The sequence below is a fragment of the Tsukamurella pseudospumae genome, assembly GCF_001575195.1.
Lineage (GTDB): Bacteria > Actinomycetota > Actinomycetes > Mycobacteriales > Mycobacteriaceae > Tsukamurella > Tsukamurella pseudospumae.
On the sequence record NZ_LSRF01000001.1, the window covers coordinates 112,656 to 572,234 of the forward strand.

A 459,579-nucleotide genomic window follows, 5' to 3' on the forward strand; every position below is an offset into this window, starting at 1 on the left:
CCGAGGAGCGCACGAAGTACTTGATGTTGTCGAAGTCGATGCCGTCGAGGTCGCTGCCCCAGGTGGGCATCGGCTTCTTCTCGAAGATGCTCAGCGCCTTGAGTCGCTGGTTCAGCATCCACTCGGACTCGTTCTTCTTGCCCGAGATGTCGGCGACGACGGCATCAGACAGGCCGCGCTGCGCCGAGGCGCCGGCGGCATCGGAATCGTGCCACCCGTAGCCGTAGGTGCCCAGGGACGCGATCGTCTCCTCCTGGGACAGCGGGCCGTTCTCGACCGTTGTCATCGAAGCTCCTTAGCGGTTGCTCGCGGTACCACGCGCTCGAGGGGCACGTGGGTGGTGCATGCGCGGTCACCATTGGCGATGGTGGCCAGACGCTGTACATGTGTTCCCAACGCCTGCTCGAACGCCGAAATTTCGGCCTCGCACAATTCGGGGAACTCGGCTGCGACCTCCGACACCGGGCAGTGGTGCTGGCAGATCTGGACGCCGTTGCCCACTTCCCGGGCATCGGCGTTGAATCCGGCGGCCGACAGGGCCGCCGCGATCCTACGGGCGCCGTCCACCGGGTCCTGCGGCCCGGGGGCTGCGCCGACGGAGCTCATGGCCTGCTCGGCGCGGCGCCGCGCGAACGCACGCACGGCCTCCTCGCCGCCGACCTCGCGGAGCGCGCGCAGCGCGTCGACCGCGAGGACGTCGTACCCCTGCCCGAGTTGCCGGCGCCCCGCGGGCGTCAGCAGGAACTCCTTGGCGGGGCGCCCCCGGCCGCGGTTGGCCAGGCCCGACGGTGCCGCCACCGTCACGTCGCCCGCCTCGAGCAGATTGTCGAGATGGCGGCGGACGGCGGTGGTCGTGATCCCCAGGGCCTCGCCGATATCGGCCGCGGTGGCCTGGCCCCGGTTCATGAGCAGCGCGACCACGGCGTCACGGGTGTCCCCGTCACGCTGTGCCGTCGAGGCGTGAACCTCGTGCTGCTCGCTTTTCACAACACGATTGTTTCCTAATTCGTCCAGCACTTCCAGCAAGGTCAGGCTAAGCTCAGCCCCGGTGAGCGACCGGACTGAGCGGGCGGACGGCCCCGGGACGTGCGGCCCACCGTCTACTCTTGCGGACGTGCGCGCTACCCCTTGCCTCCCCGCCCCCGTGCGCACCTTCGCGGACTACCTCGGCCTGACCAAGCCCGACGGGGCACCGTCGGACCAGGGATCGCAGGGCGCGGGCGGCGCGGTGAACCGGCTGCACACCGACGAGCAGCAGTACCCGGACCTCAACGCGCAGGAGAAGCGGACGGTCCGCAGGATCGCCACCTTCGGCGGCGTCGGGGCGGTGCTCATCGCGTTCGGCGCGCTGGGCGTGGGCTCGTTCCCGGTGGTGCAGAACCCGATCGCCGGGCGCAGGCTCATCGGCCTGATGTTCCGCATGCAGTCCACGGCGCTGACGGTGACGATGGTCGGCACGGCGATGCTGATGATCGCGTGGGTGCTGCTGCGCCGGTACACGATCGGGTACCTGAACCCGAACGCGCACACCGTGCCCGCGCAGCCGCGCCGGCTCACCCGCCGCGGCTTCGACCGGATCCTCGCGCTGTGGGTGCTGCCCTTCCTCTTCGCCCCGCCGATGTTCAGCAAGGACGTCTACTCCTACCTCGCGCAATCGGAGATCACGGCGCGCGGCCTCGACCCCTATGCCATCGGCCCCGCCAAGGCGCTCGGGATCGACCACGTCTTCACCCGCTCGGTGCCCAACATCTGGCGCGACACGCCCGCCCCGTACGGCCCCCTGTTCCTCTACCTGGGGCGCGGCATCACGGCCCTGACCGGGGAGAACGTGGTCGCCGGCGTGATCGCGCACCGACTGCTGGCGCTCGCCGGCGTCGCGATGATCGTGTGGGCGCTCCCCCGGCTCGCCCGCCGCTGCGGCGTCAACGAGGTGGCCGCCCTGTGGCTCGGGGCCGCGAATCCGCTGGTCATCTTCCATCTCATCGCGGGCATCCACAACGAGAGCCTCATGCTCGGGATGATGCTCGTGGGCATGGAGTGGTCGCTGCGGGCGATCTCCTCCGGCCGACGATTCCTGGACGGATGGATGCCCACCCGGACCGGGTGGCTGCTCACCGCCGGCGCTGCGACGATCGCCGCGTCGAGCCTGATCAAGATCACCTCCGTGCTCGCGCTCGGCTTCATCGGCATGGCGCTCGCCCGGCGCCTGGGCGGCACCTTCCCGGACATCGGCGGGCGGTTGCGCGACTGGCGCACCGCGATCCGGGAGTTCCGGCCGGATCTGGGCCGCACGCCGATCGCCGTCGCGCTGTCCGCCGGCTTCCTCGCGATCGTGCTGGTGATCGTGGTGGTCGTCGTCTGCCAGGTGACCGGGCTGGGTTACGGCTGGTTGGACGCGGGGACCCTGGGCGGGGCCAATCGGGTCCGCTCGTGGATGTCGATCCCCACGGTCCTCGGCATGGCGACCGGGTTGGTCGGCGTCCTGCTGGGACTCGGCGACCACACCACCGCGATCCTCGCCATCACGCGTCCGATCGCCGCCGCGCTGGCCGCGGTGATCGTGCTGCGCATGCTCCTCGCGACCCTGTCCGGCCGGATCCACGCGGTCGGCGCCCTCGGCATCTCGATGGCCGCGCTCGTCCTACTGTTCCCGGTGGTCCAGCCCTGGTACCTGCTGTGGGCCATCGTCCCGCTGGCCGCGTGGGCCACGGCGCCCGGCTTCCGCCTGGCCGCGGTGATCGTCTCGAGCGTGGTGTCGGTGATGCTCATGCCCAACGGCGGCGAGATCGAGCCCTATGTCATCGCCAAGGCCGGGATGAGCACCGTCGTGATCGTGGCGCTGGCCGTGTACCTGGCCTTCGAGCTGCCCCGCAGGCGCGAGCGGCGGCTCGCGCGCGGCCGAGTACGCTGATCTCCCGTGCCCGCACTGTCCGCGACCTCCGTCACCAAACGATTCGGCGACGTCGTCGCCGTCGACGGACTCGACCTCACCGTGGAGCGCGGCAGCGTCCTGGCCCTGCTCGGCCCCAACGGCGCCGGTAAGACCACCACCGTCGAACTGTGCGAGGGCTTCGGCTCCCCCGACTCCGGTACCGTCGAGGTCCTCGGGCTCGACCCGGTCGCCGACGCGGCCCGCCTCAAGCCCCGGATCGGCGTCATGCTGCAGGGCGGCGGCGCCTATCCCGGTGCGAAGACCGGCGAGATGCTCCGGCTCGTGGCCGCGTACGCCGCGAACCCCCACGACCCCGACTGGCTGCTCTCGACGCTGGGACTGCAGGACGTGGTGAACGTCAGCTACCGCCGGCTCTCCGGTGGACAGCAGCAGCGCCTCGCCCTGGCCTGCGCCCTCGTCGGGCGCCCCGAACTGGTCTTCCTCGACGAGCCGACCGCCGGGCTCGACGCGCAGGCCCGCCTCCTCGTCTGGGACCTCATCGCCGCGCTGCGCCGCGACGGGGTCACCGTCCTGCTCACCACCCACCTCCTCGACGAGGCCGAGGCCCTCGCGGACCGGGTCGTCATCATCGACCGCGGCCGCGCGGTGGCCGACGGTACGCCGGAGGAACTCACGCGGGCCGGTGCGGAGCACGAACTGCGCGTGAGCGCACCGTCGGGCCTGGACACCGCGGCCCTCGCTGCCCGGCTGGGCACCGGCTTCACGGCGGCGGTGGACTCGACCGACGCGCACGGCTCGACCTACGTGGTACGCGGCGCCGAGGTGACGCCGACCGTCGTCGCGGACACCGCCGCGTACCTCGCCGCGCAGGGCGCGCTGATCACCGATCTGCGGGTGGGGACCCGGACCCTGCAGGACGTGTTCCTGGACCTGACCGGCCGCGATCTGAGGGGATGACGTGACCCGAACCGAGCCCCGCTTCGCCCGCGGCACCTTCCTGCCCAACCCCGAGGCCGCCCGCCCCGCGGCGATGCTCGCGGCGCAGACCCGGATGGAGCTCACGCTCCTGCTCCGCAACGGCGAGCAGCTGCTGCTGACCATGTTCATCCCGATCGCGCTGCTCATCGGATTCACGGTGCTGCCGATCGGCGACGAGGCGACCCGGATCGGCTCCCTGGTCCCGGCGATCATGGCCGTCGCGGTGATGTCGACCGCGTTCACCGGGCAGGCGATCGCCGTCGGCTTCGACCGGCGGTACGGCGCGCTCAAGCGGCTCGGCGCGACGCCGCTGCCCCGCTGGGGCGTCATCGCGGGCAAGACCCTGGCGGTGGTCCTCGTGGTGATCCTGCAGGCGGTGATCATCGGCGGGATCGGCCTCGCGCTCGACTGGCGCCCGGACCCCCTCGGCCTGCTGCTGTGGGCACCGATCCTCGCACTGGGCGTGTTCGCGTTCGCCTCGCTCGGGCTGCTGCTCGGTGGCACGCTCAAGGCGGAGATCGTGCTCGCGCTGGCGAACCTGCTGTGGTTCGTGCTGGGCGCGATCGGCTCGCTCGTCGTGATGCACGCGCACGTCCCCGACGCTGTCGTGCTGATCGCGAGGCTGGCACCGTCGGGCGCGCTGACCGAGGCCCTGACCCGCGCCGCGGACGCCGGCACCGTCGACTGGTTCGGGATGGCGGTGCTCCTGGCGTGGGGCGCGGTGGGCTCCGCGGCGGCCGTGCGCCTGTTCCGCTTCACCGGCTAACCCACTACAGGATGTAGTAGCTCGTGACGGCCCACGTACGATGATCGGCGTGTACCAGCTCTTCCTGCGCCTCGTCGATCGCCTGCCGCTCCCCAGCACGAAGGCGCAGCAGCGGTTCGCGCTCGCCGCGCTGCTCTCCCAGGCGCTCATCGCCGTCACCGGCTCGGTGGTGCGGGTGACCGGTTCGGGCCTGGGGTGCCCCACCTGGCCCAAGTGCTTCGACGACTCGCTCGTGCCGATCCCGCAGGACGAGGTCCCGTGGTGGCATCAGGCGATCGAGTTCGGGAACCGGCAGATCGCGGTGTGGATCGTGGTGACCACGTCGATCGCGATCGTGCTCGCCGTCACCCGCGCCCGGCGGCGCCGGGAGATCCTGATCTACGCGTGGATCATGCCCCTGTCCACGTTCGCGCAGGGCATCCTCGGCGGTATCACCGTGCTCACCGGCCTGCGCTGGTGGGTCGTCGGCGCCCACATGCTCGTCTCCTGCGCGATGGTCTGGCTCGCCGCCACGCTGTACGCCAAGGTCGCCGAACCCGATGACGGCGCCGAGATCGAGACCGCGCCCGCCGGGGCCCGGCGCCTCGTCGCCGGTTCCGCCGTCGTGATGGCGCTCGTGCTCACCGCCGGCATGATCGTCACCGCCGCGGGCCCGCACGCCGGCGACCGCACCAACCCGAAGGCCATCGACCGCCTCGACGTCTCGATCCCGCTGCTCTCGCTCACGCACGGCCTGCTGGTGGCGCTCTACGTCGGCCTGCTGATCTGGGCGGCGGTGCTCATCGCCCGCGGCCCCTCGAGTGAGGCCGTGCGGCGCCGGGTGAAAATCGTGTTCGTCGTGGTCGCCGCGCAGTCGCTGATCGGCGTGGTCCAGTACTTCACGGGCGTCCCCGCACTGCTGGTCGTGCTGCATGTCGCGGGCGCGATGTCGGTGATCGCCGAAGCAGCGATCCTGTACCGGCTGATGTCGGCGCGGGTGGTGCGCGGATCGGACCGCACGACCGATAAGCTGGCCGCATGAGTGATCAGGCACCCGGCAACGTCGTCTCCCGCCTGAAGGGCTTCGCCGCCAAGCACTGCGGTGCCACCGCCGTGCTGCAGAACATGGGCGAGGAGGGCGTGCGCATCACCCTCGTCGGCGGCGACGGGGTCATGGGCGACCAGATCGTCGCGAACCCGGCGCAGGCGAAGGACGCGGCCGAGAAGGCCGGCCTCGACACCTCCGAGTGGGACCGCGAGCTGGTCAGCAAGGCCACCACGGAGCCCGGCCACCACGAGCGGATGGCCGGCTACCGGGCGCACAGCCGCTAGGCCCGGCGGCCACCCGGCCCGCCGATCAGGCGCGCTCGTACTGCGCCAGGATCACGCCGATGTCGAAGGCGCGGTGCGAGACCAGCTTCCACTGCTGCGGCGCGAAGCCGCCCGCGAACAGCGGCACCCCGTCCCCTGCGGTCACCGGGTAGATCTTCAGCGCCAGCCTGTCGACCTCCGGCGCGAGTGCCGCCGCGAGCGTTCCCCCGCCGCACAGCCAGATGTCGCCGCCCTCCTCCTGCTTGAGCGCGCGCATGTGCTCGACCGGGTCCTCCGCCACCACCTCGACGGCCGGGAAATCCGCGGGGTCCAGCGACCGCGAGTAGACGATCGTGCGCAGGTGCGCGTACGGGTCCGTCACGCCCACATCGGACCCGATCCGGTACGTGGTCGTGCCCATGACGACGGTGTCCCACTTCGTGCGCGGCGGGGTGATACCCAGGGCCTCGTGCAGGCCGGTGGGCAGCCCGTCGCCCCACTCCTCGTTCATCTGCCGCGAGTACTCCTCGTCGACGGGGTAGAAGTCGTACTGGCCCTCGGGGCCGGCGATCCGGCCGTCCAGCGAGACGGCGACGTAGTACACCAGAGAACGCAAGCGAGGTACTCCTCGGTAGGCGGGATGGGCGCGGCCTGATTCTGCAGCCGACGTCGACCCTGCCACACCGCGTGCGGTAGAGATGAGTCATGCGCGCGATCACTGTGACCGAACACGGCGGCCCGGATGTCCTGACCTACGGCGATGCCCCCGATCCGGCGCCCGGGCCCGGTCAGGTCCTGGTGCGGACCTCCGCGATCGGGGTGAACTTCATCGACACCTACTTCCGCGAGGGCATGTATCCCACTGCCCTGCCGTACATCCCGGGCAGCGAGGGGTCGGGCACCGTCGTCGCGCTGGGCGAGGGCGTCACGGAGCGCGCCGTCGGCGACGTGGTCGCCTGGTGCGACGGCCCGGGCTCGTACGCGGAGCTCGTGAACGTCCCGGCCGACCGCACCGTCCCGGTGCCCGACGGTGTCCCGCCCGCCGTCGCGGCGTCCGTCCTGCTGCAGGGCATGACCGCGCACTACCTCACCCACGACTCGCACCCCGTGCAGGCGGGCGACACCGTGCTCGTGCACGCCGGCGCGGGCGGCACGGGCCTGCTGGTCACCCAGATGGCGACGGCGCTCGGCGCCCGCGTCATCACGACGGTCTCGACGGACGCCAAGGAGGCCCTCTCCCGCGAGGCCGGCGCGTGGCAGGTGCTGCGCTACGACGAGGACGTCCCGGCCCGCGTCCGGGAGCTCACCGACGGCGCGGGCGTCGCCGCGGTCTACGACGGGGTCGGCAAGGACACCTTCGAGGCCTCGCTGCTGTCCACGCGACACAAGGGCATCGTCGTGCTTTTCGGCGCGGCGTCCGGCCCGGTCCCCCCGTTCGACCTGCAGCGGCTCAACCCGCTCGGCTCGCTATTCGTGCAGCGGCCCACGCTGGCCCACCACGTCGCCACGCCGGAGGACTTCGCCCGGCGCAGCGGCGCGGTGCTCGACGGCCTGCGCGACGGGTCGCTGCGGTTCACCGTCGGCGCGACCTATCCGCTGGCCGACGCCGCGCAGGCCCACATCGACCTGCAGGAGCGCCGCACGACGGGCTCGGTGGCGCTACTTCCCTGAGGCCTGCGCGCGTCCCTCGGCGGGCGCGAGCGCGGCACCGTCGGACGGGCGGTCCGCGAGCCACCGGCGGTACCGGCGCAGGGCACCGCGCACGACGATCAGGTCGCGCACGAGCGCCGCGGCGGGCCGGATGCCGGGCCGCGGGTCCTTCCCGGCGGCCGTACGACGCAGTTGGTAGCGGACCTGCGCCATCGACGCCATGGACGCGAGGGGCTTGTTCTTCCAGGTCACGGGCCGCAGGGCCGCGACGGCGCCCTGGTCCACCCGCCAGCGGGCGGGCAGGTCCGGCGTGACGGACAGCGCGGTGCCGATCCCGACGACGGCGACGTGCTCGGCCAGCGCGGCCTCGGCCGTCTCCCGGCGGGTGATCCCGCCGGTGACCATGAGCGGGATCGCACTGGTCGCCGCCAGGTCCGCGGCGAGCTCCAGGAAGTAGGCCTCGCGCGCGGCGGTGCGGGCGTCGCCGGGGCGGCCGTCCGCGGCCGGGATGCCCGACGGTGCGCCGGCCGCCCGGCCCGTCATCGCGGGGCTCTCGTAGCTGCCGCCCGAGACCTCCACCAGGTCGACGCCGAGCGGCGCGAGCATCGCGATGACGGCCCGGGCGTCGTCGGGATCGAAGCCGCCGCGCTGGAAGTCCGCGGAGTTGAGCTTGACCGCGACGGCGAACACCGGGGACACCTCGGCGCGGATCGCGCGCACCGTCTCGACCAGCATCCGGGCGCGGTTCTCGAGCGATCCGCCGCCCCACTCGTCGGTGCGGGTGTTGACCAGCGGCGAGAGGAACTGCGAGAGCAGGTAGCCGTGCGCGGCGTGCACCTCGACACCGTCGAACCCGGCCTCCTCCGCGCGGCGCGCCGTGGTGGCGAAGCGCGTGATCGTCGCACGGATCTGCGCGTCGGTCATGGCGGTAGGCGTGCCGAACCGCTTCGAGAGCGCGCTGCCGAGGTCGACGGCCTTCTCCGACGGGCCCCAGGTCACGCCGGGCATGTCGACCTGGATCTGGCGGCCCGGATGGCTGATCTGCATCCAGATGCTCGCGCCGTTCTCCTTGGCCGCGGACGCCCACTCGCGGAACGGGCGCAGCGGCGAGCGGGCGTCGAGGACGATCGCGCCGGGTCCGGTGAGCGCCTCGGCGTGGACCATCACATTGCCCGTCAGCAGCAGGCCGGTACCGCCCGCACCCCACCGCCGGTACAGCTCGACGGTGCGCCCGTCGGGCGCCTGCTCGACGCCCGCGATGCCCTCCTCCATCGCCGCCTTGGCGATGCGGTTGGGCAGGACGGCGCCGGAGCGGAGGGTGAGCGGGGCGAACAGGTCGGTCATGACGGGCCTTCCGGAGTGCATGTGAACGGCGCTCACATGAAGCGGGCGGAGCCGACGCTAGAAGGATATGTAAGCGGTGTCAACACAGTGTTGTAGAGTGGAACCCATGACCACGACCTATCACCACGGCGACCTGCCCGGCACCCTGGTCAACGCCGCCGTCGAGATCCTCGACGAGGAGGGCGGCGCCAACGACCTGTCGCTGCGCGCCGTCGCCCGCCGCGCCGGTGTGTCCACCGCGGCGCCCTACCGCCACTTCCCCGATCGCGGCGCGCTGATCTCGGCCGTCGCCGCGGTCGGTTACCGGGAGCTCGCGGTCGCGCTCAACGCCGCGTGCCCGGATCCGTCCGGCCCCGAGGACCTGGCGGCGATCGCGATCGCCTACGTCGACTTCGCGCTCGGCCGGACCGGCCTGTTCCGCGCGATGTTCGCCGAGCCCTGCGGCACGGATCCGGACCGGGTCGAGGCCGTCGACATGATCAAGGCCTACCTGACCGGCCTGATCCGGAAGACCCTGCCGGACGCCGACGGCGAGGACACTGCGACCGCCGTGTGGGCCCTGGTCCACGGCCTGGCGTTCCTGCACCTGGACGGCAAGTTCGACGCGACATCGCCGGACGAGGTGCACCGTCGTGTCCGCGCGACGGTCGACGCCGCGCTGCACATCAACTGACGAGGCTCAACCCCGGCGCGCGGCGAACTCCGCCAGCCCCGGACCGTCGAGCTCGGGAAGGTAGTCGTCCCGCCCGGTCAGGGCCATGACGAGCGCGAGCGTCGTTCCCGCGACCGCGGGCCCGGAACCGACCGTGAAGTCACCGTCGGTCGCGCGTAACCGCAGGCCGCGCGCCCGGGTCGCGGAGGGCAGCATCAGGTCCGACCCGGCGTAGAAGTGCGCGAGCCGGTGCAGCACCTCGATCGGGTACTCCCGGCGCAACCCCAGCGGCCGACGGATGTCCTCGGCGTGGACCACGGCCTCCCCCAGCATCGCGACCACGGGAATCGGGGCCTTGGTCCGGCTGGTGCGCACGCCCCGGAACCGTCGCAGCGTGTCCGCCGGATCGGTCCCCAGTCGCTTCGCGAGCCGCTGCGCGACGTTGGCGTCGAAATCGAAGCGGTTCCGCAGCACCCCCGCGAACCAGACGACCGGGTTGTCGGACGCGCCGGCGGTCATGTGGGCCAGGACCTCGCGCACCGTCAGGCCCGAGCACAGCGACGGGGTCGCCCACTGCTCGTCGGTGAGGTCCGCGACATCGTCGGCCAGCGCGGCGCGCTCGGCGAAGATCAGCGTCCAGAGATCACGATCGGCGGCCACGGGTCAGAGTCCGAGCAGCTGCCAGACGGTGCTGTAGTTGAGGATCGAGTCGACCGACAGGGCGCAGAACAACACGGCTAGGTAGTTGTTCGACTGCAGGAACACCTTGAGCGGCTTGATCTCCTGGCCGGCCTTGGTCTGGGAGTACAGCTTGTGCACCGCGTAGAGGAACCAGCCGCCGCAGAGGACGGCCGCGATCGCGTAGACCAGGCCCGCCGCGGGGATCAGCACGAGCGTGGTGATCACGGTGGCCCAGGTGTACCAGACCATCTGGCGCGCGACGACGGTCTCCGGCGCCACGACGGGGAGCATCGGCACACCCGCGGCCTTGTAGTCCTCGCGGTAACGCATGGCCAGTGCCCAGGTGTGCGGCGGCGTCCAGAAGAAGATCACGAGGAACAGCACGATGGCGGGCCAGGCGATGGTGCCGGTGGCCGCGGACCAGCCCACGAGCGTCGGCATGCAGCCCGCGGCGCCGCCCCACACGACGTTCTGCGAGGTGCGACGCTTGAGCAGCATCGTGTACACGAACAGGTAGAACGCGATCGTGACCAGCACCAGCACGGCGGAGAGCAGGTTGGCCATCAGGGACAACCAGACGAACGACGCCGCGGCCAGCACCAGGCCGAAGATCAACGCGTGCCGGACCGGGACCGCGTGGCGCGCGAGCGGACGACGCTCGGTGCGCTTCATCTTCTGGTCGATATCGGCGTCCGCGACCATGTTCAGCGTGTTCGCCGAGGCCGCGCCCAGCCATCCGCCGAACAGGGTCGACAGGATGAGCGGCAGGTTCACGTGACCGCGATCCGCCAGCAGCATGACGGGGATCGTCGCGACCAGCAGCAGCTCGATGACCTTGGGCTTCGTCAGCGCGATGTAGGCCAGGACGGTCTGCCCCGCGCGGCCCGCGAAGGACGACGGTGCCGGTGCGGCCGCCGAGCGAGCGCTGGGGGTGTTCGTCCCGTGCCCGCCCTTGAAAACCATCTTCTGCCGCACTCTCTTCCGACGGGTCCGGGCCGAGCCGGACTCTGACGATCTCGCACTCGGGGCTGACCGACTGCGCGCGGGAGGACGTATGTCCCCCGCGGGCCCGCGACCGGCGCAGACCCATCTACTACGAGCCATGGTAGTCCTCCGTCACCGCTGGGCCGAATCGGGTTCGCCCCCTCCGATTCGGCGGCCCGCTACCCGGCAGTTCACGTAGACCGTGCACGAGCGCCGAGTAGGGTTCACACTTGAGCCCGCATCCCCGTACGACCAGGAGAGTCCTTCCGCCGTGACCAGCACCGCCGAGATCCAAGCACTGACCACGCCGCATCACCCCGACGACTGGACCGAACTGGACACACGCGCGGTGGACACCGCCCGGGTGCTCGCGGCCGACGCGGTGCAGAAGGTCGGCAACGGCCACCCCGGCACCGCGATGAGCCTCGCGCCCCTGGCCTACACCCTGTTCCAGAAGGTGATGGTCCACGATCCGTCGGACACCCATTGGATCGGCCGGGACCGGTTCGTGCTGTCCTGCGGGCACTCGAGCCTGACCCTCTACCTGCAGCTGTACCTGGGCGGCTTCGGGCTCGAGCTCAGCGACATCGAGGCGCTGCGCACCGAAGGCTCGCTGACCCCGGGACACCCCGAGTACCGCCACACCAAGGGCGTCGAGATCACCACCGGGCCCCTGGGCCAGGGCCTGGCCTCCGCCGTGGGCATGTCGATGGCCTCGCGCTACGAGCGCGGCCTGTTCGACCCGGACGCCGCCGCGGGCACCAGCCCGTTCGACCACTTCGTCTACGTCATCGCCTCCGACGGCGACATCGAGGAGGGCGTCACCTCCGAGGCCTCGTCGCTGGCCGGGACGCAGCAGCTCGGCAACCTGATCCTGTTCTACGACGACAACAAGATCTCCATCGAGCACAACACCGACATCGCGCTGTCCGAGGACGTCGCGAAGCGCTACGAGGCGTACGGCTGGCACGTGCAGTACGTCGAGGGCGGCGAGAACGTCACCGCGATCGAGGAGGCCGTCGCGGCCGCCAAGGCGGTCACCGACAGGCCGTCGATCATCATCCTGCGCACGATCATCGGCTTCCCCGCCCCGAACAAGATGAACACGGGCGGCGTGCACGGATCGGCGCTCGGCGCCGACGAGGTGGCCGCGGTCAAGGAGATCCTGGGCTTCGACCCGGCGAAGAGCTTCGACGTGGCCCCCGAGGTCATCGCGCACTCGCGGGAGCTGGTCAAGCGGGGCCAGGCCGAGCATGAGGCCTGGCGCGCGCGGTTCGACGCGTGGGCCGCCGCGAACCCCGAGCGCAAGGCGCTGCTCGACCGGCTCGAGGCCGGCGCCCTGCCCGAGGGCTGGGACGCCGAGCTGCCGACCTGGTCGGTCGAGGACAAGGGCATCGCGACGCGCGCCGCGTCCGGCGCCTTCCTCGCCGCGGCCGGGCAGACCCTGCCGGAGCTGTGGGGCGGCTCGGCCGACCTCGCCGGCTCCAACAACACCACCATCAAGGGCGCCGACTCCTTCGGCCCGCGCTCGATCTCCACGGAGGACTGGAACGCACAGCCCTACGGCCGCACGCTGCACTTCGGCATCCGTGAGCACGCGATGGGCTCGATCCTCAACGGCATCGTGCTGCACGGCAAGACCCGCCCCTACGGCGGCACCTTCCTGCAGTTCGCGGACTACATGCGCCCGGCGGTCCGGCTCGCGGCCCTCATGGACATCGATCCGATCTACGTGTGGACGCACGACTCGATCGGCCTCGGCGAGGACGGCCCCACGCACCAGCCGGTCGAGCACCTCGCCGCGCTGCGCGCCATCCCGGGCGTCAACGTCGTCCGCCCCGCGGACGCCAACGAGACCGTCGCCGCATGGAAGGCCACGCTGGAGCGGCGCAACGGGGAGGGCCCCACGGGCCTGATCCTCACCCGGCAGGGCGTGCCGATCCTGGCGGGCACCTCCGCGGAGGGCGTCGCGCGCGGCGGGTACGTCCTGCAGGAGGCCGACGGTGCCTCCCCCGACGTCATCCTGATCGGCACGGGCTCCGAGGTGCAGCTGGCGGTGGAGGCCGCCGCACTGCTGGCGGCCAAGGGGATCGACGCCCGCGTGGTGTCGATGCCGTCGATCGAGTGGTTCCACGCCCAGGACCGCGAATACCAGGACAGCGTGCTGCCGCCCGCGGTCAAGGCGCGCGTCTCGGTGGAGGCCGGCATCGCGATGCCGTGGTGGCCCATCGTCGGCGGCTTCGGCGAGATCGTCTCGCTCGAGCACTTCGGCGAGTCCGCCTCCGACAAGGTCCTGTTCGCGAAGTACGGATTCACCGGCGAGACCGTGGCCCAGAAGGCCGAGCAGTCCATCGCCAACACGAAGGGATAACCACACCATGGCTCAGAACCCGAACCTGGCCGCGCTGTACGAGGCGGGCGTCTCCGTCTGGCTCGACGACCTCTCGCGCAGCCTCATCCAGTCCGGCGACCTCAAGGCGCTCACCGAGACCGACTCGGTCACCGGTGTCACCACGAACCCCGCGATCTTCCAGGCCGCACTGTCGAAGGGCAGCGCCGAGTACGCGGCCCAGGTCGCCGAGCTCGCGGCCCGCAAGGCCGATGTCGACGAGACCATCCGCACCGTCACCACCGACGACGTGCGCGCGGCGTGCGACGTGCTCGCCCCCGTCTTCGAGACGACGGGCGGGGTCGACGGCCGCGTCTCGATCGAGGTCGACCCGCGCCTGGCCCACGACACCGAAGGCACCGTCGCCCAGGCGATCGATCTGCACCGCATCGTCGACCGTCCGAACGTGCTGATCAAGATCCCCGCCACCCTGGCCGGGCTCCCCGCGATCGCCCGGGTGATCGCCGAGGGGATCTCGGTGAACGTGACGCTGATCTTCTCGGTGGAGCGGCACCGTCAGGTCATGGACGCGTACCTCGACGGCCTCGAGGCCGCCGCGAAGGCCGGCAAGGACGTGGGGTCGATCTACTCCGTGGCGTCCTTCTTCGTCTCCCGGGTCGACACCGAGATCGACAAGCGGCTGGACGCCATCGGCACCGATGCGGCGCTCGCGCTGCGCGGCAAGGCCGGCCTCGCGAACGCGCGCCTCGCGTACGCCGCGTACGAGGAGGTCTTCGGCGGCGCTCGCTTCGCCGCGATCGACGGCGCGAACGTGCAGCGACCGCTGTGGGCGTCCACGGGCGTCAAGAACCCGGCCTACCCGGACACGCTGTACGTGGCGGGGCTGATCGCCCCGAACACCGTCAACACGATGCCCGGCGCCACGATGAAGGCGTTCGCCGATCACGGCGAGGTCGTCGACGGCACCATCCTGGGGCGCGCGGAGGACTCCGCGCAGGTGTTCGCCGACCTGCAGGGTGCAGGCCTGGACCTGGCCGACGTGTTCGACCTCCTCGAGCGCGAGGGCGTCGAGAAGTTCGAGCAGGCCTGGCAGCAGCTGTTGGACGCGACGGCGGAGTCCCTCCGAGCGAACGCCTAGGAGGCGCCGCGTGAGCTGGACGAACCGTCGTCACGCGGCGACGCCGCCCGTCACTTCCGGAGGAGCCGCGTGACCCGGACGAACCCCCTCCGCGATCCTAAGGACCGCCGGCTCCCGCGGATCGCGGGGCCTTCGGCACTGGTGATCTTCGGCGTCACCGGCGACCTGTCGCGGCGCAAGCTCATGCCCGCGGTGTACGACCTGGCCAACCGCGGCCTCCTGCCGCCCGGCTTCTCGCTCGTGGGCTTCGGACGGCGCCCGTGGTCCGACGAGGACTTCGCGGCCACCTTCCGGGAGGCCGCGAAGAAGCACTCGCGCACGGAGTTCCGCGACGATGTGTGGGACAGGCTGGCCGAGGGGATCCGGTTCGTCCAGGGCGAGTTCCACGACGACGACGCCTTCGACCGGCTGTCGCAGACCTTGACCACGCTCGATCGGACCCGCGGTACGGGCGGCAACACGGCGTTCTACCTGTCGGTGCCGCCGGACGCCTTCCCGACGGTGTGCGAGCAGCTCGAGCGGTCGGGCCTCGCCGACCAGCGGGACGGCTGGCGGCGCGTGGTGATCGAGAAGCCCTTCGGGCACGATCTCGAGTCGGCGAAGAAGCTCAACGCCGTGTTGAGCGGCGTCTTCCCGGAGCAGTCGGTGTTCCGCATCGACCACTACCTGGGCAAGGAGACGGTCCAGAACATCCTGGCGCTGCGCTTCGCCAATCAGTTGTTCGAGCCGACGTGGAACAGCCACTACGTGGACAGCGTGCAGATCACGATGGCCGAGGACATCGGGCTGGGTGGGCGCGCGGGCTACTACGACGGCATCGGCGCCGCCCGCGACGTGATCCAGAACCACCTGCTGCAGCTTATGGCCCTCATCGCCATGGAGGAGCCCACCAGTTTCCACCCGGCGGAGCTGCAAGCGGAGAAGATCAAGGTGCTCTCCGCGGCCTCGCCCGTCGAGCCACTCGACGAGACCTCCGCGCGGGGTCAGTACGGACCCGGGTGGCAGGGCAGCGAGAAGGTCGTCGGCCTGCTCCAGGAGGAGGGCTTCAGCCACACCTCCACGACGGAGACCTTCGCCGCGATCACCGTCGAGATCGCGTCCCGACGGTGGGCGGGCGTGCCCTTCTACCTGCGCACCGGCAAACGACTGGGGCGCCGCGTCACGGAGATCGCGCTGATGTTCAAGCGCGCGCCGCACCTGCCCTTCGACGACACGATGACCGGGGAGCTGGGTCAGAACGCCCTCGTCATCCGGGTGCAGCCCGACGAGGGCGTCACGCTCCGGTTCGGGTCGAAGGTCCCGGGCAGCTCCATGGAGGTCCGCGATGTCAACATGGACTTCAGCTACGGCGAGGCCTTCACGGTCAGCTCGCCCGAGGCGTACGAACGCCTGATCCTCGACGTCCTGCTCGGCGAGCCGTCACTGTTCCCCGTGAACGCCGAGGTCGAGCTGTCCTGGAAGATCCTCGACCCCGTGCTGCAGAGGTGGGAGGCCGGCGGGAAGCCGGAGGAGTACGAGTCCGGAACCTGGGGCCCGGACTCCGCCGACGCCATGCTGGCTCGCACCGGAAGGACCTGGCGCCGCCCATGATTCTCGATCTCCCGGACACCTCCACGCAGGAGGTCTCGAAGCAGCTGGTCCGCCTCCGCGAGACCGGCGGCGCCGTCACCCTGGGCCGCGTGCTCACGCTCATCATCTCCGCCGACGAGGGGGAGCCCACCGAGAGCTCGATCGAGGCCACGAACGCCGCCTCGCGCGAGCACCCCTGCCGCGTCATCGTGCTGGCCCGCGGCTCCCGCTCGGAGGCGACGCGGCTGGACGCCCAGATCCGGGTGGGCGGCGACGCCGGCGCGTCGGAGGTCGTGGTGCTGCGACTCTACGGCGAACTGGCCGATCACGGTGCCTCCGTGGTGGTTCCGTTCCTACTGCCGGACACCCCCGTGGTCGCCTGGTGGCCGGGTATCGCTCCCCCGGTGCCGTCCGCAGACAAGGTCGGGCGCCTCGCCACGCGGCGGATCACCGATTCCATCGCCTCGCACGATCCGGTCGCGACGCTCGCGCTGCGGCGTACGGGTTTCACCCCCGGCGACTCGGATCTGGCGTGGTCGCGCATCACCCCGTGGCGGGCCCTGCTGGCGTCCGCGCTGGACCAGCCGCCGTTCGAGGCGATCACGTCCGCGGTGGTCACCGGGCCCGAGGACAGTGCGGTCATCGACCTCCTCGCGGGGTGGCTGCGCGCCCAGCTCGACGTGCCGGTCGTGCGGCGTTCCGGGAGTTTCGAGGTGCGGCTCGACCGCGCCGGCGGCGCATTGACGCTGGAGTTCGACCAGAACTCCACGGCGGTGCTGGTGCGTCCCGGACAGCCGGACGGCCGCGTCGCGATCCGTCGACGGGGTGTCGCGGACTGCCTGGCGGAGGAACTCCGCCGCCTCGACGACGACGAGGTCTACTTCTCAGCGTTGGGCGGCGTGTCCGACGTGGATCGATCGGAGATGCCCGCATGACCGAGCCCACCGTCCGAACCTTCGACGATGCCGCCGCCCTCGTCGCGGCCGCCGCGGACGATCTCGTCGCGGTGATCGAACAGGCGCAGGCCGAGCGCGGCTTCGTGTCGATCGTGTTGACCGGCGGCACGAACGGCAATGCCCTCTCAGCAGCGCTGCGCGGGAAGGTCATCGACTGGTCCCGAGTGGACGTCTTCTTCGGCGACGAGCGGTTCGTCGCCGGCGACGACCCCGACCGCAACGCGCTGCAGGCCCAGGACGCGCTGCTCGACCACGTCCCCGTTCCGAGCGAGCGCGTCTACACCTTCCCCGCGGCCGACGAGTTCAGCGGCGACGGCGAGCTGGCGGCGCGCGTGTACGCGAAGCGGTTGGCGGACAACGCCGCCGAGCGCGGGAACGGCGTCGCCGTCGGGGGCGGGCTGGTCCCGCGCTTCGACGTGCACCTGCTCGGCATGGGCGGCGAGGGGCACATCAACTCGCTGTTCCCGCACACGGACGCGGTCCGGGAGCAGGACGCGACGGTGGTGTCCGTGCGCGACTCCCCCAAGCCGCCCCCGCGGCGGCTGACCCTGACGCTGCCCGCGGTGGGCGCCGCCCGGCGCGTGTGGTTCCTCGTCTCCGGTACGGACAAGGCGGAGGCCGTCGCCGAGGGCGTCGGCGGCGCCTCGCCCGAGGACTGGCCCTGCGCCGGCGCGCACGGCGCGGAGCAGACGGTCTGGTACCTCGACGGTGCCGCCGCCTCCCGGCTCGGCTGAGCGTCCCGAGCGCTAGGTCTGCTCGAGGACGATCGTCGGGATCCCCAGCACGGGGTCCTTCACGGTCGCGACGCGGGTGCCGGGCTTGGCGCCCCGTCGCACCTCGCTCACGGTGATGCCCAGGCCCGTCAGGCGGGCGCGCGTCGCGTCGGCGTCGACGGTGCGCCACGCGACGCCCCAGATCCCGTCGGGGGCCGTCGGATCCACGCCGTCGCCCTCCTGCAGGAGCACCTCGACGAGCAGATCGCCGCGACGCAGGAACAGCTGGTGCACGCCCCAGGACTGCACCCGGTCCAGGCGCAGGTCGAAGTCGAGCCGTCCGCACAGCGTCGCGATGATCCGGTCGCGGTTCGGCGAGGTCACGACCACGTGATCGACGCCGGTGATGTCCGCGCCGGGCGGCGGGGAGGGCACCGTCGGGCCCGCGATGCCGAGGACGAGTCCATCGACCGCACCGGCGAATCCGTCGGCGACCTCGGGGACGGCGAGGCCGCGCCGGTCGACGAGCCGAGCCAAATCGGCCGGATCGTCCGCGGCGACCAGGAGTCCGGTGCCGCCCGCCCAGGCGGGTGTCCCCACGGCGATGTCGATGCCGCCCGCGGTGTACCGCTCCCCCGTATCCGCGGCGAGGAGGCGGGCGTGGGCGGCCCGCGACTCCTCCGGCACGTCGAGGATCAGCAGGTCCCGCGCTTGTGCTGTGCTCACGCCGCCATCCTGCCCTATCGACTCACGCGGGCGCGGTGCCGGACCACGTCTTCCAGGCATCGCCCACCGCCTTCGCAACGACGGTGCCGCCGTCCTTCGCGACGTCGCCTGCAGTGGGCAGGGACGGCGCCGCGTTCGACCAGCGCGAGACGAGTTCGCCGGAGATCCGCCCGCTGACGACCTCGGGGGTGGTCCGGCCGATGACGCGCGCCGCCGAATCATCGACCTTCACCGCCGCCCTGCGCAGTGCGTCCGCGGCCTTGCCCAGGGCGCCGAGCCGGTCGGTGAAGCGCTCCAGCTTGTCGGCGAGCCTGCGCAACACGCCCGCGAACTTCTGGCCGAGTGCGGCACCGCGGAGGGTCGCGGTGTTGATGAACGTCGCCACCGAACCGCCCCCGGTGGGCGTGGCTGATGCCGCGGCGATCGCGTAACCCGCGGTCAGCCAGCCGAGGAAGGTCGAGAGCTCGTCGCGGATGTAGGTGCGGACCTCGACCACGAGTGTGCCCGCGGCCGACAATCCCGTCGCCGCCGCGCGGGCCGCAGTGCCCAAAGCCTCACTGTGCCCGGCGAGCTCGGTGGTGGCGGAACGGTAGGCGTCTCCCGCGTCTCCGGACCAACCGGCCGACGTCGATTCCCCAGCGTTCGCAACGGACTGCGCGACCGTCGCGAGCGGTGTCGCGACCTCGTCCTTCCACGCGTCGGTGACGGACTCGATCGCGTCCGGGGCGCCCGAGACCGCATCGAGAGCAGTGCGGAGGATCGGATTGTGCTCGATCGCCCAACCGAAGCCGGCGGCGAAGATCGACCCGAGCGGGTCGTCCACGACGTCCTTCGCCGCGGACCACACGCCGTAGGCGGCGAATCCGGCGCCGACGCTGAGGTATCCGTCCTCTTCCACCGCTTCCGCCGCGTCCCGCACCGCCTCGGCGAGCGGCACACCGTCCACCAGGCCCGTCATTGCGGGATCCCCTCTGCGCCGGAGTCATCGGCGTCGACCAGCACTGTGGCCGTGCGCTGGAAGTCGGCGCGGTGCGTGCTCAGCTCGCCGCTGTGCCGGGTGACCGCCTGCCCGACCTTCTCGAGCGCGACGTTCATCAGCCCGACGAGCGGGTAGAACATCGCGCCGTAATCCATCGTGCCCACCCGTCGCGCGCCTGCGGCGCCGGCCTTGTCGACCGTCGCACCGATCTCGCCGAGCGCCCGAACATGGGCGTCGACGGTCTCCGCCGTCAGCTCGAAGTCGGCCATGATGCCCCCGTGTACTGGTTCCAGAGCTCGTGATCCGGGTAGTAGTGCGTCGTGATCGAGTGGACCTCCCTGGCCGCGGCCTGCTCGGCCAGGGAGGCCGCCGTCATGATCTCCGCACTCAGAGCCTCCCCCGAGAACTCCATCGCGCGTCCTGCGATCACCACCCCCGTGAGCCGTCCCCCCATTCCGACGGTGACCCGCACATCCCCCCGTGCGGCCGTCCCGCTGCCCGATATTCGGGCCAATCGCTCACGGACCTCGTGTGCCTGCTCGTACGCCTCGTCCGCCCGTGCGGCGTCCGACCAGACCTGCGGTGTCGTGTCCAACTCGTTCCCCCGATCTCGTTGGTTTTTCCTCCGCATCAATTAGACGCACGGGCTCGGCGTTCGGTTCCGACTTTCCGTTTCCGCAGGTAGACGACTCAGGCACGCGGTCGCCAGTTCCGAATCCGTACGACCACCGCTCCGACCCCGATGCACACACCCCACAGCAGTAGCCCCGCGAGGACCGCGGTGACGGCCTGATGTACGTGATCCAGCGGCTGCGCACCGGTCGTCCTGCGATGCACCGCGCCCATGCCGGGGAGCCGCCGCCGGCGCCCCTCCGCCGGCACGAGCACCCAGAGCAGTGCGTAGGGCACGAGCGCGGCGAGGACGCGCCACGCCGTCACCCGCAGGTCCCGGCGGTCACGCCACCACACGAGCGGGCTCGCCGGACTCACGGGGAACAGCGCGGCCAGGATCGAGCAGATCCCCAGCCACACGAAGACCTGCATCAGCACGGACGAGACCGCGACGGGCATCGCGGCGCCGTGCCCCGTCAGCGCGACCAGGGTCACCGTCGCCGCGACGAGCGGCACGCCGAGTGCCAGAAGGAGGGACACGTTCCGCGCCAGGACGATCCCGAGGCTCGCAGCGATCCCCGTCGACCGCCCGGACCGCACCGCGGCCTGGTCTCCGAGCATGTTGGTGGTGACCGAATCGGCGAGCACGAAGGTCACGAAGTACACGATGATGACAGGGATCTCGGTGCGCTCGGTGTACTCCAACGGGTCGACGAGCAGCCACGCGAACGCCAGCACGAGGTTGAAGACCAGGCCGACGCCGATGCGCCGAAGCGCCCGCAGTTCGCGGCGGGACGCCCGGCGGAACACGCCGCCCACCCACGCGAGGTTCTGCACGTCACGATGATAGGAGCGCACCGTCGAGCCACGCCGGTGTCCCGCGCTGACCAGCACATTATCGGCTAATCATTCAGGCGTGCTTGTTTTCGTCGGCGCGGTTCTGATTAAGTGGTGCTCAACAAGCCCGCAGACTCCCCTGCAGAAAGGTGGTCATCCCATGGCCGCACGCCGTCGCCCGAGCTGGATGAACGACGAGCTCGACGCTCTCCGTGACCTCGCGGACAAGTTCCTCGCCAAGGAGCTCACGCCGAACATCGAGCGCTTCGCCGAGCAGCACCACGTCGACCGCGACCTGTGGAACAAGGCCGGCGAGCTCGGCCTTCTCTGCCTCTCGATCCCGGAGGAGTACGGCGGCGGTGGCGGCGACTTCCGCCACGAGTCGGTGCTGATCGCCGCCCAGGCGCAGGCCTTCGACACCAGCTGGGGCGTCTCGCTGCACAACGGCATCGTCGCGCACTACATCCTCGCGTACGGCACCGAGGAGCAGAAGCAGCACTGGCTGCCGAAGATGGCCTCCGGCGAGGCCGTCGGCGCCATCGCGATGACGGAGCCCGGCACCGGCTCGGACCTGCAGAACGTCAAGACCCGCGCCATCAAGACCGGCGACGAGTACGTGATCAACGGATCCAAGACCTTCATCACCAACGGCCAGCAGGCCGATGTCATCGTCCTCGTGTGCAAGACCGATCCCGACCAGGGCGCGTCCGGCATCTCGCTGGTGCTCGTCGAGGCGGACCGCGAGGGCTTCCGCCGCGGCAAGATCCTCAACAAGATCGGCCAGAAGGGCCAGGACACCTCGGAGCTGTTCTTCGACGACGTCCACGTGCCCGCCGCCAACCTCCTGGGCACCCAGGAGGGCCAGGGCTTCTACCAGCTCATGCAGCAGCTGCCGCAGGAGCGCCTCATCATCGGCCAGGCCTGCGTGGCCGGCATGGAGGTCATCTTCGAGGAGACCCTGCGTTACACCAAGGAGCGAGAGGCCTTCGGCCGCCCCATCTTCGGCTTCCAGAACACCAAGTTCAAGCTCGCCGAGGCGATCACCGAGACCACGATCGCGCGCGTCTTCGTCGACGACTGCATCGAGAAGCACGTCAAGGGCGAGCTCGACATCCCCACCGTCGCCATGGCGAAGTGGTGGACCTCGGACCGTGCGCAGAACGTCGCCTCCGAGTGCCTGCAGCTCTTCGGCGGCTACGGCTACATGGCCGAGTACCCGGTCGCGCGATTCTGGGCCGACAACCGCGTGCAGATGATCTACGCCGGCACCAACGAGATCATGAAGGAGATCATCGCCCGCACGCTCTGACCCGCGGCGCGAACCCTCCGGGCGGCGCCCGGGCTGTCATCCGATCGGATGATTGCCCGGGCGCCGTTTTCTTGATCGGGTGGAGACATGACTTCGCCCGGAGGACAACCGTTCCCGTACGGCCCGCAGCAGGACCCGCAGTACGGGTACGGCCAGGTGCCTCCCCCTCCGCCCGCACGTGCCCGACGGTCCGCCCTCACCTGGATCCTCGCCGGGGTGTCGGTCGTGTGCGTGCTGCTCCTCGTGGCCGGCGGGATCTGGTGGTTCACCTCCCGCAAGGCCGACGATGCCTCCGGCCCGGTCCCGGGACAGCTCACGTCGGAGTTCCCGACGGCCCCGTCGCCGGCATGGACCGTCCACCCGTCCGATGTCGGTGCCTCGAAATTCTTCACCACCAACTTCACCAGTGCCCAGTACGGATCGCCGGGCGGCTCTACCGACGGAAAGTTCGTCCTAACCGGCGCGGAGGTGGGAGGCCGAACCACCGTCCTGAGCGTCGACGCGTCGGGTTCCACCTGGGTTCCCGATCACTCCTTGGCCTGCGCCGACCAAGTGGTCGCGGGCCGCACGGCGTGCCGAACGAGCCAGTCCGACGACTCACGAATCTTCCTCGTCGACCTCGCGAGCCGGTCCGTGAATGCGGGCGTCTCGGCGACCGACCGGCAGTTCGGCATGGTCGCGTACAACGGCGAGGCGGCCTTCCGCATCTCGTCGGCGTCGGTCATGCGGATCGGCCCGAGCGAGGTCGAGTGGTCACAGCCCGTGTCCGGTCCGGACGGCCCGGGCGGAGACTTCAGCGGGGCGCTCGCGACGCCGTCGCTGGTCGCCTTCAACCACGGCGGCGGCGTGTACGTCGCGTCGGCACAGAACGGCAAGCTGCTGTACAGCTACACCGGTTCATTGCCACAGATCCTGCCCGACGGCGGCATGGTCGTCGCGAACTCCGAACCGGGGGTCCTCGCGCCCGATACCGTCATCCGGCCCGACGGTTCCGTGACACGCGCGGGGACCGGCACCATCGGCGCGCCCACCGTGGTGTCTCGCGGGCTCGAACAGGCGATCGTCATCGACGGCGTACTTCGTGACGGCGCGGGCGAGGCGCGATGGAAGGCGTCCGTATCGGCCTCGACGAACAATCGGACAGTCGCCGCTCCCCTCGTGAGCTCACGAATCACGGTGCTGGAGACCGGGTCCGGCTACATCGGGGTCAACACGTCGACCGGAGAGAGGATGTGGACGAACAACTCGACCGTGGGCCGAGTGGGATCGAACGGTGGCACCACCGCCCTTACCGACGGCCGATACCTGATCTACCCGAGCGGCACGAACCTCGTCGCGATCGATACCGACACCGGCGCGCAGGCGTGGTCCATCCCCTCGCCCGTCGGCGCGGATGGCACCGTCGGCGCACTCCTCGCACTGGGCGACACTTTCGTCGTCGTCGGCAAGGACCGCATCGTCGGCTACAAGGCCACCGGCGGCGCGGCCGGCGCACCCGGCGCGAAGTCCGGCACCGCCGGCAAGAACTCGAGTGACGACTCGTACTACACCCGCTGCGGCAGCAAGCCGGTGTTCACACCGCAGAAGTTCCGCACCGAGTCCGGCGGCCTGGTGGTCACCATGAAGATCACCGCCACCTGCCCTGGCGGCGACGCGCTGACCTCGTCGGGCACGTCCGTGACGATCTCGGACTCCACCGGCCTCATCGCGACCGGCACGTTCGACTTCGCCGCGAACCCCGTCGGCGTCCCCAAGCCCGGCAACGGTTCCGAGGAGAAGAAGTCCGGCACCACCGTCGACCTGCTGTTCAAGCAGGGCCAGTTCTTCCGCACCCCGGACACGCTCCCCGCACCGTCGAGCGGTGGATCGGGTGCGAGCGGCAGCGGCGGCCACAGCTACCTCGTCGACTGCGTGCAGCCCGACGGGTCGGGCAAGGCGAAGGTCCCGGCACCGTCGGACGGCCCGATCGCTGCGTCGGGCCCCGGGCCGCAGACGGGCCTGAACCCGATGTCGGGGCTGAGTGCGCTGCGCATCCAGGCCGACAGCGACAAGGCGTTCATCCTGGGGAGCCTCAACAACCGCTGGGTCGCGCAGCTCTCGAGCAAGCGGGTCGGGTTGGTGGCCGACGGCCGCACGTGGGACGAGAAGGCCATCCTCGACGAGTTCCTGGCCCTGCGCCTGCGGTTCGCGGACGTGCGCCTGCTCTACTCCGACGAGTGGCCGGTCTTCAGCTACAAGGGCTGGTGGGTGAGCGTCGCGGCCGCGACCTTCCCCGGGCCCGACGAGGCGAACCAGTGGTGCCGCAGCAACGGATTCGACCGCGATCATTGCTTCGCGAAACTGGTCTCGAGCACCGCGAGCCCGGAAGGATCGACGCGGTACTGGTGACGTCTCACCCGTGTCAGTGCCTGCCGCTACGATCAGCGAATCGGCCGACCGGAGGGGCATCATGAGCGGCGAGGGAACACGCACCGGCACCACGCTGGGCCCGTATGCGATCGGCAGGCTGCTGGGCCGCGGAGGCATGGGTGAGGTCTACCTCGCGCATGACGAGCGGCGCGATCGCGAGGTGGCACTCAAGCTCCTGCACACGTCCGCGGCGGAGGATCCGCAGTTCCGGGAGCGGTTCACCCGCGAATCGCAGACGGTGGCGCGCCTCGCGGACCCGCACGTCATCCCCATCCACGACTTCGGCGAGATCGACGGGGTGCTGTTCATCGACATGCGCCTGGTCGAGGGCCGCAATCTCGCGGAGGTCCTGCGCGACGGTCCGCTGCCTCCCGAGCGCGCGGTCACCGTCGTCGAGCAGGTGGCGGGCGCGCTGGACGCCGCGCACGCCAAGGGGCTCGTGCACCGGGATGTGAAGCCCGCCAACATCGAGCTCACCGAAGCCGGGTTCCCGTACCTCCTCGACTTCGGCCTCGCGGTGACGGATACGCAGTCCCGGATGACCTCGGCGGGGCTGTTCGTCGGATCGCAGGCCTACGCGGCGCCGGAGCGGTTCGACGGTGACTCCGCCACCGTCGCGAGCGACGTGTACTCACTGGCGTGTGTGCTGTTCGAGACCCTCACGGGCCACGCGCCGTACCGTGGCGAGTCGCTGGGCGCGATGCTCAAGCAGCACCTCACCTCACCGATCCCCCGCCCCAGCGCCGAGGTGCCGGTGCCCGCCGCGATGGACACCGTCATCGCGCGGGGCATGGCGAAGGAGCCGGTCGAGCGCTTCGCAACGTGCGGAGAGCTCGCCGCCGCCGCGCGGCAGGCGCTCGCCGGCCGCAGCGTCGATGTACCGCTGCCCGGCCAGGATGACGACAGGACACTGATCCGCCCCGTCCCGGCGACGTCGGATCCCACGGTGATCTCACAGCCGGTGCCGCCGCCGTCGTATCCGGTCGCGCCGTCGTATCCCTCGGCGCAGCCACAGCTCTCGTACCCGCAGGCACAGTCCTATCCGCAGGCGTCGTACCCCCAGGCTTCGTACCCGCAGGCGCCGTCGTACCCGGCCGCTCCCGCGTACCAGCAGCAGCCGCCCGCGCGGAATCGCATGGTGCCGATCCTCGCGGTGGTCGCGGCGATCCTCGTGGGCGCCACCGCGGTGCTGGGCTATGTCGCCCTGACCGACCGCAAGACCACACCCGCCGCCTCCACTGTTCGGGTCACTGCTACCGCCACGGTCCCGTCGGACATTCCGACCGGCGCGCAGACGACCCCGCCCACGACGACCCCTGCGGACCCGCTGGTCGCACTGCAGACCCGCGCCGCGACCGACAAGCCCCTCGTGCTCGCATCGGAGAACAACCAGTGGGTCGCGCAGCTGTCCACGAAGTGGGTCGGCCTGTACGCGGAGGGTGTCACCTGGACCGCGGCGTCCATCCTCACGCACGTCACCGATCTCGAGCGCCAGCACGGTACCGTCCGGCTCCTGTTCGCTCCGGACTGGCCCGTCTTCGACCGCCCCGAAGGCCGGCCGGACATGTGGGTCGTCACGAAGGCGGGGCCCTTCTCCGGACCGGACGCGGCGCTCGCCTGGTGCCGTTCCCAGAATCTCGACAACGATCACTGCTTCGCGAAGCTGATCTCCGACACACTGTCTCCGACCGGAACCACCCGGCGTTGATCGGCTGACCGTCCGCAGATGACGTTCGGATTAGTAGCACTATCGAACACGTAGGCGTATCATGGACTCATGGCCCTACCGGACGCATTGCGTGAACTCCCTGAGGATTTGGTTCCTCAGGGGCTCGCTGATGCGCGAGGCGAGGATCGTGCGGTAGCGGAGGTGTTGTTCGAACAGCGGCGGGTCGAGGGTGTTGCGTACTGCCGCACGATGACCGCGGTCTACGCGTTGCATCGCGCCCTGTACGCCGATGATGAGGCGCAGTACCTCGCCCGGCCGGCGAACTACCGGGAGGCGGTCGAGGCGCGGCAGCGGTTGGCCGCCGCGGAGGTCGCCCTGAGTGCGCAGATCTCCACCCTGCTCCGCCTGGGTTCGACTGCGGCGGTGCACGTGGTGGAGGTCGCGGTCGGGTTGATCGAACGGCTTCCGAAGGTCTTCGGGTTGATCGGGGAGAACGTCATCACGCCGAAGGCTGCGGAGATCGCGTTGGGGCGCTCGCGGGTACTCAGCGCCTCGCAGGTCCGTGATCTCGATGCGGCGCTGCATGATCGGCTCACCGTCGACTACGAGGTGCTTGCGATCCCGGCGTTGCGTGAGCAGGTCGATCTCCTGGTCGGTGCGATCGACCCGGAGGCGGCGGAGCGGCGTCGGGTGCTCGCCGAACAGGACCGCAAGGTCACCTTCCGCCCGGCGGACGATGGGATGGCGATGGCCTTCGCGCTCCTACCCTCGCCGGACATGCAGGACATCGCCGCCCGGGTGGAGTACATCGCGACGACGGTCTGCGACGATGACCCGCGGACCGTGGCGCAGCGTCAGGGCGATGGGTTGGCGCAGCTGATCCGCGGGTACAGCACCCTCGGGTGCGCCTGCGCGAACCCGGACTGCAAGTACCGTACGGCGCGGTTCCACGGCGAGCCCGACGCGGACGGCGTGATCACCCGGTTCGTCACCCTCATCAACGTGGTCATCAACGAGACCGACCTCGCCGATCCGGATGAGCCCGCCCGCAGCACCACCGACACCGCCGCCGACGCGGGCGCCGCAGGTCCGGATCTCACGGACGACGATGCCGCAGGCGCAAGTGCTGACGCGGAGGGTGCGCACGCTCCGGCGTCGACGAACCCTGTACCCGGTCATCGTCGCGGGCTCGCGTACCTCGAGGGGCACGGCCCGATCAGTCTGGCGCTCGCGCGGGCGCTTGCGGCGCGCGAGGACGCGGTCATCCGGCCGTTCGGCCGCCGGATCACCGACCACGACGATGCCGCGGGATCCTCGAACGCGCACGACGCCTCCGCCATTGACCCCACCGCGCCCGGGCCGCGCGGCACGATCGACTTCCACTGGGCCTGGCGCGACATCGTCGCCCGACTCGAAGGACACGACGACCCGGGCAACACCGGCTTCGACTTCGGACCCGACGACCACGGGCCGGACGACGGCGCACCGGACGGCAACACCAGCCCAGACGACGAAGACTCCGATGACGGAGATCCAGACGATGCAGGTCTGGACGACGGACATGCAGGGGGCACCTGTGCCGACGACGACGAATCGGACGCTAGTGGCGTGAACGACGGCGATCAGCTGCCCGTCGAAGCGGACCCGCCCGGAGCCCCGCCTGCACTCGTCCGGGCACGCGGAAGCTCCGGATACCGGCCATCGGCGGACCTACGCCGCTACCTGCGACTGATCCACCCCCGGTGCGTGTTCCCCCACTGCAACCGACCCGCGGCGAGGGCCCAGATCGACCACCGCCGCGAATACGACCACACCTCACCCGAACTCGGCGGGCAGACCACCGCCGAGCAGATCCAACCGCTCTGCATCAGCCACCACCAGCTCAAGACCGCAGGAGAGTGGATCGACGCACGCCTGCCCGACGGCCGAACCCTCTGGACCTCACCCCACGGACGGCACTACATCGTCGACCCCACCGGCATCATGCTCACCCTCTTCCCCGACCTCGCCCGCGTCGAATGGATCACCCCCGCAACCACGCGATTGGGAGCAGATGGTGCAGCGGGGAATGAAACGCGGCCCGGGGGACGCACCCGCCTGCAACGCGAACACGCCCGCCGCGAAGGACTCCGCCGCGACAACATCACCGCGTACGAAGCGGAGCGGAATCGGAAAGCCCTGCCGGTCAGCGAGATCGAGGCCGGGATGATGAGCATCGTCGGGATGCCCCACCAACGTCCCGCGCCGTCGTTCGACGGCCCGCCACCCTTCTGAGAGCCCGCTCCGAAAGCGGCGCATCACCGCTGCAACGGCGTCATCTTCCGCTGCGCGGCGGGGATCGCGAGGGCTAGCACCCCGCGCAGCACGCCCTTGGCGATGTCGAGATTGTCGAAGTAGTCGCGCCACACCGCGATGCGGCCGTCGCGCACGTCGAACCGGCCGCACACCCAGAACCGGACGGCCAAGGGGCCCACCCGCAGCTCGTCGATGCGCTCGGTGAGGACGACGGCACCGTCGGACGCGATGGAGGTGACCTCCACGCCGAACCCGAGCCCGGGCCTGGCGAGCAGTCGGATCACCCGACCCGCACGGTCGCGCCCCCGGAGGGTGGCCAGGCCGACGTTCGTGTACACCACGTCATCCGCGAATGCGGCCACGGCGTCCTCCGCCCGACCGTCCGCCATGTCCGCAAGGAACGCCAGCACCGTCGCCTGCTCGTCGAGCACAATCGCCTCAGTCATGGCCCGACAGTACCGCCGCCGAAGCACCCCGTCGTCCGCCCGAGGGCGGAGATCCGACACCGGTCCCCCGGGAACGACGACGGCGCCCCGAACCCCTGGGGGTTCGAGGCGCCGTCCGCGTTCGGTCGACCGCGTCAGGAACTGAGCTTGATGCTCAGCGTGACGCCGATGATGCACACGGTCCAGATGAGCCCGACGAAGATCGTGACCCGGTCGAGGTTCTTCTCCACCACCGACGAGCCCGAGAGCGACGACTGCACACCGCCGCCGAACAGCGACGACAGGCCGCCGCCCTTACCGCGGTGGAGCAGGACGAGCACCACCAGCAGCAGGCTCAGCACGAGGATGGCGATCTTCAGCACCAGCTGCAATGTTTCCACGAGGATCCAGTGTACCTTCCGGTCGTCGGTCGACGGTCAGGGCGCTCGGCGCGCCCGCGTCAGAGCGGTCCGCCGGCGGCGATCGCGCTCAGCGCGGCGAACTCGTCCGGCTTGAGCGACGCGCCACCCACGAGGCCGCCGTCGACATCGGTCTGCGCGATGAGCTCGCCCACGTTCTTGCTCGACACCGAGCCGCCGTACAGCACGCGGATCCCCGCCGCGACCTCGGCGCCGCCGAGCTCCGCGATGGTGGCGCGCACCGCCGCGCACACCTCCTGGGCGTCCTGCGGGGTCGCGACCTTGCCCGTGCCGATCGCCCAGACCGGCTCGTACGCGATGACGGTCTTCGACAGCTCGTCGGCGGTGAGACCGGCGACGGAACCCTTGAGCTGCTCCACGTTGTACGCGACGTGGGTGCCCTGCTCGCGGATGTCCAGGCCCTCGCCGATGCAGACGATGGGCGTGAGCCCGTGCCGCAGCGCCGCCTTGGTCTTGGCGAGGACGATCTCGTTCGTCTCTCCGTGGATCGTGCGGCGCTCGCTGTGCCCGACCACCACGTAGGTGCAGCCGAGCTTGGCGAGGAAGGCGCCGGAGATGTCGCCGGTGTAGGCACCCGAGTCGTGCGGAGAGAGGTCCTGGGCGCCGTAGGTGATCTTCAGGTCGTCACCGTCGACGGCCGTCTGCACCGAGCGCAGGTCGGTGAACGGCGGGATGACCGTCACGTCGACGTGCGCGAAGTACTTGTCCGGCAGCGCGAACGCCAGCTTCTGGACCACCGCGATCGCCTCGAGGTGGTTGAGGTTCATCTTCCAGTTGCCGGCGATGAGCGGCTTACGACTCATGACTAGCCCCTTTCCAGGACCTGCAGCCCCGGGAGCTCCTTGCCCTCGAGGTACTCCAGCGACGCGCCGCCGCCGGTCGAGATGTGGCTGAAGCCGTCCTCGTCGAGGCCGAGGGTCCGCACGGCTGCCGCGGAGTCGCCACCGCCGACCACCGTGAACGCGCCGCCCATCGTGGCCTTGATGACCGACTCGGCGACGGCCTTCGTGCCCGCGGCGAAGGCCGGGAACTCGAAGACGCCCATCGGGCCGTTCCAGAACACCGTCTTCGCCTCGGTCAGCACGGAGCCGAAGCGCTGCGCGGACTCCGGACCGATGTCCAGGCCCATCCAGCCGTCCTCGATCGCGTCCGCAGCGACGGTCTTCGACGCGGCGTCGGCGGCGAAGGCATCGGCGACCACGACGTCGACCGGCAGGTGCAGCACGTCGCCGAACTCCTCGAGCAGTTGCTTGCAGGTGTCGATCTGGTCCTCCTGCAGCAGCGAGGTTCCCACGGAGTAGCCCTGTGCCGCGAGGAAGGTGAAGGCCATGCCGCCGCCGATCACCAGGGTGTCGACCTTGGGGGCCAGGGCGCGGATCACACCGAGCTTGTCTGAGACCTTCGAGCCGCCGAGCACCACGGCGTACGGGCGCGACGGGTTCTCCGTGAGCTGCGCGAGCACCCGCACCTCGGCCTCGACGAGGCCGCCTGCGTACGCGGGGAGCAGCTTCGCGACGTCGAACACGGAGGCCTGCTTGCGGTGGACCACGCCGAAGCCGTCGGAGACGAAGGCACCCTCACCGGCGTGCGAGGAGACGTCGACGAGCTCGGCGAGGTCGCGGGCGAGCGCCTCGCGCTCCGCGTCGTCCTTGCTGGTCTCGCGCGGGTCGAAGCGCACGTTCTCGAGCAGGAGCACGTCACCGTCGGTGAGGCCCTCCGCACGCGCGAGCGCGTCCTGGCCCACCACGTCGCCGGCGAGCTGGACATTGCGGCCGAGCCGCTCCCCCAGCTCCTTCGCGACCGGCGCGAGGGAGAACTTCGGGTCGGGTTCGCCCTTGGGGCGGCCGAGGTGGGCGGTGACGATCACCTTGGCGCCCGCCTCGGCGAGCGCCCGGAGCGTGGGCACCGAGGCGATGATGCGGCCCGCGTCGGTGATCACGCCGTTGTCGTCGAGCGGCACGTTCAGGTCGCTGCGGACCAGCACGGTGCGGCCCTCGACGCCCTCGGACAGCAGGTCGGAAAGTGTGGGAACGGTCATCAGAGCGATTTACCTACCAGATCAGTGAGGTCCACGAGGCGGTTGCTGTAGCCCCATTCGTTGTCGTACCAGGACACGACCTTAGCCTGATCGCCGATCACCTTGGTCAAACCCGCGTCGAAGATCGAACTCGCGGGATCCGTGACGATGTCGGAGGAGACGATCGGGGCGTCGTAGTACTTGAGGATGCCCTTGAGACTCCCCTCGGCGGCGGCCTTCATGGCGGCGTTGATCTCGTCGGCTCCGGCCTTCCTCTTGAGCTCGACGGTGAGGTCGGTGACCGATCCGGTCGGGATCGGCACGCGCAGGGCGTAGCCGTCCAGCTTGCCCGCCAGCTCGGGCAGCACGAGGCCGATGGCCTTGGCCGCGCCGGTGGAGGTGGGGACGACGTTGATGGCGGCGGCGCGGGCGCGGCGCAGGTCCTTGTGCGGGCCGTCCTGCAGGTTCTGGTCCTGCGTGTAGGCGTGGACCGTGGTCATCAGGCCGCTGACGATGCCGAACTCGTCGTTGACGACCTTGGCCAGCGGCCCGAGGCAGTTGGTGGTGCAGGAGGCGTTGGAGATCACGTCCTGGCTGCCGTCGTACTTGTCGTCGTTGACGCCCATGACGATCGTGATGTCGGCGTCGGCCGCGGGCGCGGAGATGATCACCTTCTTGGCGCCGGAATCCAGGTGACCCTTCGCCTTGTCGCGGGCGGTGAAGATGCCGGTCGACTCGATGACGACGTCCACGCCGAGGTCGCCCCAGGGCAACGCCGCCGGCCCCTCACGCACCTCCAGCGCGGTGATGCTCTGATCACCGACGCGGATGGTGTCTCCATCGGCCATGATGTCGGCGTCGTACCGGCCGAGGATCGAGTCGAACTTCAGGAGATGAGCGAGGGTGGCGTTGTCGGTGAGGTCGTTGACCGCCACGATCTCGATGTCGGTGGTACCGAGCGCCTTCTGGGCCGCCACCGCCCGGAAGAAGTTCCGGCCGATCCGGCCGAACCCGTTGACGCCTACACGAACAGTCACAGTGGTGCTCCTTCGGGTGAGGAATGCCTGCCCGTCAACGGTAGCTCCGGAGCACCCTCCCCGCTCGGTTGTCGACGGTGTCCGATCGGCCCCGTTCGTGCCCGGTCACTCGGCTTCTGCGTGCCGCCCCACGGTGGGCGAGGCGAACACGCTCGGCGCCCGCTCGTCCCCCAGATAGACGAACACCACGAGAACGAAGACGACGATCCCCGACGGCAGGGACGTGAGGGCCGCTCCCATGTTCACCCACACCGCGATCGTCGCGGCGAACCCGAAGACGACGAGTCCGCGCCCGAGCCATGGCGGCGTCCGCGCGGCCCACAACCGACGGACCGATGCCTTCGCGGGCGCGTTGGTCCCGATCCGCAGCGCCATCCACCGGCGCACCGGGCCGAGGCCTGCGGCTGCCGCGATCGGCCGCCACCGTCGAACGGCCCGCCGACGGTGCGCGCACCAGTAGAGCCTGCGCACCGAAGCCATGAGGGCGTAGCCGTAGAGACCCGCCAGGAACAGGAGTTGCGCCACGGCCAGCGCCCCCGTTGACAACCACAGCGCGGTGGTGAACCACCCCGGCCATGTACGCCCGAACCACGTGGCACCGGGTTCGCGGATCCGCCGGGCGAGGTCGTGCAACTCCGGCGCGTAGATGAGCACGTACGCCGCGAGGAGCAGCACGACGAGGAACAGAACGAGCTTCACGCCGAGCGCGATGAGACGCAGCGGGCCACGACGGGCCGCGTCGGGCTCCACGACCTGTTCGTCCATGCATCAATGATATCCACATGGACAAATTCTCACTACATTCTGTCGATCAGCCCTCGTCGAGCATGTCCGCGGTGACGGCGGACTCGGTGTCCGGCACACCGTCGGCGGCGGCCCGCTTGTCTGCCATCGAGAGCAGCCGCCGGATCCGGCCCGCCACCGCGTCCTTGGTCATCGGGGGATCGGCGAGCTGGCCGAGCTCCTCCAGCGAGGCCTGACGGTGCTGCACGCGCAGCGATCCCGCCTGCGCGAGGTGATCGGGGACGTCCGCGCCCAGGATCTCGAGCGCGCGCTCGACGCGCGCGGCGGCCGCCACGGCGGCCCGGGCGGACCGTCGGAGATTGGCATCGTCGAAGTTCGCCAGACGGTTCGCCGTGGCGCGGACCTCGCGCCGCATGCGCCGCTCCTCCCACACGAGGCGGGTGTCGTTGGCGCCCATGCGGGTCAGCAGCGCACCGATCGCCTCGCCGTCGCGGACGACGACGCGGTCCGCTCCGCGGACCTCGCGGGCCTTCGCCGTGACGCCGAGCCGGCGCGCGCAGCCGACGAGGGCGAGCGCGACCTCGGGCCCCGGGCAGGAGACCTCCAGCGCGCTGGAGCGCCCCGGCTCGGTGAGCGAGCCGTGGGCGAGAAAGGCGCCGCGCCAGGCGGCCTCCGAGTCGTGCACCGAGCCGCCGACGATCTGCGAGGGCAGGCCGACGACGGGGCGGCCGCGCATGTCGAGCAGGCCGGTCTGGCGCGCGAGGGCCTCGCCGTCCTTGACCACGCGGACGATGTACCGGGCGGCCTTGCGCAGGCCGCCCGCGCTGAGGACGTGCACGTCGGAGTTGTAGCCGTACAGGTCGAGGATCTCCTTGCGGAGGCGGCGGGCGGTGATCCCCATGTCCACCTCGGCCTCGACGATCACCCGGCCGCCCTGGATGTGCAGGCCGCCCGCGAACCGCAGGAGCGAGGCGACCTCCGCGCGGCGCGCGCTCACCTGGTTGATGGAGAGCCGACTGAGCTCGTCCTTGACCTGGGATGTGAGCGCCACTACGCCGTCCTTCCGGGCTTCGAGTACGGATTGTGTGAAGAGACATTCACTGTAGGCCATTACGCGGAGCGCGGGCGACGACGGCGAACTCCGTCGCCCGACGCCCCGCGCGACGTGGCGGTTCTCCGAACAATTCCTCCGGTCAGACGACGATCGGCGCCATCCCCACGACCCCGACGGGCCGTCGCGCCAGGGCGCCGAGAACGAGAGCCGTGATGAGCGCCGCTCCCGCGAAGAGCACGAAACTGGACGCCGGTCCGCCGCCTGCGCCGAGCAGCCAGCCCGCCAGCTGCGGCGCCGCGACCGCCCCGATCCGGCCGACGCCGAGGGCCCAACCGAGCGCGGTGCCCCGCAGTGCCGCGGGGTACGCCGTCGCGATCGCCGCGATGACGAGGCACTGGGTCCCGTGGGTGCCCACCCCCGCCACCACGAGCAGCGCGACGGTCACCGCGGGTGGCGGCGAGGCGAGCAGTGCCAACAGGCCCGCACCGGCGAGCAAGGCCGCCACCGCACCCGACCGCACGGCCCCGAACCGCATTCCGGCCCACGCCGTTCCGAGGGATCCGAGCACCGCACCCAGATTGAGGGCGAGCGCGAACCGCAGCGATCCGCCGAGGTCGGTGCCCGCTTCCTGCATGAGTTTCGGGAGCCAGGTGCCGAGCCCGTACCAGGCCAGCAGCGTCGCGACCGTCGCCGCGGCGAACAGCAGGCTCGGCGTACGCCACTCGCCGCGGAGGATCGCGCCGAATCCGGCTCGCGCGGTGTTCTTCCCCCGCCCATCGGCGTCGGACGGCAGGACCAGCACCGCTACGGGTACCAGCACGAGTGCGGGCAGTACCGCGATCGCGAACATCGGTCGCCACCCCCATTCGGGAATGATCCATAGGCCCGCCACTGCGGCGACGCAGCCGCCGAGTGGCACGCCCGACATGTTGAGGGTCGCGGCGGCCGGGCGCCACCGCGCGGGCACGATCTCGGCGACCATCGCATTGGAGGTCGGGACGAGTCCGCCGAGGCCGAGGCCCGCACAGAATCGCAGGGCCGCGAACACGATCGGGCCGTCCGCCAGCGCGCACAGGCCGGTGAACACCGACAGCACGACGACGGTTCCGAGCACCGCCCAGCGCCGTCCGACCGCGTCGGACAACCGGCCCGCGACGAGGGCACCGACGAGCATGCCCGCGAGCCCGACGCTGCCGATGGTCCCCGCCTCGCCGGGGCCGATACCCCACTCGCGCTGCAGGGATGCGATGACATTGCCGTAGACGATCAGGTCGTAGCCGTCGAAGACGACGAACAACCAGCACACGATGACGACCGCGGCGATGCGCCCACGGTGCGGGCCCGGAGCGGGCAGGAGGTTCTCAGTCACCCGTCGACTGTGGCTCCCGTCACTCTCGCGTCGGATAGAGTTTCTGCTGTGAGGAACAGCAGTCCGGACGGTGCCCCCGTCGACCGACCCGCGTACGCGATCGAGTCGGTCGACAACGCCCTGCGGTTGCTCTCCGCGCTCCGCGACGTCGGGGCGCTGCGGGTGACCGACGCCGCGGCGGAGCTCGGGGTGGCACGCTCCACGGCGCACCGCCTGCTCGGCATGCTCGTGTACCGCGGTTTCGCGGTCCAGGGGCCGGACCGGCGGTACCGCCCCGGACCGGCGCTGGGTGTCGCGCCGGCCTCGGACCGGTGGGCCCGCGAGGTCGACGCGGTGGCGCGCCCGCACCTCGACGCCCTCGCCGCCGCGTGCGGCGAAACGGTGAACCTACTGATCCGCGTGGGCACCCAGGTGCGCTTCGTGTACAGCGCCGAGGGCCACCAGTTGCTCCGCATCGGGGATCGGCGCGGGCACGTCATGGCCGCCGAACTCACCGCCGGCGGAAAGGTTCTGCTCGCGGACTGCTCCGACGCTCAGCTGCGGGAGCTCTACCGGGGCGGGGCGGAGGACGACGCGGCGGACACGATCGATCCGGCTGACGCAGCGCTCACCGAGCAGCAGTTCGACGAACTGTTGCGCGACCTGGACGCCGTGCGACGGGTCGGCTTCGCGGTGAACCTCGAACGGACGGAGCAGGGCGTCGCGGCGTTCGGCGTCGCGGTGCGCGCACCGGATGGGCGGCCCCTCGCGGCGGTCACCGTCACGATGCCGGCCATCCGCTACCGCCGGCACCTCGAGGACGACCTCCTCGGCCGGCTGCGCGCCGCCGCGCACGCCGTGTCCGCGGAGATCGCGAGCAGCCCCTGGGCTCCGCACGCTTCCTAGCTGTTCTTCTCTCCAGAATAGTCGGGAGCGCGAGTGGGCACCGCTCCTAGCGTGATCGGGACCACCCCTGCGACCCCGAGGCCCACGCCATGCACACAGCCGCCCCCGCCCCCGATGCCGCTCTCGACGAGCTGTACCGGGACTTCGCGTCGGCCCACCTGACGCCGCTGTGGACCCAGCGCGCCGATCTGATGCCGATGACCCCTGCCCCCGCTGCGGCCCCCTTCGTGTGGCGCTGGAGCGACCTGTACTCGATCGCCACCCGCGCAGGCGATCTCGTACCCGTCGGCCGCGGCGGCGAGCGCCGCGCGATCGCCCTCGCCAACCCGGGACTGGGCGGCGCGCCGCACGCCACCGCCACCCTCTGGGCCGCGATCCAGTACCTGGGCCCCAAGGAGGTGGCCCCGGAGCATCGTCACGCGCAGAACGCCTTCCGCTTCGTCATCGACGGCGAGGGCGTGTGGACCGTGGTCGACGGTGATCCCGTCGCCATGCGCCGCGGCGACTTCCTGCTCACCCCCGGCTGGCGGTTCCACGGCCACCACAACGAGTCCGACCGGCCGATGGCCTGGCTGGACGGCCTGGACATCCCGTTCACGCAGTACATCGGAGCCGGCTTCTTCGAGTTCGGCTCCGACGAGGTCACCGACGACACCACCCCACCGGTGTCCCGCTCCGAACGACTCTGGGCCCGACCGGGTCTGCGGCCGGTCACCTCCCCCGGCGCCACTGCCGCCTCCCCCATCGCCTGCTACCGCTGGGAGCACACCGACGCCGCCCTCAACGATCAGCTCGCCCTCGAGGACGAGGGCCATCCCGGCACCGCCGGACCCGGCCACGCCGCACTCCGCTTCACCAACCCCACCACCGGCGGCGACGTGATGCCCACGATCCGCGCGGAGTTCCACCGCCTGCGGCCCGGTGCCGCCACGCGCACCCGACAGGACGTCGGCTCGCAGGTCTTCCAGGTGTTCGACGGTGCCGGCGCGGTCCGGCTGGGCGACACCGTCCGGGAACTGCACCGCGGCGACCTGGTCGCCGTTCCGTCCTGGGTGCCGTGGAGCTTCCAGTCGGAAGCGTCCGGCCTCGACCTCTTCGCCTTCTCCGACGCACCGATCATGGAACGCCTCGGATTCGCCCGCACCAGCCACCCCGAAGGAGCGTAGATCCATGCGTCTCGCCACCGTCCGCACCGACCACGGCACCGTCGCCGCCCGCATCGAGACCGGCGGGACGGCCGTGACCGTCCCCGGATTCGCCGATGTCGGTGCACTTCTCGCCGCCCCGGAGTGGCGCACCGTCGCCGCACAGGCCCGCGGTCCCGAGGTCGACGCCACCGACACCGGGCTCGCCCCGGTGATCCCGCGGCCCGGCAAGATCGTGTGCGTGGGCCTGAACTACGCCACCCACATCCGGGAGATGGGCCGCGAACTACCCGAGTTCCCGACCCTGTTCGCGAAGTGGGCCGACGCCCTCGCGGGACCGTACGACACCGTCGAGGTCCCGGACTACGCTGCGGCGCAGCTCGATTGGGAGGGAGAGCTGGCCCTCGTCATCGGCACGCCGGCGTACCGGGTGCCCGAGTCCTCGGCCGGCGCGCACATCGCGGGCTACGCGGTGATCGACGACTACACGATGCGCGACTACCAGTACCGCACCACGCAGTGGGACCAGGGCAAGAACCTCCAGTCCAGCAGCGGATTCGGGCCGTGGCTCGACACCGACTTCACACCGGGCGGGCGGATCGAGACGCGTCTGGACGGCGAGCTCATGCAGTCCGCGAGCACCTCGGACCTGGTGTTCGCGCCCGAGCACCTGGTCGCCTACATCTCGAGCATCGTCCGCCTGAACCCCGGCGACGTGGTCATCACCGGCACCACCGGCGGCGTCGGCCACGCGCGCGAGCCCGCGCGCTACATCGCCGACGGGCAGACCGTCGAGGTCTCGATCGAGGGCCTGGGCTCGGTGCGCAATCCCACCCGCGTCGTCCCCTCCGGCGCATGAGCACGGACTTCCGCTCCCTCGCCCGGGACGAACGGCTGCGCGGCGTGCGGCACGGCACCGCGCACTTCCTCCGGCACGTCGCCGAGCTCACCGATGAGCAGTTCGACGGCGCCTCCCTCCTGGACGGGTGGACGCGACGGCACGTGATCGCGCACGTCGGGTACAACGCGGCGGCCCTCACGCGGCTGCTCGACTGGGCCGCCACCGGCACGGAGCACCCCATGTACGCCTCTGCCGCCCAGCGCGACGCGGAGATCGCGCAGGGCGCCACACTGTCGCCGGGTGCGCTGCGGAGCCTGGTGCAGCACACCGCCACCCGGCTCGACCACGCCTGGCGACGGATGCCCGAGTCCGCGTGGTCGGCGCAGGTCCGCACCGCGCAGGGACGCACCGTCGAAGCGGTCGAGACCATGTGGATGCGCTCGCGCGAGGTCTGGATCCACGCCGTCGACCTGGACACCGGCGCCCGGTTCGCCGACCTCCCCGAGCCGGTCCTGCACACCCTCCTCGCGGACGTCGTGGGGGCCTGGCGCTCCCGCGGCGACGGCGCCGGGCTCGTCCTGCGGCCCGACGGGAGCGAACCGATCGCAGTGGGCCAGAGCGCACCGTCGGGTGAGGTGACCGGGCCCCTCCCCGCGGTCGTGCGCTGGGCCGTCGGGCGCGGGGCGGTGGGCCTCGCTGGCGAGCCGGACGGGCCGCCACCGCGCTGGCTCTAGCGCGTCAGGTGTCGAGCACCGCCCGCAGCCCGCGCGCCAGGGCGAGCGGATCGTGCTGGTGCGATCCGGGAACCCCCACGTCGACGAAGTGCGGACGGGCACCGAACAGCGCGGTGGCGCGGATCAGGTGCTCGCGTTCGGTACCCGGCGGCACCGTCGCGGCGTCGACGATGATGTCGTCGAACTTCAGGCCCTCCGCGTGCGCCGCGAGTACGTGCAGGTGCCGCTCCGGCGAGTACCCACCGGTCTCCTCCGGCTCGGGCGCCAGGTTGAGGATGAGCACGCGACGCGCGGACGTGCGCCGCAGCGCGTCGAGCTGCTCGGGGACCAGGACGTGCGGGATGACGGAGCTGAACCACGAACCGGGGCCGAGTGTCACGACGTCGGCGGCCATGATCGCCTCGACCGCGTCCACGCACGCCTCGGGGTGCGCAGGCAGCAGCCGCACCCGGCGCACCTGGCCGGGTGTCACCGCGACCGCGACCTGGCCGCGGATCACGCGCGAGAGGCGCGGATCGTCCTCCAGCCCGGTCACATCGGCCTCGATCCGCAGCGGGCCGGGCACCATCGGCAGCACCCTGCCCTGTACACCGAACCGGTCCCCGATGGCGTCCAGGGCCTCGACGGGGTCGCCCAGCACCTCGCACAGCCCGGCTAGCAACAGGTTCCCCACCGGATGTCCGGCCATCGCCCCGCCGCCGCCGAAGCGGTGCTGCAGGATGCCGGCCCAGAACTCGCCACGATCGTCGTCGGGCATGAGCGCCGCGAGCGCCATCCGCAGGTCGCCGGGCGGGATGATGCCGAGCTCGCCGCGCAGTCGACCGGACGATCCGCCGTCGTCGGCGACGGTGACGATCGCCGTGATCTCGGCGTCCAGTGCGCGGGCAGCACGCAGGGTGGCGAACAGTCCGTGACCGCCGCCGAGCGAGGCCACCTTCAACGCAGCAGTCATTCCAGCCCCAGATCCCGGTGCGCCGCACGCACTTCGATGCCCGGCTTATCGGAGAGCCGACGTACCAGCTCCTCCGTCATGGCCACGCTGCGGTGCTTCCCGCCGGTGCAGCCGATGCCGACGGTGAGGTAGGTCTTGCCCTCCCGGCGGTAGCCGTCGAGCAGCGGGTCGAGCAGCTTCGCGTAGGTGTCGAGGAACTCCGACGCCCCGTTCTGCCCCAGCACGTACCCGGACACCTCTGGCGTGAGGCCGTTGAGCGGCCGCAGCTCCGGCACCCAGAACGGGTTCGGCAGGAACCGCACGTCCAGCACCATATCGGCGTCGAGCAGGATCCCGTTCTTGAAGCCGAAGGACTCGACGGTGACGGTGATCGTCCCGGAGCGCAGCGTGCGGAAGGAGTTCTCGATCGTCTCGCGCAGTCGGGCCACCGACAGGTTCGAGGTGTCGAGCACGAGGTCGGCCGTCGACCGGATGGGTTGCAGGATGCGGCGTTCCGCGGCGATGCCCTCGGCGAGCGTGCCGCTGCCCTGGAGCGGATGCTTGCGGCGCACCTGCTCGAACCGGCGGATCAGCGTCTCGTCCGAGGCGTCGAGGAACAGCACCCGCGGCTCGATGTCCTTGCCCTGCAACTCGCGCCGGATGTTCGCGAAGTCGCCCGTGAACGTGCGGGATCGGACGTCCGTGACGATGCACAGGCGGTGGATCCGCGACTCGTCCGCCAGGGAGATGTCGACCATGTTGCTGATCAGCGCGGGCGGCAGGTTGTCGGCGACGTACCAGCCGAGATCCTCCAGGACCTTCGCGGCCGTCCCGCGGCCCGCGCCGGACAGCCCGGTCACCAGCAGCACGTCCATCGGGCCGTCGCTGCGGTGCTCGCCGACGGTCCGCTCCTCCGCTGTCGTCTCCCCGTCCCCGGTCGGGCGCACGGCCCCTCCTCGTCGCTCGGTGGTCCTACCGACCAGCCTAGAGTCTTCAGACGTGTCCCGCCCTCACACCGTCGTACTCCTCGCCACCGCCCTCGCGGCGGCGGCGTCCGTGCTGGTCGCGCCCGTTGCGTCGGCCGACACCGTGCCGGGCACCGTCGGGCTCGATCCGCTCCTCGCGCAGGCCTACTCGGCCGCGTACCGGGCTGCGGCCGCGGAGGGCGTGGTGCTCAGTGTCACGTCCGGCAAGCGCTCCTGGGACCAGCAGGAGGCGCTGTGGACCCAGGGCGTCGCGGAGTACGGCTCGCCCGCCGCCGCACGCCGGTGGGTGCTGCCGCCCGCGGAGTCCACGCACGTCAGCGGCGACGCCGTGGACGTGGGCCCGCAACAGGGCGCCGCGTGGTTGCAGGCGAACGGGAACCGGTGGGGCCTGTGCCGCACCTTCGGCAACGAGTGGTGGCACTTCGAGCTCGCCACCTCGGCCGGCGGCCAATGCCCGCCGACGGTGCCCGATGCCTCGGTCCGCTGACGTGCGCTGAAGCTCCGAGAGGTCTCGCAGAAGCATCCCCGCCAGTCGCGGGCCGGTGTTACGTTGCGAGGATCTTCACTCCTTGGAGGACTCCATGTTCCAGCTCAGGTCTGCGGCGGCAGCCGCGCTCGTGATCCCCCTCGCCGTGGCGGGGTGCGGGACGTCCGGGTCGGACGCCGGCTCGTCCGGCGGACCGTCGTCGGTGACGATCGCGGCGGGTGGCTGCGACGCGACCGGCGCGGCGGGCACCACGTACCAGCCCTCGGCCACCTCGTCGCCGAACGGTCCGCGGGACATCAGCACCAACCCCGAGGGCTCGTCCGGCTACCGGTCCGGCCTCCCGGTCACGCACACCAAGGACTACGCGGTGGCCACCGCGAACCCGATCTCGACGAGGGCCGCCTGCGAGGTGCTCGCCAAGGGCGGCACCGCCGCCGACGCACTCGTCGCGGCGCAGACGGTGCTCGGGCTCGTGGAGCCCCAGTCCTCCGGGATCGCGGGCGGCGCCTTCCTGCTCTACTACGACGCGAAGACCAAGAAGGTCCAGGCCTACGACGGCCGGGAGACGGCGCCCGCCAGCGCCGACGAGAACTACCTGCGCTGGATCTCGCCCACCGAGCAGACGACACCGAAGCCCGACGCCCGGTCGTCGGGGCGGGCGATCGGCGTCCCCGGCGCGCTCCGCCTGCTCGAGGCGGTCCAGGGCGAGCACGGCAACAAGACCTGGCGCGAGCTGTTCGATCCGGCCGTGAAGCTGGCCGACGACGGGTTCGAGATCAGCCCGCGCCTGGCCGGCGCGATCTCCGACGAGTCGAAGAACTTCGTGAACGACGCGGACCTCAAGGCCTACTTCCTCGAGCCCGACGGTGCGCCGAAGAAGGCGGGCGTCAAACTCACCAACCCCGCCTACGCGAAGACTCTGGGCGCCATCGCCTCCGAGGGCGCGAAGGCGTTCTACACCGGCGCGATCGCCGACGCGATCGTGGCGTCCGTGCATGACACCACGGGCGGCCGCACCGCCGGCACGATGACGACGGAGGACCTGGCGAAGTACGCCGTGAAGATCCGTGAGGCGGTCTGCACCCCCTACCGCGACCGCGAGCTGTGCGGCATGCCCGCACCCTCGTCGGGCGGGATCACGGTCGCGCAGGCTCTCGGCATCCTGGGCTCGTTCGACCTGTCGAAACTCGGACCGGCCGCGGTGCACGGCGCGGATCCCGGCCCCGACGGCGGCATCCCGACCGCGGAGGCGATCCACCTGATCTCCGAGGCCGAGCGGCTCGCGTACGCGGACCGCGACAAGTACATCGCCGACCCCGACTTCATCCCGCTGCCCGGCGGCTCCCCCGCCGCGCTCGTGGACCCCGCGTACCTGGCGGGCCGGGCCAAGTTCATCGACCGGAACAAGACGATGGGTACCGCCAAGCCCGGCGAGTTCGCCACCGCCACACCGGGTGTCACCACCACACCCGAGCACGGCACCAGCCACATCACTGTGCTCGACAAGTACGGCAACGTGGCGTCGATGACCACCACCGTCGAGTCGGCGTTCGGCTCGTACCACATGGTCGACGGCTTCCTGCTCAACAATCAGCTCACCGACTTCTCCGCGGAGCCCACCGATTCCACCGGGCAGCCGGTCGCGAACCGGGTGCAGCCGAACAAGCGGCCCCGCAGCTCGATGTCGCCGACGATCCTGTTCGCCCGCGGCTCCGACGGTGGCCGCGGAGACGTGCTCGGCGCGCTCGGATCCCCCGGCGGCGCCGTCATCATCCAGTTCGTGATCAAGACGATCATCGGGCTCACGGACTGGCAGCTCAACCCGCAGCAGGCGGTGGGCATGGTGAACTTCGGCGCCGCCAACTCACCGAAGACGAACGTGGACAGCGCCCATCCCGTGCTGGCGACCGAGGAGGGGAAGAAGGTCGTCGAGCAACTGCGGGCGCTCGGCCATCAGCTCAACCTCGCGCCGCAGGTCTCCGGATTGTCGGCGATCGTGAAACAGGGCGATGTCTACGCCGGCGGTGTCGACCCGCGCCGCGAGGGGGTCGTGCTCGGCGGATCCTGACCCATCAGTCCGCCAAGAGCACCGCGGAGCCGACCACGCGCAGCCGCACCGCGTCGCCCGCCGCGGGCAGCTCGGTGCTCGGGTGCCGGAGAACGACGACGGTCCCGTCGCCCAGTGCGACGGTGACCGTCGCGTCCGGACCGAAGAACTCCACCCGGGTGACGGTGGCGGGCACGCCCTCCCCCGCGATCCGGATCTGCTCGGGCCGCAGCAGTACGGTCCGCTTCGCGCCTGCGCCATCGGAGGTCCCCTCCGCCAGCGGGATCCACCCCAGCGCGGTGTCGGCGACGGCGCCCTCGACGGCACCGTCGAGCAGGACGATGTCACCGAGGAACCGGGCCACGACCTCGGACTCGGGACGGGCGTAGACCCCCGCCGGCGGGCCGACCTGCGCCAGGGCACCGTCGCGCAGCACCGCGACCTGGTCGGCGAAGGAGAGCGCCTCGGCCTGATCGTGCGTGACGAGCACCGTGGTGATCCCGGCCGCCCCCAGGACCTCCGCGACAGCGGCGCGCGTCGACACGCGCAGGCCCGCATCGAGGGCGGAGAAGGACTCGTCGAGCAGCATGATCCGCGGGCGGCCGGCGAGGGCGCGCGCCAGGGCGACCCGCTGCTGTTGGCCGCCCGAGAGCTCGTGCGGATAGCGCCGCGCGAGTGCGGGATCCAGCGAGACCGTCTCCAACAACTCGCCGACTCGCCCGGCCGCGGCCCGCCGCCGCACCGGCAGTGACGGCCCCATCGCGAAGGCGATGTTGCGGGCGACCGACAGGTGCGGGAACAACGCACCGTCCTGCGCCACATAGCCGACGCCCCGCCGATGCGCCGCGACCCAGGCCGTGCCGGAGGCCAGCTCGCGATCGCCCAGACGCACGCTGCCGGCGTCGGGTCGCGCGAACCCCGCCACCAGGCGCAGCAGCGTCGTCTTACCGGATCCCGAGGGGCCCACGACCGCGGTGATCGAGCCGGCGGGCACCGTCAGGTCCACCTCCCGCAGCACCGTCTCCGCGCCGAAGCGTTTGGTGAGTCCGCGCAGTTGCAGCTCGGCGCCCGTGTTTGTGCGATCGTCGCTCATCCGTCTCCCCCGGCTCGGGTGCTGCGTCCGGCGGACCGTCGGGACTGCTGGAACAGTAGGTAGGTGGTGGGTAGGGACAGCAGCACCATCGCGAGCGCGTAGGGCGCGGCCCCGGCGTAGTCGATCTCGCTGCTCTTCGCCCAGAACTCGGTCGCGAGGGTGCGAGTGCCGTTGGGCGCGAGGAGGAGCGTCGCCGTGAGCTCGTTCGTGACCGCCAGGAAGACGAGGGCCGCGCCCGCGGCCGAGGCGGGCGCGGTGAGCCGCGCAGTGATGCGCGCGAACGCCACCGGCGGCGCGGCGCCCAGCGCGCGGGCGGCCTCCTCCAACGACTGCGGAGCCTGCGCCAGTCCGGCGCGCAGCCCGACGGCGGCGCGCGGCAGGAACAGCATGACATAGGCCACCACGAGCACCGTCGCGCTCTGGTACAGGTCCGGGAACGCCCGGATGGAGACCGTGACCAGCGCGAGCCCGATGACGATGCCCGGCATCGCGCTGCTCACGTACGTGGACGCCTCCAGCGTGCGGGTGATCCGGTTCGGCGCCCGGACGGCGAGGTAGGCCAGCGGGAACGCGGCGGCGACGGTGAGCACCGCCGTCGCCGCGCCGTAGCCCAGCGAGGTGCCGAGGGCCTCGATCAGGTCGGCCGGCACCGTCGCCGCAGCACCGCGTACGGTCCACCGCACGACGAACCACAGCGGCAGCCCGAGCGCCGCGGCGACGAGCGCCAGCAGCGCCAGCTGCGCGCCGATGTGAAGCCTGCCCAACGGGATTCGAGCGGGCACCGCGACGGCACCGGAGCCGATGCGCGCGTACCGGGCCTTGCCGCGCGCCGCCACCTCACCGACCAGCAGGAGCAGGCACAGCACCGCGAGCACACCGGCGAGCATCGATCCCGCGGCGCCGTTGAAGGTCGACTGGTACTGCACCATGATCGCCGTGGTGAAGGTGTCGAACCGGATCATGGCGAAGGCGCCGTACTCGGCGAGCAGGTGCAACGCCACCAGCACCGCACCGCCGAGGGCGGCCAGGCGCAGCTGTGGGAGCACGACGCGCACGAACACCGCCCAGCGGCCCAGGCCCAGCGCGGCGGCCGATTCCTCGAGGGCCGGGTCGAGCCGGCTCAGCGCGGCGGCCACCGGAATGTAGACGAGCGGGTAGTAGAAGAGCACCGCGATGAGCACCCCGGACCACAGGCCGCCGAGCGACGGAATCGCGGACACCCAGCCGTAACTCCCCACGAACGCGGGGATCGCGAGCGGCGCGGCGAGCAGCAGCGACCACGCCCGGCGGCCCCACAGCACGGTCCGCTCGACCAGCCACGCGCCCGCCACGCCGACGACCACGCTCAGCGGCACGGCGATCAGGGTGAGCAGCACGGTGTTGGCGAGCAGCTCACCGACGCGGGGGCGGAACACCAGCCGGACGGATTCCGCCCAGCCGGTGTCGATCGCGGAGTAGACGACGAAACCCAGAGGCACTGCCGCGACCGCCGCAATGGCGGCGGCCGCGATGGTGAGCAGCCTCAGAGCAGCCCCGCCTCGGTCATCAGTGTCACGACCTGCGGGCCGTTGAGCTTCCCCGGGTCGACGGTCGGTGCCTGCAGGTCGGCCATGGGGACCAGCTTCGGGTTGGCCGGGACGTCGGACGCCACGGGGTACTCGAACGAGGTGCCCTTCTCCAGGACCTCCTGGCCGGTCTTGGAGGTGATGAACTTCAGCAGCTGCTGCGCCTGGGCCTGCTTCTTCGAGGACTTGAGCACGCCGCCGCCCGAGACCGACACGAAGGCGCCCGGGTCCTGGTTCTTGAAGTAGTGGGTGCCCACGTTGCCGGAGTTCTCGCCGGTCTTGGCCTGGTCTCCGTAGTAGTAGTAGTGGTAGATCAGCGCGGTGTCCACCTCGCCTGCGTTGACCGCCTTCATCGCGGCGCCGTTGCCCTTGTAGGCCGTGGCGCCCGCCTTCATCGCGGCGAGCCAGTCCTTGGTCGCCTGCTCCCCCTTGAGCTGGAGGTACGCGGAGACGATCGCCTGGAAGTCGGCGCCCGACGGCGAGGCGCTCCAGCGCCCCTTCCACTCCGGGCTCGCGAGGTCGGTCATCGACTTCGGCAGCTGCTCGGGGGTGAGCTTGCGCTTGTCGTAGACCAGCACGGTGGAACGGGCGGCGATGCCGGTCCACTTCCCCGTCGACGGCTTGAGACCCGCACCCACCTGGGCGAGGGTCGCCGCGTCGACATCCGCGAACAGGCCCTTGTTCTCGACCTGCGTCATGGCCGGCGAGTTCTCCGTGAGGAAGACGTCCGCGGGCGAGCGGTCGCCCTCGGCGATGATCTGCTGGGCCAGCTCCGAGTCCTTGCCCTGCCGGATCGTGACCTTGATGCCGGTCTGCTCGGTGAACTTCGCGACCCACTCCTTGGTGAGGCTGTCGTGCTGGGCGTTGTAGAGGGTCAGGTCACCGCCCTCGGCGCCGGCGCTCGACGGTGCGGCACCGTCGCTGCTCGAGCCACAGGAGGTGATCGTGAGGGAGGCCACCGCCACCAATGCGGCGGCCAGGGTGGTACGCGTGCGCAACGACATCGTCGAATCCTTTTCTTGTGCAACGAAATCACTCACGGCGGGCGGGAGTAAGGCGACGCTACACTAACCAGCCGGAGCGAAGGGAACGAACCCCCGCATATCCGACACCTCAGAGCACGAGGACCGCGGCGAGGGTCGCCGTCACCGCCAGGATCAGACCGTGGCCGGCGAACCGTCGCGCATCGATCCGCACCCCCGCGCGGGCGCACCGCTCTCGCCACAGCAGCGTGGCCAAGGACGCCCACAGCGTGACCACCGGTGCCACGCCGACGCCGATCAGGAGCGCCATGAGCCGGACGGGTTCGCCCGTCGCGGTGGGTTCGAGTGCGAAGTAGGCCGGCAGGTTGTTGACGCCGTTGGCGGCGAGGGCCCCGACCCCCGCCAACCGCAGCAGGTCCGACGGTGCCGTGCCCGCGCCCGCGACCGAACGCAGCACGTCCTCCAGGCCGAGCCGCAGCGCCACCTGGAGCAGGGTGAACACGACCGCGAGGATGAGCACCATCCGCCACGGCACCTCGACCTCGCGGAGCAGCCGCGGCTGCCGGGCCGCGAGCGCGCCGACCAGGACCACCGCGGCCACCGTCGCCGCCGCCCAGGGCGGGACGCCGAGCGCGAACGCGGGCCCGAGCACGGCGCAGGCCACCGCGGCGACGCCGAACAGGACCCGGTCCGGCGGCGGCGCGTGCTCCGGTACGACGTAGGTGCCGCGCAGCGCTCGGCGGTGCAGCGACCACAGCACCACCACGGTGACCGCGATCGCGGCCAGCGCGGGCCGCCACGACAGCGCCAGGTACGCGCGCACGCCGCCGTCGAAGTGGTACACGGCAAGGAGATTCGTGAGATTGGAGACCGGCAGCAGCAGCGACGCGGTGTTCGCCAGCCACACCGTGGTCATCGCGAAGGGCAGCGGCGCGATTCCCAGGCGCAGGGCCGCCGCGAGGACCACCGGGGTCAGCAGAACCGCGGTCGTGTCCAGGCTCAGGACGATGGTGGCCACGCACGCGACCAGGACCACCCACAGCCACATGAGCAGCACCCGGCCGCGGCCGAGCCGGGCGGCCAGCACCCCCAGTGCCTCGAAGACGCCGGCGAGCTGCGCGACCTCGGCGACGACCGTGATCGCGAGGAGGAAGACGAGGACGGGGGCGACCTGCGCCACGACGCTCGAGACGCTCATGCGATGTCGGTCCGCAGACCGTCGAGCACGGTGCGCGCCGTGGTCAGCCCGATCCCGGGCACCTCGACGATGTCCTCCAGGCTCGCCTCTCGCAGCTTGGCCACGGACCCGAAGTGCTTGATGAGCGCGGCCTTCCGCGTATCCCCGAGGCCGGGGATCGCGTCCAGCGCGCTGACCGTCATCCGCTTCGACCGCTTGTTGCGATGGAAGGAGATCGCGAACCGGTGCGCCTCGTCGCGCACCCGCTGCAGCAGGAACAGCGCATCGGAGCTGCGCGGGAGGATGACCGGATCGTCCTCGCCGGGCACCCACACCTCCTCGAGCCGCTTGGCGAGGCCGATGACCGCGACATCGGTGACCCCGAGCTCGTCGAGCACCTCCTGCGCGGCGGCGGCCTGGGGCGCGCCACCGTCGACCACGTAGAGGTTCGGCGGGTACGCGAACCGGCGGGGCCGCCCCGTCTGCGGATCGATCGCGGCCTCCGGGGCCAGGTCGCCACCGTCGCCCGAGTCCGCGACCGGGTCGGTCGCCGCGTCGGCCGTCCCGGCGCCGGCACCGCCGTCGGCCTTGTGGCGGAGGAAACGGCGGCGGGTGACCTCGGCGATCGACGCCACGTCGTCGCTGTGGCCGTCGCCTGCGGCCTCCTTGATGCCGTAGTGGCGGTAGTCCGATTTCTTGGCCAGCCCGTCCTCGAAGACGACCAGCGAGGCCACCACGTCGGAGCCCTGGATGTGACTGATGTCCACGCACTCGATGCGCAGCGGCGCCTCGTCCAGATCCAGCGCGTCCTGCAGCCCCTGCAGGGCCGCCGACCGGGCCGTGAGATCGCCGGAGCGCTTGAGCTTGTGCTGATGCAGGGCCTCGACGGCATTGCGTTCGACCGTCTCCATCAGGGTGCGCTTGTCGCCGCGCTGCGGGATCCGCAGCGAGACGCGGGCGCCCCGCAAGCCCGAGAGCCAGTCCTGCAACTCCTCCGCGTCGTCCGGCAGGCCGGGGACGAGAACCTCGCGCGGTACCGGGTTGGGCGCGTCCGCACCCGACTGCTTCGCCCGCTCCGCCTCCTCGCCGTAGAACTGGGTGACGAACTGCTCCAGCAGCTCCGCGTGCTCGTTCTGCTCCGCATCCCCGGGCTTCTCCACCACCCACCCGCGCTGGCCGCGGACCCGGCCGCCACGGACGTGGAAGATCTGCACCGCGGCCTCGAGCTCGTCCGCGGAGAAGGCGATGACATCCGCGTCGGTGCCGTCGCCGAGCACCACGGCCTGCTTCTCGACGGCCTTGCGGAGGGCCGAGACATCGTCACGCAGGCGCGCGGCGCGCTCGAAGTCCAGCTCCTCGCTGGCCGTGAGCATGTCGTTCTCCAGCTGCTTGATCAGGTTGTCGGTCCGGCCGGCGAGGAAGTCGCAGAAGTCCAGGACGATGTCCCGGTGCTGCTCGGCCGTGACGCGACCGACGCACGGCGCCGAGCACTTGTCGATGTACCCGAGCAGGCAGGGGCGCCCCATCTGGCTGTGCCGCTTGAACACTCCCGCCGAGCAGGTGCGTGCGGGGAAGACGCGCAGCAGCAGGTCCAGCGTCTCGCGGATGGCCCAGGCGTGGCTGTACGGGCCGAAGTAGCGCACGCCCTTGCGCCGCGGCCCGCGGTAGACGTACAGCCGCGGGTACTCCTCGTTGAGCGTGACCGCCAGCATCGGGTAGGTCTTGTCGTCCCGGTAGCGGACGTTGAACTGCGGGTCGAACTCCTTGATCCAGTTGTACTCGAGCTGCAGCGCCTCGACCTCGGTGCCCACCACGGTCCACTCGACGGACGCCGCGGTGGTGACCATCTGCTGGGTGCGCGGGTGCAGGCCGTAGACATCGGCGAAGTAGGAGTTCAGCCGGCTGCGCAGCGACTTCGCCTTGCCGACGTAGACGACCCGGCCGTGCTTGTCCCGGAACTTGTACACACCGGGCTGCGTGGGAATGGTGCCCGGTGCGGGGCGGTAACTCTGCGGATCGGCCACCCCACCAGATTAGGACGGATGGCCGACATGTTCGGTGGGTGGTCGGTGCATGCTGCGCGAGACCAACGGATCGCCTTCCGCGAGGTCGAACCGCTCGCGATAGCCCGCCGCCTCGATGTCGTGCAGCCCCAGGTGCGGGGTGATCATGGCCATCCACAGACCGCACAGGTGGCACTGCACGCGGTCGCCGTCGTCGAAGAGCACCCCCGGCCGCGAGAGCAGGAGTTCCCCCACGGCCTCCTCGTAGCCGCATTCGCCCGAGATCCGGCGCAGGATCTCCGCCGCCCGCTGCTGCGAGGCGTCGATGCGGCTGCGGAACTGCGGCGGGCTGAGGTGCTCGAGCACCGACCTCCGCAGTTCCAGGTAGTGGTCGAGGTGACCGGCCCGCTCCATCGCGCGCTCGAAGGCGGTGCGCGGCGCGGCGTGCCCGTCGTGGTCCGCCCGGAGGTTCCACAGCGCCGGCACGCGCACCGAGCCCCGCCGCGCTCCGCTGATCCGTCCGTGCGCTGCGATGTGGTTGTCGACACTCGCGAACCACAGACCGCACGCCGGGCACTGCTTGAGCGCGCCACCCGGCACGTTGACCGCCCCGGGCACCGTGAACGAGGCCGGGTCGTGGCTCCAGGCGTCGATGATCGCCACGGTCACCGACGCGGCGTCGATGCCCACGCGGTCCGCGAGGCGGCTCGGACCGAGCCCGTTGGCCGCCGCCCAGTTGGCCGCCTCCGCCCAGGTACGCCAGGGCGTGTCGTCGGGCGGCTCGGTCATCGGGGAGGCGTGCTGGATGAGCCGAGGATCCGGCCCCTCGTCCGGGACCGGGTCCCGCAACCGACGGGGACGCGCTCCGTTCCCGACGGTGTGCCGCGCACCGTCCGCCACGGAATCGGTCCGCTCGCGGATGCCCAGGCCGCGGTGCACCAGGCTGTGCGCGTCGACATCGGAGAACCAGATCCCGCAGTCCGGACACTGCTCGACCCCTACCGGAACCGCGGCCGCGGGCGACCGCGTGAACAGGTCCGGCGTCCGACGCCACTCCTCGATGATCGCCAACAGGGCGTCGATCCGGGTGACCCCCTCGCGCTGGGCGATCGCGCCCACGCCGAAGCCGCCGGCCGCCGCCCAATTGGCAGCGGCGACCCAGCGCGGATCGTCAGACTGCTCGGACACGCCTTTCAGAATGCATCATCGTGTCAACCCTTGATGTTTTGACACGCCCGTCCGACTCGCTATTCGCTACGCACGTCCAGTCCGCCGTCCGCGTGCTGGGCCCGCAGAACCTTCTTGTCGAACTTGCCGACGGAGGTCTTCGGAACCTCGGCGATGAACGCCCAGTTGTCGGGGATCTGCCACTTCGCGAACTTCCCGACGAGGTGTTCGCGCAGCTCAGCGATGGTGACCTCCGCACCGGGGTGGAGCACGACCGCGACCAACGGCCGCTCGTCCCACTTCGGGTCGGGAACGCCGATGGCCACCGCTTCGAGCACCGCGGGGTGGGCCATGACCTCGTTCTCGAGTTCGACGGAGCTGATCCACTCACCGCCGGACTTGATGACGTCCTTCGACCGGTCCACGAGGGTCACGTAGCCGTCCGGCGTCAACCTGCCGATGTCGCCGGTGCGCAGCCAGCCGTCCTCGAACTTGTCGGCGCCCACGGGCTCGGAGCCCGCGGGGCTGTAGTAGCTGCCCGTGACCCACGGGCCGCGCACCTGCACCTCGCCCTGGGTGACGCCATCGGCGGGAACGACCTCCCCCAGGTCGTCGACGAGGCGCCCCTGCACGCCGGGGAGGAACCGGCCCTGTGTGTTGCGGTAGGCCCACGCGTCGTCGCCGGTGACGCCGCGCGGCGGCCAGGCGATGCTCGCCACCGGCGAGGTCTCCGTCATCCCCCACGCCTGCACGATCGTCACGCCGTGCCGGTCCAGCGCCTGCGCGAGGCTGAGCGGGACCGCCGAGCCGCCGCACGCGATGTGCCGCAGATGCGTGATGTCCTGCGGGTGCTTGTCGAGGTGGTTGACGATGCCGATCCACACGGCCGGGACCGCGGCCGAGATCGTCGGCCGCTCCTCCGCGAGGAGGCGGACCATGGGCTCGGGCTGCAGGTAGCGGTCCGGCAGGATCAGCGAGGCGCCGGACATGAGCGCGCCGAACGGCGTGCCCCAGCTCATCGCGTGGAACATCGGCACGATCGGCAGCACCGTGTCGTTCGGGCCCATCCCCAGTCCGTAGCTGGCGCAGACCGCGGTGGAGTGCAGCCAGATGCTCCGGTGGCTGTACATGACGCCCTTGGGGTCACCGGTGGTGCCGGAGGTGTAGCAGGCGGCTGCGGCGGCGCGCTCATCGATGTCCGGCCAGTCGTACTCGTCGCGCTGGGCGTCGAGCAGATCGCGGTAGTCGTGCAGTCGCACCCCGTTCGGCGCCTCGATCAGGTCCTTGTCCCCGTCCACCACGATGACGTGCTCGATCGTGGTCATGCCGCCGATGGCGGCGTTGAGCTGCGGGATCAGGCTGCCGTCGGCGATGATCACGCGGTCCGCCGCGTGGTTGGCGATGTAGGTGATCTGATCGGGGAACAGGCGGATGTTGATCGTGTGCAGCACGGCGCCCATCGCGGGGATGGCGACATAGGCCGTCATGTGCTCGTTGTTGTTCCACTGGAACGTGCCCACCCGGTCCCCCGGCACCACACCGAGTGCGGTGAGCGCGTGGGCGAGCCGGGCAGCGTCGCGCCCCATCTCGCCGAAGCTCATCCGGGTGGTCTTCTCTGGCGTCCAGGTGGCCACCTCAGCTGCGTCCGCGTACCAGGTGGTGGCGTGCTTGAGGAGCGTCGCGAGCGAGAGCTGATCGTCTTGCATCGTGGAGACCAGGGGCAGGATCGGTTCGGGCATGGACCATCACTACCCCATGCCCGACGGTGCGCGGTCCGGTTTCGCCGAGCCCGTCATGCGACGGACCGGACGAGTTGCAGATCGAACCCGGCACCGATCCTCGACGGCGGACGGCGCCGATCGCCCGGGCGCCAGTCGTCGAGCAGGACGCGCACCGTCCAGCCGGTGAACTGCCCGGAGTCACGGTCGAAACCGGCGGGCTGGGAGACCTCCAAGCGGATCGCGCCGCCGTCGTCGCGGTAGAGCAGGACCCAGGTCCCGGCGAGCGCACCGTCGGACCACCGGACCGGTGTGAGGGCCTCGAGCGGGAACAGCACCTCGTCGGGGTGGAACGAATCGGCGGTGGCGCGTCCCTTGCGCCGGACGGCGTGGGGCCCGGACGCCTAGTGCGGGCTTCCCGTTGCCCAGTCGCCGCTCATGACGGCGAGCGTGCGCCGGCTCTCGAGGTGGCGGCTGATCGGCTGCCCCCGGCGATCGTCCGGCAGCCACCGGCCCGTGGCGGCGAGCCGGCGACGCAGCTCGGCGACCACCCCGACCCAGCGCATCAGGCCCGGCGCCGTGGGCGGGGCGAAGTGGTCGAGCTCCTCCGCGCACCGCACCCCCTCGGCGATCGAGGCGTAGAGATCCTCGACCTCGATGTCCATGGCGCGCAGGTAATCCGCCGCCCGTTCGGGCGGGACGATCTGCGCCGTGAGTAGTGATTGCAGGTCCGACATCGTGCCCCCTTCGACGATGCCCGGAGGCTACCGCCGGGGTGTGACAGGTGCGAGACTCCCAGCAATTCGCATCCGCGATCGTCGGTTGCGGGCGGCCGCGGCTACAGAGACCTCACTCTGTGCGGAGAAGTGCCCTTCCCTCAGCACACCTCCCTTGCGCGTCTTCCAGAGCTGAGCGAAGCCCCGCTGCCAGCTGCGCCTGCCCGCCGCCCGCTATCTCGATCAGATCCCTCGTCTCGGCGATGCGCACCTCCCATTGCTCCAGCGCCACCTCGCGAATCTGTTCAATGAAGTCATCGACCCGGCCGCGCCAGGCGGCGGTCTCGGCCCGCGCCTGAGCGTGGTTGGTCAGTGCTTCCGCGATCAATGGGGCCACCCGATCGATGACGAAGTCCGCCCCGGCATTCACCCTTCCGACGCGACCGGCTTGCGCCGCAACGATCTTCTCAAGGTCGCCGATTCCGTCAAGCCCCCTTGAACGTAGGTGGACGATCATCGGAACGCCGATGACGACTGCCTGCACAACGTACGGCCCGAAAGTCTTCAACTTTTCGCTCACCTCGGGGGTCTCCACCTCATCCACCTCGTAATCGAGTGCCGCCGAGATGAGTTCGTCCAGCTTCTGCCAGTTCGGGTTCTGACGTTCAGTGCGTGCGCTGCGATCGACATCGTTCGCGAGACGGTCGAGGTCGGCCGATTCCTGGAGGAGCCACGAGTTCAGGGACCGCGAGAGATCCTCGCCTACCCTGCTCCAGGACTCCTTGTCAGCGCCGTAGCCGTCGCGGGCGGCTGCCGCCAGGATGCCACGCAGGCCGGCCTTCGCTGCCGCACCGAGATGCCCGAGCTCGTCTCTCCACGCCTGGGTGGCCTGCTCGACGAGGTTCGCTTGCACCGCCGCCGACTCCATGTCCGGGAGCTGCTCCTCAATGCCGTCGCAGACGTCTCGAACGATCGTGCGCCAGTACCTGTCCTCGGCGAATCCGCGCAGGACCGGTCGATCTGCCGCGACATCCTTGAGCGCGGCCGCCAACTCGTTCATTCCGTCCCATGCGCGATTGGACTCCCAGACAGCCGGATCGGGGGCGTGCTCGCTCGCGGCGTACTGAAACCCGTCAGCGGCCACGACGAAGACCGGCACGTCCTCCGAGAGTGAGAACGCGGCTCGCAGTTCATCCCGCTTCCGATCTGCAAGATCGCTGTACCCGGCGGGATCCGTCTCCGGATCCACGCCGGCTTCGTCGAAGCGCGAGATCACGAACCAGAGAGTTCCCGGATCCCATCCTCGGGCCAGAATCGCCCGCAGAACGTCGATTTCGCCAGTGGCCAACTGCGGCGTCAGAACGACCACCAGCACATCAGTGGCTATGGATGAGGTCAGTGCGTGCGCGGAGTTGGACAGGCCCCGTGCGTCATCTGCTCCCACCGCGAGCCCAGGTGTGTCCCGCAGCCGAATGCCGTGCACTCCCGCCTCGTTGACGTCGAAGGTCTCGTGACGGGCGCTGATAGTGAGCCAGTCGGGCACCTCCGCGCCGGCGTCGACCAGAAGGCGGCGGATGAGGCTGCTCTTACCCACGTCGTACGAACCGAGGACCGTGACGACCGGCCGTGGATCGCCCGCGAACGCCGTCCACTCCTCAACGGCAGAGCCGTCCTCGACCGCTTCCGCGTACCACTGTTTGGCTTGTTCGACATTCATCGTGTCAGTCCTCCACATTTTGGATGAGGGTCAGCTCCGCCGCGTCCGACAAGAGCTCGGAGATGTGAAGGCGCTCCGCGCGCAACGCCCCCCACAGTGCGGCGGAGTCGGAGTGCGCTGCGCGAATCTCCTCGCGGAGCGCACGCACGGTCGCTGCGAAGTCCGAGAGAACTGCGCCAGGACCGGGGCGTTCCTCGTCGCCACGCATTACCGATTCCACCAACTCCGCTGAGCTCGCGTGTAGCCGTTCCTCGGCGTCTGCCTTCGCCTGGCGCATCTTGTTGGCTGCGACGGAGTCAGCATGGAGCTTGTAGGTTTCCAGTCCCGCTGCCACGAAGCTCAGAATCGGCGCGACCTTGCCGACTGCCCTGCCCGCGTTCACCGCGCCCCACGGCCGGAACTTCACGCCGATCGCCTTGCCGATGGCATAGACGGCGTCCCTGTTGCCCAGCGTCTTGGCAAGTCCGGCAGACAGCCTGAATGCGCTGGATCCCGCGGCGGCGGCCCCGCCGCCCTGACCGCCCGGCGCACCGACAGCTCCATCGACCGCTCCTGCCGGCCGCATACCTGCGAATTCAATGCGTGTGAACTCCAGTTCTCGCCGGATCGCCGATGAGTGCTCCTCGACCAGACGTTGGCTCTCCGTACCGATGACGTCGAACAGTCGCTCCAGATCCCGCCAGAACGGTTCGTCCAGCCACCCGTCGACGGCATCCTTGAGGCCACTGCCGTCGCCTGGCGCGATCTTGCGGATCTCGTCGATCGTGCTATCGGTTCGACGGCGTACGGCCTTGGCGATCCGCTCTCGCACCGATTCCTCCAGGGTTCGCGCCTCTTTCTCGGCAGCAGTGAGCGCACGCATCAGGTCCTCTGTCACGTCGGACTCTTGCTCGAGCTCCCGGGATCGATCGTCTACCACCTGCCCGCGGCGTGCCAGGATCGCGCACGCCTCGTCGATCGCTCCCCGGATAGCCCCCGAACGCGCTGCACCACGACTGAATCCGAGGAGTGCATTCTTGAGGGGATCGACACCGTCCCACGTCCGGTTCTCGTCGAAATCCGCCCGTACCACGGTGGCCTGATCCGCATATTGACCGAACGGATCGCCTGCCACGAGGTGAACCTGCAGGTCGTCGATTTCGACGGACAAGGACGCAAGTGCTCCCCGCAATTCAGCGGCCTTGAGATCCTTCAGGCGTGCGAAGTCCTCGGGCGCGATAGTCGGGTCCGCGCCCAACTCGTCGGCCCGGTTCACCAGGAACAGCACCCTCCGTCCCTTACCCACCGTGAGTTCGGTCCCGGCCACGATCGATTCGAGCAGTCCAGTATCACCGATCATCAAGTTGACGTGCAGAACGACGACGACGAGCGCAGCGCTGACCGTCGCCGCGAGCGCGATGGAGTCGTGATGCGCCCGACCACTCTGGAACCCGGGACTATCGACGATGCGGAAATGCCCTGCGTCACAGACTTGAACGGTGTCCGTAGCGACAGCGCCAGATATTCGGAGAGCCCGTGGCTCAGTGGCACCCACCTCTGCCAGAAGACGTTTGACCAGACTGCTCTTGCCCGCACTGTAGTCACCTACCACCACGACCGATGGGACACCGTCGAACACTGCGAAAATGTTCTCAACACGATCTTTGGTCTCGTCGTCCACCATGGCGTCGATCCGTGAAAGCCACTTGTCCAGGCCTACTTGATCCACGGGAGTCCAGGCTCTGGCGATGAAGCGGTCCAACCGCTTCCGATCATTGGCACGCGTCGTGGCGAGGTGATCAAGCACTTCCGCGCGGGTCTCGACCACCGCCACGTCTGTGGCCTCGATCCAGTCCTCACCCAGCCAGACGTCAGCCGCGGTTAGCGAACGAGTGGATTTTCGTCTCCGGCTCGCCACAACTTCGGCAACCGCACCGTCGATGACCTCCCCCGGCTCGGGAGAGCGACGGATCCGGTCACGACTCCGGGCTATCGCGACGTTGGCCGCTGGCACGGACTGCGCGTACCGATTCAGGTTCACCACCTGTTCCAACGCCTCGATGAGGTGTGGCGCCGCGGCACGCCACTTCTGATCGTGGAAGCCACGGCGAAGATCCGCCTCGACCGTATCGAAGGACTCGTTCACCGCATCCCGCACCTCCTGGAGTGCGCGAGATCGATGCCGGGCACCGTCCTTCTGTCCATCTGCGCTGAGCTTGCCCCCAAGGGCTCCCGCAGCTGCGCCGACGGCGTTCAACCCGATGACCGCGGTACCGCTGACCCATCCGGCGGGATTCCAGAAATTGGTGACCGCGGGCAGCACGAGCACGCCGCCTGCCGCAGAGGCGCCGATACCGACGATGCTCAGAACACGTCCGAAGACACCCTTCAGACCACCGTCTCGTCGGGCACCCGCCGCACTGCCCAGCGCAACGTCCTCATCGCCCTGCGCGAGGACAACGCTCACCCTGCGGTTGAGGAAAGCGCCGGCTGCGGCCCACATCTCGGCAACCGCCGTCGTGAGATCCTCGCGGTGGCGTTCATATACGTCTCGGATGTCCTCGGCTGTGGTGTCGTCCCCGTTCCGGAGGTTTTCACTCACCAGGATCTCAACCTCGTTCAGCACCATTTGTCGTGGCGCTGCCAGGTGCTTCTCCACGAGCCGCTCGAAGAATCGATCGATGGACCCACTCGCGGTTCCGAGGTACGGACCACCACGTGCCTCCTCAGCGTCTCGGAGGATCGGCGCGCTGACACCGAGCAGGTCTGTCCGGTTCTCCTCCTCCGGATAGCCCAGAACGTCGATCAGCTTCATCGCTGTGACATCGGCCAGCGCGATGCGATCCTCCGCATCCGTGACCATGACCGCGAGTTCGGCCGAGGCTCGATCAGCGGCGCCCCGCAGTCCGTCGCGCATCGATGTCCTCCGCAGGTCCGCTGCGCCGTGAGCGATCGCACTCACGATGAGTTGTTCGAGTGCGGGGAAGTTCGAACTCGCGAGCAGGTAGTCACTACCGAACTGCTCGCGTTCCACGGCGAGACTGTCAGCCGCCGGTCCCGAGTAAGGTTCGGACGCTCTCGCGAAAAGAGCCCGCTGGGCGTGGTAGGCGACGATCGGCGTGCCGGTGAGCCCTATCCGATCGAGCTCGGTACGAATGTTGCCGGCGTGCTCGGCCACAGCGCGCGACAACGTCTTCCGCGCCGCCACCCCGACGAGCCTCCGCGAGTGGCGCCAACGTGGATTCCGCACGTTCAAGACAGCTATCACGGGCTTGCCGAACTCCTGGACCCACGCCGCGATCTTGCCGAACTCCGACGCCTGCTGGCTCTGACTGTCGAAACAGAGCAGCACCAGGTCTGCCTTCTCGACTGCGCGCCGCGCTCTGCCCTCGAGAGTCGAGCGGCGTTCCCGGGCGGAGTCTTTGGACGAGACCTCGCTCTGCTCATCCACCTCCGGCCGCCCCCAGCCGTTGATCCCCGGGGTGTCCCAGAGCTGGCACTTGTTCCAGGCGACGGGGGTGACCTCGGTAGTGAAGTCACTGTGGCCGTCAGATACTCGCGCGCCATCCAGGCACCCCAGGATGGATAGCAATGTGCTCTTCCCTGCGCCGGTGCGGCCGAAGAACGCGATGTTGAACGTTTCGCTCTGTGCCGGATCGCCGATGAGTCCGTCGGACACCTGGGAGAATTCCGACAGAATGCGGCGAAGCTCGCTTCCCTCGCTCTTCCCGGGCGTCTGCACCGATTCGATCGCGGAACGGATCCCGGCGACAACGTCACGCAGCTCGTCGCGCTCGGTTTCGGCCTGCAGAACCGCAGCGTCGACCGCACTTTCCAAACGTGAATTCACCATTCAAAGAATCCCCTCTGCTTCGAATGACCCACATACCGGTCGGGCCGTTCTCGAACACGGCCTGCCCCCAATTCTTCAGCCATGCGCGACATCGTAGAGCCCGCCTCTGACACATTTCCGGCCGTTTCGCTCCGTACTGCCCGTTGACGCACAGCAGTCCGCCCCGGATTGCTATTGTCGCCCGGGAGATCCCGCGCGGACGCGGGTGGGACGTGGGAGGTGTAGACGGTGGCTGGCGAGGATCGCTGGATCGAGGTCACGCCGTCGAACTACGCCCACGAGGCAGCCGGCCTGCGGCTTCTCCGTGAGATCTTTCCGAACACCTCCCCGTACCGCGCCTGGACCAACTTCGAGTTCATGGACGGCCAGGGTCAGTGGCACGAGATCGATGCTGCGATCCTGGGCCGCGGTCGGCTGCATCTGATCGAGATGAAGTCCTACGCCGGCCACCTCACGGGCACGGAGCAGACGTGGACCCGCCAGTTCAGTAGCGGCCGCACCAAGACGGAACGCTCACCGTTGATCCTCACGCGCCGCAAGGCGCAGCGGCTCTCGTCCCGCATCAAGGACGAGGCCCGCAAGGTCGCGGCGGAGCACGGACTGAACCCGAGCAAGGTCGACCGCGCCCTGCCGTGGATCCAAGAGTGCGTCTTCCTCCACGGGGACGACTTCACCACGGATTTAAGCGATCTCGCCAAGTCGAGCCTCTTCGGCATCGACGGCCTCGAATCCGTGACCGGGCTTCCCGGGATCTCCAGTCGCGTCCTCGAGCCTCCGCGCGATCGCCAGCCGATCCACGAGGACATCAGTGTGATCGTCGGCTTGGCGATGCGCGCGCTCACCGGCCACCGTCGGGCGGAGAGACACGCGGGCTCGTGGACCATCACCGGTCAGCCGCTCGCCGCCGGCGACGATTGGCAGGAGTGGGAGGCGCAACACCAGACCACGAACTCCAAGGCGCGCGCGCGGATCATCAGCATGCCGCCCGGCACTCCGACGCAGGCGCGGCTCGCCCGCTTCCGCGCGATGAACCGCGAGTTCACGCTCCTCGAGGGACTGCGTCACGATTCGATCGTCTCGCCCATCGATCTCCCACAGGACACGCACGGCAACACCGTGATCGTGTACCCGGAGATCGAGGGATTCACGCCGCTCGACCTGTATCTCGCCGAGCACGATCTCACCGCCGACCAGCAACTCGAGGTCCTCCAGCAGGCCGCCGACGCGCTGGCCTACGCCCACCGCAACCACGTCGCACACCGCGGGCTCACCCCCGGCAGCGTGCTGGTCAAGGTCGACGACGGTGCGGTGTCCGTGAAGCTGGTCGACTGGACCTGGGCGGGCAAGATCCACCAGGGCACCGCCACCCCGGGCACGGCCCTCGGGTCCGCCGAGCAGCCCACACAGAACGATGTCTTCCAGGCGCCCGAGGATCGGTGGGCGCAGGACGCCGACCGCGTGGCGATCGACATGTTCTCACTCGGGGCGCTCGCGTATTTCCTCCTCTCGGGCGGCGACGCGCCAGCGCGCGACCGGGCCGAGCTCCTGAACCGCCTTCGCCAGGAGGGCGGGCTCGATCTCGCGGCCTCGGGGCGGTTCGTCGACGGTGACCTCCGCGATCTGGTCCTCACGGTCACGTCGCCGCAGGCGACGAAGCGCACGAAGCCGATCACCACCAAGGATGAGACCTTCGGCGCCCAGGAGTTCGCCGGCGCGCTGGCCAACCACCGCAAGAACACCGCCGATGACGCTCCCGAGGTCGATCCGCTCAATCCTGCCCAGGACGATGTGATCGACGACCGTTTCGACGTGGTCAAGGTGCTCGGCGCGGGTTCCACCGCGCGCGGCATCCTGGTCCGGGACCGCGAGGCCGACGACGCGGAGCGCGTCCTCAAGGTCGGCATCGACGACGGTGCCGCCTCCCGGCTCGCCGACGAGGCCGAGACCCTGCGTTCAGTGGCGGACCTGGCGCCGGCGCTCACCGGCGTGGTCCGGCTCATCGAGGGCCCGATGCAGTTGCCGCGCGACCGAACCGCTCTGCTGCTCTCCTACTGCGGCCAGCAGACCCTGGCCGACTTGGTGCGCTACGACTCCGTTTCGGAGAACCGACTCAAACTGTGGGGCACGGAACTGCTCAGCACGCTGATCGGCCTCGACGAGGCCGGCATCACCCACCGCGATATCAAGCCGTCCAACCTGGGCCTGTACCGCGAGCCCGGACGCAACACGCAGCCCCGACTGGTGCTCTTCGACTTCTCCCTCGCCCGGGCGTCGGCGGATTCGATCGACGCGGGCACTCCCCCCTACCGGGACCCGGACCTGGGCATCGGCACCCGTCGCGCGTACGACTCCGCCGCAGAACGCTATTCCGTGGCCGTGGTCCTGTACGAGATGGCCACGGCGTCCACTCCGCTGTACGGCGACGGCCGGAGCGATCCCCGCGCCCTCACCGACGAGCCGACCATCGAGGTGGAGGACTTCGTCGCGCACGACTTCGCTCCCACGCGCGCACAGGCCCTCACGGAGTTCTTCCGCCGCGCACTCGCCCGGGACGCGCGCAAGCGTTTCGACACGGCTCCGGCGATGCGCGAAGCGTGGGTCGCTGTGTTCGCGGCGAAGTCGTCGGAACCGAAGCCACCGCCCGCTCCTCCAACGACGGCAAAGCCTGCCCGACCGGTCACCACTTCACCTCCGCTGACCAGCCTGACCGGCATCACGGACGCGATGCTCGCCGTCGCGGGCACCAAGGCATCGGGAGTCCGTCGACAGGTGGTGGCCCTCCTTCTCGGCACCCACGAACAGTCCCCCACCGATCCCTTCGAGTCGTACGGCCGGCTAGCGGAGACCCTGGAGGTGACGCCGGGCCGGATAGCGCAGATCTTCATGGAGTTCTCCACGCTCTGGGAGAAGAATCCGCAGTTGAACACCACGATTGAGAAGATCTATGGCTCGGTGATCGCGCTGCTGGAGTCCTCGGGCGGAGTCTCGACACCGGATCTGCTTGCCCGTGAACTGGTTGCCGGCTTCGACGACTCGGCGGATCGGACTCTGGAACGCCGCGCACTCGGCGTCCTGCGCATCGCCCTCGCTTCCGGGCTGGACGCCGACGGTGCGCGGATCAGCCCGGTCCGGCGGCAGGCCACCGGCAGTGTGGCAATGCTCACGCTCTCCAAGCAGGCCCAAGCACTGCCCCGGGAGCTGGCGAAGGCCGCGGAGAAGCTGGTCGACGGTGCCGAATCTGACGGCCGGTCCCTGGTCGGTCCGGCAGAGGCCACCGCTGAGTTGCGCCGAGCCGCAGCGAAGGTGCTGGGCGATGCCGCCGATCAGGTGGAGGTGCCCACGCACGTCCTGCTGCGGATTGCGGCGACCTCCTCCGCGGAGATCGCCCTGTCCGCCCGCGACGAGCTGCATAGGATCCCTCTGGATCCAAGGGCTGCGCTGCGAGAGGTCCTTGCAGGTGCGTCCCGCACCGAGACTTTCACGGTGAAGACCTTGCGCTCGCGCATCGCAGCGCGGTTCCCCCACGCGGCACCGCTGCCGTCCGGCGAGGCGCTGCAGGCACTCGTCGAGGACGTGCTTCCCGGCACGGAGTGGAACGCGGACGAGCAACGCTTCCAACGGAAGCCCGATCCGGATCAATTCACGAAGGTCCCCACGTACACCACGCGGACGGCCCCACCGACGCAGCTGCAGTCCGGTAACGAGCTGGAGGTACTGCTGGCGAGCAGCTCACGCGACCGGACCTTCCGTGCGATCGGCGTGCCTCTCGGCGACACCGATCGCGTCGCCGAGGCGATCGCCGCGCGCTTCGGCGCCGTCCATATCGACGTGACCGAGGTGCTGCTGAGCGAGATGCGCGCCCGTGCGGCTGCGGCCGGGGCCCCGTGGGACGCAATCGTTGCGGCAGACTCCGGCGCGTCGAGCGAACGTGAAAACCTCAAAGCCTTCGTCACGCAGTGCATCCCGGCAATCGTCGAGCGTGCATCTTCTGCCGACGCGCCTGTGGTCCTCACCGACCTTTCGACGCTCGCCGCCTACGGTCAACTCGGTGTGCTGCAACGCTGGGTGGACGTCACGAACCCGCCGCCGCACGCGGTCTGGGCCCTAGTGCCGCAGCCGGAGGAGTCCGGCGGCCGGCCGGGTGCCCGGGTGGACGACATCGCGCTCCCCCAGTCCGCGCCCGAGCAGTTCGTCCAGGCATCGGACGACGATGTCCGTGCCCTGATCTCCGCGTCCACATCCAGTTCTTCCGAGGAGTCTCGTCGATGACCGTCGCCACCACGTCCGGTGCCGAGCTGAACGCTGCACTGAAGCCGCAGCTGAAGGCACTCGTGGAGGACATGCGAGCGCGCCTGAACGACGACGAGGCCGGTGCCCTCGCCCAGTGGCGTGAGACCTACGACGACGCGCGCAAACAGGAGCGCACCGCAGTCTCGTGGACGGACTGGTCGGAGGACCAGCTCACGCAGGCAGCGGTGGGCTGGCTACTCACCTCAGTGTTCGTGCGGTTCTGCGAAGACAACCTCCTGCTCGGCAATACCGGGGTGTGGATCACCAGCCCTGATCCCACGCTGCGCCAGCGCGCCCTCGATGCGGAGAACAGCTTCTACCGCAGCAACCCGGACGCCTCGTACCGTGAGTGGCTGCAAGTGGCGTTCAACGAGCTCGGTGCACACCGCGCCACCAAGGGGCTGGTCGATAGCCACGCCGCAATCCACATCTTCGCGCCGAGTTCGGATGCCGTGCAGCGGCTTCTGGAATTCTGGCGCGCAACCGATGACGACGGCGCCCTTGTCTGGACCTTCGCCGATCCCCAGCTGGAGACCCGCTTCCTCGGCGACCTGTATCAAGATCTCTCGGACTTCGCGAAGAAGAAGTACGCCCTGCTCCAGACTCCGGTGTTCGTCGAGGAATTCCTCCTCGACCAGACCCTCGAGCCTGCACTGGCCGATCGCCCGCTCGACGGTTTCAAGTTGATCGACCCCACGTGCGGCTCGGGCCATTTCCTTCTGGGCGCATTCCAGCGGCTTCTCGGTCGATGGCGTGCCCAAGCCCCCGCGATGGAGCCGCGGGCCCTGGCCGACAAGGCTCTCGAGTCCATCTACGGCGTCGACCTCAACCCCTTCGCCGTCTCGATCGCCCAGTTCCGGCTGCTCGTCGCCGCCATGCAGGCCTCCGGTGATTCCTCGCTCATAGGCCTCCCCGCGTTCACGATCAACGTGATCAACGGCGACTCCCTCCTCCACGGCCCCGAGGCCGGCGGCCGCGACGCCCTCGACTACGGCGACGTAGCGTTCGACAAGGACGCCGTCATTGCCGGCTTCGCCTACAGCACCGAGGACCGCACGAAGCTCGCCAAGTTCCTCGCCCCGGGCCAGTACGACTGCGTCGTCGGCAACCCGCCGTACATCACGGTCAAAGACAAGGCCCTCAACGCTCGCTACCGCGAGATCTACAACTACTGCAAGGGCACCTATGCGTTGACGGTGCCCTTCATGGAGCGCTTCTTCGCCCTCGCCCGGTCTGGAGACACCGCCGGCTGGGTCGGCCAAATCACGTCGAACTCCTTCATGAAGCGCGAGTTCGGCGTTCCGCTGATCGAGAAGTTCCTCGCCAACATCGACCTCCGACTCGTTATCGACACCTCCGGCGCCTACATACCGGGCCACGGCACTCCGACGGTGATCCTCGTCGGCCGCAACCAAAGTATCGTCTCCGACACCGTGCGAGCGGTCCTTGGTATCCAAGGCGAGCCCGGCGCACCGCCGGATCCCGCAGCAGGTAAGGTGTGGACATCCATCACACGCCGCGTCGAACAGCCAGGGTACGAAGGCCAATGGATTTCCGTCACCGATCTGCCACGGGCGAACCTCAACGTTCATCCCTGGAGCCTGTCGGGCGGCGGAGCCGTCGAGCTCCTCGCAACCTTGAATGCTGCAGGACTCGCAATCGTAGGGGACGTCATCGCGGGTCGAATCGGATTCGCTAGTTTCCCTGGCGCAGATGATGCATTCTTTGCTCCCCGGCACTCGCTGCTGCGAGCGGGCATCTCAGCCGAGCATGTTCGGTCCGTAATTCTTGGCGAAGCTGTTCGCGACTGGACCACCTCTGATGTCGAATGGAGCTTCAACCCATACGACGCCAACTTCGATGAAATCCCGCTCGATGAAAGCTCTGCTTGGTACCGGCGGATGTGGCCCCTGCGCCGAACCCTCACATCGGTTACGGGATTTGGAGGAGAAACGCAGGCAGATTCCGGTGCCAAGTGGTGGACCTGGTACCGCTGGGTCCGAGCCCGCTACCTGACCCCCCTCTCGATCACGTTCGCCTTCGTCTCCACCCACAACCACTTCGTCCTCGACCGCGGCGGCAAGGTCTTCAAGCAGTCCGCACCGGTGATCAAGCTCCCTGAGGGCTCCACCGAAGACGACCACCTCCGCCTCCTCGGCATCCTCAACAGCTCCACCGCCTGCTTCTGGCTCAAGCAGAACAGTCAGAGCAAGGGGGGAAGCGGAATCGGACGCGGTCTCCAGGATGAGGCGTGGGAGAACCGATACGAGTTCACAGGAACGACTCTGCAGGATTTCCCGCTACCAGCCGATAGTCCCCTGCTCCGCAGTCGCCATCTTGATTCACTCGCAACGACCCTGGCTGACCACCAGCCGGCGACGGTCATAGCGCAGTCCACCCCGTCTCTGCACCGACTTGAGAAGGCTCAGCGGGAGTCAGAGCGCCTCACGTCCGAGCTGATGTCCGAGCAGGAGGAGCTCGACTGGGAGACATACCGACACTACGGGCTGACCCACGTCGATCTCACCCTTCCACCCGGTACGGCTCCCGGACTTACGCTGGGTGAACGCGCCTTCGAGATCGCCCTCGCTCGCTGCGCCGCCGTCGGCGAAGTGGACACCGCGTGGTTCGCACGCCACGGATCGACCCCGATCACCGACATACCCGAGAAATGGCCCGCCGAGTACCGAGATCTCGTCCAGCGCCGGCTCGACGAGATCGACTCGAACCCGTTCATCCGCCTGCTGGAGAAACCCGAGTACAAACGCCGTTGGGCCGGCGAGTCCTGGGACTCGAAGCTCGAGCGCGCCCTGCGGAACTGGCTCCTCGATCACCTCGAGGACGAGTCCCTCTGGTTCACCCCACAGGGCACACCGCAGCCACTATCCGTCGCTGAGCTGGCCGCCCGAGTCGAGACTAATCCGGAGTTCATCACCGCCCTCGACATGTGGGCTGGTCAGAAGGATGCCCCGGTCACCAAGACTCTGGACAAGCTCCTCAAGGACGAGGCCGTCCCCTTCCTCGCCGAACTCCGCTACAAGCCCTCCGGTCTGCGCAAACGCGCAGAGTGGGAGAAGGTCTGGGAGCTCCAGCGTCAGGAGGACGCTGGTCTGGTCAAGGCCGAAGACATCCCCGTCCCCCCGAAGTACACCAGCGCCGACTTCAAGAAGCCCTCGTATTGGCAGCACCGCGGCAAACTCGATGTCCCCAAGGAACGCTTCATCTCTTACCCCGGCCTCGGTCGCGCCACCGACCCCACCCCCCTCCTCGGCTGGGCCGGCTGGAACCACGCCTACCAAGGCCTCGCTCTCGCGCTATTGCTCTCGGCACTCGAACCTGACACTGCGTTGGCAGCAAGAACATCAACTGCACGGACAGGGATTTCACAGCTGATGCCGTGGATTGAGCAGTACCACGATCACCTCGATTCCTCGCTAGGAGTAAACATCGCCAACTACCTCCGCACTCTTGTTTCTAATCCGAACCCGCAGTAGAGTAATGAAGCCAGGAATAACAAAAATTGCATGTCGAACGTATTATTCAGGGGTTTGCTAAGCATCGAACGTCTTGCTTTTCAGTCGCAGTCATCCTGTTGTACTCCGCGGCTCCAGCGATATTCTTCTTCGCCGCCCACAACCCAAACTGGGGAGAATTCTGGAAAGCCGCTGCAACTCCGTACGGAACAGTCACCGCCGGTTTCGCCGCCATTACCGCCGCTTCCCTTGCGCTCAAAAACGGGAGAGAAGACCGTCTGCACAAGACCGAAAGCGAATTGCCGAGAGACCTTGACACTCGCTACATGGCAGCCGTCAGCCAACTAAGCAACAAGGCCTCGATCGTGCGACTATCTGGCGTGCATAACCTTTATGCATTATCGAACGAATGGCGGAAGCTTCGAACACAAGGGGGCGAATCCGCGCGCCCGCCACTCGACGCCTTGCCGCCATCAACCACCGCAACAAATACGCTAAACAGTCAGCAGGCGTATAAAGCGAAGCTTGATCAAGTCGTCAATTCGGTGGAAGCGATCGGCGAGGTACGGGCAATCCGATCAGTTCTCAAGAGCTATCTAATGCAGAGGCGCCGTGACAGCCCGATCGACGAACGAAGATTCCCCGCATTTGACGAAGAGGCAGAGTCAGGCGAGCACGCGGTAAGACTAGCGGTACTAGACACTATTCGGAAAATCTCAACGGAATCAGGTGACCACCTCATCGATCTACGATCAGTCGATCTCCATGGACTAAGATTGGAGCGTATGGACTTTCAACAGTGCTTCCTCAGTGGCGCCGATATGTCGTACACCGTCCTCACCGGGTCAAACTTTTCCGGAACTGTGTTAAGCGGAGCGAATCTAACAGGTTCTCGCGCTTCGGGTGCGATCATGCAACACGCGCATCTCAACCGCGCCACCTTGACTCACACGAATTTGCGTGGCGCTCGACTCGAAGATGCCGACATCCGTCAGGCCACGTTGATTGGCACTCAATTGTCGGGATGTAAGCTCGAAGGCGCCCAGTTGACAGGAACGACGGTCAGAGAGATCCAGTACGATAGAAAGACAGTTTGGCCCCGCAATTATTCGCCCCCCAAGAAGCGGCGTCGACAGAAAGGCTAGTTTTCGACGCCCCCATACGCTCGGAAACGATACCCCAACAGCGCGCGATTTCTTGAGCCGACACCGATAGGCCAATTGATCGAATCTGCGTTCTATACGGCAAAATGCCCCGCGCCTCACCCTTAATTAACCCGAACGGATAGGCTCGAACCGACAGTCGACCAGATGGAGTAGCGCGCCACCATGTTCCCAGGCATCGGATCCCCCGCCCGCACGCTGCGGGAGACGTTCTCGATCCCCGAGTCGCACGGCACGAACGACTACGTGCTGCGCCTGTCGGACTCCGTCGAGCGCCGGCACATGCAGGGGACTGTCGATGCGTACGTGGTCACGCCGGCGATCGCCGAGGCCTTCGACCAGGCGCTCGGCACCGTCGAGGAGTCGCTCCGCACTGGGGAGAACAAGGCCGCGTACCTGAACGGCTCGTTCGGGTCCGGTAAGTCGCACTTCATGGCCGTGCTCTACGGCGTGCTCGGGCACGCGCCCGAGGCCCTGGCCATCACGGACCTGCAGCCGATCATCGCGAAGCACCCCAGGATCGCGGACGCGAATCTGCTGCGGCTCACCTTCCACTTCCTCGACTCCACCAGCACCGAATCGGCCCTGTTCGATCAGTACCTGCGTCAGATCACCCAACTGCACCCCGATGCCAGGCCCCCCGTTCTTCACTCCGCCGGCGGCCTCTTCGAGGACGCCGCGCGCCTCCGAACCGAGATGGGTGACGAGAAGTTCTTCGTCGGCCTGAACCAGGGCGAGGCGGCACCGTCGGGCACCGTGAACTGGGCTGCACTCGGCGCGGCGACCACCACCTGGAACGCCGACACCTACACCGAGGCATCGGCGCCCGGGGCCCCGGCGGCCGACCGGGCGCGGCTGCAGCAGGCGCTGATCGCGACGTACTTCACCAGTTTCTCCCGCAACACTGACTGGCTGCCGCTCGAGGACGGACTGGCCGTCATCGCAGACCACGCCAAATCACTCAGCTACGACGGCGTGGTCCTCCTCCTGGACGAGCTGGTGCTGTGGCTCACCTTCCTCATCACCGAGCGCGAGAAGTTCAGCGCCGAGGTCCAGAAGATCACCAAGCTGGTCGAAACCAGCCGTGGGCGCCTTGCGGTGCCGATCGCCTCGTTCATCGCCCGCCAGCACGACCTCTCCAAGTGGGTGGCAGGCGGCAGCGATTCCGGCGCCACCCAGCAGGCCGTCGAGCAGGCGTTCGCGCACCAGGCCGGCCGGTTCGGTGAGGTCACCCTCGGAGACGACAACCTGCCGTATATCGCCAAGAAGCGCCTTCTGCAACCGCTCAACGCGGATGCAGAAAACGCGCTGGAGGATTCGTTCGCCCGTATCGAGCGCAGCCCCAAAGTGTGGGACGTGTTGCTCGACGGCGTGAACACCGACGATCAGCACCGGGGTGCCGACGCCGACGCCTTCAAACTGACCTACCCGTTCTCTCCCGCTCTCATCGGCACCCTGCGCGCGCTCTCCGGCCAGATGCAGCGCGAGCGCACCGCTCTCAAGGTGATGCAGCAGATGCTGCAAGACGAGGCCGATCGGCTGACCATCTCCAACGTGATTCCCGTGGGCGATGCCTTCGACTACGTGATCGACAGTGCCGGCGGCACCGCGATCAACGCCGCCGCGGCGTCCACATTCAAGACAGCCCGCACCCTGTGGCTGGAGAAGCTGCGCCCGTTGCTCTTCCGCGAGGCGGGCGTCGACACCGACGTCGTCGACGGCGACACCCCGCCCGGACTGCGCGCCGACATCCGCATCGCCAAGACGCTGCTGATGGCCGCTATCGCGCCGAACGTGCCCGCGCTCAAGCAGATCGACGCCAACCGGCTCGCCTCGCTGAACCACGGCAGCGTGATCTCGCTGATCCCCGGCGATCAGGCCACACAGATCCTCGGCAAGGTCAAGCGGTGGGCCGCAGAGATCCCCGAGATCAGCGTGACCTCGGACGCCAACCCGATCATCTCCGCCTCCCTCGAATCGGTCGACTACGAACGGATCGTCAAGCGCGCCTCCGGCGAGGACACCGACGGCCGGCGCCGCGAACTCATTCGCCGGCTCCTCGCCGAGCAGTTCGGCGTCGCCGACGCGACCGCCACCATCGACGCTGCCCGCCTCCGCCAGATCGTCTGGCGCGGGACCGAGCGCACAGTCGAGATCGTCTTCGGCAACGTGCGCGACCGCGGCTACCTCTCCGACGACGCCTTCGTCCCGCAGACACACGGCGCGCTGCGCCTCGTGGTCGACCTCCCCTTCGACGACCCCGGCCACACCGTCCAGGAGGACCACGACCGCATCGACGAGCTGCGGCGCACCGGCGACGAGGCCTTCACCATCGCGTGGCTGCCCACGTTCTTCGACGACGACACCAACCGCCGCCTCGGCCGTCTCGTGGTGCTCGAGTACCTGCTCAACGGCGAACGGTGGAGCACCTACGCCAACGAGCTCCCTGAAGCGGACCGGTCCACTGCGAAGGCGATCCTCGAGGGCCAGCGCAGCCAGACCACCGCGCAGCTGGGGTTGGCGCTGCAAGTGGCGTACGGCGTAGTCGGCGGGGCGAAGGCGCCGGAGCCCTACCTCCGGCCCCTGCACTCCGGGGTCAACGTGAGCACGCCGATCGGCGGCACCCTCGGCGCCGCCGCGGAGCGCCTGTTCGCCGACTCGTTCGCCTCCCGGTTCCCCGAGCATCCCGAGTTCTCGCCCGAGGACAAGCTCATCCTGCGGCGTGATCTGAACCTCGTGCTCCGCCGCCTGCGGCAGGCGCAGTCGGTGCCGGATGGCCGGGTGGCTCTCGACCAGTCCGAACGCTCGACGGTGCGCCGCATCGTCGGACCGCTCGAGCTGGCCCGTACCAACGAGACCCACCTCATGTTCGGCCCGGATCAGTTCACCGCCTGGCAGAACCGCATCACCCAGGAGCTGGGGCGCGCCGGGATCGACGAGGGCGGCGCCGTCGAGGTGGCTGCACTGCGGCAGGCGATCGGGAAGATCTCGGAGCGCCGCGGCCTCACGGACGACATGGTCGACCTGATCGCTGCGGTGTGGGCCACACGGTCCAAGCGGTCCTGGTTCCTGTTCAAATCGACCGTCGAAGAGCCGGCGATCGGTGAGATCAAGCCGGCCATGGAGCTTCGACTCGAGCCCCTCCCCGATCAGGCCGTGTGGGAGCGCGCCGTGCAGCGGTGGAAGAGGTGGACCGGCCAGAACCTCAGCGAATACCTCACGGCGACGAACCTCGGCGTGTTCGGTGATGCGGTCCGGGAGTACGCACGCTCCGAGTTCGCCGGCCGCCGCAGCTTCGTCCGCGAACTGCAGGCGTACTACGACTACTTCGGGCTCCCCTTCACTGAGGGCCGCGGTCCGCTTGCGGCCGATCTGATGGAACTCTTTGAGGACCGGGTACCGGGCGCCAAGAACTTGGATCTGGTGCCTCTGATCGCGGACGCGTTGCTCCGCGGTTCCGACATCGAGGTCTCGCAATCGCTGGGCACCTCGTCCGAGGTCGGCGAGGCATTGGCGAAGTTTCCTGTGTCACGCTGGGACGTGCTCGTCCAAGCCCCCGACGACACGCCCCACGGCATGCAGGGCAAGCGAATCCTGATTGACATTCAATCGGCACTCAGCGCGCACGAATTCGCTGCTGGGCTGGCTTCAGCACTGCAGCGCGCCAACGGCCTGCGGGAGTCGTGGCTCGAGGCCCTCGCACAGCCGACCCGACCGATCGCGCCCCCGCCTCCCACACCTCCCGCTCCGGTCGCTGACGACGTGCCCCTCCCGTCGGATCCTGATCCGTCGATGTTTAGACCTGTCACGTTCGAGTTCGACGCCGGCACCGAGTCTGCTTTCGAACAGCGGCTGCAGGACTTGCTGCTGCAGCACCCCGGAGCACGATTCCAGGTCACTATCACCCGGGTGGACGAGTGACCGGTTCACTGCCGATCGCCGACCGCGCCGGAATCCGCGCGCTGGTAAGGCAACTCAAGGCGAAGGAGTACGCGCGCGGTGCGATCGCCGTCGCGGCGCGACCGGAGTGGTCCGGCGACCCGACGCTCACCGTCGACGGCCAGAGCGTCCGCGTGCGCACGGCCCCGAGCGTGCTCGCGATCCGCGACGCTCTCCTGGACCGGCACGAGGTGGACTGGGTCGTGATCCTCACGGACCGCCCGGCGACGGAGATCCCCGTCGGTGTGCAGGACCACCTCACCGGCCGGCACACGCTCTCCCACTTGGACCCGTGGCCCGCGCTGCGCGAAGCGTTCAACGCAACCGGCCAGGAATACAGCCTCCTGGGCAACAAGAACGACGCCGCGCGGTCGGCGCTGCGTTCGCTCCCGGATAACGTCCCTCCCGCCCCCGGCGGCGTGCTCACCGGCGACCACCTGTTCGGTGCACTGACCCGTGGCTTCGGGCTGGAGGCCGACAGTGTCTCACCACATCGCGTGGCGTTGTGGTCGATCTCCTCCACACATTTCAGGTTCGAGTCCTGGCGGGAGACGGCCGACCCGATCCTGATCGAGCAGTTCTACGACTGGTTGTCCGGCCGCCTCGGCGACGCGGGCCGTGCGATGATCTCCGTCTGGCGCACCCGGGGGCCGGCCGACCTGGTGCCGCTCGGCCTCGTTGCGGCACTCACCGATGACACTCATGCGGGAGCAACGTTCGACGCCGGCGCGCGGGACACGACCATCGCCGTGCGGACCCTGCTCACTCGCGCGCTCGGGGTCGAATTGACCGACCGAGAGATCCGCTCGTGGGGCACTGCCTCCACCCTGGCTGCGCAGGAGAACGGCACGGCATTGGTACTCCGGCGGGCGACCGACCTCGTTTCCGAGTTCTTGGCGACCCCGCTCGTCGCCCGCTCGGATGTGCTCCCTGATGCCCTCCCGCAGCGGCTCTCGCGGTTCGCAGCCGCCCTCGACACGGCGGTGGACGGCGGATCCCTCAGCGATGCCGAAGACCACTGGGAAGCGGTTCGCGCGCATTCGGCGGCCCTCGCAGACGGCCCAGACGCTCCGCAGGATGTGCGCGTCGCCCGGTCCGCGCTGCGGCTGCACCGTTGGACGCGCGGCGAGTTCGAGTCCCCCGCCGGGCTGGCCGCCTGGCTGCAGGCCTACCGAACAGAGCTGTCCTGGGTGGACGCGGCGGTCGATGAGGCCTTCGTCGGCGCAGAGGATCCCGCACTGCAGTCCGCCAACCGCCGAATCCTGGAGACGGTCCGCGCGAGACGTGGCGCATACGACCGTGAGTTCGCCGGGGAGCTCGCGGCCTCAGCAACACACGCCCCGTCCGGCGATGCGTTCCTGCCGATCGAGAATCTGCTCGACCGCGTCGTCGTACCGCTGACGCAACCTGCGCCGTCGACCTTCGATCACGATCGGCAGAACCGCTCCCCCGTACTACTGCTCGTCGCTGACGGTATGGGCTCCGCAGCGGCCAACGAGATCGTCACCGATCTCACGCGGCGCAGTCCGCAGTGGCAACAGTTCACGCGGGACGACCTACCCACTTCGGCGGTCGCGGTGCTTCCCACGGTCACGCGGTTCTCCCGGTGCTCGCTGCTCACCGGCGCTCTCACTGCCGGCGACCAGACCAAGGAGAAGCCCGGCTTCAGCTCGTGGCTCGAGCGAAACGGGCTGCCGGCCAAGCAGACCCCGCTGTTTCACAAGGCTCAGCTCGATGCCCTCGCCGGCGGCTCGCTCGCCCCAGATGTGCGCGAGTCCATCAATGACACCGTCGGCACCCCGGTGGTCGCGTGCGTGCTCAACACGATCGACGACGCCCTGGACAAGTCCGATCCGATCGGTACGGTCTGGACCGTCTCGCAGGTGCGGCACCTGGAGGCGCTGCTCTCGGCGGCCGCAACTGTCGGGCGCACCGTCGTCCTTGTCTCCGACCACGGACACGTCGTGGAGCGCAGTGAGGCACCGTCGGTGCAACGAGGTACCCGGACCTCCGCACGGCACCGCCCCGTCGACGAGCCCGCGGAGGCGTACGAGGTTCTCGTGCGCGGCCCCCGGGTCCTCGCGGACGGAAACGAGGAGATCCTCGCCGTCGACGAGCAGGTCCGGTACACGGGCAAGAAGGCCGGGTACCACGGCGGAGGGTCGCTGGCGGAAGTCACAATCCCCGTCACGATCCTCGTGAAGGGTGCCCCGCCCGACCACCTGGACCTCACACCCGGCGGCATCGAAGCGCCGCAATTCTGGAACCCGACGACCATCGTGAGCGTTCCACCGTTGAGCATCACAGTGCGTATGCTCCCCCCGAAGGTCACGGTGTCGCCGCCTCCCAAGCCCACGCGCAAGCAAGAGCCTCAGGGAGACGGCTTGTTCGATCTCCCGGGTATCTCCCCAGCATCTGCCCCGGCGCCAATCCACGACGACGCCGTGGTCGCCCTTGAGGCGAGCGACCTGTTCCGATCACAGATGCGTCGGTTCGCACCTCGCATGAAGCCCGAGTCCGTGGGCACCGTGATCCGGGAGGCGATCTCGCTTGGCGGCGTCCTTCCGCTGGCCCGCGTTGACGAACTCCTCGGGTCCACGTCCGGACGCGTCGGGCGAACGGCACCCACCCTGCTTCAGGTCTTCAACGTGGACGGCGTTGAGGCGGTGTCGGTGAACGGCACCGAGCTCGTGGTCGCCGCCGATGTCCTCTTCGAGCAGTTCGGAGTTCGGCGATGAGCCCCGTCTCCCCCGTTCGGCGCCGCGAGATTCTGCAGTCGCTGCGCCAGGGCACGGTTCCGGACGGTGGGCTCGATGCACTGGCCGTCGGTATCGACAGGTTCGCGGGAGCGATCGACGAAGACCTTGCGGCGGTAGCGGCCGGCGGATCCGCGTTCAAGGCCGTCCGCGGCGAGTACGGCGCGGGTAAGACCTTCTTCGCGCGGTGGGTGGAGCAACGGGCAATGGCACGAGGTTTCGCCGTCGCCGAGGTGCAGATCAGCGAGCTCGAAACTCCCCTACACCGGTTGGAGACGGTGTATCGGCGCACGATCGAGGAGCTTCGCACGTCCGCATTCACCAAGAGCGCGTTCCGTGCCGTGATCGATGCGTGGCTGTACGGCGTGGAAGAGGACGCCGCCGACGCCCTCGGGGCCGACGAGGCACCTGCGGCGGAGGTCGAGAAGTTGCTGGAGCAGCGACTGTCGACCGTCGCTTCATCCACACCGCAGTACCCGATGGTGTTGCGCAAGTACCGCGAAGCTCTGGAATCCGGCGATGCCGCCACCGCTGACGGGTTGATCGCCTGGCTCGGCGGCCAGCCCCACGTGGGCGCGCAGGCCAAGCGCTTCGCCGGGGTGAAGCAGGACGTCGACCACTTTCTCGCGATGGGCTTTCTCACCGGCCTGCTCTCGGTCCTCAAGGGTTCCAGGCACGCCGGGCTCGTTCTCGTCATCGACGAGGTGGAAACCCTGCAGCGCATGCGTCGCGATTCACGGGAGAAGGCGCTCAACGCACTCCGGCAGTGGCTCGACGAGCTGGACTCCGGCCGCTACCCCGGCCTGTACCTGATCGTCACCGGCACCCCGGCGTTCTACGACGGCCGGATGGGGGTCCAGACCTTGCCACCCCTCGCGCAACGCCTGCACACCGACTTCGGTGACCCGCGGTTCGACAACCCGCGCGCACCGCAGATCCGGCTCACTGGTTTCGACATGGACAAGCTTGTCGAAGTGGGCACTCGGGTACGGGATCTCTACGCCGACGGCGCCTCATCGCCCTCGCGGATTCGGTCCGTGTGCGACGACGCCTACCTGCGCGACCTCGCTGCGGCCGTTGCCGGCGAGCTGGGCGGGAAGGTCGGCGTGTCGCCCCGGCTGTTTCTCAAGAAACTCGTCGCCGACGTCCTGGACCGGATCGACCAGTTCGAGGACTTCGATCCCCGACGCGACTACCACCTAACCGTCGCGGCCACGGAACGTGATGAGGTTCTGCGCGCCGTTTCCGCGGATGACGTCGAGCTCTGACCCCGGACCACGCTCCGCTACTGCTCGAGAACGTTGGTGACTTCGGCACTCAATTCATACCCCGAGGATTCAGTGGAAATACTCGATTCCTCGGTGTACCGCATCTGAGTGCCTTTCAACGTGAATCGGTCGATCACCGGCGCCTCGCCACCGCTCACGGTGTAGATCACCGTGAGCTCGCGGCCAGCTAGGGCTCCGATCGGCCCGACGTACGTCGGATCGATGGTGTACCTGACGTTGCACCCCGCGGAGCCGAAGCACTTGCTCGACGTGACGATCACCTTGATCGTGAAGTCCTCAGGTCCGAAGACATGCTTGGGCTTTGCCGCGGTAGTCGTGGTGGCCGAGGTGCCCGCGGCGACTGCGGTGTCGGCTTGGCCGGACCCAGCGACAGGCTTGACGCCCAGCCCGCATCCGGTCGCAGCGGACAGTCCACCCAGCAGCACGACAACAGCGAAATTCTTACCAACATTCATGATCTTCCCCATTCCTTGAGACGCGGTTCGGATACCGAAGAAGGGTTTCCGAGTTTCGCTCGCATTCGCGAGCAAGAGGAAAGCTACGTCCGACCTCTGACAAGTTTTCGCGGCCCAAACGCCTCCATTCTCACAGCGACGTCATTTCCATTCGTGTCAGCGACTGCCGTTCTTGAATTCGAATAAGTGTGCGACCCGGGGCTCCCGTGACAGGATGTAGGAGTGAGCACCACGGCCGGATTCGACACACTGGACCCCAGCCTGCAGCACCACATCGTGAACACGCTGCGGTGGCCGGGCCTGCGTCCGCTCCAGAGCGACGCCGTCGCGCCCGTTCTCGCAGGCGAAGATGCGATCCTCCTCGCCCCCACCGCGGGCGGTAAGACCGAAGCGGCCGTCTTCCCGATTCTGACCGCGATGCAACGCGAACGATGGTCCGGCACTTCGGTGCTGTATCTGTGCCCGCTGAAGGCACTGTTGAACAACCTGCAGCCGCGCGTGGCCGAATACGCCGCGTGGGTCGGCCGTGATGCGGCGACCTGGCACGGAGACGTCACGGCTGGTCAGCGGAAGCGGATCAAGAACGACCGCCCCGATATCCTCCTCACCACCCCGGAGTCGCTGGAGTCCATGCTGGTCTCCGAATCCGTCGATCCGGCCGTCGTGCTGGGCGACCTCCGTACGGTGGTGATCGACGAGGTGCACGCCTTCGCCGGCGACGATCGCGGTTGGCATCTCCTCGCCGTACTAGCTCGGCTCGAGAGCCTTGTCGGCCGGCGGCTACAGCGGATCGGAATGTCCGCCACCGTTGGCAATCCCGAGGACCTCTTGACCTGGCTCCAAGGCGGCACAAGTGCTGCCGGTCGAGTGATCAATCCTCCCGCTCGCCAGGCCGATCCGCCGGAGATCACCGTTGATTCCGTCGGCACGGTCGAGAACGCCGCAACGGTGATCGCCGCTCTGCATCGCGGCGAGAAGCGCCTGGTGTTCGTCGATTCGCGACGGTTGGCTGAAGAGCTCGGATCAGAGCTTCGGGAGCGCGGAATCACTACCTTCGTCTCACATTCCTCGTTGTCGGCGGATGAACGTAGGCAGTCTGAGCAGGCCTTCGCCGAAGCGAGGGACTGCGTGATCGTCGCGACGTCCACCCTCGAACTCGGCATCGACGTCGGGGACCTCGATCGCGTCATTCAGATCAACGCACCGAAGAGCGTCTCATCGTTCCTGCAGCGGCTCGGCCGAACCGGCCGGCGCCCCGGCACCGTCCGCAATTGCCTGTTTCTCGGAACGAGCGACGAGGAGGTGCTCAACACCCTCGGCATGCTGCATTGCTGGTCGGAGGGCTACGTTGAACCCGTAGTCGCCCCTCCGGAACCGCGCCATATCGCCGCACAGCAACTGCTCGCCCTGGCACTACAGACTCGCCGCGTGCCGCTCGAAGATTGGCGCGGCACCTGGGGTTCGCTCCCACTGTTCGACGACGACGGCGACGAGATCTTCCAGTACCTCCTGGATGAAGGCTTTCTCGAGCATGACTCGGGGACCGCATTCATCGGTGCAGCAGCGGAGAAGCGCTTCGGGCGTCGTCATTTCATGGAGCTGCTCGCCGTCTTCACGGCGACCCCCGAGTTCCGGGTCTTCGCCGGCAGGCAAGAGGTCGGGTCCGTCGACGTATCAGTGCTCACGGACCCCGTTGACGGGCCTCGCGTCCTGCTTCTCGGCGGCCGATCGTGGCAAGTAACCCACATGGATTGGAAGCGCCGCCAGGTGTATGTCGAATCCAGCACGCTGGCAGGCAAGGCCAATTGGGGCAGCGCCGTCGATGATGAGTCCTTCGCCCTCACCCGCGGTGCGCGAGCTGTCCTGCTCGGGTCATTGCCCGGTGGTGTAACGCTCACTCGACGGGCCACCGCCACTTTGAGCGAACTCCGCGAGACCTCAGGATGGAGCGTCTCCGAACGCGGCCTCGTCGTCGCGCGCGAGAAGAACGAGTGGCGGTGGTGGACCTGGGCCGGTGCCAAGGCGAACCGCACACTCGCCGCGTGGGCGCCGGACCTCGTCGCGCCGCGGCAAGCGTTCAACGGTCGATACCTGCGACTCCACGCCGACCTGACCGCCGGCTCGATCTCCGATCAGATTCAGCTGCTTCAGCTCGACGACGAGGCTCAGCAGCGCCTCCCCCTCATCGATGACCGCTCTCTGGACGGACTGAAGTTCTCTGCCGCTCTCCCCGACCACCTCGCGCGACGCACCGTCGCCGTCCGCGATACTGACGTCCGCGGCGCCATCGATTGCGCAATGTCACCAGTGGCGATCAGGATCGCGGAGTAGCTTCTACCGCCGTACTGGCCTGGTTGACCGGTCGGAGGCGAAAGCCCCAGGCCGCACGAACTCGCAGTCACGCCAATGGTCAGCGAGGGCTGCTTCCGCAGGCCACGAATCGGGGTCACTCGGCAACCGCATCCTCGTTCCGTCGAGTGCTCGGTAGTGATCGTCATGGACACCGGGCCCCACGTGGATCCGATACGACGCATCGACTGCAAGCTGGAAGCCGTCGAACAGTGTATGAACGTCGGCGCGGAGCAGGATGCCATTCGTCACGTGATTCGACTGCGATCCCCGGTAGGGAAAGATGTGCGCAGCTTCCAGAACGCCCTCCGAAACCGTACCGGTGAACGCACACCTGCGCCCGTAGGCCCGCATGAGATCCGCACGAAACAGCCCCTGGCCCTGACGTATCGCCACCGACCTGAGCGCGGTCCGCCGACGATCATCCTGATCAGCGATATCGGGAGCCATCCGAGAACGATCGAGCGTGACATCGATTCCGCTCCCGCGGGGCGGGAATCGTTGCGTCAATAGGTTGACGGCGTCGCGGGAGTCAAGCCTGGTTATCGGCCACAACCGGGCTGCACGGTCCATGACGCTCTGCACCTCACGCCATTGAGTCCGCTGCGTCGGGGGCTCCTGCGCATTGTTGAACGTGAACCGGTGCGTATAGCCCGCTTCGTCGCGGTCCCGCCAACGCGCGCGACGAAAGCCCGGTTCGATCCGCTCGAGCTCTGAGGTCGCCACAACCTGTGCCTTCAGCTCGCTGCGCACACCAGAACCTGCAGCCTGCCAGAAGAACACCTCGTCCCCGGGATTGATCGACTTCCATTGCTTCGTATCCCAGAATCCATCCTCAAGAGCCAGGTCGAGGTGGTCCGGATAGTCCGCACCGATCGAAATGATCCATGCCGTCATTGCCCATGCGCCCTTCAAGGTTCGCACCGGGTGGAGGCATGTCCTTACGCGGAAGCCTGTCGGGCCGAGCTCGTTTCGTTACTGCTGCACGAGGCGCCGCAGCGCCTCGCGGGTCTCTTCATCGGTGGAGTACAGGACGGTGCCGACCATGCCGCGGGTGAGCAGCACCTTGTAGGTGTTGCGGATCAGCAGATCGAAGCGCACATCCGTGAGGTTCTTCTTGGACGTCAGGCCGGGGTCGCGATTCTCGTCGCGTCGCACCGTGAATCGACCATCCCGCCACACGAGATCGGGCCCGAGGATCACGCCGCTCCAGTCGTATTCGAACCCCTGCGCCGTGTACACGCAGCCCACCTGCCCGAAGCCGCCGGGCTCCGTCGCCCACAGCTGCGACGGCGGGATGTCCCCCATGCGCCTGTCGGACTTGGAGTTCCATGGCCGCGCCCAGTCGTCGATCACCACGTCGGGAACCAGCGTGCGCTCGGGCGTGGCGTCGCTCCACGGCCAGCAGTAGCCGGCGGTCATCCGCGCCGAGTACCCCTTGTCGCGTTGTTCTTCGAGCATGCGCTCCAGCTCCCAGGGCGTCTCCGCGAGGCGGACCTCGAAACCCTCATCGCCCGTCCATTTCCACGGCGCGCGCTCCCCCAGCCCCACGAGATCGAGAACCCACTCGACGAAGCGGTCGCTTCCGCCGCACCGGAACTGATCGTCGAGCCGCACGTGCACGGTCTCGAGCCCCAGAGATGCCGCGTACGCACGGATCTGGTTCAGCGACCCGAGCTCGCCGGGCCGCACAACCTGATGCTCATCGAGCAGGAACAGCGGCACTCGGGCGGCGGCGATGAGTTCGTCGACCTGCGGGCGCCCCGTCCTGTCCGCGGCGCGGGTGTACCGATTGGCCGAGGTCTCCCGCATGCGGTGCGCCTCATCGAGGATCAACACGTCGAGGCCGTTGCGGTCCGCAGTGATGAACTGGTTGAAATACCGGAACATCTCCTTGACGCGGGGCGCCCGCGCGCCGGCCACCTGCCGCAGAGTCGTGGTGAACGAACGGGATCCCGTGGCGTGCAGCACCGTCCGACCCCGTCGCGCGAGATCGCCGAGCAACGCCAGCGCGATCGCACTCTTCCCGCTCCCCGGCCCGCCCGTCACGACGAGCACGCGTTTGGTGTCGGCCGCGCGAGCCCGCTCGACGTCATGCAACACCAGGTCGACGGCGAGCCGCTGGTTTCCCAGCAGGTGGAAGACCTGCCGTTCACGCACCTCCTCAGCCGCCACCGCCAGGAGCTGTTGCGACGGGGCCGCAGGCGAGTTCAGTAGGAGGTCCGCCGCGTAGCCCGATGGCGCTCCGGGCTTCAGCCGCGTCCGTAGGTAGTCGAGCATCGCGTCGGTGTCCGCACCGGTGAACATCCGCCCGGCCTCGGAGATCGGGTAGTCGGCCAGATCGGCGACCGCACCGGGGTCGTGCACGTTGTGCAGGTACGCGATGCCGGCCAGCGGGTCCGGCTGATCACGCAGCGCTCGGGCGAAGTCCGCGATGTACTCGCAGTAGCCGGCGACCTGCGCGACGGGGTGCGAGATCGGCCCACCGAGGTGGGGCACCGTCACCATCGCCGGATCGCCCTCGAAGGCCGAGGCCGAGGACCACTGCTTGAGCTCGACCACCACGTACGACGGGGCTCCGGTCGAGGGGTGAACGCCTGCGAGCACGACGTCCGCTCGGCGTGAGGACAGCGGCAGCTTGTACTCGATGAGGAGCTCGACATCGCCGAGGCCGCCGTGCCGCAGGTCGGCGGCGAACGACGGCAGGCTGTTGCCCCACGACCTGCGCTCGGCCTCGCCCACAGTGATTCCGCGTTCGAACAACATGCGTTCCAGCAGCTTCTCCACGAGCGACTCCGAGGTGTATTCCTCGAGCAGTCGGTTCGCAGTGACCCGCAACAGCGTCACGTCGGATCCCCCAGGGCAGCACGAATGATCGTGCGGAGGGGATCTGCCCTGGGCGGGAGTTCCGTCGAACCGCTGTCCTGAGGGTACCGCGATCGCAGAACGTGTCAGTGGCTCGGTGCATTCTGTACGGCTGGTCACACTCGGGGCCGGCCGCAGCAACTGCGCCACCCGATCCGCCAGGAGTACACCGATGTCGATGCCGACTGCAGTCGCCCACCGATTCACCGAGTGTCGCTACGCAATCACGCTCGACTTCTTCTATTCCTTTGAGCAGCTATTGATTTCGCCCGACGCGGATACGAAAACTTGTCAGTGGTCGATGCGATGCTTCTTCCATCAGGTCCTGGGGAGGATGAATTGACCGCACGCACAAGCATTCTGATCGACGATCACGGTTACCGCCCCTGACGGTCCGCCTTCGACGCACCGTCGTCACCTGATCACTCGAGCCGGCAACGGCTCCGCTTCACGTCGTTCGGCACTTCCCGCCGATCGGCGATTCCCCCATCTCCGGAAATGAGGATTCATCATGTCTGAGCAGCCCTTCCCGCTGCAGCCCGGCCAGCCCGGCTCGGGTCAGTACACGCCCGGTCAGCCCCAGCCGTACCCCGCCCCGCCTGCGCCGCCGGCCAAGAAGAAGCGCAAGTGGCCGTGGATCGTGCTGGCCGTGATCGCCTTCATCATCGTCGTCTCCGTCGCCACCGGCGGCGGGAACAAGGACGACGCGGCCTCGACCGCCGGCGGGACCGCAGCGCAGACCGCCGCGAAGACCGATCCCAAGGCCGCCGGCCTGAACGCCGCCGTGCGCGACGGCAAGTTCGAGTTCGTGGTCACGGGCGTCGAGCCGGGTCTCAGCGAGGTCGGCGACAACCCGTACCTGGCGAAGAAGGCCCAGGGCCAGTTCGTCATCGTCTCCATGACGGTGAAGAACATCGGCACCAAGCCGCAGAGCTTCTCCCCCAGCTCGCAGAAGCTCAAGGACACGCAGGGCCGCACCTTCGAGTCCGACTCGATGGCGCAGATCGCGCTCGGCGACTCGGACGTGCCGGTGTGGGACAACATCAACCCCGGCAACACCGTCCAGGTCAAGGTCGTCTTCGACATGCCCAAGGACGCCACCCCCGCCACCATCGAGCTGCACGACTCGATGTTCTCGGGTGGCGCGAAGGTCACCCTGAAGTAGCAGGCCGGTTGCCCCGGCCACGGTCCACCGTGGCCGGGGCGACCGGATCGGCGTAGCATAGTGCTACACGACGCTCTTTCGCCCCAGGAGGCCACAATGCCGCACCCCACTCGCATTGCCGACGACGTGTTCGAAAGCGCCCGGATCGAGGGTGAACGAGATGGTCGATCGACGGCCGAACAAGTCAATCACTGGGCGCGGATCGGCCGCGAGGTATCGATTCACGAGAGTGCAGCCCGGAGCCGAGTAGAGGCGACCCTAGCCGGCAAGCTGTCCGCCGACGACCTCGATGACGCCGAGGCTCGCGTGTACAACGCCGAACTGCGTGTGGCCATCCGTGAACGGCTGAGCACCATCGACTTCACAGCGACCCTCGCACAACGCGGCATCGTCACCGTCTCGCTCGACGACGAGGGACGGATGGTCGAGCATCACCCCGACGGCACTCAGCGGATCGTCGCCGAAGCTCGCACCAAATGAGCCAGCTCGAGCTGGTCATCGGCCCCAACGGGGCCGGAAAGTCCACCTTTGTCGACCTCGTCCTTCACCCGTACACGCGCACAATGCCCTTCGTCAACGCCGACATCATCGCGAGGGAACGGTGGCCCGAATCGGCGGAGGAGCGCTCTTACGACGCGGCACGGATCGCGAGTGCCACTCGGGATCGCCTTCTTGAGCTCGGAACCTCTTTCATCGCCGAAACCGTCTTCTCGCACCCCTCCAAGGTCGGTCTCGTTCGCGCTGCTCTGACATCCGGCTTCGAGGTCAACCTCCACGTGGTGATGGTGCCAGAGGATCTGTCGGTACTGCGCGTAGCGCACCGTGTCCGCGCCGGTGGGCACGCCGTTCCCGAGGAGAAGATCCGTGACAGGCACCGGCGGCTCTGGCCACTCGTGGTCGAGGCCACCATGCTGGCGACAACGACCACGTTCTACGACAATGCACGCGACCGAGGCCCAGTCGTCGTTGCCGAGTTCGTACGCGGGATCCCGATCGGCAGCGCAAGCTTTCCTACGTGGACGCCAACGGAGATCACAACCTTCTGGCGAATTCGGGGCGGCGCGGAAGTCTGAAACGCCGGTACATTCGGAGGCGACAGGAGGAGGTTCGAGATGGCGGATACGGTCCCCCAGGAGCTCGCTGCGCGGGTCATCGCCGCGGCCGACGCGGTGCCGGTCGGGCGGGAACAGGCACAGGTCGCGGCGCGGGACGCGTCCCACTTCCTGCAGCGACTTCGGCCGGTCACCATCGACGACGCCTTCCGCCGGTACACCGCGAGCAACAATCCGGCGTACCTCGCGTCCGCCCGCAACGCGGTGCCCGAGCCGAGCCTCAAGACCGGGCTGTGGATCACCCTCATCGTCATCGCGTTCATCGTCGGCACGGCGGTCACCGAGTCGATGGCCGGTGGGCTCATCGCCCTGCTCCTGACGGGCGGTGGCGTCGTCGGCTATCAGGCCTGGCGGCGTCACGCCCACGAGCGCCGCCTCGAGGAGCGCGAGCAGGCACGGCTGGCAGCGAACCCCTGGCCCTTCCAGGCCGACCGGATGCCGGCGTGGAACCCGGATGCGGAACCGGGCGATACCCGCGTCGAGACCCGGCTCCTCGGCCTCGCGGTGCTGCTCACCGAGGAGATCCGCCGCTCGCCGGCGTGGAACAACCCGATCCTGGACCACCACCGCGTCCGCATCAACCTCGACGCCACGCTGCAGGACATCAGCCACCGCGCCTATCGCGTCTGGCGGATGCGCACGGATACGCCGCGGCCGTCCGGCGAGTCCTCCGTCTCCTACGCCCTGGCCCAGCACGTCGACGAGTACACCCAGGCCGCACGCATGGCGGAGAATGCCCTGCGCGATCACGTCGCGGCGCTCGCCGAGTACTTGGGCGAGCTGCGGCCCGTCGAACGACTGCTCAACGATCTGCACCTGCTGGACCGCACCAACACCGGCGCGCACCGCGAGCTGCTCGATCAGCTCTACCGGGACGCGGTCGGCAACGAGGCCGACGCCCGCCGATTCCAGCACCACGCCGACGAACTGCGCGACCTGCAGGCCAGCCTCGACACGCAGTTCCACTTCCTCCGGGAACAGGTGGCGCGGACCAACCTGCTGAGGTGACCACGCATGTCGACTCGAGCGGACGGCGCCATGGGCGCCCCGGCACGCAGCGGCTCCCCCAGCGCCTCGAACGACGAACTCACCGTGAACCCGTGCGCGGTGGACGAGGCCTCGCTCGCACCCGCTGACCTGTTCAGCTCTCTCGCGTGTCTGCGCTACGGCGCCTCGGACGAGCCGCCCCGGTGGCGCGAGGCCGCTGCGCTCCTGGCCCAGGACCCCGGCATCGTCGAGCGGAGTGTCTGGGCCGCCGCCGCGGCGGGCGACGCGCGGGCGATCGCGGCGCACCTCAGCGTCGATCCGGCCCTCGCCACCACCGCCGGCGGCCCGTTCGGCTGGCACCCCCTCACCTATCTCTGCTACTCCAGGGTCGTCCCCGATGACTCACCGGATCGCCCGCTCGCGGCCGCCGAGCTGCTCCTCGACTCCGGCGCCGACCCGAACACGGGCTTCCTGCACTCCGGTCTGCCGACCCCGTTCACCGCCATCACCGGTGTCTTCGGCGAGGGCGAGGAGGGCGCCGGTCGCCAGCCGCGACATCCCCGGTCGATGGAACTGGCCATCCTGCTCCTGGCCCGCGGCGCACACCCCGCGGACCAGCAGGCGCTCTACAACCGCATGTTCCGGCCCGACGATTCGCATCTCGAGCTGCTCTTCGCGCACGGACTCGCCGAGGCCGGACCGGGTCCGTGGGACACACGCGCGGGCGCCGACACGGAGAGCCGCGCGCAGGTGTGGCGCCGCCAGGTCGATTGGGCGGCGCAGCACGGCTTCACGGAACGGCTGGCCCTCCTGGCCGAGAACGGCATCGACACCGCCGGTGTCACGGTGATCCTCCCCGTGATCCCCGACGATCCGAACGCCCGAGGCGCGGACGGCGCAACCCCGCTGCACCACGCCGCGTGGACGGGCGACCTGGATCTCATTCGCGCGCTCCTCGACGCCGGAGCCGACCGCACCGTCGTCGATCTGCAGTACGGCACCACGCCGCGGGAGTGGGCCGAGCACGCGTACCAGCTGGAGGCCGTCCGACTGTTGAGTTGAGCAGGACGATCCACACGCGCACCGTTCGTGATTTCATCAACGAATGACCACTACTCCCACTGGCAAACCCGACGTGCGCTTCTTCGGACATCCCTGGCCCTTGGTCAACCTGTTCGGCGTCGAGATGTGGGAGCGCTTCTCCTTCTACGGGATGCAGGCGATCCTGGCCTACTACCTGTACTACACCGCCGAGCAGGGCGGACTCGGCTTCGACAAGACCACCTCGCTCGGGATCGTCGGCGCCTACGGCGGTTTCGTCTACCTCTCGACGATCGCCGGGGCCTGGATCTCGGACCGCCTGCTCGGCGCGGAGCGCACCCTGTTCTACTCGGCGTGGCTGGTCATGGCGGGCCACATCGCGCTCGCGGCCATCCCCGGCGCGGCGGGCGTGGCCGTCGGCCTCGTCCTCGTGGCCATCGGCTCCGGCGGGGTGAAGGGCAACGCGACGAAGGTGGTCGGCGATCTGTACGCCCACGACGACACCCGACGCGACGCCGGGTTCTCCCTGTTCTACATGGGCGTGAACCTGGGCGCCTTCATCGGCCCGCTGCTCACCGGCTACCTGCAGGACAACGCGGGCTTCCACTGGGGGTTCGGCCTCGCCGCCGTCGGCATGGCGCTCGGACTGACCCAGTACGCGCTCACCCGGAAGATGCTGCCGCGGATCAGCCAGGAGGTACCGAACCCCGCCTCCCGCAGCGACATCCAGCGCGTCGCCGCGGGACTCGTGGTCGCGATCGCGGTGTTCGTCGGCCTCATCGCGCTGGGAGTCATCACCGCGAGGAACCTCGTCGACGCCGTGATCATCACGGTCGCCGCGATCTCCCTGGCCTACTTCGTGTTCCTGCTCCGCAGCAATCGGGTCGACGGTGCCGAGCGCAACGGCGTGAAGGCGTTCATCCCCCTGTTCCTGTCCCAGGTCGCCTTCTGGGCGCTGTTCCAGCAGATGTTCACCTTCGTGGCCGTCTACGCCGACGAACGCCTCGACCGGGACCTGGGCGGCTGGGAGTTCCCGGCCTCCTGGATCCAGTCCGTCGATCCCGTCTACATCCTCATCTTCGCGCCGGTGTTCGCCGCGCTGTGGACCAAGCTCGGGTCGCGCCAGCCCAGCACCCCGATCAAGTTCGCGATCGGCACCATCGGGATCGGCGTCGCGTTCCTGGCCTTCCTTCTCATGCCGGCCGGCACGAACACCGCGCCGCTCCTCGGCCTCCTCGGCATCATGCTCATCTTCGCCCTCGCGGAGCTGTGCATCTCGCCGGTCGGCCTGAGCGTCTCCACCAAGCTCGCGCCGCGCGCGTTCTCGACGCAGATGGTGGCACTGAACTTCCTGTCGATCAGCCTCGGTACCGCCCTCGCCGGGCGCCTGGCCACCTTCTACGACCAGAACGACGAGGCGCCGTACTTCCTGATCCTCGGTGGCACGGCCATCGCCATCGGCCTCGTGGTCGTCGCACTGACGCCCCTGATCAAGCGGCTCGCACCCGCCGTCGGCTGACGCGACCGGGCGGGGCCGGCAGGGGGAACCCGGGCACGGCGGACCGTCGTCACTGAGAACCCGTCGGATCCGCCCCCGACCGCCCGTACCGCCGAGTAGCTTCGACCCCAAGCATTGGATCGACGCGAGGAGCGGCATTGCCGGCGGACGAGTACGACTACATCGTGGTGGGGGCCGGGAGCGCAGGCGCCGTGATGGCGGCCCGGTTGTCGGAGGATCCGGGCGTCTCCGTCCTGCTCCTCGAGGCCGGGGGCGAGGCGGACGCGGACGAGATCCACATCCCCCTCGCGTTCTCCGCGATGTTCAAGACGAAGTGGGACTGGAACTACACCACCACGCCGCAGAAGCACCTGAACGACCGCCCGGCGTACTGGCCGCGGATGAAGGCGCTCGGTGGCTGCTCGTCGCTGAACGCGATGATCTACATCCGCGGCAATCACGCGGACTACGACGCCTGGGAGCAGGATCACGGGGCGCAGGGCTGGTCGCACGACGACGTCCTGCCGTACTTCGTCAAGGCGGAGGGCAACACCCGCCTCGGCGGCCCCCTGCACGGCACCGACGGTCCGCTGCACGTCGAGGACCGCCGGTTCACCCACCCCCTCTCGACGGCCTTCGTCGAGTCCGCGGTCTCGTGGGGCCTCAAGCCCACCGAGGACTTCAACGGCGCATCCCAGGACGGCGCCGGCCTCTACCAGGTGACCTGCAAGAACGGCCGGCGCTGGTCGACCGACAAGGCCTACATCGAGCCGGCGCGCTCGCGCCCCAACCTCACGGTCGCGCTGGGTGCCATCGCGCGGCGCATCGAGTTCGACGGTGACCGCGCCTCGGGGGTGCTCTTCCGGCAGCACGCCGCCGATCACACCGCGCGGGCCCGCCGCGAGGTGATCCTCTCCGGCGGCGCGATCAACTCGCCGCAGCTGCTCATGCTGTCGGGGATCGGTCCCGCCGAGCACCTCGCCGAGCACGGCATCGACGTGCGCGCCGCCCTCCCGGGCGTCGGATCCAACCTCCACGACCACCCGATGGTCCCCGTCGACTACGACACGCACGGCACCTTCGACCTGCTCGAGACGCAGAACGTGGGAAACCTGCTGCGCTGGAAGCTCACCGGCACCGGCCCACTGTCGTCGAACGGCGCCGAGGCGGGCGGCTTCTTCCGCTCCCGCGAGGATCTCGAGCACCCGGACCTGCAGTTCCACGTGATGCCGGCCGGCGTCTACGACAACCTGCTGCACGAGACGCACCGTCGGGGCATCATGCTCGGCCCGACGCTGGTGGACGTGCAGAGCCGGGGAACGCTCCGGCTGCGCTCGGCGAACCCCGACTTCAAGCCGCGCCTGGAGCCGAACTACTTCGATGCGCCGGAGGACCTCGACGCGCTGGTGGCCGGCGTGAAGGCGACGATGGAGCTCGCCGCGCAGGGCCCCATCGCGCGCTACCTCGGTAAGCCCTGGCACATCAGCGAGTCCCCCTCGGAGGACGAGATCCGCACGCTCGTCGCGGATTACACGCAGACGCTGTTCCACCCCGTCGGCACCTGCGCGATGGGCACTGGGGAGGACGCCGTCGTCGATCCGCAGCTGCGGGTCCGCGGGATCGACGGTCTGCGCGTCGTCGACGCCTCGGTGATGCCCAAGGTGCCCCGCGGGAACACGAACGCCCCCACCATCATGATCGCCGAGAAGGCGGCCGACGAGATCAGGAAGTCAGCATGACCGCACCGAACACCAAGACCTTCGACTCCCTCAACCCGCTCACCGGTGATGTCGTCGAGTCGTATCCGATCCACTCCACCGACCACGTGCACGCCGTCGTGGCGCGCGCCCGCGAGCAGGCCGACTGGTGGCAGGAGATCGGCTTCGAGGGCCGCAAGAAGGCCCTGAACACCTGGAAGGGCGTCATCACCCGGCGCATCAACCAGCTGGCGCAGGTCGTCCACGACGAGACCGGTAAGCCGCACGGCGACGCCCTGCTCGAGGCCGCGCTCGGCATCGACCACCTCGGCTACGCCGCGTCACACGCCAAGAAGGTCCTCGGCCCCCGTCGGGTCGGTTCGGGTCTGGTCATGGCGAACCAGTCGGCGACGGTGCGCTACCACCCGCTCGGCGTCGTCGGCGTGATCGGCCCGTGGAACTACCCCGTCTTCACCCCGATGGGCTCGATCGCCTACTCGCTGGCCGCCGGCAATGCGGTGGTGTTCAAGCCCTCGGAGTACACCCCCGGCGTGGGCGTGTGGCTGGCCCGCACGTTCGAGGAGGCCGTGGGTCGCCCGGTGCTGCAGACGGTCACGGGCCTCGGCGAGACCGGCAACGCGCTGTGCACCTCCGGCGTGAACAAGGTGGCCTTCACGGGCTCGACCAACACCGGCAAGAAGGTCATGGCCGCCTGCGCCGAGACGCTGACGCCGGTGGTGATCGAGGCCGGCGGCAAGGACGCCTTCCTCGTGGACCGCGACGCCGACCTCGACGCCGCCGCCGACGCCGCCGCCTGGGGCGCCTTCGCCAACGCGGGCCAGACCTGCGTCGGCGTCGAACGCGTCTACGTGCACAAGGACGTCTACGACCCGTTCCTGGAGAAGCTGGTCGCGAAGGCGCGCGAGGTCACGGCGAACGACTCGGACGATTCCAAGATCGGCCCGATCACCATGCCCAGCCAGTTGCCGATCATCAAGTCGCACATCGAGGACGCCCTCGCCCGCGGCGGCCGTGCCCTCGTCGGGGGCATCGACGCCGTCGGCGAACGGTTCGTCCAGCCGACGGTGCTCGTCGACGTCCCGGAGGACTCGATCGCGGTCACGCAGGAGACCTTCGGACCGACGGTGACGGTCGCCAAGGTCGACACGATGGACGAGGCCGTCGAGTACGCGAACGCGACGAAGTACGGCCTCGCCGCGACGGTCTTCTCCAAGGCCCGCGGCATGGAGCTGGCGGACAGGATCCGGTCCGGCATGGCCTCGGTGAACGGCATCATCACCTTCGCGGGCGTGCCGAACATCCCGTTCGGCGGCGTCGGCGAATCGGGCTTCGGCCGGATCCACGGCGCCGACGGCCTCCGCGAGTTCACCTACTCGAAGGGCATCGCCCGCAAGCGGTTCAACCCGCTGCTGAACCTCACGAGCTTCGCGCGCACCGCCGCGCAGGAGGGTCAGCTCACGCAGCTGATGACGCTGCTGCACGGTCGCAGCGGCACGATCAAGTAGGGCTCAGGCCCGGTACGCGGCGGCGATCTCGCGGGCGCGGTGCAGCGCCTGCACCGCGAGTTCGCCGTCGCGGGCCTGGATGGCCCAGATCGCGACGAACTCGTCGTGCGGCAGGTCGAGGTGCGCGAACTGGGATCCCTTCGGGAAGGTGAATCCCTGCACCACGTCCCACGGGTAGGTGTTCTCGTTCAGCAGGTTGCGGACGGTGACCCCGTCCGGGCCGAGGTGCAGCCGCGCCCGCGTGAACAGCAGCGCCCCGCACGCCAGGACCACGCCGATCAGGACCATGCCCGCCTGGTCCGAGGTCCGGAACGTGAGCCCCGTGTTCCCGCCGGCCTTGAGCAGGAGGGCGACCGCGGTGTGCCCGACGACCAGGACCCCCGCGAGGACCCAGGCGTACACCTTGATCTTGCGCGGGGTCACGTCGAGCACGGGCTGTGTGGTGGGTTCAGCGGTCACGGGTCCGGATTCTACCGATGTCGCGCCCCTGACCTCCGCGCACAGTCGGTGGCCTGCGGATGGTTACGCCGGCAGGCTCGCGTGCAGCGCCAGTGTCGCGTCGACCGCGCGAGCCGCCTCGGCGCCCTTGCCGACGAAGTGCCGCTCGAAGTACGCGGTGTGCTCGTCGTGCTCGTGGAAGTGGTGCGGGGTGAGTACCACGGAGAACACCGGGACATCGGTGTCGAGCTGGACGCGCATGAGTCCGTCGATGACCGCGGTGGCGACGAACTCGTGCCGGTAGATGCCGCCGTCGACGACCAGGCCCGCGGCGACGATCCCCGCGTACTTCCCGGTCGTGGCGAGGCGCTTCGCGGTGAGCGGGATCTCGTAGGCCCCTGGCACCTCGAAGATGTCCACGTCGGCACCGTCGTGCCCGAGCCGTGCCCATTCCTCGACGAACCCGTCCCGTGCCCGGTCGACGATGTTCCGGTGCCAGGTGGCCTGGACGAGGGCGATCCGGCTCATCGGCCGGCCCGCAGCTTGCGCAGGGTCAGCGCGGTGTCGAGCGCCGCCGACGCCGCCTGCTCGCCCTTGTCCTCGGCCGAGCCCGGCAGTCCGGCGCGGTCGAGGGCCTCCGCCTCGGTGTTCGTGGTGAGCACGCCGTTCCCGACGGGGACGCCGGCGTCGAGCGAGACGCGCAGCAGGCCCGCGGTCAGCGCATCGCAGACGTACTCGAAATGCGGAGTACCACCGCGGATCACGACGCCCAGCGCGACGACGGCGTCGTGCGTCTTCGTCAGCTCCTGCGCGACGACGGGCAGCTCGACGGCGCCCGCCACCCGCTCGACGGTGACGTGCCGCACGCCCGCAGCCTCGGCCGTGCGGACGGCGCCCGCGAGCAGGGCCTCGCAGACGGTGTCGTGCCAGCGCGAGGCGACGATCGCCAGCCGCAGGTCGGCGGCACCGTCGAGCGTGATGTCGGGGATCCCAGCGCCGCTCACGCGGTACCTCCCTGGTCGAAGTGGTCGAGGTCGCGCAGGTCGTGGCCCATGCGGTCGCGCTTGGTGCGCAGGTAGTGGATGTTCTCGGCGTTGGCGCGCAGCGGCATCGCGACCCGCTCGGTGATCTGCAGGCCGTAGCCGTCCAGCCCGACGCGTTTGGCCGGGTTGTTGGTGAGCAGCCGCATCGAGGTGATGCCGAGGTCGACGAGGATCTGCGCGCCGAGACCGTAGTCGCGGGCGTCGGCGGGCAGGCCCAGCTGCAGGTTGGCGTCGACGGTGTCCGCTCCCCCGTCCTGGAGCTGATAGGCCTGGAGCTTGTGCATGAGGCCGATGCCGCGGCCCTCGTGGCCGCGCATGTACAGCACCACGCCGCGGCCCTCCTGCGCCACCATCTCCATGGCGGCGTCGAGCTGAGGGCCGCAGTCGCAGCGGAGCGAGCCGAAGACATCACCGGTCAGGCACTCGCTGTGCACCCTGACCAGGACGTCCGCGCCGCCGTCGGCGGTGATGTCGCCCTTGACCAGCGCGACGTGCTCGACGTCGTCGTGGATCGAGGTGTAGCCCACGGCCTGGAAGTCGCCGTATCGGGTGGGGATCCGTGCGGACGCGACCTGCACGACGTGCTTCTCGTGCTTGCGGCGCCACGCGATCATGTCGGCGATGGAGATCATCGCGAGGCCGTGCTCGTCGGCGAAGACGCGCAGCTCCTCCGACTTGGCCATGCCGCCCGGGTCCTTCTCCGAGACGATCTCGCAGATCACGCCGGCGGGCGCGAGGCCGGCCATGGTCGCGAGGTCGACCGCGGCCTCGGTGTGCCCGGGCCGGCGCAGCACGCCGCCCTCCTTCGCGCGCAGCGGGACGACGTGGCCGGGGCGGGTGAAGTCCTCGACGGTCGAGGCGGGATCCGCCAGCTTCAGCATCGTCGTGGCCCGGTCCGCGGCCGAGATCCCCGTACCGACACCGGCTTTGGCGTCGACGGTGACCGTGTACGCGGTGCCGTGCTTGTCCTGGTTGGTCGCGTACATCGGGGGCAGGCCCAACTTGTCGCAGGTGGCGCCGTCGAGCGGCACGCACAGGTAGCCGGAGGTGTAGCGGACCATGAAGGCCACCAGCTCGGGCGTCGCCTTCTCGGCGGCGAAGATGAGATCGCCCTCGTTCTCCCGGTCCTCGTCGTCGACCACCACGACGGCCTTGCCCGCGGCGATGTCCTCGATGGCGCGCTCGATGGAATCGAACCTGGTCATGGCTACTTCTCCTCCTTGAGCGTCACGAGGCGCTCCACGTACTTCGCGACGATGTCCACTTCGAGGTTGACGACGGTGCCGGGCTCGGCCCCGCCCAGGTTGGTCAGGTCGAGGGTGGTCGGGATCAGCGAGACCTCGAACCAGTGCTGCTCGTCGTCACCGGTCACACCCTGCCCGAGGGCCGAGACAGTCAGGGAGACCCCGTCGATGGTGATGGAGCCCTTCTCGACGACGTACCGGGCCAGATGCCGCGGGAGCGCGAGCCGCACGACGGTCCAGTGCTCGGACGGGCTGAGGCTGATGACGTGGCCGGTGCCGTCGACGTGGCCCTGCACGATGTGCCCGCCGAGGCGGGAGTTCACGGCGGCGGCACGCTCGAGGTTGACCCGGTCACCCGGGCCGAGCTTGCTCAGCGAGCTGCGGCGCAGCGATTCCTCCATGACATCGGCGGTGAACGCCCCGCCCGCGACCGTGACCACGGTGAGGCACACGCCGTTGACGGCGATCGAATCGCCGTGCTTCGCATCGGAGGTCACGAGGTCGCCCTGAACGGTGAACCGGGCCGCATCCGGAAGGTCCTCGCGGGCGGTGATCACGCCCAGCTCTTCGACGATGCCGGTGAACATTCGCCGCTCCTGCCACTTCGGCCTCAGGGCGGCACGACGACACGGGATCCACCCGTGCAGTTCTCTTTCATCCGGACTATGACCGTCGGCTCCGGGATCGCACCGGAATCTGCTGGCCCCCGCCTCGCGGCGGGGCGCTCGCGGGCTCGGACACCGGGATCGCCCGGAGTCCATCACCGCCGGTGGGGAATCGCACCCCGCCCTGAGAACTTCCGCTTCCGAAGGTAGCACTCACCGGCTCCGGCCCCAAGTATTGGGCTCACGGCGAACGCAAGCTCAGCGCAGCAGGGTGAGCAGCACGTCCTCGCCGAGCCGCTCCACGGAGTCCAGGTGGAACCGGGCGGCGTCGGCGAGGGTCCCGATGCCGGGGATCGTGATCGCCGGCAGCCCGGCGCCCAGCAACACCGGAGCGATGTACGCCTGCACCCGGTCGACCAGGCCCGCCGCGAAGAACGCGCCGATCACCGACGAACCACCCTCGACCTGAACGTTCACGGCGTCACCGGCCGCCTCGAGCGCGGCGTGCGGGTCGCGACTGCGGACGTGCTGCGCGGCCCCGGGCCCGGTCAGCACCCTCGCGTCGGCGGGAAGGTCACGCTCCCCGAGGACGATCCGGGTCGGCTGGTGCGGGTACGGCGCACCGTCGGGACGCCGGGCCGTGAGCGCCGGGTCGTCGGCGAGGACGGTGCCCGTACCGACGATGATCGCGTCGAGCTGCGCACGCTCGGCGTGGGCCCGCTCCCGCGCGGCGGGGCCGGTGATCCACTGACTCGTGCCGTCCGGGGCGGCGATCCGGCCGTCGACGGTGGCCGCGAGCTTGACGGTGACCATCGGCCTGCCGTTCCGCTGCCGGAAGAGCCACTCGGTGAGCGGCCGCGGCTCCACGTCGAGGTGCTGCACCTCGACACCCGCGGCGCGAAGCGTGTGCGCACCCCCGGCGGCGAGGGGGTTGGGGTCGGCCGCGGCGTACGCGACGCGAGCGATACCGGCCCTGATCAGCGCCTGCGTGCACGGGCCGGTGCGGCCGGTGTGGTCGCAGGGCTCGAGGGTGACGACGGCGGTGCCGCCGCGTGCCGCGTCGCCGGCCTGCGCCAGCGCCACGACCTCTGCGTGGGGCCCGCCCGCCGGGGCCGTGCGGCCCCGTCCGACGACGGTGCCGTCGGCCGCCAGGATCACGGCGCCCACCGGCGGGTTCGGCGTGCTGATCCCGCGGGCGGCCGTCGATTCCTCGACGGCCAGCGCGAGTGCGGCCTGCAGGTCCACCGTCAGACGCGCGGCACGGCCGCGGCCTGGGCGCGGAGCTTGCGGAGCGCCTCGGCCGGGTCGGCGGCGTTGTAGACGGCGGAGCCGGCCACGAAGCAGTCGACGCCCGCGGCGGCGGCCTGCTCGATGGTGTCGGCGTTGATGCCGCCGTCGATCTCGACGACCAGGCGCAGCTCGCCCGAGTCCACGAGCCTGCGGGCCGCGCGGGCCTTGTCGAGGACCTCCGCGATGAAGGACTGGCCGCCGAAGCCGGGCTCGACGCTCATCACCAGCAGCGTGTCGAAGTCCTTCAGGATCTCGATGTACGGGTCGAAGGCGGTGCCGGGCTTGATCGCCAGGCCCGCCTTGCCGCCCGCCGCGCGGATGTCCTTGGCGACGGCGACCGGGTCGTCGCTGGCCTCGGCGTGGAAGGTGACGTTGTACGCGCCCGCCTCCGCGTAGGGCGGCGCCCAGCGGGCGGGATCGTCGATCATCAGGTGGCAGTCGAGCGGGATCGACGTGGCCTTCAACAGACTCTCGACCACGGGCAGGCCCAGCGTGAGATTCGGCACGAAGTGGTTGTCCATCACGTCCACGTGCACCCAGTCGGCGCCCTCGGAGCCGCCCACGGCCTCGATCTCGGCACCGAGCCGGGAGAAGTCGGCGGACAGGATGGACGGCGCGATCATCGGCGAGGACATGCGCAGCATTGTATGTGGTCCGGTTCCGTCGACCGGTCGGTGCGCGCGGCGCGATGCGACGCGCGGTCGCTGAGCCTCATTGAATTCGATTGATCACTTTAGTAACATCGGCATCATTAGTCACACGGGTAACACTCGTGCCGCCGATTGTTGAGAGGTCGTCATGCGGATCGCACGCACCACCTTGACCACGTTCGTGGCCGTCGCCGCCGCCACGTTCCTCGCCGCGGGGCCCGCCCTCGCCGAACCCGCCGTCCCGGCCGTCCCCGTGACCCCCGCCGCGCCGGCTGCTCCCGCAGCGCCTGCAGCAGCGACTCCGGCTGCGGCTGCAGTTCCCGCCGCGGCTCCGGCTGCTGCGGCCCCCGCGGCAGCGCCAGCGGCTGCAGCTCCCGCGGCTGCCAACACCCCGCTCGTCTCGACCGCCAATGCGGTTCCCGCGTCGGCACAGCCCGCGCTCACCGAGCTCGCCAAGATCCCCGGCGTCCAGCAGATCCTCGCCACCGGGCAGCTGCCCACCACCGACGTCGCGACGCTGGTCAAGATGTTCGGCAGCGATCCGAATGCGCAGAAGCTGCTCGGTCAGCTCCTCGCCGGCCAGGCCGCGACGTCCACAACCACCGCGACCGACGCCAAGCCCGACGAGCCGCTGAAGTTCGCCGTCACCGGCGCGATCAACGACACCTTCACCAAGGACGGCGGCCAGAAGAAGTACGGCCAGCCGCTCGGCGTCGAGAAGGACGCGGCCGGAGGCAAGGTGCAGGAGTTCACCAACGGCACCATCTACTGGAACCCGAAGGTCAACGGCGGCAAGGCCGCCGGCGTCACCGGCGCGATCCGCGACCTCTACCTCAAGGAGGGCGGCCCCACCGGCAAGCTCGGCGCACCGCTCATGAGCGAGCTCTCCGTCGGCGGCCCCACTGCGGGCTCGGTCGCGGGTGCGTACAACGACTTCCAGAACGGCTCGATCGTGTGGTCGCCCGAGAACGGCGCCCATGTCGTCTCCGGCAAGATCAAGGACCAGTGGGTCAAGGGCGGCGGCGCCTTCGGCATGGGCTACCCGAAGGGCGACGCCAAGCCCGGCCCCGGCGGCGCGCTGACGCAGGAGTTCACCAAGGGCGGCGTCCTCAAGGCCTAGCCCTCCCCCCCCCAATTGAACACCGTTATGGAGAGCAAAACCGCAGGTCGGACTCTCCATAACGGTGTTCAATTCGTGGGGTAGGGATCCGATCGCAGAGCTGGTGCGTCCAATTGATGTGATGGGACGCAAGAGTGAGCTACTCCTCGGACGGACCGAGCACGCGGTGCGGGAAGAGTCCACGTCCGTCATCCGCGGCATTCGCCACGACGGCGGTTCGGCGCCGTCCGTCGACGACATTCGCGATGCGCTCGAGCTGGCCTACCCGGGGCTGGTCTTCGTCGGCTGGAGCGCGGCGACCCTGCACGGCATCGAGTACGCCGAGGGCCATCGGCCGGAGATCTGGCTGCCCTCGCAGGTGCGGCGGCAGGGAGTGGTCGTCCGGTGCGGTCGATTGCCGCCCGAGGACGTCGTCGCCGTCGAGGGGCGCGTCACGACCTCCGTGGTCCGCTCCGCCGTCGATCTGGCGCGATTCGCCGAGGGCGACGAGAAGATCGTGGGCGTCGACCAATTCATCCGAATCGACCGGCAGGGGCGTTCGCTCACGACCAAGCCGGCCATCCTCGGATACCTCGACACGCACCCGCGTCTGTACGGCGCGAACCGCGTCCGGGAGGTACTCGACGAGTCCAGCACCGGAGCGCACTCCCCCTGGGAGACCTACTCGCGGCTCGTCGTCCACCGGTCGGGCCTCGACTTCTTCCGCCCCCAGCAACCCGTGCCCGGCACCCCGTTCCACGTCGACCTGGGCTCGGCGCGGTACCGCGTCGCCATCGAATACGACGGCGGCTACCACCGCTCGAAGGAGCAACAGCGCATCGACATCGCCCGATGGAACGCCATCACCGATCAACGATGGACGATCATCCGCGTGACCTCCCCGATGCTGCTGAGCGGACGAGCGGCGTTCCTCGATCGCGTCGCCCGCGAGCTACGGGCGCGAGGCTGGCGCGGACCGTCGCCGACGGTCCCGCCCCTGAAGCTCCCCACGATCCACCGATTGAACACCGTTATGGAGGACGAAACCGCAGGTCAGATTCTCCATAACGGTGTTCAATTCGGTTAGAGCTTGCGGAGGGCCTGGAAGAACATGCCGTCGGTGCCGTGCAGGTGCGGCCACAATTGCACATGCGGGCCGTCGCCGAGGGGCAGGTCGGTGGCCGGGACCAGCGGGCGGGTGTCGATCCGCTCCAGTCCGGCGGTCGCGAGCAGTTCCTCGTCGCCGACGACGCCGAGGGTCTCGGCCACGTGCGGGGAACAGGTCGCGTAGAGCACCACGCCGCCCGGGCGGGTCAGCGCGGCGGCCCCCGTCAGCAGCTCGCGCTGCAGAACGGTGAGTTGCTCCACGTCGGCGGGCTGCTTGCGCCAGCGCGCCTCCGGGCGGCGGCGCAGCGCGCCGATGCCTGAACACGGCGCGTCCACGAGCACCCGGTCGTAGCCGGGTTCGAGGCCGGACGCGCGACCGTCGGCCACGTGCACGTCCACGGGGAGCCCCTTGACCGCCTTGCGGACCAGCTCGGCGCGGTGCTCGGCGGGTTCCACCGCGTCGACGCGCGCACCGTCGATCGCGGCGAGCGAGCCGAGCAGCGCGGCCTTGCCGCCCGGCCCGGCACACAGGTCGAGCCAGCGGCCACCGTCGGGACCCTCGAGCGGCGCCACCGCCGCGGCGCGGGCCACCAGCTGCGAGCCCTCGTCCTGCACGCCCGCGAGACCGTCCCGGACCGGTTCCAGCGCACCGGGATCGCCGCCGGGCAGGTACACCGCGTAGGGCGAGAGAACGCCGACCTCGCCCTCCACGATCAGAGCGAGTTCGTCGGCGGAGATCTCCCCGGGCCGCGCGACGAGGTGCACGGGCGGCCGGGCGTCGTCGGAGGCCAGTAGCGCCTGCAGCTGCCCCATCGACGTGATCCCGTTCGCGCGCAGCGACTCCCGGAACGCCTCCGCGATCCACCGCGGATGCGCGTACTGCATCGCCAGGTGCCCCAGCAGATCCTCCGCGGCAGGCGGCGCGACGCGCGTGACCCACGTGTCCTCATCGTCGCGGGACACCTTGCGCAGCACCGCGTTCGCGAACCCCGACGCGCCGCGCCCCGAGCTCTCCTTCACCGAGTCCACGGTCTCGGACACGGCCGCGTGCGCACCGACACGAGTACGCAACAGCTGGTAGACACCGAGCCGCAGGGCGTCCAGCACGGGGCCGTCGATATCGGAAACGGAACGCCCCGAGGCGTTCTCGATCACGGCGTCGAGCAGGCCCTGCGCCCGGCAGGCGCCGTACGTCAGCTCGGTCGCGAAGGCGGCGTCGCGTCCCTTGAGTCGGGCATCGCGCAGCAGCCCCGGCAGCACCAGGTTCGCGTAGGCGCCACGCTCCCGGACGGCGGCGAGGGTCTGCAGCGCGGCGCGGCGGGCGGGATCGGTCACTGGTCCACTCCGATGATCGTGCCGTCCTCGATGCGCGCTCCCCGCGCCCAGTCGGCGGCGGGCATGGGCTTCTTCCCCGGGGGCTGCACGCTACCCAGCCGCAGCGCGGCGGTCGCGGTGCCCACGAACACGGCCCGCTTGGTCACGCGCAGCTCACCGGGCGCCAGGCCCGCGGTCTCCCCGTCGACGGTGGCCGGGCCCAGCTTGAGCCGCGCATCGCCGAAGGGGACCCACGCGCCGGGCGCGTCGGTCATGGCCCGGATGTGCCGGTCCACGGCGCCGGCGGGACGGTCGAACCGCACCCGGGCACCGTCGACGGTGACCTTCGCGGCGTGCGAGACCCCGTCGGGGGACTGTGGCTGCGCCTGCAGCGCGTCCGCGCCCACCCCGTCGACGGTCCGCGTGAGCAACTCCGCGCCGTACTCCGCGAGGCGCGCGAGGAGCACCGTCGAGGTGTCGTCCGGGCGGATGCGCTCAGTGAGCACCCCGAAAACGGGGCCGGTGTCGAGGCCCTCCTCGATGCGGAAGGTGGACGCGCCGGTCAGCTCGTCCCCCGCTTCGAGCGCCGCCTGCACCGGCGCCGCGCCGCGCCATGCCGGGAGCAGCGAGAAGTGCAGATTGATCCAGCCGTGGGCGGGCACGTCGAGCAGGTCCGGCGGGATCATCCCGCCGTAGGCGACGACGGGGCAGCAGTCGGGGGCGAGCGCGACGATCGCGGCGCGCGCCTCGGGATCGCGCAGCGTCGCGGGGGTCAGGACGGGGATCCCCGCCTCGTCGGCGACCTGCCCGACCGGCGAGCGCCGGACGCCGCGGCCACGCCCGGAGCGGGCGTCGGGGCGGGTCAGCACGCCGACCACCTCGTGGTCCGAGTCGAGCAGGGCCCGCAGCGCCGGGACGGCGGGCTCCGGCGTGCCCGCGAACAGCAGCCGCATCAGGCGCGGCCTCCCGCCGCCCCGGCCGCGAGCGTCGCGGCGGGGTCGGTGAACCACGGCGAACTGCGGATGACCCGCATGACGGCCTTCCGCTCCTCGGGCTCGAGCCGGCTCAGGTAGAGCACGCCGTCGAGATGGTCCGTCTCGTGCTGGATGCAGCGCGCGAGGATCTCAGTGCCCTCGAGGACCACCGGGGCGCCGGTGACGTCGACCCCCTCGGCGATCACGTTCATGTGGCGCGTGCACTCCCCGCGGACCTCGGGGATCGACAGGCAGCCCTCGGCCGCCGTCTGCATCTCCTCACCGACGGCGCGCCAGACGGGGTTGACGATGTGCCCCTCACGGCCGCCGCAGCCGTAGACGAACACGCGCTTGCTCACCCCCACCTGGGGCGCTGCCAGCCCCGCACCGCTGTGGTGGTGCATCGTGTCGATCATGTCGTCCACCAACCGGGCGAGATCGGCGTCGAAGACCGTCACCTCGTCCGCAGGAGTACGCAGGACCGGGTCCGGATAGATGCGGATGGGGAGCACGCTCATTCCCCCATTATCCAGCCCGGATCGCGCCGCGGGTGCGCGGCCCGGAGGTCACACGGACGCGCCCGCGCTAGGACTTGAGGCAGGGTTGCCTTAGGATTCGCCTCGGAAACGCCACAGAAACCGCCCCGCCGGGCGAGAGAGGGTCGACGTGCTGTTCGCGCGCGCCCGGCGGCCGCTGATCGGCGCCGCCGTATGCCTTTCCGTGCTGGTCGGCACGGGTTGCACCCCTACCCACGAGGCCGGGCCGGGTGCCCCGTCGTCCACCGCGCCGGCGGCACCGTCGACCACGTACCCGCCGGTGAACCCCGCGTCGCTCGTCGGCAAGTTCCCCGTCACGCAACCGCAGCGCATCGTCTACACGGTGCCCGACGGCGTGTCGGACCCCGAGCAGAACTACGGCGAGCTGTACCTGCCCACCAACCCCGCGATCCAGCAGAACCCCTCCGGCGGCCCGCTCAGCGCCCGCACCACGATCGAGTTGCCCCCGCAGATCCCCGTCGTGGTGCTGCTGCACGGCGGCGGCTGGCGCACCCCGTCCGCGGCGGGGTCGATGTCGGAGATGGCGCGCTCGCTCGTCTCGCACGGCGTGGCGGTCTGGAACGTCGAGTACCGCCGGATCGGCGCGGGCGGCGGCTACCCGACGACCCTCACCGACACGGCCGCGGCCATCGACTTCCTGCAGACCGTCAAGGCACTGCACGCCCCGAACCTCGACCTGAACGACGTCGTCGTCGCCGGACACTCCGCCGGCGGCCAGCTCGCGGTGTGGGCGGCGGCGCGGTCCATCCTGACGCCGGGCGCCATGGGCAGCGTGCCCGCGGTCACACCCGCGGCGGTGGTGTCCATGGGCGGCGTCCTCGACATGCGCCGTGCGGTGGCCGACGGCAACGTCAACACCCGACTGTTCCTGGGCCTTCCCGACGAGTTCCCGCAGCAGTTCGCGGTGGCCGACCCGATCCAGAACATCAACCCGAAGGTTCCGGTGACCTGCTATAACGGCACCGCGGACCGCATCGTCCGGCCGGCCGGGTGTGAGGGATTCATCACCGCCCTCACCGCCAAGGGCGGCCGTGGCACCGCCGTGCTGCTCCCCGGCGCGGGCCACAACATCTACCTGCCCTCGCAATCGCAGAACCGCTACTGGCCCGTGGTCCAGAAGTCGATCCTGGGCTACACCGATGAATTCCGCCCACGCGGGGGCAAATAGACTGTCCGGGCGATTGTCCGACACTTCGGACAACGAGGGAGAAGGGACGTGTGATGGCGCACGCTGAAACGACCTTGGACGAGCTGTACAGTGAAGTGCTGCGTCGGAATCCAGGCGAGACCGAGTTCCACCAGGCTGCGAAAGAGGTCCTCGAGAGCCTCGCGCCGGTGGTCACGAAGCACCCCGAGTACGTCGACGCGGCCGTCATCCGCCGACTCTGCGAGCCGGAACGCCAGATCATCTTCCGGGTGCCGTGGCAGGACGACAACGGCAACGTCCAGCTCAACCGCGGCTTCCGTGTCGAGTTCAACTCGGCACTGGGCCCGTACAAGGGCGGCCTGCGGTTCCACCCGTCGGTGTACCTCGGCATCGTCAAGTTCCTGGGCTTCGAGCAGATCTTCAAGAACTCGCTGACCGGCCTGCCCATCGGCGGCGGCAAGGGCGGCTCGGACTTCGATCCGAAGGGCCGCAGCGACGGCGAGATCATGCGCTTCTGCCAGTCGTTCATGACCGAGCTGTACCGGCACATCGGCGAGTACACCGACGTGCCCGCCGGCGACATCGGCGTGGGCGGCCGGGAGATCGGCTACCTGTTCGGCCAGTACAAGCGGATCACCAACCGCTACGAGTCGGGCGTGCTCACCGGCAAGGGCCTGACCTGGGGCGGCTCGCAGGTGCGCACCGAGGCGACCGGCTACGGCGCGGTCTTCTTCCTCGACGAGATGCTCAAGACCCGTGGCCAGTCCTTCGAGGGCAAACGCGTCGTGGTGTCGGGCTCCGGCAACGTGGCCGTGTACGCCACCGAGAAGGTCGAGCAGCTCGGCGGCACCGTCGTGGCCTGCTCCGACTCCTCGGGCTACGTGGTGGACGAGAAGGGCATCGACCTCTCGCTGCTCAAGGACGTCAAGGAGCGCCGCCGTGAGCGGATCGACGTCTACGCGGCCGAGCGCGGCGCGATCTTCGTGCCGGGCGGTTCGGTCTGGGACGTGCCCTGCGACATCGCGCTCCCCTGCGCCACGCAGAACGAACTCGACGGCGACGCCGCCGACCGGCTGATCAAGAACGGCACGTCGTACGTGGCCGAGGGCGCCAACATGCCGTGCACCCCGGACGCCGTGCGACTGTTCTCCGATGCCGGCGTGGCCTTCGCGCCGGGCAAGGCCGCCAATGCCGGCGGCGTGGCGACCAGCGCGTTGGAGATGCAGCAGAACGCCTCGCGCGACTCGTGGTCCTTCGACTACACCGAGGACCGCCTCGCGCACATCATGCGCGGCATCCACGACCGCTGCCTCGAGACCGCCGACGAGTACGGCTCCCCCGGCGACTACGTCACCGGCGCCAACATCGCCGGCTTCATCCGTGTCGCGGACGCCATGCTCGCGATGGGCGTCGTCTAGACCCGCACCGGACGGTGCCATCGGCGGTGCCATCGGCGGCACGTCCCGACGGTCGTGGGCCCTACCCGACGGTGCCGTCGCCGGGCCCCGGCGCGCCGGCACCGTCGGCCTCGTCGAAGACGAGCCAGGTGCGGGTGGCGCGCACCCCGCCGAGTGCCTGCAACCCGACGAGCACGACGTCGCGGAGGGCGGCGTTGTCCGGGGTCCGGACCAGGACGAGCACATCGAAGTCGCCGCCCACCAGCGCGAAGTGCTCCACATAGGGCAGTTCGCGCAGGTGCGCGGCGACCTGCTTCCACCCGTCCTGCCGGATCGAGAGACCGATGTACGCGGACGTCCCGAGACCGGCCCGGCCGTGGTCGATGCGGGCGCCGTAGCCGCGGATCACCCCCTCGCGTTCGAGGCGTTCGACCCGCACGTAGGCGTTGGCGCGGGAGACGTGCACGCGCTCCGCGAGGGCGCGCATGGAGATCCGCCCGTCCTCGGCGAGGACGTGCAGGATGCGCCGGTCGTACTCGTCCAACCGGGGCTCCGGGGAACCGTCCGCCATCCGTCCAACTCCGTCCCGCTCGCCGACACTCCCACGGACATATGGTCCGATCTCGTGATCAATCTACGACGATCGTCTCGCGATGGCTGACGTCGGTGAGAACTCCGTCCATCGGTGAGACCCTCGTCACAGGCCGAGAACGGAGGACGATGTGACCACCACCGATGTCGCGGGCGAGCCGAGGTACCGGAAGTTCCTTCCGGCGGACACGCCCGTCCAGTACCTCGACGAGGCGGGCGCACTCACCGACTCGCACGCGCGCTATCCCCACCCCGACGACGAGCGCATGGTCGAGATGTACCGGCGGATGGTCCTCGGGCGGCGGTTCGATGCGCAGGCCACGGCGCTGACCAAGCAGGGCCGCCTCGCGGTGTACCCGTCCTCGCACGGGCAGGACGCCTGCCAGATCGCGGCGGCCATGTGCCTGCGGCCCACCGACTGGCTGTTCCCGACCTACCGCGATTCCGTGGCGCTGACCGCCCGCGGCGTGGACCCCGTCGAGGTCCTGACGCTTCTCGCGGGTGATTGGCACTGCGGCTACGACCCCGCGGCGCTGCGCACGGCGCCGCAGTGCACCCCGCTCGCGACGCAACTGCTGCACGCGGCGGGCGTGGCGCACGGCGAGCACCTGCGCGGCACCGACACGATCGCCCTCGCGCTCTGCGGCGACGGTGGCACCAGCGAGGGCGACTTCCACGAGGCCCTCAACTTCGCGGCCGTGTTCCACGCACCGGTGGTGTTCCTGGTGCAGAACAACGGCTTCGCGATCAGCGTTCCGCTCTCGCGGCAGACCGCCGCACCGAGCCTGGCGCACAAGGGCGTCGGGTACGGCATCGGCTCCGAGCAGGTCGACGGGAACGACCCGATCGCGATGCTCGGCGTGATGCAGGAGGCCGCGCACTTCGTCCGCTCGGGCAACGGGCCCGTCATCGTGGAGGCCCACACGTACCGGATCGACGCGCACACCAACGCCGACGACGCGACCCGCTACCGCACGACCGCGGAGGTCGAGGAGTGGGTCCGCCGCGACCCGATCACCCGGCTGGAGACCCATCTGCGGGCGCGGGGCCGCATCGACGACGCCCTCGTCGCCGCGGTCGCCGACGAGGCCGAGGCCGCCGCCGCGGACCTGCGGGAGCGGATGAACGCGGACCGCCCCGTCGATCCCGCGGACCTGTTCCGGCACGTGTACGCCGAGCCCACACCCCAACTGCGGGAGCAGCAGGCACTCGTCGAGGCGGAGCTCGCCGCCGCAGCAGCTTCCCGGGAGGACTGAACCATGCCGCGTCACACCATGGCCCAGGCGCTCAACACCGCCCTGCGGGACGCGCTCGCCGCCGATCCGAACGTGGTCGTGTTCGGCGAGGACGTGGGCACGCTGGGCGGCGTCTTCCGCGTCACCGACGGTCTGACCCGCGAGTTCGGCGCCGACCGCTGCTTCGACACCCCGCTCGCCGAGTCGGGGATCATCGGCTTCGCCGTCGGCATGACCATGGCGGGGTTCAAACCGGTGGTCGAGATGCAGTTCGACGCCTTCGCCTATCCCGCCTTCGAACAGATCGTCTCCCACGTCGCCAAGCTGCGCAATCGGACTCGCGGCGCGCTGGCCGTGCCGATGGTGATCCGCGTGCCCTACGCGGGCGGCATCGGCGGCGTCGAGCACCACTGCGATTCCAGCGAGGCCTACTACGTCCACACGCCCGGGCTGAAGGTGGCCGCGCCCGCGACGGTCGGCGACGCCTACACGCTGCTGCGGCGGGCGATCGACGATCCGGATCCCGTCGTCTTCCTCGAGCCCAAGCGGCTCTACTTCGCCTCGGAGGACACCGATCTCACGATCGGCGAGCCGCTGGGCAGGGCGGAGGTGCGGCGGGCCGGGACCGACGCGACGCTCATCTCCTACGGCCCGTCGGTCGGGGTCGCTCTCGACGCCGCGAAGGCGGCCGCCGAGGACGGGCGCTCACTCGAGGTGATCGATCTGCGCACCCTCGTGCCCTTCGACGACGCGACCGTGGCCGCCTCGGTCCGGCGGACGGGCCGGTGCGTTGTGGTGCAGGAGGCGCAGGGATTCGCCGGCGTCGGCGCCGAGATCGCGGCCCGCGTGCAGGAGCGGTGCTTCCATCACCTGCACGCCCCCGTGCTCCGCGTGAGCGGACTCGACATCCCCTATCCCCCGCCGAAGCTCGAGCGCCTGCATCTGCCCGGTGTGGACCGGATCCTGGATACCGTGGACCGGCTGCAGTGGGACGATCAGGTGGATCCCCGCTGGACGGTGTCCGCATGAGCGAGAAGGTGTTCCTGCTCCCCGACCTCGGCGAGGGACTGACCGAGGCCGAGATCCTGTCCTGGCGGGTCGCCGTGGGCGACACCGTGACCGTCGACCAGGTGGTCGTCGAGGTGGAGACCGCCAAGGCGGCGGTCGAGGTGCCGGTCCCCTACGCGGGCACCGTCGTAGCGCTGCACGGCGGACCCGGCGACGTCCTGCGCGTCGGCGAGCCGCTCATCGCCGTCGGCGACGGCACGGAGAGCTCCGGAACCCCCGCGCGCACACCCGACGTCCCGAGCACCGACGGTGCCTCCGGCAACGTCCTCATCGGGTACGGCACGAGCGCGGACGAGCCCGTCCGGCGGCGACGCGTCGCGCCCACCGGCCGTACCGTCTCGGCATCGCCGCGCCCGGCGGCTACGCCCGCCCCGGCACCGTCGACGCCCTCGGCCGTGCGGGTCATCTCCCCCGTCGTGCGCGCCCTGGCTCGCGAGCACGGAATCGACCTGGCGACGGTGCGCGCGACGGGCGTGGGCGGCGTGATCCGGCGCGCGGACGTCGACGCGGCCCTCGCCGAGCGGGAGGCACCGGCGTCCACGGCAGCGTCGACGCCCGGTACCCGCAGCGACGTCCACATCCCGCTCAACGGCATCCGGAAGGCCGTGGCGGACAAGTTGAGCACGAGCCGCCGCGAGATCCCCGACGCCACCACGTGGGTCGACGTCGACGCCACCGAGCTGCTGGCCGCGCGGGCGGCGATGAATGCGGCGCTGCCCGAGGCGGACCGGGTGAGCCTGCTGGCGCTGCTCGCCCGCCTCACAGTGGCGGCGCTGCGCCGCTACCCGCAGCTCAACGCATCCGTCGATCTCGGGCGCCGGCGGATCGTCCAGTACGGTCGTGTGCACCTCGGGATCGCCGCGCAGACCCCGCGCGGACTGGTGGTGCCGGTGCTCGCCGACGCGGACACCCTGACCACGGTCGAACTCGCACAGCGGCTCTCGGAGACCACGGCGCTCGCCCGCGACGGGAAGCTGCCGCCGGGCCGACTCACCGGCGGCACCTTCACTCTCAACAACTACGGCGTGTTCGGCGTCGACGGCTCCACGCCGATCATCAACCACCCCGAGGCGGCGATCCTCGGGATCGGCCGGATCATCGACCGGCCGTGGGTGATCGGCGGCGAGGTCGCCGTGCGCAAGGTGGCACAGGTGTCGCTGTCCTTCGATCACCGCGTGTGCGACGGCGGCGAGGCCGGCGGTTTCCTGCGACTGTTCGCGGACTACGTGGAGGACCCGGTCAGAGCACTGGCCCACCTCTGAGCCGGGCAGCGGCGCTCAGTCCACCCGCACGAGTGCCCACGTGTACCGGCCGGGAACGGCCTCGGCGTAGCCCACCCGGTACAGCCCGGCGCGCCCGCCGAGGTCGACGGCCACCCTCGCGGTGAACGCCGATCCCCGGCGTTCCCAGGAGATCTCGGTGGACGGCGAGTCGTCGTCGGCGATCGGGACCCAGCGGTCACCGTCGCGCCGTTCGACGCGCGCGTAGCTGTCCGGGATCACGCGGTTCGGGTGCGGGCAGTCGAAGTCGACGGTGAGCCGCCCGCCCGGCTCCGGCGTGCGCACGGCCGCCACCCGGACCGGGCGGGGTCGACTGAGCACCGTCGAGCCCGACGGTGACCCGAACCGCCCGGCGCGCTGCCGCGCCGGGGGCGTGCCGGGCTCGCTGGTCCGGCCGGCTGCGAGGTCCGCGGCGAGCCGGGACGCCGTCTCGCTCACGGCGGCCAGCTGATTGCGACCGAACACGGTGGCCCCGGCCTCGTAACGCTGAGCGTCGTACTCCTCCGGCGTCGTCAGGTAGTGGCCGTACCCGTTCGCGTAGCCCTGGACCAGCACGTCGCCCGCGTCGATCCCGGCCGCCGCGGCGACCGCGTCCCGCAGCCGCGCGCCCGCCGTGACCGTGACCTCCATGGGCAGGCACAGCAGGTGCAGCTCACCCAGCCGGATCAGCTGCACCGGCAGGCGTTCCTGCACCCAGCCCACCGTGCCGACCGGCAGCAGCATCTCCTTCGGCGCCTGCTGGGCCGCGAGGACGGGGTCTCGCCGGTACAGCGCCCGGCTGATCGCGCCGACCCGGTTGCCCAGGCCCTGCTGGAAGACGGTCGCGCCCAGCCCGTCGGAGGTGCCTGCGGCGAAGGCGGCGCCGAGGACGGCACGCCCCGTCGGACCCGAGACGGTGTGCGCGGCACCGAAGTCGACGTAGGTGAGCCGGTGGTCGACGATCGGCGCCAGCGACCGGCCCGGCCCCGCGGCCAGGACGCGGGCCGCCTCGAGCTGGCGGCGGGCGATCTCCGCGGTGTTGTCTCGCTCGTCGTCGGTGGGCCCGTGTCCGGCACTGCCACCGAGGTTCGGCGACATGTCGCCGGCATTGGTCTGGGCGAACGCGCTCATGAAGTCCGGCACGCGATCGCGCTCCTGCGCCTCCCACGCCGACGCCGCCCGGCCCTTGTTGTCGGAGCTGATCAGGCGGTTGCCGTTGCCCATGGAGGTGCAGTGCACCGCGAACCAGTCGATCGCTGCACGGAGTTCACCGTCGCGCTCGATGCGCAGCAGGGTCACCGTGGGGTCGATGCGCCCGGGAAGCCGGTCGCGGTCGGGGTTGCGGTCGAAGGAGCTCGCGCTGCGGTTGACGGAGGCGTCGTGCAGCTCGCCGCGGGCGAGCGAGAGGTCCGCGGGCGCGAGCGCGGCCTCGGCGTCGAGGACGGCCCGGACCACGCCGTCGACGAGCCGGTGGAAGGTCCGGCGATGGTGCCCGAGGGTCGTGATGTTGTAGAGCCGGTGCCGGCCGTGACCGCCGGGGCCGCAGTGCGTGTGCGTCGCCGTGAGCACGACGTTCTCGGCGGACAGCCGGCCTCCGGTCGCGGTGGCGAGCCGGTCGGTGATCTCGTCGACCGCCGCCTGGAAGAACATGCCGATGTCCGCGACGACGAAGGCCACCCGATGCGAGGAGGTCGCGACGACGAAGGCGCGGGCCCACTGCCGGGTGAGCAGGCCCCGTCCGCGCTGCCCCGGCATCCCGTACCCCATCAGGCCCACGCCCCACGGCTCGCCCGTGATGTCCGTCTTCGCCCAGCCCGCACGCAGCCCCGCTCCGCTCATGCCCACGAGGTTAGTGCCCGGCCTGCGGCGGATCGCCGTCCGGCGTAGCGTGGCCGAAGCGATGAAGGAACGGTCGCCTCAGCCGCGAACGACATCAGGACATCGATATGCGCATTCTCGCAGCCATCCTCGCCACTGTGGCCATCTCCGTCGCCGGCACCGGACTCGCCGCCGCGGAGGACGACGGGGCCTCGGCACCCACCGCGACCATCGAGACCGGGGACTCCCCGCGCGAGGTCGGCACCGCTCCCGAGGGTGCCGCCGATCCGGCGGAGCCCACGGCCCCGCCCGAATCCGCCTCCGAGCCGATCGTACCCGCTGCCGCACCCGAGGGCGCGGGCGAGCCGCGGTCGGACCCCGAGACGGTGACCGCCGAGGAGGCCATCGCCGCGTTCACCGAGGACGGGGCGGAGTAGCGTCCTGGCCCGGGTCAGTCCTCGAGCTCGGGCGGGGCGGTCCGGGTGAGCCGTGCGTCCGGCTCCCGCCCGGACATCCGCAGTGCCCCGAACAGCACCTTCCCGAGCGTGATCAGGCCCGACAGGCTGCGCAGGTTCAGCCCGCCGATCAGTTGCCGGAGGATCGTCAGCTGGTCGAAGTAGATCCGCTCGGCGACGAGGTTCTCCTCCTCGTCGAAGACGAAGTACGCGGTCATCCGCGTGCGGTGCCGCGCGCCAGTGGGCGGGATCGCGCCGAGCGGCCCGCGCTGGGTGCCGAGCAGCCAGAACTCGACGATGACCGCGTCCACGCTGTGCCGCAGTGCGATCAGCTCGTGATCCTGATCGGGGAACGCGATGCGGGTGTCGGCGTAGTAGTCCCGCACCTCCGCGTCGCCGTCGTGCACCGTCATCTGCGCGACGAGCTCGTAGTGCGGGTGCGGAAAGGTCGCCAGCGTGGCGTCCCAGTCCTGGCGCACCTCGTCGTGGAAGTGGTCGAGCACGAGCTTCTCGCGCGCTCGGAGCACGGACGCGGGCGGCATCACGAAGCGGGAGCTGTGGGCGATCATGCCCATCATCTTACCCACACCGTGGATTAAATAGACATCGCAAACATGAGGGATGATGTCCTCATGAGCACACCGCCGCCGCCCCGTCGCGGGCGTCCCGCCCTGGGCGCGCCGCGGCTGACCCGCGACGTGATCGTGCGCATCGCGCTCGGGCAGATCGACGAGCACGGCATCGCGGCCACCGGCATGCGCTCCGTCGCCAAGCAACTGGGCGTCGACCCGAAGAGCCTCTACAACCACGTCCGCGACAAGGAGGACCTGATGGACGCGGTCGCGGACGCGATCCTCACCTCGATCGACGCGCACGTCCCGACCGGTGACCTCGACGTCGACCTCGCGGGCATCGCGTACGCGTTCCGCGCGGCGGCACTGGCGCATCCCCGGGCGGCACCGCTCGTCCTCACGAGACCGCCCCACACCCTCGCCGCCTTCGCGCCCGCGGAGTCGATCCTCCACGTCCTCCTGACCGCGGGCTTCGGGCCCGGCGAGGCGGTGCACATGATGCGCAGCCTGCTGGCGCTCCTCATCGGAACCCTGCACCGCGAGCTCGAGACGGGCACCGACTACGACGAGGCCACGATCGCCTCGCGCGAGGCGGCGTTCGGCGGGAGCGGTTGGCCCGCCGTCCAGGCCGTCGCGGGCGACCTCGCCCGGTTCGACCCCGAGGCCGAGTTCGAGTACATGATCGCGCTCTCGATCGACGCGGTGCGCGGCCGCATGCCCGGGGCGTGCTGAGCGCCGTCGTCCGCCGACCGCGCGTGCCGGGACCGTCCCTATCCGATCCGCAGCGGATCGATCTGGATCCGCACGGGATCACCCTCACGGCGCAGGCTCCGGCCCACCTGGGCCAGGAACAACGCCCGCGCGAGCGCACGCCCGTCCCGCCTCGCGACCCGGACCAGGAGGCGCCGCGGCGGCGGGCCGTCGTCGGGGGCGCCCGGGACCCGCACGCCGGGCGGTAGATCGACGGGGCCGAGCACCTCGGCACCGTCGGGCAGAGCGGCCGCCTCCGCGAGGGCGAGGACGTCGGCCTCGGCACCGTCGAGCGCTGCGAGGTGCGTCGCGGGCGGGAACCCCACATCGGCCCGCTCGGCGAGCTCCGATGCGGCGAAACCCGCGGCGTCCCAGCGGATCAGCGCCTGCACTGCGGGGATGCCCGCGTCCGCGCCGCACACCACCGTGCCGTCCTCGGCGACCAGCGCCGTGGCGTTCATCCACCGGCGCAGCGTCTCCTCCCCGGCCCGCAGGTCGGCCCGGCCCAGCAGCAGCCAGCCGTCGAGCAGGAGCGCCGCCCCGTAGCCGCCCTCCACCACGGGCTCGGCGCCCGGCGTGGCCACCACGATCCGACGGTCCGCCGTCGTCTCCGTCAGCACGGACTCCCCGCCCGAGGTCGCCACGACCACCCCCGGGAAGGCACGCCCCAGCTCCTCGGCGGTCCGCATCGCACCCACGATCACCGCCCGCATCGTGGTCCCGCCGCACGCCGGGCACCGGTACGCGGCATCGGCCTGCGCGCACCACCGGCAGCGGAGCGTCCCGCCGGACGCCTGCTCGAGCGGACCGTGGCACCGTCGACACCGGGCGGGCGTCCGACACCGATCACACGACAGCGCGGGCGCGTAGCCCCGACGGGGCACCTGCACCAGTACCGGACGGTCGGCGTCCAGCGCCGTGCGCGCTGCGGCGAACGCGGCCGCGGGCAGCCGCGCGGAGCGGGCCAGCGGGTCGCGCGCCAGGGCGACGTCGGAGTCCGCCACGCCCACGATGCGCGGTGAGCGTTGCCGAACCAGCTCGCGCGGCGCCGTGATCTCCGCGGCCCACCCCGCGTCCACCAGCGCCTGCGACTCCGGGGTCCGGGCGAAACCGCCGATCACCAACGCCGCACTCTCCTGGTGCGCGCGCAGCGCGAGCACCTCGCGGGTGTGCGGATAGGGCGCGCGGGGCTCGATCAGCGACTCGTCGCCGTCGTCCCACAGCGCGATCAGGCCCAGGTCCGGCAGGGGCGCGAAGGCGGCGCTGCGCGTGCCGATCACCACCCGGGTGCGGCCGAGCCGCGCGAGGAGCCAGCGCCGGTACCGCGCCGACGGCCCCAGCCCCGCCGCCAGCACCGCGGGGGCCAGGTGGACGCACGCCGCCGCCAGGCGGTCAAGGTCGGTCTGGTCGGGAACGATCAGCAGGGCCGTGCGGCCCGCGGCCACGACGGTCGCCGTGAGCTCGGCGAGCCGCGCCGCCCAATCCTCGCCGGGCAGCGCCTGCCAGATCGCACGCGGCGATCTGCCGCCGACCGCCGCCGCGGCGAACTGCGCGCCGTGGGTGTACTCGGCGAGCGCACCGTCCGGCGCCACGGGTCGTACGGATTCGACGACGTCCTGCTCCAGGAGCGTCTTCTCGACCCGGGCGTGCCGGGGCGGGATCGCGAGCCGCAGCACGTCGGCGCGGGTGCCGGCGTAGCGCGCGGCGACCTCCGTGACCAGCCGCAGCACCGCCGGCGTCAGCACCGGCAGCGGCGAGACGACCCGGTCCAGCGTGGCGAGCCTGCCCTCGTGCTCGGTGCGCGGAAGCCGCTCGAGCAGGTAGCCGTCGACGAGTCGGCCGGAGAAGCGCACGCGGACGCGGACCCCCGGCTGCGCCGTCTCGGCGAGCTCGGGCGGGACCAGATAGTCGAACTCCCGATCGAGGTGACTGACCTGCAGGAGGGGCAGCACCCGGGCGATCGGGAGTTCGACGGCGGCCTGAGCCGCCTCGGCGGGGCCGAGTCCGCTCACGCCGGCGGGCTCTGTCAGAGGCCCGCCGCGGTGCGCAGCGCGTCCACCCGGTCGGTGTGCTCCCACGGCAGGTCGATGTCGGTACGGCCGAAGTGCCCGTACGCCGCCGTCGGCGCGTAGATCGGGCGCATCAGGTCCAGCTCGTTGATGATCGCGCGCGGGCGCAGGTCGAACACCTCGGTGATCGCCTGCTGGATCTTGGCCGGGTCGATCTTCTCGGTGCCGAAGGTCTCGACGAACAGGCCGACCGGGGCGGCCTTGCCGATCGCGTACGCCACCTGGACCTCGATCCGCTCCGCGAGCTCAGCGGCGACGGCGTTCTTCGCCACCCACCGCATCGCGTACGCGGCCGACCGGTCCACCTTCGACGGATCCTTGCCGGAGAACGCGCCACCGCCGTGACGGGCCATGCCGCCGTAGGTGTCGACGATGATCTTGCGGCCGGTCAGGCCCGCATCGCCCATGGGGCCGCCGAGCACGAACTTGCCGGTGGGGTTCACCAGCAGCCGCACGTCCGAGGTGTCCAGGCTCGGCAGGTTCAGCTCGGCGATCACCGAATCGAGCACGTGGCCGCGCAGGTCCGGGGTCAGCATCGCGTCGATGTCGATGTCGGCCGCGTGCTGGCTCGAGATGACGACGGTGTCGAGTCGCACCGGCTGCTCGCCGGCGTACTCGATGGTGACCTGGGTCTTGCCGTCGGGCCGCAGGTAGGGAAGCGTGCCGTTCTTGCGGACCTCGGTCAGCCGGCGCGAGAGGCGATGCGCCAGCGAGATCGGGAGCGGCATCAGCTCGGGCGTGTCCGAGCACGCGTAGCCGAACATCAGGCCCTGATCGCCCGCGCCCTGCGCGTCGATCTCGTCCACGGCGCCGTCGACGCGGTGCTCGTAGGCGCGGTCCACGCCCTGCGCGATCTCGGGGCTCTGCGCGCCGATCGCGATGTTCACGCCGCAGGAGTTGCCGTCGAAGCCCTTGGCCGAGCTGTCGTACCCGATCTCCAGCACCTTGTCGCGCACGATGTGCGGGATGTCCGCGTACGCCGAGGTGGTGACCTCGCCCGCGACGTGCACCTGACCGGTGGTCACCAGGGTCTCGACGGCGACGCGCGACGCCGGGTCCTCCGCGAGCAGCGCGTCGAGGATCGAGTCCGAGATCGCGTCACAGATCTTGTCCGGGTGCCCCTCGGTGACCGACTCGCTGGTGAACAGGCGATGGGCGGAACTGGCGAATCCGGAAGCCACTGTCGAAGGTCCTCTCGATGGAGTTTGCGATGTCAGAAGAAATCTAGCGGGCGGGGCCCAACCGGGCGGACGCCGCATCCAGTATGCGCGCGGCCATGGCGGACTTCGATCCGAGCGGCAGCGCGCTCTCGCCGCCGTCCGCGCCCAGGAGCCAACCGGAGTTCTCGTCGACCTCGAACGCCCGACCGTCGCCCACCGCGTTGAGGACCAGGAGGTCGCATCCCTTGCGCTGCAGCTTGGCCCGGCCGTAGTCCAGAACCGTGCCGCCGGCGTCGCCCGTCTCGGCCGCGAATCCGACGATGACCGCGTCGGCCCGCAGCCCGCCGTCACGCCGCGCGGCGACCAGCCCGGCGAGCACGTCCGGGTTTTCGACCATGGTGATCGATTCGAGCGCCTCGCTCTTGCCGTCCGCGCCCTTCTTGAGCTTCGTGGTGGCGACCTCGGCGGGGCGGTAGTCCGCGACCGCGGCGGCCATGATCACGAGGTCGGCTGCGGCGGCGTGCTCGGCCATCGCGGACTGCAGGTCGAGTGCCGAGGCGATGCGCACCACCTCGACCGCGGGCGGATCGGCCAGGCCGATGGTGTTGCCCGCGACGAGGACGACCCGGGCGCCGCGCTGTGCCGCGAGCCGGGCCAGCGCATAGCCCTGCTTGCCCGAGCTGCGGTTGGTGAGGTAGCGGACCGGGTCGAGGGCCTCCTTGGTGCCGCCGGCGGAGACGACGACCGTGCGCCCCTCGAGATCCCGGTTCAGCGCGCCCGGGTGCTCCAGCAGGACGTCCGCGAGGGCGCCGATCTCGTCGGGCTCGGGCAGCCTTCCCGCCCCCGTGTCCTTGCCGGTCAGCCGGCCGGACGCGGGCTCGATGACGACGGCGCCCCGCTCCCGCAGGGTGGCGACATTGGCCCGGGTGGCGGGGTGCTCCCACATCTCGGTGTGCATCGCCGGGGCGAAGACCACCGGGCACCGCGCCGTGAGCAGGGTGCCGGTGAGCAGATCGTCGGCCCGGCCGTGAGCCGCGCGCGCCATCAGGTCGGCGGTGGCCGGCGCGATCACGACGAGGTCGGCCTCCTGGCCGAGGCGCACGTGCGGCACCTCGGGGACCGACTCGAAGACCGACGTCTGCACCGGGTTGCCGGACAGCGCCTCGAACGTGGCCGCGCCCACGAACTTGAGCGCGGATTCGGTGGGGATCACCCGCACCTCGTGCCCGCGTTCCGTGAAGTGCCGGACCAGTGCGCACGCCTTGTAGGCGGCGATGCCGCCGCCGACGCCGACGATGATCATGGGCGCGTCAGCTCACTCGCCCTCGGTGTGCTCCAGGAGATCCTCGTGGATCTCGCGCATGGCGATCGACAGGGGCTTCTCGTGCAGGCCGGGCTCGACGAGCGGGCCGACGTACTCGAGGATGCCGTCCGAGAGGCTGTTGTAGTAGTCGTTGATCTGACGGGCGCGCTTGGCCGCGTAGATCACGAGGGCGTACTTCGAGGAGGTGCGCTCGAGCAGCTCGTCGATCGGCGGGTTGGTGATGCCGAGCGGCTGGTCGTACACGGTCTCAGTGGTGGTGCTCACGCGTCTCCTACGTTACGGATCTTCACGAAATTCGCTTCTCTGGCCAGTCTACGCGCGGGGCGATTCGGGGCCGACCAGTAAGGATACCAAGTCACCCACCGCTCGGTCCAAGTCGTCGTTGACGACGACGGCGTCGTAGTCGTCGCGGGTGGCCATCTCGGCCCTCGCGGTCTCGAGCCGGCGTGCGATCTTCTCGGCACTCTCGGTGCCCCGTCCGCGCAGCCGGCGCTCCAGCTCGTCCCAGCTGGGCGGGCTCAGGAACACGGTCCGCGCCTCGGGCAACGCCGCCTTCACGCTGGCCGCGCCCGCGAGGTCGACCTCGACGAGAACGGGACGTCCGGCGTCGAGGGCCTCGTACACGGGGCCCGCCGGGGTACCGGACCGCTGCAGGCCGCCGTGGATCTCCGCCCACTCGAGCAGGTCGCCGTCGGCGATCAGACGGTCGAAACCGTGGTCGCCGACGAAGTGGTAGTCCCGGCCGTCCACCTCACCGGGGCGCGGATCGCGCGTGGTGGCGGACACCGAGAAGAACAGGTCGGGCACCTCACTGCGGAGCCTGCCGACCACCGATGACTTACCGACGGCGGAGGGGCCGACCAGTACAACCAGTCGACCCCTCCGGCCTGCGGGAACTACTCCGGACACTGATGTGTCAGGCGGAGAACTTCTCGAGCAGCGCCTTGCGCTGCCGGTCGCCCAGACCGCGCACACGGCGCGTGGGGGCGATCTCCAGCTCGGTCATCAGCTCCTGCGCCTTGACCTTGCCCACCTTGGGCAGGGCCTCGAGCAGGGCCGAGACCTTCATCTTGCCGATGACCTCGTCGGCCTCCGCGTCCTTCAGCACCTGCTGCAGGGTGGTGGTGCCACTCTTGAGCCGGTTCTTCAGCTCTGCGCGGGCACGGCGAGCGGCAGCTGCCTTCTCCAGAGCAGCGGCACGCTGCTCGTCGGTCAACTGGGGAAGGGCCACGATTCCTCCGTCTTCGATGTACGTACGTCTTTGCCGCGTACTTGCGACTCCTGCGACGGTACCCACGTTTCGCTCACCATGGGAACCCCACCCCCCTCTCACCTGCGGTTTGGCAGTGATGTAGGCGGCACGCGACGGCGGCGGCGAGAACACCACCCGATCACCAGTGTTGCAATCGAGAACCGTTGCCCCGCAATGCTTTCAGATCGGTAGGACCGTACCGACCGCAATATTTCGATGTGACGGGTGAAACTCATGTGACCTGCGAAAATACCTGCACTTCCCGGCGTGCCCGGGCGTGTCGGACGGTTCCCGGTCACCCCGTCGACGATGCCGCGCCCGGGCGGACCCGGCGGACCGTCCGCTCGCCGAGGCGCACGACGGGCTCGACCACGCGAGCGATGATCGGCCCCAGCACCGCCATGATCAGTACGTACGTGGTGGCGAGCGCCGCCAGCCGTCCGTCGACGGCACCGGCGGAGACGGCCAAGCCGGCGATGACGATCGAGAACTCGCCGCGGGCGACGAGTGCGGCACCCGCGCGGGCCCGGCCCATGCGCCGGACCCCGATGCGGCCGGCGGCCCACCATCCCGTGGCGATCTTCGTCACGGTGGTGACCACCGCGAGCAGTACGGCCCACCCCAGCACGGGTGGGATCGACCGCGGATCGGTGTTCAGGCCGAAGACCACGAAGAAGAGCGCCGCGAACAGGTCCCGCAGCGGCTCCAGCAGCCGCGTCGCCTCGTGCGCGATCGAGCCCGAGATCGCGATGCCGAGGAGGAACGCCCCCACGGCCGCGGACACCTGCAGCGCGGACGCGACACCGGCCACCAGGAGCGCCGCGCCGATCAGCCCCAGAAGGAAGACCTCGCGGTCCTCGCTGTAGACCAGCGCGGACACCCGGTGCCCGTAGCGCACCGCCGAGATCAGCACGACCCCCACGACCACCACCGCGATCGTCACCGCCTCCACCTCGCCCACGAGACCGAGGCCGGCCAGGATGGCCGTCAGGATGGGCAGGTACACCGCCATCGCCAGATCCTCGAAGACGAGTACCGACAGCACCACCGGCGTCTCGCGGTTGCCCAACCGCCCGAGGTCGCAGAGCACCTTGGCCGCGATGCCCGACGACGAGATGTAGGTGACACCGGCCAGGACCAGCGCCCCCGTCGGCCCCCAGCCGAGGACGAGCGCCACGATCGCGCCCGGGGTCGCGTTGAGCAGGATGTCGAGCACACCGGCCAGCCAGGACTGTCGCATCCCGGTGATCAGCTCGGTGGCGGTGTACTCCAGCCCGAGCATCAGGAGCAGGAGGACCACGCCGATCTCGCCGGCGACGTGGCTGAAGTCGGAAGCCTCCCCCAGCGGGATCACGCCGCCGACGCCGAAGGCGAGGCCTCCGATCAGGTAGAGCGGGATGGGCGAGATCCCGAACCGGCTCGCGGCGCGGCCCAGGAACCCGAGGGCGAAGAAGATCGCGCCGAGCTCGATCAGGGCGACCGTGTTCTCGTCGAGGTGGAGGGTCACCCGTTCGTCAGGATCTGCGCGGCGGCCTCGATGCCCTGCGTGGTGCCGACCACGACCAGTAGGTCCCCCGCGGTGAACACGAACTCCGGCCCGGGCGAGGGCTGCACCTCACCGGCGCGCATCACCGCGACGAGCGAGACCTTCGTCCGCGTCCGCATCTGGGTCTCCCCCAGGGTCCGCCCGTCGTAGGGCGAGCCGGCGAGGATCGGCAGCTGTCGGGTGTTGATGCCCTCGAGCTCGCGCTGCTCCGCGCGCAGCTGATTGACCAGCTGCGGCGCACCCAGCAGGTTGGCGAGGACACTCGCCTCCTCGCCGGTCAGGGGGACCTGGGCCGCACAGGCGTCCGGATCGTCGCGTTCCGACAGGAACAGTTCGACGGTGCCGTCGCGGTGCGCCACGACCCCCACCCGCCTGCCGGTGGTCAGCTCGAAGTCCTTACGCACTCCGATGCCCGGCAGCGGTGTCACATCGACGTTCACGGATCCGACCATAGACCCGATCGGTCATGCCAGGGCGCGCTCCACCTCATCCCGCACCGACAGCGCGGCCGAGCGCAGCGCACCGGCATCGGGCCCCGCGGCGAGCACCTGCCGCGAGGAGTTGGGCAGCACCGTCGTTCCAGCGCCGAAGATCGCCGCCAGGTCCGCCGGGGTCGCGCCCTGTGCGCCCAGGCCGGGCGCCAGGACCGGACCGCCCAGGCCGTCCAGGTGCAGGCCGTGCTCACGGGTGGCACCCACGACCAGCCCGACGGTGCCGGTCCCGTCCGCGTTGTCGGCCCGGGCATCGTCGACGATGCGCTGAGCGACCCCGTCGGCCTGGACCTGCGCCCCCTCGGGGTTCGAGGTCCGGGCGAGGACGAAGACACCGCGCCCGGCGGCGCGGGCCGCGTCGATCGCCGGCGCGAGCGAGCCGTAGCCGAGGTACGGCGACAGGGTGACCGCGTCGGCCGCCAGCGGCGAGTCCTGCAGCCACGCACGGGCGTAGCCGGCCATGGTGGAGCCGATGTCGCCGCGCTTCGCATCCGCGATGACGACGGTGCCCGCCGCCCGGCAGGCCGCGATGACCTCCTCCAGCGCGAGCATGCCGGCGGCGCCGAACTGCTCGAAGAAGGCGACCTGCGGCTTGACGAAGCCGACCTCGCCGGCGAAGGCCTCCGCACAGCGCAGGCCGAACGCCCGCACGCCCGCAGCGTCATCGGACAGGCCCCACGCCGCCAGCAGCGGGGGGTGCGGGTCGATGCCCACAACGAGCCGTCCCCGGTCGGCGGCCGCCGCGGCGACCCGCTGCGCGAAGGTCACAGGTTCACCAGGGCCGCGTGCATGTCCTGCAGGCTCTTGACGCCGATGCCGCCGCGCAGGGCGGCCTCGATGCCCTGGACCGCCGCGGAGGCGCCCTGCACCGTGGTCACGCACGGCACCGACGCCTGGACGGCGGCGGTGCGGATCTCGTAGCCGTCCACGCGCGGTCCGGCGTTGCCGTAGGGCGTGTTGATGATCAGGCCGATCTCGCCCGCCTTGATCTTCTCGACGATCGACTGCTCGCCCTCGGGTATCACGTCGGAGTGCTTGAGCACCGTCTCCGCCTGGACGCCGTTGCGGCGCAGTACGTCCGCGGTGCCCTCGGTGGCGACGATCGTGAAGCCCAGGTCGGCCAGCCGCTTGACCGGGAAGATCAGCGAGCGCTTGTCCTTGTTCGCGACCGAGACGAAGACCTTGCCGGTGGCGGGCAGCGAGCCGCTGATCGCGGTCTGCGACTTGGCGAAGGCCGTACCGAAGTCCCGGTCCACGCCCATCACCTCGCCGGTGGACTTCATCTCGGGCGAGAGCAGCGAGTCGACGCCGGTACCGTCCGCGCGGCGGAACCGGTTGAACGGCAGCACGGCCTCCTTGACCGAGACCGGCGCGTCGATCGGCATCTGCGAGCCGTCGCCCTGCGCGGGCAGGATCTGCTGCTCGCGCAGTTCGGCGATGGTCTGCCCCAGCATGACCCGCGCGCAGGCCTTGGCCAGCTGCACCGCCGTGGCCTTCGAGACGAAGGGCACGGTGCGGGAGGCCCGCGGGTTCGCCTCGAGGACGTAGAGCACGTCGTCCTTGAGCGCGTACTGGACGTTCATCAGGCCGTGCACGCCGATGCCGCGAGCGAGCGCCTCGGTGGCGGTGCGCACCGCGTCGATGTCGGCGCGGCCCAGCGTGGTGGGCGGCAGCGAGCACGCCGAGTCGCCGGAGTGGATGCCGGCCTCCTCGATGTGCTCCATGATCCCGCCGATGAAGACCTCGCCGGTCGCGTCGCACAGGGCGTCGACGTCGATCTCCACCGCGTCCTCGAGGAAGCGGTCGACGAGGACGGGGCGGTCGGGCGCGAGTTCGGTTGCGCGCGAGATGTAATCGAGCAGCGCCTGCTCGTCGTAGACGATCTCCATGCCGCGGCCGCCGAGCACGTACGAGGGACGCACGAGCACCGGGTAGCCGATGCCGGACGCGACCTCGCGGGCACCGTCGGCGGTGGTGGCGGTACCGAACTTGGGCGCCGGGAGGCCCGCCTCGGTGAGCACGCGCCCGAACTCGCCGCGGTCCTCGGCGAGGTCGATGGCCTCGGGTGAGGTGCCGACGATGGGCAGGCCCGCGGCCTTGAGGCGCGCGGCCAGGCCCAGCGGGGTCTGGCCGCCGAGCTGCACGATGACACCGACGACACCCGGGCCGCCCTCGCCGGAGCTCTGCTCCGAGTGGTAGACCTCGAGGACGTCCTCGAAGGTCAGCGGCTCGAAGTAGAGACGATCGGCGGTGTCGTAGTCGGTGGAGACCGTCTCCGGGTTGCAGTTGATCATCACGGTCTCGTAGCCGGCCTCGCTCAGGGTGAGCGCGGCGTGGACGCACGAGTAGTCGAACTCGATGCCCTGGCCGATGCGGTTGGGGCCCGAGCCGAGGATGAGCACCTTGGGCCGCTCGGTCTGCGGCGCGACCTCGCTGGTCGCCGACGGGTCGAGCTCGTAGCTGCTGTAGTGGTACGGCGTCTTCGCCTCGAACTCCGCGGCGCAGGTGTCCACGGTCTTGTACACCGGGCGGATACCGTGCTCGTGCCGGTAGGCGCGGATCTCGTCCTCGGTGACGGCCCGCAGGTCGGCGATCTGCAGGTCCGAGAGACCGTGCGTCTTGGCGACGCGGACCAACTCCGGCGTGAGGTCCGCCGTGCGGACCTCGGCGCCGAGCTCCACGACGGCCTTGATCTCCTCGAGGAACCACGGGTCGATCGCCGTCGACTCGAAGACCTGCTCCACGGTGGCGCCCAGCTCGAAGGCGCGCCCGATCAGGTAGTAGCGGCCGTCCTTGGGGACCTTGATCTCCTCGAGGAGTTCCTCGAGAGTGCCCTCGACCGGCGCGCCCGTCCAGAATCCCTGTCGCTTGGTCTCCAGCGAGCGCATCACCTTGCCGAAGGCCTCGGCGAAGCTGCGGCCCAGGCTCATCGCCTCGCCGACCGACTTCATGGTGGTGGTCAGCGTGTCGTCGGCGCCGGGGAACTTCTCGAAGGCGAAGCGCGGCGCCTTGACCACGACGTAGTCGAGCGTCGGCTCGAAGCACGCCGGGGTCTCGCCGGTGATGTCGTTGAGGATCTCGTCCAGCGTGTAGCCCACGGCGAGCTTCGCGGCGATCTTGGCGATCGGGAAGCCGGTGGCCTTGGACGCCAGCGCCGACGAGCGCGAGACGCGGGGGTTCATCTCGATGGTGACCAGCCGGCCGTCGCGCGGATCCTGCGCGAACTGGATGTTGCAGCCGCCGGTGTCGACGCCGACCTCGCGGAGGATCGCGATCGACTGATCGCGCATGATCTGGTACTCGCGGTCGGTGAGCGTCATCGCCGGCGCGACGGTGACCGAATCGCCGGTGTGCACGCCGACCGGGTCGACGTTCTCGATGGAGCAGACGACCACCACGTTGTCGCGGCCGTCGCGCATGAGCTCGAGCTCGTACTCCTTCCAGCCGAGGATCGACTCCTCGATGAGCACGTTCGCCGTCGGCGACGCCGCGAGGCCCGCGCCGGCGATGCGGAGCAGGTCGGTCTCGTCGTAGGCCATGCCGGAGCCGAGGCCGCCCATCGTGAACGAGGGCCGCACGACGACGGGGTAGCCGAGGTCGGCGACCGTCTCCTTGCACTCGTCGAGCGTGAAACAGACCTTGGAGCGAGCGGATTCGCCGCCGATCTTGGCGACGATGTCCTTGAACTTCTGCCGGTCCTCGCCGCGCTGGATGGCGTCGAAGTCGGCGCCGATCAGGCTGATGCCGTACCTGTCGAGGATGCCCTGCTCGTGCAGGCCCACGGCCGCGTTGAGCGCGGTCTGGCCGCCGAGGGTGGCGAGCACCGCGTCGATCGGGAAGCCCTTGTCGCGCTCGGCGACGATGACCTTCTCGATGTACTCGGGCGTGATGGGCTCGATGTAGGTGGCGTCGGCGAACTCGGGGTCGGTCATGATCGTGGCCGGGTTCGAGTTCACCAGCGAGACGCGGAGTCCCTCGGCGCGGAGGACGCGGCAGGCCTGGGTGCCGGAGTAGTCGAACTCACAGGCCTGGCCGATCACGATCGGGCCCGAGCCGATCACCAGGACGTGCTGGATGTCTGTGCGGCGCGGCATTACTTGTCTCCTGAGGTGGTGCCCATGACGGTGGCGAACTTGTCGAAGAGGTAGGCGGCGTCGTGCGGACCCGCCGCGGCCTCCGGGTGGTACTGCACGGAGAAGGCGCGGCCGTCGAGCAGTTCGACGCCCTCCACGACCCCGTCGTTGGCGCAGACGTGGCTGACCCGCCCGCGGCCGAACGGGGTGTCGAACTCGGCGCCACGCTCGCCCTCGAGGGCGAAGCCGTGGTTCTGCGCGGTGATCGAGATCCGGCCCGTCGAGTCCTCGACCACCGGGATGTTGATGCCGCGGTGGCCGAACTTCATCTTGTAGGTCTCCAGGCCGAAGGCGCGGCCCAGCAGCTGGTTGCCCAGGCAGATGCCGAACAGCGGAAGACCGGCGTCCAGCACGCCGCGGGTGAGCTCGACCTCGTGGTCCGCGGTCGCCGGGTCGCCGGGGCCGTTGGAGAGGAAGAAGCCGTCCGGGTTGAAGGAGCGCACCTCGTCGAGCGTGATGGTCGAGGGCACGACATGCACCCGCATGCCGCGCTCGGCGAACATCCGCGGGGTGTTGGTCTTGATGCCGAGATCCACGGCCACGACGGTGAACCGGGGCTCACCGTCCGGCTCGATGGTGTACGCCTCGCCGGTGGAGACCTCGCCGATCAGGTTGAGGCCCTTCATCTCCGGTTGGCTGCGGACCCGGTCGAGCAGCTCGGCCTCGGGCGCCAGCGCGTCGCCGGCGAAGATGCCGGCCCGCATGGAGCCGTTGTCGCGCAGCCGGCGCACCAGCGCGCGGGTGTCGATGCCGCCGATGCCGACGACGCCCTGGTCCACCAGCTCGCCCTCGAGGGTGCCGCTGGAGCGCCAGTTGCTCACCCGGCGGGTGGGGTTGCGGACCGCGTAGCCGGCGACCCAGATCTTGTCGCCCCTGCTCTCGTCGTCCTCGTCGTTCCAGCCCGTGTTGCCGATCTGCGGGGCCGTCGCCACCACGATCTGGCGCGCGTACGACGGGTCGGTCAGCGTCTCCTGGTACCCGGTCATGGCGGTGCAGAAGACGGCCTCGCCGAGGGTCTGGCCGACCGCGCCGAACTCCACACCGCGGTGGACGGTGCCGTCCTCCAGAACCAGTAGCGCGGTCGAAAGTTGAGCAGTCATTCCGTTTCCCTCTTGTCCATCAGTTTTCGGTAGGTCGTCTTGTCGTCGGCGCGGAACCCCGTGTCGATCACGGTGCCGGTGGGCAGCTCCCAACGGAGCACCAGCAGGCCGTCGCCGGGCATCACCTTGCCCGCGAGCTTCGAGGCGCGGCGGACCTCGACGATGCGCTCGTCCGCGATCCACATCGGATTGCCGCGGCCGCGCTCCATCAGGTAACCGTCGGCGTACCGGCTCAGGTTCACGGTGGCGCGGAAGCCCCAGTCGCCCACCGCGACCCGGTCCTGCCAGTGCGGCGCGACCGTGCTGCCCACGTACACCCCCGACACCGGCCCGAAGACCAGGTCGCGCAGTTGCTCGGGGGTGGTCGGGATCTCACCGACCGCCGCGGCCTGACGCTGCCCGCGGCGGCGCCAGCCCAGCATCATCAGCGAGAACAGGAGCGCGAGCACCACGAGCACGATCAGGAGCGTCACGATGTCGCTGAGGATCACGCCCGCACCTCGGTCCCGGGCCGCGCCGTCACCCCGTCGCGTGCGGTGATCCGGCCGCGCAGCACGGTGAGGACCGGCTTCGCGCGGAAGCTCAGGTCCGCGAAGGGCGTGTTGCGCGAACGGCTCGCGAGCTCGTCCGCCCGCACGGTCCACCCCAGGTCGGGGTCGACCAGCGTCAGGTTCGCGGGCTCGCCCACGCCGATCGGCCGGCCTTGATCGTCCAGGCGCGCGATCTCCGCGGGCTTCTCGCTCATCACCCGCGCGACATCACGCCAGGTGAGGTCGCCGGTCTCCACCGAGACCTGCGCGACGATCGCCAGCGCCGTCTCCAGGCCCAGCATGCCGGGCCGAGCCGCGGCGAACTCGCAGCACTTGTCCTGGTCCGCGTGCGGAGCGTGATCAGTGGCGACGCAGTCGATCACGCCGTCGCGCAGCGCCTTCCGCAGCGCGGCCACGTCGGAGGCCTCCCGCAGCGGCGGGTTCACCCGGTTCACGGCGTCGTAGGTGGCCAGTCGCGAATCGTCGAGCAGCAGGTGGTGCGGGGTGACCTCGGCCGTGATCGCCACACCCTGCCCCTTGGCCCACTTCAGCAGTTCGACGGTGCCCGCCGTCGAGGCGTGGCAGATGTGCACGCGGGCGCCGGCGTCGCGCGCCAGCAGCGCGTCGCGGGCGACGATCGCCTCCTCGGCGGCGCGGGGCCACCCGGTGAGGCCGAGGCGCGCTGCCTCGGGGCCCTCGTGCGCCACCGCGCCCTTCGTCAGGCGCGGCTCCTCCGCGTGCTGCGCGATCACCACGCCGAGCGAGGCGGAGTACTCCAGCGCCCGTCGCATGAGCAGCGGATCCGACACGCACACACCGTCGTCCGAGAACACCCGGACGCGACCCGGTCCGGCGGCCATCATGCCCATCTCGGCCAGCTTCTCGCCCTGCAGACCGACGGTGACGGCGCCGACCGGGTGCACGTCGACGAGGCCGACCTCCTGGCCGCGCCGGTACACGTGATCGGTGACGACGGCGGAGTCGGCGACCGGGCTGGTGTTGGCCATCGCGAACACGGCGGTGTAGCCGCCGAGAGCGGCGGCGGCGGAGCCGGATTCGATCGTCTCGGTGTCCTCCCGACCGGGCTCACGCAGATGCGTGTGCAGGTCCACGAAACCCGGCAGCAGGACCCTGCCGCCACCGTCGACGACCTCGGCGCCGTCGGCCGGTGCGAGACCGGCGGCGATGGCGGTGATCTCACCGCCGGCGATCGCGACGTCGACCGGATCGCCCTCGCCGTAAGGACGGACGTTCTTCAGCAGCAAGCTCATTCGGAGGATCCTTCGGTCCGCGAGGAATGGGTGGCACCGGAGCGAGCCGACATCATTCCGCACCCCCCTCTTTGGCAAGAAGATGGAACAGCACCGCCATGCGGACGTGCACACCGTTGTTCACCTGCTGCAGGATCGCGGCCTGCGCGGAGTCCGCCACCGAGTAGCCGATCTCCATGCCGCGGAGCATCGGACCGGGGTGCAGCACGACCGCGTGCTCGGGCAGCAGTGCCGCGCGCTGCGCGTTCAGCCCGAAGCGGACCGAGTACTCGCGCTCGCTGGGGAAGAAGCCGCCGTTCATCCGCTCGGCCTGGACCCGCAGCATCATCACCGCATCGGCCCCGGGCAGTTCCGCCTCCAGCGAGTCCGCGACGGTGACCGGCCAGGTCTCCACTCCCACCGGAAGCAGGGTGCGGGGCGCCACCAGGACGACCTCGGCGCCGAGCGTGGACAGCAGCAGCGCGTTCGACCGCGCGACGCGACTGTGCAGGACGTCACCCACGATGACGACGCGACGACCCTCCAGGTGGCCGAGCCGCTGCCGCAGCGTCAGCGCGTCGAGCAGGGCCTGAGTGGGGTGCTCGTGCATGCCGTCGCCGGCGTTGATGACGACCGGTCCGGGCAGGCCGCCGAGGGCGGCGGCCGAGTTCGTCCACGAGGCGATCTGTTGCGCCGCACCCGATGCCGGATGCCGGACGATCAGCGCGTCTGCTCCCGCCGCATGCAGGGTCAGCGCCGTGTCCCGGAGCGACTCGCCCTTGGCGACCGAGCTGCCGGAGGCGGAGACGTTGATCACGTCCGCGCTCATCCACTTGCCCGCGACCTCGAAGGACACGCGGGTGCGGGTGGAGTTCTCGTAGAACACGGTCATCACGGTGCGGCCCCGCAGCGTGGGCAGCTTCTTGACCTCCCGGCCCAGCAGCGCCTGCTGCAACCGGTCGGCCTCGTCGAGGATCTCCTCGGCCTCCGCGCGGCACAGATCCGCGGCGGACAGCAGGTGCTTGGTCACGACTGAACCTCCGTCGAACCCGTCTCGGGCAGCTCCGAGATCACCACGGAGTCCTCGCCGTCCTTCTCCAACAGCCGGACCTGGACGTCCTCCTGGCGGGAGGTGGGGATGTTCTTGCCCACGTAGTCGGCCCGGATGGGCAGCTGCCGGTGACCGCGGTCCACCAGGACCGCGAGCTGCACCGCGGCGGGCCGCCCGATATCGCGCAGCGAGTCCAGCGCGGCGCGCACCGTCCGGCCCGAGAACAGCACGTCGTCGACGAGGACGACGAGGGCACCGTCGACGCCCTGCGGCGGCACCGTGGTGCGCTCGAGGGGACGGTGCGGCTTGTGCCGCAGATCGTCGCGGTAGAGGGTGATGTCGAGGTGGCCGACGGGCACCGCCACGCCGGAGAACTCTTCGATGTGCGCGGCCAGCCGCGCGGCGAGAACCGCACCGCGCGTGGGTATGCCGAAGATCACGACGCGGGGATTCGGGGTGCCGTCACCCGAATCGGTGTCTAAGGCCGTCTTCTCGATGATCTGGTGCGCGATCCGTGCCACCGTCCTGGTGACATCGGCCGCGGACATGAGTTCCCGAGCCACGTGACCTCCTTCTCCGCCTCTCCGGACGGCTCGCTCCGCCTCTCGGGACGGACTTCAAAGGATGCCTTGATGCACCACGAAGCATACCAGTACGTTCAGGTCATGGAATTGTCGACCAGGCAGCGCGCGACGCTCTCCGCGATCGTCGACACGTTCGCCCCGGGAGACGGTGTGGCCATCCCCTCGGCGAGCGATCTGCGCGCCGGTGACGTGGCCGTCTCCTACGCCGATCGAAGCCCCCGCGACAGCGACGGCAACACCCTCTCGCAGTCGCTGTCCCTCTTCGACAACCGGGTGTTCTGCGCCACGGTGCTCGGCACGCGCGGGCAGCGTTTCGTGGACCTGACGGCGGCGGAGCGCGAGCGGGTCCTGGTCGACCTCTCCCGATCGCGGTTCGTCCAGAAGCGGATGCTGTTCAAGCGGCTGCGCAATGTCGCGCTGCTCGCGTACTACGCGGCCGGCGGCGCCGACGGCCAGCACGGGCCGGGCGCCGAACTGATGGCCGCGATCGGCTACCCGCGGCAGGCGCCGATGAAGAAGCCGCGGGCCCGGGCCATGCGGGCACTGCGTCCGCTCTCCCCCACCCGGTACGAGATCGACGCATCGACGGCGTGCGACGTGGTCGTGATCGGGTCCGGCGCCGGCGGCGCGGTCGCCGCCGCCGTACTCGCCGAGGCCGGGCTCGACGTGCTCGTCCTCGAACGCGGCGAGTACGTCTCCCCCACGGAGGCGGGCGATTCCGATCTCGACAACCTCTCCCAGCTCTACGCGCGCGGGCCGTTCTGGACCGAGAACGCGCAGTCCTACCTGCTCTCGGCGCGCTGCCTCGGCGGCGGCACCGTCATCGCGCACGGCGGGTACTACCGCATCCCGGACGAGGTGCGCGCCGACTGGGCCGCCCGGGGCGTCGACACCGGGCCCGCGTTCGACGCCGCCCTCGACGAGGTCTGGCAGCGCTCGGGGATCACCGACGGGCTCGGCGCGCCGTCGGTACGGGACGTGCTCCTCGAGAAGGGGTGCGCAGCGCTCGACCTGCCCGTGCGCACCGTCGGCCTGGCGGACGACGACGAGGCCGACGGCCGGTGGGGACCGGCCAGCCGGATCGCGTCGAAGCAGGACGCGGGCCGCACGTGGCTGCGCGACGCGGAGAAACGCGGGGCACGCATCGTGACGGGCGCGCAGGCCAGGTCCATCGAGACGCAGGCCGGTCGGGCCCGCACGGTGATCGCACGCACGTCGGGCGGCTCGTGGCTCACCGTCAAGTGCAGCGCCGTCGTCGTGGCCGCCGGCGGATTCGAGACACCGGCACTGCTGAGGCGGTCCGGGATCGGCGGCTCGCACGTGGGCAAACACCTGCACCTGCACCCCACCGCGACGGCGGTGGGCCTGTTCGGCGACCTGATCGACCCGTGGTCGGGCCTGCCATCCACGAGGTTCAGCGACGCGCACGCGGACCTCGACGGCAAGGGTTTCGGCGTCCGGTACGAGACCATCCCGTTGACGCCGGCGTTGGCGTCCAGCTTCGTGCCGTGGCGCAACCCTGTCGAGCACCTCAACGTGATGCGCCAGTTCCCGCACCTGTCGATGGTGCGCGTGATGCTCCGTGACCGCGGCGCCGGCGAGGTCGTCATGGACGCCGCCGGCGAGCCCTCCGTGCGGTACGAGTTGGCGGAGGCGGACCGCGCGCACCTGCGGACGGGCGTCGACACGGCGGTGAAGATCCTCGAGGCGGCGGGCGCGCGGAGGATCTTCACCGGGCAGCAACGCGGCGGCGACTACGTTCCCGGCGACCGGCCGCTGGAGGAGTTCCTCCAGCGCTCGCACGCCGCGGGCTACGGGGTGGGCGAGATCGCGCTCGGCGCGTCCGACCCCATGAGCACCGCCCGGATGGCCTCCTCGGAGCGCCGCGGCGCGGCGAACCCCGAGGGCGCGCTGTGGGACGTGCCGAACGTCGTCATCGCCGACGCCTCGATGCTACCCACCGCGAGCGGTGTCCACCCGATCGGGGTCGTGCAGGCCCTCGCGCTCCGCAATGCGCGGGCCCTGGCCGCGCGACTCAAGGCGTAGCGGACTACTCCGAGCGGTCGGCGGGCTGGGCCGCGGCGGCGGATCGCACCTGCGGCGCGAGCGTGGCGACCTTGCCGAGCACGCCGTTGAGGTAGGTGGGCGACTCGTCGGTCGACAGCTCCTTCGCGAGCTCGACCGCCTCGTCGACGACGACGGCCGGGGGCACGTCGACGGCGTTGAACAGCTCCCACACGGCGATGCGCATGATGGCGCGGTCCACCGCCGGGAGGCGCGTCAGGGTCCAGCCGGTCAGGTGCGAGGTGATCACCGAATCGATCTGGTCGCCGTCCACCCCCACGCCGGTCACCAGCGTCGCGGTGTAGTCGGACACCGGGGCGACCGCGGCGTCGTCCGCGGCGAGCTGCCGGCGCTCGGCGAGCAGACCGTCGAGATCTGTGACGCCGCGCGCCTCCGCCTCGAACAGCAGGTCGACGGCGCGTTTGCGCGCGCGGTGGCGGGCACCGGACTTCTTCGGGCCCTTGGTGGAGCGGGTGTTGTCAGACTGCTCGGGCACTTAGGAGTTCACGCGCCCCAGGTAGCCGCCGTCACGGGTGTCGACCTTGAGCTTGTCGCCGGTGTTGATGAACAGCGGGACATTGATCTCGGCGCCGGTCTCCAGCGTGGCGGGCTTGGTGCCGCCGGTGGAGCGGTCGCCCTGCAGGCCCGGGTCGGTGTGCTGAACGACGAACTCGGCCGACAGCGGCAGCTCGACGAACAGCGCCTCACCCTCGTGCATCGAGATCTGGACCTGCATGTTCTCCAGCAGGAACTTCGCGCTATCGCCGACCTTGCCCTCGTCCAGGTTGATCTGGTCGTAGGTCTCGGCGTCCATGAACACGTAGTCGGTGCCGTCGTGGTACAGGTAGCTGAAGTCACGGCGATCGACGGTGGCGACCTCGACCTTGACGCCGGCGTTGAAGGTCTTGTCGACCGTCTTGCCGGAGACCACGTTCTTGAGCTTCGTACGTACGAAGGCGGGCCCCTTGCCCGGCTTGACGTGCTGGAACTCGATGATCTGCCAGAGCTGGCCCTCCTGGTTGAGGACCAGTCCGTTCTTGAAATCAGCAGTCGATGCCACGGGTGTCAATTCTCCTAGAGTGCGATCAAGTCCTTGGTGGTGCGGGTCAGCAATTCCGGCCCGTCCGCACGGACCACAAGGGTGTCCTCGATGCGGACTCCACCGCGGCCCGGGAGGTACACACCCGGCTCCACGGTGACCACAGCACCGTCGGACAGTGTACCGCTGCCGAGTTTGCCCAGCGTCGGGGCTTCGTGGATCTCCACTCCGACGCCGTGGCCGAGGCCGTGCAGGAACTGCTCGCCGTACCCCGCGGCCTCGATGACCGACCGTGCCGCGGCATCGATGTCGCGCACGTCCGCACCCGGTACCAGCGCGGCCCGACCCGCCGCCTGAGCCCGCGCCACCACGTCGTAGATCTCGCGTTGCCAATCCGCGGGCTCGCCGAGCACGAAGGTCCGCGTCTCGTCGGCGTGGTAACCGGCGTACCGGGCGCCGAAGTCGATCTTGACGAGGTCGCCCGACGCCAGCACGGCGTCGGTCGGGCGGTGGTGCGGGATCGCGGAGTTGGCGCCCGCCGCCACGATGGTCTCGAACGCGACGGCCTCGGCGCCGAACTCGAACATGAGGTTCTCGAGCCGACGAGCGACCTCCCGCTCGGTGGCGCCGGGGCGGATCGCTCCATCCTCGACGAGGGCCGCGAGCGCCTGGTCGCTGATCGCGCAGGCACGGCGCAGGAGCTCGATCTCGCCGTCGTCCTTGACCTCGCGGAGCTTCTCGACGAGCCGGGTCGTGGGCACCAGGGCCGGGGCGTCCTCGCCGGAGAGACGCGCGTGGTCGGCGTAGCTCAGCGCCGTGGCCTCGAACCCGACGGTGCGGTACCCCTGCCGGCCGGCGTCGTCGAGCAGCACCTTCGCGACATCGCGTTCGATGAGGGCGCGCAGGTCGCCGGACTGCTCCTTGACCTGGGTCAGGTACCTGCCGTCGGTGGCGATGGCGTCACCCTCGCCGTCGGCGGTGACCAGCAGGGCTCCGTTGGAGCCGGTAAAGCCGGCGAGGTAGTGCACGTTGTCGAGGTTGGTGACCAGAACCGCGTCGAGGGCGGGTTCGTGGCTCGCCAGCGCGGCGCGGAGGGTGTGGCGCCGGCGGGCGTGGTCGGTGGGTGTCTGCGGCATGCCTCCCACGGTATCGCGGAGGGCGCGCGGTCACACCGTCGCGCGCGCGATCACCGTGACCTCGTCGGCCACCTGCAGGGTGCCCATCATCAGGGAGAAGGGCTTGATCCCGAAGTCGGTCTGGCGCACGGGGACCGCGACGGCGAGCGTCGGTGCGGGCGAACCGTCCTCGTACTCGAGCGCGAACTCGCAGGGCCGCGCGACGCCGCAGATCGTGAGCGTTCCCGCCACGCGGAAGCCGTTCTCGGACTCTTCGATCGAGTCCGACGCGACGTCGATCGTCGGGTACTTCTTCACCTGCAGCGAGCGGTGCGCGTTCGCCGTGGCGACGGCGCGCTCCGGGGCGCTGAGCGGCGTGAGACCGCCCTCGCCGGAGGCCACCTCGAGCGACCCGGCACGGACGGTCACGGCGAGCGCGACCGGACGCTCACCGTCGAGCTGCACCACCGCCTGCCAGGCGCGGGCCGCGAGCACCAGACGATGCCCGAGCCGCGCGGAGCGACCGGCGACACCGGTGTGCACCTCGAGCTCGCCGGTGTCCTGATCGATGGTCCTCGTCGCCTTCACCCGTCCGACGGTACCGCCGCGCCGCCCGGTCGGCAGGTCGCGTCAGGCGCGCCGGATCGCGAAGACCGGGTAGCGGTCCGCGGCCGCGGCGAGCTCGTCGTCGGTGCTGTCGGCGCTCAGGCCGGGGAAGAACGCGCCGACCTCCCAGGCCCACGTGCGCAGGTAGGCGCGCAGCACCGGGACCTTGGCGGCCGGGTCGAGCACCTCGGTCGCGGTGACGGGTTCGACGGTGCGCCCGAGCCGCAGTTCGCCCGCGCCGGCGACGCGCATGTTGCGCACCCACTGCGTGAGTCCACGCGCCGCGACGAGGTACTCGGCGCCGTCGACGGCGAGGACGTTGACGGGCACCGTCCGCCACTCGCCCGACTTCCGCCCACGGACGGCGAGTTCCCTACTGCCGTAGATCGACACGCCGCGGCGGGCGAGCCAGGCGACGGTGTTGTTGAACGCGGTGGCGGTCCGGCCGGGACGGACGGTGGCGGCGGGTGTGGTCATGAGATCCTCCAGTTGTGAGCACTGCTCTTGTATGCGATCGATGCTCCGCCACCGACTCCACATTGTCAAGAGCAGTGCTCTCGTTTCTGATCAGTGCAATGATCGAGGAGTGAACGCCTCCCTGACCGCACGCGAGCGCGCCCGCGCCGAACTGACCGCCGAGATCACCCGCAGCGCGCGGGAGCAGCTGCGCCAGGTGGGCGCCGCGGCGCTCTCGCTGCGCGCCGTGGCGCGCGACCTGGGACTCGCCTCGTCGGCCGTGTACCGGTACTTCCCGAGCCGCGACGCGTTGCTCACCACGCTCATCACCGAGGCCTACGAGGCCCTCGGCGACGCGGTGGTGGCCGCCGACTCGGTCGCTGCGGAGCCGCGCGACCGCTGGATCGCCGCGGCCCGCGCCGTCCGCCGGTGGGCGCTGGACCATCCGCACGAGTACACCCTGCTCTACGGCTCCCCCGTGCCCGGCTACCACGCTCCGCCGGAGACGACCGCCGCGGCGATACGGATTTCCGGCACCTTCGCCCGGATCGCGGCGACCGGGCACGGCGTGGCACCGGCACCGTCGGGCGTGCTCGACGGACAGCTGCGCGCCGTCGCCGAAGCGGTCGCCCCCGGCGGCGACCCCGCCCAGCTCGCCCTCGGCGTCATCGCCTGGACGCAGCTGTTCGGCGCCGTGAGCTTCGAGCTGTTCGGGCAGTTCGCGAACACCCTCGAGCCCGCGGACGCGCTGTTCGACTACACGGTCGGGCGGACCGTCGAGACGCTGGGGCTCTGACGTCTCAGAGCAGGATCGAGCCGCTCGGCTGGGTGCCCTCCTTGGCGACGGCCGAGTAGGCGGCGACGAGGAGCGACGGGTCCGGCGCTTCGAGCCGGCCCGGGCGGGCCAGCCCGTCGAGCACGACGAACCGGAGCATGCCCGCGCGGTTCTTCTTGTCCTTGCCCATGTACTCCAGGAGTTGTCCGAAGGCGTCGGCGTCGTAGGACGTGGGCAGGCCCACGGACTCCAGGACCCGACGGTGCCGGTCCGCGGTCTCGTCGTCGAGGCGCCCGGCGAGGCGGCCGAGCTCGGCGGCGTAGATGAGGCCGACCGACACGGCGGCGCCGTGGCGCCAGCGGTAGCGCTCGCGACGCTCGACCGCGTGCGCCAGGGTATGGCCGTAGTTGAGGATCTCCCGCAGCGACGACTCCTTGAGATCGGCGGAGACGACCTTGGCCTTGACCTCGATGGAGCGGCGCACCAGCTCGGGAAGGACCTCGCCGGTGGGGTCGAGCGCGGCCTCCGGGTCCTTCTCGATGAGCTCGAGGATCACCGGGTCGGCGATGAAGCCGGTCTTGATCACCTCGGCCATGCCGGCCACGATCTCGTTGCGCGGCACCGTCTCCAGCGTGACGAGGTCGACGATGACGGAGCGCGGCTCGTGGAAGGAACCCACGAGGTTCTTGCCGGCGTCGGTGTTGATGCCGGTCTTGCCGCCGACCGCCGCGTCGACCATCGCGAGCAGAGTGGTCGGGATGTGCACGACCGGGACGCCCCGCATCCACGTGGCGGCCACGAAACCCGTGACATCGGTCGCGGCGCCGCCGCCCAGGCTGTAGATCACGTCCTGGCGGCTCAGGCCGATGCGGCCGAGCACCTCCCAGCAGAACCCGGCGACCTGCAGCTCCTTGCCGGCCTCGGCGTCGGGGATCTCGACGCGGTGCGCGTCGATCCCCTTGTCCGCCAGCGCCTGCCGCAGGGCCTCGGCGGTCTCGGCGAGCGTGGGCTGGTAGAAGATCGCGGCCTTGGTCGCCTCACCGGCGGCCGCGACGGTCTCGTCGAGCAGCCCGCGACCGATCACCACGTCGTAGGGGCTGCCCGCGTCGACGCGGACCTTCACCGGGTTCTCGCTCATCTACTACTCCGATCGATTCTTGGCGGACGTGCGCAGGACGGCGGGCAGCTTCGGCCAGGGGCCGCGGCGTTCCCGCCCGGGGGCGGTGTCCTTCAGGCGCCGCTGCACCTGCCGGACGACGGACGACGGTGCGCGCCCCACCGTGGAGACGCGGATCGTCGCGAGTTCGCGGTAGATCGGGGCGCGCCGGGCCATCAGGGCGCGGTACGCCGCCTCGGGGTCGGCACCCTTGAGCAGGGGACGGTTCGACGCCGCGGGGCTGACGGTGCGCCGGATCCCCTCCTCCTCGGTCAGCTCGAGGTACACGACCTGATAGCTGCGCAGCAGCGTCCGCGTGGTCTCGGAGAGCACCGCGCCGCCGCCCAGGGAGACGACACCCGCGTGATGGGTCACGACATCGGCCACGACCTCCTCCTCGATCGCGCGGAACGCCGGCTCGCCGTCGCCCGCGAAGATCTCGGGGATCGACCGACTCTGGCGGCGCTCGATCTCCTCGTCGACGTCGAGGAAGTCGACGCGCAGCGCGCGCGCGAGGCGCCGGCCGATCGTGGTCTTGCCGGCTCCCGGAGGGCCGATCAGGATGGCTGCGGGGCCCGGCTCGCGACCGGGCGCGCCGGCCATCAGATCGCCTCGGGCGTCACCCGCTGCAACCGCGCCGCCACCTGCTCGGAGTACCGCTCGATGTTGCTGCGGGTCTCGCCCAGCGAGTCGCCGCCGAACTTCTCGAGAGCCGCTTGCGCGACCACGAGCGCGACCATGGCCTCAGCCACCACGCCCGCCGCGGGCACCGCGCAGACATCACTGCGCTGGTGGATCGCGACGGCCTCGGTGCCGGTCTGCATGTCGATCGTGCGCAGGGCGCGGGGCACCGTGGAGATCGGCTTCATCGCCACGCGCACGCGCAGCTCCTCGCCGTTGGTCATACCGCCCTCGACGCCGCCCGCGCGGTTCGTCGAGCGCAGCACGCCGCCGCGGTCCGGCAGCATCTCGTCGTGGGCCTCGCTGCCGCGGCGGCGGGCCGTCTCGAAGCCGTCGCCGACCTCGACGCCCTTGATCGCCTGGATCCCCATGAGCGCGAACGCGAGCCGCGCGTCCAGGCGGCTCTCCCCCGACGCGACCGAGCCGATGCCGACCGGAAGCCCGGTGACGACGACCTCGACGACACCGCCAAGGGTGTCACCGTCCTTCTTGGCCGCCTCGATCTCGGTGATCATCGACTGCTCAGCGGCCTCGTCGAAGGCGCGCACGGGCGAGGCGTCGATCCGCTCCAGGTCGGCCGCCGACGGGGTGGGCCCGACGTAGGGCTCCGACGCACCGATCGAGATGACGTGGCTGATCACCTCGGCCCCGAGGGCCTGGCGCAGGAAGTTGCGGGCGACGGTGCCAGCGGCGACCCGGGCCGCCGTCTCGCGGGCGCTCGCGCGCTCGAGCACCGGGCGCGCGTCCTCGAAGCCGAACTTGAGCATGCCCGAGTAGTCGGCGTGGCCGGGGCGCGGACGCGTGAGCGGCGCGTTGCGCGCCATGCCGTCCAGCAGCTCCTGGTCGACAGGGTCGGCCGACATGACCTGCTCCCACTTGGGCCATTCGGTGTTGCCGATCTCGATGGCGACGGGGCCCGCCTGCGTCAGGCCGTGCCGGACGCCGCCGAGGATGGTCACCTTGTCGGCCTCGAACTTCATGCGTGCACCACGGCCGTAGCCCAGTCGACGCCGCGCCAACTGGGCGGCGATGTCCGACGATGTGACCTCGACGCCCGCGACCATGCCCTCCACGAGGGCCACGAGGGCGGGGCCGTGCGATTCTCCAGCGGTTATCCAGCGCAACACGCGGTCCATCATCCCAGATCGACCCGCCGGACCGTGAGTTCGGGTAGCCGAAATCTCAGTCACAGGCTATGATGAAGAGCATGACCACCGTCGCCGTATCCTCGACTTCCGCCAGCCGCGCCAGCGCGCAGCGGGGCACCGTCGACGTGTTCGGCATCGCATGGCCCCGCCACAAGGCCGAGGCCCTGGTCGCGGCGCTGGTCGTTCTCGCCTTCGGGCTCATGCTCACGCTGGTCACCGGCGCGGCGTCGTTCACCCCGGCCGTCCTCGCGTCGGCCGCCGTCGGCGTGGTCGTCTGGTGGGTCGCGCGCGCGGTCCATTCCCAGCGATAGACGCACCCGGCGCCTTGCGCGCCGATCTCCCGGACCATTAGGATCGCCTAACCAAACCGGTCCGCATCCTGGGAGTCGTCGTGCCCGCACCTCCGCACACCCGTCGCTCCTTCCTGCGCCTCGCGGGCGCGGGCGCCCTCGTCGCGGTCGGGGCAGCTGCCTGTGGGAGCCGGGACGCGTCGGCGCCGGCCGCGGAGACGGTCGACGTCGGCTACCTTGGTCTGGATTTCACCGTTCCCCGCGAGCCCAAGCGCGTCGTGGTCATGGAGGGCCGCGGTGACCTGGAGTTCGCTCTCCTCGCGGGCTACCCGGTGATGGCCACCGCGAACGCCTACGCCCAGGGGAAGCGACCGTCGGGCCAGTTCGCCGGCAAGCTGGGGGACGACGTGGCGGTCCTTTCTCCGGCGGCCGGCGCTCGTCCGAAGGCCGAGGAGGTCCTGGTCCACGCGCCCGACCTGGTGGTGATGCGCGCCAACGCCTACCGCGGCGACTGGTACAACAACGCCCAACTGTCCGGCGCCACCGCGATCCTGGCCGTCGAGGTGAACCGCCCGCAGTGGCGTGAGGACATGAACGCCCAGCTCGCCGCCGTCGGCCGCACGGCGAACGCGCATCGGTACGTGGCCGACTACGACGCGAAGGTCGCGACGACGAAGCGGGACCTGGCCGCGGTGCTCGCGGGGAAGCGGATCGCGATGGTCACGACGACCGGTAGCAAGGCCCGCGGCACGGTCCTCGTGTGGGCGCAGACATTCGGCACGGCGATCGGCCGCGAGATCGGGATGGACGTGATGTTCGGCGACCGGCAGGTCGACCCGGCGAAGGGTTCCTTCGAGGCCAGCCTCGAGAACCTCGACGTACTCGCGGGCGCAGACCTCATCCTCCACCAGGACACCGACGGATCCATCGCCGACGTCCAGACCTGGCGCACGCTGCCCGCGGTCCAGGCCGGACGCGTGGCGAAGCTGAACCCGCAGTACAACAACGGCCTCGTGCTGACCGCGTCCGCGCTGGTCGACGACCTGGCAGCGGCTGCGCAGTCGCTGCGCTGAAAGGAGACGCGTCCCGATGGCCCGATTCGAGGGGTACTACCAGGCGGAGGTCGTTGCGGCCGGACGCGTGACGCCCAACATGATGCGCGTGCGCTTCGGCGGCTCCGAGCTCGACCGATGGATCAGTAGCGGCGACCCCGACGAACGCCTCACCATCGCCTTTCCCTGCCCGGGACAGCGGACTCCCCCTCGCCCGCGGATCGCCGGTGGCGCCTGGCACTTCGACGGCTGCGCCGAACCCGAACAGCGCAGCTACACGGTCCGCCGGGTCGGCAACGGGACGCTCGATGTGGACTTCGTCGTGCACGAGGGCGGCTTCGCGTCCGACTGGGCGACGCGGGCCCAGCCGGGCGACATCGTCGGACTGTCCGAAGCCGGGGGCTGGTACCGGCGCCCGCCCGACGCCGCCTCCGTTTTCCTGATCGGTGACGCGACCGCGCTTCCCGCGATCGGGCGCATCGTCGAGGAGCTCCCCGTGCACGTCCGGGCACACGCGGTCATCGAGGTCGCATCGGAGGACGACGTCCAGGAACTCCCGTCGGCGGCGGACCTCACGACCACGTGGCTGACGGGCAGCGGGATGGGTCGGGCACCGTCGGGCCTGCCCGACGCGGTGCGAGATCTCACGATGCCGGGCGGCGGCGCGTACGTCTGGGCGGCCGCGGAGACGTCGGCGACCCGTGCGATCCGCAAACACCTGCGGCACGACCGCGGCCTGCCCAACTCCGCGATGAGCGTGATCGGGTACTGGCGCGCGGAGAAGGAGGCGTGGTTGCAGCGGTACGAACCCGCCAAGCCCGCGATGCGTCGGCGGCGCGCCGCCCTCGAGGCGACCGGCCTCACCGGTCAGGACCTCGTCGAGGCGTGGGACCAGGAGATGGAGCGCGCGGGCCTCTGACGGCGGGACGCGATCGTCCGACGCAGGCCTTGCCGGGTCCGGCACTGCGGACGTACCGTCGAAGAACCGGCGGACCACAGGGGCGCCGCCGACACCACCCGCCGGTCCGGCCGTGACGACACGGGCGAGAGCGGAGGTGCGTCGTGAGTACTCCTTCCCTCTTGGGCGCGTCCGCCGCCGCACCCGACCGCGCCCCCGATCACTTCGCCGACCTGGGGCTGGACCGCATCGTCCGGGAGGTCGCGGCGCAGGACCCCGCCATCGCGCCCCTGTTCCGCGCCCCGGCGCCGACGTCCGCGGCCGCGCGATACAGGCAGGACCTGTGCAGAGCTCTGCGCCGGGACGCCGATCTCGGTGCCGGCGTGCGCCGGTTCTGCGCGGGGATGGCCACGATGCGCGCGGCTCGGTCGAACGCCGAGCGGCTGCGGCTCCGCCCCGAGCGCGATGCCTGGTTCCTCGACGGAGCGCGCCTCTACCTGACCGCCGTCGCCGGACTCCGGAGCACGCTCGCCGCCGTCGTGGACGCGCCCGCTGCAGTGCGCGACCTGCGCGGCCACCTCGACGCGCTCGCCAAATCGCCCGGTCACCGGGCGCTATCGGACGACGCGGAAGATGCCGCAGCGCAGATGGACGGGGTCGAGTACACCGTCCGGATCAAGAAGTCCGACGTCCGAGTGGGGCGCTACCACGGGGAACCGGACTACGGCACCGAGGTCGCGGCCGTGTTCGCCCGGTTCCGGGTCGACGGCTCCACCCGCCGCGCCGAGGACGTCCCCGTGCGCCCCGGCCTCGACGGTGCCGAGGCCGCCGTCCTCGGCGCCGTGACCGCTCTGTACCCGGATGCCTTCGAAGCGCTCGCGCGCTTCCGAGCGCGCCACGACGAATACGGCGACCCGACCGTGATCCGGGCCGACCTCGAGATCCGTTGGTACCTGGGTTATCTGGACTTCGTCGGACAGCTGGAAGCCGCGGGACTGCCGTTCACGCTCCCCACGATCGTCGACGATCCAGTGCTCGACGTGCGAGACACCTTCGACCTCGCGATGGCGATCGACCTGCAGCGCCGCGGGGCACCCGTCGTCGGCAACGACCTCCTGCTGCGCGCGGACGAGCACGTGGCGGTGGTCACGGGCCCCAACCACGGCGGCAAGACGGCGCTGGCCCGGGCGTTCGGTCAAATCCACCACCTGACGGCACTCGGCCTGCCCATACCCGGCACGGCCGCCGAGATCGGCCTCTTCGACGCGATGTTCACCCAGTTCGAGCGACCCGAATCCGCCGACGACCGGCGCGGCCGGCTCGAGGCGGACATCAGTGGGATGCGCGAGATCCTCGCCGCGGCGACCCGCCGCAGCGTCGTCGTGATGAACGAGACCTTCTCCTCGACCTCCCTCGCAGACGGGATCCGTCTCGGATCCGCCGTCGTCCGCGGTCTGGTCGAGACCGGCGCGCGGAGCGTCTACGTCACCTTCGTCGACGAGATCGCCGAGCTCGGTGCCGGCGTCGTGAGCATGACGGCGGACATCCCCGCCGATCCGTCGACACGCACCTTCCGGGTGCGCCGCGGCCGGCCGCAGGGGCTCGCGCACGCGGAGGCCATGGCTCGTCGGCACGGTCTCGACGAGGACACTCTGCGCCGAAGGATCACATCATGAGGACCCGCCTGCTCTACCGCGACCGCGACCTCCACGCGCATCCGCCCCTGCCCGCTCGGTCCGAGGAGCTGCGCCGGAACCTCGGCCTCGACCGCCTGTTGCCCGTCCTGGCCGACGGCGACGACGGGCTGTACCGCGTCGCGGAGGCGATGCTGCTCGCCGATGTCGCGTCCGACGAGGACATTCGGCACCGGCACGCTGTGTTGCGGGACTGCCTGGCGGCCCCCGACGCGGTCGACGACCTGCGCCGGATCGCAACGAACGCGGTGGAGCGGGAGCAGCACAACTACTTCGGGCTGTTCACGCGCGCGACCCCGGACAAGGTGCTGTACCGGTCACTGGACGTGCTGGAGATGTTCCTCGACGCCTTCACCGAGCTGCGGGCGGCGGCCGACCACCATCGCGGCAGGTTCTCCTCGGCGGGCTTCGACGAGTTCTTCACCTGCATCGCGACCGAACTCGGCGACGAGTACCTGGCGTCGGTGCGGGCGCACCTGAGGGAGCTGCGGTTCGCGAAGGGCGAGTTGATCAGCGTGCGGTTGGGACCCGGCGCGCACGGCACGCACCACGTCCTGCGCCGTCCGGACCGCGCCGGCCGCCGCCTGCTGCGGGCAAGGGACGGGTGGATCGATCTAGATCTCGACGACCCCGGCGCTGCCGAGTCCCTGACCGTGCTCACGGGCCGTGGCATCCGAACCGCGGCGGACGCCGTGGCACAGGCGGCGGAGCACGTCGCCGCCTACTTCCGGACCATCGCCGACGAACTCGGCTTCTACCGGGCGGTGATGAATCTCCTCGCCGCGTTCGACGACCGCGGGGTGCCGTGGTGTATTCCCGAACCGGAGCCGCGCGGTCCGGTGTGCCGCGGTCTCTACCACCCGGTGCTGGCCCTGCAGCAGCAAGACCCGGTCGTGGGCAACGACATCGACACCGAGGGCGCGTCCGTCACCGTGATCACCGGCGCCAATCACGGCGGGAAGACCACGCTCCTGCGCGGCATCGGCACGGCGCAGCTCATGCTCCGCTGCGGCATGCCGGTCTGCGCGCGCGAGTACCGTGGCCCCGTCCACCCGCAGGTTCTGACCCATTTCGGCGGCGAGGAGCACGGCGGTGGCGACACCGCCGGTCGGCTGGAGGAGGAACTGTCCCGGATGAGTGCCATCGCCGATGTCATCCGCCCCGGGGCGCTCCTGCTGTGCAACGAGTCGCTCGCCTCGACGAACGAGCGTGAGGGAGCCGCCCTCGCGCGGCAGATCGTCGAGGCACTGCGCGACTGCGGGGTCACCGTCGTCTACGTGACGCACATGTACGAGCTGTCGCGGGGGCTCGCGGACGCCGACGACCCGCGGCACGCGTTCCTGCGCGCCGAGCGGCTCGCCTCCGGCGACCGCACCTTCCGGGTGCTGCCGGGCCCGCCCATGGCGACCAGCCACGGGGAGGACCTGTTCCACCGGATCTTCGGCGCCGGAGCCGAGGTGTGACGCGCGTCAGGTGAGGCAGTGGGGGCCCAGCAGCGCCTTCAGGTCACCCATGAGCGACGACGACGGGTTCACGCGCAGCGTGTCGGCCAGCCTGAGCGTGGTGCTCTGCCCCTCGCCGTCACCACTGACGAGCTTGACGTGCACGTCCGAGACGCCGGGGTGACGCTGCAGGACCTGCTTGAGCGCGGAGACCTTGTCCTGCGTGCACACCCTGGTCTGCATCGTCAGCGAGAGCGGCTTGGCGACACCGATCTGGGACAGGTCGATCGGCGCGATGTCGTTCGCGATGAGCGTGACCTTGTCGTCGCGGAAGTTCACGCGGGCCTTGATCAGCACCACCGCGTCCTCGACGACCTCCGCGCCGTAGGCCGCGTACGCCTGCGGGAAGAAGAACACCTCGATACCGCCGGAGAGATCCTCGATCTGGGCGGACGCGAACGGGGCGCCGTTCTTGTTCACGCGCCGGTTCACGGACTGCAGGATCCCGCCGACGGTGACCTGGGTCCCGTCCTTGACGTCACCCTCGACGATCGCGGGGATCGCGGTGTCGGTCTGCGCGCCGATCACGTGCTCGACACCGTCGAGCGGGTGCGCGGACACGTACAGGCCCAGCATCTCGCGTTCGAGGGCGAGCTTGTGCTTGCCCTCCCACTCCTCGTCGGGAACCTTGATGGTGAAGACGTCGTCGATGGGGCCGGCGGCACCGTCGTCCTCCCCCATCGACCCGAACAGGTCGAACTGGCCAACGGCCTCGGCCTTCTTCGTGGAGAGCACCGACTCGATCGCGTCGGCGTGCACCAGGAGCAGGCCCTTGCGGGGATGGTCCAGCGAGTCGAAACCGCCCGCCTTGATGAGGGATTCGGTGACCTTCTTGGAGCACGCCGCGACCTCGATCTTGGCGAGGTAGTCGGAGAAGGAGGTGTAGGCGCCCTTCTCCTCCCGCGTCCGGACGATCGAGGCGACCACGCCCTCACCCACGTTGCGGACAGAGCCCATGCCGAAGCGGATGTCCTCACCGACCGAGGTGAACGCGTGGAAGGACTCGTTGACGTCCGGCGGGAGCACGGTGATCCCCAGGCGGCGGCAGTCGCCGAGGTAGATGGCGGCCTTGTCCTTGTCGTCACCGACGGAGGTGAGCAGGGCGGCCATGTACTCGGCCTGGTAGTTCGCTTTGAGGTAGGCGGTCCAGTACGAGACCAGGCCGTACGCGGCGGCGTGCGACTTGTTGAACGCGTAGCCGGCGAAGGGCAGGACCGTCTCCCAGAGGGCGGTGATCGCGGCCTGCGAGAAGCCGTTGTCGAGCATGCCCTGCTGGAACCCGCCGTAGGCCTCGTCGAGGACCTCTTTCTTCTTCTTACCCATCGCGCGGCGCAGGATGTCGGCCTGGCCGAGGCTGTACCCGGCGACCTTCTGCGCGATGTGCATGATCTGCTCCTGGTACACGATCAGGCCGAACGTGTCCGCCAGGATCTCCTTGAGCGGCTCCTCGAGCTCCGGGTGGATCGGCTTGACCTGCTGCCGGCCGTTCTTGCGATCCGCGTAGTCGTTGTGCGCGTTCATGCCCATCGGGCCGGGGCGGTACAGGGCGCCCACGGCGACGATGTCCTCGAACTTGGTGGGCTGCATGCGGCGCAGCAGATCCCGCATGGGCCCGCCGTCGAGCTGGAAGACGCCGAGCGTGTTGCCCTTCTGCAGCAGCTCATAGGTGGTCTCGTCGTCGAGTGGCAGCTCGTCCATGTCGAGGTCGATGCCGCGGTTGTGCTTGATGTTGCCCAGCGCGTCACCGATCACGGTGAGGTTGCGCAGGCCCAGGAAGTCCATCTTCAGCAGGCCGATGGCCTCGCAGGACGGGTAGTCCCAGCCGGTGATGATCGCGCCGTCCTGCGCGCGCTTCCACACGGGGATCGCGTCGGTGAGCGGATCGCAGGACATGATCACCGCGCAGGCGTGCACGCCAGCGTTGCGGATCAGGCCCTCGAGGCCGAGCGCCATGTCGTAGATCTTCTTGACGTCCGGATCCGTCTCGATCAATTGGCGGACCTCGACGGCCTCCTTGTACCGCTCGTGACCGGGATCGGTGATGCCCTTGACCGAGATGTCCTTGGCCATGATGGGCGGCGGCAGCGCCTTGGTGATGCGGTCGGCGATCGAGTAGCCGGGCTGGCCGTAGATGACGCGGGCCGAGTCCTTGATGGCGGCCTTGGTCTTGATGGTGCCGAACGTGATGACCTGCGCCACCTTGTCCGAGCCCCACTTCTCCGAGGCGTAGGTGATCATCTCGCCGCGGCGACGATCATCGAAGTCGATGTCGATATCGGGCATCGACACGCGCTCGGGGTTGAGGAACCGTTCGAACAGCAGGCCGTGCGGGATCGGGTCGATGTTCGTGATGCCCAGCGCCCACGCCACCAGCGAGCCGGCGGCCGAACCACGTCCCGGGCCGACGCGGATGCCGACCTCGTGCGCATGCGCGATCAGGTCGCCGACGACGAGGAAGTACGCCGGAAAGCCCATCTCGTTGATGACCGACAGCTCGTACTTCGCGCGCTCGACGTAGTCCGCCGGCGGACCGTCGGGAAATCGACGGTTCAGCCCGTCCATGACCTCCGACTCGAGGAAGGACTCCTGCGTGTGGTTCTCGGGCACCGGGAACCGCGGCATGCGGTCCTTGTGCTCCCACACCTCCTCGTAGGACTGGACCCGCTCCCCGATCTCCACCGTCGAGTCGCAGGCGCCCGGGACCTGCGAGTCCCACAACTCGCGCATCTCCTCGGCGGACTTGAGGTAGTAGCCGTCACCGTCGAACTGGAACCGGGTGGGGTCGGACAGGGTCTTGCCGGTCTGGATGCACAGCAACGCGCCGTGCGAGTCGGCCTTGTCCTTCGTGACGTAATGGCAGTCGTTGGTGGCCAGGGGCTTGATGCCCAGCTGCCGGCCGATGTTCAGCAGCCCCTCGCGGACCCGGCGCTCGATGTCGATGCCGTGGTCCATGAGCTCGAGGTAGAAGTTCTCCTTGCCGAAGATCTCCTGCCACTTCGCGGCGGCCTCCAACGCCTCCCGCTCGTGCCCGAGCCGCAGGCGGGTCTGCACCTCGCCCGACGGGCAGCCCGTCGTGGCGATGATGCCCGACGCGTGCTCGGCGATGATCTCCGCGTCCATCCGGGACCACTTGCCCAGCTGGCCCTCGATCGACGCGAGCGAGCTCAGCTTGAACAGGTTGCGCAGGCCGGTGGCGTTCTCCGCGACCATCGTCATGTGGGTGTACGCGCCCGAGCCCGAGACGTCGTCGCCCTTCTGCGACGGATCGCCCCACTTGACGCGCTTGGTGTTGAACCGCGACTCCGGCGCGATGTACGCCTCGATGCCGATGATCGGCTTGATGTCGTACTTGCGCGCCGTGTTGTAGAAGTCCGACGCACCGAACATGTTCCCGTGGTCGGACATGCCGACCGCCGTCATGCCCAGCCGCTGGGCCTCCGCGAACAGCGGGTCGACCTTGGCCGCGCCGTCGAGCATCGAGTACTCGGTGTGGTTGTGCAGATGGACGAACGAGCCGGCGGCGGACGTCATGGGCTACTCACCTCCGGTGGAGAATCTCATCGCTGTCATTACGCAGTGTAGGCCGTCCCTCCGACAGGTCCGGACGGATCACGAGGCGAGGACGATGACCAGGATCAACACCAGCAACGCCACTACCGCCACTCCCACGAGCACCAGCACGCCGGGCGACATCACACCCTGCGCCGGGGCCTTCGCGGGCTGTTCGCGTCCGACGGGCGGGCGGGGCGCCGACGGGCGGGGCACGGCCCCGGAGGGCGCGCCCGCGCCGTACAACGGCTGCGGCGGCGCGGACTGCTGCGGCCGCGCCATCGGGTAGCTCGGCCGGTTCGCCTGCCCCCGGATCCCGGGGGCGACGGTGCGCTGCACCGGCAGGGACTGGCGCCCCGCGGTCGCGGGCTGCTGCGGGCCCGACGGGTGACCGGGGCCCGGGACGTATCCGGGCGCGGGCCGGGGGACCTGCCGCGGCGCGGGACGCGCGATCGGGGCCGCCATCGCGGACTTCAGCGCGTTCGCGAACTCCTTGCACGTCGCGAACCGCTCGGCGGGAGTCTTCGCGAGGCCGCGGGCGACCACGGCGTCGACCGCGGGCGGCACCCCGTCGCGGATCTGCGAGATCCGCGGGGGTGGGGCGTTGAAGTGCGCGTCGATCACCGCGTCGGTGCTGGCACCGGTGTACGGGACCTTGCCCGTGACCAGGTGGAAGAAGGTGGCGGCCAGCGAGTACTGATCCGACCGCGGATCCAGCTCCTCGCCGCACAGCTGCTCGGGCGAGGCGTAGGCCAGCGTCGCGAGGACCGTGCCGACCGCGGTCAGCTGCGAGGTGTCCTCGCCGCCCTTGGCCACGCCGAAGTCGGTGAGCAGTGCGCGGCGTTCGTCCCCGTCGTCGCCGTCGTCGTCCGCGGCGGTGACCAGGATGTTGGCCGGCTTGATGTCGCGGTGCAGGAGCCCGGCGCGGTGCGCCCGGTCCAGCCCGCGCCCGATCTGGCCGACGATCTCCACCGCGACCGCGGGCGGCAGGCCCGTCGGGGTGCGCTTGAGCAGCACGGAGCAGTCGTCGCCCTCGACGTACTGCATCGCGATCCACAGGCGCGAGCCCTCGGTGCCGCGGTTGTAGATGGTGACCACGTTGGGGTGATCGAGCCGCGCCGCGAGCTCGGCCTCCCGGAGGAAGCGCTTGCGGAAGGCATCGTCGCCCGAGTAGCCCGCGCCCAGGACCTTGAGCGCGTCGTAGCGCGGCAGCTCGGGATGCTTGGCCAGGTAGACGGACCCCATGCCACCGGAGCCGAGGCGCCGCTCGATCCGGTAGCCGCCGATCACCGTCCCGGGTGCGAGTTCATCGCTCATGTCCGCCGCTTCTGTCCCTCATCGTCCGTTCTTCTCGGTCACCAGCCTAACGCGCGCACTTGCAACAACCTTGGCAACGACCTGTTCGCGGACCGGCGCGTCAGATCTCGACGCCCTCGAACTGCGCCCGGTACAGATCGGCGTAGTGCCCGCCGGCGGCGAGGAGCTCCTCGTGCGAGCCCTGCTCGACGATGCGCCCGTGATCCATCACGACGATGACGTCCGCGTCGCGAATGGTCGAGAGCCGGTGCGCGATGACGAAGCTGGTCCGGTCCGCCCGGAGGGCGTGCATGGCCTGCTGCAGCAGCACCTCGGTGCGGGTGTCGACGGAGCTGGTCGCCTCGTCGAGGATCAGGATCGCCGGCTCCGCGAGGAAGGCACGGGCGATGGTGATCAGCTGCCGCTCGCCCGCGGAGACGCTGCCGGACTCGTCGTCGAGCACCGTCCGATACCCGTCCGGCAGGGAGTGGGCGAACCGGTCGACGAAGGTGGCCCGCGCGGCCTCGTACACCTCCTCGTCGGTCGCATCGAGACGCCCGTACCGGATGTTGTCCATGATGGTGCCCTCGAACAGCCAGGTGTCCTGCAGCACCATGCCCATCCTGCGGCGCAGGTCGGCCCGCTCCACCTCGGCGATGTCGACGCCGTCGATCGTGATCCGCCCGCCGCTGAGCTCGTAGAACCGCATGATCAGGTTGACCAGGGTCGTCTTGCCGGCGCCCGTGTGCCCGACGATCGCGACGGTCCGCCCGGGCTCGGCGACGAGGTTCATCCCCTCGATGAGCGGCTCGCCGGGTTTGTAGCCGAAGGAGACGTCCTCGAAGGCGACGCGGCCGCGCGTGGGCTCCGGCAGCGTGCCCGGACGGTCGGCGACCTGCTCCTCCGCGTCGAGGATCGAGAAGACCCGCTCGGCGGAGGCGACGCCGGACTGGAGCATGTTGACCATCGACGCCATCTGCGTGACCGGCTGGGTGAACTGCCGGGAGTACTGGATGAACGCGATGACATCGCCGAGGCTCATCCCGCCGCCCGCGACCCGCAGGCCGCCGACCACGCACACGGCCACGTACTGCAGGTTGCCGACGAACATGCTGATCGGCATCACGAGGCCGGAGAGGAACTGCGCCCGGTAGCTCGCGTGCATCAGGGCGTCGTTCTCGGCGGCGAAGCGCTCCTCCAACGCGCCGCCGCGGCCGTAGACGGTGACCAGGTCGTGTCCGGTGAAGGCCTCCTCCACCTGGGCGTTGAGCGAGCCCGTGGACTTCCACTGCGCCACGAAGTGCTTCTGGCTGCGCTTCATGATCTGGCCCGCGAAGACCACGATCAGCGGGATCACGACGACCGCGACGGCCGTCAGCAGCGGCGAGACGACGAGCATCATGACGAGCACGCCGATCACCGTGAACGCGGAGACGATCAGTTGGCTGAGGGCCTGGGTCAACGACTGACCGAGGTTGTCGATGTCGTTGGTCACCCGCGAGAGCAGCTCACCGCGGGGTTGCTTGTCGAAGTAGCTGAGCGGCAGCCGGTTCAGCTTCTCCTCCACCTCGCGGCGCAGCGAGTACATGACCCGTTGCACGGCCCCGTTGAGGAGGTAGCCCTGCACGTACTGCAGTGCCGCGCTCGCCACGAACAGCACGATCACCCAGGTCAGGATCGTTCCCACGCGGTGGAAGTCGATGCCCGGACCGTGCCGCAGCTGCGAGCGGAAGCCGTCGTAGATGGCATCGACGGCCGTGCCGACCACCTTGGGCGCGAGCACGGCGGCGGTGACCGAGCCGACCGAGAGCACGATCGCCGCCGTCATCGCGGCCCGCTGTTCGCGCATCCTTCCCAGCAGCCGCTTGAGCGACGGCCAGAAGGTCATGGCCTTCTGATTGGGCGCCCCCGCCATCGCGGCGGCCGCCGTCCGCCCTCCCGGTCGTGTCATGCCGCACTCCCCGCCGTCGCCTGGCTGCCCGCTATCTCCTGATAGGTCGGGCAGGTCTCGAGGAGCTCGGCGTGGGTGCCGTGACCGACGACCGCGCCGTCCTCGAGAACGATGATCTGATCCGCGCCCGCGATGGTCGAGATGCGTTGCGCCACGATGAAGACGGTCGCGTCGCGGGTGTAGGGCCGCAGGGCCGCGCGCAGCTTCGCGTCGGTCGTGAGGTCGAGCGCCGAGAAGCTGTCGTCGAACAGGTAGATCGCCGGCTTCGCGACGAGCGCGCGGGCGATCGCGAGCCGCTGGCGCTGCCCGCCCGAGACATTGGTGCCGCCCTGCGCGATCGGTGCGTCGAGACCGCCGAGCTCCGCGACGAAGTCGGCGGCCTGCGCGATCCGCAACGCCTCCGCGAGCTCGTCGTCGGTCGCGTCGGGGTTGCCGAACCGCAGGTTCGAGGCGACGGTGCCGCTGAACAGGTACGAACGCTGCGGCACGAGGCCGACGTGGCCCCACAGCGCGTCCGACCGCAGTTCGCGGACGTCCACGCCGTCGTAGCGGACCGCGCCGCCGGTGGCGTCGAACAGCCGCGCCAGCAGGTTGATCAGGGTGGTCTTCCCGGAGCCCGTCGAGCCGATGATCGCCACCGTCTCCCCCGGCCGCGCCGTCAGATCCACGTCGCGGAGCACGGGGACCGCCGCGCCCGGGTAGCACATCGTGACCTTGTCGAGTTCGACGGTGCCCGTGATCGCTCGCAGGGGATCCGGATGCTCGGGCGGCGCGACGGTGGGCGGCGTGGACAGCACGTCGGTGATGCGATCCGCGGCGACCGAGGCGCGCGGCACCATCATCACCATGAACGTGGCCATCATCACCGACATGAGGATCTGCATCATGTACTGCATGTAGGCGGTGACGGAGCCGATCTGCGCGGAACCGTCGGCGATGAGATGCGCGCCGAACCACCAGACCGCGACCGTGGAGAGGTTGAGCACCAGCATGACCCACGGGAACATGATCGCCATCAGCCGCATCACCCGCACCGAGGCGTCCGTGAGGGAGGTGTTGGCACCGTCGAACCGGTCGCGCTCGACGGGCTCACGGACGAAGGCCCGGATCACCCGGACACCCGTGAGCTGTTCCCGGAGAACACGGTTCACGGCATCGAGCCGGGTCTGGACGAGCCTGAAGCCGGGGATCATCTTGGCGATCACCACGCCCAGAACGGCGCCGAGCACCGGCACGGCCACGACCATCAGCCAGGCCAGGCCGGCCTCCTCGCGGATGGCCATGAAGACGCCGCCGACCGCCATGAAGGGCGCCTGGATCATCATCGACAGCGACATCAGCACCAACAGCTGCACCTGCTGGACGTCGTTGGTGGTGCGCGTGATCAGTGACGCCGCACCGAATTTCGACACCTCTCGGCCCGAGAACCGGCTGACCGCACCGAAGAGCGAGCGGCGGGTGTCCCGGCCGAAGGCCATGGAGCTGCGGGCCGCGAAGTACGTGGCGCCGCCCGCCGCGATCATCTGGATCAGCGTGATGCCCAGCATGATCGCGCCCATGCGCCAGATGTAGCCGGTGTCGCCGGGCGTGACTCCGAGGTCGATGATCTTGGCGTTGATGCTGGGCAGCACCAGGTTCGCGATGACGCTGACGAGTTGGAACACGGCCACCGCCAGGAGCCAGGGCCGGTAGGGCCGCAGGTGCGCGGCGATGAGGCGGATCAGGGTCACGGAGTGGTCCTTCCGGCGGCGGGGGCTGGGGTGGCTGAGATTCCGTCGAGCAGGACGTCGACGATGCTGCGGGGCGAGAGCACGTGCCCGTGGCTGATGTGCGGGTGACTGCCGGAGAAGGTGAGCAGTCGCAGCAGATGGATCGCCTCGTGCGGCGCGACGCTGAGCTGGTCGGCGTCGTCACCGATCACCCCTGCCAGACGCTCGACCAGCGCGGGCCCCTCCTCCTGCGCCCGACGCCGCGAGCCCTCGTCCTGCACGTGGGGCGGCGAGACCATGCCGAGCGCGGCCATCAGTCCGAAGATCTGCTGGAATCGGCCCTGCAGGAGCTCGACGAACAGATACAGCCGCTCACGCAACGGAAGTCCCGGATCGATCGCGTCGATCCGGTCGAACAGGTCCCCCGTCACGAAGGACTCGCGCACGACCGCGTCCAGGAGGGCCTCCTTGGACTCGAAGACGCGGAAGATCGTTCCCTCCGCGACACCGGCCTGCTGCGCGATCTGCCTGGTGGTGGGAACGGCGCCGTGCTGGAGCAGCGCGTCCCGCGTCGCAGCGATCAGCGCAGCACGCCGCTCGTCCTGTGGCAGATGCGGCGCGCGCGTCCGAGAACCGTTAGCCGCGTGCACGACTTTGAGGCTACATAAATGAGCGGGCACTCACAACTGGTTTTCGCGGAGCGCGAACGGATGTACGGTATGCCCCCGTTCAGCCCAACAGATCGGCGAGCGCACCGTCGAGATCCGGGTACCGGAAGGCGAATCCCGCGGCGGGGAGCACCGTCGAGGTGGCGTGCCGGCCGGTCAGGCCGAGGGCAGGGTCGCTGCGCATGCCGATCGCGCCGAGCGCGAGCATCGGGGCGGGCGTGGGCGGCGCGGACGGGCGGCGCAGGTGCCTGCGGAGCGCGGCCATGAGGTCGGCGTTGCGGACCGGATGCGGCGCTGCGGCGACCACCACCCCGTCGGGCAGGACCACGCCCGGCTCGATGCCGAGGCCCGCGCGAGCGATCGCGAGCCAGTCGTCTCGGTGGATCCAGCTGAACCACTGCCGTCCGTCGCCGAGGCTGCCGCCGAGGAAGGCCTTCGTGACGCCGACCATCTTCGCCATCGCCGGCGAGTCCGTGTCCAGCACGATCGAGGTCCGCAGGACGGTCAGGTGTGCGGTGTCGGCATCGGTGGCCGCCTCCTCCCACGGACGGGCGACGCCGGTCATCTGCGGCAGCCCGGGATCGGGCAACGGCGACTCCTCGGTGCACCAGCGCTCCCCCGCGTCGCTCCAGATGGCGGTGGTGCTCGCCTGCACCCACCGCCGCACGCCGCGGCCGCGGGCCGCCTCGACGAGGGCCCGCGTGGCGTCGACGCGGCTGGCCGTGAGCGCGGCGATGTTCGCAGCCGTCGGCCGGCAGTCCACGAGCTTTCCCGCGAGGTTGATCACCGCGGTGTTCGGCGCATCGAGCACTGCGGCCCACGCGCCGACGGTGCGTCCGTCCCAGGTGACCTGCGGGTACGGGACATCGGCGCGGATCGACCGGGTGAGGATCGTCACGGTGTGGCCGCGGCGCACGAGGTCGGCCGCGATCCGCCGGCCGAGCGCGCCGGTGCCGCCGGCGATGACCACGTTGAGCGGGTCGTCGGCCCGCGGGGGTCCCGCGAGCATCGCGAGACGCGCGAGGCTCGTGTCCGCGTCGGCGGCGAACCTCCGCGCCACTATGCGGTCGAAGAACGGCCCGGAGGCGCCGTCCGCCGTGACGGTCTGCTCGACGACGGTGCCGCCGTCCTGGGGGGTGAGCGTCCAGCGGAGGGTCGTGGTTCCGGCCGGCTCGTGCTGGCTGATCGCGAGAGAACGCCCCGGCACGAGCTCCGTCACCGTCGCGGACGGTGCGAACCGGCGGTGGATCCAGGAGGCACGCAGGTCCGGCATCCAGTCGAGGCGGGCGCCGAGCGCGACCGGGTCGCGCAGCACGGCCGAGACCACGAAGGGCTGCCAGCGCGGGAGGCGCTCCAGGTCGACGAGCACGTCCCACAGCGCCTGCGCCGGCAGGGCGATGAATCCTTCAGTGCGATGCACGGTTGCCATGCCTCCGACGCTAGTTCGCCACAGCGCGGATTCCCTGCACGATCACGGAGAGAACTCTCACATCGTGAGATGGATCGCAGGTTCAGGTGCCCGCGTTCACACTCCCGCGGGGAGTCTTCACCCAGTAGTGGGTTGCAACCCGGGTGTCTGCGAAAACTCCCCGCGGGAGGTGAGTCACGCCCCGGGTACCGGGCGGTCGTCTGGGCCGGGAGTAGCGGCGACGGTGTAGGACGGCAGCAGTGCGGAGAGGCCGAACCGGGCACCGTCGCGTGGGAGGACCTGCACGGACCGGACCCCCGGGCGCCCCGCCACGGCGCGCAGCGCGTCGCCCTCGCCGAGGACCACCACGCCGACGACGGCGGGGGCGCCGGCCCGCAGACGCGCGGCGGTCACGCGGGCCACGGCGACGCCACGCGGCCCCGGTGCGGCGAGTCCCGGCATGGCGAGGGCCGCGAGCTCCGGCACCGCGGCGACGCCCTCGGCGCTCTGGCCGGGCGGCACCGTGGCGGTGGGGGTCGCGACACCCGGGATCGACACACGCACGAGGACCCGGCCGATCCGGTCGAGCGAACCGAGCCGGGTCCACACGTCGTCGGCGGACCACGGAACGGTCGGCGAGATCAGCGCCCAGCGCCGCTCCCCCGCGGGCGCGGCGGCCAGCGAGGCGCGGGCCCCGTCGAGGTACTCGGCGACGGACTGACCCGACTGCGGCCCCAGCCGATCCCCGCCGGGGCGCACCTGTCGGACCGGGGTGGCCGATCCGAGCCAGAAGGCCAGGCCGAGTGCCACGGCGAGGAGGACGGCCCAACTCGCGAGGGATCGCCTCACGCGTCGCGCAGGACGTCCAGAGCGTGCTGCAGGTCGTCCGGGTAGGGCGAGGTGAACTCCACGTACTCCCCCTTGGTGGGGTGCGTGAAGCCCAGGGTGCGGGCGTGCAGCCACTGCCGGTCGAGCCCCAGCTTCTTCGCGAGCACGGGATCGGAGCCGTAGGTCTGGTCGCCGCAGCACGGGTGGTGCAGCGCCGCGAAGTGCACCCGGATCTGGTGCGTGCGCCCCGTCTCGAGGTGCACGTCGAGCAGCGTCGCGGCCTGGAAGGCCTCGATCGTGTCGTAGTGCGTGATCGACGGCTTGCCGTCCTTGGTGACCGCGAACTTCCAATCCGAGCTGCGGTGCCGGCCGATCGGCGCGTCGATGGTGCCGGACATCGGGTCGGGGTGGCCCTGCACCAGCGCGTGGTACCGCTTGTCGACGGTGCGCTGCTTGAACGCCCGCTTGAGCACCGTGTACGCGCGCTCGGACACGGCCACGACCATCACGCCGGACGTACCCACGTCGAGGCGGTGCACGATCCCCTGCCGCTCGGGCGCGCCCGAGGTGGAGATCCGGAAGCCGGCGGCGGCAAGGCCACCGATCACCGTCGGGCCCGTCCACCCGACGGACGCGTGCGCGGCGACGCCCACGGGCTTGTCGACGACGACGATGTCCTCGTCCGAGTAGATGACGTTCATGCCGGGGACCGGCTCGGCCACGATCTCCAGCGGCCGCGCGGGCTCCGGCAGGGTCACGTCGAGCAGCGCGCCGGCGCGGAGCTTGTCGGACTTGCCGACGACGGCACCGTCGAGCGTGACGGAGCCCTCGACCACCAGATCGGTGACGACGGTGCGCGACAGGCCCAGCAGGCGGGCGACGCCCGCGTCCACGCGGAGGCCGTCGAGGCCGTCGGGAACGGGCATGGTGCGGGACTCACGCATCGCGGGCCTCCTCGCCGTGCGCGACCGGTTCGGCGGCGACGTCGTCCTTGGGCTGCTTCTGGCCGAAGCCCTCGTACGGGTCCTTGCCGAACAGGGTCAGCGCGATCAGCAGCACCGCGGCGCAGCTGATCGCCGAATCGGCGGTGTTGAACACCGGGAACCAGTCGCCGACGGAGAAGAAGTCGATGACGTGGCCGCGGAAGACTCCGGGCGCGCGGAAGATCCGGTCGCTGAGGTTGCCGAGGGCACCGCCCAGGACCAGGCCGAGGCCGATGGCCCACGGGATCGAGGTGAGCTTGCTGCCCATCCGCACGATCCACACCACGACGCACACCGCGATGATCGTGAGGATCCACGTGTAGCCGGTGGCCATCGAGAATGCGGCGCCCGGGTTCTTGACGAAGATCAGACTGAAGGGCCCCAGGACCTCGATCTTCTCGCCGTAGCTCATGTTCCGCACGACCCAGGTCTTGGCACCGAGATCGATGAGCAGCACTGCGACCGCGACCACCGCCAACAGGATGCGCGGGTTCCGATACCAACTCGGCCGTGCGGTTGCGGGAGAATCCATGCCCTCCATCATCCACTACGGTGGCGGTGTGCATGGCAGACGGTTGCGGCTGGTCCCGGTGGTGTTGACCTCGACGGTGGCGCTGAGCGCCGCGTTGGCGGGGTGCGGCGGGAGCGATTCCGGGGGCGGCGCGGCGTCGTCGTCCGCCGATGCAGCCCGGGGATCCGTTGCCGCGCCGGCCACGACGGCCGGGTGCACGAACACCCCGCCGGCGCTGCCCGGAAACGCCGTCACCGTCGACGTCCCGCAGGCGAAGGTCGTGCTCGACGGGGCCGGCACGGGCTCGCCGAGCGCGCTGACGGTGCGCCCGACGGCCGTCGCTCGGTACTCGCTGTTCACCAACTCGCTGCAGGTCTCCCAGGTGTCCGGCGAGCAGCCCTCGGGCGGCAACCGCGACGTGACGCTGCCGATGGTCGTCCAGCCCACCTGCGCCGACCCGCTCGACGTCTACGCCTTCTTCGGAGCCCCGACGTCCACGGACCCCGCGACGACCAAGGCCCTCGAGGTCGAGGCGGGCACCGTCGGGCGGGTGCGGCTCGCGCCGAACGGTGAGGTGCGTTCGTTCGTCATCGCGGCGCCGCCCGGGGTGTCCACCGACGCGCAGTCCGCGTTCGAACAGGCGCTGCTGCAGACCTTCCTGCGCCTCGTCCCGCTGCCCACGGAACCGGTGGGGATCGGCGCCACGTGGACGGCGACGCGGACCATCCGCGCCGACAGCAATCTGACCCAGACCATGACCGTGACGCTGGGCGGCACCGTCGAACGGCCCGAGCTCAAGGCGAAGGTGGACGAGTCCCCCGACGACTCGGTGTTCCGGGTGCCCGGCAGCGGCACCACACTGACCGTCGAGAGCTACACGTCCGAGGGCAACGGCACGATCCTGCTCGATCCGGCCCGGGCGTTCGGTCAGGGCGGTGTGCAGCTCGAGGGCGGCCGGACGCTGGCGGGCGACGATCCCGCGAAGAAGCTCGTCCAGAAGACGGGCAGCGTGTACCGCTTCGACCCGAAGTAGTCGCCGAGCCCGACGTCGGGCGGGCCGGCGTCGGGCAGGTCAGTGGCAGGAGGGCGAGTCGCGCCCGACCTGCGTGATCATCTGGCACGCGTAGGACTTCTGCAGCTTCCACCGGCCGTCGTCGAAGACGAGCGTGGCGTAGGCGAGCTGGTTGGTTCCGCCCATGAGCACGGAGAACTGGGCCTTCGCGACGCCCGGCTGCTCCAGCACCGGCTTGCCGATGTGCCAGCTGACGGTGGGGTTGTCTGTGCGCAGCTTGACGAGCTCGTCGAACAGCGGGCCGTCCGCGGCGGTGGCGCCCTGGACCAGCAGGATCTTCTGCTCCAGCGGCACCTTCGGGTCGATCGCGCGGGAGAGCATCTCGTCCAGCTGCTGGGTCGACGGTGCGCGGTCCGGCGTGGTCGACGGTGCCTCGGTCACCTCGGCCGACGCGACCGACGGTGTGCTCGACCGCGATTCGGTGTTCTGCCCTCCGCACGCACCGCAGGCCAGGCCCACGAGTACCGCGACGGGGGCCATGAGGACCGGTCCGCGCATCGAGAAGTTCACCTCCGTTCGGCCGCTGCTTCGCCGCCTCCACTATGCCAAACGATGCGCGGTCCGGCGGCGCGCCCTGCACGGAGCGTGCGATGCTGCACGCATGCCTGACGTGATCGTGCTCGCCACGGGCGGCACCATCGCCAGCCGCCACGACGATTCCGGCGCCGCGGTCGCCGCCGACTCCGGTGCGGACCTGCTCGGGTCGGCCGGGGAGGTCGCCGGTGTCACGGTGACGGTGCGCGACGTGGTCCGGGCCGACTCGTCGGCGCTGACGCTGGAGCAGCTCGACGCCATCCGTGCGGCCGTCGGGGAGGCGCTGTCCTCGCCCGACGTGGCCGGGGTCGTCGTGACCCACGGCACCGACACCATGGAGGAGACCTCGCTGCTGGTCGACCTCGCGCACGCCGACCCGCGTCCGGTCGTGTTCACGGGGGCCCAGCATCCTGCGGACTCGCCGAACGCCGACGGCCCGGCGAACCTCGCGGGCGCGATCGCCGTGGCCGCCGACCCCGCCTACCGCGGGCTCGGGGTGCTGCTGTCCTTCGCCGGGGAGGTGCAGACGGTGCGCGGGCTCGCGAAGGTCTCGACGACGGCGCCCCAGCCCTTCTCCGGAGGCCTGCCCGTCGCGGAGCTGGCCGGGTCGGCGCCGCACCGACTGCTCGCCAGGAACGCACCGATCGCGGACGTCCGGGTCGACGTCGTCGCCTCCTATCCGGGCGCCGACGGTGTCCTGGTCGACGCGGCTGTCGCCGCCGACGCCCGGGGGATCGTCCTGGTCGGCACCGGCAGCGGCAACACGACGGTGGCCCTGGCCGACGCCGTGCGCCGCGCGATCGACGCCGGCGTGGTCGTGGTGGTGTCGACGCGGATCGTCGCCGGCCCGGTCGACGCGGCGTACGGCGGCGGAGGCGGCGCGGCGGACCTGGTGGCCGCCGGCGCGATCCTCTCCCGGCGGCTGCGTCCGGGCCAGGCCCGGATCGTGCTGCTCGCCCTGCTCGCGGGCGGCGTGGCGCCGCGGTGGATCGAGGCGTACCTGGGCCGGTAGCCGGCCGTCGGACCTGCGTGCCGACGGGTCCGGCGCACCGTCGAGCGTACCGGACGGCGCGGTCAGCGGAAGGCGGGAACCCCGGTCATCGTCTGGCCGACGACGAGGGTGTGCATCTCCACGGTGCCCTCGTAGGTGAGCACGGACTCCAGGTTGTTCATGTGCCGGATCACCGGGAACTCCAGGGAGATGCCGTTGGCGCCCAGGATCGTTCGCGCCGTGCGGCAGATCTCCAGGGCCTCGCGGACGTTGTTCAGCTTGCCGAGGCTGACCTGCGACGGGTGCAGCGTGCCGGCGTCCTTGCGGCGGCCGAGGTGCAGCGCCAGGAGGAGTCCCTTCGTGTACTCGAGATTCATATCCGCCAGCTTCTGCTGGGTCAGCTGGAATCCCGCGAGCGGGCGGCCGAACTGCTCCCGCTCGATCGAGTAGCTCAGCGCGGCCTCGAGGGAGGAGCGCGCCGCGCCGAGCGAGCCCCAGATGATGCCGTAGCGCGCCTCGTTGAGACAGCTGAGCGGCCCGCGCAGGCCGCGGACCTCGGGGAAGGCGAAGGCGTCCGGCACGCGGACATCGTCGAGGACGAGCTCGCTGGTGACCGAGGCGCGCAACGAGAGCTTGTGCTTGATCTCGGGTGCGGAGAAGCCGGGCGTGTCCGTCGGGACGACGAAGCCGCGGATCCCCTCGTCGGTCTGCGCCCACACGACGGCGACGTCGGCGATGGATCCGTTGGTGATCCACATCTTCCGGCCCGTGATCACCCAGTCGTCGCCGTCGCGCCGCGCACGGGTGCGCATGTTCGCGGGGTCCGATCCGTGGTCGGGTTCGGTGAGGCCGAAGCAGCCGATCGCCTCGCCGGCCGCCATGCGCGGCAGCCACTGCTGCTTGATCTCCTCGCTCGCCCAGCGCCAGATGGCGAACATGGCGAGCGATCCCTGCACCGACACCATCGAGCGCAGCCCGGAATCCACCGCTTCCAGCTCGAGGCAGGCGAGGCCGTAGTGGGTGGCGGACATGCCCGCACAGCCGTAGCCCTCGAGGTGCATGCCCAGCACGCCCAGCGAGCCGAGATCCCGCATGAGGCCCCGCGGGTCGTCGATCGCGCCGGCCTCGAACCAGTCGGCGACATGGGGCAGGACGCGCTCGGTGCACGCCTGCCGGACGGACGCGCGCACGGCCTTCTCGTCGTCGGACAGCAGGTCGTCGATGCCGGCCAGGTCGAGGGGTGCGGGCCGCTTCGCCGCTTCGTCGGTGCTCATCAGTGGTTCCTGCTCTCGTCGGGGGTGTTCAGTTCTGCGCGGACGGCGTCGTTGTGCTCGCCGAGCATCGGAGGTCGCCGGTAGTCGGTGACGGGCGTGCGGGAGAAGCCGATGGGGCTCCGCACCTGGTCGATCGCGCCGTCGCCCACCGGGATCCGCGGGGCGAGTCCCAGCCGTTCGGCGAGCGCGAATCCGGACGCGATGTCGCCGACGGTGCCGGCGGGCACCCCGGCGGCGGTCAGCCGGCAGACCCACTCCTCGGCGTCCTCGGCTGCGAGGCACTCCTCCAGAGCGCGGACCAGGTCCGCGCGGTGGCGCACGCGCTCCGGGTTCGTCGCGAACCGGGGGTCCTGCTCCAGTCCGACGGCTCCGACGGCGTCCGCGAGCCGGGCGAACTGGCCGTCGTTGCCGCACGCCACGGCGAGCAGTCCGTCGCGGCAGCGCAGTGTCTCGTAGGGCGTGATCGACGGGTGCGTGTTGCCCATCCGCGTCGGCGACTCCCCCGTCGCGAGGAAGTTCGCGCCCTGATTCGCGAGCGAACCGAGCAGGGACGACAGGAGATCGACCTCGACGTGTTGCCCGAGTCCCGACCGCTCACGCTCGTAGAGGGCGGCGAGGATTCCCGCCACCGCGTCCTTCGCGGTGAGCACGTCGACCAGCGCGACGCCGACCTTCATCGGGTCACCGTAAGGATCGCCCGTGATGCTCATGAGGCCGCCCACGGCCTGCACCAGGAAGTCGTAGCCGGGCAGCGCCGCGCCACCGTCGGACCCGAAGCCGGTCACCGAGCAGTAGACGAGGCGCGGGTTCAGCGCCGCGAGCTCGTCGTAGCCGAATCCTTTGTCGCCGAGGGCCCCGGTGCGGAAGTTCTCGACGAGGACGTCGGCGCGGCGGACCAGTTCCCGAGCGGCGGCGCGGTCGACCGGATCGTCCAGATCGAGCTCGACGCTGCGCTTCGAGCGGTTCGCCGACTCGAAGTACGCGCTCGTCGACGCGGTCCACGGCGGGCCCCACCGGCGGGTGTCGTCCCCCACTCCCGGTCGCTCGACCTTGATCACGTCCGCGCCCAGATCCGCCAGCATCATCGTGGCGAGCGGCCCCGCGAGCACGCGGCTGAAATCCGCGACCACGATGCCGTCGAGTATCGGTGCCGCTGTCATCGATTCCCCATGCCTGCACGATAACGCCATCGGCATCCCATGACGGGCGGGACTACGGTGGGACGATGACCGAGGAGTCCCGCCACATCAGCGTCGTGATCGGGCGGCCCGCCGCGGACGTGTACGCCTTCGCGCGCGAGCCGGAGAACCTGGCCGCCTGGGCCGCCGGTCTCGCGACGGGCGTGCGCCGCGACGGCGACGATCTCCTCACCGACTCCCCCATGGGTGAGGTCCGGGTGCGGTTCACGCCGGACAATCCCTTCGGCGTGCTCGACCACGACGTGACGCTGCCCGACGGCACCGTCGTGAACAACCCCCTGCGCGTGCTCACGCATCCCGACGGGGCCGAGGTCCTGTTCACCGTCCGGCGGCTCGGTGCGAGCGACGCCGACTTCGATCGTGATTGCGCGATGGTGCAGGCGGATCTGAATCACCTGCGTGACCTACTGAGCTGAATCCGCCGCTTCGCGTTCGCGCCGCCGGATCAGCGCCGCCCGCGCCTCGTCGTACTTGGCGTCAATCGGATCGGTCAACGCATCAAGCTCCGCGTAATGCGCGGCAGTCCAAGCGGAGTCGAAGTCGAGGTCATGCCGCTCCATGAACGGAATCAGAACCGCCCAGACCTCGTCGCTCCTCGTCAGCTCGATCTCATCGGGTGGGTCCTTCACCGGGACAGGCAGCATCGCACGGGCGGCCAGGTACCGCTCGTGGATCGGGCCCGCCAATCTGCGATACTCGGCGGTCTGCGCCTCGGTCCAGTCTCCGTCGAGCTCCAGTCCATGCCGTTCGAGGAACGGCTGCAGAACCGCATCGATCTCGTCTCTCGCCATTTGATCGAGGCGGCGACCGGTCACTGAAGCCTCATCTGCCCGTACCACGACGTCCTCCTCATGATCTCCTCCCCGATCGTACTGCCATCCGCTGTCGTGATTCTGGAGTTATTCCTATCAATATCACACACATTATCGAATTATTGAAGTCTCTCGAATATTGAGGTAGGATCTAGAGATTAGGAGGCGCGCGATGAGTACTTGCACTGCAGTCGAGTATCTCGACGCGCTGACCATGTTCGAACAAGCTGCGGAACGGCTTGCGCAGGCGGATCCGGTGATGCTCGAATCGCAGGACGTTCTGGCCTCGCTGGAGCGGCTGGAGACGGCATCGCGGAGGGTTCCGTTCAGCCAGCATCTCCTCACCCAGGTCGCGGTCGAGCAGGGACTGCCGGCGCAGCTCGGCTACACCGGCATGAAGGAGCTACTCGTCCAACGACTGCGGCTCGCAGGCGGCGAGGCGCGGGACCGGATCCACGGTGCTCGGGACCGCGTTCCGCAGCACGGGCACGGCGTGTGCCCCGAACCGCGGTACGCGCTCGTCGCCGCGGCGCAGCAAGAGGGCAGGATCTCGGACCGGCACGCGTTGGCGATCGAACGCGTCTTCGCGAAGTGCCGGAAGACGATCCGCCCCGATCAAGCCGAGATCCTTGAGGACGTCCTGGTCACCGCCGCTGTCGATGTCGTACCCGAGGACCTCGAGGTCATCGGAGCCCGCGCGCTCGCCCACCTCGATCCCGATGGCGCCGAGCCGGATTCCGACGTGGTCTCCCGCGCTCGCGGTCTTAGCGTGGGCAGGCAGGACGACGATCTGATGACCCCGTTCGACGGCGACCTCTCCCCCGAGGGGCGCGCGCTGATGGACACGATCCTGGAGAAGCTCGCGCGGCCCGGCGTGAACAACCCCGCGGATGTGGACGATCCCGTGGACCTCACCGATCAGGACGCGGTGCGGGCTGCGGCGAAACGCGATCAACGCACCACCGTTCAACGCAATCACGACGCGCTGGTCACCGCTCTGGCCGTGGCGGTCAACTCCGGCGCCCTCGGACAACACCGCGGTGTCGCCTGCGTCCCGATCATCACGCTCACGATCGACCAGTTGGAGTCCGAGACCGGGATCGCGACCACCGCCACCGGAGGGCGGATGCCCGTCGAGGACGCGCTACGCATGATGGGTGCGAACCCGAGGTACGTGCTGGTCCTGGACCTGCAGTCGCGGCCGTTGTTCCTCGGTCGGGAGAAGCGTCTCGCTTCCGCCGATCAGCGGATCGCGCTGTACGGCTCGGAGAAGGGGTGCACGGCACCCGGATGCGACGCACCCGCGACCCGCTGCCAGGTGCACCACATCACCGCATGGGCCGATGGCTGCCCCACCGACATCACGTGCCTCACCCTCGCCTGCGACAAGCACCACGGCAAGGTCGTTCCGGACACCGGCGGATTCCCCCGCGGTTGGGAGACCATCACCGTCCGCCACGGTGAGTACGCCGGCCGGACAGGCTGGCGGCGCACCGCAGATCCGTCCCACGAGCACCGGGTGAATCATAAACACCACGCGGATGAGTTGTACCGGCGCGCACATCAGCGCTGGCTGCGCCGCCGAGAGGGTCTCATCAATCTCTGGCGCAGCGAAGAACTCCGCGTGCAGTACGAGCGGTTCGTCGGCACCATCGACCGCGACATCGCCGCCATCCTCGACGGTCCCCACGGCCCACCTATCCTGGAAGCCCTACTCTCCGAACACGACGCCGACGAGCCGTGGAACCACCAGATGCCCGCCGACCTGCGCGCCGCGGCCTGACGACGTGCGCGCCCCGCATCGGGCATGATCGTGCGATGGACACGTGGGAGGCACTCCAGCACACACCGATCCCCGAACTTCGCCGTCGCGCAGCATTGGTCGAAATGATCGACGAGTTCCTCGAGCCCTCGCCGCCCGAGAACGGTCTCTTCGTCTGGGCCGACGGCGGCGGTCAAACCACTGCGTGGCAATTCGCAGACGACGGGAAGGCTCTTCTGCTGACGCTCGAACACGAGGGGTTTCTCAACGTGATCAATGAGGAAGTCCACGTCCAACGAGGTTTCTTCGATGGCGTTCCGTCCGACTTGATTGCGCTGATACAGCGCGATCCGGAAGCGACCGGCTTCTTCGACTTCAGCGACGACGAAGGTCCGGTGCTCAGCGCAAGTGGCGTCTTCTGGTGTGACGGTTCAAGGTGGCACGTCGCCGACGGTCTCGTGCGTTACTGCGCCGAGAACGACCTTTCGGTCGAAGATTCCGGGTTCGAGTACTGCACCCACCCGTACCTCTTCGGGCAGGACTTCACCGCGGACACGTACTACCAGCACATGATCGACCTGAGGGACTGGATGAACGAGTCGGAGAGGGCAGCGCTCCGGCGAAGAATCGACGCCGGGTTCGCCGCGTACGGCGAGTAGGGCTCAGTCGTCCTCGTCGTCGACGACGAGGTGCTCCTCGGGCCAGTCGAGCGAGTCGAGGGGGTCGGCCTCGCGGAGGGCGGCGTCGTCGACCTTGAAACTGCGCATGCGCCCCGGCCCGGAGGTGCGGGTCTCGAACCGCACGCTGAGCACGCCGTGCCCGGCACCCTGCACCCAGCCGTGCCCGAACTCGGGGTGCCGGACGTCCATGCCCGGGCGCCAGCCGATGACGGCACCTGCCTCCTCGACATCGGGCTCGGGCGAAGTGGTGGCACCATCGGTGCCGGAAAGGTCTGCGGCCTCGTCGTTCTCGTCCCCGAACAAGGTGAACTGCTCCACGCTGCTGAGCCCCGAGAACCCGACGCCGACGAGGCGCAGGCCACCGATCTCCATGGGGTCGAGGGCGAGACGCTGCGCAGTCGCTGTGAGCACCGCGCCGTCGGTGGTGGCGGACGGCAGCGTGGCACTCCTGGTGAGCAGGGACATGTCCGACCGCTTCAGCTTGAGCACGACGGTGCGCGCCCCGCGCCCGTCGCGCCGCAGCCGCCGCAGCGCGTGCTCGGCGCTGCGGTCGATCTCGCGACGCAGAGCGTTCATGGTGGTCACATCGGTCTCGAGGGTGTGCTCGGCGCTGATGGATTTCGCCTCGCCGTTGACCGCCACGGGCCGGTCGTCCTCGCCTCGCGCGAGCCGGTGCAGCGCGGGCCCCAGCGTGGCGCCGAGCACCGAGACCACCTCGATCTCGCTCATCGCGGCGAACTGGCCGATCGTGTCGATCCCCAAGCGGGACAGCCGCTCCCCCGCGACCGGGCCGATCCCCCAGAGCTTGCGGACGGGCAGCGGGTACAGCATCGACTCCTGCGCGGCGGGCGGGATGACGGACACCCCGTCGGGTTTCGCGAGCCCGGAGGCGATCTTCGCGGCCTGCTTCCCCGCCCCCGCGCCGACGGACGCGACGAGGCCCGTCGCCTCCCTGATCCGGGACCGCAGCAGCTCGGCGAAGGCCACGACCTCGTCCGACGACGCGCCGGCGAGCTCGGCCGGCTCGCCGAAGGCCTCGTCGAAGGACAGCGTCTCGACGACGGGGATGAGCTCGCGCACCGCCCCGAAGACGCGCCGGCTGATCGTTCCGTACAGCGCCCCGCGCGGCGGCAGCACCACCGCGGACGCACCGACGAGCCGGCGCGCCTGGTGCATCGGCATCGCCGACCGGGCGCCGAAGACGCGCGCCTCGTACGAGCACCCGGCGACCACGCCGCGGCCGCCGAGCCCGCCCACCAGCACGGGACGCCCACGCAGAGTGGGTCGGGTCAGCTGCTCGCAGGACGCGAAGAAGGCGTCCATGTCGAAATGCAGCACCCAGCGGGCGCTGCTCTCCGGGGGCGCGTCAGGCCTTGGTGAGCCGGCCTCGGACACCATCGCCCAGCTCCACCCCATCCGGCACCGCCCCGAAGTCGAGCGAGGTCGCGAGCACCTCGCCCGCGATCAGGTCCCGGTGCTGCTCGGCGGCCGCACGGTGTTCCTCGGGCACGTCGAGGACCAGGGCGATCCGGTCACTCACGTCGAGCCCCGCGGACCGTCGGGCCTCTTGCAGCTCGCGGATGCGATCCTTGGCCCACCCCTCGGCCTCGAGCTCGGCGTCGACCGACAGGTCGAGTACGACGAGCCCGGCACCGTCGGGCAGCTCGGCGGTGGAGTCCGGCGCGGCGGCGACCAGCTTGCGCGTGTACTCGCCGTCCTGCAGCGCGATCCCCGCGGCCGTCACCACACCGTCGGAAACGGTGTAGTCCCCGGACTTCACGGCCTTGATCACCGTCTGCACGTCCTTGCCCAGGCGCGGGCCCGCCGCACGGGCGTTGACCGCGATCTCGACCCGGCCGTACTGGTCGGCGTCGGAGGAGACCGTGACCTCCCGGACGTTGACCTCGTCGGCGATGATCGAGGCGAAGGGCGCGAGCTTCTCGGCACCGGGACCGGCGACGGTCAGCGAGTGCAGCGGCAGCCGCACGCGCAGCTTGTTCGCCTTGCGCACCGACGAGGCGACGGAGCACACGTCCCGCACCTCGTCCATCGCGGCCACCAGCTCGGGATCAGCGGGCAGGTCCGACGCCGACGGCCAATCGGTCAGGTGCACCGACTCGCCGCCGGTGAGGCCGCGCCACATCGCCTCAGTGGCCATCGGGAGCAGCGGGGCCGCGAGCCGGCACGTGGTCTCCAGCACGGTGTAGAGCGTGTCGAAGGCGCCCGCGTCCGAACCGTCCCAGAAACGTGCCCGCGAGCGGCGCACGTACCAGTTGGTCAGGGCGTCGACGAACAGCCGCAGCTCCTCGCACGCGTCCGCGATGTTGCAGGTGTCCAGCGCCTCGGTCATGGCGTCGCGGGTCTGTGCGAGCTTCGCCAGGATGTACCGGTCCAGCACGTCCTGCGAGTCCGTGCGCCACGTCGCCGGCTTCTCCGCGTACAGCTGCAGGAACGAGTAGGCGTTCCACAGCGGCAGCAGTGTCTGTCGCACGCCGTCGCGGATGCCCTGCTCGGTGACCACCAGGTTGCCGCCGCGCAGAATGGGCGAGGCCATGAGGAACCAGCGCATCGCGTCGGACCCGTCGCGGTTGAACACCTCGTTGACATCCGGGTAGTTCCGCTTCGACTTCGACATCTTGAGGCCGTCGTGGCCGAGCACGATGCCGTGCGCCGCGACCGTGCGGAAGGCGTTGCTGTCGAACAGCGCCGTGGCCAGGACGTGCAGGTTGTAGAACCAGCCCTTGGTCTGGCCGTTGTACTCGACGATGAAGTCGCCCGGGAAGTGCGTGTCGAACCAGTCGCGGTTCTCGAACGGGTAGTGGACCTGCGCGAAGGGCATCGAGCCCGATTCGAACCAGCAGTCCAGGACCTCGGGGACGCGACGCATGGTCGACTGCCCGTCCTCGGGCGACCGCGGGTCATCGGGGTTCGGCCGGGTCAGCTCGTCGATGTACGGACGGTGCAGGTTGTCCGGACGCACGCCGAAGTCGCGCTCCAGCTCGTCGAGCGAACCGTAGACGTCCACCCGCGGGTACGCGGGATCGTCCGAGACCCACACCGGGATCGGAGCGCCCCAGTAACGGTTGCGACTGATGTTCCAGTCGCGCGCGCCCTCGACCCACTTGCCGAACTGGCCGTCGCGGATGTGCGCGGGGTTCCAGGTGATGTCCTGGTTCAGCTCGAGCATGCGCGGGATGATCTTGGTGACCTCGACGAACCACGAGGGCACGGCCATGTAGATCAGCGGCTGGCCGGAGCGCCACGAGTGCGGGTAGCTGTGCTCGATGGTCTCGTGCCGCAGCAGCCGACCCTTGGCCTTGAGGTCCTTGGCGATGACGGGGTTGGCGTCGAACACCTGCAGACCCTCGTACGGCGGGACCGCCGCGGTGAACTTCCCACCCGGGTCCAGCGGCTGCACGACCTCGATGCCGTACTTGCCCGTGGCCAGGTCCATGTCCTCCTCACCGAAGGCGGGCGCGAGGTGCACCACACCGGTACCGGAGTCGGTGGTCACGTAGTCGGCGAGCAGCGTCACGTGAGCCTTGGGGTGGCCGGCGAAGAAGTCGAAGGGCGGCTCGTAGGCGGCGAACTCCAGATCGCGGCCCCGGTACCGGCCCTTGATCTCGGGCGAGTCCCCCAGCTCTCGGGCGTACTGGCCCAGGCGCGCCTCGGCGAGCAGGTAGTCCTTCCCGTCGAGCCCGGTCACGTGCACGTAGTCGAGATCCGGATGCACCGCGATCGCGAGGTTCGAGGGCAGCGTCCAGGGCGTGGTGGTCCAGATCAGCGCCTCGACACCGTCAAGCGCCTCGAGCGGGGTGCCCTTGGTGCGCAACGGCATCCCGACGGTGACCGCCGGGTCCTGCCGCATTTTGTAGGCGTCATCGAGCTTGGACTCCTGGTTCGAGAGCGGCGTCTGCTCGTACCAGGAGTACGGCAGCACGCGGTAGCCCTGGTAGATCAGGCCCTTCTCGTGGAGGGTCTTGAACGCCCACATGACCGACTCCATGAAGTCCAGGTCGAGCGTCTTGTAGTCGTTGTCGAAGTCCACCCAGCGGGCCTGGCGGGTGACGTACTGGCGCCATTCCTCGGTGTACTGCAACACGGAGGTGCGGCAGTAGTCGTTGAACTTCGCCACGCCCATGGTCTCGATCTCGGACTTGTCCTTGATCCCCAGCTGGCGCTCGGCCTCGAGCTCGGCGGGCAGGCCGTGGGTGTCCCAGCCGAAACGGCGGTCGACCTTCTTGCCGCGCATGGTCTGGTAGCGCGGGACCAGGTCCTTGACGTAGCCGGTCAGCAAGTGGCCGTAGTGCGGCAGGCCGTTGGCGAAGGGCGGACCGTCGTAGAAGACGAACTCGTCCGCGCCGTCCCGATTGGCGATCGTCTTCCGGAAGGTGTCGTTCTCGGACCAGTACGCGAGGACGCGTTCCTCGAGGTCGGGGAACGACGGGGTGCCCGCCTTCGCGGGGGCGTCGTCGTCGCGGGTCATGTCGACCAGCGGATAGGGGCGCTTCTCACTCATCGTGACTCCTCGTGCCGTCTACTACCAGCACGGGGACGACTCCCGGCCTGTGACCGAGCTCCGCGGTACCACCCCGCTTGCGCCTGCCCGGAAATCCCGAGACGACGCCACTTTCTTACGAGGGCTGTGACGGGCCCACCCGTCCGGTTCTACTGGGGCGGGGCCGCCCGTTCTTCCGGATGCTCCCCGGTGATGGCCGGATCGACGCAGTGCTACCCCCAAGGATAGCGGTCAGTGCAACGTCACTTCTTGTCGGGATCGTCCGACTCGGGCTCCTGGGGCGGCGTCCACTCGGTGCCCCAGGCCTGATCGATCCGGATCTGCGGGATCTGGTCGGTCATGTCCGGGTCGTACTTCCCGGGCGCGAACAGCCCGCGAGTGCTCTCGTCGTCGGTGTCGGCCGGCGACTCGTGCTCCCACCCGGTGGGCCCGCTGAGCGGCCCCACCGCGAACTGGGCGGTCGGACGCGCATCGTCGTCCGGGCCGTCGTGCCGCCCGAACTCCTCGTGCCCGACGGTGCCGGCCTCTCGCGCCGCGTCGTCCACCGGCTCGGCGGCCTCGGACTCGTCCGAGGCTCCGGCGGCCGGCGCGGTGGCCTTCTCCGCCACTGGCCCCCCGGCGCCGTCCGTGTCATCCGCGGCCCGGTCCCCCGGGCTCCAGGCCCCGCCGGATCGCTGACCGCGACCCCTGCCGGACGACTCGCCGGAGGCCTTGTCAGCCTTGTCCCGTTCGCCGCGGCGGTAGGTGAGGACGTCGCCGAGCAGGAGGACGACGCCGATCACCGAGACCACCACGCACGCGATGGCGAGCCAGAGGTTGGCCGTGATCAGGGCGACGATCAGCAGGATGAACCCGATGACCGTCGCCCCCAGAGCGGCTAGCAGCATGAGAACTCCGCCTTAGTACCGGCCGGTTCCAGCCCTACTTGTACTGCTGGTTGCCGCCGGCCGCGTTGCCGGGATCATTGAAGTCGCCACCGCGACCCTGGCCGTGATCGACCGGGGCGGCGCTACGCAGCGACTGCAGCTCCTCGAGCTGACCCTCGAGGTAGGTCTTGAGGCGAGTGCGGTACTCGCGCTCGTAGGTCTTGAGCTGCTCGATCCGACCCTCCAGCACGGTGCGCTGCTGGTTGATGGTGGTCATGATCTCGGTGTGCTTCTGCTCCGCCTCGGCCTGCAGCGAGTCGGAACGCTCCTGCGCCTGGCGCAGCTGGTTCTCCGACCGCGTCTGCGCGTCGGCGAGCAGGGCGTCCGAGCGCTGGCGCGCGTCGGCCACCATGGCGTCGGCCTTCTGGCGGGCGTCGGCGACCATGGACTCCGACTGGGCACGCGCATCCGAGACGAGCTTCTCGGCCTCGGAACGCGAGTTGTTCGTGAGGCGGTCGGCGGTCTCCTGCGCGAGGCCGAGCACCTTGGCGGCGCGCACGTGCGCCTCCTCGGTGGTGGCCGGCGCAGCAGCTGCGGCGGCGACGGGAGCCACGGGCTCCTGCACGGCCGGGGTGTTCGCAGCGGGCGCGGCGAAGGCGACCGTGTTACCGGCCGACGGCTGCTCGCCGCCACCGGCGCGGGCCTCGCCGAGCTCGCGCTCCAGCTCGGAGTTGCGCTGCTGCAGATCGTTGTTCTCGTCGATCAGCCGAGCGAGCTCGGTCTCGACCAGATCGAGGAACTGATCCACCTCGTCCTCGTTGTAGCCGCGCTTTCCGATCGGCGGCTTGCTGAACGCCACGTTCCGCACATCGGCGGGTGTCAGCTTCATAGGTCGTTTCCCCTCAATTCGGCTGCTCGACAGATCTCAAGTCACTTGGACCAACACTGTAACTAGTGCACATCCTGTCACACCAGACCCGTTTGTTCCTCATCACCCAACAATCACGCGATGAAATGTCCGATTCATCATGCACTGATCACTCTGATCACGTCTACGCGGCCAGGCTGCTGACCACGCTCTGCGCGATCGCCACCAGCAGAAACAGGACGATGAAGGCCAGATCGAGCCGGACCGGGCCGAGGGGCACCGTCGGAATGATCTTCCGGAGCGCCTTCAGCGGCGGATCCGTGACGGTGAACACTCCTTCGAGCACGATCGCCACGATCCCCTTCGGGAACCACTCCCGGGCGAAGGACTTCACCACCTCGATCACCAGGCGAACGATCAGGAGGGCCCAGAAGATCGAGAGGAGGATGAGGACGACGAGCCAGAATGCTTGCACCGGTACAGTCTGCCCGAATCCGTCAGCGGTTGTAGAAGCCGGTCTCCGCGATCCGCGCCCGATCCTCCGCCGTCACGTCCACATCGGCGGTGGCCAGCATGAACACCTTGGTGGTGATGCGGTCGAAGGAGCCGTGCAGCGCGAAGGTCAGGCCGGCTGCGAAGTCGACCAGGCGCTTGGCGTCGGCGTTGTCCATGGCCGTCAGATCCATGATCACCGGGATGCCCTCGCGGAACCGCTCACCGATCGTGCGCGCCTCCTCGTACGAGGTGGGACGCAGGGTGGTGATGCGGGACATCGGGTTCTCCTGGCTCAGCACGTCGGCACGGGTGTCCATGGCCAGCGCGCCCCGGGTGGACGTCGAGACGGAGCGCGCGCCGTCCCGCAGGGGCTCCAGGCGCGGCAGCCGGGCGTCGGCACGAGCGGGCTCACGGTAACCGCGGTCGTAGTCGTCGTACGCGGCGCCGCGGCCGGCGTAGCCCTCGTCGTACGTCGGCTGGTAGCCGTCGTAGTCGTCTGCGCGACGGCCGTCGTACGCGTAGCCGCGCTCGCCGCGGTAGTCCGAGCGGTAGTCGCCGAACTCGTCGTCGAGGCCGCGACGGCCGCGCGGCTGCGGCGTGCCCTCGTCGACGTATCCGTCGTCGTACGCATCCAGCGGAACCATGCCGAAGTACGCCTTGACCTTGTGCAGAGTGCTCATCTTTGCCCTTCCTCGGCGCCTGCATGGGCTGGTGTGACGGTTGTGACTGTCGTTATGGAAGTGAGATTAGTGGGCTGCACGCGCGAATCGCGGTTCCGACACGCACACACGCCGATCCGAATTCCATCGATGTGATTCGTCCGCCGCTTCCTCCGCTCAGGACCGGGCGTTCTCGTCGATCCAGATCACCGAGGCCAGACGCCCCGTGGGGGCGCCGCGCCGGTGCGAGAACAACGTGGGGTCCGAGATCGTGTCGCGCGGATCCTGCGCGACGGCGGTCACCCCGAGCCCCTGCAGCTGACGCCGGATTCCTGCGCGCAGGTCCAGCCCGGCGGTCCCCTTGTCCGTGCGGCACCGGCTGCCGGGCAGGTGCGCCTCGACGTCGGCGGCCATCGCAGCGGGCACCTCGTAGCTCGCGCCGCTCGCGGCCGGCCCGAGGAAGGCACCGATCCGCTCCGGCCGCGCGCCCAGCTCCACCATCGTCTCGACGACCTTCGGCACGATGCCGATCCGCGCGCCCACACGGCCCGCGTGCACGGCCGCCAACACGCCCGCCTCGTCGTCGGACAGCAGGACCGGCACACAGTCCGCGGTGAGCACCGCCAGGGCCAGCCCCGGCACCGTCGTCACGATCGCGTCGGTCGCCTCGACCGGCTCGGCCCGCGGACCGTCGACGACGGTGACGGTGCGGCTGTGGATCTGCTCCATCCACACCACGTGCCCCGGGGCGACACCGATCTCGCGCTCGAGGCGGAGTCGGTTCAGCGCGACGGCCGCAGGATCGTCGCCGACGTGGTCCCCGAGGTTGAAGGAGTCGTACGGGGCCTTCGAGGAGCCCCCCGCACGGGTGGTGGTCACCCGGCGGACCCGATTCGTGGCGACAGGAGTGTTCGCGGGATCAGTCATGTCCCAAGACTACTGACGGCGCCCCCGGACGAACCGGGAGCGCCGTCAGTGGCAGTGGTCACGTGGCCGGTCAGCGCCGGTTCTGCAGGAACGACGGGACGTCGAGATCGAAGTCGTCGTCCGAGCGGGACTCGCGGCCCCCGGGGGCCGCCGAGAACGGGTCGTTGGCGCGGGCCGGACGGGCTCCGAACGGGTTGCCCCGGCGCGCGTCCTCCGGCTCGGCGACAGCCGGCTGCTCGGGGGCCGTGTGCTGCCCACCGATGCGGGTCACGGGGCGGCGCGCCGGCGCGGCACCATCGAATCCCGCTGCGATCACGGTGATCCGCACCTCGTCGCCCAGGTTGTCGTCGATCACGGTGCCGAAGATGATGTTCGCGTCCTCGTGCGAGGCGCCCTGTACCAGCGAGGCGGCCTCGTTGATCTCGAACAGACCCAGGTCGCTGCCGCCCGCGATGGACATGAGCACGCCGTGCGCACCCTCCATCGAGGTCTCCAACAGCGGCGAGTTCACAGCGGCCTCGGCGGCCTTGATCGCACGCCCCTCGCCCCGCGCGGAGCCGATGCCCATGAGGGCGCTGCCCGCACCGGACATGACGCTCTTGACGTCCGCGAAGTCGACGTTGATCAGGCCCGGCGTGGTGATCAGGTCGGTGATGCCCTGGACTCCGTTGAGGAGCACCTCGTCGGCGCTCTTGAACGCATCCAGCGCCGAGACGTTGACGTCGCCCAGCTGCAGCAGCCGGTCGTTCGGGATCACGATCAGGGTGTCGCACGACTCGCGCAGCGAGCCGATACCGGTCTCCGCCTGCTTGCCTCGGCGGGCCCCCTCGAAGGTGAAGGGCCGGGTCACGACGCCGACGGTGAGCGCGCCGAGCTTGCGGGCGATGCTCGCGACCACGGGTGCGCCGCCGGTACCCGTGCCGCCGCCCTCGCCCGCGGTGACGAAGACCATGTCGGCGCCCTTGAGGAGCTCCTCGATCTCGTCCTTCGCGTCCTCGGCGGCCTTACGACCCACCTCGGGATCGGCGCCGGCGCCGAGGCCGCGGGTGGAGTCGCGACCCACGTCGAGCTTGACATCGGCGTCGCTCATGATGAGCGCCTGGGCGTCGGTGTTGATCGCGATGAACTCGACGCCCTTGAGCCCCTGCTCGATCATGCGGTTGACGGCGTTGACGCCGCCGCCGCCGATGCCGACGACCTTGATGACGGCGAGGTAGTTGTGCGCGGCGGTCATGTTTCGCCTTCCCCTGGGTGTGAAGTCTGTGCTTCGAGACGAACCCTAAACCTCAACAGAAGGCTTAAAGTTATGTCAAGTAGTTGGTCTGAAACCAAGGTAGAGGGCGGTACGTCACTTGACTCGTAACCGCGCGGGCGTGTCGGGAAAAACGTTCTCGGTGAGCGGAAGAGCACACTCAGCGGGTGGTCGGCATGTCCGGATCGATCACGGTGAACTCGCGCCCGGGACGGGTGAGCACCATGCGCAGCGCCGCCGTCTTGGCATCGGCGCGCTCGTCGTCGCCCCAGTACACGATCCGCTTGTCGCGGAGCACGAACCGCACGTTCGCGGGCGAGTTCGCACCGATCTCGACGACCTGCCCGTGCAGGTCCGGCGGCAGTTCCTTGAGGACCGCGATCGCCGCCTTGGTGGACGGATCGTCGGAGCGCGGATCGTCGACGGTGAGCTTGGGCGTGAGGATGGGCGGCTCCCCCACCTTGATGAAGGGCACCCCCTTGGCGTCGACGAGCACCGTGCCGGCGGGCCGCTGGGCGTAGGCCACGACCTCGCGCTCGGTGACCTCGACGACCAGCGTCGACGGATACGACACCGTCACCGTGGCGCGGTCGATCCACGGGCTGACGCCGATCACCTTCGCGGCGTAGTCGTCGCGCTGGGCGGAGGTGATCTGCAGCAGCGGACGCCCCTTGAGCGGCTCCACCACCTTCGCGACCTCGTCGGCCGGCGCGTTCGTCGCGCCGGTGACCGACACATCGCGAGCCGAGAGGATCGGCGAGAAGTACGCGGCGGCCACGAGGCCGCCCGCGACCACCAGCGCGAGCAGGATCAGCAGCAGCCGCCGCAGCCCCGGCACGCGCCTGCGCGTCGCGACATCACTCACGCGCCCGCCTCGGCGCCGCGCTGCGCCAGCGCGGTCAGGATCGACGGTGCCTGCATCGTCACGTCGCCGGCGCCCATGGTGATCACCACGTCGCCCGGCCGCGTGAGGCCGACGACCACGTCCGCGACATCGGCCTGCCGCGGCACGTACCGCACGGACGCCGTGACCTTCTCGGCGATCCGCGCGCCCGTGACGCCGGGCAGCGGGTCCTCGCGGGCGCCGTAGACGTCGAGCACCACGACCTCGTCCGCGAGACTCAGAGCCTCCGCGAACTCGGCGGCGAACTGCTCGGTGCGCGAGTACAGGTGCGGCTGGAAAGCGACGACGACGCGGCCCGGCTCGACCTGCTTGGTCACCATCTCCGCCGCGGCGGTGAGGACGGCCCGCACCTCGGTCGGGTGGTGCGCGTAGTCGTCGAACACGCGGACGCCACCAGTCGTGCCGCGCAGCTGGAAACGCCGGTGCACGCCGCCGAAGGCCTCGATGCCCTCGATCACCGTGGCGGCGGGGTACCCCATGCTCACGACCGCGATCGTGGCGGCGATCGCGTTGAGCGCCATGTGCCGCCCGGGGACCGACAGCAGGAGCGCCCGCTCCACGATCCGGCGGTTCTCATCGGAGAAGCGCACCTTGAGCATGCCGCCCTCGGCGCGCGGCTTGTAGTCCAGCAGCTCCGCGATGAGCGTCACGTCCGGCGCCAGGTCGCGGTGAGTGCCCGCGCCGTATCCGAGCACGCGCACGCCCCGGGCGCGCAGGGCGGCGTGCGTGCGCTGCGCGAGCGCCGCCGAGCCCGGGTCGTCCAGGCACACGACCAGCGTGCCGCCGGGACGGATCCGCTCGGTGAACGCGTCGAAGACCGCGACGTATTTCTCCTCGGAACCGAAGAAGTCCAGGTGGTCCGCCTCGACATTGGTGATCACCACGACATCGGGCGAGTACTGCAGCAGCGAGCCGTCAGACTCGTCCGCCTCGGCGACGAACGCGTCGCCGGTGCCGTGGAAGGCGTTCGTTCCGGACTCGTTGAGCTCACCGCCGACGGCGAACGACGGATTGGCGCCGCAATGCTGCAGCCCCACGACCGCCATCGAGGTGGTGGAGGTCTTGCCGTGCGTGCCGCTCACCAGCAGCGTGCGGTAACCGTCCATGAGGTCGGCGAGGACCTCGGGCCGCAGGATCACGGGGATGCCGCGCCGCGCCGCCTCGACGAGCTCGGGGTTGTCCTTGGGGATCGCGGCATGGGTGGTCACCACCACCGTCGGGCCGCCGGGCAGCAGATCGAGCGCCTCGGGGCTGTGGCCCACCTGGACCTGAGCGCCGCGGGCGCGCAGCGCGATCACCCCGCGCGACTCCTTGGCATCGGAGCCCGACACCTGGCCGCCGCGGGAGAGCAGGATCCGCGCGATGCCGGACATCCCGGCCCCGCCGATGCCCACCATGTGGACGCGCTCCAGACGCTCGGGCAGTGCCCCGGTGGTCTCGCTCACGACTTCCGCCTCTCCTGTGCCAGTGCGATCGCCGCGGCGGCGACGGTGCCCGCGGCGTCCCGGTGCCCGAGGCCGGCCGCGGCCGCGCCCATCGCGGCGAGCCGCTCACCGTCGACCGCGAGCGGGATCACCATCTCGCGCACCAGCTCCGGGGTGAACGCGGCATCGTCGACGAGCACTCCCCCGCCGGCCTCGACGACCGGCTTCGCGTTGAGCGCCTGCTCGCCGTTGCCGTGCGCGAGCGGGACGTACACCGCGGGCAGCCCGACGGCGGCGACCTCGGCCACCGTCATCGCCCCGGACCGGCACACGGCGAGGTCCGCGGCGGCGTACGCGAGGTCCATGCGGGACAGGTAGGGCACGGCGACGTAGCCGGGCACTCCGTCCGGCCCGAGGTCCAGGGAGTTCTTGGGGCCGTAGGCGTGCAGCACGCCGACGCCGGCGCCCGCGAGGTCGCGGGCCGCGCCCGCGACACCGTCGTTGAGCCGGACGGCGCCCTGGCTGCCGCCGAAGACGAGGACGACGGGGCCGTCGGCCGGCAGCCCGAAGTGGGCACGTGCCTCGGCCCGCAGGGCCGCGCGATCGAGGCCGGTGATGGAGGCACGGACAGGCATGCCCACGACCTCGGCCGCGACGCCCGAACCGGGAACCGCGGCGAAGACCCGCGTGGCGAGCTTCGCGCCCACCTTGTTCGCGACCCCGGCACTCGCGTTGGCCTCGTGGATGACGATCGGCAGCCGCAGGCTTCGCGCGGCGAAGTAGGCGGGCAGCGCGACATAGCCGCCGAAGCCGACGACGACCTCGGCGCCGGTCGCGCGCAGCACCTTCCGCGTGCGCCGGACCGCGCCGGCGAGCCGGAAGGGCAGCTTGGCGAGATCCGCGCCGGGCTTGCGGGGCAACGGGACCGGCGGGATCATCTCGAGCGGGTAGCCGCGCTCGGGGACGAGGCGGCCCTCGAGCCCCTTGGGGGTCCCGAGGGCGGTCACGACGGCGTCGGGCTGCTGGGCGCGCACCGCATCGGCGACCGCCAGGGCGGGTTCGATGTGTCCTGCGGTGCCACCTCCGGCCACCACCACCGAGACCGCTCGAGTATTCACCACGCCCGTCTGCCCTTTTCCTGTCCTCGGCGCCGCTGCTGCTGCGCGTTCCGATCACGCCCGGCGCGATCGCCGCGCCAGGGCTCCGTCGTCCGGCCCTGCGACCGGATCGGCGGGAGCTCCCGCCGCGGCCCCTGCCGCCGGCTCAGGTTCTCATCACCGTACGGGTGTCGATCGTACGGCGACGGTGCCGCCGGTTGCGAAGGCCCACGTCGGGCGGGTGCGGGACGGCCCTGCCGGGGCGCGGGGCCGCGCCCGGCCGGTCGGGCCGGGGCCGGGCGCTCCGCGCGCGGCGGGATGTACGGCAGCGGCCGGGGCAGCCGGAGCAGGCGGCCCGTGCGGCTCTCGCGGCCGCCCGCGAGCGCGGCGATGGCCTCGGGCTCGTGCCGCGCGGCGTTGGCGAGCAGGCCCATCATGAACAGCACGAGGATCACCGAGTTGCCGCCCGCGGAGAGCAGGGGCAGCTGGATGCCGGTGACCGGGAGCAGGCCGACGACGTAGCCCATGTTGATGATCGCCTGCAGGGCGATCAGCGTGGTGATCGTGGCGGCCATCAGGCGCAGGAAGGGATCCGACACCCGGCTCGCGATCCGCATGCCGACCCAGGTGAGCACGCCGAACATGAGGATGACCACACCCGCGCCGAGGTAGCCCAGTTCCTCGCCGATGATGGCGAAGATGAAGTCGTTGTGCGCGTTCGGGAGGTAGCTCCACTTGGCGGTGGAGTTGCCCAGCCCCACCCCGAACAGCCCACCGTCCGCGAGGGAGTAGCGGGCCTGGTTGGACTGGTAGCTGGCGCCGAGCGCATCGTCGGTGCGGCCGAGCCACGCCGCGACGCGGGCGGAGCGGTAGCCCTCGGCGAGCGCGAAGAACACGCCGAGCAGCGTGAACACGACGATGAGCGACGCGATCAGCTTCGACGAGAGGCCCGCGTAGAACAGCAGCATCGCGCCCACGGCGACGATGATCATGGCGGTCGACTGGTTGGGCTCGGCGACCACCAGCGCGGCCATGAGCACCACGACCGGCCCGAGCGGCAGCAGCAGCTCCTTGATGTTGCCCTTGCGCCCGCGATCGGCGAGCAGGTGGGCGCCCCACAGGATCAGCGCGACCTTCGCGATCTCCGAGGGCTGCAGCGTGAAACCGCCCACGTCGATCCAGCGGCGCGCGCCGCCGACCTTCGAGCCGACACCGGGCACGAGGACCGCGACGAGGAGCGCGATCGAGATGAGGACGCTGCCGAGCGCCACGCGGCGCAACAGCGCCGGGCGCAAGTAGAGCGCGACCATGAAGGCGACGACGCCGAGGCCGACGTAGATGAGCTGGCTGAAGAACTTGCTGTACGGCGAGCCCGTCGCGCTGATGTCCTCGACCGAGGACGCCGAGAGCACCATGATCAGGCCCATCACCGTGAGCACGGCCGTCAGGCCGAGCACGAGGTGGAAGGACGCGAGCGGGCGGCGCAGCGCCGTCGCGAACCCGATCGCCGTGTTGCGCAGCAGGGACGCGCCGCCGCGTGCGACATCGGCGCCGGTCCGCGCCGCGGCGGCCCCGCGGGCACCGGCCGTTCCGAGAGCGCTCGTCGCCGCGGCCGTCTCCTGGGGCTGCGCGTCGAACTCGGTGCTCTCGGGGGCGTTCAGCGTGCCGGACTCGAGGTCGGCGTGAGTAGCGGAGCTGGTGGCGGCCTTACCGGCCCTGCTCACGATGCCGTCCCGAGGGCCCGGGCGGAGGCCGCGAAGGCGTCGCCGCGGTGGCCGTAGGAGGCGAACATGTCGAGCGACGCCGCCGCCGGCGCGAGCAGCACCACGGGCGCCGGGAGCGCAGCGAGCGGGCCCGATGCAGCGGAGGGGGCGGCGGCACCGTCGTTCAGTGCGGCCTCGGCGATCCGCGCGGCCTCGACGACGACTGCGGCCATCACCGCATCCGCATCGCCGGACACTCGTACATCGACTGCACCAGACGTCCCTACAGAACGGCTTGCATCATTAGTCACAGGAGACACACGAACATCGTCGCCCGAAGACACCCGAACCACGGGGACATCGGGCGCGTGTCGCGCGAGTGAACCCGCGATTTCGTCCCGGTCCACGCCGAGCAGCACCGCTCCCACGAGCCGCGGTGCCACGCGCTCCACGAGCGGCGCGATGTCCGCGCCCTTGAGCTGGCCGCCCGCGACCCATACGACGCGCTCGTGCGCCTCGATCGAGTTGAGCGCGGCGTGCGGGTTGGTCGCCTTCGAGTCGTCGATGTAGGTCACGCCCCGCACCTGCGCCACGGGCTCCGCGCGATGCGCGCCCACCCGGAACGCTGCGAGGGCCTCCCCCGCCTGCCCGGCGGTCACGCCGACGGCCTGCGCCAGCGCGGTCGCCGCGAGAGCGTCCGCGATACCCGCGGGCCCGGGCGGCGAGACCGCCGTGGCGGGCAGGATCGCGAGCCCGGCACCGTCGACCAGGTTCCCGGCGCGCACGCCGTACTGCCCCGGCCCCGGCTCGCCGGTGGTGAACCCGACGGTGACCGCCCCGCCCAGGCCCGAGGCGACCGGGTCGTCGAGACCGATCACGGCGAGCTCGCCGGACAGGGCACGCGCCTTGTCGGCCGTGTACGCGGCCATCGAGCCGTGCCAATCGAGGTGGTCGTCCGCGACGTTGAGCACGACGCCCGCGCGGGGGCGCACCGACGGTGCCCAGTGCAGCTGGAAGGACGACAGTTCGACGGCGAGCACCCGCGGGTCCGCGGGGTCGGCGAGCGCGTCGATCACGGGGCGGCCGATGTTGCCGCAGGCGACGGCCCGCAGTCCCGCGCGCAGCAGGATCGACTCGAGCATCTGCGTGGTGGTGGTCTTGCCGTTCGTGCCGGTCACGACGAGCCAGTCGCGCGGGGCGCCGAACGCGCCCGCGCGGTCGATCCACCAGGCCAGCTCGACATCGCCGATCACGGGAATCCCCGCGGCCTCGGCGGCCACGACCACGGGCGCGGTGGGCCGGAAGCCGGGCGCGACGACGACGAGGGCGTAGCCGGACGGGTCGTGGCCGTCGAGATCGGCGACGACGATGCCCGGCACCTCGGCCGCGATCTTCGCCCGGGCCTCCGGCTTGCCGTCGGCGACGGTGACGGTCGCCCCGAGCCGGAGCAGGGCGCGGGCGACCGCGGGGCCGGTGACCCCGCCCCCGGCGACCAGGACCGCGGTACCCGGCCCGGGAAGAGCGCCGGTCATCCGCTAGCCGACCGCGCCGGAGCCGAGGAACTCGGCGTAGAACAGCACCAGGCCGAGGCCGCAGGCGATGGCGGTGAGCAACCAGAACCGGATGATCACGGTGGTCTCGGCCCAGCCGGAGAGCTCGAAGTGGTGGTGGAAGGGCGCCATCCGGAACACGCGGCGGCCCGTCGACCGGAAGACCGCGATCTGGACGACCACCGACACCATCTCGGCGACGAACAGGGCGCCGAGGACGACGGCGAGCAGCTCGGTACGGGTGGTGATCGACAGCCCGGCGAGCAGGCCGCCCAGCATGAGCGAGCCGGTGTCGCCCATGAAGATCTTGGCGGGCGCGGCGTTCCACCAGAGGAAGCCGAGGCACGCGCCGCCCGCGGCGACCGCGATGAGCGCGAGGTCGAGCGGGTCGCGCACGTCGTAGCAGCCGGCGACCTGCTTGGTCTCGCACGCGTAGCGGTACTGCCAGAAGCTGATGAGCACGTAGCTGCCGAGCACCATCGCCATCGAGCCGGCGGCGAGGCCGTCGAGGCCGTCGGTGAAGTTCACCGCGTTCGACCACGCCGCCACGACGAACCAGCAGAAGACGACGAACACGATCGCGTACATCGAGATCGTGTTGATGTCGCGGGTGTAGCTGAGGAACTCGCTGGCCGGGCGCACGCCGTTGGCGTTGGGGAACTGCAGCACCAGCACGCCGAAGATCACCGCGGCGATGGTCTGGCCGACGGTCTTCGCGGTCTTGTTCAGGCCCAGGTTGCGCTGCTTGCGGACCTTGATGAAGTCGTCGAGGAAGCCGACGATCGCGAGCGAGGTCGCCAGGCCGAGCACCAGCAGGCCCGACGCGCTCGGGCCCGGGCCGGACTTCCAGCCCAGCAGGTGCGCCCCCAGGTAGCCGGCCCACAGCGCGACGACGATCGCGACGCCGCCCATGGACGGCGTGCCGCGCTTCTTCTGATGGCTCTGCGGCCCCTCGACGCGGATCTCCTGGCCGAAGCCCTGCCGGGAGAAGACCCGGATCAGCACGGGTGTGAGCAGGATCGCCACGGCCAGCGAGATGCCGCCCGCGAACAGGATCTGGATCACTTCGGTGACTCCCCGTTCTCGTGTTCATCGACTCGGTGTTCATCGGTGCGCGGGCCGGCCGTGCCCAGGTGCTCGGCGACCTCCCACATCTTCTCGGACTTCGATGCCTTCACCAAAACCAGGTCCCCCGGCTGCAGCTCGGCGCGCAGCCGTTCCACGGCGTCCTCGCGGGTGTCGACGCGGATCGCCTCGCTCCCCCACGAGCCCTCCATGACCGCGCCCTGCCACAGCGCGTGCACGGCGCGCGAGGTACCGACGCAGATCGTCGAGGTGATGTCGAGCCGCACCAGGAACCGGCCGAGCCGGTCGTGCTCGACGATCGAATCGTCGCCGAGCTCACCCATCTCTCCGAGCACCGCGAAGGTGCGGCGCCGCTCGCGACCGGGCAGGCGCTCGCCGGCCTCGTCGTGCTCGGACATGAGCACGAGGCTGCGCAGCGCGGCGCGCATCGCGTCGGGGTTGGCGTTGTAGGTGTCGTTGACGACGGTGACCCCGTCCTCCGTCGTGAAGACGTCCATCCGGCGCGGGGAAGCGGCGCCGGCGCCCGAGAGCGCCTCGGCGACCTGCTCGACGCTCGCGCCGCATTCGAGGCCGACGGCCGCGGCGGCCAGCGCGTTGTGCACCTGGTGCTCGCCGTGCACCTTGAGCGCCACGGGCGCGGCCCCGCCACCGGGGGCGCGCAGGGTGAAGCAGGCACGGGCGGTGCCGTCGACGGTGACGTCCTCCGCGGCGACGTCCGCGTCCGCGGTCCCGTACCGCACGATGCGTGCGATCGTCCGGGAGGCCATCGCGGCGACGACCGCATCGTCGGCGTTGAGAACCGCCAGACCCTCCGCGGGCAGCGCCTCGACCAGCTCGCCCTTCGCCTGCGCGATGGCCTCGCGGCTGCCGAACTCGCCGAGGTGCGCGGTGCCGACGTTGAGCTCGACGCCGATCCGCGGCGGCGCGACCCGTGCCAGCGCGGCCACGTGGCCGATGCCGCGGGCCGACATCTCCAACACGAGGAACCGCGTCGACGCGGTCGCCCGCAGAGCGGTCCACGGATGGCCGATCTCGTTGTTGAAGGACCCGGGCGGCGCGACCGTCTCGCCGAGCGGTCGCAGCACCGCCGCGATGAGGTCCTTGGTCGAGGTCTTGCCGGCGGAGCCGGTGACCCCCACGACGGTGAGCCCGTCGGCAGCGAGGGTCTTCGTGCAGTACGCGGCGAGGTCGCCGAGTGCCTTCAGGACCGCGGCACCGGCGCCGTCGACGTCGTTCTCCAGCGCCATCACGCGGTTGTCGGTCTCGCCCGAGACGGGGACGACGATCGCGGGGACGCCGACGGGGCGGGCGCCGAGCACGACCACCGCACCCTTCTCGACAGCCGTCGCGGCGAACTCGTGACCGTCCACGCGGGCGCCGGGCAGCGCGAGGAACAGGCCGCCGGGGCCGATCTCGCGGGAGTCGAATTCGACGGTGCCCGTGACCAGCGCCTCCGGGTCGGGCACGTCGTGCAGGGTGCCGCCGACGATGTCGGCGACCTGCCGCAATGTCAATTCGATCATGCGTGCTCCCCCGATGCCCGGGTCTCGAGCGCGGCGGCGACCTCGTCGCGGTCGTCGAAGGGGTGCTTGACGCCGTTGATCTCCTGGCCCGCCTCGTGGCCCTTGCCGGCGATGAGTACGACATCGCCGGTGCGGGCCCAGTTCACGGCCTCCACGATGGCGGCGCGGCGGTCGCCCACCTCGCGCACCTCACCGCCGCCGGGCACGGCGCGCGCGCCCGCCAGCACGGCCGCGCGGATGGCGGCCGGGTCCTCGGTCCGCGGGTTGTCGTCGGTGACGATCACCAGCTCGGCGGCGCGCGCGGCCGCCTCGCCCATGAGCGGGCGCTTACCACGGTCGCGGTCGCCACCGGCGCCGACGACCACCACGATGCGGCCAGCGGTCTGGCCGCGCAGCGTCGCGATCACCGCGTCGAGCGCGGCGGGCTTGTGGGCGTAGTCCACGACGGCGAGGAAGTCCTGGCCGCGGTCGATGCGCTGTACGCGGCCGGGCACGGCGACGGCGCCGATCCCGCGGATCGCATCGGCGAGCGGCACGCCGGCCTCGTGGGCGATGACCAGCGCCAGCGCGGCGTTGGCCACGTTGTACGCGCCGGGCAGCCCGACGACCGCGGAGTAGCTCTGCCCGTCCGGGCCGCTGAGAGTGAACCGCTGCGTGCCGTCCGCGTGCGCGGCGACCTCGCCGGCGGTCCAGTCCGCCGGTCCGGTGGTGGCGACGGTGACCAGCGGCAGCCCGGCCGCGCGGCGCAGGTCCGCCATCCGCACGCCCCACTCGTCGTCGACGCAGATCACCGCTCGGTCGCACACGGTCTGCGGCGCCGCGTCACCGGGAATGAAGAGCAGCGACTTGGCAGCGAAGTAGTCCTCCATCGTCGGGTGGTAGTCCAAATGGTCCTGGCTGAGATTGGTGAACGCGCCCACCGCGAACCGGCTACCGCCCGCGCGGTTCTGCGCGAGCGCGTGCGAGCTGACCTCCATCACGGCCGCGGTCACGCCGCGCTCGACCATGGAGGCGAACAGGCCCTGCAGCGCGGTGCCCTCGGGCGTGGTCAGCGAGCTCGGCACGTCGACGCCGTCGATCCGCGTGCCGACGGTGCCGATCAGCCCCGTCGGATGCCCGCCCGCGGCGAGCGCCGCCTCGACCAGGAAACTCGTGGTCGTCTTCCCGGAGGTACCGGTGATCCCGACGAGCGTCATCCGGCTCGACGGTGCGCCGTACACCACCGCCGCGACCGGCCCGAGGACCGTCCGGGGGTCGTCGTGCAGCAGGACGGGCACGTCGATGCCGTCCTGTGCGAGGAGCGCGGCACCGTCGGGATCGGTGAGGACCGCGACGGCCCCGGCCTCGATCGCCCCGGCGGCGAACCGCGCGCCGTGCGTGGCGGTGCCGGGCACCGCGCAGAACAGATCTCCCGGCCGGGCGTCCTGGGCGCGGACCGTCGCCCCGGTCAGGCGCACGCCGTCGGCATCACGCCCGCCGGCGCTGACGCCCGCGACCTGCGCGGCGACCTCGGCGGGCGTGGCTCCGCGCGGATGGGCGGGACGAGTGAGAGTCGATTCGGGCACCGATAGATCCTACCCGCCGGTTAACTACTTACCGGCCACCAGCGTCAACGGCTTGGCCGCCGGCGAGAGCGGGATGCCGTACTTCTGCAGCATGAAGGTCGCTATGTCGTGGAACAGCGGCGCCGCCGACTGCCCGCCCGTGCCGTCCGAACTGCGGGTGGGAGCGTCCATCATGATCCCCACGACGAACCGCGGGTCGTTGGTCGGGGCCACGCCCGCGAAGGTGATGTTGTACAGCGAGTTCGAGTAGGCGTGCGTCACCGGGTCGACCTGCTGCGCGGTACCGGTCTTGCCGCTGATCTGGTAACCCTCGACCGCGCCCGGCGCACCGGTGCCCTGCTGGTAGCCCATGGGGTCGCGCTGCAGCGCGGCGCGGAACATGTCGAGCACCGTCCTGGCCGTCTCGGGGCTCATGACCCGGACCGGCTCGGCGGCGGTCGCCGGGTCGGCGGCACCGTCGACCTCCTTGATGATGCGCGGCGGGATGCGGACCCCGTCGTTGGCGAGCGCCTGGTACATGCCCGCCATCTGCAGCACCGTCATGGACAGGCCCTGGCCGATGGGCAGGTTGGCGAACGTGCCGCCCGACCACTGATTGCGAGCGGGGACCTCGCCGCCGGACTCGCCGGGCAGGCCCACGCCGGTGGCACTGCCGAGGCCGAACCGGTTGACGTAGTCGGCGAAGGCGTCCTCGCCGACGCGCTGCGCCAGCATCAGGGTGCCGACATTGGAGGACTTACCGAACACGCCCGTCGTGGTGTACGGCTCGACGCCGTGCGCCCAGGCGTCCTTGACCGTGACGCCTGCCATCCGGATCTGGCCGGGGACCTGCAGCACCTCGCCCGGCGTGGTCTTGGCCCCGTCGATCGCGGCGACGGCGGTGATCAACTTGTTCACCGACCCGGGCTCGAAGGGCGTGGTCACGGCGAGGTTGCCGGTGCGCGCCGACTTCGGGTTGTTGTTCACGCCCAGCGACGGATTGAAGGTGTTGTCCACACCCATGGCGAGCACCTGGCCGGTCTTCGCGTCGAGTACCACGGCCTGCACGCTCTTCGCGCCGGACTTGGCCTTGGCCTGCGCCACCGCCTGCTGCACGAAGAACTGCACGTCGTTGTCGAGCGTCAGCACGACACGGGCGCCGTTCGCGGCCGGATGGACGTCGCGCGTGCTGCCGGGGATGACGGCACCGTCGGACCCGCGGTCGTAGGTGCGCGAGCCGTCCGTGCCCGCGAGGATCGAGTCCAGGGAGGACTCGAGGCCGATGAGCCCCTGCCCCTCGAAACCGGTGGTGCCCACGATGTTCGCCGCGAGTGAGCCGCCGGGGTAGTTGCGGATCGACTGCCGCTCGGCGCCGACCTCGGCGTACTCGTCCGTGATCGCCGATGCCTTGGCGGGATCGACGCCGCGGGCGAGGTAGACGAAGGTGTCGTTGCCGCGCATCTGCTCGAGCAGCTTCTGCTCGTTCACCGAATCACCCAGCACGGACACGATCTTCTTGGCGATCTCCTGCAACCGGTCGTCGACGGTGACGGGCTCGTCGGTCTTCGCCGCGTCGCCGCCCTCCTTCTTCGCCTCGACGGCCTTGTCGTACTTCTCCTGGATCTGCTTGCGCACGATCACCGGCTGGAAGGTGAGCGACTTCGCCTCCATGGTGAAGGCGATCGGCTGACCCGAGCGGTCGGTGATGGAGCCGCGGACCGCCGGCAGCACCTCCTTGACCTGGCGCTGGCTCGCGGCCTTGGCCGACAGTGTCGGCGCCTGCACGAACTGGACGACGCCCAGCCATACCGCGATCACGGCGAACACGGCGACGATCACCCAGCCGCCGATCCGGTTGCGGCTGAGGAAGGTCGTGGACACCTCGGGGGCGCGGCCGCCCTTGACGCGGGCGCGCGCCGACTGGTGTCCGGCCTTCGGGGCCGCCGCCGCGCGCGGCGTGCCGGTGCGGGCCGCGGGCCGCGTCTTCGTCGGCGGGCGCTGGGCGCGGGTCACCGGGGCGTTCCCTGGGCCGGCGCCTGCTGGGCCGGGGTCGGCGCGGCCTGCGTGGGCGCGGCCTGCGCGGGAGTCGGTGCGGGCGCGGGAGTCGGTGCGGGCGCGGGGTTCTGGCCCTGCGCGGGGGTCTGCGGAGCCGTCGACGGTGCGCTCGTCGGCGCGTTCGCGACGGTCGGGCTGCCGGGGTTCATGGTGACCAATTGTTCCCCGCCGGCCGGTGCGGGCCCGGGATTCCCGGCGACCGGCGTGCCGGATCCGTCGGACGTGGCGCCACTGGGATCGCCCGAGGTCGGTGCGGGCGGGTTGAGCGCCGGCTTGGCCACGCCGGTGGCGGGCGCGGGCTTGCCGACCACGACGACCTTGCCGTTCGGCTGCCCGACCAGCACCGGCACGTTGCCCGCGGGGACCATGCCGAGGGCCGTGGCCCGCTCGGCCAGGCCGGGCGCACTCTCCCCCGACTTCACGTCGCGCTCGAGCGCGGCCTTCTTCTCCGCGAGCGTGTTGTTGACGGCCTCGCGCTTGCTGAGGTCGTAGGAGTTCTCGGCGCTGCCGGTCGAGAGCCACAGCGTCAGACCGAGTCCCGCGCAGACGAGGGCGATCAGCGCCAGCACGAAGGGCACACGGCGCACGAGGACGCGCGGCGTGGGCAGCTTCGACATCAGCCCGGCGGAGTCCGCGCCGTCGCGGTGTCGCCGCAGCGCCCGCTCGGCCGGGGTCTCGCGGAGGGTGCCGCCCGCGTCGAGGACCGCGCGCTGCTGATCGAGCCGCTTCTGCCGCCGGTCGAGCGCCCGCTGCGCCGAGCTCGACCGCGGCCGAGAGGTGTCGCGGCCGTCCCGTCGCGCCGGGGCGCGGCGGGTCCGGGTGTCCGGGGTCGACGGTGCCTGGGTCGCGTTCGGTGCGGTCATCGCGCGCTCCTCGTGCTGCGGGTCCGGTGGTCGGGGGTGTCGAGGCGGCGGGCGGCGCGCAGGCGCACCGGCGCCGCCCGTTGGTTCTCGGCGATCTCGTCGTCGGTGGCGCGCTCGGCGCCGCGGGTGAGGAGCTCGAAGGTCGCGCCGGTGCCAGGCAGGTCCATCGGCAGCCCCGCCGGGGTCGTCGAGCGGATGCGTTCGGCCAGTGCCGATTTGACGATGCGATCCTCGAGCGACTGGTAGCTCAGGAAGACGACGCGACCGTCCGGGGCGAGCGCGTCGAGCGCCTGCGGGACCGCGGCCTCGAGCGACGCGAGCTCGGCGTTCACCTCGATCCGCAGCGCCTGGAAGGTGCGCTTGGCGGGATGACCGCCGGTACGGCGCGCGGGCGCGGGGATCGTCGCGTAGAGCAGCTCGACGAGGCGCCCACTGGTGCTGAAGGGTTCCTTCTCGCGCTCCTTGAGGACGGCGGAGGCGATCTTGCCCGCGAACCGCTCGTCGCCGTAGCGCTGCAGGATCCGCGCGAGATCGCCGTGCGAGTAGGTGTTGAGCACGTCCGCCGCGGTGAGTGGATCCTCGGCGTTCATCCGCATGTCGAGCGGCGCGTCGACCGAATAGGCGAAGCCGCGCTCGACGCGGTCGAGCTGCATGGAGGACACACCCAGGTCGAACAGGATCGCCTGGACGCCGGGGCGGCCCGGGCCGCTCATGCCGAGTTCGCCGAGCGCGTCGGCCATGCCGTCGTACCGGGTGTGGACCGGGATGAACCGGTCGCCGAACCGCGCGAGGCGATCGCCCGCGATGGCGTGCGCGTCGGCGTCCCGGTCGAGGCCGACGACGCGGATGTTCGGGAAGGATTCGAGCATGAGCTCGGAGTGGCCGCCGGCACCGAGTGTGGCGTCGACGTAGACGGCACCGTCGTGCTGTAGAGCCGGAGCGAGGAGCTCGCGTACCCGGGTCGCCAGGACCGGCACGTGACCGAAATCGGGCATGGCTCCTCCAGAGCACGACGGGGATTGGCGATGGGCGGTGCTGTGGCGATGAGTTCCGGCGGATGAAGCGGGGTCCCCGCCCGACCCGTACCTGGCGTTGGGGAAGTACGTCAGGGCCGATTCGGGCGCAGGCCTCGGTCCACCTCGTCGCGGACGTGCGCTGCTGTGCTGCTACGGGTTGTGGTGCGCGACCTAGAAGATCGCCTTGAGCGATTCCGACTGCGGCTGCGCGTAGTCGTCTTCGTGCTGCGCCTGGTAGGCGTCCCACGCCTCCGCGTCCCAGATCTCCAGGAACCTCCGCGATCCGACGACGACGCATTCCTTGGTGAGGCCTGCGTAGCGGCGGTGATCGGTCGAGAGCGAGATCCGACCCTGGGAGTCGGGACGCTGATCGTCCGAGCTGGCGAAGAAGTTGCGGTAGAAGGCGCGTCCCGCGGGGTCGGTCCATTCGATGGCATCGGCCTTCTCGGCGATGCGCTCGAACTCCGCCTTCGGGTACACCGTGAGGCTTCGATCCTGTCCTTTCGTGATCGTGAGCCCACCCGCCAGTTCCTCGCGGTACTTCGCGGGGAGGGTGAGCCGTCCCTTGTCGTCGAGCTTCGGCGTGTAGGTACCCGTGAACATCACGGCCACCTCCCGCCTCCCCCGTCGGGGTTGTCACTGGATCGAGACTTCAGACTAGCGCGTCTTTCTCCAGTGCGCCCCACATTACCCCACCATGCGCCACTTTCAACCACATCAGGGCGCGTTTCGCGGCGCTTTCTCAGAATCGTGGCAGGTCAGACCTGTGGCGAGAAGTGGGGGACGCAGCTCCACCCGGCGCGTCGGACTTCGTCACACCTGTCCGCAGGTCGCAACCACAGCGATCTATGTGACTGTTGAGGCGTGACTGAGCGCGGTGAGACCGCCCGTGGGGAGAAGTGGGGAAACAGGGTGGGGAGAAGTGGGGAGACGCGGTCCGACCGGCCTCCCGCGGGGATTTCTCACTCGGTATCGGGTTGCAAACCGATGTGGAGGAGGAGAACCCCGCGGGAAGGTCAGACCGTCAGACCGGCGGCACGGGGACGGTAGGGCGACACGGGGCCGGCGGCAGGAGGCCGGCGGGGGGCGGGCGCGGATGCCTTCCTCGGACGCCGGCCGTCCCCCGCGCGACACCGAATCCCCCACCCCGCGGCTCGTCCCCCACCGGACGCCGGGCGTTTCATAAGGGAGGCGTCGTCCCCCACGCGGCGCCGTCATCCCCCACGCCACGCCGCCACCCCACGGGAAGCCGGATTCCCCTCAGAAGCGGCGACCGGCTCCGTCGACGAAAGCCGGACGTCGTGCCGCTGGAGCAGCCCACGCCGTGAGTCCACGGCTCAGCTGCACGGGAAGCCGGATTCGGCCTCGTGTGCGTTTGAGCCGTGGATTCACAGCGGGAGCCCGCCCGGGCAGGCGACGCGCGTTTCGCTCAGGGCGCAACGAAAAAGCCGCCGACCATCGGTCGGCGGCTTCGTTTCGTACGATTCAGCTCACGGGAAACGGCGGCGGAAGCGCTCTTCCATGCGGGCGACGAAGGACTGACCCGACGCACGGGCCCCCTTCACACCGCGCCCGCGACCGGACGGCGCACGGACGGAACCGTCCTCACCGACGGTGCCGCGCGGCCCCTTGGTGGACGGCCCCGACCACAGGGCGTAGATCACGGAGCCGAACATCAGCAGGAAGCCGATGAGGCCGACGATCACGGTGTACTCGACCTTGGGCAGCAACATTCCTGCGATGAGCAGCATCAGTCCGACCGCGAAACCGATCGCGGCGAACACGCGACGCTTGCCCGAAGCGCCGCCGAACCGGCCGCCGCGTACGTTCGACGCGAACTTCGGGTCCTCGGCATAGAGCGCGCTCTCGATCTGGTCGAGCATGCGCTGTTCGTGCTCGGAGAGTGGCACGTTCCCCTCCTTCAGCACTCATGGGGTCCAACTCCTGGCTCCATGATACGAGGCTTGCGAGCACACGACCACCATCCACCGAACAATTAGCGCCCACTGTGAGATTTATGCGGCGCGACTCAGGTCCGACTCGACGGAATTCAGGAAGCTCTGCACGCGGCCGTGCAGCACGGCCACCTCCTCGGCACTGACGGTGCGCGCCGTGGTCTCCAGCGCGGCGACCACACCGGACACCGAGGTGAAGTAGGCGACCCATTCCGCGTACCCCGGAGCGGCCTTCGCGAGCCGCAGCCACGCGTTGCGCGTGGGGCGGCGCACGCCCGTCTCCCGCTCCGCCAGGAGAGCGGCCGCGCCGCGCAACGCGGCGTGGTAGATCTCGCGGTACTGATCGGCGGGCGCCGGCGAGCCGCCGGCGCGGGCGAGGAACTGGTCCGCACGGTCCAGGATCCGGGCCGCGCCCGACTCCCCGACGCGCCGGCGGGACCCGACGTGATCGATCCGCGCTTTCGATTCGACCATGACCTTCCTCCTGCTCCGTGAACCTTTTCGCTGCTACCTCTGTGTTGTACCGGACGGGACTGACACGTAACGCTTCCCTCGTTCCGCGCCAGCCCCGCCGGATGGACCGGGACCGACGTACCCGCCCCGGCGCCAGAACATGCGCGCCAATCCGATGGTCCGTGATCGAACAATCATTCGATCACTTCTAATATAGCGTGAGTGTCCGACACGTCAAGGGAAAGGTCGATCCGTGAGCGCAGTGATCCCGCAGGCCCCACGGATCCACGCTCTCTCCCCCCACGACGCCACGTTGTGGCTGCCCGCGGCCCTGCAGATCTACGTGGCGGCCATGGACTACCCGGCGGGAACGGAGGCGCACCGTCTGCCGATGTGGCGCGAACACCTGAACCGCCCCGGGTACGCCGCGTTCGGCGCCGTCCAGGCGCTCCCCACGGCCGACGGGCGCCCCGTCGACCATCTCGTCGGCATCGCCTACGGCTACAGCGGCGCGGGTGACCAGTGGTGGAACCGCCAGCTCCGCGTGGGCCTGCGCCAGCGCGGCCTGCCCCCCGCCGGGATCGAGGCCGTGGCCGGCGACTACTTCGAGCTGACCGAGCTGCACGTGCATCCGGCGGCTCAGGGCCACGGGATCGGCAACGCGCTGCTCACCGCGCTCCTCACGGGCCGCCCTGAGCCGCGGGTCCTGCTCTCCACGCCGGAGGTCGCCGCCGAGCAGAACCGGGCCTGGAAGCTCTACCGCCGCACCGGCTTCTACGACGTGCTGCGGGACTTCCGATTCTCCGGCGACCCGCGCCCGTTCGCGGTCCTCGGCCACGATCTGCCCTTCGTCGCTCCCCCGCCCTTCACCGCACCCGCACGATGACCGCCCAGGTCGACGTCGCGGTCGTCGGCTCCGGCCACAACGCGCTGGTCGGCGCCGCGTACCTGGCGGCGCAGGGCCGCTCCGTCACGGTCTTCGAGGCCGACACGGTGCCGGGCGGCGCGGTCAGCACCGTCGAGCGGTTCCCGGGCCACCGCGTGGATCGCGGCTCGTCGGCGCACCTGATGTTCCGGCACACCGGGATCGCCGAGGAGCTCGATCTCGCGGCACACGGCCTGCGCTACCTCGACTGCGACCCGTGGGCGTTCGCGCCCACGCCACCCGGTTCCACCGCGCCGGCGATCGTCTTCCGCCGGGATCTCGACGCGACCGCGGAGTCCATCGCCGCGGCGTGCGGGGCGCGGGAGGCGGCGGCGTACCGTCGGTTCGTCGTGGACTGGACGCCGCGCGCGAGGGCGACCATGGCCGCGTTCGGGGCGTCCCCCACCGCGCCGCGGCTCGGCCGCGCCTTCTGGCCCACCAAGGGCCGCACGAGCATCACCCAGATGTCCCGCACCTACCTCGCCTCCGGCGACCAGCTGCTGGACGAGTACTTCGACGACGAGCGGCTCAAGGCGGCGCTCGCCTGGTTCGGCGCGCAGTCCGGACCGGCGATGAGCGAGCCGGGCACGGCCCCGATGGTCGGCTTCGCCGCCCTCATGCACACGCTTCCGCCCGGCCGCGCCGTCGGCGGCAGCGGCGCACTCACCGCGGCCCTGATCTCCCGCCTGACGTCCGACGGGGGCACCGTCGCCCTCGGGACGCCCGTCCGGGCCCTTCGCCGGTCCGGTAGGGAGTGGGAGGTCACCGTCGCCGGGCCCGACGGTGCGCGGACCGTCCGGGCCCGCACCGTGCTCGCCGGCTGCCACGTCCTGACCACCCTGGATCTGCTGGCCCGCGGCGGCTACGACGCCGGGCGGATCGCGGCGTGGCGCCGCAGTATTCAGGTGGGCCCCGGCGTGGGGATGGTGCTGCGGCTCGGCACGACGGCACCGCCCGCGTTCGACGGGGTGCCGCTCGCCGATCAGGCCGGGCTCGGCCTGCTCACCGCCGACCGCGGCCACCTGGCCCGCGCCCGCGGCGACATGCTGGCCGGGGATGCGCCCCGTCGGCCCGCGGTGCTGGCGATGACCTTCTCGGGCCTGGACCCGTCGATCGCACCCCCGGGCCGGCACAACACCACCCTGTGGGCCCAGTGGTATCCCTATGCACTCGGGGAGGGCGCCTGGGCCGACGTGGCGGAGCGCGAGGCGGACCGGATCGTCGCGGAGACGGAGCGCTGGGCGCCCGGGTTCGCGGACACCGTCGAGCACCGGTACGTGCAGACCCCGGCGAGCCTGGAGAGCGAGCTCGGCCTGCTCGGCGGGAACGTCATGCACGTCGAGATGGCGCTGCACAACATGCTGCTCTTCCGGCCGGTCCCGGAGCTCGCCGGCGGCCGGGTCCCCGGGGCGCCGGGCCTGGCGCTGGCGGGCGCGTCGATGCATCCCGGTGGCGGCGTGAACGGATCCAGCGGGCGGATCGCGGCGCGGCTGCTCGCCCGCGACCTGGGGCACCTGGCACGATGGCGACCGTGACTCTCCGAAGGATGCTCGCGGCGCTGGCGGTACTACTGCTCGTCGCCGCCCCCGCCGCGTGCTCGAGCCCGGGCCCCGGCGACCGGATGTCCGGCAAGATCGTCGCCGCGCAGACTCCGGCGTCGAACGCCGAGGGGCCGCAGCTGGCCGCGCCCGGCGAGCTGCGCGGCCTCGCGGAGGTCAAGGCGTACGACTCGAACGGCAAAGTCGGCACCCAGATGATCTTCACGACCATCACCTTCGGCCAGTTCAACCAGCTGGGCGAGGTGGTCTCACAGGCCTTCGACACGTCGGCGGCCTCGATCAAGATGCGGGTGCAGCGCACGGGCAGCGCCGTCGTCCTCTCCGGCACGGCGGACCTGTCGTCCCTGGCCCCGAACTCCGCGGTGATCGTCGTACAGCTGCAGTTCCCCGGCCCCGTCACCGCCACGAACGGCCAGCAGGAGGCCGACGACCTGGTGACCTGGACCCTCAACGCCGGTACCTCCGCGTCCTTGACCGCCGAGGCCGAGTACGCGGATCCCTCGATCGCGTCGTTCACGGAGTGGGCGTGGATCACCGCACTGGTCGCCTTCCTCGCGGCCGCGGTCGTGGCAGCGGTGGCCTACGTCCGCCGCGACCGCAGTCCCAAGCCGGGGCAGGAATCGGCCGAGCCCGAGTCGCTCATCGAACTCCCGCAGTGGCTGCGCGAGAAGCTCAAGCGCTGACCGCGGCCCACTCACAGAAAACAGCAGACCTTGCACGTGCCGTGCAAGATGGTGAACCATCGTGGTCATGAACTACGCCGACCAGTCCGCCTGGCGGACCATCCAGGGCTTCCTCCCGCCGGCGTACCGGCTCACGCCCGCGACCGAGCCGGTCGAGGAGTGGTGGGAGCACGACGGCCACCGGATCCACCTCGACACCTACCGCGACCCCGACGCGGCGGTGAAGGTGATCCTGCTGCACGGCGTGGGCACCAACGGCCGTCAGATGTCGACGATCCTCGGCCGGCCGCTCGCCGAGCGCGGCTTCGAGACCATCGCGATAGACATGCCCACCTACGGCGTCACCGAGGTCGCGCCGGGCGCGCTCGTCACCTACGACGACTGGGTGCGCATCGGCTCGGACCTCGTCGACGCCGAGCTCGCGAAGGACGACCGGCCGATCGTGCTGTACGGCCTGTCGGCGGGCGGCATGGAGACCTACCACGTCGCGTCGGTCAACGGGCGGGTCAGCGGCATCGTCGGGATGACCTTCCTCGACCAGCAGTCGGCGAAGGTCCGGCGCGACACCGCCTTCGACCCCGTCACCGGCAGCCTCGGCGCACCGGTCATGAAGGCCCTCGCGCGGACCCCGCTGCGCGGCGCACGGGTGCCGATGAAGCTGGTCAGCAAGATGCGCGCGCTGGTCAACGACCGCGCCGCGAAGCGCGCCTGCTACGCGGACCGCACCTCGGCGGGCAATCTGGTGACGGTGGCGTTCCTCGACTCGTACCTGAACTTCCGGCCCGCGGTCGCGCCCGAGGACTTCGACGTCTGCCCGGTGCTGCTGACGCAGCCCGCCGCGGACCGGTGGACCCCGCTGGCGCTCTCCGCGCCCTTCCTGGATCGCATCACCCGTGTCTCCGTGGCGACGGTGCTCCTGGAGAACGCCGGGCACTACCCGCTCGAGCAGCCCGGCCTCGACCGGATGGTGGAGGCGGTCGCCGCGTTCGCGGCGGACGCGCCCCGGGCCGGGACCTAGACGCCGACCGGCAGCATCGAGAGGTTCTCCAGGACCTCCGAGGTGGCCTTGGCGAAGTTCAGGGTGCAGAAGTGCAGCGCCGGCGCGCCCTCGGCGATGAGCCGCTCCCCCATCCGGGTGGCGATCTCGATGCCGGCGGCGCGCACGGCGGCGCGGTTCTCCTCCGGGCCGTCGCCGGCGGCGGCGCGCAGCTCGGCGCGCATCGCATCCGGAATCTTCGCGTTCGACAGCTCCGCCATGCGCGAGACCGACTTCAGCGAGGTGATCGGCATGATGCCGGGGATCAGCGGCTTGGCGCCCTGCTCCGGATCGAAGGCCGTCACGGCATCCCGCAGCCGCAGGTAGTCGTCGACGTCGAAGAACATCTGGGTGATCGAATAATCAGCGCCGGCCCGCAGCTTGTTCGCGAAGTACCGGATGTCGGACTCCTGGTCCGGCGAGCGGTGGTGCCCCTCGGGGAAGGACGCCACGCCCACGTGGAAGTCACCCAGCTCGCGCACCAGCTCGACCACCTCGCTGGCGTACTTGAGCCCCTGCGGGTGCCGCACCCAGCGCCCCAGCGGGTCGCCGGGCGGGTCGCCGCGCAGCACGAGCACGTTGCGCACGTCCCGGTCCGCGTACGCTCCCATGAGGGCACGCAGTTCCGTGATGCTGTGGTTCACGGCGGTCAGGTGCGCCACGGGCAGCAGCGTCGTCGTCTCGGCGATCTCGCCGGTCACCCGCACCGTGCGGTCCCGCGTCGAGCCGCCCGCGCCGTAGGTCATCGACACGAACGCCGGGTCCATCCGCTCGAAGGTCCGGACGGCGCGCCACAGCCGGGCCTCGCCCTCCTCGTCCCGCGGCGGCATGAACTCGACCGAGAACGGCATTCGCCCGCTCGCGCGCACGGCGTCGAGGCGGTCGAGTACGGTCCGGCTTTGTTCGGTCACGCTTTAAGAATAGGTTTGCCGGTATGACGCTGCCCGTCGCCCCGCCCCGGACCGCCCTCGCCGATATCGCGGCGGCCGTTCAGCCGCAGCTCGAAACCTTCCTCGAAGAGCGCCGTGACCTGGTCGAACCCGTCGGTCCGGTGTTCGCGGAGGCCACCGCCGGCCTGGCGCGTTTCGTTTTGCGCGGCGGTAAGCGAATTCGCCCCGCCTTCGCCTGGACGGGGTGGCTGGCGGGCGGCGGGCGGCCCGACGGTGCCGTGGCCGAGGCGGCACTGCGGGCCTGTTCCTCTCTGGAGTTCGTGCAGGCGTGCGCACTCATCCACGACGACATCATCGACGCCTCGCTCACCCGCCGCGGCTACCCCACGACCCACCGCGAGTTCGCGCAGGTGCACGCCGAGCGGGGCTGGTCCGGATCGTCGGAGAAGTTCGGGGAGGCGACGGCGATCCTGCTCGGCGACCTGGCGCTGGCGTGGGCCGACGACATGTTCCTCGGGGCCGGCCTCGAGCCCGAGCGGTACCTGCGCGCGGCGCGCGCCTGGGCCGCGATGCGCACCGAGGTGCTCGGCGGCCAGCTGCTCGACATCGTGAGCGAGGCCGCCCGCGACGAGTCGGCCGACGCGGCCGAACGCGTGGTGCGGTTCAAGACGGCGGGTTACACCGTCGAGCGGCCGCTGCACGTGGGCGCCGCCCTGGCCGGCGCCTCCGACGAGACGATCGCCGCACTGCGCGCCATCGGCGTCGACATCGGCGTGGCCTTCCAGCTGCGCGACGATCTGCTGGGCGCTTTCGGCGACCCCGCGGTCACCGGCAAGCCCTCGGGCGACGACCTGCGCTCCGGTAAGCACACGCCGATGCTCGCGCACGCCCTGGCGACCGGCGGCGGCGCCGCGGACGAGCTCCGCGGCCTGGTCGGCACCGACCTCGACGATGCGGGCGTCGAGCGCGCCCGCGCGGCGCTCCGGGCGACGGGGGCACCGTCGGCCATGCAGGCGCGGGTCGAGGAGCTGACGGCCCGGGCCACCTCCGCCATCGCGCAGGCCCCCATCGCCGACGGTGCGCGACCGGTCCTGGCCCGGCTCGCCGCCGTGCTCGTCGACCGCGCCGCCTGACTCCTCCCGCTACCTTCGCGACCCCGGGTTAGGCAAACCTAGCCACCCCTGGGTATGGTTCCGTTTACCTAAGAGCCTTTACCAACGGCTTACGGTCACCGTCGTGAAGCACCAGCGAGAAGGAGTCACCCCCGCATGTTCACCCGCTCCCGCAAGGCCGCGCCCGTCGCGGCTGCGCTGATGGCCGCGAGCCTCGTGTTCGCCGGCTGCTCCACCACCAGCGCCGACGACGACAAGCCCGCCGCATCGGGCGAGAAGATCACCGTCAGCACCAACAAGGGTGACGTGCAGGTCCCGAAGAACCCGAAGCGCGTGGTCGTCCTCGACAACACGAGCGCGGAGACCGTCAAGGCCCTCGGCATCACCCCCGTCGCGATCCCCAAGGGCCTGTTCGCCAAGAGCGTTCTGGGCGACTGGATCTCGAACCAGGACGTCAAGGACACCGGCACCCACGCCGAGCCGAAGTTCGATGTGATCGAGGACGTCAAGCCCGACCTGATCATCGGCGGCTACCGCTTCGCCAAGTCCGAGGGCGACATCAAGAAGATCGCTGAGAAGACCGGTGCGGCGTTCATCGACATCGCCGCCGAGGACGGCGCGCCCAAGGGCCGCGTCGAGACCATGCGCAGCTCGACCATCACGCTGGGCAAGATCTTCGGCAAGGACGAGCAGGCGCAGCAGATCGTCGCCGACTTCGACAAGAACCTCGAGGCGGCGAAGGCGCAGGCCACCGGTCAGAGCGTGTTCCTCTCGATCGTCAACGGCGGCAAGATCGACAACGGCGCCAAGCGCATGCAGCCCTTCATCGCCCCGCTGAACCTCAAGGACGTGTTCGCGGGCCAGGCCGGCGACCACCACCAGAACTCGGGCCTGACGCCCGAGGCGATCGCCCAGGCCAACCCGCAGTGGGTCATCGTCATGGACCGCGACGCCGCCGTCCCGCCGACCGACGGCAGCAAGCCGCAGACGGCCGCCGAGACCTTCAAGGCGCAACAGGCCTTCGCAGGCGTCGAGTTCCAGCAGAAGGACCGGATCTTCTACCTGGACAACGACTTCTACCTCCGCGAGGGCATCCAGAACTACGGCGAGAACTACGCAGCACTGGCGAAGGCCATCGCCGCCAAGAAGTGACGGCGACCCATACCGCAGCACCGCCCCAGGCGGGTCCCCGGAAGGGGGCCCGCCTGGGGCGCGTCGCGCTGCCCCTCCTGGCCGTCGCCTGTGTGGTGCTGCTGGCCCTGTCGTTGATGACCGGCGAGTACCACATCACGCTCGCGGGCCTGCTGGCCGGCGACGACGACATGTGGCGGATGTTCTTCATCTCCCGCGTACCGCGCACCGCGGCACTCGTGTTCGCCGGTCTCGCGATGAGCTTCTCCGGCGTCATCATGCAGCGCCTGACCCAGAACCGGTTCGTGGAACCGACCACAGCCGGCACCGCCGAATGGGCGGGCCTGGGCGTGCTGCTGTGCATGCTCTACCTCCCCGGCGCAACGCCGATGGTGCGGATGGTCGTGGCCACCGCCACCGCGTTCGCCGGGACCCTGATCTTTCTCGGCTTCATCTCCCGGATCCGCGCTCGCCGCTCGGCGATCGTGCCGCTGGTCGGCCTCATGCTCGGCGCCGTGGTGAGCGCGATCACGACCTACCTCGCGATAGGCGCCAACCTGTTGCAGGCGGTCGTGAGTTGGCGCTCCGGCGGTTTCGCACACATCGTCCGCGGCTTCTACGAGCCGCTCTGGGCCGTCGCGATCATCGCCGTCGCGACCTTCCTGCTGGCGAACTACTTCACCATCGCCGGGCTCGGCAAGGACGTCGCCACCAGCCTCGGCCTGCGCTACGGGCTCACGATGGGCATCGGCGTCACCATGGTCGCGCTGGCCTCCGGCGTCACCAGCGTGGTCGTCGGGTTCATCCCCTTCCTCGGCCTCGTGGTCCCCAACCTCATCAGCGCCCTGCGCGGCGACGACGTGCGCAGCGGCCTGCCCTGGGTCGCGGTGCTCGCCACCGTCCTCATCGTGGGCTGCGACCTGATCGGCCGGGTCGTGGTGCGGCCCATGGAGATCCCCGTGTCCGTGATCATGGGCGTGATCGGCGCGATCACGTTCCTCGCGATCGTGCTGTCGAGGAGGAACCGTGTCGCTCTCTGAGGCAACCGCGGCACCGTCGGTCGACGGTGCCGCGGGCCGGGTCGGCTGGCGGGCCCGGCTGGCGATCGCCGCCGTTCTCGCCGTCGTGTCCCTGGCCCTGTACCTGCTGATGCGCACCGGCGCGGACGACGTGCTGCGCTGGGACTTCCAGTTCGGGCTCTCGTTCGAGCGCCGACTGCGCACCGCCACCGCCGTTCTCGTCGCGGCCTTCTGCGGCGCCCTGTCGACGGTGCTCTTCCACACCGTGACACACAACCGGATCCTCACCCCGTCGATCATCGGCCTGGACTCGCTGTACGTGCTGATCCAGACCGTGGGCGTCTTCCTGGTCGGCGGCCGGTTCGTGGACAACTCGGACTCGGTGCCGCAGTTCGTCGCCCAGACCGCGGCCATGGTGGCCTTCGCCGCCGTGCTCTACGGCTGGCTGTTCTCGGGGCGGTTCGCGAGCCTGTTCCTGCTGCTGCTCGCGGGCGTCGTCCTGGGGCTGGCATTCCGGGCGCTGGCCGAGTTCCTCCAGCGCCTGCTCTCCCCCACGGAGTTCGACGCGCTGTCGATCAAGTTGTACGGCAGGCTGACCGCGGTCAACGCCGACCTGCTGCCGATCGCAGTGGCCGCGTGCCTGGTGGTCGGCGTCATCGTGTGGCGCCGCCGGCGTGTCCTGGACGTGCTGCTGCTGGGTCGCGATCCCGCGATGGGCCTGGGCGTGAACCACCAGCGCGAGCTCACGCTGGCGCTGGTCCTCATCGCCGTGCTCGTGTCGATCAGCACCGCGCTGGTCGGGCCGATGATGTTCTTCGGCTTCATCATCGCCATCCTCGCCTACCAGTTCGCGGGAGACTGGCGGCACCGCGCGACGCTGCCGATGGCCTTCCTGCTCGGCGTGATCATGCTCGCCGCCGGGCAGTTCGTCCTGCACAACATCTTCTACGCGAACGGGATGCTCACCGTGATCATCGAGTTCGTCGGCGGGATCCTGTTCCTCGCCATGCTGTTCCGCCGAAGGGGGACCATGTGAACCGCAGCGTGCACGACGCCACTTCCCACGCCGACACGGCACCCGCGATCGCGTTCGCGGATCTCACCAAGAAGTACGCCGAGACCGTGGTGCTCGGCCCGGTGTCCGGGGAGTTCGTCCGCGGCGGCGTCACCGCGCTCGTCGGGCCGAACGGCGCCGGCAAGTCGACCCTGCTGACCATCCTGGGGCGGCTCCTGACCCAGGACTCGGGGACGGCTCTGCTCGAGGGCGTCGACATCCGCTCGATGAAACCCACCGAGGTCGCGCGCAGGCTCGCGATCCTCCGGCAGGAGAACGGCGTCAACGCCCGCCTGACGGTGCGCGATCTGGTCGCGTTCGGCCGGTTCCCGCACAGCCGCGGGCGGATGACCGCCGAGGACGTCCGCCACGTCGACGACGCGCTGGGCTTCCTGGGCCTGACCGACCTGTCGGACCGGTTCCTCGACGAGCTGTCGGGCGGCCAGCGTCAGCGCGCCTACGTGGCCATGACGCTGGCGCAGGACACCGACGTGATCCTGCTCGACGAGCCGCTCAACAACCTCGACATGCGGCACCAGGTGAGCATGATGCGCCGGCTGCGCCGCGCCGCGGACGAGCTGGGCAAGACGATCATCCTGGTGGTGCACGACCTGAACTTCGCCGCGGCCTACTCGGACCGCATCGTCGCCCTCAAGAACGGCACCATCGCGGCCTCGGGCGCACCGTCGGAGATCATGACCGCCGAGCTGCTCACCGGGATCTTCGAGACCCCGGTCGCCGTGCACGTCCTGGAGGGCGGCCCGGTGGCCGTGTACGCGGGGCTGGACGGGCAGTAGGCGGCGGCGCGGCGGCCCGACGGTGCCGAGTCCTGCGCTGGGGCGATCCGCCGCGGCCTAGACTGGCGGGGATGTCCGGATCACTCATGCCCGCCGTGCGCGGCTACAGCGACTACCTGCGGTCCGCAGACGGCCGCCCCGCCCTGCTCGGGCTGGCCGGCGCCGTCGTGACCACGCTCGGCAGCTTCGGCGCGGGCGCGATCCGCGTGCACGACACGACGCTCGAGTCGACCCACCTGTCGTGGCTGCGGTTCGGCCACGGCCTGGTGCTCAGTTCGGTGCTGTTCTGGACGGGTATCGCGCTGCTCGTGATCGCCTGGATCCGGCTGGGGCGCGCCGCGCTCGCCGGGCGGCTCGAGGCCCGGGACGTAGCGGGCACCGTCGCCCTGTGGATCGTGCCACTGCTGGTGGCCGTGCCCCTGTACTCGCGGGACGCGTACTCCTATCTCGCGCAGGGCGCACTGCTGCGCGACGGTTACGACCCGTACGTGGACGGCCCCGTCGTCAATCCGAACGGCCTGCTCGACGACGTGAGCGGCATCTGGACCACTACGACGGCGCCGTACGGGCCGTTGTTCATCCTCATCGCGCGCGGGATCACGACGGTGCTCGGCGACAACGTGCTCGGCGGCGTGATCGCGCTGCGGGTGGTGATGCTGCCCGGGATCGCGCTGTCGGTGTGGGGCGTGGCCAAGCTGGCGCGGCACTTCGGGGCGAAGCCCGCGGTGTCGCTGTGGCTGGGGGTGCTCAACCCGCTGGTGATCGTGCACCTGGTGGGCGGCGTGCACAACGAGGCGCTCATGGTGGGGCTGATGGTCGCCGGCGTCGCGCTGGTGCTCGACGGGCGGCACTGGTTCGGCGTCGCGGTGATCGTGACGGCAGTCGCGGTCAAGGGCACCGCGGCGATCGCGCTGCCCTTCGTGGTGTGGATCTGGTTCCACCATCGGCGCGCGGCGAACCCCGAGGAGTCGGCTGTGAAGGCCTTCGGCACGGCGCTGGCCGCATCGCTGGGGATCTTCGTCGCGCTGTTCGCGGCGTTCTCGCTCATCGCGGGCGTGGGCCTCGGCTGGACCACCGCGCTGGCCGGGTCCATCAAGATCATCAACTACATCACACTGCCGACGGCGATCGCGCAGATCACCGCTTTCGTGGCCGCGCCCTTCACCGATCTCCACCTCGCGCCGATCCTCATCGTCACACGGGCCCTGGGCATCGCGGCGCTCGCGATCTCCCTGGTGGTGCTGTGGTGGCGGTTCCGGCAGGACGAGCGGCGCAACGTGATGGGCATCCTGTTGGGCCTGCTCGCGGTGTGCGTGCTCTCCCCCGCGTCACTGCCCTGGTACTACACGTGGCCGCTCGCGATGGCCGGCGCGTTCGTCTGGTCGCCGCGCACGCTGGCGATCATCGCCGGCCTGTCGGTCTGGCTGATGGTCGTGTTCATGCCCACCGGCTCGATCGGCCTGTACTCGCTGTGGAACGTGGCGCTCGCGGCGGCATTGGGCGCACTGGCCGGCTGGTCGCTGCTGCGGCCCGACCCGTTGGGAATGCGGCCGCGGTTGGGCCTGGCGCCCGCGGTCTGAGCCGCGCCGCGTCAGCCGCGGCCGGCCGGCGCTGTGGCGCCGGATCGGCGGGATCGGCGGAGCCGGGTCGGCTACGCCGGATCGGTGGCACCGGGTCGGCAAGGCCGGATGGACGGCGCTGGGTCCGCAGGGCCGGGTGGGCAGTGCCAGATGGAGGCCCAGAATGGCGATCGTTTCTCGCTACTACCTATGCGATTCCCGCATACCCCAAACAAGCAGGTCAAGGGGGTTGTTTCGGAGCGGCTATACGCATTGCATATATGCCTCGCCACGAGCACGGCCACACCCCGACGCGCCACCCACGAGCTCATTTCGACCCAGAGACTTCAGAAACACGGCCGTACGTCCCGTCCGCGCCACCCACGAGCCCGCATCACCCCACGTACTTCAGAAGCACAGCCGTACGCCCCGACCGCGCCACCCACGAGCCCGCTTCACCCCAGATACTTCAGAAACGCCGCCACTCGCCCCGACGGCGCCGGCCGGTTGAGCAGCTCGACACGCCCCGCCCGTCCGAGCGCCCGGACGACCTGTGTCTCCACGCCCTCGAGCATCGGGCCCGTCAGGTGCACGACCGCCAGATCGCATTCCCCGGACCGCAACGCGGCCACGGGATCGTCGACGATGCACTGCTCGACCTGCACCTCGTGCGCGCGGTTCCACCGCGTGATCCGGCCCTCGATGTAATCGGGCAGGTAGACGTTCAGCGTGCGGCAGACGCTGATCGTGGAGCGGGAGGAACAACCCAGCTCGCGCAACTCGTCGAGGCCCGCCACGACACGCTCGATGACCGCGAGGGCCGGCAGCGCACCGGGCGCAGGCGTGGTGCCGGCCGAGCCGCGCTCGAACAGCGCGAATCCGAGCAACTTCTCCATCCCCGCGACCGCGCGCGTCACGGAGGGCTGCGAGGTTCCGTGGACCTGCGCGGCCACGTTCATGCTCGCCGTGCGCGCGACCGTGGCCACCAACCGCAAGCGTTCGATGTCGGACATGGCGGAACCGTAGCGCGCGGCACTGACAGGAAACGTCGACGCGAGCGGAGCCGACCGTCCGCGATCCGAGGGTATTCGGAATCCGTATAGCCGCTGTCCCAGAAAAAGCCTCTGACCTGGATGTTCTCGGGTATGCCAGAAATGTATAGCGAAAGACCGACGCACCGCTGTCCGCAGCCGCGCTGCGGCAGGTCGCATCAGCCCCCTCCGCAGCCGCGCTGCGGCAGGTCCCGCATTTGCGCCGCCGCAGGCCGGCATCAGCCCCGCAGCAGCTCCGCTGGCGCGCTCTAGAACGCCATCGACTGCGCGCGACGGATCATCTCGCGCGCGGAGTCGGTGTGCAGCAGCTCCGCAGGCGCGGCGTCGAGGTCCTCTTGCAGCTCGAACAGCCACCGCATGATCTCGTCGTCGCGGAAGCCACCGTCGTGCAGGACGCTCAGCAGACCGGTGAAGTGCTTGGCGATGGAGAACCGCCCGTCGACCTCGCCGAAGAACAGGCGCGGGATGTGGATGTCACCGCCGCGCCGCACCGCTATCAACTGGCGGTCGCGCAGCAGCTGCAGCACCTTGGACTGCGACACGCCGAGGCCCTTCGCGACCGTGGCGGTGTTGTAGGTGGAAGTGCCCTCGGGCAGCAGATCGTCGCTGACGAACGGGATGGAGCTCACCGTCACACTGTACCCAGCGACGGGATTCGGACCTTCCCACCCCGGGGTCGCTAGGCTGAACTGTCGACACCGCCGGATATCGAGAGGACACGAAGAAGGTGAACACTCCGCGCGACCGCCTGATCGGCGCCCGCATCGAGGGGCGCTACCGCATCGATGCGGTGATCGCGCGTGGCGGCATGTCCACCGTCTACATGGGCCTCGACCTGCGACTCGACCGTCCGATCGCCATCAAGGTGATGGACCCCAAGTACGCCGCGGACGCCCAGTTCGTCTCCCGCTTCGAGTTCGAGGCCCGCGCCGTCGCCAAGCTCAAGGACCCCGGCCTGGTGGCCGTGTACGACCAGGGCGTCGACGGTGAGCTGGCCTTCCTCGTGATGGAGCTGGTCACCGGCGGCACGCTGCGCGAACTGCTCGGCGAACGCGGCCCCATGCCGCCGCACGCCGTGGCCGCGGTGATGGGACCGGTGCTCACGGCGCTCGGTACCGCGCACCGCGCCGGCCTGGTGCACCGCGACGTGAAGCCGGAGAACGTGCTCATCTCGGACGGCGGAGAGGTCAAGGTCGCCGATTTCGGGCTGGTCCGGGCCATCGCCGCCGCGTCGGTGACCAGTTCGTCGGTGATCCTCGGCACGGCCGCGTACCTGTCCCCCGAGCAGGTGGAATCCGGCAACGCCGACGCCCGCTCCGATGTGTACTCGAGCGGCATCCTGGCCTACGAGCTGCTCACCGGACAGGTCCCCTTCACCGGCGACACGGCGATCTCGCTGGCCTACCAGCGCCTGCACAACGACGTCCCGCCGCCCAGCGCCGCCATCGCCGGCGTGCCGCCGGAGTTCGACGAGTTCGTGGCCCGTGCCACCGACCGCGATCCGTCGCGTCGTTACGCGGACGGCTTCGCGATGGCCGACGCGCTGAGCGCGATCGCCGAGGATCTCGACCTGCCGCCGTTCACCGTCCCTGCGCCGCAGTCCAGCGCCGAACAGCGGGCGGCCGCCGCGATGTACGACGCGCAGCGCGGCCAGCCGCTGATCCCCGCCGCCGCGGAACCCACCGGCGCGCTCATGCCCGGTGCCCCGCTGCCCGGGACCGTGCCGCCCGTCGCGCCGCCGCGCACCGTCGCCCAGCCCCTGCCCCAGGGTCCCCACCCGACGCGCGCGGAGACGATGCACGAGCCGCTCCCGTCCGAGTCCGCGCCGCCCGAGCGGGTCGGCGCGCCGAAGAAGGGCCGCGCGAAGTCCTGGGCGATCGTCGCGATCATCGCCGTGGTCTCGCTGCTGCTCGCGGTCGGCGGCTGGTGGCTGGCCTCGGGCCAGTACACCTCGGTCCCGAACGTGACCGGGATGGACCGGCCGGCTGCGGAGAAGGCGATCAAGGACGCCGGGCTCGACGTGAAGCTCGACGGCTCCTTCAGCAACGACGTCACCGAGGACACCGTCACCGGCCTCGATCCCACCGCGGGCAGCCGGATCAGCCGGTTCGGCACCGTCACCGTCAAGTACTCGCGCGGGCGTCCCGTGGTGCCGCAGTTCCGCGCCGGAGACAGCCCGGAGAACGTCGAGAAGCTGTTGCGCGACAACGGACTCGTGGCCAAGAGCGGCCCTGCGCAGTTCAGCCGCGACGTCCCGCAGGGCGGCGTCATCGGCCTCTCACCCACGCCGGGCACGCGCGTGTCCGTCGGTTCGACGGTGACCGTGGTCGCCTCCGCCGGCAACCAGCCCGTCACCATCCCGGACGTGCGCGGCAAGTCGCCCGACGAGGCGACGTCGATCCTGCGCTCGGCGGGTCTGACGGTCAAGGAGACCAAGCAGCAGTTCGACTCCTCGACCGAGGCGGGCAAGGTGTTCGGCACCGATCCGTCCGGCCAGGTGAACAAGGGCGGCAGTGTAACCCTGCTGGTCTCGAACGCGTTGACGGTGCCCGACGTGACGGGCAGGACCGGGGCCGAGGCGACGCAGCTGTTGCAGCGCGCGGGCCTGGTCGCGGACCTGACCGGCGAGACCGGCTCCGGCTCCGTCGTCGTCTCCACCAGCCCGTCCGCGGGCGGACGGGTCGACCCGTCGAACAACCGCGTGACGGTGACGATGGCCTCGCGCATCACCGTGCCTTCGGTGACCGGGATGAGCGTGAGCCAGGCGCGCTCCGCGCTGCGCGACGCCGGGTTGCAGGTGAAGGTCAACGGGCTCTTCGCCTCCGACAAGTCCCAGGTCATCTGGCAGGATCCGGGCGGCGGCTCGCGCGTGTCCGCCGGGTCGACGGTGACCATCACCGCCATCCCGTAACGCCCGAGGACCGTCGATGAGCACGCCCGCACCCTTCGAACCCGGCTTCGTCCCCGACGCCGCGACGCTGGCGCAGGCCCGCCGTATGCGGGACGCGCTGACCCGCTTCCTCATGGAGTACGAGTTCGCCGTGAAGGAGGTGCTCACGAAGGTCACCATCCTCCGCGAGGAGTTCCTGCAGCTGCACCGGTACAACCCGATCGAGCACGTGACCTCGCGGATCAAGAAGCCCGAGAGCATCGTCAAGAAGGTGGCCCGCCGGGGCATCGCGCCGGAGTTGCCGCTCATCCGCGAGGCGATCACCGACATCGCCGGCATCCGCATCACGTGCAGCTTCATCGCCGACACCTACCGGATCCTGGAGACCGTCACCGCGCAGGACGACGTCCGCGTGCTGATGATCAAGGACTACATCGCGCACCCGAAGCCCAACGGCTACAAGAGCCTTCACGCGATCATCGAGATCCCCGTGTTCCTCTCCACCGGCCCCGTGCACGTGCCGGTGGAGCTGCAGATCCGCACCATCGCGATGGATTTCTGGGCCAGCCTGGAGCACAAGATCTTCTACAAGTACGACGGTGCCGTCCCGACCCATCTGCGGGGCGAGCTGGCCGAGGCCGCGTCCGTCGCCGAGCAGCTGGACCGGAGGATGGAGCAGCTGCACACGCAGGTGCACGGGACCCCCGGGGCGACCGACGACGCCCGGGTCGAGGCGCGCGAAGCCGCCGACACCGAGCTCGCGGGCGACGAGCTGCTCAGCCGCTTGCTGAAACTGACGCAGCGGCTCCCCGCCGAGGACTGAACCCGCACGCCATGGGGTTCCGCGGGATACCGTGTGCCCCATGGACCGAACCTCCGCCCTGACCCGTGCGGTCGCCCTCGCCGCCGTCGGCTCGATCGTGCTCGCCGGCTGCACGGCGACCCCCTCCTCGGAGAGTGCCCGGTCGTCGTCGGCCGCGACGTCCTCCTCGTCCGACGCCCGTGGCGTCGCCGGCCGGGTCGCGGCGCTGCTCGCTGAGGCCAAGGCGGCGTTCGACTCCCCCACGCGCACGTCGACGGCGGGCAACACCGACAAGACCGTCGACAACATGGCCGTCGTCGAGCAGAAGCTGCTGGAGGCTTCCGCGCTCGCGCCGTACCGGGCCGACCTGTTGTTCAGCGCGGCGTCGGCGCGGATCGCGCAGAAGAACGTGCCGGGCGCACTCGAGCTGTACCGCAAGGTGCTCTCCTTCGCCCCGGACGACGACGATGCCCACACCTACCTCGCCGTCTGGAACCGCTTCGTCGGGGACGCCGCGGGTTCCGCGGCCGAGGTCGATCAGTTGCGACGGATCGCGCCGGACCGGGTCCCGGAGGTCGAGGCCCTGTTCGCGGCGGTCGACGGTGCCGTGCGCACCCCGCTCACCGACCTCGCCTCCGCGACCGCGCCGCCCAACACGGGCATCGTCGTCCTCGGGTACGCCCTGAAGAAGGACGGGACGATGGACGCGCCGCTCGTGCAGCGGCTCGAGAAGACCCTGGAGGTGGCCCGCGCGCTGCCCGCGGCCCCGATCGTGGTGACCGGCGGCGTCGAGCAGGCGGGGAACACGGAGGGCGCGCTGATGAAGGCCTGGCTCGTCGAGCACGGGGTCGACGGTGCCCGGATCACCGACGAGAACTTCGCCCGCACCACCGTCGAGAACGCGCTCTACAGTTCGTACGCCCTCGCGACGAAGCGGGTCGACCACGCGGTCCTGGTGAGCTCGGCGAGCCACGTTCGGCGCGGCACCGTCGACCTGATCCTGGCGGCGCGGGAGAACCTGCCCGCGACCTTCACCGTGAGTTCCGTGGCGGCCGTGGACAAGCCGCTCGCCGACCTCGCGACCCCCTCGGCCGACGAACTGCGCAGCATCTACCGCGACGCGCTGAGCACCATCGGGCTGTGGAGCTACCGCAGTGCGCCGATGCTGCAGCGCTGAGCGCCACCAGGAAGGGGTGTCCTCGGGTGGTCTCCACGGATCAGAACGTGGTGGGCGCCGCTCGTGGGCCGGGATTTCTTGGACCACATGTCGCTTCTACCGCGACGACGTCGCCCACCGCGACCATGGAATAGCCGGGCGACGGCGCTGGTTGCCCCGGTCATGGACGCTGAAGTTCTCCGCTACGTCGCCTTCGCCGACGCACCCCACGGCGGCAACCCCGCCGGGCTGGTGCTCGATGCCGCCGGACTCTCCGAGGCGGACATGCTCCGGATCGCCGGCGAGGTCGGCTACTCCGAGACGGCGTTCGTCATCGATCGGGCGGACATCGCGGCGGGCGAGCCCCGTCGCCTGCGTGTCCGGTACTACTCCCCCGCGGCCGAGGTGCCCTTCTGCGGGCACGCCACCGTCGCCCTCGCCTCCGCGCTCGCCGAACGAGAGGGCCCGGGCCCGTTCGTGTTCGCCACGCAGTCGGGCGAGGTGCGCCTGGAGACGAGCCGTACGGACGACGATGCCGTCGCCGTCGCGTTCACGAGCGTCGAGCCGGCGACGGCGCCGATCCCGGACGGGCGCCTGGACGCCCTCCTGGACCTGCTGAGCCTGACCCGAGACGACCTCGCCGACGGCTACCCGCCCCTGCAGTCCTTCGCGGGCGCCTGGCATCCGATGCTCGTGCTCGCAGATCGTGAACTGTTCCACCAGTTCTCGTTCGCACCGAAGCCGCTCGCGGACCTCATGGGCGAGGAGTGGGCCGGCACCGTCACCGTACTCAGCCCGCTCGACGATGACCTCTACGAGGCGCGGAACCTGTTCCCCGTCGGGCGGATCACGCAGGACCCGGCCACCGGCTCGGCCGCCGCGTCGACGGGCGCGTACCTCCGCGAGATCGACCACGTGCCCGCCGGGCGCCGCGTCACGATCCTGCAGGGCGCCCACGTCGGGCGGCCCAGCAGGCTGGTCGTGGACATCCCGCCGACGGGAGGCATCACCGTCTCCGGCCGGGCCGTCGAGATCCCCGGGGTCTAGCCCCGCAGCATCTCCGCGACCAGGAACGCCAGCTCGAGGCTCTGCTGGGTGTTCAGCCGCGGGTCGCAGGCGGTCTCGTAACGGCCGGCGAGATCGGCGTCGGAGATGTCCTGTGCGCCGCCGAGGCACTCGGTGACGTTCTCGCCCGTGAGCTCCACGTGCACGCCGCCCGGGTGCGAGCCGATCGCGCGGTGCACCTCGAAGAAGCCCTGGACCTCGTCGACGATGCGGTCGAAGTGGCGGGTCTTGTAGCCCGTCGAGGACTCGTGGGTGTTCCCGTGCATCGGGTCGCACTGCCAGATCACCTTGTGGCCGGTCGCCTCGACGGCCTCGACGATCGGGGGCAGCGCCGTCCGCACGTTGCCGTTGCCCATGCGGGAGATCAGGGTGAGGCGGCCGGGCTTGTTGTGCGGGTCCAGCTTCTTGACGTACTCCACGGCCAGCTCGGGCGTGGTCGTCGGGCCGATCTTCACGCCGATCGGGTTGTGGATCAGCTCCATCAGCGCGACGTGGGCACCGTCGAGCTGGCGGGTGCGCTCGCCGATCCAGAGGAAGTGCGCCGACAGGTCGTAGAGCACCTGCTGGGCCTCGGGATCCTCCGGGTCGTCGGCCAGACGCAGGAGGCCGCGCTCGTAGTCGAGCACCAGGGCCTCGTGGCTCGAGTAGATCGTGGCGGTCTTGAGATTGCGATCCTCGACGCCGCACGCGGCCATGAACCGCAGGCCGCCGTCGATCTCCGCGGCGAGCGCCTCGTACCGGGCTCCGGCGGGCGAGTTCGCGACGAACTCGCGGTTCCACTCGTGCACCTTGTGCAGGTCGGCCATGCCGGATCCGGTCACGGCGCGCACCAGGTTCATCGCGGCGCTGGCGTTGGCGTAGGCGCGGATCAGGCGCGACGGGTCGTGCTTGCGCACCGCTTCCTCAGGCGGGAAGCCGTTGACCATGTCGCCGCGGTAGCTGGTCAGGCCGAGCGCGTCGGTGTCCGAGGAGCGCGGCTTGGCGTACTGGCCGGCGATGCGCGCGACCTTGACCACCGGCATGGACGCGCCGTAGGTCAGCGCGACGGCCATCTGCAGCAGCGTGCGGATGTTCGCGGCGATGTGCGGCTCGGTGTTGTCGACGAAGGTCTCCGCGCAGTCGCCACCCTGCAGCAGGAAGGCGCGGCCCAGGGCGACCTCGGCCAGTTGGTCCTGGAGCGACTGGATCTCCGGTGGCACGGTGATCGGCGGCACCGACTCCAGCACGGTCCGCATCGCGTCGGCCTGCGGCCGGGGCCAGCTCGGCTGCTGCAGCGCGGGCTTCGCCAGCGCGTCGTCGAGGCGCTCACGCAGGTCCCCCGGGAGAGCCGGGAGCTTGGGGAGGGTATCGATGGGGACGTCGACGGTCCAGTTCACTGCCACGACGATCAGATTACGCGGGTCTAGCCGTCCACGATCGCGCGGTACTTCGCCAGGTTGTGCCGGGCGTCGGCGAGCGCGTCGTGGGCGTCCGACGGCGCCGCCGGCAGGTACGGCCGGCCCCGCTCGTCCCACAGTTGCTTGAGCTCGCGGGTGAACCGCGGCATCGACCGCGGCAGGGCCGTCATCGGGCCCCACAGCTGGCACAGCGCGACGTGGTCGTAGGCCGCGACCCACGCCCACAGCTCGATGTCGCCCGGGCCCGCAGTGAGGAACTCCAGCACCCCGTCGCGGATCGCGGCCCGCGACCGCCAGGACTTGCTCGCGGGCGGCGGCAGCTTGGGCAGCACGTTCGCGCGGACCCACGACCCAGCGCGCTCGGGATCGAACTCCGTCGACACGGCGTAGAACTCGCGCCCGTCCTCGCCGACGATGCCGATCGAGACGAGATCTATGACCCTTCCGTCCTCAATGAATTCCAGGTCGTAGAAGTAGCGCATGGGCACAGAGGTTACGCGGCGCCGGCGTCCCGCTCCGCGCCCGGGACGACCACGCCGTCCTTGACGTCCTGCGCGTAGACGTCCACGTAGGGCTGGCCGGACAGCTTCATCAGCTCGTACATCACCTCGTCGGTGATGGCACGCTCGATGAACCGGTTACCGGACATGCCCTCGAAGCGGGAGAAGTCGAGCGGCTTGCCGATGCGGATCTGCACCTTCGTGGGGTGCGGAAGGGTGGATCCGGGCGGGTTGAACTTCTCGGTGTCCACCATCGCGACGGGGATGATCGGGGCACCGGTCTCGAGCGCCATCCGGGCCATGCCCGTCTTGCCCTTGTACAGCCGACCGTCGGGGCTGCGCGTGCCCTCCGGGTACAGGCCCAACACCTGACCGTCCGCGAGCGCGCCGACGCCGGCGTTCAGCGCGTCCTGCGCGGCGCTCGCACTGCCCCGCACGATCGGGATGCACCCGACCGAGCTGAAGAACCACTTCTTGAACGCGCCCTTGAGGCCCTTGCCCGTGAAGTACTCACTCTTCGCCAGGAACTTGATGGGCCGCGGAACCATGAGCGGCAGGAAGAACGAATCCATCACCGCCAGATGGTTACTCGCCAGGATCGCCGCGCCCTCCTTGGGCAGGTTCTCGACGCCGACCACCCGCGGCCGCCCCAGCAGCCGCAGCACCGGCCCGATCAGGATCCACTTGAAGACCAACCACCACATGTCGCCCAGCTCCTCGTCCACGCCCTGACGTGCTGGGCCTCACTCTACCGACGATCCCCGCGCCGCGGGGGTCAGAGCACCTGGGACAGGAAGGTGCGCAGGCGCTCGCTCTCGGCGTCCTCGAACAGCTTCTCGGGCTTCCCGGCCTCCACGACCTTGCCTGCATCCATGAACACGACGTTGTCGGACACGGTGCGGGCGTAGCCCATCTCGTGGGTCACCACCACCATCGTCATCCCCTCGGCCGAGCACTCGGTCATCAGGGCGAGGATGCCCTTGACCAGCTCGGGGTCGAGGGCGGAGGTGGCCTCGTCGAAGAACATCACCTGCGGCCGCATCGCCAGGGCCCGCGCGATCGCGACGCGCTGCTGCTGGCCGCCCGACAGGCTCGACGGCCGCGCATCGGCCTTCTCCCGCAGCCCCACGACCTCGAGTTCGGCGAGGGCGAGCTCGCGCGCCTCCTCGGCGCTCAGGCCGCGCAGCTTCCGCGGCCCCAGCGCGACGTTGTCCGCAACGGACTTGTGCGGGAACAGGTTGAACTGTTGGAAGACCATGCCGATGCGGCGGCGCAGCTCGTCCGGATCGTCCCCCAGCACGGACTTGCCGTCGAGCAGGATGTCGCCCTGCTGGGGCTCGTGCAGCCGGTTCAGCACGCGCAGCAACGTCGACTTGCCGGACCCGGACGGACCGATCACCGTCGTCGTGGTGCCGGCGGGGACGTCGATGTCCACGCCCCGCAGCACGTGATTCGAGCCGAACGCGAGGTGCAGGCCCTTGCCCTCGAGCGAGACGGGCACGATCGGCGTCTTACCGGGCACGGACGGCGCAGCGGCCGCCGGCGCGACCTCGGGCGTGGAGGAAGCGGAGTTCTCAGTCACGACGATCAGCCCTTCTCGGCGGCGAGGTCGAGGTCCACGGGAGCCTGCTCCCGCTTCCCCGAACGCAGCCGCGTATCGATGTAGTTCACCAGGTGGGTCAGCGGCACCGTCAGGACCAGGTAGAACAGGCCCGCGGCCACCAGCGGCGACAAGTTTCCGGTGTTGGCGTTGAGGTCACGGCCCACGGCGAACAGCTCGCGCTGCGAGGCCAGCAGACCGAGGAAGTAGATCAGCGAGCTGTCCTTGATCAGCGAGATGAACTGGTTCATCAGCGCCGGAAGCACCCGCCGCACGCCCTGCGGGATGATCACCAGCGACATCGACTGCCGATAGCTGAACCCGATGGCGCGCGAGGCCTCCATCTGGCCGGCCTCGACGGATTGGATGCCGGAGCGGAAGATCTCGCCGATGTACGCCGCGGCCAACAGGCCGAGGGCGATCGCGCCGAGCCAGTACGGGTTGTTGCCGGTCACGTCCTTGACGATCGGGCCGATGCCCAAGCCGAAGAGCAGGATCACGACCACCGCGGGCAGGCCGCGGAAGACGTCCGTGTACACCCGCGCGGGCCAGCGCAGCCACCGCGTCCGGGAGATGCCGGCCACGGCCAGCAGCAGGCCGATCACGGTACCGATCAGGCCGGAGACGATCGCGAGGATCAGCGTGTTCGGCAGGCCGGTCTTGGCAGGTACGGGAAGGCCTCGCGGTACAGGCTCCAGTTGAAGAAGGTCTCGCCGAGTTGCGCGAAGGTGCCCTTCTGCTCCACCGGACCCGTTGCCGCCGGCTTGTCGGCGGCGTGCGCCTTCGCGATCGCCGCGAAGTCGGGCAGCTGCGGCGCGGGCGCCGCCTTCGAGCCCGGCTTCCAGCCCTTCGGCATCTCCCGCGGCGCCCAGTCGGTGTAGAGCTTGGCGTAGGTGCCGTCGGCGATGATCGCGTCGAGGCCCGAGTTCAGCGCGTCGATCAGCGGCTGGTTGCCCTTCGCGACCGCCCAGCCCACGAAGTTGTTCACCGAGAAGGTGTTCTCGACGATGGCCGTGCCGTCGCTCGGCTTGACCTGTCCGTCCGCCTGGGCCGACGGTGCGATCCACGCGTCGATCTGGCCCGAGCGCAGGTTCGCGTACGCCGTGGCGTAGTCCGGGAACTTCACCGGCTCCAGCTTGAGCACGTTCTTGACGTACTCGTCCTGGACCGTGCCCTGGACGACGCCGATGCGGTTGCCGCCGGTCAGGTTGCTGAAGCTCTTGATCGGCGAGCCGGACTTGACCACCAGCGAGAAGTAGCCGAAGTCGTAGCCGTTGGTGAACGCCACCGTCTGGCGACGCGCGTCCGTCGTGGTGATCGACGACGAGCCCACGTCGTAGCGCTTCGTGGCCACCGCGGACAGCAGGCCCGAGAACTCGGTGCCCGAGAACTCGATCTTCAGGCCCAGCTTCTGCGCGATCGCCTTGAGCAGTTCGTTGTCGAAGCCGGTGTACTGCCCCGTCGCCTGGTTCAGGCAGATGCTCGGCGGCGCGTCACCCAGAGTCCCGACGGTGATCGTGCCCGGATTGATCAGCCCGAGCGCGTCGCGGTTGATCGTCTCCAGCGGCACCACTCCGGGCGTCGTGTACTTGTCGACGTCCTGGTTCCCCGCGGCCGCGAGGTTGAGCGGAGCGGCGGACGCGGACGCCTCACCGGGCGGGGCACACTTCCCGGCGTCCGGCGCGGCCGAGGCCGCGCCCGCCGGCGCGAGCAGCGCGAGGAGGAGTCCGAGCAGCGGGATCACGGCCAACAGCCGGGCGCTTCGGGCGATTCTGGGTGCAGTCACGCGTGAACCCTACGGGGTCTTCGACCCGGAGACGAGATTTAGGATCGTCCGTGATCGCAATCGTCAGGGCGTGACCGCGTCCCGCGCGAGCGCCGCCGCGCCGAGCATGCCGGCGCGCTCTCCCAGCTCGGTCGCCCGGATGCGGGCCTTACGGCGGTACCTCGCGCCCGTGAGCAGTTCCGCGTAGTGGTCGCGGGCGTCGTCGAGGAACAGGCGCGAGGAGGCACCCACGCCCCCGGACAGCACGATGAGGTCGGGATCGAAGACATCGCTGACCATCGCGAGCCCGACACCGAGCCAACGGGCGAGGTCGGCGACCGCCTCCTGCGCCACCGGATCTCCCGCCTCCGCGGCCGCCGCGACCTTGCGACCCGTGAGCGAGCCCGGATCCTCGCCCAGCTCCCGAGCGAGCAGCACGCCCCGCGAGCCGGAGCCGCCCATCATGTCGATCGCCGTCTCCACCAGCGCGGTGCCGCTGCAGTAGCGCTCCCAGCACCCGGACTTACCGCAGTCGCACGGCCTACCGTCGGGCACGACCTGCAGGTGGCCGAGCTCCGGCGCGACCCCGAAGGCCCCGCGGTAGAGCTCGCCCTTGATCAGCAGGCCCGCGCCGATGCCGGTGCCGAGGGCCACGACGCAGGCGACCTCGCTGCGCTTGGCGGCGCCGTAGACGTACTCGGCCCAGGCGGCGGAATTCGCGTCGTGCTCCATCACGACGGGCAGCCCGACCCGCGCCGACATCTCGGCGGGGACGGCGGCGTCGCGCCACGGCAGGTGCGGAGCGAAGGACACGACCTGCCGTGACGGGTCGAGGAAGCCCGCGACGGCGAGGCCGACGGCCGCGACATCGTGCTCGACGCACAGCTCCTGCACCACCCGGTCCAGGCAGCGCTCGAGGGCGCGGGCGCTGCGGGGCGTCTCCGCGCGGGCCGTGTCGACGACGGTGCCGTCGTCCGTCACCACGCCGGCGCGGACCGACGTGCCGCCGATGTCGATGCCGATCGTCAGGGTCATGCGGGGTCCTCGTCGTCCGGCGCCGCCGAGGGCTCCGAGACGGTGATGTCGATGCGTTCGTAGGCCGTTGCCGGGGCCGACGGTGCCGTCGGGGCGCCCTCGACGTCGGGCGGAACGGTCCCGTCCGTCGGTCCGGCGTCGTCCGTCGCGGCGGGGCTGGCCACCGTCGACAGGTAGTCCGCAGCCACCGCGGCGGCGGTGATCCGCGCGCTCCCGAGCAACTCCTCCGCCAGCGCGAGGAGATCTGCCAGGACCTCGTCGGCGAAGTGGCCCAAGGACTTCGAGGCCTCCGTGGCGAAGGGCTCGATGTGCCGGGCGACCGCTCCGCCGAGCGCGCACAACCGGCACGTCCCGGGGTCGCCCTCGGGGTGCGCGGAGTGCTCGGCGAGCGCGGCCGCGAGCCACGGCCGCGCCGTCTCGAACAGGCGCGCCGCCGAGGTGAGGAATTCGTCGGAGGGATCAGCCACGGGGCCATACCTCCGGGTCCGGGGCGAAGGTCACGCGCAGCTCCCCTTCCGTGTAGGCGGCACCCGCAACGACGCAGCGGCGCAGCACCGACGGTAGCCGGATCCGCCGCCGCACACCGTGCGCTTCGACCACGACGTCCTCCTCGACCCGGCCGAGGCCGACGGTCGCGGGGTCGACGAGCGGTAGCGCGATCGCCCACTCGTACCGCACGTCCAGGCCCTCGCCGCCCAGCCGGCGCACCTCGGGTGCGGGAACCGTCGCGGGCGCGGCGTCGAGGATCGCTGCCGCGTCCCAGGCCAAGGCGGCCGCACGCGCGGGGGTCGTCACGGGGTCCGCGGCCTCGGCCACCTCGACGACGGGGCGTTCCAGCACCGTCGAGATCGCCGCGAGGGCCTCGCGCGCGTCGTCCTGCTCGGCGACGCGGGCACGCACCAGCCGCACGCCGGGGTGCGGCAGGTCGAGTGCGAACCGGTCGTCGAGTTCGATCAGCCGGCCCAGCACGAGGGCCACGGGCCGCAGACCCAGCACCTCCAGCGCCGCGAGCTCCTGCCGAGCCCGCGCCGGACGGCCGGCGTCGCCGGTGAGGACGTACACCAGCTCCAGCGCGGACCGGTCCGCGACGAACGCGGCCAGCTGCTCGGCCAGGCCGGCGAGGGGCTCGGCCAGCAGCAGCGCCGCGAGCGCGCCCGCGGCCGGCCCGGAGGTGGAACCCGACAGCCGGATGTGCCGGGGCCACACGCGTTCCAGGTACGCCGCGAGCGACGCCGGGGCGGTGAGCAGGGAGACCAGGCCGTCGAAACCCGGTCCGTCCACGACGACGGTGCGGTACTCGCCCGAGCCGGCGTGCCCGCGGATCGCCCGGAGCACGAGCACGTGCTCGGCGTCCGCGAGACCGGTGAGCTCGGGCGGCTCCAGGGCGAACGGATCGAAACCGGAGCCGCCGTCGGCGGAGTCGACGAGGCCCCGTCCGGCCCGGACCGTGGTGGAGAGGCTCTCCCACCATTGCGCGAGCAGCTCGACCGGATTGAGGTGCACGTGGTCGAAGGGCGCGCCTCCGTCGGCGAGCAACGGGTCGACGACCCGCCCGACGGTGACCAACAGGGTGCGGCCCCGGTCCGCAGCGCTCGCCGCGAGGGCCGTCGCCGTCGTGGTCCGGCCCGATCCCCCCGCGCCCGCGAGGAGCAGTACCCGCGTCCCGGCGGCCCCGGACGCCCCGTCCGACATCAGGATTGCGCCGCCGACTCGCCCTCGACGTGGCGCTTGAGCTCCTTGAGGGCGGTGTCGGTGATCGCCTTCTCCGCCTTGCGGCGGAGCATCCCGAGCATGGGGATCTGGAGGGTGACCTCCAGCGTGTAGGTGACGGTGGTACCGGCACCGTCGGCCGTGGGCGTGAGGTCGTACCGGCCGTGCTGTGTGCTCTGGAGCGTGCTCGCAGCGAGATCCCACTCGACCGACCGGCCGCCCGGGGCCCAGCGGTACTCGAGCTCGTAGGTGTCGCGGAGGAAGCCCTCCTCGAGCACGAACCGCACGCGCTTCGGCAGCCCGTCCTCGGTGGTCTCGAGGACGGTGACCTCGCGGGCCGCGGAGACCCACTCCGGATAACGGTCGAAGCCCGAGATGGCGGACATGATCCGCTCGGGCGACGCCGCGATGACGATGGATTCGCGGGTGCGGTCACCGTCGGACACGGTCCACCTCCCCGACAGCCGGGCCGCCCAGGACCCTGCCGTTCTCGGCGGTGAACTTCACGTCGAACATCACGTCGTGCCCGCGGACCCGGCGCTCGCGCACGTCCGCGACGATCTGCTCCGGCGTCATCGGCCGCGCGGGCTCGGCGTGCAGGAAGTAGTGGAGCAGGCTGCCGTCCAGGTGCGGCTCGATCCAGAACTCCGAGGTCCCGGCGACCGGTCCCTCGACCTTCCAGCGGATCCCGAGATCGCCCCGGTCCTCGGTGACGGACAGGCGCAGGTCGGGGAACCAACCGCGCCACCGCTGCGCGCCCGCCATCGCGGCGGCCACGGCACTCGGGTGGGCGGCGACGAACGCGACGTCGGCCACTTGGATGGTGCTCACCTCCTAAGCTTCACACATCCGTGGTCGGGGCGGACGGTGCCGGGTCGGTTAGGCCCCGTCCGGCGCCCGCGGTACGACGGTGCGAGGGTTCCCTCATGCCCCGAACACCCCCTTTGCAGCGGTGTAAGGTTCACCACATCACCAGCGATCACGACCCGGAGGATACGTGCGCGAGATAAGCGTCCCTGCCAACTACACCATCGACCCCTCGGCCTCCACGGTCGATGTCGTGTTCGACGTGGCACGCACCGATCCGGACAGCGTCCGGGTCAAGCGGCTCGTCGCGGGCAACTGGGAGCCGGTCACCTCGAAGCAGTACGAGCAGGAGATCCTCGGCGTCGCGAAGGGCCTCATCGCGCAGGGCGTGCAGCCGGGTGACCGGGTGGCGCTCATCTCGTCCACCCGGTACGAGTGGCCGCTCATCGACTTCGCGATCTGGGCCATCGGCGCCGTGACGGTGCCGGTCTACGAGACCAGCTCCGCCGGCCAGATCGACTGGATCCTGCAGGATTCCGATGCCGTGCTCATGGTCATCGAGGGCCCGAAGCAGGCCGCCGAGGTCGCCGAGCTGAAAGACCTGCACAAGGTCGCGCGAGTGCTGCGCATCGACCCCGAGGACGGGGAGAAGGGCGCCGTCGAGGCGCTCACCGCCGAGGGCGCCGACGCGGGCGTCACCGAGGAGCAGGTCCACGCGGGGCGTGCCGGCGTCAAGGCCGACGACCTCGCCACCCTGATCTACACGTCGGGCACCACCGGCCGCCCCAAGGGCTGCGAGCTCATGCACTCGAACCTCATGAGCGAGGCCGACGCGATCCTCGCCTCCCCCTTCGGCGACGCCATCCGCGGCGGCTCGAACGTGATGTTCCTGCCCCTGGCGCACGTGCTCGCGCGCGCCGTGAACATCGCCTGCTTCAAGGGCGGCGCCGTGGTCGGCCACTTCAACGACACCCGGAACCTGGTGCCGCAGTTCTCGGTCTTCCAGCCCACGCTGATCCTCTCGGTGCCCCGCGTCTTCGAGAAGGTCTTCGCGTCGGCGCAGCAGAGCGCCGTCGACGGCGGCAAGGGCAAGATCTTCGAGGCGGCCGTGCAGACCGCGATCGAGTACAGCCAGTCGCTGGACGACGGAGGCGCCGGCCTGCTGCTCAAGGCCAAGCACGCCCTGTTCGACAAGCTCGTCTACGGCAAGCTCAAGTCCGCGCTCGGCGGGAACTGCAAGGTCGCGATCTCGGGCGGCGCTCCCCTGGGCGCGCGGCTGGGGCACTTCTTCCGCGGCGTCGGCGTCACCGTCATGGAGGGCTACGGCCTCACCGAGACCACCGCGGCCATCACCGTCAACGTTGCGGGCGCGCAGAAGATCGGCAGCGTCGGGCGGCCGCTGGCCGGGCAGGCCGCGAAGATCGCCGAGGACGGCGAGATCATGCTCAAGGGCTCCGTGGTGTTCCGCGGGTACTGGCGCAACGAGGAGGCCACGAAGACCGCGATCGAGGACGGCTGGTTCCACACCGGCGATCTCGGCTCGATCGATGACGACGGCTTCCTCTCGATCACCGGTCGCAAGAAGGAGCTCATCGTCACCGCGGGCGGCAAGAACGTCTCCCCCGCGGGCCTCGAGGACGCGCTGCGCGGCAACGCCCTCATCTCCCAGGCCATGGTGGTCGGTGACGCACAGCCCTTCATCGCCGCGCTCGTCACCATCGACCCGGAGGCCTTCCCGCAGTGGAAGTCCGCCAACGGCAAGCCCGAGTCGGCCACCGTCGCCGATCTGCGCACCGATCCCGATCTCGTGGCCGAGATCAACCGGGCCGTCGCCGTTGCCAACGAGACCGTGTCCAAGGCCGAGGCCATCAAGAAGGTCCGGATCCTCCCCGAGGACTTCTCCGAGGAGACCGGCGAGATGACGCCGACCATGAAGGTCAAGCGCAATGTCGTGTCGCAGAAGTACGCCGACGACATCGCGGAGATGTACGCCAAGTAGTCGTCGAACACAGAACCGCCGCACCGGATTCCGGTGCGGCGGTTCTGTTCTCCTACCCGACGGTCCGCCGTCCGCCCGGCCCGGAGCCTCGGCCGCCTGATCTTCGGTGCGTGTCGGCGACGACACGCCGAGCCGGAGTCGCAGAGTTCCACCGAAGCTCTCAGCCGCTCTGATCGATGGGCGTCGACGTGGCCTCCCACAGGCCCGATCCGCCTTCGACATCGAGGCTGAACCGCTGATCCCCGCGGTGCATCGCGACCCGGTAGCGGCAGCGCAACTCGTACACCACCTTCCGCTCGCCCGCGGCGGTTCGGACGGTGACCTGGGAGCTGAGCGCGGGGAAGGTCTTGAGCACGGCGTTGTTCACAGCGCTGCGTACCCGCTCCCACTGGTCGCCGGTCGGGGACTCGACATCTGCGGCACCGTCGGCCCTGCGGAACGCATCCTGCACGTCCTGAACGCGAACCCCACCCGACCATTCGACGGTGCTCGTCCCGTACCCGAGATTGCCGTACGAAGCGAGTACGGTCCACGGCGGTGCAGGGAGGGCGCAGGACGTCTCGTCCCGCTCCACGCCGTCGACGCCGAAAGTCGTTCGCGAGAACCGGAGCAGCCGGCCACTGCGACCGCCGCGAAAGCCGCCGTCACGACGATCGACGCAGCCCTCACCCAACCCGCGCAGCTTTGGTGCGTGTCGGCGACGACACGCCGAGGGGCCGTCGCAGAGTTCCACCGAATCTCACGGCGTGCACTGACGCCGCCCATTCTCATGGCGTTGGCCCCGCATACCCGCCGCCGTCGTTCGCCAGACCGTTGACCAATTCGCCGGAGCCTGCTTGGACATCGATCGTGAACGCTCGACCGTCGTACGAGAGCTCGACGCGGTAGGCGCAGCGAGGCTCGAACACGCCCCACTGTGCCCGGACCGGAACCTTCAGACTGTACGTCGACTCTCGTTGTCGGAATGTCCCCATGATCCTGTCGGCGATGTCGGTGCGGAGGCGTTCGAGCTCCTCCCCCTCGGGCACGACGAACCTCTCACGAACCGACAACGGTTCCAGTGCGTTCTTCACCGTGCCACCGAGCAGGGATCCGTTCCACCTGACCCTTCCCGACATCGTGACCGGCCCCTCGGTGAAGTCGACCGCAGGCACCATGAGCGGTGTCGAACAGCCCTCCCGGCGATCAACGGTCACGCCCTTGATCGACGGCGTGCGATCGCCCCCGCAGCCTGTGACGACGCCCGCCGCGCAGGCCATGACCAGACATATCGATGCCCACCTCATGCACTGAACATACGCCACAATGAATATTGCGCACGGCCGCAGGCGCCAGCGGGGGGTCAGAAGGGGTTCAGGAGGGTCTGGAGGCGGTGGCCGAGGCGGCGCCAGTCGAAGTGCTCACCCACCAGCTCGCGGCCGCGGGCGCCCATGGCTGCAGCGCGGTCGGGATCGGCGAGCAGGCCGGCGACGGCGTCGGCGATGGCGTCGACGTCACGGCCGGGGACGACGTGCCCCGACTCGCCCTCCCACACCGTCTCCGGAGCACCGCCCGAGTCTCCCGCCACGACCGGCTTGCCGGTCGCCGAGGCCTCGAGGAAGACGATGCCGAGCCCCTCGACGTCAAGACCCGCGCCACGCGTGCGACAGGGCATGGCGAAGACATCGCCGAGATTGTGATGCGCCGCCAACTCGTCGGCGGGGACGCCACCGGTGAAAATCACGTGCTCCTCGACGCCGACGCTGCGCACCAGCTTGTGCAGCGTCTCCGCGTACGGACCGCCGCCGACGATCACGAGCCTCGCCCCGGGGACCTGCGCACGGATCCGCGGCAGCGCACGGATGAGCATGTCCTGCCCCTTGCGCGGCACGAGCCGCGAGAGGCACAGGACCACGGGCTCATCGTCGCCCAGGCCGTACCGCCGTCGGAGCTCCGCGCGGGCGGCACCGTCGGGCCGGAAGACGTCCGTGTCGACCCCGGGCGGGAGGTGCTCCAGCGCGGCCCGCGGACCGAACGCGGCGGCGAACCTGCCGCGGGTGTACTTGCTGACATAGGTCGTGACGTCGGTGGTGTCGCCGATGCGGCGCAGGCACGCGCGCGACGGCGGGAGCATCGACCAGCCGACCTCGTGGCCGTGGGTGGAGGCGACGGTGCGCAGGGCGCCCGCGTCCTTGAGCGGGGCGCCGAGCAGCGCGAGCGGCGCGGCGGCACCGAACCAGACCGTCTCGATGTCCCTATCGCGCACCAGGTCCCGGGCGCGACCGAACGCGTCGGGGGTGGGCAGCAGGAGCGACGTGGGGTGGCGCACCACCTCGAAGGGCTGCGCGGCGTCGTACTCCTCGCTGCCGCGCCAGCGCGATGCGTACACCACCAGCTCGTCGGCCGGAAGGTGCCGGACGAACGCCTGGAGGTACGTCTGGATCCCGCCGGGGCGGGGTGGGAAGTCGTTGGTGACCAGCAGCGTGCGCGGCATGGTGACTGAGCCTAGCTAGTAGCGGACGGCCGCCTTGTAGGGGCCCGCCGCGTCGATCGGCACGACCTGGACGGGGACGCCGTAGGTGGAGGCGTGCACCACCTTTCCATCGCCCACGTACATGCCGACGTGCGTGGCAGCGGCGTAGTAGACGATGATGTCGCCCGGCTGCAGGGCGTCTCGCGACACGGGCTGCCCGCCGCTGAGCTGGGCCTGCGACGTGCGCGGCAACGACTTGCCGGACTGCTGGTAGGCCCAGACCATCAGGCCCGAGCAGTCGAACTGGCCGGGGCCGGTACCGCCCCAGGCGTAGGGCATGCCGACGCGGGTGACCGCGGCGCGCACGGCGGCGAGCTCCGCGGTGCTGCCCGGCGGCACCTTGCTGGGGTCGAAGGGCGTCGGCTTGCCGATGAGCGAGCCGCGCTGCGCCCCGGTCAACCGGTCGTAGATCGCCTTGATCCGCGCGATCTCCTGGGCGAGACGGGACTTCTTCTCCCGCAGGTCGGCAGCCTTCTTCTCGGCCTCGGTCTTCGTGGTGTCGGCGGCCTTCGCCGCCTCGTCGGCCCGCTTCGCGGCCGAGTCGGCCTCGGTCTTCGACTTCTTGAACGCGGCGACGGTGGCGACCACGTCGCGGTTGATGAAGTCCAGCGTGGACATCTGATCGAGCATCTGCTGCGGCGAGTCGCTCACGAGCAGCGCGTAGGTGCGGTTCGTCCGCGAGCCCTTGTAGTTCGCGACGACCACCGCGTCGATCTGCGGCTGCAACGCGGCCTGGCGCGCCTGAACGGCGGTGACCTCGCGCTTCGCGGCGACCAGCGTGGCGTCGGCGGCCCGCTTGGCGGCGGTGGCCTTCGCGGCGTCCTCCTGCGCGGCCTTCGCCGCCTCGTTCGTCGCGGATGCCTGCTCGGACAGGTCCTTGTACTGCTTGAGCGCTGCGTCGGCAGTATCCGGGTCCGCGGTGGCACTGCCGACCACGGTGAGCCCCGCAACCATGGCAAGAGCGGCGGACGCGGCGATGCCGCGCGCCAGCAGGGAGCGGGGCTGAGAGGTCGATGACACGGCCGAGCGGGTCCTTCCAGACTGACGTCGCGAGGCACCTGCCCCGCGACGAGCTGTGATTGCGGTGGCAATCACAGCAAGGCTACGTCAGTAACGTCGAGCGGAGTACACGGACATCTCGTTGAGCGGGCTCACCTTGACGGGGATGCCGTAGTTCACCGAGTGGACGACCTTGCCGTTGCCGATGTAGAGGGCGGCGTGGCTGCCGCCGTTGTAGATCACGATGTCGCCGGGCTGGAGGTCCGCGATCGCGACCGCGCGACCGCCGCCGAGCTGGCCGTAGCTGTCGCGCGGGACGGTGATACCGGCCTGCTTCATGGACCAGTAGACGAGACCCGAGCAGTCGAACGAGGTCGGGCCGGCGGAGCCGTACGAGTAGGGCAGGCCCTGGCGCGACAGCGCGGCCTGCACGACCTTGGCCTTCGCGCCGCCGGGCTGCACGCCGGCGACCGTGGTCTCACCCGGCTTCGGGGCGATCGCGATGCCGGTGACGATGTTCGGACGAGCCGTGGTGTTCCGCGTAGCGGCGACCTGAGCAGCTGCGGGCTTGACCTTGGCCGCCGGCTTCGCCGTGCCCGCGGGCTTCGCGACGGGCTTCACCACGGGGGCCGGCTTGACCTCCGGCGCCTGCGGCGCGGGAACGGCAGGGGCGGGCGCTGCGAACGCGACCGAGGGAGCTGCGAGCGTACCGATGGTCACTGCGCCCGCGGCGAGGGCACCGCGCGCAACGGTGGCGCCCTTGCTGGGCTGCGGCTGAAGCCGGTGTTTCGCCACGAAGGGTTTCTCCTAAGTTTCTTCCCGACCGCCGACCGAGTTAGCTGACGGGTTCGGGCGAGGAAGATGCCCTACCCCGGAGGCTCGAAAACCTCCGGCGATTCACCCCGGATAACGCGTGTGGGTCCCCGGCGAGGCCTCGCGGCCTCTTAGGCGGTGACCTCGGGAGACGGAGCGGTTTTCGCCCCGGGCTCCTCCGCAAGGTCTCAGAAAGATTACGAAACGGAAACGCCGCTGTCTAGCCGGACGCGCCGAGAAGCACCGTCCGATCGACCTCGGAAGCGGTCTATCCGGCTTGTTCGTACTGGTCAGACAGTACGCGAAGCCGCGGCAACATTCCTTCGCTCGCGAACGCCGCAATCGCGTCGTTCAGGCCCGGTTCGGCCGTGATCATCGGTGCCGGGGGCGATGCTGCGGCCGGCGCCGCCACGACCACGGGCCCCAGGAGGAAGCCCACGGAGCAGTCGCCACAGGCGCGGGGTTTGGCGGGACAGGTGGCGCAGTCGACGTGCAGAGCCATGACGGTGGTTCCCTTCGTTCGATCGTCTCGTTCGCGGCGACGGTATGCGGGACGACCGACAAGTTTCGCGCGCCCGTTCGGGACGGGAGGACTTGTCGGTGGGGTGTTCTACGGTCTCGGCATGCAGCTCAGCCTGGACGACCTCGATACGGGCGCCACGGACCCGGCGCTCCGGGACGTGACCTTCGTCGTGGTCGACCTGGAGACCACGGGCGGCTCGCCGAAGGGGGGCGACGCGATCACCGAGATCGGCGCCGTCAAGGTGCGCGGCGGCGAGGTGCTGGGCGAGTTCGGCACGCTGGTCGATCCGGGGTGCGGCATCTCACCGCACATCACCCACCTCACGGGCATCACCACCGCGATGGTCACCGGAGCGCCGCGAATCGAGTCCGTGCTCCCGGCCTTCCTCGAGTTCGCGCACGGCGCGGTCCTGGTCGCCCACAACGCCCGCTTCGACATGGGCTTCCTCAAGGCCGCAGCCGCCGCCACCGGCACGCCGTGGCCGAAGGCGCAGTCCCTGTGCACCGTCCAGCTGGCGCGCCGGGTGCTCACGCGGGACGAAGCACCGTCGGTCAAGCTGAGCGAGCTGGCGCGCCTGTTCCGCACCGAGACCACGCCCAACCACCGCGCGCTCGACGATGCGCGGGCCACGGTCGAGGTGTTGCACGGGCTCATCGGGCGCGTCGGCAACCAGGGCATCCATACGCTCGGAGAGCTGCGGGGGCACCTGCCCTCGGTCACGCCGCAGCAGCGCGCGAAGCGCCACCTCGCGGATCCGCTGCCCGAGCGTCCGGGCGTCTACCTCTTCCGCGGGCCGGGGAACGAGGTGCTGTACGTCGGTACGTCGGGCGACCTGCGCCGTCGCGTACGCAGCTACTTCACGGCGGGCGAGACGCGCGGGCGCATCAAGGAGATGGTGGGGCTCGCGGAGCGGGTGGACCACGTCGAGTGCGCGCACGCGCTCGAGGCCGCGGCCCGCGAGTTGCGCCTCATCGCGGCGCACACTCCCCCGTACAACCGCCGTTCGAAGTATCCGAAGCGCGGCTGGTGGATCTGCCTGACGGTCGAGCCCTTCCCCCGGCTCGCGGTCAAACGGTCCGCCCCGGCCGGCGCGCCGAGCCTCGGACCGGTCCGCTCGCGGTCGGATGCGGCGGATCTCGCGGACCTCCTCGCCGACACGTGCGGCCTCCGCACGTGCACGACCAGGCTCCGGGCCGGCGCGGCCCACACGTGCGCCCTGGGGCCCGACGGTGCGCCGCCCCTCGGCGGGTGCCGGGCCTCGGTCGCGACGCCGGAGCCCGCCGCGCTGTACCGTCCCCGCGCGGACCGGGCCGCGGCTGCCCTCTCGGGCCGGTCGTCGGAGGTCTTCGACGCGCTCCAGGCGCGGCTCGCCGCGCTCGCGGAGCGGGAGTTCTTCGAATCGGCGGCCCGGCTGCGCGATCGCACCGCGCACCTGGTCGACCTGGTGATCCGTTCGCACGCGCTGGTGGCCTTCGCGGACGTGCCCGAGCTGTCGATCGCCCATCCCGACGGGGCCGGCGGCTGGGAGCTGTCCATCGTCCGGCACGGCCGCCTCGCCGCGGCCGGGACGGCACCGCGCGGCGTGCCGCCGATGCCGGTCTTCGAGCAGCTGCGGGCGGGCGCGGAATCGGTGTACGAGGCGAGCGGGGACACCGTCGCCGCACCGGACGTGCCCGACACGCTGTTCCCGGCGGACACGCTGCACGGCGCCAGTCCCGAGGAGGCCTCGCTGCTGCGGCGGTGGGCGCTGCGGCCGGGCACCCGCATCGTCGACGTGCAGGGAACGTGGGGCGAGCCGATCGCGGGCGCCGGCCGCTGGCTCGGCTGGGCGGAACGGGCGGGCGAGGCGGGGCGCGACGCCCGCTCGGCCGCGGCGCATCCGCGCGGGCCCGCCAGGCAATACAGTGAGGAGGCCACGCATGCCGCGTGAGTAGAGCTACCGAAAGGCCGCGTACGTGATCACCGCGATCGTCCTCATCAACGCCGACGTGCACCGCATCCCCGAGACCGCGCAGGCCGTGGCGAACGTCGACGGCGTGACCGAGGTCTACTCGTGCGCGGGCGACATCGACCTCATCGCGAAAGTGCGGGTGCGGCAGCACGACGAGATCGCGGAGGTCGTCACCGAGAAGATCAACCGCATCGAGGGCGTCGAGAGCACGTCCACGCAGATCGCCTTCCGCGAGTACGCCTCCGCGGACGTCGACGCCGGTTTCGACATCGGGAACTGACCGCCGTCAGTAGCCGCTGTGGCTGACCTCCGCGGCCTCCGCCTCGATGCCGAAGTCGGCGGCCTGCTGCACGATCTTCTGAGCACGGGCCAGACGGGGAAGGTCGGAGCCGTCGGTGATCTTGCCGCCCGACTTCTCGAAGGCGTCGATGAATCCGTGCGCCCATGAGACATCGGCGACGCTGGGGCTGAGCCCCGCGTTGATGATGCCCGCGTGCTCGTGGGTCAGGCAGAGCTTGCCCGACATGCCCATCTCCTTCGCCAACGCGGTCCCGGTCGGCAGGTGCGCGATGTTCAGCGTCGGGCCGTCGATCGGTGCGGGCAGGCGGGCGGCCCGGGAGGCGATCACCAGCTGCGAGCGCGCGTAGGCCAGTGCGATCGGGTCCTCGCCCACGGCGGTGTCGCGCTTGAAATCGCCGGTGCCGAACGCGATCCGGAAAGTCGACGGCGCGGCTGCGATCCGCTCGACGTTCTGCATGCCGCGGGCGGTCTCGACGAGAGCGAGGATCCGCGTACCGTCGGGCAGGCGATCCGCGGTGTCGTCGAGGTGGCTCGACCCCTCCGACTTCGCGAGCATCACGCCCTCGAGCCCCTCGCACTGCTTCAGCGCGGCACAGTCCTCGCTCCAGTACTCGCTCGCCGCGTCGTTGATCCGCACCCAGGCGCGGTGCCCGGTGGTCAGCCATTCGACGGTGTCCCGCCGGGCCTGGTCCTTGTCCTTCGCGGCGACGGCGTCCTCGAGGTCGATGATGACGGCGTCGGCCTCGCTGGCCTGGGCGATGGCGAACGACTCGGGGTGGGAGGCCGGGACGAGCAGCCAGGAACGGGCGATCTGCGGGGAGACGGTGCGCTTACTCACGCCGTCAAGATTAGGCGCGTGGAACGACGAATTCCGCGGAATGGAATTTTGTGCGTTCTGTTCGCGCGCTCTCAGTCGGAGATGTCCGCGACGGTCGCGTCGTACGCCGCGATCAGCGCGTCCGCGTCCACGATCGCGCTGTGGCCGTGCGCGCCGGCGCCGAGGGCCACCGTCGCCCCGACGATCCGCTCGTCGACGTACACGGGCCAGCCCCCGCGCGCCCCGATCGGAGTGATGGTGCCGCGCTCGTATCCGGTGGCCTCCAGCGCCTCCTCGGCGGGCGGCATCGCCAGCCGGTTCACCCCGACGACAGCGCGCAGCTTGGGCCAGGCGATCGACCGGTCCCCCGGCACCAGCGCGAACAGGTAGTCACCCTCGCCCCGCCGCACCACGAGAGACTTGACCAGCCGCGACGGCGGCAGATCCATCTGTGCTGCGGCCTCCTCGAGGCTGCGCGCCGCCGGGCGCTCGCGGACGGTCACCGTCAGGCCGCGGGACGCGGCGTCGGCGCGCACACGGTCGAGCCCGGATCCGCTCACGCGCCCGCGATCTCCTGCGACAGCGCGACCCACCGGTCGAGCAGCGCGGCGGCGGCGCCCGAGTCCACCGCTTCGGCGACCCGCGGCAGGTGCACGGCGAGCGCGTCCTGCACCGGCTCCCCCGCGGTCAGCCCCTCGTACGCGGCGACGGCGCCGGCGGAGTTGAGCAGAACGGCGTCCCGGACGGGGCCGGTCTCGCCGGCGAGGAAGGCGCGGGCGATCGCGGCGTTCACGGTCGCGTCGCCGCCCCGAAGGTCCTCCATCGACACCCGCGCCAGGCCGAGCTCGCGCGGGTCGACGGACTCGACGCCCACGCCCTCCTCCTGCACCCGCCAGACCGTGGAGGTCGACGTGGTGGTCAGTTCGTCGAGCCCGTCGTCGCCACGGACGACGATCACGTGGTCCTGGCCGCCGCGGTCGGCGAAGGCCTGCGCCACGACCGGCGCGAGGTCGGCGAAGGCGCACCCGATCAACCCCGCCGAGGGCCGGCCCGGGTTGGTCAGCGGCCCGAGCACGTTGAAGACCGTCGGGATGCCGATCTCCTTGCGGGTGGCGCCCGCGAACCGCAGCCCCGAGTGGAAGACCGACGCGAGGCAGAAGCCGATGCCCAGTTCGGCGGTGGTGCGCGCGACCCCGTCGGCGTTCAATCCGATCGCCACGCCGAGCGCCTCCAGGCAGTCCGCGCCGCCCGACTTCGACGAGGCCGCCCGGTTGCCGTGCTTGAGCACGGGGACGCCGGCGGCGGCCACGACGATCGAGCTCATCGTCGAGATGTTGACGGAGTGCGATCGGTCGCCGCCCGTGCCGACGATGTCGACGGCGCGCGCGTCGAACGGGACCGGGGTGGTCAGCGACAGCATCACATCGGCCAGCGCTCGCACCTCGACCGGTGACGGGCCCTTCATCTTCATGGCCACGCCGAACGCCGAGATCTGCGACGGGGTGGCCCCGTCGCTCATGATCTCGGACATCGCCCACCGGGCCTGCTCCGCGCTCAGATCGCGCTGGGACGTGAGCTCGGTGAGAACCGTGGGCCAATCCATGGCCACAGCGTAATGGGGTGGATCAAGCGGGTATCTGGAGCACCTGCCACAGCAGGGCCCGCCCGCCGTGCCGGGCCGTCACTCCGGCCATCCGGGAGCGCTCCTGCGAGACGTGCAGTGCGTCGACCTTCTGCACCCGCGCCACGACGACGGTCTCGAGCCCGTCGCCACCGTCGCGGGGCGGCGCACCGTCGGGCATCCGCTCGTACCTGTCCTGCCCGACGAGCCGCAGCACCTCGTCGACCGATCCGGGCGGCAGTTCGAGGACGTGCTGGAGCACGCTCTGCGCCTCGGGATCGAATCCGGGCGCGGCATCGAGGACGGCCGACGAGGCGGCCGTGTCGTCGCCGGACTGCGCCACGGGAACCAGATCGGGGTGCCCGGGCGTTAACTCTTCGACGGTGCGCTGCGAGAGGCGGCCCAGCAGGCGGCCCAGGCGGGTGCCCTGGTCGGGTCTGCCGTTGAGGTCGTAGGGCAAGGGATGCCTTATCTGCCGGTGGCGAAACGGTCGCTGACGTGGTGTTTCAAGGGTGGGTGCGGGAGGCCTGCGGCCTGCCCGCGATATTCGACGCGCCCAATCTGCGACCCGGGTAGGCATTCGATACTACGACCGGTCATACTTGCGAGGTGACTAGCGCCGCACCGACCTCAGCTACAGCCATCACCCAGCGCGTGCACTCACTCAACCGGCCCAACATGGTCAGCGTCGGGACCATCGTCTGGCTGTCGAGCGAGCTCATGTTCTTCGCCGGGCTCTTCGCCATGTACTTCGTGGCGCGAGCCGGCGCTGGGGAGAACGGATGGCCCCCGCACGATGTGAACATCAGCCTGGCCGCGGCCCTGCCGCCGACCATCGTGCTGATCGCGTCGTCGGTCACCTGCCAGCTCGGCGTCTTCGCCGCTGAGAAGGGCGATGTCTTCAAGTTCCGCATCTGGTACTTGATCTCGCTGATCATGGGTGCCGCCTTCGTCGCCGGCCAGCTGCACGAGTACTACACGCTGATCGGCGAGGGCCTCACGCTCAGCTCGTCGGTGTACGGCTCGGTGTTCTACATGGCCACCGGCTTCCACGGCCTGCACGTCATGGGCGGCCTCGTCGCCTTCATCTTCATCCTGGCGCGCAGCCGCGCCTCGAAGTTCACGCCCGCCCAGGCGACCTCGGCGATCGTCGTCAGTTACTACTGGCACTTCGTCGACGTGGTGTGGATCGGCCTCTTCGCCGTCATTTACATCATTCGCTAAAGACGTATTTCTCAGTCGCCATCACAGAGGGATAGCAGATGAGTTCAGCCAACTTTGAGCCCGCCGGCGAGGGAGGCGAGCCGAGCGGCGCTTCGGGCGCCGGGCCCGACCGCCCCTCGGCCCAGAAGGTGCGCAAGCAGCGCAAGCTCCGCCGCAAGGTGACGAGCGCGGCCCTACTGGTCGGCGGCCTGCTCGCGGCCGGCGGTGTCGCCACGATCGCCAGCCCCACCCCGCAGGTCGCGCTCGCGGACGACTTCGACGCCGCGCAGATCGAGAAGGGTCAGCGCCTGTACGAGACCTCGTGCATCAGCTGCCACGGCGCGAGCCTCGAGGGCGTCAAGGACCGCGGTCCCAGCCTGGTCGGTGTGGGTGACGCGGCGGTCTACTTCCAGGTGCACTCGGGCCGCATGCCCGCGACGATCAACTCGTCGCAGATCGTGCGCAAGCCCGCGAAGTTCGACGCCAAGCAGATCGACGCCATGGGCGCCTACATCCAGTCGATCGGCGGCGGACCGTCGATCGTGTGGGAGTACAACGCGGACGGCTCGATCAAGCGCGATGAGAACAACAATCGCGTCATCGCCCAGGAGTCGCTGCGCGGCAAGAACCTCGGCGCCGGCGCCGAGCTGTTCCGCCTGAACTGCGCCTCGTGCCACAACTTCACCGGTCGGGGCGGCGCCCTGTCCGGCGGTAAGTTCGCGCCCCCGCTGGATCCCGCGAACGAGCAGGAGATCTACGCGGCGATGCTCACCGGCCCGCAGAACATGCCCAAGTTCTCGGACCGTGCGCTGTCGCCTGAAGAGAAGAAGAACATCATCGGCTTCATCAAGAACGCGGGCGAGACGCAGTCTCCCGGCGGCTCGGCCATCGGCGGCTTCGGCCCCGCAGCCGAGGGCATGGTGATGTGGTTCACCGGGATGATCGCCGTCGTCGGCGCCGCGATGTGGGTTGGGAGCAGGAATTGACCGCCAAGCCGTTGAACAACGTCCCGTCGGACGACGAACTGGACAACCTGTCCCACGACGAGTTGATCAAGCTCGGTACCAACCTCGACGGTGTCGAGCTGGTCTACCGCGAGCCCCGCTGGCCCGTCCCGGGCACCCGCGCTGAGAAGCGCGCCGAGCGCACCGTCGCACTCTGGTTCGTGCTCGCCGGCCTGTTCGGCGCCGCACTGCTCGGCGTCTTCCTGTTCTGGCCGTGGAAGTACCAGGGCATCGACGACGCCCACTACTGGTGGTACACGCTGTACACGCCGATGCTGGGCATCACCTTCGGGCTCTCGCTGCTCTGCGTCTTCGCGGGCACGGTGCAGTTCACGAAGAAGTTCATCCCCGAGGAGATCGCCGTCCAGCAGCGGCACGACGCGGGCGGCTCGTCCAAGGTCGACCGTGCCACCACTGCCGCCCTGTTCAAGGACGCGCTGGAGACCTCGACCCTCCCCCGCCGCAAGATGATCCTCGCCTCGGCCGGGTTCGGCGTGGGCGTGCTCGGCCTGGGTGCCGCCGCCGGTTTCATCGGCGGCCTGGTCAAGAATCCCTGGGCCAAGCGCGAGGCCTCGGCGCTCTGGCACACGGGTTGGTCCCCGTACTGGAACTCGCTGGAGAACGACTTCTCGAGCGAGCAGAACCACGAGCCCGTGTTCCTGCGCAACGACGTGGGCGACCCGTACAAGGTCAAGCTCGTCAAGGCGGAGGATCTCGACGCCGGCGGCATGATGACGGTGTTCCCGTGGCGCGCGTCGGACGGCTTCGGCGAGACCGAGGAGTCGCGTCTCAAGCTGCTCCACGGCCTCAAGGGCATCCGTAACCCGGTCATGCTGATCCGCCTGCGTCCCGAGGACGGGGTCCGCGCCATCAAGCGGCAGGGCCAGGAGGACTTCAACTACGGCGACTATTGGGCCTACACCAAGGTCTGCAGCCACTTCGGCTGCCCCACGTCGCTGTACGAGCAGCAGACCAACCGCATCCTCTGCCCCTGCCACCAGTCGCAGTTCAACGCGCTCGAGTACGGCAAGCCGGTCTTCGGGCCCGCCGCCCGCGCGCTGGCGCAGCTGCCGATCTCGGTGAACGAGCAGGGCTACATGGTCGCCAACGGCGACTTCATCGAACAGGTCGGACCGGCCTTCTGGGAGGCGACGCACTGATGACCACACTCGGCGAGCGCGTCGGGCACCAGGCGAACGAGATGGACCAGCGTTACCATCTCGCTCCCGGTATCCGCCGCCAGATCAACAAGGTCTTCCCCACGCACTGGTCCTTCATGCTGGGTGAGATCGCGCTGTACAGCTTCGTGATCCTGCTGCTGTCGGGCGTCTACCTCACGCTGTTCTTCGACCCGTCGATGGCCGAGGTCCACTACGAGGGCGCGTACGACCCGCTGCACGGCGTCGCGATGTCGCGCGCCTACGCCACCACCCTGGACATCTCGTTCGAGGTGCGCGGCGGTCTGTTCGTCCGCCAGATCCACCACTGGGCGGCCCTGATGTTCGCGGCGTCGATCATCATCCACATGGTCCGCATCTTCTTCACCGGTGCGTTCCGCCGTCCGCGTGAGGCCAACTGGGTCATCGGCTGCGCGCTGCTGCTGCTCGCGATGTTCGAGGGCTTCTTCGGTTACTCGATCCCGGACGACCTGCTCTCGGGCACCGGCGTCCGCGCCGCGATGTCGGGCATCGTCGTGGGTCTCCCGGTCGTCGGCACCTGGGTCCACTGGGCCCTGTTCGGCGGGGACTTCCCCGGCGAGCTGCTGATCCCGCGCCTGTACGTGCTGCACATCCTGCTCTTCCCGGGCATCATCCTGGCGCTCATCGCGGGCCACCTGGCTCTCGTCTGGTACCAGAAGCACACGCAGTTCGCGGGCCCCGGTCGCACCGAGGAGAACGTGGTGGGTGTGCGCATCCTCCCCGTCTTCGCCGTCAAGACCGGCGCGTACTTCGCCGCCACCTTCGGCATCATCACGCTGATGGCCGGCATCTTCACGGTCAACCCGGTCTGGAACATCGGCCCGTACGATCCGGCGAAGGTGTCCGCGGGCGTCCAGCCCGACATCTACATGATGTGGACCGACGGCCTGGCCCGTCTGTGGCCCGCGTGGGAGCTGTACTTCTGGGGCCACACCGTCCCGGGCGCGGCCTTCGTGGCGATCATCATCGGCGTGATCATCGGCCTGATGTTCGGCTACCCGTGGATCGAGAAGAAGCTCACGGGCGACGACGCGCACCACAACATCCTGCAGCGTCCGCGCGACGTTCCGGTCCGCACCGCGATCGGCGCGATGGCGATCTCCTTCTACATCGTGCTGACCCTGTCGTGCATCAACGACATCATCGCGCTGAAGTTCCACCTGTCGCTCAACGCGATGACGTGGATCGGCCGTATCGGCCTCGTGATCCTGCCGCCGATCGCCTACTGGGTGACCTACCGCTTCTGCATCGGTCTGCAGCGCGCCGACCGCGCGGTGCTCGAGCACGGCATCGAGACCGGCGTCATCGTCCGCCGCCCGAACGGTGAGTTCATCGAGCTCCACCAGCCGCTCGGACCGGTCGACGACCACGGTCACGCCGTCCCGCTCCCCTATGAGGGCGCGGTCGTCCCGACCAAGGCCAACCAGCTCGGTGCAGCCGGCAAGCCGGGCACGGGCTCGTTCCTGCGGGCCGATCCGGTCGACGAGCAGCGCGAGAACGCCGAGCGCGATCACGCGAACGAGGTCAAGGCGCTCGAGGCCATCAAGAAGGTCCAGGACAACGGCGGCAAGCTCGACGTCGAGTAGGTCCTCGCATCAGCCACTGCGGCCCCTCCCCCACTTCCGGGGAGGGGCCGCAGTCGTCTGTCGTCCCCGGGGCCGACGGTCCGCCGCTGCCCGACCGCCCGGGCGGGCCACCGTCGAGCCGGCCACCGTCGGGCGATGCGCACCGGACTGCGACACTGGACGTCGTGAGCACGTGCACGATCCCCGTCGTCCCCGAGGTCCACCCCGCCGTCCGCCGGCGCCACAGCCCGATGGTCTTCGAGCCCGGCGCGACGATCAGTGACGCAGAACTCGACACTCTGCTCGACGCCGCCCGGCTGGCCCCCTCGGCGGGCAACTCGCAGCCGTGGGCCTTCATCGCCGGACGACGCGGCGATGCGGTGCACGCCCGGATCGTCCGCCATCTCGCGGGCAGTTCGGCGCGATGGGCACCGGACGCATCGGTCATCGTCGTCAACCTCGCGCGCGTGTCGCTCGAGGACTCGGACGACGTGTACTCGGACTTCGCGCACTACGACCTGGGGCAGGCCGTGGCGACGATGACGCTGCAGGCGCTGTCGATCGGGTTCGACGCCCACCAGTTCCGGGCCTTCGACCGCGAGGCCGTCGAAGCCGAGTTCGACGTGCCGCGGGACTGGGAGATCACGACGATGACGGCGTTCGGGATCGCGGCGCACGCGCCGGGCGAGGTCGTCGGCGTCTCCCGGGAACGTCGCGACCGCGACGACGTGACGTGGGCGCGCGTCCGCGTCGACGAGCGCGGCTGAGCTCAGGCCAGCCGCAGGCGCAGCAGGTAGCTGCTCTGTCCGACGGGCGCTCCGGGCTCCCCGAGGCAGACCTCGTGCCAGGCACCGTCGACGGCCGTCAGGCCCCGCTCCCGCAGTTGGACCGCGAAGGCCTTCGCGGTGGGCGTGACTGCGGCGGACCACCGTCCGTCGACGCGGGTCTGCAGGTACGACGATGCCGGCAGGTCCAGGCAGCGCACGCGGGTGAGGTTCTTGAGCCCCTTGGACACCTCGAGCTGCTCGAGGACGTCCCCCACCTCGGCGTCGTCAATCCATGCGGGCCGGCGCAGCAGCAGGGTCCACCGGGCCTCCGCGGTGGTGTGTGCGGTGAGGTCTCCGCGGAGCCGCTCGAGGGGTGGGACGGTGAAGTCGCTGCGCACCTCGTCGTCGGCGCCGGGCGTACCGCGGCGGGCCAGGGCCTTGTTGCGCACCTTCACGCCGTACGCGGCCGCGTAGAGGGCCTCAGCCGCGGTTCGGAAGTCGTCCGAGGTGCGGGGGCTGCCGACCGTATCGACGGCGAGGTAGGCGCGTACGGGGGCCGCCACGACGCCGATGTGTCCGACGGTGCCGTACTCGCCGCCGCCGTGCGCCTCCGGCTCCGCGACGGAGAAGTCGAGTTTCGTCTTCGGCGCAGCGCTGGGTCCGCGCCGCCCCCGCATCTCGTCGGCGGTGAGTTTGCGTACGGACAGCCCGGAGTCGACCTGCGTCATGGCTTGCATGCAATCAGCTGCCGGAGACGGCGGGGAGTCCGCGCGGTGAACGCGAACAGAAGAACGGCGCCCGCCCCGGTGAATTCCGGGACGGGCGCCGTTCGACGATCCGTGGATCTAGTGCTTCTCGGGACCCTTGTGGTACTCGAAGACGAGGCCCCAGGCCGCGGCGATGACGAGCGCGCCGCCGAAGATCCACAGCCAGTACAGCTGCAGCGCGACGGAGATGCCGACGACGGCGACCGACGCCGACAGCAGGATCGGCCACCAGGAGTGCGGGCTGAAGAAGCCGAGCTCGCCGGCACCGTCGGACACCTCGGCGTCCTCGTAGTCCTCGGGGCGGGTGTCGACCCGGTTGGACACGAACCGGAAGTAGGTGCCGATGATCAGTGTCAGGCCACCGGAGAGGAACATCGCGACCACGCCGACCCACTCCACGGCGCCGTAGCCGTAGCCCGGACCCCAAATGGCGGTGACGACGGTGTAGATGATGCCCGCGAGGAAGAAGAACGCGGTGAGGAACTCGAAGAGCTTCGCTTCGACCTTCATTGGGTTACTTCACCCCTTCAGTGACGGGCTTGGTGCTCTCGCCCGACGCGGAGCGGCCGGTGCGACGGGTGTCGAACGGGAAGGTGCTGGTCGACACGGCCGACTCGTTGATCGACACGAGCGCCGCGGCGTTGTCCTGGCCGGACTGGCGCGCCTCGATGTACTTCTTGAACTTCTCCGGCGTGACGGCGCGGATCTCGAAGTTCATCATCGAGTGGTAGTCGCCGCACATCTCGGCGCAGCGGCCGACGAAGGCGCCCTCGCGGTCGATGCTGGAGACCTGGAACCTGTTCTGCGTGTGGTTCTGCACGGGGTTCGGCATCACGTCGCGCTTGAAGGCGAACTGCGGCACCCAGAACGAGTGGACCACGTCCGCCGAGGCCAGATCGAACTCGATGCGCGTGTTGGTCGGGAGGACCAGCACGGGGATCTCAGCGGTGGAGCCCTGGACCTCGATGCTGCTGAACTTCAGGTAGTCGCGGATGTCCTGGAACCGGCCGTGGTTCGGGCCGCGCTCGTCCTGCCGCTCGACGTGCCCGTGCTCCTTCATCTTCGCGGCCTCTTCGTTGAGCTTCGCGAGGTCGGGCTGCTGGCCGTACGGGTTGGGCCGCTCAAGCTTGATCGTGTTGCCGTCGACCGTGACCTGGCGGTACGCGAAACGCCAGTTCCACTGGAAGGCGGTCACATCCACGGTGACGCCGGGGTTGTCCTCGAGCTTCTCGACCTTGGTCTGCACGACCACGGTGAAGTAGAAGAGCACGGCGATGATGAGGAACGGAACCGCGGTGTAGAGCAACTCCAGCGGCACGTTGTACGCGGTCTGCCGCGGGAAATCGGGCGAGTCCGCCTTCTTCCGGTGCATGGTGATCGTCCAGAACGTCAGGCCCCACACCAGCACGCCCATGATCAGGGCGGCCACCACGGACCAGCTCCAGAGCTCAGTCATGTCACGGGCCTCGGGGGTCACTCCCTCGGGCCAACCGAAACGCATCACCTCGTCGGCCGAGCAGCCCGCCAGAGCGAACATGCCTGCGACGAGCCCGGCGGCCAGAACCAGGCGCTTACGCCAGGACGCGGCCCCACCGTGGGCGTTACTTCCGGGTGCCAATGTCGCGCCTTCCTGCTGAAACACGGTCAGTGCTGCGGGGCTCGTTCCGACTGTCGAGAACCCCTCGGGAACTCGGCGCCGGGGCTGCACGTTCCCCTTGTACTACGCAGCGTAGACCAACGAGGGCCGGTCCACGTTGCGGGGTCGGCAAATGGCGCGTCGCTTCCGCCGTGTGCCTCATTGGCCTGCGCCGTTCCGGGTACCGGAGGCCGTTCCGGCATACTTGTTGACCGTGTGTGGCCTCCTGGGATTCCTGTCCGCCGATCAGAGCGCGGGCACTGTCGTCGACGCGGTGACCGCGGCCGGTCGGTGCATGCGGCACCGCGGCCCGGACGAGTCGGGCCGGTCGTGGCACGACGACGATCTGGCGCTGACCTTCAACCGCCTGTCGTTCATCGACATCGACCACGCGCATCAGCCGCTGCGCTGGGGCCCGCCGGAGAACCCCGAGCGGTACGCGCTCACGTTCAACGGCGAGATCTACAACTACCTCGAGCTGCGCAGCCGGCTCGCCGAGGAGTTCGGGGTGCGGTTCCGCACCGACGGCGACGGTGAGCCGATCGTGGCGGGCTTCCACCACTGGGGCATCGAGGGCGTCCTCGCCCAGTTGCGGGGCATGTTCGCCTTCGCCCTCTGGGACACGGAGCGCCGCGAGCTGACGCTGGCGCGCGACCAGTTCGGCATCAAACCCCTGTACGTCGGGACTGGAAGCAACGGCACCGTCTTCTCGTCGGAGAAGAAGTCGGTCCTGGCCCTCGCCGACGAGGCGGGACTCGAGCCGGGGCTCGATGCGCGCGCGGTCCAGCACTACACCGTTCTGCAGTACGTCCCGGAGCCCGAGTCGCTGCACCGGGGCATCCGGCGACTCGAGTCGGGCTGCTACGCCACCGTCTCCCCCGGCGGCGAGGTGACCGGCAAGCGCTACTTCGAGCCCCGCTTCCCGGTCAAGCCCGTCACGGGCGGGCTGGAGTCGGCGGAGGCCAAGGCCATCTACCGCGACATCGCGGACGCGCTGCGCGACTCGGTGAAGATGCACATGCGGGCGGACGTCACCGTCGGGTCCTTCCTGTCCGGCGGCATCGACTCGACGGCCGTCGCGGCGCTGGCGATCCAGCACAACCCGGACCTCATCACCATCACCACCGGCTTCCAGCGCGAGGGCTACAGCGAGGTCGACGTGGCCGCGGAGTCGGCAGAGGCGATCGGCGCGCGGCACGTGATCAAGACGGTCTCGCCCGAGGAGTTCCGGGACGCGATCCCGGCCATCGTCTGGTACCTCGACGATCCGGTCGCCGACCCGTCGCTGGTCCCGCTCTACTACCTCGCGCGCGAGGCCCGCAAGCACGTCAAGGTCGTGCTGTCCGGCGAGGGCGCCGACGAGCTGTTCGGCGGCTACACCATCTACAAGGAGCCGCTCTCGCTCGCGCCCTTCGACCGACTGCCCGCCTGGGCGCGGCGGACCGCGGGCAAGATCGGCGATCGGATGCCCGACGGCAAGCGGGGCAAGTCCCTCCTGCAGCGCGGCTCGCTGCCGCTCGAAGAGCGGTACTACGGCAACGCCCGCTCGTTCAACGACGCTCAGCTGCGGTCGGTTCTGCCCGGTTTCCGCGAGGACTGGACGCACACCGACGTCACCGCGCCGATCTACGCGAAGACGCAGGGCTGGGGCCCCGTCGAGCGGATGCAGCACCTGGACCAGTTCACCTGGCTCCGCGGCGACATCCTGGTCAAGGCCGACAAGATGACGATGGCCAACTCGCTCGAGCTGCGCGTGCCCTTCCTGGACAAGGAGGTGTTCCGGGTCGCCGAGACGCTGCCGGCGGACCTCAAGCTGGCCGGCGGCACCTCGAAGTACGCGCTGCGCCGCGCGCTGGAGGAGATCATCCCGCCGCACGTGCTGCACCGGAAGAAGCTGGGTTTCCCCGTGCCGCTGCGGCATTGGCTCGCCGGCCCGGAACTCTACGACTGGGCCCGCGAGACCATCGAGCAGTCCCAGACCGACGAGTGGGTCGACCGCCGCGCGGTTCTCGCCATGCTCGACGAGCACAGGGCGAAGGCCCCCGAGGGCTGGCCGGGCGGCACCGACCATTCCCGACGGATCTGGACCGTTCTGGTGTTCATGGTGTGGCACGGCATCTTCGTGGAGGACCGCATCCGTCCCGTCATCGAGGAGCCGGTCTACCCGGTCCGCCTCTAAGACGGAGCGGGGGCCGGGCGCACAGCATCGTCGGGAATGCCCGACGGTGCGCCGTCCCTCGCCTCCGCGATCGCCGCGGCGAGGCGCCGGGGCTCGTCGACGGTCAGGTGAATACTCCTGGGCGCCGGTCGGACTCGCCCGTTGATGCGCACGGTCATGTCGGGGGCCAGCGACAGCCGGAGGTTCGCCTCGCGCGTCGCGAGGGTGGCGTCGCCGTCACCGTCGACCTTCCACCCGGATCTGTCGAACGAGGGATACCGCCCCGCCTGCGCGGCGTCGATCGCCACGACGGGGACCGCGACCTCGGCGCCCAACCCGGTCCGGAGCCGCAGCATCCCGCTGTCGAGCGAGTGCGGCCGGGTGACCATGCCGGCGTACACCGCCACGATCATGACGACGGCGTAGACGTGGAGCCCCAGCGCGATCCACACCCACGGCGACGGCCCCAGCACGACGCGCAGGATCACGTCCACCACCGCACCTTCCAGCACCGTCATCGCGACGATCACCCAGAGGATGATCACGACGTCGCGGTGGTGGGTGAACGACTCCCCGGACGGTCGCACGCCGCGCAGCCACCGGATCGTGGCCGACCACCCGCGGGGCTCGGCGAGCAACGCAGTCACGAGCTTCGCGGGGAGCACCCGGACCACGACCTCTTCGGTGCGCCACCACTCCCCGCTCACGCGGACCGCCCCTCGGCGAGCCGCTGCACCATCAGCAGCACGCAGCGCCGTTGCGCCTCGGACATCCAGTCCGCCGCGTCGAACCACGCGGTGACGTCCTCGACCGCGATGCGCGCCGGGCCCGCTTCCTCGGGGACTGCGAGGTGGATCCGGTCGGAGGCCGCCACGATGCGGTCGACCAGTGCGGCGATCCGGGGATCGTCCGGCTCTGCGTCGGCGAGCGCCTCGAAGTCGGCGGCGATGTCGCCGGACAGTGCGACCAACGCGGGATCGTCGATCGCGGCCTCGTAGGTCTCGACGGCGCCGGGGACGACACTGGTCAGCACCTCCATCACCGCGAGCTCCATCCGAGCGGCACTGCTGTGGCCCGCGTACGCGTCGGCGATGCGGTCCGCGATCGCGCCGACGCGTTCGGTCAGCGGTCGGCCCGGATCCGCGCGCCGCAGCTCGGCGAGCTGCCGCCGCCGCTCCTCGATCTCCTCCGCCTGGCGCGCCAGGTCCGCGTCCAACTCCGCGAGCACCTCGTCGAGGTCACGGCCGCGCTCGTCCTCGTCGAGCACGTCGCCGATCTCGTCGAGCGACATCCCGAGCGCGACGAGCCGCCGGACCCGCAGCAGGAGCACGACGTCGTCGAGCGTGTACGTCCGGTAGCCGTTGGATTCCCGCGCGGGCTCGGGCAGGAGCCCGATCCGGTGGTAGTGCCGGACGGCGCGGGTCGATGTTCCGACGATGCGCGCGAGGTCTCCGATTCTCATGACGCCTCCTTCTCCGTTCGGGAGAAGTACACACCTTGACGCCGCGACAAGGTCAAGCGCGACTCAGCGCAACAGCGTGATCCACATGGCCGCGTAATGGCACAGGGCCGCGACCACGGTGGCGGCGTGGAAGAACTCGTGGTGCCCGAAGACACCCGGCCAGGGATTCGGCCAGCGCGTGGCGTAGAGGACCGCTCCCCCGCTGTACAGGACGCCACCGATCACGAGCAGGATCGCCGCGGTCCAACCGGCGCCGCGCACGAGATCGCCCGCGACCGCGATCACCACCCAGCCGAGCGCGATGTACAGCGGCACGCCGACCCAGCGCGGCGCGTGCGGCCACAGCAGCTTGAGCGCGACACCGGCCACGGCCCCGCCCCACACCACCGCCAGCACCCACCGGGCCACGGACGACGGCAGCGCCAGCACGGCGATCGGCGTGTAACTGCCGGCGATGAACACGAAGATCATGCAGTGATCGGCGCGCTTCATCCAGATCCGCTGCGCGTCGGTCCACGTCCCGCGGTGGTACGCGGCGCTGACCCCGAACACACCGAACACGGTGACGGCGTACACCAGCAGGGCGAACCCGGCGGCCGCCGAATGGAGGAACCCCGCCACCACGAGCGGGATACCGAACAGGACGGCGCCGAACGCCCCGAACTGGTGGATGACTCCACGCAGCCGCGGCTTGACCTCAGGGACTCCGGCGATCGTCATGCAACCTACGATACCGTAGGTTACTTATCAGTAACAGAGAATGTGAGCTACAGCGCTCCGAGGATCTCCGCGGCCACCTCGGCGCCGTAGGCCTCCGTCAGTCGCTCACGGGCATCGTCGGCGTCGTAGTCCCAGGCCTGCGGCCCCACGGTCTCGAGCACCTTCACCGCGACGTACGAGCCGAGCTGGCCCGCACGCTCGTAGGACAGGCCCGCGTCCAGGCCCACGAGGAAGCCCGCGCGGAAGGCGTCACCGACGCCGGTGGGGTCGACCCGGCCGCGATCCGGCACCACGTCGACGTGGATCCGCTGCACGACCTCGCCGTCCGCCCCGTTCACGACGATCTCGGCGCCCTTCTCGGCGAGCGTCGTCACCCGGACCTCGACCATCTCGGTGAGCCGCTCGGCGCTGACGCCGGTCTTCTGCTGCAGCAGACCCCACTCGTACTCATTGGTGAAGAGGAACTTCGCGCCCTCGACGAGCGCTCGCGCCTCTTCGCCGTTGAGCCGCGCGAGCTGCTGCGACGGGTCCGCCGCGAAGGGTATCCCCGCCTCGCGGCACTGGGCGCTGTGCAGCGACATCGCCGCGGGATCGTTCGCACCGATCACCACGAGGTCCAGGGCCCCGACGGTGCCGACGACGTCCGCGATCGCGATCTCGCGCGACTCGGCCATCGCGCCCGAGTAGAACGACGCGATCTGCGCCATCTCGGCGTCCGTCGTGCACTGGAAGCGGGCGGTGTGGGCGGTCTCCGAGACCCGGACGGCACGGGTGTCGACGCCCGAGTCCTCGAGCCAGGCCCGGTAGCCCTCGTCGAAGTCCTTGCCGACGGCGCCGATCAGCACGGGCCGGCGACCGAGCCGCGCCATGCCGAAGCTGATGTTCGCGCCCACGCCGCCGCGCTGCAGGACCAACTCCTCCACCAGGAAGCTCAGCGATACGTGTGCGAGGTGCTCGGCGAGCAGCTGCTCGGAGAACTTCCCCTCGAAGCGCATCAGATGATCGGTGGCGATGGAGCCGGACACAGCGATCGACACGGCGAAACCCTCCCGTGGTTGGCGACGGATGTATTCCGTGAGCCTAACCGCGAGAGGGTTTCGCACGCCCCGAGGGGCGTCAGTGCTGCGTCAGTTGAACGAGTCGCCGCAGGCGCAGGAGCCGGTCGCGTTCGGGTTGTCGATGGTGAAACCCTGCTTCTCGATCGAGTCGACGAAGTCGATCTTCGCGCCGATCAGGAACGGAACGCTCATCCGGTCCACGGACAGCTTCACGCCGCCGAACTCGGACAGCACGTCACCGTCGAGCGAACGGTCGTCGAAGTACAGCTGGTACCGCAGACCGGCGCAGCCGCCCGGCTGCACCTCGATGCGCAGCGCCAGGTCGTCACGACCCTCCTGGTCCAGCAGTGCCTTCGCCTTCGAGGCGGCGGCCTCGGTCAGCACCACACCGGTGGTTTCGCTCTCAGCAGTAGTCATAGGTTCTCCTCACAGACGCACGTCGGTGTCTGGTTCAACGGTACTCCCCCGGCCGGCATTCCCCGTAGTCCCCATCACCCGCGTCCCTCCCCCGCATCACCGCCCGCCCGCCCCGATCGAATAGGCTGGAGGACGTGAAACTCCCCTGGCAGAAGGCCGACGAATCGACCTCCGAGGCTGCCGAGTCCGTCGTCGACGAGAGCAGCGGCGACGACGCCGTCAATCTCGGTAAGCCCGTGCAGACCCCGGGCAAGGGCCGCCCCACTCCGAGCCGTCGCGAGGCGCAGGGCCGCAAGCGGGGCCCCGTCGCACCTGCACCGATGACGCGGGCGGAGGCCCGTACGCGGCGCAAGGAGCTCAAGAACTCCATGAGCAAGGAGGAGCGCAAGGCCGCCTCGGCCGAGCGCCGCACGCAGGCGAACGAGCGCCGCGAGCTCATGATGCAGGGCGACGATCGCTATCTCCCGATCCGCGACAAGGGCCCCGTCAAGGCCTACGTGCGCGATCTGATCGACGCGAAGCGCCACGTCTCCACCATGTTCATCCCGGTGGCGGTCGCGGTGATGGTCTTCATGTTCGTCACGGTCAACATGCCGCAGCTGGCCGGCATCCCGATGCTGCTCCTGCTGGCCATGGTCATCATCATGGGCGTCGAGGGCGTCCTCACCGGCCGCCGGATCAACAACCGGGTCCGCGAGCGCTGGCCCGACACCACCGAGACCGGTTTCCGCCTCGGCTGGTACGCGTTCATGCGCACCACGCAGTTGCGTCGCATGCGCATCCCGCGGCCGCGCGTCAAGCCCGGCGACGCGGTCTAGCCCGTGGCGCTCACCCTCGTTCTCGGCGGGGTCCGGTCGGGCAAGTCCGCGCGCGCCGAGCAGCTGATCGGCACCGGTCCGGTCCGGTACATCGCGACCGCCCCGCGGCCCGACGGTGACCCGGACCTCGTCGCGCGCGTCGCCGCGCACCGCGAGCGCCGCCCGGCCTCGTGGGCGACCGTCGAGACCCAGGACCTGCGGTCCGTGCTGTCCGAGGGCTCGGCGCCCACGCTCGTCGACGACCTCGGCGGCTGGCTCGCGGCGCGCCTCGACGCCGTCGGCTGGGACACGCCCGAGAAGATGACGACGGAGCTCGACGGCCTCGTCGCCGCTGCCGCCGCCTACCCGGGCGACCTGGTCCTCGTCAGCCCCGAGGTGGGCCTGTCCGTCGTCCCGGCCACGCACGCTGGCCGCGTCTTCCAGGACCTCCTCGGCACGGTCAACGCGCGCCTCGCGGCGATCGCGGACCGGGCCGAGCTCGTCGTGGCCGGGATCCCCGTCCCGCTCACGTCCCCCGCGCCCGACGGTGCGCCCGTCCCCGGCTCCGCTGTCCCGGCCGCGGCGGGGGTCGCGGCCGCGGCGAACCTGACGAAGACACCCGCGACGCCCGCGTTGCCGCCCGTCGAGCTCCCCCCGTTCGATCCCGGCGCCGACCCGCTGGCCTTCCCCCAGCTCTCCCCGCCCGATCCGTTCGTCGGCCGGGAGGCACGCGACCGCCAGCTGGAGCTGACCAAGCCCGCGGGGTCGCTGGGCCGCATCGAGCACCTCGGCGAATGGATCACCGCGTGCCAGGGCGTGTGCCCGCCGAAGCAGTTCGAACGCGCGCGGATCGTGGTGTTCGCCGGCGATCACGGCGTCGCAGCGGGCGGCGTCTCGGCGTACCCGCCGGAGGTCACGGCGCAGATGGTGGCGAACATCGCCGCCGGGGGCGCGGCGATCAACGTGCTGGCTGCGCAGGCCGGGGCCACGGTCCGGGTCGAGGACATCGCCGTCGCAGGCGACACGCGCGAGGACCTGAGCCGCAACAAGATCCGTCGCTCGTCGGGCGACATCGCAGTCAACGACGCGATGTCCGACGAGGAGACGATCGCCGCGATCGCCGCCGGCCGGCGGATCGCCGACGAGGAGGTCGACTCGGGGGCGGATCTGCTCGTCCTCGGCGACATGGGCATCGGCAACACCACGCCCGCCGCGGTGCTCGTGGGCGCGCTCACCGACACCGAGCCGGTCCTGGTGGTCGGCCGCGGCACCGGCATCGACGACAACGCCTGGATGCGCAAGGCCGCCGCGATCCGCGACGGCATGTACCGCGCGCGCCCGCACACCGGGAATCCGAAGGCGGTGCTGCGCACCGTCGCCGGGGCCGACCTGGCGGCGATGGCCGGGTTCCTCGCGCAGGCGGCAGTCCGCCGCACGCCGGTGATCCTCGACGGTGTCGTGGTCACGGCCGCCGCCCTGGTCGCCAACGATCTCGCGCCCGGCGCCGCGAGCTGGTGGACCGCGGGTCACCTCAGTCCCGAACCCGCACACGCGCTGGCGCTGCGCCGCCTCGACCTCGAGCCCCTCCTCGACCTGGGCCTGCGCCTCGGCGAGGGCAGCGGTGCCGCCCTCGCGCTGCCGCTGGTCCGGTCGGCGGTCGCCGTCCTCGGCGAGATGGCGACCTTCGACTCCGCCGGGGTCTCGGGGAAGTCCGCGGACTGACGTGGCGCGTTGACGTGCGGCACCTGACCGCCGCACTCGCCTGGATGACGGTGCTGCCCGTGCCCGCCTCGCTGCAGCCGACTCCCGTGACCAGGGACGACGGTGCCCGCATCGTCACGCGGGTACCACTCGCGGGAGCGGTGGTCGGGGCCGTCGTGGTGTCGGTGGCGTGGGCCGCGCACGCCGCGGGCCTTCCGACGGCGCTCGTCGGCGCCCTCGCCGTCGGCGCTGCGGCGCTGTTCACACGCGGCATGCACCTGGACGGGTTCGCCGACTGCGTCGACGGTCTCGGCAGCTACGGCCCGCCCGAACGCGCGCGGGAGATCATGCGCCAGGGCACCGTCGGCCCGTTCGGCGCCGCGGCGCTGGCACTCCTGCTCATCGCGGAGACCGCGGCGGTCGGGGCCCTCGCGGAGCGCGGCCTGTGGCTCGCGATCGGTGTCGCCGTGGGCGCGGCCCGCGTCGCCGCGGTCCTCGGCTGCAGGAGGGGCTGGGCACCGTCGAACCCCGACGGTTTCGGGGCGCTGACCGCGGGCACGCAGGGGCTTGCGGCCCAGGGCTTCTGGCTCGTCGCTGCCCTCGCCCTCGCCGTCCCGACGGTGCCCGGCCTCCCCTGGCAGGGCCCGGTCGCCGTCGCAGTCGCGCTCGCCGCCTCCTTCCTCGCGATGCGGCACTGCATCCGCCGATTCGGTGGCGTCAGCGGCGATGTCCTCGGCTTCGGCATCGAGATCGCGACGGTGCTGGCACTCATCGGTCTCTGCGTGGCCTGATCCGAACACGCGGACAAGAACAGCGACTAACTTGGTTGTTGACTCCACTGACGAGGCGGAATAGATTCGACAACGACAGTTGTCACCGATGATCCGTGAGGCCGAGATGACCGCAGCAGCACCGACCCAGGTCCCCGCGCGACACCCCTCGTCCCCGCGGCGCGTGCCGCCCGGCATCAAGATGGTCAGCCGCTTCCTCCGCCTCCCCGAGCCCACGCGCGCGGAGTTCCGCCGGTTCGGCGAGCTGCTCACCGTCGGTGACGAGCAGATGGATCAGCTGGTCGACTGGATCTACGAGGACCGCGACGCCCGCAAGCCCCTCTTCGAGCGCGCCCTGAACGACGGGATCGCGACGGTGCCCGAGGCACCGTCGGAGATCCGGGAGTTCTTCGAGGAGATGGAGACGATCCCCGACTGGGTCGACTGGGACAAGATCCTCCTGGGCGGGCAGCTCATGCGCAGTGGCGGCGCGGACGGCTTCTCCGTCGCTCGCGACGTCGCCCTGATGGGCGGCTACCTGTTCTCGGGCTTCAACCAGACGCTGCTGCGCACGGGTGCGCTCGAGAAGGGCTCGAACAAGCGGTTCGCGGAGACCTCGCAGTGGGCGCTCGACGTGATCGTGCCCGATGGTCTACGCCCCGGCGGCGTCGGTTACCGCTCCACGCTGCACGTGCGCTTCATCCACTCGATGGTCCGCCGGCACGTGACGGCCCTGCCGGACTGGGACTTCGACGCCCACGGCCTGCCGATCAACCAGACCGACATGGCGGCGACGCTGGTCGGCGCGCTCATCGCGCCGGTCGCCACCGGCATGGGCCTCGGCATGCTCGCCGCGCCCCGCGAGTACGAGGCCGCGGCGCACCTGACGCGGTACGTCGGCCGGCTCATGGGAGTGCACGACGACTTCCTGCCCCACAGCTACCGCGACAGCCTGCGCATCCTGTTCCAGACCTCCCGCGCCCTATCCACGCCGGACGAGACGAGCCGGGCCCTCGCGCAGCCGATGGCCGACGATCCGATGGCGTGGAACTACCGGCACCTCAGCGGGATCCGCCGCCGCATCGCCCGCTCGCAACACCTGTCCATCGCGACCGCCTACCTCGGCACGGCGGCGATGAAGGAGCTCGGCGTCCCGTCGACCCTCCCCTGGTACCCGGCCCTCCGGATCCCGTACCACCTGGTCGAGTCCGTGTTCAACCAACTCCCCGGCGGCCGCGAGCGGGCCGCCCGCCGCGGCGACATCAGCCAGGCGAGGTTCATGCGCACCCTCGGCGAGGACGCCGACATCGGCCACTCCGCGCAGCACGTCACGTCCTGATCAACCGAGCGACAAGGCGCCGCCAACCGTCGCGCGGGAGCCTCGCGTCATGACCTACGACGATGCCGAGTGGCACCAGGAGACCGTCGACGAGCTCGGTCTTCCCGAGGACAACGCCGCCACGCACATCGGGATCTTCTACGCCTGGATGCGGGCGCACGATCTCGCGAGCGGCACCACGCTGTGGCACGGAGTACCGGAGCCGGTCCCGGATCCGCACCTCGACCTGCTCGACGACCGCAAGCTGACGCCTGGTGCGTATCTGGTGCAGCACATGGTGGGCCAGTTCGACTCCGGCGCCTTCACCGACGAGGGGAACGCCTTCACCGACGCCTCGTACTCCGCGTACCTGGACGCGTATTCGACGGTGCCGGAGGTCGCCGGGTACGACTCCACCTACGCCGCGCCGGACACCTGGCAGTTGTACGACGCGGTAGCACCCACCATCGACGCCCTCTACGCCCGATGGAAGTCGGGCGTCGCCAGGTAGCGTGGCGGCCATGGATCCACTGATCGACAAACTCGATGCAACATTGGCAACCAACTACCCCGAGTACCACTCAGCTCTGGGGCCGGGATCGCCCACGGAGGACATCGACGAACTCGAGCGCGTCCTCGGCCTGCCTCTGCCTCCCCTCTACCGCGACTTCCTCGCCTGGCGCGGCCCCAGCCCCGACGGGGCAACCGTCGAGGCGGGCAGCCTGATCTACAACCAGGACCTGATGACCGCTCGTGAGGTCATCCGCACGATCACGATGATGCGAGAACTCCGCGCAGCGGACCCCAGTTGGGTCACCTCAGCGTGGTGGGGCGAGAACTACCTCCCCATCCTCGACAACCATGCCGGCGACAACATCTGTATCGACGTGACCGGCGAGGCGCTCCTCAAAGAGACCCGCTGGAACGAGGCCACCCGCAGCTGGGACCATGTCCAGAACTGGCCGAGCACCGCCGGGCAGGTCATCGACTTCACACACGACGCCGAATTCCGCGAGATTCAAGCCCCGGACTTCGCTTCCTGGATCGCAGCGATCACAGCCGTTTTCGAGGACAGGCGGTTCGATACCCACCAGGCCACGTACAGCGGAACTCCCTACATCGGCTTCGACGACGACGCGGAAGATCACGTCAAAGCCGCATTCGGCGCCCGTAATCCCGGCTATCCCAAGTGGCTGGAGCAACAGCTCTGGACCGACTGACCACCGACCCTGCACCCAACATCATTCAAAGCGTTCTGCGAAGAATCCGGCGCCAATCCGTCGCAGAACGCTTCGAAAGATGCTCCGGCCGAGCCATGCTCGACGATCGCCCGTCCGATGGCGTCCGTGCATTGAAAGAACAGGCGTCTCAGTCCACGATCTGACTGAGCTGTCCGACTCCGTCGGGCCCGCCCGCGATCAGGGTATGCAGCGGGCGCATAACCAACCGCAAGCATCACAGGTCAGAGGGTATGCGCGGGACGCATCGCTTGCGAGAAGGACCATCGGTTCTCGGCGCGCCCCGACCCCCGACTCCTACCCCGCGGCCAGCGCCCCGCGGCTCCCGCTCAGCCCAGCATCTCCATCCAGCCGTGCGTGTCCGGCACGGTGCCGCGCTGGATACCGGTGAGGGTCTCGCGCAGGGCCATGGTGATCTCGCCGGACTCACCGTCGCCGATGGTGAAGTCCTCGGATGCGCCCTTGACCCGCCCGACGGGGGTGATGACCGCGGCGGTGCCGCAGGCGAAGACCTCGGTGATGGCGCCGGACGCGGCGCCCTCCTTGAGCTCGGTGACGGTGATCCGGCGGACCTCGGTCTCGAAGCCCGCATCGCGCGCGAGCTGCAGCAGCGAGTCGCGGGTGACGCCCGGGAGCAGCGTGCCGGTGAGCTCGGGGGTCACCACGCGGGCCTCCGAGCCGGAGCCGAAGACGAAGAACAGGTTCATCCCGCCCATCTCCTCGATCGTCTCGTGCTCGAGCGCGTCGAGCCACACGACCTGGTCGCAGCCCTGCTGCGCGGCCTGCGCCTGCGCGACGAGCGACGCGGCGTAGTTGCCGCCGCACTTGGCGAAGCCGGTGCCGCCGGGGGCGGCGCGCACGTACTCACGCGAGAGCCACACCGAGACCGGCTTGATGCCGCCGGAGAAGTAGGCGCCGGCCGGCGAGGCGATCACGAGGAACCGGTAGCTGTTGGACGGCTTGACGCCGAGGGTCTCCTCGTCGGCGAAGATGAACGGCCGGAAGTACAGGGCCTCCTCACCACCGGCGGCGGGCACCCAGTCGGCGTCGATCGCGACGAGCTGCTTGAGCGCCTCGATGAACACCTCCTCCGGCAGCGGCGGGATCGCCAGGCGCTCGGCGGAACGCTGGAAGCGCGCCGCGTTCGCCTCGGGCCGGAAGGTGGCGATGGCACCGTCGGGCTGACGGTAGGCCTTGAGACCCTCGAAGATCTCCTGCGCGTAGTGCAGCACCGCCGCGGACGGCTCCATCGGAATGGGGCCGTAGGGCAGGACCTCGGCGTCGTGCCAGCCCTGCTCCTTGCTCCAGCGGAGGGAGACCATGTGGTCGGTGAAGTACCTGCCGAATCCCGGGTTCGCCAGGATCTCGGAGCGCTCAGCCGCAGAGCGGGGGTGGTCGTTGCGGGTGAGGGCGAAGGCCGTGCCAGTTGTCATGGGACCTGATTCTACGACCCGCGCCCACCCGTGCGGGCCGTACCAATCAGTAGGAACCCCGAGTATTTTTTCGGCGCCCCGGCCCCGTCCCCACGAAGGGGCCCGAGCGCCTACTTCGTATTCGCCTCGACGAACGGCGGCAGCACGACCTCGCACTCGATCCCGCGGCCGCGCACGTCCACGCTCACGGTGTCGCCCTTGGTGACGCCCGCCTCGGAATCGATGAGCGCCAGGGCGATTCCCGTCTTCAGCGTGGGGCTGAAGGTTCCCGACGTGGTGGTGCCGATGGGAGCACCGTCGGCCCCGAGGACCGTCAGGTCCGCGCGGAGGACGCCCTTGCCCGTGGCCCGCAGGCCCCAGAGCTTCCGGGCCGGGCCCGCCTCCTTCTCGGCGAGCAGCGCGTCGCGCCCCACGAACTCCGGCTTCTTCCAGCCCACGGCCCAGCCCGCGCGGGCCTGGACGGGGCTGATGTCGACGGTGAGCTCGTGCCCGTGCAGGGGATAACCCATCTCGGTGCGCAGGGTATCGCGGGCGCCGAGGCCGGCGGGCTGGCCGCCACGGGAGGTGATCTCGGGCAGGAGGGCGCGGAAGACGGTCTCGGCGTCGCCCCAGGCGGGGATGAGCTCGTAGCCGTGCTCGCCGGTGTACCCGGTGCGGCACACCCGCACGGGCGTCCCGTTCAGGGAGGCGTCCTCGTAGGCCATGTACTCCATCTCCGTCGGCAGCCCGACGGCCTGCAGCACCTCCGCCGACGTCGGCCCCTGGACCGCGAGCACGGCGTAGTCGCGGTGCTGATCGACGACGGTGACCCCTTCCGGAGCGCGCTCGCGCAGGTGCTCGACGACGGCCGCGGTGTTGGCGGCGTTGGGCACGAGGAAGAGCTCGTCGTCGGAGACGTAGTAGACGATGAGGTCGTCGATGACGCCACCGGACTCGTTGGTGCACAGCGTGTACTGCGCCTTGCCGGGGTGGATCTTGCCGAGGTCGGCGGTCAGGACACGATTGACGAAGTCCGCGGCGCCCGGCCCCGCGACGGTGGCCTTCCCGAGGTGGCTCACGTCGAAGATCCCCACGGCCTCGCGCACGGCAGTGTGCTCGCCGACGGTGCCCGCGTACTTGACGGGCATCGACCAGCCGCCGAAGGGCGCGAACGCCGCCCCCAGCTCCACGTGCACGGCGTTCAGGGGGCCCTCGATCAGCGTCTCGCTCATGACAGCACCCTATCGGGGCCGTGCCGCGCGGGAGATCAGTCCAGTGCCGAAAGGTTGATCCGGAGGGCTAACGGCATCGTCGTCAGGTACTCACCGCGCGCGACCACGCCCTCGTAGGCGCCGTCCACCAGGGTCGCTCCAGCGAGAGGAACTGCGGATCGGGCGCGGCGGTCTTATCCGGATCGTGCGCCCGGGTGACGCGGGGCTACAGGTCCAGCCTGATCACGGCGCCGGGCTGCTCGATCAACACCGCGGTCCCGTCCATCCGGAAGCCGTTGCGGGACCCGATGAGATCCACCTCGCGGTCCAGTGCCGCGAGCCGCTGGGCGGCGTCGGTGTCGGCCCGATCCGCCTCGACCGCCGCGACCAGGGCCGCGCGTTCCGCGTTCCGAAGCCGGGCGAACTCGCCGACCTCCTCGATGGTGGGGTTGCGGCGGCGCAGCTGACGCACCACCGCCGCCACGATCAGCGCGAGCGCGAGCACCACGACGATCACGGTCACCGTCCACGCCACCGGATGTGAGGGGTTTGCGGCGTCCGCGACCATCTGGTCGTAGGTCTTGGTGTACTCGAGCGTGCCGTACTGGCTCCCTCCGCGGTGGTACTCGCAGACGTCGCCGGGGCTCATCGCCCGACCCTCGCACTTCGCGTCCGGTGCCATCTTCGCCGCGAGCCACCAGACCCCGCCGAGCACCACCGCGCAGAACACGACGGCCCCCGCCGTGAATTTCAGGAGGTACGCCCAGCCACCGGTGACCCCGGCCGGCCACGTCGCCCATCCCGCGACCTTCTGCGCGACATCCGCCCGAGCATTCATCGTGGAACCGAACCGGTCCAGCCGGCCGCGTTGCTCTTTCATGGCGTGCACGATACGGCTCACCGATTGCGGATGCCTTGTCCCGCGCTTGGGGCCGGCCGTGTCAGCCGAGCGCCTCCGAACCCCGCCGACCGAGCAGCCTCATCCCCTGGTAGATCACGATCGCGGCGACGGAACCCAGCGCGATACCGGTGAACACCACCTGCCCGAGCGACCAGGTGAAGTCCGCGATCCCGATGATCAGCGGCACGGCTGCCGTCAGTTGGTTGATCGGCTGCGAGAAGTCGACCCGCGCCTGCACCCAGATCCGCACACCGAGGATGCCGACGAGACCGTAGAGCGCCGTCGTGATCCCGCCGAGCACGCCGGGCGGGATCGACGCGATGACGGCGCCCACCTTCGGCGACATCCCCAACAGCACCGCTGCCACGCCGGCCACCCAGTACGCGGCGGTCGAGTACACACGGGTCGCGGCCATGACGCCGATGTTCTCCGCGTAGGTGGTCGTCGCCGACCCGCCGCCCGCGCCGGCGAGCACCGTCGCGAGTCCGTCGGAGACGAGGGCCCGGCCCATCACGGGGTCGTAGTCCTCGCCGGTCATCTGCGCGACGGACCGCACGTGCCCGACGTTCTCCGCCACCAGCACGAGCACCACCGGCAGGAACATCGGCAGCACGGCCCACGAGAACGACGGGGCGTGGAACTCCGGGAACCCGATCCACGACGCGGCCGCGATCTTCGACGTGTCGACCTCGCCGCGGAACGACGCGACGGCGTAGCCGATGAGCACCGATGTGAAGATCGCGAGTCGCCCGAGCATGCCCTTGAACAATGCGAGCGAGGCGATCAGGCAGACCAGCGTGATGGTGGCCGTGACGGCCGCCTTCTCGTAGTTCGCCTTCGCGGCCGGCGCCAGGTTCAGGCCGATCAGGGCCACGATCGCGCCCGTCACCACGGGCGGCATCAGCTTCTCGATCCAGGCGGTCCCCGCGACGTGGACCACCGCGCCCACCAGCATGAGCAACACGCCGACCGCGACGATCCCGCCGAGCGCGGAGCCCATCGAATGCGACGCGGTCGCCGCCGTGATCGGCGCGATCACCGCGAAGCTCGACCCCAGGTAGCTCGGCAGCCGGTTCCCGGTGATCACCAGGAACAGCAGGGTCCCGACACCGGAGAAGAGCAGCGTCGTCGCGGGCGGGAAGCCGGTCAGCACCGGCACCAGGAACGTGGAGCCGAACATGGCCACCACGTGCTGCACGCCGATGCCGAGCGTCTTGGGCCAGGGCAGCCGCTGGCCCGGACCCACCACGTCGGTGCCGTCGACCTCGGCCCAGGTGAACCGCTCACGCATCGTCATGCGCGACATCCTGGCAGGCGGGCCCGACGGTGCCCATCACCGCCCCGGCGCTCTCCTGCCGACGGTGGCGCGACTACCGCCCCAGCACGGCGTCCAGGTAGTCGTTGGCGAAGACACGGTCGGGATCGAGCTGCTCACGCACGGCCAGGAACTCGTCGAACCGGGGGTAGGCGCCGCGGAAGAAGTCGGCGGTGCGGGTGTGCATCTTGCCCCAGTGCGGGCGGCCGCCGTGGTCGATCATGATCCGCTCGACCTCCGCGAAGTAGTCGCTGGGCTTGTCGCGGATGTAGCGGTGCGCGGCGATGTACCCGGTCTGCCGGCCGGACGCCGTCGAGAGCATGAGGTCGTCGGCGGCGGCGACCCGCACCTCGATCGGGAAGGTCAGGTTCCAGTCGTGGGCCTCGGTCGCGGCCTTGAGTGCGGCGAACGCGGGCATCGTATTCTCCAGCGGCACAGCCCATTCGGTCTCGCGGAAGCGAACCGCGCGGTCGGTCGTGAGCACGTTGGTGGAGTAGTCGATCTCGGTGTGCTCGGAGAGCATCGACGTCGCGAGCGAGACCAGCCGGGGCGTCAGCGACGGGATCGCGCGCCCCGCCTCGCACACGGCGAGCAGCGCACCGGTGCCCACCACCTTGTCGTCCAGGAATCTCTGCACCGCGCCGATCGGCTTGCGCGCGTGGTCGCCCGGGCGGCGGATCTGCGATTTGGTCAGCGTGCCGTCGCTCCCGGGGAACCAGAAGAACTCGAAGTGGTCGACGCCGCGCACGCGCTCGACGAAGCCGTCCACCGTCTCCGCCAGGGACATCGGCGCCTCGGTGGCCTCGAGCACGAACCGGTCCACGCACTGCAGCGTGACCTCGACCAGGATCCCGAGCGCACCGAGACCCAGGGCCACGGCCTGCAGCCGCGGGTCGTCCTCACCGACGGTGATCACCTCCCCCGTCCCGGACACCAGGGTCGCGCCGACCACCTGGGTGGCGATGCCGCCGAAGCTCAGCCCAGTGCCGTGCGTGCCGGTCGAGATCGCGCCGGCGAGGGTCTGCTTGTCGATGTCGCCGAGGTTGCGCATCGCGAGGCCGTAGGGCTCGAGCAGCGGGGGCACGTCGTAGAGGCGGGTGCCGGCGCGCAGCGTCACCCGCTTGGCCTCGACGTCGACGGTGACCAGGCCGCCCTGATGGTCGGGCGCGAGAGCGACATCGCGGGGCGCGGAGATCGCGGTGAACGAGTGCCCGGCGCCCAGTGCCTTGACGGTGCCGCCGCGCTCGCGCGCCCGCTCGACGGTCGTGACCACGGCCTCGATCGTCGACGGCCGCGAGACGTACGCCGGGAACGCGGACGCGGTGCGTCCCCAGTTGCGCCACTCGCCGGCCTTGCCGGTCAGTTGGTCGAGCCCCGGGATCCACTTGTTCACAGGAAGCACTTCCCCTCGCCGCGGTAGGTGGGCACCGTGGCGTGCACGGCACCGTCGGACACGATCACCAGGTTCTCGGAGTGCTCGGCCGGCTCCCCCGCCTTGGTGTGCCGGAACCACACCCGGTCGCCGAGCGAGATCCGTTCGGCGCGATCGCCTTCGAGCGGGGTCTGCACCTCGCCCGCGCCCTCCCGGCCGGTGAGCTTGAGACCGGCCGGCCACACGGGCAGCGGCAGCCTGTCGGATCCGGAGGCGCCGGAGGCGATCCAGCCGCCGCCGTGACAGGTCACGGTCCGCGCGTCGGGGCGGCGCACGACGGCGAGCCCGAAGCCCATCGCGGGCGCGGGGCGGAAGTGCGAGTAGCCGTCGAACAGGTGCGGGCCGTAGAGGCCGCTGCCGGCCGCGATGTCGGTGATGTTCGGGTCCTCGGCGTTGCGCTCGAGGGACCCGGTGCCGCCGCCGTTGACGAACTCCAGGTCGGTGATGCGCCGCAGGTCCGTGAGGATCTCGAGCCGCCGCGCGACGAGCTCGTCCCAGGAGGCCCGCTGCATAGTACGCAGCAGCGCCCCCGCGCCGGGGCGATTGATGCTCAGGTCGCCGACGCCGGCGATCTGGGCGTCGTAGGTCATCACGCCCACGAGTCGGAAGCCCTTGCGGCCCACCACGGTCGCTGCCAGGACGGCCGCCTCGGCGCGGTCGCGGATCGGCGAGCGGCGCGCCCCGATCGTGCCGAGCGCCGGGGCGCGGTACGAGGCGTCGATGTCGATGCACACCCGCAGCTCGGGGCGGCGGCTCGGGGGCACGGCGGCGTCGATGAGGTCGAGCTGGTCGGCGTCGTCGATCATCAGCGTCACCCGCGCGGCGGCCGCCTCGTCGGCGCCGAGGGCGGCGATCGCGCCGAGGTCGGCGCTCGGGTAGGCCACCACCACGTCCGGACAGCCGGGCCGCGCGGCGCCGGTGTGGTCGACGCCGTCCGCGGCGAGCCAGTGCGCCTCCGCCACGTCGTAGGCGAGCACGCCCGCGTAGCCGGGCAGGCGCAGCAGCGCGTCTATCACCGGCCGCGATCGCAGCGACTTCGACGCCACCCGGATCGGCGTGCCCGCGGCACGGCGGAGCATGTCGGCGGTGTTGTACCGCAGCGCGTCCAGGTCGGCGGCCAGGATCGGCGCGTCCAGGCCGTGCGTCGCGGCGTCGATGGTGGCCCAGTAGGACAGCGGGTCGATCTCCCAGTCCCGGTCCAGTGACGACGGTGCCGCCCCCAGGTCCAGCTCGATCGCTCCGGTCGTGGTCTCGCCCGTGCCGTTCCCCGTCATGAGGACCGATCGTACGTGCGGCACGAGAGATGTCCCAGGCGTAACATCGCGGCGACGCGACGACCCGTCCCACCCCGACGAGAGGAACCCCCCTTGAGCACGCCGTTCTCCGGACCCGCATTCACGCTGACCGACGACCTCGGAGCGACGACGGACGTGATCGTCGTGGGCGTGTTCTCCGGATCGGACGGCGCGGCGATCACGCTGGACGCCGGCGTGCCCGAGGCCGCGCGCGGCCCCGTGGCGGAGGCGCTCGCACTGGTCGGCGCGACGGGCAAGGCGGGCGAGACGGTGCGCGTCCCGGCCCCGGCCGGTTCGGGTTTGGGTGCTGCGACGGTGCTCGGCACGGGCCTCGGCGCCGCGCCGGCCGAGAGCGCGCTGGTCCCCGCGGAGACGGTGCGCCGCGCGGCGGGCGTCGCGGCCCGTGCCCTCGAGGGCACGGCCGCCGCGGCCACGACGCTGTCGTCGCTCGACCTCGGCGCGACCGTCGAGGGCGCCCACCTCGGCGCCTACCGGTTCGCCGAGTTCCGCACCACCTCGGCGCCGAAGAAGGCCCCGCTGGCCGCCCTCGCACTCCTGGCGACCCCGGGTTCGGAGGCCCTCGCAGCGGAGGCGCGCGGCACCGTCGAACAGGCCCGGCTGACGGCGGCGGCCGTCTCGCTGGCCCGAGATTTCGTGAACACCCCGCCGAACGTGCTGTCCCCCGGCGAGTTCGCCGACCGGGCGCGGCGGCTCGGCACCGAGGCGGGCCTCGAGGTCGAGGTCTTCGACGAGCAGTACCTCGCCGGGAACGGCTACGGCGGCATCGTCGGGGTCGGCCAGGGCAGTTCGCGCCCGCCGCGCCTCGTGCGCCTGCGTCACGTCTCCGGGGTCGACGGCGCCAAGCACGTCGCGCTGGTCGGCAAGGGCATCACGTTCGACACCGGCGGCATCTCCATCAAGCCGGCCGCGGGCATGGAGAACATGACCTCGGACATGGGCGGCGCGGCGGCGGTGATCGCCACGGTGATCCTGGCCGCGCAACTGGGCCTGCCCGTGGACGTGACCGCGACCGTGCCGATGGCGGAGAACATGCCGTCCGACACCGCGCAGCGCCCGGGCGATGTCATCACGCACTACCCCGGCGCCGGCAACGGTGGCGTCACGGTCGAGGTGATCAACACCGACGCCGAGGGGCGCCTCATCCTGGCCGACGCCATCGTCCGCGCCTGCGAGGACGATCCCGACTACCTCATCGACACCGCCACGCTCACCGGCGCGCAGATGGTGGCGCTGGGCACCCGCACGCCGGGCGTGATGGGCACCGACGCCTTCCGCGACCGGGTGGCGGAACTCTCGCAGTCCATCGGCGAGAACGGGTGGCCCATGCCCTTCCCCGAGGAGCTGCGCGCCGACTTGGGCTCGCGCGTCGCCGATCTCGCGAACGTGAGCCCGCACCGGTGGGGCGGCATGCTCACCGCCGGCGTGTACCTGCAGGAGTTCGTGGCCGACGGTGTGCAGTGGGCCCACATCGATGTCGCCGGACCGGCTTTCAACACCGGCGGCCCGTTCGGATACACGCCCAAGGGTGGTACGGGCGTCCCGGTCCGCACCATGCTGGCCGTGCTTCGCGACATCGCGCAGCGGGGCTGAACTCCCACCCGCTGGGAGTTACCGGCGAGTAAGCCCCCAACCGCCGCGCGTACCGGGCCCCTGAGGGTAGGGTCTGATGTCGGCGGAGGCCACCAGCCGAAGCCCGCGTTCAGCTCGTATCACAGCAGATAACCGAACCTGAGGAGTCAGAGGACATGGCCTTCTCCGTCCAGATGCCGGCACTCGGCGAGAGCGTCACCGAGGGCACCGTCACCCGGTGGCTCAAGCAGGAGGGTGACACCATCACGGTCGACGAGCCCTTGCTCGAGGTCTCGACCGACAAGGTCGACACCGAGATCCCCGCCCCGGCATCGGGCGTGCTGCTGAAGATCCTGGCGCAGGAGGACGACGTCGTCGAGGTCGGTGGCGACCTGGCCACGATCGGTGAGGCCGGCGAGGCCGCGCCCACCGCCGCTGCCCCCGCGCCCGCCGCTGAGCCCGAGCCGGCTCCGGCCCCCGCTGCCGCCGCCCCGGCCGCGCCCGCGGCCCCCGCTGCTCCGGCCGCCCCCGCGGCGCCCGCCGCGCCCGCGTCCGGCACCGAGGTGAAGATGCCCGAGCTGGGCGAGTCGGTCACCGAGGGCACCGTCACCCGCTGGCTCAAGAGCGTCGGTGACGAGATCGCCGTCGACGAGCCGCTTCTCGAGGTGTCCACGGACAAGGTCGACACCGAGATCCCGTCGCCCGTCGCCGGCACGCTGCTCGCGATCAGCGCCGAGGAGGACGACGTGGTCGCCGTCGGCGGCGTGCTCGCGATCGTCGGCTCCGGCGCGCCCGCGGCTGCTGCCGCACCGGCGCCCGAGCCCGCGCCGGCCCCCGAGCCCGCGCCGGCCCCCGAGCCCGCCCCGGCCGCTCCCGCCCCGGCTCCTTCTGCTCCCGCGGCGCCCGCTGCTCCGGCACCCGCCGCTGCGGCACCGGCGGCTCCCGCCCCGGCCGCTCCCGCGTCGTCCAGCGGCTCCTCCGATTCGACGCCGTACGTGACCCCGCTGGTGCGCAAGCTGGCCGCGGAGAACAACGTGGACCTCGGCGCGGTCACGGGCACCGGCGTCGGTGGCCGCATCCGCAAGCAGGACGTGCTCGCCGCGGCCGAGGCCGCCAAGGCCCCCGCTGCGGCCCCGGCTGCTGCCGCCGCCCCCGCGGCTGCCGCACCGGCGGCACCGTCGGCGCCGAAGGGCGCACGCCCCGAGCTGGCGGCGCTCCGCGGCACCTCGCAGAAGACGAACCGCATCCGCCAGATCACCGCCAGGGTCACCCGGGAGTCGCTGCAGGGTTCCGCGCAGCTCACCCAGGTGTTCGAGGTCGACTTCAGCAAGATCGTCGCGCTGCGCGCGCAGGCGAAGGCCTCGTTCAAGGCCAACGAGGGCGTCAACCTCACGTACCTGCCCTTCATCGCGAAGGCGGTCATCGAGGCGCTCAAGGTGCACCCGAACGTCAACGCGTCGATCAGCGACGACTTCAAGGAGATCACCTACCACGGCGGTGTGAACCTGGGCATCGCCGTCGACACCCCGCAGGGCCTGCTGTCGCCGGTGATCAAGAACGCCGACGATCTGTCGCTGGCCGGGCTGGCGCGCGCCATCGTCGACCTCGCCGAGCGCACCCGCAACAGCGGCCTCAAGCCCGACGAGCTGTCCGGCGGCACCTTCACCATCACCAACATCGGCAGCGAGGGCGCGCTCTTCGACACCCCGATCCTGGTCCCGCCGCAGGCGGCGATGCTGGGCACCGGCGCGATCGTCAAGCGCCCGGTCGTGGTCAAGGACGCCGCGGGCACCGAGTCCATCGGCATCCACCCGATGGCCTTCCTGCCGCTGACCTACGACCACCGCCTCATCGACGGTGCCGACGCGGGTCGCTTCCTCACCACGGTCAAGCACCGTCTCGAGGAGGGCGCGTTCGAGGCCGACCTGGGCCTCTAGGCGCACGACACACCCGGACTCATGGAACGACGGGTCGCCCTCGCCGGATCGTCGGGGCTCATCGGCAGCGCGCTGTCGAGAGCACTGACCCGGCGGGGCGACACCGTCGTTCCGCTCGTTCGGGGCGATGCCCTCCTGCCCGCCGGTGCGCTCCCCTGGGACCCGCGCCGCGGCGAGGTCCCGGACCTCGCCGGGTTCGACGCGGTGATCGTGCTCAACGGCTCCCCGATCGCCGGCCGCCGGTGGACCGGCGCGGTCAAGCAGGACCTGCGCGACTCCCGGATCGAGCCCGCGGCCGCGCTCGCCGAAGCGGCGGCGCGCGATCGCGTCCCGGTGTTCCTGGGCGCGAGCGCGATCGGCGTCTACGGCGATGCGGGCGAGGCCGAGTGCGTCGACGGCTCCGTCGGCACGCCGCCCGGCACGGGGTTCCTCGCGGGCCTGTGCGTCGAATGGGAGGCCGCTGCGGATCCCGCCCGCGCCGCGGGAGCCACCGTCGCCCATCTCCGCTTCGGCCACGTGCTCTCCGGAGCCGGCGGGCTGCTGCCCGTGCTGCGCCGGGTCTACCGCCTCGGCCTCGGCGGACGCCTGGGCAGCGGCCACCAGTGGATGTCCTGGATCGCTCGCGACGACGCCGCCCGCGCCGTCCTGCACGTGCTCGACGGTGCCCAAGCCGGCACGATCGCGGGCCCCGTCAACATCGCCTCCCCCGCGCCCGTCCGGCAGCAGGCCTTCAACGAGGCCCTGGGGCGCGAGCTGCATCGCCCCGCGCGGTGGGTCGTGCCGCGGTTCGCCCTGCGCGCGGCGGTCGGCGAGATCGCCGACGAGGGCCTGCTCGGCTCCCAGCGGGTCGTGCCGCGCGTGCTGCACCAGAGCGGATTCCGCTTCGCGCACACCGCACTTCCCGGCGCTCTCGCCGTGTCGATGACCGACGAGGCGTAGCGTCAACGGCATGCCCGCACGCTCCGCCCGCGCCGAGTCCACGCCGATCGTCGTCGAGGACCTCGGCACCATCGGCTACCAGGAGGCCTTCGACCTCCAGCACGATCTCGCGAACCAGCGCGCCGACGGCGCGATCGACGATCGGCTGCTGCTCCTCGAGCACCCGCCCACGTTCACGGCGGGCAAGCGCACCGAGCCGCAGGACCTGCCGACGGACGGCAGCACCGTCATCGACGTGGACCGCGGCGGCAAGATCACCTGGCACGGCCCCGGCCAGCTCGTGGGCTACCCGATCATCAAGCTCGGCTCCGCGATGGACGTCGTCGACTACGTCCGCCGCATCGAACAGGCCCTCATCGAGGTCTGCCGGGGCCTCGGGCTCGACGCCGGGCGGGTCGAGGGCCGCTCGGGCGTCTGGTTCCCCGCCGACGGTGCGCGCCCCGAGCGGAAGGTGGGGGCGATCGGCATCCGCGTCGCGCGCGGCGTCACCCTGCACGGCTTCGCCCTCAACTGCGACAACACGCTCGGCGGTTTCGACGCGATCATCCCGTGCGGCATCCCCGATGCGGGCGTCACGACGCTGAGCGCCGAGCTGGGCCGCGATGTCACCGTCGGTGAGGTCCGCGACGCCGTGGTCGACGCGGTGCAGCGCGCGCTCGACGGCGACCTGCCCGTCACGGACGAGTCCCTGCACGCCGCCGATCACGCCTGATCGGCAGGCCCCTCCTCCGCGTCGTCGCGGACGCCGCGGGCCCAGGCCTGCGCCCACAGCTCCAGCGGGCCGAGGGCGATCAACAGGGCCTTGCCCTGGTAGCTGAGGCGGTAGGCGCCGTCGGCCGTCTGCGTGACGATGTGCGCCGCGGTGAGTTCCGAGAGCCGCTGCGAGAGCGTGCCGGACGAGATGCCCTCGATCGCGGTGCGCAGCTCCGAGAAGCGCGCCCTGCCGAACCGCAACTCCCACACGATGCGCAGGGCCCAGCGCCGGCCGAAGAGGTCGAGCGCGGCCATCATCGGACGGCCGCTGTCCGACCCGCGGACCGGCCGCCCCGGTAGCGGGCGGTCGACGTCGTCGTGATCCACGTCACTCCTCCTGTCGCTGTGCGTCCGAACCCACACCGGATCCCACTAGGCGAACCCCAGCGATAGAGATACGGTTCACACCTATCAGTTCGGTTCGATTTTTGGACCACGGCCGGAGTCCCTCCGGCGAACCGGGAGGTAACCGTGATCGAGGCCCATGGTAGTTCGGCGACGAAGGAGCCCTTCTTCGCCCGGATCGGCCGGCTCTGCGTGCGCTACGCAGCCTGGATCCTGCTGTTCTGGGTCGCCCTCGCGGGCATCCTCAACGTCGCGGTCCCGCAGCTCGAGGCCACCGTCCACAAGCACTCCGCGCCGTTCATCCCCGGCGACCTCCCCGGCGTCGACGGCCTGCGCGCCATGGCCCACGAGTTCGGCACCCCGTCGTCGACCGCGCAGGGCAATGTCATCATCGCCGCCGAGGGGAGGATCGGACCGGAGCAGGAGCAGTACTACCGGACGCTCACGACGGCGTTGGAGGCCGACAAGGAGCACGTCGCCTACGTCATCGACACCTTCGGCAAGCCCGCCGCCCGCGAGGTGGGACTGAGCCCCGACGGCAAGGCGATCAACCTCCTGGTCGCCGAGGTCGGCGACATCGGTTCCACCCGCGCGCAATCGAGCACCGAGGCGATCCGTGCCACGATCCGGTCGATCCCCGCGCCGCCCGGCACCACCGTCGAGTTCACGGGCACCGCACCGACGCTGTCCGATCTGTTCACCGCGATCGACTCCTCGCTGCTGGTGATCACCGCCGTGTCCGTGGCACTGATCACGGCGCTGCTGCTCATCACCTACCGGTCGGTGGGCGCCGCGCTGGTGCCGCTGCTGACCATCGGCCTCTCCCTCGCGGTGGCGCGTCCCATCGTCTCGCTGCTCGGCGAGCACGAGGTGATCCCCGTGTCGAACTTCTCCATCGCGATCATGACCGCGATGGTGCTCGGGGCCGCCACCGACTACGCGATCTTCGCGGTGGCCGGCTATCACGAGGCCCGCCGCGCCGGGACCGCCTCCGACGAGGCCGTGGTCGCGGCGTCGTCGCGGGTCGGCCGCATCATCGCCGCCTCCGCGCTCACCATCGCCGTGGCCAGCGGCGCCATGATCTTCTGCAAGGTGGGCATCTTCGTCACCGCGGGCCTGCCCACGACGATCTCGATCATCACCACCTGCTTGATCGCTCTCACCCTGCCGCCCGCCCTGCTGCGCTTCCTCGGCGCCCGGGGCTGGGTGGAGCCGCGGCCGGGCACGGAGAAGCGCTGGCGACGGACCGGTGCGCGGGTGATGCGCCGCGCGGTGCCGCTGTCCGCCGCCGCCCTGGTCGTCCTGCTCGCCGCCGCGGCGGTGCTCCCGAGCATGGTGATCGGCTTCGACGAGAATCGGATGCAGCTGCGCGCCACCGACTCCCGCAACGGCTACGAGACGGTGACCGAGCACTGGGGCGTGAACGAGGCCGTCCCCGAGTTCCTCCTGATCCGCACGGATCACGACATGCGCAACACCCACGACCTCGCGGCGCTCGAGGCGGTAGCGATCGGCGTGAGCAACCTGCCGCAGGTCGCGTACGTCCGGTCCATCACCAGGCCCGACGGTAAGCCCATCCCCGAGTCCGCCATCGGGTACCAGACGCAGCAGGTTGCGAACGGCCTGGGCGACGCGAACCGTCAGCTGACGGAGGCGTCGCCGCAGCTCAAGGCGCTCGCGGCCGGTGTCGATCAGCTCAACTCCGGGGCGAGCGAGGCCTCGCGCCGCGTGCCGGAGCTCGTCGCGGGCACCCAGCGGGTGACCGGCCTCGCGTCGGGCGTGCTGGACGCGCTGACCTCCGCCCAGCAGGCGCTCGCGACCGCGAGCGGAGGCACCGTCGACGTGAACGCCGCGACCGCCCTGCTGCGCACCGCCGTGTCCACCCTGACCACTGCGGCCGACGCGGTGCGGACCGCACAGCGACAGCAGTCGGCCGCGGGCATCGGCGAGGTCTTCGGGCCGCTGGTCGGCCCGATCTCGCCGTCCTGCACCGCCGACGCGAACTGCGCCGCCGCGCATCGGGCGTTCGCCGAGCTCGATCGCGCCACGTCCGGGCGGGCGTCCACGGCGGTGCGCGCGGCCACCGTCGTCCTGCCCACCGGCACGACCGATCGGGCCGCGACCGCCCTCGCGCAGGCCGACGACGCCCTGGCCCGGCTGCAGGGTCTGCTCAAGGGCCTGGGCGGGCTCAGCCCCGAGCAGGTGAAGGGACAGCTCGCCGAGCTCAACGCCGGCGTCACGCAGTTGAGCACGGGCCTCGCGCAGCTGAGCACGGGCCTCGGTCAGGTCAAGACCGGCACCGACCAGGTGGTGGAGATGACGGGCCGCCTGCAGGTCGGCCTCGGGACCGCCACCGACTACCTCACGGGACTGAGCGCCGGCACCACGTCCGGCCCGGGCCGGGGCTTCTACCTCCCCGCGCAGGGTTTGCACTCGGACCGCTTCGTCGACGGCTCCCGGGTGCTCCTGTCGCCCGACGGCCGCACGGCCCGCATGCTCGTGGTCTGGAACATCAACCCGTATTCGGACGAGGCCCTCGACACCGCGGCGTCGATCCCCGCCGCCGCGCGGGCAGCGGCGAAGGGCACCGTCCTCGAGTCGTCCACGATGGACGGTTTCGGGCTCGCGTCGATCTCGGCGCAGATGCGGGAGCAGGTGCTGCGCGACTTCCTGTTGTTCGGCGTGGTCGCAGTGATCGGTGTCTTCCTCGTGCTGCTGGTGCTGCTGCGCTCGGTGATCGCGCCGCTGCTCATGGTCGCCACGGTGGTGCTCTCCTTCGCCGCCGCAGCGGGGGCTTCCGTCCTGTTGTGGCAGCACGGCCTGGGCATCCCCGTCGACTGGTCGGTGCTGCCGATCTCGTTCATGGCGCTGGTGGCCGTGGGCGCGGACTACAGCATGCTGTTCGCCGACCGGATCCGGGAGGAGGCCGCGGGCGACTCGACGGCGCGTGGCGTGCTCCGCGCGTTCGGCACCACCGGCAGCGTGATCACCACGGCCGGCCTGGTGTTCGCCATCACCATGTTCGCCCTCATGAGCGGCAGCGTGATCAACCTGCTGCAGATCGGGTCGACCATCGGCATCGGGCTCCTGCTCGACATCGTGGTGGTGCGCACCGTCTTCGTCCCCGCCGCGATCACAGCCCTGGGCGACCGGGTCTGGTGGCCGTCGAAGCCCTGACCCGCGGGGCCCACCCGGGCGGCCTCGGACGCACCTGCGCCGGCGCCGCGCCGAGCCGGACGGACACCGGACACGCCGAAGACGGCCCACGGGGTCCTCCCGTATGTCATCGCCGAACCTCCCGCTCGAGCCGGATCAGACGACCGAACGAATGCGGCCCAACGGGCGTGACCCGCGCCACCGTCGGGCCGCGGGGCCGGGCGTAGCATGGGGCGGGTGAGTACCCCGGAGAACCCCCGCAAGCTACTCCGCCTCGAGGTCCGCAACGCGCAGACCCCGATCGAGCGCAAGCCGAACTGGATCCGCACGCGCGCGAAGATGGGCCCTGAATTCACCGAGCTCAAGGGCCTCGTCAAGCGTGAGGGCCTCCACACGGTGTGCGAGGAGGCGGGCTGCCCCAACATCTACGAGTGCTGGGAGGACCGCGAGGCCACCTTCCTCATCGGTGGCGAGCAGTGCACCCGCCGCTGCGACTTCTGCCAGATCGACACGGGCAAACCCGCCGAGCTCGACCGGGACGAGCCGCGCCGCGTGGCGGAGTCCGTCCAGGCGATGGGACTGCGCTACTCGACCATCACCGGCGTCGCACGCGACGACCTGCCCGATGAGGGCGTCTGGCTCTACGCCGAGACGGTCCGCCAGATCCACACGTTGAACCCGAACACGGGGGTCGAGAACCTGATCCCCGACTTCCACGCGAAGCCGGAGCTGCTGGCCGAGGTGTTCGAGTCGCGCCCCGAGGTGCTGGCCCACAACCTGGAGACGGTGCCCCGCATCTTCAAGCGCATCCGGCCCGCGTTCCGCTACGAGCGCTCCCTCGACGTGATCCGGCAGGCCCGTGACTTCGGGCTGGTCACCAAGTCGAACCTGATCCTCGGGATGGGCGAGACCCCCGAGGAGGTGACCGCCGCGATGCGCGACCTGCACGACGCGGGCTGCGACATCATCACGATCACCCAGTACCTGCGCCCCTCGCCGCGGCACCACCCCGTGGAGCGGTGGGTCAAGCCCGAGGAGTTCGTCGAGCACACCGCCGCGGCGGAGGAGATGGGCTTCGCCGGCGTCATGGCCGGGCCGCTCGTGCGCTCGTCGTACCGCGCGGGCAAGCTCTACGCGAAGGCGATGGCGCACCACGGCCGGCCGATTCCGGAGAACATGGCGCACCTGACCGCGGAGGGCGACGCGGCCCAGGAGGCCACCTCGGTCCTGCAGCGCCTGGCGGCTGCGAAGTAGCCCGACACGCGGCCGCAGGGCCCCGAACGACCGCACATTAAGCTGGGAGACATGGCACAGGACAAGGCAGCCGCCGACAAGCTCAAGGCGCAGAAGGCCGAGGCGAAGCGCGCCCGCAGGGCGGCATCGAAGGAACGTCGCACGCAGATGTGGCAGGCGTTCCAGATGCAGCGCAAGGAGGACAAGGCGCTGCTGCCGATCATGATCGGCGTGTTCGTCGGCGCGATCGTGCTCGCGATCGTCCTCGGCCTCGTCATCAACCAGCCGTGGTGGATGTTCCTCATCCTGGGCGTCCTGCTGGGCGCGCTGGGCGCGTTCATCGTGTTCACCCGTCGCCTCGAGCGCAATGTGTACAGCAAGAACGAGGGCCAGGTCGGCGCCGCGGGCTGGGCGTTGGAGAACATGCGCGGCTCGTGGCGCGTGACCCAGGCCGTGGCGCGCACCACCCACGCCGACGCGGTGCACCGCGTCATCGGCAAGCCCGGGGTGATCCTCGTGGCCGAGGGCAACGAGGGGCGGGTCAAGGGCCTGCTCGCGCAGGAGAAGAAGAAGACGGCCCGCGTCGTCGGCCAGACCCCGATCTACGAGTTCGTGGTCGGCACCGAGGAGAACCAGGTCCCCCTGCGCAAGCTGCAGCGCTCGCTGAACAAGCTGCCGTCGAACATCAACGGCAAGAAGATCGACGAGCTGGAGGGCCGCCTCGCCGCCCTGTCCAACCGCGGCGGCGGGGCGCAGATGCCCCGTGGCCCGCTACCGCAGGGCGCCAAGATGCGCAGTGTGCAGCGCACCGTCCGGCGCAAGACCGGCTCGAACTGATCTCCCCGACGGGGCCCGCGCTGCGGGCCCCGTTCGCGTCTTACGGAGCTCCGGGACCGCTATCGGGACCGGACGACGACGGTGCCGGTGGCCCGGTCCTGCATACCTCGCCCGTCCACGTCCTGGATCAGCGGCGGCACGATGAACAGGATCAGCAGGTTCCGGGCGAGCGCCCGGACGATGCCGACCCGCATCTGCGGGTTCTCGATGCGCGCCACCCGCAGGCCGGCGAAGTACTGACCGGGCGTGAAGCCGAACAGGGTCACCGACAGCACGCCGACGACGAACCAGATGCCGAGCGCCAGCGTGTCGTAGGACGTGGGCTCCCCCGCGAACACCTTGCTCGGGCCGACCACCGCGACCGCGATCAGCGCGGACGGCACCCAGTCGAGGAACAGCCCGAGCACGCGGCGACCGGCGCCCGCGACCGAGCCGGCACCGTCGCGCGGCAGGCCCAGCTGCTGGCCCCGGTAGTCACCGTGGGCGCCCTCCGGCAGTGCCGCGGAGGCACCGGAGAGCCATGATCCCGTTTCTCGACGCATGCGTCCCAGGGTACGTGGGCGGCGCGTTCCAACGCGTGTCGGACAGGTCCCGATGTGTAACACCGTTGAAACATTGCGTTAGTTCCCGGGCAACACCTCGTCCATACCGTTCATTCTCGTAACCTCGGTGGTGGTGGTCACGGTACGACCGCGTCGCCACCGCCGGACGACGAAGGAGCAAGTAACAGGTGTTCACTACCAAAGAGGAACTTCTCGACTACCTGAAGAAGGAAGACGTCGAGTACGTCGACATCCGCTTCTGCGACCTGCCCGGAACGATGCAGCACTTCAGCATCCCCGCCGAGGCCTTCGACGAGAGCGTCTTCGAGGACGGCCTGGCGTTCGACGGATCGTCGATCCGCGGCTTCCAGTCGATCGACGAGTCCGACATGATGCTGCTGCCGGACGTCACCACCGCGCGCATCGACCCCTTCCGCGCTGCGAAGACCATGAACATCTCGTTCTTCGTGCACGACCCGTTCACCCGTGAGGCGTACAGCCGCGACCCGCGCAACATCGCGCGCAAGGCGGAGGAGTACCTGCTCAGCACGGGTATCGCCGACACCTGCTTCTTCGGCGCCGAGGCCGAGTTCTACATCTTCGACTCGGTCTCCTACGACTCGTCGATCAACGGCTCCTTCTACGAGGTCGATTCGATCTCCGGCTCCTGGAACACCGGCCGCCCCATCGAGGAGGACGGCTCGCCGAACCGCGGCTACAAGGTCAAGACCAAGGGCGGCTACTTCCCCGTCGCGCCGTACGACCACTACGTGGATCTGCGCGACAAGATCTCGACCAACCTGCAGAACGCCGGCTTCACCCTGGAGCGCGGCCACCACGAGGTGGGCACCGGTGGCCAGGCCGAGATCAACTACAAGTTCGACACGCTGCTGCACGCGGCCGACGACGTCCAGCTGTTCAAGTACATCGTCAAGAACACCGCGTGGCAGGAGGGCAAGACCGTCACGTTCATGCCGAAGCCGCTGTTCGGTGACAACGGCTCGGGCATGCACGCGCACCAGTCGCTGTGGAAGGACGGCAAGCCGCTGTTCTACGACGAGGCCGGCTACGGCGGCCTGTCGGACCTGGCGCGCTGGTACATCGGCGGCATCCTGCACCACGCCCCGTCGCTGCTCGCCTTCACCAACCCGACGATCAACTCGTACAAGCGCCTGGTGCCGGGTTACGAGGCCCCGATCAACCTGGTGTACAGCCAGCGCAACCGCTCGGCCTGTGTGCGTATCCCGATCACGGGCAACAACCCCAAGGCCAAGCGCATCGAGTTCCGTTGCCCCGACAGCTCGGGCAACCCGTACCTGGCCTTCGCCGCCATGATGATGGCGGGCCTGGACGGCATCAAGAACAAGATCGAGCCGCACGCCCCCGTCGACAAGGACCTCTACGAGCTCCCGCCGGAGGAGGCCAAGGGCATCCCGCAGGCCCCCACGCAGCTCGCGGACGTGATCGACCGTCTCGAGGAGGACCACGAGTACCTCACCGCCGGTGGCGTGTTCACCGAGGACCTCATCGAGGAGTGGATCTCGTACAAGCGCGAGAACGAGATCGCGCCGGTCAACCTGCGGCCGCACCCCTACGAGTTCGAGCTCTACTACGACGTGTGAGTCGTAGCCCTGCACCACGATTCGAGCCCGCACCGGTTTCCCCGGTGCGGGCTCGACCCGTTCCGGGGCACAGACGGTAGGTTCGAGGGATGCGCCCCTCCCGCCTGCTCCTCGCCGCGACCGCCGTCACTCTCGTCACCGGGACCCTCACGGCGTGCTCGTCGAACGCCGCGGCGACGTGCCCAACCGGGGCACCCAGCACCGCGAACTCGCCGGACTGGACGTACCAGGGGCAGTCCGGCTCGATCGTCGCCACCGGCCCCACCGACAGCGCGTCCCCGCAGATCACCGTCGAGAAGCCCTTCACGGTCGCGGAGACGCACATCCAGGCCTTCAATCCGCCCGGCGACGGTGCCGTGGTCGGCGACACCGCGACCGTCTCGGTCTGCTACCTCGGCGTGAACGGCCGCACCGGCGAGCGGTTCGACAGCACCTACGACCGCGGCAAGCCCGCGTCGTTCTCCCTCGACGGCGTGATCCCCGGCTTCAAGAAGGCGATCGCGGGACAGAAGGTCGGCAGCGCCGTGGGCGTCGCCATCGCACCGACCGACGGCTACCCGACCGGCCAGCCCTCCGCCGGCATCCGGCCGGGCGACACCCTGATCTTCGTGATCAAGATCCTCTCGGCGAAGTAGGAGCCGGCATGGATCCGCGAACTGTGCCTGCACTGCAGGTGCCGATCCGGATTCTGAACTGGTTCAACGCGCGACACCCGTTCAACCACAACGACCACTTCCACGGTTGGGTGCTGAGCAACCTCCCCGATCGACGTCGACGAGCGCTCGACGTGGGCTGCGGCCAGGGCCTACTGGCGTCGCGACTCGCGCAGCGTTTCGGCCAGGTCGACGCCGCCGATCGAGACGAGGAGATGCGGATAGCGACCGCCGGACTCGAGGAGCCGCACGTGCGGGTCCTCGGCGGCTTCGATGCCGCGGCCGGGCCGTACGACCTCATCACCATGGTCGCAACGCTGCACCACCTCGACCTGGAGTCCGCTCTGGAACGATGTCGCGAACTACTCGCACCCGGCGGCAGGCTTCTCGTGGTGGGACTCGCCCGCGAGGAATCGCTGACCGACGCCCTGTGGCTCACGGGATCCGCACTCGCCAACCCCGTCATGGGCTTCGTGCGCAGCCCGATTCCCACGTCGGTACCTGTGCCGGAGCCACCGTTCCCGGTCCGCGATCCCGAGCACACAGTCGATGAGATCGCAGACGCCGCGCACCGGATTCTTCCGGGATCGCGGGTCCGCCGGCGCATACCGTTCCGGTACACCCTCGACTGGACGGCCGGCTGACCCGCTGCGAATCCGGGTTCTCCCCGATGTGCCGTCGCCCGCGGCGACGCGAGACTGGTGGGCACACCGAACGTGGAGGCCTCATGCGCGTACTGTCCGCCGTCCTCGGAGCCGTGGTGCTCCTCCCCCTTGCGGCGGTCGCCGTGATTCTTGCGGGGATCCGATTCCGGATCCGGCCCATCCTCGACGTGGTCCGCCGCTTCAACCGGGACGTCACCAATCCACGCGCCGTGCACAGCGCCGGGTCCCCGGATTCGACGCGGACCGTCGTGCGCCACGTGGGACGACGCAGCGGGAAGGCCTACGAGACGCCCGTCGACGCGTTCGCCACCGATCGGAGCACCCTGCTCATCGCGCTGCCCTACGGACCGGACACCGACTGGGTCCGCAACGTCCGCGCGGCGGGCACCGTCGAATTGCTGCGGCAGGGCGAGACATTGACGGCGAGCGAGCCTCGGACGGTCGCGACGGCCGACGTGCTCAGCGAGATCCCGCCCGGCGCGCAGCGCACGCTGCGGCTGTTCGGCGTCGAACAGTGCCTGGAGCTGCGCGTCGCCTGATCAGCCCACCCGGGCGAGCAGCGCCAGGTGATCGGCGCCGGACACCTCGTGTCCCGTGACCTCGGCGGCGCCGAGCCCGCGGACGAGCACGTGGTCGATCCCCACCAGCGGCGGATAGGTCTTGTCCGTGGGATAGGTGGGCAGCCATCCCGCGCCGGCCAGCTGCCCGGCGTCGCGGTAACCGCCGGCGAGCAAGCGGCGGAACTGCACGTGGTCGTACGTGGCGTTGTAGTCGCCGAGCGCGATCACCGGTCGCGGCTCGGGGACGCCGTGCAGGAGCGCCTCGATCTTCTTCAGCTCATCGGCCCAGTCCGAGGGTTCCAGCGGCGGCACCGGGTGCACCGCGAACAGCTGGACGTCTCCCCGGCCGGGAACCGTCGCGACCGCCGTGAGCGTCGCGAGCGCGAAGCCGGGCACCGTCGCCGTGCTGGAGAGCGGATAACGGCTGTAGAGGGCGGTTCCGTAGGCGAGCCGGTCCGGGCGCACGAAGGAGTGCGGAAGGTCCGCCGCGATGGTGGTCCCGGCGATCCGCTGCGCCGCCTCGGGCGTGAGCTCCTCGACGGCCAGGAAGTCGACGTCGTTCTCGCGCACCAGCTTCGCCAGCTCGCCCACGTCACCCTGTCCGAGTTGAATGTTGGACGTGAGCACCGCCAGCGTCTTCCCGCTCGGCGCGGCCTCGCCGCGCCAGAGCGGCGCCTGCACGACGATCGCGGCCACCGCCACGGCGATCGCGACCGCCAGCCGGATGAACGCCCGCGCGTACAGCAGGCACACCACCGCCAGCGCCACGGTGGCCGTCAGGAGCAGGGGCACCATCGCCGCCGCGGCCACGGTGACCTTCTGGGTTCCCGGCCAGTAGTGCAGCCCGATGGTCGCGAGTGCGGCGAGCGCCGCCACGGTGCCGACGATGCCCGCCACCGGCCGGATGAAGATCCTCATGCCGACATTCTGCCGGGCGAACCGCTATTCGCCCCAGAACACCCGGTCGACGACGGCCCGGGCGCGCCGCGTGGTGCGCAGGTAGTCCTCGAGGAAGTCCAGCGCGGGCCCCCTCCAACCGGCCACGTAGGCGACGTTCGCAAGCACCGCGCCCGGTCCGGGCAACTGATCGATCGGCTTGCCGCGCACCAGGAACAGGGCGTTGCGGGAGCGGGTCGCGGTGAGCCACGCGTCGCGCAGGAGCTCCACGTCGCCCTCCGGCTCCAGCTCCGCCGCCCCGATGGCGTCCAGGGACTCGAGGGTGGACGTGTTCTGCAGCGAGGGCACGGCGCTCGCGTGCCGCAACTGCTCGAGCTGCACGGTCCACTCCACGTCGGAGAGCCCTCCGCGCCCGAGTTTGGTGTGGGTGGCCGGGTCGGCGCCGCGGGGTAGCCGCTCGGAGTCGACGCGCGCCTTGATGCGACGCAGCTCGTTCACCGTCGCGGCCGAGACGCCGCCGTCCGGGTACCTGATCTCGTCGACCATGTGCAGGAACTCGCGCGAGAGGTCCTCGTCGCCCGCGACGTGCGTGGCGCGCAGCAGGGCCTGCACCTCCCAGGGCTGCGCCCATTGCTGGTAGTAGGCGCGGTACGCGGCCAGGGTGCGCACGACCGGCCCGTTGCGGCCCTCGGGGCGCAGCCCGGTGTCGACCTCCAGGCCCGGGTCCACCGACGGTGCGCCGAGCCGCTTGCGCACCGCGTCGGCGACCAGGTTCGCCCAGCGCACGGCGTCGGACTCGTCGTAGCCCTCGTTGGGCACGCAGACGAACAGCACGTCGGCGTCCGAGCCGTAACCGATCTCGTGCCCGCCGAGCCGCCCCATCCCGATCACCGCGATCCGGGCGGGCGCGCCGGGCTTGTAATCGCTTCTGCTGGACTCGCGTTCGGCGACCGAGGTCGCGACCTCCGACACCAGTGCCGCGTCGAGCGCCGCACCCCAGACCGAGGACAGCGCCGCGCACACCTCGGGCACCGTCATCATCCCGAGGATGTCGGCGGACGCGACGCGCGCGATCTCGCTGCGGCGCATGGCCCGCGCCACCGCGATCGCCCGATCCCGGTGGTGCGCACGGCTGACCGCCGCGAGCATGCCGTTGTAGACCTCCCGCGGCGAGGTCTCCGTGAGCTTGGGTCCGGTGGCGCCGTCGGCGTAGAGGCGGATCACCTCGGGCGAGCGCGCGAGCAGCTCGGCGACGAAGGTCGAGGAACCGAGCACCGTCATCAGCCGCTGCGCCACGACCGATTCGTCGCGTAGCACGCGCAGGTACCACTCGACGTCGCGCAGGTCCTCGGACAGCTTGCGGTAGTTCAGCAGCCCGGCATCGGGGTTCGGTGTCTCACTGAGCCATTCGAGGAGCGTGGGCAGCAGGATGGTCTGGATGCGGCCGCGACGCGACGAGTCGGCCATCGCCTTGAGGTGCGCCAGGGCGTGCTGCGGCTGATGGAAGCCGAGGGCACCGAGTCGCGCGACGATCGCGTCGTCGGTCAGGCTCACCGCGTCGGCGTCGAGGCCCGCGATCGCGTCCAGCAGCGGCCGGTAGAACAGCTTGGTGTGCAGTCTGCGGACGCGACTGTTGTGCCGCTTGAGATCCACGCGCAGCACGCCCGCGGCGTCGCGCTCACCGTCGGGCCGGACGTGCGCGGCGCGGGCCAGCCAGCGCCAGGCCTCCTCGTGGTCCGGCGGCGGCAGCAGATGCGTGCGCTCCATGCGGCGCAGTTGCAGCCGGTGCTCCAGGCGGCGCAGGAACTCGTACGAGGCGGTGAAGTTGGCCCCGTCCTCGCGGCCCACGTAGCCGCCCGTCGTCAGGGCCTCCAGGGCGTCGACGGTGCTCCGTTCCCGCAGGGTCTCGTCGGTGCGGCCGTGCACGAGTTGGAGGAGCTGGACGGCGAACTCGACGTCGCGCAGGCCGCCGCGGCCCAGCTTGAGTTCGCGCTCGCGCAGGGCGGGGGCGATGTTCTCCTCGACGCGACGGCGCATCTCCTGCACGTCCTGCACGAAGTCCTCGCGCTCGGCCGCCTCCCACACCATGGGGCTGAGCGCCGCGAGGTAGTCGTAGCCGAGCTGCATGTCGCCGGTCTGCGGACGGGCCTTGAGCAGTGCCTGGAACTCCCAGGTCTTGGCCCACCGCTTGTAGTACGCCACATGGGAGTCCAGCGTGCGGGTGAGGCTGCCGGCTTTGCCCTCGGGGCGCAGGGCGGCGTCCACGTCGAAGAAGGCGGCGGAGCCGATCCGCATCATCTCACCGGCCAGCCGCGCCGAGGGACCGTCGGCCGGCTCGGCCACGAAGATCACGTCCACGTCGGAGACGTAGTTCAGTTCCCGCGCACCGCATTTGCCCATCGCGACCACGGCGAGACGGCCCTCCGGGTCTGCGTCGGGGAAGGCCGTCGCGACGGCGACCGACAGGGCCGCGGTCAGCGCCGCGTCCGCGAGGTCCGCGAGGTGCGCGCCCACGACCGAGAAGGGCAGCGTGGGCTCGTTCTCCACGAGTTCGGCGAGGTCGCGCGCCGCGAGCACCATCGCGAGGTCGCGGTAGCCGTCCCGCAGCTGCGCGATCGCCGCGCCACCGGTGACGGCGGCGCGGTAGAGCAGGTCGTCGTCGCGCCGTCCCGGGACCTTCGCGGCGTCGACGGTGGCGAGCATCGCCGCGATCAGATCGTCCCGTGACTTCAGCGGCGCCGTGTCCAGCAGCAACCGCCACGATTCCGGGTGGCTGATCAGGTGGTCCCCCAACGCGTCCGAGGCACCGAGCAACCCGAACAGGCGGCCGCGGAAGGTGGTGTCGGAACGGATCAGGCCGTCGATCTCGGCCCAGTCGTCGCCCGTCGTCTCCCGCAGCCGCACCAGAGCGCGCAGCGTCCAGTCCGGATCTGCGGCGCGCGAGAGCGCCCACAGCACGTCGGAACAGGCCGTGTCGGCCCAGTTCAGGAGTTCGAGGTTCGACTCCGCCGCAGCGTCGAGCAGGCCGAGCCTGCCCGCGCTCGGACGGCGGACCTCACGACTGGTCGGCGGCACCGTCGACCCCCTAGAGGGAGAGGAAGCGGTCGAGCTCGAACGGCGTGACCACGGAGCGGTAGTCGTTCCACTCCGCCCACTTGTTCCGCAGGAAGTACTCGAAGACGTGCTCCCCCAGCGTTTCCGCCACGAGCTCACTCTTCTCCATGAGTACCAGCGCGTCGTCGAGGCCGGAGGGGAGGTCGCGGAAGCCCATCGAGCGGCGCTCGCGGGCCGTCATCTGTCGCACGTCGTCCTCGGCGGCCTCGGGCAGTTCGTAGCCGCCCTTGATGCCGGCGAGCCCCGCCGCGCACAGCACCGCGAACGCCAGGTACGGGTTGCACGCCGAATCGGGCGAGCGGACCTCGATGCGCCGGCTGCTGGCCTTGTTCGGCGTGTACAGCGGCACGCGCACCATCGCGGAGCGGTTCGCGGCGCCCCAGGTGGCGGCGGTCGGCGCCTCGTCCCCGGTCACGAGGCGCTTGTAGGAGTTCACCCACTGGTTCGTCACGGCGGAGATCTCGGGCGCGTGATGCAGGATGCCGGCGATGAACGCCTTGCCCGTCGACGAGAGCTGCAGCTCGTCGTCCGGGTCGTGGAAGGCGTTGGAGTCGCCTTCGAACAGGCTCATGTGCGTGTGCATGCCCGAGCCCGGGTGCACGCTGAAGGGCTTGGGCATGAAGGAGGCCTTGACGCCCTCGGTCATCGCCACCTCCTTGACGAGGTAGCGGAAGGTCATCACGTTGTCGGCCATCGACAGCGCGTCGGCGTAGCGCAGGTCGATCTCCTGCTGGCCGGGCCCCGCCTCGTGGTGGCTAAACTCCACCGAGATCCCCATGGCCTCGAGCGCCTCGATCGCCTTGCGCCGGAAGTTCGGCGCCGCCTCGTGCACCGCCTGGTCGAAATAGCCGCCGGTGTCCGCGGGCACGGGCAGGCCGTTCGGACCCGCTTCCTTCTTCAGCAAGTAGAACTCGATCTCCGGGTGCACGTAGCAGGAGAAGCCGAGGTCCGCGGCGCGGTTGAGCTGCCGCCGCAGCACGTGCCGACTGTCGCCCCAGGACGGCGTACCGTCGGGCATCGCGATGTCGCAGAACATGCGGACGGAGTGCATCTCCCCGTCGCCGCTCGCCCACGGCAGTACCTGGAAGGTCGACGGGTCGGGCTTGGCGACGGTGTCCGCCTCCGAGACGCGGGAGAAGCCCTCGATCGAGCTTCCGTCGAAGCCGATCCCCTCGGTGAACGCGCCCTCCAGCTCCGCCGGGGCGATCGCCACGGACTTGAGGAAACCGAGCACGTCGGTGAACCACAGCCGCACGAAGCGGATGTCCCGTTCCTCGATGGTGCGAAGGACGAACTCCTGCTGCCGATCCATGCTCACGACCCTAAGCGAGAAGGTGTTAACGGCGTGTTACATATGGCCTTCTGGTGCCCGGGGACCGGCGGTTCCCGCACGAACGTCGCTCCCAGCGGCGCTCGAATTCCATGACCTGGGCGAACACCGAGGGGCCGCCGCTGGAGACGACGTTCGTGCGGGCACGTCCACGACCGATCGGCCACGAAGCGATCACGGGAGGAGGCTTCCGCGCTAGGGTCCGGGGCGTGGACACACCGTTCGCGCGGCTCACTGCCGCCGCAGCAGCCTCCGCGGCGATCGTCGTCATCGCGGGGTGCGGCGCGACGTCGGAGGAGGGCGCCGCCACCAGCAGCCGCGCGCACTCGATCGACGTGTGTCCCGCAGCCGCGCCGGCGGCGGATGCGCGGGCGATCATCCTGCACGGCGTCACGGGCAGCGCGTCGGTCGTCGCACCGACCGCCGACTCGGCCCCGAGGATCACCGTCACCGCGCCGTTCCAGGTGGATCGACTGCACACCGAGACCGCACGCGCCGGAACCGGGCAGACCGTCTCCGAGAAGTCCGTCGTGACCCTCTGTTACCAGGGCGTCAACGGCCGGACGGGCGAGGTCTTCGACGACGCCTTCGCGCGCGCGACCTCCGCGGAAATGGCGTTGCCGGACCTCGTCCCCGGTTTCCGGGCCGCGCTCGTGGGACAGAAGGCCGGCGCCGCCGTCGTCGCCGCGATCCCCGCCGCCCAGGCCTACCCGAAGGGGGAGCCCGACGCCGGCATCGCGCCCGGCGACAGCCTGATCTTCGCGATCAGCGTGATCGCCTCGAACTCCTGACTACGGCGTGCAGCGCAGGCCGGCGGGCGGGATCGTGAGGTCCCGGAAGTACGCGCCCACCGCACCGTCGACGCACGCGTTGCCCTCCAGCGAGACGGTGTGCTGGCTGCCCTCGAAGCTGATCAGCGACGCGCCGAGCTGCTTGGCCAGGCTCACGCCGTTCTCGTAGGGCGTCGCCGGGTCGTGCGTCGTCGAGATCACGACCATCTTGGGCGCGCCGACCGCGTGCACCTCGTGCGGCTTGAGCGTGGGCGCCGCCGCCCAGAAGGCGCAGGTGCCCTTCGCGGCGCGACCGGTGCCGCGGCCGTCGTCGAGGAACGGAGCCGCCTTGCGGATCCCGGAGTCGAGGCGCGACAGGTCGGCGGGATCGGTGACCGCCGGACCGTCGACGCAGTTGATGGCGGTGTTCGCGTCCATCATGGGCGAGTAGCGGCCCAGCTCGTCGCGGTTGAGGTAGAGGTCGGCGATGCGCTGCAGGAGCGAGCCGTCGCCCGTCTGCAAGCCGGTCAGGCCGCGGCGCAGCGGCTCCCACAACTGCGTGGCGTACATCGCCTGGATGGTGGCGGTGGTCGCGTCGCTGTAGCTCAGCTGTCGGCCGCCCTGGCCGCGCACCGTCTTGTCGATGAGCGGGCGCGTCAGCTGCTGGAAGCGCTCCGTGGCCTTCGACGGGTCGGTGCCCACCGGGCAGGTCGGATACTTGGCGCAGTCCTTGGCCCAGTCGTCGAACACCGTCTGGAACCCGGCCATCTGCTGGATGGACGAGTCGATCGGGTCCTCCGCCGGGTCGACGGCACCGTCGAGCACCATGGCCCGGACCTTCTCCGGGAAGGTCTCGGCGTAGATCGCGCCGATGAACGTGCCGTAGCTGTAGCCGAGGTAGGTGAGCTTCTCGTCGCCGAGCACGGCCCGCAGCACGTCCAGGTCGCGGACGGTGTCCGCGGTACCGACGTGCTCGAGGAACGTCTTCCCCATCTTCTCGGCGCAGAGGTTCGCCTGCGACTTGTTGAAGTCCTCCTGCTTGGTGATGCCCGCGGGAGAGTTGTCGAAGGCGATGGTGGAGAGCCGGTTCTCGTCGCGCTGCTTGTCACTGAAGCACTTGACCGCGGGCGAGGACGCGCCGACGCCGCGCGGGTCCCAGCCCACCAGGTCGAAGGTCTGCGCGATGGGCAGCTTGTCCGCCTCCAGCGACTTGCCGGCCACCTGCTGGACGCCGGAGCCGCCTGGGCCGCCCGGGTTCATCAGCAGCGAGCCCTGCTTCTGCCCGGTGGCCTTGACCCGCGCGACCGCGAGACTGGTCTCCCCCGACCCCGGATCGTTGTAGTCGATCGGCACGGTGAGGTGCGCGCACTCGAGCTTGGTCTTGTCGTACTCGTCGATGTCGTCGGTACGCGCCATTTCGGCGCACGACCCCCACGACAGCTTCTGCCCGTAGTACTTCTGCAGGCCCGACGGAGCGCCCCCCGTGACGGTGCTCGTGGGCCCGGCGGTACCGCCGCTCACCGTCGACCTGTCCGACGGTGCGGGGCTGCCCCCGATCTGCACCGAGCATCCCGCAAGGGCGACGACGGACACGACCGCGAGCGCGGCGAACGGGAGCTTCCTGGCCTTCACCCTGACGATCCTGCCACGCGGCGGGCGCGGTTCCGGGGACGCTAGGGTTGAGCCATGACGCCCCTTCGTGTCGCGGCATGCCAGATCAACCCCGTCGTGGGCGATCTGGACGCCAATGTCACTCGCATCACCGCCGCCGCCCGGGACGCTGCCCAGAGTGGCGCGCAGGTCGCCGTCTTCGGCGAGATGGCCCTCACCGGCTACCCCGTCGAGGACCTGCTGCTGCGCCGGTCCTTCGCCGTCGACTCGCGGCAGGCCGTGCAGCGCCTCGCCCTCGCCCTCGACGACGCGGGCTGCGGCGACCTCATCGTGGTCGTCGGCTTCCTCGACCGCGACCCGGACGCCCCGGAGACCAGCACGAACCCCACCGGTGGCGCCCGCAACGCCGCCGGCGTGCTGCACGGCGGAGAGCTCGTGGCGCGCTACGACAAGCATTTCCTGCCCAACTACGGGGTCTTCGACGAGAAGCGGTGGTTCACGCCCGGCGACCGGCTCGTGGTCCTCGACGTCGACGGTGTCCGGCTCGGCCTGGCCATCTGCGAGGACGTCTGGTGGCCCGACGGTCCCGTGGCCGGGCTGGGCGAGCTCGGCGTCGACGCGGTGCTCTGCCTCAACGCCAGCCCGTTCGAGGTGGGCAAGCCCGCGCAGCGGCGCGAGATCCTCGCCGCCCGGGTCGCCGAGGGCGGCGCGCCGATCGTCTACGTCAACCTCGTCGGCGGGCAGGACGAGCTCGTCTTCGACGGTGACTCGTTCACCGCGCTTCCCGGCTCCGACTGGGCGCCGGGGCCGCAGTTCACGGAGGCCACCACCTTCACCGAGGTGGCCGCGCTGAGCCGGGAGCCCGCGGGCGCCGTCGAGGGCTGGACCGTCGAGTCGGTGGACCTGCCTGCGCGCCCCGCCGCGTCGCTGCACGCCGGGGCGACACCGGCGGGCCGTCTCGACGAGCTCGCGCAGATCTGGGGGGCACTGGTCACCGGTACGCGCGACTACGTGCACAAGGTGGGAGGGCGCACCGTCGGCCTGGGGATGTCCGGCGGGATTGACTCCGCCCTGGTCGCGGTGATCGCCGCCGACGCGGTGGGCGCCGACAACGTCTACGGCGTGGGCATGCCCTCGAAGTACAGCTCCGACCATTCGAAGGACGACGCCGCCGATCAGGCGCATCGGATGGGCATCCACTTCCGGTTCGAGCCGATCGAGCACATGGTGGAGTCCTTCGTCGGCCAGTTGCATCTGGCCGGCCTCGCCGAGGAGAACATCCAGGCCCGCTGTCGCGGAATGACCCTGATGTCGCTGTCCAACCTCGACGGCCACCTCGTACTCGCCACGGGCAACAAGAGCGAGCTGGCCGTGGGCTACTCGACGATCTACGGCGACGCCGTCGGCGCCTACGCCCCGATCCGCGACGTCGAGAAGTCGCTCGTGTGGGAGCTGGCGCGGTGGCGCAACGGGGTCGCCGTCGAACGCGGCGAGACGCCGCCCATCCCCGAGAACTCCATCACCAAGGAGCCGTCGGCCGAGCTGCGGCCCGACCAGAAGGACAGCGACTCGCTGCCCGACTACGACGTTCTCGACGACATCCTGCGCCGCTACGTCGAGCAGGATCAGGGCGTCGCGGAGATCGCCGAAGCGGGATACGAGCCCGAGCTCATCCGCAAGGTGGCCCGGCTCGTGGACCGCGCCGAGTACAAGCGGCGCCAGTACCCGCTGGGCCCCAAGATCACACCGAAGGCCTTCGGCCGCGATCGACGGATGCCCGTGACGAACCGCTGGCACGACCCGGCCTGAGCGCCGGACCTGGGACTGCCCGGACCGGAGACACCGGCTGGGACTGTGAAAGGGAGAGATCCATGAGCGAGAACCCGTTGTACGGAGGAGGATCCGGCGCCGAGCCCGATCCCGCGAAGCCGCCCCGCAAGAAGGTGCGCATCCACCACCTGGCCGAGCTCAAGGAGCGCGGCGAGAAGTGGGCCATGCTCACCAGTTACGACCACATGACCGCCTCGATCTTCGACGAGGCCGGCGTCACCGCCCTGCTCATCGGCGACAGCGCAGCGAACACCGTGTACGGGTTCGACTCCACGCTGCCGATGGAGCTGGACGTCATGGCCGCGATGACGGCCGCGGTGCGCCGCGGTACGAAGTACGCACTCGTGGTGGCGGACATGCCCTTCGCGAGCTACGAGGAGTCGCCGGAGCAGGCCTACCGCAGCGCCGCGAAGCTGATGAAGGCCGGCGCCGAGGCCGTGAAGCTCGAGGGCGGCGTGCACATGGCGCCCACCATCGAGTTCCTGCAGCGCCGCGGCATCCCGGTGATGGCGCACATCGGGTTCACGCCGCAGTCCGTGAACTCGCTGGGCGGCAACCGGGTCCAGGGACGGGGCGACGAGGCGGCCGACAAGATCCGGCTCGACGCGAAGGCCGTGGATGCCGCCGGCGCCTTCTCCGTGGTGCTGGAGATGGTGCCCTCGGACGTGGCGGCGCAGGTCACCAAGGAGATCGCGATCCCCACCATCGGGATCGGCGCGGGCAATCGGTGCGACGGCCAGGTGCTGGTGTGGCAGGACTTCTCCGGCCTCAACCGCGGCCGCACCGCGCGATTCGTCAAGAAGTTCGCGAACATCGGCGACGAGTTGCTGCGCGGCGCCCAGGAGTACGTCGCGGAGGTCACCTCGGGCGAGTTCCCCGGACCGGAGCACGGATTCTGATGCGAGAGTTCTACCCCGCCATCGACACCTACAGCACGGAGTTGCTGGACGTGGGAGACGGCCAGCTCGTGTACGTGGAGCAGAGCGGTAACCCCGCGGGCAAGCCCGTGGTGTTCATCCACGGCGGGCCGGGCGGCGGCACCTCCCCCGAGTGCCGGCGCTTCTTCGACCCGGCGGTGTACCGCATCGTCGTCTTCGATCAGCGCGGATGCGGGCAGTCCAAGCCGCACATCGCGGATCCGTCCGTCGGAGAGGGCGATTCGCTCGCCGACCGGCTCGCGGTGAACACCACGCCGCACCTCATCGCGGACATCGAGAGGATCCGCGAGCACCTGGGCATCGACCGGTGGCAGGTGTTCGGCGGCTCCTGGGGCTCCACGCTGGGCCTGGCGTACGCGCAAGCCCACCCGGAGCGGGTCACGGAGCTCGTGCTCCGCGGGATCTTCCTGCTGCGGCGCAGCGAGCTGGACTGGTACTACAACGACGGTGCCTCCCACGTCTTTCCGGACAACTGGGAGGACTACCTGGCCCCGCTCGACGAGGCGGACCGGACACCGTCGGCCGACAAGATCGCGGCCTACCACCGGCTCCTGCACAGCGGCGACGAGGCGGTGGCGCTGCGCGCGGCGAAGGCCTGGTCGATGTGGGAGCGCAGCACGAGCCACCTGATCAACACCCCGGAGACTTCGGCGGACGCCGACGACCCGCGGTTCGCGATCCCCTTCGCCCAGATCGAGAACCACTACTTCGTGCACGGTGGGTTCCTCGACGAGGGGCAGTTGCTGCGCGACGTCGATCGCCTCGCCGGGATCCCCGGCGTGATCGTGCAGGGCCGCTACGACGTGGTGTGCCCGGCGCGCAGCGCATGGGACCTGCAGCGCGCCTGGCCCACCGCCGATCTGGTGATCGTGCCGGACGCCGGCCATTCGGCCTTCGAGCCGGGCATCCGCTCGGCGCTCATCGAGGCCACCGACCGATTCGCGAAGGGCTGACCGATGCCGGAGCAGCGTGAGATCGAGACCAAGTACGAGGTCGCTGCCGACACCGTCGCGCCCGCGCTGACGGCGGTGACCGGTGTCGACCACGTCACGACCGACGAGGTCTTCCACCTGGTGGCGGTGTACTACGACACCGATGCCCTGGACCTGGCCGCGAATCGGATCACGCTGCGCCGCCGCACGGGCGGCAAGGACGACGGGTGGCACCTCAAGCTGCCCGACGGTGCCGACCGTCGCGAGGTGACCGTGCCCCTGGGCGACTCGGCGGCCGGCGCGCCTGCGGGCGACGTCCCGGCGGGCACCTCCGAGGACGTTCCGGAGGATCTGGTCAAGCGCGTCCGCGCCCTGGTGCGCGGGCGCGCTCTCGCCCCCATCGCCATCGTCGAGAACGAGCGGCACACGACCTACTGCCACGCGGTCGACGGGGAGCTCCTCGGCGAGTTCGTCGACGACCACGTGCACTCGGTCTCCCTGCTCCCCGACGGCCCCGAGAAGACCTGGCGCGAGTGGGAGTTCGAGGTTCCCGACACTGCTCTCGGCCGCAAGACGGCGCTCGCCGTCGACAAGGCGCTACGCGCCGCGGGCGGCGAGCGGCCGGACGCCGCGTCGAAGCTGGCCCGTGCCATCGACGCCGACGTGACCCGGGGACCCGTCGACCTGCCGAAGAAGATCGCGCACGCGACCGCCGGGCAGCTCCTGACCGCCGCGCTCGCGGCCTACCGGGACAAGCTGCTGCGAGAGGACCCGAGAGTTCGTGCCCGCGGCGAGGATTCGGTGCACCAGATGCGCATCGCCACGCGGCAGCTGCGCAGCGTCCTCACCGAGTTCTCCGGGTTCTTCGACGGGCCCGCGCGTGCCGCGCTGAGCTCGGAACTCAAGCTGCTGGCATCGATCCTCGGCGCCGTGCGCGATGCCGAGGTGCTCGCCCAGCGATTCGAAGCCCTCGACGCGGGCGGCGAGTTCGGGGGCGCCGGAGCGGCTCTGGCGCAGCGGCAGCACGCGGCGGAGGCGCGCGGCTGGAGCCGGGTCGACCTGGCGTTGGACTCCGACCGCTACTTCGTGCTGTTGGACGCGATCGACGCGTTCATCGCCGACCCGCCGCTGCGCGAACGGGCCGATCAGCAGGCATCGAAGAGCCTGGCGCCGCTGCTGGACAAGCGGATCCGGTCCTTCGCCCGGCAGTCCGTCGTCCTGCTCGCCGATCCGGCGTGCACCGACCACGACGTGCACGCGATCCGCAAGCACGCCAAGCGGCTGCGCTACGCGTCGGCCGTCGCCGACCCGGTGGTGCGCGGCGACCTGCGGTCCGAGGTCAAGGGCCTGGCGAAGGTGCAGAGCCGGCTCGGCGAGTTCCAGGACGCCACGATCGCCCGCGACGCCATCGCCGGCCTCGCGGCGGAGACGATCGACCCGTCGATCGCGTTCCGGCTCGGCCGGGTCGACGCCGTCGAGGAGTGGCGGGCCGCGCAGGCCCGCGACAGCCTCCCCGCGTTGCTCCGCAAGCTCCGCTAGGGGCGCCGCGACCTACAGCCCGGCGATACTCGCGACCCGGCCGCCGATGTCGGCTCCGGAGTACGAGGTGTGCGAGTCCACCACCGCGTCACTGAGGTTCCCCGTCCACTGGCACACCGGATCGCCCGTGTTGCAGATCGTGATCGTGCGGCTGCCGGTACGCGCCGGCAGCGGGGCGGGGTTCGCGCCGCTGATCATCGCCGAGGCCTGCGCCATGCCCTGCGTCCGCGGTGCGGTGCCGAGGTAGCGCGTCGTGTCGTTCGGGATGCGGTCCGGATCGGCGATCAGGCCGGCGGCCACGATCTGCTTCTTGTCGCCGAGGCGCTGCAGGGCGCGGTGCACCGCGGCGGCGCCCTGGGAGTAGCCGACCATCACGATCTTCGTCGACGGGCAGGCCTTGATGACGATGTCCGCATCGCCCTGCGTGTTCGCCGCGCCCGTGTTCATGCTGGCCAGGAATCCGCCGAGCTTGTCCAGGCTGGTGGGCACCGGCGCGGCGGGGTAGTAGATCGGGCGGATCGCCACCGTCTTGCCCGCCGCCCGGACCCGGCCTGCAAAGGCCTGCGCGGCGGAGTTGACCGTCGGGCCCAGTCCGCCGGCCTCGCGTCCCTCCCCGGAGCCGGCGGCGCCGATGAAGGTGTAGTCCGCGCACGTGGGCGCGGCCGATGCGGGAGCGGCGACGAGCGCCGGCACCAGCGGGGCGACCAGGGCTGCGAGGGCGGGAACGAGGACGAGGCGGCGGCTCATGGTCTCAAACTAGCGCTTCTCGTACGCGAAGGACACCTTTCGGGCGGCCACGTCCGCCGTCTCCAGGCGAACCGTGACCCGCGCACCCTCCGGCGGCCCACCGGTGCACGGGGCGATGACCGCCGGATCGTCGAGCAGCACCTGGTCCTCGCGCATCGTGATCGCGGTGAAGTCCTCCCCCACCCGGTCGGCGAGGATGACCGCCTCGGTGAGGTCGATGCACGCCCGATCCACCTTGTTGGCCAGGGAGTTGGTGCGCTGCATGATCTCGGCGACCTCGTCGAGCGCGCCGCGGGACCAGTCCGGGACGGGCTGGCCGGCGCACGCGGCGAGGCACACCTCGGTGGCGTACCGGTCGGCGAGCCGGCGCAGCGGGGCTGTGACGTGCGCGTACGGCGCACCCACGCCCGCGTGCCCGGCGTCCTCGGGCGGCTGCGGCGCTGCGCCGGTGCCGAACGCGGCGTAGCCGGAGCCGCGGAGCAGGCGCGCCGCATCGGTCATGACGGCCAGGCCCTGCGGGGTGCTCACGTCCAGGCCCGCCAGGAAGTCGCCGACGACGACCCCCGCCGGCCACTCCTGCCCGAGGGCCGTGGCGGCGCGGCGGAGATCCTCGACCGCGTCGGCGGGCGCGGCGGGCAGGGTGCGCAGCAGCCCGACGCCGGCCTTGAGCATGATCGCGGCCGCACACACGCCGGTGAGCAGCGAGATCTGCGCGTTGTGGGCGTCGAAGTCGGTGCGCGGCTCGATCCGCACGGTCCAACCGTCGGGGCCCTGCACGGCCTCCTGGGCGGGAAGCCGCAAGTCGATGGCGCCGTGCGCGCGGCCCCACGCCGCCCGCAGCTTCCCGACCTCGGGCAGCAGCACGATGCTCGGATGCACCCGGCCGGCGTCGAAATCGGCCTGCACCCCGGCGTAGTCGAGGCGGGCGCGCGAGCGGACGACGGCGCGCCGCACGGTTGCGGATCGGACCTCGCCCGCGGCGTCGAGCCGGATCTCCCACAGCGCGGCGGCCCGGTCCTGTTCGGGCAGCAGTGATCCCGCGCCCTCCGACAGCGACCGCGGGTGCAGCGGGACCGAGCCGTCGGGCAGGTACATCGTCTGGCCCCGTCGGCGGGTCTCCGCCTCGAGCGGGCCGCCCGGCTCGACCAGGGCGCCGACATCGGCGATCGCGTAGTGCACCAGGTAGCCGTCGCCGTCGGCCGCGATGTGGACGGCCTGGTCGAGGTCCATGGACCCGGGCGGGTCGATGGTCACGAACTCGATGTCCCGACGGTCCGCGCGCCCCGCGGCCAGCAGATCCGCCGCAGCGTCGGCCTGGGCCTGCGCCTCGGCGGGGAACTCCTCGACCAGCTCGAACTCGGTGCGGACCGCGCCGAAGTCGACGGCACTGGACGGGACGGGGCCGCGCATCGGGATACCGGGCACGCGCCTACTCCGCCAGCGCCTCGACGCTCATCGCCGCGGCGGTGCGGTCCCCGGCCATGAACCACACGTACAGCACGTCCCCGTCGCGGTGCGCCAGCAGCCGGGGCTCGTCCTCGAGTTGCAGCGCCGAGTTGTGCTCGACGATCCCGCGCAGCGGCAGCCGCTCGCGCAGGTCCGGCTGGGTGGCCAGCGCCTCCTCCAGCGCGGTCCAGTACACGGCGTTGTTCACGTGCTGGATGATGTCCAGATCGGCGGCGCGCAGCAGGAAGGGCACCTCGACGGCGTCGGGGTGCGGCTTCGGGTCCAGCCACTGCTTCCAGCGCAGCACACCGGGCTCGGCGGCCGCGCCGAAGGTGCTGAGGAAGGTGTCGCTGAGCGCCGACGGGGTGAGCGTGTCGATGTTGAAGTTGATCCAGAAGGCCTCGGTCTCGATCCGGGTGCCCTTCTGCCCGTCGATACCGATCCGCACGTTGCACCAGCGCGAGCCCATCTTCGAGCCCCAGCGCTCGACGGTGAGGATGTCCGGCTGCTCGCCGCCCTCGAGGATCTCGATGACGGTGCGCCGCACCACCCAGTACGGGTGGATGTCCTCGTAGTCGACGTGGCGCAGGTGGTCCTGCCCGGTGTCCTGCAGGTACCGGGCCACCCCGTCGAACTTGAGCCGGCGGTCGGGGCTGACGGCGTCACCCCGGACGGAGCGCTGGGCGGTGTAGATGGCGCCGCTCTCGAGCAGCTCGGCGCGGCGGCCGGGCTCGGTGATGCGCGGGGGCAGGGGTTCTCCGATCACGCCCCGAGCCTAATCGACGGTGCGCCGGTTGAACGCCCGCACCGCGAGCGGCCCCCAGACCGCAGTGAGCGCGACGGACCAGATCACGGTGGCGAGCACCGGGTGCTCCAGCGACCAGGGCGCCCCCGGCCGCAGCGGCATGTCGTTACCCCAGAGCACCCGCATGGACTGGACCAGCGACGACACGGGATTCCACTCGGCGATCACGCGGAGGACCGGGACCATGCCCTCCGTGGGCACGAACGCGTTCGACAGGAAGGTCAACGGGAAGACGCTGGCGAACATCAGGCCGTTCACGGCCTCGATGGACTGCATCATGCAGCCGACGAGAATGCCGAACCAGATCATGGCGAAACCGAACATCAGGAGCACGAGGAAGCCGAGAACGGCGTCCACCGGGTTCGTGCGGATGCGCCAACCGATGGCCAGGCCCGTGAGACACATGACGACGATGCCGATCGACGAGTGCAGCAGGCTCGCGATGCTGCGCCCGATGAGGACCGACGCGCGGCTGATCGGCAGCGACCGGAAGCGGTCGATGACGCCCTTCTCCAGGTCCGTCGTGAGGCCGCCCGCCACCACGAAACAGGTGAACACCATCGTCTGCCCCAGGATGCCGGGGAGCAGGTACTCGCGGTAGGACACGCCCTGGGTGGGGATCGCGGAGCCGAAGACGAACGCGAACAGGACGGTGAACATGATCGGCTGGATCGTGACGTCCGACAGCATCTCGGGCATGCGCTTGGTGTGGATCATGCTGCGGCGAACCATGATCCAGGACTGCTGCCACAGGCTGGTCTGATGCGTCTCGACGCCGCCGACGCCGGGCTCGGTGGTGGCGGTCATGCGGATGCCTCCTCGGTGCTCGTGGTGTCGGTCTCGGTGCGACGGCCGGTCAGCGAGAGGAAGACGTCGTCGAGACTGGGACGCGAGAGCCCCAGATCGTCCACGCCGATCCCGCTCTCCGCGAGCAGCGCGGCGACCCGGTTCAGATCGTCCAGGCCGCCCGCGGGGCTGCTGACCCGCCGCGCCCCCTCGTCGACGAAGACCTCGCCGCCCAGCTGCGCGAGGATGGACCGGGCCTGCGGCAGATCCGCCGCGCCGGACACCGTGAGCACCAGGCTGGCGGCGCCCGCACGCTCCTTGAGCTGCAGCGGGGTGCCCTGCGCGATGATCCTGCCCTTGTCGATCACGATGATCTCGTCCGCCAGCTGATCGGCCTCTTCCAGGTACTGCGTGGTGAGCAGCAGCGTGGTGCCGTTCGCGACCAGCGTGCGCAGCACGTCCCACAACTCGGAGCGGGCGCGCGGATCGAGGCCGGTGGTGGGCTCGTCGAGGAACAGTACGGGCGGCGCGGTGAGCAGGCTGACGGCCAGGTCGAGCCGGCGGCGCATGCCGCCCGAGTACGCCTTGACCTGCTTGTCACCGGCCGCGGTCAAGGAGAACTGCTCGAGCAGCTCTGCGCTGCGCCGCTTGAGCACGGCCCGTGGGATGCCGTACAGCCCGCCGATCATCGCCAGGTTCTCGCGCCCGGTGAGGATCTCGTCCACGGTGGCGGCCTGCCCCGTGAGCCCCATGTTGCGCCGCACCTCGATCGGGTTCTCGATCACGTCGTACCCCGCGATGCGCGCGGTGCCCTCCGTGGGCGGCGACAGCGTGGTCATCATGCGCACCGTGGTCGTCTTGCCGGCGCCGTTGGGCCCCAGCACACCGAGGACGGAGCCGCGGGGCACCTGGAAACTCACCCCGTCCACCGCCGTGAAATCACCGAACCGTTTCACCAGGCCGATCGCCTCGATCGCCCAGTCACCGCTCTCACCGTGTGTCATGGGGCAACGGTAGTTCGCCCCACTGACAGGTTTCTACCGATTTGTCGCGTGCGCGTGCGCCCGCTCGATCAGCGCGGCGACCTCCGGGCCGGTCCCGGGGTTCACCACCGACACCCAGCCGAGCTTGGCGTACAGCGGATGCGGGAGCACGGCACCGTCGGCGGCGTAGTCCCACTCCCCCGCTCGCGCGGCGTGCTCGGCGGGCGGGTAGCCGATCAGCTCGGTGAAGGCCTCGCGGCCCACGTTCGCGTTGAGCCGGAAGGCGTCGGGCCGGTCCAGGCGCGAGTCCTCGTCGTCCGGATAGTCCTTGGTGATGATCGTGAGGTAGGGCATGACGCCGGGCTCGCCGTTCGGCGTGTAGTAGACGAAGGTGTCGCCCCAAGCGATCTCGGGGATCTGGGTGACCCCGTCGGGGGCGAGCGCGCCTGGCGCGATGGTGTCGACGGTCGATCCGGGCAGGTTCTCGAGCAGCGCGATCACGGCCTCGCGGGCGGTCGGTTCGGTCACGTCTGCAACCTACTCGCCGGCCCTGCGCACCGTCAGGACGCTCTCCGATTCGCGCTCGGCGCGGTACGCCACGGCGCCGCCGTTGATCCCGAACAGCCGCTTGCTCCACACCAGCCACACGACGGCGGCGATGTTGATCAGCAGCGCGCCGGCACGCAGCACGGTGACTCGCTCGCTGATCTCGTAGATCTCCAGCGGCAGGAACGCCGAGGTCGCGATCACCGCGAAGTATTCGCCCCAGCGGTGGCCGAGCCACAGGCCGACGGCCTCGATCAGCTCGATCGCCGCGTACGCGACGAGGGCGACGGCGATCCACATGAGGGCCGTGCCGGACAGCCCGAGCGCCGTGTCCACCGTGTGCACGATCTTCGAATCGCCCACGTTGAAGCCCAGCTGGTTGAGGATCGGCAGCTTCTCCCGGAACACCTCCCGCAGGTGCACCCGCGAGTCGCGGAACTGCCACACCACCACGCCGGCGGCGATGAAGACGAGGCCGCGCAGCACCCGCTCGACCGCGAGGAAGCGCATGATCAGCTCGTCCCGCAGTGCCCGGCCGCGCGGGACCGACGGTGCGCGACCCGCCGGCCCGGAGCCGTGCGGCTCGCCGACGACGAAGTCGTCGCAGCGCAGGCAGCGCCAGGCCTCGCCCTCGGGGGTATCGGTGCGGACGCGCTCGCGCAGGTCCGCCTCGTCGGGCGCGTAGGTGACGTGCCCGCGAAGCCCGCAGGAGAGCACGGAGAGATCCATCGGACCAGGTTAGCGCCGGTCCGGCGCGCGGGCCCCCGCGCGAATACGGCGATTGTGGGCGGACGAGCTGACGTGTAAGCCGGATCCTGTCCCCCGCCGCATCGCTGCGCCGGGGTGGCGACCATCCATCTGGACACACCGTTGCCGGGTGCCTCGAGCGGTCCACCCGCACGCTCGGGCGAGCAGCCCTCGTGCACGTGCGCAGCGCCACCGTGAGGTGGCGCCTTCGACCTTGCTCCGGGTGGGGTTTACCGAGCCGCGGCGGTCGCCCGCCGCGCTGGTGCGCTCTTACCGCACCGTTTCACCCTTACCCGGGCCGGAGCCCGGGCGGTCTGTTCTCTGTGGCACTGTCCCGCGGGTCACCCCGGGTTGCCGTTAGCAACCACCCTGCCCTGTGGAGTCCGGACTTTCCTCGACCCGGGCGTACTGGTCGCCCAGCCGTTCCCGATGCCGCGGCCGCCCGGTCAGCTCGTCCGCGCCGACCAGGATACCCCGCCGTGCGGCCCCTCAGAGCCCGGCGGTGCGGTTCACCTGCCGCACCGACGCCCCGCCGTCCGGATAGAGGTCGGCGATGGAGATCGACGCGAGGTCGAGGTGCAGCCGGTAGAGCAGCTGCGGCCCGACGTCGAGGGCGATGCGGAGGATCGTCTTGATCGGGGTGACGTGCGAGACGAGCAGCACGGTGCGGCCGGGATGGTCGACGGTGACCCGTTCCACCAGCGCGGCGACGCGCGCGTGGACCTCGTCGAAGCTCTCGCCGCCGGGCGGCGCGACGGAGGTGTCGCCCAGCCAGCGGCCGTGCAGCTCGGGATCGCGCGCGCGGGCCTCGCCGAACGAGAGCCCCTCCCACGCACCGAAGTCCGTCTCGATCAGCCCGTCCTCGACCTCGACGGTGAGCCCCCGGCTCGCGTTCACCGCGTCCGCCGTCTGTCGGGCCCGGTCCAGCGGCGACGACAGGATCGCGTCGATGTCGGTGTGCTGCAACAGGTCCGCGGCGGCGCGCGCCTGCTCGCGGCCCAGATCGGTGAGCGACGGATTGCCGCGGCCCGAGTACAGCCGACCGACGGACGCCGGGGTCTGGCCGTGCCGCAGCAGGATCAGCCGGGTGGGCTCGTGCGCCGAGACGGTCCAGCCGCCGCGCTGCTGTGCACCGGTCACTCTTCCGGCTTGCCCTGCGGCAGGCCGGATTCGAAGGTGCGCACCAGGATGGCGCCGCACTCGTCGCAGTGCACGACCTCGTCCGCCGGCTTGCGCGCCACGGCGTCGAGGAAGCCCCGGTCCAGCTCGAGACGGCAGGCGCCGCACCGTCGGGCCTGCAGGAGCCCCGCGCCGGCACCGGACGCGGCCCGGCACCGCTCGTACTCGGCGGCGAGGTCCTCGGGGAGCGTCGCCACGAGCTCGGCGCGGGACGCGGCGGTGCGGGCCTGCGCGACCGCGATGTCCTTCATCGCCTCCTCGCGGCGACGGGCGACGGCGGCGATCTCGTCGTTCGTGGCGTTCACCGTTGCCTCGGCGCGCTGCTGGTCGAGCTCGACCGCCTCGCGCTTCTCCATGAGCTCCAGCTCCTCGTCCTCGAGGACGGACTGACGCCGCTCGAGGCCGCGCAGCTCGTGCTCGATCTCCGTGAGCTGCTTCGCCGGAACGGCGCCGGAGGCCAGCAGCTCGCGGTCCTTGCGCTCGCGCAGGCGGGTCTGCTCGACCTCCTTCTCGACCTTGGCGATGTCCCGGTCGAGATCCTCGACGAGGATCGACACGCGCACGGACTCGTCGCGCTCGGTCGTCGCGCGCTTCTCGAGCTCGGCGATCTCGGCGTCCTCCGGCAGGTGCGTGGCGCGGTGGGCGAGCCGGGAGATCTCCGCGTCGACCCCGGCGAGGTCGAGCAGGGATTTTTGAGCGGCCGGATCAGCGTTCATCTGCGCCACTCTACGCATCCGCCGCCGGCGCGGCCCGCACCGTGAACGGATCCGTCGGCAGCTCGTGCACCGCGACGTCGAGGAAGGGCCAGAGCAGCTCGGCGACGGCGGCGCACCAAGGGAACTCGGTGCCCCAGTGGCCGGCGTCGATCAGCGCGGGTCCGCCGGCGCGCAGGTGCTCGTCGACGGGGTGGTGCCGCAGGTCGCCCGTCACGTAGGCGTCCACGCCGAGCCGCGCGACGGCGCCCAGCAGCGAGTCGCCCGCGCCGCCGCACACCGCGACGGTGCGGATCTGCGCGTCGGGATCACCGGCGGCCCGGGCGGGCGCGCCGAGGGCGTTCGCCACGTGCTGGGTGAACGCGGTGAGCGACATCGGCTCGGGCAGGGTGCCCACGCGGCCCAGGCCCCACTCCCGGTCGCCGCCCACGAGCTCGATCACGTCGTGCGCCGGCTCCTCGTAGGGGTGCGCGGCGCGCAGCGCGGCCAGGACCTCGGAGCGGCGACCGCGGGCGGCCACGAGTTCGGCCCGCGTCTCGGTGACCCGCGTCAGCTCGCCCGTCGTGCCGATGGCCGGATCGGCCGACGCGCCCGGCCGGAACTGGCCGGCACCGTCGACCCGCCAGGCGCACTCGGAGTACTCCCCGACCTCGCCCGCCCCGGCCTCGAACATCGCGGTCAGGACCTCGTCCGCCTGCGCGGGCGGGACCATGACGCCCCACCGGTCCAGCGGCAGGGGCGTGTCCAGGTATTCGACGGGGCCGGTGACGGTGAGGCCGAGCGCCGCGGCCAGCGCGTCGTTGACGCCGCCCCGCGCGCGGTCGGCGTTGGTGTGCGCGGTGAACAGGGCGCAACCGCCGCGGATCAGCCGGTGGATCAGCGCCCCCTTGGGCGTGCTCGCGGCCACCGTGTCCACCCCGCGCAGCAACAGGGGGTGGTGCGCGATGATCAGCTGCGCTCCGCGGGCGAGCGCGGCGTCGACCACGTCCCCGGTGACGTCCACGCAGACGAGCACCCGCTCGACCTCGGCGGCCGGGTCTCCGCACACCAGCCCGACGCTGTCCCACCCCTCCGCGAGTCGCGGCGGATACGCCTGATCGAGCATCTCGATGACCTCAGCCAGCTTCATGGCTGCCAGCGTAGAACCGTCACTGAACACACGAAACCCCGCTCACCAACCGTCCGGATGGCTGCGGGGCCGCTGTCCACGGGCTACTGCCCGGGCATGCCACCACGATACCCGCCCCGAAGAAGTCCCACCAGTGGAAATCGGCACACGCCGGGGCTTCGGGCAAGATGGTGGGGTGAGTACTCCGCTGCATGTCACGTTCGTGTGCACCGGCAACATCTGCCGGTCACCGATCGCCAGGATCGTCTACGAGCAGGCGGTGGCCGACGCCGGGCTCGCCGCCGCGGTGCGGGTCACGAGCGCCGGCACGGAGGGATGGCACGAGGGCAGCCCGGCGGACGCCCGTGCCCAGGACGTGCTCGCCGAGGCGGGCTACCCCACCGCGCACCGCGCCGCGGAGATCACCGACGACCATCTCGGCGCCGACCTGGTGGTCGCGCTCCACCGCTCGCACGTCGCTCCGCTGCGCGGTCTCGGCGTTCCCGACGAACGGCTCCGGCTCCTGCGCAGCTTCGACCCGGACGCCTCGCACGAGAGCGTGCCGGACCCGTTCTACGGCGATCACGACGACTTCCGCACCACGCTGGCGCAGGTCGAGGCCTCGATGCCGGGCATGATCGAGTGGACGCGAGAGCGCCTTGCCTAATTGGGTCAAGGTGGTCTTCCAGCCGCGGTGGATCGCGCTCGCCGTCGCCGCGCTGGCCTTCACCGCCCTGTGCTGGTCGGTGCTCGCGCCCTGGCAGCTCGGTAAGAACAGCTCCACCAGCCATCGCAACCAGGCCATCACCGACTCCGTGAACGCGGCCCCCGTGCCCGCCGCGCAGCTGCTCGGCGGCCGCACAGCGGTCCCGAAGGACGCGGAATGGCGCAAGGTGATGCTCACGGGCCAGTACCGCGCGGACCAGCAGTCCCTCGCCCGGCTCCGCAATCAGGACGGCAAGCCCGCGTACGAGGTGCTGGTCCCGTTCGCCGCGAACGACGGCGCGACCTATCTCGTGGACCGCGGCTTCGTCGCGACGCCCACCGGCGGCGTGGTGCCCGGGTTCGCGCCGCCACCGTCGGGCGTCGTGACGATCCAGGCCCGCATCCGCGCCCCGGAGCAGACCGATCCGGCGCGGGGCCCGCGCACCGAGGGCGGCTACCTGCAGGTGTTCGCGATCGATCCGGCGGCCATCGGGCCTGCTCAGGGCATCACCCTCGCCCCCGGATACCTCAACCTCAGCGACGACCAGCCCGGCGGTCTCGACCCCGTGCCGCTGCCCATGCTCGACGCCGGGCCGTACCTGTCGTACGGCCTGCAGTGGCTGGCCTTCGGGATCATGGCGCCGCTCGCGATCGGCTACTTCGTGTGGGCCGAGGTCAAGCGCCGCCGGGAGGACAAGGCGGTCTTCGACGCGGGGACGGCGGACCCCTCCGCCCCGGTCGACGGTGCCGAGGTCGTCGAGGACGCGCCCGAGATCACGCCCGAGGCCGCGCGCGCCGCCAGGCTCGCCGACCGGTACGGACGCAGAGGACAGTAGCGACCAGCGCGCCGAACTCGACGTTCCGCGACAGGGCCGCTGCCCGCCGCAGGTCGCCCGGCTCCGGCGCCCGGCCGTCGCCGAGTGTCGGCCGCAGCTCCACGCCGTGCGCGTACTGCGTGCAGCCGCCGAGCTGCAGCCCCAGCGCCCCGGCCGCCGTCGCCTCCGCCACGCCCGCGTTGGGGCTCGGGTGCTTGCGTGCGTCGTTCCGCCACGCGCGCAGGGCGTCCGACGGTGCCCCGCCCACCGTCGGGGCCAGGGCGACGGTGACGGCACCCGCCAGCCGGGCGGGCACGTAGTTGAGAGCGTCGTCGAGCCTGGCGGACGCCCAGCCGAACTCGGCGTACCGGTCGTTGCGGTAGCCGACCATGGCGTCGAGCGTGTTCGCCGCGCGGTACGCGAGCAGGCCCGGGAGGCCTGCGACGGCGCCCCAGAACAGCGGAGCCACCGCGGCGTCGGAGGTGTTCTCGGCGACGGATTCGGTGGCGGCCCGGGCGAGTCCGGCGGTGTCGAGGACCGACGGGTCGCGGCCGCAGAGGCTCGGCAGCAGGGCTCGCGCGGCGGGGAGGTCGTCGCGCTCGAGGTCGGCACCGAGCGTGGCGCCGACCCTCCGCAGTCCCGCTCCCCCGACGACGGCCCACGTGCCGATCGCGGTGGCGCCGGGGACCTTCCGCGCCGCGTACCCCAGCGCCGCGGCGCCGCCCACGAGGATCGCGGTGTGGGCGGCGCCCCGGAACTTCGACGGGGCGTACATCCTGGCCTCGAGAGCCAGTGCCGCGGTGCCGAACCCGGCCACCGGGTGATAGCGGTGCGGGTCGCCGAGGAGCTCGTCGGCGAGGACGCCGAGGGCCAGTTCGGTGGAGCGGTTCACGGCTCGATCCTGCCAGCCGCGATTCAGCCGGCGGGCTGCGCCTCCAGGAGGGACCTCAGCGGGGTCTCGAGGTCCGCCAGCAGCGCCCGGTCCGGAGCGAGCCCCTGCGCGATCGCGCGCTTGCTGAACATGAACTCCTGCGCCCGGTTGACGCAGTCCGCCGCGATGAGGCGGCCCTGCGCGAAGTAGAAGCACGCGAAGCCGCGCCCGTCGGCCGGGTCACCGCGCAGCACGATCTCGTCGTACCCCGCGTTCAGGCCCGCGATCTGCAGTTTCAGGTCGTACTGATCGGACCAGAACCACGGCAGCGCGGCGATCTCCTTCTGCCCGCCGCAGATCGCGGCGGCGACGCTCTTGGCCTGCTCCATCGCGTTCGGCACCGACTCCAGCCGCAGCCGACGGCCGTAGCGCGTGTCGTGGTAGCTCGCGCAGTCCCCGGCGGCGAAGACGTGCGGGTCGCTCGTGCGCCCGTACGCGTCGATGACGACGCCGTTGTCGACCGGCAGCCCCGCCGCCGCCGCGAGTTCGACATTGGGGACCACGCCGACGCCGACGATGACCAGCTCGGCGCGGACGAGCTCACCGTCGGACAGGCGGACGCCCGTGACCCGGCCGTCGTCACCCTCGAGGCCCGCGACGCCGACGCCCACGCGGATGTCGACGCCCTCCTCGCGGTGCACCCGGTCGTAGAACTCGGAGACCTCGGGCGCGGTGACGCGCTGCAGCACACGGTCGGCGACCTCGATCACCGTGACCCCGATCCCGAGCTTGCGCAGCGAAGCGGCCGTCTCCAGCCCGATGTAACCGGCGCCGATGATGACGGCGTGGCGCGCCGTCGCCGTGTCCTCGCGGATGCGCCCGATGTCGGCGGCGTCGCGCAGGTAATGGACCCCCTCGAGGTCGGCTCCGGGCAGCTCCAGGCGTCGCGGCCGGGCTCCGAGGCACAGCACGAGCTCGTCGTAGCCGAGGCTCTCCCCGTCCTCGAGGTCGACGGTGCGGGCCTCGCGGTCGATGCCGACGACCCGTCCCTGCCGGAAGTCGACCCCCTCCTTGGTGTAGAAGTCGGGCTTGCGGATGAGCAGGTCGTCCAGCGTCGTCGTGCCTGCCAGGTAGGTCTTCGACAGCGGCGGGCGCTGGTACGGCAGGGAGGGCTCGTCGCCGATCAGCAGGATCCGCCCCTCCCATCCGTCCTGGCGCAGGCCCGCGCACAGCTGCGCGCCGGCGTGGCCGGCGCCGACGATGACGACGCGCTCGGGCTTCGGGAACCGTTCGTCGTTCATCGGGACGCCTCCTCCGAGTCGTCCGAGCGACGTGGCGTGAGGGTGACCATCATCTTCTCGTAGCCCTTCACGAAGTTGGACTGCACGTACGCGGGCTCGCCGATCACCGTGATGTCCTCGAAACGCGGGAGCAGTTCCTCCCACAGGATGCGCAACTGCATCTCCGCGAGGCGGTTGCCCATGCAGCGGTGCACGCCGAAGCCGAAGGCGATGTGGTTGCGGGCGTTCTTGCGGTCGATCACGAAGTCGTCGGGATTCTCGAACTGGCGCTCGTCGCGGTTGCCCGAGGCGTACCACATGACCACCTGATCGCCCTTGCGGATGAACTGCCCGCCGAAGTGCACATCCCTCGTCGCGACGCGGCGCATGTACGCGAGCGGCGTCTGCCAGCGGATGATCTCCGAAACCATGTTGGTGATGAGCGACGGGTCCGCCTTGAGCTTGGCGAACTGGTCCGGGAAGCGGTTGAGCGCGAGCACACCGCCCGACATCGAGTTGCGGGTGGTGTCGTTGCCGCCCACGATGAGCAGCGTCAGGTTGCCCAGGAACTCCAGCGGCCGGTTGATCAGGTCCTTGGTGTCCTCGGAGGTCTGCATCAGCGTGATCAGGTCGAACCCGGGCTCCTCGCCGGCCTCCCGACGCGCGGCCTTGTCGTACCAGAGGTCCATGAAGGCGCGGGCCATCTCGCCCGTGGCCTCGTAGAAGCCGTCGAGGTCAGTGGTGCCGCCGGTGCCCTGCCCGGTGCCGCTGATCGTGTCGGACCAGTAGGTCAGCTTGCGCCGCTGGTCGTAGGGGAAGTCCAGCAGCGTCGCGAGCATGCGGCCCGTGATCTCCATCGACACACGATCGACCCAGTCGAAGGGCTCGCCGATCGGCAGGCCGTCGAGGACCTCCTGGACCCGCTCGCGGATGAGCGACTCCATCTCCTTGAGATTCTTCGGAGCCACCACGCCCTGCACGGCCTTGCGCTGCACGTCGTGCTTCGGCGGGTCCATGGCGATGAACATGGCGATGTCGAGCGGGGGCTGACCGAGCACGATGTACGGCTCCGCCGAGAAGGTGTCCGGATCGGTGTCGACGGCGCGGATGTCGTCGTAGCGCGTGATCGACCAGAACGGCCCGAACGGACTCTCCGACCGGTAATGCACCGGGGCCTCGTCGCGCAGGCGGGCGAAGTACGGATACCACTTGCCCTGCCGGTTCATGAACGGGTTGCTGACGTCGATGTCGGTGAGGGGCACGTCCGCCGGATCCGGGATCGGCTGTTCGACGAAGGTGACCGGCTTGCTGATGCCGGTGAAGCGCTTCGCACGCTCCACGAGGTGCGCCGCCTGCACCTGCCGGTCGACGGGCACCGTCGACTGCACCTTGTCCAGTACGCGGGCCTTGGCCCGCTCGAGAACGCTGTCCGTGGTGTTCATGATTCCGTTCGACCGCCTGTCTGATGGGAGAGTCTTTGGGCTGCTAGAATTTTCGGGCTGTTGAGCGCGGCTACATCTGGTACTCGGGCAGGTGCACCAGGATCCCGTCGAGCTTGGCCTGGGCCCGCACCTGGCAGGCGAGGCGCGAGTTCGGCACGCACTCCGGCGACATCTCGACCATCTGGCTCTCCTCGTCGGAGCGCGTGCCGGTGACGCCGATCCAGTCCGCATCGACGATGACGTGGCAGGTGCCGCAGGCGGATTCGCCGCCGCAGTCCCCATCGATGCCGGGGACGCCGTTGCTCGTCGCGATCTCCATCAGCGACTCGCCCTCGACGAGGTCGACGTCGTGGACGGTGCCGTCGTGTTCGACGAAGGTGACTGTCGACATGGTTCATCCCTCTTCCGTGTGCTGCTGGTCCCTGCGGTTCTCGCGGGCTCCGTGCTCCCCTTGCGGGTGAGGGGCCGCTGCGGGGCTGCTTCGGCCTGCTTACAACGCTATGAGCAGGTGACAGGGCTCACAATGGTGTCCCGCGCCATTCCGGGGAGCCGCGACTGGTGCGGGGAGCCACCCCGCCGAGAGCGGGCGCGGAGGTCAGTCGTCGGCGACGGGATCGGCCGCGGCGAGGCGGAGGGCGGCCTCGATCTCGCGCCGGCGGCTGAGTACCGCGTGGCCGAGGAGGTCCTCGACCTTCTCCATCCGGTTCACCACCGTGTTCTTGTTGACGCCGAGTCGTCGGGCCGTCCGGATCGGGCTGAGGTTCTCGTCCAGGTAGACCTGCACCGTGCTGCGCAGCCGCGCCGCCTGCTCGTCGTCGACGGCAAGGGGGCCGAGCTCCGCGCGCACGAATCGCTGCGCAGCAACGGGATCCGCGGTGAGCAACTCCAGCAACGCGACATCGTGATGGAACACCACCCGCTCGCTCCGGTTCCCCGCGAACCGCGCGACGCGGCGCGCCGCAGTGGCCTCGTCGTGCGTGCGGATCAGCCCGTCGATGCCGGGCGACGCATCGCCGACGGTGACGTGAACCGGGTCGGGAACCACGAGTTCCGCACGGACGCGATCGAGGTCGTGCGCGATGACCCGTGCCCACCCCCACACGACCCAGTTCCCCACGGGCACGAGCATGACCTCTCCCCCGCGACCGACGACCGATCCGACTCGAGCGGCGACGGATTCCAGGGTCACGGCGTGCCGGCCGTCGGGTTCGGACGGTTCCATCCAGACGATGAACCCCACATGGGTGCCACTGACGTCGTAGCGCAGCGCGGCCGACGCCCGGTCAGCCGGCATCGAGCCGCCGTCGAGAAGCTCGCGGACGGTCTCGGCGCGCAGCACGGCCGCGCCGCGGTTCCGCCGAGCACGTTCCTCGATGTAGGTATGGGTGAGCTGCACCGACACGGCGTCGACGTAGGCGAAGAAGAAGCGCGACGCGCGGAGCAACGCCTCGGCTCGCACGTCGTCGTCGGCCTCGAGCCTGCTGATCGTGGTCTGCCATGCGGCCTCGACGAGCTCATGACCGAGGCGGTAGGCGCGCAGCATCGCGTGCAGCTCGATGCCGCGGTGGACCAGCTCGGCCGGCCATGCGGCGGCGACGGGCGGGGGGTCGAGCTCCGCGGTCCGCGAGCTGCGCCGCAGCCCGCGCCACACGTCGTGCAGGGTCCGCGTGGCGACGGTGCCGGTCATGCGGCGCAGGTCCTCGTCGCCGTCCTCCGCGAACTCCTCGACGCGGGTGTAGATCGCCTCGAGGATCTCGTCGCTCAGTCGGTCGGGGTCGATGGCGTCCGCCAGGCCGCCGAGGAGCGCCTCGATGGCCCGATCGCGGTCGGTCCCCGCGGAGCCGAGGTCGATCTCTGCCATGCGTTCCCGTCCCGATCCGAGGCGCCCACGACGCCGGCCTGCCCGATGCGCCGCTCATGGTAGCCACCCGCGCCGCCCCGGCGGGCCGCCTCGCCCATCAGCCGTGCGGTACGCGGCGGCGCCACCACGACTGCGACCGCCAGGAGTACGGGTCCTCCACGGTCACGAGCAGGAATCGGCGATCCAGCTCCTCGACCGCGACTCGCAGTCGCCGAGCTCTGCGACCGCCGTTGCGCATCATGCTCTCAAGGCGATCCCGTGCGTCCGTGAGCACGTTGCCGTCGCAGCACTCACATCCCGTGCGATAGCCGTAGTCACCGTCGCGGACACGTTGTTCGGTCCGCTCGACGTGCTCGCGCCATTCGTTCAGCAACGTGATGGCGGGAACCGCGGGCCGCGGTTTCCGCGGCCGATGCGGATTCACCGCTGCGGGGCGGACGCCCCGTTCTTCGAAGAGAGTGTCATTCGCGGCGCCGTGACGTGGCGCGGCCGGTGCGGGGCGGCCGAGTCGCCGCAGGGAATACCGTAGCGCAGCACATCGGGAACCGAACCGCCTCCTGATGCGTCCAATGTATAGGGGGACCGCCGACCGCCACCGAGGTCTCCCGACGAAGGAAGCGTCGATGGTGGAACCCCGTTCATCCTGCTGGGACGAGCCCCAGCAGCGCCCGTTCGCAGCAGTTCCCGCGGATTCGGTACTCACTCACCTCGGCAAGATATCGGCCGGCGTCGCCGTGTTCAACGAGGTCCCGCTGTGGCGCGAGCATGCGGTGGAACGTTGGGTGGAGGTCGATGTCTCCATGATCGAGGGAGCACAGACCATCGAGGAAACGGTTCGGCAGGTGCGGCGGAGACCGCAGTCGGCACGATCGCGGAAGAAGGACTGCGTTCGCTACTTCCGCGCCGGCGACCTGATGGATGCCGGATACTTCCCGATGCGCACGCCCTCGATCGGCATCCCTCGACACGTGAGTGTCTACGGCGACATGACGGACATGATGGCCCGAGCGGACAAGGATTTCGGTGCGACTCTGATCGATCAGGCCGTACACCGCTGGTGGTGGGACCTGCCCGGTCGTGCCACACTGGAATCGATTGAACTTGCAAGGAGGCTCCCCTGATGCCTGACACCTCATGGATGCACGAATCGCCGGTCCAGGCTCCGACGGTCATTCAGCATTGGGACGGCCTGACGTCGATCACACTCTCCAAACTGCCCGACTCCTCGGCTCGACTGCTGTGGGTGTTCGAGGAGGACCATCCTGATCAGCTGGGGATCTTCGTCCATCTGACCACCGATGAGGCACAGGTGGTGTTCGACACTGCCCCGGAGGTCGGACTACTCGAGAAGGTCCGCGGCACCCTGGCCGACAACACCGCACTGATCTGGCACATCGACCAGCAAGTGATGAGCGCGAAGGTCATCGAGCTGCCGCGTTCCGGATCCGAATCGGACCTGTGGGAGTTCATCGACGGGCAGATCGATGCGGGCTTCGATCGATCATTGAGCATGCGCGATCCCGACTTGCGCATCGCTTCCGATGACATCGCTCTCATCGCGCTGCAAGCCAGAGAAGCCACCTTGATCGGCGCAGCGTCCTAACACGATTCATTCGCAGGATTCCGGCCGAAGGCAAGAGGCGGCAGGTCATCGAGGGCGATGGCCGGTAGCCCAGGCCGACTCACTGCCAGACGAAGCCGTCGGGGTCGGTGAGGGCCCCGAGGACACCGTCGATGCGCAGGCGGTGGGAGCCGCTGCCCTCCGCGGGCACGCCCGCGTCCTTCGCCGCTGCCCTCCGCCCGTACAGCGCGAGTTTCACCGCACCGGGCGCTGCGTCGAACTCGACGTACTTGCGGCCGAAGCTCTTCGCGACCGTGAGGCCGTGCTCGACGTAGAACGCCTTGGTGGCGGCCACGTCGTCCACGCCCAACAGGAGGACCACGTCGTCGATGACGCGCAGCGGGGCGCCGGTGGTCTTCTTCGAGGAGGAGGCCACCTTCCAGATCGTGCCGTCGGGGGCTCGGAACACGCCGCCGTAGCCCCAGAAGGACTTCCGCGCGGGCTTGATCTCCGTCGCGCCCGCCGCAAGGGCGGGCTCGACGAAGGAGTCCACGACGGCCGGCTCGGCCACGACGAGCGAGACCACGCAGCCGCGGAAGCCGGTGGACTCGCCGGCGGCGGGCGCGACGCGCAGTCGCTCGTCGGGGCCGAACGCGGTGTCGTAGAAGGCCCGGGCGGCAGCCGGATCGGCGACCTCCAGGGTGAGGGAACGGACCGGGGTGGAAACTGATGTCGTCATGCCCACAACGCTATGAGCTGGCCGTTCCGGGTGCTTCTCGATTCCTGACCGATCCGCTCCCCGCCGGTCAGCTGCGGTACCGGAACAGGATCCGGCCGCGCGTGAGGTCGTAGGGGCTGATCTCCACGAGTACCCGGTCGAGCGGCACGATCTTGATGTAGTTCTTCCGGATCTTCCCGCTGATGTGGGCGAGCACGACGTGCCCGTTGTCCAGCTCGACCCGGAAGGTCGCGTTCCGCAGCCCTTCGACGACGGTGCCTGAGGCCTCGATGCCGCGCGCTGTCTTCGTCATGCCCGCACCAGCTCGACCGTGGTCTCGACGGCGGACCCGCCCGCGGCCTCGAGGGCGTCGATCGTCGCCCGGTCGGCGGCGTCGACGTCGGCGGCGAGGAAGGGCGTCGGCCGTCCCGCGTGCGGCCGGACCGCGCGCACCACGGGCAGGTCCGCGATCGGCGGAGGAGGCCCGTCGGGGTCGAACGGGATGCGGTACAACACTTCCCGACGGCGCTCGGCGAATCCGTGGCGGCGCCAGGCGGCCAACAGGTCGTCGTCGCCGGCGGCGACCAGGGTGCACAGAGGCAGGGGCAGCTCGGCGAGGATCGCCGCCGCGATCAGGTCGAAGGCCGGTGCGCTCCAGGCGTCGACGCTGATGAAGCCGGGCCTGCGCGAGGTCCCGCCGCGGCCGATGACCAGGCCTTCGGCATCGACGGCGAGCCAGTCACCGTCGTCGGCGCGCTGCAGAGTGAGAGAGGAATCGTTCATGGTGGTGCCTTTCAGGAAAGCCTGTGCGGCGCTCCTGGTGATGACACCTAGTTCAGCCGTGGGATCGGAGGGAGCACCGACATCGTTGAAACGTTCACGGGTCTCACCTCCTCAGGGCCTGTCACGGTCCGGCCCAGCGTAGCCAGTGGTCGCACGCCGCCGCATCTTCTTTTTCCGGCGCCCGCACTACGGTGGTCCGAGGAGGTGCGCGATGGACGAGACGACCTATGACGTGATCGTGATCGGAGGCGGGCCGGTCGGCGAGAACGTGGCCGACCGCGCCGTCCGGGGCGGGCTCACCGCCGCCCTGATCGAGAGCGACCTGTACGGCGGCGAGTGCTCCTACTGGGCCTGCATGCCGTCGAAGGCGCTGCTGCGACCGGGCCAGGCCCTGCGCGAGGCGCAACACGTGCGCGGCGCCCTCGCCGGCCCCGCCGCGCTGGATCCGTCCGAGGTCTTCGCGCGGCGCGACGCCGTGGCCCACGACTGGGACGACACCGGCCAGGCCCGCTGGGCGCCTGCGTCCGGGATCGTCACCGTCCGCGGGCACGGCCGGCTCGCGGGGCCGCGCCGGGTCACCGTCGCCGGGCCCGACGGTGCCGAGACCACCCTGACCGCGCGACACGCCGTCGTCGTCGCGACCGGGACGGACGCGTCCGTGCCCGACATCGAGGGCCTGCGCGCGGCGCGGCCGTGGACCAGCCGCGAGGCCACCAGCGCGAGGTCGGCGCCCGGGCGGCTCGCGGTGATCGGCGGCGGCGTGGTCGCGACCGAGATGGCCACGGCGTACGCCTCGCTCGGTTCGGCGGTGACCCTCATCGCGCGCAGTGGCGTGCTGACGAACCTCGAGCCCTTCGCGGGCGAGGCCGTCGCGGACGGGCTGCGCGCGGTGGGCGTCGAGATCGTGACCGGCGAGTCACCGACGCGGGTCACGCGCACGGACGGCGAGGTCACCATCGAGACCTCCGGCGGGCGGACCGTCGTGGCCGACGAGGTGCTGGCAGCCACCGGGCGGACTCCGCGCACCGCAGACCTGGGGTTCGAGACGGTCGGGCTGGAGCCCGGGTCGTGGCTCGCAGTGGACGACACGATGCTGGTGGACGGCTTCGACTGGCTGTACGCGGCCGGCGACGTCAATCACCGTGCCCTACTCACGCATCAGGGCAAGTACCAGGCGCGGGCCGCGGGCGACGTGATCGTGGCGCGGGCGAAAGGCGAGGCCGTCGATGACGGGCCCTGGGGCGTGCACGTGGCGACCGCCGACCACTCCGCGGTGCCGCAGGTGATCTTCACCGACCCGGAGGTCGCGGCGATCGGCGTGACCGAGGCGCAGGCGCGGAAGGCCGGCACGGACATCGCGGTGGTCGACTACGACCTGGGCTGGGTGGCCGGCGCGAGCCTGTACGCGGACGGCTACGCCGGGCGGGCGCAGATGGTCGTCGACGAGGGCCGGGGCGTGGTGATCGGCGTGACCCTCGTGGGCCCCGCCGTGGCCGAGCTCCTGCACGCGGCCACGACCGCGGTGGTGGGTGAGGTCCCGATCGCGCGGCTGTGGCACGCGGTGCCGGCGTACCCCACGATCAGCGAGATCTGGCTACGGCTCCTGGAGCGCTACCGCGACCGGTGACCGCATCGGTGCGCACAGAGGGACTCGAACCCCCGACAGCCGGTGTGTAAGACCGGAACTCTAACCAACTGAGCTATGTGCGCTTGCCGGATGAGGCTAGCGCAGCGAGGGCGTGTTCCCAAAGCGACTGATCGCGCGGGACCCCGGGCTCGTTCATCTCGGAGAAGCGGATCACGCCGTCGCGGTCGATGACGAAGGTGCCGCGATTGGGGTAGCCGTTGCGCTCGTTGAGCACGCCGTACTCGCGCGACACCGCACCGTGCGGCCAGAAGTCGGACACGATCGGGAACAAGTAGCCCTGCGAGCCCGACCACACCTTGTGCGTCGGCGGCGGGCCGACGGACACGGCGATGACGGCGGCATCGTCGTTCTCGAACGACGGGAGCGAATCGCGGATGCCCCCGAGCTCGCTCTCGCAGGTGCCCGTGAACGCGAGCGGGAAGAACACCAGCAGCACGTTCTTCTTCCCGCGATAGGACTCGAGCGAGACCGGCCGGTTGTTCTGATCACGCAGCGTGAAGTCGGGCGCGACCGCCCCGACCTGCAGGGGTGCGGACGGCGCACCGTCGGGGCAGGGCGTGGTCACCTCTTGGCCACGCGCCCCGACTTCGGCTGCACCAGGCGCGAGCCGATCCACGACCCGAGGTTCGTCGACGAGGTCTGGGTGAGGCCGGCGGTGGGCGCGGCCTCGGCGATCTCGCTGGGCTGCACGTGGCCGGGCTGGCCCGTCTTGGGGCTGAGCACCCACACGTAGCCGTCGTCGGACAGCGGCGTGATGACGTCCATGAGCGTGTCGACCAGGTCGCCGTCGTCGTCCCGCCACCAGAGGATCACGACGTCGACGACCTCGTCGACGTCCTCGTCGAGCATCTCCGCGCCGGTGAGCTCCTCGATGGCGAGGCGCAGGTCGTCGTCGGTGTCCTCATCCCAACCGATCTCCTGCACGATGTTTCCGGGCTGCAGGCCCATCTTCTGGGCGAATGACCCATTCGTGGACACCGGTGGGAGCCTCCTCGCGTTCGCACGGACGGCCCGATGCCGTCCGTTCAGCAGTGTTGCGTGTCAACTTACGGCACGTGCGCCCGCACGCAAGCGGGGTACGCCGAAGTCGCACCTGCGGACCTGGCGAATTCCACCACGCGGAATCCGACTGTCGAGTAGCTTTCGAATGCGGCAGGATGGGATCTGCGACACACCGCGCACCCCCGGCATCATCCAGTACCGCCTTCGCGACCCGTGAGGAGCACTTGTGACCGACTCGACCGTCACCACCCCGGCAACCACTTCCGGAGGGGGGCCCGCACCGTCGAACGACGGTCGTCCGGACCGCGTCCGCGTGATCCGTGAGGGCGTGGCCTCGTACCTACCGGACATCGACCCGGACGAGACGGGCGAGTGGATCGAGTCCTTCGACGACCTGATCGCGACGCACGGCCCGGCCCGCGCCCGGTACCTGATGCTCCGTCTGCTGGAACGCGCGAGCGAGCAGCGGGTGTCCATCCCGTCGCTCACCTCGACCGACTACGTCAACACCATTCCCACCGACCTCGAGCCCTGGTTCCCGGGCGACGAGGAGCTCGAGCGCCGCTACCGCGCGTACATCCGCTGGAACGCCGCGGTCATGGTGCACCGCGCGCAGCGTCCGGGCGTCGGGGTCGGCGGCCACATCTCCACCTATGCGGGCGCGGCCTCCCTGTACGAGGTGGGCTTCAACCACTTCTTCCGCGGCAAGGACCATCCCGGCGGCGGCGACCAGGTGTTCATCCAGGGCCACGCCTCCCCCGGCATCTACGCCCGCGCCTTCCTCGAGGGTCGCATCCCCGCGGAGCGCCTCGACGGCTTCCGCCAGGAGAAGTCGCACGAGGACAAGGGCAAGGGCCTCCCGTCCTACCCGCACCCCCGGCTGCTGTCGAACTTCTGGGAGTTCCCGACGGTGTCCATGGGTCTCGGTCCGATGAACGCCATCCAGCAGGCTCGGTTCAACCACTACCTGCACGACCGCGGCATCAAGGACACCTCCGACCAGCACGTGTGGGCGTTCCTCGGCGACGGCGAGATGGACGAGCCGGAATCGCGCGGCCAGATCCAGATCGCGGCGACCGAGGGCCTGGACAACCTGACCTTCGTGGTCAACTGCAACCTGCAGCGCCTCGACGGCCCGGTCCGCGGCAACGGCAAGATCATCCAGGAGCTCGAGTCCTTCTTCCGCGGCGCCGGCTGGAACGTGATCAAGGTGATCTGGGGCCGTGAGTGGGACGCGCTGCTCCACAAGGACCGCGACGGCGCCCTCGTCAACATCATGAACAACACGCCCGACGGCGACTACCAGACCTTCCGTGCCAACGACGGCGCGTTCATCCGGGAGCACTTCTTCGGCCGCGACCCGCGGACCAAGGAGCTGGTCCAGGACATGACCGACGAGCAGATCTGGGGCCTGCGCCGCGGCGGCCACGACTACCGCAAGCTGTACGCGGCCTACCAGTCGGCGATGGAGCACAAGGGCCAGCCCACGGTTATCCTGGCCCACACGGTCAAGGGCTTCAGCCTGGGCCACAACTTCGAGGGCCGCAACGCGACCCACCAGATGAAGAAGCTCACGCTCGACGACCTCAAGGGCTTCCGCGATCACCTGCGGATCCCGATCACCGACGAGGAGCTGGAGAAGGACCCGTACCTCCCGCCGTACTACACCCCGGGACCGGAGTCGAAGGAGATCCAGTACATGCTGGATCGCCGCAAGCAGCTCGGCGGCTTCGTGCCGTCGCGCCGTACGCAGGCCCAGGTGCTCCAGACGCCCGGCGTCGACGCCGTGAAGGTGATGCTCAAGGGCTCGGGCAAGCAGCAGGTCGCCACCACGCAGGCGGTCGTGCGCATCTTCAAGGAGCTGCTGCGCGACAAGGAGGTCGGCCCGCGGATCGTGCCGATCATCCCCGACGAGGCGCGCACCTTCGGCATGGACAGCTGGTTCCCCACGCTGAAGATCTACAACCGGCTCGGCCAGACCTACACGGCGGTCGACGCGCAGCTCATGCTCGCGTACAAGGAGAACCCGCAGGGCGTCATCCTGCACGAGGGCATCAACGAGGCCGGTTCGACGGCGTCGTTCACCGCGGTCGGCACGTCGTACGCCACGCACGACGTCCCGATGATCCCGCTGTACATCTTCTACTCGATGTTCGGCTTCCAGCGCACGGGTGACGGCCTGTGGGCCGCCGCCGACCAGATGGCCCGCGGCTTCGTGCTCGGCGCGACCGCCGGCCGCACCACGCTGACCGGTGAGGGCCTGCAGCACGCCGACGGCCACAGCCACGTGCTGGCGTCGACCAACCCGGCCGTCGTCGCGTACGACCCGGCGTTCGCGTACGAGCTCGCGCACATCGTGATCGACGGCCTGCGGCGGATGTACGGGGAGAACCCGGAGAACATCTACTACTACATCACCGTCTACAACGAGCCGATCAGCCAGCCGGCGCAGCCGGAGAACCTGGACGTCGACGGTCTGCTCAAGGGCATGTACCTGTTCAAGCCCGCGGAGAGCACGCACGAGAAGAAGGCGAACATCCTCGCCTCGGGCGTGACCATGCCCGACGCGCTCGCGGCACAGGAGATGCTGGCCGCGGACTGGGGCGTCTCGGCGTCGGTGTTCTCGGTCACCAGCTGGGTGGAGCTCTCCCGCGACGGCATCGAGTCGGAGAAGGCGGCGCTGCGCGATCCGTCCGCGGAGTTCCGCACGCCGCACGTGACGAAGGTGCTCGCCGGCACCGAGGGCCCGACGATCGCTGCGTCCGACTTCATGCGCGGCACGCAGGACCTGATCCGGCAGTGGGTGCCCGGCACCTATGTCACGCTCGGCACCGACGGTTTCGGGTTCTCGGATACGCGTCCGGCCGCCCGGCGCTACTTCAACGTCGACGCGGAGTCGATCGTCGTGGGTGTTCTGCTGGGGCTCGCGCGCGACGGTGCGCTCGATTTCTCGGTCGCCGCGGAGGCCGCGAAGCGGTACCGGATCGACGACGTGCTCGCCGCCCCGAAGCAGGTTTCGGACCCCGGCGTAGCCTAGGACTCCATGACCGCCGATACGGGCTCGTTCCCCCTCCCCGGGAGGCCGGGGAAGGGGGGCTTCACCAGGAAGCGACCCGAGCCCCGTGAGGTGCTGCCCGAGGCGATCCTCGCCAGGATCCGCCAGTACTCGGGCCGCGTCGCGACGGAGGCGGTGCGCTCCATGGAGGAGCAGCTGCCCTACTTCGCGGATCTGGAGGCCAGCCAGCGGGCGTCGATCCAGCTGGTCGTCCAGACCGCGGTGGTCAACTTCGCGGAATGGATCGACCACGGCGGCGACGTCGCGTACACCGTGGCGGCCTTCCAGTCGGTGCCGCAGGACCTGGCCCGGCGGGTCACGCTCCTGCAGACCGTCGAGATGGTCCGCGTGGCCATGGAGTTCTTCGAGCGCTGGCTGCCGCTGCTGGCGCGCAACGAGGAGCAGCTCATCGCGCTCACCGAAGCCGTGCTGCGGTACGGCCGGGAGATCGGATTCGGCGCCGCGGCGATCTACGCCTCGGCCGCCGAGGCCCGGGGCGCGTGGGACTCGCGGATGGAGGCGCTGGTCGTCGACGCGGTCGTCCGCGGCGACACCGGCGCGAACCTCCTCTCCCGCGCCGCGGCCCTGAACTGGGACCCGGTCGCGTCGGCCACCGTCATCGTCGGCAATCCCCCACCGGACCAGAACGTGTCGGTGGCCGGATCGGTCCACGACACGGCCCGGTCGCACGGCCGCTCGGCCCTCGCCGTTGTGCAGGGCACCAAATTGGTGGTCATCGTCAGCGGCGCGGTCACCACCGGGGACCCGTTCGGGGAGGCGCTGATGCGTCACTTCGCCGACGGTCCCGTGGTGATCGGGCACACCACGCCCACTCTCGAGGACGCGCACGCATCGGCCGTGGAGGCCATCGCCGGCGTCAACGCGGTGGCGGGGTGGCCCGGGGCCCCGCGTCCGGTGCACAGCTGGGAGCTGCTGCCCGAACGCGCCCTGATCGGCGACACGCACGCGGGCCGCACGCTCTACGAGTTGCTCGTCAAGCCGCTCGAGGAAGCCGGTTCGGCGTTGTCGGACACGCTGGACGCCTACCTCGATTCGGGCGGCGCGGTGGAGTCCTGCGCCCGCGAGCTGTTCGTCCACCCCAACACCGTGCGGTACCGCCTGAAGAAGATCGCGGAGATCACCGGGCGCGATCCGCAGGACCCGCGCGACGCCTTCGTGCTCCGTGTGGCAGCGACGATCGGGCGTCTCGCGGCGGCCAATCCGGACCGTTTCACCCCCGCCGCTATGACGCGAATCACAGACCTCTCACTGAGCTAGTCGAGTCACAAATAACACTCTGGTAACAGCCAGGACTCGCTGAGCAGCACTTTTGTGGAAACCCCACAAATTACCTGGGGCAGGTTCTCAGGCTCCAACACCTTCCTTTCAGGTTCCCGGGGTGTTTCCTGGTAAGCGTGATTGCACTGCTCGCACCCGGACAGGGTTCCCAGAAGCCCGGCATGCTGACGGCATGGCTCGACCAGCCTTCTGCCGTGGAGCGCCTTCGCGCGTGGTCCGAGATCGCCGATCTCGACCTGGTCCGCCTCGGCACCATCGCCGAGGCCGACGAGATCACGGACACCGCCGTGACCCAGCCCCTCGTCGTGGCCGCCGCACTGCTCGCGTTCGAGCAGATGGGCGACCAGCCGTCGGACACCGTCGTCGCCGGCCACTCCGTCGGTGAGCTCGCCGCCGCCGCCGTCGCCGGCGTCATCACGGCCGACGAGGCCGTGCGCCTGGCCGCGATCCGCGGCCGCGCCATGGCCGCGGCCTGCGCGCTCGTCCCCACGTCGATGACCGCCGTGCTCGGCGGCGTCGAGGAGGACGTGCTCGCCACCCTCGAGTCCTTCGACCTCATCCCGGCCAACATGAACGCCTCCGGGCAGATCGTGGCCGCGGGCACCGTCGAGAACCTGGCGAAGCTGGCCGACAACGCCCCCGAGAAGGCGCGCCTGCGCCCGCTCGCCGTGGCCGGCGCCTTCCACACGGAGTTCATGGCCCCCGCGCAGGAGGCCGTCGCGGCCGCCGCGCAGTCCATCATCCCGCGTGACCCGCAGCTGACCCTGCTGTCCAACCGTGACGGCAAGGCCGTGACCTCCGGCGCCGAGGCCCTCGCCGCCATCGTCGCGCAGGTCACCCGCCCGGTCCGCTGGGACCTGTGCACCGCCACCATGCGCGAGGCCGAGGTCTCGATGGTCGTGGAGCTGCCGCCGGCCGGCGCCCTCGTGGGCATCGCCAAGCGCGAGCTCAAGGGCGTGCCGCAGGTCGCCGTGAAGACCCCGGCCGATCTGGCCGAGCTGCTCGCCCCGGCGCAGTAGCCTTCGTACCGCCGACGGGGCCGCCCGGCACCGTCGAACCCGCGACGTACGTCGCACAGATACTCCCGTCTCCGCGAAATCGCGGGTCGGGTCACACAAGGAAAGGGACCCACTGTGGCCACCAGCCAGGACGAAATCGTCGCCGCCATCGCCGAGATCATCGAAGAGGTCACCGGCATCGAGCCCTCCGAGGTCACCCTGGACAAGGCGTTCATCGACGACCTGGACATCGACTCGCTGTCGATGGTCGAGATCGCCGTGCAGCTCGAGGACAAGTACGGCGTCAAGGTGCCGGACGAGGACCTCGCGGGCCTGAAGACCGTTGGCGACGCCGTCGCGTACATCCAGAAGCTCGAGGCCGAGAACGCTGATCTCGCTGCCGAGCTCAAGGGCAAGTACGAGGCCGAGAAGGGCAAGTAAACCCTGCACCTCCCGATTCGTCGGGGGTCGATTGCGGGCGCTCACTCCGGTGAGCACTGAGCATTTCTCCAGAGACCGGCCGTCGGGGCATCCCGGCGGCCGGTTTCGCATCTCCGACGGTTCCCGGTTCGACGGTGCCCGAGTAGTCCCGCGCCTCGCTCGCAGGATTTCGGGTAGTCCGCTACGCGTGCCGATTCCCCTGGGGCCGAGCCATTCTGATCCGGCAAGCAACCCACCGATCAGAAGGACAGTCCCATGAACTCAACCACCAAGAGGGCGGCCGCCACCGCCGCCGCCCTGGCGCTCGTCCCCCTCGGCGGGCTGCTGGGCTCCGGCGCGGCCAACGCCGCGACCGTGACCTTCAGCAACCCGGTCGCCACCTGGGCCGGTGCCAAGGTGATCGTCCGGAACCTCACGTACGGGGACGCGGGCTGGTGCACCTACCGCTCGCGGCCCCAGGGCTGGAACTTCGACACCGTCTCGATCCCGTTCCCGCTGCCGAGCAAGGCCGTCCGGGAGGTGATCGTGCCCGGCGCCCAGCCCACCGGGAAGTGGTACTGGGTGCGGGTCACCTGCAACTACGCGCCCACGTCCGCCCGTTGGGTCAAGTACTGACGTCCCGACGGTGCCGGGGCCGCCCCGGCACCGTCGGCGATCTACATCGTGAGGTCGGCCCCCAGCCAGTGCTCGGGCTCGAGCACCACGGTCAGATGCTCCCCCAACTGCCCGAAGGCGAAGTCGAGGTAACCGTCGAGCGCCGGGCCGGAGAGGTAGCGGGCGGCCATCGCGCGGATCTCCTCCTCCGTCGACGTCCTCGACTCGGCGACGGGCCCCTCGACGCTGACGTACATCGTGCGGGGTTCGACGGTGTCGACCATCAGGGAGAACCGCCCCGAGGCCTCGAGCGCGCGGGCCTTGCGGGACGTGGGGCCGATCGTGATCCACGGCCGGCCGCCGGGCTCGTAGGCGTACCAGACGGGCACCGTCAGCGGGCCCAGGCCGGGCTCGGCGACGGAGAACGCGGCGACGTGCGGTTGGGCCAGGAACTGCTGCTTCTCGGACGTGGAGAGTGCCATGTCCCGATGGTGGCAGATCGGGCTGACAAACTTCTCGCCGATGAGCGGCGGGGTATCCCGGTCCCGGCGGGGCGCCATCGCTTCACAGCGCCGCGCTCGCCCGCCCGGGCCGGGTTTCAGGCAGGTCTGAAGTGGACCGTCAGCTGACGGCCTGCGAGAGCCAGGTGACCTCGGCGCCCTGGCCACCCATGCGGAAGGGCTCGAGCGCGTCGTCCCAGGCGGTGCCGAGGAGCGAGTCCATGGCGGTCTGCATGCCCTCGGGGCCCTGTTCGAGCATCATCGAGCGCAGCTGTGCCTCGCCCAGCAGGGTGTCGCCGGACGCGCTCATGGTGCCGCGCCACAGCCCCAGTCCCGGGGCGTAGCAGAACCGCTCACCGTCGACCCCCTCGGAGGGGTCCTCGGTGACCTCGAACCTGATGGAGTTCCACTCCCTCAGGGTGTTCGCCATCCGCGCGCCACTGCCGACCGGGCCTACCCAGTCGACTACGGCGCGCTGCGTGCCGGGGACGGCCTCCTGCGCGGACCACTTGAGGGTGGCCCGGGCGTCGAGGGTCCTCGACAGTGCCCACTCCACGTGCGGGCACAGTGCAGCAGGTGCGGCGTGAATCCAGACGACTCCCGTCGTCACCTCTGCAAACTGACTCAGCTGCTGCATGGTTGCCACCTTCTTCGTTTCGACGAGGACGTCTTCCCCAAGCCACCTGTCGAGAACGAGCGGAGCTACCAGCTGCTGCTTTATCACATCGATGTAGTTATGAAGCCATTGTGCACCATGATGCGCGTGTTGCGCCAGTTACACGCCTTGAAGTTCCTGAGAAATCAGGCGGTCGTTGAACTCGGACCACAGCGGCTTCGCCCACGCCCCGAACGGCCGGTCCGTCAGGATCACCGCTGCGAGCTGCAGGTCCGGGTCGAACCACAGGCACGTCCCCGCCTGCCCGAAGTGCCCGACGGTGCGCGGCGAGTTCCGTGTTCCCGTCCAGTGCGCGCGCTTGTCGCCCTTCACCTCGAAGCCGAGCCCCCAGGTGTTGTTCGCGAACTTGCCGTATCCGGGCACGAAGCCCGGCAGGCCCGGGAAGTGGACCGACAGCGCACCACCGACGGTGCCGGGGTCGAGCAGGGTGGGCGCGGCGACCTCGGCGGCGAAGCGGGCCAGATCGGCCACCGTGGACCGCGCGCCGTGCCCGGCCGGCCCCGCGAGCTCCGTGTTCCGCATCCCGAGTGGCGCGAACACCGCCTCGCGGAGATACTCCGGAAAGGGGATTCCGGTCTCGCGCTCGACCAGTTGCGCCAACAATTCGTAGCCGTAAGAGCTGTATATACGTTGGTTGGCCGGCGGCGCCTGCACGGCGGGAGAATCGAAGGCGATGCCGGATGCATGCGCCAGGAGATGTTCGACGGTGCTCCCCTCCGGCCCGGCGGGCTGCCGCAGCGCGATCGCCTCCTCCTCGATCGCGACGAGGACCCCGTATGCGACGAGAAGCTTGGTGACAGAAGCCAGTTCGTACGGTCGGTCGACATCTCCGTAGGTGTCGACGGTACGCCCGAGGTCGGTGCGCAGCAGCGCCCCCGCCGCGTTCTCGACGGGCCATTCGGACAACTCCGCGAGGCTCATTCGCTTCCTTCCACTCGTTGCCCCCACCCTATCGCGAATCTTTCAGGAACTTAGGTTTGGTCAATAGCAGAGCAAGAAACACTTGACATCCAACTCCCAAAATTTGCTTCTGCACAATCGCTGATGTTCAACACTTCAACGGACTTATTCTCAGCGCGGATGCACGATTGCGTCATCTGCATTTCGTCCGAGAGGAACCTCCCACCATGAGTGCGAAGCATCGTAAGGCGTCGAAGCTGGCCGCGAAACGAACCGCCGTCGCAGCGACCGCCGTCGGCGCCACCGCGGCCGTCGGCTTGATGGGCGCGCCGGCCCAGGCTGCCACGACCGCGCCGGACTACAGCAAGGCGATCAGCGACTACTCACATGCGCTGGACAACTTCCTCAACGCCGCGAACAACGCGTCCAACGCCGGGGGGAGCGTATGGAATCCGGTCGCCGGCGGCACCGGGGGCCTCCTTCCGGTCTTCGGGTCCGACTACTCGAAGGTCGACATCACCAAGATCTCGAGTCTTCCTCAGGTCCTGAAGAACGTCGGTGGTCTCACGCTTCCCACTACAATCCCGGGGGTCGTGCCAAACATCTCGGTGCCAGGCAGCGGGCCCATCGCCCTCCCGCTACCAACCACGATTCCCGGTGGCAACGTGCTCACTACTGTGGGAACCAACCTCGGCAACATCCTCTCCAGCGATCTAGTCAAACCGTTCGTTAACGTTCTTGATTCTGCTTCGCTCAGCAGTCTCATCGTCGGCCTTGAGGCCACCCAAACGAAGTACACCAGCGGATACAACTGGGGCTTGCTCGGAGTCAACGGGCAAACCCAATTTCTCAACACTTTCCTCAAGACCCCGAGCGGCATTACCCTGAATCTCGGGAGCATCGTAGGGCTCGACCCCGGCGGGATTGGGGGGATCCTGGGAGGGATCACAGGAGTCGACCTCACGAAGATTCCGCTCCTTCCGAATGGAACGCTTCCGTCCGGAACCATCTGGGTTCCGCAGGGCAACGGCACGTACAACTTCCCCCTGCAGACCAAATTGGGTTGGTGGGGCGCGATGCCGACGGGGGCCGTAACCATCCCCAAGTGGCTCACCGGCACAGATGACATCACGACTGTCATCGCAGTCCCCATCTTCGGCTCAGGTGTGCAGCTACCGATGAAGGTGGCCTCCTTCGGCTCGCTCGGGGGAAATGTCCTGCTTCCGACAGCCAACGGCGTCTACTCGCCGATTGGCGCAACGCTTTCGAACGTGAACACTGCGCTCGGATTCGGACTGACGAACCTGAACGTAACGACAGGCAACTACGTCGGCACAAACGGCATCAACCTCAACAACGGCCAGAACCTGCTCGTAATGCAGAACCCTCTAGGTGTGCCTATTCCGTTGCTCTACGGCCTTGGGGGCTTCAACTTTGGAGTGGAGGGTGCAGGACTCACCTCGCCGTCGCTCTTCGGGATCAAGTTGTTCTCCGACAACCTGCTCCAGGTGGGACAGAAGACCGGGCCGAATACCTCAGCCGGACTGATTCCGTCGACCCTCCTGCCCACTGATCCGCTCGGTCAGATCACGACCGGCGTCTTGGCACCATTCGGCGTTGATTCGCTGACGCACCTACTAGGCATTGACAAAGTCATCACACCCGTAATGACGGCGTTCGGGCCTGTCTACCAGGTGTTCTCCACGATCGCCCTCAAGCCGATCTCGGACCTGGCAACGCAGCAGTACGGCCCGATGGTGAACAACACTGCGTCGAGCATCCTGGATCTCTCACAGCGGGCAGTGGACCAAAGCAAGAACCTGCCCGGGGCGGACAAGCAGCAGCCCGTTCCCGCTGTGCAGCAGGCCAGCGCCCCCGCGGCGAACCCACTCGCGCTCCGGTCGGCGCCGACACCGGCAGCCGCGCCCGCCACTCCGGAAACCACTTCCGGCACGATTCCCACCGTCAGTGGGAATAACGATCAGTCCCCGGCACCGGCCGGTGCGACCAGCGAGGACGACGGAGCCCCAGACGCCAGTGCGGGCAAGCATCGCACGGGTACCCCGGTGAAGGACATCGCCGACAAGATCAGCGGCGGGCTCAACTCGGTGAGCGACAAGATCACCGACGGGGCCGACAAGATCACGGGCGGTCTCGACAAGGCCGGCGACAAGATCACCGGCGGAAACGATAAGACCGGCGACAAGGTGACCGGTGGGAGCGACACCGTCGTCACGGAGAAGGTGACACCGGAGGCCGACAAGCCAGACACGGCACCGTCGGACGACGAGAAGCCGACCACCGGCGACGACAAGTAACCCCCTCCCCCACAACCGAACACGACCCACGGCCCGGCAGCTCGACCGCCGGGCCGTCGGCGTCGTTACCGGACGGGGAGCCCCGTCGGGAATCCGTCGATGCTGTGGACGTTGCGCTCGCGCTGGTACCGCTCCAGCCCCTCGTCGCCCTTGTTCTCGGCCCACGAGTCCATGAGGGTGCGCTGGCCGTCGTATTCGTAGAGGGGCACGCCGAAGCCGCAGGAGGTCTGCACGAGATCGACCTCCACGTCGAAGATGTTGCGGGCGCCCCGCATCGGCGGGAAGGAGGCGATGAGCTCGGGCCAGCCCGGGTCACCGTCGTGCACCGCCCGCGCCGTTCCGTACAGGCGCAGGATGAGCGGCTTGCCCTCGAAGGCGCAGAACATCAACGTGATCCGCGGATTCCGCAGCAGGTGGGCGGCCGTCTCGTTGCCGCTGCCGGTGCCGTTGAGCCAGACCACGCGGTTGGGGCCGACGATCCGCAGTGAGTCGAGGCCCTTCGGGGAGACGTTGACCCGGCCGTCGGGCGCGGCCGTCGCGACGAAGAACATGTGCTGCTCCTCGATGAACGCCTGCAATCGCTCGGAGATGTAGTCGTACTGGGTCGCCATCGGTCCAGTATCGCGTCGCCGGCGCCCAGCGCCCAGCGGATTTCGAGCCGGAGCCCGAACCGGACTCCCACTCGCGGCTCCGGCCTACTTCGTCGCATTCGGGTGGCTGGTGTGGACCTGCTCCAGATACACCGTGCGCCCGTCGACGTAAAACCAGATTCGAGCATCGCCCTGCTTCGTGGGCTTGTGCTGCCATCTCTCGTGGGCCCGTCCATCCCGAGTGACCGTGCCGAGCGCGCCCTTCAGCGGATAGTTGGTCGGCACGTTCGCCAGGGGCGTTCGGGTCAGGAAGTCCCAGGTATCGGCCAGCGGACTCCGTATCGTCGCAGCGAGATCCTGCCAACCCTTTCGAGCGTGGGAGGTGGCGAAACGGATCTCGTACTCAGTCCTCTTCGCCGGCCGGGGCACCAGCTCGCCTTTGCCGGCCACTACGGGCGCTCCACAAGTGTGTCGTCCGCGTCATCGAGCCATTCGTGGTCGGATTGCCCCAGACCGGCAGCGATAGCAGTCGCGGTCTCCTTCCAGGAGGTCAACTCGGAGAGCACCCGATGAGGTTGCTCGGTGGAGAACGACGCGCGCGCAGCGTCGACCAGGTCCTGCGCACACCTGCTGCGGTCCGCGGCGGACAGGGCGAGCATCCACGGGAACGCCTTCGCCATCCGATCCGCGAGGGGCCCATCACCGTCCACTGCGACACCGATGAGCTGCGCAGCGAACTCGAGCATGCGTTCGCGCCCGTCCGCCTCTCGCTGAGACATGAGCACGAGATCCTCCCCGTCACGGCGTGTCACCGTCACCGGATGCCCCTCCGCCTCGGCGAACACCTTGGCCGGGTTCTTACTCAGCTCCGATGATCGTCGGGTAGCTCGCTCGCTCATACCTCCACGATATTCGGAACGTGTTCGGAAGTCCACCCGGATTCATGGGGGCTCAGTATCGCGTCGCCGGCGCCCAGCGCCCAGCGGATTTCCTACCAGTCTGCGGGTGAATCGCCGACGACCAGCGTCGCACCCGTGCCGAACAACGCGGTGGCGCTGAGCCCGAACATCGCGAGGAACGCGTCGCTGAAGTGCGACGGAGACGCGAATCCCGCGTCCGCCGCGGCGCGGGTGAGGTCGGCACCGGCGGCGATCGACTCGGCGGCACGCAGCATCCGCATCCACAGCCGGTACCGCCGGAAGCTGGTCCCCGTCTCCCTGCTGAACAGGCGGAGCACGTACGGCGTCGAGAGGCCCTCCGCCTGCGCGAGGGAGATCGCCGTGCAGCCGACCGGGTCGGCCCGCACGCGCTCGATCGTGCGCCGGATCCGCGGCTCTGGAGCCGTTCCCTCGCCGAAGGCCGCAGCGCGCAGATCCTTGCCCGACGGTGCGCCTCCCCCACACAGGCGCAGCAACTCCGCCTCGTGGCGATGGCCGGTCGCGAACACGCCGGGGCGAGTCATCAACACGGTCAGATCGCGCGCCCGAGCGGCGGTGGCGTCGTTGTAGCAGAACAGGATCCGCGTCCCGGGCTCGGCGAGCACGCGGTGCACGGTGCGCGGCGGCACCAGGACGCTGCGTCCCGTCACTGTGTGTGCTCCGACCTCGATCCGGACCGGACCGTCCGCCCCGACCACGAGGCAGTGCACCGAGGTCGAATGCGCCGCGAGCCCGAGCGACGGCCCCAGGTACAGCGCCGTCGCGGGCGAGACCCACAGCACGCCCGGGACTGCGCACGTTTCCGGAAGCGCGGCGGCGGTCATTCTCCGATGCTAGAAGCACCGCACACCGACCACCGGAGGAATCCCACCGTGAACACGCACCGACTGCAGCGCACACTCCTCGCCGGCGTGGGGCTCGCGCACCTGCTCCCCAGCGTCGCCGTGCTCTCCCGTGAGCGCGTCGAGAGCACCTACGGGGTCGCGGTGCCCGACGCCGGCACCGAGCTCCTGCTGCGCCACCGCGCCACCTTCTTCGGGCTGCTCGGGGCGGCACTCCTGGCCGGAGCCGCGGACACCCGCTACCGCCGACCGGCCCTCGCCGCGGGGACCGTGTCCGTGGGCTCGTTCCTCGCGCTGGCCGGATCCATCGGTGCGCCCAGCCCGGAACTGCGGCGCGTCCAACGGATCGACGTGGTCCTCCTCACCGCGCTCGGCGTCGTCGCGGCCTGCGAGGTGGCGCCTCGCGCGAACTGAGCCGCGGGAGCCTCTCGGGATCGTGTCGAAGACGGCCGGACAGCTCCGATGTCACACTGAAGGGCCGAGAACCGGCCCTCACGACGGAAGGCGCAACGGTGAAGTACGTGATCCTCATCCACTCGAATCCCCAGCCCTGGGGCCATCCCACGGGCGACTACCTGGCCGAGCACAAGGCGCTTCCGGCCGAGCAGCGCGAGAAGATGAACGCCGACTTCGAGGATCTGCTCGGACAGATGCAGGAGCGGGGCGAGCTGCTCGGCGGTGAGGCCCTCGGCGATCCGGCGTCGTCGACGTTGTACCGCTGGGAGGCGGGCGCGCCGACCTCGAGCGACGGTCCCTATGCGGAGAGCAAGGAGCACCTCGCGGGGTTCTTCCTGATCGACGTCGCCGGACCCGAGCGCGCTCATGAGGTCGCGACCCGGTTCGCCGGCCCCGGCGAGACGGTCGAGTTGCGACCCCTCATGTGGCCCGGAGGCGACGACGACGCATGACTCCCGCAGTGGGCGAGGACATGTGGCGCCGCGAGACGCCGCACGTCCTCGCCGCGCTCGTCCGCCGGTACGGCGACTTCGCCGCCTGCGAGGACGCGGTCCAGGAGGCTCTGGTCGACGCCTCGCGCCAATGGCCGGCCGACGGGGTGCCGGCGAAGCCGCGCGGATGGCTGGTGCGCGTGGCGTCGCGCCGGTACCTCGACGGCCACCGTCAGGACATCGCGCGGCTGCGGAGGGAACACCGAGTGGCGTTGCTCGACGGTGTCGACCGGGTCACCGATCCGGCTGCGCCACTGGAGGATCACGATGCGTCGTTGGAGGTCCTGACCTATTGCTGTCATCCCGCGCTCACCATCGAATCCCAGGTCACGCTCGCGCTGCGAACAGTGTTGGGGCTCAGCACGAAACAGATCGCTGCCGTCTACCTCATCCCATCGGCCACCGTCGGTCAGCGCATCAGCAGGGCGAAGGCGACGATCGATCTGCAGCACCGGCGGTTCCCACCACCCGCCACGCGGCAGGAACGCCTCCCGGCGGTGATGCACGCCCTGTACCTCATGTACACCGCGGGCCACAGCCGCTCCGTCGGTGGGCATCTGCTCGACGTCGATGTCACGACCGAGGCGATCCGCCTGGCGCGACTGCTGCACAACGAACTCCCCGAGGAGACCGAGACCGCCGGACTGCTGGCCCTGATGCTGCTCAGCGAGGCCCGTCGGCCTGCGCGCACCACGCCCGACGGTGACCTCGTCCCACTCCGGGACCAGGACCGGGGCCGCTGGGATCACACCGGGATCGCCGAGGGCGTCGTCCTCATCGAAGCGGCGCTGCCCACGGGGCCGGTCGGCCCCTATCAGTTGCAGGCCGCGATCTCCGCGGTGCACGCCGAGGCTCCGACGTGGGAGCGGACGGACTGGCCGCAGATCGCCGCGCTCTACGCGATGCTCGCCCGGAGCGCCCCCTCCCCCGCCGTGACGTTGAACTACGCGGTGGCGATCAACGAGGTACACGGGCCGGCACGGGCCCTACGCATGCTGGAGCCCCTCCTGGACGATCCTCGCTTTCGGGGCAGCCACCGTCTGTACGCGGTGCGTGCGCCGATCCTCGAGGCCTTCGGCCGCCGCGACGAGGCCATCGCCGACTACCGGACCGCCGCCAGGCTGTGCACCAACATCCCCGAACAGCGCTTCCTCAACGCCCGGATCGAGGCTCTCGGGATCGAGCCCGACGGTGCCGACCCCACCTGATCCGCGCCCGGGCCGGGCTCATACCCCCAATGACCCGACATCGCGCGGGAGCTCAGCCCCGTGAAAGCAGAAAGCCGCCTCCGAAGAGGCGGCTTCTTTGCTCCCCCAACTGGACTCGAACCAGTAACCCTTCGTTTCAGTGTAGGGCTACTCCCCATGTTCGATGCGTTCTACACTTTCGGATACGTCCCTGGTCAGGCTACATTTTCGCGTTCGATCCGTCGTCTAGTCGCGCGGCGCTTCTCCGTTTTCACGCCATAAACACGCCGTAGAGCGGAGTTTCCGCGCCGTGGCGGCGAGCCCGCGACCTGCACCGATACGTGCACGCGATATCACGTCCGATCATCGCCGCTTCCCCTGCTCGTAGGCGTCGCCCAGTTCGCGATACGCCGTGGAGAACGCGCTGACCCACGAGCCGACGAATCCCCTGAGCACGCCCGCGACCCCCGACCCGCTCGTGCTCGCGGACTGAACGCGTCCGCGAGCACGAGCGGACCTCCTACCAGCCACGTTGTCCCCTCCGCCACCCTGGCTGGTCGGCGATTGTCGAGTCCCCCTGCCCTGCTGTTGGCGCGCCTGCTCGTCGCCGGGGAGCTTGTTCTGCACACCCGCGTCCCGCGCGCTCATCCCGTGCTCCCATGCCGTGAGCGCTTGCTCGAAGACGGGCTTGACCCGCCGATCCATCAGGCGCGCGTCCTTGAGCCCCCGCTTCTCCCTACCCCTATGCGGCTCCCAGACTGGACGGAACTCGCCGCTGCTGGTCTGGCACAGCCTCGCGCGCGGAGCTTGGCAGCGGGGGCACATCACGCCGTATACCCGCAGCCAGGGACCGAGAACAGGTGCCGTTCCTGGTGCTCGGCGGCGGGGACCGTTCTGCCGCTGATCACCCTGACCACGGCCCTTGGGCTTCTCCTCGGTCTCGGCCTCCTGCTGGCCCTGACCACGGCCTTGCGCGCGGCCTCGGGCCTCGGCCTGGCGCAGGAGGTCGGCGCTGACGGCCTGGTGCGCCACGATGGTGTCCTCGCTCGGACGCCTCGGGTGCAGGCCCGCCTCGTAGCCCGCGCGCTGCCATCCTGATGTGATCCCGTGGTCGGGCGCTGGTGTCGGTGTGCGGCTCATACGTCCATTGTCCGCTCAGAAACCCGCGCTGACCAGGAACAACACGGCGAGCGGAAGAGATTGCCCTAGTACGAGCGAAGGCTGATCGAGAGGAGATGGTCGTTGGCGACTTCACCGTACGGGTCTCCGCCTTGCCGAAGTTGACTGCGAACATGTAGTCGATCAGCGAGGCTGCCCGCTGCTTCTGGTGCGGACCTGGAACTCTTCTGTGGAGCCTAGGAGATTCGAACTCCTGACCTGACTCGGCGGACCCACGCACGCGCATGACCCCACCGCACGCGTGAAAGCTGCACGATAGACTCTCGAACCCGCCTCTTCGGCATACCCGTCTCGCGGATCAAACGCCGCGCCGCGACGGTAAATCCCCCCGAGCAGGCGGCCACGCGCATCATGCGGAACTCTAGGTCGCGTAGGTCGAAGGGGAATCCCTCGCCGCTCCGCTCACGTTCCCTGATCTGAGCGTGGAGATAGGTGAGCGCAGGCTCGAACGCTTCGTAGAGCGCATCCGCTGGCTCGGACAGCTCGTCCGTGACGAGGGACAGCGCGCTGATCCTCATGGCAAGTGTGGCGTGCGCGTTGACGGCGTGCACGTACTCGGCAGGTGCTGCGTCCACACTCCACGAGTAGCTTCCGTTCACTCTTCCGACCGCCTCGTTGGCAGTATCGAGGACCGCCGACGAGCGGTCCATGAGCATCTCCCGTAGATGCTTGTTACGTTCTCGCTCGTCTCCCCGACGGTTCGTCCAGATGACTCCAAACAGCGCGAGCGCACCGATGATCCCTGACCCGATCAGCGAGAATGTTGGCGTCATTCCGTAACTCCCCACTGCTTCTTACACGACTCCCACAGCTCAGCTTCCGTCGCTGCGCGCCCGGCGCGGAGTGCGCGCCAGTACTCGCGCTCTTCGGACATGAGCTGCTCCACCCATGCAGGCAAGGCGGGAACGGTAGCGTCGTCGGCAGAGTCGCTCACGACTCATTCGTTTCAGCGAACATCCCGACGGTGTACGGCGTGCACTTCGGCTTACGGTCGTCAGCATCCAGCCCTGTTCGCATCCCTGCCGCGACCAGCTGCTTCATGGACACGAGCGGACCCGCTAGCACATCTCCGAGGAGCTGGTCTAGGTCACCCTCCATAGCCACCAGGTTCGTCAATACACGCAGCAACTCCGTCAGCTCGATAGACCACTCGGGTGCCCAGTTGGGGTCGTGAAGCTCGTCGAGAGGCGAGGACACCTTCCCTGTCGGCTTCGCCATGCGGTATTTGAGCCACGACTGGACAACGGCGACGTTGCCCACCGTGTATCCGAACACCTCTGGGGTGACGTTCTCCCACCGTCCACTCCCAAGAGTGAGGACCCCCTCGTCGGAATGGAACTCGTATGATTCCGGGCGGGTTGGCCCCACCGACTTCATGTACTGAGGTAGCTCCTCGGGGGCGGTGTCGTCCACGGCCTCGGCCCTCTCGCCCTCCGCTCCGTACGTGGTCAACCACACTACGTGCTTGCCGAGCTGCACAGCGGTGTCCCACAGCGAGGGCTCGGCGGTGATCGGGATACGAATCCCAGGTGTAGACAACTCATCGGCGAACTGCTCTACGAAGGCTGGGTGTCCAGTGATCGCCGCAATATAGAACACGATGTCCGCTGCGGAGGCGGACGGTCCTATTTCCTTCTTCAAGGCAGCGTCGAGCCCTGGCGTGACGTTGGGCGACCCGTTCGGATGAAGCCGTGGCAAGGTGCGCCCGCCACGGTTGTTGAACGCATTGATGTCTGGCATGAGGGCGGAGAAGTGCAGCCCTGGGCCAGCGCCAGGATGGATCGAGTGTTGCTCCACGACGAACACCTGCCCGGGAACACGAGACTCCCATAACGGTGGGCGCGCCATGTCCATCAATCGGTTGTCCGCGAGGACCCACTGGCGGTCGAATGACCGAAACATTGTCTGCACAAGCTTGGGCTTCGCGATCAGCGGAACCGACGACAATGGTGTCGTATCGGTCTCGACATCCGCACCGGGTAGTGCCTTGGACCGCTTGTCGATCCGTCGGTCCCGTGTGACCTTGAACATGGCGTCCCGCACCTGCGGGTCGTTCTCGGATAGCAGCGTCCGCAGCCTCAGCTCCAACGATGCCTTCGATGGACCGATCACCCAGTTGCGGTTTGGAGTCACCCCTGTAGTTGCCCAGGGCATCAGGTCAAAGAGGGCAGGGAAGGAGTCCCAGTTTCCGGCAGCAGCGGGCGTGAACGTCGTCTGCCACCCCGTGCGAGCTGATCGCCATCTCTGATCGTCAAAGGTCAATGCTTCGAGGTTCTCAAACTTCGCCTCACGCAAACCGTCGAACTCGATGTACCTGATGTCGGCGGGGACATCTTCATCGGTGTCGGGTGTCCGAGCGAAGATGCCGATGCAGACAGGGGTCTCGATGTTGAACACAGCGCTCTTCGCGGGCGGCTTCTTGCCTTCGGGGGTGAGATTGATGATCCAACCGTGCGATGCCTTACGTCGCAGGTATTCCCGCATTCCTTTGAATCCTGGTCCCGTGAGGTAACCCGTAGCGGTGATGAAGCAGACGATCCCCGTATCGCCCTCGTCTGCGGCCTTCGCGGTGGACTCGAACACCTTCCAAGTCGCCCAACGCCAGAAGTAGATGTAGAGGTTCGACAGCGGGAACTCATTGCGCCCATTACCTTCCGTGCGGAAGGCATCCAGCGGTGCTACACCAGTGTTCGTGTCGATACCCGACTCGATCCACCCGCCGCGACCACCAGCTCGCTCCATGTACGGCGGGTTCCCGATGACCACCTGAACGTTGGTTTTGCGCTTCATGTCGTTCGCACGACGGCGCTGCTGAGCGATCAGTTGGAGGGTGTACGACAGACGGGTATCGCTGCCTTCGTCGGGGTCTTCGAGGGTGTCGGCAACGAACAAGTTCATCCCCTGACTCGGTACCTGCGCGCCGAACTTCTCAACAGCTCCAGCGACGCGCAGCTCCGCCACCGAGAACGGTCCTGACTGCAATTCGATCCCGTAGAGGCGGTTGATGGCCGAGGTCACCGCGTCGGCGGTCGCTCCATCCCCGTACAGCGCTGCGGCACTGTCGCCTATCCGCCGCAGCACCGACAGGGGGTAAGTGCCAGTTCCCATCGCGGGATCGACTACGGACACCGTTGGGCTGCGCAGCCCGTCGGGCTTGTTGAAGAACTCGGACAGCGCCAGATCGGTCAAGCGGACCATCCCGTCCACCACCTCGACCGGCGTGTAGTACGAGCCTGACTTCTTGCGCAATGCGGGGTCGTACTTGCCGAGGAAGTGCTCATACAGGTGGAGGTAGATGTCGGATGAACCAGCGGAGACCTTCGCCCAGTCGACCGCGCCGAGCGCGCGGGTGATCATCTCCACAGCAAGTCCAGCGGGCGAGTTCGCGATGTGCTCGGTGAGGAGGTTCAGTGCCCGCCCCATCAAAGTGTGGTGGTGTCCTTCGAGTTGCTTCGAGACTTCGTGGAGGCTCTGCGTCGCGATGTCAGTGCCATCGGATATCGCGAGTACGAGGGCGAACACCACGGTCTGCGCGTACCTGTCGGCGAACTGGCCGTCCGTGGAGTGGGGGAACAGCATCATCTTCCAGTCTTTGGCAAGACCGATGAATGGCTGAGAGTCGCGGTCTGCGCCCGCCTTCACCGCTCGCCTTTCGGCTCGAAGCGCAGCGGCTACTTCCTCGCGGAGCATGGCGGCGAGGGGAGCGAGGGTGTCCACGAGCTTTGTCAGCGAGGAGATCGGCGTCGGCGTCCACCCTAGGAACGCGCTGAGTATCAGCTCTAGGCGGGACGGGGCGGTCAGTGTCCCCTTCGTCTTCGTAAGGTCGGGGGTGTGCATATGCACGGGCTCGTCCACGAGTTCGCCGAATCGCCACAGCCGCCACTCAATGCCGTTCGTGTGCAGAAGGTTCGGCAGTAGTTCCAGCTTCTTCCACTGCTTACCGTTGTGCGAGTTCGGCGCGTACGTCGTCGGATCGAGCGAGACGCCAGGAGCCTTCAACTCGATGTGCCCGACCAGCAGCCCGTTCACCCGAACTCCGAAGTCGGGACGCACCGTCCCGTCGAGTTCGCGTACCTCGTCGTGAGCGACGACCTCCTTAGATGACAGCGCACCCACAGCGGTGATGAACTCGGACACTGGGCCGCTGAGCAGTGCCTCCCGCTCGCCTGGCCCCGACAGCTTCGCCTTCGCGCGTGCGCCGTACTCAGCTACTGCGTTCTCGAAATCACCCACGTGAGGAACCTACCGGCTTGCCTGTTCCGCCACTGTCCGAGTGCGACAAATCGAGCACGTCTGCCGACCGCAGCACCCGCGCGACGCCCGTTCCGACCGTGCTCGCGGACTGGAACCTGCCCCGGGCTTAGCCAGCCTGCCACGGGGACAAGCCGCCGACCTGCGCCTGTCGAGTCCCCCGCCGAGATTCTCTCGGTACTGTCAGGCGATGGTGGCACGGACGCGAGACCAGTTGCTTGAAGCCTTCGAGCAACAGATCGGATTCCTGGAACGCTCGAACGCGTGGTTCGACCAGGGGCACATCGACGAAGCCATTCGGATGGCGACACCACTGCGGGTACTGTTCCACGACACCGCGCAGTCGCACGCGCTCCTCGACCAGCTTGCCTTCCCTGAGCCACTGACGTGGATCGACACCGCTGGGATGCCCGACCCCAACAACCTGCTCTCCGTCTGGGGTCTCGTCCAGACTGGCATCGACATTGGTGAGCGCCGACCGACCTTCCGCGCTCCGCTCGGAGATAGACCTCCTTCGCAGATCATCACCAAGACCATGCGGCTGCCGCGTGGCTCACGCATCCTTCGCGAGTTCTGGTGGGAAGAGCCTGTGATCCGCGACAGCGAGGGCACCGAGTTCTCCCGTCAGGAGCTGGTGCTGACTGTTGCGAATAAGGAGGGCGGCGCGCACGTCGATCCGAAGATCAAGAACACCTACGACAAGCTCGCGAACAGCAACTCGATGGGCTGGACCTATCGCGACGGTGACCGCGACGAGGTTCCGCTGTCGAGCCCAGTGCCTTACGCGCTGCGGCAGATTTCCTATGAGGTGGTCGAGTCCGTGAACCAACAGCGAGACCGTATCCGCTAGCTCCAACACTGGTCCGCCCACGGGACGTGACCACGACCAGCGCGGCGATGTCGGTGCCCGCGACCATGATCTAGACCATGACCGCCGTCCCGCTGCATCGCGCGAGAGCCAGCCTGTCGTGGATCGTGTCCGAGGCGGCTTCGCACCCGGTGACGATCACGCGGCATGGACAGGCGGTGGCTGTGGTCGTGAGCCCCGAGCGGGTCGCCGACGGCGGGCCGATCACCTCGGACGTGTCCTCGGCAATCCGCGCCGACCTGATGCACGCCCTTGCTCTGATCGAGGGCATGTGACCAGGACCGCTCTCCCAGCCGACGTGCTGCACCTGATGCAGCACCGTCGGGAATTGCTCGGGTTGTCCGACGATGACGAGGACACCCTCGCTGCCCACCGTCGTCGGGCGCGATCTGCGGTCCAAGATCGTCGGTGGGCAGAGGACCGCGAACGCCACTACTGGGCTCGGTACCGCCGCCAGGGCGACGTTCGTGACGCCACGAACGTCGGTGCGCGTATCGCCCGCGAGCGGGAGAGGCTGCACATGTCGGTGGATGATCTGGCGGAGGTCACGGGCATGTACCCCGTAGAGGTGGAGATGATCGAAGCCGGGGAGGCGACGGTGATCAGGGATCAGCTCATCGACATCGCCGAGGCGCTGTTCACGTCGGTGGCAGTGCTCACCGGAGAGGAACCCGCCCGTGTGTGAGAACGCAAATTACTGCCTCGTTCCGTACGTGATGTTCTACATGGGCGAAATGTGCGCGACGGTCCGCGTCTCCCTGGTCACCCGCAGCGGTGCGCGAGCGGTCGAGGGTCCGTGGGTGATGTGCGAGTACAGCCACGACGCTGGCTACAGGAGCTGGTGGCTCACATGTGATTTCCCCGCTGCGATGTCGATGCTCGGGCTCCCGCTAGCAGCCCCGTTTCTGTACCCGCTCATGGACACCTTGACCGATGCGCTCGGGGTGTCCCCGAACGTCTCTGTGACCTTGGACGGCGGCATCCTCAGCGTCGAGCTGATACCCGTGCTCGATGTCAACCTCGATTGACATGCTCTAGAGCATGGAACTGCCCCCCGACCCATGCAGGTCGGGGGCAGTGCTCGTGGTCTACGTCTCGACAGCGTTCCCGCCGACAGTGGGCGAGGGTGTCGGTGCGACCTCCTCCGCGTTGCTCTGCGGCGGAGTCGGCGCGGGCGTCGGTGCCGCGCTCTGCGGAGTTGGCGTCGCCTCCTGCGTGTTCGTGGTCGCGGGCGGAGCCGACGGTGCGGCCTCTTCCGTGTTGCCCTGCGGCCCCTGTGGCGGCACCGGAGACCCCGACGCCGCAGGGGTGGAGGGTGTCGGCACCGTCGGGACGGTGATGGACGGTGTGGTGTCGTGGAACGTGCGCGGGTCGAACACCGAGGGCTTGCTCGGCGAGGGGTTGCTGACGCCAAGGCTGCCCAGGTCGCTGCCGAGGCTCTGGGCCTTCGTCGCAGCGCCGTCCTGGATGTTGCGGGCCTTGCGCGAGAACTCCTCCAACCAGGCCGCGTCGTCGTTCATCCCGCCCTGGATTTCCGCAACCTTCTCGCGGATCAGGCCGAGCCAACGGACGAGGTTCTCCCGAGGCTCTTGCCAGATGCTCGCCGAGATATCGCAGTCCGTGCCCTCCTTGATTTCACGGTCGAACGCCTCGATGACGGCGGCACACTCAGCGTCCACGTTGAAATCGGGCGCATGGGCGCGGATGTCGCGCGCGGCCTTTTCGAGGCGGGCGTGGTCGATGACGCTCTGCGTGTTCGTGGTCATCGTGCGGCCCCCGATCCGATCACGGGCCGTGCGTCGGCGGGTGCCGCGCGCAGGGGCTCAGGGGCGCACTGTGGGCTGTCCACGCCGAAGACCAAGCAGTTGTGCAGGCGGGCGATCAGGGCCAGGGTCTCCTCACGCGGGGCGCTGCGCGCGGTCATCGCTCCGACGGCGACTTGCCCCACGACGCGATGGAGAAGATGCGCGCGGTCGCGCACGAAGGGCGGCGTGGGAACGCCCTGGCGGTCGTAAGCCTGGCATTCCTCGCTCGCATCGTTGGCGGCGTCGTCGCACTCAGCGAGCAACGCGCGCAGGCGTGCAAGGTCGGTGGCGGTGGTGATGGTGGGGTTCGACATGTCGAGTTCCTTTCGGTGGGGGTTACGGGGTTGTTTTCGTCAGGGACAGTGGGCGGGGCGCGCGTGGTGAAGGCACCCCATACGCAAGGGCGTTGCTTAGGACCGCGATGCTGCGCCTCAGCTTGTACGTCGCGGCGGTGGGATCGTCAGCGGCCATCGACATCTCGGCGATGAGCGAGGTGAGCTGCTGGCGGCGCTTGACCACGAAAGCAGGAACGTCCTTCCCCTCCCGTACGTACAGATCGCGTTCGGCATCGCAGTACGCGAGCGCTGCCTTCGCCCGCTCGACGAGTGAGTGGAGTTCGCAGCGCTCATCGGTCAGCGAGGCAGTCATAGCTCCACCGTTCCGTCGGGGTGCACGTCGCCGCCCGCAATGGTTTTCGGCGTGGTGGGCTTATTGCTCGGCGTCGGGATGTCCTTCAAGTCCTTCCCGAGCTGGCCCGACTTCTTCGCGGTGTCGGACTGAATCGCTTCCGTAGTCGTCAGCCACTTTTCGATCACGTCGGCCTGTTCGCTCAGCACAGGCGCGGCCTTCGCGAGAGCCTGCTGGAAATCGGCCTGCGACTTCGAGTACGCGGCGTCTGCGATCCTTGTCGCACGTGAGTCCGCCGTGCTCGCAACAGCGGGCACGGTCAGACCTGCGAGTTGGCCCGCCACTGCACGCAGCTCGTTCAGGCACTCGCGCAGTTTGGCGATGTCGGCCTTGGTGGGTTCGTCGGTCACGGGGACTCCTCTATCGCTTCGGCGGGGATGGTGGGATCGGCGCGGTCACGCCGGGTACGGCAGGCGGCGTGGGCGCGCCATCGGTTTCGCGGACGATTCCGCCCAGGGCTTCGGCGGCGACATCCTCGCCGCGCAGGCGGGGGTCGTTGGACTTGATGTCGGCCTTCGGACGGGCCGTGCCGCCGCCTGCTCCTGCACCATGTCCAGCGCCGCCCATCATTCCCATCGGGCCACGGGCCGCACTGTTGCTCGTGCTCGATCCCGAGCCGCCCGATGTGGGAGCGCCTCCGCCGCTCTTGTTCACGGCGGGCGATCCGACACCACCAGCTCCCGTCGCGGCAGCACCGCTGCCGAGGGTCGATCCGCCCTTGCCGATGTTCCCGAGCCCAGCGCGCTGTGCTGGTGTCTGGACGGGGCTGCTTGCCGTCGGGCGGACACCACCGCCACGGCTCCCGCCGTCCCCGGCGCGAACGGGCGTCGGCTGGCTGACAGGAACGCCCGTCGTACGCGCGCCCGACGGGGCGGCAGCGCCACCAGCGGGAGCACCTCCCTGGGGCTGAGCGCCACCCTGCTGGCCCTGCCCTTGCTGCGCGCCAAGGGCTTGCGGGAGTGCCTGCTGTCCCTGTTGCGGGGTCTGGCCCTTCGAGTCGGCGTTCTCCACGGCGTTCTTCTCCGCCGAGGGCTTCGCGCCAGCGGGCTTGTTGTCGCTCGGGGCCGTGCTCTTGTTCGGCGTCTCGACGCGAGGGGCGGGAGTGCCGCCAGGCACGATCTGTTGCACCGAGTCAGGGAGCGGCTGCCCGCCTCCCGAGACCTGCACGATCTTCGCGTCGTTGGCTCGCTGCGCGGCAGCTTGGGCCTCTTGTCCGTGCTTCGGGATCGGCTCTGCGTACTGCGTAGCCTGCGTCGCTGCGCCGTCCCAGACTTGATGCAGGTGCGACCTCGCGGCGTCCTCAGCGGCCTTCGCCGTCGCCGCGTTCTGCGCTTGTTGCGGGGTGCACTGCCCACCCGACCCGAGAGCCTCGTTCGCGGTCTTGCACGCGGCCTTGGCGGCTTTCAGCGTCTGTACGGCCTCGGTGTGAGCGGGTAGATAGCCCGCTTCGAGTAGTGCCTGCTGCTGCGCCGATGCGGCTACACCATGAAGTCGCAGAGCGATGTCTGTCAACGACTGCCCCAGCTTGGGCAACGCCGTGTTGAGTTGAGAGGGGAAGCGCCCGACGCTGTTGGTCTGCATGGTCAGGATCTTGTGGCCCAACTGCTCCACGGTCTCCGACAGAGCCTGATGCGACTCTGCTACCTGCGCCACCGCCGAGGGCTGGATCGTCTCCTGATCCTCGCTCGGATCGCCTTCTGCCACGGTGTGCTCCTACGTCGGTATATCCGTTTCGTATCCCACCTTCCTCGCGCGCGCGACTCGCTGTCCACTCACGACACGCACCGTGTCGCAGTGCGTGTCGCGACAGAAAGCGCCCCCGCTCCGATGTGGAGCGGGGGCGCTGAGGAGGTACGGCTGGTTCCGGCTACTTCGTGAGGAGGCGGACGTTTGGTCCGAGCTGCGGGAGTGCGGACACGATCTTGTCGGCAGGAGTGACGGGCAGCGCGATGCTCGGCTGACCGCTGACGAGCCCGTACAGCTTCCCTCCCGCGACTACGGGCGCGCCCTGGTCGCCAGGATGCAGAACGGGCTTGGTGCCCTCCCCTTCCCACGTCGCGCCCTTCGGCGGCATCGCGGTCAATCCGCCGATGTCCGACGACGCGCCTCGCACCGTCACGGCTGTACCCGCCGTCGGCGTGGTCACGCCGGAGATGTCGGACACCGCGCGCACGGACTTCGACAGCTTGACGGCGGGTACGGTCCACAGCCCGCCAGGGCCGTCGCTGACGCCCGTGGGAGACATGAGGATCGCGGTCGTCGTGCCGACTGTGTACCCGTCCACGGTCGTGGCTCCATCGTTAACCGCGACCGATCCCGACACCTTGTTGGTGCCTCCTGGCTTACGGCCTGCGCAACTCGACCCGCTGAGTGCCCAGGTGTCGGTGCCGTCGGTGACGAAAAGGCCGATGGTGCAGATGCGGTCACTGCCGCTCGGTGTTCCCATCCCCGCGTTACCTCCCGCGAACCTCAGCGGGTCTCCCGCGCGGAGAGTGATCGTGGCCCCGTCGGGGATCGGCTTCGCTGTCGCGCTCGGGGTGTCACAGGCAGGCAGCGCGATGGTCGAGGCCAGCGGAGCGCACGTGACCGTGGACAGCTTCGCGGGCGTGATCGGAGTACCGCTGCCCGTGATCGAAACGGTGCCCGCAGCGGGTTCGTCAGTCACGGGGCTGCCGCTCACTTCACGCGCGCACGCCGAAAGCGCGACTGCTCCAATCCCGAGCGCCGCGACCACCGTCATCGTCCTGCGCATGTACACCATCTCCTTCGCTCCCCTCACAATAACGTCTACATTGGTTGACGTCTACCCACAGCGCGCGAACGCCCCTGTGCGAAGCCCATTTTCATGTCACGTCCCCCGCTGTAGTCCCGCAGCCGAGACCGTGCACATCCCCATCCCCCCGCTCATCCCTCCCCGCCCGATACACCCTCGGATCATGCCCTTGGACAGTCCCACCCGTGCGATGCATTGCGAGCGCAGTATCCGTCAGCCTGCCTGCCGTCCGCTTGGCATCGCCCAATCGAGCCTGATCCCGCCCGAACAGCCTGTTTCCGCGCCTGATCAGCCTCAGCGCACGGATCATCGTACGGATCACGCTGCGGATCGTTGCGATAGTGAAGGCGGGCTCGCTTCGGATAGCGGTTCGGATCGCTGCGGGAGGGTGCGCGCGGGCAGTGCGCGCGTTCATAAACACAGCAGGTAGAGGTGCCTATATGGAGAGAACACGGCCATGTTTTCGCCGTGCCCGCGTCCGCGCGCCAGATCACGCTCATGGATGGCTGTGTAGATACAGATTCGCGGATCACGGATGGCTGCGAGCGGGTACATCTGCCCGTTTCGCCCGCTGCGCGGATGGGAGAACGCCCCTGTAGCTACCGTACAGGGGGTGTCCAGCAGGGTGATCCAATCCGCTATCCGTGGGGCTCATCCGTGGGCGTGATCCGAGCCGTGCGCGTGGGCGTGGTTGAGGGTGGGGTCGCGGCGGTGTCGGATAGGCGATATCGAGGGTGCGCGGAGAACGTGCATCGACCGAGTGCCACTACTTCGGTATCGCCCACCCATTTCGGTCGGGACTGCGCGGAGGGATCGCGCCAGGTCGTGCAGTGCCATAAGCAGCGCCAGAACGACTTGTGCCAGAAGCGGCTACAGCGGGCTTTCGCCTACTTGCCCGACACGATGCGGAAGGCGGTTCGCCTACTCACGCCGAACGCGGCGGCGAGTTCCGAGACGGGTTCGCCCGTCGCAGCCAACCGACGGAGCTGCTCCTGTCGCTCGGGTGCGAGCGCGGGCGGTCGTCCCGTCGGAAGTCCGCGCGCTCGACGGGCATCGCGGGCTGCCGACCGTCGTTCGCGTCCAAGCTCCAATTCCATCTCAGCTACGGACGCCAAGATCGACGCGACCATGCGACCCGTCGCGGTCGAGGTGTCGATGCCTTCACGGATCGAGCGGATGAGCACCCCGCGCTCGGTGAGATGAGCAATCGTGGTGGACACTTCCGCGACGCTGCGGCCCAGGCGATCCACGCCGTGCACGACGATCACGTCACCGGCACGGACATACGCGAGGAGGGCGTCGAGACCAGGGCGGCTCGTGCCCGCGCTGCCGCTGAGCTTGTCCGAGTACACCTGCGATTCAGGCACCCCAGCGGCGGTGAGCGCGTCGAGCTGAGCGGTCAAATCCTGGTGCGTGGTCGAGACGCGGGCGTAGCCGACGAGGTGGGGCGTCGAAGTGGTCATGGCCTCGACAGTGCCATTGTGATCTGACAGAACGGGACCGCGCGGTGTCACGTCCTTCGCGGTCAGTCCCCGTCGGGAACCGAGGGATCAGCGACTGCTCTGCTCGCGCGGTAGTGCCTGACCCTGCACGCGTCCGAGCACCACCGCCGACGGCGACCAGTGCGCGGTTGGCGGAGAAGCCGCGTGCAGACGGGGCATCGCAGGGGCGGAGTTTCCGTACGTCCACCTGGCGAATCACCTGGTCGCTGTTCGGAAACTCCGAGCCCAATCAAGGGCGTATTCGACCACAGAACCTCGGTGCGCGCGGACCCGCGTGGAGCGGTCGAGCCGCCCTGCGCGGTATGTGTCTCCAACTCATATCGGTGCCAGCGCGCGAGGGCTTCGTCCCACCGTCCACCGCCATAGCCCGAAACGACCACCATGCTCTCGGCGGCGAGCACGGCGTCGATCAACTCCGTGTGCGCCGCCGACGCCATCTCCATCCCGTAGTTCCACTTCCGCATCAAGTCGCCCGTGGGGCTGTGCTGCTCATACGGCGGATCGACGTAGATCAGGGTGGACTGCTCGACGCCGTACGCCTGCACCATCTCCACGGCGTCGCGGCACTCCAAGGACACCCCTGCGATCCTCGCGGCGGCGGGTCCGAGGCGTGCGGCGTATTTCGCGAGCGCGAGCGGCATCGGGTGCGAGGGGGCGACTTGGTTCCTCCATCCCGTGCGCGCCAGCGTCGCTGATCGCCCTTGGGTCAAGGCGACGAAAACACGGCGGGCGGTTTCCAGCTCATCGAGCTGATCGGGGTCGATGGTCAGTGCCAGCTCGCGCTCGGCTCGGCTATGGGGCGTGAGTGCGCAGGCTCGCTCCAACTCGGCCGGACGTTCCCGCAGCACCTTCCAGAACACCATCAATCGGCGGTCGGCGTCGTTCACGGTCTCTTGCTCGCTCGGCTGTTTCGCCAAGAGGACGGCCAGGCTGCCCGCGCAGGCTTCGACGTAGTGACGGTGCGCGGGAAAGCTCGCAGCGATCCGCGTGGCGAGCTTCGCTTTACCCCCGTAGTAGGGGGTCGGGACGCGAATCGGCTCGGGCGTGGTCACGTGCGAGACGTTACCGGGTACGCACTCAGGCGAGGTTGTGCCATGCCAGTTCGAAAAGCTGTGGGAGGACTTCCTCCACGGTCATGCGTGGTGCGCCGAACTTCTCGCGGAGCTTCGGCAGAGCAGTGGCCCAATCGTTGATCGTCTGCCCGATGCACCCTAGGAACGCGATGCGTACACCGTCGTGGGCGAGGACAGCGTAGTGCGCGACAGGCGTGACGTAGGTGATGCCGAACGTGTTCTCGTACCCGATTTCGAGTCCTGTGCCGTCCCAGTACGGGAAGCCCTGTTCATGTCCCGTGAGGAACTCGAACTTCCGCATGAGGAAGGGGCGCGCGGACGGAACTGCACGGCACACGGACTCCATGAAGTCGTGGTCTTCGATGCTGTTTCCCTCGTGGTCGTACACGTCGAACACATCAGGGGACACGGCGGGTGTAGGCGCGTACCGCGTATTACTCTCCGAGGCCACTGCGGCCCCTCTTGAGAAGCCCGCAGATCGGATGCCGTCGCGGAAGCTCGCCATAATCGCATCAGAGAGGGCGTCGTCGGCACGGGTATCACTGCCCGCAGCGACTCCAAGTTCGAACGCGCAGTGCGCGAGCACGAATGCGCGCGTCTCCTCGGCGTCGTCATCGTATTCATCGTCGTACTGGTTCTCGGTCATCAGGCGCTCCGTGTCTGTGTGTGTGGAGACGAGAGAACGCCCCGCAGAGTTGCGGGGCGTTCTAACGACTAGTCCTTGGCGAACTCGCAGCGTGCCTTCTTCTCGCTGACCTTGTTCACGGACACCAGCCGCCAGCCCTGCTTGCCCTCTTCCGCCGCCTTCTTGTCCACCATGTAGTCGAGGCTGGACAGGAGGCCGTCTTCCACGGTCACGGTCTTGTACTGCGTCATTCGCTTGCTCCTCATATCGTGGGTGAGACCCGCTCAGCGGGACACCACTACCTTGTCGAAGCACTCTTTCGCAGCGGTTATGAACGACCAAACGGCTCAAGGAAGCAGCACTTCCGCAGGCGCAGAACGTGTCACGTTCTGTCCCAGCTACTTCACTCGTGCCTGCTGCATGATCTTGTAGCTCGCAGATGCGGACTGCTCGGCGAGCTGCCGTGTCGGACTGAGGACCATCGAGACGTAGCGTCCTGCGCGCACTGAGCAAACGATGTTGGTCCCGCTCTGCCAGCACTTCCCGTTGTCGCGGGAAATGCCTTTGAGGTCGGTGAGCGTCGGGTTCTGACCATCCACAGCGTGATCGACGCGGAAGAACTCCGCCGCTGACACCTCCGACCGTGCGCGGAACACCACACTCGCACGGGTCTTCGCCACGTAGTCGAGGTCGAACCGTCGAACGTAGCCGGGGTTGCTCGTCATCAGCCCGTAGGTAGCGATGCTCATCCAGCCGTCGCCCCAGTCCACACCCTCGGAGAGCCCCAACTCATTCGACGGGATCGTCTTCGGCAAGGTCAGGGACATCAGCCCCTCGAAGTCCATGTCCACCTTCGGCTTAATTCCGTTCGGCGCATCGGAGGGCTTGTAGTCCGCCATCTTCGCCCAGAGCATCTCGCGGGCACGCTTCCCCAGACTGCCCACGGCTTTTCCTTCCTCGTCACCGAGCCCCACTGGGAAGTCCACGGTGACCACCGCGATCAGGTCGCCACGTGGAGCGATGATCGTCATGGACGCAGCGTTCTTCGTGGTGCGCTTCCCAGTCGTGACGAACCGCCAACCGTCCGCGTTCACTTCGCGAGGGGTGCCCGCCTGAACCTCAGCTCCGTTCGTCAATTGACCCACGAGCGAAGTTGCGGCGTCCGCCGAGGCGAAACGCATCAGCCCCATACGTAGGACACGCGTTCCCCCCTTGTTCTGCGCACCCGCGAACATCGCCGTCTTGAACGGTGCCGCCTCCACCATCTTCTGCTGTTTCGTGCCGAACGGGCTTAGGTTCGATTCAAGCCCGAGCTGCGAGGCAGACACCAGAGGCGTGGTGATCAGGTCAGGGACGCGCGCCGTGAGCGATGAATCCACATCCCACGGAGCAGGGATGCCGTCAGCGAGCCGCCATCCTTCCTGCTGCCAGGCATCAGCGGGTGTGCGCGCCTCCACTTTGCGGGGCTTGGTCACGAAGTTCCCCGTGTCGAGAGCAGGAGCCGCACTCGGATCAGCAACGGGCGTTCCCGCGACGGTGCCGCAGCCGGTGAGCACAATGATGAAGCCCCCGCAGAGCGCTGCCAGTGGTGTCCTGTTTCTCCCCATGCGGAGCACGCTACCTGGGGACCGTCCTGTTCGTGAGCAAGCGCAAGCGCCCGCCAAGCGCCCGTTTGGCGCAGGCCGAGAAGGTCGTTCTCGACGACGCGGGGGTGTCCCGCGTCCACCGACGTGGAGGGGAACGAAGATGTCGAAGGCGAAGCGGACGATGGCGAGCGTACTGATGGGCGCAGCGGTGCTCGGTGGAGCTGGGGCGGTCGGCACCGTCGCCGCCCCCGCAGCGAGCGCCACTCCATACGGCAACGTCGAGTGGGCGCAGCGCGGGCCGTTCAGCTCGGATTGGACCTGTGATCAGGCGCGCACGCAGATGAAGCGAGTCACCGTGGTCGGCGCGAGTTGCTACGGCACCCCGCGCGGTGGGTACTACTTCTCGTTCAAGCGCCAGGCGTCGCGGTAGTTCGCCGGACACAAGAGAGCCCCACTCCGAGATGTTCGGAGTGGGGCTCTTTGCTGGGCGCGGACAGGTCGGGCGATCACCCGACCAGGCGGATGGGAGTCGGCGCGGTGTCGGCGGTGGGCAGCTCTCCCATCTCCCGCGCGGCGCGGACGATCCGCTGCACCGCGCTGTAGCTGAGGCCGTCGAGTTCCTCCGCCACACGCCGTGACGATGCGCCTGAGACGGTGCGCATCAGCACGATGTGCACGGTCTCGGGGTCCGCCGTGGTGCGCCCCGCGCGCACCAACGCCTCCGCGAGTGAGGCGAGCGCATCGCCCTGGTGCGGCTCGGGTGCATCGGGCCGCACCCCGTCGAAGTCGGCGGTGCGGGGCTCCGCATCGGACGGGTGCACCACCTGGGGCGCGGGTGCATCAGCGGGTGCATCGCCCAAGGTCACAGCGCGGTGCGGACCTGGTGCGTCCGTGTCATCACCCATGTCGGTGGCCGAGGCCGTCGAGGTGTCGGCAACGGGCCGCGCATCGCCTGGTGCGGAGTCCGCACCGTCCTCTGCGCCCTCTGGTGTGGAGGCGTCGGCCTGGTGCGCATCGTCGGAGGCGGGTGCACCAGCGGTGCGCATCGCGGCGCGATCCACCGCCACGAGCACCGCCGTGGCGACCACAACGGGCACGTCCAGGAGAACAGGGAGGAGCCATGCCAGACTCTCCGGCCAACCACCGTGAACATCACCAGCGCCCTGGTACGGCATCAGGGCGAGTGCCTGCAACGTCACGAAGCTGACGATCCCCGCCCCGAGGGCAAGCCCAGCGACCGCGACCGCAGCGCAGTTGTACAGCGCGCCGCCGAGTTGTGCGGCGGCGAGATGGCTCAGCCCGTGGATCAGGAGGGCAAGCAGGATCGGCGGGATGACCGAGAGCACGATCTGCACAGGGAGGGAGGTCGCGATGCTCGGGATGTTGTGCAGCGCGTTACCGATGATTGAGAGCAACAGACTCAGCCAGATCAGGCGAGCGAAGTAGCTGCGCGCCCGCTGGGTGGGGGTAGTCGTCGTCGCCGTCGTCGGGCGACGACGGAAGAACGTAACGGGCTTCATGGTCGGGTCTCCTCGGTCTTGAGTGTGAGCGAGTGCCGTACTGCCTCGGCGACCGCGCGGTTGTAGTCCGAGCGAGCCTGCTCGCGCTCAGCCTTCGCAGCCTTGACCTCGCGCTCTGCACTCGCCTGGGCGAGGTCCGCGAGCCCGACGCGAACGTCAGCCGCCGCGACCGCTGCGGATGCGCGCGTGAGCGCCTCGGTAGCAGTCTCGGCGCGGCGCTGCTCCGCCTGCGCCATGGCAGCGTCCTGCTTGCGCATGAACGCGTTCACGTCGAACGCCGCAGGGTAGGTGTGCTCGGTGGTCTCGACCTCGGCGGGGGTGTTCTGGTTATCGGACATGATCAGTTCTCCTTGTCGTCGTCCGTGATGGAAAGGGCGGGTTCAGCGGGTACATCGGTGATCAGCTCGGCGTAAGCGGGCAGATGCTCCTCCATCGCTGTGAGCGTCGGTGCCTGGGAGGAGATGTGTTCCTCCCCGGCGAGCGCGCCAGCTTCACGGCGCAGGCGGGCGTATACGGACACGGCGTCGTCGAGCGCGCGAGGATCGCCCTCGGCGAGGCGGAGCAGCACCTGCTCGGCCTCCGTGCAGAGGGCGAGGAGGTGTGGTGTCACCCCGCCCAAACGCGGGGGACGTGACGGACGGAGCGCCGAGGACATCTGCTCCACTCGCTTGGTCTGGTCGAGGCCCAGGGCCATCCGTTCCAGCGCGGTGATGGACTCGGCGTCGGCGGCGAGAGTCAGCTCGCGGTCGGCAGCGATCCCTTCACGGATCAGGATGGACAACGGGAGCAGCCAGGCCGCACGGTGCGCGCGCTCGGAGATGCCCACCGCGCGAGGGTCGGGCTCGGGCAGCGGGGTCAGGTCGTCGGCGATACCGGGTACGTCCGCGCTCATGTGGCAGTGCGCGCAGCGCGGGTCGCTGCACAGCCCCACCTCGGGATGACGGTCGGGTTCATCCAGCTCGCGGCGGGCGCGGTCGGTGGCGCGGGCAGCGGCTTCGTCCAGGGCCTGTCGCGTGGGGATCGGAGGGAGCGGGGCGTCGGGGGTGAAGAACCGCGTCCGTACGGCTTCGCCGATCCAGCGCTCGCGTTCGACAGGGGTCAGGTGCGCGAGCTGCGGGTCGTCGCGGTCGATGGGCATAGTCATGGTCTCAGTCCTCCTGTCGGGTCTGGTCGGGGCGGACCCACTGCACGCGCCGTCGCGGCGGGTGATCGTGGTGGTCGTCGGCAGGCAGGGTCTGCGGGATCGAGTGCACGTAACTGGGACGGTCCTGGTAGGGCTGCCCGTATGGCGTGGGCACATCCCAAGGAAATGTTGCGGTGGGCTTGCTCGTGGTCGCGGCCTCGGACCCGTCCTCGGGCAGAGGCGGGACGAGGCGGAGGTGCCGTCGCGCGTGGACTGGGCGCTGGGGGTTCGGTGCAGACATGTCGGTTCCTTTCGAGGGAGGGATCAGGCAGCGGGGTTGGCGAGCCCGAGGTGAGTACGGGCGAGGGCAGCTTCGGAGCGGAGCCAGTCCCACTGCTTCTGCCCGAGGTGCACCACGCCCGCCGTGATCGCTTCATCGAGCACTGCGTGGACACCGAGAACCGCCTCGGGGGTGCCTGAGGCTTCCAGGCTGAGGAGTGAGCCGTCAGGGTCAAGCTCGAAAGCGGCGGTGACGATCTGCGCGAGACGGAGGTACGAGACATCGGGGCACGCGTAGATCGCGTCGGAGTACAGGCGGAGCACCTCGCGGTCGTACCTCGATCCCTCCGGGTACGGGTCGGAGAGCAGTGCAGCGATCTGGCGGTCCAGCTCGCGATCAGTGGTATCGCCCTCGACGGTGAACGCGGACCAGTCCATGCGGAGCTTGGTGGGCTCCACGCGGGGGCCGTGCTTCTGGGCGTGGAGGTGCGTGGCGAGGGCGGTGACCAAGGCATCGAGGGCGAGGCGCGGGATCGAAGCCTGGTAGGTCGCGATGGTCGCCTCTGCGACGGGCATCCCCAGCGCAGCGACACACGGGGGGATCACGCTCGGGGCTGCCGTGATGATGCGACGATTCCAGGCGGTGACGTTGAGCAGCTCCGCGCGGCACTGTTCTGGGGAGAACTCGATGGGCACGATGCCTGACTGCTTGATCCGCAGTCCCGACGGCATCCGCAGAGCCCACCGAGTGAGGGCGGCATCCGCTGCCTCGTCCGCCCCTGCTGCATACAGCAGACCGTTTCCCTCGCGGAAGTCGTGGGCAAGCACCTGCGCACACGCCCGCACCAGAGCGGGGTGCACCTCGGGCGTGGGGCGCACCAGATCGGTGAGGAGGTCGAGCGCGTCGGAGGGGGTCAGGGGCGTGGTGATCTGCCACGGACCCTCCGCCCCGAAATCGGACATCGGAGCGCAGTCGTCAACACGGAAGTTTGTCATCGTGCATCTCCGCTCGCCGTCAAAGATGTGATGGAACAGGCGATGGAGCCCGATTCACGCGGCGGAAGGGCTGAAATCGCACGGACCCTCCGCCCTGCGGACACGGACCCTCCACCGCGTCCTCCACGGAAACCCGCAGGTGGGCGCGGACCCTCCGTACCCTCCGTACCCTCCACTGCGAGGGTCGGAATCTGAGTCCGCTCATCGTTCAGGCTCAGCTCGCCCCAGAGAGAGAAGAAGTTCAATATATTAAACTTATTCTCTGTAGAGGGGGTGGACGCTGCGGTGGGCTCACTCTCAGGCAGAGGCACCCCCAGGCGGAGGGTACGGAGGGTACGGAGGGTCCGCTCTGACCAGGCGTTTTCCGAGGAGGACGCAGTGGAGGGTACGGAGGGTCCGATACCCCGCTGCGCGGTCATGTGAGTGAGCATCATGCCGCCCCCGCCCCGATAGCCACCGTCGGGAGGAAGGTGGCAACCGCGTTCCCCTTGATGTCGAACCGAGAGTCGGGGATCAGCGTGAGCTTGCCCTCCTCGACCAGCGAATCGACGCAGGCTCGCACGTCCTCAGCGGTCGTCTTCGGGGTCTTCTTGCCAGTGGGGTTCATGAACGAGTTGAGAGACGCGCACATCTCGGTGATCGTCCAGCCCAGCTCGTGCTTCACGGGCTTCGCCGAGACCCACTGCAAGGCGCGATCCATGATCTTCTTACGCAGCAGCTCGACGCGTTCCGCCTTGAGCGTCTTGAGGTGTTCCGACTCCGCATCGCGACGCTCAGCGGCGGTCTCACCGTCGGCGCGCGCCTCAGCCCTGACCGCCTGCGTGGCACCCTCAGCGGCGACCTGGCGAGCCGCGTCGGACATCTGCATGAAGATCACGGCGAGGTTCCACCAGTACGGCGTGATGAGATACGCGCCGTGCATCACTGCCAGCGCCACCGCGACCTTGAGGGTGGTGAGCATCGCATGGGAGTCACGGTCCTCCGCGTCTTCATCCCAGGTGCGCGCGCGTCGAGTGACCTTCATCAGCTCGCACACTTTCTTGCTCACGAGCACGCGGTGATGGTCAGGCGCGATGACGTACCCGGCTGCGTTGTACGGAGTAGTGCCGAACAACGGATGCAGGTAGAGGATGAACGGCTCCATCGTGGTGGCGAAGTCGTCATCGTCGTACTCGGACATGTCAATAGCGCCCGAGTCCTCCTCGATGATCTTCGACTTCGCTGCCGCCTTCTCCTCCTCGGACGGCTCCTCGCTCGTGCTCCCTGCGGAAGTCCAGGCGAACCGCCCCGTGAGCCCCGAAGCAGCGTCCACGGTGCCTGTGACACTTCCAGAGAGGGCTGGCTGGATGAGCATCTCGGTGCTCGCCCGATACTCGTGGTCCTTGGTGTAAGCGGGGTCGCCCTTGGTCTTCGATCCGAGCCCCTCACCCGGGTACAGCTTGAGCAGCTCGCCGTTGATCGCGTCGCCACTTCGGTTCTTGATCACCGAGAACTGCGTGACCTCGGTGTACACAAGTCGTGCGCTCGCACACTTGATCAGCATGTGCTTCTGCTTGAGGTCGTCCGTTACGCAGTCCACGAAGATGTCCGCGTACGCGGCACCGCTACCTGGGGTGATCTTCGGAGGCGCACCGATTGGCTCCTCCGTACCCCCAAGCCGCACCTCGATACGAGGCGACGTGCCCTTGCCGTCCGCCGTGAAGCCGACGTGCCCGACGAGAGTGTTCAGCGACCCGAGCTTTCCCCCGACGATGGGCGGTATCACGACATGCGGACCCACATGGTCGAGCACCTGCGTGATCATCGCACCGCACGAAGACCACGGGCTGATCCCCTGAGAGCGCGCCCAGTTACGGGTCGCCCGCAGCAGCTCGGTCTCACCGAAGAACCGCAGCTCGCGGTCAGGGTCCAACGCCTTCGCCCACTCAGACCGATGCGGCGGCAGCGGCGGCGTGGGTCCAGCATCGTCCACGTGAGGCACTACAGGCGGAAACACCTGCTGCATGAGCGACACCCGTTGAGCGCCCTTGAGCGCCTGCATCTTCGCGACGTGAGCTTCGCCCACCGCCGTGGTCTGGCAGGGATGCGGACCGAAGGTCAAGCCTCCCCAGTCCGAGTATGTCGGGGGAGCCGACACCAGCGAGAAGGGGTCGGGCGACCCATCTTTCTTGAGCAGCTTCTTGGACGGGTCGCCCCAACCAGCGTCCTTCTCGGTCACCCCGCCCGCGACCAGCTTCCCTGGCAACGAGGTATCGACGGTGATCTTGCCCGTGGTCGCGTCCACTGCGGGCTTGGTGGCGTTCGTCGTCGCCGCCTTCGGCGCAGCCTTGCGCGGCGCGCGCTTCTTCGGCGAGTCGCTGGACGACGTGGAGGATGGCGTGTTAACTTTGGTTGACACTTTGATCGGGTGTCCTTCTCTTCGGAGTTTCAGCGCCGCCGCCCTCGCCCAAGGGCGGCGTTCGCATTTCTGGGCTAAATCTGTTGCGCGCCTGGCGCGTCGAGGCTGTCGAGCTGAGCGAGCATGAAGCGGAGCTGGTTGATGAAGTGGGACTTGCCCGAGCCCGTCGCCCCGCTCAGCACCCAGCCGCCAGGGATCAGCACGCCGAGAGCCTGTGCTGGGGTGTCCTCTGCTGCGACGAGCTGCTGGTACATCCCCACTGCCTCGCTTTCAGCGAGAGTGAGGGCGGTCCCGTCCTGGTCCGTAAGCGTCAGCTCGCGGGTGTGCGGATCGGCAGTGATGGTCAGGTCCAGTCCACGAACCACGTGCGGAACGTCACCCTCCGCGTCGTCCATCAGTCGGTCCATTTCCAGCCAGTCGGGGTACACGGGCACCTGCGCGAGCGCCTGGTCGAGCGCGTCAGCGAGGTCTCGGGCAACATCGGCGGTCAGGTCCAGCTCGACGTGAGCGCCGTACCCGGAGGAGGACAGGGCGATAACCCCGCCCTGGTGCTGCCGCAGCGGCGCGATCCACTCACGGGCGACATCACCCTCGAAACCCCAGCCGCCCTCGGCGGTGAGGCTGCGGGACTCGATCATCACGATGGGGTCGCTGAAATCGACCACGCTCACCGTGATGTCGGTACCGTCGATGCGGAACAGGTCGGAGCAGGCAACGATCTTCTGCTCGATGCGGGTCACGGTCATGCCGTCGCCGCCTTGGAGGCGGCGCGCGAAGCGCTACGGCGCGCTGGACGGGGTGTGGACGGTGCGGATCGACGCGGACCTGTACGGGGTCCGACCAACTCGCCGAGCTGATCGAGGTCACTGACCCGAATCGAGAGTGAGCCGCTCGGGAGCTTCCGAGCGGGCAGCGCGCCCGTGTCGATGTTGCGGCGGATCGTCTTCTCGCTCACGCCGAGCATGGCGGCGGCGACGGAAACGCTGACAGCCTGCGCGGGGATGCCCGCGACCACAGGCGGGCGGAGGGGGGTGGGGGTCTGCCAGGAAAGGGCGGGGGTACGCAAGGTGGCGCTCCAACAGGTCGAAATCCGACCTGGGGCTCCCAACACGCGCCCAGTCCGTGCAGGCGGCGTGGCGATCCAGTGCGCCCGAGTGGGCTCGCCTTACCGAGTAGCCAGTCCCGTCACCCCGAGGGGCGCGGGATGCGCGACGGACTCGCGCTTACTTCAATCTTCGCACAATGGACATGCGTGGTCAAGGATTCCTCGAAACTCATTTCGAGTGGTGTCCTTGCGCTGCCGCTGAGCTAGTGGTGCATATCTGGTGCAGAACTGCCTCGAAACGAAGAAAACCGCCTGTTGCCAGGCGGTTTCTCGGTGGTCCTAGCTGGGATCGAACCAGCGACCTTCCCCGTGTGAAGGGGACGCTCTCCCACTGAGCCATAGGACCGAAGCTGCGTGCGACTCCGTGTTACCAGGGAGGCGAACGAGAGAGAACACTAACACGACCGCTGAGCGAAAGGGTAATCGGGCGCCCCATCAGCGATTACAGTTTCAACCCGTAAGCCGACGGGGCCTCGGGTGCGTTCCGACCACGCCGACTGCACACGAAACATGGGGTGACCTGCCGATTTGGCAGAGCGCGCGATGTTCACGTAGTGTTCTCTCTCGCACCGGAAAGGCGTTTCAAGCGCCGGTTCGGACGAATGCGGATGTAGCGCAGTTGGTAGCGCATCACCTTGCCAAGGTGAGGGTCGCGGGTTCGAATCCCGTCATCCGCTCGAAGTGGGCTTACCGTGGCGGTGTGGCCGAGTGGTGAGGCAACGGCCTGCAAAGCCGTGCACACGGGTTCGATTCCCGTCGCCGCCTCCAACACGCTCAGCCACTCCGCAATGGAGCGGCTGAGCCCCACTTCATGTAGGCGCGATTAGCTCAGTGGGAGAGCGCTTCCCTGACACGGAAGAGGTCACTGGTTCAATCCCAGTATCGCGCACAACACGAAACCCCCTGGAGTCCAGGGGGTTTCGTTGTATCTGCAGCCCGGAGTGTGCGGCGCGCCGGTCAGCGGGCCCGGTGTGCAGTTCTCGGGCGATGGGTGACCTCGCTGCGGTAGATGACCAGTCCGAACAGCCCCTGCTGGATGAACTCGTCCGCGAGATAGCCGTCGAGGTCCATCAGATCGGCACCGGGATCGGCTTCCAGGAACGCGGTCAACGCCGGGCGGATCGTTGAGACGGTCACCTCGAACGACTCCCCGCCGAGGTCGGTGATGGTCATTCGCGACGAGCCGTCCCAGTGCTCCACATCGGCCCAGTGCCGGATTCCGCATCCCTCAACAGCCTCGATCAGGACTCGTGTGGCGAAGGCATGGAACCGGTCCGGATCATGGGTTCCCACAGCTTGCAGCGCGACGCGGTAATTCACTCCGTGGCGCCGGCTGAAGTCCCGTGCGGCGCGCTTGCGTGCTGAGTTCGATGTCATCGTCGATCACCATCCGGATTCGGTGACGGAGTTGTCCGCGTCCTCCGCCACCCTGTTCGGTGGTGGTTGCGATGTCGCAGATCCGGTGGACCTTGCCCTCGAGCGCTGTCTGTGGCGACGCGGGCGCCTGACAACTCGGGTGGCTGTGCGAGCAGCTCTGAGTTGCACCGTAGCAGAGCGATGGGAGTCGGACGATCGCGCGCCGGAATCCTCGTAGACCTTCGTGGCAGGTGGATGAGGCGCTGTGCCGAGGATTGCACGGTTTCCCGCGCCAGTGGCGAAACCGTTGAGGCGGACGACGTCCCGGATGTGGACTGATCGGTGCGTGAACCGATCAGTTCGTTGATGTCCCACAAGGTTTCGGCTCCGATTCTGGTTCGCTCCGCAGAGCTTTCCATCGCGGACTGGGGTTCCATCGAACCTATGGCAGACATTCGAAGTTTCACCACTCTCGGCGGCGGATTCCCGAGTGTCGTGATCACCGCGATCGAACTGACCACGTCGATCGGAACCGACACCGAGTCGACGTGGGACGGTGTGGTCGCAGGTAGAAGTGGTATTCGTCCGCTGACCGGCGAGTTCGTCGGGGTCGAGATCGCCGACCTTCCCGTCCGTATCGGTGGGCAACTTCTCGAAGACCCGACGGCGGAGGTCCCGGAACGCCCGGATCGCCGATACGCGGGGGACATCAGTAAGCAACACGTCTCGAAACGACGGATGTCGTACGTCGAGCAAGCTGCGCACGTGATGACGAAACGGCTGTGGGACAACGCCGGTCGACCGGACGTCGATCCGACTCGACTGGCTGCCGTCGTCGGGACGGGACTGGGTGGGGGAGAGTCGATGGTCCAGGCTGTCGATGCCCTCCGTGATGGCGGGGTACGGACGGTCTCACCGTTCACCGTCCAGATGGCGATGCCCAACGGTGCCTGCGCTGTCGCGGCACTGGAGATCGGTGCCCGCGCCGGCGCCATCGCGCCAGTCTCCGCCTGCTCGACCGGCAACGAAGCGATTGCGCACGCCTGGCGCCAGATCGTGTTGGGTGACGCGGACATCGCGGTCTGCGGCGGAATCGAAGGACGGATCGACAGTCCGGTGATCGCCCCCTTCTCCATGATGCGAGCACTGTCGACGAGGAACGACGACCCCGCGCGGGCATCTCGCCCCTTCGACACGGATCGCGACGGCTTCGTGTTCGGCGAGGCCCAAGCGTTGATGATCGTCGAGACCGAGGAGCACGCGTTGGCACGAGGTGCGAAGCCGATCGCCCGACTCATGGGTGCGGGAATCACATCCGATTCGTTCCACATGGTGCAGACCGATGTCGAGGGGCGCGGCGGGGAGCGCGCGATGCGCCGTGCGGTCGAGGTTGCCGGATTGACCCCGTCAGACATCGATCTGATCAACGCACACGCGACGGCGACGCCGATCGGCGATGTCGCTGAAGCCAAGGCGATCCGGGCGATCGGTACCGACGCCGCGGTGTACGCGCCGAAGGGCGCGCTCGGCCACTCGATCGGTGCCGTGGGCGCCTTGGAGACCGCCCTCACCGCTCTGGCCCTGCGTGACGAGGTGATTCCCCCGACGCTCAATCTGGACAATCAGGACCCGGACATCGACCTCGACATCGTCCACGGCGATGCTCGTCGCGGACGGATCGATTATGCGCTCAACAACTCCTTCGGGTTCGGTGGCCACGACGTGGCGCTGGTACTGGGAAGGTACTGACGGACGCGCGAAAGACGCTCGAGTTTCGTATATCACGCCCGTGCGGACTCGATGAGTGTTCCCGCATTGTCACGGCTGCTCGCATCCGGGCGGGGTGAGCCACAACCTCGAACCGTGCGCGTCGCTGTCACACGAGCGTGTAACTGCCGAAACTCCAGTAGTGCCCTTCGCAGTCGAGTACGCCGTACTCCCGGGAGCCGTAGGGCATCGTCTGGATCGGCATGGCGATGGTCGCGCCCGCCTGCACCGCGCGGTCGTGGTGCGTGTCCACATCGGCCAGCGTGACGTAGACGCCGCCGGTCATCGCGCCCAGCGCGGAGGGGCTGCGCATCCCGAGCGCCGCCTCGTCGCTGCCGCCGAGCAGCATGACGCGCCCGCCGCCGGTATCGATCTCCACGCCGAGGACGGCACCGTCCGGATCCCTGTGTACGGCCGTGGCCTCGAAGCCGAAGGCGGTGCACAACCATTCCTGAGCCGCCGCGACGTCGTTGTAGAAGAGCATCGCGATGGCTGTCGTCGTCGGAGACGGATCTTCATTCATGAAGCCATCATCGCGATCGCCGTCACTGCGCGTCTTGGACGAATGTCACGTCCTCGAAACCCCCGAGGTCGGGGAGACGCCGGTCGGCGAACTGCTGTGGCGAGCACCCGGCGAACTCCCGGAACTCGCGACTGAGGTGGGCCTGGTCGTAGTAGCCGCAGCGGGTCGCGACGTCGACGAGATCCGTACTCCCGAGAAGGTCGGCGGCACGACCGAATCGGACGAGTCGGTGGACGACCTTCGGCGCGTGCCCGAATTCGCGGGCGAACCGACGATGCAGGTGCTGTCGGCTCCACCCGACCGCGTCCGCGACCTCCTGGACGGATCCGCCGGCGGTGATCGCCCGGCATGCCGCCACGAGTTGCGGCGCTGGATCACCGGCGATCGCGACCCGCGCACGGAGGGCGGATTCGACGATCCGGCACCGCTCGATCCAGTCGCGAGTATCGGCGAGCCGGTCGGCGAGGGCGTCGAGGTCGGGCCGGAACTCGCCGGTGTCCACGGCGCCGGGTACGTCCCCGAGCGGCGTTCCCAGGATCGCCCGAGCCCCCAGCGGCGTGAGGTTCGCCTGCACGCCCGCCTGGGATCCGGCGAAGTCCACATACAGTGGGCGGTCCCGGAGCGGAACCACGAACGAGGACATCGGGGTGCCGGCGGCAGCCGCAGTAGGACTCACCACGACGGGGTCCCCGAATCCGAAGATGATGACGGCCTCGGCAGCCGCCGGCTCGATGCGGCGAACCGCTCGGGGCGTGGATTCGTCGAATCCCTCGATCGACCGCACGAACGGTGCCAGCAGCGGATCGGGACGGTACAGGACCTGAGTCCAGCGTCCCAGGTCCGATTCGTGGCTCACCACGACGGCCGGTCGTTCCGATGACACCGCTTGAGCGTAGTCCCGCCGGCGCAGGGGATCGGTTCGAAATCGGCTGGACCTCGTCGTGGGCCGATAGCCTCGAGGACATGCCGATCACACTCGAGAACGTCGCGATCGCGGTGCGCGATCTGGAAGCGACCATCGCGTTCTTCACGGACCTTGGCCTCACCGTCATCGGCCGCCAGACGGTCAGTGGTGAATGGACCGACACCGCCGTCGGGCTCGACGGCAACCACGCGAAGATCGCGATGCTCGAGACACCCGGCGGGCAGGGGCACATCGAGCTGTTCGAGTACATCCATCCCGACGCCATCGAGACCGAGCCGACTCTGCCCAACGAGATCGGGATGCACCGCGTCGCCTTCTCGGTGGACGACCTGGACGAGGCCCTCGCGATCGCCGCGAAGCACGGCTGCCACCCGCTCCGTGGCGTCGGCACCTACGAGGACGTCTACCGGCTCACGTACGTCCGCGGGCCGAGTGGCATCATCGTGATGCTCGCGGAGGAACTCGGGAAGCGCTGACGACTCCGGCCGCAGCCCGACGGATCGCGGCCACTGCGTCGCGTACCCGCGGGTCCGCTGCGGCGCGCGCGGAGCTCCAGGTCGCGTACGTGGAGAGGTGACCGCCACCGTCGACCTCGAGGAAGACGACGTCCTCGTCGCGCAACAGGCGCGCGGTGGTGCCGGTGTCCCGCGTCGACAGGGTGAACGCCTGCCCGGCCGCGACGAGCTGTGCGACACCGGCGAAGTTGGAGTCCGGGACCGTCGCGCGGCGGTGCACGCCCGCGGATCGCAGTGTCTCGTCCAGTCTCCCGTACAGCGCCGGTGCCGCCGTCCGGTCGATCGATGCGAACGCGAGGTCCGCGAGCTCGGAGAGGTGCACCGAGGTCCGGTCCCCGAACGCGGTGCCGCGACCCACGACGGCGTACGTCGCCCGGCGCTCGAGGAGCACGGCGTCGACACCGGGTTCCTCGATCGGGCCGTGCGCGACGGCGAGTTCCAGCTCGCCGGCGCGGACGGCGGCGAGCAGCGGCCCGGTGTGGGCGGGGGACAGCAACGCCTCGATTCCGGGGCGGATCTCGGCGATCGCGCCGAGCACGAGATCGCGTGCCGCTCCGGACACGTCCGGCGCGATGCCGAGGGACATCCGCGCGGGCGCGGCGGAGGACGCGATGGCGTCGAACCGGGCCAGTACGTCGGTCGCCCGGGGCAGCAGCTCGGAGCCGCGGGACGTCAGGTCGAGGCTATGGTGCGACCGCACGAACAATGCGGCGCCGAGTTCCCGTTCGAGGTCGCGGATCCGGCGGCTCAGGGGCGACGCGGTCATGTGCAGCCGCTCGGCGGCGCGGGCGACGGTGCCCTCCTCCGCCACCGCCACGAAGTAGCGCAGATGCCAGATCTCCATCCCCGGACCCTACGCGCCACCGGACCGTTGCGGTCCGGTTCGCGGGCCCGAACGGTCCTGGCCCGACGGTGCCGGAGCGGCCTACCGTCGAACCTGGACGACGCGACGATGGAGGCGGACATGGAGCAGCGACCGGTGCGGATCGCCAATTTCTCGGGGTACTTGGGGGATCGCGCGACGGCGATCGACGAGGTGATGGCGGGCGACCCCGTCGACGTCATGGTCGGCGACTACCTCGCCGAGATCACGCTCGCCGGGCTCGTCGGCGCGTTCCGGTCGAACCCGCGGGCGGGCTACGTGCCCGTGTTCGTCGAGCAGCTGCGACCGCACCTGACGGCGATCGCGGACCGCCGGATCACGGTGATCACCAACGCGGGCGGGTTCAATCCCGCGGCACTCGCCGCTGCGCTCCGCGAGGAAGCGGCGGAGGCCGGAGCGGACCTGCGGATCGCGCACGTCGAAGGAGATGCCGTCTTCGAGCGACTCGAGGAGCTCGCCGCCGCAGGACACCGCCTCGACAACCTCGACACCGGCGCCCCGATCGATACCTGGCGCGCGGAACCGTTGGCGGCCAACGCCTATCTCGGCGGATGGGGCATCACCGCGGCTCTGGCCGAGGGGGCGGACATCGTCGTCTGCGGCCGCGTCACCGATGCCTCCCTCATCACCGGCCCCGCAGCCTGGTGGCATCACTGGGACCGCGAGGATTTCGACGCCCTCGCCGGCGCCGTCGTCGCGGGCCACATCATCGAGTGCGGTCCGCAGGCCGTGGGCGGCAACTTCTCCGGGTTCTCCGGACTCGGCGACCTGCGCCGGCCCGGCTTCCCGATCGCGGAGATCTCGGCGGACGGTTCCGCCCTGATCACCAAGCACGCGCGGGACGGCGGCGCCGTCACCGTCGACACCGTGACCGCGCAGCTGGTCTACGAGATCCAGGGCCCGACCTACTTGAACCCGGACGTCACCGTCGGGCTGCAGGGCGTGCGCCTGGAGCAGGACGGGCCCGATCGAGTGCGGGTGTCCGGCGCCGCCGGCTCGCCGCCACCCGCGACGACCAAGGTCGCGACCTTCGGAATCGTCGGGTACCGGGTGGTCGGGACCGTCTTCGCCACGGGCACTGAGGTTCCCGCGAAGGTGGACCTGCTGCGGTCGCAGCTCGAGCTCGACCGGCCCGACGGAGTGGAGGTGACCGTGACCCAGGTGGGCGTTCCCGCCGCCGACCCCGAGACCCAGTGGGAGGCGACCGTCGCGCTGCGCGTGCTCGCCACGGCCCCCACGGCGGAGGCTCTCACCGCGTACGGGCTGATCCGCCGCCTGGGCAGCCTCTACCTGCAGAGCTTCCCCGGCATCTTCCACGACGGCGCCTCGGTGCTCCAGGGCGCGCCCGTGCCGACCATCGACTACTGGCCCGGCCTGCTCCCGACGGCGGAGCTGTCTCACCGCGCGGTCCTCGACGACGGGAGCGTGATCGAGATCGCGCCTCCGGACGCGACCCTGGCGCCGGATCAGCCCGTGCACCCGGAGCCGGACCCGGTGCCCGACACCGGTCCGGTGCAGGAGGTTCCGCTCGGCACGGTCGCCTACGCCCGGAGCGGGGACAAGGGTGGGAACAGCAACGTCGGGATCTGGGCGCCGGACGCGGCCGCCTGGCCGTGGTTGCGCCGCTTCCTCTCCACCGACGAGGTGCGGCGCCTGTTCCCCGACGCCAAGGGCCTCGACATCGTGCGGCACGAGTTCCCCGAGCTCCATGCGGTCCACTTCGTGTTCCGAGGGTTGCTGGGGACGGGCGGATCGTCGAACGACCGCATCGACCAGGTGGGCAAGGCGGTGGGCGAGTACCTGCGGTCCCGGATCGTGCCGGTGCCCGAGTCCGTCCTCGCGGCAACCGGACCGGAGGCCCGACGGTGACCGACCCACTCGCCGAGCGCATTCGCGCCACCGTCGCGAACCCGGCGACGGACGACGGCTACGACCTGAACGCAGCACTGGACGAGGTGCTCGCCGCCCTCGGCATGACTGCCGCGGACATCGGCGGTGAGATCCGGTTCCGCGGAGCCGATCCCGTGGTGCCCAGCACACTGCGCCTCGCCGGGGCCACGTCGATCGCGCTCGCGGCGAAGTCCGCTGCTGTCGCGAAACTGTGGCGCCTGCGCGGCGGCGAGGGGCAGGACATCGACATCGACATCCGGCCCACCCCGCACCGCCTGTGCCCGTTCTACGACCGCCGCTGGGAGCTGCTGAACGGCTACCCGGCGGCCTCGTCGGCCGACGCCACCAATGCCTTCGGTTTCCGCTTCTACCGGACCCGCGACGACCGCTGGGTGATGCCGCTCAACCCCTACCCGAAGATCAAGGTCGCCGCGCAACGGCTCCTGGGCGCCCCCGACGACGAGGCCGCCGTCGCTGCGGCCATCGCCCGGCGGGACGGGCTCGAGCTGGAGGCGGCCGCCGCCGAGGCCGGGGTGGTGCTGCCGATGCTGCGGTCCGCGGGGGAGTTCCTCGAGCACCCGCAGTACGTCGACGGCGTCGCGGGCACGCCGCTGGTCGAGATCACGAGGATCGGCGAATCCGCGCCCGAACCGCTGCCGGCGGGCGAGCAGCCGTTGTCGGGGATCCGCGCCCTCGGGATGGGGCACGTCATCGCGGGTGCGGGCGCCGGGCGCGCGCTCGCCCTGCACGGCGCCGACGTGCTCAACGTCTGGCGTCCGGGCGAGCACGAGCACGACACCACCTACGTGACCGCGAACGTCGGGGTCCGGTCGTGCCTCCTCAGTCCGCACCGCGCCGACGGTGCCGAGACCCTGCGGGAACTCGCCGCCGGGGCGGACGTGTTCTACGCGAACCGCCGGCCGGGGTACCTGGCGTCGATCGGGATGTCCGCCGAGCAACTCGTCGAGCGACGGCCGGGCATCGTCCACGCCACCGCATCGCTCTTCGGCGGCGAGGGGCCGTGGGCCGATCGGGTGGGCTTCGACCAGACGGCGGGCAGCCTCGTGGGGATGATGAATCTCGAAGGCGGTGACGGGGACCCGGCGCTGCCGCCGATCCTCGTCGTCAACGACTACATCGTCTCGTGGCTCATGGCCGCGGGGATCACGGAGGCCCTCACGCGGCGCGCCGTCGACGGCGGGAGCTATCGCGTGCACGTCTCCCTGGTTCGCGTAGCGCTGTGGATCCTGTCACTCGGCGTCTTCGACCGCGACTACGCGCACCGGATCGCGGGGACGGCGGGGGAACACGAGTACCCGCAGCCCGAGACCTTCACCTCCGACACGCCCCTGGGGCGGTATCAGGGCGTGACGGACCAGGTTCGCATGTCCGGGACTCCGGGCGAGTACCGCACCGTCCTCGTCCCGAGGGGCTCGAGCGACGCGGTGTGGCTGCCCCGCTGAGCGATCGGTCCCGACGACCTCGCAGGGTGCTCACAGTCGAGTCCCAGGATCAGGACCTTTCCTCAGAGCATGACCGTTCCCGCGAGTGCCCCGACCGTCAACGGCGTGCCACTGCATCCGCTGCTCGTGCACTTCGCCGTGGTCTTCATCGTGCTCGCCGTGGTCCTCTCGATCGCGGCCGTGGTGTGGCCCGCTGCGCGTCGGCGGCTCGGCTTCCTCGTGCCGCTGGTCGCGCTCGTGGCCACCGCGCTGACGCCGATCACGACGAACGCGGGCGAGGCGCTCGCGGATACGAAGAAGCACATCAACCCCGTGCTCGCACAGCACATCGATCTCGGTCACGAGATGATCTGGTGGATCGCGCCGCTCTTCGTCGCGACCCTCGCGTTCTGGGCTGTGCACGACTTCCGGTCGGGCGAGGGGGACGGGCTGCACGGCGGGCGCCGGATCGCCGGGTGGGTCCTGTCCGTCGTGATCGTGGCGCTGGCGGTGGGCAGTGCCATCTGGGTCTACCGGATCGGTGACACCGGCGCGCAGTCCGTCTGGCTGTACTGATCGACTCGCATCTCCGGTTCCGGAGTAGGACGGACACGCCGACGGCGGCCGGGGCGTGTTGCCCCGACCGCCGTGCGGATCGAACCTGTCTCAGTGCACGTCGACCGAGGGGGTGTCGGTCACGTGCGGGCCGTTCGAGTCGACGCTCGCAGCGCCGGTGTCGGCGTCGACGCCGTGGTTGCCCGCGGCGGTCTGGGTCTCGACGGAGCCACTCGGGCCCGTCACCGAGGCGCTGCCGGTGTTCGTGTTCACCGTGGCCTGGCCGCCCGAGGCCTCGACCTGGCCGCTGCCCGCCGGGGTGTTGACGTTCGCGCCGCCGGTCGGGCCGGTGACGGTGCCGACACCGTTCGACACGTTCACGCTGCCGGTCTCGACGTGCGCCCCGCCGCTCCCGACGGGCGTGGTGACCTGGGTGCTTGCGGACGGTCCGGTGGCCTTGACCTCGGTGGGCGTCACCTTGAGATCGCCGGCGTCGCCGGTGACCTTCACCTGTGCGCCGGCCGGACCTGCGGTCACGGTGCCCGACGGGCCGTCGACCTCGACCTTGGTGGGCGACACCGTCGCCGTGCCGCCGTCGATGGTGCCGCTCACGACGTTCTGGCCCAGGACGGTGGTCCCGAAGGTCACGTCCGGAGCGGTGACGTCGAGACCACCGGTGCCGACCTTGATCGTCCCGGGAGTGACACCGAGGTTGCCTCCACCGAGCGGGGTCGTGATGGCGCCGGTGAGGCTGGGCGTCACGAGGACCAGCTGGCCGTTCTGGAAGCCGATGCTGCCCAGGTTCAGTCCGACGGTGCCGCCGCCGAGCGGCGTGGTCAGGCCGAGGTTCACGGCGGGAAGGCCGACGATGAACGTGTTGGGGCCGTAGGTCACCGTGACGGGGACGATCGTCGCGGAGGCCCCGCCGAGGCCGAGCGGGGCGGTGGCGCCGAGGCCGAGGGTCGGCGTCCAGGTGGTGAGACCGGTGAGCGGATTCGTGACGGCGGCGAGACTGGTGTTGAGGTTCAGGCCGCTGCCGAGCGGGCCGCTGATCGCGGTGTTGTTCCCACCGATGCTGCCGAGGCCGCCCGGTCCAAGACCGACGAGGCCGTACGTGGTGTTCGTCAGTCCACCGAGACCCAGGGGCGCACCGACTTTGAAGGTGTCGGACGTCCACGCCCCGATCCAACCCGGAGCGAGCGGCGTAGTGGGCGTCAAGATCGTGCTCGTGGCCACGGTGTTGGACACCGGAATCAGCCCGCTGATCACGGGGATCTGGTTCCAGGCGGCGACGCCCTGATTGATCGGCGGCGCGACCTGAGGGATGACGGCGATCGGGATGCCGCCGGGCAGCAGCGGGGCGGCGCCGAGGAGCGCGTCGACCTGGGGGTTGCCGGTCGGGGTGCTGGCGTTCGCGACCGCGGGCGCAGCCACCGTCATCGCTGCCGCTGCAGCGACCGCTGTCACGGCGACAGCACTGCGGCGCACCGTCTTTCGGGCATGCTTGGGTGACGTATGAGATATGGAAGGACCTCCGGTTCATGAAGGTGCGGCAAGCTCGAGCGAGGATGCCGATGGAAGGGATGTGGACCCAGGAGGAGGCTCGGCGCCGACACTCGGGATGAGTGTCTGAAGCCTGCCTGTGGATGTCCTGGGAGTTCTGAACTTATCACCATTCCCCAGCGATCCCAATGGTTTTCGGCGTCCTTTGTTCGAACCAATTTGGTTACCTCGCAGTAGCGAAAGCGACTGTCTTCTAATGGAACTCGTTCCAGGCGTTTGCGATCAAAAGTGGCTCCGCAATTGATGTGATGGTTTACGTGGGCGGGTTCCGGAATGGCGATCGCAACACGGGGAGAATGTCGGGCTGTGATTCCCGCGATTTCAGTCGGTACGGTGGAGTGATGGACGATCGGAGCACCGAAACCCTCGCGGGGCCGCGCGCGTTCCGCGCGCGCATCCGTTCCACCCGGCACGGTGCGCTGGTCTGGCGGATCGCGGTGGGCGTGATCGGCGGCATCGTCCTGGCGTGCGGCATCGTCGCCATTCCGTATCCCGGTCCGGGATGGCTGATCGTGTTCGCTGGGCTCGGCATCCTCGCCACCGAATTCGAGTGGGCCCACCGGCTTCTGCGTTTCGCCCGCGCCCGCTACGACCGGTTCGCAGCGTGGCTCTCGCGGCAGAACATCCTCGTCAAGGGCGCGTTCGCGCTGGGCACCTGCGCGATCGTGCTCGCCACGCTCTGGTTGCTCGGCGCCGCGGCCATGATCGGCGGCTGGTTCGACATCCACTGGCCCTGGCTCGCGAGCCCGATCTTCGGCTGACCTGTGGACCGCGACCCGATCGACGCACTCCGCCGCGGAACGGCGGCACCGGACCGGCGGGTGGCGGGAGTTCTCTACTGGTACGCCCTGTCCGGGGCGCTGACTCGGCTCGCCGCTGCGGGGTTCGACGGTGCCGACGCGCCCGTCCGGACCGGGGCCGGCGGATGGCCGGAGGTGGGGGAGGCGGCACCGTCGGACGACCCGACCGGCGCCCTGGCGCGTGCCTTCCACCGGCTGATCCCCGAGATCGCGCAGGCCTGCGGCGCGACGGAACGCTCGCTCTGGGCGATCGGGACGGACTCGATCGCTGGGGCGGCGCTCGCGACGGGGGAACCGCGCACCGTCGCCGATCGGATGCTGCAGGCGTGCGGGCCGGACGCCCCGGCGGCGCGGTTCGACGAGGTCCCGGGGCGCGGCACCGTCGTCCGGCGGGGCTCCTGTTGCCTGCTCTACCTGTGCCCCGGCATGAGCAAGTGCCTCAGCTGCCCCCGGCAGACGCCGCAGGAGCGGGGTGCGCGGCTCGCGTGAGCGTCGCCTCGCGCGGCGACCGGCCGCCCGAGACCGATAGGATCGACCGGACTGACAACCGCGTGCGGCCAGGTATGCCGCCCGCTACATGACTAGGAGCACCGTGAGCACCACCTTCGTCGTCCCCGCCGGAATCGCGGCCGGGGCAGCCATGCGCGACCTGGATCTGCCGAACAAGGGCCCCGAGGCGGTCGTGGTCGTCAAGACCGCCGACGGCACCCTCAAGGACCTGAGCTGGATCCCCGAGACCGACACCGAGGTCGAATCCGTCGCGGCGAACACGGAGGACGGGCGCAGCGTGATCCGCCATTCGGCGGCGCACGTACTGGCGCAGGCGGTCCAGGACGGCTTTCCGGGCACCAAGCTGGGCATCGGTCCGCCCATCAAGGACGGCTTCTACTACGACTTCGACGTCGCCGAGCCCTTCACCCCCGAGGACCTCAAGGGCCTCGAGAAGAAGATGAAGCAGATCATCAAGGCGGGGCAGCGGTTCTCGCGCCGCGTGTACGAGAGCAAGGACGAGGCGCGGGCGGAGCTCGCGAACGAGCCGTACAAGCTCGAGCTCATCGACGACAAGGGTGCGGCCGACGACAGCGAGGTCATGGAGGTCGGCGGCGCCGAGCTCACCGCCTACGACAACCTCAATCCCCGTACCGGCGATCGGATCTGGGGCGATCTGTGCCGCGGCCCGCACGTGCCGACCACCAAGTACATCCCCGCGGTGAAGCTGACCCGTAGCTCCGCGGCGTACTGGCGCGGCGACCAGAACAACGCCGACCTGCAGCGCGTGTACGGCACCGCGTGGGAGTCGCCCGAGGCGATGGACGAGTACCTCGAGCTGCTCGCCGAGGCGGAGAAGCGCGACCACCGCAAGCTCGGCGCGGAGCTGGACCTGTTCAGCTTCCCCGACGAGATCGGCTCCGGCTTGCCCGTGTTCCACCCCAACGGCGGCATCATCCGCAAGGAGCTCGAGGACTACTCCCGCCTCCGGCACGCCGAGGCGGGGTACGAGTTCGTCTACACCCCCCACGCCACCAAGGGGGAACTGTTCGAGAAGTCGGGACACCTGGACTGGTACTCGGACGGGATGTACCCGCCCATGCAGCTCGACGAGGAGCGCAACGCCGAGGGCCAGGTGACCCGGCAGGCCGTCGACTACTACCTCAAGCCGATGAACTGCCCCATGCACAACCTCATCTTCGACTCCCGCGGCCGCTCCTACCGCGAGCTGCCGCTGCGGCTGTTCGAGTTCGGCACCGTCTACCGGTACGAGAAGTCCGGCGTCGTGCACGGTCTCACCCGCGCTCGCGGGTTCACCCAGGACGACGCGCACATCTACTGCACCCGCGAGCAAATGGCGGGGGAGATCCGGGACCTGCTGCAGTTCGTGATCGACCTGCTGCGGGACTACGGCCTCGACGACTTCTACCTCGAGCTGTCGACCCGCAACCCGGAGAAGTCGATCGGCTCGGACGAGGCGTGGGAGGAGGCGACCGAGGCGCTGCGCGAGGCCGCGAGCAGCTTCGGCGTGGAGCTCGTCGCCGACCCGGGCGGCGCCGCCTTCTACGCGCCGAAGATCTCGGTGCAGGTCAAGGACGCGCTCGGCCGCAGCTGGCAGATGTCAACCATCCAGGTCGACCTCATGCTGCCCGATCGGTTCGACCTCGAGTACACCGGCAGCGACGGCCAGAAGCACCGACCCGTCATGCTGCACCGCGCACTGTTCGGCTCGATGGAGCGCTTCTTCGGCGTGCTCACCGAGCATTACGCGGGAGCGTTCCCCGCGTGGCTCGCACCGGTGCAGGTCGTCGGCATCCCCGTTGCGGAACAGTTCGGCGACCACCTGGAGACGGTCATCCGTGCCCTGAAGAAGCACGGGATCCGCGCCCAGGTCGACCACAGCGACGACCGGATGCAGAAGAAGATCCGCAACCACACCACGCAGAAGGTGCCGTTCATGCTGCTCGCGGGCGAGCACGACCGCGAGGCCGGAGCGGTCAGTTTCCGGTTCCGCGACGGCACCCAGGTCAACGAGGTGCCGGTCGACGACGCCGTGCAGCGGATCGTCGACTGGGTGCACGCGCGCCGCAACGAGTCCCCGACGGCCGAGCTGCTGGGCCCGGCGGAGAGCACCGTCGGGACCGCCTGACCGGACCGACGGACGAGACGGGGAGAGGAATCGATGACGGACGCCACGGACGGCGGCGCGCACACGGACTTCGGGGTCGGCGACGGTGACGAGACCATCGAGCGGCTCTGGACGCCCTATCGGATGCGTTACCTCGTCGATTCTCCTCCCGTCCCGGAGGGGAGCACGGCGTTCCTGGAGATTCCCAAGCTCGCGGACGAGGACGGGCTGATCGTGGCCCGGGGCGAGCACTGCTACGTCGTGCTCAACCTGTTCCCGTACAACCCGGGGCACTGCATGGTGGTGCCGTACCGGCAGGTGGCCGAGCTGGAGGACCTCACCGACGATGAGGCCTTCGAGCTGATCAAGCTCACCCAGAAGACGATCCGGGTGATCAAGCGGATCTCGCGGCCGGCGGCGTTCAACGTGGGCTTCAACCTGGGCCGGTCCGGCGGCGGCTCGATCGCCGAGCACCTGCACCAGCACATCGTGCCCCGCTGGCCCGGCGATGCGAACTACATCACCGTGCTCTCGGGCACTAAGGTGATGCCGCAGCTCCTCGGACAGACCCGGGCGCTGATGGCGAAGGCCTGGGAGGAGGTCTAGGAGTGTCGGCGATCTTCAGCCGGGAAGCGGTCTCCAAGGTCACGCACCCGATCGCGAGAGTCCTGATCAGGACCGGTCTCACGCCGGACGTGGTGACGCTGTTCGGCACGGTCTGCTCCGTCGGCGCGGCCGTGTGGCTGTTCCCCGCGGACCACCTGTTCTGGGGAACCATGATCATCTGGTTCTTCGTCATGTTCGACATGCTCGACGGTGCGATGGCCCGCGTGCGCGGGGGCGGCACGCGGTTCGGGGCCTGGCTCGACGCCACCTGCGACCGGGTCGCGGACGGCGCGATCTTCGCCGGCCTCGCCTGGTGGGCCGTGTTCACCGAGGACAACCGCTACAACCTGCTCATCCCCACCCTGATCTGCCTGGTCACCTCCCAGGTGATCAGCTACGCCAAGGCCCGGGCCGAGGCCTCGGGTCTCAAGGGCGACGGTGGCTGGATCGAGCGTCCCGAACGTCTCATCATCGTGCTCGTCGGGGCCGGCTTCACCGGCCTCGGCGTGTGGTGGGCGATCCACGTCGCGATGTGGGTGCTCGCGGTGACGAGTGTCGTCACCGTCGTGCAGCGCGCGCTGACCGTGCGCCACTCGCCGGGCGCCACCGAGCTGCTGCCGCTCCCGGCGGCGACCACGACGCAGGGTGAGGAGGGCGCGTGATCGACCCCCGGGAAGAGGCCGCCGACCTCGCCTATCGCGCCGGCTGGGCCCTGACCAAGCGGATGCCGGAGTTCGCGGCGAAGTTCCTCATCGACGACGTGGGCGGCCGCATCGGCGCCCGCGGCGACAACACGCAACTGCGCAAGAACCTGGCCCGGGTGCTGGGGACGACGCCGGACGCGGTGCCGCAGAGCCTGATCGAGGAGTCCTCGCGGTCCTACGCGAGGTACTGGCGCGAGTCCTTCCGGCTGCCGTCGATGGACCTCGTCGAGCTCGGCGCGACCCTGGACCAGTACGTCGACACCCCGAGCCTGCACGAGGCGATGGACGCGGGAACCGGTGCGGTGCTGGCTCTCCCGCACAGCGGCAACTGGGACATGGCCGGCGTGTGGCTGGCGCAGAAGTACGGCCGGTTCGCCACCGTCGCCGAACGACTCAAGCCCGAATCGTTGTTCCGGCGGTTCGTGGAGTACCGCGAATCCCTGGGTTTCGAGATCTTCCCCCTGTCCGGGGGCGAGCAGCCGCCCATGCAGGCGCTGGCGCAGCGTCTGCACGAGGGACGGCCGATCTGCCTGCTCGGCGAGCGGGACCTGGCGCGCCACGGCGTGCCCGTGACCTTCTTCGGCGAGCCCACCCGCATGCCCGCCGGCCCGGCCAAGCTGGCCATCGACACCGGCGCGCCGCTGCTGCCCGTGCACTGCTGGTTCGAGGGCGACGCCTGGGGCTTCACGTCCGAGGACCCGATCGACGTGTCCAAGGGCATCGAGGACGCGACGCAGCAGCTGGCCCACGCCTTCGAGCGGAACATCGCGGCGCATCCCGCCGACTGGCACATGCTGCAGCCCCTGTGGGAGGCCGACTGGTCGCAGGCGCGCCGGGACCGGATCCTGGGCACCGTCGGGCCCGATGCGCCCGATGAGGGCCCCGAGGTGCGCTGATGCGGATCGGGATGATCTGCCCGTACTCGTTCGACGTCGCGGGCGGGGTGCAGGCGCACGTCGTCGACCTGGCGCGCGTGCTCATCGAGATGGGGCACGAGGTGTCGGTGCTGACGCCCTCGTCGAAGGAGACGGTGCTGCCGGACTTCGCCGTCTCGTCGGGCAAGGCCGTCGCGATCCCGTACAACGGCTCGGTGTCCCGGCTCTCGTTCGGGCCCAAGGCCTTCGGTCGGCTGCGGAAGTGGATCCGCAAGGGTGATTTCGACGTGCTGCACGTGCACGAGCCCAACGCGCCCAGCCTCGGGATGCTCGCGCTGGCGATCGCCGACGGTCCGATCGTCGCGACCTTCCACACGTCCACCGAGAAGTCGCTGGTGCTCTCGGTGTTCCAGAGCGTGCTGCGCCCCTCGCACGAGAAGATCCGCGGCAAGATCGCCGTCTCCGAGCTCGCCCGGCGGTGGCAGATGGAATCGCTCGGCTCGGACGCGATCGAGATCCCCAACGGCGTCGAGGTCTCGCACTTCGCGAACGGCGATCTCCTGCCCGGCTATCCGCGCCCGGGGAAGACGGTGCTCTTCCTCGGTCGCTACGACGAGCCGCGCAAGGGCATGGCCGTCTTCCTCGAGGCGCTCCCCACGATCGCGGAGGAGCACCCCGACGTCGAGGTCCTCGTCATCGGCCGCGGCGACGACGAGAAACTGCTCCGTGAGGCCGGCCCCTACGCGAAGCACCTGCGGCTGCTCGGCGCCGTCACCGACGAGGAGAAGGCCGCCGCACTGCGGTCCGCCGACGTCTACGTCGCGCCGAACCTCGGCGGCGAGAGCTTCGGCATCGTCCTCGTCGAGGCCATGGCCGCCGGCACCGCCGTCGTCGCCAGCGACCTCAACGCCTTCGAGCGCGTCCTGGACGGGGGAGAGGCCGGCGTGCTGGTCCCCGTCGGCGACGGTGCCGCGCTCGGCTCCGCCATCGCCGGCCTGCTGTCCGACGACCTGCGCCGCGCGGAGCTCGTCACGCACGCGTCCGAGGTCGTGTGGCGGTTCGACTGGTCGGTGGTCGCCCAACAGGTGATCCGCGTGTACGAGACCGTCGCCGTGCCCGGCGTGGTCGTGACCATCGACGACTGAGAGGGCACCCGTGCTGAACCTGACCGCCACCACCGTGCTCGTCATCGGGCTGATCGTCGTCGCGGTGCTCATCGTCGCGGCGCTGGCGTACCAGACCGCGCACCGTCTGGACCGCCTGCACGTGCGCGTCGACCTGTCGATGCAGGCCCTCGACGCCGCACTGGCCCGACGGTCCGCCGTGGCCCGCGCCGTCGCGGCGTCGATCCCCGAGGACGCCGCCCGGGCGCTCCGCGGGGCCGCGGACCGCGCGGAGAACGCCGCGCCCGAGGACCGAGAGCCGCGGGAGAACCAGCTCTCGGCCGCTATCGGCGCCATCGACATCGAGACCCTGCCCCGCTCGCTCGTCGCCGAGATCGCCGACGCCGACACCCGCGTCACCATGGCCCGCAGGTTCCACAACGACGCCGTCCGCGACACCCGGGCGCTGCGTGGCCGTCGCTTCGTCCGCTGGCTGTACCTCGGCGGTACGGCGCCCATGCCGCAGTACTTCGACATCGTCGACCGGGGCGGTGTGCTCCCCGCCGCGCTGCTCGCGGAGACCGACGAACGCCGCGTGTCCGCGCGGGTCATCGTCGTCGACTCCGACGGCGCCGTCCTCCTCGTCCGCGGCCACGAGCCCGTTCCGGAGGGCGAATCCCCGCCCGGCCACTGGTGGTTCACGGTCGGCGGCGGCGTCGAGCGGGGCGAGGACCTGCGCGCGGCCGCGACCCGGGAGCTGCTCGAGGAGACAGGGCGGGCGCTCCCGCCGTCCGCCTTCGTCGGCCCCCTGTACCGCCGGGAGGCGGTGTTCACCTTCGACGGCGAGGTCTTCGACTCGGTCGAGTACTTCTTCGCCGTCGCCTGCGAACGGTTCGAGCCGGCACCGTCGGGCTGGACCGACCTGGAGCGGCGCACGCTGGACGAGTTGCGCTGGTGCAGCGCGGAGGAGATCCGGTCGCTCGCCGACCCCGTCTACCCCGCGCGCCTCGCCGACCTCGTCCCCGACGTGCGGGCCGCGCTGGCCGCCGGCTCGGCGCCGGACGTTCCGGCGCGCGTCGAGTAGGGGGAGCGATGTCGCCGAAGGAGATCTCCGGGTACCGGGTGCTGCGCCGCCTCGGTGCCGGAGGGATGGGCGAGGTCTTCCTCGTCGAGCACCCGCGGCTGCCGCGTCAGGATGCACTGAAACTGCTCGGTCCGCAGTTCGGCGGGGATCCCAACTTCGCGGCGCGGTTCCTGCGGGAGGCCGACATCCTCGCCGGGCTCCGGCACCCCAACATCGTCACGATCTACGACCGCGGCGAGTTCGAGGACCGGCTGTGGCTGGCGATGGAGTACGTCGAGGGCGAGGACGCGGCGCAGTACCTGCGCACGCGCGGGCCGCTGCCGCCGTCGACGGTCGCGGACGTGCTCGACCAGGTGGGCAGTGCGCTGGACTGGGCCTGGACCGAACGCAAGCTGACGCACCGCGACGTCAAGCCCGGCAACATCCTGCTCGAACCGTCCCGATCGGGGCGGCCGCCGGTGGTGAAGCTGGTCGACTTCGGCATCGCCAAGGCCAGTGACGAGGCGAGCTCGCTGACCGCGACCGGCGTCGCCGTGGGCACAATGGCCTACCTCGCGCCCGAGGTGATCGAGGGCAAGCCGCTCGACAACCGCGCCGATGAGTACTCGCTGGCGTGCACGGCCTTCGAGCTGCTCACCGGTGGCCCGCCGTTCGGGCCCGGGTCGCCCAGCTCGGTGATGATGGCGCACCTGAGCGCCCCGGTGCCGGATCCGGCGTCGAGGCTCGCCGGGCTGCCGCCGGGGCTGGCCGCGGTCTTCGCGCGGGCGATGGCGAAGCAGCCGCGGGACCGCTACGCCGACAACGCCGAGTTCGCCCGCGCCTTCCGGGCCGCGCTCGTCGCCGCGCGGCCGGACGGACGGCCCACCGTCGGGCCGACGTCGCCGCACCGGCCTCCGATGCCCGCGCCGGCCACGACGATCCGCCCGACCCCGCCGCCCACCCCGATTCCGGCGTTCACGGCGCCGCCCACCCCGGCGCCCGCGCCGCCCGCGCAGGGGAACGGCCGGGTCATCGGCCTCGCGGCCCTGGTCGCCGTGCTGGTCGTCGCGCTGGCGGCCGTCGGGTACCTCGCGTTCGGCCGCTCGGGTCCCGATGCGCCGGCCCCGACGGTGACCGCCACCGCGCCGCCCGGTGGGGCGACGCGCGGGGCGACGGGCGGGGCGACGGAGGCACCGTCGACCTCCGAAGCGACGACGAGCGCACGGGTCCCGACGGTGCCCGGCACCGACGCCTACGGCTTCATCGGCAGCCCCGCCCGGTGCGCGGGCGGCGAGACCCTCGAGCTCGCGATGCTCACCTCCGGCGCCGGATCGGGGTCACGGATCGTGATCTGCAGTTCCGGTGGTGCGTACACGTATCGGGGCGCCCGCGCGTCGGGCGACAACAGCGGCCTGACCCTGCCTGCGTCGTCCGCGGGATCCGGTTCGTACCGCGCGCGGAACCCGGATGTGAAGGGCGAGGCCCGCAACGACACGATCTACACCGTGAGCGCCGGCGGGTTGGTCATCACCCGCGGCGACGGTCGGTCGGTGGCGTCCGAGCCCGCCCGGTCCGTCTGGACCCGCTGACCCCTCGACGAGGCACGTGCGGGCTCTCCCGCTCCCGCGGGAGGTTTTCACCGAGCATCGGGTTGCAACCCACTATTGAGTGAACACTTCCCGCGGGAGGAGCTGTCCAGGAGGAGGCCGTGGGGTCGGAGGGCATCCCGCAGCTTGGTCCGCAGGCGATCCGGCTCCTTGCAGTCCTTCCAACGCCAATGCGTCGGCCACAGGCCGCGGTCCATGAGTTCAGTGTCGCGCTTCAGACGCGCCGCGGCATCGAAGCCCTTCTTCTCCTTGCTCTCGCCGTCGAACTCGCCGACGACGATCCCACCGAACAGGAAGTCCACCCGCGCCTCGAGTGCGCCGGCAGGGGTGAAGAACTCGCGCTGCAAGTCGGGGCGCGGGATCTCGGGCCAGGTCAGCATCAACGCCCTACTTCTGGATTCGCCGACGGACTCCGACCGGCCGTCCGCCTCGGGAAGTGCCGCGCGCAGCATCGCGATGCCGCGCCGTCTGCCCAGCCGATCCATTGCCGCGTGGATCTCGTCGAGGGTGACGCCCATCCGCAGCGCCGCATCCAGGGCGCAGATCGCCTGCTCGAAGTCGCCCGCGAGCGCGAGGTCGAGCGCCGTTCGCGCGGTCGTCGTCACCGCGATCCCCTCGACGACCGTGGCATCCGCGGGATCAAGCCGCCGGATGTGCACGCGCCGCTTCCCATCGACACCGCCGCCGCGCCGGCCGTCACGGGTGAAGTCGACGGTCTTCCAGTCGCGAGTCAACACCTCCATCCCGAGGAGTGCGGCCGCAGCAGCGTGACTGAGAACGAGACCGGCGTCCGACCGCTCGGCAGCGGCCCGCGCGGACAGCGCGAGCTCCACCCAGGGCTCGAGCCGCTTGCCCTGGTGGTAGCTACCGCGCCACACCCTGGTCATCTGCTGGTCGTCGAGCCACTTTCGGATCTTGCGATCGGTGCCGCCCGTCGCGAGCAATTCCAGCCGGTGCTTGCGCAGCACCGATTCACCGTCAGTCATCGTGATTCCCCCGAACCTCGGCGCCCCCACGCCGTCGGATTCCATTCTCCCCGATTCGCTGCCGGCCCGGCGTCGATCGGGAAGTCCGGCCGGCGCCGATACAGGGCGTGGAACCTCCGCGGGCGACGGTGCGACGCTTACCGCGGGAGGTAGTCACTAACCCCCGGGTTGCAACCCACTACTCGGTGAGAGATCCCCGCGGGAGCGGGGAGGCACCGTCGAAAACCCCCGCGAAAGCGAACAACCCCCGTGAGAGGGCGGCCTCGCCGTCAGCGCGAGGTGATGACGGGGCCGTCCGCGCCGGCTTCGACGGTGACGACACGGCCGTCGCGGTGCGCGGCCGTGAGCACACCGTCGGTGTCGCGCACTGCCCAGTTCCCCGCCCAATAGGTGCAGCCGGGCGCCACATCACGGATCGCGACGCCCCAGAAGGCGTGGTCCGGCACCGTCTGCACCTCGATCTCGCCGTCGTGGAGCATCACGCGCCACCCGTTCCAGCTGACCTCGGGGGACCGGTCGGACACCGGCCGGCGCACGATCACCGGCACCGACTGCCAGCCGTCCCGGATGTCCCAGATCCCCGGAGGGCAGGCAGGAGTGGCGAAGGCGTCACGTGCGGTTACCGCGTCTGCGACGACGAACAGCTCGAACGAGTGCGGGTCCTCCAGCTCCAGCCACCCCGCATCGATCGAGATGAATCGGCCGGAGTAGTCGATGAAGGTGCCTCCGACGGTGAACATCCAGTCGATCGCCATGTCGACCTCGTCGGCGACCGGTCCGTGGATCACGAACTCCTCGGTGGACGCGCTGATCCGAGGGAGCATCCCGTGCGTGATGTCGTCCGCAGTCAGGTATTGGTCCTCGCCGTCCGGCGACGGCGTCAGGGACCAGCGGGTCACGAACTCTTCGACGGCCTCGGGGGCGAAGCCCGGTCCGACGTGAAGATCCGCGTCGATGAGGAAGGGGAGTACGCCGACGGTGATGCTCATGGACGGTGCGTCGCTCTGCGCGGATGCCTACACATGCCGTCACTGTATCGACGATGTCGTGAAGTGCATGTCGCCTGCACTGTCCGGGTGTGTGCGCTGCGGCGACCCGGGCTGAAAACCGCGCACCGTCATCGGGAATACTGGAGCCCCGCATGTCCCAGCTACGAGGAGATCCGTCAGTGTCCACTGATCCCCAGACCGCACCCGTCACCGGCACCGCGCGCGTCAAGCGCGGCATGGCCGAGATGTTGAAGGGCGGCGTGATCATGGACGTGGTCACCCCCGAGCAGGCGAAGATCGCCGAGGACGCGGGCGCCGTGGCCGTCATGGCCCTCGAGCGCGTCCCGGCCGACATCCGCGCGCAGGGCGGCGTGAGCCGCATGTCCGACCCGGACATGATCGACGGCATCATCGAGGCCGTCAGCATCCCCGTGATGGCGAAGGCCCGCATCGGCCACTTCGTCGAGGCGCAGATCCTGCAGGCGCTCGGCGTCGACTACATCGACGAGTCCGAGGTGCTCACCCCGGCCGACTACGCCAACCACATCGACAAGTTCGCCTTCACGGTGCCCTTCGTCTGCGGCGCGACCAACCTGGGTGAAGCGCTGCGTCGCATCACCGAGGGCGCCGCGATGATCCGCAGCAAGGGCGAGGCGGGCACCGGCGACGTGTCGAACGCCACCACGCACATGCGCAAGATCCGCGACGAGATCCGCCGCCTGACCTCGCTGCCCGAGGACGAGCTGTACGTCGCGGCCAAGGAGCTGCAGGCGCCGTACGACCTCGTCGTCGAGGTCGCCAAGAACGGCAAGCTGCCGGTCACCCTGTTCACCGCCGGCGGCATCGCGACCCCGGCCGATGCGGCGATGATGATGCAGCTGGGCGCCGAGGGCGTCTTCGTGGGCTCGGGCATCTTCAAGTCGGGCAACCCCGAGCAGCGGGCCAAGGCCATCGTGGCCGCGACCACGTTCTACGACGACCCCGCCAAGCTCGCCGAGGTCTCGCGCGGACTCGGCGAGGCGATGGTCGGCATCAACGTCGACGACATCCCGCAGCCGCACCGCCTCGCGGAACGCGGCTGGTAACGGCATGTCGCCCGCCGGTGTCGCCCGATTCGCGCTAGCGTCGATGCTGCGTGTGTCGGGTGACACCGGAAAATCGTGAAATCAGTGAGGCGGAGGATGTCAGACCAAGCAACGGCCACCGAGGGATACGGGGCTCAGTCCTCCGTGTCCCCGGGACGATCACGGGTCGAGTCGGCGCCGATCGCGCTGCGCGTGCTCGCGTACATCGCGGACCTGTGCGTCGCGTCCACCGTGGTCGCGCTCGCCCTGATCGTCGACGTGGCCGCCGGTCTCGAGATGGGCTGGATCCTCGTCGGCGTCGGAGCGGCGATCGCGATCGTCGCGTCCATCGTGCTGCACGGTGTGTTCGGCGCCAGCCCCGGCAAGATCCTCGCCGGGCTCAGGGTCGTCGACGCGGACTCGCACCGCACCGTCGGATTCCCGGCCGCGGCCATCCGCTCGGTGGTGTTCAACGTCCTGGCCCCGCTCGTCTACCTCCCGGGCTGGTCCGTACTGGCCGACGGTGCCCGGCGCGGCATCCACGAGAAGGCCTCCCGTACGACCACGGTCGACGAGGCCGACGTCGCGACGGTCGTCCGCGCACCGGCCCCGGCACCGTCGGGCCCGCTGGGCGGCCTGGTGACCGGCGAACCGGACCGGGGATTGCAGCGCATCCCGACCCCGCTGCCCGAGGAGACCAGGATCGACCCGATCGGCGCCGAGGCGGCGACCGAGGTCGTCGAGGTCGAGGAGCCGCGCGAGCGCATGGCCCCGCCCGAGCTGCCTCCGCTGCCCGACGACGTCCCGGGCCTGCGCCCGATCCCGCCGCGCTTCGGTCCGCCCCCCACCGACGGCGACGAGCAGACCGCCGCGTTCCCGCCCGCCGCGGCCTTCGCGCCGCCGCCGCAGGCACCCCAGCAGACCCCGCCGCCGCAGGCACCCCAGCAGACCCCGCCGCCGCAGGCACCCCAGCAGACCCCGCCGCCGCAGGCACCCCAGGGCCCCGGTCCGCAGCAGCGTCCGGGCCAGCAGTTCCCGCCCGGCCCCGTCGGCCCTTCGGGTCCGGTCGGCCCCGGTTTCCCGGGAGGCGGACGTCCGGCGCCCGCCGGCCGTCCGATGCCGCAGCCGCCGCGCCCCGCCGCACCGACCCCGATCCAGTCGGGCGGCGTACCGATCGTGCTGCGCTTCGACGACGGTCACTCGGTGGACGTGCGCGGCGACGGCATCATCGGCCGCGAGCCGGTGCTGCCCGCGGGCGCGGACTCGTCCACGGTCACCAAGCACGTGCTGGTCGACGACACCGCGTCGGTGTCCAAGACGCACCTGCTGTTCGGCATCACCCGCGGTGAACTGTGGGTGGAGGACGTGGGCTCGACCAACGGGTCCGCGATCGCCTTCGGTGATTCGTGGACCGAGCTCACCAAGGGAATCAGGTACGCCGTGGAGAAGGGCAGCGTCGTGCACATGGGTCAGCGGAGTTTCAAGGTGTTCGGCGGATGACGACGGACGCGGGGGAGGCGCGCTCCGAGATCGTCTACGGGGCGCAGGGCGGCGTGTCCATGAAGTGGGTCGCCATCAGCAATCCGGGGCGGGTGCGCCTGACCAACGAGGACGGTGCGCTCACCGGCCCGGGCATGTTCCTGCTCGCCGACGGCATGGGCGGGCACGACGCGGGCGAGGTGGCCTCGGCCGCCGCCCTCGAGGCGCTCGCCGAGGTCTTCGGGCCGGAGCCGGCGGAGGCGCAGGTCGTCATGGAGCAGGTCGTCGACCGGCTGCGCGACGCGCACGCGGCGATCGAGGCCATCGACTCCGAGACCGGCAAGCGCGCCGGAACCACGGTGACCGGCCTGCTCCTGACCACCTACGAGGGCGTTCCCCACTGGTTGGTCGTCAACATCGGCGACTCGCGGACCTACCGGCTCGCGGAGGGCTACTTCGAGCAGCTCACCGTCGACCACTCCCAGGTCCAGGAGCTGATCAACGGCGGCTTCCTCAGCCCGGAACAGGCGCGGGTGGACCCGCGGCGCAACGTGATCACCCGCGCCCTGGGCGCCGGGATGGAGCCCGACGCGGACTTCTGGATCGTGCCGGCGCAGCCGCACGAGAAGCTGCTGGTCTGTTCGGACGGTCTCAACGGCGAGCTCACCGACGACGAGATCCGGCAGATCCTCGACTCGGACGCGCCGATCGACGAGTGCGCCGATCAGCTCGTGGCCGCGGCCCTGAACGCGGGCGGTCGCGACAACGTCACCGTGATCGTGGTGGACGCCACCACGGAACAGACCGATCCGGACTGGTGACCTGAGTAGAGTCCTTCCTCGTGGCTGACATCGAAGCGCTGCTGAGTCTCGAACAGATCGACCGCGACATCTTCCGCGGTATTCACGCACCCTCGATCCTGGTGCGCACCTTCGGCGGCCAGGTGGCCGGCCAGGCGTTGCGTTCGGCGATCGAGACGGTCCCGGATGCGATGCAGGTGCATTCGCTGCACGGCTACTTCCTGCGGCCCGGTAACCCGGATGCCGACACGGTCTTCCTCGTCGACCGGATCCGCGACGGCAGGTCCTTCTGCACGCGGCGCGTGAACGGCGTGCAGAACGGCGAGGCGATCTTCTCCATGTCGGCGTCGTTCCAGCTTCCGGGGCAGGCCGGCATCGAGCACAGCGACGAGATGCCGCCGACGCCCGCCCCCGAGTCGGTGCCCAGCCCCCGCGAGGATCCGAACGCCACCCGCGAGAGCCTCGGCCTGTTCGAGGAGTGGAGCGACTGGGACATCCGCATCGTGCCGCAGGACGAGACCGCGCCCTACGCGGGTCGCGCGGTGCACCAGCAGGTCTGGTTCCGGCACATCGGCCGCCTGCCCGACGATCAGAACGTGCACACCAGCGCGCTCGCCTACATGAGCGACATGACGCTGCTCGGATCGGCGCGCGTCGCCCATCCGGGCGTCGACACGCAGGTGGCCTCCTTGGACCACGCCATGTGGTTCCTGCGCCCGTTCCGGGCCGACGAATGGCTGCTCTACGACCAGACGTCACCGTCGGCCGGTGGCGGGCGCGCGCTGACCGCCGGACGGATCTACGCGCAGGACGGCAACCTCGTGGCCGTCGTCATCCAGGAGGGCCTGCACCGCTTCCGGGAGTAGCCGCATAGGCTGGTGCCCCGTGACTGTGCGGATCGGGGTACTGGCTCTCCAGGGTGACGTGCGCGAGCACCGTCAGGCGCTCGAGGCGGTGGGGGCGCGCACGGCCGTGGTGCGTACGGCGGCGGACCTCGCGGCCGTCGACGGCATCGTGATCCCGGGCGGCGAGTCGACCACCATGAGCCGGCTGCTCGGCGTCTTCGACCTGTTCGACCCGCTCCACGACGCGCTCGCCGGCGGCCTGCCCGCGTACGGCTCGTGCGCCGGAATGATCATGCTCGCCTCCGAGGTGCTCGACACCCGACCCGACGCGCGCTGCCTCGGCGCGATCGACATGACGGTGCGCCGGAACGCCTTCGGGCGGCAGGTGGACTCGTTCGAGACGGACCTCGAGGTCGCCGGGATCGACGGTGACCCGGTGCGTGCCGTGTTCATCCGTGCGCCGTGGGTGGAGCGGGTCGGGCCGGGGGTCCAGGTGCTGGCCAGGGTGCCCGACGGTGCCGGGGAGTCGGCGGGTACGGTGGTCGCTGTTCAGCAGGGTGTGACGATGGCCACATCCTTCCATCCCGAGGTCACCGGCGATCTGCGGATCCACCGGCGCTTCGTGGACGTCGTCCGGGGCGCGTGACAACGCCGCCGTAGGAGCAAGGGGAGTGGCTTCGTGAGCTACATGCCGGTGACCGATTCGATGTTCCTGCTGGCGGAGTCCCGCGAGCATCCGATGCACGTGGGCGGGCTCCAGCTCTTCACCCCTCCCGAGGGCGCCGGACCGGATTTCGTGCGGTCCGTCGTCGAGACGATGCGCGGGCGCACCGAGATCAGCGAGAAGTTCGGCCGCCGGCCCGCGGATCCGGTGGGGATCCTCGGCAACACGTGGTGGTCGTCGGTGGGCGACCTGGACATGGACTACTACGTCCGGCACTCCGCCCTGCCGAAGCCGGGGCGCATCCGCGAACTGTTCCAGCAGGTGTCGTTGTGGCACGAGACGCTGCTCGACCGGCACCGTCCGATGTGGGAGGTGCACGTGGTCGAGGGCCTCGAGGACGGCCGGTACGCCGTGTTCTCGAAGGTGCACCACTCCCTGGTCGACGGTGTCTCCGCCCTCCGCTACATGACGCTCGCGCTGTCGAACGACCCGAACGACATGGAGGGCCGGGTCGTGTGGCAGCCCGGCCTGGGCCGGCGCAAGAAGGCGACCGCGCCCGCGACGGAGAAGAGCGGTGGCCTGTTGCCGTTCAACCCGCTGGACACGGTCAAGCAGGTCGGCGGGCTGACGGGCGAGGTGCTGGGCATGCTCCCGGCGTCGCTCAAGGTGGCGGGCAGCGCGTTCCGCGACCACGACTACACGGCCCCGTTCCAAGCGCCGCACACGATCTTCAACGTGCCGATCGGCGGTGCCCGCCGGTTCGTGGCCCAGTCGTACTCGCTCGATCGCATCGACGCGGTCCGCAAGGCCGCCGGTGCGACCGTCAACGACGTGGTGCTCGCGATGTGCGGCGGCGCCCTGCGCGCGTACCTGGCGGAGCTCGGCGAGCTGCCCGACCGCTCGCTGACCGCGATGGTCCCCGTCTCGCTGCGCAAGGACGCCGATGACGTGGAGTCCTCCAACGCCGTCGGCGCGGTCATCGCGACGCTGGGTACGGATCTGCCGGAGGCCTCCGAGCGGCTCGAGGTGATCCGCGAATCGGTGATCTCGGCCCGCAAGGTGATGGGCGAGCTGTCGCCGCTGCAGGTCCTGGCGCTCAGCGGCGCGAACATCGCGGGCTTGGCGCCCGGTTTCCTGCCGAACTACACCGGCCGCACCCGGCCCCCGTTCAATCTCATCATTTCCAACGTCCCGGGGCCGCGGGAGGCGATGTACTGGAACGGCGCCCATCTGGACGGCGTGTACCCCGCATCGATTCCGTGGGAGGGGCAGGCGGTGAACATCACGATCTGCACCAACAACCGGAACCTCGAGTTCGGGATCACCGCGTGCCGCACGTCGGTGCCGCACGTGCAGCGGATCATCCACCACCTCGAAGACGCGCTGGCTGAGCTGGAGCGGGCGTTCACGTAAACTCGCAGGGTTGATGCAGCGCACCCGAACGGAATCGAGGGATCGATGAGCGGCCATTCCAAATGGGCCACCACCAAGCACAAGAAGGCGGGGATCGACGCCAAGCGCGGCAAGCTGTTCGCCAAGTTGATCAAGAACATCGAGGTCGCGGCGCGCACCGGCGGTAGCGATCCCGGGGGCAACCCCACCCTGTTCGACGCCATCCAGAAGGCGAAGAAGTCGTCGGTCCCCAACGACAACATCGAGCGCGCCCGCAAGCGCGGCGGCGGCGAGGAGGCGGGCGGCGCCGATTGGCAGACGATCATGTACGAGGGCTACGGGCCCAACGGCGTGGCCGTCCTCATCGAGTGCCTCACCGACAACCGCAACCGCGCCGCGGGCGAGGTCCGGGTCGCGATGACCCGCAACGGCGGCAACATGGCCGATCCGGGCTCGGTGTCGTACCTGTTCGCGCGCAAGGGCATCGTCACGCTCGACAAGAACGACCAGTCCGAGGACGACGTGCTCATGGCCGTGCTGGACGTGGGCGCCGAGGAGATCAGCGACCTGGGCGAGCAGTTCGAGATCATCGCCGAGCCCACCGATCTGGTCGCCGTGCGCACCGCGCTGCAGGAGGCCGGTTTCGATTACGACTCCGCGGAGTCGGGCTTCCGCGCCTCGGTCGAGGTGCCCGTCGACGTGGACGGCGCGCGCAAGGTGTTCAAGCTGGTCGACGCGCTGGAGGACAGCGACGACGTGCAGAACGTCTACACCAATGTCGACATCTCGGACGAGGTCCTGGCGGAGCTCGAGGAGGACTGATCGTCCTCGCCGCGGGCACAGGATTGACGTATCGCATCGGGTCTACTGTCCGGTAATAATGCGTCAGGATATTCTCAGGTTGTGACTCGCACCCGAACGGCGCTGCGCCGTGCCCCGGCACTCGCCCTGGTGGCCGCCCTGCTGCTCGGCGCGGGCGGGGCCGCCGTCTGGGAGACGGGCCGCGCGGAGACGGTGCACGGGGCCACGGCCATCGGCGTCGGCTTCGGCGCCCTGGGCCGGGACGATGCGGCCGCCCGTCTGACGGAGGCGGCCCGCCGCGCGGATGCCGAGCCGGTGACGCTGCGCACCGACAAGGGCACCGTCCGACTCACGCCCGCGGAGCTCGGGCTGACCATGGACGTGCCCGGCACGGTGCAGCGCGCGATCGACCAGCGATCGCCGCTGCGCGACCTGGTCGGGCTCGTCAGCGCGCGGCACGTGCACCCGGCCTCCACGATCGACCGCGCGGTGTTCGACGCGGCGCTGGCCAAGGTGGGCGGCCCGCTCACGGAGGCGGCCGCCGACGGTGCCGTCGTCTACCGGTCCGGCAGGCCCGTCGCCGTCGAGCCCAAGGCCGGCGACCGGATCGACCCGGCGCACGCCGCGGCGGCCGTCGCCGCCGCCTGGCCGGACAGCACCGACATCGTGCTCCCCACGGAGAAGGTGACCCCGACCGTGTCCTCGGACACCGTGCACAAGGTCGCGACCGGAGCGGCGGCGCAGGCCGTCGCCGCCGAGGTCGTGCTCCGTCGGGACGGCTCCGGGCAGACGCCCGCGGGCACCGTCGGGCGCGTGTCCGGTGCGGACATCGGCACGTTCCTGTCCTTCCGGCCCGACGGTGCCGGCAACCTCGCGCCGAAGGTCGACCGGGAGGCCGCGAAGAAGCTGCTCGGCACGCGGCTCGAGTCGGCGGTCGCGAAGCCGAAGGACGCGGGGTTCAGCGTCTCGGGTGGCACGCCGACGGTGACCGACGCGGTCCCGGGTCGCGAGGTGGTGTGGGACCCCACGATCGACGCGGTGTCCAAGGCCGTCGTCGAGCAGTCCACGCAGGGCCGCACGGCGACGGCGCAGTTCAAGACCGTCGAGCCCAAGCTCACCACGGCGCGCGCGAAGGAGCTCGGCGTGCGGGAGGTCGTCAGCGAGTTCTCGACCGGCGGATTCAGCGACGCGTCCGGCGTGAACATCCGGCGGGTCGCCCAGCAGGTGAACGGCGCGGTCGTCCTGCCCGGGGAGACCTTCTCGCTGAACGGGTACACCGGTCCCCGCGGCACGGCGCAGGGCTACGTCGAGTCGGGCATCATCAACAACGGGCGCCCCGACAAGGCCGTGGGCGGCGGCATCTCGCAGTTCGCGACCACGTTGTACAACGCCGCGTACTTCGCCGGCCTCGAGGACGCCGGCCACACCGAGCACAGCTACTACATCTCGCGGTACCCCGAGGCGCGGGAGGCCACGGTCTTCGAGGGCGCGATCGATCTGCAATTCACGAACAACACGCCGTACGGCATCGTCATCGAGGCGAGCGGCGGCGCATCGTCGGTGTCGGTGCGGATGTGGAGCACCAAGACCCGAGAGGTGTCCTCGAGCACCGGCTCGCGCAGCCTGGCGACCCAGCCGTCGACCATCCGGCTGCCGAAGGGCCCGCACTGCGTCGCCAGCACCGGCCAGCCGGGCTTCACCACGAGCAACACCCGGACGATCACGGACGCCCGGTCCGGGAGCGTGATCTCGCGCCACACCCGCACCGTCAAGTACGACCCGGTGCCCACCGTCATCTGCGAGTGACCCCAGCCGAATTGAACACCGTTATGGAGAATCCGACCTGCGGGTTTGCTCTCCATAACGGTGTTCAATCGGGGAAGCGTGTTGGTGCGGACCGGCGTACTGGGCGCGGGGTATACTCTCGAACAAAGGTTTGAGTGTTCGACGGTGCGCGGAGGTGCGGTCATGCGGGTGATGGGGGTGGACCCCGGGCTCACGCGCTGCGGCCTGTCGGTGGTCGAGTCGGGACTGGGCCGCAAGGTCACCGCGCTCGACGTCGACGTGGTGCGCACGCCGCCCACGATGCCGCTGCCGGAGCGCCTGCTCGCGGTGTGGACCGCCGCGGAGTTCTGGATGGACACCCACGAGCCGGACGTGATCGCGGTCGAGCGCGTGTTCGCGCAGCACAACGTCTCCACCGCGATGGGGACGGCGCAGGCGGGCGGCGTCGTCGCGCTGGCGGCCGCGCGCCGGGGGATCGACGTGCACTTCCACACTCCGTCGGAGGTCAAGGCGGCCGTCACGGGCAACGGCAACGCGGGCAAGGCCCAGGTCACGGCGATGATCACGCGGATCCTCGGCCTGCAGAAGGCGCCGGAGCCCGCGGACGCAGCCGACGCGCTCGCGCTGGCGGTCTGCCACAGCTGGCGGGCGCCGATGATCGCGCGGATGGCGGAGGCCGATCGCAAGGCGGCGGAGCAGAAGAAGGTGTTCGAACAGCGGCTCGCGGCGCAGCGTCGTGCGGCCAAGAAGGTGACGGGGGGAGTGCGATGATCGCGTCGCTGCGCGGCGAGGTACGGCACATCGGTCTGGACCACGTCGTGATCGAGTGCGGCGGCGTGGGCTACAAGGTCCTCGTCGCCCCGAACACGGCCGGCACGCTGACCAGGGGGAGTGAGGGCTTCCTGCTCACGTCGATGGTGGTCCGCGAGGACTCGCAGACCTTGTACGGCTTCACCGACGGCCCGCAGCAGGAGCTGTTCCACCTGCTCCAGACGGTGCAGGGGGTCGGCCCCCGGCTCGCCATGGCGGCGATCGCCGTGTTGGACCCGGCGCAGATGCAGACGGCGATCGCGTCCGGCGATCTCAAGACGCTGTGCCTGATCCCCGGTATCGGCAAGCGGGTCGCCGAGCGGATCCACATCGAGCTCAAGGACAAGGTCTCCGCGGCACCGTCGGACGGCTCCGGCACGGCGGGGTCGACGGTGCCGGTCGGCGGCGTCGCGCAGCAGCTGATCGACGCGCTCGAGGGGCTCGGCTTCACGCCGAAGCAGGCCGAGCCGGCGGTGGCGGCCGCGGTCGAGGCGGGCGCGGGCAAGCCGGTCTCCGAGCTGCTGCGCGACGCGCTGAAGTCGCTGGGACGCGGCTGACGTGCAGTACGACGAGGGCGTCGACGGCGAGTTCGGCAGCGAGTTCGACGATGTCGAGGGCGTCATGGGCCCGTCGGCGCTCGCGGGGGACGACACCGAGTCGCTGCGGCCGAAGTCCCTCGACGAGTTCATCGGCCAGCCGAAGGTCAGGGAGCAGCTGCAGCTCGTGCTGCACGGCGCGAAGCTGCGCGGCGGCACCCCGGATCACATCCTGCTCTCCGGCCCGCCCGGCCTGGGCAAGACCAGCCTCGCGATGATCATCGCCGCCGAGCTCGGCACCGCCCTGCGGGTCACCTCGGGACCGGCGCTCGAGCGCGCGGGGGACCTGGCGGCGATGCTCTCCAACCTGGTCGAGGGCGATGTGTTGTTCATCGACGAGATCCACCGCATGGCGCGGCCCGCCGAGGAGATGCTCTACCTCGCCATGGAGGACTTCCGCGTGGACGTCGTGGTCGGCAAGGGGCCGGGCGCTACGTCCATCCCGCTCGACGTCGCGCCGTTCACCCTGGTCGGCGCCACCACCCGGTCCGGCGCGCTCACCGGTCCGCTGCGCGACCGGTTCGGTTTCACCGCGCACATGGACTTCTACGAGACGGCCGACCTGATCCAGGTCATCGAGCGGAGCGCGAAGATCCTCGGCATCACGATCGAGCGGGAGGCCGCGGCGGAGATCGGCAGCCGCAGCCGCGGCACACCCCGCATCGCGAACCGCCTCCTGCGCCGCGTCCGCGACTTCGCCGATGTCCGCGCCGACGGTGTCGTCACCGTCGAGGTGGCGCGCGGGGCGCTCAAGGTCTACGACGTCGACGAGCTCGGCCTAGACCGCCTCGACCGCGCGGTGCTCGGAGCACTGATCCGCAGCTTCGGCGGTGGGCCCGTGGGTGTTTCGACCCTGGCCGTCGCGGTCGGCGAGGAGCCGGGCACCGTCGAGGAGGTGTGCGAGCCCTTCCTCGTGCGCGCCGGCATGCTGGCCCGCACGCCGCGCGGCCGCGTGGCGACCATGGCCGCGTGGCACCACCTGGGCCTGACTCCGCCCGCCGGGGCGCTCGCCTCCGGCATCGAGGTCCGCGGGGATTTCGACACCGGCGACGAGCGCCTGTTCTGAGCGGCGACGAGCCGTGTTCTACCTCGGTGCGGTCAGGTCGTAGACGGTCGTCCCGTCGACGGTGTGCGCGGTGAAGGTCTTCTCCACCCACGCCTGGATCTCCGCGGCGGTACCGGAACCGCTACCGCCGAAGCCGAACCCGCCGGACTCCGCGAGGAAGTAGTGAATCCTCCCGTCCGCCACGTACTGCTGGAACTGCGCGAGCGTCGGTGACGGGTCGGTGCCGTTGAACCCGCCGATCGGCATGACCGGCCTGCCCGTCGCCAGCTGCGGGCCGGCCGCGCTGTTCGCGCCGACGGTCGCCGCGATCCAGGTGTAGCGGTCCGCATCCTGCAGGAGGAGGGCCTTGAGGGCCGCGCTCGGCTCACTGCCCATCAGGAACGACGGTCCGCCGCGCCCCCGCTCACCGTCGGCGCCCGGACCGGACCGCTCGGCGAACCGCTTCACGAACTCGGGCATGTCCTTCCCGCCTCGTCTCGGGCCGAAGCCGTAGCCGCTCGACGGTCCGGCGGAGACGATCGCGCCCTGCCGGGGCGTGGCGATCGTCTCGGCGGCGAAGGCGACTTGCCCAGCGGTCCCGGTGACGAGGGCCGCGACGGTGATGACGCCGACCAGGCCCCGTGCCTGTCGGACCGCGGGCACGAGCGTCGCGAGCAGCGTGACCGTCCCGATCGCCGCGGCGGCCGCGATCAGCCAGCGCAGCCAGGGATTCCAGTTCGGCGTCTGGACGAGGATGTACCAGCCGGTCGCTCCGGTCGCCGCGATGGCGAGGGCGCCGGCCACCCGGACCCACGGCCGCGCGCGCTCGCGCCATCCCACGGCGACGCCGATCGCGACCAGCGCCGCTATCGCGGGTGCCAGTGCGACCGTGTAGTACGCGTGGAAGATGCCCGCCATGAGGCTGAAGGTGATGCCCGTGACCAGCAGCCATCCGCCCCAGGCGATCACGGCGGCGCGGTCGCCATCGATCCGCGGCGCGCGGCCGCGCAGCACGAGGACCAGCACCAGGGCGAGGAGCGCCGCGGGGAGGAGCCAGGCGATCTGTCCGGCCTGCTCGGGCTGGAACATCCGCAGGATGCTCGGGTCGCCCCACATGCCGCCGCCCTTGCCGCCGCCGGGGAATTCGAACCCGGAGGGCAGGTCGGTTCGGCCCGGTAGGTACGACGATGCGTCCGCGCCGCGGCCCGGCACGACGCTGCCCTTCTCGTTGCCGTTGAGCCGGCCGAGGCCGTTGTAGCCCAGAGTCAGCTCGAGGATCGAGTTGTTCTGCGAGCCACCGATCCAGGGCCGCGACCCGGCGGGCCACAGCTCGACGGTGAGCAGCCACCAGCCCGCACCGACGACCATCGCGGCGCCCGCGGCGAACAGCTGCGCGATCCGCGTGCCGATCCGCGGCGGACCGGCGACGAGGTAGGTGAGCGCGAGTCCGGGGACGATCAGCATCGCCGCGAGCTGTTTGGTGAGGAAGCCGAACCCGACGAGGACGCCGCAGGCGATCAGCCAACGCCAACGGCCGTCCTCGACCGCGCGGAGCATCGCCCAGGTCGCGGCGATCATCAGCAGCACCAGGAGGGCGTCGGGGTTGTTGAACCGGAACATCAGGGCCGCAACGGGGGTCACGGCCAGTAGGAGTCCCGCGAGGAGCCCGGCGACGGGCCCGAACCGCCGGCGCACCGTCGCGTACAGCAGCGCGACCGACGCGACGCCGAGGAGGACCTGGGGTACCAGCATCGCCCACGAGTTCACGCCGAAGATCCGGGTGGAGAACTCCATGACCCACAGCGAGGCGGGCGGCTTGTCCACGGTGATCGAGTTCGCGGCGTCGGAACTGCCGAAGAACATCGCCTTCCAGCTCTCCGTGCCGGCCTGCACCGCCGCGGAGTAGAAGGAGTTCGCCCAGCCCGCCCGGCCCAGGCCCCAGAGGTAGGCGACGGCCGTCCCCACGAGGAGGACGGCCAGCGCGCAGCGTTCCGCAGTCCTGGTCACGGGGCGCCGCCCGCGGAGCGGAAGATCACACGCATGCCCAGGAATCGGGTCACCGTCGCGACGAGATTCGCGACCACGAGCACCGCCAGTTGGAGTTCCCGGCTCGCGTGGGGCGCGACGTGCGCGAGTGCGACGAGACTGCCCGCGGTCAGTGCCCACGTGACCAGGAAGACGACGAGTCCCTGTGCGTGGTGCCGCGCCGCGCCCTCGCGGCCGGTCACGCCGAAGGTGAAGGAGCGGTTCGCGGCGATGTTCCCGACCGCGGTGATGAGCAGCGCGGTGAAGTTGGCGGCCTGCGCCCCGATCACGGGGTGCAGCAGCAGGTACAACAGCGCGTAGGCGACGGTGCTCGCGACGCCGACCACCGCGAACCGGGCGAGCTGGCCGACCATGCCGCGGGGCACCCCGTCGACCTGCGGTTCCTCCCGCCCGAGGGCGCGGCGGACATCGTCGAGGGGGAGGCTGCCGGTGGCCAGACCGCGCCCCACGCGGATCACGCCCCGCAGGTCCTTCTTCACGGTGTCGACGATGTCGACCCGGCTGTCGGGGTCGTCCGTCCAGTCGACGGGGACCTCGTGGATGCGCAGGCCCGCGCGCTCGGCGAGCACGAGCAGTTCGGTGTCGAAGAACCATTCGCCGTCCTCGACGAGGGGGAGCAGTTCCCGCGCGACATCGGTCCGGATCGCTTTGAAGCCGCACTGGGCGTCGGAGAAGCGCACGCGCAGCGCGGTGTGCAGCAACAGGTTGTACCCGCGGGAGATGAACTCGCGCTTGGGGCCGCGGACCACCTTCGCGCCGCGTCCCAGGCGGGTGCCGATCGCAAGGTCGCTGTGGCCGGACAGCAGGGGAGCGACCAACGGGTACAGGGCCTTGAGGTCGGTCGAGAGGTCGACGTCCATGTACACCAGGACGTGGGCGTCGGACTCCGCCCAGACCCGGCGCAGTGCGCGGCCACGCCCCTTGGCGTCGAGGTGAACCACCCGCACCCCGTCGATCGCACCGGCGAGGGCACGGGCGACGGACAGGGTGTCATCGGTGCTGGCGTTGTCTGCGATGGTGATCCGGGCCGGGATGCCCAGCGCGCGGTCGAGGTAGGCGTGGAGGGTCTCCACGCAGTGCGCGAGGGTGTGGGCCTCGTTGTACACGGGGATCACGATGTCGAGGACGGGTGCGGCGCCCGTCGAGGCGGAGGAGGCGCCCATGTCGGCGCTCTCGGGGTCGTCCGTGGCCCTGGGGCCCGATGCGATCTCGGTTGTCATGGCACTGAGTTTCGAATGCCGCGCTGCCGTGATCCTGTCCTGAATCTGTGGGGTCGCTGCGAGCGGGTTAGATTCGTGACCATGGACGAGGTGGTGGGGAGACTCTCCGAGGCGGCGCACGGCGCCGGCTTCGACGTGGCCGAGCTCGACGACGGCTCCATCAGTGTCGTGAGCAGCGCGGGCGACGCCGGCGTCGTGGTCGTGCCGGACCGGGGGCGGCGGACCTATCGGCTCGAGGCACCCCTGCCGATGACGGCGGATTCCGGTGTGGTGCACGAGAGCTGGTCGCAGGTGGGGCCCGGTCCTCAGGTCGCGGCGGGCGGGTTCGGGGGGAAGCGGTGGACCGGCGGGGTGAGCCTCACGTACGACCCGAGGACTCGGCAATGGCTGGCGGACCCTTCCGGCCGGATCGACGGGTTCGTCCGCGGCGCCCTCGAACCGCACGGCTGGGAGCGCCGGTGGACGCGGACGAATCGATGGACGCTGGCCGCAGTGGTGGGTGTCGTCCTGCTGTGCATCGCGCTCTGGGCGGGCGTCACGGCGGCGTTCGCCGTCGCACTCCGCTCGACCCTCGCGCCCGGCTGGGTGTGCCTGATCTCGCTGGCGCTGCTCGGCTACGGGCTGTTCATGTTCTGGTGGGGCCGGATTCGCACGCGGTAGGGCGCCGCGGGGTCATCGAGGGTCGCCCGCGTTCCGCCGCCAGGCGCGGGGCGTGGTGTCGAACCGGCCGCGGAACCACCGCGAGAAGTTGGAGGGGCTGGAGAACGCGAGGATCTCGGCGATCTCGGTGAACGAGTACCGCCTGCCGGCCACGAGGTGTCGTGCCAGCCCGGCCCGGACATCGTCGACGAGTTCGGTGAACGTCGTGCCCTCGGCCGCGAGCCAGCGGTGGACGGTGCGCCGGTCCACTCCGAGGCTGCGCGCCACCTGCTCCGCGGAGCACCGTCCGGTGGGCAGCAGGAGGTCGACCAGTTCGCGGATCCGGCCCGTGGCCTCCTGGCCGGAGCCCGGCTCGCCGTCGAGCAGACGCCGGGTGTACATCCGCAGCTGCGGGTCGGCGGTCGCGGTGGGGCGGTCGAGGTCCCGCTCGTAGAGCGTGATCCCGTTGAGGTCGGCGTCGAAATGCAGTGCGCCGCCGAACATCCGGCGGACGATGTCGGCGTTCCGCGGCGGGGGATGACCGAACGACACCGACAGCGGCGACCAGTCGCCGCCCAGGAGCTCGCGCAGCAGGCCGTAGAGGACGCCGACGGCGAGGTCGATCGCCTGCCGGTCCGGTGCGGGGCGGTCGAGGTCGAGCTCCACGCGGAGGGTGGCGACACCGTCGGACACCGCGAGCCGGGTGTGCAGCGCCTCGTTGTACATGCGCTCGTGCCGGATGAGGATCTCGAGAGCGCTGCGCACGTCGGGCTCCTCGCGCAGCACCAGGCTGAGCGGGCCGAGGTGCGAGAGGCGTCGTAGTTCGGCCAGTCGCAGGCCGAGGTCGTCGCGTCCGGTGACCTGGGCGGTGCGCTCGAGCAGGTCGTTGACGGCGGCCGCCGGCACCCACCGGTCCTGGACCGCCATTCCGCGTGGATCCAGGCCTGCGGCGCGGAGCAGCTGCTGCGGATCGCCACCGAGTGACCGGGTGAGTTCGGCGTAGTTCGCGAGCGACGCGTAGCGGGCGAGCGGCTTCTTCGCTGTGACCATCATCACCACCTCGTCCCGATGTGAATAGTTCAGCGTCCCGAGAAGAACAGTTTAGCGCTCGATCGGCTCTTAATGTTCTCTGCATCACATTCCGATGCGAACCGACGAGAGGAACTCCCCGACATGGCGAACGCGATCCGTTTCCACGAGACCGGCGGACCCGAGGTGCTCCAGCTGGAGGAGGTCGAGGTGGGTGCACCCGGCGCCGGCGAGGTCCGGATCCGGCACCACGCGATCGGCCTGAACTTCGCGGACATCTACTACCGCACCGGCCTGTACCCGGTTCCCCTGCCGAACGGCATGGGCGTCGAGGCCGCGGGCGTCGTGGAGGAGGTCGGTCCCGGCGTCGAGGACTTCGCGCCCGGCGACCGCGTCACGTACACCTACACCGGCACCCCGCTCGGCGCGTACAGCACCCAGTTCGTGCTCCCGGCCAAGCATCTGATCCACCTGCCCGACGGCGTGGACTTCACCACCGCCGCGGCCTGCACGATGCGCGGACTCACCGCCTCGTACCTCCTGCGCCGCATCCATCCGTACCGCGAGGGCGACACCATCCTGCTGCACGCGGCCGCCGGCGGAGTGGGCCTGATCGTCGCGCAGTGGGCGAAGCTCCTGGGCCTGAAGGTGATCGGCACCGTCTCCACCGAGGAGAAGGCCGAGGTCGCCCGCGCCAACGGCGTCGACCACATCATCTACTACCGCCGCGAGGACACCGCCCAGCGCGTCCGCGAGCTCACGGACGGCAAGGGCGTGCCGGTGGTGCTCGACAGTATCGGCGCCGCCACCGTCGAGGCGTCGATGAACAGCCTCGCCAAGCGCGGCCTGCTCGTCTGTTTCGGCACGTCGTCGGGCCCGATCCCGCCGATCGATCCGATGCAGCTCGCGATCAAGGGCTCGCTGTTCGTCACGCGCCCCGGCCTCGCCGACTACATCGCCGACCCGGAAGAGCGCGCCGAGTTGGCCGGCGAGCTGTTCGGCCACATCGCCGCCGGCCGGGTCACGATCCAGGTGGGGCAGACCTACCCGCTCGCCGACGCGGCGCGTGCTCACAAGGAGCTCGAGTCCGGCGCCCTCACCGGCTCCTCGATCCTCATCCCCTGATCCGACCCGGCCACACAGAAGCACAGGCAGCACCATGACCGTCATCACCACCCAGCCCACCGCCACGATGCGCGCCGAGCGCCTGACCGCCCACATCGGCGCCCAGGTCACCGACGTGGACCTCGCACAGGTCGCCCACGACGACAACCTCTTCGCCGAGCTCCGCGCTCTGCTGATCCAACACAAGGTGCTCTTCTTCCGCGATCAGCCCATCAGCCGGGCGGACCACGTCGCGCTGGCCCGCCGGTTCGGCGAGCTCGAGAGCCACCCCGTCCTGGGCAGCGACCCCGACCATCCCGGCCTGGTCCGCATCTACAAGGACCTCGACAGCGACCGCGAGGCCTACGAGAACGCCTTCCACTGCGACGCCACCTGGCGCGAGTGCCCGCCCTTCGGCTCGGTACTGCGCTGCGTCGAGGGCCCCGACGTGGGTGGCGACACCATCTGGGTCGACATGGTGGCCGCGTACAACGCCCTGCCCCAGGACGTGAAGGACCGGATCGCGGACCTGCGCGCCCGGCACTCCATCGAGGCCAGTTTCGGTGCGCGCCTGCCGATCGAACAGCGCCACGCGCTGCACGCGAAGTTCCCCGACGCGGAGCACCCCGTCGTGCGCACCCACCCGGACACCGGCGAGAAGATCCTGTTCGTCAACGCCTTCGCCACGCACCTGACCAACTTCCACAACGACGCGAACATCCGCTTCGGCTTCGACTACGCGCCCGGCGCCGGCGACCTCCTGCAGTACCTGCAGCGCCAGGCCGCGGTGCCGGAGTTCCAGGTCCGCTGGCGCTGGACGCCGGACAGCTTCGCCATCTGGGACAACCGCTGTACCCAGCACTACGCGGTGCAGGACTACTGGCCGGCCGTGCGCCGGATGGAACGCGCCGGCATCGTCGGCGACCGCCCGTACTGAACGAACCCCCGTAACCCCGAACGCTCTCGAATCAATCAGCCCCACAACCACGCACAAGGAGAACCACCATGCATTTCCACGACGACGCCCTGTTCCCCGAGGTCCAGGAGAAGCAGGTCATCACGGTCGCCCCGTACGGCCCCGAGTGGGAACTCGACGACTTCCGCGAGGACCTCCCGCTCACCATGGAACAGCACGTCCAGCAGGCCGTGGACTGCTACGAGGCCGGTGCGACGGTGCTCCACATCCACGTCCGCGAGGAAGACGGCCACGGCAGCAAGCGGCTGAGCAAGTTCAACGAGCTGCTCTCCGGCCTGCGCGAGGCCGTGCCGGACATGATCCTGCAGGTCGGCGGCTCGATCTCGTTCGCCCCCGAGGGCGACGGCGCCGACGCCAAGTGGCTCTCCGATGACACCCGCCACATGCTGGCCGAGCTCGATCCGAAGCCCGACCAGGTCACGATCGCCATCAACACCAGCCAGATGAACATCATGGAGCTGATGACCGAGGGCGACATCGAGGGCACCTCGATGCAGCGTCCCGAGCTGTACGACACCTACCGCGAGATGACGGTCCCCGCCGGCCCCGAGTGGGTGGAGGAGCACCTGCGTCGCCTGACCGCCAACGGCATTCAGCCGCACTTCCAGCTCTCGTCGATCCCGCAGCTGGAGACCGTCGAGCGCCTGATCCGCCGCGGCAAGTACATGGGCCCGCTGAATCTCACCTGGGTGGGCATCGGCGGCGGCTTCGACGGCCCCAACCCGTACAACATCATGAACTTCATCAACCGGGTCCCGGACGGTGCGATCCTCACCCTCGAGACGCTCATGCGCTCGGTGCTTCCGGTGAACACCTTGGCGATCGCGCTGGGGCTGCACACCCGCTGCGGCAACGAGGACACGATCTGGGGCAAGCCGGGCGAGAAGATCAAGTCCGTCGATCAGGTCAAGCAGCTGGTGCGGATCAGCCACGAGCTGGGCCGCGACGTCGCCACCGGCAAGGAGGCCCGCGACATCTACCGCATCGGCGAGCAGTACAACTCCGTCGACGAGACCCTGGCGAAGCTGGGCTACGTGCCGAACCGCGTCGCCGGCCAGCTCGGTTTCACCCAGCACGCGTGAACGGATGAATGACAATGGCCCTCATGACCACCCGTTCGGGTGACATCGAGGACGCCGACGGTACGCCGGCGGGACCTGTCCGGTCCCGTCGGCGGATCTATCCGTGGGTCGTCTTCGGACTCGCCTTCGCACTGCTCCTGTCGGATTACATGTCGCGCCAGGTGCTCGCCGCAGTCTTCGTCCCACTGGGACAGGAACTGCACCTCGACAAGGCCCAGCAGGGCTCCTTGATCTCGGTGGTCGCCCTCATGGTCGGCGTCCTGACCCTGCCGGTGTCCATCCTGGCCGACCGGTGGGGCCGCGTCCGCAGTCTCGTGCTCATGGCGGTGCTGTGGTCGATCGCCACCCTGGCGTGCGCGTTCGCGCAGAGCTACGAGCAGCTGCTCGCGGCCCGGTTCGTCGTCGGCGTCGGCGAGGCCGCGTACGGCAGCGTCGGGATCGCGTTGGTGCTCAGCCTGTTCGCGCCCCGCGTCCACGCCGCGCTCTCGGCCTCCTTCATGGCGGGCGGTTCGTTCGGAACGATGGTCGGCACCGGCGTCGGCGGCCTCATCGCCGTGCACTTCGGCTGGCGCTGGTCGCTCGGCGCGATGGCCGTCCTCGGGCTGCTGCTGGTCGCCGCGTTCAAGCTCGTGGTCACCGAGGCGCGCGTCAGGCGCAACCAGGTCGACGATGCCGGCGCGGCACCGTCGTGGGAGAACGCCGAGCCGATCCGGGCCGGGCGGGCACCGCTCTCGAGCCTGTTCACCAACTCGCCCGTGCTCTGCGCGTACATCGGCAGCGGCCTGCAGATGTTCATGGCCGCGGTCATGCTCACGTGGCTGCCGACGTACTTCAAGGAGGCGTACCACCTCTCGGTCGACAAGGCCGGCGGCGCCGCGGCGCTGTTCGTCCTGCTCGTCGGCTCCGGCATGATCGTGTGCGGGTTCCTCGCGGACCGCTACAGCCTCAGCGACGGCACCCGCAAGTGGACGGCCGGCATCGCGTACTGCGTGATCGCCTTCGTCGCCCTCATGGTCGCTTTCCGGATGCCCACGGGCACACCGCAGCTGGTGCTGCTCGGCGTCGGCGCCTTCTTCGCGGCGGGCAGCTCGGGCACGGCGGCCGCCATGGTCGCCTCGCTCACGCACCGCTCGGTGCAGGCGTCGGCGATGGGCACGCTCACGCTGGCGAACAACCTGCTCGGCCTCGCCCTGGCGCCCATCCTGATCGGCGCGCTCGCCGATCGCCTGGGACTGATCGAGGCGCTGCAGCTCGCGCCGCTGGTGTACGTGCCCGCCGTGCTCTTCATGATCTTCGGCAAGCGGCTGCATCCGCGCGGGCTGGCCAAGCTGCAGGCCCTCAACACGGAGGTGGCGACGTGAGCACACCCACGTACGTGGTCGTGCCGGGCCTGCGGGGGAGCGCACCGTCGCACTGGCAGGAGCTGTTCGCGGCCCGGACGGAGGGCGCCGTCACGGTGCCCTTCCCGGAGGAGTCGCTGCGGCACTCGATCGAGGAGCGGACTCGCCTGCTGGGCGAGACCGTGGCCGCGATCGAGGGGCCCGTGATCCTGGTGGCGCACAGCGCCGGGGTGCTCGCGACGGTCCACTGGATCCGATCGCTGGCCGACGGTGCCCCCGCGCTCGACAAGGTGGTCGGGGCGCTGCTCGCGACCCCGCCCGACTTCGGCGTCGACTGGCCCGAGCCGCATCCGCGACCGGCGGAGCTGTCGGCCGCCGGGTGGGAGCCGATCCCGCGCCGGCGCCTGCCCTTCCCGTCGATCGTCGCGGCCAGCCGCAACGATCCGCTCGCGCGGTACCGGACCACCGCCGGTCTCGCCGAGGCGTGGGGGAGTCGGCTCGTCGATCTCGGCGATGCCGGGCACCTCAATCCGGCATCCGGGTACGGCGAGTGGCCGCTGCTCGACGAGCTCCTCGCCGAACTGGCGGTTCGGGCACCGTCGGAGACCGCGCCGTGACCGGGGCCGACGCGTCCGTGGTGGAGACGATGCGCGGTGCGGGGCATTGGAATCCGCTGTGGGACGGCGTGGCCGAGCTCGACCCGGAGTGGACCGAGTCCTTCATGCGGACGACGATGAGCACCTACCGGGGCGGCGTCCTGACCCCGCAGGTGGTGGAGCTGCTGTGCATCGCCGTCGACGCGGCCTGCACCCACCTGTACGCGCCGGGCGTCCGGCGGCACATGCGGGCGGCGCTCGACCTCGGCGTCGAGCCTCGGGAGATTCTCGAGGTGCTCAAGCTGGCGACCACGGTGGGGGTGCACTCGATCAACGTCGGCGCACCGATCCTCATGGAGGAGATGGCCGGACGGTCGCAGTGACCGCCCTGTCCCGAGTGCCGGGTGAGGGACTCAGGACAGTGCGGTGACGCCCAGCGCGATCAGCAGGCCGACCTTGACCACCTCGACGCCGATGTAGGCGACGTGCAGGTTGTGCTTGGGCATCTCCTCGGAGATGGCGTGGGTCGCGCTCTCGCCGATCACCCGGCGGTCCATGACGCGGCGCAGCGTCACGCAGGCCAGGAGGTCGAGCGCCGCCAGCACGAACAGGACGACGGTGACGGGGCGGTGCGGGCCCACGGCGAGCGCGATCGCGACGCCGAGGGCCAGCACCGCCTCGCACGCGTTGAGGGCGCGGAACACCAGCCGGCCGATCCCCACGCCGAGCGGGACCGTGATCCCGGGGGCGCGGAACTTGATCGGGGCCTCGAGGAACGAGATGGCGAGGATCATCCCGAGCCAGACGAAGGTCAGTGCGGCGGCGACGGCGTTCACGTCGGTGATCCTACGGAGGCGCCTCGCGGCGTGGCGAGCCCGAGCGGCTGATCCGGGACGGACGTCCCAGGCTCGGCATCGGGTGTTCGGGATGGACGTCCCGGCGGACCGTCGGGCGCTCGCGAGACGTGTCCGACGGACGGGACGCCCCCGTCAGCGCTCCACGCGGTCGCCGATCGCGGCGCGCAAGCCGGCGAGGTCGGGCACGGAATGCAGCCTCGGGTTGTCGCTCTGCGTCAGCGCGGCACCGGGGCACTTCGGGGTGCCGGCCCCGTTCGCGGAGATCGACGCGACCTTCTTCCCGGTGGCGGCCTCGTACAGGGTGCCGGTGAACCGGCCCTGGTACAGCGGGAGCGAGCCGTCGGAGAAGGAGCAGTCCGCCAGTTTCGGCCCCGACTCGACCTCGTCGAGGCAGGCCACGAGCTGGACCGTTTTGGCGTCGCGCGGCTGCCACTGGGCCGGCGCGGAGTAGTCGACGCGCACCTCGTCGAGGCCCACGTCGTCGCCCTTCGCGAACACGACCACCGGGTGCGGGGCGGCACCGTCGAAGGGCGCGGCGTCGCGGTAGAAGGTCGGCGTCGAATCGCACAGGTCCCGCAGCTGGTACGTACCCGTCAATTCCTTCGTGGCGGCCTTCGGCACCCAGAACATCCAGTACGCCGAGTAGGCGACCCCGAGCACCAGGACGAGCGCCGCCGCGTCGATCGCGCGTTTCGCGGTCGGCGAGTAGGGCTGCGGAGAACCGCCGTTCGCCTTCCTGCGACGCGCGGACGCGATGAGCCACACCAGCGGCGCGACGGCGACGACCGCCAGGATCACGCCGGGGACGTACCCGCCCTTCTGGAACGCGAGGAACGAGAACACGCCCGCTCCGAGCACGACGAGGAACAACAACCTGAACATTCTCCCCGGACCTCCCCTTGTTCGATCCGCGAAGGATAACGCACGGTGGTGACGGCTCTGCGACCGCAACCATCGTCGCGGTGACCTGCGGCGACGGGTTCGCACGCCGATCGTTGTCAGTCGGTCCCGATAGGGTTCGGGAGGACGACCGATCAGGGGGCGGATGCGATGACGGAGACCAGGCTCACGGGCGCGCGGGAAGACCGGGCGCGCCGGGTGATCGAGGCCCTCGCGGGGCCCGGGGCGGCGCTGCGCGCCGACCAGGAGACGGCGGTCGCGGCGCTGCTGGAACCCGCGGCGCGGGTCCTCGTCGTGCAGGCCACGGGCTGGGGCAAGTCGGCGGTGTACTGGGTCGCCACCGCGCTGCGCCGGGCGGAGGGCGCGGGGCCCGCGCTCATCGTCTCGCCGCTGCTGTCCCTGATGCGCGATCAGGTGGCGGCGGCCGAGCGGGCGGGGCTGCGCGCCGCCACCCTGAACTCGTCGAACTTCGAGGAGTGGAACACCATCGAGGCGGCGCTCACGGCGGGTGAGATCGACGTGCTGCTCGTCTCGCCGGAGCGGCTGGCGAACCCGTCGTTCGGGCGCCGTGTCCTCTCCGCGCTGGAGGGATCGCTCGGTCTGCTGGTGATCGACGAGGCGCACGCCGTGTCGGACTGGGGCCACGACTTCCGGCCCGACTACCGCCGCGTCTCCGACGTGTTGACACGGCTCCACCCGGAGACTCCGGTGCTCGCGACCACCGCCACCGCGAACGCCCGCGTGACCGCGGACGTGGCGGCGCAGCTCGGCAGCGCCACGCTCGTCCTGCGCGGCCCGTTGGCGCGGCGGTCGCTGCAGCTCAACGTGCTTCCGGCGCTCGCGCCGATCACCCGGTACGCCTGGGTGGCCCGGCACCTTCCGGATCTGCCGGGCTCGGGCATCGTCTACGCGCTGACGGTGGCCGACGCGGAGCGTCTGGTGGACGGCATCCGCGCGGTGCACGGCCCGGGGTACCCGGTGGCCGCGTACACGGGCAAGCTCGATCCGGACACCCGGGCCCGGCTCGAGGACGCGCTGCGCGCCAACGAGATCAAGGCCCTCATCGCCACCTCCGCGCTCGGCATGGGATTCGACAAGCCCGATCTGGGCTTCGTCGTGCACGTCGGCTCGCCGCCGTCACCCGTCTCGTACTACCAGCAGGTGGGTCGCGCCGGGCGCGCGATCGACCACGCCGTCGTCGCGCTGCTGCCGTCGGAATCCGATGCCGGCGTGTGGGACTACTTCGCCACGGCGACGATCCCGGACCCGCAGCAGATGGATCGGGTGCTCGGTGCGCTGGCCGACGACCAGACGGGGGAGGGTCGGTCGGCGATCGCCCTGGAGGCCGCCACCGGCATCCGTCGCACCCGCATCGACCTCATGCTCAAGCAACTCGCGGTCGACGGTGCGGTGGAGCGCGTCGACGGGGGCTACCGCGCGACCGGTTTGCCGTGGCACTACGACGGTGCCCACTACGACGGGATCGTCGCGACCCGGCGCCGCGAGGCCGACATCATGCGGGCCTACACCCGCGGCGAGCGGTGCCTGATGCAGCTGCTCACCGAATCCCTGGACGACCCCGAGGCGGCGCCGTGCGGCCGCTGCTCGGTGTGCCTGGGGCACGTCCCCGACGGTCTGGGGGAGCCGGTCCCGCCGGACACGGCCCGCGCGGTGGCGGGCGCGCTGCGATCCCAGAGCCAGGTCCTCGAGCCCCGGAAGATGTGGCCCGGCGGCGCCGCGGGGCGCAAGGGCCGGATCCAGCCCGATCTCGCCGCGGAGCCCGGCCGCGTCCTCGTGTTCGCGGACGCGCCGGAGTGGGCGGGCACCGTCGGGGCGGCGCGTGCGGGGGATGCGCAGGCGATCGACGACCTCGCCGGTGCGGCCGTCGCAGCGCTGTCGCGGTGGCGGGAGCAATGGCGGGCGCGGCCCGAGATCGTCGCGTCGCTGCAGCTCACCGACCGCCCGGCGCCGGTCGAACCCGTGGCCGACCGGATCGCCGAGGTGGGCCGGCTCGACCGCGTCACCCTGCCGGTGCCCCGTGGCCCGGCGCCGGGCCGGGACGCGTCGGGGGCGCAGGAGGCCGCGCACTGGCTCGATGCGATCACGGTCGACGGTGCCGCGGCGGGCGCGGTACGCGGAAGGTCGGTGCTGCTCGTCGTCGACGAGTCGGGGACCGGCTGGGCGGTCACCGTCGCGGCCGCCCGGTTGCGGGAGGCCGGAGCGGCCGTCGTCCTGCCGCTGGTGGTGCACCGTCCCGCCTGACCGCGCCGAGATGTGGAACACTGGAACACTGAGTGCTGTCCGCGACCCGGGCGGCCGCCGCCGCGGAGCGTCCGCGAACCCGACCCGAAGGATCGATCAACCATGGGCCAACTGCTGCTGCCCCTCCTGCTAGTCCTCATGCTCGTCTTCATGTTCTTCCAGTTCCGGAAGCAGAAGAAGCAGATGAGCGAGACCGCGGCGATGCAGGAGAGCCTCACCACCGGTACCAAGGTCATGACCAGCACGGGCCTGTACGGCACCGTCGTCGGCCTCGGTGAGGACACGATCGATCTGGAGATCGCCCCCGGCGTCACCACCACCTGGGTGCGCCGCGCCGTCGCCAAGGTCCTGACCCCCGAGGAGCTCGACGCGCCCTCGATCGAGACCATCGCCGACGAGGCCGAGATCGACCTGGACAAGCGCTCCGAGGACCGCTGACCCGCATCCGTCACCACCGACGAAGGTCTCCGGCGCCGAGCGCCGGAGGCTTTCACCACGCCGAGGAGTCGTAACCGCCCGTGGCCAGGAAAACATCGAGCAGCGACAGCAACGAGTCGCGGCTCCTCATCGCCTTCGGCGCGATCTTGCTCGTGGTCTTCGGGCTGGTGTTCTTCACCGGCGACCACAAGCCCACGCCCAAGCTCGGCATCGATCTGCAGGGCGGCACCACGGTGACCCTGCAGGCCGTCACGCCGGACGGGCAGCCGCCGAAGTCCGACCAGATGGAGCAGGCGCGCGACATCCTCAACAAGCGCGTCAACGGGCTCGGCGTGTCCGGCTCCGAGGTGAAGATCAACGGCAGCAACCTGGTCATCACGGTGCCCGGCACCGACGGTGACCAGGCGCGCACCCTCGGTCAGACCGCACAGCTCAAGGTGCGCCCGGTGCTGGGCACGCCGCAACCCGCGGCCGCGGTGAACACCCCGGTCCCGGATCTCGCCGACCCCGCCGCCGCGAAGAAGGCGATCGACGAGGCGAAGGCGACGCGGCAGTCGACCGACCCCGAGGTGCAGAAGAAGGCCATCGCCGCGCTGAACTGCGCATGGCCGTCCGACCCGATCGCCGGCAACGACGACCCCACCAAGCCGCTGATCACCTGCGACCGCCCGGATCCTGCGGACCCGACCAAGGCGCGCATGGTGTACACCCTCGGCCCCGCGATCATCGACGGCCAGTCGATCAAGAACGCCTCCTCCGGGATCCCGGACAAGAGCGCGCAGTACGTGGTCACGCTGGACTTCACCGGCGACGCGTCGAAGGTGTGGGCGGAGTTCACGTCCAACAACCGCGGCAAGCAGGCCGCGTTCGTGCTCGACTCGCAGGTGATCACCTCGCCGCAGATCAACGAGCCGATCACCGGCGGACAGACCCAGATCTCCGGATCGTTCACTCAGAAGAGCGCCGCCGAGCTGGCCGGCGTCCTCAAGTACGGCTCGCTGCCGCTGTCCTTCAAGGCGGGCACCGCGCAGACCGTCAGCGCCACCCTCGGTTTCGAGTCGCTGCGGGCCGGCCTCATCGCCGGCCTGATCGGACTCGCGCTGGTGCTGGTGTACGCGCTGGTCTACTACCGCGCGCTCGGCGTCCTGGTCGGGCTGTCGCTCACCATGTCCATCGCGCTGATCTACGGGCTCCTCGTGCTGCTGGGCCGGTGGATCGGGTACTCGCTGGATCTGTCCGGTATCGCCGGCATCATCATCGGCATCGGCATGACCGCGGACTCCTTCGTCGTCTACTTCGAGCGCATCAAGGACGAGATCCGCGAGGGTCGAAGTTTCCGGTCCGCGGTGCCGCGAGGCTGGGCCAGTGCGCGGCGCACGATCTGGACCGGTAACGCCGTCTCGCTGCTCTCGGCCGTCGTGCTGTACGCGCTCGCCGTCGGCGACGTGCGGGGCTTCGCCTTCACACTCGGGCTCTCGACCGCGCTCGACATCGTGATCGTGTTCCTCCTGACCCATCCGCTCGTGCACTACGCGTCGAAGACGGAGTTCTTCGCGAAGCCGTCGATGAACGGCCTCGGCGCCGTCGCCGCGATCGGCCGTGAGCGCAAGCGCGCCGCCGCAACCACCGGGGAGGCGTGAGCATGACCGACATCGTCACGGAGAACGAGAAGAAGGCCTCCTTCTTCAGCAAGCTCTACACCGGCACCGGCGCGTTCGACATCGTCGGACACCGGCGCAAGTACTACCTCGCGACCGGCCTGATCATCGTCGTCGCGATCCTGGGCATCCTGATCCCGGGCTTCAAGTTCAGCATCGACTTCGAGGGCGGCACGCAGGTGTCGTTCCCCGTCGGCAGCGCGCACGTCGACACGGCGAAGGTCCGCGAGACGGTCCGCAGCGCGACGGGCGTCGAGCCCTCGGCCGTGCAGACCGCCGGCACGGGTGCCGCCGCGACCTACCAGGTCTCGCTGTCCGAACTGGACAACGACCAGATCACCAAGGCCCGCGAGGCGCTGTTCCAGACCTTCCATCCGCCGGGCCGCGACGGCGCGCCGTCCCCGAACAGCATCAGCTTCTCGGGCGTCAGCTCCACCTGGGGCGACCAGATCACCCAGCGCGGCCTGCTCGCACTCGTGGTGTTCCTGGTGATCGTCACCATCTACATCGCGGTCCGGTTCCGCGAGTGGGACATGGCGCTCGCCGCGCTCGCGTCGCTGTTCTTCGACGTGATCGTCACCGCGGGCTTCTACGCCTGGTCCGGCTTCGAGGTGAGCCCGGCCACCGTCATCGGCCTGCTCACGATCCTCGGCTTCTCCCTCTACGACACGGTGGTCGTGTTCGACAAGGTCGACGAGAACGTGCGCGGAGTGCTGCACACCAACCGGCGCACGTACGGCGAGCAGGCGAACCTCGCCGTGAACCAGACCCTGATGCGCTCGATCAACACCACCGTGATCTCGGCACTGCCGATCATCTCGCTGATGGTGGTCGCGGCCTGGCTGCTGGGCGTAGGCACGCTGATGGACCTGGGCCTGATCCAGCTGGTCGGCGTCGTGGTCGGCGCGTACTCGTCCGTCTTCTTCGCGTCCCCGCTGCTCGTCTCGCTCAAGGAGCGGCGGCCCGAGTACAAGGCGCACACCGCCAAGGTGCTGGCCCGGCGGGCGAAGATCGCCGCCGGCGAGGACCTCGCTCCCGAGGGGGCGGCGGCGGTGCAGCTCGACAAGGCGCCGGCGCGGCCGCAGACCAAGCGGGCCCGGCGTCGTGACTGACACGCCCGGCCGCTCCGAGGCGGCGCGCGCCGTCGCCGAGCACACCCGTCACGTCGCGGACTTCCCGGCGCCCGGGGTCGTCTTCGCCGACCTCACGCCCGTGTTCGCCGACGGTGCCGCCCTCGCCGCCGTCATCGACGGCCTGGCCGACGCCGGCCGGGGTTCCGACGGCGCGGTCACCGTCGACCTCGTGGCGGGCCTCGACGCGCGCGGCTTCCTCCTGGGGTCGGGCGTCGCGCTGGCGCTGGGAGTGGGCACCCTCGCGGTGCGCAAGGCGGGCAAGCTGCCGCCGCCGGTGCTGCACGAGGAGTACGAGCTCGAGTACGGCACCGCCGCGCTGGAGATCCCCGCCGAGGGGATCGCGTTGCAGGGCAAACGGATCCTCATCGTCGACGATGTGCTCGCCACCGGAGGCACGGTGTCCGGTGCCGTGGCCCTGCTGCGGCGCGGGGGCGCGATCGTCGAGCGGGTGTCCGTCGTCCTGGAGCTCGAGGCGCTCGGCGGACGCGCGCGGCTGGGCCAATTGCCCGGCGGACCCATCGCGGTGTCGACGATCTCGGTAGGCTGAATCCCTAGTCCACTCACGACGAGGACGACGGGGAGGCACCATGTCGCTGCAGTCTCAGGGGCCCGACGCCGCGCGCACCCCCACCGCGGAGGCCGGGCGGCCCGCCGGCGGTCCGCCCGCCGCGGAGACGACGGGGTCCACCACGCGCCGCGTGCGCGCCCGTCTGGCCCGCAGGATGACGGGGACCCGCAACCACGTGCGGCCCGTGCTCGAGCCGCTGGTGGCGCTGCACCGCGAGGTGTACCCGAAGGCGGACGTCGCGCTCATCGAACGCGCCTACGACGTGGCGGAGCAGCGGCACGCGGACCAGATGCGCAAGTCGGGCGACCCGTACATCACGCACCCGCTGGCGGTCGCGACGATCCTCGCCGAATTGGGCATGGACACCACGACGATCGTCGCCGCGCTGCTGCACGACACGGTGGAGGACACCGGCTACAGCCTCGAACAGCTCGCCGCGGATTTCGGTTCCGAGGTCGCGCACCTGGTGGACGGGGTCACCAAGCTCGACAAGGTGGCCCTCGGTAACGCCGCCGAGGCGGAGACCATCCGCAAGATGATCATCGCCATGGCCCGCGACCCGCGCGTGCTGGTGATCAAGGTCGCGGACCGCCTGCACAACATGCGCACCATGCGTTTCCTCCCGCCGGAGAAGCAGGCGCGCAAGGCCCGCGAGACGCTCGAGGTGATCGCCCCGCTCGCGCACCGGCTCGGCATGGCCACGGTCAAGTGGGAGCTCGAGGACCTCGCGTTCGCCATCCTCCATCCCAAGAAGTACGACGAGATCGTGCGGCTCGTCGCCGATCGGGCACCGTCGAGGGACACGTACCTGGCGGCCGTGCGCGCGGAGATCAACGGCGCCCTGACGGCGCAGCGGATCGTCGCCGACGTGCAGGGACGGCCCAAGCACTACTGGTCGATCTATCAGAAGATGATCGTCAAGGGCCGCGACTTCGACGACATCCACGACCTGGTCGGCGTGCGGATCCTCTGCGACGAGGTGCGGGACTGCTACGCCGCCGTCGGCGTGGTGCATTCGCTGTGGCAGCCGATGGCGGGCCGGTTCAAGGACTACATCGCGCAGCCGCGGTACGGCGTTTACCAGTCACTGCACACCACGGTGATCGGGCCCGAGGGCAAGCCCCTGGAGGTGCAGATCCGCACCCGCGAGATGCACCGGACCGCCGAGTTCGGCATCGCCGCGCACTGGCGCTACAAGGAGACCAAGGGCCGCAGCGCCGGCGGCGCGAAAGGCTCGGACCTCGCCGAGGTCGACGACATGGCGTGGATGCGCCAGCTGCTCGACTGGCAGCGGGAGGCGGCGGATCCGGGGGAGTTCCTCGAATCGCTCCGCTACGACCTCGCGGTCAAGGAGATCTTCGTCTTCACCCCGAAGGGCGATGTGATCACCCTCCCGGCCGGGTCGACGCCGGTCGACTTCGCCTACGCGGTGCACACCGAGGTGGGACACCGGTGCATCGGTGCCAGGGTCAACGGCCGCCTCGTCGCACTGGAGCGCAAGCTCGAGAACGGCGAGGTCGTCGAGGTGTTCACCAGCAAGGCCGAGAACGCGGGGCCGTCGCGCGACTGGCAGACCTTCGTGGTCTCCCCGCGGGCGAAGGCCAAGATCCGGCAGTGGTTCGCCAAGGAGCGCCGCGAGGAGGCCCTGGAGAACGGCCGCGACGCCATCGCCAAGGAGGTGCGCCGCTCGGGCCTGCCGCTGCAGCGCCTCACCAACGCCGAGTCGATGGCCGGCATCGCCAAGGAGCTGCGGTACGCGGACGTCTCCGCGCTGTACACGGCGGTGGGTGAGCACCAGGTGTCCGCGCACACCGTCGTGCAGCGGATGCTGGAGCAGCTCGGCGGGATCGAGGAGGCCACCGAGGAGCTGGCCGAGCGGAACACCCCGTCGACCTTCGCGGGCCCGACGGCGGCCTCCGACGTCGGTGTGCTGGTCACCGGTCAGCCGGGCGTGCTCGCGAAGCTCGCCAAGTGCTGCACGCCGGTGCCGGGCGACGAGATCGTCGGCTTCGTCACTCGCGGGGGCGGGGTGAGCGTGCATCGCACCGATTGCACCAACGTGGCGGAGCTGCGCAAGGAGCCGGAACGCTTCCTCGATGTGAAGTGGGCGCCGTCCGCGTCGTCGGTGTTCCTCGTGGCGATCCAGGTGGAGGCGCTGGACCGGCACCGTCTGCTCTCGGACGTGACGAAGGTGCTCGCCGACGAGAAGGTGAACATCCTCTCCGCGTCGGTCACCACCTCGCGCGACCGGGTCGCGGTGTCGCGCTTCACCTTCGAGATGGGCGACCCGAAGCACCTCGGGCACGTGCTCAACGTGGTCCGGAACGTCGAGGGCGTCTACGACGTCTATCGGGTGACCTCGGCGCAGTAGGAGCGGACGGATCGGATGAGAGGGCGTGTTCCGCACGGGTGGCGAGCTCTACCGGTGGCGGTGATCATCGCGTGCACCGTGAACACGGGGTGCGCCGCAGCGACGCCGGGCGGCCCGGGACCATCGCCGACGGTGCCCCCGTCACCGTCGGGCACGCCGAGCGCGGTGGTGCCGTCCAACGGCACCACGGCCCCGTCCGACGGGGCGCGTCGCGCCGGACTGATCGACGTGACGACGTTCCTGCCCGACGCGGTGATCGACCTGCGGTACGCCACCGCCGATAACTTCGTCGGGGTGCAGCTCTATCCCGCGGGGGCGAAATGCCTGGTGCACGAGTCGATGCGGGTGGGCCTGACGACCGCCGCCGCGATTCTGCGTGAGCGCGGCGAGCGGATCGTGTTCTGGGACTGCTACCGCCCGCACTCGGTCCAGGTCACGATGTTCGAGAAGGTGCCGAATCCGGCCTGGGTCGCCGCGCCCGGCGCCTACTCGCGGAGCCACGAGACGGGCCGCTCGGTCGACGTGACGCTCACGTCCGGACACGGCCTCGTGGACATGGGAACCGACTTCGACGCGTTCACCCCGCAGGCGGCCGCGCACGCGACCTCCGGCGTCACCGCGGCGCAGCAGGCGAATCGCGAGCGGCTGCGGGCGGCGATGGCAGCCGGCGGACTGTCCGCCTACGCCGGTGAGTGGTGGCACTTCGACGGGCCCGGCGCGGGCGTGCAGCGCGCGATCGTCGACGTGCCGGTCAACTGACGCGGTCGGCCGACGTCGGTCAGTCGCGGCGCAGTGTCGCCGTGATCGTCATGGTGCGCCCCTGCGACGTCGAGTAGTACGTCGAGGTGAAGCCGATCGTGTCGTCGGCGTTCGCGACGAGTTTGATGTTGGAGGTCACGCACGTGCCGACGTCGATCGTCTCGACCAGGGCGGTCACGGCCCCGCTCGTGGATCGCTCGCTCCACCGTCCCGAGCAGCCCAACTGCGGGTAGCTCACCGTCGCCGACATCGGCCCCACGGCCAGGATGTCCGCCGACACCGTGAAGCCGGCCTGGTCGCCGACGACCGTGCCGGTCCAGGTGCCCACCAGTGAGCGTGTCACCGGCGTCCGACTCGCCCCGCTCGGAATGCTTCCCGTGGTCGTGGTGGGGCCGGCCCCCGTCGTCGTGGTGGAGGACGTCTCGGAGCCCCTCAGGTACAGGACGGCCACCGTCGCGAGAACGGCGACCAGCACGACCGCGAGGACGAGCATCGCCGGGACCGCCGCCGACCGCCGCTTCCCCGGCGTCGACGGTGCCTGCGCCGCCTGCGCCGGCGGAACCGCGGGCGACGCGGGGGTCACCCAGGTGCGCTCGCCGGGCGGTCCGGTGGGGCCCCACGGCTGCGGGACGCGCGCGGCTTCCGGCGCCGGCTCGGGCGGACGGTGGGCCGCGGGACGGGCTTGCGTGGGATCGCCGGCCAGGGCGCTCGCCGCGGCGGACGCCAACGACCCGCACGTCGGGAACCGATCGCGGGGCGACTTCGCCAGCGCGCGGGCGAGCACCGCGTCGAGCGCGTGCGGCAGCTCGGGGCGCGCGTCGGTGACGCGCGGCGCCGTCGCGGTCGCGTGCGCGTGCATCATCGAGATGTTGTCCGGTCGCGGGTACACCCGCTCGCCCGTCAGCAGTTCGTACAGCGAACAGCCCAGCGCGTACACGTCGACGGACGCCGTCGGCGTGACCCCGGCGAGGAGCTCGGGTGCCGCGTACGCCAGCGTGCCGACCATGGCCCCGGTACTGGTCAGCGTCGTCGCCTCGGCGACCGACCGCGCGATCCCGAAATCCGCGATCAGGGCCCGCCGGTCACCGGCGCCGTCGGCCCAGCCCGACGTGAGGAGCATGTTCGCCGGCTTGACGTCGCGGTGCAGCATCCCCTTGCCGTGCGCGAAGTCGAGCCCGGCCGCGACCTGGCCGATGATGTCCACCGCCTGCCGCGCGGGCAGCGGGCCCCGCTTCCGGACCAGCGCGGCGGCGTCGGTGCCCTCGATGTACTGCATCGCGATCCACATCAGGTCGCCGTCGGCCGCGGCGTCCTGCACCGCGACGATGTTCGGGTGGTCCAACTGCGCGGCGAGGTCCGCCTCCCTTCCGAACCGCTGCCGGAAGGCGGGATCGACGACCAGGCCGGGGGCGAGCACCTTCAGCGCCTGGTTCCGGGGCCGGCGGGGGTGACGTGCGAGGTAGACGGTGCCCATCCCGCCCGCCCCGAGCACACGGATCACCTCGTACCCCGCGACGACCTCTCCCGGCTGGAGGCGCGACCCCGGCTCGGCCATCTCAGGATTCCAGCGTCATCGTGGAGATATCCACCGGGACAGTGGGTTTGCCGTCGGTGACGGTGCCGGCCGAGGAGGCGGGCACGGTGCCGTTCGCGGTGATGCCCTTCTTCGCGATGTCCACCAGCGTCGTGATCCCGCTGCTGTTCGTCCGCCCGATCACGCTGTAGGTGGCCGGCAGCGCGGTGTCCCGGTACACCAGGAAGAACTGCGATGATCCGGTGTCGTGGTCGGAGCCGCCGTTCGCGTTCGCGACGGCGATCGTGCCCGCGGGGTAGACCACGGTCGGCTCGGAGCCGGCCTGGCTCGTCGACGGTGTGGTGGAGGACGTCAGGAACGTGGGAGCCTCGTCGGGGGAGGTCCATCCGGCGCCGCCCATCCCGGAGCCGGACGGGTCGCCGCACTGCAGCACGTACAGGCCGCCCCGGCCGCCGGTCGACGGTGCGTTCGTCTCGCGATGGCACGTGGTGCCGTCGAAGTACTTCGCGGCGATCAGAGTCTCGAAGGTCCGGACGTTGCAGGGCGCCTTCGCGCGGTCGAGCTCGATCGACAGGGTGCCCGCGCTGGTGGCGATCGAACCGAACAGCGAACCGGTGCTCGGCACCGCGGTTCCGCCGGGCTTGCCGATGGCCTTGTTCTTGACGGTGAGGGCCTCGAGCGCGGGAAGCGATTTCTCCATGGTCGCGTTCCGTTGCTCGGCCGAGTCGATCTGTGCCTGCACGGCGCTTCGCTCGTCGCCGGACAGACCGCTCAGCGTGGCCTTGACCTTGTCGATCTGCGACCGGGAGCTCGCGATGGCGGTCCGGGTCGCAGCGGCCTGGTCGGGGCGGTCGGCGAAGTCGCAGGTCACCGTCGCGCCGGCGGCGTTCGACGGCCCGGCGGCGGCCGAAGAACCGTCGCCCCGGGCGAGGACCACCGCTCCCGCCACGGCGGCGATGACGACGATCGCCGCGACCGCGCCGCCGATGAGCACGCCCCGGCGCGACCTTCTCGCGCCCGCCGGACCGGCCGCACCGGGACCGGTCGCACTGGGACCGGCCGCCGCCGGTGCCGGAGCCGGAGCGGGAACGTGCGTGGGCGCGTACTGGAACGCGGGCGCGGTGGGTGGCGCGGGAGGGGGCATCGTCGGCGGAACGGGCGCGCGCCGGGGAGCCGAGGCGAGTGCGGCGCGCAGGTCGGCGACGAACTCGGCGTTGTCGGGATAGCGGTCGCCCGGTTCCTTGGCGAGCGCCCGGGCGAAGACGGCGTCCGCGGCCCGCCCGAGGTGCGGGGCGCGCTCGGACAGCAGCGGCACCGGTGCGGTCAGGTGCGCGGCGGCCACGGCCCGCGCCGACTCGCGCGGATAGGGCCCGACGCCGGAGAGCAGCTCGAAAGCCGTGCAGGCCAACGAGTACTGATCGGATCGGTGGTCGACGGAGCCGCCCTCGATCGCCTCCGGGGCGAGGTAGGACATGGTGCCGATGGTCAGCCCGGTGGACGTGACGCGGACCGCGTCCTCGAGGGCCTTGGCGATGCCGAAGTCGGTGAGCTTCACCGACGCGGGCGCGCCGTCCTCGAAGCCGATCAGGATGTTCGCCGGCTTGACGTCCCGGTGCGTGACTCCGCGTGTCCGGCGGCCGTAGTCGAGGGCCGATCCGACCCCGTCGACCACGCGGAGCGCGAGGTCGGCGGGCATCGGCCCGTACTCGCGGAGCAGTTGCGCGGCGTCGGCCCCGCCGATGTACTCCATCGTCAGCCAGAGCCTGCCGTCGTCCTCGCCCCGGTCGTAGAGATGGACGATGTTCGGGTGGCTCAGCCCGGAGAGGACGTCGGCCTCCCGGAGGAAGCGGGCCTTGGCGTCCGCATCGCCGACCACCCCGCTCCCGAGCAGCTTCAGCGCATCCTGCCGCGGGAGGCGCGGGTGCTGGACGAGGTACACCTCGCCCATGCCACCCGCGCCCAGCCGGCGCAGGACGGTGTAACCGCCGATGGTGGCCAGCGGGTCGGCGGACCCGGACGGCCGCTCCGTCATGTCAGGAGGCGAGCGCCATGCTGGTGATGGTCACCGGCTCCTTGGGCTTGCCGTCGGTCACCGGCGCGGCGGGGGTGGCGGCCGGCTCACCGTCGTTGGGTGCGATGCCCTTGGCGGCGATCTGCTTGAGCAGTGTCAGGCCGGCGTCGTCGATCTTGCCGATGACGGCGTAGTTGGGCGGCAGCGTCGAGTCCTTGTAGACGAGGAAGAACTGGCTGGCGCCGGTGTTCGACACGCCGGCCGAACCGGACTGGGGATCCGCCTGCTGGTTGGCGTTCGCGACGGCGATCGTCCCCGCCGGGTAGATCGACGTGCCCGAGCCGCCCGTCATGGGGTTCGCGGGCGACGCGGCCTTGAGGAACGCAGGGTTCTCGTCGGGCGAGGTCCAGCCCGGACCACCGACACCGGAGCCCGAGGGGTCACCGCACTGCAGCACGTACAGCCCACTGGCGGCCGTCGGGGCGCCGCCGGTCTCGCGGATGCACGGGGTGTTGTCGAAGTACTTGGCCGCGATGAGCGTGGCGAAGGTCTCCACGTTGCACGGCGCCTTCGAGCGGTCCAGCTCGAATCCGATCGGACCGGAGTTCGTGGTCAAGGTACCGGTCAGGGTGCCGGAGTTCGGCACATCCTTCCCGCTCGGCTTGCTGACGGTCTTGTTGCGCTCGGTCAGCTTGTCGATCGCGGGGAGCGCCTTCTCGGTCCGAGCGATCTGGCGCTCGAGCTTGTCGGTCTGCTCCGAGAACGCCTTGATCTGCGCCTCGCCGGCGGTCTTCTGATCGCCGGTCATGGTGGCGAGCTGCTTCTGCGCGTCGGTCACCTGCGTGCGCCGCGCCGCGATCTGCTGCTTCTGCGCAGGCAGGTTCTTGTGCGTGTCGGCGACGGGATCGCGGTCCTGGAAGTCACAGGTGACGTGCTCCGACTTGAACTTGTTCTCGGCCGCCACGCGCAGGGGCGCGCGCGGACCCTGCGGCAGCCAGATGTAGCAACCGGCGGCGACGAGCGCGACCACGACCACACCGGCGATCGCACCGGCCTTGATCTTGCGCTTGCGCGCGTCTGCTTCACGCCGCTCGTTCTGCTTCGCGAGCTTCTCGCGCGCTGCCTGACGGCGTTCCTCATTGCTCGGCACGGTGTGACGACCTCCTCATTACCGACATCCGGCGGGCACAACTGATCGCCAAGTCTGCCAGTTAAACCTGATGGACGCCGCCACCGGGTCTGGTGCCACAATGGTCGGATGCTGATCACCGGATTCCCCGCGGGGGTGTTCCAGACCAACTGCTACGTCGTCGCAGCGGGTCCGGGCTCCGACGCCGTCGTCATCGACCCCGGTCAGGACGCCGTCGAGCCTCTCAAGCAGCTCCTGGCCGAGCACCGGCTGAACCCCGTCGCGGTGCTGCTCACCCACGGTCACCTCGACCACACCTGGACGGCGCAGCCCTTCGCCGACGAGTACGGGATCCCCGTCCACATCCACGACGCCGACCGGCCGATGCTCGCCGATCCGGCCGTCGGGATCGGCGCCGCCCTCGGCGCGATGATCGGGGACCAGGTGTTCGTCGAGCCGCAGAAGGTCGTCGAGCTCGTCGACGGCGAGCCGGTGGAGCTGGCCGGGATCACCTTCGGCGTCGACCACGCGCCGGGCCATTCCCCGGGCTCGATCGTCTTCACCGTCGCGGCCCCCGCGGTCGACGGTGACGGTGCCCCCGTCGAGGGGGAGACGGTCACCGTCGCCTTCGACGGCGACGTGCTCTTCCAGAGTTCCATCGGGCGCACGGATCTGCCGGGCGGCAGCCACGAGCGCCTCCTGCGCTCGATCGCCGAGAAGCTGCTGCCCCTGCGGGACGACACCGTCGTCCTGCCCGGGCACGGCCCGGCCACCACCATCGGACGGGAGCGGGCGATGAACCCGTTCCTGCAGGGGCTCACGGGCACGCAGACGCCCGCGGAGCGGAAAGGACGATACGGACTGTGAGCGCCGGTAGCTTCCAGGCTCCCAAGGGAATTCCCGACTACATCCCGGTGCCGTCGGGGGAGAAGAACAGCTCCGCCGACTTCCTGGCGGTGCGCAGTGCTCTGCTGACCGCGACGGCCGAGGCCGGCTACGGCTACATCGAGCTGCCGATCTTCGAGGACACGACCCTGTTCGCGCGGGGCGTGGGCGAGTCGACCGACGTGGTGGCGAAGGAGATGTACACCTTCGCCGACCGTGGCGACCGGTCGGTCACGCTGCGCCCCGAGGGCACGGCGGGCGTCGTGCGCGCCGTCCTGCAGCACGGCCTCGACCGCGGCCAACTGCCGGTCAAGGCCGCGTACGCGGGACCGTTCTTCCGGTACGAGCGTCCTCAGGAGGGCCGCTACCGGCAGTTGCAGCAGGTGGGCATCGAGGCCATCGGCGTCGACGACCCGGCGCTCGACGCCGAGGTGATCGCCGTCGCCGACCGCGCCTATCGCAGCGTCGGGCTCGACGGCTTCCGACTGGAGATCTCGTCGCTGGGCGACGCCACGTGCCGGCCGCAGTACCGGGAGAAGCTGCAGGAGTTCCTGTTCGCGCTCGACCTGGACGACGAGACGCGGCGCCGCGCCGAGATCAACCCGCTGCGCGTGCTCGACGACAAACGTCCCGAGGTCAAGGCCATGACGGCCGATGCGCCGCTCATGGTCGACTCGCTGTCCGACGATGCCCGCGAGCACTTCGAGAAGGTGCTCGGCTACCTCGATGCGCTCGGTGTGCCGTACGTCGTGAACCCCCGGCTCGTGCGCGGACTCGACTACTACACCAAGACCTGCTTCGAGTTCGTCCACGACGGCCTGGGTGCGCAGTCCGGCATCGGCGGCGGGGGCCGGTACGACGGCCTCGTCGAGCAGTTGGGCGGCCGGGAGGGCGTGACGGGCGTGGGCTTCGGGCTCGGCGTCGACCGCACGCTCCTGGCGCTGGCCGCGGAGGGCAAGCGCGCACCGTCGGCGCCGCGGGTCACGGCCTTCGGCGTGCCGCTCGGCGACGCGGCACGGGAAGCGATGGTGCCGCTGCTGGGACGCCTGCGGGCCGCCGGCGTGCGGTCCGACATGGCCTACGGCAACCGCGCCATGAAGGGCGCGATGAAGGCCGCGGACCGGTCAGGTGCCCGTTTCGCCCTGATCCTGGGTGATTCCGAGCTCGACCAGGGCGTCGTGATGCTCAAGGATCTGGCGAAGGGCGAGCAGCGGGCCGTGCCGATCGATACCGTCGTGGACGTGATCGTGACCGAGAGCGCCGAGGCGCCGGAAAGCGCGGAGTAGCCCTCGTGTCGTCCAGTCCTGCCGAGCCCGGCGCCCGCGACCCGCGGGAGCTGAGCGCGGAGGACGCCGTCGACGTGGACCTCATCCCGCCGCGGCTGATGCTGCCGAAGGTACGTCGCGCCCTGGCGATCGGCCTCATCGCGACGGTGATCGTCGGCGTGATCGTGACGGTGCTGGTGGGCGCCCCGTGGGGCATCGCCGTGCTGGTCGCCGGTGCCGCGCCCGGTGTCGGTGGTTACCTGGGCGTCGCTCGGCGCCGGGTCGTGCTCGATCACCGCGTGCTGACCCGCCGGACACTGCGGACACAGCGGATGAATCTCATGGACGCCGACGAGGTCGACCTGGTCGCGGAGGTGGCCCGGTTCGCGCAGGTCTCGCTCCGGCTGCGCCAGGGGAGGACGACGGTGCGCCTCCCCATCGCCCTGTACGAGGGCTCGGGGCGGGGTCGCGTGCGCGGCCGCGAGCTGCCGATGCTGGGCACTCGCCGGCTCGCGGAGGCGCTGGAACGCAATCGCCGGCCGGAGGTCGGCGACATCGCGCGGGTGCTCGCGGAGCAGGCGCGGGCCCAGTCGACGTCGATGCCGATGCGGGACCGGCCGCTGTTCCGCGCCGCGGGGATCGCGCGGGAGCTCGGCGGCGGCGAGGAGCTGGTGTTCTCCACCGACGAGGTCGAGGAGATCGCCCGCCCGCTCTGGTAGCGACGCGCTGTTCGAATACTTGACTCGACTCGAACGACGTGTTCGACTGTCGGTGTGCGATGGAATGGTCAGTTGTTGGGCGACGGCTCCGCCGAAGCGGGGTCGGGGGTGCGGGCGCTGCCGGGCCTGGAGGGCTACGGACGCACGGTCACCACGCCGGAGTTCGAGGGGATCACCTTTCACGAGGTGCTGTGCAAGAGCGCGCTCAACAAGCTCCCGGAGTCCTCGGCGATGCCCTTCACCTGGACGATCAACCCGTACCGCGGGTGCACCCATGCGTGCACGTACTGCTTCGCGCGCTCGAGCCACGAGTACCTCGAGTTCGACGCCGGCGGCGATTTCGACAGCCAGATCGTCGTCAAGACCAATCTGGTGTCGGTGCTCAAGAAGGAGCTCCGCCGGGCCTCGTGGCGCGGCGATCCGGTGGCGCTCGGGACGAACACCGATCCGTACCAGCGGGCGGAGGGGAGGTACCGGCTCATGCCGGGCGTCATCGGGGCGCTCGCGGGCGCGGGATCGCCGATCTCGATCCTCACGAAGGGCACGTTGCTCCGGCGCGATCTGCCGCTGTTGGTCACCGCCGCGACCACCGTGCCGGTGCAGTTGTCGGTGTCGCTGGCGCTGCTGGATCCGCTTCTGCAACAGTCTCTCGAGCCCGGTGCGCCGAAGCCCGCGGCGCGGCTCGACCTGATCCGCGCGGTCGCCGACGCCGGCTTCGACTGCCATGTGATGGTCGCGCCGGTCGTGCCCTACCTCACCGACGACACGGCCTCGCTGCGCGCGCTGTTCGAGGCCCTCGCCGACGCGGGCGCGACCACGGCCTCGGTCATGGCGTTGAACCTGACGGGCCGCTACCGGGACTGGTTCCTCGGCTGGCTGTCCGAGAACCATCCGATGCTGGTGCGGCGCTACCGGCAGCTGTACGGGGCGACCGGACGGGTGTCGGCGGAGTACCGCGCGCACCTGCGTGAGCGGGTGGCGCCGATGCTCGAGGAGTACGGGCTGCTGCGCCTGGAGGATCCCTATGGGAGCCCGCCGCAGCGCGCGGCACGTACTCCTCGGGTCCACGGCTCCGCTGCTCCGGACCTGCAGGAGTCGCTCTTCTAGACGAGTGCGTAACTGATGTGTTACGTTTTTGGGGTGAGCGTCTTCGCAGCCATCGCCGACCCGGTGCGGCGCCGGATCGTGGTGCTGCTGAGTAGGGCTCCGATGACCGCGGGGCAGGTCGCCTCCGAGTTCGACATCAGCCGACCGGCCGTCAGTCGGCATCTGCGCGTGCTCCGCGATGCGGGTGTCGTCGAGGGCGGACCGTCGGGCGGGGACGGGCGCGAGCGGACGTACGCGCTGCGGCTCGAGGCGCTCGACGAGATCGACGGCTGGCTGGCGCGGGTCCGCGGCTCTGCCGGGCTCGCGGGCCTGCTGGCCTCGCCCGCGTTGGACACGGAGGTGCGTCGCACGCGGCGCGACAACGCCCGCGCGGCGGACGCTGCGGGTGTCACGGAGATCGATGGAACACGAGAACGGGGAACGGCATGACCAAGCAGGCGACCGGGCGCGTGGTGATCACCGACGGTGGGCGCGACCTGATCCTCGAGCGGTACTTCGATGCGGGCGTCGACGACGTCTGGGCCTCGATCACGGAGTCGGAGCGGACGGCACGGTGGTTCGGCCCCTGGACGGGTGAGCCCGGAGTCGGCTCCGTCGTGCGGGTGACGATGGGCTTCGAGGAGGGGGCTCCCGTCATGCCGATGACCATCACGGCGTGCGAGCCGCCGCGGCGGCTCGGTGTGCATTCCCAGGACGAGTACGGCGAGTGGAACCTCGAGGCGCTCGTCGAGCGGGACGGTGACCGCACCCGGTTGACCTTCGTCCACCATCTCGACGCCGCGGCGAACGCCGCGGAGGTGGGGCCCGGCTGGGAGTACTACCTCGACGCCCTCGTTGCCGCTGAGAACGGCCGTGCAGCACCGGATTTCGACGACTACTTCCCGGAGATGTCGGCCCACTACGGCGGTGCCTGACGCCCGACGCCGGGCGCCACTAATGGCAATGGTTACTATTAGTGGCATGACCATCTCAGCCCCGTTGCCCGTCACGGTCCTCTCCGGCTTCCTCGGCGCCGGCAAGACCACGCTGCTCAACCATCTCCTCGGCAATCGCGAAGGCCTGCGCATCGCGGTGATCGTCAACGACATGAGCGAGGTCAACGTCGACGCTGCGCTGGTCGACCTCGGCGGGTTCGACCGCACCGAGGAGAAGCTCGTCGAGCTCAGCAACGGCTGCATCTGCTGCACCCTGCGCGAGGATCTCGTCGACGCCGTCGGCGCCATCGCGCGCCAGCGGACGCCCGAGGGCGACCCGCGCTTCGACCACCTGGTGATCGAGTCCACCGGCATCTCCGAGCCGATGCCCGTGGCCGCGACCTTCGACTGGACCTTCGACGACGGCAGCCGTCTCGGCGACCTCGCCGCCCTCGACACCATGGTCACCGTCGTCGACGCCAGCACGTTCCTCGGCGAGATCGCCCGGGGCACGAGCCTCGCACAGCGCGGCCTCGGCGCCGCCGCGGGCGACGAGCGGTCCATCGCCGACCTACTCATCGACCAGGTCGAATTCGCCGACGTCGTGCTCATCAGCAAGCTCGACCTGGTGTCCGCAGCCGCCGGCGGTGCGGTCGAAGCCGCCGTGCGCAGGCTCAACCCGCGTGCCCGCGTGAGTCCACTGCCGCGGGGCCGGATCGCGGTCTCCGAGGTGATCGGGACGGGCCTGTTCGACCACGACGCCGCGGCGTCGGTCGCGGGTTGGGACGACGAGGTGATCGGCGGCCACACTCCGGAGACCGAGGAGTACGGGATCTCGTCGACGACCTACCGCGCCGACCGCCCCTTCCACCCGCAGCGGCTCCTCGAATCCCTGGCCGAGGTTCGGGCGGTGCTGCGCAGCAAGGGTTTCTGCTGGATCGCGAGCCGGCCCGGCCTCGTCGGGGTCTGGTCGCAGGCGGGCCCGAACCTCACCATCGAGCCCGCCGCCTACTGGTCGCAGGTCGACGGTGCGCCACAGCAGGAGTTGGTGTTCATCGGCGTCCGCCTCGACGCCGCGACGATGCACGGGCTGCTCGACCGCGCGCTGCTCACCGACGACGAGGTCGCCGAGGGCCCGGCGGCATGGGTGGACTACCCGGACCGGCTACCGGCGTGGAACGTGCCGGCGCACCGTCATTGACGATCGAGGGCCGACCTCGCGGCGTCCCCGGCCGCCTCGGCGACGGTGGGGATCAGCGACAGGCGCGTGCGGCGCTCGAGCAGATCGGCGGCCGTGACCGCCCCCTCGGCGAGCGCGCCGAAGACGAGTTCCGCGCCCGTGACCTCCGTGCCGTCCGCCACCGGAAGGGTCAGCGCGGGGTCGGCCTCGCCGAGGGCCACGACGGTAGTCGCCTCGGTGCCGTAGGCGCGGACGAGCCGCTCGGGCGCGTCGATGCGCCGCAGGTTCTCCCGCGGGGCCGCGCCGACGAGCGGTAGCGTCCGGGTCGCGCACGGACCGGCGGGCAGGCCGGATGCGGCGAGCGCGGCGTCGACGGCGTCCTCCGCCATCCGCCGGTAGGTGGTGAGCTTGCCGCCGACCACGGTCACGAGGCCGTCGTCGCGGGTGAGTACCGCGTGCTTGCGCGAGACGTCCGCCGTCTGCCCTGCGCCCGAGTCGAGGAGTGGCCGCAGGCCGGCGAACGTCCCGACGATGTCGGCCCGGGTGAGCGGGGTACCGAGGGCGAGGCTGACGGTCGCGAGCAGGAAGTCGATCTCGTCGTCCGACGGCGTCGGGACGTCGGGCAGCGGACCGTCGGCCTCCTCGTCCGTGAGGCCCACGTACACGCGCCCATCGGGCTGCGGCAGGGCGAAGACGTACCGGCCGAACGAGCCCGGGACGGGCACCGTCAGGCCCGCGGTGAGTCCGCCGAAACTCTCCTGCCGGAACACCAGGTGGGTGCCGCGGCTGGGGCGCAGGACGACCGCGCTGTCGACCGTGCCGGACCACACGCCGGTCGCGTTGACGACGGCCTTGGCGCGCAGGGTGAACGAGTGCCCGGACAGCTCGTCGGTGAGGACGGCTGCGGTGCCCGTGACCTGCGACGCGGCGCAGTGCGTGAGGATCGTCGCGCCGTGTGCGGCGGCGGTGCGGGCGATGCCCACGGTCAGTCGCGCGTCGTCGGTGAGCCGGCCGTCCCAGTTCAGCAGGCCGCCGCGCAGTCCCGTTCGCTTCACGGTGGGCGCCATCGCGATCACCTCGGCGGGGGAGACGCGCCGGGACCGGGCGAGCTCGGATCCCGGGGTGCGGGCCGCGATCCGCAGTGCGTCGCCGGCGAGGAAGCCGACGCGGGTCAGCGCGGCGTCCTTGCGGGAGACGTCGTCGAGGAGGGGCACCACCTGCGGCAGGGGGCGGGTCAGGTGCGGCGCGATCACGCGGATCAGCGCGTCGCGCTCGACGGCGCTCTCGTAGGCGATGCCGACGGCGCCGGACGCGAGATAGCGCAGGCCGCCGTGTACGAGCTTGCTGGACCAGCGGCTGGTGCCGAACGCGAGGTCGTGCTTCTCGACGAGGGCGACGCGCAGGCCGCGGCTCGCGGCGTCGAGGGCGACCCCGGTCCCGGTGACGCCGCCGCCGATCACCAGCAGGTCGACGGACGGATCGGCGGCGAGGGCGGCGAGATCGGCGGACCGTCGGGCTGCCGAGAGGCGGGAAGCGGGCGCGACGTGCGCGAGGGATTCGACGGTCACGGGCGCAGGTACCTCTCGATGAGATCGAAGAGCTGCGCGTCGAGCAGATCGGCGGACTCGGTGAACACCGGTCCGGTGAGCGCCGAGGACCACGCCAGCTGCAGGACGACCGCGGCGTGCTCGGCCGGGTCGCCGGAGCGGATGCTCCCATCGGCCTGGCCCGCGGCGATCCCGCTGGTCAACGCCTCGATCTGGGCTCGGGACGTGCGGCCGGTGCGGTGCAGCAGGTACGGCATGAGGAATTCGGGATCGAGCTCGACGATCCGGCGCAGCAGCGGATGCGACCGGGCGGCGGAGGTCACGTGGGCCACGGTGCGGGCGATGGTCTCGCGACCCGTGGCACCGTCGAACAGCCCGACGGTGGTCAGCGCCGCGACGAACTCGCGCGTCGTGACGGCGGCGGCGAGGGCCTGCACGTTGGGGTAGCGGCGGTACAGCGTGGCGCGGGAGACCTGCGCGGCGCGCGCGACATCGGCCATGGTGGTGCGGCGGATCCCGATGGTGGACATGAGGTCGCGCGCCGCGTCGAGGATCGTCTCGTCGTCAACGGCGTTGGCGGGGCCCCGTGCGGTTGCACCCCGAGAATTGAGATCCTGCGACACCATGTGTACAAATGTATCATGACATCGTCTGAGGTGGATCTGCCCGTCGTCGCCTTCGAGCCCGGCCGCTGGGGCGACCCCGGCGCCCCGATGCACCTGTCCGAGTCGGTGCTCGGCGCGCTCACGATGCTCGGCATCGAGGGCGGCCCCGGGCCCGGCGCGGAGCTCTTCCTCATGCCGTCCCGGGTCTCCGGCCGGGCGCTGTCGGCCCTGCAGAAGACGGGCGCCGCGGTCGCTGTCGACGACGGTACGCGTCTGGCCCACCTTCGCGGCTACTCCACGCCGGACCTGCTCAAGTACCGCGCCGGCGACACCTCCGATGCGCCGGACGCCGTCGTCGTCCCGTCGACCGCCGAGCAGGTCGCCGAGGTGCTGGCCGTGTGCGCGGCGAAGGACCTCACACTGAGCCCGTTCGCCGGCGGCACGTCGGTGACCGGCGGCCTCGCGCCCGAGCGCGCCCGCCCCGTCGTCGCCCTGGACCTGCGCGCACTGACCGGCCTGATCGCGCTCGACACGGTCTCGCAGGTCGCGACGCTGGCCGCCGGGACCCGGCTGCCCGAGGCCGAGCGGCTGCTCGCCGAACAGGGCTTCGAACTGGGCCACTTCCCGCAGTCCTACGAGGGCGCGACCGTCGGCGGCTGCGCCGTCACCCGCTCCGCCGGGCAGTCCTCCATCGGCTACGGCCGGTTCGACGAGATGGTCGTGGGGCTCACCGTCGCGACTCCGCAGGGCGTCGCCGAGATCGGGACCGCGCCGAAGTCGGCCGCGGGACCGGACCTGCGGCAACTCTTCCTCGGCTCGGAGGGCGCGTTCGGTGTGGTCACGGCCGTGCGCGTCCGCGTGCACCCCGTCCCGACGGTGCGCCGCTTCTACGGCTGGCACTTCGCGGACTTCGCGGCCGGGGCCCGTGCCATGCGGGTGCTCGCGCAGGGGTCGGTCCGCCCGACGGTGCTGCGCCTCTCCGACGAGGTGGAGACCGCGCTCAACCTGGCCGACCCCAGCGCCGCGGGCAAGGCCGCCGCGGGTGGCGTCATGATGATCGTCGGCTTCGAGGGCGACGAGCCCGATGTCGACTGCCGCGACGGCTACGTCTCCGCCCGCCTCGCCGAGCTGGGCGGTCAGTTCCTCGGCGAGGAGCCGGGGGAGGCCTGGCGCGTCGGCCGGTTCCGCGGTCCGTACCTGCGCGATCCGCTCCTCGACGCGGGCGCGCTGGTCGAGACGCTCGAGACGGTCACCTTCTGGTCGAACATCGAGCGGCTCAAGGCCGATGTGACGGCGGCGTTGACCGCTGCGCTGGGCGACCAGGGCACTCCCGCCGTGGTGATGTGCCACATCTCGCACGTCTACTCGACCGGTGCGTCGCTGTACTTCACGGTGATCTCGAAGGCGCTGGAGGACCCACTCGCGCAGTGGGGCGCCGCCAAGGCCGCGGCGAACGCCGCGATCCGCGCGGCCGGCGCGTCGATCACGCACCACCACGCCGTCGGCACCGACCACCGCTCCACCTATGTGGAGGAGATCGGTGAGGTCCAGGTGACCGCGCTCCGCGCCGTCAAGGCCGCACTCGACCCGCAGGGCGTGCTCAACCCCGGGATCCTGCTCCCGTGACCGGCGCCGATGTCATCGCGGTCCTCAACCCGATCTCCGGCGGTGGGGCCGCCCGGGTCCGCTGGGCAGCGGTGGCGGAGGAGCTGGCCCGCCGGGACGTCACGACGCGCGTCGAGGAGTCCGCGTCCGGTGCCGACGCCCGCCGGCTCGCCGAGGAGGCCGCCGCGGCGGGCGCGTTGACCGTCGCCGTCGGCGGGGACGGCCAGATCCGCGAGGTCGCGGCCGGCGTGCTCCGCGTCCCCGGGGCGCCCATGGGCGTAGTCACCGCCGGACGCGGCAACGACATGGCTCGGCACCTGCGGCTCCCCGACGATCCGGCCGCCATCGCGGACGTGCTCTGCGACGGCTTCCGGCGCGATCTGGACGTGCTCACCATCGGCGACGAGATCGCCGTCGGCAATGTCTACGTGGGCCTCGACTCGGTGGCGACCGAGCTGATCAACCGACTGCGCTGGATGGGCCCGCTCGCGTACCGGCTCGCCCCCGCCATCGCCGCCCTGCGCTGGAAGCCCGCGGACTTCCGGATCGAGGTCGACGGTGCCGTCTTCTCCGGTCCGGTGCACATGGTGGTCGTCGCGAACTCGGGCTGGTACGGCAGTGGCTTGCACATGGTTCCCGCGGCCGCGGCGGACAGCGGGCGCGTCGACGTGCTCGCGGTCGACGGTGCTGCGAACCTGATGCGGCTCCTCGGCGCGATGGGCGAGGCGAAGACCGGCGCCCATGTCGCGCGGGCCGAGGTGCTCACCTTCAGCGGTCAGGAGATCACCGTGTCCGCCGACCGCCCGATCCCCGTCCACGCCGACGGCGACTACCTGCAGGAACTGCCCGTCACCGTTCGGATCCGCAAGGCCGTGCTGCCGGTGCTCGTGTCACGCTGACTGTTCGCTCCGAGGCGAGGGGATGTGGGGCCTGTCGCGAGGTGATGCGCGCCGTGCATCACCTCTGTGTCGCGGGCGGCGTGCAATGGGGGACAACATCATTCGAAGCGTTCTGCGACTCGGATCGCGGTTTCCGTCGCAGAACGCTTCGAATGATGTGCATCGCAGGGGCAGGGCCCAACGGGAATACACTCTTCTGCATGGGGGAGTTCCATCAGTTCTACGTCTCGCTCGGTCCACAGGACGACGGTGCTCCCGAGCGCGTGCGCGCGGCGCTCGCTGAGGTGTTCCGCTGGAGTGATCCGGCGAATGCGGCATCCACCTCATCGACTACGGCTGGATCGAAGGCGCCGATCCCGACCCGCATCAGCGGCTGTTAGCTCGCATCGGGCCCCGGCCGAGGTACCGCTGCGGCAAGCTCTGGGCGATCAGGTCCGCCCGCCACCGATCCCGGACCGTCGGAGTGCGGCCTACCGGGAGTGGCGTCGTCGTCCGGCGGCCGCACGAGGAGCAGCGCCACGACCGACACCGCAGCCAGCGCGGTCACGTACACGGCGAACGCGGTATCGCTGATGTGCAGGTGCATCCAGGCACGGATGTACGGCGCGGTCCCACCGAGCACGGCCGCCACCAGGGAGTACGTGACGCCGATCGCGGTGGTCCGCGACGCCGCCGGCACCAGTCGCGCGATGTACACGGGCTCGACCGACAGGATCGCCCCGATCGGCACCATCATCGCCGTCATGCACAGGTACAGGTTCAGGGGACCGCCACTGATCGCGGCGCTCACCGGCAGGCTGCCGAGGGTGACGACGATCGTCCCGGCGAGCATGACGGTGCGGTGTCCCACCCGGTCCGCGATCTCGCCCCAGACGGGGATCAGTGCGGCCGCGGTGGCGTACGCGGCGACCGCGGCCCACAGCGCCGCGGACTTGGACATCCCGCCGAAGGTGATCGCGAACGCCGAGGCCGAGTTCCCCCACGCGTAGATCGCCACCGTCGAACCGGCCACGACGGCGGCGACCGCGATCAACGCACGGCGATCACGACGCAGCGAGCCGACGTGGTACCGCACCGGCAGAGCTCGGCGGTCGTCGTCGGGCACCGGCTCGCGGAGGTACGCACGGAGCCCGAGTGCCGCGAGCCCCAGCGCCCCGCCGACGGCGAACGGGATGCGCCATCCCCACTGCCGCAGGTCGTCGGCGCCGAGCACCGAGGCCATCGTCGCACCCAGGGCCATCCCGGCGATCACTCCGATGTTGCCGGAAACGTAGACAGGCTCGACCACCGGCCGAGGTGCTGGCGGGGTGCGTTCTCGGCGATGTACACCTGCAGGCTGGGCAGTTCGCCGCCCTGCCCGAATCCCTGCAGCAACCGCAGGAGCAGCAGGATCACGCCTGCGGCGGCACCGATCTGTGCGTGGCCGGGCAGGAACGCCACGCCCAGGCAGCCGGTGGCGACGCACGCGATCGTCAGCGACAGCGACGTGGTGCGGCCGTACCGGTCCGCGATGACGCCGAACACGAGTCCGCCCAGGGGCCGGGCGATGTAGGCCGCGGCGAACACCGCCAGCCCCGCCAGCAGCGACTCCGCCACGGGCATGCCGAAGACGTACACGCCGAAAAAGGGGAGCATCGCGCTGTACACACCCCAGTCGAACCACTCGAGCGCGTTGCCGGCGCCGAGCGCGGCGACCTTCCGCCAGCCCTGCAGCGGGCGTCGTCCGGACATGTCAGGGCACCTCCAGGTGGTCGCGCAGGGTGCTCCCCGCGTAATGGTCGCGGTACCGTCCGGCGGCCCGGAGCAGGGGGATCACCTGCCGGTAGACCTCGTCGACGGACCCGCCCGCGCCGAGGACGAAACCGTCGGCGGCACCGTCGTCGACCCAGCCGAGCAGGGTGTCTGCGATGGACCGTGCGCTCCCCGCGAGGGAGAGGAATCCGGATCCGTTGCGGTACACGCCGAGGAGCTCGCGGAGCGTGGTCCCGGGCTCGGCCGCAAGGTCCCACAGGCCCTCGACGGTGCCGGTGATCGGCGCGGACTGCGTGTCGACGCGGCCGCGGGCGGCGAGGATCCGGTCGGGGAGCGGCGCGTCGAGGTCGAGCCCGCCGAGCGGGACCCCGAGCAGCGCGCCGACGGCGTCGCGCAGGCCGGGGCTCTCGACGGTGTCCAGTTCGTCGTCGACGAACAGGCGCACGCCCGGCAGGTACTTCACGGCACCGGGATCGCGGCCCTGCGCGGCGGCGAGCTCGCGCAACCGCGTGCGCGTCCGGATCGCGCCGGACCGGCTCGGGTTGATCCCGAAGACCGCGTCGGCGTACCGCGCCGCGAATGTCAGGCCCGCAGCGGAGGACCCCGCCTGGAACAGCACGGGCCTGCCCTGCCGGTCCGACGGGACGTCGAGCCAACCGTCGAGGGTGACGTGCGCACCGGAGAAGTGCACGTCGGCGATGGCATCGGTGTCGACGAAGCCGCCGCGCGGCCGCCGGTACGCGGGATCCCAGGACGCCCACAGGGCCAACACCGCGTCGGTGACCTCGGCGGCGCGGGCGTACCGCTCGTCCTTGGCCGCGAGGTCCTGCCCGTAGTTGCCCGCGCCCTGGATCGAGGTCACGATGTTCCATCCCGCGCGCCCGCCGCTGAGGTTGTCCAGCGACGCGATCTGCCGGGCGAGCGTGTACGGCTCCGAGAAGGTCGTCGACGCCGTCGCGATCAGCCCGATCGACGACGTGCGGGCCGCGATCGCGGACAGTGCCGTGAGCGGCTCGAACGGGATGAGCGGGCGCGCCGCGAACTGCGCGCGCGGTTTGCCCAGGAAGTCGGCGTAGAAGAGCGCGTCCACGCCTGCGTCCTCCGCGCGCGCCGCGAAGTCGAGGAAGTCGTCCGGGCTCGCGACGCGGGGGCCGCCCCGTCGGGCCCGTTCGGCGAGCTCGGGCAACTGGGCGCCGACGGCCTCGACGACCAGGTGGATCCGGCTCATGCCCGGATCCCCTGGTCGGCGTCGGGCGCGGTGCACAGCCAGGTGCGGATCGGCATCGAGGTGACGGCGCCCGTCGCGTCCAGCCTGCGCTGGGCGGCCGCGGCGACCGCTGCGCGCTGCGTGGCGTGGTCCGGGAACAGGCCCTGGTAGTAGTCGCCGAAGGTGCTGTCGACGTAGTCGGCGAAGGCGGTGCCGTCCGCGGGTGCGGTCCGGGCGGTGTGCTCGACCGACTCGACCTCGCCGAATGCGCCGCGCAGAGTCCGCTCGAGCGCGACCGCCGGGAGCGTGCGGCGCGAAACCGGGACGACCCCGGCACCGTCGAACTGCGCGGCGGTGGCGCCGGCGGCCTCGGCGATCACCGCGTCCGTGCCACCGAGACCGGAGGCCTCGAGGACCGGATGGTAAGTGGTGAGCACCGCCGCGCCGCCGGTGGTGAGCGCCGTGGCGATGCGGCGCACGACGGCGCTCTCGCCCGGATGCAGCCAGTGCAGCACCGCGGTCATCGTGATGACGTCCGCCGAACCGTTCGGCACGAGCGCGGAGAGCGGCTCGCGGAGGTCGTGGACCGCGAAGCGCACCCGGACATCGCCCGCGTGCCGCGCCCGCAGCTCCGCGATGCGGGGCACCGCGGCGTCGAGCCCGGTGATCGCCGCCGACGGTGCCGCGCCGGCGAGCGCGTCGATCAGCGCGCCCGTGCCGCAGCCCAGGTCGACGACCGACCGCGCTCGCGCGAGCCGCTCGCCGAGCGCGGCGACGACCCGCAGCGCGTCCGGCGTCTGCCGCAGCCTGCTGTGATCGGCGTAGCCCGCCATCCGGTCGTCGTGCAGGACGCCGGCGGTCATCCGCGCGCCCCGGTCACGATCGCCCCGAGCAGCAGAACGCCGATCGCGGTGCCCGCGTGCATCGCGCTGGTGTTCCAGGCGCTGGCCGATGCTCGCCGGTCGCCCGCCGCGAGCGCGAGCGCGGTCTGCTGTTCCGTGACGAATCCGCCGCTGCCGACGAACCAGACCAGGAGCGCGATGAGCGCCGGTGCCGCGCCGTGCGACAGCGCGAACGCGCCGAGCCCGACGCCGATCACCGCGATCCACACGGTCAGGCGCGCGGCGAGTGGCAGCCCGGAGCGCGTGAGTCGGCCGCCGAGCAACGCGCCGGTCACGCTGCCGAGCCCCACCAGCACGCCCACCAGGCCCAAGGCGCCCGCGCTCCAGCCGAGCCGCTCGTGCAGGATCTGGCCGGCGTAGGCGTACGCGCCCAGGCTGAACGCCTGGACCACGAAGGTCAGCGCGAGGATCGGGCCGACGCGTCGGTCGAGCGCGACGCGCAGGCCCTCCTGGAGTGACGGTGCCGTCCCGCCCGGCCGGGCACGGGGAACGGCGCGGGCGAGCACGGCGATCGCCGCCGCCGTGCCGGCGGCCAGGGCGACGAAGCTGAACTGCCAACCCAGAGCCGCGGCCAGCCCGGCGCCGACCGGGATGCCGATGACCTGGCCCGAGGAGAAGAAGGCCATGCCGCGGCTCATGTACCGCCCGATCGATTCCGGATCGGGCGCGCTGTCGGCGAGGTAGGCCCAGATGCTGGGTCCGGCGAGCGCAGCGCCGAGCCCGCCGACCGCGCGGGCGGCGATCAGCACGGCGACATCCGGCGCCAGCGCGCAGCCGAGGTTCGCGACGAGGAACAGTGCGGCGCCCACGAGCAGCGGTGTGCGCCTGCCGATCCGGTCGGACACCGAGCCGAGGAGGGGAGAGGCGACCGCGTAGACCAGCACGTAGGCGGTGGTCGCGTTCGCAGCGACCGCGACGGAGGTGTGCAGTGCCGCTGTGATGGTGGGCAGCAGCGGCGAGATGAGGAAGGTCTCGGCGCCGATCAGGAACAGCAGCAGGTACGCCCCGGCGACCCGCGGGCGTGCGGGGGCGAGCACGGTCGGGGTACTCACGCGAAGGTCCAATCGCAGCCGCGCTCGCGCAGGCGGACGGTGGCCGCCAGCTTCTGGTGGCGCGCGTTCGCCGACACCGAGCGCGTGCAGAACTCGCACGGACTCGTCAGCGTTATCGGAGTGCCGGCGGCGCGGCGCTGCTCCCGATAGGTCCAGATTCCGCAGCGGTCGACGGTCACCCGGCCGTCGTCGCTGTGTACCGCCGAGTCGTAGAGATCGAGCTGTGCGTGCAGCCGGGCGGGGAACTCGGTGCGAGGATCGTCCATCGCGGTGAGCTGCCGGTGGATTCGCGCGCTGTGCTCGGTCCAGTCCTCGATCGTGTCGTAGGAGATCCGCTCGATGACGAACTTCTCCATCAGGGCCTGGGAGGTGAAGAACAGGCGCCGCGCGGCCTCGGGGTCGGGGTTGCCGCAGAGGCCGTCGATGTCCTTGTCGAGCTGCGCCGCGATCGCGAGCCAGGTCGCGAGCAGCTTGACGTCACCCCTGGCGGCGAGCATCGACGACAGCCCGAGCTGTCCCTCCAAGACGCGGATCAGCCACAGCCGCGCTGCGGATCTCGTTTCCATGTTCTGGAGGCTAAGTAATTCGTATCGCAAACCTCACCGTTGCGCGAACCACGATCGTGGGTCTTGACCGCGGGCCGTCCGGACGCTATACGCGGCGCGATTCAGACGATTGCGGCGCGGAGGGTGTCCAGGCCCATACCGCCGAGGGCGAGGGCGTCGCGGTGGAAGTCCTTGAGCGTGGCCCCGGGGTGCGCGGCGAGGTACGCGTCGCGGGTCTGCTCCCACACCCGCTGGCCCACGGAGTACGACGGTGCCTGCCCGGGCCACCCCAGGTAGCGGTGGTACTCGAAGCGGAGTTGCTCGTCCGCCATCGCGACGTGCGAGCGCAGGAACGCCCAGCCCTTCTCGTAGCTCCACTCGCCCCCGCCGACCTCCGCCGGGGCCTCGAAGCCGCAGTGCACGCCGATGTCCAGGACCACCCGCGCCGCCCGCAGACGCTGCGAATCGAGCATGCCCATGAGGTCGCCGTCGTCGTCCAGGAAACCCAGGTCGCGCATGAGTCGCTCCGCGTACAGGGCCCACCCCTCGCCGTGTCCGGAGGTGAACGAGTACAGCTTGCGCCACCGGTTGAGTGGCGCGATCACGGCCTGCCCGATCTGCAGATGGTGGCCCGGCACGCCCTCGTGATAGACGGTCGTCTTCTCCTGCCAGGTGTGGAACTCGGTGACGCCCTTGGGAACCGACCACCACATCGCGCCCGGTCGGGTCAGGTCCGCAGACGGGCCGGTGTAGTAGATGCCGCCGCTGCTGCTCGGCGCGATCCGGCAGTCGAGGTGGTGCAGCTCGGCGGGGATGTCGAAGTCGGTGCCCGCGAGCGCCGCCACGGACGCGTCCGAGGTGCGCTGCATCCATGCCTGTAGTGCGTCGGTGCCGTGCAGCGCGTACCGCGGTTCGGTGTCGAGCCGCGCGAGGGTCTCGGCGACCGTCGCGCCGGGGTACAGCCTGCCGGCGACCTCCCGCTGCTCCGTGACGATCGCCGCCAGCCGCTCCTGCCCCCATGTATAGGTCTCCTCGAGGTCGACCTCCGTGCCGAGGAACAGGCGCGAGTACAGCGGGTAGGCCGCCCGCCCCACCCCGAGGCCACCGGGCCGGTCCACGGGGATCGAGGACGGCGCGATCTCGGTCTCGAGGACCTCCGCGAACCGCGCGAAGGCCGCTCGGATCGCGTCCGTCAGTCCCGACGGTGCCGGGTCGGCGAGGCGGTCCGCGTTCGCCGCGACCTGGTCGCCGGCCTCCCGGGCCTGCGCGAGTACCTCGCGGACCTGGAGCTCGGGGAAGGGCCAGGACCCGTCGGCGAGGCGTGCACGCAGGCCGGAGATCGCCGACTCGACCGCCGACGGGACGGCCGCGAGCCGGGCCGCGAGCCGCGGGTCACCGTCGGGCATGAGGTCGAAGACGTCCCGGATCGCCTGCAGGGGAGAGGCGATCACGTTGAGATCGCCGATGTCGTGGCCCGCGTCGGCGATCTCGACCGCCACGCCGAGCCGCTCGCGGAGCGCGGCCGCGGTCACCCGGTCCGCGTCGTTCTCGGGCGCGAGCCCGGCCAGCTCCGTGAGGGTCTCGCGGGCCACCGCGGCACGCGCGGCGACGCCGGCGGGGGAGAAGTCGGTGAGACGGTCGTCGAAATCGGTGATCCCGACCGCGGTGGCCTCGATCGGGTCCGCCTCCGCGAGTCGCCGGGCCAGACGGTCCGCCAGTGCGTCGATCGGGGTGCCCGCAGGAGTGTTCTCAGCCATGGACCCACCCTATGTTCGCGCCGGGCCCCGCGTGGGTCAGGTCCTGCTGTCCGGCCGTTTCCACGTGGCCGTGTTGAGCCCGCCGATCGCGATGACGGCGAAGGCCGTCAACGCCCAGAAACCCCACGGCTCCCAGTGTTGGTGATGGGAGAGCTCGTAGGTCTCCTTGAGCGCGATGAGAGCCGCGCCGCTCGCGACGAGCAGCCACGCCCGCGCGACGGCGAAGAAGTGTGCGAGCTTGCTCATCTGTTCCGCGGTCAGCACCTCGCGCAGAGTCGCGACGTACGCCGCCTGACGGCGCCGCGTCAGGTACACCGCCACTGGCGGGAACAACCACCACCACCGTGACAGCCGGGACGGCGGGGCCGTCGCCTCGACGGTGGCTCGGATACCGCTGAGCTCCGACGCTTCAGCGTCGAGCTCGAGCCTCGACTGCACCAGCGGCCCCGCGACGAGCAGCCACCCGCCGAAGAACGCGGCCCAGCGGATCAGCGTCTCGAGCACGCGATCAGACGGTGCCCGCGAAGGTGTTGCACTGGTTCGGGTCGCCGGTCTGGTAGCCCTGCGAGAACCACTTCACACGCTGCGCGGAGGTGCCGTGCGAGAACGACTCCGGGTTCGGGTTGCGGCCGGCGTTGCGCTGGATCGTGTCGTCGCCGATGGCCTGCGCGGTGGTGATCGCGGTCGTGATCTGGTCCCGGGTCAAGGGCTTGAGCATCGCGTTCGCTCCCTTGTCCGCATGTGCGGCCCACACCCCGGCGAAGCAGTCCGCCTGCAGCTCGACGCGGACCGAGCCGCTCTGCGCGCCCGTACCCTCCCGCGACTTGTTGATCGTGCCGATCAGCTTCTGGACGTGATGCCCGAACTCGTGGGCGACGATGTACTCCTGCGAGAAGGCCTCGGCGGAGCCGCCCATGCGCTTGATCACGCGGTCCATGAAGTCGATCTGGAACACCGAGACCTCGTCGCTGGGGCAGTAGAACGGCCCGGTATCGGCGCTGGCCACGCCGCACGCGGTGTTGATCGAGGTCGCGCCCGCGGGCATGATCAGCGTCTTGCCCTTCGGTGCCCGGTAGCCCTGCAGCACCGTCGGCCAGACCTTGTTCAGCGAGATCGTGGTCGCCTTGATCCGGCACGCCGTGTCGCTGTTCGCCAGTTCGATCGTGCAGGAGTCGAGGTGTTTCTGCATCTCCGCGTCCGCCTGCGAGACGCCCGCGTTACCTCCCTGACCGCCCTGCTGCGCATTGTTCGACGATCCGCCGCCCGTGAGGTCGACACCGAAGATCAGGCCGAGCACGACGACGACCACGGCGCCGAGGCCGCCGCCACCGATCATCATGCCGCGGCCCATGCCGCCGCCGCCGCCCGCACCGACGTTTCCGCCCTCAAGCGGTCCATTGCCCTGGAAGGTCATGCGCAACAGCATTCCATGAGACGGGTGTCCGCGGGTGCAACAGTTCCCCGTAGCATGTCCAGGGTCGAGTTTTCCGTCGAAAGGACACCCCGAAGTGCTGCGCACCCACCTGGCCGGATCGTTGCGGGCGGAGGATGCCGGCACCGTCGTCACCCTCGCGGGTTGGGTCGCCCGCCGGCGTGACCACGGCGGTGTCATCTTCATCGACCTGCGCGACAGCTCCGGCGTCGCCCAGGTGGTGTTCCGCGAGTCGGACGTCGCCGAGCAGGCCCACCGCCTGCGCTCCGAGTACTGCGTGCTGGTGACCGGCACCGTCGAGAAGCGGCCCGAGGGCAGCGAGAACCCGAACCTCCCGTCGGGCGCGATCGAGGTCAACGTCAGTGAGCTCGTCGTGCTCAACGAGTCCGCGCCGCTGCCCTTCCAGCTCGACGAAGAGCCGGGCGAGGAGGCGCGCCTGAAGTACCGCTACCTGGACCTGCGCCGCGAGGGCCCCGCCGCCGCGATCAAGCTGCGCAGTCAGGCGAACGCCGTGGCGCGCAACATCCTCGCGCTCAACGATTTCACCGAGATCGAGACGCCCACGCTCACTCGCTCCACCCCGGAGGGCGCGCGCGACTTCCTGGTTCCGGCCCGCCTGCGTCCCGGCACCTTCTACGCCCTGCCGCAGAGCCCCCAGCTGTTCAAGCAGCTGCTCATGGTGGCCGGCATGGAGCGGTACTACCAGATCGCCCGCTGCTACCGCGATGAGGACTTCCGCGCCGACCGCCAGCCCGAGTTCACTCAGCTCGACATCGAGATGAGCTTCGTGGACCAGGAGGACGTGATCGCGCTCGGCGAGCAGATCGTCAAGGCTCTCTGGTCGCTCATCGGCCACGAGATCCCCACCCCGATCCCGCGTCTGACCTACGCGGAGGCGATGCGTCGCTTCGGCTCGGACAAGCCGGACCTGCGCTTCGGCCTCGAGCTGGTCGAGTGCACCGAGTACTTCAAGGACACGCCCTTCCGCGTCTTCCAGTCGCAATACGTGGGCGCGGTCGTGATGCCGGGCGGGGCGAGCCAGCCCCGACGCCAGCTCGACGCCTGGCAGGAGTGGGCCAAGCAGCGCGGCGCCCGCGGCCTCGCCTACGTGCTGATCGGTGAGGACGGCGAGCTGACGGGCCCCGTCGCCAAGAACCTCTCCGACGACGAGCGGGCGGGCCTGGCCGCGCACGTGCACGCGCAGCCGGGCGACTGCGTGTTCTTCGCCGCCGGTGCCACGAAGCAGATGCGCGCCCTGCTGGGCGCGGCGCGCGGCGAGATCGCCGACAAGCTCGGCCTGATCAAGGACGGCGACTGGGCCTTCACCTGGGTCGTCGACGCGCCGCTGTTCGAGCCCGCCGACGATGCCACCGCCTCCGGCGATGTCGCCGTGGGCGACGGCGCCTGGACGGCCGTCCACCACGCCTTCACCAGCCCCAAGCCGGAGTCGGTGGACACGTTCGACACCGACCCGGGCAGCGCCCTAGCGTACGCCTACGACATCGTCTGCAACGGCAACGAGATCGGCGGCGGTTCGATCCGTATCCATCGCAAGGACGTGCAGGAACGCGTCTTCGCGATCATGGGCATCGACGAGGAGCAGGCGCGCGAGAAGTTCGGCTTCCTCCTCGACGCCTTCTCCTACGGCGCCCCGCCGCACGGCGGCATCGCCTTCGGCTGGGACCGCGTGGTCTCGCTGCTCGCCGGCGCGCCGTCGATCCGCGAGGTCATCGCGTTCCCGAAGTCGGGCGGTGGCGTCGATCCGCTGACCGAGGCGCCCGCCCCGATCACGGTGCAGCAGCGCCGCGAGTCGGGCATGGACGCCAAGCCCAAGAAGCCGGAGCCGGCCGCCGCGGACCAGGTCGCCGAGCAGAAGTAGCCCGTGCGCCACATCCGGGTGATCAGCCCGCCGGAGCGCACCGCCGCGGTGCTCGACATCCTGCGATCCCGGCCGGGCGTCACCCACATCACGCTCGCGCCCGGCGGCTCGATCGAGCCCTCGGGCGACGTGATCGGCGCGGACGTCACGCGGGAGGCGGCGCACCGGGTCCTGCAGGGCCTGGAGGCCCTCGGTATCCCGGCCGACGGTGCCGTCACCGTCGCCTCGCTCGACACGGTCCTGTCCGCCGCCGCGGACGAGGTCGAGCGCGCAGTGCCCGGCGACCCGTCGGACGCGGTGGTCTGGGAGGAACTGACGGCCCGGACCCGCGAGGAGTCGACGCTCAACGTCACCTTCCTGGCGTTCCTGGTCCTCGCGGTCATGCTCGCCGCGGTCGGCGTGGTCACGAACTCGCCGGTCACGGTGGTCGGCGCGATGGTCGTCGGCCCGGAGTTCGGTCCGCTCGCCGCGATCGCGGTGGCCCTCGCGACGCGGCGCCCGCACTTCGCGCTGCGCCCGTCGATCGCGCTGCTCGTCGGCTTCCCCGTGGCGATGGCGTGCACGTGGATCGGGGCCGAGCTCGCGCTCGCCGCCGATCTGTACCCGGAGGACGTGCTGGCGTCGGCGGCGCAGGTCGACTTCATCTACCGCGTCGGCCCGTTCTCGCTGATCGTCGCGCTGCTGGCCGGCGCGGCGGGCATGATCTCGATGGTGACCGCGAAGTCCGCGGCGCTGGTCGGGGTGTTCATCTCGGTCACGACGGTGCCGGCCGCCGGGTACGCCGTGGTCGCCGCGACGGTCGGCGACTGGCACCGGGCGCTGGAGTCGACCGCGCAGTTGGGAGTCAACCTGGTGGGGATCGTCGTCGCGGGATTCCTCGTGCTGGCACTGCGTCCGGCGGCCTGGCGCGACATGCGGGAGCAGGTGGGACTGTGAGCATCGACGCGCTGCGCGCACTCGACCGCGAGGGCCTGCGCCGACTGAGCACCCGCGTCCGGGGGCTCATCGACGACGAGGGCATCACCTACAACGCCCTCGACGCGCTCCCGACGACGAACGACCCGGTCGAACCCGGTCCCTGGCGGCTCGACCCGCTGCCGGTGCTGCTCGGCAGCGAGGAATGGGATCACCTCGCCCGCGGCGTCGCCCAGCGGTCCCTGCTGTTCGACGCGGTCCTGAAGGACTTCTACGGCGAGCAGCGCACCGTCCGGACCGGCCTGGTGCCGCCCGAGGTGCTCTTCGCGCACCCCGGGTACATCCGGCGGGCCGTCGGCGTACCGTCGCCCGGCCCGCGGTCCCTGTTCCTGCACGGCGTGGACCTCACCGAGACCGCCGGCGCCGACGGTGCCGCGCGCGGATACGTCGCCGTCGCGGACCGGACCCAGGCCCCGTCGGGCGTGGGCTACGCGCTGGCCGACCGCCGGGTGACCTCCCGCGCCCTCCCGCGCGAGTTCCGCACCGAGACCCCGCGCCCCGTCTCGTCGTTCGCGGCCGCCCTGCGGGTGCAGCTGATCGAGGCGGCCCCGCCGGGCGCCGACGACCCGACCGTCGTGGTGCTGAGCCCCGGCGCCTTCTCGGAGACCGCTTTCGACCAGGCCTACCTCGCCTCGGTGCTGGGCTTCCCGCTGGTCGAGGCCGCGGATCTGACGGTCCGCGACGGCGGCGTCTTCATGCGCGCCCTGGGGCGGATGAAGCGGATCGACGTCATCTTGCGCCGCGTCGACTCCGAGTTCTCCGACCCCCTCGACCTGCGGACCGACTCGCAGCTCGGCGTCGTCGGGCTGGTCGAGATGATGACCCGCGGGGCGGTCACCGTCGTCAACACGCTCGGCTCGGGCGTGCTCGAGAACCCCGCGCTGCACGCGTTCCTGCCGCAGCTGTGCCGCGCGCTGCTCGACGAGGACCTCCTGCTCGCGTCCACGCCCACCCTGCACGCCGCCACCCCGGCCGGGCGTGCCACCCTGGACGGTCCGCTCGACGAGATGCTCGTCATCGACTTCGCCACGGGGGAGCGCGTCGTCGGCGACGCCCTGTCCGCGGGCGCGGCGGACGACCTGCGCGCCCGCGTCGCCGCGGACCCGTCCGTCTGGTGCGTCAAGACCCTCGTCCCCGCGACCGGCCGCCCCGCGATCGACCGCGGCACCGTCGTCGAGCGCGGCTTCGCGCTGCGCGCCTTCTCCCTCGCCCAGGAATCCGGGTACTCGGTGCTGCCGGGCGGGCTCGGCCAGGTCCTGCTCGACGGTGCCGCCGGGTCCCTGCTCAACTCGTCGGCGGCGCGTGATGTCTGGGTGCCGACGTCCGAGGACCTGCGAGCCCCGGCCCGCGTGGCCACCGCACCCCGGTCCGGGCGGGTCGGCGCGGCGCCGAGCGGGCCGATCGCGACCGCCCGCGTGCTGTCCGACCAATTCTGGATCGGCCGGTACGCCGAGCGCGCCGAGGCGACCGTCCGGCTGGTGTCGGTCGCGCACGACCGCAGCCGCGAGTTCCGGCACCGGCCCTGGCAGGCCGGCTCCGCGGTACTGCAGCCCCTGCTCGACGCGGTGGTCGCGGCGTCGGTCACCGACCAGTTGGGGCGGATCGTCGTCGAGGGCGCCGAACAGTCCGATGTCACGGCCCGGCTGCGCCGGCTCACGCTCGACGCGGACGTGCCCGGCACCGTCGTGCATTCGGGCGTGCGGCTGCGCGCCTGCCTGCGGGCGGTGCGCGACCAGATGTCCACCGACACCTGGCTGGTGCTCAGCGGCGCCGAGCGGTCGTTGGCGCGCCTCGCGGCCGACCCGGACGACGGCGGCGAGCAGCTCGATCAGACGCTCGGCGAGGTCCTGGTCTCGCTGCTCGCGTTCTCCGGGCTCGCCCGTGAGTCCCTCGTGCAGGACCCGGCCTGGCTGATGATGGACGCCGGCCGCCGGATCGAGCGATCGCTGCAGCTCAGCGCCGTGACCCGGGCGATGGTCGTGCCGACCGCGGCGGCCGACGTCGACGCGGGCATGCTCGAGGCCTACCTGGTGACGTGCGAGTCCGCGGTCACGTACAGGCGCAGGCACCGGGCCGTGCTCCGGGCGAGCGCCGCGGTCGACCTGATGTTCCTCGACGCCACCAACCCGCGGTCGCTCGTGGCCGCGCTCGGGGCGCTGGCAGAGGGCCTGGCGCAGCTGCCCGACGAGCTGCGCAGCCCGACCTGCGAGCGCACCGTCGGCGAGGCCCTGACCCGGCTCCACCGGTTCGATCCGGACGAGGTCGAGACCGTCGTGGACGGCCGGCGCGCCGAGCTGGAGGGCCTGCTGGACGCCGTCGACGAGGCGCTCCGCGAGGTCTCCGACGTGCTCGAACGAACCCGTTTCGCACTGCCGGCCGCGGCGCGCCCGATCTGGGTGGGGGTGCAGTCGTGGGGCTGAGCTTCTCCCGGCGGACCGAGGACTCCCGGTCGCGCCGCTACCGCGTGGTGCACGAGACCACCTACACCTACGACGCCGAGGTCACGTCGAGCTTCGGCCGCTGCTACCTGTCGCCGCGGGAGCTGTCCGATCAGCGCGTCGACGAGCACGCGATCACGATCGGGCCCGAGCCGACCGACCGGTCGGAGGGCGTCGACGCCTTCGGCAACACCGACACCTACTTCCACGTCACGACCCCGCACACGCAACTCACGGTCCGCGGGGAGTCGCTCGTGGTGGTCGACCCGCTGGACCGGGCCGTCACCGACGAGGGCGCCGCGCTCGCGCCGTGGGAACTCGCGCGGCCGGTCGGCGAGGCCGGCGCGGTGGCCGTGCAGTACCGCCTGGACCAGCGCCCGCCGGAGATCGACGACGCCGTCCGCGCCTACGCCGACGCGGTCTTCACGCCCGGCAAGCCGCTGGTCGAGGCGATCGAGGAGCTGACGACGCGGATCTACACGGACTTCGCGTACACGTCCGGCGCGACCAATGTCTCGACCCGGGTCGGGACGGTGATGGAGCGCCGTCAGGGCGTGTGCCAGGACTTCGCGCGGGTCGCGATCGCGTGCCTGCGGTCGAAGGGCCTCGCGGCCCGGTACGTGTCGGGCTACCTCGCCACCGAGCCGCCCCCCGGCCAGGACCGGGTCGTCGGCGCCGGGGCGACCCACGCGTGGGCCGCGGTGCGGCTGCCCGGCGATGTCTGGCTGCCCTTCGACCCGACCAACAACAAGTTCGTCGACGAGCGGCACGTGACCGTGGCATGGGGCCGCGATTACGAGGACGTTCCACCCCTGCGCGGCGTCATCTACACCGAATCGAAGGGGTCGAAGATCCATGTCTCCGTGGACGTCGCGCCCCTGCCGGACTGAGGTAGGTTGGAAGCGATGGTTGCCGCGCTGGGGTACGAGACGACGGGGGCGGCCCTCACCGCGGTGGAGGGTCTGCTGGGACGTCGGGTCGGCGCACCCGTCGAGCTGGGCGAGCCGGAGGATCTGGGCGGCTCGGGCCGCACGCTGGTGATGCGCGTGCGGGTCCTGCACAACAACCCGCTGTTGCCGCGCACCGTCGTGATCAAGCAGCTCCGGGCCCCCGATCACTCGGACGCCGATCATTCCGAGGCCTTCGCCCGGGAGGGCGCCGCCTACAAGTTCGCGACGGCGCTGCCGGTCGACGCCCGTCCGGGCCCGCAACTGCTCGCCTCGGACCCGGACGCGAAGATCCTCGTGCTGCAGGATCTCGGCGAGGGCGAGACGATGGCGGACCGGTTGCGCCGCACCCCGTCGTCCGGCGCGGCGACGGTGCTCTCCGCGTGGGCCCAGGCGCTCGGGCGCATGCACGCGGGTACCTACGGACGCGAACGCGACCTGTCCGTGCTGGCGAGGCGCGAACACACCGATTCCCGCAACGACCCGGTCGCGGGAGAGGCCGCGCGCGCCGCGCTCGCGGTGCCGCGCGCCATCGGCGGTATCGACGACGGTGCCCGGTCGGTCCTGGACGCCGCGGTCGCGATGTTCACCGAGGGGCCCTTCCGCGCGTTCAGCCCGTCCGACGTCGGTCCCGACAACACGCACGTGGTCGGCGGCGCGGTGCGCTTCCTCGACTACGAGTGGGCCGGCTTCCGTGACGGCGCGCTCGACGTGGCCTACGTCCTGCTGACCTATCCCGACTGCACCGCGGACGGCCACTCGACCGAGCACGACATCGCGATCGTCGAGGCCTGGCGGTCCGAGGTGGTGCGGCTGTGGCCCAGGCTGGCCGACGATGTCGCCCTGCGCCGGCACGTGACCACCGCGAAGCTCGCCTGGCTCACGCTCGCCACCTACTGGGCGCTGGGTCTGGACTCCGCGAGCCGGATCGACGCCGGCCACCTCGACAGCCTGCCGGCCTGGTCGAACGACGATCTCGCCGCCCGGTGGGACCGCCTCGCCGCCGCGGACCCGCGGCTGCGCGACATCGCGGTCGCCGCCGCCGCGGAGGTCCGCGCGCTGTGACCGGCTCCCTGTTCGGCGACGACGGGGACCTCGGAGCGCCACCGGAGGCACCGTCGGCCCGCGGTCCGGTCGAGTTCGTCCCCACGCACGCGGGCACGCCCCTCGCCGTCCGCCTCCGGCCCCGCGGCCTCGAGGAGGTCCTCGGCCAGGAGCACCTGCTCGGCCCCGGCACGCCGCTGCGCAGGCTGATCGACGGTGCGGGCGCCGCCAGCGTGATCCTCTACGGCCCGCCCGGTACGGGCAAGACGACGATCGCCTCGCTGATCTCCGGCGCCACGGGGCGTCGGTTCGAGGCCCTCTCCGCGCTGTCCGCGGGCGTCAAGGACGTGCGCGCGGTCATCGAGGTGGCGCGCCGCCGGCTGCTGGTCGACGAGCAGACGGTGCTGTTCATCGACGAGGTCCACCGGTTCTCCAAGGCACAGCAGGACGCGCTGCTGGCGGCGGTCGAGAACCGCGTCGTGCTGCTCGTCGCGGCGACCACCGAGAACCCGAGCTTCTCCGTCGTCTCGCCGCTGCTTTCGCGCTCGCTCATCCTGCAGCTGAGGCCGCTGGAGCCCGAGCACATCTCGGAGCTGATCGACCGCGCTCTCACGGACGCCCGGGGCTACGACGGCGCGCTGACCATCTCCGACGAGGCCCGGGAGCACCTGGTGCGGCTGGCCGGAGGGGACGCGCGGCGCTCGCTGACGGCGCTCGAGGCCGCCGCGGACGTCGCGCTCGGGGAGCAGGTCGACGAGATCAGCCTGGAGATCGTCGAGTCGTCGATCGACACCGCGGCCGTGCGGTACGACCGCGCCGGAGACCAGCACTACGACGTCATCAGCGCCTTCATCAAGTCGATCCGCGGCTCCGATGTCGATGCGGCGCTGCACTACCTGGCGCGGATGATCTCCGCGGGGGAGGACCCGCGGTTCATCGCCCGGCGACTCGTCGTGCACGCGTCCGAGGACATCGGCATGGCCGACCCGCAGGCCCTGCTCGTAGCCACTGCGGCGGCGCAGGCGGTCCAATTGATCGGCATGCCGGAGGCGCGGCTCGCCCTGGCACAGGCCACGATCCACCTGGCCACGGCCCCCAAGTCCGACGGGGTGGTCTCCGCGATCGGCGCGGCCATGGGCGACATCGGCGCAGGCAAGGCGGGGGCGGTGCCGCCGCACCTGCGGGACGGCCACTACGCGGGCGCGGAGAAATTGGGCAACGCGCAGGGCTACGTGTACCCGCACGGCGTGCCGGGCGGTGTCGCCGCGCAGCAGTACCCGCCGGACGACCTGGTGGGCGTCGACTACTACGCCCCCACCGATCACGGCTTCGAGCGGGAGATCGGCCCGCGGGTAACGCGGCTGCGCGGGATCCTGCGTCGCCGGTAAGGTTCGTAGGTCGAGATCGAAATCTTTTACGCGAAGGATCGTTGTGCAGACCCATGAGATTCGGAAGCGGTTCACGGACCACTTCGTCAAGGCCGGACACACCCAGGTGCCGAGTGCGTCGCTGGTCCTGAACGACCCGAATCAGCTGTTCGTGATCGCCGGCATGGTGCCCTTCGTGCCGTACTTCCTGGGCCAGCAGACGCCGCCCTACGACCGGGCGACGTCGATCCAGAAGTGCGTGCGCACCCTCGACATCGAGGAGGTGGGCATCACCACGCGCCACAACACCTTCTTCCAGATGGCCGGCAACTTCAGCTTCGGCGACTACTTCAAGCGCGAGGCCATCCGCTTCGCCTGGTCGCTGCTGACGAACCCCGTCGACGAGGGCGGATTCGGGATGGATCCCGAGCGCCTGTGGTCCACCGTGTACCTCGACGACGACGAGGCCCGCGACCTGTGGCTCGAGGTCGGCCAGGTGCCCGAGCGCATCCAGCGCCGCGGTATGAAGGACAACTACTGGTCCATGGGCATCCCCGGACCCGCGGGCCCGTGCTCGGAGATCTTCTACGACCGCGGCCCCGAGTACGGCGTCGAGGGCGGCCCGGAGGCCGACGAGGACCGCTACATCGAGATCTGGAACCTCGTCTTCATGCAGAACGAGCGGGGCCAGGGCGGCGGCAAGGAGAACTTCGAGATCCTCGGCGAGCTGCCGAAGAAGAACATCGACACCGGCATGGGCGTCGAGCGCGTCGCCTTCCTGCTGCAGGGCGTCGACAACGTCTACGACACCGACCTGCTGCGTCCCGTCATCGACCGCGCCCAGGAGCTCACGGGGCAGGTGTACGGCCGGCGACCTGAATCCAACCCGGAGCACGACCGGCTCTTCCGCGTCATCGCCGACCACACCCGCACCGCGGTGATGCTCATCGAGGACGGCGTGAACCCCGGCAACGACGGCCGTGGCTACGTGCTGCGCCGCCTCCTGCGCCGCGTGGTGCGCTCGGCCCGCCTCCTCGGCGCGACCGGCGAGACGATGGGCGCCTTCGTCGACACCGTCATCTCGACGATGACCCTGTCGTACCCTTCGCTCGCCGACGACGCCGAGCGCATCCGGAACATCGCCACCGGCGAGGAGCAGGCCTTCCTCAAGACTCTCGAACAGGGCACCACGCTGTTCGGCAATGCCGTGGACTCGACCAAGTCCTCGGGCCGGACGGTGCTCTCGGGCGACGACGCCTTCACACTGCACGACACCTACGGCTTCCCGATCGACCTCACGCTGGAGATGGCCTCCGAGGCCGGCCTCACGGTCGACGAGGACGGCTTCCGCGCGCTCATGGCCGAGCAGCGCCAGCGCGCCAAGGACGACGCGAACTCGCGCAAGTCGGCGCTGGCCGACCTGTCGGTGTTCCGCGAGTTCGTGGACCGCGGACCCACGGAGTTCACCGGCTTCGACGAGCTGGTCTCCGACGCGCAGGTGCTCGGCCTGATCAAGGACGGCGTCCGCGTACCCGTCGCGCACCAGGGCGACGACATCGAGATCGTGCTGGACCGCAGCCCGCTCTACGCGGAGGCCGGCGGTCAGCTCGCCGACATCGGCACGATCACCACCGCCGCCGGCGCGCAGATCGTCGTGACCGACGTGCAGCGCGTCGCGAAGACCGTGTGGCGCCACCAGGGCACCGTCGCCGCCGGCGAGGTCGCCGAGGGCGACACCGTCACCGTCGCGGTCGACCCGTCGCACCGGCACGGCAGCACCCAGGGGCATTCGGGGACCCACCTGGTGCACGCCGCGCTGCACCAGGTGCTCGGCCCCAATGCCGTGCAGGCGGGCTCGCTCAACAAGCCCGGCTACCTGCGCTTCGACTTCCGCTGGTCGGGCGGCCTGAACGAGCAGCAGCGCGCCGACATCGAGCGGGTGACCAACGAGGCCGTGCAGGCCGACTACGCGGTGCACACCCAGGTCACCGACCTGGAGACCGCGAAGAAGAGCGGCGCGATGGCGCTGTTCGGCGAGAACTACGGCGAGCGGGTGCGCGTCGTCGAGATCGGCGGGCCCTTCTCGATGGAGCTGTGCGGCGGTACGCACGTCGCCAGCTCGGGTCTGGTCGGCCCCGTCACCCTGCTCGGGGAGAGCTCCGTCGGCTCGGGCGTGCGTCGCGTCGAGGCCTACGTGGGCCTCGACTCGCAGCAGTACCTCGCGAAGGAGCACGCCCTCGTATCCGCGTTGTCGAGCTCGCTCAAGGTGCCCTCGGAGGAGGTGCCGGCGCGCGTCGAGTCGCTGGTCACCCGGCTCAAGGACGCCGAGAAGGAACTGGAGAAGCTGCGGGCGCAGGCGGCGCTGTCCGCGCTGGCGGAGCTGGCGTCCGCCCCCGAGCGGGTGGGCGCCGTCCGGCTGGTCGCCGCGAAGGCGCCGCAGGGCGTCACCGCCGGTGAGCTCCGCGGTCTGGTCATGCAGCTCAAGGGCCGCCTCGGCGCTGAGCCGGCCGTCATCGCCCTGTTCGCGGTCGACGGCGACAAGGTGCCCTTCGTGGTCGCGGCCAACGACGCCGCGCAGGAACTGGGCGTCAAGGCCGGCGACGTGGTCAAGGCCGCGGCCCCGTCGGTCGGCGGGCGCGGCGGCGGCAAGGCCGACATGGCCCAGGGTGCCGGATCGGACGCCTCGGGCATCGACGGCGGTATCGCCGCGGTCCGGGCCGAGGTCACGCGGACGGTGGGCGCCTGACGGTGAGCGGCGCGCAGCCCGCGTGGGAGCGCGGCCGTCGGCTCGCCCTGGACGTGGGGAAGGCCCGCATCGGCGTGGCCGTCTCGGATCCCGACGGGATCCTCGCCACGCCGGTGGAGACGGTCCGCGCCGCGAAGGACGGCTCCGACCTGCGGCGGATCGCGCAACTGGTGGTCGACTACGAGCCGATCGAGATCGTCGTCGGGATGCCCCGCACCCTGCGCGGCGAACGTGGGGCCTCGGCGAAGATGGCCGAGGGCTTCGCGCGACGGCTCGCCGGGGTCCTGCGTACCTCACAGGCAACGCCGCCACGGGTATGTTTTTCTGACGAGCGCTTCACCACGGTCACCGCGCAGCGTGCGCTGCGCGAGAACGGGGTGCGGGCGAAGGAGCAGCGAGCGGTGATCGATCAGGCCGCCGCGGTGGCCATCCTGCAGGGATGGCTCGACGAGCAGAGGCCGGTGCCCGGCCCCGAGGAGGTCGGCGAGTGAGCGACGGGTGGAACAGGCACCGCGCGGAACCGGTCGCGGTCGGCGAGCAGCGGACCACCCGGGCGGACCGACGCAGGGCCGCGCGACAGGCGCAGGTGAAGCGCCGCCGCCGCATCGCTCTGCTGTCGATCCTGGTGGTCTTCCTCGTGGCGGTCGGCGCGGTGCTGTGGACGGTGCGCGGTTCGTTGTTCGGGGGCGGGGCTGCTCCGGAGGACTTCGCGTCGGGTCAGTCGGGTGCCGAGGTCGTCGTGCACATCACCGGTGAGAACAACTCGGACTTCGCGCAGAACCTCGTGGACGCCGGGGTGGTCAAGTCGGTCGGCGCGTTCAACCGGGCCGCGGGCGACAAGCCGATCTCCGCGGGCTACTACGAGCTCCGCATGACCCTGCCCGCGTCCGAGGTCGTCACCATGCTGGTGGACCCGGCGCGGACGCACCGCGTGGGCATGCTCAACGTCTCGCCCGGTGCGGTCCTCGACGACAAGCGCAACAAGGACAACAAGGTCGCGCCGGGGATCTTCAGTCAGCTGTCCGCGGCCACGGCCCATACGGACGGCGGCGTGAAGAAGCAGACGGCCAAGGCGGATTTCGTCAAGGTGGCCTCCACGGCGAGTGTCGCCGATCTCGGGGTCCCCGACTGGGCGGCCGCCACCGTGAACCGGCTCAAGGGGGATCACCGCCGCATCGAGGGGCTCATCGCGCCGGGCGTGTGGGACCAGATCGACCCGTCGGGCACGCCGGTGTCGATCCTCAAGGAGCTCATCACGGCGTCGGCCAAGCAGTACGAGGCGCAGGGCCTGCTCGACGCGAGCCGCACGTCCGCGGCGAAGCTCGCGCCGTACCAGGTGCTGGTGTCCGCGTCGATCGTCGAGCGCGAGGTGAACCAGGCCGACGACTACCCGAAGGTCGCGCGGGTGATCCTCAACCGGCTCGCGAAGAACCAGAAGCTCGAGATGGATTCGACCGTCAACTACACCGAGGCCGTCACCGGCATCGACGTGGTGGGCGAGCAGCTGCTCAAGAAGACCGAGTGGAACACCTACGCCAAGACGGGTCTGCCGGCGACGCCGATCGGCGCGGTGGGGATCCCGGCGCTGGTCGCGACGGAGAACCCCGCACCGGGGCCGTGGCTGTACTTCGTCACGGTCGACAGCCAGGGCACGACGCTGTTCACCGACGACTTCGCGCAGCACGAGCGCAACCGGCAGAAGGCCTGCGACACGAAGTTCCTGACTGCGGGCTGCGGTCGGTGACCGGATCGCGACGCGCGGCGGTCCTGGGGAAGCCGATCGCGCATTCGCTGTCCCCGGTGCTCCACAACGCCGCGTTCCGCGCGTTGGGTCTGGACTGGACCTACGAGCGGATCGAGTGCGACGCCGATGCTCTGCCGGGCCTGGTCGCCGGCCTGGGGTCGGAGTGGGTGGGCCTGTCCGTCACGATGCCCGGGAAGTTCGCGGCCCTGGCGTTCGCCGACGAGCGTACGGAGCGCGCGGTCACCGTCGGGTCCGCGAACACGCTGGTGCGCACCGAGGCCGGGTGGCTGGCCGACTGCACGGACGTCGACGGTGCCGCCGGCCTCCTGGACGAGTGCGGCGCGGCGGGGGAGTCGGCGGTCGTCGTCGGTGCCGGCGGCACGGCCCGCCCGGTGTTCGCCGCGCTCGCCGACCGCGGCTTCCGCAGGGCGACGGTGCTCGCCCGCTCGGAGTCGCGGGCGCAGGACGCCCTGCTGTGCGCCGCGTCCTTCGGCCTCACCGCGTCGTGGGCACCGCTCGCGGCGGACTCCGTGCCGACGGCGGACGTCGTGGTGTCGACGGTGCCGGGATCGGCCCAGTCCGAAGACTTCCCGCTCGTGGACGCGCTGTCGTCGGCGGCGCCCGCCGTCGCGGACGTCGCCTACGATCCCTGGCCCACGCTACTCGTGGCGGCGGCCGAGTCGAAGGGCGCCCGGACCGCCGGCGGCCTGACGATGCTGCTCGCGCAGGCGTACCGCCAGGCCGAATGGTTCACCGGCCGGCCGGCGCCGCGCGCCGCGATGGCGGCCGCGTTGGCCGCCGCGAGGGCGGAACGATGACGGACTTCCGGTATCGATTCCGGCCGCGGTACTACGAGATCGACCGCCAGGGCGTGATGTTCAACATGTGGTACCTGGGCTACGTCGACACGGCGGTGACGGAGTTCTACGCCGACCGCGGGGACGGCTACGAGGCGCTGCTGGCGGCCGGATTCGACACCCAGGTCGTGCACGTGGAGATGGACTACGCCGCGGGCCTGACCGACGATCGCGATGTCGAGCTGGTCCTGCGGACCGGGCGGATCGGGAACAAGAGCTTCACCCTCGAGTTCGTGTTCCGCACGGACCTCGACGCCGAGGTCCCCACCGACGCCGTGTCGGGCCGGGTCGTGCACGCGGTGATCGCGACCGACGGGTCGGGATCGGTCCCGGTCCCCGATCTGCTGCGGAACGTACTCCTGTCCTGACACACTCCCGGTGTGGAGTGGGGGCTCTTCGGGGGATTCGCCCTGGCGCCGTTCGTCGCGTGGTGCGTCGCGCTGTGCCGGTTCGACGTGCGCGAGCGACGCCTGCCGAACGTCCTGACCCTGCCCGCCGCGGCGGCGGCACTCGCCGTCGCCCTCTGGCAGGCGTTCGACGGTGCGCCCTCCGCGCTCCTCGGTGCGGCGCTCTGGACCGTGGTGAACGGCGCGGCCTTCCTCGCCCGCGGCATGGGCGCGGGCGATGTGAAACTGGCGCCCACGCTCGGTGCCGTCGTCGGGGGAGCGGGCGGGGTACCGGCGGTTCTCGTCGCGGTCCTCGCCGCGCAGGCGATCACCGTGGTGTGGGCGCTGGTCGCTCGTGGTCGGACGGTGCCGCACGGTCCGGCGATGATCGGCGCCGCGTGGTGCGTGGTCGGGCTCCCGCTCGCTCTCGGTATCGGTCTCGGGTGAGATCCGTTGCGGATCAGGGCCATCCGGGCGCCGCGGGCACGGATCCGGCATCGACCGCGGCCACCAGTTGCGCGTGGTCGCGGCGGTTCTGCTCGGCGTACGCGAAGGCGAAGTCGACGAAGCCGTCCTCGACCCGCGCGGCTCCGCCGAGGTAGCCGTCGATCTTCGTCGCGTCGCCGCTGCGGGCGTGGGCGCGGGCCAGGACGTGCCCGCAGGCCTCGGCGAACGACGGCAGGCGCGGCGCGACGAGGTCCCCGTCGGGGATGACCTTGCCGTCGCGGAACTGCCGGACGTAGTAGTCCATGCCGTCGATGGAGGTCCAGCCCACGAACATGTCGGTGGCGGCCTGGATGAGTCGCTGTCCCTGGACGACCCGCTCCCCGTGTGCCGAGTAGCGGCTGGGGCCGAGGAACTGCTCGTACACGGACGGACCGGCCTGCTTGACCTGCAGGAGCAGCGCGTCGCCCGTTCGCCGTTCCTCGCTCAGGGTGAGGAAGACGCGCATGCCCACGCTGCCGACGCCGACGACCTGTTGCACGGCGTCCACCAGGTCGTAGCGCGACCAGAGGTGCGCGACGTGGTCCGCGACGCTGTCGCGGTACTGCCGGAAGACGGTGTCGAGTTGCTCGGCGTAGTGGCTCAGCGCGTGGGTGCGGTAGGGCGGTGCCTCCGTGAGCTGGCGGTCGCCGTCGACCACCTGGGTGAACTTCCGGAGAGCGCCGCGCTGGGAGCGCTTGGCGGCGCGCTTCTCGATGTACCGTTCGAGACGCTGCTCGTCGTCCGGAGCCACGTAGTTCATCAGTTGCGTCATGTCGACGCTGTCGTACCAGATGTCGAGCTCGGGCCAGGTCGAGTAGCGTGCGATCCAGTCGCGGTAGCCGCGGAACCCGCTCCGCACGGCGTCGGCCGTGGTTGCGGGCGGCAGCCCATTCGTTTCGGCAAGAATGACGAGGCTCGCGAGGAATCGTTTGAGATCCCATTCGAAAGGACCGGGTAGTGTTTCGTCGAAATCTCGGAGATCGAAGAGAAGATTCCGTTCGGGGCTGCGCCACAATCCGAAGTTCAGCACGTGCGCGTCTCCGCACAGTTGCACGGTGAGGTCGGTGTGCGGCGCCGACGCGAGGTCCGCCGCCATCACCGCCGCGGCGCCGCGGTAGTAGGTCCACGGCGTGGCGGCCATGCGCCCGTGCCGGAGGGGGAGGAGTCGTTCGTCGCGGATGTCGTTCTGCGCGAGGATGGTTTCGAGCGCGTCGTGACCCCGCGATGTCGGGTTCCAGTCTCCGATGGTGCTCCGCGGTACTCGCTTGCGTGCCGCCCGGCCGACGGCGGAGCTGACATCGGCGGTCGTCCGTGGTTCGTCCATCGGTCGATTATCGACCATTCAGGGCGTTACCGTGCCGATGAATCGAGAAAACTCGGGAGCGGCCCGATGGCGTCGCCGGAAATGAGGGAACTCCGGGCTCGGAATTCATTGTCCGCCATTCTGTGGCGACCCGCCGACGTGCTACCGTTCGCCTTTCCGACTCCGGGTGTTCCGGCGTCTGCGCTCGAGCCGTGGGGTGAGTGATGATGATGGACGTCGATCGTGTCGATGCGGCCACTCGCAATCGGGCGGTGGCGGCGGTCCGACGGTGGGTCGGTCGATTCTCCGCGACGGGGCTGGTCGTCGCGCTCGCGTTCTTCGCGGGGTCGATGACCCCGTCGCTGCTGCCGCGCCCGTGGTTCCTGCAGTCCGCGGCGACCGGCCTGTCCGTCGCGGTCGGCTACGGGATCGGGGCCGGTCTTGCCGCACTCGTGCGCGTGGGCGGCTTCCGTCCGGCGTACTCGGACCGGTTGCGCCGCACCGGATGGTGGGCGCTCGCGGTGGCCGCGGTGCTCGTGATCCCGGTGTTCACCGTGCTGGGCCACCACTGGCAGCAGGTGGTACGTGACCTCATGGGGGTGCCGAGGGAGCCGGCTCCGCTCTATTCGGTCGTCGTCCTGCTGTCCCTGGTCGTCGCGCTGTTCGTGGTGCAGATCGGCAGGGGGATCCTGGTACTGGCGCGATGGGTGCGCCGGGGCCTCCTTCGGGTACTGCCGCCGCTCGTCGCCGGTGCCGCGACCGTCGTCGTGGTGGCGGTCGTGCTCGTGCTGGCCGTCTCGGGGGTCGTCGACCGCGGGATCATCGGTACGGCGGCGGCCACCGCAGAACTCACGGACAAGAGCACCGCGCCGGGCGTGGAGCAGCCGAGCGTCCCCGAACGGAGTGGATCGCCGGCGTCGGCGGAGGCATGGGATTCCCTCGGGCGTGAGGGGCGCACGTTCGTCGCGGGCGGACCGTCGGCCGAGCGGATCGCGCAGGTCCTGGGCGCGCCGGCCAAGACGCCGATCCGGGTGTACGCGGGGCGGGTGTCGGCCGATTCCGTGGACGGGGTCGCGAAGCGGGTGGTCGCCGAACTGGAGCGCACGCACGCCTTCGAGCGCAAGGTGCTCGCCGTCGTCACGACGACCGGGCGGGGCTGGATCAATCCGAACGTGGCGTCGTCGTTCGAGTACATCAACGGCGGAGACACCGCGATCGCGGCGATGCAGTACTCGTTCCTGCCGAGCGCCCTGTCCTTCGTCGCGGACCGGCAGCCGCCGCTCGACGCGGGGAAGGCGCTGTTCACCGCGGTGCGCGAGCGCTGGTCGCGGTTGCCCGCGGACGCCCGGCCGAAGCTCGTGGTCTTCGGCGAGAGTCTCGGGAGCTACGGCGGTCAGGGCGCCTTCCGCGACGCGCCGGACATGCTGGCACAGGTCGACGGTGCGCTCCTGGTCGGCACTCCCAACTTCGCGCAGCCGTGGCGCGGGCTCACTGAAGCCCGGGACCAGGGTTCGCCGGAGCGGTTGCCGGTGGTCGACGGTGGTCGCAACATCCGGTTCGCGTCGCGGATCCAGGACGTGCACCAACCGGCGACGGCGTGGTCGTTCCCGCGGGTCGTGTACTGGCAGCACGCCGGCGACCCGATCACGTGGTGGAACAGGGAGCTGGCGTACCAACGGCCGGACTGGTTGCGGGAGCCGCTCGGGCCGGACGTCGATCCGCTGATGCGCTGGCTGCCGGTCGTGACCTTCTGGCAGGTCACGATGGACATGGTGTTCTCCGCCGATGTGCCGAACGGGTTCGGTCACTCCTTCGGTCCGGACGCGGTGTGGCTGTGGCGCGACATCCTCGCGTCGGACCTGCCGCACGCGGTGGTCCAGCGGATCGAGGACACGATGAACGGCCGTTGATCCGGTGTCGGGGCGACGACACGTCCGAGGGGGCCTCGGGGCGGCGTCCGTTCCGGGAGGCCCGGGCTTCAGGTCGTGAGATCGCGAAGGAGGGTGTCGAATGCCTGCTGCTGTTCGCGGCTCAGGGGGGACAGAAGATCCCGTTCGCGCTGGATGTGGCCGGGTAGCAGGCGTTCGATGAGGTGTCGGCCCTCGGCTGTGAGCGTCACGCTCTTCCCTCGTCCGTCGCTGGGGTCGGGGGTGCGGGTGACGAATCCGGCCGCTTCGAGCCGGTCGACTCGGGCGGTCAGTCCCGCTCGGGTGATGAGGAGTTGATCCGCCAGGGTCGCGGGGTTCAGAGCGAAGGGCGTGCCCGATCGGCGGAGTGTCGCAAGCACGTCGAACTCGCCCCTGCGCAGCCCCTCAGCTTCGAGGGGAGCCTCGATCGCGGCACGGGCGGCCGCCTCGAGATGGGCGAGCCTGCCGATGATGCTCATGGGCAGGGTGTCCAGACCGGGGTATTCGGCATGCCATTGGGCCATCGCGGCGTCGACGTCGTGCACGCGCCGAGACTACGCCTTGACGGACATCGTTAGATGGTTAATCATCTTAGTAGTTAGTCATCGAACTACTTGGAGGCGTCATGATCATTCGGAACACGGAGATTGTCGGCGAAGGGGGCGGCCCGCAGATCGACCTGTTCGCCGATGCTTCCGCCACCGACGGGGCGGCGAGCGTGCAGCGAGTGCGGCTCCCGGCCGGCGTCGACGGCGCCTCGCCGCACTTCCACACTCGATCGACGGAGATCTTCTACGTGCTCGAGGGTGCGCTGGAGATGCTCATCGACGAGGACATCACAGTCGTCGGGGTCGGCTCCCTTGCGGTGATCCCACCGAACACGGTGCACGCCTTCGCGGCCGGTCCGGCCGTGGCCACGAGCGCATTGATCGTGCTCACACCCGGCGTGGAGCGGTTCGGCTACTTCCGGCTGCTGCGCGACATCGCGTCGGGTGCCGCTGCTCCGTCGGAGCTCGTCGCCGCCAAGGAGGAGTACGACAATCATTTCGTCGACAGCCCCGTCTGGCGCGAACGCGCCCGGAGCTGAGCGGGGTCACGGCGGCAGAGGGGGCAGCTTCCGGGCTTCCTCCGGATCCGCTCCCGGAGGGCGAGGAGGCCCCGTCGGATCTGCCGGCGCATGAACGACGGGACCGCCTGCAGGTAGGGCAGGCGGCCCGGGCGGGGCCGAGCGCGGTTCGATTCCCTTCGATCCACGCTGAGCGCAAGGGGTCACAGACGAATCCCCGCGGCCTACCGTCGAATCCGTGACCGCGCCTACCTCTCGCCCTGTCCTCGGGATCGCCCTGGAGCCGTTCGGCTGGCATCCCGCAGCGTTCGCGGAGGTCGGCGCGGACCCACTGGAGGCCACCTCCGCGGAGCACTGGGTTGGGCTGGCCCGCTCCGCGGAGGTGGCCGCCGCCGACCTCGTGACCTTTGAGGACTCGTTCACGCTCACCGCCCGTGACCGGCTGACCGGGCGGTTCGACGCGACGCTGCTGGCGGCGCGCCTGGCGCCGTCGGTGCCACGGATCGGGCTGGTGCCGACCGTGACCGCCACGCACACCGAACCCTTCCACGCCTCCAAGGCGGTCGCGACGCTCGACTACGTGAGCGGTGGCCGCGCGGGCGTGCTCCCCGCCACCACGGGCGCCGCCGCCGACGCGGCGCTCTTCGGCCGCAAGAACCCGCAGGCACCGGCGTCCCTCGCCGAGGAGGCGCGCGAGTACATCGAGGTTCTGCGCGACCTGTGGGACAGCTGGGAGCACGACGCGATCGTCAAGGACCGTGCCACCGGCCGCTTCATCGACCGGGACCGCCTGCACTACATCGATTTCCAGGGCGAGAACTTCTCCGTCAAGGGCCCGTCGATCACGCCGCGGCCGCCGCAGGGGAGCCCGCCGGTGATCGTCCGTGTCACCGGCGCCGAGACGGAGACGGTCGCCGCCCGCGCGGACGTGGCGATCGTGCCCGCCGCGGCCGATGAGGCCCTGGCGGCGACGGCCTCCCGGCTCCGCGCCGCGGGCGTGGCGCGCATCCTCGTCGACGTCACCGTCCACCTCGCCGATTCCGAACGGACGGCGCTGCGCCGCATCGAGAAGTTGGACCGCCGCGAGCCGGCGGACGACGACACCGTGGTGTTCGCCGGCACGGGGGAGTCTCTCGCCCGTACGGTCTCCGGATGGCAGGCGCTCGGCTTCGACGGTGCCCGCCTGCGCCCCGGCGTCAACGCCGTCGACCTTCCCCGCCTGCGATCCGCCTTCGCGCCACTCCTGCCGGGCTCCCCGCGGGCGGGCACACTGCGCGACATCCTCGGCCTCGCGCCGGCCGTCAACCGTTTCGTCGCCGTGAAGGGTGCCTGATGACCTCGCTGAACGTTCTCGACCTTGCGCCGATCGCCGACGGATCGAATCCCGCGGCGGCGCTCCGCAACACCCTCGAGCTCGCGCGCCGTGCCGAGGACTGGGGGTACGGCCGCTACTGGGTCGCCGAGCACCACTTCGCACACGTCGCCAGCGCCGCCCCGGCCGTGCTGATCGGCGAGATCCTCGCCGCTACGAACCGGATCCGTGTCGGGTCGGCGGCGGTGCTCGTGGGCTTCACCACCGCGCCCACGGTCGCCGACGCCTTCGGTGTGCTCGCGGCGTTGCATCCGGGCCGCGTAGACATCGGACTGGGCCGCACGGGGCAGCGGCTCCGCACGCCGCCGCCCGGTGCGCCGGGGCCGAATCCGGCGATCGTCGCGGGTTACGAGACCCTCTACCACCCGCACGCGCAGCCGCCCGGCTTCGCGGAGCAGGTCGACGACGTCCTGGCGCTGATCGGCGGCACCTTCACCGCCGACGGGCGTCCGTTGCGGTCGCCCGTCGCCGAGGCCGCCCACGACGCGCCGGTCTGGCTCTTCGGCAGCAGCGGCGGGGAGAGCGCACAGGTCGCCGGCGGCCGTGGGCTGCCCTTCGTCGCGAACTACCACGTCAGCCCCGCAACGACTCTCGACGCGGTCCGCGCCTACCGCGAGGCGTTCCGTCCGTCCGATCGGCTGGCGGCGCCCCGCCTCGTCGTCAGCGCCGATGTCGTGGTCGGCGACACCGACGCGCAGGCCCGGGAACTCGCCGCGGGCTTCCCCGCGTGGGTGCATTCGATCCGGTACGGCGCCGGCGCGATCGCCTACCCGCGGGACAGCGCAGCCCTCACCGATGCCGAGCGGGCGGCGGTCGCCGACCGTACCGAGACGCAGTTCGTGGGCGAGCCGGGGCGCGTGGCCGACGGCCTGCGCGCCCTGGCCGAACGCACCGGGGCCGACGAGATCGTCATCACCTCGGTCACCCACGACCACGCCGCGCGCCTGCGCAGCCACGAACTCCTGGCGAAGGAATGGGGACTCCTGTGACCACCGGATACGAGGGCGTTCCGGTGCGCGAAGGCGCGCACCGTAAGCAGATCCACCTCGCCGCGCATTTCCCGGGCGTGAACCACAACACCGTCTGGTCGGATCCCGCCGCGCGGAGCCAGGTGGAGTTCGACTCGTTCGTCCATCTCGCCCGCGCCGCGGAGCGCGGGAAGTTCGACTTCTTCTTCCTCGCGGAGGGGCTGCGCCTGCGCGAGCATCTGGGGCGCATCCACGACCTCGATGTCGTCGGCCGCCCCGACACGTTCACCGTGCTCGCCGCGCTGGCGGCCGTCACCGAGCGCATCGGGCTCGCGGGCACGATCAACACGACCTTCAACGAGCCCTTCGACGTGGCACGGCAGTTCGCGACGCTCGACCATCTCAGCGACGGCCGGGCGGCCTGGAACATGGTCACCAGTTCCGATGCCTTCACCGGTGAGAACTTCCGGCGGGGCGGCTTCCTGGCGCACGCCGACCGGTATCGGCGCGCCGACGAGTTCGTCACCGTCGCCCGGAAGTTCTGGGACGGCTGGGGCGGCGATCAGATCGTGCATCACGGAACGCAGTTCGACGTCCGGGGCAGCGCGCCGCTCCCGCCGTCGCCGCAGGGACACCCGGTCCTGTTGCAGGCCGGTGATTCCGGGGAGGGACGCGACTTCGCTGCGGCCCAGGCCGACGCGATCTTCACCCGGCACGGCTCGCTCGAGAGCGGCCGGACCTTCTACGCCGACGTCAAGCGGCGCGCCGCGGATCGCGGCCGTAACCCGGACCATCTCAAGGTCTTCCCCGGCGCGGCCGCGGTCATCGGGGGCACCGCCGACGAGGCGGCGGAGAAGGCCCGCGAGATCCGCCGCAGCCAGGTCGGCCCGCAGACCGCGCTCAACTTCCTCGAGCAGGTCTGGGGGCGCGAACTCCAGTCCTTCGATCCCGACGGTCCGCTGCCCGACGTCGAGCCGGTCTTCGAGGCCCAGGCGGTGAAGGGGCGTGTCCTGCATGCGGACCCGCGCGAGATCGTGGCCACGTACCGTGCGCGCGCCGAGGCGGGCGGGCTGTCCATCCGGGAGTTGGTGATCGAGCTCAACACACGGCCGCAATTCGTGGGGACCGCGCAGCAGGTCGCGGACGAGATCGACACCTACGTCCAGGCCGACGCCGCCGACGGCTTCATCCTCGTGCCGCACCTCACTCCGACCGGTCTCGACGACTTCATCGCCCAGGTGGTTCCGCTGCTGCAGGAGCGCGGGGCGTTCCGATCCGAGTACGGCGCCACGACGCTCCGTGAGCACCTCGGGCTTCCGGTTCCGGAGGTCGGCGGGGCCGCCCGCCGCGTCGGTTAGCGCCTCTTCACCCGTTCGTCGCGCGCGTCCGCCGTGGACGGGCTACGGTGCCGCCATGAGTCGAGCGATGCGCCCCGATATGTCCGGTATCGACCCGCTGGCGGTGAACCTCACCCACCGCGTCTGCGTGGGCGACCTGCCCACCCGGGGCGCCCGGACCTTCGGCGATCGGATCGCGATCGTCGACGGCGAGCACGTGGTCAGCTACCGGGAGCTGGAGAGCCGGTCCAACGCGCTCGCCCGCGGCCTGCAGGCGCGCGGCTACGGGCGGGGCGACGCGATCGCCCTGCAGATGCAGAACCGCTGGGAGTTCGCCGTGTCGCTGTTCGCGTGCGCGAAGCTCGGGGTGGTGGCGATGCCGCTGAACCTGCTGCTCGCGCCCGGCGATGTCGCCTACCAGCTCGGGGACAGCGGTGTCCGCGCCGTCATCACCGAGGACGTCTTCGTCCCCGCGCTGACCGCCGCCCTCGGCGCCGCGGAGAACGTGGTGGAGGCGGTGTACGTGGTGTCGAACGGCGCGGGGGAGATCCCGGCCGAGGTGGGCGGCGTACCGTCGACCGCCTTCCCGGAGGTCCTCGATCCCGACGGCTCCGTGGTCGAGACGATCGTCGAGGACCGGGACGTGCTCCACTGCCTGTACACCTCCGGCACCACGGCCCGCCCGAAGGGTGTGGTCACCAGCCATGTGGCGGTGCACATCTCGGCGCTGTCCTCCGCGCTCGGCCTGGGCCTGCGGCCGGACGTGCAGCCCGTGGTCCAGCCGATCGCGCTGCCGCTCTTCCACGTCACCGCGCTCGACGCGCTCCTCATGCCCACTCTCATCACCGGCGGAACCGCCGTGCTGCTGCGGGGATTCGATCCCGAGAAGCTGGCGCGGGCCTTCGTCGACCATCGGGTCACGCACATCACGCTGCTGCCCATGATGTGGGCGGCGCTGCTCGCCCAGCCCGAGCTGGACGACGAGAACACCGCGTCGCTGGTCGCCGGGATGTACGCGATGGCGCCGATGCCGGCCGAGCTGCTCGCCGCGCTGCGGGCGCGGTTCGCCTCCGCCGCCATCGTTCTCGGATCCGGGCAGACCGAGACCACGCCCGCCTCGGAGCTGCAGTGGGCCGGCCATCAGGGCGTCAAGGACGACTCCTGGGGTCCCGCCACGGTGTCCACCGACGTCGCGATCATGGGCGCCGACGGTGCCCTCCTCCCGCCCGGTGAGGTCGGCGAGATCGTCTACCGCTCACCGCAGCTCATGGAGGGCTACTGGAACAACGCCGCCGCGAACGCGGAGTCCTTCGCGCACGGCTGGTTCCACGGCGGCGACATCGGCTACCTCGACGACGAGGGCGTCGTCTTCTTCACCGACCGCGCCAAGGACATCATCAAGTCCGGCGGCGAGAACGTCTCCTCCGTCGAGGTCGAACGAGTCCTGCTCGGCCACGACACCGTCGCCGAGGTCGCGGTCGTCGGTACCCCGCACGAGCACTGGGGCGAGGCCGTCACGGCGTTCGTGGTCGCGGCACCGTCGGGCGAGCGCGACGTCGACGCGCTCCTCGCGTACGCCAAGGACAACCTGGCGGGCTTCAAGGCGCCCAAGGAGATCGTCTTCGTCGACGCCCTCCCGAAGACCGCCACCGGCAAGATCCAGAAGAACCTCGTCCGCACTCTGCGGGAGACGCATACCTAGGCGGCGGAGGCGAGCGCCGGGAGTAGTCCGAGTGCATCGGTGAGGATCTGCTCGTAGTCCCGCACGTCGAACTCGTAGGGCAGCTCGAGGCGGAATTCGGTGACCGGTCCGGTCTCCGGCGCGAAGGCGGGGTCCACGGCGAGTCGCTCGGCGATCTCCGCGACGGGCCCGACGAGGTCCTCGGCGAACAGGGTCCGCCTGTCCCCGTGGGCGGTTCGGGTGCGTTCGTACCGTGAGCGCGCGTACGCGCGGTACCGGTCCGCGGTGGAGCGGTCGGCGCTGTCCGTCGGCACGATCACCCGCCCGACGGCGACCCGTTTGCGGTCGCCTCCGGACCGCCGGAACGCGTCGATGAGCCGGGCCTGCACGGTCCCGAAGTCGTCGGAGTCGACACCCGCCGCCGAGACGATGTTGCCGGTCAGCAGGTGCAATCCGGCCTCGCCGGTCCACCGCGACGAGCCGAGCGAGGTTCCGCCGTACCAGGACCGGTCCGCCAGACCGGGGGAGTGCGGCTGCAGCCGCGGCCGCTGTACGTTTCCGGGCGACTCGATCCGGGTGCCCTCGTCGCCGAGGTACGCGCCGCGCAGATGCTCGACGGTGCGCGCCACCCGCGCGTGCCCGGACTCGGTCGGGCGGTGGTCGAAGACGAGGTCCGTGAGCAGGTCCGCATGCGGCATCCCCGTCGAGAACCCGGCCTGGACGCGTCCGCGCGACAGGGCGTCCGCGAGCGACAGATCCTCCGCGAGCCGGAAGGGGTTCTCGTAGCCGATGGGGATCACCGCGGTGCCGAGCTCGATCGTCGTGGTGCGCTGGGAGGCGGCGCCGAGGAACACCGCCGCGGAGGAGATCCCGTGCTCCAGGTGACGCTGGCGCACCCAGGCGCCGCGGTAGCCGAGCTCCTCGCCGAAGGCGATGAGGCGCAAGGTGTCGTCGAGGCCGGCTGCGGGGTCGTCGTCGGCGTAGTTGCCGGGCGTGAGGAAGGCGAGGGACTCGATCCCCATCAGAACCCCGCGGTCGGGTTGACCTCGGACTTCGGCAGTGCCGAGGTCGGCACCTTCCATTTCTCGAACAGCTTCTGGTACTCGCCGCGGGCGATGAGCGTGTTGATCGCGTGGGAGATCGCCGGGGCGATCGGCGAGCCCTTCGCCGTCACGAATCCGACGACGGTGGTGGAGTACTCGCCGAGGAAGGTCGTGCCGGGCACCTTGTCGACGAGGTACCGGAGCGAGAGCGTTGGTCCGAAATAGGCGTCGACGCGGTTGTTCTGCAGGTTGAGCACGATCGCGCCCTGGTCGTCGAGGTACTGCACGGTGTACGCGGGCTTCCCCTTCGACGTGCACTGCCCGGTGCCCTTCTCCAGGATCTGCTGGAAGGTGGTGCCCGACCCCGTCACGATCTTCTTGCCGCACAGGTCCTCGAGCGTCTTCACGCTCGTGAGACCGGATTTCGACGCCCCCACGAAGGCCTGCCCGTCGTTCAGGTAGGTCGCGAAGTCCACGACCTCGAGGCGCGGTTTGGTGACGCCGAAGTTGCCCTGCCCCACCTGGTACCGGCCGTTCTGCACTCCCGGAATGATCGTGGAGAACGTGCCGATCTCCTGCTTCCACGTGACGCCCAGGGCTTTCGCCACAGCCTCTCGCAGGTCCACGTCGAGGCCCACGGGGGTGCCCTCGGGTACCTCGCCGGCGTGGGGGAGGTTGTTGATGCCGGGCTGTCGGGTGAGGCCCAGCGTGAGTTCCGTCGTTCCCTCGGGAAGCAGGGCCCGCGCGGCGGGATCGACGGCGATGCCCGACACGAGATCCTGGGTGGGCACGGGGTACGCGGAACTCCCGGTGGACGGGTCCGACGGTCCGCCGCACGCCGCGAGCACGGTGGCGGCGGTGACGGCGACGGTGGCGAACAGGGCGCGGCTGCGCATGGATGTCTCCTGGTGCAGGGGGATCGGATGGTTGGAGGTGGTGGATCAGCGGACCGCCGCGAGGAATTCGCGGGTGCGAGGGTGTTCGGCGTCGGAGAAGATCGTCGCGGGCCGGCCGGTCTCGACGATCCGGCCGTCGTCCATGAAGATGACGGTGTCCGCGACGTCTCGGGCGAAGCCGATCTCGTGGGTGACGACGACCAGCGTCATGCCCGACTCGGCGAGATCCCGGATCACCGCGAGGACCTCGCCGACGAGCTCCGGATCGAGCGCGGAGGTGGGCTCATCGAAGAGCACCACGTCGGGACGCATCGCCAGGGTGCGCGCGATCGCCACGCGCTGCTGCTGCCCGCCGGAGAGCTGCGACGGATACGAGTCCTCCCTCCCCGCCAGGCCGACGCGCGCCAGCAGCTCCCGGCCGCGGCGGGCGGCCTCGTCGGCCGGAACGCCGTCGGCGTGCTGTCCCTCGGTGAGGTTCTCCAGGACAGTGAAGTGCGGAAACAGGTTGAACTGCTGGAAGACCATGCCGATGTGGCGGCGCTGGCGCGCGACGTCCCGCGGGTGGAGTTCACGCAGGACCGTCTCGCCGCGGCGAGCGCCGCCCTCGCCGTACCCGATGAGGTCGCCGCCGACGCGGACGTAGCCGTTGTCGGGTCGCTCGAGGTGGTTGATGCAGCGGAGCAGTGTCGACTTTCCGGAGCCGGAGGGGCCGAGGATGACGACCACCTCGCCGGGGGCGACGTCGAGGTCCACGTCGCGCAGTACCTCGCGGCCGCCGAAGGATTTGCGCAGGCCGCGGATCTCGATGGCGCTCATCGGCGCTCACCTGCCGAGTCCGCCGATACCGGCACCGTCGGGGGCGCAGTGGTGCGGGGGAGTCGCGGCCGCAGGCGTGCGGCGTCGCGGAGGATCTCGCGGAAGGGGCGGGCGTCCCGTCGACCCCGGCTGAACCGCCGCTCCACGAAGTACTGGCCCACTGCGAGGACCGAGGTGATCACGACGTACCAGGTGGTCGCGACCAGCAGCAGCGGCATCACCTTGAAGTTCTGGTTGTAGACCAGCTGCACCGAGTAGAGCACGTCGGTCACCGCGATCACGCTGACCAACGAGGTCGACTTGAGCAGGCCGATCAGCAGATTGCCGGAGCCCGGGATGATCGCGGGCATCGCCTGGGGCAGCACGATCCGCCGGAAGATGCGGCGCGGGCCGAGCCCCAGCGACCGGGCGGCCTCGGTCTGCCCCGGCGGCACCGAGACCAGGCCGCCGCGCACGATCTCCGCGGCGAACGCGGCCACGTCCAGCGTGAGCGCGATGATCGCGGCCACGATCCCACTGATCAGGTGCGTGGTGTCGACGGTGACGAACTCAGGGCCGAACGGGATCCCCAGCGACAGGCGTGGATACAGGGAAGCGAGCTGGAACCAGAACAGGAGGAGCACGAGTGGCGGTACCGACCGCACGAGCCAGACGAAGCCGAAGGACACCGCCCGCAGCAGTGGTCCTCCCCACAGCCGCATCGCCGCCAGCCCGATGCCCAGGACGAAACCCGCCGCGAACGTGACCGCGGTCAACCACAGGGTGAGCCACAGCCCTTTCAGGACCGCCGCCTGGGTGAAGTAGTGGGCCACGATGGGCCATTCGAAGCGCTGGTTGGTGAGCAGCGTGTTGACCAGCATCGCGCCGAGCACCGCGACGACGGCCGCGGCCGCCCATCGTCCGGGCCGTCGGCGCGGGACGAGCCGCACCGGAACGGATGTCGCGCCCGACTGCGCTGTGGTCGACACGGCGCGTGTCGGGGAGATGATCGTTGTCGCCATGATGTCCGACCGTAAGCCGGTGGCGTGCAGTGGAGAAGGGTTTCAATCGGCCTGACCGGATGCCGCGACCCCGGTCTCGAAGGCGTACCGCACGGCGTGCGCGCGGTCGCGGAGGTGGGCCTTGGCGAACAGGTTGTTGATGTGCGTCTTCACCGTCGACTCGCTCACGAACAGCCGGCCCGCGATGTCCCGGTTCGTCAGACCGTCGGCGATGAGGCGCAGCACCTCCCGCTCGCGGGGCGTCAGATCCGGGGCGGGCGCCGCCGCGCGGCCCGACGGTGCCGGACGTGCGCTCGCGCCGCCCGTCGCGGAGGCGACGAGCCGCTGCTGCACCTGCGGGTCGAGCACCGACTGCCCGGCCGCGGCGGCCGTGATCGCCGCTGCGATCTCGGCGCGCCCCGCGTTCTTCGTCAGATATCCGCGGGCTCCCGCCTGGAGGCCGAGGAGGATGGACTCCTCGTCGTCGTAGGTGGTGAGCAGGACGACGGCGGTGTCAGGAGCGTCGGCGAGCACGCGCTCGGTGGCCCCGGCACCGTCGAGGTTCGGCATCCGGAGGTCGGTGAGGAGCACATCCGGGCGGTGCTCGCGGACGAGCGAGACGGCCTCGACGCCGTCGGCTGCGGCCCCCACGACCTCGATGCCCGCCGTGAGGTCGAGCATCGCGGCCAGCGCCTCGCGGACGGCGGCCTGGTCGTCGGCCACGACCACGCGAATGTCGTTCACTCAGAGCTCCTTCGTCGGAACGGTGGGCGGCGGGACGCTCAGGCGTACCGTCCACCCGCCGTCGTCGTTCGGACCCGCTTGCAGCGTGCCACCGATCTCCGCCGCGCGCTCGCGCATCCCGATCAGGCCCATGCCCGAGCCGCGCACGCCGTCGGCGGGACGGCCCGGACCGTTGACGACGGTGAGCTCGGCACCGTCGGGTATCCGGACCAGGCGGGCCCTGACGGGAGCGCCGGGCGCGTACCGTCGGGCGTTGGTGAACGCCTCCTGCGCGACGCGCAGTACCGCGCGGACCTGGGGATCGGTCAGCTCGACCGGCTCGGTCTCGACGCTCTCCTCCGGGCCGTCCGCGAGCGCGGCGAGGGTGGTCGGCAGGTCGACGGTGTCCTCGCGCAGCGCGTGGACGGCGCCGCGGGCCTCGGTGACGCCGTCGGCGATGGCGCCACGGGCGCGCTGGACGGCGGCGCGGGCATCGTCGGGACGGCCGGCCTCGAGCAGCGCGTCGGCGAGTTCGAGCTGCATACCAGCGCCCGAGAGGGTGTGCGCGAGGACGTCGTGCAGGTCGCGCGCGATGCGGGCGCGCTCGGCGAGCGCGCCGCTGCGCGCCTCCGACTCCGCGGTGAGGCGGGTCTGCTCCACGAGTTGTTCCAGCGCGCGCGTTCGTTCCCGCCGTGTCCGGCCCGCGATGCCCGCCCAGACGGTGACCATGACGGACCCGCCGATCCAGAGGGCGTTGAAATCCGCGGGCCCGGTGAGGAGCGCGGTGGTCGTGACGCTGCCGCCGGTCAGCAGGGCGAGTGGGATCGAGGCCCGCACCGGGAACTCGCCGCCGGCGTAGACGGTCCCGGTGTACAGCAGGACGCCGACCGCCGCGTTCGGCTGGATCCCGAAGAGCACGCCGACCGCGACGGCCGACACCGCCTCCATCGCGATCCGGGCGGGTAGTGGGACTCGACCCTCCGGGAGGAACCGGACGGCGGCCACCGCGGCCACGATCCCGAACAGCAGGACGGACCAGGGCGGGTCGCGGTGGAAGTCGAGCGTCACGGCTGCCACGACGACGCCCGCGAGGGCGATGATCATCGCGATCCGCATCCGGTAGACGTCCGCCACCCGGCAATGATGGCACGCGGAAGTGCGCGGTGCTTCGGACCCGCGGCCGGAACCCGGGATGGTTCGGTTCGTGATGGCTAACATCGAATGCATGCGCGTGATGGTGTGGCTGATCGTCCTCGCGGTCTTCTGCGGGGCGATGTGGGGCGCGTTTCTCGGGTGGGACCACGAGTACTACGAGGTCGACGGTGTGGCGCAGGGTCCGTACAGGCCCTGGCAGGTGATCGCGTGCGGTGCGGCGATCGTGCTGGCGTCGACGGTCGTGTTACTCGTCCTCCGGCGGCTCTGGCTGCTCGTGGTGATTCCCGTCGTCGCGGTGGTCGGGTTCGCCGTCCCGTGGGCGTGGTGGGCGTCGCAGGACACCACCGGCCTGTGGCTGGCCGGGCTGTTCTTCCTCCTGGTGGGCGGCACGACCGGGCTGACGGCCTGGCTCGCGCTCGTGTTCGGTGCGGATCAGGCCGTGCGTGCCGTACGGCGGCGCGGACGGGCCTCGGACGGGGCGCCCACGCCCAACCCGTGGGGCTGACCAGGGCGGGGTGCGGAGCGTCGCGAGGCGAGTGGGAAAATGGCCCGCATGTCTACGTCATCGATGTCCAGTGCCGCCGCCGACCTGACGGTGCACTCGATCATCGATGCCCGCGCGCGGCTCGCAGGGGTGGTCTCGATGAGTCCGCTGCAGCCGTGTGAGCGGCTGTCCGCGCTGACCGGAGCGAAGGTCTACCTCAAGCGCGAGGACCTGCAGGTGGTCCGCTCGTACAAGATCCGTGGCGCGTACAACCTCATGGCTCAGCTGACCGACGCCGAGAAGGCCGCGGGCGTGGTGGCGGCATCGGCCGGCAATCACGCCCAGGGCGTGGCGTTCGCGTGCCGGGCCATGGAGGTGCACGGCCGGATCTACGTGCCGACGACCACACCGAAGCAGAAGCGGGACCGGATCCGCGCGCACGGCGGACGCTACGTGGAGCTGATCGCCACCGGCGAGACCTACGACGCCGCTGCAGGGGCTGCGTTGGAAGACGTCGCGGCCACGGGTGCCACCTGGGTGCACGCCTTCGACGATCCCCGCACCACGGCGGGTCAGGGCACCATCGGGGTCGAGCTCGTCGAGCAGCTCGGCGGCGTCGTCCCCGACGTGACCGTGATGCCCGTCGGCGGCGCCGGCTGCTTCGCCGGTGTCACCCGCTACCTCCGCTCGCAGTCGCCGACGGTGACCATCGTGGGCGCGGAGCCCGCCGGCGCACCGTCGTTGGCCCGGGCGATCGAGGCGGGCGGTCCGGTCGAGCTGGCCTCGATCGATCCGTTCGTCGACGGTGCCGCCGTCAAGAAGATCGGCCGGATCGGCTACGACGTCGCCGTCGCCGAGGGCGGCGCCGTCTGGCCCGCGCACGAGATCCGCGATGTCGCGGCGGGGGAGCTCGGCATCATCGAGGTGGACGAGGGCGCCATCTGCACGGCGATGCTGGACCTGTACCAGAACGAGGGTGTCATCGCCGAGCCCGCGGGCGCGCTGTCGGTGGCGGCGTTGGCGCAGTTGCGGTTCGAGCCCGGCGCGACCGTGGTGTGCCTGCTGTCCGGCGGCAACAACGACGTGTCGCGCTACAACGAGGTCATCGAGCGCTCGCTGGTGCACAAGGGTCTCAAGCACTACTTCCTCGTGGCCTTTCCGCAGGAGCCCGGTGCGCTGCGTCGGTTCCTCGACGAGGTGCTCGGTCCCGACGACGACATCACGCTGTTCGAGTACGTCAAGCGCAACAACCGCGATACCGGCGAGGCTCTCGTGGGCGTGGAGTTGGGGCGCGCCGGCGATCTCGGGGCACTGCTGGAGCGGATGAACGACTCGCGGCTGCACTGCGAGCGGCTCGAGCCCGGGTCGCCGGCGTATCGCTACTTGACCTGATTCAGTCCGGCTGCTTGCAGCCCTCGCACAGCCCGGCTGCGCGCGCGGAATCGTTGAGCGGGCCCGCACAACCCAGGCATCGCGTGCCGCGGAACAACACGCGTGATTGCCGATGGATCGGGGTCGCCGGATCGACTGCGAATGCACGCGCGTGCGCCGCGTAGAGAAGTGGATGGTTCGCGGCCAGAGCCGAGTGCAACTGCGCCGGCGTCTGTGGGTACCGCGTTCGTCCTCGGCAAATGACGTCGAGGATGGCAACGTACGTCTCATGTGAAACACGTCGACTCAAGAACAGATCCGGGTTCACCGCCGCGGCGAGGCCTGCGGCGTGTATGTCGTTTGGAGCGAAATCATCGACGTCCTCCGTCACCAGGTAGGTGGCATGCGCGGCTGCTGCATCAGCCAATATCTGTCGGTCTTTCGCGGACGTCGACGTGAGTGAACCGCTGCGGATCCGCACCGGAAAGGGCGAGTGCGAATCCGTGCCGCGTTCGAACCTGCGCCACGGACACGGCATTTTCTCGCGCATGGCGGTCTGCTTCGATCTCGGCGTACGCACTCCACGTGACACGAAGGTCCTCCGTGTACCCCGCCGCAATCAGAAGCAGGGAACGAGTAACCGGCTTTGCGAGAACGTTCGCGTCGAGGAATTCAACCGCGGTATCAGCCACGGCGCAGATCGACCTCGAAATCGTCCTGGCTCTGTTCGGCGATTGAAATCATCATCTCCTCGCGGTACCGCGCGAACTCCTGCGTGGTGATGCGATGCCGGTTGCCGACTTTCAGTGCGCGGATATCGCCGGATGCGATCCGGCGCGAGATCGTTGCTCGGGAGACCCCGAGCCGATCGGCCATTTGCGCCGGAGTCATCGTGTCGAGCTTGGCGGTCAGCTGGACGGAGTAGCCGTGCTCCGCGGCGTCCCGGAGGAATTCGATCACCGGATGCGCCCACGCGGGCTGGTGGTCGAGTGAGATCGGCTGCTCGGGATCGGGCGAGGTGTGGAGGGTGGCGGTCATACTGCAGCCTAGCTCACTATGAACAGTTAGTCGATCCAAGTGTTCACGGTCTAGGCGTCGGGGCCCGGGGCGAGTGCCTCGGGCAGCTCCCGTGACTCGCCGAGGACGTGCTCGGAGAGGAAGGCGAACACTGTCTCGTACCAGACGGTGACGTTGCCGGGCTTGAGGATCCAGTGGTTCTCGTCCGGGAAGTACAGGAACCGGTGCTCGGTGGAACCGTCCGGAGCCGCCGGCAGCCCCGAGTCCGCGAGCAGCTGGGTCCACAGGGTGAGGGCTTCGGAGATCGGGACCCGGTAGTCCTTGTCGCCGTGGATCACGAGCATCGGCGTACGGATGTCCGTGACGGCGTGGTGCGGCGAATTCGCCTCGGCCATCGCGGGCGTCATCTCGGTGCGCCAGTAGAAGGGGGCATCGGTCGTGGTGCCGAAGCCCGGTAGCTCCCACAGTCCGGCATGGGAGACGATCGCGTCGAACCGGTCCGTGTGCCCGGCGATCCAGTTCGCCATGTATCCGCCGAAGCTGCCGCCCATCGCCGCCGTGCGTGTCTCGTCGATGTCCTCGCGCTCCTCGGCGGCGTCGACCGCGGCTATGAGGTCGGTGAAGACGGGCCCGCCCCAACGGCCCCAGCCGCGCTGGATGAAGTTCTGCCCGTAGCCCGTCGACAGCGCCGGATCAGGCAGCAGCACCGCGTATCCGCGCGCGGCGAGCAGCCACGGGTTCCACCTCCACTGCCAGGTGTTCCAGCTGCCCAGCGGGCCGCCGTGCACCCAGAGGAGCAGCGGCGCCGGATGATCCGCGTCCGCACCCACCGGAAGGACGAGCCAGGAGCGGGTACGGGCACCGTCGGGCCCGGTGGACGTGAGCTCCGTGAGCGTGCCGGGCGGGTCCGGGTGCGCCGCGACCGGCGGGAGATCGACGACGGTGCCGCCGTCGATCCGGACCGGGTGGGACGGGGTGAGGTACGACGATCGGAGGGCGAACGCCGTTCCGCCGTTGGTGATCTGGAGCGAGGAGTACGCGGCGTCGTCGCCGGTGAGTTCGGTGGCCCGTTCGGTGTCGACGCGGAAGACCGGGGCGTGGCCGTTGTCGTCGGCTGCAAGGTGGACGGCGTCGCCGTCGGGCAGCCAGACGGGTGCGCCGGGCCAGCGGTCCCACTGTTCGGCCCACTGCGTGTCCTCGCCGGTGGCGAGGTCGTGGACCCAGAGGGTGACGGTCGGGGCGCTCTCCGGCGTGCTGATGGACTCCCGGAGGTAGGCGATGCGCGCACCGTCGGGCGAGACGGCCGGTGCGTGCGCCTCGAAGGCTTCGTCGTCGACGATCGGCAGGGCGTCGCCCGTCGTCGTGTCGACGCGGACCAGCCGGGCGCGGACCGCGGTGCCCCGGGCGGCACCGT

General features: G+C 70.3%; 426 protein-coding genes, 5 tRNA genes, 1 other RNA gene, 1 pseudogene and 2 riboswitches (2 of these 435 running past the window's edge). Of the genes and pseudogenes, 194 read left to right on the forward strand and 239 right to left on the reverse strand.

What is annotated here, in order from left to right:
• Positions 1-286, reverse strand: the start of a protein-coding gene (gene sufB, locus AXK60_RS00545) for a Fe-S cluster assembly protein SufB (RefSeq protein ID WP_068569050.1). It extends 1,145 nt beyond the left edge of the window; 286 of the gene's 1,431 nt are visible here — the first part of the coding sequence; it begins with the start codon at positions 284-286; its stop codon lies off the left edge, out of view.
• A complete protein-coding gene (locus AXK60_RS00550; protein WP_068569051.1) occupies positions 283-987 on the reverse strand; it encodes a helix-turn-helix transcriptional regulator in 705 nt (234 codons plus the stop codon). The genes sufB and AXK60_RS00550 overlap by 4 nt, the downstream gene beginning before the upstream one ends.
• Positions 988-1,114: 127 nt before the next feature.
• On the opposite strand from AXK60_RS00550, the gene mptB reads away from it, so the two are divergent.
• From mptB to AXK60_RS00575, 5 genes are read left to right on the forward strand one after another with little or no spacing between them, the layout of a single operon-like run.
• A complete protein-coding gene (gene mptB / locus AXK60_RS00555) occupies positions 1,115-2,911 on the forward strand; it encodes a polyprenol phosphomannose-dependent alpha 1,6 mannosyltransferase MptB (protein WP_068569052.1) in 1,797 nt (598 codons plus the stop codon).
• Positions 2,912-2,917: 6 nt separating this feature from the next.
• On the forward strand, positions 2,918-3,850 hold the full coding sequence (locus tag AXK60_RS00560; RefSeq protein ID WP_068569053.1) for an ABC transporter ATP-binding protein: 933 nt from the start codon (positions 2,918-2,920) through the stop codon (positions 3,848-3,850).
• A 1-nt stretch (position 3,851) separates the two neighbouring features.
• Entirely contained in the window at positions 3,852-4,637 is a 786-nt protein-coding gene (locus AXK60_RS00565) for an ABC transporter permease (protein ID WP_068569054.1), read from the forward strand.
• Positions 4,638-4,677: 40 nt separating this feature from the next.
• Entirely contained in the window at positions 4,678-5,658 is a 981-nt protein-coding gene (locus AXK60_RS00570; RefSeq protein ID WP_068569055.1) for a COX15/CtaA family protein, read from the forward strand.
• Positions 5,655-5,948, forward strand: a complete 294-nt coding sequence (locus AXK60_RS00575) for a hypothetical protein (RefSeq protein ID WP_068569056.1) — start codon at positions 5,655-5,657, stop codon at positions 5,946-5,948. The genes AXK60_RS00570 and AXK60_RS00575 overlap by 4 nt, the downstream gene beginning before the upstream one ends.
• A gap of 25 nt (positions 5,949-5,973) precedes the next feature.
• Here the strand turns inward: AXK60_RS00575 and AXK60_RS00580 are convergent, their stop codons facing one another.
• The gene (locus AXK60_RS00580; protein WP_068569057.1) at positions 5,974-6,543 is read right to left on the reverse strand and encodes a dihydrofolate reductase family protein; all 570 of its coding nucleotides are present in this window, start codon (positions 6,541-6,543) and stop codon (positions 5,974-5,976) included.
• Between the two features lie 89 nt (positions 6,544-6,632).
• Between AXK60_RS00580 and AXK60_RS00585 the strand changes: the two genes are divergently transcribed.
• The gene (locus AXK60_RS00585) at positions 6,633-7,598 is read left to right on the forward strand and encodes a quinone oxidoreductase family protein (protein WP_068569058.1); all 966 of its coding nucleotides are present in this window, start codon (positions 6,633-6,635) and stop codon (positions 7,596-7,598) included.
• Here the strand turns inward: AXK60_RS00585 and AXK60_RS00590 are convergent.
• The gene (locus AXK60_RS00590; RefSeq protein ID WP_068569059.1) at positions 7,587-8,921 is read right to left on the reverse strand and encodes an NADH:flavin oxidoreductase/NADH oxidase family protein; all 1,335 of its coding nucleotides are present in this window, start codon (positions 8,919-8,921) and stop codon (positions 7,587-7,589) included. The two genes, AXK60_RS00585 and AXK60_RS00590, sit on opposite strands and share 12 nt — an antisense overlap.
• 106 nt (positions 8,922-9,027) lie before the next feature.
• Between AXK60_RS00590 and AXK60_RS00595 the strand changes: the two genes are divergently transcribed.
• On the forward strand, positions 9,028-9,594 hold the full coding sequence (locus tag AXK60_RS00595; RefSeq protein ID WP_068569060.1) for a TetR/AcrR family transcriptional regulator: 567 nt from the start codon (positions 9,028-9,030) through the stop codon (positions 9,592-9,594).
• A gap of 6 nt (positions 9,595-9,600) precedes the next feature.
• Here AXK60_RS00595 and AXK60_RS00600 read toward each other — a convergent pair whose 3' ends face one another.
• Together AXK60_RS00600 and AXK60_RS00605 are read right to left on the reverse strand one after the other, a co-directional pair.
• The gene (locus tag AXK60_RS00600; protein WP_068569061.1) at positions 9,601-10,233 is read right to left on the reverse strand and encodes a maleylpyruvate isomerase family mycothiol-dependent enzyme; all 633 of its coding nucleotides are present in this window, start codon (positions 10,231-10,233) and stop codon (positions 9,601-9,603) included.
• A 3-nt stretch (positions 10,234-10,236) separates the two neighbouring features.
• Complete coding sequence (locus AXK60_RS00605) at positions 10,237-11,217, reverse strand: heme o synthase (protein ID WP_068569868.1); 981 nt, start codon at positions 11,215-11,217, stop codon at positions 10,237-10,239.
• A gap of 292 nt (positions 11,218-11,509) precedes the next feature.
• Between AXK60_RS00605 and tkt the strand changes: the two genes are divergently transcribed.
• The 5 genes from tkt (at position 11,510) to pgl (ending at position 17,985) form a co-directional block, all read left to right on the forward strand.
• Entirely contained in the window at positions 11,510-13,609 is a 2,100-nt protein-coding gene (tkt, locus tag AXK60_RS00610; protein ID WP_068569062.1) for a transketolase, read from the forward strand.
• Between the two features lie 7 nt (positions 13,610-13,616).
• Positions 13,617-14,726 (forward strand): transaldolase, encoded by a 1,110-nt coding sequence (gene tal, locus AXK60_RS00615; protein ID WP_068569063.1) that lies wholly within the window; start codon positions 13,617-13,619, stop codon positions 14,724-14,726.
• A gap of 69 nt (positions 14,727-14,795) precedes the next feature.
• Positions 14,796-16,316 (forward strand): glucose-6-phosphate dehydrogenase, encoded by a 1,521-nt coding sequence (gene zwf, locus AXK60_RS00620; RefSeq protein ID WP_068569064.1) that lies wholly within the window; start codon positions 14,796-14,798, stop codon positions 16,314-16,316.
• A complete protein-coding gene (locus tag AXK60_RS00625) occupies positions 16,313-17,230 on the forward strand; it encodes a glucose-6-phosphate dehydrogenase assembly protein OpcA (RefSeq protein ID WP_068569065.1) in 918 nt (305 codons plus the stop codon). Before zwf ends, AXK60_RS00625 begins: the two co-directional genes overlap by 4 nt.
• Complete coding sequence (gene pgl, locus AXK60_RS00630) at positions 17,227-17,985, forward strand: 6-phosphogluconolactonase (protein ID WP_068569066.1); 759 nt, start codon at positions 17,227-17,229, stop codon at positions 17,983-17,985. Before AXK60_RS00625 ends, pgl begins: the two co-directional genes overlap by 4 nt.
• A 12-nt stretch (positions 17,986-17,997) precedes the next feature.
• Here the strand turns inward: pgl and AXK60_RS00635 are convergent, their stop codons facing one another.
• The 5 genes from AXK60_RS00635 to AXK60_RS00655 form a co-directional block, all read right to left on the reverse strand.
• Positions 17,998-18,690, reverse strand: a complete 693-nt coding sequence (locus AXK60_RS00635) for a VOC family protein (RefSeq protein ID WP_068569067.1) — start codon at positions 18,688-18,690, stop codon at positions 17,998-18,000.
• 22 nt (positions 18,691-18,712) lie between these two features.
• The gene (locus AXK60_RS00640; protein WP_068569068.1) at positions 18,713-19,648 is read right to left on the reverse strand and encodes a WXG100-like domain-containing protein; all 936 of its coding nucleotides are present in this window, start codon (positions 19,646-19,648) and stop codon (positions 18,713-18,715) included.
• Positions 19,645-19,938 carry a hypothetical protein gene (locus tag AXK60_RS00645; RefSeq protein WP_068569069.1) on the reverse strand — a complete coding sequence of 98 codons (294 nt, stop codon included), beginning with the start codon at positions 19,936-19,938 and terminating at the stop codon, positions 19,645-19,647. Before AXK60_RS00645 ends, AXK60_RS00640 begins: the two co-directional genes overlap by 4 nt.
• Complete coding sequence (locus AXK60_RS00650; RefSeq protein WP_068569070.1) at positions 19,920-20,264, reverse strand: YbaB/EbfC family nucleoid-associated protein; 345 nt, start codon at positions 20,262-20,264, stop codon at positions 19,920-19,922. The genes AXK60_RS00645 and AXK60_RS00650 overlap by 19 nt, the downstream gene beginning before the upstream one ends.
• A 95-nt stretch (positions 20,265-20,359) precedes the next feature.
• A complete protein-coding gene (locus AXK60_RS00655; RefSeq protein ID WP_139057677.1) occupies positions 20,360-21,118 on the reverse strand; it encodes a hypothetical protein in 759 nt (252 codons plus the stop codon).
• 160 nt (positions 21,119-21,278) lie between these two features.
• Between AXK60_RS00655 and AXK60_RS00660 the strand changes: the two genes are divergently transcribed.
• The 4 genes from AXK60_RS00660 to AXK60_RS00675 all read left to right on the forward strand — a co-directional run bounded on the left by AXK60_RS00660 (position 21,279) and on the right by AXK60_RS00675 (position 28,779).
• The gene (locus tag AXK60_RS00660) at positions 21,279-22,427 is read left to right on the forward strand and encodes an acyl-CoA dehydrogenase family protein (RefSeq protein ID WP_068569072.1); all 1,149 of its coding nucleotides are present in this window, start codon (positions 21,279-21,281) and stop codon (positions 22,425-22,427) included.
• Positions 22,428-22,514: 87 nt separating this feature from the next.
• Positions 22,515-24,815, forward strand: a complete 2,301-nt coding sequence (locus tag AXK60_RS00665) for an outer membrane protein assembly factor BamB family protein (protein ID WP_082777716.1) — start codon at positions 22,515-22,517, stop codon at positions 24,813-24,815.
• Positions 24,816-24,876: 61 nt separating this feature from the next.
• On the forward strand, positions 24,877-26,544 hold the full coding sequence (locus AXK60_RS00670) for a serine/threonine protein kinase (protein WP_068569074.1): 1,668 nt from the start codon (positions 24,877-24,879) through the stop codon (positions 26,542-26,544).
• 210 nt (positions 26,545-26,754) lie between these two features.
• A complete protein-coding gene (locus tag AXK60_RS00675; protein ID WP_175399904.1) occupies positions 26,755-28,779 on the forward strand; it encodes an HNH endonuclease signature motif containing protein in 2,025 nt (674 codons plus the stop codon).
• A 23-nt stretch (positions 28,780-28,802) separates the two neighbouring features.
• On the opposite strand, the gene AXK60_RS00680 is transcribed toward AXK60_RS00675, so the two are convergent.
• The 8 genes from AXK60_RS00680 to AXK60_RS00715 all read right to left on the reverse strand — a co-directional run bounded on the left by AXK60_RS00680 (position 28,803) and on the right by AXK60_RS00715 (position 35,886).
• Positions 28,803-29,246 carry a limonene-1,2-epoxide hydrolase family protein gene (locus AXK60_RS00680; RefSeq protein ID WP_068569076.1) on the reverse strand — a complete coding sequence of 148 codons (444 nt, stop codon included), beginning with the start codon at positions 29,244-29,246 and terminating at the stop codon, positions 28,803-28,805.
• A gap of 134 nt (positions 29,247-29,380) precedes the next feature.
• Positions 29,381-29,626 (reverse strand): preprotein translocase subunit SecG, encoded by a 246-nt coding sequence (secG, locus tag AXK60_RS00685; RefSeq protein WP_414930011.1) that lies wholly within the window; start codon positions 29,624-29,626, stop codon positions 29,381-29,383.
• Positions 29,627-29,685: 59 nt separating this feature from the next.
• A complete protein-coding gene (tpiA, locus tag AXK60_RS00690) occupies positions 29,686-30,468 on the reverse strand; it encodes a triose-phosphate isomerase (protein ID WP_068569078.1) in 783 nt (260 codons plus the stop codon).
• Between the two features lie 2 nt (positions 30,469-30,470).
• Complete coding sequence (locus tag AXK60_RS00695; RefSeq protein ID WP_068569079.1) at positions 30,471-31,703, reverse strand: phosphoglycerate kinase; 1,233 nt, start codon at positions 31,701-31,703, stop codon at positions 30,471-30,473.
• Complete coding sequence (gap, locus tag AXK60_RS00700) at positions 31,703-32,719, reverse strand: type I glyceraldehyde-3-phosphate dehydrogenase (protein ID WP_068569080.1); 1,017 nt, start codon at positions 32,717-32,719, stop codon at positions 31,703-31,705. The genes AXK60_RS00695 and gap overlap by 1 nt, the downstream gene beginning before the upstream one ends.
• Before the next feature lie 105 nt (positions 32,720-32,824).
• Positions 32,825-33,484 (reverse strand): hypothetical protein, encoded by a 660-nt coding sequence (locus AXK60_RS00705; RefSeq protein WP_068569081.1) that lies wholly within the window; start codon positions 33,482-33,484, stop codon positions 32,825-32,827.
• Between the two features lie 46 nt (positions 33,485-33,530).
• Entirely contained in the window at positions 33,531-34,514 is a 984-nt protein-coding gene (gene whiA / locus AXK60_RS00710; protein ID WP_068569082.1) for a DNA-binding protein WhiA, read from the reverse strand.
• 142 nt (positions 34,515-34,656) lie between these two features.
• A complete protein-coding gene (locus AXK60_RS00715) occupies positions 34,657-35,886 on the reverse strand; it encodes an MFS transporter (RefSeq protein WP_068569083.1) in 1,230 nt (409 codons plus the stop codon).
• A 48-nt stretch (positions 35,887-35,934) separates the two neighbouring features.
• Here AXK60_RS00715 and AXK60_RS00720 point away from each other — a divergent pair, with 48 nt between their 5' ends.
• The 4 genes from AXK60_RS00720 (at position 35,935) to AXK60_RS00735 (ending at position 39,491) form a co-directional block, all read left to right on the forward strand.
• Positions 35,935-36,771, forward strand: coding sequence for an IclR family transcriptional regulator (locus AXK60_RS00720; RefSeq protein ID WP_068569084.1), 837 nt, complete (start codon positions 35,935-35,937; stop codon positions 36,769-36,771).
• 89 nt (positions 36,772-36,860) lie between these two features.
• Positions 36,861-37,937, forward strand: coding sequence for a cupin domain-containing protein (locus AXK60_RS00725; protein ID WP_068569085.1), 1,077 nt, complete (start codon positions 36,861-36,863; stop codon positions 37,935-37,937).
• 4 nt (positions 37,938-37,941) lie between these two features.
• Positions 37,942-38,775 carry a fumarylacetoacetate hydrolase family protein gene (locus AXK60_RS00730; protein ID WP_068569086.1) on the forward strand — a complete coding sequence of 278 codons (834 nt, stop codon included), beginning with the start codon at positions 37,942-37,944 and terminating at the stop codon, positions 38,773-38,775.
• Complete coding sequence (locus AXK60_RS00735) at positions 38,772-39,491, forward strand: maleylpyruvate isomerase family mycothiol-dependent enzyme (protein ID WP_068569087.1); 720 nt, start codon at positions 38,772-38,774, stop codon at positions 39,489-39,491. The genes AXK60_RS00730 and AXK60_RS00735 overlap by 4 nt, the downstream gene beginning before the upstream one ends.
• 4 nt (positions 39,492-39,495) lie before the next feature.
• Here AXK60_RS00735 and AXK60_RS00740 read toward each other — a convergent pair whose 3' ends face one another.
• Positions 39,496-40,443 (reverse strand): gluconeogenesis factor YvcK family protein, encoded by a 948-nt coding sequence (locus AXK60_RS00740; protein WP_068569088.1) that lies wholly within the window; start codon positions 40,441-40,443, stop codon positions 39,496-39,498.
• Complete coding sequence (gene rapZ, locus AXK60_RS00745) at positions 40,440-41,297, reverse strand: RNase adapter RapZ (RefSeq protein WP_068569869.1); 858 nt, start codon at positions 41,295-41,297, stop codon at positions 40,440-40,442. The genes AXK60_RS00740 and rapZ overlap by 4 nt, the downstream gene beginning before the upstream one ends.
• A 124-nt stretch (positions 41,298-41,421) precedes the next feature.
• Here rapZ and AXK60_RS00750 point away from each other — a divergent pair, with 124 nt between their 5' ends.
• A complete protein-coding gene (locus AXK60_RS00750; protein WP_068569089.1) occupies positions 41,422-41,895 on the forward strand; it encodes a M15 family metallopeptidase in 474 nt (157 codons plus the stop codon).
• A gap of 94 nt (positions 41,896-41,989) precedes the next feature.
• Entirely contained in the window at positions 41,990-43,963 is a 1,974-nt protein-coding gene (gene ggt, locus AXK60_RS00755; protein ID WP_068569090.1) for a gamma-glutamyltransferase, read from the forward strand.
• A 4-nt stretch (positions 43,964-43,967) separates the two neighbouring features.
• Here ggt and AXK60_RS00760 read toward each other — a convergent pair whose 3' ends face one another.
• From AXK60_RS00760 to AXK60_RS00810, 11 genes are all read right to left on the reverse strand, one after another.
• Positions 43,968-45,035, reverse strand: a complete 1,068-nt coding sequence (locus tag AXK60_RS00760) for an ABC transporter ATP-binding protein (RefSeq protein ID WP_068569091.1) — start codon at positions 45,033-45,035, stop codon at positions 43,968-43,970.
• Complete coding sequence (locus AXK60_RS00765; protein WP_175399924.1) at positions 45,032-46,561, reverse strand: ABC transporter permease; 1,530 nt, start codon at positions 46,559-46,561, stop codon at positions 45,032-45,034. The genes AXK60_RS00760 and AXK60_RS00765 overlap by 4 nt, the downstream gene beginning before the upstream one ends.
• On the reverse strand, positions 46,558-47,604 hold the full coding sequence (locus tag AXK60_RS00770; protein WP_068569092.1) for an iron ABC transporter substrate-binding protein: 1,047 nt from the start codon (positions 47,602-47,604) through the stop codon (positions 46,558-46,560). The genes AXK60_RS00765 and AXK60_RS00770 overlap by 4 nt, the downstream gene beginning before the upstream one ends.
• A 109-nt stretch (positions 47,605-47,713) precedes the next feature.
• Positions 47,714-48,781: an SLC13 family permease gene (locus AXK60_RS00775; protein ID WP_068569093.1), complete on the reverse strand. Its 1,068-nt coding sequence runs from the start codon at positions 48,779-48,781 to the stop codon at positions 47,714-47,716.
• Positions 48,778-50,784, reverse strand: coding sequence for an excinuclease ABC subunit UvrC (gene uvrC, locus AXK60_RS00780; RefSeq protein ID WP_068569094.1), 2,007 nt, complete (start codon positions 50,782-50,784; stop codon positions 48,778-48,780). Before uvrC ends, AXK60_RS00775 begins: the two co-directional genes overlap by 4 nt.
• 9 nt (positions 50,785-50,793) lie before the next feature.
• Entirely contained in the window at positions 50,794-51,951 is a 1,158-nt protein-coding gene (locus AXK60_RS00785; RefSeq protein WP_068569095.1) for a hypothetical protein, read from the reverse strand.
• 59 nt (positions 51,952-52,010) lie between these two features.
• The gene (locus AXK60_RS00790) at positions 52,011-53,669 is read right to left on the reverse strand and encodes a long-chain fatty acid--CoA ligase (protein ID WP_244880994.1); all 1,659 of its coding nucleotides are present in this window, start codon (positions 53,667-53,669) and stop codon (positions 52,011-52,013) included.
• Between the two features lie 53 nt (positions 53,670-53,722).
• Complete coding sequence (locus AXK60_RS00795; RefSeq protein ID WP_068569096.1) at positions 53,723-53,986, reverse strand: hypothetical protein; 264 nt, start codon at positions 53,984-53,986, stop codon at positions 53,723-53,725.
• Positions 53,987-54,052: 66 nt separating this feature from the next.
• The gene (locus AXK60_RS00800) at positions 54,053-54,385 is read right to left on the reverse strand and encodes a hypothetical protein (protein WP_068569097.1); all 333 of its coding nucleotides are present in this window, start codon (positions 54,383-54,385) and stop codon (positions 54,053-54,055) included.
• 112 nt (positions 54,386-54,497) lie between these two features.
• Positions 54,498-56,081 (reverse strand): GTPase domain-containing protein, encoded by a 1,584-nt coding sequence (locus AXK60_RS00805; RefSeq protein ID WP_068569098.1) that lies wholly within the window; start codon positions 56,079-56,081, stop codon positions 54,498-54,500.
• 4 nt (positions 56,082-56,085) lie between these two features.
• Entirely contained in the window at positions 56,086-59,913 is a 3,828-nt protein-coding gene (locus AXK60_RS00810) for a GTPase (RefSeq protein WP_068569099.1), read from the reverse strand.
• A gap of 228 nt (positions 59,914-60,141) precedes the next feature.
• On the opposite strand from AXK60_RS00810, the gene AXK60_RS00815 reads away from it, so the two are divergent.
• The 6 genes from AXK60_RS00815 to brxD all read left to right on the forward strand — a co-directional run bounded on the left by AXK60_RS00815 (position 60,142) and on the right by brxD (position 76,802).
• Positions 60,142-64,182: a protein kinase domain-containing protein gene (locus AXK60_RS00815; protein WP_068569100.1), complete on the forward strand. Its 4,041-nt coding sequence runs from the start codon at positions 60,142-60,144 to the stop codon at positions 64,180-64,182.
• Positions 64,179-67,697 (forward strand): BREX-2 system adenine-specific DNA-methyltransferase PglX, encoded by a 3,519-nt coding sequence (pglX, locus tag AXK60_RS00820; protein ID WP_068569101.1) that lies wholly within the window; start codon positions 64,179-64,181, stop codon positions 67,695-67,697. Before AXK60_RS00815 ends, pglX begins: the two co-directional genes overlap by 4 nt.
• 26 nt (positions 67,698-67,723) lie before the next feature.
• The gene (locus AXK60_RS25525) at positions 67,724-68,821 is read left to right on the forward strand and encodes a pentapeptide repeat-containing protein (protein ID WP_139057678.1); all 1,098 of its coding nucleotides are present in this window, start codon (positions 67,724-67,726) and stop codon (positions 68,819-68,821) included.
• Positions 68,822-69,004: 183 nt separating this feature from the next.
• On the forward strand, positions 69,005-72,760 hold the full coding sequence (locus AXK60_RS00825; protein WP_068569102.1) for a BREX-2 system ATPase PglY family protein: 3,756 nt from the start codon (positions 69,005-69,007) through the stop codon (positions 72,758-72,760).
• Positions 72,757-75,516 (forward strand): BREX-2 system phosphatase PglZ, encoded by a 2,760-nt coding sequence (gene pglZ, locus AXK60_RS00830; protein ID WP_068569103.1) that lies wholly within the window; start codon positions 72,757-72,759, stop codon positions 75,514-75,516. Before AXK60_RS00825 ends, pglZ begins: the two co-directional genes overlap by 4 nt.
• On the forward strand, positions 75,513-76,802 hold the full coding sequence (brxD, locus tag AXK60_RS00835; RefSeq protein ID WP_068569104.1) for a BREX system ATP-binding protein BrxD: 1,290 nt from the start codon (positions 75,513-75,515) through the stop codon (positions 76,800-76,802). The genes pglZ and brxD overlap by 4 nt, the downstream gene beginning before the upstream one ends.
• A 17-nt stretch (positions 76,803-76,819) precedes the next feature.
• Here brxD and AXK60_RS00840 read toward each other — a convergent pair whose 3' ends face one another.
• Positions 76,820-77,278, reverse strand: coding sequence for a hypothetical protein (locus tag AXK60_RS00840; RefSeq protein WP_139057679.1), 459 nt, complete (start codon positions 77,276-77,278; stop codon positions 76,820-76,822).
• 222 nt (positions 77,279-77,500) lie between these two features.
• On the opposite strand from AXK60_RS00840, the gene AXK60_RS00845 reads away from it, so the two are divergent.
• Positions 77,501-79,609: a DEAD/DEAH box helicase gene (locus AXK60_RS00845; RefSeq protein WP_068569106.1), complete on the forward strand. Its 2,109-nt coding sequence runs from the start codon at positions 77,501-77,503 to the stop codon at positions 79,607-79,609.
• A 3-nt stretch (positions 79,610-79,612) separates the two neighbouring features.
• On the opposite strand, the gene AXK60_RS00850 is transcribed toward AXK60_RS00845, so the two are convergent.
• Both AXK60_RS00850 and AXK60_RS00855 read right to left on the reverse strand, forming a co-directional pair.
• Positions 79,613-80,524: an HNH endonuclease gene (locus AXK60_RS00850; RefSeq protein ID WP_068569107.1), complete on the reverse strand. Its 912-nt coding sequence runs from the start codon at positions 80,522-80,524 to the stop codon at positions 79,613-79,615.
• A gap of 78 nt (positions 80,525-80,602) precedes the next feature.
• Positions 80,603-82,474: a DUF2075 domain-containing protein gene (locus tag AXK60_RS00855; protein WP_068569108.1), complete on the reverse strand. Its 1,872-nt coding sequence runs from the start codon at positions 82,472-82,474 to the stop codon at positions 80,603-80,605.
• Between the two features lie 529 nt (positions 82,475-83,003).
• On the opposite strand from AXK60_RS00855, the gene AXK60_RS00860 reads away from it, so the two are divergent.
• From AXK60_RS00860 to AXK60_RS00895, 8 genes are all read left to right on the forward strand, one after another.
• Positions 83,004-83,657: a DUF4352 domain-containing protein gene (locus tag AXK60_RS00860; protein WP_068569109.1), complete on the forward strand. Its 654-nt coding sequence runs from the start codon at positions 83,004-83,006 to the stop codon at positions 83,655-83,657.
• A gap of 96 nt (positions 83,658-83,753) precedes the next feature.
• Complete coding sequence (locus tag AXK60_RS00865; RefSeq protein ID WP_068569110.1) at positions 83,754-84,137, forward strand: TA system antitoxin ParD family protein; 384 nt, start codon at positions 83,754-83,756, stop codon at positions 84,135-84,137.
• Positions 84,134-84,730: an ATPase gene (locus AXK60_RS00870; RefSeq protein ID WP_068569111.1), complete on the forward strand. Its 597-nt coding sequence runs from the start codon at positions 84,134-84,136 to the stop codon at positions 84,728-84,730. The genes AXK60_RS00865 and AXK60_RS00870 overlap by 4 nt, the downstream gene beginning before the upstream one ends.
• A gap of 39 nt (positions 84,731-84,769) precedes the next feature.
• The gene (locus tag AXK60_RS00875; RefSeq protein ID WP_068569112.1) at positions 84,770-85,777 is read left to right on the forward strand and encodes a hypothetical protein; all 1,008 of its coding nucleotides are present in this window, start codon (positions 84,770-84,772) and stop codon (positions 85,775-85,777) included.
• A 30-nt stretch (positions 85,778-85,807) separates the two neighbouring features.
• Positions 85,808-86,818 (forward strand): ankyrin repeat domain-containing protein, encoded by a 1,011-nt coding sequence (locus AXK60_RS00880; RefSeq protein WP_068569113.1) that lies wholly within the window; start codon positions 85,808-85,810, stop codon positions 86,816-86,818.
• A 43-nt stretch (positions 86,819-86,861) separates the two neighbouring features.
• Entirely contained in the window at positions 86,862-88,316 is a 1,455-nt protein-coding gene (locus tag AXK60_RS00885) for a peptide MFS transporter (RefSeq protein WP_068569114.1), read from the forward strand.
• Positions 88,317-88,453: 137 nt separating this feature from the next.
• Complete coding sequence (locus AXK60_RS00890) at positions 88,454-90,034, forward strand: GMC family oxidoreductase (protein WP_082777722.1); 1,581 nt, start codon at positions 88,454-88,456, stop codon at positions 90,032-90,034.
• Positions 90,031-91,518, forward strand: a complete 1,488-nt coding sequence (locus AXK60_RS00895) for an aldehyde dehydrogenase family protein (RefSeq protein WP_068569115.1) — start codon at positions 90,031-90,033, stop codon at positions 91,516-91,518. Before AXK60_RS00890 ends, AXK60_RS00895 begins: the two co-directional genes overlap by 4 nt.
• A 3-nt stretch (positions 91,519-91,521) precedes the next feature.
• Here AXK60_RS00895 and AXK60_RS00900 read toward each other — a convergent pair whose 3' ends face one another.
• The 7 genes from AXK60_RS00900 to rpe form a co-directional block, all read right to left on the reverse strand.
• Positions 91,522-91,977: a PH domain-containing protein gene (locus AXK60_RS00900; protein WP_068569116.1), complete on the reverse strand. Its 456-nt coding sequence runs from the start codon at positions 91,975-91,977 to the stop codon at positions 91,522-91,524.
• Between the two features lie 63 nt (positions 91,978-92,040).
• Positions 92,041-92,484 (reverse strand): 6,7-dimethyl-8-ribityllumazine synthase, encoded by a 444-nt coding sequence (locus AXK60_RS00905; RefSeq protein ID WP_068569117.1) that lies wholly within the window; start codon positions 92,482-92,484, stop codon positions 92,041-92,043.
• Positions 92,481-92,960, reverse strand: coding sequence for a 6,7-dimethyl-8-ribityllumazine synthase (gene ribH / locus AXK60_RS00910; protein ID WP_068569118.1), 480 nt, complete (start codon positions 92,958-92,960; stop codon positions 92,481-92,483). The genes AXK60_RS00905 and ribH overlap by 4 nt, the downstream gene beginning before the upstream one ends.
• Positions 92,957-94,204: a bifunctional 3,4-dihydroxy-2-butanone-4-phosphate synthase/GTP cyclohydrolase II gene (locus AXK60_RS00915; protein ID WP_068569119.1), complete on the reverse strand. Its 1,248-nt coding sequence runs from the start codon at positions 94,202-94,204 to the stop codon at positions 92,957-92,959. The genes ribH and AXK60_RS00915 overlap by 4 nt, the downstream gene beginning before the upstream one ends.
• 2 nt (positions 94,205-94,206) lie before the next feature.
• Positions 94,207-94,830: a riboflavin synthase gene (locus AXK60_RS00920; protein ID WP_068569120.1), complete on the reverse strand. Its 624-nt coding sequence runs from the start codon at positions 94,828-94,830 to the stop codon at positions 94,207-94,209.
• A 55-nt stretch (positions 94,831-94,885) separates the two neighbouring features.
• Positions 94,886-95,044, reverse strand: a riboswitch (FMN riboswitch).
• Between the two features lie 62 nt (positions 95,045-95,106).
• A complete protein-coding gene (ribD, locus tag AXK60_RS00925) occupies positions 95,107-96,093 on the reverse strand; it encodes a bifunctional diaminohydroxyphosphoribosylaminopyrimidine deaminase/5-amino-6-(5-phosphoribosylamino)uracil reductase RibD (protein ID WP_068569121.1) in 987 nt (328 codons plus the stop codon).
• Between the two features lie 2 nt (positions 96,094-96,095).
• Positions 96,096-96,773 carry a ribulose-phosphate 3-epimerase gene (gene rpe, locus AXK60_RS00930; RefSeq protein ID WP_068569873.1) on the reverse strand — a complete coding sequence of 226 codons (678 nt, stop codon included), beginning with the start codon at positions 96,771-96,773 and terminating at the stop codon, positions 96,096-96,098.
• Between the two features lie 163 nt (positions 96,774-96,936).
• On the opposite strand from rpe, the gene AXK60_RS27755 reads away from it, so the two are divergent.
• A complete protein-coding gene (locus tag AXK60_RS27755; protein WP_068569122.1) occupies positions 96,937-97,908 on the forward strand; it encodes an LGFP repeat-containing protein in 972 nt (323 codons plus the stop codon).
• Between the two features lie 121 nt (positions 97,909-98,029).
• A complete protein-coding gene (locus AXK60_RS00940; protein ID WP_068569123.1) occupies positions 98,030-98,974 on the forward strand; it encodes an endonuclease domain-containing protein in 945 nt (314 codons plus the stop codon).
• Here AXK60_RS00940 and AXK60_RS00945 read toward each other — a convergent pair.
• Genes AXK60_RS00945 through def form a run of 3 tightly spaced genes read right to left on the reverse strand, consistent with a single transcriptional unit; the run spans position 98,971 to position 101,800 of the window.
• Positions 98,971-100,380 carry an RsmB/NOP family class I SAM-dependent RNA methyltransferase gene (locus AXK60_RS00945; RefSeq protein ID WP_414930015.1) on the reverse strand — a complete coding sequence of 470 codons (1,410 nt, stop codon included), beginning with the start codon at positions 100,378-100,380 and terminating at the stop codon, positions 98,971-98,973. The genes AXK60_RS00940 and AXK60_RS00945 overlap by 4 nt on opposite strands.
• Entirely contained in the window at positions 100,326-101,261 is a 936-nt protein-coding gene (locus AXK60_RS00950) for a methionyl-tRNA formyltransferase (RefSeq protein WP_068569874.1), read from the reverse strand. Before AXK60_RS00950 ends, AXK60_RS00945 begins: the two co-directional genes overlap by 55 nt.
• Positions 101,261-101,800 carry a peptide deformylase gene (def, locus tag AXK60_RS00955; protein WP_068569125.1) on the reverse strand — a complete coding sequence of 180 codons (540 nt, stop codon included), beginning with the start codon at positions 101,798-101,800 and terminating at the stop codon, positions 101,261-101,263. Before def ends, AXK60_RS00950 begins: the two co-directional genes overlap by 1 nt.
• Positions 101,801-101,948: 148 nt before the next feature.
• Between def and AXK60_RS00960 the strand changes: the two genes are divergently transcribed.
• Together AXK60_RS00960 and gdhA are read left to right on the forward strand one after the other, a co-directional pair.
• Positions 101,949-103,007, forward strand: a complete 1,059-nt coding sequence (locus tag AXK60_RS00960) for an alpha/beta hydrolase family protein (RefSeq protein ID WP_068569126.1) — start codon at positions 101,949-101,951, stop codon at positions 103,005-103,007.
• Positions 103,008-103,060: 53 nt separating this feature from the next.
• Positions 103,061-104,404 carry an NADP-specific glutamate dehydrogenase gene (gene gdhA, locus AXK60_RS00965; protein WP_068569127.1) on the forward strand — a complete coding sequence of 448 codons (1,344 nt, stop codon included), beginning with the start codon at positions 103,061-103,063 and terminating at the stop codon, positions 104,402-104,404.
• 61 nt (positions 104,405-104,465) lie between these two features.
• Here the strand turns inward: gdhA and AXK60_RS00970 are convergent, their stop codons facing one another.
• On the reverse strand, positions 104,466-104,954 hold the full coding sequence (locus AXK60_RS00970; protein ID WP_068569128.1) for an Lrp/AsnC family transcriptional regulator: 489 nt from the start codon (positions 104,952-104,954) through the stop codon (positions 104,466-104,468).
• Positions 104,955-105,105: 151 nt separating this feature from the next.
• On the opposite strand from AXK60_RS00970, the gene pdhA reads away from it, so the two are divergent.
• From pdhA to AXK60_RS00985, 3 genes are read left to right on the forward strand one after another with little or no spacing between them, the layout of a single operon-like run.
• On the forward strand, positions 105,106-106,230 hold the full coding sequence (gene pdhA, locus AXK60_RS00975) for a pyruvate dehydrogenase (acetyl-transferring) E1 component subunit alpha (protein WP_068569129.1): 1,125 nt from the start codon (positions 105,106-105,108) through the stop codon (positions 106,228-106,230).
• A gap of 3 nt (positions 106,231-106,233) precedes the next feature.
• Positions 106,234-107,238: an alpha-ketoacid dehydrogenase subunit beta gene (locus tag AXK60_RS00980; protein WP_068569130.1), complete on the forward strand. Its 1,005-nt coding sequence runs from the start codon at positions 106,234-106,236 to the stop codon at positions 107,236-107,238.
• On the forward strand, positions 107,235-108,539 hold the full coding sequence (locus AXK60_RS00985; RefSeq protein WP_068569131.1) for a dihydrolipoamide acetyltransferase family protein: 1,305 nt from the start codon (positions 107,235-107,237) through the stop codon (positions 108,537-108,539). The genes AXK60_RS00980 and AXK60_RS00985 overlap by 4 nt, the downstream gene beginning before the upstream one ends.
• A 15-nt stretch (positions 108,540-108,554) precedes the next feature.
• Here the strand turns inward: AXK60_RS00985 and AXK60_RS00990 are convergent, their stop codons facing one another.
• Positions 108,555-110,375 carry a neutral/alkaline non-lysosomal ceramidase N-terminal domain-containing protein gene (locus AXK60_RS00990; RefSeq protein WP_068569132.1) on the reverse strand — a complete coding sequence of 607 codons (1,821 nt, stop codon included), beginning with the start codon at positions 110,373-110,375 and terminating at the stop codon, positions 108,555-108,557.
• Between the two features lie 107 nt (positions 110,376-110,482).
• Between AXK60_RS00990 and AXK60_RS00995 the strand changes: the two genes are divergently transcribed.
• Positions 110,483-110,791: a hypothetical protein gene (locus AXK60_RS00995; RefSeq protein WP_068569133.1), complete on the forward strand. Its 309-nt coding sequence runs from the start codon at positions 110,483-110,485 to the stop codon at positions 110,789-110,791.
• Positions 110,792-110,805: 14 nt separating this feature from the next.
• Here the strand turns inward: AXK60_RS00995 and AXK60_RS01000 are convergent, their stop codons facing one another.
• Complete coding sequence (locus AXK60_RS01000) at positions 110,806-111,378, reverse strand: ester cyclase (RefSeq protein ID WP_068569875.1); 573 nt, start codon at positions 111,376-111,378, stop codon at positions 110,806-110,808.
• 63 nt (positions 111,379-111,441) lie between these two features.
• Here AXK60_RS01000 and AXK60_RS01005 point away from each other — a divergent pair, with 63 nt between their 5' ends.
• Entirely contained in the window at positions 111,442-112,113 is a 672-nt protein-coding gene (locus AXK60_RS01005) for a TetR/AcrR family transcriptional regulator (RefSeq protein WP_068569134.1), read from the forward strand.
• A gap of 38 nt (positions 112,114-112,151) precedes the next feature.
• On the opposite strand, the gene AXK60_RS01010 is transcribed toward AXK60_RS01005, so the two are convergent.
• From AXK60_RS01010 to pyrR, 15 genes are all read right to left on the reverse strand, one after another.
• The gene (locus tag AXK60_RS01010) at positions 112,152-114,143 is read right to left on the reverse strand and encodes a primosomal protein N' (RefSeq protein WP_244880995.1); all 1,992 of its coding nucleotides are present in this window, start codon (positions 114,141-114,143) and stop codon (positions 112,152-112,154) included.
• Between the two features lie 14 nt (positions 114,144-114,157).
• Positions 114,158-115,381: a methionine adenosyltransferase gene (gene metK, locus AXK60_RS01015; RefSeq protein WP_068569135.1), complete on the reverse strand. Its 1,224-nt coding sequence runs from the start codon at positions 115,379-115,381 to the stop codon at positions 114,158-114,160.
• A gap of 43 nt (positions 115,382-115,424) precedes the next feature.
• A complete protein-coding gene (gene coaBC, locus AXK60_RS01020; RefSeq protein WP_068569136.1) occupies positions 115,425-116,663 on the reverse strand; it encodes a bifunctional phosphopantothenoylcysteine decarboxylase/phosphopantothenate--cysteine ligase CoaBC in 1,239 nt (412 codons plus the stop codon).
• A gap of 12 nt (positions 116,664-116,675) precedes the next feature.
• The gene (gene rpoZ / locus AXK60_RS01025; RefSeq protein WP_068520856.1) at positions 116,676-116,948 is read right to left on the reverse strand and encodes a DNA-directed RNA polymerase subunit omega; all 273 of its coding nucleotides are present in this window, start codon (positions 116,946-116,948) and stop codon (positions 116,676-116,678) included.
• Positions 116,949-116,996: 48 nt separating this feature from the next.
• Entirely contained in the window at positions 116,997-117,593 is a 597-nt protein-coding gene (gmk, locus tag AXK60_RS01030; RefSeq protein WP_082777724.1) for a guanylate kinase, read from the reverse strand.
• Positions 117,594-117,600: 7 nt separating this feature from the next.
• Positions 117,601-117,915, reverse strand: coding sequence for an integration host factor, actinobacterial type (gene mihF, locus AXK60_RS01035; protein WP_068569137.1), 315 nt, complete (start codon positions 117,913-117,915; stop codon positions 117,601-117,603).
• A 316-nt stretch (positions 117,916-118,231) separates the two neighbouring features.
• Positions 118,232-119,443: a cation:proton antiporter gene (locus AXK60_RS01040; protein WP_068569138.1), complete on the reverse strand. Its 1,212-nt coding sequence runs from the start codon at positions 119,441-119,443 to the stop codon at positions 118,232-118,234.
• Positions 119,440-119,922, reverse strand: a complete 483-nt coding sequence (locus AXK60_RS01045; protein WP_068569878.1) for a cation:proton antiporter regulatory subunit — start codon at positions 119,920-119,922, stop codon at positions 119,440-119,442. The genes AXK60_RS01040 and AXK60_RS01045 overlap by 4 nt, the downstream gene beginning before the upstream one ends.
• Before the next feature lie 24 nt (positions 119,923-119,946).
• The gene (pyrF, locus tag AXK60_RS01050; protein ID WP_068569139.1) at positions 119,947-120,741 is read right to left on the reverse strand and encodes an orotidine-5'-phosphate decarboxylase; all 795 of its coding nucleotides are present in this window, start codon (positions 120,739-120,741) and stop codon (positions 119,947-119,949) included.
• Complete coding sequence (gene carB / locus AXK60_RS01055) at positions 120,738-124,067, reverse strand: carbamoyl-phosphate synthase large subunit (RefSeq protein WP_068569140.1); 3,330 nt, start codon at positions 124,065-124,067, stop codon at positions 120,738-120,740. The genes pyrF and carB overlap by 4 nt, the downstream gene beginning before the upstream one ends.
• A complete protein-coding gene (gene carA, locus AXK60_RS01060; protein ID WP_068569141.1) occupies positions 124,067-125,206 on the reverse strand; it encodes a glutamine-hydrolyzing carbamoyl-phosphate synthase small subunit in 1,140 nt (379 codons plus the stop codon). Before carA ends, carB begins: the two co-directional genes overlap by 1 nt.
• Entirely contained in the window at positions 125,203-125,631 is a 429-nt protein-coding gene (locus tag AXK60_RS01065; protein ID WP_414930016.1) for a PH-like domain-containing protein, read from the reverse strand. The genes carA and AXK60_RS01065 overlap by 4 nt, the downstream gene beginning before the upstream one ends.
• Positions 125,632-125,693: 62 nt before the next feature.
• The gene (locus AXK60_RS01070; protein WP_068569143.1) at positions 125,694-127,007 is read right to left on the reverse strand and encodes a dihydroorotase; all 1,314 of its coding nucleotides are present in this window, start codon (positions 127,005-127,007) and stop codon (positions 125,694-125,696) included.
• A 52-nt stretch (positions 127,008-127,059) separates the two neighbouring features.
• Positions 127,060-128,016, reverse strand: coding sequence for an aspartate carbamoyltransferase catalytic subunit (locus tag AXK60_RS01075; RefSeq protein WP_068569144.1), 957 nt, complete (start codon positions 128,014-128,016; stop codon positions 127,060-127,062).
• On the reverse strand, positions 128,013-128,600 hold the full coding sequence (gene pyrR / locus AXK60_RS01080; RefSeq protein ID WP_082777725.1) for a bifunctional pyr operon transcriptional regulator/uracil phosphoribosyltransferase PyrR: 588 nt from the start codon (positions 128,598-128,600) through the stop codon (positions 128,013-128,015). Before pyrR ends, AXK60_RS01075 begins: the two co-directional genes overlap by 4 nt.
• Positions 128,601-128,669: 69 nt before the next feature.
• Here pyrR and AXK60_RS01085 point away from each other — a divergent pair, with 69 nt between their 5' ends.
• On the forward strand, positions 128,670-130,667 hold the full coding sequence (locus tag AXK60_RS01085; RefSeq protein WP_068569146.1) for an FAD-dependent oxidoreductase: 1,998 nt from the start codon (positions 128,670-128,672) through the stop codon (positions 130,665-130,667).
• A gap of 4 nt (positions 130,668-130,671) precedes the next feature.
• Here AXK60_RS01085 and nusB read toward each other — a convergent pair whose 3' ends face one another.
• Genes nusB through AXK60_RS01110 form a run of 5 tightly spaced genes read right to left on the reverse strand, consistent with a single transcriptional unit; the run spans position 130,672 to position 133,922 of the window.
• Positions 130,672-131,181, reverse strand: coding sequence for a transcription antitermination factor NusB (nusB, locus tag AXK60_RS01090; RefSeq protein ID WP_068569147.1), 510 nt, complete (start codon positions 131,179-131,181; stop codon positions 130,672-130,674).
• Complete coding sequence (gene efp, locus AXK60_RS01095) at positions 131,182-131,745, reverse strand: elongation factor P (protein ID WP_068569148.1); 564 nt, start codon at positions 131,743-131,745, stop codon at positions 131,182-131,184.
• Positions 131,746-131,759: 14 nt separating this feature from the next.
• A complete protein-coding gene (locus AXK60_RS01100) occupies positions 131,760-132,860 on the reverse strand; it encodes a M24 family metallopeptidase (RefSeq protein WP_068569149.1) in 1,101 nt (366 codons plus the stop codon).
• A gap of 30 nt (positions 132,861-132,890) precedes the next feature.
• Complete coding sequence (locus AXK60_RS01105; protein ID WP_068569150.1) at positions 132,891-133,427, reverse strand: YceI family protein; 537 nt, start codon at positions 133,425-133,427, stop codon at positions 132,891-132,893.
• A gap of 42 nt (positions 133,428-133,469) precedes the next feature.
• The gene (locus tag AXK60_RS01110; protein WP_068569151.1) at positions 133,470-133,922 is read right to left on the reverse strand and encodes a nitroreductase/quinone reductase family protein; all 453 of its coding nucleotides are present in this window, start codon (positions 133,920-133,922) and stop codon (positions 133,470-133,472) included.
• Between the two features lie 109 nt (positions 133,923-134,031).
• On the opposite strand from AXK60_RS01110, the gene AXK60_RS01115 reads away from it, so the two are divergent.
• The gene (locus AXK60_RS01115; RefSeq protein ID WP_068569152.1) at positions 134,032-134,697 is read left to right on the forward strand and encodes a TetR/AcrR family transcriptional regulator; all 666 of its coding nucleotides are present in this window, start codon (positions 134,032-134,034) and stop codon (positions 134,695-134,697) included.
• 4 nt (positions 134,698-134,701) lie between these two features.
• On the opposite strand, the gene aroB is transcribed toward AXK60_RS01115, so the two are convergent.
• The 3 genes from aroB to aroC are packed head-to-tail and all read right to left on the reverse strand — an operon-like array spanning position 134,702 to position 137,640.
• Positions 134,702-135,814, reverse strand: a complete 1,113-nt coding sequence (gene aroB / locus AXK60_RS01120) for a 3-dehydroquinate synthase (protein WP_068569153.1) — start codon at positions 135,812-135,814, stop codon at positions 134,702-134,704.
• Between the two features lie 3 nt (positions 135,815-135,817).
• Positions 135,818-136,435, reverse strand: coding sequence for a shikimate kinase (locus AXK60_RS01125; RefSeq protein WP_068569154.1), 618 nt, complete (start codon positions 136,433-136,435; stop codon positions 135,818-135,820).
• Positions 136,435-137,640, reverse strand: a complete 1,206-nt coding sequence (gene aroC, locus AXK60_RS01130; protein WP_068569879.1) for a chorismate synthase — start codon at positions 137,638-137,640, stop codon at positions 136,435-136,437. Before aroC ends, AXK60_RS01125 begins: the two co-directional genes overlap by 1 nt.
• 80 nt (positions 137,641-137,720) lie before the next feature.
• Here aroC and AXK60_RS01135 point away from each other — a divergent pair, with 80 nt between their 5' ends.
• The 5 genes from AXK60_RS01135 to AXK60_RS01155 all read left to right on the forward strand — a co-directional run bounded on the left by AXK60_RS01135 (position 137,721) and on the right by AXK60_RS01155 (position 143,058).
• Complete coding sequence (locus AXK60_RS01135; protein WP_068569880.1) at positions 137,721-137,972, forward strand: hypothetical protein; 252 nt, start codon at positions 137,721-137,723, stop codon at positions 137,970-137,972.
• 80 nt (positions 137,973-138,052) lie between these two features.
• A complete protein-coding gene (locus AXK60_RS01140; protein WP_068569155.1) occupies positions 138,053-139,024 on the forward strand; it encodes an ABC transporter substrate-binding protein in 972 nt (323 codons plus the stop codon).
• A 16-nt stretch (positions 139,025-139,040) separates the two neighbouring features.
• Positions 139,041-139,922: a siderophore-interacting protein gene (locus tag AXK60_RS01145; protein ID WP_068569156.1), complete on the forward strand. Its 882-nt coding sequence runs from the start codon at positions 139,041-139,043 to the stop codon at positions 139,920-139,922.
• A 143-nt stretch (positions 139,923-140,065) separates the two neighbouring features.
• Positions 140,066-141,577: a MutS-related protein gene (locus tag AXK60_RS01150; RefSeq protein WP_068982465.1), complete on the forward strand. Its 1,512-nt coding sequence runs from the start codon at positions 140,066-140,068 to the stop codon at positions 141,575-141,577.
• The gene (locus AXK60_RS01155) at positions 141,574-143,058 is read left to right on the forward strand and encodes a MutS-related protein (RefSeq protein WP_068569158.1); all 1,485 of its coding nucleotides are present in this window, start codon (positions 141,574-141,576) and stop codon (positions 143,056-143,058) included. The genes AXK60_RS01150 and AXK60_RS01155 overlap by 4 nt, the downstream gene beginning before the upstream one ends.
• Positions 143,059-143,064: 6 nt before the next feature.
• On the opposite strand, the gene dnaE is transcribed toward AXK60_RS01155, so the two are convergent.
• The 9 genes from dnaE to lspA form a co-directional block, all read right to left on the reverse strand.
• Entirely contained in the window at positions 143,065-146,628 is a 3,564-nt protein-coding gene (gene dnaE, locus AXK60_RS01160; RefSeq protein ID WP_068569159.1) for a DNA polymerase III subunit alpha, read from the reverse strand.
• Positions 146,629-146,706: 78 nt separating this feature from the next.
• Entirely contained in the window at positions 146,707-147,963 is a 1,257-nt protein-coding gene (locus AXK60_RS01165) for a serine/threonine-protein kinase (protein WP_068569160.1), read from the reverse strand.
• 100 nt (positions 147,964-148,063) lie between these two features.
• Entirely contained in the window at positions 148,064-149,893 is a 1,830-nt protein-coding gene (locus AXK60_RS01170; RefSeq protein ID WP_068569161.1) for an ABC transporter ATP-binding protein, read from the reverse strand.
• Complete coding sequence (locus AXK60_RS01175) at positions 149,890-151,623, reverse strand: ABC transporter ATP-binding protein (protein WP_244880996.1); 1,734 nt, start codon at positions 151,621-151,623, stop codon at positions 149,890-149,892. Before AXK60_RS01175 ends, AXK60_RS01170 begins: the two co-directional genes overlap by 4 nt.
• The gene (locus tag AXK60_RS01180; protein WP_068569162.1) at positions 151,620-152,252 is read right to left on the reverse strand and encodes a TetR/AcrR family transcriptional regulator; all 633 of its coding nucleotides are present in this window, start codon (positions 152,250-152,252) and stop codon (positions 151,620-151,622) included. Before AXK60_RS01180 ends, AXK60_RS01175 begins: the two co-directional genes overlap by 4 nt.
• Positions 152,253-152,331: 79 nt before the next feature.
• Complete coding sequence (locus AXK60_RS01185) at positions 152,332-153,699, reverse strand: DUF1731 domain-containing protein (protein WP_082777728.1); 1,368 nt, start codon at positions 153,697-153,699, stop codon at positions 152,332-152,334.
• A 174-nt stretch (positions 153,700-153,873) separates the two neighbouring features.
• Positions 153,874-154,527 (reverse strand): hypothetical protein, encoded by a 654-nt coding sequence (locus tag AXK60_RS01190; RefSeq protein WP_068569163.1) that lies wholly within the window; start codon positions 154,525-154,527, stop codon positions 153,874-153,876.
• Positions 154,524-155,450 carry an RluA family pseudouridine synthase gene (locus AXK60_RS01195; protein WP_068569164.1) on the reverse strand — a complete coding sequence of 309 codons (927 nt, stop codon included), beginning with the start codon at positions 155,448-155,450 and terminating at the stop codon, positions 154,524-154,526. Before AXK60_RS01195 ends, AXK60_RS01190 begins: the two co-directional genes overlap by 4 nt.
• Positions 155,443-156,021: a signal peptidase II gene (lspA, locus tag AXK60_RS01200; protein ID WP_068569165.1), complete on the reverse strand. Its 579-nt coding sequence runs from the start codon at positions 156,019-156,021 to the stop codon at positions 155,443-155,445. The genes AXK60_RS01195 and lspA overlap by 8 nt, the downstream gene beginning before the upstream one ends.
• On the opposite strand from lspA, the gene AXK60_RS01205 reads away from it, so the two are divergent.
• Positions 156,020-157,033 carry a hypothetical protein gene (locus AXK60_RS01205; RefSeq protein WP_068569166.1) on the forward strand — a complete coding sequence of 338 codons (1,014 nt, stop codon included), beginning with the start codon at positions 156,020-156,022 and terminating at the stop codon, positions 157,031-157,033. The genes lspA and AXK60_RS01205 overlap by 2 nt on opposite strands.
• 39 nt (positions 157,034-157,072) lie before the next feature.
• On the opposite strand, the gene AXK60_RS01210 is transcribed toward AXK60_RS01205, so the two are convergent.
• Entirely contained in the window at positions 157,073-157,570 is a 498-nt protein-coding gene (locus tag AXK60_RS01210; protein ID WP_139057681.1) for a WKL family lipoprotein, read from the reverse strand.
• Between the two features lie 103 nt (positions 157,571-157,673).
• On the opposite strand from AXK60_RS01210, the gene AXK60_RS01215 reads away from it, so the two are divergent.
• The gene (locus AXK60_RS01215; RefSeq protein ID WP_068569168.1) at positions 157,674-158,618 is read left to right on the forward strand and encodes an asparaginase; all 945 of its coding nucleotides are present in this window, start codon (positions 157,674-157,676) and stop codon (positions 158,616-158,618) included.
• A 62-nt stretch (positions 158,619-158,680) separates the two neighbouring features.
• On the opposite strand, the gene AXK60_RS01220 is transcribed toward AXK60_RS01215, so the two are convergent.
• Positions 158,681-159,871, reverse strand: coding sequence for an acyl-CoA dehydrogenase family protein (locus AXK60_RS01220; RefSeq protein ID WP_068569169.1), 1,191 nt, complete (start codon positions 159,869-159,871; stop codon positions 158,681-158,683).
• Positions 159,871-161,031, reverse strand: coding sequence for a CaiB/BaiF CoA transferase family protein (locus tag AXK60_RS01225; RefSeq protein WP_068569170.1), 1,161 nt, complete (start codon positions 161,029-161,031; stop codon positions 159,871-159,873). Before AXK60_RS01225 ends, AXK60_RS01220 begins: the two co-directional genes overlap by 1 nt.
• A 65-nt stretch (positions 161,032-161,096) precedes the next feature.
• Between AXK60_RS01225 and AXK60_RS01230 the strand changes: the two genes are divergently transcribed.
• On the forward strand, positions 161,097-161,486 hold the full coding sequence (locus AXK60_RS01230; RefSeq protein ID WP_068569171.1) for an SRPBCC family protein: 390 nt from the start codon (positions 161,097-161,099) through the stop codon (positions 161,484-161,486).
• Here AXK60_RS01230 and AXK60_RS01235 read toward each other — a convergent pair.
• Positions 161,475-161,885 carry a hypothetical protein gene (locus AXK60_RS01235; protein WP_139057682.1) on the reverse strand — a complete coding sequence of 137 codons (411 nt, stop codon included), beginning with the start codon at positions 161,883-161,885 and terminating at the stop codon, positions 161,475-161,477. The genes AXK60_RS01230 and AXK60_RS01235 overlap by 12 nt on opposite strands.
• 169 nt (positions 161,886-162,054) lie before the next feature.
• On the opposite strand from AXK60_RS01235, the gene AXK60_RS01240 reads away from it, so the two are divergent.
• Positions 162,055-163,665 (forward strand): HNH endonuclease signature motif containing protein, encoded by a 1,611-nt coding sequence (locus AXK60_RS01240; protein ID WP_082777729.1) that lies wholly within the window; start codon positions 162,055-162,057, stop codon positions 163,663-163,665.
• A gap of 104 nt (positions 163,666-163,769) precedes the next feature.
• On the forward strand, positions 163,770-164,303 hold the full coding sequence (locus tag AXK60_RS01245; RefSeq protein ID WP_068569174.1) for a hypothetical protein: 534 nt from the start codon (positions 163,770-163,772) through the stop codon (positions 164,301-164,303).
• A 3-nt stretch (positions 164,304-164,306) separates the two neighbouring features.
• Here AXK60_RS01245 and AXK60_RS01250 read toward each other — a convergent pair whose 3' ends face one another.
• From AXK60_RS01250 to AXK60_RS01355, 22 genes are all read right to left on the reverse strand, one after another.
• Positions 164,307-165,722, reverse strand: a complete 1,416-nt coding sequence (locus AXK60_RS01250) for a DNA polymerase IV (RefSeq protein WP_082777730.1) — start codon at positions 165,720-165,722, stop codon at positions 164,307-164,309.
• Positions 165,691-168,843 (reverse strand): isoleucine--tRNA ligase, encoded by a 3,153-nt coding sequence (gene ileS / locus AXK60_RS01255; protein WP_068569176.1) that lies wholly within the window; start codon positions 168,841-168,843, stop codon positions 165,691-165,693. The genes AXK60_RS01250 and ileS overlap by 32 nt, the downstream gene beginning before the upstream one ends.
• Positions 168,844-169,085: 242 nt before the next feature.
• Positions 169,086-169,730: a hypothetical protein gene (locus AXK60_RS26735; RefSeq protein ID WP_068569177.1), complete on the reverse strand. Its 645-nt coding sequence runs from the start codon at positions 169,728-169,730 to the stop codon at positions 169,086-169,088.
• 34 nt (positions 169,731-169,764) lie between these two features.
• On the reverse strand, positions 169,765-170,598 hold the full coding sequence (wag31, locus tag AXK60_RS01265) for a DivIVA-like cell division protein Wag31 (RefSeq protein WP_068569178.1): 834 nt from the start codon (positions 170,596-170,598) through the stop codon (positions 169,765-169,767).
• 163 nt (positions 170,599-170,761) lie between these two features.
• Complete coding sequence (locus AXK60_RS01270) at positions 170,762-171,052, reverse strand: YggT family protein (protein WP_068569179.1); 291 nt, start codon at positions 171,050-171,052, stop codon at positions 170,762-170,764.
• A gap of 22 nt (positions 171,053-171,074) precedes the next feature.
• Positions 171,075-171,752 (reverse strand): cell division protein SepF, encoded by a 678-nt coding sequence (locus AXK60_RS01275; RefSeq protein ID WP_068569180.1) that lies wholly within the window; start codon positions 171,750-171,752, stop codon positions 171,075-171,077.
• A 156-nt stretch (positions 171,753-171,908) separates the two neighbouring features.
• Positions 171,909-172,658 carry a peptidoglycan editing factor PgeF gene (gene pgeF, locus AXK60_RS01280; RefSeq protein ID WP_068569181.1) on the reverse strand — a complete coding sequence of 250 codons (750 nt, stop codon included), beginning with the start codon at positions 172,656-172,658 and terminating at the stop codon, positions 171,909-171,911.
• 70 nt (positions 172,659-172,728) lie between these two features.
• Positions 172,729-173,892, reverse strand: coding sequence for a cell division protein FtsZ (gene ftsZ, locus AXK60_RS01285; protein WP_068569182.1), 1,164 nt, complete (start codon positions 173,890-173,892; stop codon positions 172,729-172,731).
• 178 nt (positions 173,893-174,070) lie between these two features.
• Positions 174,071-174,775: a cell division protein FtsQ/DivIB gene (locus AXK60_RS01290; protein WP_082777731.1), complete on the reverse strand. Its 705-nt coding sequence runs from the start codon at positions 174,773-174,775 to the stop codon at positions 174,071-174,073.
• Positions 174,772-176,211, reverse strand: coding sequence for a UDP-N-acetylmuramate--L-alanine ligase (gene murC, locus AXK60_RS01295; protein WP_068569883.1), 1,440 nt, complete (start codon positions 176,209-176,211; stop codon positions 174,772-174,774). Before murC ends, AXK60_RS01290 begins: the two co-directional genes overlap by 4 nt.
• A gap of 44 nt (positions 176,212-176,255) precedes the next feature.
• A complete protein-coding gene (murG, locus tag AXK60_RS01300) occupies positions 176,256-177,359 on the reverse strand; it encodes an undecaprenyldiphospho-muramoylpentapeptide beta-N-acetylglucosaminyltransferase (RefSeq protein ID WP_068569184.1) in 1,104 nt (367 codons plus the stop codon).
• Positions 177,353-179,059 carry a putative lipid II flippase FtsW gene (gene ftsW / locus AXK60_RS01305; RefSeq protein ID WP_068569185.1) on the reverse strand — a complete coding sequence of 569 codons (1,707 nt, stop codon included), beginning with the start codon at positions 179,057-179,059 and terminating at the stop codon, positions 177,353-177,355. Before ftsW ends, murG begins: the two co-directional genes overlap by 7 nt.
• Positions 179,056-180,570 carry a UDP-N-acetylmuramoyl-L-alanine--D-glutamate ligase gene (gene murD, locus AXK60_RS01310; protein ID WP_068569186.1) on the reverse strand — a complete coding sequence of 505 codons (1,515 nt, stop codon included), beginning with the start codon at positions 180,568-180,570 and terminating at the stop codon, positions 179,056-179,058. Before murD ends, ftsW begins: the two co-directional genes overlap by 4 nt.
• 3 nt (positions 180,571-180,573) lie before the next feature.
• A complete protein-coding gene (gene mraY, locus AXK60_RS01315; RefSeq protein WP_068569187.1) occupies positions 180,574-181,653 on the reverse strand; it encodes a phospho-N-acetylmuramoyl-pentapeptide-transferase in 1,080 nt (359 codons plus the stop codon).
• A complete protein-coding gene (locus AXK60_RS01320; RefSeq protein WP_068569188.1) occupies positions 181,650-183,197 on the reverse strand; it encodes a UDP-N-acetylmuramoyl-tripeptide--D-alanyl-D-alanine ligase in 1,548 nt (515 codons plus the stop codon). Before AXK60_RS01320 ends, mraY begins: the two co-directional genes overlap by 4 nt.
• A complete protein-coding gene (locus AXK60_RS01325; protein WP_068569189.1) occupies positions 183,194-184,762 on the reverse strand; it encodes a UDP-N-acetylmuramoyl-L-alanyl-D-glutamate--2,6-diaminopimelate ligase in 1,569 nt (522 codons plus the stop codon). The genes AXK60_RS01320 and AXK60_RS01325 overlap by 4 nt, the downstream gene beginning before the upstream one ends.
• A gap of 24 nt (positions 184,763-184,786) precedes the next feature.
• Positions 184,787-186,622 carry a peptidoglycan D,D-transpeptidase FtsI family protein gene (locus AXK60_RS01330; RefSeq protein WP_068569884.1) on the reverse strand — a complete coding sequence of 612 codons (1,836 nt, stop codon included), beginning with the start codon at positions 186,620-186,622 and terminating at the stop codon, positions 184,787-184,789.
• 128 nt (positions 186,623-186,750) lie between these two features.
• Positions 186,751-187,659, reverse strand: coding sequence for a cell division protein FtsL (ftsL, locus tag AXK60_RS01335; RefSeq protein ID WP_068569190.1), 909 nt, complete (start codon positions 187,657-187,659; stop codon positions 186,751-186,753).
• Positions 187,656-188,654 carry a 16S rRNA (cytosine(1402)-N(4))-methyltransferase RsmH gene (gene rsmH, locus AXK60_RS01340; protein WP_068569191.1) on the reverse strand — a complete coding sequence of 333 codons (999 nt, stop codon included), beginning with the start codon at positions 188,652-188,654 and terminating at the stop codon, positions 187,656-187,658. Before rsmH ends, ftsL begins: the two co-directional genes overlap by 4 nt.
• A 192-nt stretch (positions 188,655-188,846) precedes the next feature.
• Entirely contained in the window at positions 188,847-189,278 is a 432-nt protein-coding gene (gene mraZ, locus AXK60_RS01345; RefSeq protein WP_068569885.1) for a division/cell wall cluster transcriptional repressor MraZ, read from the reverse strand.
• 887 nt (positions 189,279-190,165) lie between these two features.
• Positions 190,166-190,585 (reverse strand): DUF3040 domain-containing protein, encoded by a 420-nt coding sequence (locus AXK60_RS01350; protein ID WP_068569886.1) that lies wholly within the window; start codon positions 190,583-190,585, stop codon positions 190,166-190,168.
• 105 nt (positions 190,586-190,690) lie between these two features.
• Entirely contained in the window at positions 190,691-191,104 is a 414-nt protein-coding gene (locus tag AXK60_RS01355) for an SAV_6107 family HEPN domain-containing protein (protein ID WP_068569192.1), read from the reverse strand.
• 232 nt (positions 191,105-191,336) lie between these two features.
• Between AXK60_RS01355 and AXK60_RS01360 the strand changes: the two genes are divergently transcribed.
• The 4 genes from AXK60_RS01360 (at position 191,337) to AXK60_RS01375 (ending at position 195,268) form a co-directional block, all read left to right on the forward strand.
• Positions 191,337-191,969 carry a GNAT family N-acetyltransferase gene (locus AXK60_RS01360; RefSeq protein ID WP_068569193.1) on the forward strand — a complete coding sequence of 211 codons (633 nt, stop codon included), beginning with the start codon at positions 191,337-191,339 and terminating at the stop codon, positions 191,967-191,969.
• Complete coding sequence (locus tag AXK60_RS01365; RefSeq protein ID WP_068569194.1) at positions 191,966-193,543, forward strand: phytoene desaturase family protein; 1,578 nt, start codon at positions 191,966-191,968, stop codon at positions 193,541-193,543. The genes AXK60_RS01360 and AXK60_RS01365 overlap by 4 nt, the downstream gene beginning before the upstream one ends.
• Positions 193,540-194,250, forward strand: coding sequence for an LppM family (lipo)protein (locus tag AXK60_RS01370; protein WP_139057684.1), 711 nt, complete (start codon positions 193,540-193,542; stop codon positions 194,248-194,250). The genes AXK60_RS01365 and AXK60_RS01370 overlap by 4 nt, the downstream gene beginning before the upstream one ends.
• Positions 194,251-194,317: 67 nt before the next feature.
• Positions 194,318-195,268, forward strand: coding sequence for an alpha/beta hydrolase (locus AXK60_RS01375; RefSeq protein ID WP_068569196.1), 951 nt, complete (start codon positions 194,318-194,320; stop codon positions 195,266-195,268).
• Here the strand turns inward: AXK60_RS01375 and metF are convergent.
• Entirely contained in the window at positions 195,265-196,137 is an 873-nt protein-coding gene (gene metF / locus AXK60_RS01380; RefSeq protein WP_244881016.1) for a methylenetetrahydrofolate reductase [NAD(P)H], read from the reverse strand. The two genes, AXK60_RS01375 and metF, sit on opposite strands and share 4 nt — an antisense overlap.
• Before the next feature lie 83 nt (positions 196,138-196,220).
• Here metF and AXK60_RS01385 point away from each other — a divergent pair, with 83 nt between their 5' ends.
• The 6 genes from AXK60_RS01385 (at position 196,221) to AXK60_RS01410 (ending at position 202,869) form a co-directional block, all read left to right on the forward strand.
• On the forward strand, positions 196,221-197,309 hold the full coding sequence (locus AXK60_RS01385) for a polyprenyl synthetase family protein (protein WP_068569198.1): 1,089 nt from the start codon (positions 196,221-196,223) through the stop codon (positions 197,307-197,309).
• Positions 197,310-197,444: 135 nt separating this feature from the next.
• Entirely contained in the window at positions 197,445-198,440 is a 996-nt protein-coding gene (locus AXK60_RS01390) for an ABC transporter substrate-binding protein (protein WP_068569199.1), read from the forward strand.
• A gap of 53 nt (positions 198,441-198,493) precedes the next feature.
• Positions 198,494-199,459, forward strand: coding sequence for an ABC transporter permease (locus tag AXK60_RS01395; protein WP_068569887.1), 966 nt, complete (start codon positions 198,494-198,496; stop codon positions 199,457-199,459).
• Positions 199,446-200,474 (forward strand): iron chelate uptake ABC transporter family permease subunit, encoded by a 1,029-nt coding sequence (locus tag AXK60_RS01400; protein WP_175399906.1) that lies wholly within the window; start codon positions 199,446-199,448, stop codon positions 200,472-200,474. Before AXK60_RS01395 ends, AXK60_RS01400 begins: the two co-directional genes overlap by 14 nt.
• Positions 200,471-201,289: an iron ABC transporter ATP-binding protein gene (locus AXK60_RS01405; RefSeq protein ID WP_280512870.1), complete on the forward strand. Its 819-nt coding sequence runs from the start codon at positions 200,471-200,473 to the stop codon at positions 201,287-201,289. Before AXK60_RS01400 ends, AXK60_RS01405 begins: the two co-directional genes overlap by 4 nt.
• 71 nt (positions 201,290-201,360) lie before the next feature.
• Positions 201,361-202,869, forward strand: a complete 1,509-nt coding sequence (locus tag AXK60_RS01410; RefSeq protein ID WP_068569200.1) for an alpha-(1->6)-mannopyranosyltransferase A — start codon at positions 201,361-201,363, stop codon at positions 202,867-202,869.
• A 434-nt stretch (positions 202,870-203,303) separates the two neighbouring features.
• On the opposite strand, the gene AXK60_RS01415 is transcribed toward AXK60_RS01410, so the two are convergent.
• Positions 203,304-203,861 carry a LysR family transcriptional regulator gene (locus AXK60_RS01415; RefSeq protein ID WP_068569201.1) on the reverse strand — a complete coding sequence of 186 codons (558 nt, stop codon included), beginning with the start codon at positions 203,859-203,861 and terminating at the stop codon, positions 203,304-203,306.
• A gap of 287 nt (positions 203,862-204,148) precedes the next feature.
• Entirely contained in the window at positions 204,149-204,529 is a 381-nt protein-coding gene (locus AXK60_RS01420) for an Rv2175c family DNA-binding protein (protein ID WP_068569890.1), read from the reverse strand.
• A 98-nt stretch (positions 204,530-204,627) separates the two neighbouring features.
• Between AXK60_RS01420 and pknB the strand changes: the two genes are divergently transcribed.
• The 4 genes from pknB to AXK60_RS01440 all read left to right on the forward strand — a co-directional run bounded on the left by pknB (position 204,628) and on the right by AXK60_RS01440 (position 209,795).
• Positions 204,628-206,811 (forward strand): Stk1 family PASTA domain-containing Ser/Thr kinase, encoded by a 2,184-nt coding sequence (gene pknB / locus AXK60_RS01425; RefSeq protein WP_068569202.1) that lies wholly within the window; start codon positions 204,628-204,630, stop codon positions 206,809-206,811.
• A 16-nt stretch (positions 206,812-206,827) separates the two neighbouring features.
• Complete coding sequence (locus AXK60_RS01430; protein WP_068569203.1) at positions 206,828-207,613, forward strand: GTP pyrophosphokinase; 786 nt, start codon at positions 206,828-206,830, stop codon at positions 207,611-207,613.
• 40 nt (positions 207,614-207,653) lie between these two features.
• On the forward strand, positions 207,654-208,769 hold the full coding sequence (locus AXK60_RS01435) for an ElyC/SanA/YdcF family protein (protein ID WP_068569204.1): 1,116 nt from the start codon (positions 207,654-207,656) through the stop codon (positions 208,767-208,769).
• A gap of 162 nt (positions 208,770-208,931) precedes the next feature.
• Complete coding sequence (locus tag AXK60_RS01440; RefSeq protein WP_068569205.1) at positions 208,932-209,795, forward strand: PhzF family phenazine biosynthesis protein; 864 nt, start codon at positions 208,932-208,934, stop codon at positions 209,793-209,795.
• On the opposite strand, the gene AXK60_RS01445 is transcribed toward AXK60_RS01440, so the two are convergent.
• The 10 genes and pseudogenes from AXK60_RS01445 to AXK60_RS01490 all read right to left on the reverse strand — a co-directional run bounded on the left by AXK60_RS01445 (position 209,792) and on the right by AXK60_RS01490 (position 218,651).
• Complete coding sequence (locus AXK60_RS01445) at positions 209,792-211,189, reverse strand: class II 3-deoxy-7-phosphoheptulonate synthase (RefSeq protein WP_068569206.1); 1,398 nt, start codon at positions 211,187-211,189, stop codon at positions 209,792-209,794. The genes AXK60_RS01440 and AXK60_RS01445 overlap by 4 nt on opposite strands.
• A 26-nt stretch (positions 211,190-211,215) precedes the next feature.
• Positions 211,216-211,692, reverse strand: coding sequence for a polyadenylate-specific 3'-exoribonuclease AS (locus AXK60_RS01450; protein ID WP_068569207.1), 477 nt, complete (start codon positions 211,690-211,692; stop codon positions 211,216-211,218).
• Between the two features lie 11 nt (positions 211,693-211,703).
• Positions 211,704-212,414 carry a lysophospholipid acyltransferase family protein gene (locus tag AXK60_RS01455; RefSeq protein WP_068569891.1) on the reverse strand — a complete coding sequence of 237 codons (711 nt, stop codon included), beginning with the start codon at positions 212,412-212,414 and terminating at the stop codon, positions 211,704-211,706.
• A gap of 71 nt (positions 212,415-212,485) precedes the next feature.
• Positions 212,486-213,232 carry an amino acid ABC transporter ATP-binding protein gene (locus AXK60_RS01460; RefSeq protein WP_068569892.1) on the reverse strand — a complete coding sequence of 249 codons (747 nt, stop codon included), beginning with the start codon at positions 213,230-213,232 and terminating at the stop codon, positions 212,486-212,488.
• A 65-nt stretch (positions 213,233-213,297) separates the two neighbouring features.
• A pseudogene (locus AXK60_RS01465) lies at positions 213,298-215,096 on the reverse strand (ABC transporter substrate-binding protein/permease).
• A gap of 63 nt (positions 215,097-215,159) precedes the next feature.
• Positions 215,160-216,110, reverse strand: coding sequence for an ROK family protein (locus AXK60_RS01470; protein ID WP_068569208.1), 951 nt, complete (start codon positions 216,108-216,110; stop codon positions 215,160-215,162).
• Positions 216,107-216,577 carry a hypothetical protein gene (locus tag AXK60_RS01475; RefSeq protein ID WP_068569209.1) on the reverse strand — a complete coding sequence of 157 codons (471 nt, stop codon included), beginning with the start codon at positions 216,575-216,577 and terminating at the stop codon, positions 216,107-216,109. The genes AXK60_RS01470 and AXK60_RS01475 overlap by 4 nt, the downstream gene beginning before the upstream one ends.
• Positions 216,570-217,802, reverse strand: coding sequence for an ArsA family ATPase (locus AXK60_RS01480; RefSeq protein ID WP_068569210.1), 1,233 nt, complete (start codon positions 217,800-217,802; stop codon positions 216,570-216,572). Before AXK60_RS01480 ends, AXK60_RS01475 begins: the two co-directional genes overlap by 8 nt.
• A complete protein-coding gene (locus tag AXK60_RS01485; RefSeq protein WP_082777735.1) occupies positions 217,802-218,266 on the reverse strand; it encodes an SRPBCC family protein in 465 nt (154 codons plus the stop codon). The genes AXK60_RS01480 and AXK60_RS01485 overlap by 1 nt, the downstream gene beginning before the upstream one ends.
• Positions 218,253-218,651: a hypothetical protein gene (locus tag AXK60_RS01490; protein ID WP_068569211.1), complete on the reverse strand. Its 399-nt coding sequence runs from the start codon at positions 218,649-218,651 to the stop codon at positions 218,253-218,255. The genes AXK60_RS01485 and AXK60_RS01490 overlap by 14 nt, the downstream gene beginning before the upstream one ends.
• A gap of 166 nt (positions 218,652-218,817) precedes the next feature.
• Between AXK60_RS01490 and AXK60_RS01495 the strand changes: the two genes are divergently transcribed.
• On the forward strand, positions 218,818-220,626 hold the full coding sequence (locus AXK60_RS01495) for an AMP-dependent synthetase/ligase (protein ID WP_068569212.1): 1,809 nt from the start codon (positions 218,818-218,820) through the stop codon (positions 220,624-220,626).
• A 160-nt stretch (positions 220,627-220,786) separates the two neighbouring features.
• Here the strand turns inward: AXK60_RS01495 and AXK60_RS01500 are convergent, their stop codons facing one another.
• The 5 genes from AXK60_RS01500 to AXK60_RS01520 all read right to left on the reverse strand — a co-directional run bounded on the left by AXK60_RS01500 (position 220,787) and on the right by AXK60_RS01520 (position 224,932).
• On the reverse strand, positions 220,787-221,077 hold the full coding sequence (locus AXK60_RS01500) for a hypothetical protein (RefSeq protein ID WP_139057685.1): 291 nt from the start codon (positions 221,075-221,077) through the stop codon (positions 220,787-220,789).
• A gap of 316 nt (positions 221,078-221,393) precedes the next feature.
• Entirely contained in the window at positions 221,394-221,912 is a 519-nt protein-coding gene (locus AXK60_RS01505; RefSeq protein WP_139057686.1) for a hypothetical protein, read from the reverse strand.
• A gap of 56 nt (positions 221,913-221,968) precedes the next feature.
• A complete protein-coding gene (locus tag AXK60_RS01510) occupies positions 221,969-223,099 on the reverse strand; it encodes a glycosyltransferase family 4 protein (protein ID WP_068569215.1) in 1,131 nt (376 codons plus the stop codon).
• 15 nt (positions 223,100-223,114) lie between these two features.
• On the reverse strand, positions 223,115-224,158 hold the full coding sequence (locus AXK60_RS01515) for an NlpC/P60 family protein (RefSeq protein ID WP_068569216.1): 1,044 nt from the start codon (positions 224,156-224,158) through the stop codon (positions 223,115-223,117).
• A gap of 87 nt (positions 224,159-224,245) precedes the next feature.
• On the reverse strand, positions 224,246-224,932 hold the full coding sequence (locus AXK60_RS01520; RefSeq protein WP_068569217.1) for a C40 family peptidase: 687 nt from the start codon (positions 224,930-224,932) through the stop codon (positions 224,246-224,248).
• A 14-nt stretch (positions 224,933-224,946) separates the two neighbouring features.
• Positions 224,947-225,098, reverse strand: a riboswitch (cyclic di-AMP (ydaO/yuaA leader).
• 475 nt (positions 225,099-225,573) lie between these two features.
• Between AXK60_RS01520 and AXK60_RS01525 the strand changes: the two genes are divergently transcribed.
• Together AXK60_RS01525 and AXK60_RS01530 are read left to right on the forward strand one after the other, a co-directional pair.
• On the forward strand, positions 225,574-227,403 hold the full coding sequence (locus AXK60_RS01525) for a DEDD exonuclease domain-containing protein (RefSeq protein WP_068569894.1): 1,830 nt from the start codon (positions 225,574-225,576) through the stop codon (positions 227,401-227,403).
• 25 nt (positions 227,404-227,428) lie between these two features.
• On the forward strand, positions 227,429-227,704 hold the full coding sequence (locus tag AXK60_RS01530; RefSeq protein ID WP_068569218.1) for an Lrp/AsnC family transcriptional regulator: 276 nt from the start codon (positions 227,429-227,431) through the stop codon (positions 227,702-227,704).
• A 6-nt stretch (positions 227,705-227,710) separates the two neighbouring features.
• On the opposite strand, the gene AXK60_RS01535 is transcribed toward AXK60_RS01530, so the two are convergent.
• From AXK60_RS01535 to AXK60_RS01550, 4 genes are all read right to left on the reverse strand, one after another.
• Entirely contained in the window at positions 227,711-228,562 is an 852-nt protein-coding gene (locus AXK60_RS01535) for an HpcH/HpaI aldolase/citrate lyase family protein (RefSeq protein ID WP_068569219.1), read from the reverse strand.
• Positions 228,563-228,633: 71 nt separating this feature from the next.
• Positions 228,634-229,101 carry an aminoacyl-tRNA deacylase gene (locus AXK60_RS01540; protein ID WP_139057687.1) on the reverse strand — a complete coding sequence of 156 codons (468 nt, stop codon included), beginning with the start codon at positions 229,099-229,101 and terminating at the stop codon, positions 228,634-228,636.
• Positions 229,098-230,144, reverse strand: coding sequence for an anthranilate phosphoribosyltransferase (trpD, locus tag AXK60_RS01545; RefSeq protein WP_068569221.1), 1,047 nt, complete (start codon positions 230,142-230,144; stop codon positions 229,098-229,100). The genes AXK60_RS01540 and trpD overlap by 4 nt, the downstream gene beginning before the upstream one ends.
• A 22-nt stretch (positions 230,145-230,166) precedes the next feature.
• Positions 230,167-230,622, reverse strand: a complete 456-nt coding sequence (locus tag AXK60_RS01550; RefSeq protein WP_068569222.1) for a hypothetical protein — start codon at positions 230,620-230,622, stop codon at positions 230,167-230,169.
• A gap of 149 nt (positions 230,623-230,771) precedes the next feature.
• On the opposite strand from AXK60_RS01550, the gene ctaE reads away from it, so the two are divergent.
• From ctaE to AXK60_RS01575, 5 genes are all read left to right on the forward strand, one after another.
• Positions 230,772-231,386 carry an aa3-type cytochrome oxidase subunit III gene (gene ctaE / locus AXK60_RS01555; protein WP_082777736.1) on the forward strand — a complete coding sequence of 205 codons (615 nt, stop codon included), beginning with the start codon at positions 230,772-230,774 and terminating at the stop codon, positions 231,384-231,386.
• A gap of 38 nt (positions 231,387-231,424) precedes the next feature.
• Positions 231,425-232,351, forward strand: coding sequence for a cytochrome bc1 complex diheme cytochrome c subunit (qcrC, locus tag AXK60_RS01560; protein WP_082777737.1), 927 nt, complete (start codon positions 231,425-231,427; stop codon positions 232,349-232,351).
• A complete protein-coding gene (gene qcrA, locus AXK60_RS01565) occupies positions 232,348-233,529 on the forward strand; it encodes a cytochrome bc1 complex Rieske iron-sulfur subunit (protein WP_068569895.1) in 1,182 nt (393 codons plus the stop codon). The genes qcrC and qcrA overlap by 4 nt, the downstream gene beginning before the upstream one ends.
• On the forward strand, positions 233,529-235,154 hold the full coding sequence (gene qcrB, locus AXK60_RS01570) for a cytochrome bc1 complex cytochrome b subunit (RefSeq protein WP_068569224.1): 1,626 nt from the start codon (positions 233,529-233,531) through the stop codon (positions 235,152-235,154). The genes qcrA and qcrB overlap by 1 nt, the downstream gene beginning before the upstream one ends.
• 164 nt (positions 235,155-235,318) lie before the next feature.
• The gene (locus tag AXK60_RS01575; protein ID WP_082777738.1) at positions 235,319-235,900 is read left to right on the forward strand and encodes a nitroreductase family protein; all 582 of its coding nucleotides are present in this window, start codon (positions 235,319-235,321) and stop codon (positions 235,898-235,900) included.
• Between the two features lie 2 nt (positions 235,901-235,902).
• On the opposite strand, the gene AXK60_RS01580 is transcribed toward AXK60_RS01575, so the two are convergent.
• From AXK60_RS01580 to ctaC, 3 genes are all read right to left on the reverse strand, one after another.
• A complete protein-coding gene (locus AXK60_RS01580; protein ID WP_068569225.1) occupies positions 235,903-236,628 on the reverse strand; it encodes a hypothetical protein in 726 nt (241 codons plus the stop codon).
• Between the two features lie 117 nt (positions 236,629-236,745).
• Positions 236,746-237,177: a cytochrome c oxidase subunit 4 gene (locus AXK60_RS01585; RefSeq protein ID WP_068569226.1), complete on the reverse strand. Its 432-nt coding sequence runs from the start codon at positions 237,175-237,177 to the stop codon at positions 236,746-236,748.
• Between the two features lie 4 nt (positions 237,178-237,181).
• Positions 237,182-238,285, reverse strand: coding sequence for an aa3-type cytochrome oxidase subunit II (gene ctaC, locus AXK60_RS01590; protein WP_068569227.1), 1,104 nt, complete (start codon positions 238,283-238,285; stop codon positions 237,182-237,184).
• A 232-nt stretch (positions 238,286-238,517) separates the two neighbouring features.
• On the opposite strand from ctaC, the gene asnB reads away from it, so the two are divergent.
• Complete coding sequence (gene asnB / locus AXK60_RS01595) at positions 238,518-240,482, forward strand: asparagine synthase (glutamine-hydrolyzing) (RefSeq protein WP_068569228.1); 1,965 nt, start codon at positions 238,518-238,520, stop codon at positions 240,480-240,482.
• Here the strand turns inward: asnB and AXK60_RS01600 are convergent.
• The 5 genes from AXK60_RS01600 to AXK60_RS01620 form a co-directional block, all read right to left on the reverse strand.
• Positions 240,479-241,168 carry a hypothetical protein gene (locus tag AXK60_RS01600; RefSeq protein ID WP_068569229.1) on the reverse strand — a complete coding sequence of 230 codons (690 nt, stop codon included), beginning with the start codon at positions 241,166-241,168 and terminating at the stop codon, positions 240,479-240,481. The genes asnB and AXK60_RS01600 overlap by 4 nt on opposite strands.
• On the reverse strand, positions 241,165-241,923 hold the full coding sequence (locus tag AXK60_RS01605; protein WP_068569230.1) for a MerR family transcriptional regulator: 759 nt from the start codon (positions 241,921-241,923) through the stop codon (positions 241,165-241,167). The genes AXK60_RS01600 and AXK60_RS01605 overlap by 4 nt, the downstream gene beginning before the upstream one ends.
• Positions 241,924-241,986: 63 nt before the next feature.
• A complete protein-coding gene (trhA, locus tag AXK60_RS01610; RefSeq protein WP_068569231.1) occupies positions 241,987-242,643 on the reverse strand; it encodes a PAQR family membrane homeostasis protein TrhA in 657 nt (218 codons plus the stop codon).
• Positions 242,644-242,690: 47 nt separating this feature from the next.
• Entirely contained in the window at positions 242,691-243,680 is a 990-nt protein-coding gene (locus AXK60_RS01615; RefSeq protein ID WP_068569232.1) for a carbohydrate kinase family protein, read from the reverse strand.
• A 90-nt stretch (positions 243,681-243,770) separates the two neighbouring features.
• Positions 243,771-244,118, reverse strand: coding sequence for a HesB/IscA family protein (locus AXK60_RS01620; protein WP_068569233.1), 348 nt, complete (start codon positions 244,116-244,118; stop codon positions 243,771-243,773).
• 134 nt (positions 244,119-244,252) lie between these two features.
• Between AXK60_RS01620 and AXK60_RS01625 the strand changes: the two genes are divergently transcribed.
• The 6 genes from AXK60_RS01625 to AXK60_RS01650 all read left to right on the forward strand — a co-directional run bounded on the left by AXK60_RS01625 (position 244,253) and on the right by AXK60_RS01650 (position 249,924).
• Complete coding sequence (locus tag AXK60_RS01625) at positions 244,253-244,936, forward strand: DUF3043 domain-containing protein (protein ID WP_068569234.1); 684 nt, start codon at positions 244,253-244,255, stop codon at positions 244,934-244,936.
• 3 nt (positions 244,937-244,939) lie between these two features.
• Entirely contained in the window at positions 244,940-246,637 is a 1,698-nt protein-coding gene (gene cobT / locus AXK60_RS01630) for a nicotinate-nucleotide--dimethylbenzimidazole phosphoribosyltransferase (RefSeq protein ID WP_068569235.1), read from the forward strand.
• A gap of 14 nt (positions 246,638-246,651) precedes the next feature.
• The gene (locus tag AXK60_RS01635) at positions 246,652-247,407 is read left to right on the forward strand and encodes an adenosylcobinamide-GDP ribazoletransferase (RefSeq protein WP_175399908.1); all 756 of its coding nucleotides are present in this window, start codon (positions 246,652-246,654) and stop codon (positions 247,405-247,407) included.
• 88 nt (positions 247,408-247,495) lie between these two features.
• A complete protein-coding gene (locus AXK60_RS01640) occupies positions 247,496-248,725 on the forward strand; it encodes an oxygenase MpaB family protein (protein ID WP_244880997.1) in 1,230 nt (409 codons plus the stop codon).
• Positions 248,726-248,774: 49 nt separating this feature from the next.
• Complete coding sequence (locus AXK60_RS01645) at positions 248,775-249,215, forward strand: DUF7832 domain-containing protein (protein ID WP_068569236.1); 441 nt, start codon at positions 248,775-248,777, stop codon at positions 249,213-249,215.
• Between the two features lie 10 nt (positions 249,216-249,225).
• Positions 249,226-249,924 carry an SMI1/KNR4 family protein gene (locus AXK60_RS01650; protein WP_139057688.1) on the forward strand — a complete coding sequence of 233 codons (699 nt, stop codon included), beginning with the start codon at positions 249,226-249,228 and terminating at the stop codon, positions 249,922-249,924.
• Between the two features lie 347 nt (positions 249,925-250,271).
• Here AXK60_RS01650 and AXK60_RS01655 read toward each other — a convergent pair whose 3' ends face one another.
• The 6 genes from AXK60_RS01655 to AXK60_RS01680 all read right to left on the reverse strand — a co-directional run bounded on the left by AXK60_RS01655 (position 250,272) and on the right by AXK60_RS01680 (position 257,487).
• Positions 250,272-251,375, reverse strand: coding sequence for a branched-chain amino acid aminotransferase (locus AXK60_RS01655; protein ID WP_068569238.1), 1,104 nt, complete (start codon positions 251,373-251,375; stop codon positions 250,272-250,274).
• 110 nt (positions 251,376-251,485) lie between these two features.
• Positions 251,486-252,586, reverse strand: coding sequence for a glycine cleavage system aminomethyltransferase GcvT (gcvT, locus tag AXK60_RS01660; RefSeq protein WP_068569239.1), 1,101 nt, complete (start codon positions 252,584-252,586; stop codon positions 251,486-251,488).
• A 205-nt stretch (positions 252,587-252,791) separates the two neighbouring features.
• Positions 252,792-253,445, reverse strand: a complete 654-nt coding sequence (locus AXK60_RS01665; RefSeq protein ID WP_068569240.1) for a hypothetical protein — start codon at positions 253,443-253,445, stop codon at positions 252,792-252,794.
• Positions 253,446-253,506: 61 nt separating this feature from the next.
• Positions 253,507-254,763 carry a uracil-xanthine permease family protein gene (locus AXK60_RS01670; RefSeq protein WP_068569241.1) on the reverse strand — a complete coding sequence of 419 codons (1,257 nt, stop codon included), beginning with the start codon at positions 254,761-254,763 and terminating at the stop codon, positions 253,507-253,509.
• 73 nt (positions 254,764-254,836) lie between these two features.
• A complete protein-coding gene (locus AXK60_RS01675; protein ID WP_082777741.1) occupies positions 254,837-256,174 on the reverse strand; it encodes a D-arabinono-1,4-lactone oxidase in 1,338 nt (445 codons plus the stop codon).
• Positions 256,171-257,487, reverse strand: a complete 1,317-nt coding sequence (locus AXK60_RS01680; protein WP_139057689.1) for an alanine racemase — start codon at positions 257,485-257,487, stop codon at positions 256,171-256,173. The genes AXK60_RS01675 and AXK60_RS01680 overlap by 4 nt, the downstream gene beginning before the upstream one ends.
• A 93-nt stretch (positions 257,488-257,580) precedes the next feature.
• On the opposite strand from AXK60_RS01680, the gene AXK60_RS01685 reads away from it, so the two are divergent.
• The 4 genes from AXK60_RS01685 to lipB all read left to right on the forward strand — a co-directional run bounded on the left by AXK60_RS01685 (position 257,581) and on the right by lipB (position 262,686).
• On the forward strand, positions 257,581-259,119 hold the full coding sequence (locus tag AXK60_RS01685; RefSeq protein ID WP_068569242.1) for a leucyl aminopeptidase: 1,539 nt from the start codon (positions 257,581-257,583) through the stop codon (positions 259,117-259,119).
• A gap of 155 nt (positions 259,120-259,274) precedes the next feature.
• The gene (gene sucB / locus AXK60_RS01690; RefSeq protein WP_068569243.1) at positions 259,275-261,035 is read left to right on the forward strand and encodes a 2-oxoglutarate dehydrogenase, E2 component, dihydrolipoamide succinyltransferase; all 1,761 of its coding nucleotides are present in this window, start codon (positions 259,275-259,277) and stop codon (positions 261,033-261,035) included.
• A gap of 21 nt (positions 261,036-261,056) precedes the next feature.
• On the forward strand, positions 261,057-261,974 hold the full coding sequence (locus AXK60_RS01695) for a TIGR01777 family oxidoreductase (protein WP_068569244.1): 918 nt from the start codon (positions 261,057-261,059) through the stop codon (positions 261,972-261,974).
• A 10-nt stretch (positions 261,975-261,984) separates the two neighbouring features.
• A complete protein-coding gene (gene lipB, locus AXK60_RS01700; RefSeq protein ID WP_068569245.1) occupies positions 261,985-262,686 on the forward strand; it encodes a lipoyl(octanoyl) transferase LipB in 702 nt (233 codons plus the stop codon).
• Here lipB and AXK60_RS01705 read toward each other — a convergent pair.
• Positions 262,677-263,054, reverse strand: coding sequence for a winged helix-turn-helix transcriptional regulator (locus AXK60_RS01705; RefSeq protein ID WP_068569246.1), 378 nt, complete (start codon positions 263,052-263,054; stop codon positions 262,677-262,679). The two genes, lipB and AXK60_RS01705, sit on opposite strands and share 10 nt — an antisense overlap.
• Before the next feature lie 144 nt (positions 263,055-263,198).
• Here AXK60_RS01705 and AXK60_RS01710 point away from each other — a divergent pair, with 144 nt between their 5' ends.
• The 3 genes from AXK60_RS01710 (at position 263,199) to AXK60_RS01720 (ending at position 268,298) form a co-directional block, all read left to right on the forward strand.
• Entirely contained in the window at positions 263,199-266,249 is a 3,051-nt protein-coding gene (locus AXK60_RS01710) for an MMPL family transporter (RefSeq protein ID WP_244880998.1), read from the forward strand.
• Between the two features lie 207 nt (positions 266,250-266,456).
• Positions 266,457-267,482 (forward strand): lipoyl synthase, encoded by a 1,026-nt coding sequence (gene lipA, locus AXK60_RS01715; protein WP_068569247.1) that lies wholly within the window; start codon positions 266,457-266,459, stop codon positions 267,480-267,482.
• Positions 267,483-267,533: 51 nt separating this feature from the next.
• Entirely contained in the window at positions 267,534-268,298 is a 765-nt protein-coding gene (locus AXK60_RS01720; RefSeq protein WP_068569248.1) for a DUF4191 domain-containing protein, read from the forward strand.
• A gap of 59 nt (positions 268,299-268,357) precedes the next feature.
• On the opposite strand, the gene AXK60_RS01725 is transcribed toward AXK60_RS01720, so the two are convergent.
• Positions 268,358-268,840 carry an RDD family protein gene (locus tag AXK60_RS01725; RefSeq protein WP_068569249.1) on the reverse strand — a complete coding sequence of 161 codons (483 nt, stop codon included), beginning with the start codon at positions 268,838-268,840 and terminating at the stop codon, positions 268,358-268,360.
• Between the two features lie 188 nt (positions 268,841-269,028).
• On the opposite strand from AXK60_RS01725, the gene glnA (AXK60_RS01730) reads away from it, so the two are divergent.
• The 4 genes from glnA (AXK60_RS01730) to AXK60_RS01745 all read left to right on the forward strand — a co-directional run bounded on the left by glnA (AXK60_RS01730) (position 269,029) and on the right by AXK60_RS01745 (position 272,319).
• Positions 269,029-270,462: a type I glutamate--ammonia ligase gene (gene glnA, locus AXK60_RS01730; protein ID WP_068569250.1), complete on the forward strand. Its 1,434-nt coding sequence runs from the start codon at positions 269,029-269,031 to the stop codon at positions 270,460-270,462.
• Positions 270,463-270,551: 89 nt separating this feature from the next.
• Complete coding sequence (locus AXK60_RS01735) at positions 270,552-271,097, forward strand: FKBP-type peptidyl-prolyl cis-trans isomerase (protein ID WP_068569251.1); 546 nt, start codon at positions 270,552-270,554, stop codon at positions 271,095-271,097.
• 8 nt (positions 271,098-271,105) lie between these two features.
• Entirely contained in the window at positions 271,106-271,759 is a 654-nt protein-coding gene (locus tag AXK60_RS01740) for a class I SAM-dependent methyltransferase (RefSeq protein WP_068569252.1), read from the forward strand.
• An 83-nt stretch (positions 271,760-271,842) separates the two neighbouring features.
• Positions 271,843-272,319, forward strand: a complete 477-nt coding sequence (locus tag AXK60_RS01745; protein WP_068569253.1) for a nitroreductase family deazaflavin-dependent oxidoreductase — start codon at positions 271,843-271,845, stop codon at positions 272,317-272,319.
• On the opposite strand, the gene AXK60_RS01750 is transcribed toward AXK60_RS01745, so the two are convergent.
• Genes AXK60_RS01750 through glnA (AXK60_RS01760) form a run of 3 tightly spaced genes read right to left on the reverse strand, consistent with a single transcriptional unit; the run spans position 272,320 to position 277,663 of the window.
• Positions 272,320-273,258: an endonuclease/exonuclease/phosphatase family protein gene (locus AXK60_RS01750; RefSeq protein WP_068569254.1), complete on the reverse strand. Its 939-nt coding sequence runs from the start codon at positions 273,256-273,258 to the stop codon at positions 272,320-272,322. It lies immediately after the preceding gene.
• Between the two features lie 24 nt (positions 273,259-273,282).
• Entirely contained in the window at positions 273,283-276,312 is a 3,030-nt protein-coding gene (locus AXK60_RS01755; protein WP_068569255.1) for a bifunctional [glutamine synthetase] adenylyltransferase/[glutamine synthetase]-adenylyl-L-tyrosine phosphorylase, read from the reverse strand.
• A 10-nt stretch (positions 276,313-276,322) separates the two neighbouring features.
• A complete protein-coding gene (gene glnA, locus AXK60_RS01760) occupies positions 276,323-277,663 on the reverse strand; it encodes a type I glutamate--ammonia ligase (RefSeq protein WP_068569256.1) in 1,341 nt (446 codons plus the stop codon).
• Between the two features lie 227 nt (positions 277,664-277,890).
• Here glnA (AXK60_RS01760) and AXK60_RS01765 point away from each other — a divergent pair, with 227 nt between their 5' ends.
• On the forward strand, positions 277,891-278,472 hold the full coding sequence (locus AXK60_RS01765) for an FKBP-type peptidyl-prolyl cis-trans isomerase (RefSeq protein ID WP_068982480.1): 582 nt from the start codon (positions 277,891-277,893) through the stop codon (positions 278,470-278,472).
• On the opposite strand, the gene AXK60_RS01770 is transcribed toward AXK60_RS01765, so the two are convergent.
• Positions 278,473-280,083: an alpha/beta hydrolase gene (locus tag AXK60_RS01770; RefSeq protein ID WP_068569258.1), complete on the reverse strand. Its 1,611-nt coding sequence runs from the start codon at positions 280,081-280,083 to the stop codon at positions 278,473-278,475.
• A 54-nt stretch (positions 280,084-280,137) separates the two neighbouring features.
• On the opposite strand from AXK60_RS01770, the gene AXK60_RS01775 reads away from it, so the two are divergent.
• The 4 genes from AXK60_RS01775 (at position 280,138) to AXK60_RS01790 (ending at position 285,301) form a co-directional block, all read left to right on the forward strand.
• A complete protein-coding gene (locus AXK60_RS01775; protein ID WP_068569259.1) occupies positions 280,138-281,871 on the forward strand; it encodes an NAD+ synthase in 1,734 nt (577 codons plus the stop codon).
• A gap of 62 nt (positions 281,872-281,933) precedes the next feature.
• Positions 281,934-282,791 (forward strand): 3-methyl-2-oxobutanoate hydroxymethyltransferase, encoded by an 858-nt coding sequence (panB, locus tag AXK60_RS01780; RefSeq protein WP_068569260.1) that lies wholly within the window; start codon positions 281,934-281,936, stop codon positions 282,789-282,791.
• Positions 282,791-283,783 (forward strand): prolyl aminopeptidase, encoded by a 993-nt coding sequence (gene pip, locus AXK60_RS01785; RefSeq protein ID WP_068569261.1) that lies wholly within the window; start codon positions 282,791-282,793, stop codon positions 283,781-283,783. The genes panB and pip overlap by 1 nt, the downstream gene beginning before the upstream one ends.
• Before the next feature lie 3 nt (positions 283,784-283,786).
• Entirely contained in the window at positions 283,787-285,301 is a 1,515-nt protein-coding gene (locus AXK60_RS01790; protein ID WP_068569262.1) for a CYTH and CHAD domain-containing protein, read from the forward strand.
• 12 nt (positions 285,302-285,313) lie between these two features.
• Here the strand turns inward: AXK60_RS01790 and AXK60_RS01795 are convergent, their stop codons facing one another.
• The 11 genes from AXK60_RS01795 to AXK60_RS01845 form a co-directional block, all read right to left on the reverse strand.
• Entirely contained in the window at positions 285,314-286,048 is a 735-nt protein-coding gene (locus AXK60_RS01795; RefSeq protein WP_068569263.1) for a cutinase family protein, read from the reverse strand.
• 9 nt (positions 286,049-286,057) lie between these two features.
• On the reverse strand, positions 286,058-287,458 hold the full coding sequence (locus AXK60_RS01800; RefSeq protein WP_068569264.1) for an RNB domain-containing ribonuclease: 1,401 nt from the start codon (positions 287,456-287,458) through the stop codon (positions 286,058-286,060).
• A 19-nt stretch (positions 287,459-287,477) separates the two neighbouring features.
• Positions 287,478-288,260 (reverse strand): acyl-[acyl-carrier-protein] thioesterase, encoded by a 783-nt coding sequence (locus AXK60_RS01805; protein ID WP_231855595.1) that lies wholly within the window; start codon positions 288,258-288,260, stop codon positions 287,478-287,480.
• Positions 288,261-288,269: 9 nt separating this feature from the next.
• Positions 288,270-289,106: an ABC transporter permease gene (locus AXK60_RS01810; RefSeq protein WP_068569265.1), complete on the reverse strand. Its 837-nt coding sequence runs from the start codon at positions 289,104-289,106 to the stop codon at positions 288,270-288,272.
• Complete coding sequence (locus AXK60_RS01815; RefSeq protein ID WP_068569266.1) at positions 289,103-290,089, reverse strand: ATP-binding cassette domain-containing protein; 987 nt, start codon at positions 290,087-290,089, stop codon at positions 289,103-289,105. Before AXK60_RS01815 ends, AXK60_RS01810 begins: the two co-directional genes overlap by 4 nt.
• A 33-nt stretch (positions 290,090-290,122) precedes the next feature.
• Positions 290,123-290,596 carry a DUF6194 family protein gene (locus tag AXK60_RS01820; protein ID WP_068569267.1) on the reverse strand — a complete coding sequence of 158 codons (474 nt, stop codon included), beginning with the start codon at positions 290,594-290,596 and terminating at the stop codon, positions 290,123-290,125.
• A gap of 9 nt (positions 290,597-290,605) precedes the next feature.
• On the reverse strand, positions 290,606-291,343 hold the full coding sequence (locus tag AXK60_RS01825; RefSeq protein ID WP_068569268.1) for a DUF2127 domain-containing protein: 738 nt from the start codon (positions 291,341-291,343) through the stop codon (positions 290,606-290,608).
• A 59-nt stretch (positions 291,344-291,402) separates the two neighbouring features.
• Positions 291,403-291,815, reverse strand: an RNA gene (gene rnpB, locus AXK60_RS01830) — RNase P RNA component class A.
• 35 nt (positions 291,816-291,850) lie between these two features.
• Positions 291,851-292,501 carry a histidine phosphatase family protein gene (locus AXK60_RS01835; protein ID WP_068569269.1) on the reverse strand — a complete coding sequence of 217 codons (651 nt, stop codon included), beginning with the start codon at positions 292,499-292,501 and terminating at the stop codon, positions 291,851-291,853.
• Positions 292,498-293,256 carry a zinc ribbon domain-containing protein gene (locus AXK60_RS01840; RefSeq protein WP_068569904.1) on the reverse strand — a complete coding sequence of 253 codons (759 nt, stop codon included), beginning with the start codon at positions 293,254-293,256 and terminating at the stop codon, positions 292,498-292,500. Before AXK60_RS01840 ends, AXK60_RS01835 begins: the two co-directional genes overlap by 4 nt.
• Positions 293,257-293,266: 10 nt before the next feature.
• A complete protein-coding gene (locus AXK60_RS01845) occupies positions 293,267-294,382 on the reverse strand; it encodes a Nif3-like dinuclear metal center hexameric protein (RefSeq protein WP_068569270.1) in 1,116 nt (371 codons plus the stop codon).
• Positions 294,383-294,557: 175 nt separating this feature from the next.
• Here AXK60_RS01845 and AXK60_RS01850 point away from each other — a divergent pair, with 175 nt between their 5' ends.
• Both AXK60_RS01850 and AXK60_RS01855 read left to right on the forward strand, forming a co-directional pair.
• Entirely contained in the window at positions 294,558-295,028 is a 471-nt protein-coding gene (locus AXK60_RS01850; RefSeq protein WP_068569271.1) for a low molecular weight protein-tyrosine-phosphatase, read from the forward strand.
• The gene (locus AXK60_RS01855; protein WP_068569272.1) at positions 295,021-295,902 is read left to right on the forward strand and encodes an SURF1 family cytochrome oxidase biogenesis protein; all 882 of its coding nucleotides are present in this window, start codon (positions 295,021-295,023) and stop codon (positions 295,900-295,902) included. Before AXK60_RS01850 ends, AXK60_RS01855 begins: the two co-directional genes overlap by 8 nt.
• Here AXK60_RS01855 and AXK60_RS01860 read toward each other — a convergent pair.
• The 6 genes from AXK60_RS01860 to AXK60_RS27325 form a co-directional block, all read right to left on the reverse strand.
• Positions 295,841-296,773, reverse strand: coding sequence for a cobalamin biosynthesis protein (locus AXK60_RS01860; protein WP_068569273.1), 933 nt, complete (start codon positions 296,771-296,773; stop codon positions 295,841-295,843). The genes AXK60_RS01855 and AXK60_RS01860 overlap by 62 nt on opposite strands.
• Before the next feature lie 23 nt (positions 296,774-296,796).
• Positions 296,797-298,053 carry an NAD(P)/FAD-dependent oxidoreductase gene (locus tag AXK60_RS01865; protein WP_068569274.1) on the reverse strand — a complete coding sequence of 419 codons (1,257 nt, stop codon included), beginning with the start codon at positions 298,051-298,053 and terminating at the stop codon, positions 296,797-296,799.
• The gene (locus tag AXK60_RS01870; RefSeq protein WP_068569275.1) at positions 298,050-299,474 is read right to left on the reverse strand and encodes a cytochrome P450; all 1,425 of its coding nucleotides are present in this window, start codon (positions 299,472-299,474) and stop codon (positions 298,050-298,052) included. Before AXK60_RS01870 ends, AXK60_RS01865 begins: the two co-directional genes overlap by 4 nt.
• A 70-nt stretch (positions 299,475-299,544) precedes the next feature.
• Positions 299,545-299,865 carry a 2Fe-2S iron-sulfur cluster-binding protein gene (locus AXK60_RS01875; RefSeq protein WP_068569276.1) on the reverse strand — a complete coding sequence of 107 codons (321 nt, stop codon included), beginning with the start codon at positions 299,863-299,865 and terminating at the stop codon, positions 299,545-299,547.
• Positions 299,866-300,069: 204 nt separating this feature from the next.
• Complete coding sequence (locus AXK60_RS01880; protein WP_068569277.1) at positions 300,070-301,335, reverse strand: PucR family transcriptional regulator; 1,266 nt, start codon at positions 301,333-301,335, stop codon at positions 300,070-300,072.
• 97 nt (positions 301,336-301,432) lie between these two features.
• On the reverse strand, positions 301,433-301,708 hold the full coding sequence (locus AXK60_RS27325; RefSeq protein ID WP_139057690.1) for a hypothetical protein: 276 nt from the start codon (positions 301,706-301,708) through the stop codon (positions 301,433-301,435).
• A gap of 250 nt (positions 301,709-301,958) precedes the next feature.
• Here AXK60_RS27325 and AXK60_RS01890 point away from each other — a divergent pair, with 250 nt between their 5' ends.
• Positions 301,959-302,456 (forward strand): hypothetical protein, encoded by a 498-nt coding sequence (locus AXK60_RS01890; RefSeq protein WP_068569279.1) that lies wholly within the window; start codon positions 301,959-301,961, stop codon positions 302,454-302,456.
• A 17-nt stretch (positions 302,457-302,473) separates the two neighbouring features.
• A complete protein-coding gene (locus AXK60_RS01895) occupies positions 302,474-302,938 on the forward strand; it encodes a hypothetical protein (protein WP_139057691.1) in 465 nt (154 codons plus the stop codon).
• A 79-nt stretch (positions 302,939-303,017) separates the two neighbouring features.
• On the opposite strand, the gene AXK60_RS01900 is transcribed toward AXK60_RS01895, so the two are convergent.
• From AXK60_RS01900 to AXK60_RS01910, 3 genes are all read right to left on the reverse strand, one after another.
• Positions 303,018-303,635 (reverse strand): VOC family protein, encoded by a 618-nt coding sequence (locus AXK60_RS01900; RefSeq protein WP_068569905.1) that lies wholly within the window; start codon positions 303,633-303,635, stop codon positions 303,018-303,020.
• 67 nt (positions 303,636-303,702) lie between these two features.
• Positions 303,703-303,927, reverse strand: a complete 225-nt coding sequence (gene infA / locus AXK60_RS01905; RefSeq protein WP_068569281.1) for a translation initiation factor IF-1 — start codon at positions 303,925-303,927, stop codon at positions 303,703-303,705.
• On the reverse strand, positions 303,924-304,397 hold the full coding sequence (locus AXK60_RS01910) for a hypothetical protein (protein ID WP_068569282.1): 474 nt from the start codon (positions 304,395-304,397) through the stop codon (positions 303,924-303,926). Before AXK60_RS01910 ends, infA begins: the two co-directional genes overlap by 4 nt.
• Before the next feature lie 211 nt (positions 304,398-304,608).
• Here AXK60_RS01910 and AXK60_RS01915 point away from each other — a divergent pair, with 211 nt between their 5' ends.
• The gene (locus AXK60_RS01915; RefSeq protein ID WP_068569283.1) at positions 304,609-306,024 is read left to right on the forward strand and encodes a dihydrolipoyl dehydrogenase family protein; all 1,416 of its coding nucleotides are present in this window, start codon (positions 304,609-304,611) and stop codon (positions 306,022-306,024) included.
• Between the two features lie 9 nt (positions 306,025-306,033).
• On the opposite strand, the gene AXK60_RS01920 is transcribed toward AXK60_RS01915, so the two are convergent.
• The 3 genes from AXK60_RS01920 to AXK60_RS01930 form a co-directional block, all read right to left on the reverse strand.
• Positions 306,034-306,107, reverse strand: a tRNA-Val gene (locus tag AXK60_RS01920).
• The gene (locus AXK60_RS01925; RefSeq protein WP_068569284.1) at positions 306,098-306,610 is read right to left on the reverse strand and encodes a peroxiredoxin; all 513 of its coding nucleotides are present in this window, start codon (positions 306,608-306,610) and stop codon (positions 306,098-306,100) included. The genes AXK60_RS01920 and AXK60_RS01925 overlap by 10 nt, the downstream gene beginning before the upstream one ends.
• On the reverse strand, positions 306,607-306,993 hold the full coding sequence (locus AXK60_RS01930) for a DUF3052 domain-containing protein (RefSeq protein WP_068569285.1): 387 nt from the start codon (positions 306,991-306,993) through the stop codon (positions 306,607-306,609). The genes AXK60_RS01925 and AXK60_RS01930 overlap by 4 nt, the downstream gene beginning before the upstream one ends.
• 280 nt (positions 306,994-307,273) lie before the next feature.
• Here AXK60_RS01930 and aceE point away from each other — a divergent pair, with 280 nt between their 5' ends.
• From aceE to AXK60_RS01955, 5 genes are all read left to right on the forward strand, one after another.
• On the forward strand, positions 307,274-310,084 hold the full coding sequence (gene aceE / locus AXK60_RS01935; protein ID WP_068569286.1) for a pyruvate dehydrogenase (acetyl-transferring), homodimeric type: 2,811 nt from the start codon (positions 307,274-307,276) through the stop codon (positions 310,082-310,084).
• Between the two features lie 6 nt (positions 310,085-310,090).
• Positions 310,091-311,380: a PucR family transcriptional regulator gene (locus AXK60_RS01940; protein WP_139057692.1), complete on the forward strand. Its 1,290-nt coding sequence runs from the start codon at positions 310,091-310,093 to the stop codon at positions 311,378-311,380.
• Positions 311,381-311,517: 137 nt separating this feature from the next.
• Positions 311,518-312,420, forward strand: a complete 903-nt coding sequence (locus AXK60_RS01945; protein WP_082777742.1) for an ACP S-malonyltransferase — start codon at positions 311,518-311,520, stop codon at positions 312,418-312,420.
• A gap of 114 nt (positions 312,421-312,534) precedes the next feature.
• Positions 312,535-312,840 (forward strand): meromycolate extension acyl carrier protein AcpM, encoded by a 306-nt coding sequence (gene acpM, locus AXK60_RS01950; RefSeq protein ID WP_068530048.1) that lies wholly within the window; start codon positions 312,535-312,537, stop codon positions 312,838-312,840.
• A 255-nt stretch (positions 312,841-313,095) separates the two neighbouring features.
• On the forward strand, positions 313,096-313,455 hold the full coding sequence (locus AXK60_RS01955; protein WP_068569288.1) for a hypothetical protein: 360 nt from the start codon (positions 313,096-313,098) through the stop codon (positions 313,453-313,455).
• Positions 313,456-313,496: 41 nt separating this feature from the next.
• On the opposite strand, the gene AXK60_RS01960 is transcribed toward AXK60_RS01955, so the two are convergent.
• The 3 genes from AXK60_RS01960 to AXK60_RS01970 all read right to left on the reverse strand — a co-directional run bounded on the left by AXK60_RS01960 (position 313,497) and on the right by AXK60_RS01970 (position 315,531).
• On the reverse strand, positions 313,497-313,916 hold the full coding sequence (locus AXK60_RS01960; protein ID WP_068569289.1) for a pyridoxamine 5'-phosphate oxidase family protein: 420 nt from the start codon (positions 313,914-313,916) through the stop codon (positions 313,497-313,499).
• A gap of 139 nt (positions 313,917-314,055) precedes the next feature.
• Positions 314,056-314,571 (reverse strand): DUF3145 domain-containing protein, encoded by a 516-nt coding sequence (locus AXK60_RS01965; protein ID WP_068569906.1) that lies wholly within the window; start codon positions 314,569-314,571, stop codon positions 314,056-314,058.
• Positions 314,572-314,709: 138 nt separating this feature from the next.
• On the reverse strand, positions 314,710-315,531 hold the full coding sequence (locus AXK60_RS01970; RefSeq protein ID WP_068569290.1) for a serine hydrolase domain-containing protein: 822 nt from the start codon (positions 315,529-315,531) through the stop codon (positions 314,710-314,712).
• Between the two features lie 206 nt (positions 315,532-315,737).
• Here AXK60_RS01970 and AXK60_RS01975 point away from each other — a divergent pair, with 206 nt between their 5' ends.
• Entirely contained in the window at positions 315,738-317,828 is a 2,091-nt protein-coding gene (locus AXK60_RS01975) for an antitoxin (protein ID WP_068569291.1), read from the forward strand.
• A gap of 65 nt (positions 317,829-317,893) precedes the next feature.
• Here AXK60_RS01975 and AXK60_RS01980 read toward each other — a convergent pair whose 3' ends face one another.
• From AXK60_RS01980 to AXK60_RS01995, 4 genes are all read right to left on the reverse strand, one after another.
• Positions 317,894-318,439: a pyridoxamine 5'-phosphate oxidase family protein gene (locus AXK60_RS01980; protein WP_068569292.1), complete on the reverse strand. Its 546-nt coding sequence runs from the start codon at positions 318,437-318,439 to the stop codon at positions 317,894-317,896.
• Positions 318,440-318,523: 84 nt separating this feature from the next.
• Positions 318,524-318,868: a hypothetical protein gene (locus AXK60_RS01985; protein WP_068569293.1), complete on the reverse strand. Its 345-nt coding sequence runs from the start codon at positions 318,866-318,868 to the stop codon at positions 318,524-318,526.
• Positions 318,868-319,317, reverse strand: a complete 450-nt coding sequence (locus AXK60_RS01990; RefSeq protein WP_068569294.1) for a type II toxin-antitoxin system Phd/YefM family antitoxin — start codon at positions 319,315-319,317, stop codon at positions 318,868-318,870. The genes AXK60_RS01985 and AXK60_RS01990 overlap by 1 nt, the downstream gene beginning before the upstream one ends.
• Positions 319,318-319,409: 92 nt before the next feature.
• Positions 319,410-320,180 (reverse strand): AraC family transcriptional regulator, encoded by a 771-nt coding sequence (locus tag AXK60_RS01995; protein WP_068746550.1) that lies wholly within the window; start codon positions 320,178-320,180, stop codon positions 319,410-319,412.
• A 48-nt stretch (positions 320,181-320,228) separates the two neighbouring features.
• On the opposite strand from AXK60_RS01995, the gene AXK60_RS02000 reads away from it, so the two are divergent.
• The 3 genes from AXK60_RS02000 (at position 320,229) to AXK60_RS02010 (ending at position 322,353) form a co-directional block, all read left to right on the forward strand.
• Positions 320,229-320,612 (forward strand): hypothetical protein, encoded by a 384-nt coding sequence (locus tag AXK60_RS02000; protein WP_068569296.1) that lies wholly within the window; start codon positions 320,229-320,231, stop codon positions 320,610-320,612.
• A 98-nt stretch (positions 320,613-320,710) separates the two neighbouring features.
• A complete protein-coding gene (locus AXK60_RS02005; RefSeq protein WP_068569297.1) occupies positions 320,711-321,106 on the forward strand; it encodes a YciI family protein in 396 nt (131 codons plus the stop codon).
• Positions 321,103-322,353, forward strand: a complete 1,251-nt coding sequence (locus AXK60_RS02010) for an RNA polymerase sigma factor (RefSeq protein WP_068569298.1) — start codon at positions 321,103-321,105, stop codon at positions 322,351-322,353. The genes AXK60_RS02005 and AXK60_RS02010 overlap by 4 nt, the downstream gene beginning before the upstream one ends.
• 342 nt (positions 322,354-322,695) lie before the next feature.
• Here AXK60_RS02010 and AXK60_RS26095 read toward each other — a convergent pair whose 3' ends face one another.
• The 4 genes from AXK60_RS26095 to AXK60_RS02030 all read right to left on the reverse strand — a co-directional run bounded on the left by AXK60_RS26095 (position 322,696) and on the right by AXK60_RS02030 (position 327,744).
• Positions 322,696-323,472 carry a hypothetical protein gene (locus tag AXK60_RS26095; protein ID WP_139057693.1) on the reverse strand — a complete coding sequence of 259 codons (777 nt, stop codon included), beginning with the start codon at positions 323,470-323,472 and terminating at the stop codon, positions 322,696-322,698.
• A gap of 215 nt (positions 323,473-323,687) precedes the next feature.
• Positions 323,688-324,284 (reverse strand): hypothetical protein, encoded by a 597-nt coding sequence (locus tag AXK60_RS02025; protein ID WP_139057694.1) that lies wholly within the window; start codon positions 324,282-324,284, stop codon positions 323,688-323,690.
• Positions 324,281-324,409 carry a hypothetical protein gene (locus tag AXK60_RS27760; protein ID WP_280512872.1) on the reverse strand — a complete coding sequence of 43 codons (129 nt, stop codon included), beginning with the start codon at positions 324,407-324,409 and terminating at the stop codon, positions 324,281-324,283. The genes AXK60_RS02025 and AXK60_RS27760 overlap by 4 nt, the downstream gene beginning before the upstream one ends.
• 32 nt (positions 324,410-324,441) lie before the next feature.
• Positions 324,442-327,744, reverse strand: coding sequence for a type ISP restriction/modification enzyme (locus AXK60_RS02030; RefSeq protein ID WP_068569302.1), 3,303 nt, complete (start codon positions 327,742-327,744; stop codon positions 324,442-324,444).
• A 208-nt stretch (positions 327,745-327,952) separates the two neighbouring features.
• On the opposite strand from AXK60_RS02030, the gene AXK60_RS02035 reads away from it, so the two are divergent.
• From AXK60_RS02035 to AXK60_RS02050, 4 genes are all read left to right on the forward strand, one after another.
• Entirely contained in the window at positions 327,953-328,612 is a 660-nt protein-coding gene (locus AXK60_RS02035) for a hypothetical protein (protein ID WP_068569303.1), read from the forward strand.
• Positions 328,613-328,689: 77 nt separating this feature from the next.
• Entirely contained in the window at positions 328,690-328,905 is a 216-nt protein-coding gene (locus tag AXK60_RS02040) for a type II toxin-antitoxin system prevent-host-death family antitoxin (RefSeq protein WP_068569304.1), read from the forward strand.
• Positions 328,902-329,315 carry a helix-turn-helix domain-containing protein gene (locus AXK60_RS02045; protein WP_068569305.1) on the forward strand — a complete coding sequence of 138 codons (414 nt, stop codon included), beginning with the start codon at positions 328,902-328,904 and terminating at the stop codon, positions 329,313-329,315. Before AXK60_RS02040 ends, AXK60_RS02045 begins: the two co-directional genes overlap by 4 nt.
• Positions 329,316-329,343: 28 nt before the next feature.
• Positions 329,344-329,658: a hypothetical protein gene (locus AXK60_RS02050; RefSeq protein ID WP_175399909.1), complete on the forward strand. Its 315-nt coding sequence runs from the start codon at positions 329,344-329,346 to the stop codon at positions 329,656-329,658.
• Positions 329,659-329,718: 60 nt separating this feature from the next.
• Here AXK60_RS02050 and AXK60_RS27765 read toward each other — a convergent pair whose 3' ends face one another.
• The 11 genes from AXK60_RS27765 to AXK60_RS02095 all read right to left on the reverse strand — a co-directional run bounded on the left by AXK60_RS27765 (position 329,719) and on the right by AXK60_RS02095 (position 338,702).
• Positions 329,719-330,396 carry a RodZ family helix-turn-helix domain-containing protein gene (locus AXK60_RS27765; RefSeq protein WP_068569307.1) on the reverse strand — a complete coding sequence of 226 codons (678 nt, stop codon included), beginning with the start codon at positions 330,394-330,396 and terminating at the stop codon, positions 329,719-329,721.
• Positions 330,393-330,749 carry a hypothetical protein gene (locus AXK60_RS02060; RefSeq protein ID WP_068569308.1) on the reverse strand — a complete coding sequence of 119 codons (357 nt, stop codon included), beginning with the start codon at positions 330,747-330,749 and terminating at the stop codon, positions 330,393-330,395. Before AXK60_RS02060 ends, AXK60_RS27765 begins: the two co-directional genes overlap by 4 nt.
• Before the next feature lie 22 nt (positions 330,750-330,771).
• Complete coding sequence (locus AXK60_RS02065) at positions 330,772-331,083, reverse strand: hypothetical protein (RefSeq protein ID WP_068569309.1); 312 nt, start codon at positions 331,081-331,083, stop codon at positions 330,772-330,774.
• Complete coding sequence (locus tag AXK60_RS02070) at positions 331,080-331,472, reverse strand: hypothetical protein (protein WP_068569310.1); 393 nt, start codon at positions 331,470-331,472, stop codon at positions 331,080-331,082. The genes AXK60_RS02065 and AXK60_RS02070 overlap by 4 nt, the downstream gene beginning before the upstream one ends.
• Before the next feature lie 10 nt (positions 331,473-331,482).
• Complete coding sequence (locus AXK60_RS26100) at positions 331,483-332,826, reverse strand: hypothetical protein (RefSeq protein ID WP_139057696.1); 1,344 nt, start codon at positions 332,824-332,826, stop codon at positions 331,483-331,485.
• 163 nt (positions 332,827-332,989) lie between these two features.
• The gene (locus AXK60_RS02075; RefSeq protein WP_139057697.1) at positions 332,990-333,787 is read right to left on the reverse strand and encodes a hypothetical protein; all 798 of its coding nucleotides are present in this window, start codon (positions 333,785-333,787) and stop codon (positions 332,990-332,992) included.
• A gap of 995 nt (positions 333,788-334,782) precedes the next feature.
• Entirely contained in the window at positions 334,783-335,358 is a 576-nt protein-coding gene (locus AXK60_RS02080) for a recombinase family protein (RefSeq protein ID WP_068569312.1), read from the reverse strand.
• Between the two features lie 62 nt (positions 335,359-335,420).
• The gene (locus AXK60_RS02085) at positions 335,421-336,449 is read right to left on the reverse strand and encodes a DNA adenine methylase (protein WP_068982467.1); all 1,029 of its coding nucleotides are present in this window, start codon (positions 336,447-336,449) and stop codon (positions 335,421-335,423) included.
• Between the two features lie 25 nt (positions 336,450-336,474).
• Positions 336,475-337,116 (reverse strand): hypothetical protein, encoded by a 642-nt coding sequence (locus tag AXK60_RS02090; RefSeq protein ID WP_068569313.1) that lies wholly within the window; start codon positions 337,114-337,116, stop codon positions 336,475-336,477.
• 68 nt (positions 337,117-337,184) lie between these two features.
• A complete protein-coding gene (locus AXK60_RS26105; protein WP_175399910.1) occupies positions 337,185-337,346 on the reverse strand; it encodes a DUF4177 domain-containing protein in 162 nt (53 codons plus the stop codon).
• A gap of 147 nt (positions 337,347-337,493) precedes the next feature.
• Entirely contained in the window at positions 337,494-338,702 is a 1,209-nt protein-coding gene (locus AXK60_RS02095; protein ID WP_139057699.1) for a DUF7373 family lipoprotein, read from the reverse strand.
• 139 nt (positions 338,703-338,841) lie between these two features.
• Here AXK60_RS02095 and AXK60_RS02100 point away from each other — a divergent pair, with 139 nt between their 5' ends.
• Positions 338,842-339,111 (forward strand): hypothetical protein, encoded by a 270-nt coding sequence (locus AXK60_RS02100; protein WP_068569315.1) that lies wholly within the window; start codon positions 338,842-338,844, stop codon positions 339,109-339,111.
• Positions 339,112-339,187: 76 nt separating this feature from the next.
• Here the strand turns inward: AXK60_RS02100 and AXK60_RS02105 are convergent, their stop codons facing one another.
• From AXK60_RS02105 to AXK60_RS02135, 9 genes are all read right to left on the reverse strand, one after another.
• Complete coding sequence (locus AXK60_RS02105) at positions 339,188-340,201, reverse strand: hypothetical protein (protein WP_068569316.1); 1,014 nt, start codon at positions 340,199-340,201, stop codon at positions 339,188-339,190.
• The gene (locus AXK60_RS02110) at positions 340,198-340,539 is read right to left on the reverse strand and encodes a hypothetical protein (protein WP_068569317.1); all 342 of its coding nucleotides are present in this window, start codon (positions 340,537-340,539) and stop codon (positions 340,198-340,200) included. The genes AXK60_RS02105 and AXK60_RS02110 overlap by 4 nt, the downstream gene beginning before the upstream one ends.
• Before the next feature lie 2 nt (positions 340,540-340,541).
• Positions 340,542-341,345, reverse strand: coding sequence for a hypothetical protein (locus tag AXK60_RS02115; protein ID WP_139057700.1), 804 nt, complete (start codon positions 341,343-341,345; stop codon positions 340,542-340,544).
• Positions 341,346-341,349: 4 nt separating this feature from the next.
• The gene (locus tag AXK60_RS26745; RefSeq protein ID WP_175399911.1) at positions 341,350-341,499 is read right to left on the reverse strand and encodes a hypothetical protein; all 150 of its coding nucleotides are present in this window, start codon (positions 341,497-341,499) and stop codon (positions 341,350-341,352) included.
• Positions 341,500-341,648: 149 nt separating this feature from the next.
• Positions 341,649-342,599, reverse strand: a complete 951-nt coding sequence (locus AXK60_RS02120) for a hypothetical protein (RefSeq protein WP_139057701.1) — start codon at positions 342,597-342,599, stop codon at positions 341,649-341,651.
• Positions 342,600-343,029: 430 nt separating this feature from the next.
• A complete protein-coding gene (locus tag AXK60_RS02125; RefSeq protein ID WP_139057702.1) occupies positions 343,030-344,997 on the reverse strand; it encodes a hypothetical protein in 1,968 nt (655 codons plus the stop codon).
• 74 nt (positions 344,998-345,071) lie between these two features.
• Entirely contained in the window at positions 345,072-345,743 is a 672-nt protein-coding gene (locus AXK60_RS02130) for a hypothetical protein (protein WP_068569321.1), read from the reverse strand.
• Entirely contained in the window at positions 345,740-346,108 is a 369-nt protein-coding gene (locus AXK60_RS27905; protein ID WP_425315205.1) for a helix-turn-helix domain-containing protein, read from the reverse strand. Before AXK60_RS27905 ends, AXK60_RS02130 begins: the two co-directional genes overlap by 4 nt.
• Before the next feature lie 268 nt (positions 346,109-346,376).
• Positions 346,377-346,448: transfer RNA gene (locus AXK60_RS02135), tRNA-Val, on the reverse strand.
• A gap of 258 nt (positions 346,449-346,706) precedes the next feature.
• On the opposite strand from AXK60_RS02135, the gene AXK60_RS02140 reads away from it, so the two are divergent.
• The 3 genes from AXK60_RS02140 (at position 346,707) to AXK60_RS02150 (ending at position 346,991) form a co-directional block, all read left to right on the forward strand.
• Positions 346,707-346,779 (forward strand) — tRNA-Gly (locus AXK60_RS02140).
• A 17-nt stretch (positions 346,780-346,796) separates the two neighbouring features.
• A tRNA-Cys gene (locus AXK60_RS02145) sits at positions 346,797-346,870 on the forward strand.
• 49 nt (positions 346,871-346,919) lie between these two features.
• Positions 346,920-346,991, forward strand: a tRNA-Val gene (locus tag AXK60_RS02150).
• A gap of 68 nt (positions 346,992-347,059) precedes the next feature.
• Here the strand turns inward: AXK60_RS02150 and AXK60_RS02155 are convergent.
• The gene (locus AXK60_RS02155; protein WP_068569322.1) at positions 347,060-347,479 is read right to left on the reverse strand and encodes a hypothetical protein; all 420 of its coding nucleotides are present in this window, start codon (positions 347,477-347,479) and stop codon (positions 347,060-347,062) included.
• 423 nt (positions 347,480-347,902) lie between these two features.
• Between AXK60_RS02155 and AXK60_RS02160 the strand changes: the two genes are divergently transcribed.
• Positions 347,903-349,207, forward strand: coding sequence for a KasA/KasB family beta-ketoacyl-ACP synthase (locus tag AXK60_RS02160; protein WP_068569323.1), 1,305 nt, complete (start codon positions 347,903-347,905; stop codon positions 349,205-349,207).
• A gap of 127 nt (positions 349,208-349,334) precedes the next feature.
• Here the strand turns inward: AXK60_RS02160 and AXK60_RS02165 are convergent, their stop codons facing one another.
• Positions 349,335-349,748, reverse strand: coding sequence for a VOC family protein (locus AXK60_RS02165; protein ID WP_068746481.1), 414 nt, complete (start codon positions 349,746-349,748; stop codon positions 349,335-349,337).
• Between the two features lie 22 nt (positions 349,749-349,770).
• On the reverse strand, positions 349,771-350,631 hold the full coding sequence (locus AXK60_RS02170; protein WP_139057704.1) for a helix-turn-helix domain-containing protein: 861 nt from the start codon (positions 350,629-350,631) through the stop codon (positions 349,771-349,773).
• 80 nt (positions 350,632-350,711) lie between these two features.
• Between AXK60_RS02170 and AXK60_RS02175 the strand changes: the two genes are divergently transcribed.
• A complete protein-coding gene (locus tag AXK60_RS02175) occupies positions 350,712-351,149 on the forward strand; it encodes a VOC family protein (protein ID WP_068569326.1) in 438 nt (145 codons plus the stop codon).
• Here AXK60_RS02175 and AXK60_RS02180 read toward each other — a convergent pair.
• Entirely contained in the window at positions 351,112-352,032 is a 921-nt protein-coding gene (locus AXK60_RS02180; protein WP_068569327.1) for a LysR family transcriptional regulator, read from the reverse strand. The genes AXK60_RS02175 and AXK60_RS02180 overlap by 38 nt on opposite strands.
• Before the next feature lie 120 nt (positions 352,033-352,152).
• Between AXK60_RS02180 and AXK60_RS02185 the strand changes: the two genes are divergently transcribed.
• The 3 genes from AXK60_RS02185 (at position 352,153) to AXK60_RS02195 (ending at position 355,979) form a co-directional block, all read left to right on the forward strand.
• Positions 352,153-353,940, forward strand: a complete 1,788-nt coding sequence (locus AXK60_RS02185; protein ID WP_068569907.1) for an acyclic terpene utilization AtuA family protein — start codon at positions 352,153-352,155, stop codon at positions 353,938-353,940.
• Positions 353,937-355,424, forward strand: coding sequence for a CoA transferase (locus tag AXK60_RS02190; RefSeq protein ID WP_068569328.1), 1,488 nt, complete (start codon positions 353,937-353,939; stop codon positions 355,422-355,424). Before AXK60_RS02185 ends, AXK60_RS02190 begins: the two co-directional genes overlap by 4 nt.
• A 69-nt stretch (positions 355,425-355,493) precedes the next feature.
• Positions 355,494-355,979 (forward strand): DUF2231 domain-containing protein, encoded by a 486-nt coding sequence (locus tag AXK60_RS02195; protein WP_068569329.1) that lies wholly within the window; start codon positions 355,494-355,496, stop codon positions 355,977-355,979.
• A 90-nt stretch (positions 355,980-356,069) separates the two neighbouring features.
• Here AXK60_RS02195 and AXK60_RS02200 read toward each other — a convergent pair whose 3' ends face one another.
• A complete protein-coding gene (locus AXK60_RS02200) occupies positions 356,070-357,425 on the reverse strand; it encodes a hypothetical protein (RefSeq protein WP_139057705.1) in 1,356 nt (451 codons plus the stop codon).
• A gap of 437 nt (positions 357,426-357,862) precedes the next feature.
• Here AXK60_RS02200 and AXK60_RS02205 point away from each other — a divergent pair, with 437 nt between their 5' ends.
• The 9 genes from AXK60_RS02205 to AXK60_RS02245 all read left to right on the forward strand — a co-directional run bounded on the left by AXK60_RS02205 (position 357,863) and on the right by AXK60_RS02245 (position 366,878).
• A complete protein-coding gene (locus AXK60_RS02205; protein WP_068569331.1) occupies positions 357,863-358,282 on the forward strand; it encodes a TIGR02611 family protein in 420 nt (139 codons plus the stop codon).
• Between the two features lie 3 nt (positions 358,283-358,285).
• On the forward strand, positions 358,286-358,810 hold the full coding sequence (locus tag AXK60_RS02210) for a (2Fe-2S)-binding protein (RefSeq protein WP_068569332.1): 525 nt from the start codon (positions 358,286-358,288) through the stop codon (positions 358,808-358,810).
• 151 nt (positions 358,811-358,961) lie between these two features.
• Positions 358,962-360,959: a threonine--tRNA ligase gene (thrS, locus tag AXK60_RS02215; protein ID WP_244881020.1), complete on the forward strand. Its 1,998-nt coding sequence runs from the start codon at positions 358,962-358,964 to the stop codon at positions 360,957-360,959.
• Positions 360,960-360,992: 33 nt separating this feature from the next.
• Complete coding sequence (locus AXK60_RS02220) at positions 360,993-361,544, forward strand: HIT family protein (RefSeq protein WP_068569334.1); 552 nt, start codon at positions 360,993-360,995, stop codon at positions 361,542-361,544.
• A gap of 2 nt (positions 361,545-361,546) precedes the next feature.
• Positions 361,547-362,206: a phosphatidylinositol phosphate synthase gene (gene pgsA, locus AXK60_RS02225; protein WP_068569335.1), complete on the forward strand. Its 660-nt coding sequence runs from the start codon at positions 361,547-361,549 to the stop codon at positions 362,204-362,206.
• Complete coding sequence (locus AXK60_RS02230) at positions 362,206-363,144, forward strand: phosphatidylinositol mannoside acyltransferase (protein ID WP_068569908.1); 939 nt, start codon at positions 362,206-362,208, stop codon at positions 363,142-363,144. Before pgsA ends, AXK60_RS02230 begins: the two co-directional genes overlap by 1 nt.
• Positions 363,144-364,268 (forward strand): glycosyltransferase family 4 protein, encoded by a 1,125-nt coding sequence (locus tag AXK60_RS02235; RefSeq protein WP_068569336.1) that lies wholly within the window; start codon positions 363,144-363,146, stop codon positions 364,266-364,268. Before AXK60_RS02230 ends, AXK60_RS02235 begins: the two co-directional genes overlap by 1 nt.
• Before the next feature lie 13 nt (positions 364,269-364,281).
• On the forward strand, positions 364,282-365,310 hold the full coding sequence (locus AXK60_RS02240; protein WP_068569909.1) for an NUDIX hydrolase: 1,029 nt from the start codon (positions 364,282-364,284) through the stop codon (positions 365,308-365,310).
• An 8-nt stretch (positions 365,311-365,318) separates the two neighbouring features.
• A complete protein-coding gene (locus tag AXK60_RS02245) occupies positions 365,319-366,878 on the forward strand; it encodes a serine/threonine-protein kinase (RefSeq protein ID WP_068569337.1) in 1,560 nt (519 codons plus the stop codon).
• 47 nt (positions 366,879-366,925) lie between these two features.
• On the opposite strand, the gene AXK60_RS02250 is transcribed toward AXK60_RS02245, so the two are convergent.
• Together AXK60_RS02250 and AXK60_RS02255 are read right to left on the reverse strand one after the other, a co-directional pair.
• Positions 366,926-367,882 carry a hypothetical protein gene (locus AXK60_RS02250; protein ID WP_139057706.1) on the reverse strand — a complete coding sequence of 319 codons (957 nt, stop codon included), beginning with the start codon at positions 367,880-367,882 and terminating at the stop codon, positions 366,926-366,928.
• Between the two features lie 269 nt (positions 367,883-368,151).
• Positions 368,152-368,871, reverse strand: coding sequence for a hypothetical protein (locus tag AXK60_RS02255; RefSeq protein WP_068569339.1), 720 nt, complete (start codon positions 368,869-368,871; stop codon positions 368,152-368,154).
• 152 nt (positions 368,872-369,023) lie between these two features.
• Between AXK60_RS02255 and pdxS the strand changes: the two genes are divergently transcribed.
• From pdxS to ruvB, 11 genes are all read left to right on the forward strand, one after another.
• On the forward strand, positions 369,024-369,956 hold the full coding sequence (gene pdxS / locus AXK60_RS02260; protein ID WP_068569340.1) for a pyridoxal 5'-phosphate synthase lyase subunit PdxS: 933 nt from the start codon (positions 369,024-369,026) through the stop codon (positions 369,954-369,956).
• A gap of 96 nt (positions 369,957-370,052) precedes the next feature.
• Complete coding sequence (locus AXK60_RS02265) at positions 370,053-371,435, forward strand: RDD family protein (protein WP_082777744.1); 1,383 nt, start codon at positions 370,053-370,055, stop codon at positions 371,433-371,435.
• Entirely contained in the window at positions 371,432-372,235 is an 804-nt protein-coding gene (locus tag AXK60_RS02270) for a PP2C family protein-serine/threonine phosphatase (RefSeq protein WP_068569342.1), read from the forward strand. Before AXK60_RS02265 ends, AXK60_RS02270 begins: the two co-directional genes overlap by 4 nt.
• Positions 372,236-372,255: 20 nt before the next feature.
• Complete coding sequence (locus AXK60_RS02275; RefSeq protein WP_068569343.1) at positions 372,256-373,080, forward strand: acyl-CoA thioesterase; 825 nt, start codon at positions 372,256-372,258, stop codon at positions 373,078-373,080.
• Positions 373,081-373,099: 19 nt separating this feature from the next.
• Positions 373,100-373,705: a pyridoxal 5'-phosphate synthase glutaminase subunit PdxT gene (pdxT, locus tag AXK60_RS02280; protein WP_068569344.1), complete on the forward strand. Its 606-nt coding sequence runs from the start codon at positions 373,100-373,102 to the stop codon at positions 373,703-373,705.
• Between the two features lie 42 nt (positions 373,706-373,747).
• The gene (locus AXK60_RS02285) at positions 373,748-375,136 is read left to right on the forward strand and encodes a WS/DGAT/MGAT family O-acyltransferase (RefSeq protein WP_197466725.1); all 1,389 of its coding nucleotides are present in this window, start codon (positions 373,748-373,750) and stop codon (positions 375,134-375,136) included.
• A gap of 45 nt (positions 375,137-375,181) precedes the next feature.
• On the forward strand, positions 375,182-375,937 hold the full coding sequence (locus AXK60_RS02290; RefSeq protein WP_068569346.1) for a YebC/PmpR family DNA-binding transcriptional regulator: 756 nt from the start codon (positions 375,182-375,184) through the stop codon (positions 375,935-375,937).
• An 81-nt stretch (positions 375,938-376,018) separates the two neighbouring features.
• Positions 376,019-377,722 (forward strand): VanW family protein, encoded by a 1,704-nt coding sequence (locus AXK60_RS02295; protein ID WP_068569347.1) that lies wholly within the window; start codon positions 376,019-376,021, stop codon positions 377,720-377,722.
• 162 nt (positions 377,723-377,884) lie between these two features.
• Positions 377,885-378,472, forward strand: coding sequence for a crossover junction endodeoxyribonuclease RuvC (gene ruvC, locus AXK60_RS02300; protein ID WP_068569348.1), 588 nt, complete (start codon positions 377,885-377,887; stop codon positions 378,470-378,472).
• Positions 378,469-379,068 (forward strand): Holliday junction branch migration protein RuvA, encoded by a 600-nt coding sequence (gene ruvA, locus AXK60_RS02305; protein WP_068569349.1) that lies wholly within the window; start codon positions 378,469-378,471, stop codon positions 379,066-379,068. Before ruvC ends, ruvA begins: the two co-directional genes overlap by 4 nt.
• A 64-nt stretch (positions 379,069-379,132) precedes the next feature.
• Positions 379,133-380,173: a Holliday junction branch migration DNA helicase RuvB gene (ruvB, locus tag AXK60_RS02310; RefSeq protein WP_068569910.1), complete on the forward strand. Its 1,041-nt coding sequence runs from the start codon at positions 379,133-379,135 to the stop codon at positions 380,171-380,173.
• Positions 380,174-380,191: 18 nt separating this feature from the next.
• On the opposite strand, the gene AXK60_RS02315 is transcribed toward ruvB, so the two are convergent.
• Together AXK60_RS02315 and AXK60_RS02320 are read right to left on the reverse strand one after the other, a co-directional pair.
• Positions 380,192-382,159, reverse strand: coding sequence for a glycosyltransferase family 39 protein (locus AXK60_RS02315; protein ID WP_068569350.1), 1,968 nt, complete (start codon positions 382,157-382,159; stop codon positions 380,192-380,194).
• Positions 382,156-383,361 carry a bifunctional glycosyltransferase family 2/GtrA family protein gene (locus AXK60_RS02320; RefSeq protein ID WP_231855400.1) on the reverse strand — a complete coding sequence of 402 codons (1,206 nt, stop codon included), beginning with the start codon at positions 383,359-383,361 and terminating at the stop codon, positions 382,156-382,158. The genes AXK60_RS02315 and AXK60_RS02320 overlap by 4 nt, the downstream gene beginning before the upstream one ends.
• Before the next feature lie 138 nt (positions 383,362-383,499).
• Between AXK60_RS02320 and AXK60_RS02325 the strand changes: the two genes are divergently transcribed.
• On the forward strand, positions 383,500-384,078 hold the full coding sequence (locus AXK60_RS02325) for a hypothetical protein (protein ID WP_068569352.1): 579 nt from the start codon (positions 383,500-383,502) through the stop codon (positions 384,076-384,078).
• Positions 384,079-384,090: 12 nt separating this feature from the next.
• Here the strand turns inward: AXK60_RS02325 and AXK60_RS02330 are convergent, their stop codons facing one another.
• Positions 384,091-385,110 carry an AraC family transcriptional regulator gene (locus tag AXK60_RS02330; protein WP_231855395.1) on the reverse strand — a complete coding sequence of 340 codons (1,020 nt, stop codon included), beginning with the start codon at positions 385,108-385,110 and terminating at the stop codon, positions 384,091-384,093.
• A 120-nt stretch (positions 385,111-385,230) separates the two neighbouring features.
• On the opposite strand from AXK60_RS02330, the gene AXK60_RS02335 reads away from it, so the two are divergent.
• From AXK60_RS02335 to AXK60_RS02360, 6 genes are all read left to right on the forward strand, one after another.
• Positions 385,231-386,211, forward strand: coding sequence for a quinone oxidoreductase family protein (locus tag AXK60_RS02335; RefSeq protein ID WP_068569353.1), 981 nt, complete (start codon positions 385,231-385,233; stop codon positions 386,209-386,211).
• A gap of 34 nt (positions 386,212-386,245) precedes the next feature.
• On the forward strand, positions 386,246-387,127 hold the full coding sequence (locus AXK60_RS02340; RefSeq protein ID WP_068569354.1) for a TauD/TfdA dioxygenase family protein: 882 nt from the start codon (positions 386,246-386,248) through the stop codon (positions 387,125-387,127).
• 68 nt (positions 387,128-387,195) lie between these two features.
• Entirely contained in the window at positions 387,196-388,248 is a 1,053-nt protein-coding gene (locus AXK60_RS02345; protein ID WP_068569355.1) for a beta-keto acid cleavage family enzyme, read from the forward strand.
• A 23-nt stretch (positions 388,249-388,271) separates the two neighbouring features.
• Positions 388,272-389,609: an MFS transporter gene (locus AXK60_RS02350; RefSeq protein WP_139057707.1), complete on the forward strand. Its 1,338-nt coding sequence runs from the start codon at positions 388,272-388,274 to the stop codon at positions 389,607-389,609.
• Entirely contained in the window at positions 389,606-390,205 is a 600-nt protein-coding gene (locus AXK60_RS02355) for an RBBP9/YdeN family alpha/beta hydrolase (protein ID WP_068569357.1), read from the forward strand. Before AXK60_RS02350 ends, AXK60_RS02355 begins: the two co-directional genes overlap by 4 nt.
• Positions 390,206-390,234: 29 nt before the next feature.
• On the forward strand, positions 390,235-390,567 hold the full coding sequence (locus tag AXK60_RS02360) for a carboxymuconolactone decarboxylase family protein (RefSeq protein WP_068569912.1): 333 nt from the start codon (positions 390,235-390,237) through the stop codon (positions 390,565-390,567).
• A gap of 30 nt (positions 390,568-390,597) precedes the next feature.
• On the opposite strand, the gene AXK60_RS02365 is transcribed toward AXK60_RS02360, so the two are convergent.
• Entirely contained in the window at positions 390,598-390,978 is a 381-nt protein-coding gene (locus tag AXK60_RS02365) for a hypothetical protein (RefSeq protein WP_068569913.1), read from the reverse strand.
• Between the two features lie 195 nt (positions 390,979-391,173).
• The gene (locus tag AXK60_RS02370; RefSeq protein WP_068569358.1) at positions 391,174-391,923 is read right to left on the reverse strand and encodes a hypothetical protein; all 750 of its coding nucleotides are present in this window, start codon (positions 391,921-391,923) and stop codon (positions 391,174-391,176) included.
• 168 nt (positions 391,924-392,091) lie between these two features.
• Here AXK60_RS02370 and AXK60_RS02375 point away from each other — a divergent pair, with 168 nt between their 5' ends.
• From AXK60_RS02375 to AXK60_RS02405, 7 genes are all read left to right on the forward strand, one after another.
• The gene (locus AXK60_RS02375; RefSeq protein ID WP_068569359.1) at positions 392,092-394,203 is read left to right on the forward strand and encodes a DEAD/DEAH box helicase; all 2,112 of its coding nucleotides are present in this window, start codon (positions 392,092-392,094) and stop codon (positions 394,201-394,203) included.
• Positions 394,204-394,305: 102 nt separating this feature from the next.
• A complete protein-coding gene (gene yajC / locus AXK60_RS02380) occupies positions 394,306-394,641 on the forward strand; it encodes a preprotein translocase subunit YajC (RefSeq protein ID WP_068569360.1) in 336 nt (111 codons plus the stop codon).
• Between the two features lie 80 nt (positions 394,642-394,721).
• A complete protein-coding gene (gene secD, locus AXK60_RS02385) occupies positions 394,722-396,281 on the forward strand; it encodes a protein translocase subunit SecD (RefSeq protein WP_082777745.1) in 1,560 nt (519 codons plus the stop codon).
• 2 nt (positions 396,282-396,283) lie between these two features.
• Positions 396,284-397,411 carry a protein translocase subunit SecF gene (secF, locus tag AXK60_RS02390; RefSeq protein WP_068569361.1) on the forward strand — a complete coding sequence of 376 codons (1,128 nt, stop codon included), beginning with the start codon at positions 396,284-396,286 and terminating at the stop codon, positions 397,409-397,411.
• Positions 397,404-397,979, forward strand: a complete 576-nt coding sequence (locus AXK60_RS02395; protein WP_068569362.1) for an adenine phosphoribosyltransferase — start codon at positions 397,404-397,406, stop codon at positions 397,977-397,979. Before secF ends, AXK60_RS02395 begins: the two co-directional genes overlap by 8 nt.
• 40 nt (positions 397,980-398,019) lie before the next feature.
• On the forward strand, positions 398,020-400,371 hold the full coding sequence (locus AXK60_RS02400) for a RelA/SpoT family protein (RefSeq protein ID WP_068569363.1): 2,352 nt from the start codon (positions 398,020-398,022) through the stop codon (positions 400,369-400,371).
• 15 nt (positions 400,372-400,386) lie between these two features.
• Entirely contained in the window at positions 400,387-401,130 is a 744-nt protein-coding gene (locus AXK60_RS02405) for a M15 family metallopeptidase (protein ID WP_068569364.1), read from the forward strand.
• 19 nt (positions 401,131-401,149) lie between these two features.
• Here the strand turns inward: AXK60_RS02405 and AXK60_RS02410 are convergent, their stop codons facing one another.
• From AXK60_RS02410 to AXK60_RS02420, 3 genes are read right to left on the reverse strand one after another with little or no spacing between them, the layout of a single operon-like run.
• Entirely contained in the window at positions 401,150-402,685 is a 1,536-nt protein-coding gene (locus tag AXK60_RS02410) for a serine/threonine-protein kinase (RefSeq protein WP_068569365.1), read from the reverse strand.
• Between the two features lies 1 nt (position 402,686).
• Complete coding sequence (locus AXK60_RS02415) at positions 402,687-404,696, reverse strand: protein kinase domain-containing protein (RefSeq protein WP_068569366.1); 2,010 nt, start codon at positions 404,694-404,696, stop codon at positions 402,687-402,689.
• Position 404,697: 1 nt separating this feature from the next.
• Positions 404,698-405,825 (reverse strand): peptidylprolyl isomerase, encoded by a 1,128-nt coding sequence (locus AXK60_RS02420; protein WP_068569367.1) that lies wholly within the window; start codon positions 405,823-405,825, stop codon positions 404,698-404,700.
• A 108-nt stretch (positions 405,826-405,933) separates the two neighbouring features.
• On the opposite strand from AXK60_RS02420, the gene AXK60_RS02425 reads away from it, so the two are divergent.
• Genes AXK60_RS02425 through AXK60_RS02455 form a run of 7 tightly spaced genes read left to right on the forward strand, consistent with a single transcriptional unit; the run spans position 405,934 to position 411,895 of the window.
• Positions 405,934-406,671 carry an MBL fold metallo-hydrolase gene (locus AXK60_RS02425; protein ID WP_068569368.1) on the forward strand — a complete coding sequence of 246 codons (738 nt, stop codon included), beginning with the start codon at positions 405,934-405,936 and terminating at the stop codon, positions 406,669-406,671.
• On the forward strand, positions 406,668-407,975 hold the full coding sequence (gene hisS / locus AXK60_RS02430) for a histidine--tRNA ligase (protein WP_068569369.1): 1,308 nt from the start codon (positions 406,668-406,670) through the stop codon (positions 407,973-407,975). The genes AXK60_RS02425 and hisS overlap by 4 nt, the downstream gene beginning before the upstream one ends.
• A gap of 5 nt (positions 407,976-407,980) precedes the next feature.
• The gene (locus AXK60_RS02435) at positions 407,981-408,673 is read left to right on the forward strand and encodes a hypothetical protein (protein ID WP_068569370.1); all 693 of its coding nucleotides are present in this window, start codon (positions 407,981-407,983) and stop codon (positions 408,671-408,673) included.
• A 54-nt stretch (positions 408,674-408,727) separates the two neighbouring features.
• Positions 408,728-409,780: an Rv2578c family radical SAM protein gene (locus AXK60_RS02440; protein ID WP_068569371.1), complete on the forward strand. Its 1,053-nt coding sequence runs from the start codon at positions 408,728-408,730 to the stop codon at positions 409,778-409,780.
• A gap of 33 nt (positions 409,781-409,813) precedes the next feature.
• A complete protein-coding gene (locus tag AXK60_RS02445) occupies positions 409,814-410,209 on the forward strand; it encodes an ArsR/SmtB family transcription factor (protein WP_231855393.1) in 396 nt (131 codons plus the stop codon).
• On the forward strand, positions 410,206-410,694 hold the full coding sequence (locus tag AXK60_RS02450; RefSeq protein ID WP_068569373.1) for an SRPBCC family protein: 489 nt from the start codon (positions 410,206-410,208) through the stop codon (positions 410,692-410,694). Before AXK60_RS02445 ends, AXK60_RS02450 begins: the two co-directional genes overlap by 4 nt.
• 46 nt (positions 410,695-410,740) lie before the next feature.
• Positions 410,741-411,895: a GTP-binding protein gene (locus tag AXK60_RS02455; RefSeq protein WP_068569374.1), complete on the forward strand. Its 1,155-nt coding sequence runs from the start codon at positions 410,741-410,743 to the stop codon at positions 411,893-411,895.
• Here AXK60_RS02455 and AXK60_RS02460 read toward each other — a convergent pair.
• Together AXK60_RS02460 and AXK60_RS02465 are read right to left on the reverse strand one after the other, a co-directional pair.
• A complete protein-coding gene (locus AXK60_RS02460) occupies positions 411,889-413,442 on the reverse strand; it encodes a glycerol-3-phosphate dehydrogenase/oxidase (protein ID WP_068569375.1) in 1,554 nt (517 codons plus the stop codon). The genes AXK60_RS02455 and AXK60_RS02460 overlap by 7 nt on opposite strands.
• The gene (locus AXK60_RS02465; RefSeq protein WP_068569376.1) at positions 413,439-414,047 is read right to left on the reverse strand and encodes a TetR/AcrR family transcriptional regulator; all 609 of its coding nucleotides are present in this window, start codon (positions 414,045-414,047) and stop codon (positions 413,439-413,441) included. The genes AXK60_RS02460 and AXK60_RS02465 overlap by 4 nt, the downstream gene beginning before the upstream one ends.
• A 15-nt stretch (positions 414,048-414,062) precedes the next feature.
• Between AXK60_RS02465 and AXK60_RS02470 the strand changes: the two genes are divergently transcribed.
• From AXK60_RS02470 to AXK60_RS26115, 3 genes are all read left to right on the forward strand, one after another.
• Positions 414,063-415,652 carry an FAD-binding oxidoreductase gene (locus tag AXK60_RS02470; protein ID WP_068569377.1) on the forward strand — a complete coding sequence of 530 codons (1,590 nt, stop codon included), beginning with the start codon at positions 414,063-414,065 and terminating at the stop codon, positions 415,650-415,652.
• Entirely contained in the window at positions 415,649-416,530 is an 882-nt protein-coding gene (locus AXK60_RS02475) for a diacylglycerol/lipid kinase family protein (RefSeq protein ID WP_068569378.1), read from the forward strand. The genes AXK60_RS02470 and AXK60_RS02475 overlap by 4 nt, the downstream gene beginning before the upstream one ends.
• Before the next feature lie 200 nt (positions 416,531-416,730).
• Complete coding sequence (locus tag AXK60_RS26115; RefSeq protein ID WP_139057708.1) at positions 416,731-416,910, forward strand: hypothetical protein; 180 nt, start codon at positions 416,731-416,733, stop codon at positions 416,908-416,910.
• Here AXK60_RS26115 and AXK60_RS02480 read toward each other — a convergent pair.
• The 9 genes from AXK60_RS02480 to ypfJ form a co-directional block, all read right to left on the reverse strand.
• On the reverse strand, positions 416,907-417,818 hold the full coding sequence (locus AXK60_RS02480; protein WP_175399912.1) for an MFS transporter: 912 nt from the start codon (positions 417,816-417,818) through the stop codon (positions 416,907-416,909). The genes AXK60_RS26115 and AXK60_RS02480 overlap by 4 nt on opposite strands.
• The gene (locus AXK60_RS02485) at positions 417,779-418,261 is read right to left on the reverse strand and encodes an MFS transporter (protein ID WP_068569380.1); all 483 of its coding nucleotides are present in this window, start codon (positions 418,259-418,261) and stop codon (positions 417,779-417,781) included. The genes AXK60_RS02480 and AXK60_RS02485 overlap by 40 nt, the downstream gene beginning before the upstream one ends.
• A gap of 1 nt (position 418,262) precedes the next feature.
• On the reverse strand, positions 418,263-419,510 hold the full coding sequence (locus tag AXK60_RS02490) for an NtaA/DmoA family FMN-dependent monooxygenase (RefSeq protein WP_068569381.1): 1,248 nt from the start codon (positions 419,508-419,510) through the stop codon (positions 418,263-418,265).
• Positions 419,507-420,352 carry a class I SAM-dependent methyltransferase gene (locus tag AXK60_RS02495; protein WP_068569382.1) on the reverse strand — a complete coding sequence of 282 codons (846 nt, stop codon included), beginning with the start codon at positions 420,350-420,352 and terminating at the stop codon, positions 419,507-419,509. Before AXK60_RS02495 ends, AXK60_RS02490 begins: the two co-directional genes overlap by 4 nt.
• Positions 420,349-421,443 (reverse strand): MFS transporter, encoded by a 1,095-nt coding sequence (locus tag AXK60_RS02500; RefSeq protein ID WP_068569383.1) that lies wholly within the window; start codon positions 421,441-421,443, stop codon positions 420,349-420,351. The genes AXK60_RS02495 and AXK60_RS02500 overlap by 4 nt, the downstream gene beginning before the upstream one ends.
• Positions 421,440-422,009 (reverse strand): hypothetical protein, encoded by a 570-nt coding sequence (locus AXK60_RS26750; RefSeq protein WP_068569384.1) that lies wholly within the window; start codon positions 422,007-422,009, stop codon positions 421,440-421,442. Before AXK60_RS26750 ends, AXK60_RS02500 begins: the two co-directional genes overlap by 4 nt.
• A 101-nt stretch (positions 422,010-422,110) precedes the next feature.
• The gene (locus AXK60_RS02510; protein WP_068569385.1) at positions 422,111-423,745 is read right to left on the reverse strand and encodes a DUF885 domain-containing protein; all 1,635 of its coding nucleotides are present in this window, start codon (positions 423,743-423,745) and stop codon (positions 422,111-422,113) included.
• 36 nt (positions 423,746-423,781) lie between these two features.
• A complete protein-coding gene (locus AXK60_RS02515) occupies positions 423,782-424,249 on the reverse strand; it encodes a hypothetical protein (RefSeq protein ID WP_068569386.1) in 468 nt (155 codons plus the stop codon).
• Positions 424,250-424,253: 4 nt separating this feature from the next.
• On the reverse strand, positions 424,254-425,159 hold the full coding sequence (gene ypfJ / locus AXK60_RS02520; protein WP_068569387.1) for a KPN_02809 family neutral zinc metallopeptidase: 906 nt from the start codon (positions 425,157-425,159) through the stop codon (positions 424,254-424,256).
• Between the two features lie 94 nt (positions 425,160-425,253).
• Here ypfJ and aspS point away from each other — a divergent pair, with 94 nt between their 5' ends.
• Genes aspS through AXK60_RS02580 form a run of 12 tightly spaced genes read left to right on the forward strand, consistent with a single transcriptional unit; the run spans position 425,254 to position 440,007 of the window.
• On the forward strand, positions 425,254-427,056 hold the full coding sequence (gene aspS / locus AXK60_RS02525) for an aspartate--tRNA ligase (RefSeq protein ID WP_068569388.1): 1,803 nt from the start codon (positions 425,254-425,256) through the stop codon (positions 427,054-427,056).
• A 3-nt stretch (positions 427,057-427,059) separates the two neighbouring features.
• The gene (locus tag AXK60_RS02530; RefSeq protein ID WP_068569389.1) at positions 427,060-427,992 is read left to right on the forward strand and encodes a DUF389 domain-containing protein; all 933 of its coding nucleotides are present in this window, start codon (positions 427,060-427,062) and stop codon (positions 427,990-427,992) included.
• Entirely contained in the window at positions 427,989-430,451 is a 2,463-nt protein-coding gene (locus AXK60_RS02535) for a circularly permuted type 2 ATP-grasp protein (RefSeq protein WP_068569390.1), read from the forward strand. Before AXK60_RS02530 ends, AXK60_RS02535 begins: the two co-directional genes overlap by 4 nt.
• A complete protein-coding gene (locus AXK60_RS02540; protein WP_068569391.1) occupies positions 430,442-431,359 on the forward strand; it encodes a transglutaminase family protein in 918 nt (305 codons plus the stop codon). The genes AXK60_RS02535 and AXK60_RS02540 overlap by 10 nt, the downstream gene beginning before the upstream one ends.
• Positions 431,360-431,374: 15 nt before the next feature.
• On the forward strand, positions 431,375-432,481 hold the full coding sequence (locus AXK60_RS02545; protein WP_068569392.1) for a hypothetical protein: 1,107 nt from the start codon (positions 431,375-431,377) through the stop codon (positions 432,479-432,481).
• Entirely contained in the window at positions 432,478-433,848 is a 1,371-nt protein-coding gene (locus AXK60_RS02550; RefSeq protein ID WP_068569393.1) for a replication-associated recombination protein A, read from the forward strand. The genes AXK60_RS02545 and AXK60_RS02550 overlap by 4 nt, the downstream gene beginning before the upstream one ends.
• Before the next feature lie 43 nt (positions 433,849-433,891).
• A complete protein-coding gene (alaS, locus tag AXK60_RS02555) occupies positions 433,892-436,573 on the forward strand; it encodes an alanine--tRNA ligase (RefSeq protein WP_068569394.1) in 2,682 nt (893 codons plus the stop codon).
• A 2-nt stretch (positions 436,574-436,575) separates the two neighbouring features.
• The gene (ruvX, locus tag AXK60_RS02560; protein ID WP_068569395.1) at positions 436,576-437,064 is read left to right on the forward strand and encodes a Holliday junction resolvase RuvX; all 489 of its coding nucleotides are present in this window, start codon (positions 436,576-436,578) and stop codon (positions 437,062-437,064) included.
• Entirely contained in the window at positions 437,061-438,317 is a 1,257-nt protein-coding gene (locus AXK60_RS02565) for an endolytic transglycosylase MltG (protein WP_068569396.1), read from the forward strand. Before ruvX ends, AXK60_RS02565 begins: the two co-directional genes overlap by 4 nt.
• Positions 438,314-439,135, forward strand: a complete 822-nt coding sequence (locus AXK60_RS02570) for a shikimate dehydrogenase (RefSeq protein WP_231855391.1) — start codon at positions 438,314-438,316, stop codon at positions 439,133-439,135. The genes AXK60_RS02565 and AXK60_RS02570 overlap by 4 nt, the downstream gene beginning before the upstream one ends.
• Positions 439,132-439,542 carry an acyl-CoA thioesterase gene (locus AXK60_RS02575; protein ID WP_068743548.1) on the forward strand — a complete coding sequence of 137 codons (411 nt, stop codon included), beginning with the start codon at positions 439,132-439,134 and terminating at the stop codon, positions 439,540-439,542. Before AXK60_RS02570 ends, AXK60_RS02575 begins: the two co-directional genes overlap by 4 nt.
• Before the next feature lie 12 nt (positions 439,543-439,554).
• A complete protein-coding gene (locus AXK60_RS02580; protein ID WP_068743460.1) occupies positions 439,555-440,007 on the forward strand; it encodes a prepilin peptidase in 453 nt (150 codons plus the stop codon).
• Between the two features lie 13 nt (positions 440,008-440,020).
• Here the strand turns inward: AXK60_RS02580 and AXK60_RS02585 are convergent, their stop codons facing one another.
• Positions 440,021-441,370, reverse strand: coding sequence for a DUF2252 domain-containing protein (locus AXK60_RS02585; RefSeq protein ID WP_231855389.1), 1,350 nt, complete (start codon positions 441,368-441,370; stop codon positions 440,021-440,023).
• Between the two features lie 209 nt (positions 441,371-441,579).
• On the opposite strand from AXK60_RS02585, the gene AXK60_RS02590 reads away from it, so the two are divergent.
• Positions 441,580-443,259, forward strand: a complete 1,680-nt coding sequence (locus AXK60_RS02590) for an alpha/beta hydrolase (protein WP_175399913.1) — start codon at positions 441,580-441,582, stop codon at positions 443,257-443,259.
• A gap of 68 nt (positions 443,260-443,327) precedes the next feature.
• Here AXK60_RS02590 and AXK60_RS02595 read toward each other — a convergent pair whose 3' ends face one another.
• Positions 443,328-443,801, reverse strand: coding sequence for a MarR family winged helix-turn-helix transcriptional regulator (locus tag AXK60_RS02595; protein WP_139057711.1), 474 nt, complete (start codon positions 443,799-443,801; stop codon positions 443,328-443,330).
• Between the two features lie 80 nt (positions 443,802-443,881).
• On the opposite strand from AXK60_RS02595, the gene AXK60_RS02600 reads away from it, so the two are divergent.
• From AXK60_RS02600 to AXK60_RS02620, 5 genes are all read left to right on the forward strand, one after another.
• Positions 443,882-444,343 carry a cupin domain-containing protein gene (locus tag AXK60_RS02600; RefSeq protein WP_068569399.1) on the forward strand — a complete coding sequence of 154 codons (462 nt, stop codon included), beginning with the start codon at positions 443,882-443,884 and terminating at the stop codon, positions 444,341-444,343.
• A gap of 217 nt (positions 444,344-444,560) precedes the next feature.
• A complete protein-coding gene (locus tag AXK60_RS02605) occupies positions 444,561-445,655 on the forward strand; it encodes an LLM class flavin-dependent oxidoreductase (RefSeq protein WP_068569400.1) in 1,095 nt (364 codons plus the stop codon).
• Positions 445,655-446,683 (forward strand): MsnO8 family LLM class oxidoreductase, encoded by a 1,029-nt coding sequence (locus tag AXK60_RS02610; protein WP_068569401.1) that lies wholly within the window; start codon positions 445,655-445,657, stop codon positions 446,681-446,683. The genes AXK60_RS02605 and AXK60_RS02610 overlap by 1 nt, the downstream gene beginning before the upstream one ends.
• The gene (locus AXK60_RS02615; protein ID WP_244880999.1) at positions 446,680-448,020 is read left to right on the forward strand and encodes an NtaA/DmoA family FMN-dependent monooxygenase; all 1,341 of its coding nucleotides are present in this window, start codon (positions 446,680-446,682) and stop codon (positions 448,018-448,020) included. The genes AXK60_RS02610 and AXK60_RS02615 overlap by 4 nt, the downstream gene beginning before the upstream one ends.
• Positions 448,021-448,075: 55 nt before the next feature.
• A complete protein-coding gene (locus AXK60_RS02620; protein WP_068569403.1) occupies positions 448,076-449,701 on the forward strand; it encodes a class I adenylate-forming enzyme family protein in 1,626 nt (541 codons plus the stop codon).
• Here AXK60_RS02620 and AXK60_RS02625 read toward each other — a convergent pair.
• Genes AXK60_RS02625 through AXK60_RS02650 form a run of 6 tightly spaced genes read right to left on the reverse strand, consistent with a single transcriptional unit; the run spans position 449,698 to position 455,272 of the window.
• Complete coding sequence (locus AXK60_RS02625; RefSeq protein ID WP_068569404.1) at positions 449,698-450,702, reverse strand: LLM class flavin-dependent oxidoreductase; 1,005 nt, start codon at positions 450,700-450,702, stop codon at positions 449,698-449,700. The two genes, AXK60_RS02620 and AXK60_RS02625, sit on opposite strands and share 4 nt — an antisense overlap.
• Complete coding sequence (locus tag AXK60_RS02630) at positions 450,702-451,619, reverse strand: ABC transporter substrate-binding protein (RefSeq protein WP_068569405.1); 918 nt, start codon at positions 451,617-451,619, stop codon at positions 450,702-450,704. Before AXK60_RS02630 ends, AXK60_RS02625 begins: the two co-directional genes overlap by 1 nt.
• Positions 451,620-451,664: 45 nt before the next feature.
• A complete protein-coding gene (locus AXK60_RS02635; RefSeq protein WP_068569406.1) occupies positions 451,665-452,435 on the reverse strand; it encodes an amino acid ABC transporter ATP-binding protein in 771 nt (256 codons plus the stop codon).
• Positions 452,432-453,436: an amino acid ABC transporter permease gene (locus tag AXK60_RS02640; protein ID WP_068569407.1), complete on the reverse strand. Its 1,005-nt coding sequence runs from the start codon at positions 453,434-453,436 to the stop codon at positions 452,432-452,434. The genes AXK60_RS02635 and AXK60_RS02640 overlap by 4 nt, the downstream gene beginning before the upstream one ends.
• A gap of 42 nt (positions 453,437-453,478) precedes the next feature.
• Positions 453,479-454,159 (reverse strand): response regulator transcription factor, encoded by a 681-nt coding sequence (locus AXK60_RS02645; RefSeq protein WP_068569408.1) that lies wholly within the window; start codon positions 454,157-454,159, stop codon positions 453,479-453,481.
• Positions 454,160-455,272 carry a sensor histidine kinase gene (locus AXK60_RS02650; protein WP_068569409.1) on the reverse strand — a complete coding sequence of 371 codons (1,113 nt, stop codon included), beginning with the start codon at positions 455,270-455,272 and terminating at the stop codon, positions 454,160-454,162. It lies immediately after the preceding gene.
• A 91-nt stretch (positions 455,273-455,363) separates the two neighbouring features.
• On the opposite strand from AXK60_RS02650, the gene AXK60_RS02655 reads away from it, so the two are divergent.
• A complete protein-coding gene (locus tag AXK60_RS02655; protein WP_068569410.1) occupies positions 455,364-455,798 on the forward strand; it encodes a hypothetical protein in 435 nt (144 codons plus the stop codon).
• Positions 455,799-455,846: 48 nt separating this feature from the next.
• Positions 455,847-457,169: a threonine ammonia-lyase IlvA gene (gene ilvA / locus AXK60_RS02660; protein WP_068569411.1), complete on the forward strand. Its 1,323-nt coding sequence runs from the start codon at positions 455,847-455,849 to the stop codon at positions 457,167-457,169.
• Between the two features lies 1 nt (position 457,170).
• Here ilvA and AXK60_RS26120 read toward each other — a convergent pair whose 3' ends face one another.
• The 3 genes from AXK60_RS26120 to AXK60_RS02670 form a co-directional block, all read right to left on the reverse strand.
• Positions 457,171-457,698 carry a hypothetical protein gene (locus tag AXK60_RS26120; protein ID WP_139057713.1) on the reverse strand — a complete coding sequence of 176 codons (528 nt, stop codon included), beginning with the start codon at positions 457,696-457,698 and terminating at the stop codon, positions 457,171-457,173.
• 134 nt (positions 457,699-457,832) lie between these two features.
• Positions 457,833-458,186 (reverse strand): helix-turn-helix domain-containing protein, encoded by a 354-nt coding sequence (locus tag AXK60_RS02665; RefSeq protein WP_068569412.1) that lies wholly within the window; start codon positions 458,184-458,186, stop codon positions 457,833-457,835.
• Between the two features lie 50 nt (positions 458,187-458,236).
• On the reverse strand, positions 458,237-459,579 hold the 3' portion of the coding sequence (locus tag AXK60_RS02670) for an alpha/beta hydrolase family protein (protein WP_068569413.1). The gene runs 625 nt beyond the window's last position; only the last 1,343 of its 1,968 coding nucleotides appear in the window; the start codon falls outside the window, past its right edge; the stop codon is at positions 458,237-458,239.

Coding starts and splice junctions, on each gene's coding strand:
- AXK60_RS02220 (WP_068569334.1), top strand. CDS start 360,993: ATGACGGACGCCACGGACGGCGGCGCGCACACGGACTTCGGGGTCGGC.
- AXK60_RS01965 (WP_068569906.1), bottom strand. CDS start 314,571: ATGCAGCAGCTGAGTCAGTTTGCAGAGGTGACGACGGGAGTCGTCTGG.
- AXK60_RS01745 (WP_068569253.1), top strand. CDS start 271,843: ATGCGCGTACTGTCCGCCGTCCTCGGAGCCGTGGTGCTCCTCCCCCTT.
- AXK60_RS01005 (WP_068569134.1), top strand. CDS start 111,442: ATGAGCACACCGCCGCCGCCCCGTCGCGGGCGTCCCGCCCTGGGCGCG.
- AXK60_RS02630 (WP_068569405.1), bottom strand. CDS start 451,619: ATGCGCAGCCGCGCCCTGTTCGCCACCGTCGCCGTCACCGCCGCCACC.
- AXK60_RS00850 (WP_068569107.1), bottom strand. CDS start 80,524: ATGACGGCATGGATCATTTCGATCGGTGCGGACTATCCGGACCACCTC.
- AXK60_RS02270 (WP_068569342.1), top strand. CDS start 371,432: ATGACGACGGACGCGGGGGAGGCGCGCTCCGAGATCGTCTACGGGGCG.
- AXK60_RS02495 (WP_068569382.1), bottom strand. CDS start 420,352: ATGACCGCCGGCGTCCTGCACGACGACCGGATGGCGGGCTACGCCGAT.
- AXK60_RS02360 (WP_068569912.1), top strand. CDS start 390,235: ATGCGCGGTGCGGGGCATTGGAATCCGCTGTGGGACGGCGTGGCCGAG.
- AXK60_RS00860 (WP_068569109.1), top strand. CDS start 83,004: ATGTCTGAGCAGCCCTTCCCGCTGCAGCCCGGCCAGCCCGGCTCGGGT.
- AXK60_RS26750 (WP_068569384.1), bottom strand. CDS start 422,009: ATGGAAACGAGATCCGCAGCGCGGCTGTGGCTGATCCGCGTCTTGGAG.
- AXK60_RS02370 (WP_068569358.1), bottom strand. CDS start 391,923: ATGTTCAGGTTGTTGTTCCTCGTCGTGCTCGGAGCGGGCGTGTTCTCG.
- AXK60_RS01385 (WP_068569198.1), top strand. CDS start 196,221: ATGACGCTGCCCGTCGCCCCGCCCCGGACCGCCCTCGCCGATATCGCG.
- AXK60_RS02485 (WP_068569380.1), bottom strand. CDS start 418,261: ATGTCCGGACGACGCCCGCTGCAGGGCTGGCGGAAGGTCGCCGCGCTC.
- rsmH (WP_068569191.1), bottom strand. CDS start 188,654: ATGCCCGATTTCGGTCACGTGCCGGTCCTGGCGACCCGGGTACGCGAG.
- lipA (WP_068569247.1), top strand. CDS start 266,457: ATGGGGCGGGTGAGTACCCCGGAGAACCCCCGCAAGCTACTCCGCCTC.
- tal (WP_068569063.1), top strand. CDS start 13,617: ATGGCTCAGAACCCGAACCTGGCCGCGCTGTACGAGGCGGGCGTCTCC.
- AXK60_RS02375 (WP_068569359.1), top strand. CDS start 392,092: ATGACGGAGACCAGGCTCACGGGCGCGCGGGAAGACCGGGCGCGCCGG.
- pip (WP_068569261.1), top strand. CDS start 282,791: ATGCGAGAGTTCTACCCCGCCATCGACACCTACAGCACGGAGTTGCTG.
- AXK60_RS01640 (WP_244880997.1), top strand. CDS start 247,496: ATGATCCGTGAGGCCGAGATGACCGCAGCAGCACCGACCCAGGTCCCC.
- AXK60_RS00575 (WP_068569056.1), top strand. CDS start 5,655: ATGAGTGATCAGGCACCCGGCAACGTCGTCTCCCGCCTGAAGGGCTTC.
- AXK60_RS02655 (WP_068569410.1), top strand. CDS start 455,364: ATGCGCGTGATGGTGTGGCTGATCGTCCTCGCGGTCTTCTGCGGGGCG.
- AXK60_RS01415 (WP_068569201.1), bottom strand. CDS start 203,861: ATGTCCGACATCGAACGCTTGCGGTTGGTGGCCACGGTCGCGCGCACG.
- AXK60_RS01980 (WP_068569292.1), bottom strand. CDS start 318,439: ATGGCGACCCAGTACGACTACATCTCCGAGCGATTGCAGGCGTTCATC.
- carA (WP_068569141.1), bottom strand. CDS start 125,206: ATGACTGCTCAACTTTCGACCGCGCTACTGGTTCTGGAGGACGGCACC.
- AXK60_RS01455 (WP_068569891.1), bottom strand. CDS start 212,414: ATGTGGTGGTTGGTCTTCAAGTGGATCCTGATCGGGCCGGTGCTGCGG.
- ypfJ (WP_068569387.1), bottom strand. CDS start 425,159: ATGACCTTCCAGGGCAATGGACCGCTTGAGGGCGGAAACGTCGGTGCG.
- AXK60_RS01085 (WP_068569146.1), top strand. CDS start 128,670: ATGCACCACGAAGCATACCAGTACGTTCAGGTCATGGAATTGTCGACC.
- AXK60_RS00880 (WP_068569113.1), top strand. CDS start 85,808: ATGGGCGCCCCGGCACGCAGCGGCTCCCCCAGCGCCTCGAACGACGAA.
- AXK60_RS00905 (WP_068569117.1), bottom strand. CDS start 92,484: ATGAGCCGGATCGCCCTCGTCCAGGCCACCTGGCACCGGAACATCGTC.
- AXK60_RS01450 (WP_068569207.1), bottom strand. CDS start 211,692: ATGCGCTACTTCTACGACCTGGAATTCATTGAGGACGGAAGGGTCATA.
- AXK60_RS00840 (WP_139057679.1), bottom strand. CDS start 77,278: ATGAATGTTGGTAAGAATTTCGCTGTTGTCGTGCTGCTGGGTGGACTG.
- AXK60_RS01240 (WP_082777729.1), top strand. CDS start 162,055: ATGAGTACTTGCACTGCAGTCGAGTATCTCGACGCGCTGACCATGTTC.
- coaBC (WP_068569136.1), bottom strand. CDS start 116,663: ATGATCATCGTCGGCGTCGGCGGCGGCATCGCCGCCTACAAGGCGTGC.
- AXK60_RS02285 (WP_197466725.1), top strand. CDS start 373,748: ATGCCGGTGACCGATTCGATGTTCCTGCTGGCGGAGTCCCGCGAGCAT.
- AXK60_RS01170 (WP_068569161.1), bottom strand. CDS start 149,893: ATGACACGACCGGGAGGGCGGACGGCGGCCGCCGCGATGGCGGGGGCG.
- AXK60_RS02255 (WP_068569339.1), bottom strand. CDS start 368,871: ATGAGCATCACCGTCGGCGTACTCCCCTTCCTCATCGACGCGGATCTT.
- AXK60_RS01650 (WP_139057688.1), top strand. CDS start 249,226: ATGGATCCACTGATCGACAAACTCGATGCAACATTGGCAACCAACTAC.
- AXK60_RS00585 (WP_068569058.1), top strand. CDS start 6,633: ATGCGCGCGATCACTGTGACCGAACACGGCGGCCCGGATGTCCTGACC.
- AXK60_RS01320 (WP_068569188.1), bottom strand. CDS start 183,197: ATGATCGAATTGACATTGCGGCAGGTCGCCGACATCGTCGGCGGCACC.
- ggt (WP_068569090.1), top strand. CDS start 41,990: ATGTTCCAGCTCAGGTCTGCGGCGGCAGCCGCGCTCGTGATCCCCCTC.
- AXK60_RS02450 (WP_068569373.1), top strand. CDS start 410,206: ATGACCAAGCAGGCGACCGGGCGCGTGGTGATCACCGACGGTGGGCGC.
- AXK60_RS00970 (WP_068569128.1), bottom strand. CDS start 104,954: ATGGCGGACGGTTCCCCGGAGCCCCGGTTGGACGAGTACGACCGGCGC.
- AXK60_RS02100 (WP_068569315.1), top strand. CDS start 338,842: ATGTCGAAGGCGAAGCGGACGATGGCGAGCGTACTGATGGGCGCAGCG.
- AXK60_RS01645 (WP_068569236.1), top strand. CDS start 248,775: ATGACCTACGACGATGCCGAGTGGCACCAGGAGACCGTCGACGAGCTC.
- AXK60_RS02105 (WP_068569316.1), bottom strand. CDS start 340,201: ATGAAGCCCGTTACGTTCTTCCGTCGTCGCCCGACGACGGCGACGACG.
- trhA (WP_068569231.1), bottom strand. CDS start 242,643: ATGACGATCGCCGGAGTCCCTGAGGTCAAGCCGCGGCTGCGTGGAGTC.
- AXK60_RS01995 (WP_068746550.1), bottom strand. CDS start 320,180: ATGACCGCCGCCGCGCTTCCGGAAACGTGCGCAGTCCCGGGCGTGCTG.
- AXK60_RS01740 (WP_068569252.1), top strand. CDS start 271,106: ATGGATCCGCGAACTGTGCCTGCACTGCAGGTGCCGATCCGGATTCTG.
- AXK60_RS00670 (WP_068569074.1), top strand. CDS start 24,877: ATGAGCGGCGAGGGAACACGCACCGGCACCACGCTGGGCCCGTATGCG.
- pdxS (WP_068569340.1), top strand. CDS start 369,024: ATGTCCCAGCTACGAGGAGATCCGTCAGTGTCCACTGATCCCCAGACC.
- AXK60_RS27755 (WP_068569122.1), top strand. CDS start 96,937: ATGCGGATCGCACGCACCACCTTGACCACGTTCGTGGCCGTCGCCGCC.
- AXK60_RS01800 (WP_068569264.1), bottom strand. CDS start 287,458: ATGCGCGGCCCCGTCCCGTCCAGTGCCGTCGACTTCGGCGCGGTCCGC.
- AXK60_RS01435 (WP_068569204.1), top strand. CDS start 207,654: ATGGACCGAACCTCCGCCCTGACCCGTGCGGTCGCCCTCGCCGCCGTC.
- ruvC (WP_068569348.1), top strand. CDS start 377,885: ATGCGGGTGATGGGGGTGGACCCCGGGCTCACGCGCTGCGGCCTGTCG.
- pgl (WP_068569066.1), top strand. CDS start 17,227: ATGACCGAGCCCACCGTCCGAACCTTCGACGATGCCGCCGCCCTCGTC.
- brxD (WP_068569104.1), top strand. CDS start 75,513: ATGAGCCCCGTCTCCCCCGTTCGGCGCCGCGAGATTCTGCAGTCGCTG.
- AXK60_RS00735 (WP_068569087.1), top strand. CDS start 38,772: ATGAGCACGGACTTCCGCTCCCTCGCCCGGGACGAACGGCTGCGCGGC.
- mraZ (WP_068569885.1), bottom strand. CDS start 189,278: ATGTTCACGGGTACCTACACGCCGAAGCTCGACGACAAGGGACGGCTC.
- AXK60_RS01110 (WP_068569151.1), bottom strand. CDS start 133,922: ATGACCACACCCGCCGCCACCGTCCGTCCCGGCCGGACCGCCACCGCG.
- AXK60_RS02340 (WP_068569354.1), top strand. CDS start 386,246: ATGACCGTCATCACCACCCAGCCCACCGCCACGATGCGCGCCGAGCGC.
- carB (WP_068569140.1), bottom strand. CDS start 124,067: ATGCCGCGCCGCACAGACATCCAGCACGTCCTGGTGATCGGCTCGGGC.
- AXK60_RS01725 (WP_068569249.1), bottom strand. CDS start 268,840: ATGCGTCGAGAAACGGGATCATGGCTCTCCGGTGCCTCCGCGGCACTG.
- AXK60_RS26095 (WP_139057693.1), bottom strand. CDS start 323,472: ATGAGCCGCACACCGACACCAGCGCCCGACCACGGGATCACATCAGGA.
- AXK60_RS00770 (WP_068569092.1), bottom strand. CDS start 47,604: ATGTCGTTGCGCACGCGTACCACCCTGGCCGCCGCATTGGTGGCGGTG.
- AXK60_RS02575 (WP_068743548.1), top strand. CDS start 439,132: ATGACGGACTTCCGGTATCGATTCCGGCCGCGGTACTACGAGATCGAC.
- AXK60_RS00605 (WP_068569868.1), bottom strand. CDS start 11,217: ATGGTTTTCAAGGGCGGGCACGGGACGAACACCCCCAGCGCTCGCTCG.
- AXK60_RS00885 (WP_068569114.1), top strand. CDS start 86,862: ATGACCACTACTCCCACTGGCAAACCCGACGTGCGCTTCTTCGGACAT.
- AXK60_RS00645 (WP_068569069.1), bottom strand. CDS start 19,938: ATGGCCGACTTCGAGCTGACGGCGGAGACCGTCGACGCCCATGTTCGG.
- AXK60_RS02180 (WP_068569327.1), bottom strand. CDS start 352,032: ATGGAGATCTGGCATCTGCGCTACTTCGTGGCGGTGGCGGAGGAGGGC.
- pglX (WP_068569101.1), top strand. CDS start 64,179: ATGACCGTCGCCACCACGTCCGGTGCCGAGCTGAACGCTGCACTGAAG.
- AXK60_RS00595 (WP_068569060.1), top strand. CDS start 9,028: ATGACCACGACCTATCACCACGGCGACCTGCCCGGCACCCTGGTCAAC.
- AXK60_RS02155 (WP_068569322.1), bottom strand. CDS start 347,479: ATGACATCGAACTCAGCACGCAAGCGCGCCGCACGGGACTTCAGCCGG.
- AXK60_RS00590 (WP_068569059.1), bottom strand. CDS start 8,921: ATGACCGACCTGTTCGCCCCGCTCACCCTCCGCTCCGGCGCCGTCCTG.
- AXK60_RS02175 (WP_068569326.1), top strand. CDS start 350,712: ATGCCGATCACACTCGAGAACGTCGCGATCGCGGTGCGCGATCTGGAA.
- AXK60_RS01355 (WP_068569192.1), bottom strand. CDS start 191,104: ATGGTCGAATCGAAAGCGCGGATCGATCACGTCGGGTCCCGCCGGCGC.
- AXK60_RS01245 (WP_068569174.1), top strand. CDS start 163,770: ATGATCGACGAGTTCCTCGAGCCCTCGCCGCCCGAGAACGGTCTCTTC.
- AXK60_RS00640 (WP_068569068.1), bottom strand. CDS start 19,648: ATGACGGGCCTGGTGGACGGTGTGCCGCTCGCCGAGGCGGTGCGGGAC.
- AXK60_RS01220 (WP_068569169.1), bottom strand. CDS start 159,871: ATGAGCACCGACGAAGCGGCGAAGCGGCCCGCACCCCTCGACCTGGCC.
- def (WP_068569125.1), bottom strand. CDS start 101,800: ATGAGCGTGCTCCCCATCCGCATCTATCCGGACCCGGTCCTGCGTACT.
- AXK60_RS01900 (WP_068569905.1), bottom strand. CDS start 303,635: ATGACGACATCAGTTTCCACCCCGGTCCGTTCCCTCACCCTGGAGGTC.
- infA (WP_068569281.1), bottom strand. CDS start 303,927: ATGACGAAGACAGCGCGCGGCATCGAGGCCTCAGGCACCGTCGTCGAA.
- AXK60_RS02465 (WP_068569376.1), bottom strand. CDS start 414,047: ATGGTGTCGCAGGATCTCAATTCTCGGGGTGCAACCGCACGGGGCCCC.
- gcvT (WP_068569239.1), bottom strand. CDS start 252,586: ATGAGCGAGACGCTGATCGAGGGCCCCCTGAACGCCGTGCACGTGGAG.
- AXK60_RS00875 (WP_068569112.1), top strand. CDS start 84,770: ATGGCGGATACGGTCCCCCAGGAGCTCGCTGCGCGGGTCATCGCCGCG.
- AXK60_RS02425 (WP_068569368.1), top strand. CDS start 405,934: ATGCTGATCACCGGATTCCCCGCGGGGGTGTTCCAGACCAACTGCTAC.
- ilvA (WP_068569411.1), top strand. CDS start 455,847: ATGTCTACGTCATCGATGTCCAGTGCCGCCGCCGACCTGACGGTGCAC.
- AXK60_RS02010 (WP_068569298.1), top strand. CDS start 321,103: ATGACTCCCGCAGTGGGCGAGGACATGTGGCGCCGCGAGACGCCGCAC.
- AXK60_RS00825 (WP_068569102.1), top strand. CDS start 69,005: ATGTTCCCAGGCATCGGATCCCCCGCCCGCACGCTGCGGGAGACGTTC.
- AXK60_RS01955 (WP_068569288.1), top strand. CDS start 313,096: ATGAACTCAACCACCAAGAGGGCGGCCGCCACCGCCGCCGCCCTGGCG.
- AXK60_RS00865 (WP_068569110.1), top strand. CDS start 83,754: ATGCCGCACCCCACTCGCATTGCCGACGACGTGTTCGAAAGCGCCCGG.
- AXK60_RS02365 (WP_068569913.1), bottom strand. CDS start 390,978: ATGATCCTCGCCATCTCGTTCCTCGAGGCCCCGATCAAGTTCCGCGCC.
- AXK60_RS01930 (WP_068569285.1), bottom strand. CDS start 306,993: ATGGGCCTGCAGCCCGGAAACATCGTGCAGGAGATCGGTTGGGATGAG.
- AXK60_RS01815 (WP_068569266.1), bottom strand. CDS start 290,089: ATGACACACGGTGAGAGCGGTGACTGGGCGATCGAGGCGATCGGCCTG.
- AXK60_RS01470 (WP_068569208.1), bottom strand. CDS start 216,110: ATGACCCTGACGATCGGCATCGACATCGGCGGCACGTCGGTCCGCGCC.
- AXK60_RS01655 (WP_068569238.1), bottom strand. CDS start 251,375: ATGACAACTGGCACGGCCTTCGCCCTCACCCGCAACGACCACCCCCGC.
- AXK60_RS01165 (WP_068569160.1), bottom strand. CDS start 147,963: ATGAGCGATGAACTCGCACCCGGGACGGTGATCGGCGGCTACCGGATC.
- AXK60_RS02620 (WP_068569403.1), top strand. CDS start 448,076: ATGAGTCGAGCGATGCGCCCCGATATGTCCGGTATCGACCCGCTGGCG.
- AXK60_RS02600 (WP_068569399.1), top strand. CDS start 443,882: ATGATCATTCGGAACACGGAGATTGTCGGCGAAGGGGGCGGCCCGCAG.
- AXK60_RS00990 (WP_068569132.1), bottom strand. CDS start 110,375: ATGAGCGGAGCGGGGCTGCGTGCGGGCTGGGCGAAGACGGACATCACG.
- AXK60_RS02415 (WP_068569366.1), bottom strand. CDS start 404,696: ATGACGGAGCGGCCGTCCGGGTCCGCCGACCCGCTGGCCACCATCGGC.
- AXK60_RS00775 (WP_068569093.1), bottom strand. CDS start 48,781: ATGAGCGTCTCGAGCGTCGTGGCGCAGGTCGCCCCCGTCCTCGTCTTC.
- AXK60_RS01670 (WP_068569241.1), bottom strand. CDS start 254,763: ATGACGATGCGTGAGCGGTTCACCTGGGCCGAGGTCGACGGCACCGAC.
- AXK60_RS01695 (WP_068569244.1), top strand. CDS start 261,057: ATGGAACGACGGGTCGCCCTCGCCGGATCGTCGGGGCTCATCGGCAGC.
- AXK60_RS02335 (WP_068569353.1), top strand. CDS start 385,231: ATGGCGAACGCGATCCGTTTCCACGAGACCGGCGGACCCGAGGTGCTC.
- AXK60_RS02410 (WP_068569365.1), bottom strand. CDS start 402,685: ATGGCCGAGCCGGGGTCGCGCCTCCAGCCGGGAGAGGTCGTCGCGGGG.
- AXK60_RS02115 (WP_139057700.1), bottom strand. CDS start 341,345: ATGACTATGCCCATCGACCGCGACGACCCGCAGCTCGCGCACCTGACC.
- sucB (WP_068569243.1), top strand. CDS start 259,275: ATGGCCTTCTCCGTCCAGATGCCGGCACTCGGCGAGAGCGTCACCGAG.
- AXK60_RS01125 (WP_068569154.1), bottom strand. CDS start 136,435: ATGGCCGGCGCGCCCGGTCGCGAGCCGGGCCCCGCAGCCATCCTGATC.
- AXK60_RS02245 (WP_068569337.1), top strand. CDS start 365,319: ATGTCGCCGAAGGAGATCTCCGGGTACCGGGTGCTGCGCCGCCTCGGT.
- AXK60_RS01585 (WP_068569226.1), bottom strand. CDS start 237,177: ATGAAGGTCGAAGCGAAGCTCTTCGAGTTCCTCACCGCGTTCTTCTTC.
- AXK60_RS00980 (WP_068569130.1), top strand. CDS start 106,234: ATGCCGCGTCACACCATGGCCCAGGCGCTCAACACCGCCCTGCGGGAC.
- AXK60_RS01195 (WP_068569164.1), bottom strand. CDS start 155,450: ATGCGTGAGTCCCGCACCATGCCCGTTCCCGACGGCCTCGACGGCCTC.
- AXK60_RS01915 (WP_068569283.1), top strand. CDS start 304,609: ATGGACGAGACGACCTATGACGTGATCGTGATCGGAGGCGGGCCGGTC.
- trpD (WP_068569221.1), bottom strand. CDS start 230,144: ATGGATTGGCCCACGGTTCTCACCGAGCTCACGTCCCAGCGCGATCTG.
- AXK60_RS02345 (WP_068569355.1), top strand. CDS start 387,196: ATGCATTTCCACGACGACGCCCTGTTCCCCGAGGTCCAGGAGAAGCAG.
- AXK60_RS01845 (WP_068569270.1), bottom strand. CDS start 294,382: ATGAAGCTGGCTGAGGTCATCGAGATGCTCGATCAGGCGTATCCGCCG.
- AXK60_RS00985 (WP_068569131.1), top strand. CDS start 107,235: ATGAGCGAGAAGGTGTTCCTGCTCCCCGACCTCGGCGAGGGACTGACC.
- AXK60_RS02405 (WP_068569364.1), top strand. CDS start 400,387: ATGAGAGGGCGTGTTCCGCACGGGTGGCGAGCTCTACCGGTGGCGGTG.
- gdhA (WP_068569127.1), top strand. CDS start 103,061: ATGGCGCACGCTGAAACGACCTTGGACGAGCTGTACAGTGAAGTGCTG.
- AXK60_RS00660 (WP_068569072.1), top strand. CDS start 21,279: ATGGCCGCACGCCGTCGCCCGAGCTGGATGAACGACGAGCTCGACGCT.
- AXK60_RS02205 (WP_068569331.1), top strand. CDS start 357,863: ATGGACGATCGGAGCACCGAAACCCTCGCGGGGCCGCGCGCGTTCCGC.
- AXK60_RS01810 (WP_068569265.1), bottom strand. CDS start 289,106: ATGACCGCCACCACCGAGCCCGGCGTCGGCGGCGTCGAGACGCATCAG.
- AXK60_RS02455 (WP_068569374.1), top strand. CDS start 410,741: ATGACCATCTCAGCCCCGTTGCCCGTCACGGTCCTCTCCGGCTTCCTC.
- AXK60_RS01430 (WP_068569203.1), top strand. CDS start 206,828: ATGAGCACGCCCGCACCCTTCGAACCCGGCTTCGTCCCCGACGCCGCG.
- AXK60_RS01975 (WP_068569291.1), top strand. CDS start 315,738: ATGAGTGCGAAGCATCGTAAGGCGTCGAAGCTGGCCGCGAAACGAACC.
- AXK60_RS01225 (WP_068569170.1), bottom strand. CDS start 161,031: ATGACAGCGGCACCGATACTCGACGGCATCGTGGTCGCGGATTTCAGC.
- AXK60_RS02065 (WP_068569309.1), bottom strand. CDS start 331,083: ATGACTGCCTCGCTGACCGATGAGCGCTGCGAACTCCACTCACTCGTC.
- AXK60_RS00920 (WP_068569120.1), bottom strand. CDS start 94,830: ATGTTCACCGGCATCGTCGAAGAGCTGGGCGTGATCACCGCCCGCGAG.
- AXK60_RS02470 (WP_068569377.1), top strand. CDS start 414,063: ATGACATCGTCTGAGGTGGATCTGCCCGTCGTCGCCTTCGAGCCCGGC.
- AXK60_RS02250 (WP_139057706.1), bottom strand. CDS start 367,882: ATGACTGACGGTGAATCGGTGCTGCGCAAGCACCGGCTGGAATTGCTC.
- rapZ (WP_068569869.1), bottom strand. CDS start 41,297: ATGGACGTGCTGCTGGTGACCGGGCTGTCCGGCGCGGGCCGCGGGACG.
- AXK60_RS02060 (WP_068569308.1), bottom strand. CDS start 330,749: ATGTCGAACCCCACCATCACCACCGCCACCGACCTTGCACGCCTGCGC.
- AXK60_RS01790 (WP_068569262.1), top strand. CDS start 283,787: ATGCCGGAGCAGCGTGAGATCGAGACCAAGTACGAGGTCGCTGCCGAC.
- AXK60_RS02665 (WP_068569412.1), bottom strand. CDS start 458,186: ATGACCGCCACCCTCCACACCTCGCCCGATCCCGAGCAGCCGATCTCA.
- AXK60_RS01505 (WP_139057686.1), bottom strand. CDS start 221,912: ATGAGGTGGGCATCGATATGTCTGGTCATGGCCTGCGCGGCGGGCGTC.
- glnA (WP_068569256.1), bottom strand. CDS start 277,663: ATGGATCGGCAGCAGGAGTTCGTCCTTCGCACCATCGAGGAACGGGAC.
- AXK60_RS01620 (WP_068569233.1), bottom strand. CDS start 244,118: ATGACTACTGCTGAGAGCGAAACCACCGGTGTGGTGCTGACCGAGGCC.
- AXK60_RS01840 (WP_068569904.1), bottom strand. CDS start 293,256: ATGAACGCTGATCCGGCCGCTCAAAAATCCCTGCTCGACCTCGCCGGG.
- murC (WP_068569883.1), bottom strand. CDS start 176,211: ATGGTGGGCATCGGCGGGGCCGGGATGTCCGGCATCGCGCGGATCCTG.
- AXK60_RS00570 (WP_068569055.1), top strand. CDS start 4,678: ATGATCGGCGTGTACCAGCTCTTCCTGCGCCTCGTCGATCGCCTGCCG.
- AXK60_RS02185 (WP_068569907.1), top strand. CDS start 352,153: ATGGAGCAGCGACCGGTGCGGATCGCCAATTTCTCGGGGTACTTGGGG.
- AXK60_RS01070 (WP_068569143.1), bottom strand. CDS start 127,007: ATGAGCTTGCTGCTGAAGAACGTCCGTCCTTACGGCGAGGGCGATCCG.
- AXK60_RS01205 (WP_068569166.1), top strand. CDS start 156,020: ATGCCCTCCATCATCCACTACGGTGGCGGTGTGCATGGCAGACGGTTG.
- AXK60_RS02585 (WP_231855389.1), bottom strand. CDS start 441,370: ATGGACGAACCACGGACGACCGCCGATGTCAGCTCCGCCGTCGGCCGG.
- AXK60_RS00915 (WP_068569119.1), bottom strand. CDS start 94,204: ATGACCAGGTTCGATTCCATCGAGCGCGCCATCGAGGACATCGCCGCG.
- metF (WP_244881016.1), bottom strand. CDS start 196,137: ATGCCGTTCTCGGTCGAGTTCATGCCGCCGCGGGACGAGGAGGGCGAG.
- AXK60_RS00995 (WP_068569133.1), top strand. CDS start 110,483: ATGCGCATTCTCGCAGCCATCCTCGCCACTGTGGCCATCTCCGTCGCC.
- AXK60_RS01365 (WP_068569194.1), top strand. CDS start 191,966: ATGACCGCCCAGGTCGACGTCGCGGTCGTCGGCTCCGGCCACAACGCG.
- AXK60_RS02040 (WP_068569304.1), top strand. CDS start 328,690: ATGACCGCCGTCCCGCTGCATCGCGCGAGAGCCAGCCTGTCGTGGATC.
- ftsL (WP_068569190.1), bottom strand. CDS start 187,659: ATGACCGCACCGAACGCGACCCAGGCACCGTCGACCCCGGACACCCGG.
- AXK60_RS01895 (WP_139057691.1), top strand. CDS start 302,474: ATGCACGAATCGCCGGTCCAGGCTCCGACGGTCATTCAGCATTGGGAC.
- AXK60_RS01510 (WP_068569215.1), bottom strand. CDS start 223,099: ATGCCGCGCACGCTGCTGGTCACCAACGACTTCCCACCCCGCCCCGGC.
- AXK60_RS01750 (WP_068569254.1), bottom strand. CDS start 273,258: ATGAGGATCTTCATCCGGCCGGTGGCGGGCATCGTCGGCACCGTGGCG.
- AXK60_RS00805 (WP_068569098.1), bottom strand. CDS start 56,081: ATGAATGTCGAACAAGCCAAACAGTGGTACGCGGAAGCGGTCGAGGAC.
- AXK60_RS00895 (WP_068569115.1), top strand. CDS start 90,031: ATGACCGCACCGAACACCAAGACCTTCGACTCCCTCAACCCGCTCACC.
- AXK60_RS01880 (WP_068569277.1), bottom strand. CDS start 301,335: ATGGCAGAGATCGACCTCGGCTCCGCGGGGACCGACCGCGATCGGGCC.
- AXK60_RS02610 (WP_068569401.1), top strand. CDS start 445,655: ATGACCTCGCTGAACGTTCTCGACCTTGCGCCGATCGCCGACGGATCG.
- AXK60_RS02195 (WP_068569329.1), top strand. CDS start 355,494: ATGACCGTTCCCGCGAGTGCCCCGACCGTCAACGGCGTGCCACTGCAT.
- AXK60_RS00740 (WP_068569088.1), bottom strand. CDS start 40,443: ATGACTGCTGCGTTGAAGGTGGCCTCGCTCGGCGGCGGTCACGGACTG.
- AXK60_RS00695 (WP_068569079.1), bottom strand. CDS start 31,703: ATGACCGTTCCCACACTTTCCGACCTGCTGTCCGAGGGCGTCGAGGGC.
- AXK60_RS02635 (WP_068569406.1), bottom strand. CDS start 452,435: ATGAGCGCCATCGAGATCCGCGGCCTGCGCAAATCCTTCGGCGGCCGC.
- dnaE (WP_068569159.1), bottom strand. CDS start 146,628: ATGACGTCCGCCGCCGGCTCGTTCGTCCATCTGCACAACCACACCGAG.
- AXK60_RS00680 (WP_068569076.1), bottom strand. CDS start 29,246: ATGACTGAGGCGATTGTGCTCGACGAGCAGGCGACGGTGCTGGCGTTC.
- AXK60_RS02110 (WP_068569317.1), bottom strand. CDS start 340,539: ATGTCCGATAACCAGAACACCCCCGCCGAGGTCGAGACCACCGAGCAC.
- AXK60_RS01775 (WP_068569259.1), top strand. CDS start 280,138: ATGACGCCCCTTCGTGTCGCGGCATGCCAGATCAACCCCGTCGTGGGC.
- AXK60_RS01440 (WP_068569205.1), top strand. CDS start 208,932: ATGGACGCTGAAGTTCTCCGCTACGTCGCCTTCGCCGACGCACCCCAC.
- ileS (WP_068569176.1), bottom strand. CDS start 168,843: ATGAGTGAGAAGCGCCCCTATCCGCTGGTCGACATGACCCGCGACGAC.
- AXK60_RS01665 (WP_068569240.1), bottom strand. CDS start 253,445: ATGAAAGAGCAACGCGGCCGGCTGGACCGGTTCGGTTCCACGATGAAT.
- AXK60_RS01825 (WP_068569268.1), bottom strand. CDS start 291,343: ATGGATCTCTCCGTGCTCTCCTGCGGGCTTCGCGGGCACGTCACCTAC.
- AXK60_RS02035 (WP_068569303.1), top strand. CDS start 327,953: ATGGTGGCACGGACGCGAGACCAGTTGCTTGAAGCCTTCGAGCAACAG.
- AXK60_RS01875 (WP_068569276.1), bottom strand. CDS start 299,865: ATGTCGACAGTCACCTTCGTCGAACACGACGGCACCGTCCACGACGTC.
- AXK60_RS00870 (WP_068569111.1), top strand. CDS start 84,134: ATGAGCCAGCTCGAGCTGGTCATCGGCCCCAACGGGGCCGGAAAGTCC.
- AXK60_RS00800 (WP_068569097.1), bottom strand. CDS start 54,385: ATGTCGGACCTGCAATCACTACTCACGGCGCAGATCGTCCCGCCCGAA.
- secF (WP_068569361.1), top strand. CDS start 396,284: ATGACCGACATCGTCACGGAGAACGAGAAGAAGGCCTCCTTCTTCAGC.
- AXK60_RS00705 (WP_068569081.1), bottom strand. CDS start 33,484: ATGGACGAACAGGTCGTGGAGCCCGACGCGGCCCGTCGTGGCCCGCTG.
- AXK60_RS02640 (WP_068569407.1), bottom strand. CDS start 453,436: ATGGCGACAACGATCATCTCCCCGACACGCGCCGTGTCGACCACAGCG.
- AXK60_RS02320 (WP_231855400.1), bottom strand. CDS start 383,361: ATGGGCGCCTCCTCCGCCTCGACGGGCGCCGCACCCGTCCTCGACATC.
- AXK60_RS01580 (WP_068569225.1), bottom strand. CDS start 236,628: ATGACGCAGGTCGACTCCGGGCTGTCCGTACGCAAACTCACCGCCGAC.
- AXK60_RS01795 (WP_068569263.1), bottom strand. CDS start 286,048: ATGAGCCGCCGCCTCGTCCTCGTTCCCGCCCTCGCAGCCCTGGTCGCC.
- AXK60_RS01065 (WP_414930016.1), bottom strand. CDS start 125,631: ATGATGCTGGGCTGGCGCCGCCGCGGGCAGCGTCAGGCCGCGGCGGTC.
- AXK60_RS02510 (WP_068569385.1), bottom strand. CDS start 423,745: ATGGCTGAGAACACTCCTGCGGGCACCCCGATCGACGCACTGGCGGAC.
- AXK60_RS01680 (WP_139057689.1), bottom strand. CDS start 257,487: ATGACGGGGAACGGCACGGGCGAGACCACGACCGGAGCGATCGAGCTG.
- pgeF (WP_068569181.1), bottom strand. CDS start 172,658: ATGACTGATCCCGCGAACACTCCTGTCGCCACGAATCGGGTCCGCCGG.
- AXK60_RS01135 (WP_068569880.1), top strand. CDS start 137,721: ATGACCACCGTCGCCGTATCCTCGACTTCCGCCAGCCGCGCCAGCGCG.
- AXK60_RS01000 (WP_068569875.1), bottom strand. CDS start 111,378: ATGATCGCCCACAGCTCCCGCTTCGTGATGCCGCCCGCGTCCGTGCTC.
- AXK60_RS00625 (WP_068569065.1), top strand. CDS start 16,313: ATGATTCTCGATCTCCCGGACACCTCCACGCAGGAGGTCTCGAAGCAG.
- AXK60_RS01605 (WP_068569230.1), bottom strand. CDS start 241,923: ATGAGAATCGGAGACCTCGCGCGCATCGTCGGAACATCGACCCGCGCC.
- lipB (WP_068569245.1), top strand. CDS start 261,985: ATGCCCGCACGCTCCGCCCGCGCCGAGTCCACGCCGATCGTCGTCGAG.
- AXK60_RS02590 (WP_175399913.1), top strand. CDS start 441,580: ATGGACGTCGATCGTGTCGATGCGGCCACTCGCAATCGGGCGGTGGCG.
- AXK60_RS00810 (WP_068569099.1), bottom strand. CDS start 59,913: ATGGTGAATTCACGTTTGGAAAGTGCGGTCGACGCTGCGGTTCTGCAG.
- AXK60_RS02080 (WP_068569312.1), bottom strand. CDS start 335,358: ATGACCACTTCGACGCCCCACCTCGTCGGCTACGCCCGCGTCTCGACC.
- AXK60_RS00730 (WP_068569086.1), top strand. CDS start 37,942: ATGCGTCTCGCCACCGTCCGCACCGACCACGGCACCGTCGCCGCCCGC.
- tpiA (WP_068569078.1), bottom strand. CDS start 30,468: ATGAGTCGTAAGCCGCTCATCGCCGGCAACTGGAAGATGAACCTCAAC.
- yajC (WP_068569360.1), top strand. CDS start 394,306: ATGGGCCAACTGCTGCTGCCCCTCCTGCTAGTCCTCATGCTCGTCTTC.
- wag31 (WP_068569178.1), bottom strand. CDS start 170,598: ATGAAGCTGACACCCGCCGATGTGCGGAACGTGGCGTTCAGCAAGCCG.
- qcrC (WP_082777737.1), top strand. CDS start 231,425: ATGAGTTCAGCCAACTTTGAGCCCGCCGGCGAGGGAGGCGAGCCGAGC.
- AXK60_RS01390 (WP_068569199.1), top strand. CDS start 197,445: ATGTTCACCCGCTCCCGCAAGGCCGCGCCCGTCGCGGCTGCGCTGATG.
- AXK60_RS02490 (WP_068569381.1), bottom strand. CDS start 419,510: ATGAGCCGGATCCACCTGGTCGTCGAGGCCGTCGGCGCCCAGTTGCCC.
- AXK60_RS02095 (WP_139057699.1), bottom strand. CDS start 338,702: ATGGGGAGAAACAGGACACCACTGGCAGCGCTCTGCGGGGGCTTCATC.
- AXK60_RS01720 (WP_068569248.1), top strand. CDS start 267,534: ATGGCACAGGACAAGGCAGCCGCCGACAAGCTCAAGGCGCAGAAGGCC.
- AXK60_RS02325 (WP_068569352.1), top strand. CDS start 383,500: ATGGACGAGGTGGTGGGGAGACTCTCCGAGGCGGCGCACGGCGCCGGC.
- AXK60_RS02090 (WP_068569313.1), bottom strand. CDS start 337,116: ATGACCGAGAACCAGTACGACGATGAATACGATGACGACGCCGAGGAG.
- AXK60_RS02400 (WP_068569363.1), top strand. CDS start 398,020: ATGTCGCTGCAGTCTCAGGGGCCCGACGCCGCGCGCACCCCCACCGCG.
- AXK60_RS00790 (WP_244880994.1), bottom strand. CDS start 53,669: ATGCCCGAACCGATCCTGCCCCTGGTCTCCACGATGCAAGACGATCAG.
- AXK60_RS01100 (WP_068569149.1), bottom strand. CDS start 132,860: ATGCCGCAGACACCCACCGACCACGCCCGCCGGCGCCACACCCTCCGC.
- rpe (WP_068569873.1), bottom strand. CDS start 96,773: ATGTCCTCGCCGATGATCGCGCCGTCCATCCTGTCCGCCGACTTCTCC.
- AXK60_RS01410 (WP_068569200.1), top strand. CDS start 201,361: ATGTCCGGATCACTCATGCCCGCCGTGCGCGGCTACAGCGACTACCTG.
- AXK60_RS26105 (WP_175399910.1), bottom strand. CDS start 337,346: ATGACGCAGTACAAGACCGTGACCGTGGAAGACGGCCTCCTGTCCAGC.
- ftsZ (WP_068569182.1), bottom strand. CDS start 173,892: ATGACCGCCGCGCACAACTACCTCGCCGTCATCAAGGTCGTCGGCATC.
- panB (WP_068569260.1), top strand. CDS start 281,934: ATGAGCGAGAACCCGTTGTACGGAGGAGGATCCGGCGCCGAGCCCGAT.
- AXK60_RS01275 (WP_068569180.1), bottom strand. CDS start 171,752: ATGAGCACTCTGCACAAGGTCAAGGCGTACTTCGGCATGGTTCCGCTG.
- AXK60_RS02330 (WP_231855395.1), bottom strand. CDS start 385,110: ATGATGGTCACAGCGAAGAAGCCGCTCGCCCGCTACGCGTCGCTCGCG.
- AXK60_RS02025 (WP_139057694.1), bottom strand. CDS start 324,284: ATGACGCCAACATTCTCGCTGATCGGGTCAGGGATCATCGGTGCGCTC.
- ruvA (WP_068569349.1), top strand. CDS start 378,469: ATGATCGCGTCGCTGCGCGGCGAGGTACGGCACATCGGTCTGGACCAC.
- AXK60_RS01185 (WP_082777728.1), bottom strand. CDS start 153,699: ATGGCAACCGTGCATCGCACTGAAGGATTCATCGCCCTGCCGGCGCAG.
- AXK60_RS01375 (WP_068569196.1), top strand. CDS start 194,318: ATGAACTACGCCGACCAGTCCGCCTGGCGGACCATCCAGGGCTTCCTC.
- AXK60_RS02545 (WP_068569392.1), top strand. CDS start 431,375: ATGGTTGCCGCGCTGGGGTACGAGACGACGGGGGCGGCCCTCACCGCG.
- AXK60_RS00950 (WP_068569874.1), bottom strand. CDS start 101,261: ATGCGGCTGCTGTTCGCGGGCACGCCGGAGCCCGCCGTCCCGGCGCTG.
- AXK60_RS02120 (WP_139057701.1), bottom strand. CDS start 342,599: ATGACAAACTTCCGTGTTGACGACTGCGCTCCGATGTCCGATTTCGGG.
- AXK60_RS00940 (WP_068569123.1), top strand. CDS start 98,030: ATGGGACGCAAGAGTGAGCTACTCCTCGGACGGACCGAGCACGCGGTG.
- AXK60_RS26735 (WP_068569177.1), bottom strand. CDS start 169,730: ATGCTGCTAGCCGCTCTGGGGGCGACGGTCATCGGGTTCATCCTGCTG.
- lspA (WP_068569165.1), bottom strand. CDS start 156,021: ATGGATTCTCCCGCAACCGCACGGCCGAGTTGGTATCGGAACCCGCGC.
- AXK60_RS01940 (WP_139057692.1), top strand. CDS start 310,091: ATGACCGCCGATACGGGCTCGTTCCCCCTCCCCGGGAGGCCGGGGAAG.
- AXK60_RS01890 (WP_068569279.1), top strand. CDS start 301,959: ATGGTGGAACCCCGTTCATCCTGCTGGGACGAGCCCCAGCAGCGCCCG.
- AXK60_RS00665 (WP_082777716.1), top strand. CDS start 22,515: ATGACTTCGCCCGGAGGACAACCGTTCCCGTACGGCCCGCAGCAGGAC.
- AXK60_RS01870 (WP_068569275.1), bottom strand. CDS start 299,474: ATGAACACCACGGACAGCGTTCTCGAGCGGGCCAAGGCCCGCGTACTG.
- AXK60_RS02290 (WP_068569346.1), top strand. CDS start 375,182: ATGAGCGGCCATTCCAAATGGGCCACCACCAAGCACAAGAAGGCGGGG.
- AXK60_RS00725 (WP_068569085.1), top strand. CDS start 36,861: ATGCACACAGCCGCCCCCGCCCCCGATGCCGCTCTCGACGAGCTGTAC.
- AXK60_RS26115 (WP_139057708.1), top strand. CDS start 416,731: ATGGGGGAGTTCCATCAGTTCTACGTCTCGCTCGGTCCACAGGACGAC.
- AXK60_RS01230 (WP_068569171.1), top strand. CDS start 161,097: ATGACCGAGGAGTCCCGCCACATCAGCGTCGTGATCGGGCGGCCCGCC.
- murD (WP_068569186.1), bottom strand. CDS start 180,570: ATGACCGGCGCTCTTCCCGGGCCGGGTACCGCGGTCCTGGTCGCCGGG.
- AXK60_RS02130 (WP_068569321.1), bottom strand. CDS start 345,743: ATGACCGTGACCCGCATCGAGCAGAAGATCGTTGCCTGCTCCGACCTG.
- aroB (WP_068569153.1), bottom strand. CDS start 135,814: ATGAGCGAGAACCCGGTGAAGGTCCGCGTCGACGCGGGCAGCCCCTAC.
- AXK60_RS01910 (WP_068569282.1), bottom strand. CDS start 304,397: ATGAACGATTCCTCTCTCACTCTGCAGCGCGCCGACGACGGTGACTGG.
- AXK60_RS01215 (WP_068569168.1), top strand. CDS start 157,674: ATGCCTGACGTGATCGTGCTCGCCACGGGCGGCACCATCGCCAGCCGC.
- AXK60_RS27765 (WP_068569307.1), bottom strand. CDS start 330,396: ATGACCACGAACACGCAGAGCGTCATCGACCACGCCCGCCTCGAAAAG.
- AXK60_RS02265 (WP_082777744.1), top strand. CDS start 370,053: ATGTCAGACCAAGCAACGGCCACCGAGGGATACGGGGCTCAGTCCTCC.
- thrS (WP_244881020.1), top strand. CDS start 358,962: ATGCGCGACCTGGATCTGCCGAACAAGGGCCCCGAGGCGGTCGTGGTC.
- AXK60_RS01155 (WP_068569158.1), top strand. CDS start 141,574: ATGAGGACCCGCCTGCTCTACCGCGACCGCGACCTCCACGCGCATCCG.
- AXK60_RS00760 (WP_068569091.1), bottom strand. CDS start 45,035: ATGAGCGACGATCGCACAAACACGGGCGCCGAGCTGCAACTGCGCGGA.
- AXK60_RS01145 (WP_068569156.1), top strand. CDS start 139,041: ATGGCCCGATTCGAGGGGTACTACCAGGCGGAGGTCGTTGCGGCCGGA.
- AXK60_RS01525 (WP_068569894.1), top strand. CDS start 225,574: ATGCAGCTCAGCCTGGACGACCTCGATACGGGCGCCACGGACCCGGCG.
- AXK60_RS02625 (WP_068569404.1), bottom strand. CDS start 450,702: ATGGGGATCGAGTCCCTCGCCTTCCTCACGCCCGGCAACTACGCCGAC.
- AXK60_RS01210 (WP_139057681.1), bottom strand. CDS start 157,570: ATGCGCGGACCGGTCCTCATGGCCCCCGTCGCGGTACTCGTGGGCCTG.
- AXK60_RS01250 (WP_082777730.1), bottom strand. CDS start 165,722: ATGGTGTCCGAGGCCGGCTCACCAAGGCCTGACGCGCCCCCGGAGAGC.
- AXK60_RS02165 (WP_068746481.1), bottom strand. CDS start 349,748: ATGAATGAAGATCCGTCTCCGACGACGACAGCCATCGCGATGCTCTTC.
- AXK60_RS02350 (WP_139057707.1), top strand. CDS start 388,272: ATGACCACCCGTTCGGGTGACATCGAGGACGCCGACGGTACGCCGGCG.
- AXK60_RS01970 (WP_068569290.1), bottom strand. CDS start 315,531: ATGAGCCTCGCGGAGTTGTCCGAATGGCCCGTCGAGAACGCGGCGGGG.
- ruvB (WP_068569910.1), top strand. CDS start 379,133: ATGGGCCCGTCGGCGCTCGCGGGGGACGACACCGAGTCGCTGCGGCCG.
- AXK60_RS01735 (WP_068569251.1), top strand. CDS start 270,552: ATGCGCCCCTCCCGCCTGCTCCTCGCCGCGACCGCCGTCACTCTCGTC.
- AXK60_RS02160 (WP_068569323.1), top strand. CDS start 347,903: ATGGCAGACATTCGAAGTTTCACCACTCTCGGCGGCGGATTCCCGAGT.
- AXK60_RS01480 (WP_068569210.1), bottom strand. CDS start 217,802: ATGTCGGACGGGGCGTCCGGGGCCGCCGGGACGCGGGTACTGCTCCTC.
- AXK60_RS01990 (WP_068569294.1), bottom strand. CDS start 319,317: ATGAGCGAGCGAGCTACCCGACGATCATCGGAGCTGAGTAAGAACCCG.
- AXK60_RS00675 (WP_175399904.1), top strand. CDS start 26,755: ATGACCGCGGTCTACGCGTTGCATCGCGCCCTGTACGCCGATGATGAG.
- AXK60_RS02235 (WP_068569336.1), top strand. CDS start 363,144: ATGCGGATCGGGATGATCTGCCCGTACTCGTTCGACGTCGCGGGCGGG.
- qcrB (WP_068569224.1), top strand. CDS start 233,529: ATGACCACACTCGGCGAGCGCGTCGGGCACCAGGCGAACGAGATGGAC.
- AXK60_RS01865 (WP_068569274.1), bottom strand. CDS start 298,053: ATGAACGACGAACGGTTCCCGAAGCCCGAGCGCGTCGTCATCGTCGGC.
- AXK60_RS26120 (WP_139057713.1), bottom strand. CDS start 457,698: ATGCGCGAGAAAATGCCGTGTCCGTGGCGCAGGTTCGAACGCGGCACG.
- AXK60_RS01960 (WP_068569289.1), bottom strand. CDS start 313,916: ATGGCACTCTCCACGTCCGAGAAGCAGCAGTTCCTGGCCCAACCGCAC.